We start from the raw sequence: 456022 nt of genomic DNA, 5'->3' as shown, positions 1-456022 counted from the left end.
CCAGGCTTTGGGGGACAGTTTAAACTCGGGCGGCGGCCGCCGAAGGCATTCATCAGGGTTCGCATCCCCCACGCCGGTAGGCCGGTTTTCATCGCGGCAAGCACTATTCATCCGGTGCATATTGCCGATGCAGAAGTTTCAGTTTTTTCACGTAATGCGCTCGGCTAAATTGGCCACCACGCTATCCCAGAATAGCCAAGGTCAAAACAGCAAGGAGACATACGTGGACAGTTCTATCGGGAACTATGCGGGGCGCGGCGCGGCCGACGTTGCGGCCCAGCGCGTGCAGAACCGGCGCAGCGTCGCCCTGGTCGCCGCGACGTCGCTGGGCCTCGCGGGCGGCTACACCGCCCTGTTCGCCGGCACCACCGGCGTGTTTCTACTGCCTATCGCGCAGTCGCTGGACGTGGGACGCGGCACGGCCGCGAGCTGCATGGCGCTGGCTTCGCTGGGCCTGGCCGCCAGTTCGCCGGTGGCCGGCAGGCTGATGGACCGTTATGGCTATCAGCGCGTCATCGGCGTTTCCATCATCTGTTTCGTGTTGGGCCTGCTGCTGCTGGCCGCCGGCCCGCTGACCACGACGGCGCTGGGCATCAAGACCTTCCTGCTGGGCCTGCTCGGCGTGGCCACGTCGCCGGTCGGCTATCTGCCCATTCTGGCCTACGCCTTCGAACGCCGCGTCGGGCTGGCCTTCGGCATCGCCTCGATTGGCGCCGGGATCGGCGCGGCGCTCGCGCCGCTATTCACAGGCTGGATGATCCGCCATTACGACTGGCAGACGGCATACCTGCTGCTGGCAGCCGTCGCGGCCGTCATCGGCTTCATCGCCCATTCCATGCTGCGGCGCATTCCGGCCCAGGCGCAGACAGCCGGCGCGAAACCGGCAGACGGCCTGACGGGCGACGCGCCCAAGACCGCCTTCACCAACCCGCGCTTCTGGCTGATCGGCCTGTGCGTGGCGCTGATCGCGGCCGTGGGCCTGGGCAGCATCGTGCACGTGCCGGCGCTGCTCTCGGACAACGGCATATCGCCGGAGATGGCGGCGGCCGGAGCCGCTTTCTCCGCGATCGGCCTGACGATGGGACGCTTCCTGGTCGGCGTGCTGCTGGACCTTATCCAGGCTCGGGTGCTGGCCAGCGCGGTGTTCCTGCTTGGTGGTGTGGGCGTGGCCCTGCTGGGCACCGCCACGCACGACACGCCCTACATGCAGCTTGCGCTGGGCGCGATGCTGACCGGCATGCTCATCGGCGCCGAGGGCGACCTGGTTCCCTTCTTCGTGAAGCGCTACTTCGGACTCAAGAATTTCGGCGCCATCTACGGCGTGCTGATTTCACTGTTCTGCCTGGGAACGATGTTCGGCCCCGCCCTGTACGGCCTGGCCTTCGACCGGTTCAACAGTTACGACATCGTGATGGTGACCGCCGGCATCGTATGCGCCGCCTGCGCGCTCGCCATCCTGACTATCGGCGCCTACCGCTATCCCGATCCGCACCAGGCGGCCCGCGCCTGAGGCGCCATAGCCGAGCCGCCCCGCCGGGGCGGTCTCCGCTTTCCCCGGTCATGCCCATCCGGCGCAGGCTTACGCCCGCGTCCAGGGCGGAGCATTCCCGACAGAACCGTTTTCCGTACAGGAGGCAACAACCATGAAAATCGCAAGGCTGGAACACGATGGCCGCGCCGTCTGGGGCATCGTCGGCGAGCAATCCGTCGAACTCCTGCCCGGCGCCCACGACTACGCCGAGGCGCTGGCCGCCGCGGCGTCCGCCGCCGGACGCACCGCGCTGCCGCACACCGACGTACGCTGGCTGCCTCCCGTGCTGCCCGGCGCCAAGATCATCTGCGCCGGCCTGAACTACGGCAGGCACGCGCAGGAAATGGACCGCGGCCCGGGCTCGTATCCCTCGGTGTTTCCGCGCTACGCGGACTCGTTCGTCGGCCACGGCGACGAAGTCGTGTGCCCGATGAACTCCGAACAACTGGACTACGAGGCCGAGCTGGCGGTGGTGATCGGCAAGACCGCGCGCCACGTCCCCGTGGAGCGCGCCATGGAGTACGTGGGCGGCTACACCTGCATGGCCGAAAACTCCGTGCGCGACTTCCAGATGCACAACCGCCAGGCCACGCCGGGCAAGAATTTCGAACGCTCCGGCGCACTGGGCCCGTGGATCGTGCCGGCCGATGCGCTGAAAGATCCGCGCGAGGTGCGCGTCATCGGCCGCCTGAACGGCGACGAAGTGCAGAACGGCGGTCTGGACGACCTGATCTTCTCCATTCCGGTGCTGGTCTCCTACCTGAGCGCCTTCACCACGCTGCGCGCGGGCGACATCATCGCCACCGGCACACCCGAAGGCGTGGGCATGACGCGCAAGCCGCCCCGCTACCTGCGTCCCGGCGACCGCTTCGAGGTCGAGGTGACAGGCGTGGGCGTGTTGCGCCACGGCGCGCGCCAGGAGGATCGGGCATGACCGCGGCGCAGCAGCTCGATTGTCTGAAGGTGGTGTACGAGTTCTTCGATGCGCTGGACATGCACGACCACGCCCGCGCGCTGGCCCTGTTCGCCAAGGACGGCGTATGGGAACGGCAAGGCAGCGCCCTCACGGGCCAGGCCACCATCGGCGCGGCGCTGGAACAGCGCTCGCCGCAACGCCGCACCTTCCATGCCGTGTGCAACCCGGTCGTCACGCTGCATGCCGCCGACCAGGCCACCGTGCGGTTCTACCTGATGGCCTGCGAAGCGCGCCTGGACCAGGACGGTGCGCAGCCGTTCGCGCCCGCCGGGGTGCGCCGCTGCGAAGACCGGCTGGTCCACGACGGCCGGGCATGGCGCATCGCGCGCAAATCCAGCCAGCCGCACCTGCCGCCGGCCGCCCCCCATTCCCCTACTTGAGATGACTACGATGAAAAATGCCGCTCTCTGGCTGACCGAAGCCGAAGTCGCCGGGCTCGTGCCCATGGACGACGCCATCGACGCGCTGGAACGCAATCTGATCGAGATCGCAGACGGCGCCGCCTTCAACGTGCCCAAGGCGCTGGGTTCCCTGGGCAACGGCGGCGCAATGCACGCACTGGCCTCCGCCTCGCCGCGCCTGGGCGTGTGCGGGTTCAAGACCTGGGTGCACACGCCCGATGGCGCCAAGGCCGTGTTCGCGCTGTTCGACAGCAACGACGGCAGCCTGCTGGCCATGATGGAGGCGAACACGCTGGGCCAGATCCGCACCGCGGCCATGACCGCGCTGGGCACCCGCTGGCTGGCCCCGGCCGCGGCCGACGATCTGGCCATCGTGGGCGCCGGCAGGCAGGCCATTGCCCAGGTCTGCGCCATCGACGCCGTGCGGCCCTTGCGCCGCGTACGCGTCTGGAGCCGCGACGCCGGGCGCCGCCAGGCCTTCGCCGAGCGCGTGCGCGCCGAACTGCCCCAGGCCGAAGTGACGGCGGCGGACAGCCTGGAAGCGGCCGCCGACGGCGCCTCGCTGGTCACGCTGGTGACCCGCGCCGCCGAGCCTTTTTTCGGGGCGGACCTGCTGGCCCCGCATGCGCACCTGAACGCCGTGGGCGCCATCCTGCCGGCCAATGCCGAATTCTTCCCCGACGTGTTCGACCGCGCCCGTGCCGTGGTGGTGGACGACCTGGACAACGCCCGCCGCGGCTCGCGCGAACTGCGCGAACGCTATGGCGCGCAGGCGGCGCAATGGCCCGAGGTGCAGTCCCTGTCCGACGTCATCAAGCGCGGCGGCCTGCCCCCCGGAGGCGGCGGCGACATCACGCTGTTCAAGGCCATGGGCATGGGGCTGTCCGACCTCGCCATCGCCGCGCTGGCCTATCGGCGCGCCTCGGCCGCCGACGGTGCGCCGCGGACCGTGCCGCTGACCGCGGCCGCGCCGATCCGCTGGTCCAGGAGCGCCGCATGATGCTGACCGATGCCCAGATTGCCGCCCTTGCCGCCGAACTGGACCAGGCCGAGCGGACCCGCACGCAGGTGCGCCACTTCTCGCGCCGCTTTCCGGACATGACCGTGGCCGACGGCTATGCGATCGCGCGCGCCTGGTGCGGCCTGAAACGCGCGCGCGGCCAGCAGGTGCGCGGGCACAAGATCGGGCTGACCTCGCGCGCCATGCAGCAGGCCAGCCAGATCGACGAGCCGGACTACGGCACGCTGTTCGATTCGATGTTCTTCGACAGCGGCCGCGACATCGCCTTCGAAACGTTCATCGCGCCGCGCATCGAGGTCGAACTGGCCTTTATTCTCGCCCGCCCGCTGCGGGGGCCCGGCGTGACCCTGTTCGACGTGCTGCGGGCCACCGAGTTCGTCACGCCGGCGGTGGAAATCATCGACGCGCGCATCGAACAGTTCGATCGCGAAACGCGCGCGATCCGCCGCGTCACCGACACCATCTCGGACAACGCCGCCAACGCCGGCGTCGTGCTGGGCGGCAGGCCGGTGCGCGCCGACGCGGTCGACCTGCGCTGGACCGGCGCGCTGCTCTACCGCAACGGCGTCATCGAAGAATCCGGCCTGGCCGCGGCGGTGCTGGACCACCCCGCCCACGGCGTGGCCTGGCTGGCGAACCGCCTGGCCCAATGGGACGAGGGCCTGGAAGCAGGCGAGGTGGTGCTTGCCGGCTCGTTCACGCGCCCGGTGGCGGGCGCGCGCGGCGACGGCTTCCACGTGGACTACGGCCCGCTGGGCGCCATCAGCTTCCGGCTGGCTTGAACCGGCCTATCCAGAAATTCCATCTGTACAGCGGAGAATCGAATGTCCGAGACCAATTATCGTCTGGTGAACGTCAGCGGCGCCGCGCCGGTCCCCATCACCCACTGGGCGCCGGTGCTGGTGCCGCGCGCCGCCATCGAAGCCGAGATCCAGCGCCTGGCCGACGAGCCGGCGCCCCATGACGGACGGCGCGCCGCCGCCATCGTCCACCCCGAATGCGCGGACGGCACCCAGGGCTTCGCGCCGGGCGTGGACGTCACCATCGAAGTGCTCAGGCCCGGCGAGCAGACGCGCCCCATGCTGCGCAACTCCAACCAGATCCACTTCGGCGTTCGGGGCTCGGGCGAGATCCTGGTCGGCAACGAAACCCTGGCCTCGGGCCAGTGGGACGTCGCCTCGATCCCGTCCATGCAGCCCTACAGCTTCAGGAACACGGGCAAGGAGCTGTGGGTGCGCCTGGTCTACTCGAACGCGCCGCTGCTGCGCAAGCTGGGCGTGCACTGGTCGGACTATGCGCAGGCCGGCTGGGACGCCAAGGCCGTCGCCTCGACGGCGGGCGTGAACGTGAACATCAACCGCGCCAATGCGCCGGACATCCAGATCTCGCCCGAAGGCGCGCGCCTGCGCGGCTATGAGTTCCTGACCGATATCGAGGTGGTGGAAAACCGTCCGCTGGTCTGGCCCTGGGAAGCGGCCGCGCCGCTGCTCTCGCGCGAGCGCGGCGACGGCCTGCGCAACATCATCCTGCTCTACAACCCGGCCACCGAGCGCCGCAACGGCACCACGCACTCCTTCTTCGCCACCCTGTTCTCGATTCCCGAAGGCGTGCCGTCCCGGCCCGTGACGCGCGGCCACAAGCACAGTTCCGTCGCGATCAACTACCACTTCGCCGGACGGGGCAAGAGCGTGGTCGACGACGAGACCATCCACTGGGAGGCCGGCGACCTGCTGCTGTCCGGCCCTGCATGGTCCGAGCATGCCCATTACTACGACGGCCATGGCGCCCACGTGCTGACGATCCAGGATCATCCCCTGCACATCGGCATGGAGTCGCTGATCTGGCAGGAACGCATGGACGGCCCGATCCTGAACCTGGGCTCGGAGGCCGGCCAGAAAGGCTACGTCGGCCCGCGCCAGGCCGGCTGAAGCCCAGGAGAACCTCGATGCAGATACCGCGCAACACCTTTCGCGACGCATTGCGCGCCGGCGAATCCCGCATCGGCTTGTGGGTCGGCCTGGCCGACGCCAACGCCGCCGAACTGCTGGCCGGCTGCGGCTTCGACTGGCTGCTGCTGGACGCCGAACATGCGCCCAACGACGTGCGGACCGTGCTGGACCAGCTGCGCGCCGTCGCGCCGTATCCCGTCCACCCCGTGGTGCGGCCGGTGCGCGGCGACACGGCGCTGGTCAAGCAGTACCTGGACGTCGGCGCGCAGACCCTGCTGGTGCCCATGATAGACACGGCGGAACAGGCCGAATGCATGGTCCGCGCCATGCGCTATCCGCCGGACGGCGTGCGCGGCATGGGCGCCGCGCTGGCGCGCGCTTCGCGCTGGAACCAGGTGCCGGACTACGCGAACCAGGCCGACGCGCAGATGTGCCTGCTGGTGCAGGCCGAGACCACGCAGGCCCTGGAGAACCTCGACCGCATCGCCGACGTGCCGGGCGTGGACGGCGTGTTCTTCGGCCCGGCCGACCTGTCCGCGTCCATGGGCTACCGCGGCCAGGCCGACCACCCCGAGGTGCGCCGGGCGATCCTGGACGGCATCGCGCGCGTACGCGCCGCCGGCCGCGCGGCCGGCGTGCTGATGGCCAACCCCGAGGTGGCGCGCGTCTACCTGGCGGCCGGCGCGCAGTTCGTCGCCGTCGGCGTGGACACCACGCTGCTGGCGCAATCGGGCCGCGAGCTGGCGAGGCGCTTCAAACAGATGCCGGCCGCGGCGCCCGTTAGCGGCGGCGATGCCTATGGCGCGGCTTCATAGCGCGGCGACTGGAACAGGTCCAGGAATATGCCGCGCAGCCAGGTGTGCGCCGGGTCGTCGTCATGGCGCATGTGCCAGTACATCTGCACGTCGAACACGGGCGCCGGAAACGGCACCGGGTGGATCTCCAGCGAGGCCCGGCTACCGAGGTGGCGGCCGATGCGCGAGGGCACGGTAGCCAGCAGATCGGAGCTGCCGATGACTTCCGGCAAGGCGAAATAATTGGGGATGCGCAGCATGATCTTGCGCGACACGTTCAGATCGGCCAGGCCATCCTCCACCGGATCGTCCGGCGGCATGATCATCGCGTGGTAGCTCTGCTCGAACGCTTCGCGGGTCAGGGCCTTGCGGCGTCCGGGCTGCTTGCGCCGCAGCACCACGCAGCCGTCCTGGAACAGGGACTGCTTGCGCAGCGTCTGCCGCTGCATGTTGAGGTGCCCGACCGCGATGTCCACTTCGCGGTCCCGCAGCATCCGCTCGTACAGCGCGCGCGGCGCCTGGAAGATCGCCAGCTTGACCTGTGGCGCGTCCTCGCGCAGCCGGCTCATCAGCGCCGGCGCAAGCAGCATCTCGCCCACGTCGGAAAGCAGCAGGCGGAATTCCCGGGTGCAGTCCTCGGGCCGGAAATTCGACGAATCGATCAGGGAGTCCTTGATCGTTTCAAGCGCCGCCCGCACCGGCGGGGCCAGCCGCTCGCAGCGCGCGGTCGGTTCAAGCCCGCCGGGCGTGCGCACGAACAGCCTGTCGGACAGGGCCTCGCGCAAGCGGCCCAGCGCGTGGCTGACCGCCGGCTGGCTGAGGTTGACCTCTTTGGCCACCTCGGTGAGGTTTCTCAGCCGATACACGGAATCGAAAATTTTCAGGAGATTCAGATCCAGCCTGTTGATGTCCATCGGCGTCCCCTCTGTTTTTTCGCTTGCATCGCCGTCTCGCCGGGCGCGGCCGCGCGGCAAGCATAACCCGCGGCGTCCCGCCCGCATATGGAGTCCATCATGGCCGCAGTATCCCCTCAACGGCAAGACCTGTTCGTCATCACCGGCGCCAGCCGCGGCATCGGCGCGCAGATCGCGCGGCAGGCCGCGCGCACGCATTCCGTGGTCATGCTGTACCGGCACGCCGGCGATGCCGCCGAGCGCCTGGTCCGGGAAATCGCGGACGGCGGCGGCCGCGCCTGGGCGCTGCAGGCCGACGTCGGCGACGAGGCCGCGCTGTGCGAGGCATTCCAGCGCATCGATGCGCTGGGCCGCCTGGCGGTGCTGGTCAACAACGCCGGCGTAACCGGCGGCGTCTCGCGCGTGGCCGACCTGCGCGGCGAGACGCTGGCCCAGGTCCTGCAAGTGAACGTATTCGGCGCCTTCGTGGCCGCGCGCGAGGCCGTACGGCGCATGTCCCTGCGCAAGGGCGGCGCGGGCGGGGCCATCGTCAACATCTCTTCAGGCGCTTCCGTGCTGGGTGCGCCCGGCGCCTGGGTGCACTACGCCGCCTCCAAGGGCGCCGTGGATACGCTGACCATAGGCCTGGCCAAGGAGGTCGCGGCCGAAGGCATACGCGTGAACGCGGTGCGGCCCGGCGTGATCGACACGGACATACACCGGCAGCGCACACCGCAGGCGCTGGACGCGCTGGTCGGCGCCATTCCCATGGGCAGGATGGGTACGGCGGCCGAGGTGGCCGAGGCCGTGCTATGGCTGGCCTCGCCCGCCGCCGCCTACGTCACGGGCTGCCTGATGGACGTGCGCGGCGGGCTGTGACTCCCGCCGGCGTTCACGCCGCCGCCGATGCCCGGAGACGATGCACGACCTGAGGGTCCTTGCCCTGGTCCAGCGCGTTCAACACGAAGTCGAACGACGATAGCCGCGAGCTGAAGCAGTTTCTGGCGCTGGTGGACGAAGCGCAGGAAGACACAAACGCGTTCCGGGCCCGCTCAGGCGCAACCGGCTTCAAAAGTCCATTGAAGCGGACAGCATGAACGTGCGCGGCGCGCCGAGCGCCAGGCTCGACAGCTGAGGCATCGCCCAATAGGCCCTGTTCGTCAGATTGGTAATGCTGGCTCGCAGCGTGACGGGATGGTCGGCCACCCTGGTCGCGTAACGCGCGCCCACGTCGTAGGTCGTGTGCCCGGCGACCGACAGGGAATTGTCGGCGCTGATGTATTGCTTGGACACGGACGTCGCATTGGCCGTCAATGTCAGGCCCTGCACCGCCGGCACGTCCCACTCCACGCCCAGCTTGCCCTGAAGCCTGGGAATGCCTGTGGCCTGCCTGCCTTCGTTGGCGGCAATAGCGGCTTTCGTGACCTTGGCGTCGATGTACGCGACGCCGCCCATGAGGCGCACGCCCGGCATCGGCTCGCCGAGGAAGCCCCATTCCACGCCTTGATTGCGTTGTTTGCCGCCGAACGAAAATACGCTGGTGACGGGGTCCACATAGCTGTTCGGCCTGTTTATCTCGAACAGCGCCAGCGTATGGGTGAAGTCGCCCAGGTCGACCTTGAGGCCGACTTCCTTCTGCTTGGTCTTGTACGGCGGAAAGAGCTGCCCCGCATTGGCGGCGGTTATCGGCGCGGTCTGGCCCTTGCTCAGGCCCTCGATATAGTTCGCGTAGAAGGAGACATTGTCCGTCGCCCTGATCAGCAGCGCGGCGGCCGGCGAGTTGGCGCCCGCGTCATAGCGGCCGGTCAACGCCCCGGTCGTCGGATTCAGGGTATCGCTGCGGACTTCCTGCCGACGCACGCCCAGGGTGAGCTGCACGCGGTCTTCGGCGAAGGACAGGGTGTCGGCCAGGCCGTAGCTGACCAGGCGCGTCTTGCTGCGCAATATCGGCGGCCAGAAGCCGGCGGGAGCCGGCCCCCAGTCCGGGTCATAGATATTGGTGACCCAATCCGCCCCGGGCACCGAGCGGCGGCCATAGTCCCGCTGGTCGTCAGAGTAGTACGTGGCGTTTAGAACCCACTGGTGCCCGATCGCGCCGGTCTGCAGCTTGCCGCGCAACCCGGCTTCGCCCGACGTCTTTTTCAGGTTCATGTTCAACTGGCCCATCGAAGTGCGCAAGTCGCCCGCGTCGTTGAACGCCTGCGCCGACATGGCGCCGCTGTAGGTGTACTCCGTTCTGCTGGTGCCGATCGCCGCGTAGGCCATCAGGTTGTCGCCGACGTCGAACTCGCCGCGGATCATGGCCCCCCTGTCCTGGTTCTTCGCGTAACCCCAGTTTGGATTCAGCAGGGTGTCGGCCTTGGGCGGCCTGGGCACGCCGATGCCGGGCGCCAGGTTGATGCCGCGCGTCACGCCGTCTATGCGCTCATCGCTGTCGTACAGGTCGGCGGAAACGCGCACGCGCTCGCCGCGCCAGTCCAGCCCCAGCGCCGCCAACTGCGCGCGTCTCTTTTGATGGTCGATGGGGCCGTCTCCATTCCGGTACACGCCGTTAAAGCGCAGGCCGAACTGCTGGTTCTCGCCGAAGCGCCGGCCCAGGTCCACGTGTCCGCCGAACTGCGCGTCCGACATATAGGTCGCGCTCAGGCGCGTCAGCGGCTCCACGCCGGCGCGCTTGGGCACCAGGTTGACGGTCCCGCCCACCGAGCCCCCGGGAGGCATGCCGTTCAGCAGGGCGGACGGCCCCTTCAGGACCTCGATGCGTTCGAACATGTCGGGCATGGTCCGGTAGTACGGGGCCATGCCGAACAGCCCATTGAACGACGTATCCGTCGTGCTGGCGTTGAAGCCGCGTATCGAGTAGGCCTCGCTCCATGCGCCCGCCACGCCATTGGTGAAAACCGACGGATCGGTCCTGGCGATTACGTCGGTGATGTCCCTGGCCTGCAGGTCCTCGATGTATTTTTCCGTATAGCTGATGACGGAAAACGGCGTCTCCATGAAATCCTTGTCGCCGAGAAAGCCCACGCGGCCGCCATACGTGACCTGTCCGCCCGCGTATGGCGTCGCCGACGCCTCGGCCTGCCCCGAGACCGTCACCGCCGGAAGCGTCTTCACCCCGGTCTCGGCGGCCTCCTGGGCCAGCGTCGCCGGCGCGACGGCGCCCAGCATCAGGCCGGACAGGGCCGCGGTGAGACGGTTGAAGAAAAGTACGGGGACTGCCCGCCGTGCTTGCGGCGAAGGCAGTGCGACGCGGCCGCTATGGCGACGTTTGCTCATGGAATGCTCCGTTCGGTTGAGCTTGGATCGCCTGGAAACATCAGGCGACTGGGAATCATTTACATCTGGACCGGCAAAGACGCGCGCGGCGTCGAACGAATCAGTTCCGGTAGGCCTGCATCACGTCGTCGATCATGAGTTCGAGCGATTTCACGCTGGCGGCCGTGACGTACCACGCCTGCGCGTCCGCAAAGACCACGCGGCCGTTGCGCCACGCGGCGGTGTGGCGCAGCAACGGATTGCCCAGCGTCTCGGCGTCCATGACCGGACGGCGCTCCATCACGGCGCTGCGATCGACCACATAGACGATGCCGGGGTTCGCCTGCTGGATGAATTCGCTGGATATCGGCTGGCCATGCAGGCCGGCCTCGGCCGACGGGCTGGCGGGCTTGACGCCCAGCGCCTTGAAGATGAAGCCATAGCGCGACTGCGTCCCGAACGAACTGAACGCGCCGTTGTTGTGCAGCACGATCAGCGCCGTCTCCGGCCGGCCGCGGATGAGGTTTCTCGCCTGCTCGACCTTGGCGTCGAGTTCGGCGGCCCGCTGGCGCGCGAGGCCTTCCTTCTGGAAGATCCGACCCAGGGTCACGAGGTGATTCTTGACGATCTCGATGTGATCGGCCTGGCTGTCGCGATAATCCACGTCGAAATGGATGGTCGGCGCGATCTGGCTCAGCTCTTTGTAGTGGTTCGCCTGCAATGACGTGATCAGGATCAGGTCCGGCTTGGCCGCATGCACGCGCTCCAGGTTGGGCTGGACGATCGCGCCCATGTCCTGCACCTGCGCATTCTTGTAGCGGGCAAGAAAGTGCGGCACGAAGTCCTTCGGCATGCCGGCGACCGGCACGCCCAGTTCGTCCAGAAAGTCGACCTCGTTCATATCCAGGGCGACCACGCGCTGCGGCAGCTTTTCGATGACGGTCGTGCCCAGCTTGTGCTGGACCGTGATGCTTGCGTAGGCCGGGGACGCCGGCTGGCCGGCGGCGGCCGGCGGCTGCGCCTGGGTCGACCCCGAGGCCTCCTGGCCGCAACCCTGCAGCGCGGCCATCGCGCTCATCGATAGGGCGAGCGATACGGCCAGCGCCCGCGGCCTTTGCGTGAGGATCATGTCAATTCTCCCGGTGGATTGAAGTAGTTGCACAGGCGTCCCCGTTCGCCCTGCGCGATCTCGAAATCCAGTCCATACAGCTCGCGCAGGCGGTCCTCGGTCACCACCTCGGGGACCGGGCCGGCGCAATGCACCGCGCCATGCTTCATCGCCACGATGTGATCGGAGTAGCTGGCCGCGAAATTGATGTCATGCACCACGAGAATCACGGTGCGGCCCTCCTCATCGCACAGCCGGCGCAGCGCTCGCATGATCTGAACGGCGTGCCTGATGTCGAGGTTGTTCAGCGGTTCGTCGAGCAGCAGGCAATCCGTCTGCTGCGCGATGGTCATGGCCAGGAAGGCCATCTGGCGCTGGCCGCCGCTCAGTTCGTCGAGATACGAGCCTCGCAGGCGATCCAGCGAGAGAAACGCGATGGCCTCGTCGATCTCCCGCAGATCGAGTGGCGTCAGTGCCCCGCGGCTGTAGGGAAAGCGGCCGAAGGCGACAAGTTCTTCCACCGTCAGGCGCAGATTGAATTCCGGAGCCTGGCGCAAGGTGGCGACACGCCTGGCGTATTCCGCGTTGCTCATGCCCGCGACGCTGGCGCCATCCAGCAGGATGTCGCCGCCGGTCGGCTCCAGCAACCGGGCGATCATCATCAGCAACGTGGTCTTGCCCGCGCCGTTCGGACCGATAAGCGAAGTCAGCGCGCCCGCGGGAAACTGCAGGTTCACATCGCGCAGGACGGACTTCGCGCCGTAGGTTTTCGAGAGGTGTCGGGTGGTGATCATGCCGTGCCCCGCGTGCGCGCCATCAGCGCGAGAAACCATCCGCCGCATACCAGGTTGACCAGGATGCCGACGGTGGTCTTGTAGTTGAAGAGATGCTCGACCGCGAGCTGGGCCAGGATGAAGATGCCCACGGCGATGGCGCAGCCCGTGGGCAGGGTGATCCGGTGCCTGCGCGTGCGCGCCAGCGCATAAGCGGTATTGGCGACGAAGATTCCCATGAAGGCGGTGGGCCCGAGCAGGCTGGTCGAGACAGCGACCAGCACGGCGATCAATGCGAGATGCAGGCGGACGCTGCGGTAGTGGTCCACCCCGAGCGAAATTGCCTGGTCGCGCCCCAGCGAAATCACGTCCAGCGTCGGCAGGTGTCTTTGGCCCGCCAGGCACACCGCCGCGACGACGGCGGCGGACACGAGCAGCAGCCCGGGCTCCGCCCGGCCGAACGACGCCTGGGTGAACCCGAGCAGAATCGAGAACTCGCCGGGGCTGGTTTTAAGCTGCACGAACTGCGTGAACGTGCCGATCACCATCGTCAGCACGAGCCCCACCAGCAGCAGGAAGTACACGTTCTGGCCGCGGCGGCGGAACAGCCAGCGATGGAGAGCCCACGAGTAGCCCAGCATCAGCAGCACGGACAGGAAAAAATTGCCGTTCGCGCCCAGCGCCACCAGGCTCTGCGTTCCCATGGTCAGGATCATCAGGGACTGCAGGAACAGGTAGACCGCCTCATAGCCCATGATGGCCGGCGTGAGGATCCGATTGCCGGTAAGCGTCTGGAACACGATCGACGACCACGCGATGCAGACGCCGCCGATGATCATCGCCGCCAGCCGGCCGAGCCGCTTCGGGATGACGTAATCGAAGTCCAGGCCGGAGCGGAAGAACAGAAAAGCCGCCGCCAGCGCGAGGACCGCGGGCCAGATCATTTTCAGGGAAACGGCGCGCATCATCTGCGCTTCCACAAGATGAGCCCGAGAAACAGGGCTCCGCCGATGCCGCCGGCCGTCAGGCCGATGGGCACTTCGAACGGATGCATCAGCACGCGGCCGAGGATGTCGCACAAGAGCAGCAGCGACGCCCCCGCCAGGGCCACGACGGGCAAGGTCCGGCCGAGGTTGTCGCCATAATGGAGCGCGACCAGATTGGGAACGACCAGCCCGACGAACGGAATCGCCCCCACGGTGATGACGGTGACCGACACGGTGACCGCCACCAGCATCAAGCCCAGCGCGACGGTGGCCGCATAGTTCAGCCCCAGGCTGGACGCCATGCCCTCGCCCATGCCGGCCACGGTGAAGCGGTGGGCATACAGATAGGCCAGCGCGACGACCGGCAGAATCAGGTAGATGACTTCGTAGTTGCCCTGCACGATCCTGGAGAAGTCGCCCAGCAGCCAGCCCTGCATGCTCTGCAGGATGTTGTGGCGATAGGCGTGGAATTCCGCCAGCGCGCTCAGCACGCCGCCGTACATCAGGCCGATGACGGGGATGAGAATCGTGTTCTTGAATCTCACGCGGCGCACGATCGCCACGAAGCCCAGGCTGGCCGCGAAGCAGAAGCCCAGGGCGAACAGCATCCGCCCCGGCGTTCCGGTGGACGGCGCCAGCGTCATCGCCGCCAGGATGCCGAGCTTGGCGGCGTCCAGCCCGCCCGACGTGGCCGGTTCGACGAATTTGTTGCGGACGATGTGCTGCAGGATCACCCCGCAGACCGACAGCCCGATGCCGGTGAGCACCAGCGCCGCCAGCCGCGGCAGCCGGCTCGCGGTCAGCGTCAGCCACGCGTCGCCGGACAGCGAGAACAGATGCGACCAGGCCATCTGCCGGGCGCCGACCAGCAGCGATATGCCGCAGAGCGCGACGAACAGCGCCGACAGCCCTGCACGCATCAAACGCGCTCCCCGGCGATGCGCCAGCCCTTGGCGGCCTGCCGCTGGCTGAGGAAGCGCGCATACCGCCCCTGGCTCTCGCGCAGCGCCGCGGGCGCGCCCTCTTCCACGATCCGGCCGCGCTCCATCACCGCGATGCGATCGGCCATCGCCACCGTGGAAAGCTGGTGCGCGATCACCACCAGCGTACGCCTGCCGCGCAGGCGCGCCAACGTATCGGCGATGACGGCCTGGTTCTCCGCGTCCAGGGCCGCGGTGGCCTCGTCCACCAGCAGGATGGGCGCATCGCTGAGCAGCGCCCGCGCGATGGCGACGCGCTGCCGCTCGCCGCCGGACAGGCTTGCGCCGCCCTCGCCCACGGGCGTGTCGAGGCCCTGCGGCAGGCGCGAGGCGATTTCGGCCAGGCCAGCCTGGCGCGCGGCCTGCAGGAGTTCGGCTTCGCTGCAAGCGGGTTTGCCGGCGCGGATGTTGTCGGCGATGGTCCCGGTGAACAGATAGTTGTCCTGGAAAATCTGGCTGATCTGACCGACCAGCCGCGCGCTGGAGATCTGCCGCACGTCCACGCCGCCGACCCGCACGCTGCCTTCGTCCGCATCGAAAAAGCGCGCGATCAGCCGCGCCAGCGTGGTCTTGCCGGAGCCCGATTCGCCGATCAGGGCGATCATGCTGCCCGGTTCGACGCGCAGGTTCACGCCATCCAGCACATAGGGTTCGTCCGGGGCATAGCGGAAACGAACATCGCGCAGTTCGACCGACGCATCGCGGGGCGCCTGCGGCGCATCCGGCTCCGGCAGGGGAGCGACCGCAAGCAATGCCGCTATCGCATCGAGCTGGGCGCGCGCGCCGCGCAGGACCTCGCCATAGCCCGCCACCTCCAGCAGCGCGTCGACGTAACGGCTTGCCAGCAGCATCGCGACGACGGCCGCCACCAGTTCCGCGGCCCCCGCGCCGCCGCCCAGCAACGCGTTGATCCACCAGGCCGCCGCGATCAGCAACGCGGCGAAGGCGGCCTGGACGGCCCAGACGTTCACGACGGCTGCGCCCGCCGACAGCCAGATCAGCCGCGCGCCCGAGCGGCGCTGCCGTTCGACGGCCTGCTCGAAGTGGCGCATCGCGCCGCCCTCCGCGCTGAAGGCGCGCAGCACCGATTGCGCCTGGGCGAACTCCACCACCCGCTGGCTGGCGTCGGCAAAGTGTTGGTGAAAAGCGTTGTCGGCGCGCCGCGCCAGCCGCGCCGTAAGCAGCAGGACGCCCGCCAGCAGCGGCAGCGCCGCCAGGGCGATGGCGCCCAGAACCCAATGCTGCGCGAACAAGGCGAACGCCAGCGCCACGGGCGTCGTGACGCCGGCGATGACGGGCGTGAACACGTGCGCGGGAAGCTGGGCCACGGACATCATGCCCTGCGTGACGATATGCCCGAGGCGGGCCGTGTTCCGCGGCGTGAACCAGCCCACGGGCAGGCGCGCCACATGGTCGCCGAGCCGGTGGCGGCCGCCTTGCAGAAGGGCCACGCCCACGCGCACGCCGGCGCGCTCGACGCGGCCTCGCAGCGCCCAGCACAGCCCCGTCCCGGCCAGCAGCGCGGCCAGCCACGGAGCGGCCGCCCCTGCATTTCCCCCCAGCAGGTGGGTGAGCGCCGGCGCGACGCAGGCGATCGTCAGGCCGCACAGCACGCCATAGGCAACGGCCAGCCAGGCGTAGCGGCGCAGGACAGCGGCGTTTCCGCCCAGCAACGATATCAAGGACTTCAGCATGACGGCTCCTTCTGCGCCACGGCGTTTTCATGGCCGCCCAGCTTCCAAAGCCGCGCGTAGCTGCCGCCCTGCGCCAGCAGATGCTCATGCCGGCCTTGCTCGGAGATGACGCCGTCGTCCAGGACGAGGATGCGGTCGGCGTGCATCACCGTGTCCAGCCGGTGCGCGATCACCATCAGCGTGCGTCCCTGGGCGAAGCGCGACAACGCGGCCTGGATCGCCGCCTCGTTGCCGGCGTCGGCCGATGCCGTGGCTTCGTCCAGCACCAGCACGGGCGGGTCCAGCAGCACGGCGCGCGCGATGCTCAGGCGCTGCCGCTCGCCGCCGGACAGCTGCGCGTCCTCGCCGATCACCGAGTCATAGCCGCGCGGCAGGGCCAGGATGCGCTCATGGATGTTGGCCGCGCGCGCGGCGGCCTCGATCTCATGCTGGCTTGCGCCGGGCCGGCCCAGCGCGATGTTGTCGCGCACGCTGGCATGGATCAGGCGCACTTCCTGCAGTACGAAGCCCACCCGCCGGTAGAGCTGCGCGCTTTCGATCTGGCGCAAGTCGGCGCCGCCGAGCGTGATGCGGCCCTCGTCCGGATCGAAGAATCTGAGCAGCAGCCGCGCCAGCGTGGATTTTCCCGCGCCGGACGGGCCGACGATGGCGGTAACGGTGCCGGGCTCCAGGGTGAAACTGATATTCGACAGGGCCGCGCGCCCGGCGTCGTAGGAGTAGCTCACGTTCTCGAATCGGACTTCATGCCCCGTGGGCGTCTGCTGGCGTCCAGGCGCCGGCGCTTCCAGCACCGGGGTTTCCAGCAACGCCAGCACGCGCTGCGCGGCTCCCGTGGCGCTGCCCAGGTCGTGCACCAGCGTGTGCAGCAGCAGCAGCGGGCCGCAAATGCCCGGGGCCACCAGGGCGAATGCCAGCACGTCCACCGGCGCCATCCATTCCAGGCCCACGAACAGCGCGCCGAACCCCAGCACCACGCCCAGCACGGTGACCGGCGAAATCATTGCGTGGGCATGGGCCATGGCCGCGACCAGCGGACGCGTGAACTCGGCGAAAGCCTCGGCGAATCCGTCGACCGCCTCGCGGTAGCCGCGATGCGCCCGGCCGGGGTCGCCGAACGCCTTGGCCACGGCGATCCCGTTGACGAACTCGACCGTCGCGCCATTGAGGCGCCCAAGCTGGGCGACGAAGGCCTGCATATTCGTTCCGCTGGCCTTCATCGCCCGGCGCAGGAACAGGAAGAAGCCGGAGAACGGCGCCAGCACCACGAGGGCGAGGCGCCAGTCCTGCCAGAACAGGTAGATGGCGGAGACCCCGATGACGCCGGCCGCGCGCGCCACCGCCGTGAAGAAGTGCGCCGTCAGACTGTGCAGGGTTCCCATATCGTCCTGCAGTGCCTGCTTCACCTCGCCGGACGCCTTGCCCGTGAACCAGCCCAGCGGCGCCAGCGCCAGCCGCCGCGCGCCGGCCAGCCGAAGGCGATGGGTGATGCGGTTGTCGGCCAGGTGGACCGTCAATTCACCGGCGGAAATCAACAGCATGCCGGCGAACATGGCGGCGACGCCGACGACGAGGGTCCGCCAGATCTCGGGCCAGGCGTCGGCCGCGCTGCCGGCGCTGGCAAGAACGATGCGCGCGATGTGCGCGATGACCGCCAGTGGCGCCAGCGTAAGCATGGCGCCCGCCGCGGCCAGCATGCACGCGACGATGAGTTGCCCGCGGATGGGGGTCAACACCAGACTGAGCGGGCCGGCATGGCGAGGGGCGGCCGGCGCGGCTCCGGAAGTACTCATGAACGAAATACCAAGACGTTGGTGATAATTATTTGCATTACTATAAACTAAATTCTCGAATTAGTTTCATGACTACAAACTAAATATTCGCCAGGCAGGTTAAAGTGCCGGGTACGCGACATCACGAACCGGGAACAGACATGCAGCAGCCAGCGCGCCGCGCCACGCGGGGACGCCCTCCCACCATCACCCGCGAGCGGATCGCCGATGCCGGCATCGCGCTGGGCCTGCCCAACATCACCTTCGTCGGCCTGGCGGCGGCCATGGGCGTGAGCCACATGGCGCTCTACAAGCACGTGGCCGGTCTCGAGGAGCTCAAGCGCCTGGTGGCCGACGAGATCTTCCGCCGCTGGCAGATCCCGCAAGCCTGTAGCAACGACGTCGGCGAGCTGAAGCAATACCTGACCCTGTTCGCCGCGTCGGTGCGGGAGTTCGTGAAGTCCCACCCGGGCGTAACGCCCTACGTGATCCGCAGATTGGCGGCGACGCCGGCCATGGTCGCGAAAATCGAGGGACACCAGCGCCATATCGCCGGCGCGTACGGAATTTCGATGGAACAGTCCCGGATTCTGCTGGCGACCGTGGCCTTCCACGGCATGGCGGTAGCCGATACCGTGTATTCCGTCGCGGGCCGGGAACCTGCCGTGGAGGCCGCGCGCGCGGCTGAAGAATCAGAGATGGAAACGGAACTCGATCAAGGCATGCAGGCCCTGATCATCGGTTTGCTCGATATGCTGGAGAACGACTTGCCACGAAAGGCGGCGGCCCGCCGAAAGACGGAATCGAGCGAAACGGACTCCGACCGCCGTGACGAGGCCGCGCTCGACGGCTAGCCGCCGGAGGCCTTGGCGGGACGCGCGGCCCCGCACTGCCAGCAGGTAGAGAACTGCGGCTCCAGCCATTCGCCGCAGGCATCGCAGTACCAGTGCGGCAGGTCGCGCGCCGCGGCGCCGTACCCCTCGATGAGACGCATGGCGGCGGCGCGATCGTCCTCGCTCTCGATCCACAGGTCGGGGCCGCACTGGTCGACCGGGATCTCCCCCGCCGCCCCCTGCAGGTAGCGGCCGCTCACGTGGCAGGCGATGCCCGCCTGCTGCAACAGGTTGGCCCAATGCTGGCCGAGGAGCAAGTCTGGCGCGCGGATCAATCGGATCATGAGTGCCACCACTGGAAGAAGGACTACTTGCATCATAAAAGCAGATGTAAGCTGGTGTCCCGCGCTGGCGCCGCCGGCCTTCCAACTCTCTTCAGATCGAATCTGCATGTCCGCTGGGAAGAATTTCGCTGGAATCATCGCGTTCATGAAGGTCGCCACCCATGGCGGTTTCAACGCGGCGGCCCGCGAGCTGGGCATTTCGGCGCCGGCGGTCAGCCGTAGCGTGGCCCGGCTTGAGTCCCGCCTCAACGTGCGCCTGCTGGATCGCTCCACGCATCACGTTTCACTGACGCCCGAGGGGCTGCAGTTCTTCGAAGAATGCCTGCCCAGCGTCGACCACCTGACGCGCGCGGTGGAAAACATGAAGGACGCCGGCGACGTGCCGGCGGGGCTGCTGCGCGTCAGCGCAACCGTCGGATTCGGACGCAAGTGCGTGGCGCCGCTGTTGCCGGCCTTCTGCCAGCGGTACCCCCGGATCCGCCTCGAATTCGACCTGGACGATCGCCACACGAATTTCGCCGGCGATCAGGTGGACGTGGCCATACGCAACGGGCGCATCCAGGAGGCGGACATCGTCGCGAAGAAAATCGCGCCGATGCGGCTGATCGTATGCGCGGCGCCCGGCTACCTGGAGCAGGCCGGCGCGCCTGCCGCCATCGACGACCTGAAATCGCACCGGATCATCGCCTTCCGGCTGAAGGACTCCGGCAAGCCGCACGAATGGGAGTTCAAGGTCGACGGCAAGCTGGTCAAACTGGCGCTGCCCGGGCACCAGGTCTTCAATGACCCGGAACTGGTGGCGCAAGCGGCGCTGGCAGGCAACGGCCTGGCCCAGCTCGCCAACTACCAGGCCGATCCGCATATTGCCAGCGGACGCTTGATCCCCCTTCTGGCCGACCTCGTGGCCGATGGGCGCGGGCATTACGCGTGCTATCGCAACCGCAGGCAAATGCCGTTGCGGATCAGGCTGTTCATCGATTACCTGCAAACGGCGCTGGGCGGCGCGACGCCGGCGTGATCCGATGGACAGCGCGGTAATAACCCGATGGCAGCTTCCGCCAGGCAGCCCGGTGCGCCAACATGCGGTACCGCATCCCATCGAGGTTCACCATGCAGGAAATCATCACCCCTCCGCTGCCGGCCCGGGCGCCGCTGCCCGCCGGGCGCGCCCAGGCGTCCACGGCCAGGCTTGAATGGCTATGGCTGCTGCCGTTCGCCGCGGCGCTCTATTACCCCTGGGCGCTACGGTGGGCCCATGCGGGATTCGTGGCCCGGGACGGCTCGGGCGTCGCGCCCCTGCTCAGCCTGTTGACCGCCTACCTGGTGCCGCTGGCCGGATTCCTCGCCCTGTACGCCTTGGGACGGCAGGCGGCGCTGACCGATCGCCTGGTGCTGGCAAGACGGTTGGCCCATTTGGCTGTCGCCGCGCCGCCCGCCTATACCTTGCTGGGCGTGCTGCTCTACCTGATGAAAATCGACGGTCATGATATCGCCGTATGGACCGGGCTGTGGATCGCGCTGGCGGCCCTGTCGGCCATGACGATGCGCACCACGTTGCCGCGTCCGGCCGTGCTTGACGACCCCGCTGTCTATTCCAGGCTGAGAGTCGGTCACGGCATCGCATCGCTGGCGCTTCTGCTCGCCTTTCTTGCGCCGCACCTTTTCAACCACATGCTGGGCGTCTTGGGCAACGACGTGCATATGGCGGCCATGGACGTGTTGCGGGCCGTCTACCGCCACGGCGCCGTCGAGCCCGTTCTCATCACGCTGTTCTTCCTGCAGATTCTCAGCGGGCTGGTGCTGCTCAAGCCGAAAACCGCGCGGCGCGCCGACATGCTGGATTCCCTGCAGACCGCCTCGGGCATCTACCTGGCGTTCTTCATTGCTTCGCACATCAACTCGGTATTCGTCCTGGCGCGCTACTTCGGCACCGACACCAACTACGCATGGGCCATCGGCGAGCCCGTCGGGCTGGTCGGAGACGCCTGGAACATCCGGCTGCTACCCCACTATTCGATCGCAGTCTGGCTGCTCATCGTCCATCTCGCCTGCGGGCTGCGGGTCGTCATGCGCGGCCATGGCGCATCCGAATCACGGTCGGCCGCGGCGGCCTGGGGCGTCATCGGCGTGGGCAGCCTGGCGACCATGGTCATCACGGCCGGCATGACCGGCCTGCGCCTGGCATAGGCCGGCCGCGCGCCGCGTGCTTGCAACGGGCGCGCTTCAAGCCGTTTTCACTATTTGCGCGTCCGCGGCCTCGAAAAAATCCAGCCCTGGAGCGATTTTTATGGACCGGCGTCGGCCCGCACCACGGTCGCCGCCTCGCGCAACGCGTTCAGGAACAACGTAGCGGCCGCCGCGGCGCGGGCATCGCGCCGGGTCATGATGCCGACCGGATGCAATCGCGCCTGCAATGCCAGCGGCAGGATCGCCACCTGCCCGTTCTCGGCGAGCGCCCGCGCCACGCGCAGCGGAATGGCCGACAGCAGCGAGGTCCGCTGCAGCAGCGAGACGATGGTCAGAATGGCGCTGGATTCGATGGCGACTTGCGGGAAGCCGGCGCCGCGCGCCGAAACGGCGGCGGCGACCATGCTGTACAGCGCGGCATTGCGTGACGGCAGCACCCAGCGGCAAGCGTCCAGGGCGGCGCCGCTCAGCCGGCTGCGCGAGGCCAGGGGATGCGCCGGTCCGCAGACGACGGCGGTCGCCTCGTCATACAGGATCTCGCACTGCAGGTCCGCGTCCGCGCCCTCCACGCCCAGCCGCCCGACGACGCAATCCAGTTCGCCCGCGCGCAAGGCCGGCAGCAGCTGCTGCTCCAGGCCTTCGAACAATTCGATGCGCAAAGCGGGGTGGGCCGCCTGCAGGCGCTCGACCGCCAAAGGCACCAGCAGATGCGCCACCACCGGGAAAATACCCGCCCGCACCTTGCCCGTCGCGCCGTTGGCCGCGGCGGCGAGCTCGGCATGGGTCGCGTCCAGTTCATTCAGCAGCAGGCGAGCCCGGTCGATCATCAGCAGCCCCAGCGCCGTTGGCGCGACGCCGTGATGCGAACGTTCGAATAGGGCCTGCCCGGCCAGCGCCTCGGCCTCGCCAAGCAGCTTGCTCAGCGCCGGCTGGCTGAGGTGCATCGCTTCGGCCGCGCGGTGCAAATTCCCCACTCGCCCCAGTTCATCCAGCAACACCAGGTGGCGAATGCGCAAGCGCGACCGCAATTGCTGCAAAGTGGGAATTTCCGACATGGGCCGCACCCGCAAACTGGTTATCGAACGATAAGGAATCGCAATTATCCAGTTATCGCCGACCCGCCCATACTAGGGTCATCCCGCTAGCCGGGCCATATCCAGAAAAGGGGAATAGCCATGTATCGTCGTCTTGCCACGCTGGCGCTGGCCTGCGCCCTGGCGCCCAGCGCCGCCCTCGCTGACATCCGCATCGGCGTGATCGCCAGCAGCACCGGGCCCGGCGCTTCCATGGGCTCGCTGTACCGCAGCACCGTGCCGCTCCTGCCCAAGACGCTGGGCGGCAGGGCCGTGGAGTACATCGCCCTGGACGATGCGACCGACCCCTCTTCCGCGGTCAAGACGGCGCGCAAGCTCGTCACCGAGAACAAGGTGGACGCCATCATCGGCCCGAGCAATGTGCCGACCTCGATGGCGGTCACGGAAGTCGCTCGCGAAGCGCGCACCCCGCAGCTGTCGCTGGCGCCCATCGTGGTCAGCCCTGACCGCGCCGAATGGATATTCGTGGTGGCGCACGGCATCGACCTGATGGTGGATTCGCTGACCGCCGACATGGTCAAGCGCGGCGTGAAGACGGTGGCGTACATCGGCTTCTCGGACGCCTGGGGCGACGCCGTGTACCGCGCGTTGCAGGAATCGGCGGCCAAGCGCGGCATCAAGGTGCTCAGCAACGAGCGCTATGCGCGCACCGACAATTCGGTCACCGCCCAGGTGCTGAAGATCGTGTCGCTGGCGCCGGACGCGGTGCTCGTCGGCGGCTCGGGCACGCCAGGCGCCCTGCCCCATCTGTCGCTGCGCGAGCGCGGCTACCGGGGGGTCCAGTACAACACCCATGGCGTCATCAACAAGGACTTCCTGAAGCTCGGCGGCAAGGGCGTGGATGGCGTGATCGTGCCCAGCGGCCCGGTGCAGGTGGTGGAACAACTGCCTGCCGACAGCCCGATCAAACCGGTGGCCAGCCGTTACGCCCAGCAGTACGAATCGACCTACGGCGCCGATTCGCGCAATGCCTTCGCGCCCTATACCTACGACGCCTACCTGCTGCTGGACGCCGCCGTCGCCAAGATCCCCGCCGACGCCCCCGCCGGCACGCCGGCCTTCCGCCAGGCTTTGCGCGACGCGCTGGAAAGCCTGCAAGGCACGGTGGGCACTCAGGGCATCTACATGATGTCGCCCACCAACCACAACGGCCTGGACGAGCGCGGCGTCGTGCTGATGCAAGCCCGTTCCGGCGCCTGGCAGTTCCTGCCCTGAACCGCCTCTTTGCATCAGGAGTCCGCATGACCGGCGTACACATTCCCTATGGCGTGTATTGGAGCACCCCGTTTTCGCGTTGGCAGGGCAGCCTGTCACGCCTGCATAGCCTGCGCTTCGCGGCCTGGACCGCGCGCCGCGAACTGGAACGCCGGGGCATCGCGCCCACGGCGCTGCAAAGCGCGGTGCTGGGCTGCTCGGTGCCGCAGCAGGGGTCGTTCTACGGCCTGCCCTGGGTGGCCGGCATGCTGGACGCGCCTCAACTGGCGGGGCCGGTGGTGTCGCAGGCCTGCGCCACTTCCGTGCGCGGCCTGGCGACGGCCGCAGCCGAACTCATGCTCGGCCACGCCGAGACCTCCCTGGTACTGATGGCCGACCGCGTTTCCAACGGCCCGCAGCTCTACTATCCCGATCCTGCCGGCCCCGGCGGTTCCGGCTCGCATGAAAACTGGGTGCTGGACAATTTTTCGCACGACCCGTGGAGCGGGCTGTCCATGCTGCAGACCGGCGAGCGCGTGGCCGAACGCCACGGCATCTCCACCGAAGAGCAAAATGCGGTCACGCTGCGCCGCTATGAGCAGTACGCGCAGGCCTGCGCCGATGGACGCCGGTTCCAGCAGCGTTACATGACGCTGCCCTTCGAAGTGCCCGATGCGCGCTACGCCAGGATCGCGTCGGTGATGGAAGGCGACGAAGGCGTCCACGCCACGACGGCGGACGGCCTGGCTCGCCTGGCCCCGGTGCTGCCCGGCGGCACCATCACCTACGGCGGCCAGACGCATCCGGCCGACGGCAACGCCGGCATGATTCTGGCGACCGCCGGGCGGGCCCGCGAGCTGTCTCGCCGTCCCGAGATCGGCATCGAAATCCTGGCCTTCGGCCAGTCGCGTACCGAAAAGGGCTACATGCCGCAGGCGCCCATCGAGGCCGCCAGCCGCGCGCTGGCGCGCGCCGGCCTTGCGGTCGCGGACCTGCATGCCGTGAAGACGCACAATCCCTTCGTGGTCTCGGACATCGCGTTGGCGCGCGCCACGGGCTTCGATGTCATGGCCATGAACAACAACGGCTGCTCGCTGGTGTGGGGCCACCCCCAAAGCCCGACCGGCCTGCGGTCCGTCATTGAACTCATCGAGGAACTGGCCGAGCGCGGCGGCGGCCTGGGCCTGTTTACCGGCTGCGCGGCCGGCGACAGCGCCATGGCGGTGGTGTTGCGGGTGGACGCCGCCGGAGGCGCACGATGAGCAACGCCGCCCTGGAAAACGCGCCGCGCATTCCCGCGCTGCTGGCGCGCGCGACCCGCGACTATCCCGAGCGCACGGCGCTGGTCTACGGCGCGCTGCGCCTCGACTACCGGCGCTATGCGGCCCGGACCTGGGCAGCGGCCAGCCGCCTGTGCGAGGCCACGCGCCCGGGTGACCGGGTCGCCACCCTGCTGGGCAACTCCGACCTGGCCTGCGTGATGACGCTGGCGCTGCAATGCGCCGGCAACCAGCACGTCCCCCTCAATCCGCTCTATACGGCCCGCGAACTCGAATTCATCCTGCGCGACGCGCAACCCGCGCTGCTCATCGCCGATGGCGCTTGCGCCGCCGTGGCCGCCCCGCTGGCGACGGCGCTAGGCATCCGGCTAGTCATGGAAAACGAGGCCCGCGCCTGGATGGAGCGTGCGCCAGGCATGGCGGACGTGTCCGTGGACGACGCCGACGCCCAGGCGCCCGCCCTGCTGCAGTACACCGGCGGCACGACCGGGCAGCCCAAGGGCGTCATTCTCGGGCGCGACGCCATCGCCACCAATGTGCTGCAGCGGGAACTGGCCCTGCCTACCCGTTACGGCGCCGACAGCGTGCTTTGCGCCATGCCGCTGTTCCATTCCTATGGCATGGCCATGGGCCTGTTCCTGGCCGCCAGCGCGGCGGCGACGCTGGTGGTGCTGCCGCGCTACCGGCCCGACGATGTCTGCGACGCCGTCGAACGCGAGCGCATTACCCTGTTTCCCGGTAGCCCCACCATCTATACCGGCCTGCTGGGGCACGCCCGCTTCGCGCTCACCGACTGGTCCAGCGTGCGCGTCTGCTATTCGGGCTCCGCGCCGCTGGCCGAAGAGGTGCACCGGCGCTGGGAGGCCGCGGTGGGCGCGCCCATATACGAAGGCTACGGCCAGACCGAAGCGGGACCGATCCTCACCTACAACGGCCCGGCGGGAACGCGTCACGGATCGGTGGGCACGCCGGTGGCGTGCACCGAGGTGCAAGTGGTCGATCTGGAATCGGGAACGATGGTGCTGCCGCCCGGCCAGCGCGGCGAAATCCGCGCGCGCGGGCCGCAGATCATGCAGGGTTACCTGGCCAGGCCCGACGCCACCGCCGAATCCCTGCGCGACGGCTGGCTGTACACCGGCGACATCGGCGAATTCGCCGAGGACGGCTTTCTGTACATCCGCGACCGCAAGAAGGACCTGGTGATTTCAGGGGGCTACAACATCTACCCGCGCGAAGTCGACGAGGTGCTGTATCTGCACCCGGACGTGGCCGAAGCGGCGGCGGTGGGCTGGCCGGACAGCTATCGCGGCGAAGTCATCCGCGCCTTCGTGGTCCTGCGGCCGGGCGCGGCCATCGACGAGGCCGGCCTGATCGCGCACTGCCAGTCCAATCTGGCGCGCTACAAGGTGCCGGCGGTCATCAGCATTCTCGACGCCCTGCCCTACACCGGCGCCAACAAGGTCGACAAGAAGGCGCTGCGCGCCACGTAGGGTTCTCGTGGCGGGCGCCGAGCCGGCGGCCCAAACCTCGCGCCGCATAACCGACTAAGTCACGGAACTGGCGACGCGGGGCTGGGACGGCCGCTGTTTCGGCCCTTGCGCCAGCCGAAGCGCGTTGAGACAGACCGAGGCGCTGCTCAACAGCATCGCGACGGCGGCGGCGAGAGGCGTCGCTCCGCTTGCAAACAGGGCAATTACCACGACCGCGTTGTACGAAATCGAAAACACCAGGTTCTGCTGCATGATTCTGTACGTCCGCCGGGCCCAGGACCTGGCGCTTGCAATCTGTTCCGCGCCGCCCTGAGTGATGACGATGCCGGCCGCGGACGTGGCGACAGCCGCGGCGGACGACACTGCAACCCCGCACTGGGCGCTGGCAAGCGCAAGCACGTCATTGACGCCGTCCCCGACGAAGGTGACGCCGCCTCGCGCCTGACCCAGCGCGTCCGCCTTCTCATCCGGCCCACATCCGCTCAACACCCGCGAGAATGGAACGCGCATGCCAGCTGTCAGCTTTTCAGTCGCGGCGGCGGAATCTCCGGTGAGCAGCCACAGTTCTACGCCCTCGTCCGCCAGGACTTTCAACGCGGATCGGACCCCGGCGCGGAGGGTATCCTGGAAGCGTATGGAACCGATCCACACGCCGTTGCGAGCAATATGGACCACGCCCGGACGATCCTCACCTGCCGGCAGAAATTGGACCTCAAGCCGTTGCAGCCACGAGCGGGCGCCGACCAGGACTTGCCCCTCGTCCGTCTCGAAGCTCACGCCACGGGGGTGCCTTTGCGCCGCCAATGAAGCACCCGCCGCTTCGGCACGCCAGCCATTGCGATCCGCGTGGCGGCGAAGCGCGTCCGCGATGGGATGGACAATGCCATACTCCGCCTGCCAGGCCAGACGAACCACGCCGGCTGGATGGCCGCCCTGCGCAACCTCGACGCCCGCGATTTCCAGTTGTCCGGTCGTGAGCGTGCCAGTCTTGTCGAACGCAATCGTGCTCGACTTTGCCAGCGCTTCGACGCTGGCCGGATCGCGCCACAGCGTCCCGCTCTGTGCGGCTCGTTTGGCTCCAAGCGCATATGCCAGCGGCATGGACAACCCGACCGCGCAGGGGCATGCGGCGACGAACAGGCTCAGCGCCGAGATCAATGCATTGCTGATCGGGTGCCCCGTGCTCAGGTAGTAAAGAAAGGAAAACGCGGCGACCAGGCTCACAATCGGGAACAGCCACCGGACGAATCGTTCGGCCGCCATGGAAAGGGACGGCCGGGCGCCGAACAACTCCAGCATGCGCAGGCCGAGCAGGTCAATGCGCCTGGCGCCGTGACTGGCCACCACCTTTACCTGCAAGGGGGAACCGAGATTGACCGTCCCCGCCATCACATTGTCTGCCGGTCCCACTCTGCCGGGCATGGACTCCCCGGTGAGCAGCGACAGGTCCACATCCGAGTGTCCGCTCACGACGACGCCATCGACCGGAACTCTCTCGCCGGCACGCACCAGGACGAGGTCTCCCGCGCCGACCTGCGAAATCGGCCGCGGTTCAGCGGCGCCCCGCTCGTCCACCACGCTCGCAATCTCGGGCGCCAGTCGCGCCAGGGCACGCATCGTGACGCCGCTTTCCTGGCGGGCGTGGATCTCGATCAACCGGCCCGCAAGCAGGAAGGTGATGAGCATAGTGGCCGCGTCCATGTAGATTTCGGTGCTTCCCGCCAGAAGATTCCACACGGAAACGAGTAGCGCGCCCAATGCGCCGATACTGACGAGCGCGTCCATGCCGGCAAAGCCCGCGCGCAGCGTGTTGAACGCAGCACGAAAGAAGTCCTGGCCGGAATAGAGCATGACGGGCAGCCCGGCGGCCACGCTCAGCCATGCGATCACATTGCCTTCGGCACTGCCGTTGAGCCCGGGATCGAGGTAAAGCACCCAGGCGCCCAACATGCTCCACATGCCGAAGACGACCGCTACGACAAGCTGAAAACGTATGCGCTGCGCCTGCGCGCCGAGCGCCTCGTCGGCGCTCTCATCGTCGCGCATGAACGAAAGCTCGTAGCCCAGCTTATCCGCTCGGCTGGAAATCTCGTCCAGCCTTGCCGACGCGGGGTCCCAGCGCAGAAGGGCTGACCCCGAGATGAAGTTCACGGCGACGTCCCGAACGCCGGGGACCCGCGCAAGCGAGCGCTGCAGCGCCATCGCGCAGCTCGTGCACCACATCCCCCTGACGGCCAGCACCGCCCTGCCGGCCAAGCGTATGGGTTCCAGATCGATAGCAGCCATCGGTTCCCCCGGTTAATCGCGGCTGGCCCCCACGCCCGAGCCCAACAAGTGTCCTTCCAGTGTTTTTCCATAGAAGGACTCGCCGCCGTGAAACGCTTTGGCAGCCTGCGCAACCGTGCCGGTCTGTCGCGGGTCCTTGGGCCTCTCGTGGCTATTGATGAACGCGGCCACGTCCCAGGCCTCCTGATCCGTCAGGGAAAAGGGCTTGCCGTAAGGCATGTTCGCCTTGATGAACCCCGCGGCCGTATTGATCCGGGCCATGCCCGCCCCCCAGTTGTACGAGTCCGGCCCCCACAAGGGCGGAAAACGTACTTTTCCCTCCGGGTCCGTCGTGCCCTGGCCATCTCCGCCATGGCACAGCGCGCAGTTCTGCTGGTAAACGGCCAGGCCGCGCATCAAGTCGTATCCTTGCTCGGGTTTGGGCACCTTGGGGTACAGCGCGCCCGGCAGCTTTTGACCTGCGGGCGCGCCATCGGACAACCAGGCCATGTAGGTGATGAGATCCCGGTAGACGTCGCTGCCGGCTTCCGGCGGCTTGCCGGATGGGGACCCCTGAGCGTTCATGGAATAGGTGAAGCACCCCATTATTCGATCCTCCAGGGTGCTGATTGATTTCGTCTTGCTTCGATAGGCGGGATAGGCGCCGTATGCCGCCCACATCGGCGCCGCGTTTTCCCGCCGGCCGGCGTCCAGGTGGCAGTTCACGCACGCCATTGCATTTCCGACGTGGTCCTTTACATGCGTCCCGGTCTCCGTAAAGATGGCTCGCCCGCGTCGTACCGCATCGCCATACGGGTTGTCCGGAATGGCGCTTTCCGGCGGCGGCGCGTAGTAGCCGTCAGCGTCGACAGGCATCCTGGGCAGTTCCGCAGCCCGGTCTGCTTTATAGGCTTTCCGGTCGGCCTCCATATGCGCCCGCTCGTATGCGGACGAAAGCGCCCTGGTCTCGGGCTTTCCACCGAGCGCCTGATAGACGTGGCCGATTCCTCCGCTCTGGTAGACGGCGTACCCGATGCCGAAAAGCACCAACCCGAGCACGCCGGCATAGACGATCCTGCTTCTCGCCGAGTTCTTCGACCGGCTGGAATTTTGCATAGTCATTGCTGTCCGCTTCCTTCTTATTTCGAGTGCGCTGTCCGCAGAGAACCGAAGTACTGCGCTGCGGCCCACATGTCTTCTTCGCTCATGCGGGAGGCGATATCCTCCATCAGCGACTGCGGCGAGTTGTGGCGTCTGCCGCCCTTCCACGCGGTCAGCTGGCTGAACAGATATTCGGGCTGCTGGCCCGCCAGGCGGGGAAATGTGGCGCCCAGGCCCTCTCCGGCCTCGCCGTGGCACGTCGCGCATGCCGGCACATCCCTATTCCAGTCTCCGCGCAGGTTGAGCTCGCGCCCTCGGTTGAAGCGGCCATCTCCCGAGGGCGAAGGCGCGGCGGGTATCGATAGCGCCGAGTAGTACTCGGCGACTTCATTCATCTCGGACGGGCTGAGCTGCGAGGCGACGTATCGCATCGACTCATTGGTGCGAGCGCCCGAGACGAAATCCTGAAGCTGCTTGACGATGTAAGCGCTGTTCAAGCCCGCGAGCCGGGGCGTCTGTCCCGCTCCTTGTCCGGCGGCGCCGTGGCACGACGCACAGCTCCACACCTCGGCCGAGCCGCCATGAATCAAACGGGGAGCATCGTTCGCGGCGCCGGCAGGCTGATTCACCGTGCTCGCCGCAGGCGTGACCGTATCGCCGGCCGCCACGCGTTCCGGCACGAGGTCACCGACATAGCTGAACCCACCCCAGACGGCCAGGGCGATGAAAATCCCTAGAACAAATATGGGGATAGGCCGGGATGGCTCCCATGGATCGAATGCGGGGTCGACGTCCTCAACACGCTCGACAGAGCGCTTTTCACGAGTTGGCATTTGGCTGATTCCCTAGTGCTGTACGCCGCGACCCGACTGAGCGCCGTTCTGTTTATCGACAGTCCGGTCGTATCCCCTGTCTCGCATTGCCGCTTCACGGTCACTGACCGAATAGGAGCGGTTCAAGCTGAGGAGATATGCAACCAGATCCAGTGCCTCCTTGCGCGCAACAACGACTTTTCCGTCAGCCGGCTGATAGTCCTTGGGCAGCTTGACCACGACGTCGCCCGCCTGCGCCTTGTCCTTGGTCTCGAAAAGATACAGGTAGGAAGGCATGATGCTCCAGTCGAATATTGCGCGCGGCTGATAAAGATGGGTCAGATGCCAATCCCTGCTCGGAAGCCTGCCGCCCACGTTCAGCAAGTCCGGACCCGTACGCATGGTGCCCAACAGATGCGGCTCGTCGTATGCGTAGTCGCCCGGCGTCGACGCCCTCCCCCAGCCTCGCGCCAGGTCCGCGAAGGTCTGGCCCGTCGAGCGTGGCTGCTGGCTATGGCAGTACACGCAACCATTGGCGATGTACTGCTGGCGGCCGCTCAGTTGTTCCAGCGTGTATGGGCTTAGCGCTTTCGGCGGCTCGATGGTGCGCACCTGCCAGCCAGGCAGAATCACCAGCATCAGCGTCGCAAACGCGAGGATGCCGGTCGCCACCAGCAGAAGCGGGGTGATTCTATTCATGCTTGCCCCCTACCAAGGGACGTTTGGCGATCAACAGGCCAAAGAAGTGAATGCCGAAAACGATGTGCCCCAATGTCATCAACGCCCCTCCCAGAGACCGCCCCTCCAAGTAGGGAATGATGTGCCGTGTGATATCCGCGAATGCAACGTCGGGGTCGAGTAGCTCGACACCCTGAAAAAAGCCGCCGATGGTCAAGGCCAAGAAATAAATGAGGAAGCCCGCGACGGTCAGCCAGTAGTGCAAGGCGATGAGCCTCGGCCACGGCCATCGCTTTCCGGTCAGATGGGGCATCATGTAATAGAAGGCGCCGAACAGCACGACCGACACGAACGCATAGGCGCCCAGATGCGCGTGGCCCACCGTGTAATGCGTGAAATGGGTGATCGAGTTGACCGCCCGGATCGCCTCCAGCGAGCCCTGAAAGGACGCCGCCGTATACATCAGGGCGCCGGTCCATACGAACCGCAGCGCCATGGACTGCTTGAAAGCCCAGATGTTTTGAGCGACGGTTACGTGCTGGTTTACCGCCACCGCGATGACCGGGATGAACATCATCACGCTGTGAACGATGGACAGCGTCACCACCCACGTGGGGATGGGGCCACCGATCAGGTGGTGAATGCCAACCTGGCTATAGAACAGCGCCAGCCCCCAGAATCCCAGCAGCGAGACGCTATAGGAATAGACCGGCTTGCCGATGATCTTCGGAATCAAGTAGTAGGCGGTTCCGACGCCGAGGGGCGTCAGCCACAACCCGAGCACGTTGTGCGCGAACCACCAGTTCATGGTCGCCTGCTGCACCCCCAGATGAAGGCCCGGTATGTTCGCGATGAAAAACAGTATCGGAAACCAGGCCAGCCCCGCCAGGAAGTACCACCCGGATACGTAGAGATGGTGGACGGTGCGATGCAAGGCCGTATCGATCGCGGACCACGCCATCAGTGCTCCGCCTAGGGCCAAGAGCAGATCGACCTGCCATGGAATTTCAAGCCATTCCAGTCCGTCGGACCACCCGCCGCCAATCGCAATCACACCGCACACAACGCCGATCGACCACAGCACCGCGCCGGCGCGGGCAAATGCCGGACGTCTGAGCGGGGTGTGGAAGATGCGAGGCAGGATCCACAAGGCGACTCCGATGCCGGCAGCCGACAGCCAACCATAGGCCACCATGTTGAGGTGTATCGTTCGCGCCCGCCCAAACGTCGTGAAGGCGACCTCCGCGAGCCAGTCAGGCATGTGCAGCTTGAGGGACGCGACGAGGCCGAATAGGGAGCCGACGATCAGAAACAGGATCGAAACCGTGGAGAGCAGCAGCACCACGCCCGATCCAGGCGCGTCGATTCCGGCGCGTTCGACGTCGAATCGATGCGCGGCCTCGGCAGCTTCGCCGCTGGTGGAAGAGGGGTCGTCAAGAACGCCCGCTTCCCCGCCGAGAAAAATGGAGGACGCTTCCTTTTTCCCCGCGCTGATCTGCTTGTTCGCAATGGCCCAGATGAGCGCGCCCAGCGCGACCAGGGACACGACGAAACTGAGCGCCAGCAAGAACCCGAGTGTTGAGGACATGCTATTTTTTTCCGATAACCCAAGGGGTGCCGGCTTCGACGGCGTTGCGCGCCCGGAAAGGCGCCCCTATGAGTTCGGACGGTGTCACGTGTGTCTGCTTGCGCCTCACGGCTCCCACTCCCTGCAGTTGTTCTTGTAAGAAAAATGGGCGTATGTTTGCCGACGACGATTAAGTGAGAATTAAGAACGCCCCTGCAGGGAGCTTTGCCCGTTGCGCGCGGCAATGGGTCGCGGCAAGCGCGCAAACCGCCGCCACACCGGGCGCGCGGTTCGCACTTTCTGTTGGAATTTCGTGGTCCCGCCCGGCGCGCGCAGAACGCGCGCCCCTACGGTCTTAACGCGGTTTTTCCCGCGAGTCGTCGACGCATAGCGGGACCGAGATTTCGGCGATGAGCCCGCCGCCCGGCCGTGGGCCCAGTTTCAGTCGGGCGCCGAACCGGTCGGAAATCGCGCGTACGATTGAAATACCGAGTCCCGATCCATCGCCCTGCTTGCGGCCCTGGTCACCGCGCCAGAACCGTCGTCCGACCTGGGCGATCTGCTCCTGGCCCAACCCAGGGCCGCGATCGGCCACGGTAATCCGGCAACGGGCGGCTTCCTGGTCGAAGACGACGGCGACATCGACGCGCCGTTCCCGCGGAGAATAAAGAACGGCATTCTCGGCGAGGTTGCGCACGGCCGTTTCCAGCATCGATTTCGGCATCGCCGCCCGCCGGTCGTCGCCCTCTATGGTCAGGTCCACGCGATCGCACGCGCCGTCGCCAAGGCGGCCCAGTGCGGTTTGGACCGCTGACACGATGGAAGTGCAATTTCCTTCGACTTGGGTGACGTCCGCCTCGGTGCGGGCCAGGATCATCATCTGGTCCAGCGTTCGCCGCAAGCGCCGCACGCCCTCCTCTGCGCTCCGAAGTGAAAACTCCGCGTCTTCGCGGTCGGTGATCCGAATCACCTGCAGGTGCGTGTCGATCACGGTCAGCGGCGTTCGCAGTTCGTGCGCGGCCGCGTCCGTAAATGCCCGCTGACTGGAGAGCGCGGACGCAAGCCGCCCCAGCAGCCCGTTCATGGCGTCGAGCACCGGCCGCAGCTCAGAAGGCGAGCGATGGACCGCAATCGGAGACGTGTCCTCGGTCTGCCTCGCCCTGAGTTGATGCCGCAAGTTCTTTAGCGGAGCGAGCCCCCTGCCGATGCCTATCCATAGCGCGCCGAGCCCGCCAAGCACCGCGATGAGAAACGGGATGCCAGCGGCCCGCAAGAGATCCTCGATCAACAGATTCCGTTGATCGATGCGGTCGGCGGTGGTGATCTGGTAACCGTTAGCGTTCAGCACGTAGACGCGCCATTTCTGCCCGCGCTCCTCGTGCACGCTGTATCCGGTGGCGACACTGTCTATGCCTGTCGGGCTGTCGTTGGTCCGCGCCAGCACCTCTCCATGCAGCCCTCGGATCAGGCAGCTGATTCCTTCTCCGCCATCTACGCGCACCGCCTCGGCCAGGTCGCCGTCCGGCTTCGCGGGCTCCAGGGCGCCGCGCTCCAGCAGCCCGGCGACCATCCGGGCGGACATCGCGAGGCGGCCATCGAGCGTACGATCGAGATCGGCGCGCACGCCCTGCATCATCCAGGCGGCCGCCGCGGCCCAAAGCACCGCGATGGAAATCCCGGCGATCAGGACCGCGCGAAACCTCAAGCTCATGATTCCGATCTCCAGCCCAACCGATATCCCAGGCCGCGAGCCGTCTCTATCGCAGCGGCTCCCAGCTTGCGCCGTATGTTGTGAATATGCACGTTCAAGGCGTTGCTGTTGATCTCCTCGCACCCTCCGTACAGTCTTTCGTTGAGGACATCCGGCATCACCCATCGGCCGTCTGCAGCCGCCAGGTGCGTCAGCAGATCGACTTCCCGGCGCGAAAGCAGAATCGGAGCGCCGTCGAACCACGCAAGCCCGCTATCCGGCTCAAGCCGCAACGGGCCGGCGTTGATGACCTGGGTCGTCCGGCCCTGCGTGCGCCGCACGAGCGCATGCAGGCGGGCGGCCAGCTCACGCAGGTCGAAGGGCTTCGTCATGTAATCGTCCGCCCCGCCATGCAGGCCCGCAAGCCGATGCTCCATGGCGTCTCGCGCCGTCAGAACCAGGACGGGCATGTTTGGATCCACGGCCCTGGCAATAGACAGCAACTCCATGCCGTCGCGATCGGGAAGGCCCAGGTCCAGTATCAGGGCATGGTAGGCGGCCTCCGCCTGCGCGGCCTCCGCTTCGGCGGCCGTGCATACGTGATGCGCGGTAATGCCGTGCGGCCTGAGGCCGGCCACAATTCCTTTACCGATCAGATCATCGTCCTCGACCAAAAGTACCCGCACAGCAGTCTCGATTCCTGTAAACAACAGGGAATATGTTAGGCGAGTTTCCCGACACACATGGCGCATGGCTGCAACCCGCCAGCCGCCTTGCGCGCCCTTTAGTCTCGCTTAATCGGGATGTTGCAACATGGCGGGATAGCGGTTGAAGGAGCGGGATTTGATTCGGTTTGGGCGGCTCATTGCAGTTTTCCTGGTGTGCTGGTTCGCCATCGGTGGCGCACGGGCGGACAGCGGCTGGCTGTCATCGTCGGAAGACGTGGAATTCCTGGAGCCGGACGAGGTCTTCAAGCTCGAGCCGGTTTATCGGGAAGGGGACTTCTTGTCGGTTCAAGGCCACATCGCGAAAGGCTACTACGTCTATCGGCAGTCGCTGAAGATCGTCGGCGGCGATGGCAGCGAAGCCGCCGTCACCCTACCTGAAGGCGTCACCCAGCACGACGAATTTTTCGGCGAAACAGAGGTCTACACCGGAGACGCCCTGCGTCTGCGCTGGCAGGGCGCCGGCGCGCAGGCCACGCTGCACTGGCAAGGTTGTGCCGAGGCGGGCATTTGCTACCCTCCCCAGACGGTGGCGCTGAGCTTGCCAGCCGCCAGCGCCGATGCCACGGCAAAGGGCGGATCGCCGGCAGCGGCAGGCACTTCCGCCGCGCAGGACCAGAGCGCCGCCCAGCGCCTGGCGGACCTCGGACCGATTTGGGGACCCGTGCTGTTTTTTGGATTTGGCCTGCTACTGGCGTTCACGCCCTGCACGCTCCCCATGATCCCGATCGTTTCCTCTATCGTCGTAGGCAGCCAGGCGAAGTCGAGGGGCGCCTTCGCCCTGTCCGTGTCGTATGTCCTGGCGATGGCCGCAACGTACGCCGTCGTCGGCGTGGCGGCCGGGCTCGCCGGCGCCAATGTGCAGGCCACGCTGCAGTCCCCCTTGCTGCTTGGGGCATTTGCCGTCCTGTTCCTCGTTCTCGCCAGTTCCTTGTTCGGCATGTTCGAACTGCGCCTGCCTTCAGCGCTGGTCAGCCGCGTCGAGTCCGCAGGCAGAAAAAGCGGCGGCGGCAGCCTGCCCGGGGCCGCAGCCCTGGGGTTCCTGTCGGCGCTGCTCGTCGGGCCTTGCATGACGGCTCCATTGGCCGGGGCGCTGCTGTACATCGGACAGACAGGCAGCGCGCTGCAGGGAGGAATCGCCTTGTTCGCCCTGGGAATGGGCATGGGCCTGCCCCTGTTGGCGATCGCGGTGTTCGGCGCCCGCGTGCTCCCCAAGCCCGGAGCATGGATGGACCGCGTCAAAGTGGCATTCGGCTATGTCATGCTGGGAATGGCCGCGCTGATGCTGGACCGCTTCGTGCCGGCCACCATCGGTCTCGTGATCTGGGCAATTTGGGGGCTGTCCGTCACCCTCGGTCTATTGGCGTGGGCGAACGCCGTGGCGGCCCGGCACCGCCTGCTGTGGACCCTCCGGACCACGGCGGCGGTATCCGGTCTGTGGTCGATTCTCATGCTGGTCGGCGGCGCGTCCGGCGGAACCTCAACCCTTCAGCCGCTGAATCATTTACGCGGCCTGCCGGAGAATTCCGCCGCCGGAAATTCCAGGCCAGCATACGTTGCCGCCAAGTCGGTCGCCGATGTGGACAGGCTGTTGGCCCAGGCCGGCGAGCAAGGCAAATGGACCTTGATCGACTTCTATGCCGACTGGTGCATCAGTTGCCACGTGATCGAGCGCAACGTCTTCGGCGACCCGACCGTGGCGGCCAGGCTCGGGCGCATGCAGGTCGTACGCCCGGACGTCACGCATAACGACGCAACCGACCAGGCATTGCTCAAGCATTGGAAAGTGCTGGGGCCGCCCACGCTCATTCTCATAGGGCCCGACGGCAACGAGCGTCGGGAACTGCGCATGATCGGCGAGATCGACGCGGATCGGTTCCTGGCCCACTTGGACCGGGCGGGCGCGCCATGATCGGCCTGGGACCGTTTTCGATTCACCTGGTGGCGATCGCCATTGGCGCGATCGTTTCCCTGGGGGTAGCAAGCGCCCTGGCGCGCAGGCTTGCGCAGCACCCGTCCGCATCGGCAGGCTGGGCGCTGCTGGATGCGTTTTTCTGGGGGCTGCTCGCGGCGCGATTCGGATACATCGTCCGAAACTGGGAGGACTACGCAACGACGCCCAAGGCCGTTCTGGCCGTCGGGGATGGCGGATTCACCTGGTGGGTTGGCTTGTTCGCCGCGGCGATTGCCCTGTGGTTGAAAACCCGTTCGGCGCCCGCGCTGCGCAAGCCGGCATTTGGCGGCATGCTGGCCGGGATAGCCATCTGGCTGGCTGCGATGGGCGCGGTGGATTCGATGTATCGCTACGCCCCGCCCCTGCCCGATTCCTCGCTGATGACGATGGCAAACGAACCCATTTCTCTGAAGGCGTATACGGGCCGGCCTGTCGTTCTCAACCTGTGGGCCAGCTGGTGTCCTCCGTGCAGGCGCGAAATGCCCGTTTTCGAGATGGCGCAAAAGACCTACCCCGACATTGCCTTCGTCGCCGTCAACCAGGGCGAGTCCCAGCAACAGGTGAAAGCGTTCATCGAACATAACGGCCTGACGCTGGACCACGTCCTCCTGGACCCGTTCTCGACAATCACGCGAACCATGAGCGCCCGCGGCCTTCCCACCACCTTGTTCTTCGATCCCGAGGGAAGGATGGTGGACTCGCACGTCGGCGAACTGACATCCGCGACGCTCAGAGACAAGCTATCCCGCCATGACTTCATTAACAGAAAGGAGGACTGATATGCGCACCAAGCCTTTGGCGCGTCCGCTCGTCGCCGCGGCCTGTGCCGCACTGCTGGCCGCGCCGGTCCATGCCGGGGAACCGGCCCGGCCGCCCGTGCTCAAGGCCTTGGAAACCCAGGGACTTACCGTTATTCAGGAATTCAAAGTGGCGGACGGACTGCGCGGTTTCGCCGGCGCCATCCAGGAACGCCCCGTCGCCATTTATGTCACCCCGGATGGCACGGCGATCGTCGGCACGCGAGTGGACGTGGAGGGCCGCCCCATTGACGCAGCCACGCTCCAAGACCTGGTGGCCAAGCCAATGGGAAAGAAAGTCTGGTCGCAGCTGAGCGAATCCTCCTGGGTGCTGGACGGCCGCTCCGAAGCGCCGCGCATCGTCTACACGTTTTCAGACGCCAACTGCCCCTATTGCCATCAGTTCTGGGAAGCGTCGCGCCCCTGGGTTGAGGCCGGCAAAGTGCAGCTCCGGCACATACTCGTGGGGGTCATCCGCGACGACAGCCCCGCCAAGGCGGCAGCGATATTGCGGGCTCCGGACCCCTCGGCCGCCCTGCAGAAGAATGAGCAGCGCTTCGACCAGGGCGGCATCGAACCCGCCTCCGAAGTTTCTGATGACGTACTGGAAGTGCTGGCGCGCAACCAGATGCTGATGGTGTCGACGGGCTTCCGGGGAACGCCGGGAATCGTCGTACGCGAGGAGGACGGCACCGTGAAAAAGTTCAGGGGCATGCCCCAGGGCGATCAGTTGAACGAAGTACTGGGGCCTCGTTGACCTGCTGACAAATAGACCCATAGCGAGACCCATATGGAACCGGAACTGAAAGTCATCCTGCACGCCCCCTCGCCGGCTGCCCTTCAACGGGCACGAAACAACGCACTGAACTTGAGAAATGGCATGCCTGCCGCCGAAGTGCGCATCATCGCCAATGCGCAGGCTGTCGAAGCCGCGTTGGACGTGGCGCATGAGCGCCTGGATGCCTCGACGTGGATCTGCCCCGTCAGTCTGGAACGACTGGGCAGGGGCAACAGGGAACCACTGCAAGTCCTGGGTGGCCCGGCTGTTCTTGAGATCGCAAGAATGCAAGTGGCGGGATGGGTGTACATACGCGCTTGAATACGCCTGCGGCCCGGAGGAGACATCCGGCCACAGCTTTCGCTTACGCTGCATTTGACCGGCTTGGAACGGTCTCGAATTGAACGGGCTGCGGCGCCCGCCCCCTTCGCCCAAAATGTAACAACCGCCCCCGCCCCCCTTGAAGCCCCGGACATCATCCCTATAATTAGCACTCGACACCGGTGAGTGCTAACAACATTCCCGGGCTCAACTGAACATTCTCTTCTTCTTTTTGTAACAGGAGTTCCACATGGCCTTGCGTCCCCTGGGCGATCGCGTGATCGTCAAACGCCTCGAAAACGAGCGCAAGACTGCCTCGGGCATCGTCATCCCCGACAGCGCCGCCGAAAAGCCTGACCAAGGTGAAGTCGTGGCCGTCGGCCCCGGCAAGAAGACCGAAGACGGCAAGATCCTGCCCGTCGACCTGAAGGCTGGCGACAAGGTTCTGTTCGGCAAGTACGCCGGCCAGTCCGTGAAGGTTGACGGCGAAGAGCTGCTCGTCATCCGCGAGGACGAAATCCTCGCCGTGGTCCAGTAAACCCTGCCTCAAACGAATTTTCGAAGGAAGCTAAGAAATGGCTGCCAAGCAAGTATTGTTCGGTGACGACGCCCGCGTGCGCATCGTCCGCGGCGTGAATGTTCTCGCCAACGCTGTTAAAACCACCCTCGGCCCCAAGGGTCGCAACGTCGTGCTGGAGCGCTCGTTCGGCGCCCCGACGGTGACCAAGGACGGCGTGTCCGTGGCCAAGGAAATCGAACTGAAGGACAAGTTCGAGAACATCGGCGCCCAGCTGGTCAAGGACGTCGCCTCGAAGACCTCCGACAACGCCGGTGACGGCACCACCACCGCCACCGTGCTGGCCCAGGCCATCGTTCAGGAAGGCCTGAAGTACGTTGCCGCCGGTTTCAACCCGATCGACCTGAAGCGCGGCATCGACAAGGCCGTCGCCGCCGCCGTCGCCGAACTGAAGAAGCAATCCAAGCCGGTCACGACCAGCAAGGAAATCGCCCAGGTCGGCTCGATCTCGGCCAACAGCGACACCTCCATCGGCCAGATCATCGCTGACGCGATGGACAAGGTCGGCAAGGAAGGCGTCATCACCGTCGAAGACGGCAAGTCGCTGGAAAACGAGCTGGACGTCGTCGAAGGCATGCAATTCGACCGCGGCTACCTGTCGCCCTACTTCATCAACAACCCGGACAAGCAAGTCGCCGCTCTGGAAGATCCGTTCGTTCTGATTTTCGACAAGAAGATCAGCAACATCCGTGACCTGCTGCCGGTGCTGGAACAAGTCGCCAAGTCGAGCCGTCCGCTGCTGATCATCGCCGAAGACGTCGAAGGCGAAGCCCTGGCCACCCTGGTCGTGAACAACATCCGTGGCATCCTGAAGACCACCGCCGTCAAGGCGCCGGGCTTCGGCGACCGCCGCAAGGCCATGCTGGAAGACATCGCCATCCTGACGGGCGGCACGGTGATCTCCGAAGAAACCGGCATGTCGCTGGAAAAGGCCACGCTGGCCGAGCTGGGCCAGGCCAAGCGCATCGAAGTGGGCAAGGAAAACACGACCATCATCGACGGCGCTGGCGACAGCAAGTCGATCGAAGCTCGCGTCAAGCAGATCCGCGTCCAGATCGAAGAAGCCACGTCCGACTACGACCGTGAAAAGCTGCAGGAACGCGTGGCCAAGCTGGCCGGCGGCGTTGCCGTGATTCGCGTTGGCGCTGCCACCGAAGTCGAAATGAAGGAAAAGAAGGCCCGCGTCGAAGACGCCCTGCACGCCACCCGCGCTGCAGTGGAAGAAGGCGTGGTGGCTGGCGGCGGCGTTGCGCTGCTGCGCGCCAAGCAGGCCATCGCCGACCTGAAGGGCGACACCGCTGACCAGAACGCCGGCATCAAGCTGATCCTGCGCGCCGTCGAAGAGCCGCTGCGCACGATCGTCACCAACGCCGGCGAAGAAGCCAGCGTGGTGGTCAACACCGTGCTCAACGGCAAGGGCAACTACGGCTACAACGCCGCGACCGGCGAGTACACCGACCTGGTCGAGCAAGGCGTGCTGGATCCCACCAAGGTGACCCGCACCGCCCTGCAGAACGCCGCCTCCGTCGCCAGCCTGTTGCTGACGGCCGAAGCCGCCGTGGTCGAACTGGCCGAAGACAAGCCCGCTGCTCCGGCCATGCCCGGCGGCATGGGCGGCATGGGCGGCATGGACTTCTAAGTCCCGCCATCCGGCCTCCCCGGCTTCGGCCGGGGATTGCAGTACCCCGAAAACCCCCCGGTCCTTCGCCCCGGGGGTTTTTCTTTTTTGCGCGCGCCCCAGGCGCGGACACGTTTGCCAACAGTCTGGCGGTTTGCCCGCCGCGCATGCGTCCCTACAATAAGGGTTCCCCAGAAAGAGCCCTGCCCATGCGTTTCACGAAGACCCTGCTGCGAGCCCTGCGCCCGTCCGAGATCTACGGACTGCTGGTCGATTCGGCCAAGCAATGGTCCACCCACCGCGCCTCGAGCAAGGGCGCGGCGCTGGCGCTGTACATGGTGTTTTCGCTGGCGCCCATGCTGATCCTGGTGATCGCGGTGGCGGGCGCTTTTTTCGGCGAGGAGGCGGTGCGTTCGGAGCTGTTTTCGCAGCTGACCGACCTGACCGGCGAACGCGGCGCCGAGGTGATACAGACGGTGCTGGCCAGCGCGCACGAGTCCGGCGGCGGCTGGATCGCGGCGCTGATTTCGATATTCGTGCTGATTTTCAGCGCCACCACGGCCTTCGCGGAGCTGAAGGCCAGCCTGGACGATCTGTGGGAAGTGTCGGCCAACAAGGGCGGGCTGCACGGCATGGTGCGCAGCCGCATGCTGTCGTTCGGGCTGGTGCTGGTGCTGGCGCTGTTCCTGCTGATTTCGCTGACGGTGAACGCGGCGCTGGGCGCGGCCCGCGGCTATTACGGCGAACTGTGGACGGCCTCGTCGTTCGCGCTGGTGGCCGAGTGGATTTCCAGCCTGTTTTCGTTTTCGGTGGTGGCGGCGCTGTTCGCGGTGATTTTCAAGCTGCTGCCCAGCGCCAGGATTTCCTGGCCGGACGTGATTCCCGGCGCCATCGTGACGGCGGCGCTGTTCCTGGTGGGCAAGTGGGGCATCGGGCTGTACCTGAGCCGCGGCGCGGCGGTGTCGGCCTATGGCGCCGCCGGCTCGCTGATCGCGCTGCTGCTGTGGATCTACTATTCGGCGCAGATCTTCTTTTTCGGCGCCGTGTTCACGCGCCAGTTCGCCCTGCGCTTCGGACGCGAGCAGGCGGCTGACGCCCCCGCCGAATCCGATACCTGAGCCCGGCGCGGCTCAGGCCGCTTCCTTCTCCAGCCCGGCCATCAGGCGCAGGCATTTCAGGAACACCGGCCGCAGGTCCTCGGGTATCGGGGCCAGCACCTGCGCCTCCACCTCGGCATCGCCGGGCAGGATGCGCGCCAGCACCGCGACGCCCTCTTCCGTGATTTCCAAGGCATAGGCGCGGCCGTCCGCGGCCGAGCGCGTGCGCCGCACGTAGCCCTTGCGGGTCATGCGCGCGATCATTTCGGCGAATGAATTGCGGTCCAGCGCGATCAGCTCGGCGATGCGGTTCTGGGTGGCGCCCGGGTTCTGGTAGACGGTGATCAGCAGGGCCTTCTGGCGCGGCGTCAGGTCCTCGTCGGGAAAGGCCTGGGCGAACAGGGCCTCGGCCCGGAAGTGGGCGCGGCGCAACAGGTGCGAGGCGACCTGGCTCAGGTCGAATTCCTCCAGGGCGCGCAGCTTGGCCTGGCTGGCGCGGGCAGGTCTGGCTTTGGCGGTCATCGGGCTTCCATGAAGTCGGCCTGGCGATTGTAGGCCTGCATTGACTTGGCGCGTGCGGCTGCCTATGATGCGCCAATATAGTACGTATACGTATTTATTTATCGGCAATTATTCATTGGCGACTACCGGAGACAGGGACATGACGATCCGCCAGCTACGCAATTACATCGACGGCCGTTTCGAGGATGGCGCATCGACTTTCGACAAGCACAGCCCGGTGGACGGGCGCCGGGTGGCTCAGGTCCACGAGGCCGGCCGCGAGCAGGTCGAGCGCGCCCTGCGGGCGGCGCAGCGGGCGCTGCCGGCCTGGGCCGCGCTGCCGGTGGCCGAGCGCACCGACTACCTGCTGGCGCTGGCCGACGGCATCGAGCGGCGCTTCGACGACTTCCTGCAGGCCGAGATCGGCGACACCGGCAAGCCGGTCGGCTGGGCCGGCAAGATCGACATCCCGCGCGGCGCGGCCAATTTCCGGACCTTCGCCGAACTGGCGCGCACGCTGGACATGGAAAGCTACATGACCGATACGCCGGACGGCGGGCAGGCGCTGAACTACGCCTACCGCAAGCCGCTGGGCGTGGTGGGCGTGATCTCGCCCTGGAACCTGCCGCTGCTGCTGCTGACCTGGAAGGTGGCGCCGGCGCTGGCCTTCGGCAATACCGTCATCATGAAGCCTTCCGAGGTCACCCCCTCGACGGCCACGCTGCTGGCGGAGGTGGCGGGCGAGGCCGGGCTGCCGGCCGGCGTGCTGAACCTGGTCCACGGGTTCGGGCCGGGCTCGGCGGGCGAGTTCATCACCACCCATCCGGACATAGACGGCATCACCTTCACCGGCGAGTCGGCCACGGGCGCGGCCATCATGCGGGCGGTGGCGCCGGGGGTGAAGCCGGTGTCGTTCGAGCTGGGCGGCAAGAACGCGGCGCTGGTGTTCGCGGACGCGGACTTCGAGGCCGCGGTCGACGGCGTGACGCTCTCGGTCTTCGCCAATTGCGGGCAGGTCTGCCTGTGCACCGAGCGCGTGTACGTCGAGCGCCCCATCTATGAACGCTTCGTGCAGGCGTTGGCCGAACGCGCGCGCAGCCTGCGCATCGGCTGGCCGCTGGAGCCGGACACCGATATGGGGCCGCTGGTGTCGCGCGAGCATCGCGAGAAGGTGCTGTCCTATTTCGAGCTGGCGCGCCAGGAAGGCGCGACCGTGGTGGCCGGCGGCGGCGTGCCGGAATTCGGCGACGCGCGCGACCAGGGCGCCTATGTGCAGCCCACGATCTGGACCGGCTTGCCCGAGGACGCGCGCTGCATCAAGGAAGAAGTATTCGGGCCGGTCTGCCATATTGCGCCCTTCGACACCGAGGAAGAAGCGATCCGGCTGGCCAACGACACGCGCTACGGCCTGGCGGCGGCCGTGTGGACCCAGAACCTCAGCCGTGGGCACCGGGTGGCGCAGGCCATGAAGGCCGGGCTGGCCTGGGTCAATTGCTGGTTCCTGCGCGACCTGCGCACGCCCTTCGGCGGCAGCGGCCTGTCGGGCATCGGCCGCGAGGGCGGCCGCCATTCGCTGCATTTTTATACCGAACCCACCAATGTTTGCGTCAAACTCTGATTTCCCGCACCAGGAGCCCAAGATGAATTCTTCCCAGACAGGCCAGTCCGCAAGCACCGGCGCCACCGTGGTGGCCGGCAAGGCCACGCCCCGCGGCAAGTATCCGCACATCAAGCGCGCCGGAGACCTGCTGTTCGTCTCCGGCACCAGCTCGCGCCTGCCCGACAACCGCATCGCGGGCGCCGAGGTCGACGCCATGGGCACCACGACGCTGGACATCCGGGTGCAGACGCGCGCGGTCATCGAGAACATCCGCGACATCCTGGCCACCGCCGGCGCCACGCTGGTCGACGTGGTCGAGATCAGTACCTTCCTGGTCAACATGAACGATTTCGGCGGCTACAACCAGGTCTACGGCGAATTCTTCGACGCCGACGGCCCGGCCCGCACCACGGTCGCGGTGCACCAGCTGCCGCATCCCCAGCTGCTGATCGAGATCAAGGCCATCGCCTACAAGCCGCTGGCGCGCTAGGGCATGGCGAACTTCCGCATCACGCCGCACGCGCTCAGCCACAAGCTGAAGCTGCACCAGCTGCAGATTTTCGAGCGCGTGCTGGCGCGCCGTTCGCTGTCGCGCGCGGCCAGCGAACTGCACCTGACCCAGCCCACCGTCACCCGCGCCATCCACGACCTGGAGGCCTTTTTCGGCGCCACGCTGTTCGACCGCTCCAACCGGGGCGTAGCGCCGACCGAGCTGGCCCTGGTGCTGGGCCGGCGCGTGCACGCCATGATGGCCGAGATCCGCTACATGGCCGACGACATCGACGCGGTGCTGGGCGGCGCGAGCGGCCACGTGGTGGTGGGCACGCTGATCGCCGCCTCGGCCAAGCTGCTGCCCGAGGCCATCGCCCGGCTGATGAGCGAACACCCCGGCATCCAGGTCACGGTGCGCGAGGGCCCCACCGCCCAGCTGCTGCCGGCCCTGGCCACGGGCGACCTGGACATCGTGGTCGGCCGCCTGCCCGGCACCGACATGGCCTCGATTTCCGGGGTGGCGGTGGACCACCACAAGCTGTACCGCGAGGAGCTGTGCCTGGTGGCCCGCGCCGGCCATCCGCTGGCCGGCGAGCGCCAGGTGGCGCTGGCCGACCTGACCGACTGCATCTGGATCCTGCCCGCGCCGTCCTCGCCCTTGCGCGCCTCGATCGAGCGCATCTTCTTCGACGCCGGCCTGCGCCTGCCCGTGCGCCACATGGAATCGCTGTCGCTGTTGACCAATATCGGCGTGCTCATGCACAGCGAGGCGCTGGCGCTGATGCCCTACGACGCGGCGGCGCAATTCCTGTCCATGGGCCTGCTGGCGCGCCTGCCCACCGACGCCTTCGGCGCGTTCGGCGACGTGGGCTATTCGGTGCGCGCCGACCGGCCGCTGACGCCGGCCTGCCAGCGCCTGGTGGAGTATCTGAAGCGCAGCGCGGCACAGCGCGAAACGGCGCGATAGCGCCCTCAGGGTTATCCCGCGATAGATGGACGGTATGGCCGGCCGCACAATTTCTATTGTGCAGTCCCTGCCCGAGCCGCCTAGACTCCAGGGGAGAGCGCAGTTCCCCCAAATCCTGGAGGTCTCCATGCTGGCCTACGGCCCCCCCTTCAATTTCCAGCGCTGGATCGACGACAACGCCCACCTGCTCAAGCCGCCGGTGGGCAACAAGCAGATCTGGCAGGACGCGGATTTCATCGTCACCGTGGTCGGCGGCCCCAATGTGCGCACCGACTACCACGACGATCCGCTCGAAGAGTTCTTCTACCAGTTGCGCGGCAACGCCTGGCTGTCGCTGTGGATAGACGGCAAGCCCGAGCGCGTCGACCTCAAGGAGGGCGACGTCTTCCTGATGCCGCCGCACGTGCGCCACTCGCCGCAGCGCCCCGAAGCCGGCAGCGTCTGCCTGGTGATCGAACGCCAGCGCCCGGTCGGGCTGCTCGACGGCTTCGAATGGTATTGCCCGCAATGCCATCACCTGGTGCACCGCGCCGAGGTCCAGCTGCAAAGCATCGTCACCGACCTGCCGCCGCTGTTCCAGGCCTTCTATTCCAGTCCGGAAAAGCGCCGCTGCCCGAGCTGCGGCGCGATCCATCCGGGCAAGGACCCCGTGCCCGCGACCGCCCCCGCCTAGCATCCCCGACAAGCTCCCTGAAGATGATCCAGAAAATCGATATGCACGCGCACTTCTTCCCGCCGATCACGCGGGAGGAAGCGGCAGCGCTAGACCCCGTCAACGCGCCCTGGCTGCGGCCCGAAGGCGACGGCTCCACCGGCCAGATCATGGCCGGCGACCGGCCGTTTCGCCCGGTGGACGCCACGCTCTGGGACCCGGCGCTGCGCCTGCGGCAGATGGACCGCCACGGCGTGGACGTGCAGATCCTGTGCGCCACCCCGATCATGTTCGGCTACAGCTATCCGGCGCGCGCCGCGGCCGACTGGGCGGCGCGCATGAACGACCTCGCGCTGGAGCATTGCGCCCATGCGCCGGCGCGCCTGAAGGCGCTGGCGCAGGTGCCGCTGCAGGACCTGGAGCTGGCCTGCCGCGAGGCGTCGCGCGCCCGCGCCGCCGGCCACCTGGGCGTGCAGATCGGCAACCACGTCGGCGAGCGCGACCTGGACGACGAAACGCTGGTGCAGTTCCTGATCCATTGCGCCGGGAACGACATACCGGTGCTGGTGCATCCGTGGGACATGATGACCGACGGCCGCATGAAGCGCTGGATGCTCCCGTGGCTGGTGTCCATGCCGGCCGAGACCCAGCTCGGCATCCTGTCGCTGATCCTGTCGGGCGCGTTCGAACGCATTCCACGCAGCCTGAAGCTGTGCTTCGCGCATGGCGGCGGCAGCTTCGCCTATCTGCTGGGACGGGTGGACAACGCCTGGCGGCACCGCGACATCATTCGCCAGGACTGCCCGCAGCTGCCCTCTTCCTACACCGACCGCTTCTATACCGACAGCGCGGTGTTCGATCCGGCCGCGCTGCGCCTGCTGATCGACGTGATGGGCGAGGACCGCGTGCTGCTGGGCTCGGACTACCCGTACCCGCTGGGCGAGCAGGAAGTGGGCCGGCTGGTGACTCACGCCGGGCTGTCGCCCGAGGTGCAGCGCAAGATCCTGGCGCGCAACACCATGACGTTCTTCGGCCTGGACCGCTGAACGCGGCGGGGCACATCCCGCCTACACCGCTTCCTGGCGCGTCCTGAACGGCGGCAGGAACAGGCCCAGCCTGCCGCTCCATTCGGCCATCTCGGCCTTCAGCGCCGGCGGCACCGGGACGCCGCCGGCCTCGCGTTCGGCCTGGGCGGCCAGTTCCGGATCGCCCGGCGCGCGCGGCGAACCCGGCTGCGCCGCCAGTTCGGCCGCCATGGCCGCGGCCACCGCGGCCAGCGCCGCCCCGCCGGCGAACCGCGCGGGATCGATGACGATGAAGAAGGCGCCCAGCTCGCGCGCGCGGCCCAGTTCCTCGTACATGGGGCCGATGTGCGGGCCGTAGGGATTGCCGTTGAGCGGCCCGCACAGCAGTTCGACCATCATCGCCAGGCCGTAGCCCTTGTGTCCGTATTCGCCGCCCAGCGGGGCCAATGCGCGCACGCGCGCGGCGTCGGTTTCGCCGCGGCCGTCGGCGTCCAGCGCCACGCCCCCGGGCAGCGCCGCGCCGTCGCGCCGCGCGTTCATGACCCGGTTCCACGGGATGGCCGTGGTCGCCATGTCCAGGCATAGCGGCGCCCCGCCCTGCCGCGGAAAGGCGAAGGATAGCGGGTTGGTGCCGAAGAACGGCCGGCGCCCGCCGAAGGGCGCGGCGATCGCGTCGGAATGCGTGAACGCGATGCCGATCAGTCCCGCGTCGGCGGCCGCGCGCGTGTACAGGCCGATCGCGCCGCAGTGCGAGGAATCGCTGACGCCCACGGCGCCCACGCCGGCTTCGCGCGCCAGTTCCATGGCCACCGCGTTGGCGCGATGCGCCACCACGATGCCGTGGCCGCGCCCGCCGTGCACCCGCGCGGTGGCCGGTCCGCTGCGTTCGACGCGGATGTCCGGACGCGCCAGGATGGAGCCGTGGGCCACGCGGTTCAGGTAGTGCGGCAGCCGGGCGATGCCGTGGGAATCGATGCCCCACAGGCTGGTCTGGGCCAGGCTCGCTGCCACGCAGCGGGCGTCGGCCTGGCTGAATTCCAGGGCTTGCAGGCAGGCTTCGCCCCATTGCCGCCACTGCGCCGCGTCCACGGTTTGCCAACTTGCCATGCTGCGCTCCTCATCTGTCGTGGCGGCGCGCCGCCTTGTTCAGTCCGCGGGCGCGGGCTGTTCCGCCGCGTCCCGCTCCAGTGCCGCCAGCGTCCCCAGCACGCCCAGCGTGCGCAGCCGTTCCAGGTGCTCGGCCAGCGCGTCGACGAAGGCGGGCTGGCCGGCTAGGTTCCCGAACACGGGCTTGTAACCGGCCAGCACCAGGGCGCGCCGTTGCGCCGCCCGGCCCCGAGAAGCCGACGCGGCGGCCGCGTCGGCGCGCGCCAGCAGTTCTTCCAGGGCGCCGGCCAGCGGGTCCTGGATGGCGTAGGCCTGGCCTTGCTCGTCGCGGCCGCGCAGGTAATGCAGCCAGGCGGCCACGGCCAGGGCCAGCCGGCTGAAATCCTCGCCGCGCCGCAGCCGGTCGCGTATGACGGCGAGCAGGCGCTGCGGCACCTTCTGCGAGCCGTCCATGGCGATCTGCTGCGTCAGATGCGGCAGCGCCGGATTGGCCACGCGCGCCAGGAAGCGCTGGCGGTACTCGTCCAGCGCCGCTTGCGGCACACCGCGCAGCGTGGGCGCGACTTCCAGCCGCAGCATGTCGTCGACGTAGCCGCGCAGCGCCGGCGTGGCGGCGGCCTCGCTGTTGGTGCGCAGGCCCAGCATCGCGCCCAGGTACGCAAAGGCGGAATGCGGGCCGTTGACCATGCGCAGCTTGAGGCGCTCGTACGGCGCGGCGCGGCGCACGAAGCTGACGCCGGTGGCGGCGTTCCACGCGGGCCGGCCGGCCGCGAAGCGGTCCTCGATGACCCAGTTCAGGTAGGGCTCGCCCACCACCGGCCAGGCGTCGTCCACGCCCAGCCGCTCGGACACGCGCGCGCGGTCCTCTTCGCGGGTGCGCGGCACGATGCGGTCCACCATGGAATTCGGGAAGGTGCAGTTGCCGTCTATCCAGGCGGCCAGGCCGGCGTCCTGCAGCAGCGCGTAGGCCAGCACCAGGCGGCGCAGCGTGTCGCCGTTGGCGTGCAGGTTGTCGCAGGACAGCAGCGTGAGCGGCCCCAGGCCGCGCTCGCGCCGCAGGGCCAGCCCGCGCGCCAGCATGCCTATGGCGCTGCGCGGACGCGCCGGATGCGCGAGGTCGTGCCTGATGTCGGGATCGTCCCAGCGCAGCTGGCCGGTGGCCGGTTCCAGGCTGTAGCCTTTTTCGGTGACGGTCAGGCTGACGATGCGGGTCTGCGGATGGGCGATGCGCTCCAGCACCGCGCCCGGGTTTTCCGGGGCCACCAGCACTTCCAGCAGCGAACCTATCACCCGCAGCTGCTCGCGCGGCTGCCCGTCGGGGCCGGCGTCGCGCAGCGCCAGCGTGTACAGGCCGTGCTGCGGCGCCAGCGCGTCGCGCGTGTCGGGGCTGCGCAGCGAGACGCCGACGATGCCCCAGCTCAGGTCCCCGCTTACGGCCATGGCCAGGTCCGTCACCGCCGCCTGGTGGGCGCGGTGGAACGCGCCTATGCCCAGGTGCACGATGCCGGGCGTGACGCGGCCGCGCTCATAGGCGGGCCGCGCCACCGCCTCGGGCAGGCGCGGCAGGGATTGCGGGTTCAGGCGCGCGCGCATGGCTCACCAGTGCCAGAGCGTGCCGTCATGCGCCTGCCGGTTGACCGGCAGGTAGGCGCGCTGGTAGGGATAGCGGGCGGCCAGGTCTTCGTCTATGTCCACGCCGTGGCCCGGCGCGTCGCCGGGATACAGCATGCCCTGGTCGAAGGTGTAGGCGTGGGGGAACACCGCGTCGGTCTCGTCGGTGTGCCGCATGTATTCCTGGATGCCGAAGTTCGGCACCCACAAGTCGAAATGCAGGGCCGCGCCCATGCACACCGGCGACAGGTCGGTGGCGCCGTGGCAGCCGGTGCGCACCTGGTAGAGCGCGGCCAGGTCGGCGATGCGGCGCAGGTGCGTGATGCCGCCGGCATGGACCACGGTGGCGCGGATGTAATCGATCAGTTGGTGTTCGATCAGGTCCTTGCAATCCCAGATGGTGTTGAAGATCTCGCCCACGGCCAGCGGCGTGACCGTGTGCTGGCGGATCAGGCGGAACGCCTCCTGGTTTTCGGCCGGAGTGGCGTCCTCCATCCAGAACAGCCGGAACGGCTCCAGCGCCTTGCCCAGCCGGCCGGCCTCGATGGGCGTGAGCCGGTGATGCACGTCATGCAGCAGGTGGGTCTCCCAGCCCACGGCGTCGCGCACGCGCTGGAACAGGCGCGGGGCATGGTCCAGGTATTTTTCGGTGGACCAGTCGTGCTCCGACGGCAGCGAAGCGTCGGCCGGTTCGTAGAACATGCGGCCGCGGCCCACGCCGTACACCGCGTTCAGGCCCGGCACCCCGCTTTGCGCGCGGATCGCCCGGTAGCCCATTTCGCGGTAGCGCAGCACCTCGTCCACGGTTTCGTCGATGTCGCGGCCGTTGGCGTGGCCGTAGACCAGGACGCCCGTGCGGCTCTTGCCGCCCAGCAGCTGGTACAGCGGCATGCCGGCGGCCTTGGCCTTGATGTCCCACAGCGCCGTGTCCACGGCGGCGATGGCCGCCATGGTGACCGGCCCGCGGCGCCAGTACGCGCCGCGATACAGGTATTGCCAGATGTCCTCGATCTGATGCGGGTCGCGGCCGATCAGGCAGGGAATGACGTGCTCGGTCAGGTAGGCGGCCACGGCCAGCTCGCGGCCGTTGAGCGTGGCGTCGCCGATGCCGTGCAGGCCCTCGTCGGTTTCGATCTTGAGGGTGACGAAGTTGCGGCCGGGGCTGCAGACGATAACGCGCGCTTGGGTGATCTTCATGGATGGTCCTGTGGAATGCCGGAAAACCCTGGCCGCGGCCGGGCGCCTACATCACCGCGCCCAGCTGCCAGGGAACGAATTCGTTCTGGCCGTAGCCGTGCTCCTCGCTGCGCGTGCGCCGTCCCGACGCCGTCTCCAGCATCAGGGCGAAGATGCGCTCGCCCATCTGGGCCACGCTTTGCGCGCCGTCGACCACTTCGCCGCAATTGATGTCGATGTCGTCGGACTGCCGCTGCCACAGCGCCGTGTTGGTCGACAGCTTCAGCGAGGGCGCGGGCGCACAGCCGTAGGCCGAGCCGCGGCCCGTGGTGAAACAGATGAGGTTGGCGCCGCCCGCGACCTGGCCGGTGGCCGACACCGGGTCGTAGCCCGGCGTGTCCATGAACACCAGCCCGCGCTCGCGCACGGTCTCGGCGTATTCGTATACGTCGGCCAGGCGCGTGGTGCCGCTCTTGGCGATGGCGCCCAGGGACTTCTCCAGGATGGTGGTGAGCCCGCCGGCCTTGTTGCCGGCCGAGGGGTTGTTGTCCATCTCGGCGTCGTTGCGGGCGCAGTAGTCCTCCCACCAGCGCAGCCGCGCCAGCAGCTTGGCCGCGACCTCGGGCGTGGCCGCGCGCCGCGTCAGCAGGTGTTCGCCGCCGTAGATCTCGGGCGTCTCCGACAGAATGGCGGTGCCGCCGTGGCGCACCAGCAGGTCCACCGCCGCGCCCAGCGCGGGATTGGCGCTGATGCCGGAATAGCCGTCGGAGCCGCCGCACTGCAGGCCCACGATGAGATGGCTGGCCGGCACGGGCTGGCGGCGCACGCGGTCGGCCTGCGCCAGCATGGCGCGCACCAGCTCGATGCCGTGCGCCACCGTCTTGCGCGTGCCGCCGGTTTCCTGGATGTTGAAGGTGTGCAGCAGCCCGCTTTCGCGCAGGCCTTCCTGCTCCATCAGGCCGCCGATCTGGTTGGTCTCGCAGCCCAGCCCCAGCACCAGCAGGCCGGCGAAGTTGGGATGCCTGGCGTAGCCGCCCAGCGTGCGGCGCAGCAGGCGCAGCGGCTCGCCTTCGCTGCCGGTGGCGCAGCCCGCGCCATGCGTCAGCGCCACCACGCCGTCCACGTTGGGATAGGCGGCCAGCGCTTCGGGGTGGATGTCGCGGCGGAAATAGTCGGCGATGGCGCGGGCCGCCGTGGCCGAGCAGTTCACGCTGGTGAGGATGCCGATGTAGTTGCGGGTGGCGACGCGGCCGTCGGCGCGCACGATGCCGTCGAACTGCGCCGGCGCGTCCACGTAGTCGGTGGGCCGCGCGTCGGCGCCCACCGCGTAGTCGCGCTCGAAGTCGGAGAACTCCAGGTTCTGCGTGTGCACGTGCGCGCCGGCGGCGATGTCGCAGCGCGCCACGCCGATGATCTGGTTGTAGCGCCGCACCGGCTCGCCGGCGGCGATGGCCCGCGTGGCGATCTTGTGGCCGGGCGGCACCAGTCCGCGCACGACGATGTTCTCGCCGGCCAACGGCGTGCCGCCGGCCAGCTGGCGGCGGGCGATCACCACGTTGTCGGCCGGGTGGATGCGTATGAACGCGGTATCGGTCTCAGGCATGGATGGCTCCTGGCGGGCGCGACTAGGGCCTAGGCGTCGATCAGCTCGGGGTCCCAGGCATGGACGGACTGTTGCTGCTCGCCCAGGCCGGCGATGCCCAGGCGCATCCGGTCTCCCGCCTTCAGGTACACCGGCGCCGGCTTCTGGCCCATGCCCACGCCCGGCGGCGTGCCGGTGCTGATCAGGTCGCCCGGGTAGAGGGTCATGAAGCGGCTGACGTAGGACACCAGCTGCGCCACGCCGAACACCATGGTGCGGGTGCTGCCGTTCTGGTAGCGCTTGCCGTTGACTTCCAGCCACATGTCCAGCGCCTGCGGGTCGGCGATCTCGTCGGCCGTCACCAGCCAGGGGCCGACCGGGCCGAAGGTGTCGCAGCCCTTGCCCTTGTCCCAGGTGCCGCCGCGCTCGATCTGGTATTCGCGCTCGGACACGTCGTTGACCACGCAGTAGCCGGCCACGTGCTTCATGGCGTCGGCTTCGCTGACGTAGCGGGCGCGCTCGCCGATCACCACGCCCAGCTCGACTTCCCAGTCGGTCTTGACGGATTCCCGGGGCAGCACCACCGGATCGTTGCAGCCGACCACGGCTGAGGTCGGCTTCATGAAGATCACCGGCTCGGCCGGCACCGGCAGCCCGGACTCGGCCGCGTGGTCGGCGTAGTTCAGGCCGATGCAGATGAATTTGCCCATGCCGCTCCAGGGCGGGGCCATCCGGCCCGGGCGGTCGACCCGCGGCAGGCTCTCGGGGTCCAGCGCGCGCAGTTTCGCCAGCCCGGCCGGCGTGAGCGTGGCGGCGGTGATGTCGGGCAGCGTCGCGGACAGGTCCCGCAGCTGTCCGCGGGCGTCGATCATGCCGGGTTTTTCCGCGCCTTTCGCGCCATAGCGCACCAGTTTCATCTTGGTTTCCTTGAAGAGTGTGTGAGAGTTCAGTTGGACCAGCCGCCGTCGATGACCTGGGCGGTGCCGGTGGTAAAGGCGGATTCGTCGCTGGCCAGGTACAGCGCCAGCGCCGCGATTTCGGCGGTGGTGCCGATGCGGCCCATGGGCTGGCGGGCGACGAAGGCGGCCTCGACGGCGGCCAGCGTCTGGCCGCTCGCGGCGGCCTGGGCCTCGATGCGCTGGCGCAGCGAAGGCGATTCCACCGTGCCCGGGCAGATGGCGTTGCAGCGTATGCCCTGGCCGATGTAGTCGACGGCCACGGACTTGGTCAGGCCGATCACCGCCGCCTTGGTCGCGCCGTAGACGCAGCGGTTGGGCGCGCCCTTGATGCTGGAGGCCACCGAGGCCATGTTGACGATGGAGCCGCCGCCGCGCGCCAGCATGCCCGGCAGGCAGGCCCGGATCATGCGGTACATGGTTTTCACGTTCAGCTCGAACGAGAAATCCCAGGCCGGTTCGTCGCAGTCCAGGATCGTGCCGGCGTGCACGAAGCCCGCGCCATTGAAGAGCACGTCCACCGGCCCGGCCTCGGCGGCCAGTTCGGCCGCGGCCGAGGCGCCGGTCAGGTCCAGCGTGCGGCGCCGGCACCCGGCCAGCGTTTCCAGCGCCGCGCCGTTGATGTCCACGGCCAGCACGTCGGCGCCTTCGCGCGCATAGGCCTCGGCCACGGCGCGGCCTATGCCCTGCCCGGCGGCGGTGACGATGGCGGTCTTGCCTTGCAGTCTTCCGGTCATTGCGGGGGTCTCCTTATTTGGCCATGCCCAGGAAGGTGGGCAGCCAGAGCGTGATCTGCGGGATGTAGGTGATGGCGATCAGCGCCACGAAGAGCGGGGCCAGCCACGGCAGGATGGCCATCGTGGTGCGTTCGACCGACAGCCTGGACACGCGCGCCAGCACGAACAGCACCATGCCCAGCGGCGGATGCAGCAGGCCTATCATCAGGTTCAGCGTCATGATGAGCCCGAAGTGGATGGGGTCGATGCCGAGCTTGAGCACGATGGGCAGCAGGATGGGCACGAGGATGGTGATGGCGGCGATGGTGTCGATGAAGCAGCCCACGATCAGGATCAGCACGTTGGCCATCAGCAGGAACACCCACTTGTTCTGCGTCACGCTGAGGATGCCGTCGGTCAGCGCCTGCGCGGCCTGCGAGGTGGTCAGCAGCCACGCGAACACCGACGCGGCGGTGACGATGAACAGCACCGAAGCCGTGGTCTCGATGGTGTCGAAAGTGGCCTTGGCCAGCGTGCGCAAGGTCATGGAGCGGTAGCGCACCAGCCCCAGGAACAGCGCCCAGATCACGGCGGCCACGGCGGCCTCGGTGGGCGTGAACCATCCCAGGGTCATGCCGCCGATCAGGATGACGGGCGCCATCAGCGCCATCACCGCCGAGAAGTTGTAGCGCCAGTCCAGCAGCAGCAAGGCCGCGAAGGCGATGCCGGTGGCCATGTTGGACGACAGGCCGGCCTCGGTCATGGCCCAGATCGCCAGCGGAAAGGCCAGCACCACGGCCACTTCCAGCGTGGCGCCGCCCAGCCGCTTCCAGTCGAACGACACGTCGCCGCCCCAGTTGTTGCGCCGCGCGAAATAGGCCACGGTCAGCATCATCAGCACGATCAGCACGGCGCCGGGGACCAGGCCGGCCAGGAACAGCGAGCCGATGGACACGTTGGCCATCATGCCGTAGATGACGAAGGGCAGCGACGGCGGGATGATGGGGCCGAGCGTGGCCGAGGCGGCGGTCACGCCCACCGCGAACTCGGTGCCGTAGCCGTGGTCCTTCATGGCCTTGATCTCGATAGTGCCCAGGCCCGCGGCGTCGGCGATGGCGGTGCCCGACATGCCGGCGAACACCACCGAGCCGATGATGTTCACCTGCCCCAGCCCGCCGCGCATCCAGCCCACCAGCGCCACGGCGAAGTTGTAGATGCGCCCGGTGATGCCGGCGATGTTCATCAGGTTGCCGGCCAGGATGAAGAACGGCACGGCCAGCAGCGGGAAGGATTCCACGCCCGCGATCATGCGCTGCGCCACCACCACGTCGGGCACGCTGCCCGAGATCAGCACGAACAGCAGCGACGCGCCCGCCATGGCCACCGCCACCGGCAGGCCGAAGATCATCAACAGCAGAAAGGTTCCGATCAGTATGCCCATGTCTCGTTTCCGGTTGTGGTTGTCGGATCAGTCCAGCGACGCGTAGGCCTCGGGGTTTTCGAGGATGGAATAGCCCTGGCGCCAGTTGGCGACGGACACCTGCGCCGAGCGCAGGAACATCAGGGCGAAGCCGGCCAGCGCCACCCAGTAGACATAGGCCTTGTTCCAGAACAGCGTGGTCATGGGCTCGTCGCCCACCAGCGTGATGTAGCGGTAGGTGAGCCATACGGCGTAGCCGAAGAACACGGTGCGCAGCAGGTCGATGACGGTGGCCAGCACGCGGCCCGCGGGGCGCGGCAGGTAGCGGTATAGAAAATCCACCTGGATGTGGCGGCAGGCCCGCACGCACATGGCCGAGCCCAGGAACACCACGCCGATCAGGCAATAGACGGCGAGCTCCTCGGTCCAGGCATAGGAATCGTTGAGCACGTAGCGCGAAAAGAACTGCAGGAAAACCAGCAGCGCCATGATCCAGAATATGGCCAGGCAGATCCAGTCTTCGGGCTGGTAGCCCGCCAGGCTGACTTCATGGTGGTCGGCCTCTTCGAAGCTGTGGACGATTTCTTCGGCGGTGGCCAGCGGCGGCGGCTGCGTGCCGGGCCGGACAGGGTCGTGGCTGGCCGCCGCCATGACGGCGGCCTTGGCATCGGAATGCATGGCGTTCCCCTAGTGCGGAGTCGGGAGGATCGGGACCGCCGGCGGCGGCCCCGCGGGCGCGTTCACTTCACGGCCTGGATCCGTTCCCAATCCGATTTTTCGTAGCCGTACTGCTTGAACGGCACTTTCTCCAGCACGGTGTCGCGGAAGTCCTGGACGTTGACCTCCGCCACGTTCAGGCCGCGCTTGCGGAACACCTCGACCATTTTCTTTTCGCTCTCGGCGACTTCGCCCGAGGCCTTCTCGGCCGCCTGCTGCGCGACCTCGGTGAAGATCTTCTTGTCCTCGTCGGACAGGCTCTTCCAGAGCTTGCCCGAGATCACCGTGTTCAGGTGGTCGACGATGTGGCCGGTGAGGATGATGTTCTTCTGGACTTCATAGAACTTCTTGGCCTCGATGGTGGTGAGCGGGTTCTCCTGCGCCTCGACGGTGCCGTTCTGCAAGGCCAGGTAGACCTCGGCGAAGGCGATCGGCGCGGTATTGGCGCCGCAGGCGCGCGGCATGGCCAGGTAGGCCGCCACGTCCGGCACGCGGATCTTCAGGCCCTTCATTTCGGCGCACTTGGTGAAGGGGCGGTTGGAGGTGGTCTGGCGCGTGCCGTAGTACGTGGTGGCGACGATGTGGTTGCCGCTTTTCTCGTCGTAGCCGCGGGTGAGCTCTTTGTAGATGTCGCTCTTGGTGTAGGCGATCAGGTGCTCGGGGTTGCGGAAAATGTAGGGGTAATAGGTGACGCCGATGCGCGGGAAGGTTTTCGCGGCGAAGCTGGAGCCGGAGATGATGATGTCCACCGTGCCCAGCGTCAGGCCCTGGTTGATGTCGTTTTCCTTGCCCAGCTGCGAGGCCGGATACACGTCGATCTGGTAGCGGCCGTTGGTGCGCTTGCCGATTTCCTGCGCCGCCCAGACGGATGCGGTATGGAAGGGTTCGGACGTCTCGTATACGTGGGCCCACTTGAGCTTGGTCTGCGCCAGCGCGCTGCTGCTGGCGGCCAGCGCCAGGGCGGCGATCAGCGCCTTGAGGGCGTTGCCTGGGTTCATGTCGTCTCCTCGTTGTTTTGAATGATCCGCCTGGCGGCCCTGCTGTGCCGCCCGGAGGTCATGCTTCGACTACAAGTTGCACCTTGGTACTGCGACTGCGATCCGCTGCCAGTTCGAAGGCCTCGAATGCGCGCGACAACGGCAGTTGCGCGCTCATCAGGGGCCGCACGTCCACCTTGCGCGTGCGCAGGTAGGAAACGGCCCAATCGAACTCCACGTCCGCGCGGAACGCGCCGACGTAGTCGAGCTCCCGCGCCATGATGTTGTTGGCCGGGAACGCGATGCCTTCGGCCGGCAGCGTTCCCACTTGCACGATGCGCCCGCCGCGGCGCGTGGCCGCCAGGCAGGTGGCCAGCGCGGCCGGACTGCCGGCCGCCTCGATGCTGACGTCGGCGATGTCGGCCAGGTCGGCGGGCGCGGCCCGGTCGCCGCGCACGGTGTCGTCGGCGCCGACGGCCAGCGCCATTTGCAGCGGGCGGTCGGCGACGTCGGCGACGATCACGCGCGCCGCGCCGGCCAGCCTGGCGGCCAGCACCGTCATGCAGCCGATGGTGCCGCCGCCCGTCACGAGCACGGTACGGCCCATCAGGGGGCCGGCGCGGTTCACGCCGTGCAGGCCGATGGACAGCGGCTCGGCGCAGGCGATCTCGCCCAGCGAGACGTCTTCTTCGGGCACCGGCGTGAGCTGGCGCTCGGCCATGACGAAGCGTTCGCGGAACATGCCCTGCACGTGCGGATACACGCTGGCGCTGCCCAGAAAGCGCATGTTGCGGCACAGATTGGCGCGGCCGGCGCGGCAGTAGTCGCACCTGCCGCAGGGATGCGAGGGATTGATGGCGACCTTCATGCCGGGCGCCACCGAGGCCACGGCCGCGCCGGTGCGCAGCACCACGCCGGAGGCCTCGTGGCCGGGTATGAGGGGTTCGCGGATGACGAAGGCGCCGACGCGGCCATGCTGGAAATAATGCAGGTCGGAACCGCAGATTCCGGCGGCGCCCAGCCTGAGTTCGACTTCGTGCGGCGCCAGCGGCGCGGTTTCGTCGGGTTCGAGGCGCAGGTCGCGCGCGCCGTGGATGCGGCAGGCCAGCGTCATGGTTCGGTCTGCTCCCGGTGGGCGGCCGGCGCGGCCTCGGCATGCAGGCCGGGCGCGTCGGCGCCGGGCCAGCTGGCGGTGAGGCGGTCGTGCGAGCAGGCCAGATGATGGTGCATGGCGGCGCGCGCGCCGCGGTCGTCGCCGGCGCGGATGGCGTCGATCACCTTGCGGTGCTCGGCGATGGCCGAGGCCCAGCTGGCGGGATTCTCGAAGTAGTCGCCCAGCTTCACGGACAGGGGGTTGTGGCGCTCGTCGAAGAGTTCGCTGACCACGCGCACCAGCACCGCGTTGTTCGCCATTTCGGCGATGCGCGTGTGGAACAGGCGGTCGCCGCGGATGGGCACGTGGCCGGCGAGCGCCTCGTCTTCCATGGTTGCCACCGCTTCGACCAGGCCGTCGACCAGCGCGGGCGCGTTGCGCAGCGCGGCCTGCGCGGCCAGTTCGCCTTCGATCACCTGGCGCGCGCGTATGGTTTCCAGCGGGCTTTCCGCCGTGAGGCTGGCGCGCGGCGCGCCGGTCAGGCTTTGCACGTAGACGCCGGAGCCCATCCGGACCTCGACCCAGCCTTCGACCTCCAGCGCGATCAGGGCCTCGCGCACCGAGGGGCGCGACACGCCCAGCTTGAGCGCCAGGTCGCGCTCGGGCGGCAGGCGCGCGCCGACCGGGAACTCGCCCGCCTCGATCAGCAGCCGGAGCTGGTCGGCGATCTGGCGGTACAGGCGGCGGGGTTCGATGGTCTGGATGGGCATGGACTGCGTTGCAGGAGGAAGTGCCGGGGAAATTCGGGCCAGAAGGTAAAGTGGCCTTACCAATTGACCGGAATCTTGCGCCCGCCCCGGATGAGTCACAATTAGGGTTTGCCCGCCGCGGGTAGCCCATATCTGTTAAAAAGCCGCCACCCGGTCCACTATTCACGCCCATGTCCCCGAATCCGCACCACTCGCCCTACAAGAGCACCGGCGGCCTGCGTCGCATCCTGAACGCGCTGCGCTACTCGCTGCAGGGCCTGCAGGCCGCGATCAAGTACGAGGCGGCCTTCCGCCAGGAACTGGCGCTGGCCGTGCTGATGATTCCGGCCGCGTTCTTCCTGGGCCGCACCACGGTGGAGGTGTTCTTCCTGGTGGGCACGGTGATCATGGTGCTGGCCGCGGAGCTGCTGAATTCCGCCATCGAGGCGCTGGCCGACGCGCTGTCGGTCGAATCGCATCCGCTGCTGGGACGGGCCAAGGACCTCGGCAGCGCGGCGGTGATGCTGTTGCTGATCTTCGCCGGCACGGTGTGGGTGGGCGTGGCCATCAGCCGTTTCGTCATGCATTGACACGGCTGGTCATGCCGCCGCCCCGGCGCGGCTATTTATACTGGGAGCCATGATGCCTAGATCGACGTCGGACCCCTCGCAGCGCATCGTCATTGTCGGCGGCGGCGCCGGCGGCCTGGAACTGGCTTCCAAGCTGGGCCGGATCCACGGACGCCAGCACATCACGCTGGTCGACAGCCGCCCTTTCCACATCTGGAAGCCCTCGCTGCACGAGGCCGCGGCCGGCACGCTGGACATCCACCAGGAAGGCCTTTCATACCTGATGCTGGCGCACCTGAACGGGTTTTCGTTCGCGCAGGGCCGCCTCGAACAGGTCGACCGCGAGCACCGCAGCATCACGCTGGACGCGGTCAGCGACGCGCAGGGCATGGAAGTGCTGCCACGCCGCGAACTCGCCTACGACACGCTGGTGCTGGCCCTGGGCAGCACGTCCAACTTCTTCAACACCCCCGGCGCGGCCGAACACGCCGTCACGCTGGACACCACCGAAAACGCGGAACAGTTCCGCCTGACCATGCTCAAGGCCATGGCGCAGGTGGACCTGGCCAAGGTGCGCAATCCTTCGGCGCGGCTGGACCTGGTGATCGTGGGCGGCGGCGCCACCGGCGTCGAACTGGCGGTGGAGCTGGTCGAGGCCAGCCACGTGGTCAGCGCCTACGGCCTGCCGAACTTCCGCGCCGAACGCGACCTGGCGATCACGCTGGTCGAAGGCGCGCCGCGCATCCTGTCGGCGCTGCCCGAGAAGATTTCGGTGGCGGCCACCCGGCGGCTCACCGAACTGGGCATCCGCGTGGAAACCTCGTGCCGGGTGTCCGAAGTCACCGACAGCACCGTGCGCACCGCGGACGACCGCGAAATCCCCGCCCAGCTCTGCATGTGGGCCGCCGGCATCCAGGGTCCCGCCCTGCTGGCCGACCTGGGGCTGCCGCTGAACAAGCTGGGGCAACTGGAGGTCAACGACAGGCTGGAAACCCCGGACCCGCACATCCTGGCGCTGGGCGACTGCTGCGCCGCGCCGTGGCGCGAGGGCCGCACCGTGCCCGCCCGCGCCCAGGCCGCCCACCAGCAGGCCGACTACCTGGCCAGGAAGCTCACCGCCCGCCTGCGCCACGCGGCCGAGCCCGCCGAACCCTATGTCTACCAGGACCACGGCTCGCTGGTCTCGCTGGGCCAGGACGCCGGCGTGGGCAGCCTGATGGGCAAGCTGGCCGGACGCGGCCTGTTCGTAAGCGGTACACTGGCGCGCCTGATGTACATGAGCCTGCACCTGATGCACCACAAAGCCGTGCTGGGCATCTCGCGCACCGCCTCCCTGGCCCTCGCCCGCCTGCTCATGCGGCGCACGCGTCCACGGGTCAAACTGCACTGAATCCCATGAACTTCATCCAAAAACTCGAACACGCCTGGACCGCCAGCAACTCGCTCCTGCAAGTCGGGCTGGACCCCGACCCGCAGCGCTTTCCGCGCGAATTGCAGGGCAAGCCGGACGCCATCTTCCAGTTCTGCCGCGACATCGTCGACGCGACCGCGCCGTACGCATGCAGCTTCAAGCCGCAGATCGCCTACTTCGCCGCCCACCGCGCCGAGGACCAGCTCGAAGCGCTGAGCCAGCACATCCGCGACAAGCATCCCGACCTGCCCATCGTGCTGGACGCCAAGCGCGGCGACATCGGCTCGACCGCCGAGAACTACGCGCGCGAAGCCTATGAGCGCTACCAGGCGCATGCGCTGACCGTCAGCCCCTACATGGGCCTGGACTCGGTCGAGCCCTACCTGGCCTGGCGCGACCGCGGCGTGATCGTGCTGTGCCGCACCTCGAACCCGGGCGGTTCGGACCTGCAATTCCTGAAGATGGATAACGGCGAGCCGCTGTACCTGCATGTCGCGGGCCTGGTGGCCGACAAGTGGAACGCCGACGGCCAGTGCGGCCTGGTGGTGGGCGCCACCTTCCCCAACGAGCTGGCCGCCGTGCGCCAGCGCATCGGCGACGCCCTGCCCCTGCTGGTGCCGGGCATCGGCGCCCAGGGCGGCGACATCACCGCCACCGTCAACGCCGGCGCCAACGCGGCGCGCAGCGGCATGATGATCAATTCCTCGCGCGCCATCATCTACGCCAGCGGCGGCGACGACTGGCGCGAGGCCGCCGGCGCCGCGGCCCAGGGCCTGCGCGACGCGATCAACGCGGTGCGCTGAACGCCGCGCCGGGGTTCAGCCCCGGCCGGCGGGCGCGCCCACGAATTCCAGCAATCCCCGCAGCGCGAATTCCACCGCGGCCTGACGCACCTGCGTCCGGTCGCCGGGGAACACGTGCGTCATCGCGCGGCTGGTGATGCCGTCGCCGGTGCGCATGGCGAAACCGAAGCACACCATTCCCACCGGCTTGCCGGGCGTGGCCCCGCCCGGGCCGGCGATGCCGGTGGTGGACGCCGCCACCCGCGCGGCGCCGGAGGCCAGCAGCACGCCGTTGGCCATTTCCAGCGCGACCGGCTCGCTTACCGCGCCGAAGTGGTGCAAGGCGTCGGGCGAGACGTCCAGCTCGGCCACCTTGGCGTCGTTGCTGTAGGTGACGAAGCCGCGCTCGAACCACTCGCTGGACCCCGCCACCGCCGTGATCGCGCCGGCCAGCAGGCCGCCGGTGCACGATTCGGCCGTGCCCAGCATCCAGCCCTTGCGGCGCAGGGCCTCGCCCAGCGTTGCGGCCAGCGCTTCCGTGCCGGACCCGATATTGCGTTGTGCTTCGCTCATCCCAAGACTCCTGTGCGCACGACCAGCGCCATGACCAGCAAGGCGTATCCGGCCGCCACGATATCGTCCCACATTACGCCGAAACCGCCCTTGATGTGGGCGTCGAAGAACTTGATGGGAGGCGGCTTGACGATGTCGAAGGTGCGAAACAGCACGAACGCCAGCGCCTGCGCCAGCCAGCCCGACGGCGTGAGCCACAGCACCAGCCAGAACGCCACCATCTCGTCCCAGACCATTCCGACATGATCGGGTTGCTGGAGTTCGCGCCCGACGCGATGACAGGCCCAGCAGCCGTACAGGAACGCCAGCGCCAGGAACACGCCGATGGCCAGGTCCGTGGCGGCCGGCGCGGCGGCGACCCAGATTGCCCAGGCCAGCAGCGTGCCCCAGGTGCCGGAGGCCGGCCGGATCAGCCCGCTGCCGAATCCGAAGGCGATCAGCCGGCCGGGATCGCGGCACACCCAGGACAGGGCGGGATAGGCAGCCCGGCTGCGGTCGCGCATGGAAGGGGAGCGGGTGTCGGCGGGAGGCATGGCGTCCAGGAGGATGAGGCAAAAACGCGGCGTTCAGGCCGCGGGAAAGTGGTCGAAGCCGGCGGGCAGCGCGTCCAGCGGCCGGCCCTGCGCGTCCAGCACGTCCAGGCCGGTACGCTCGCGGATCCGGCCGATGCGGGAGGCGCGCGCGCCGGCCTCGCCGGCGGCGGCCAGCACGGCTTCGCGGCGGGACGCCGGGGCGGTGAAACACAGCTGGTAGACGTCGCCCCCGCCCAGCACGGCGCGGCGGCGCCGCGCCGTGTCCAGGCCGGCCAGCGCGGCGGCCACGGGCATTTGCGGGTAATGCAGATCGGCGCCCACGCCGCTGGCGGCCAGGATATGGCCCAGGTCCTGCAACAGGCCGTCGGAGACGTCGATGGCGGCATGGGCCACGCCGCGCAGCGCCAGGCCGAGCGCCACCTGGGGCCGCGGCCATTCCAGGGCCTCGCGGGTCGCGGACAGCAGCGCGGGGTCGGCCGGATACTGGCCGTCGAGCAGCCGGTAGGCCACGTCGGCCGCGCCCAGCTCGCCCGATACCCAGACATCGTCGCCCGGCCGGGCGCCGTTGCGGCGCAGGGCCTGCCCCGGCGCGACCGCGCCGAACACCGTGACGCTGATGGCGAGGTCGTGCGCGCTGCGCGTGGTGTCGCCGCCGATCAACGGGCAGCCGTGGACGGCCGCCAGATCGTGGAAGCCCTCGGCAAAGGCGGCCAGCCACGCCTCGTCCAGCCTCGGCAAGGCCAGGCCCAGCACGCAGCCGATCGGGCGCGCGCCCATCGCGGCCAGGTCCGACAGATTCACCGCCAGGGCCTTGTGCCCCAGCGCCCTGGGGTCCACATCGGGAAAGAAATGGCGCCCTTCCAGCAGCAGATCCGTGCTGGTGGCCACCTGCTCGCCGGGCGGCACCGGAAACAACGCGCAATCGTCGCCCACGCCCAGCAGCCCTGCCGGCGCAGCGCGATTGAAATAGCGCGCGATCAAATCAAATTCGGACGCCAACGCAACTCCGCAATCCGGCAAGAACAAGCGTAAGAAACAAGAAACAGCTGCCCGCACATAAGAGGTGCCCCCCAATCCGGGCCGCACGGATCCGGCTCCGCCGGTCCGTAGCGGCGCCCCCCTGGGGGGGAAGCGCCAAAGGCGCTTCGGGGGGGAGCCTACTTCCGCATTTCGTGCGGACGCACGTCCGCGGCCAGCTTGTCGAGCACGCCGTTGACGAACTTGAAGCCGTCCGTGCCGCCAAACGACTTGGCGAGTTCGACGGCCTCGTTGATGGCGACCTTGTACGGCACTTCGACGTGATGGATCAGTTCGAAGCTGCCGATCAGCAGGATGCCATGCTCGACGGGCGACAGCTCGGCCAGCGGGCGGTCGATGTAGGGCGTGAAACGTTCACGCAACGCGGGCGCTTCGCGCAGCACGCCATGCAGCAAGGTCTTGAACCATTGCGCGTCGGCCTCGGAGAAATCCTCGGTGTCGCGCAGATGGGCGTCGATCTCGCCGGCGTCCTGCGTGCCTTCGCCGCCGCGCAGCAGCCACGCGTACACGCCCTGCAACGCGAATTCGCGTGCACGGCGCCGCGCGCTGCGCGCGTTGGCGCGGGCCTGCGCCGCGCTATCAGCGCTGGTCGTCGTCTTCTTCGTCGTCAAAATCTTCGTCCTCGTCGTCTTCGTCGTCTTCCTCGGGTTCCAGCGCCGCCACCAGGTTGGCCATTTCAACGGCCACCTGGGCGCAGTCGCGGCCCTTGCCGGCGGCGCGGGCCTGGGCCTGCTCGTCGGTGTCCACGGTCAGCACGCCGTTGGCGACGGGGATGCCGGTTTCCAGGGAAATACGGGTGATTGCCGTGGCCATTTCATTGCTGACCACTTCAAAGTGATAGGTTTCGCCGCGGATGACGGCGCCCAGCGCGATCAGTGCGTCGAATTCGAACGTTTCGGCCATGTGGGACAGGGCTACGCCCAGTTCCAGGGCGCCGGGCACGGTGGCGACCATCACGTCGCGCTCGTCCACGCCCAGTTCGGCCAGTTCCTTCAGGCACGCTTCGAGCTCGGCCTGGCCGATTTCTTCATTGAAGCGGGCGCGTACGATGCCGATGTGCAGCCCTTCGCCGTTCAGGTCGGGGGTAAGGATATAAGGGTTCATTTGTCGGCCTTCAGTGTGTTGCGGGAGTGTTCGGAGGGTCGCAATCGTAACCCGTAATGGTGAGCGAGAAGCCCGCCATGCTGGGCATCTTGCGCGGACGGGCCAGCAGCTTCATCTGGCCCACGTTCAGGTCGCGCAGGATCTGGGCGCCGATCCCGTAGGTACGCAGCCCGAAGCGGTCGGCGTTGGCGGGATTGGCGGGGGTTTTCGGATCGGACCAGGCGGCGATCTGGCCGAACAGATGCTCGGTGGAGGACTGGCAGTTCATCAGCACCAGCACGCCGGCCGGGGCGGCCGCGATGGCCGCGAGCGCCTGCGCCACGCCCCAGCTGTGCGGGCTGGCGCCGGTATCGAGCACGTCCAGCACCGAGGCCGGCTCGTGTACGCGCACCAGCGTTTCGGCGTCAGGCCGCACGTCGCCATGCACCAGCGCCAGGTGGGCCGAGCCGGTGGCGGCGTCTTCGTAGGCCACGGCCTCGAACTCGCCCCAGGCGGTCTGCATGGTGCGCTTGCCGACGCGCTTGACGATGGATTCGTGTTCGCTGCGGTACTGGATGAGGTCGGCGATGGTGCCGATCTTCAGGCCGTGCTGGCGGGCGAATTCCACCAGGTCGGGCAGGCGCGCCATGGTCCCGTCGGGCTTGAGGATCTCGCAGATCACCGCGGCCGGCGTCAGCCCGGCCATGGCGGTCAGGTCGCAGCCGGCCTCGGTGTGGCCGGCGCGCACCAGCACGCCGCCGGGCACCGCGCGCACCGGGAAGATGTGGCCGGGCTGGACCAGGTCGGAGGGCTTGGCGTCGCGCGCCACCGCCACCTGGATGGTGCGGGCGCGGTCGGCGGCCGAGATGCCGGTTTCGACGCCTTCGGCGGCCTCGATGGACTGGGTGAAGTTGGTGCCGTAGCGCGTGCCGTTGCGCGCCGCCATCAGGGGCAGGTCGAGCTGGCGGCAGCGGTCCTCGGTCAGCGTCAGGCACACCAGGCCGCGGCCGTGCGTGACCATGAAGTTGATGGCCTCGGGCGTGACGAATTCGGCCGCCATGACCAGGTCGCCTTCGTTTTCACGGTCTTCTTCGTCGACCAGGATGACGATACGGCCGGCGCGCAGCTCGGCGATGATCTCGGAGACCGAAGCGATACCGAAGGATTCCGGCTCGGAGCCGGGCAGGGAGGACAACTGGACGGACATGGCGGACACGCAAACCAGGCAGGAAAGCCCGGATTTTACCGCCCCTGGCGTCCGAATCCCTATCCGGGCCGCCCGGCCCCGCCAAAAGGGGGCCGTCCGGTTAAACTTCCCGCCAAAAACTCCCCCTGGAAACGAGGAAAAGCCCCCATGCAAGCCCTTGCGGCCATGCCCCCGAGCGTCGCGGCTGCCGTCCGCGTCGTGCTGACCGATATCGACGACACGCTGACCACCGAGGGCCGCCTGCCGGCCGACGCCTACGCGGCGCTGGAACGCCTGGAACAGGCCGGCATCCAGGTGGTGCCCATCACCGGCCGCCCGGCCGGCTGGTGCGACCACATCGCCCGCATGTGGCCGGTGCGCGCCGTGGTCGGCGAGAACGGCGCGTTCTATTACGCCTACGACCGCCAGGCCCGCCGTATGCGGACGCATTACTGGACCGACGCCGCCTCGCGCCAGGCCAGCCGCCGCAAGCTCGACGCGATCCGCGACCGCGTGCTGGCCGAAGTGCCGGGCGCGGCGGTGGCCAGCGACCAGGACTACCGCGTGGCCGACCTGGCCATCGATTTCTGCGAGGACGTGCCCGCCCTGCCCGACTCGGCCGTCAGCCGCATCGTCTCGATCTTCGAAGCGGCCGGCGCCCAGGCCAAGGTCAGCTCCATCCACGTCAACGGCTGGTTCGGCGACTACGACAAGCTCACCATGACCCGCACCATGTTCGAACGCGAGTTCGGCGCGGACGTGGCCGGCGCGCTGGACAGCACGCTGTTCATCGGCGACTCGCCCAACGACGAGCCCATGTTCGCGTACTTCCCGGTCTCGGTCGGCGTGGCCAACATCCAGGCCCAGCTGCACCGCCTGACGCACCGTCCGGCCTATGTGGCCGCCTTCCACGGCGGCGCGGGCTTCGTGGAAATGGCCGAGCGGCTGCTGGCCGCGCGCCAGCCCTGAGGAGCCCCGCCGTGGCCACGTCCAAGACCCCCGCCTCCGCCGCCGCCAACGACGGCCGCCGCAGCATCCAGTCCATCGAAGTGGGCGTGCCGCTCCTGGCCGCCCTGGTCGACGCCGCCAAGCCCCTGACCCTGCGCGACCTGGCCGCCGGCGCCGGCATGACCTCGGCCAAGGCCCACCCCTACCTGGTCAGCTTCATCCGCGTCGGCCTGGTGCAGCAGGACGCCATCACCGGCCAGTACGAACTCGGCCCCTTCGCCCTGCAGATGGGGCTGGTCAGCCTGCAGCGGCTGGACCCGGTGCGCATCGCCATGCCGGAGATCGCCCGGCTGCAGTCGGAAATCGGCCATACCCTGGGCATCGCCGTGCTCGGTTCGCACGGCCCCACCATGATCCACATGACCGAGGCCAGCTACCCGGTGCACGTCAACATGCGCAAGGGCACGGTGATGTCCATGCTGCACACGGCCACCGGCCTGGTGTTCGCCGCCTGGCTGCCGCCCAAGGTCAGCGAGCACTACATCGAGCGCGAAGAGGGCGACACGGCCGTGGTGCCCGGCAAGCCGCCGGCGCGCAAGGCCACGCGCGCGCACATCGAGGCCCAGCTGGCCGACATCCGCGTGCATGGCATGGCGCGGGCGCTGGGCAACCCGCTACCCGGCGTGGACGCGCTGTCGGTGCCGGTGTTCGACAACACCGGCAACATCGTGCTGGCCCTGACCAGCCTGGGCCCCACGGGCCTGTTCGACGTGTCCTGGGACGGCGCGATCGCGCGTCCGCTGCTGGCATGCGCGCAAGAAATCTCCCGCAAGCTGGGATACCGCGCCTAGGCGATCGCGCAAAAACGAACACAAAGCGAACATTTCGAACAAAAGGCGAAAAAAAAGACAGGGACTTTCCCGAGGTGTGCCTGCGGCGCTTGTATGTTTGAATTCAGTTACTAGTCATATTCAGACCTACAAGAGGAGACATACGATGCGCGCCTTGCGTCTACTGCAAGCGGCCGCCGTTGCCGCATTCGCATTCGGGGGGGCTTCCGCCCAGGCCGCAGACAGCTGTTCGAACCGGGGCGACCTGGACCAGATGTACTGCGACGCCAACAAGGACCTGGTGGCGGACACGCCCGCCGACGCGTCCAAGCTCAAGACCCCGTCCACGCTGGTGTTCACCTATACCCCGGTGGAAGATCCGGCGGTCTACGAAGACATCTTCAAACCCTTCACCAAGCACCTGTCCGAGTGCACCGGCAAGCGCGTGGTGTTCTACCAGGTGCAGAGCAACGCCGCCGAAATCGAGGCGATGCGCTCGGGCCGCCTGCACGTGGGCGGCTTCTCCACCGGTCCCACCGCCTTCGCGGTGAACATCGCCGGCGCCGTGCCGTTCGCGGTCAAGGGCTACGCCGACGGCTTCCAGGGCTACAACCTGATCGTCATCGTCAAGAAGGACAGCCCCTACCAGAAGCTGACCGACCTGAAGGGCAAGAAGCTGGCGCACACCGCGCCCTCGTCGAACTCCGGCCACATGGCGCCGGTGGCGCTGTTCCCCAAGGAAGGCCTGACGCCGGACAAAGACTACAAGGTCATCTTCTCGGGCAAGCACGACCAGTCCGTGATGGGCGTGAACTCCGGCGACTACGACGCCGCCGCCGTGGCCTCGGACGTCTTCAAGCGCATGGCCGAACGCGGCCAGATCAAGGAATCCGACTTCCGCGTGATCTACCGCAGCGAGAAGTTCCCGACCTCGTCGTTCGCCTACGCCCACGACCTGGAGCCGAAGTTCCGCGACCAGATGCTGAAGTGCTTCTACGACTACCGCTTCCCGGCGGAAATGTCCAAGGCCTTCGACGGCGCCGACCGCTTCTATCCGGTGACCTACCAGAAGGACTGGGCCATCGTCCGCCAGGTCGCCGAATCCGGCGGCGAAAGCTTCAACCGCGCCGCCTACGACCGCGAAACCGCCAAGAGCAAGAAGTAAGTCCAGTATGACGACGTCGCTACGCATTTCCGGCCTGGTGAAGGAATACCGGGCCGGCCAGCCTGTACTCAATGGCATCGACCTGCAGATCGCGGGACAGGGGCTGACCGCCATCATCGGCCCCTCGGGCACCGGCAAGAGCACGCTGCTGCGCTGCATCAACCGGCTGATAGAACCCACCCGCGGCGAGATCGTGCTGCAGTCGCAAGACGGTTCGGTGGACCTGGCGCGGGTGCGCGGCGCGTCGCTGCGCCGCGCGCGCCGCCGCATCGGCATGGTGTTCCAGGAATACAACCTGGTCGAACGCCTGACCGTGATGGAAAACCTGCTGACCGGACGGCTGGGCTATACCTCGGCCGTCAAGGCCTGGATGCGGCGCTTCGAGGCCGAGGACATCGAGCATGCCTACAAGCTGCTCGACACCGTCGGCCTGGCGGGATATGCCGACCAGCGCGCCGACGCGCTGTCGGGCGGCCAGCGCCAGCGCGTGGGCATCGCCCGCGCGCTGATGCAGCGCCCGCAGTTGCTGCTGGCCGACGAGCCCACTTCGTCGCTGGACCCCAAGACCTCGGTCGAGATCATGGAACTGCTGTCGGCGCAGGGCAGCGCCACCGGCATACCGGTGATCGTGAACATCCATGACGTGGATCTGGCGCGCCGCTACGCCAGCCGCATCGTCGGCATGTCCGGCGGGCACGTGGTCTACGACGGCGACGGGCAGGGCCTGGACGCCGCCATGCTCAAGACGATTTACGGAGGCGAGTCTTGGCTGGAATGATTCCCCCCGGCGGCCGCACCCGGCCGTTCGCCATGTCCGGGCGCGCCAAGGCCGGCGTGCTGTTGCTGCTGGCCTACACAATCTACGCCGGCGCGCAGCTGGATTTCAGCTGGGCGCGCTTCGAAAGCGGCATGGGACACGCGTCCACTTTTCTTTCGCGCATGTTTCCGCCCAATTTCGAAAAGCCGGACACCTTGTGGAAAGGCATCGCGGAAAGCCTGGAGATCGCGGTGCTGGCCTCCATGCTGGGCGTGCTGATCGCGCTGCCCATCGGCCTGCTGGGCGCGCGCAATATGATGCCGGCCTGGGTCTCGTGGCCGGCGCGCGCCGTCGTGGCGCTGTGCCGCGCCCTGCACCCGGTCATCGTCGCCATTCTGTTCGTCAAGGCGGTGGGCTTCGGCGCGCTGGCCGGCATCCTGGCGCTGACGGTGGCGTCCATCGGCTTCATCGGCAAACTCTTCACCGAGGCCATCGAGGAGATCTCGCTCAAGCAGGTGGAAGCCGTCAGGGCCTCGGGCGCCTCGTTCGCCAACGTCATCATCTTCGGCGTGCTGCCGCAGGTGTTCGCGCGCTTCATCGGCTTCGCCACCTACCAGTTCGACTCCAACCTGCGCAACTCCACCATGGTGGGGATCGTGGGCGCGGGCGGCGTGGGCGGCACGCTGTTCTCGGCGTTCCAGCGCTTCGACTACGACTTCGTCAGCGCCATCCTGCTGACCCTGATCGCCATCATCATGCTGGGTGAAATCCTGGCCGGCTTCGTGCGCGCCGTGTTCCTGGACAACCTGGGCTTCGAGCGCATCCTGCAGGGCCGCATGGCCGGCGCCCGCGGCGTGGGCTCGACCCGCGCCCCGGTCGCGCGCAAGGCGGAGGTGGAAGAATGAACGCCACCGCTTCCACCCTGAACCCGGCCGGCGCCCCGCGCGTCTGGCAGCGCTACAGCATGGGCCAGCGCCTGCTGCGCTTCGCGCTGTACCTGCTGGTGGTCGCCGCCATCGTGCAGGCCATCCGCGGCGTGGAGATCATTCCGGAGTTCCTGTATGACGCGCCCGAGCAGATGGCCGACCTGTTCCGCCGCATGTGGCCGATCGACTGGGCCTACTACCCGGAAGGCGTGCACGCCGCGCTGATCGAAACCCTGCACATCGCCACCCTCGGCACCATCCTGTCGGTGGTGATGGCGGTGCCGGTGGGCCTGCTGGCGGCCAACAACCTCACGCCCAGCAAGACCGTCAACATGCTGGCCCGGCTGATCCTGGTGTCCAGCCGCTCGGTCAACTCGCTGGTGTGGGCGCTGCTGTTCATCGCCATCTTCGGGCCGGGCGCCCTGGCCGGCACGCTGGCCATCGCGTTCCGCTCCATCGGCTTCGTCGGCAAGCTGGTGGGCGAGGCCATCGAAGAGGCGCAGCGCGGCCCCATCGAAGCCGTCGCCGCCACCGGCGCCAGCAAGGCCTCGGTGATCTGGTACGCCTACTGGCCGCAGATCCGCCCCGCGTTCTGGTCCATCGTGCTGCTGCGCTGGGACATCAACGTGCGCGAATCCGCCGTGCTCGGCCTGGTCGGCGCCGGCGGCATCGGCATGGCCCTGGACACCGCGCTGAACCTGTTCCAGTGGGACCGCGTATCGCTGGTCCTGGCCGCCATCTTCGGCGTCGTGGTGCTGGCCGAGATCATCATCACCCAGGCCCGCAAACGCATACTCTGACCGCGCCTGCGCCGTACCGTGTTCCTTTGCGCCGCCCGGCAACGGGCGGTTTTTTTTGCTTCACGCTAACTCCAGATCGCGCGCCGATGGCGCGGACACTGGCAACTCGGACGTGCCGACCAACGTGGACATGAAGCTCACGGGTCACAAGACGGCGGCGATGTTTATGCACTACGTTCATGCAAAGAGCCGGCGGCAGGCGATCACCGGGGCATCCCGTTCCATGGAGCTAGCAGCATGACAAGGAAGACGCATACAGCAAAAAAATCTGCCGCCTTGCCGGCTGGATATGCCGGCGTCCACGGCGGTATCGTGGACCTACTGAATGCCGCACGTCAGGCAACGGCGCGCAGTGTCAATGCCTTGATGACGGCCAGCTACTGGGACATTGGCCGCCGGATCGTTGAAGCCGAGCAGAAAGGCAGGCGGCGGGCCGGTTACGGCGAGCAGTTGATGGAGCGCTTGTCCGCCGATCTGACGGCTCGATTCGGACGCGGGTTCGGCGTCAACAACCTGGAGAGCATGCGGCGTTTCTTCCTTGCATACCCCCAGCCCAGGATTTCCCAGACAGTGTCTGGGAAATTGAGTCTGTCCGAACTGGCGCAGGTCTTCACCCTGCCATGGTCGGCCTATGTCCGGCTACTGTCGGTCAACGATGAGCATGCCCGCCAGTTCTACGAGGCAGAGGCGCTGCGTGGGGGCTGGAGCGTGCGCCAGCTCCCATGCCGATGTATTGCAACTATGCCAAGGAGCATTGGGCCTATGCGGATGAGAATCCGCCGGTGGGCCTGATCCTGTGTGCCGACAAGGGCTACGCGCTGGCGCGGTATGCACTGGACGGCCTGCCGAACAAGGTGATGGCGGCCAACTACCGGACGGTCTTGCCGGACGCCGACTTGTTGCAAAAAGAGTTGGAAAACGCACGGCGTTTGCTGGAATCCCGCGGCGCGCCATCTCCCCAGGACGACAAGCCATAGCCATGCGCTCCCATCAGAACCGGATATTCAACCCCGCCCTCACCCCGTGGTCCTGCGCCGAACCGGCAAGCTGCCCCTGGTATGACAGGCCGAACGACGCCCTGCGGTTGATCCGCACTTCCAGCCCGGCCTCGACCACCGCGCTGTTCTTCGCGATGGGCACGCCCGCCACGGTGAACGACTCGCCGGCCGAGAACGCCTGGACGGCCACCGGCTTCACGTCGCCGAAGGCGTGGCGCCAGCCCAGCGAGCCGCGCGCCGCGGCCTGCGCGCCGCCCAGCTCGAAATCGGTGGAGGCGCGCGCGCCCAGCGTGGTGTAGGTGGTTTCGTTGGTCTGGCTCTTGCCGCGCAGCGCGGCCGCGCCGCCGCTTTCGCGATAGCCGTCCGTCTTGAGGTTGACGTAGGCCGCGTTGGCGAAAGGCTCGATCGCCGCGGCTGGCGTATCGATGCGGTAGCTCAGGTCGGCGTAGACCTGGGCCGTGCGGCCGTCGTAATCGGCCTCGAGGCGCTCGGACATGCCGGACATGGAAACCGACCGACGGGTCGTGATGTCGTGCCAGCTGTAGGCAAGTCCGCCGCGCAGGCCCAGCTTGCCCCACTGTCCGCCGCCATAGGCGCCCAGGTGGTAGTTGTCGCTGTCGCCCGAGGACGAACGCTGCTGCACGTCGAAGTCGGTGCGGCTGTAGCCGGCCATCAGGCCCAGGCGCCAGGCCTCGGACACCGGCGTATCCACGCCCATCACGAAGCCGCCGCTGGAACTCTTGGCGCGGGCCGCGTTGCCGTCGCCGTCGATATGGCTCCACGACCCCGTGGCCTGCAACCAGGTCGCCGGCCCGCGCGCATCGGCCGGCGCCAGGCGCGCGCCGTCTCCGGCCGAGGCCAGCACCGGCGAGGACACGGCGCCCACGCCGCCGGCCGCCGCGCGCAGGCGCTCGGCCACCGCGTCGCGCACGTAGCGGCTGTCCTGCAGCAGCACCGTCCTGGCCGAGGCATGGATCTCGCCGGACAACTGGTCGAAGGCGCCGCGCAGCAGCGGCGCGTCGTCGGGCAACTGGGCCACCGCGTCGTAGACGCGATGGCCGCCGGCCATGCCGATGCTGTCGATGGCGCCGGCAGCGGCGCGCTGGTTGCGCGTGGCCGCGGCCGAGATCATGGGCGTATCGTTGCGCGCCAGTTCCAGCGACACGCGGCGCGCGTCGTAGTCATAGGCCAGACTGGGCGTGAGGAAAGCGAAATCGGAGGTGACCGCGTCGAACTGGCCGGAAAGCGTGCCGTCCGCCGACAGGATGGTATAGCGCGAGCGCAGCCCGTAATTGCCGTTGGCGCCGATATGGGCCACCGATCCGCCGTCCAGCGCGGCGTTGCCGGTGACGTGCACGAGGTCGGCCTCGGGCCCCGCGGGGTTGGTTTCGACGGCGAAGCGCGCGCCGCGCTGCACCGCCAGATCGCCGTCTATGGTCAGGGCGCCGATGGAGTTGCCCGGCGACAGCACGCCGCCGGCGGCCACCGTAATGGTCGACCCCGCGCCGGAACCGACGGTGCCGTTGCCGCCCAGCACACCGCCCGCGCCGATGCTGATCGAACCGCCCAGCCGGCCCTGCATGGCCAGCCGGCCGCCGTTGACCGTGGTGGTTCCGCGGTAGCCAGAACTGTCGCCGGTCAGGCCCAGCGTGCCCGCGCCGGACTTGACGAACGAGCCGGTCCCCGACATCGCGCCGCCATAGGACGCGTCGGCCGCCTGCTCGAACACCAGCGTCCCGGCGTTGTCGATGTCGCCGCGGATGGTGGCCGCATTGCCGACCAGCGTGCCCGCCAGGATGCGCGTATTGCGATAGGCGTTGCCGGCGTTGTCCAGCCGCAGGATGCCCGCGCCGGACTTGACCAGATCGCCGGCGCCCGCCACCGCGCCGGTCAGGCCCAGTTCGGTGCCGCCGGCCACCTCGAAGCGGCCGGACTGGGCCAGCGTGACCGAACGCGCGATGTCGAACGAGCCCATCGTCGCCAGCGTGCCGCCGCTGAATCCCAGCGCGCCGGCCGCCGCGCCCAGATTCGCGTCGCGGTCGATCTGCAGGGTGCCTCCGGCGATATTCGTGCCGCCGGTATAGCGGTTCTCGCCGCTCAGCACCAGCGTGCCCGCGCCGGCCTTGGTCAGCGTCTTGCCGTTCCAGCCGGTGGCGGCGTTGGGTGCCTGGTCGGCCAGCGCGGTCGCGACGACGAAACGGTCGCCGGCGTTGGCCAGCGTGAACGTGCCATGCGCCAGATTGTTGCCGGCGCTCCATGCCAGGCTGTGGCTGGCAAGGTATTGCCGGCCATCGGCCGACTTGCGGGTCTTGACGGACAAATAGTCCACCGCGCCGGCGAATCCGCCCACGCTGACCGATGCGAAGTCGCCCCTGATGCCGCCAAGCGTATCGATCAGCACCTGGTCGAGCTGGCTGGCGTCCGAGATGCCGCTCAGGTTGAACGCCACGCCCGCGCCCAGCGTGACGCTGCCGGCCGTCAGCGACGGCGCGGCCGCGCCAACCCCGATATCCAGCGCGGTTCCGTCGCCCATGGCGACCTCGCCCGCCACGTCCAGCGTCGCCGGGCCTTGCACCGACAGGCCGCCGCCAGCCACCTTCAGATTGCCGGCCAGGCGGTTGGCCGCGCCCGCCACGCCGTTGCCGTACTGCAGGACGCCGCCGGCCACTTCCGCCAATCCGCCCAGCACGCCCTGCACCACCAGCCGGCCTTGATCGACCGTGGTCTTGCCCGCGAAGCCGGCATGATTGCCGCCCAGGTCCAGCGTGCCCGCGCCGCGCTTGAACAGGTCGCCGCCGCCGGCGATGGAGCCGCCGAAGAGGCCGTCGACCGATTGCTCGAACACCAAGACGCCGGCATTGTCGACGTTGCCCGAGATCGAATTCGCATCGCCGATCAGCGTGCCCGACTGGATCCAGGTGTTGCCATAGGCGTTGCCGGCGTTGCTCAGGCGCAGCGTGCCCGCGCCCGTCTTGAGCAGATCGCCGCTGCCCGTAATACCGCCGGTCAGGCCCAGGGACGTGCCGGCCGCCACGTCGAAACGTCCCGCCTGCGCCAGCGTAATCGTGCGCGACGTATCGAAGCTGCCCGTCGTGGCCAGCGTACCGCCGCCGAACGCCACGCCCCCCGCGATATCGCCCAGGTTGGCGTCGCGTTCGATCCGCAGGACGCCGCCGTCGATGCGCGTGCCGCCGCCATACGTGTTGCCGCCGGCAAGCGCCAGCGTGCCAGCCCCGTCCTTGACGAAGGCGCCGGTTCCGGACACCGCGCCGTTCAGGCCCAGCGTGGTGCCGGTCGCCACGTCGAAGCGGCCCGACTGCGCCAGCGCCACCGCGCGCGACGTGGAGAACGTTCCCGTCGTCGCGAGCGTACCGTCGTTGAAACTCAAGCCGCCCGCCGCATCGCCCAGGTTGGCGTCGCGCGCGACCTGCAAGGCGCCGCGCTCGATGCGCGTGCCGCCGCCATACGTGTTGCTGCCGGCAAGCGCGAGCGTGCCGGCCCCGTCCTTGACGAGGGCGCCGGTCCCGGACACCGTGCCGTTCAGGCCCAGCGCCGTGGCCGCGGCCACGTCGAAACGCCCGGCCTGCGCCAGCGTCACGCCGCGTGCGGTGTCGAACGTGCCTGTGGTGGCCAGCGTGCCGCCGTCGAAGCTCAGGCCGCCAATGGCGTCGCCCAGGTTCGCGTCGCGCGCGACCTGCAGCGTGCCGCCGGCCAGCGTCGTGCCGCCCTCGTAACTGTTGCTGCCGGCAAGCACCAGCGTGCCCGCGCCGTTCTTGACCAGCCCGCCCTCGTATGACACTGTGCCATTCAGGCCCAGCGCGGTATCCGCGGCCACGTCGATGCCGGCCGTCTGCATCAGGATGACAGCGCGCGACATATCGAACGTGGCCGTGGTCGCCAGCGCTCCGCCGAAGAACACCAGCTCGCCCGAGCCCAGGTTGGCGTCGCGGCCGATGCGCAGGACGCCGTTGTCGATATAGGTGCCGCCGTAGTCGTTGGCGCCGCTCAAGGCCAGCGTGCCGCCGCCTTGCTTGAGCAGCACGCCGTTGCCCGACACCCTGCCATTCAGGCCCAGCGTCGTGCCGCCCTGGACGTCGATGATGCCGAATTGCTCCAGCCGGACCGTGCGCGAGGTGTCGAAGGCGCCGGCGGTCGCCAGCGTGCCGCGGTCCAGGGTCAGGCCGCCGGCCGCCGCACCCAGATTGGCGTCGCGCGTGACCCGCAGCGTGCCGTCTGTGACCGTCATGCCGCCGCCGAAGGTATTGGTTCCCGTCAGCTCCAGCGTGCCCCAGCCGCTCTTGACCACCCTGCCGGCGCCGGATATGGCGCCGCCGAAGATGGCGCTCGGACTCTGTTCGAATTCCAGCGTGCCGGCGTTGTCGACATTGCCCGAGATCGAATTCGCATTGCCCGCCAGCGTGCCCGCCAGGATCGAGGTATTGCCGTAGGCGTTGCCGGTATGGCTCAGGCGCAGCGTGCCGGCGCCGGACTTGATCAGATCGCCGCTGCCCGAAACGATGCCGCCCAGCCCCAGCGTGACGCCCGCGGCCACGTCGAAACGCCCTGCCTGGGCCAGCGTGACGGCGCGCGAGGTGTCGAACCTGCCCGTCGCGGCCAGCGCGCCGCCGTCGAGTTTCAGTGCGCCGGACGGATAGCCCAGATTCCGGTCGTGATCGACTTGCAGGACGCCGTCCAGAATCGTCGTGCCGCCGCCATAGTAATTGTCGCCGCGCAGCGCCAGCGTGCCGGCGCCGGCCTTGACCAGCATACCGGCGCCCGAGATCTGGCCGTTCAGGCCCAGCGTCGTACCGCCAGCCACATCGAAGCCCGCCATCGCTGTCGCATCGAGGACGACCCTGCGCGAGATGTCGAAGGTCGACGTGGTCGCCAGCGCGCCGCCGCCGAGCAGCAGGGAGCCGGCTCCCGTGCCGAGGTTGGCGTCCTGATCGATTCGCAGCGTGCCACCGGTAAGCACCAGCAAGCCGGCGTAGCTGTTGACGCCGCGCAGGGCCAGGGTGCCGGCGCCGTTCTTGAAAAACGGGCCGGCGCCCAGCAGCGGACCGTCCAGCCCCAGTGTGGAGCCGGCCGCCACGTCGATGCTGCCGCCAGTATCCATCAGGACGGCGCGCGAGGTGTCGAAGGAACCCGTGGCCGCCAGGGTGCCGCCATTGAATGTCAGCCCGCCCATTGGCGCGCCCAGATTCGCATCGCGGTCCACCTGCAGCGTGCCGCCGTCCAGCACCGTGCCGCCGGTGTAGCGGTTGTCGCCGCTCAGCACCAGCGTGCCGGCGCCGCGCTTGGTCAGCGTCCTGCCGTTCCAGCCCAAGGCGGCGTTGGCCGTCTGGTCGGCCAGCGCCGCGTTCACCTCGAACCTGTCGGCCGCGCCGCTCAGCGTGAACGTACCGTGCGCCAGACTGTTGTTGGCCATCCATCTCAGGCCGTAAGACGCCAGATAACGCCGGCCGTCCTCGGACTTGCCGGCATTAACGCCCAGATAATCCACGCCGCCGCCGTTGCCGCCCACGCTCACCCGGCCGAAGTCGCCACTGATGCCCGAGCGGGTGTCGATCAGCACTTGCTCGGCCGGCCCCGCGCCGTCGATGCCGTTGATGGCAAGCGCCACGTCCGCGCCCAGCGTGACGCTGCCGGCAGTGATGGCGGGTCCGCCCGCGCCCGCCCCGATATCCAGGGTAGTGCGATCGGCCATGCCGATGTCGCCGTCCACCGTCAGGGTCGCGGGGCCCTGCACCGACAGCGAGCCGCTGTAGACCGGCAAATTGCCGGTCAGCTTGCTGGCCGCGCCGCTCGCGCCATTGCCGAACTGCAATACGCCGCCGTTGACTACGGCCGAGCCGCCCAGCGCCCCCAGCACCAGCAGCCGGCCCTCCGACGCCACGGTGCTGCCGGCATACGCGGCGTGGTTGCCGGTCAGGCTCAGCGTGCCGGCGCCGGTCTTGACCATTGTTCCGAATCCGGTGATGGAACCGCCGAAAACCCCGTCGGCGACCTGCTCGAACACCAGGATGCCGCCATTGTCGACGTTGCCGCGGATCGAACTCACGTTGCCGAGCAGCGCGCCCGACTTGATCCAGGTATTGCCATAGGTGTTGCCGGGATTGCTCAGGCTCAGCATGCCCCGGCCGGTCTTGACGAGGTCGCCGCCGCCCGATATCTCGCCGGTCAGGTCCAGCGTCCGGCTTTGCTCCACGTCGACACTGCCGGTCTGCAGCAACGTGATGGCGCGCGAACTCGTAAAGGACTCCAGCGCCCGCAGCGCGCCGCCGTCGAACACCACCTTGCCGTTGGCGTCGCCCAGGTTCGCGTCGCGGCTGACCTGCAGCATGCCCCCCGCGAGCACGGTGCCGCCGGTATAGCTGTTGTTGCCGTCCAGGGTCAGCGTGCCCTCGCCCGCCTTGGTCAGCGTCCTGCCGTTCCAGCCCTTGGCAGGATTGGGCGCCTGGTCGGAAAGCCCCAGGCCCAGGGCGAAGAAATCCTGCGCATTCTCCAGCGTGAACGTGCCGTGGGCCAGGTTGCTGCCGGCCGTCCAGCTCAGGTCGTAGGTGGCGCGGTACTGCCGATTGTCCGCCGACTTGCCGGTATTGACGGTGAGATAATCCACCGGGCCCGAAAACCCACCTACATTCACCGTGGCGAAATCGCCGCTGATGCCGCTGGCAGTGTCGATCAGCAGCGCATTGAGCTGGCTCTCGTCGGCGATGCCGCTGAGCTTGAATGCCACGCCCTGGCCCAGGGTCACGGAATCGGCCCACAAGACGGGGCCGCCTGCGCCGGCCATCACGTCCAGGACGGCGCCGTCGCCCAGGCCGATGTCGCCGCCGACCGCCAGCGTCGCGGGGCCTTGCACCGACAGCGTGCTGCCGGCCCCCGACACTTTCAGATCGCCGCTGAGGCGGCTTGCCGCGCCGGACACGCCGTCGCCGTACTGCAAGGTCCCGCCGGTCACTTCGGCCGAGCCGCCGAGCGATCCCAGCACCAGCAGCTTGCCGCCCGACACCGTGGTCTTGCCATTGAACCCGCCGTTGGCGCCCGTCAGAACGGTCGTACCCGCGATCTGGTTCAGGCGGTGGACGCCCGAGCCGGTGCTCTTCAGGCCCGCGGAAAATGGGTGGAGCGTCTCGGTGTGATTGAAGTTCAGCGTGGCGTCGCCGCCGCCGAAGCGGATTTCGTTCGCAAGCAGGGCGCCGCCGGTCTCGGCCGCGAAGCCGAGCAGCCCGCCGATATTGATCGTGCCCATCCCGCCCGCGACGGGCGCCAGCATGACGGTTCCCGTACCGCCGCCTACCTCGACATACCCGCCATTGACGAGGCTCAGCGTGCCGGCGCCGCCCGCACCGATGGACAGGCCGCCGTGTAACAGCCAGTTAGAACCCGGGTCCTGAACGGTCACCATGCCGAAGCTGCCGGGTGCGTTGCCGATGACGCCCTGCGCATTCTCCATGCCCGAGCCGTCGGTGATGGACAAGGTGCCGGCGCGGGTATTGCCCACGATCAGAGCGGCGACGGGGTCGTTCCAGGCGAGCGGATCGTTCGGAAAGACATCACCGAAGCGGATCCACGCCGCTCGCGATTCGCCAGCCAGCAAGCCTGCCGCCACGGCAAGCGCGGCAACCAGCAGCAAGGGCCGCGCACCGCCCTTGCCCCGCCCTCGGGCATGTTCGCTCGCCACCTGCCACACGCCTGCACTGCGGTTGAAAACGATACGAAACGTACGGTTCATGGGGCTCTTCTAATTTGTAGCGCGGCCTCCGGGCGCGGAGCCGGAAGACGCGGAGATGATCGGCGCCGCGCGCGGGGTCGTCCGGCCGGATTATTACAATTAGAAAAGCTATTCGTAACATTGCATATCACTGAAACTGGGTAATTACCGGGTCCGCGTTGCGCGGCCGTTTGCCCGCCCGGTTGCGGCTCGCGCCGGTTGTTGATGCGCCGCAAACACGTCTATGCTCCGTGTGAAATAAATATGACCGGTCATCAAATCACCGCCCCCGTTTAATTAAGATCTCGGCTTTTGCCGTTGGACAGCCGCCGCCATGTCGGAACAGGAACTGAAACTGCACGTGCCCGCGGCGTCCCGCCCGGCCGTATTGCGAGAGATCAAGCAACGCGAGGCGACCCGCATCCGCCTGCATGCGATGTATTTCGACACGCCCGAGCGCGAACTCGCGCGGGCCCGCATCGCGATCCGGCTGCGCCAGGAAGGCCGCGACTGGGTCCAGACCCTGAAGATGCCCGGCATCAACGCCATCACCCGCATCGAACTCAACCATCCGCGCCCCGGCCCGGTGCTGGACCTGTCGGTGTACGCGGGCACAGAGGTCGAGGCCGCGCTGGCCGCGGTCAAGGGCGAACTGGGCCTGCGCTACGAAACCGACGTGCAGCGCCTGCTGCGCAAGGTGCGCACGCGCTACGGCACGGTCGAGCTGGCCTACGACACCGGCATCCTGCGCGCCGGCGCGCTGGAACTGCCGATCTCCGAACTGGAATTCGAACTGGTTTCGGGCCGCCCCGCGGCCATCTTCGCGGCCGCGCGCGGCTGGCAGCAGCGCCACGCGCTGGTGCTGGACCCGCGCAGCAAGTCCGAACGCGGCGACGCGCTGGCCCAGCTGGCGCAGCGGCTGGCCGACGCCGACGCCATTCCGGGCGATGACCTGGAGACGCGCCGCGCGCAGGCCATCGCCCAGTTCTGGGCGCCGCGCGGCGCGGCTGCGGTCAAGCTGCGCGAGGACATGACGGCCCCGCAGGCCATGGCCCGCATCGCCGCTGAATGCCTGGACCAGATCGCGCGCAATGCCTCGGTCCTGGCCGAGGTGGACACCGAGGACGTCTACCGCGCCGGCAATTCCGAACACGTGCACCAGCTGCGCGTGGGCGTGCGCCGGCTGCGTTCGGCATGGAAACTTTTCGACGGCTGGATCGCGCCGATCCCGGCCTCCCTGCTGGAAGGCGTGCGCACGCATTTCGGCGCCTTCGGCGCCAACCGCGACCAGGACGTGCTGAACGAAACCGTGGCGCCGGCGCTGATGCGGGCGGGCATGCCGGTGATCCCCATGGAAGCCGCGCCGCCCGAGCAGGACGCGCGCAGCATCGCCGGCGGCAAGGCCTTCCAGGGCTGGCTGCTGGATCTGCTGGAATGGAGCCTGGACGTGCCGGCCGCGCCGCCCACCTCGGACGGGCAGCCCGTCGCCAACGGCACGCCCAGCGACGCCGCGCCCGAACCCGCCATCCGCCTCGAAGGCGGCGTGGCCGGTCCCAGCGTGCGTCCCACCATCATCCCCATGCTCGCGCCCGAGCCCGATCCGCAGCGCCTGCGCAAGCAATTGGCGCGGCGCCTGCATCGCTGGCACAGCAAGGTGGCCGACCAGGGCACGCAGTTCGCGGCGCTGGACATTCCCGCCCGCCACGAATTGCGCAAACGCGGCAAGCGCCTGCGCTATAGCCTGGCCTTCGCCGAATCGCTGCTGCCCGCGGCCAGGCTGCGCGGCTATCGCAAGCTGCTGTCGCGGGTCCAGGACATTCTTGGGGAAATCAACGACCTGGCGGTCGCCAAGGACTACTACGAGTCGTGCACCGCCACCCATCCGCAGGCGTGGTTCGCGCTGGGCTGGATCAGCGCCCGGCTGCAGGAGCTGGCCGAGGACGCGCAGCGCGCGTTCGACGACCTGGCCGCGAGCAAGCCGTTCTGGAAGTAGCGGGGCCGCGGGGCCGGAATCACTCCGCCAGCAAGGCGCCGGCGAACTCGTCCGCGACGAAGGGCTGCAGGTCTTCCAGGGCTTCGCCCACGCCGATCCAGTACACCGGAATCGGGCGCACGCCCTGGCTGCCCGCGGCCACCGCCGCCAGCGTGCCGCCCTTGGCGGTGCCGTCCAGCTTGGTCACGACCAGCCCCGTCAGGTTGATGGCCGCGTCGAAGGCGCGGATCTGCGCCAGCGCGTTCTGGCCGGTATTGCCGTCGACCACCAGCAGCACCTCGTGCGGCGCGGCGGCGTCGGCCTTGCCGATCACGCGGCGGATCTTCTTCAGCTCTTCCATCAGGTGCAGCTGCGTCGGCAGGCGGCCGGCGGTGTCCACCATCACCACGCCCATGCCGCGCGCGCGGCCCGCGTTGACGGCGTCGAACGCCACCGCCGCCGGATCGCCGCCGTCCTGGGAAATCACCGTGACGTTGTTGCGGCTACCCCATTCGATCAACTGCTCGCGGGCGGCGGCGCGGAAGGTGTCGCCCGCCGCCAGCAGCACGCTGGCGCCCTGGCGCTGGAAGGTGTGCGCCAGCTTGCCGATGGAAGTGGTCTTGCCCGCGCCGTTGACGCCGGCAATCATGACGACCAGCGGCTGGGTGCGCTTGAGGTCGAACGCCCGCTCCAGCGGACGCAGGTGGTCGGCCAGCAGCTGGCGCAGGGCCACCTTGACCTTGGCGGGGTCCTCGATGCGTTCTTTCTTGACGCGCGCGCGCAGCGCGGTCAGCAGCTTCTCGGTGGCCTCCAGGCCCGCATCGGCCATAATGAGCGCCGATTCGAGTTCCTCGAACAGGTTTTCGTCGACCTTGACGCCGACGAAAATGCCGCCAATGCTTTGGCCGGTGCGCGACAGGCCCTGCTTGAGCCGGGCCAGCCAGGACGCCTTCTTGGGCGCTTCGGCGGCCGGCGCGGGCTCGGCCACGGGCTCGGGTTCAGGCTGGGGCGCGGGCGCGGCGACCGGCGCGGGTTCCAGCACGGGCGCCGCGGCGACCGGCTCGACCGGCGCCGCGGGCGGCGCCGGGATCGGCTCGACCGCGGGCGCGGCAGCCGGTTCGACGGCCGGCGCGGGAGCCGGCGGGGCGACCGGCGCGGGCGCGGATTGCGGCGCCGATGGCGCGGGCGCGGCCGGCTCGGCCGGCGCGGGAACGGGATCTGCAACCTCCGGCGGCGGCGCGGGCTGGGCCGGCGCGGCGGGCGGAGGGGATTTTTTCTTGAAGAAGCGGCTGAACATGGGTAACAAGTATATTCGTATCGTAGGGGGCCAATACCGGCGCACCCCCATCGCCGTGCCCGACGTGGAAACCTTGCGTCCCACGCCCGACCGGGTGCGCGAAACGCTGTTCAACTGGCTCAATCACCTGTGGGGCGGCGAATTCGCCGACAAGCAGGTGCTGGACCTGTTCGCCGGCAGCGGCGCGCTGGGCTTCGAGGCGGCCTCGCGCGGCGTGGCGCACGTGCAGATGGTCGAGCGCGATCGGACCGCAGCGGCCGCCCTGCGGACGCTGCGCGATAAACTCAAAGCCGACATGATACGCATCCACGTGGGCGACGCCATGCAGGTCACCGAAAGAATGGATGCGTCGCGGTTCGACCTCATCCTGTTGGATCCGCCTTTCGGCCAGGGCTGGCTGCCGCGCCTGTGGCCGCTGCTGCCGGGCATCCTGACCGAGCGCGGACTGGTCTACGTGGAAGCGGAAAACCCCATCGAAGCGCCCGAAGGATTCACGATTTTGCGGCAGGACAAGGCCGGCGCCGTCCACTATCACCTGCTGGAATTTGCTGCATTGCGCAAATAGATCAATAATCCGGGATTCGGAGGATGGTGTACACCACTAATAACGGTACGGAGCTCGCATGATCACCGCTGTATATCCCGGCACTTTCGACCCGCTGACCCGAGGCCATGAAGACCTGGTCCGCCGTGCCGCCACGCTTTTCGACAGAGTCGTGGTCGGGATCGCCATTAGCCGCAACAAGAAGCCTTTCTTCAACATCGACGAGCGCGTGGAAATCGCGCGCGAGGTGCTGGGGCACTATCCCAACGTGGAAGTGCAAAGCTTCGGCGGCCTGCTCAAGGACTTCGTGCGCGACCAGGGCGGACGCGTGATCGTGCGCGGCCTGCGCGCGGTGTCCGACTTCGAGTACGAATTCCAGATGGCCGGCATGAACCGCCACCTGCTGCCCGACGTCGAGACCCTGTTCATGACGCCCTCGGACCAGTATCAGTTCATTTCGGGCACCATCGTGCGCGAGATCGCCCAGCTGGGCGGCGACGTGAGCAAGTTCGTGTTCCCGTCGGTCGAGCGCTGGCTGCAGGAAAAGGCCAAGGAACGCCGCGAACAGTCCTGGCCGGGCTGAACCGCCGGTCCGATTTCTTTACCGCAGGGGCGTCCACGGCGCCCCTGCGTCGCGCCGCCCATCCGGGCGGCGGCGGTACAATGACGGTCGCCCCACCGCTCTTACCGTAGCCCGCCATGGCCCTGACCATCACCGAAGAATGCATCAATTGCGACGTTTGCGAGCCCCAGTGCCCGAACGAAGCAATTTCCATGGGCGAAGACTATTACGTGATCGACCCCGACCGCTGCACCGAATGCGTCGGCCATCACGACGAACCGCAATGCAAGGTGGTGTGCCCCGTGGAATGCATCGAACTGCATCCGCAATGGCATGAGGGCCAGGAACAGCTCATGGCCAAGTACCGTCGTCTGACCGGTGCAGCATGAGCAATGCAGCCCAGTCCAGCATAGACCTGCCCCCGCCCCGCCACCGCGCCCGCCGCGACCTTTCCGCCTCCGCCGTCGCGGCAGGCCTGGTCGCCGTGCTGGTCAGCTTCGGCGGCACCGCCGTGCTGATGGTGCAGGCCGGCCACACCGCGGGCCTGGACGCGGCCCGCATCGGTTCCTGGATCGGCTCGCTGAGCCTGGCGTTCGGCCTGGGCGGCGCGCTCTACAGCCTGCGCACCGGCCTGCCCATCGTCATGGCCTGGTCCACGCCCGGGGCCGCCCTGCTGGTGACCGCGCTGGCCGGCGTACCGTTCGACCAGGCCATCGGGGCCTTCGTGCTGGCGACGGCGCTGACGCTGGCCTGCGGCCTGTTCGGCTGGATCGATCCCATTCTGCGCCGCATCCCCGGCGAAATCGCCGCGGCCATGCTGGCCGGCGTGCTGCTCAATTTCGGCATGGGCGTCTTCAGCAGCATCAACCAGCAGCCCGCGCTGGTGCTGGCGATGTGCGCCGCCTACCTGGTGTGCCGGCGCCTGGCGCCGCGCTACGCGGTGCTGGTGGTGATGCTGGTGGCCATCGCCATCGCCTACGCGCTGGACCTGATGCAGCTCGATCTGCTGGACTGGCGCCTCACCGAATTCGTCTGGACCACCCCTGCCTTCAGCGCGCAGGCGGCGGTCAGCCTGGGCATTCCGCTGTTCGTGGTGGCCATGGCTTCGCAGAACCTGCCGGGCCTGGCCATTCTGCAGGCCGCCGGCTACCGCCCGCCCGCGTCCCGCCTGGTGGCGGCCACCGGCCTGCTGGGCCTGCTGGCCGCGCCCTTCGGCGCCCACAGCGTCACCATGGGCGCGATCAGCGCGGCCATCTGCACGGGCCCCGAAGCCCACCCTGACGTTGGCAAGCGCTATATCGCCGCCGCCACCTACGGCCTGGGCTATGTCGCGCTGAGCGTGGTGGCCGGCGCCGTCGCGGTGTTCTTCCAGGCCCTGCCGCCGGCCCTGCTGGCGGCCCTGGCCGGCCTGGCGCTGCTGGGCACCATCATGGGCGGCATGGCCGCGGCCATGGCCAATCCGCAACGCCGCGAAGCGGCGCTCATCACGCTGCTGGCCACGGCGTCGGGCTTCAGTTTCTGGGGTATCGGATCGGCCTTCTGGGGCCTGGTGGCCGGCCTCGCGGCGCACGCGGCGTTCGAATACCGCCGCGCCTCCGCGTCGTAGCACACGCTCAGGCCGGCCAGGCCGCCACCGGCGTGTCGGGGTGCACCTTCATGATGCGGCAGGGCACCTGCACGAAATTCGAGATCCAGGCCGCGGCCAGCTCGCCTTCGTCGACCACGTCCACGACCTGCTCGCCGACCCGCATGCTGTAGCGCACGCTGTCGTCGTCCTCGATCACGTCCAGCGGAATGTCCAAGCGCAGCATGCCGGGCGCCTTCAGCACCAGGTAGCCCATGCGCAGCTCGACGGCGACTTCAGCCAGGCGCGGGCACAGCTCGCGGTTGAGCCACTGCCCGGAATCGTTGGCGACCAGCCATTGGCGATGGTAGCCGGCGGCCTCAGGCTGCGCCGTGACGCCGCATTCGGCGATGGGTTGGAATGATTCCGCGCTCATTTGCCCAGCAGCCCCTTCAGTGCCTTGTCGATGCTTTCGCCGTTCTTGCCCTTGCCGCTGACCGCATCGCGCAGCTTGTTTTCAAGGCTGCGCTTGAGGATGGCGCCGACGGCGTCCTTCCACAGCAGCGTATAGCTCGGCTTGTCGAACGGCCCCTGGATGCGCACCGGAATGGTCACGTCCTTCAGGTCGATCAGTTCCTTGCCTTCGGGATCGGCGGCCGGATTGACCACGCGCGCGCGCGCCACCAGGTCCAGCTCGCTCTTGACGAAGTCTATGGTGGCCGGCTCGCCCTGCGTCACGCGCAGCAGCGGCGACACGACGTTCAGGCGCTTCACGCTGGCCACGCCCTTGGCGAACGCCAGGTCCGCTTCCATTTCGGAGAATTCGGTCTGCTTGCTGGTGTCGGCCGGCACGGTCTCGTCCTGCGACTCCGGCTTGAAGGCCGCCTTCAGTTCGCGCAGCGTCTGCGTCAGGTTGATGCCCTTGACCGCGCCGTCGCGCAGGCGCAGCTGCATGGTGCCGCCCAGGCCCGCCTTCATGGCGTAGGCGTTGGCGCCGGCCGTCTTCAGGTCCAGCGCCAGGCTGCCCGTGCCGCTGAGCATGTTGCGCTTGGCCAGGTCCATCAGGAAGGGTTCGATCGCGATGCCCGCCAGCGACATCTTGCTGGCCAGCTGGTTGCCCTGCGCGGCGTCGACCGTCACGGCGCCGGCCAGCTTGCCGCCGTACAGGCCGGCCGTCAGGCTGGTGATTTCCAGCTTGCCCTTGTCCAGTTTCACCGTGGCGCCGACTTCGTCGGCCTTCAGGCCGCGCACCACCAGCTTGCCGACCTTCAGCGTGCCGTTGACGCTGGGGCCGACCAGCGCCGACAGGTCGATCGTATCGTCGACGGGCGCAGGCGCCGGCGCGGGCTGCGCCGGCTTGCTTTCGTCCTTCTTGCCTTCGGCCGGCTTGGCCGCCGGCGGCGTCACGGGCGGCACCAGCTTGTCCAGGTCCAGGGTGTCCACCACCAGCGCGAAATTGACGCGCGGCGCGTCGCTCAGGCGGGTGATGTCGGCGCTGAGGTCGAACTTGCCGCCCTCCAGCACCGCGTTGATCTTGCTGGTGGCCTGGTCCTTCAGCAGGTCGGCGGTGACGCTGCCGATCACCGGAATCTGCAGGCTGCCCTTGGGCAGGCCCGGATCGGTGATGTTCACGTCGCCGCGCAGCGCCGACAGCGCGCCGCTGCGCATCAGCAGATTCAGCGACAGCGGCGAGGCGAAGTTCAGTTTGACCACCCGTTCGCCGGTCTTGGACGTGCTGTCCAGCTTGGCTTCCTTGATGTCGAGTTCGCCGGCGTTGCCGCTGATGCCGTTCAGGCCGAAGCTGGCGTCCAGGCCGCTGACCCGCACGCGGCCGGTCAGGGCCTCGCCGGTGGCCGAGGCGGGCGAGATATTGAGCGCAGGCGCGTCCACGGCGAATTCGAACGGGCCGTCGGCCACGCCGCCCTTGGCGCGGATGGCGAGCTTCTCGATCTGCAGCTGGCGCTTGTGCGGATCGATGGACAGCTTGGGCATGGCCACGCTGGCGTCCACGTTGGTCGCGGCCGCGGCCGGATCGGTCACGTCGCCCTGGAACACGACTTCCAGGCCGGCCACGTCCAGCGCCGACTTGCGGCCGTCGAACGCCAGGTTGCCGCGCATGGCCAGGCTCTTGGCTTCCGCGCCCGGCAGCTTGCCGTCCATGCGCAGGTCCAGCTTCTGCGCCGCGTAGCGCTTGGCCGAGGGGTCCAGCGTCAACAGGGCCTGGCCGGTCAGGTTGGCGTCGACCCGCGGGTTGCCGCCTTCCACGCGCGCGGTCAGGCGCACGTCGAAAGGCTGGTTGAACGTGACGCGGCCGGTGTTGGCGTTGATCTTGGTGACGGCCACGGCCATGCCGCTGATCGCGTCCTGCAGCTGCACGGAGCCGTCCTTCAGGTCCAGGCCGGCGATGTCGATCTGCATATTGCTGCGCCGCGGCGGCAGGCTGCCGTTGGTGATGGCCTGCGCCGCGGTCTCGGCCGCGCCCACCAGCGCCTCGGCCGGGTTGGCCGGCACTTCGGTGACCGGCGCCGTGCCGCCCACCAGATTGCTGAAATTGAATTGGCCGTCCTTGCCCCGGATCACGCGGGCCTTCAGGCCGCTGATGGCCACGTGGTCCACCACGAAGCTGTTCGATAGCAGCGGCCAGACGGCAACCGCCAGCCGCGTGCTGTCGATGGAGGCGAAGATCTCGGAGCTATTGGGCTCGGACAGCGACACGCCCTGCACCGACAGGCCGATGCGGGGAAAGAGCGACAGCTCGATCTCGCCGTCTATCGTCAGCGTGCGCTGGTAGCGTTGCTGGACAAGCTCTTCGAGCTTGTACTTGTACGCGTTGGGGTCGAATGTCAGCAAAAAGATGGCCAGGCCAACGACGGCCACGACAACCAACACAACCAGGCCTATCAAAATGCGCTTGAACCACGTTTTCATTGCTGCCCCGTCGGTACCTCGACTGGAAATCTTCGAATGCCGCCCGCCGCGCCGCAACGCGGGGATGGTGCTTTACCGGTGGAAAAGGCCTGCCGGCAAGTCGCGCCGCAGGCCTGTCGAGAGGTGAAGACGCTGGCCAGGCCAGCGTACAGATATCGCTATCGTAACAAATCGGACCGCCGGCCGCCCAAAGCTGACGGCTTCCTGTCTGGCGGATTGTAGGGCTAGAATGTTTGATATATCAATCATTGATCCATCCAGTAATGCCCGCCCCCGCCTCATCCCCCCCGCATTCGCCCGGCCAGGTCCTGCCCTTCCGGCAGACCCTGCTCGCCATGCTCGGCATGTGCTTCGTCATGATGATGGTCGCCATCGACCAGACCGTGGTGGGCACGGCGTTGCCGACCATTGTGGCCGAACTGAAGGGATTCGAACTGTATGCATGGGTAGCGACGTCTTACCTGCTGACCTCGGTCATCACCATTCCCATCTTCGGCCGCCTGGGCGACTACTACGGACGCAAGCCCTTCGTCGTGACCGCGATTGTGCTGTTCACGCTGGCCTCGGCGCTGTGCGGCGCGGCCGACAGCATGTTCGCCCTGGTGCTGGCCCGCGCGCTGCAAGGCATAGGCGGCGGCATGCTGGTGGGCACCGCGTTCGCCTCGATTCCCGACCTGTTCCCCGATCCGCACGTGCGGCTGCGCTGGCAGGTCATGGTCAGCGCGGCCTTCGGCATCGCCAACGCCGTGGGTCCGTCGCTGGGCGGCATGCTGACCGAACACTACGGCTGGCGTTCGGTCTTCTACGTCAACCTGCCCATCGGCGTGCTGGGGCTGTGGTTCGTCACACGCTACCTGCCGCGCCTGCGCAGCCACACCGACGGCCCGGTGCGGCTGGACTGGCAGGGCGCGCTGCTCATCGCGCTGGCGCTGGGCTCGCTGCAGCTGCTGGTCGAACTGCTGCCGCAGCAGGGCCTGAGCGCCGGCCTGCTGCTGCTGGGCGCGGTCAGCCTCGCCGCCTTCGCGCTGCTGTACTGGTGGGAAAAGCGCTGCCCGCATCCCCTGCTGCCGCTGGACATGTTCCGCAACCAGGGCCTGGCCATGCTGTTCACGCTGTCCCTGCTGGTAGGCGTGACCATGTATTCGCTGATGTTCTACGCGCCGCTGCTGCTGCAGGGCGGCTTCGGCCTGTCGCCGCAGCTGGCCGGCCTGCTGATCACGCCGATGGTGGTCTTCATCACCGTGGGCAGCATCGTCAACGGCCGCGTCATCGTGCGCATGCGCAATCCCAACTTCATGCTGTATTCGGGTTTCCTGCTGATGGCGCTCTCGTGCCTGGGCATCGTCACCACCCACAACTACACCTCGCATGCGCTCATCGCCGCCTACATGATGCTGGCCGGCGTGGGCATGGGCTTCATCATGCCCAACCTCACCGTCTTCGCGCAGCAGACCGCCGGCCGCAGCCACCTCGGCATCGCCACCGCCCTGCTGCAATCGCTGCGCATGGTGGGCGGCATGCTGGGCACGGCCATCGTCGGCACCATGGTCAGCCACCGCTATTTCAACGGCGTCGAATCCACGCTGCGCGGATCGTCCGCGCAATGGCTGCCCCAGCTGCGCGATCCCCAGATGCTGGTCAACCCCGAAGCGCAGACCCAGTTCCTGGCACAATTGGCGCACCAGGGGCAGGACGGAACCTCGCTGATCGAGATCGCGCGCGTCGCGCTCGTCGGCGCCATCCATGAAGGGCAGCTCATCGCCCTGGTCGTCGCCGTCTTCGCGCTATGGTGCGTGCGGCGCGTGCCCCCGGTTCAATTGGTCCGCCCCGCCAAGGCGGAACCGGCCAGCGTCGGAGATTAGCTTTTGTCCAAACAGCAACAAGGCCTGCAGGTCATCCAGCACATGGGGCAGACCTACCGCGTCATGCAAAGCGCCTTCAGCGGCCGGGTCGGCCACGCCCTGCCGCGCTGGCGCATCCTCCTGGCCCTGCACGAACGCGGCCCGTGCTCGCAGAAGCACCTGGCCGAACGCTGCCGCCTGGACCCCGCCTCGCTCACGCGCCAGCTGCAGGCCATGCAGAAGCTGGGCTGGATCTCGCGCGCCGTGGACCCGCAGGACAACCGCCTGACCAACGCCAGCCTCACCGCGGCGGGCCAGGCGGTGGTGGACGCCGCCCTGCCCAAGCGCGCGGCCTTCTTCGAAGAATCCCTCAAGGGTCTGTCCACAGCCGACATCGACGCGCTCAACCGCGTCCTGAGCCAGCTGGAACAGAACTTCCTGCGCGCCGCGGCCGACAAGCCCGCGCAGCGCTGAACAGGCATCGCGGCTCAGGCCGGCTGCTGCGCCTCTTCCTCAAGCCAGGCCGCGAACGCCGCCGCTTCCGGACGCCGCGCGACATCCGGCAGCATCACCACGTAATACGCGAAGCGCGCCGGCCACGGCCGGTCCAGCGCCAGCGCCAGCCGCCCGGCGGCGATCTCTTCGCGCGCATATGCCTGCGGCACCAGCGCCAGCCCCTGGCCGGCCGCCGCCGCGCGGATCAGCAGATAGTCCTCGCCGAACGCCGTGCCGCGCTCGGCGCGCGGGTCCGCGGCCACGCCGTGCGCGGCCAGCCACAAGCCCCAATCCGCGCGGCAGCCGTCCTGCAATAGCGGATAGGCCAGGCAGTCGGCCGGCTCGCGTATCGGCGGCCCGTCGGCCAGCAACGCCGGACTGGCCACCGGCAGCAGCACCGGCGCCATCAGCGGCCGCGACTGCAGGCCGGGATAGCTGCCCAGGCCGTGGCGGATCGCGATGTCGACCCGGTCCCGATGCAGATCGACCAGATCGGCCACGGCCTCCACGCGGACCTCGATATCCGGATGCCGGCTGGTGAAGCGCCCCAGCCGCGGCACCAGCCACGACGCGGCGAACGAGGCCATGGTGCTGACGGTAAGCGTCTTGCGCGCGCGGGCGGCCTCCAGCGTGCGCAGCGCCGATTCGATCTGGTCGAACGCCGTCAGCAGGCCGGGATGCACGCGCGCCCCGGCCTCGGTCAAGGCCATGCTTTGCCGGCCGCGCGTGAACAGGGGCAACCCGACCCGCTCTTCCAGCAGCCGGACCTGCTGGCTGACGGCGCCCGACGTCACCCCCAGCGCGGCGGCGGCCCGCTTGATGCTGCCGTGGCGGCCGACCTCGGTGAAAGCGCGCAGCGCCAGAAGCGGAAAAACAGGATTCATGATTTAGCCTAGCTAAACACAGCGTGCAGATCAAATCGTTTTATTTCCCGGCATTCCACGTTCAGAATTTCCACCAGGAAATGCCTCCGAGTTTAGCCGAGCTTCTTGCAGAAAGAACCCTCGGCCCCTGAACGGACCCGCCATGATCGATCTCTACACCGATAGCTCCCCCAACGGCTTCAAGGCCACGATCGCCCTCGAGGAACTGGCGCTGCCCTACCGCCTGCACCACGTCCGCATCGGGGCCGGCGAACACCGCAGCCCCGCGTTCCTGGCGCTCAACCCGCATGGCCGCATCCCGGTCATCGCCGACGACGAAACCGGCGTCACCCTGTTCGAGTCCGCCGCGATCCTGCTCTACCTGGCCGAAAAGGCCGGCCGCCTGCTGCCCGCGTCCGCCGCCGCGCGCTGGGAAGCCATCAAGTGGCTGCAATTCCATGCGTCCAGCGTCGGCCCCATCATCGGCCAGCGCGTGCATTTCGAGCGCTTCGCCGACGCCCCCATCCCCGCCGCCATCGAACGCTACCGGCGGCTGACGGAAGACGTATTCGGCGTGCTCGACCGCCGGCTGGCCGAGCATCCCTACCTCGCCGGCGACGACTACTCCATCGCCGACATCGCCCACTTCGGCTGGAGCCACATCGCCCGCATCATCGAGTTCGACTTCAGCCGGCACCGCCACCTGAGCGCCTGGCACGAGCGCATCGCGGCCCGCCCCGCCGTGGCCCGCGGCATCACGCTGCCGGCGCCGGCGACCGACGCCTGAAGGAGCGGACGCCACATGGATAATCCGCTATCCGCGGCGGGCGCCTCGCACGCCGCGTTCCAGTCGCATCCCGGCTACCGCCGCATGTTCGCGCCCGAACGGCTCACGCTGGGCGTGTTCCTGCCGCTGCGCTTCTATGCCGGCGACATGCAGGCGTTGGCCGGGCAGGCCGACCTGGTGGCCGAGATCGACCGGCGCGGCTTCGCCGCCGTCTGGGTGCGCGACGTGCCGCTGTTCGACCCCGCCTTCGGCGACGCCGGCCAACTCTTCGATCCCTTCACCTACCTGGGCTTTCTGGCGGCGCGCACCCGCAGCATCGCGCTGGCCACGGGCAGCGCCATCTTCACGCTGCGCCATCCCATCGACCTGGCCAAGGCCGCGGCCTCGCTCGACCGGCTGTCGGGCGGCCGCCTGGTGCTGGGCATCGCTTCGGGCGACCGTCCCATCGAGTTTCCCGCGTATGGGCTGGAACATGGCGAACGCGCCGAGCGCTTCGCGCAGGCGGTGGCCTACTTCCGCCAGCTCATGCGGCCCGGCCTGCTGGCGGTGGATTCGCCGCTGGGCCGGTTCCAGCGCGCCGCGCTGCTGCCGCAGCCCGCCGCCGGCGCGATCCCCCTGATCGTCACCGGCGCCAGCGGCCAATCGCCGGCCTGGATCGCCGAACATGCGGACGGTTGGCTGACCTACCCCGACGCCACCCACACCCCCGAAGGCCCGCAGCGCCTGGCCAACAAGATCCGCGCCTGGCGCCAGCGCATCGCCGACGGCGGCTTCCGGCCGCACATGACCAACGAATGGCTGGACCTGGCCGACGACCCCGACCACCCGCGCACGCCGCTGCAGGGCGGCTACGTGCTGCGCACCGGACGCAAAGGCCTCATCGACCTGCTGCACGCCTGGCAGGCCGCGGGCGTCAACCATGCCGCGCTCGGCATCCAGTTCTCGCAACGGCCCGCGGCCGAAATCATCCAGGAACTGGCGGAGGACGTGCTGCCGCATTTCCCCTCGCACCCCGGGCCGGCGCCGCTGCCGGCCGCATGGTGATCACAAGGACATCGACATGAATGCCGACGCAATCACCATCCGAAACCTCGACCCGGGCGACGAGGCCCGATGGGCGGTGCTCTACCGCCGCTACGCCGCGTTCTACGAAGTGGACATCGACGACGCGGCGCTGCGGCGCACCTGGTCATGGCTGATGCGCCCCGAACATCCCGAGGAAGGCGTCGTCGCCGAAACCGCCAGCGGCGAACTGGTGGGGCTTGCGCACTACCGCCCCTTCCCCAAGCCGCTGCTGGGGCGCGACGCGGGGTACCTGGACGACTTGTACGTCGCCGCCGGGCACCGTGGCCTGGGCATCGGCCGAGGCCTGATCGCCGCGGTGGCGTCCATCGCGCACGCCCGCGGCTGGCCGCTGCTGCGCTGGATCACCGCGCGCGACAACCACGACGCCCGGCGGCTTTACGACGGCGTGGCGCGGGCGACGGACTGGGTCAGTTATGACTTGAAGCCGGGCGGGTATGGGGGGGTGGCCAGGTCGTAGCGCCACGGCAGCCAGTCGGGGGCTTGCCAGATACGCGGATAATCGCTGCTGTTCATGCGGTGATTATGGACAGATTCGCCGCAGCGGCAACGCCTGGCCCGCAATTCAGGCCTTCTCGTACAAGGTCACCACGCAGGCCCCGCCCAGCCCCAGGTTGTGCTGCAGCGCCAGCCGCGCGTCGGGCGCCTGGCGGGCGTCGGCGGCCTGGCGCAGTTGCTGGACCAGCTCGGCGCATTGCGCCAGGCCCGTCGCCCCCAGCGGATGCCCCTTCGACAGCAGGCCGCCCGAGGGATTCGTGACGACCCTGCCGCCATAGGTGTTGTCGCCGTCCACGACGAACTTCTCGGCCTCGCCCAGGCCGCACAGGCCCAGCGCCTCGTAGCTCACCAGCTCGTTGTGCGCGAAACAGTCGTGCAGCTCGACCACGTCGATATCCTGCGGGCCGACGCCGGCGGCTTCGTACACGCGGTCCGCCGCCTCTTTCGCCATGCTGAAGCCCACCACCTCGCGCATGTCGCGGGCCTCGAAGGTGACGGCCCGGTCGGTGGTCATGGCCTGCGCCCGGATGCGCACGCTGCGGTCCAGCCCGTGCCGCCGCGCGTATTCCCCGGAGCACACGACGGCGGCGGCCGCGCCGCAGGTCGGCGGGCACGCCATCAGCCTCGTCATCACGCCAGGCCACAAGACAGGCGCTGCCATCACCTCTTCCTCCGTCACGACGGTGCGGAACAATGCCATCGGATTATTGGCGGCGTGCCGGCTGGCCTTGGCGCGGATTTTCGCGAAAGTCGACATGCTGGTGCCGTACTGGTCCATGTGCGCCTTGCCCGCGCCGCCGAAATAACGCAAGGCGAACGGAATCCCGTCCTGGCCGACCAGTTCCTGGGTGGCCGCGTCGAAGCGCTCGAACGGACTCGGCCTGTCCTGGAACACCGTGCCCAGCGCGCCGGGATTCATATGCTCGAAACCCAGGGCCAGCGCGCAGTCCGCCGCGCCGCCGGCCACCGCCTGGCGCGCCAGGAACAGCGCCGTGGAGCCGGTGGAGCAGTTGTTGTTCACGTTGAAGACCGGGATGCCGCTCATGCCGACTTCGTACAAGGCCCGCTGCCCCGCCGTGGAATCGCCATAGACGTAGCCCACATAGGCCTGCTGCACCTGCTCATAGGCAAGCCCCGCATCCGTCAGCGCGGCGCGCGCCGCCTGCGCCGCCATCTCGTGGTAAGGCGCATGCCGGCCGGGCTTGGCGAAGGGGACCATGCCCACGCCGACGACGTATACATGACTCATTGCAGTCTCCTCTTATTCGATTCGCAGGCCGTCCCAGATTACTAGGATTGGGGGTACATTAACGCCCGTTACGAATAATCGAGAATAGAAACATGTTGAAAGCCTGCCGCGGACTGCTGTTGCTCGGAATCGTCGCGTCACTTGCCGGATGCGACAAAGGCGTGGACCTGCGGCTGTCCACGCAGAACGCGCAGGCCTACCGCGCATCGCTGGACAAGGCCTGGCCCGACATGACGGCTGCGCAGCAGGACGCGTACAACTGGGCCGTCGGCAGCTGGGTGGCCAACGGCTTCAGCCTGGAACAGCTCGCCGAAAAATATCCCGGCCTCACGCCGCGTTCCGTCATCGTCGGCGAAAGCGAGGAATACATCCGCGGCAAGACCCAGGAGGCGGCCAACGCCCAGGCCGCCATCACGCACAACGCCGACAGGTTCGCCAAGGAAGAAAAACTGGTGCAGCAGGCCGAAGCCGAACTCGCGAAAGTCACCGCCAAAGCCCTGGACCTGAAAACCGACCGGTCGCTCTTCTCCGAAGTCAACTTCAGCTACGAAGTGGCCAACGCCAGCCGCTACAACATCGCATCGGCCGACTGGGACGCGTGGCTGTTCATCAACGACGAACAGACCTCGGACCGGCATTGCCGCGTCCATGGCTACTACCAATCCAAGGGCGGCGTGCCGGCCGGCTCCACCAGGACCGCGAACTTTTCCGCCGGCTTCATGGATTGCCGCAACTGGGCCACCCTGGAAGTGCAGAACGCCAAGGCCAGGTACGTGCAGATCAAGCTGGTCAACGACTCGGTCAAGAACTTCGACGAACGCAAAGTGCTGCCCGTTTTTTCGCCGACCCGCGCGTACTACGAAAAGGTGGCCGCGGATGCGAACAAGGCGATCAAGATCGCGGCCCGGCACAGAAGCGCCATCGAGTGACGGCCACGCGCCGGGCTGCTGCGCCGATCCCGCTACAGGTCCAGCACCAGGCACGAACTCGTCGCGCGCGAGCAGCAGACGGTGAGGCAGTGGTTTTTTTCCTCGTCGCTCAGGATGTAGTCCCTGTGGTCGACTTCCCCTTCCAGGTACTCGACCTTGCAGGCGCCGCACAAGCCGGACAGGCATGAAGTCGGCACGCGGTGGCCGGCCAGTTCGATGGCGCGCACGATCGTCTGGTCCGGCTCGACCATCACGGAAATGCCGGCCCTGGCCAGCCTGACTTCGAAGCCGCCGCTGGGCGGCGCCTCGGACGCGGGACGCTCGGGCGCCTTGAAGTGTTCGCTATGCACCGTGCCGGGCGGCCAATGCTGCGTCGCGTCGGCGCATGCCTGCATGAAACCGCCGGGGCCGCAGTAATAGACGTGGTGGCCTGCGCCGGGATGCGCCAGCAGGGCCTTGATGTCCAATCCGCGCGTGAAGTCGCCGCCATCGAAATGCAGATGCAACGCGCGCTCGGGAACCAGTTGGCGCAGCTCGTCGACGAAGGCCGCGTGCTGCGCGGTGCGCGCGCAATAGTGGAACTCGAACGACCGCCCGGCCCGGGCCAGCACGTGCGCCATGGCCTTGAGCGGCGTCACGCCTATCCCGCCGGCCAGCAGGATAGCGTGGCCCGAATCCGGCGCCAGCGCAAACGCATTGCGCGGCATTCCCACGGGCAGCAGGTCCCCGACCCGCAGCGACTCATGCATGGCCCGCGACCCGCCGCGCCCTTTGGGTTCGCGCAGCACGCCCAGAATCCAGCGCGACCTGTCCTGCGGATCGCCAGCCAGGGAATAGGAACGCATCAGTCCCCCGGCCAGGTGCACGTCGACGTGCGCCCCCGCCTCCACCGCCGGCAGCGGCAGGCCTTCGGGGTGGACCAGCTCGAAGGCGTGGATGCCTTCGGCCTGCATCCGTATTCCGCGGACCCGCAATTGCAGCAGCTCCGTCCCGGCGCGGCCGTCCATCACCACGCCTTGCGGCAGCGGCGCGTTCACGCCTGCCTCCGCGCGAGTACGTCCTGCTGCAATGCCTCCATTTTCTGCATGACGAAGCCGGCCCGTTCATCGCCCTTCATGCCGTCGGCTTCGGTCAGGATCTGCACCACCTGGCGGGCCAGGTGGCGGCGCAGCGTCACTTCCTCCTGCGTCGTGCGTCCCACGGGCAGGTCGAACACATTGCCCGAGCAATAGCTGTTGGGATGCCCCGCGCACTCGCGCAGCCATTGGGCGAATTGCTCGGGACCGGCATTGGGGTTGGATCCCCGGATCGCATCGCGCAGCAGCTTGCGGAATACATACAGGCCCGCGTCGAATTTCGTGGGGTTCTCCAGCGCGTGGATCGCGATGGGCCGCTGGCTGATGATCGCCTCGTAGTCGCCCGGCGCGTACTGGGCGTCCTTGTAGTTTTCCCGGGCGCGGTGATCCGAGGGAATGGGCGGCATGTCCTCCAGCTTGTATTTGCCGAACCGCTCGGGGCGGCGCATCGCCACCTGCCCTTCCAGAAAATCGATCGTCTCGTAGCCGACCAGGCTCTTGTCGCCGATGCCGCGCGTGTCGATGCCCGGCCCCATCACGCGCCAGCCGATCATCTTGCTGTTGTGGTCGTCGACGGGAACGGTCCAGCGGATCATGTGGAAGCGGCTGAACAGCTTTTTCTTCTTGCCGTCTTCCGAGGTGTAGGCGTGCAGGCTGAAGTTGGGCAGCACCTGGTGCTGCACGCGGATGTGCATATGGCCGTCGTCGGCCCGGCGCGCGCCTGCGCAGGCCAGGCCGCGGCCGCCGTGCACGGGCACGAACTGCATGTCGGGCGGCACTTCCATCGTCGCCGCGCCCACTTCGTCGAACGTGGTGCCCTGATAGTGTTCGCCGGTGACCTGACGTTTCGCGTGCAGAGCCATGGTGTGATAGTTGTCGGCCGCGTTGTCCTGGACCTGCAGCCAGTTGCAGTGCTGGAAATTGCTGTAGGGCACCAGTTCGTCGCCCTCGGCGACGGTGAAGTCGCCTTCCCACTGCGGAAACGGCGGTTCCTGTTCGGGCGGGCCCATGTAGGCGAAGACCAGGCCATTGCGCTCGAAGGCCTTGTAGGCGCCCTGCCTGATCGAGCAGCGATAGCGCTCGCCCTCTTCCTCCTCGCCTTCCGGGAACGGCACGCGCAGACAGGTTCCGTCCACGTCGAAGACCATGCCGTGATAGCAGCAGGAAATGCCGTGCTGTTCGATCTTGCCGTATTCCAGCGAAGCGCCGCGATGCACGCAATGCGCATGCAGCACCCCGATGCGGCCGCTGCCGTCGCGGAACGCCACCAGTTCCTCGCCCATGATCTTCAGGAAGCGCGGCGTGTCGGTCAGCTCCATCGACATGCAGATCGGATGCCAGAAGCGGCGCAGGTACTCGCCGGCCGGCGTGCCCGGCCCCACTTCGGTCAGCTCCGGATCATGCCCCGGGATTCTGTTGGTGTAGTACCCGCCGAAAGGGACCAGCTTCTTCTCTGTCGTCCCGCCCGCGCTGGTGTGAGGGTCGCGGCCAAACTGTTCCTGGATCTTGGGGCTCATTTGATGTCTCTCTGGAAAAGCGCGGGAATGCGCATTATTTTTGAACTCTGAACTCTGTATTCAGAGTTCGGTATTCGAAGAATATAGTAAATTGCGGTATGGCAGATCCAGGGTTTTCCCTGCGCCGCGGTGTCCGGATGTAAACCGGCGGCCGCGTCCGCGCCCGGCCCTCTGCCGTTTCAGCCACCCCTTGCAAGGTAGAATCGCCCCCATGCGCCTGCCCCTCGAGAAAATCCCGTCGCGAACCGATTTCGTCGATACCGTCTACCGTGTGCTGCTCGACGCCATCACGGACGGCTCCATCGGCCCGGGCCAGCGGATCACCCAGGAAGAAATCGCCGACCAGCTCCATGTGTCGCGCTCGCCCGTGCTGCAGGCGCTGCTGCTGCTCAAGAAAGACGGCTTCATCGAAGACGCGCCGGGCCGGGGCGTGCAAGTCGCGCAACTGAAGCCCGAATGGGTCGGACACCTCTACCAGGTCCGCGGCGCCCTGGACGCCCTGGCGGTCCGGCTGGCCGCCGAGACCCGCTGGCAACTGGATCCCGAACTGATCGAGGCCGGCCGCCGCGCGGTCCGGAAGCAGGACCTGAAAGCCATCATCGACACGGACCTGGCGTTTCACTCCGCCATTTATGCCGCCTCCGGCAACCCGCTGATCGCGCAAAGCGCCGACCACTACTGGGTGCACCTGCGCCGCGTCATGGGCGCCGTGCACCGGGTATCGCCGCACCGCGACACGATCTGGGACGAACATGCCGCGATCGCGCAGGCCATCGGCCAGGGCGACGCGGCGCGCGCAGTCCAGCTCAGCGACCGGCATATCGAACTCGCCCGCTCCAACCTGCTCGCCAAACTGGACGAGCTCTTTGCGCAAAATCCGGAACCGGAAGCGCGAGCCCGCCCAGGCCTGTCGCCGCTACGCTGAGCGGCGCACGTTCACCAGCTTGGCCGGCACCGCGAACACCAGCAGGCTGCCGAACACCAGGCAGGCCACCAGGGCAAGCACGCCCGCGCCGGTGCTGGCGGTCGCCGTCTGCGCCCAGCCGATCAGGTAAGGGCTGACCACACCCGAGACGCTGCCCACCGAATTGACCAGCGCGATGCCGGCCGCGGCCGCCCCGCCGCTCAGGATGGCCGGCGGCAACACCCAGAACTGCGAAATCGAGGCCATCACGCCGACCGTGCCTATCGTCAGGGCGATCAGCGCGAAGCTCGTGTTATGGGCGTACACCACGCTGCCGTACAGGCCGATCGCGGCAAGCCCGCCCGCCGCAAACAAATGCCAGCGCCGCTCGCCCGTCGCATCGGAACTCCGGCTGAACAGAATCATGCCTATCGTGGCCGCCAGATAAGGCACGGCCGACAGCAATCCGACGTCGAAGTTGTCCGTCACGCCGCTGGCCTTCACCAGGCTGGGCAGCCAGAAGCTGATGCCGTACAGCCCCATCGTGAAGAAAAAGTAGAGACAGCTCAGCAGCAGCACCTTGGGATTGGTCAGCCCGTCGCGGATCGAATGCAGATGCTGGCCCTGCTGTTCGGCCGCCAGGTCGCGCTGGATGCGCGCCTTCTCGGCCTCGGTGAGCCACTTCGCATCGGCGACCTTGTCGTCCAGATAGAACCACGCCATCGCCCCGACCAGCAGCGTGGGCAATCCTTCCAGCAGGAACAGCCACTGCCAGCCGGCCCAGCCGGCCGCGCCATCGAACCGGTGCATGATCCATCCCGACAACGGCCCGCCGATGACGCCGGACATGGGAATACCGGTAAGGAACAGGGCCGTCACCTTGCTGCGGCGCTTGTTCGGGAACCAGTAGGTCAGGTACAGCAGGATCGCGGGAATGAAACCCGCCTCCGCCACGCCCAGCAGGAAGCGCAGGATATAAAAGCTGACCGGCCCCGACACGAACATCATCCCGGCGGAAATAATGCCCCACGTGACCATGATGCGCGCGATCCAGCGCCGCGCGCCGACCTTCAACAGGATGATGTTGCTCGGCACCTCGAACAGCAGATAGCCGACGAAAAAAATCCCCGCGCCCAATCCATAGACGGCGTCGCTGAAACCCAGATCGCTCGACATCTGCAGCTTGGCGAAACTGACGTTGATTCGATCGAGATACGCGCAGACATAGCATAGGAACAGAAACGGAAGCAGCCGCCACGCAACCTTGGAATAGGTCGCGCCTTCGTCATCGGTACGGGCGAGGCTGGGCCCAGCGATATCGCTGTACATAGGTTGTCTCCAAGTATTCTTTTTGAACCGGCGCGAACGAGCGCCGCGCCGGCGTCCGACCGCGGCCTTGCTCAGTCGAACATGTCGGGCTGGGATAGCGCCAGATGGTCGTAAATCGGCTGGAAGTGCAGCCAGCCGATGTATTCGGAGCCCACGTGCTCCCGGCTGTAGCGCGAACGTTCTGCGCTGACCAGCGCCGGCTTGATGCCCGTCGCCTCGACCATCAGCTGCTGGCGGCAGCACCGCTCCAGCGCAATGAACCAGAACGCGGCCGATTCGATGCTGTGCCGGCTGGCCGTCAACAAGCCGTGGTTCTGATGGATGGCCGCTTTCACGCCCTTGAACCAGTCGCAGACCGCCAGTCCGGCGCGCTCTTCCACCGCAACCTGGCCCGCCTCGCTCTTGATGACCACGTGGTCCTCGAAGAACGCCGCGGCATCCTGGGATATGGGTTCCAGCGGCCGGCCCAACGCCGCGAAGGCGGTTCCATATACGGTATGCGCGTGGCACATCGCCACGATGTCCGGATGCGCCTCGTGCACGGCGGCATGCAGCACGAAGCCGGCCCGGTTGATGGCGTGCCTGCCCTCCACGACCTTGCCCTTGTGGTCGGCCAGGATCAGGTTCGACACCTTCACCTGGCTGAAATGCACGCACATGGGATTGGTCCAGTACAGCTCCGGATGCTCGGGATCGCGCACCGTCAGGTGGCCGGCGAAACCGTAATCGAAGCCCTCCAGCGCGAACGCGCGGCACGCCGCCACCAGCCGCTGCTTGAGATGCAGCCGCTCTTCGGCCGCGCTGGAGAACGAGGGCAGCTCAGGGTAGATCAGCCCCTGCTGCTCGGGCTGGTAAATCGAAACACGGCCATCGGCCAGCAGCGGCTGGCTGGATCGAGGCGGCATGGCGCGGTCTGGTATGGCTGACATGATGAATCCTCTTCTGAAGTAAACCCGATGCGGCGCACAAGATGGGCGCGCCCATCCGTCGCCGGACCTCAGAATGTTCGATCAGCGCTAACATGATGACAACCGATAGATGTTCACGTTTGGATGAATGGCATTCACATGAAAATCCGGCTGCCGCCAAAGGCCCCATGAGAAAAATCCCGAACTTCGTCCTGCTGCGCGCGTTCGAAGCCGCCGCCCGGCTGGAGAGCTTCACCCTCGCGGCGCACGAACTGCATCTGACGCCCTCGGCAATCAGCCACCAGATACGTGAGCTGGAAGAAAACTTCGGCACATCCCTGTTCAGGCGCAGCCACCGGCGCGTCGAACCGACGCCCGAAGGGCATCGCCTGCTTCAGAGCCTGACGCGCATCATGGACGCCCTGGAAGCCTGTTGCGCGGAAGTCAGCCTGGCGCCCAGCGGCCAGGTTCTTTCCGTCTATTGCGCCCCCAGCCTCGCGGTGAAATGGCTGGGGCCGCGCCTGCCGGGCTTCATGACCGACAACCCCGACATTACGATCCGCCTGTCCAGCGGCGCCGAACCCATGGACCTGACGCAGGCCCGCGAGCTGGACATCGCAATCTCTTATGGCGTGGCGCTGCAGCGTCCCGGCATCGAAATCACACCCCTCGGATGCGAGACCATCGTGCCGATGTGCGCGCCCTCGCTCAAGGGCCGCAGGCGCAACTGGCGGCAGCTCATGACCGAACTGCCGCTCATCGATTCATCCTTGAGCCAGGTCAGCTGGCACGACTGGTTTTCACTGAACGGACTGAACCTGCCGCAGCGCAACCGCCCGTCCTTCGACCGCGGCGCATTGTCGGTATCCGCAGCGGTGGACGGCATGGGCGTCATCCTGGAGACGACCCGCTTCGCCGAACGCGAACTGGCCCGCGGCGAACTGGTCGAGGCCGGCCGCAACGAGTTCGAGCGGATTCTGCGTGAAACGCATTTTTTCTCGCAACGGATCAACGAGCGCCGTTCGGAGAAGATCGTGCGATTCAAGGATTGGTTGTTTGAAGAGTTGCGGGCTTCGGATAGGGGGTAGGGAAACGGTGGTTTCCGTTGAGGTCCTGGCCCGCAACGTCTGCGTTGGGGATTCGGTCAGACGTTGATCACACGTTTAAACGTTGATCGGTCGGCAAAGGGCCGTGAATGCTAGGTTTCACGGGGAAATCGGGCCATGGCCTTTGCGGGAATTGCTGGAAGTACCCCCAGTTGTACCCCCAAGGGGGTATCGGGATGATAGATCAGTCTGGATGCTGGCGCCAGCGCTGCGCCTGCCGGATAAAACGGGTATAGCGCAGACCGTATTGTTGGCTGACGCATGGAGCGGTACGCGATGAGATGCAGGGGAACGGGCCGCTGTGGCCCAGACCTTGGAGAACTCTCATGGCAGACCACCACACCCGCCACAACCTGCTGAGGCAAGACGCCCTGTTCACCACGCCGGCCTCGCTCATGCTTGATACCCGCCTCACGCCATTGGAGCGCAACGGCTGGCAGGTTCTGCGCATGCTGCGCTCTGCGGAGGGCTTCAGCCCGCTGGCGAATCTGGGGCAGTTGCGCCGCTATCTCACCTCCACCCCGCTGGGGCAGAGAGCCGGGTACGAGACGGCCCGGCGCGTCCTCGTTGTACTTCGGCTGACGGGCTGGATCAGCCTGGTAGGCCAACACCGCGATCCTCTAACCGGCCATGTGCTCAGCGAGCTGTATCAGGTTCACGAAAGCGTCCTGCACTTCCAGCAGGCCTGCGCACTCGATGCCAGTCTGCCCACGCTTTTGCAAGCCTCCATCGGCCACGAAAACAACCAGGTGGATCGGGTGGCCGTCCACATTCAGGCAACGCTGGCGCAGGCACCTGAAGCCGCTTCCATTGCGACCCACGATCAGCGCCACGATGACGATGATTTGCCCCCGATGCCGCCGTCGCAGGCGAACGAGGCAGCCGCCCCACTGCCATTGTCTGGCGATTCCGCTGGCAGCACGCTTGTTCCGCAACAGACCGGGCACGCTCGCCACATGACGGCTAAGCAGGACAGTACGTATAAGACGTATATGTATAAAAAAGAACGTACGTACCGCGCGCGCGAAGGCGACGACCATTCGGCATCGCAATCGGTGAGCTTGCCGCCTTGCCTGAGCAATGCCCAGGCAGATCAGCAAAAGGACGTGCAGGCTGCCTTGCGGCGGCTGCCGCCGCAGCATCGTCAGGAAGTGCTCGATGAGTTGCAGGCGCGCAGCCAGAGCGGCACCGTGCGCAACGTCGTGGCCTACTTCTTCGCCTTGGTGAAGCGCGTATTTTCTGGCGAATTCCGTCTGTGGACTGGACGTAAGGAGATGTCTGCCACCCCACGGACTGCCGAGAATCGGCCTGCAGCTCCGCCGCGTACCGAAGACCGCCCAGAACCGACTGCGCAACCGGCATCGCGTGAAACCGCCCTGGCGCACATCGCCAACATCCGCAAGATGCTGAACACCTCTACGAACGCTGGGGGTATCGCAGCGCAGGCAATGCAGGCCAGGGGATGGCAGCCGCATCCTGCGTAGTAAATGCTGCCGTGAAACGGGGCGTCACTGCACGCCGCAGTGACGCCCCGCGCAACACCGCCAACAATGCGGGCGAAAGCCAGTTCCTATTACGTGCGGCATACATGATGATGGCCGCCCTAAACTGCCCGGGCAGTTGCCAAGACCGATGGGCTTCGTACATCGGCAGCCCCAACAGCGCAGGTTCCTGCAAGCGCTGGCCCGACAGGGCGGAACCACCCCAGGTATGCCCAGGCTCCGACCGCATACCGGCCCTCCCCAGGGCGGAGCCTTCTTCGTCTGTTTGAACTCATCCCTATCGCGCCGCCTGGCGCACTGTCCTTTGCGGCAATTTCCTGTGCGCAACGCACAGGGATGCCGCTGCATTTCTCATCCCACTCACTTCATAGGAGGACTCGTCCACGTTCGCATCACTTTCGTCTTGTAGTACCTCCGTCCGGGCTTCCAGCAGGGAGCAAGACGGACGCCTCATTCGAGGCTCTGGTGTCTCCTGAACACCATGCCCTTGCCCTCACGGGATCTCGCCTTGGCGAGCTGGCACCAACACTAACCATTGAGTTTCAGGACAACGCAGCACGGCGCTTTGCTTGGAGGCCGGAAGATGGACGACTTGACCTACACCCTGCGGCAGCTTTGCCAGCGCAACCGTGACGGCAGCTACACCACGCAGGCCGACCGGATGCGCTCGCTGTCGCTAGCCGCGCGGCAACTGCGCGCGGCCGGTTTTCGGCAGATGAAGGCATCGTCGCTCAAGGGCAAGCACGTCCAGGCGTTGCTGGACCGCTGGCAAGGCGAAGGCTTGTCGTCTGGCACCATCAAGAATCGGCTCTCTCACCTGCGCTGGTGGGCCGAGAAAATCGGCAGGCCCGGCATCTTGCCAGCAGATAACACGCAGCTTGGCGTGGCCGAGCGTCGCTATGTGACCAATATCAGCAAGGCCCAGGAACTGGGCACAGGTCTTGAACAGATCACCGATGCCCACGTGCGCATGAGCCTTCAGCTACAGGCCGCCTTCGGATTGCGTCGGGAGGAAGCGATCAAGTTCCAGCCCAGTTATGCGGATCGGGGTGACCACATTGCCCTCAAAGGATCGTGGACGAAGGGCGGGCGTGAACGCGTTGTGCCCATCACCACCGCAGAGCAGCGTGACGCGCTCCACGCAGCACACCGCCTAGCGGGCACAGGATCACTGATCCCGGCAAACAAAACCTACATCCAGCAGCGGCACGTCTACGATGGTCAGTGCAAGGCGGCGGGGCTGAGCAATATGCATGGGCTGCGGCATCAATATGCACAAATGCGATATGAAACACTGACGGGGTGGAAGTCACCGGCAGCAGGCGGGCCGACCGCAGTCCCTTACTCTGCACAACAACAAACATTAGATCAATGCGTCCGGCAATTGATCAGCTTAGAGTTAGGACACAAAAGAGCATCTATCACTGCCATTTACCTCGGACGCTGCTCCTTCTTATAAATCCAAACTAGCTCCATATCGTCTAAGCCACGCCTTACGTTCCATCCAATCCGGAAGAATCTTGTCAACCTCGTTCCAAAAAGCTTCACTGTGATCACGATGGTGGAAGTGACACAGCTCATGCACCACGATGTAGTCAATGATCTTGGGAGGTGCCATCATGCACTTCCAGTGGAAGTTGAGCGTGCCGCCATGCCCGCAACTGGCCCAGCGATAGCCAGTATCCCGCACCTTGATGACTGTCGCCTCGACGCCCACCTTGGGGGCGAATTGCTCTACCCGGTTTGTGAATCTTTCTTGGCCTTTGTCGATATAGAAACATTCGAAAGCGGACCTGGCTGCATCCGTACCCCCCAGTTCGATCAGCTCACGGCTCAGGTGGAATCGCCCATCCCTCAACTTCAGAACTTCGGTCTGCCCTGATACCAACGCGAGCCGGTAAGCACTGCCCAAGTAGAGAAAGGTTTCACCGCTGACCCACTCCCGTGTCACAGCCGTAGCGTTCAAATCCCGCCATTCGGCCAGGTTGCGGTAGATCCACAGCCGCTTGCTTTCCACCACGGCATCCACTTGCTCGGGCGCGTAATGCACAGGTGGACGAACCACGATCTGGCCATTGCGCTCGATCACGATATCGGTAGTTTTGCGCTGACTGCCGGGTAGCAATTGGTACTCAATGTCTCTAATACGTCGGGACATCATCGCTGCTGCTCCTTGTCCAAACCCTTGAGCAGCTCCTCATGACGGTTTTTGGCCAGCTTCATGATCTCCACAGCCACCCGCTCGCGGTGCTGTTTCAGCGCCGGGATGCCGGTCAGTGTCAATGCCGTTTTGATTTCACTGCGGGTGCGTTTCTGCTTGTCGCTGTTGCTCCAGAAGTCGATGCTGCCGATGCTGTGCTGCAGCGTTTCGACGATCGCCTCCATCAGCAACTTCATCTTAGGCCTCGCTTCCGCCGGAACTTCGCCGCCGAAAGTCTCGTTGGCGATGTGCTCATAAAACGTGGTGGCTTCTCGGCTCATGCCAGCTTCACCCTGCTGCCGCCCTTCCACCGCAACCTTGCGTAGTTTCTCCAGTTCCTCGGCCAACAGATCCCACTGACCTTGGTACCGGTCCAGCAACTGCTCAACCTTCTCCGACAAGCTCCGGTAGAACGCTGGATCCTCGTCATGATGCACGGTGCAGTGCTTGCGGATGGCATGTTCCATTTCGCTGGCCTTGGCCTCCGGATTGCCTCCGGCATGCTCATTCAGCCGCTCCAGAAAGTCCTCGGACAACAATTCCACCGGCGGCACCTTGGGATTGATGCCCAAGCTGATCAGGTGTTCGTTGATCAGATCGCGCACCTTTTGGCCTGCATCGCCCAGATCCAGGCTATCGTCCTTGTAACGTTCCTTGGCAACCTGCTGAAGATAGCCCAGGCGCTTGGCCGGAACCCGGTAGGGCTGCCCCGAAGCGTGCGGCAGAATGATGTCCAGGCTGCTGAGGAATTTCTTCAGATACACGTCGAAATCGGCCCGCAGTTTCTCGTCCTTGAGCAGGCTCACCGCCTCATGAACCACTGCCGCATCGGCTTCCAGCGTTGGCAAGCGGCCTTCCACGAAGTCCTGTACCTGTCGCACCTTGTGCTCGGCGAACAGGTTCAGCAAACGCTGGTAGCGCTCCTGCAGTACCGGCACCTCGGAATTGATGTTCTTGAGGCCGCTCACTAATTCTTGTTGCTCGTCGGTCGCCGCATACAGGGTCAACGCCTCAGTCAGGTGGTGGGTCAAACCGATGTAGTCCACCACATAGCCGCGCTGCTTTCCCTTCTTGACCCGGTTGGTGCGCGCGATAGCCTGCAGCAGTGTGTGCTCGCGGATACGCTTGTCCAGATACATGACCTGCTCGATAGGCGCATCGAATCCGGTAAGCAGCATGTCGCATACCACCAGAAAAGCGATGCCGCTGTAGGGTTGGTCAGGGTCGTCAAAGGCGAAGGGCTTGCAGAAGTTCTCGACCGCGTTCCAAGCACGCGATTGTTTGCGCGCTTCGGTCACATAAGCAGCCTCGTTGGTGCCGTCGCTGGAAATCACCACCGCCGCCTTCAGAAAGGCCACCCTCCTGATCAGCTCCCGGTCCGGCTCTGCCTCGGCCTCCAGAGTTACCACCGTGTCCGCCAGCGCCTGATGGATGGCGCGCTGGTAGCGCACGGCCGCCAACTTGGAATGGCACACTACCTGCGCCTTGAATCCATTGGGAAAGATATGCTCCAGGTAATGCCGGACCATGTCCTTGGCAATTGCCTCGATCCGCCGTTCTGCTTCCAGAATGTCCCCAGTGGCCCCGTACTTCTTGCGAATCGCAAGCAGTTCCTCTTCCGATCGGTCCTTGAACAGATTCTCGAAACGGGTCTCGAACCCTTGCTTGTCGTTCAGAGCAGCATCGGCCGTACGCCCTTCATAAAGAATCTGCAGCGTGGTGCCATCTTCCACCGCGTCCATCAACTTGTACTGGTCAATGTACTCACCGAAGCGTTTGACAGTGCGCTTCTCGCCGTGGCGCTCTGTGATCAGCGGCGTGCCGGTAAAGGCGATCCGGGCGGCGTTAGGAAAGGCCTCGAAAATGTTTTCGCCCAGGTCCGAGCCTTGCGTGCGGTGCGCCTCGTCGATCATAAGCAGGATGCGTGGTGACGCGTTCACCACACCGAAACTGTCCTTGCCCGGCATCGCCAGGTAGGTGCCCAGTGCTTCCGCCACCACCAGGGGCAAGCTTTGCTCAGCCAGCAAAAACTTGTGTGCCATCACCATGTTGATGTCGGAGGCATCGGCAGACAGATCGCGGCGCAATTGTTGACGGTTCTCGATCACATTGACGCGGCCGCCGATTAAAGTGGCGGTTTCGGCCAGTTGATCTTCCAAATCTACCCGGTCGTTGATCAGTACGATCTTGTAATCGTGCAGATCCTTGGATGCACGCAGCATCCGCGCGACAAACACCATGGTCAAGCTCTTGCCCGAGCCTTGGGTATGCCACACCACGCCACTGCGTTCTTCCACCGTGCGTCCGTGGCGCAGGCGCGCCACGATCTTGTTGGCAGCGCGGAACTGCTGGTAGCGGCAAACCACCTTGATGCGCGGCCCACCGTCGGTATCCATGAACACCGAGCACGTGCGCAGGATGCTCAACAGATTGGCCTTGCTCAGCATGCCATTGATCAAATGCTGTTGCGGATTCATCCCCTGAGCTGTGGCATCGTCGGCGGGCCACTGGGTTTTCCAGGGATAGAAATGCTCTTCGCCGGAGGTGATGGTGCCGTAATCTGCCTCGAGGCCGCCAGCACGGATCAGCAGCAGATTGCTATGGAACAGTCGCGGTTCGCCTTCCTTCAGTCCGGCCCGCACAGTCTCCTGACGCCGATTCATGTAGCGCTGGAACTGGACGAACGCCTCGGCCATGGGATTTGCACAGGTGGGGCCGCCCTTCTTGCACTCCACCACGACCAGCGGAATGCCGTTGACGAATAGCACGAGGTCCAGAATGATGAACTGCTTGACGCAACCGGGCGTATCCAGACGGAACTGATTGATGGCCAGAAAATGATTGTTCTCTGGTGTCTGGAAGTCGATCAGCCGCACGACCGGGTCCTGCTCGCCAGTCTGCTCGTTCACATCCACTTGAGCCTTGATCAGTAACTTCTGCACTGCCTCGTTGGCTTCCAGCAGCGTCCTGTTGGGCTGGCGCAGGATCTGCTCCTGCAGTTCGCTCAACTGCTTTTCAGTCAACCAAGTATCACCCTCCGTACCGGGGTTCAGCGCCGCGATCGCCTTGGCGAACACATCAGGCAGCAGCCACTGGCGAAAGCTGGCGCGCAGGCTCCTGGTTGGATCGGCAGGAATGTCCGGCCCTTGGTCGATCACCTCCCAACCCAGCGATTGCAACCGCTGCAGGAAGGGCTGTTCGACCTCCGTGTATTCAGACATCGGTCGGCTCCAACGTGTTGCTGTGCAGTCTGATCTGCGGCCGGATGCCTTTCAGCGGCTCACGCATCGTCTGTTCCAGGCGAGTCATGTGCGTGACCAACCACTGGATCATGTCCGACCAGTTGTCCCTGTTGTAGCCATCCACCGGCTTGCTGTACTGGATGCGGCAGGACTTCTTCTCCGGCAGAGGCAACCACTCCAGCGCCGCACCAAAGCGCGCCTCGATGTCGGCTTTCTGCTGATTGAGCCGGTCAAAGATGAAGCGATTTTCATCGGCGCTACGTCGGCCAATATTCAATTCCACCCGAATCTCCTGCTTGCCGAAGATCAGTGAATACGGCACGGCTGAAATTCCCGAACCGGCTGAGAGCCAGTGATCCCGCGACGGGCTGATGTTGTTGTACAGCGTGCAGGCGCTTTGATTGAACACCTCCAGCGTCTGCTCCCAGAACTCCATGCGCAGGCGGTGACGTTGCTTCTGTTCCTGGTCGGCGCTCTTTTCCTCTGCCTCCTTGGCGGCCATGCCGATCATGAAATCGGACGACTCGGGCGTCGGAATGATCTGTTCCACGTTGAGGAACAATTCGGAGCCGGCCTGATAGGGCGTGACCTTGAAGCATTGGCAGGCGATGCCGAACTGGCTGAGCCACAGCACCGTGCTGGTCACCTCCTTGCGGTAGTGGGCAGCTACCAGCATCAGCCGCTGGCTGCCCATGCGGTTCAGTTGCACCGCATCCAGATCGTCCACCTCAAGAAATTCGATCAACCTGTCCTCGGCGCGCGCCGGCGCCTCGTTTGTCTGCTGCGCCTTCTGATTCAGATAACGCTGATAGATATCCACGACTTGCGGCTTGCTGAGGCTGGCGCAGTAGCTGGCGTATTTCAGCGCCTGCCACACCACGTCCCGGCCAGTATCGTCCAGCTTGTTCTCGATAATCACCAGATTGCCTTCCTTATCGAGGGCAAGAAGATCCAGACGCTCACGGGTGTCGTCGAAGCCGTCGAATTCCTTCTGAATGATCAGTAGCTCCTCGCCTTCGTCCTGGGCCAACGCCTGCGGGCAATGCTCCAGCCATTCCTGCAGGTGCTTGCGTTCAGCAAAACCCAGTTCGCCGAAGCGTTTAGCTTGGATGGGAACAATGCGATTCTGTGCTGGGTCGATCTTAAACATGGGTGGACTCGGGACATGCGTCTGACTCAAGCTTAAATGGAGATTCGCCAGCAAGTAAATCGTGCATTAAACCATACCGTTGTTGGCGTAGATTATCAATATATTTCACCTCTTGATCGATTAATCGTTGGTAATAATTTACAGGTAAATATATTGCTTTCTGTTCATCTAAGGACGGAACAAAACAAACGAAGTTTCGAATATCTCCCTGCGATATATTTCTTTGCCCACTACTTCCGTTCATGGTTTTTCTTATCTGATGTTTAATTCCATTGGAGTGCATCAACATTCCCAAGAACTCCTTAGACATTACTCCTTCATCTGGCACCAACCGAAGCAACTTATCTGACAGCATTAGTTTCTCCTGCGTATCTGTAACCTGAACGCATTCCCCGACAAGCTCAGCCACTCCATTAGCACGTGTCATGATTACGTCGCCTGCCTTAACCTCCAATGCGAATCTAGGATATAACGTATCAGGCAAAGTCTTGGATTGCAGGCAGTCAAAGTACCCTCTAGTTACAGCGCTAACTTTCAGAACCCCCCATTCCCCAACACTAGGTGGTCGCTCAATGCAATCGGGACTCCAACCCGATTCTATTTTTAACAAAATCTCGCCCAATTTCTTGGGCGACCATTCTTTGGGAACCCATCCAACCGGAGTATTTTGATAAAGCTCTGGCGCTTGCTTATAAGAAGGACGCAACTTTTTATTAGGACCGATACCACGAGTAAAGAGATCGCACATCAAGCCTGACTTGATTTTTTGATACTTCTTTATCAATGATGTCGTTTTCTCGATGGCACGATCAGATGCCTTCAATATAGATACAATCCTTTCCTGCACCCTCTCTTCTGTTGGATACGTTAATCGGAGAATCCGGCCAATATCTTTAGGAACATGAGGGACACCAGTACCTGTTCTATGATTCTGAATCCACTCAAAATTCTTCAAAAGCAGATAATAAAGAAGTCGGCTATTGACTATTCCATTTGAGGAGAGCTTCGCAACAGTTGAAGAAACTACACCCGAGAGGCCAGTACCACAAAGACCACTTCTTTCCCCGTCCCAAAGCATTAGTACATCTTTCTCTGTCGCCATAACTGCTAGCGCAGTATCAGCGTAACCGTCTGATGCACCAGACAAAGCGCCAGCGCCCAAGTACTCTTGGTATCCTTGTTCTTGGAATGGACTGGTTTCTACCTTCCTACCCTTGTAGAAAGATACCAGTTCGGACAGTGAGCGCGTATTCCACTCACTCATATCCCAACTCCGCTAGAAATGCCTGCAATTCTCGCGAAGCAGCATCCCGCTGCGCTTTGATCTCGTGTGCCGTCACTGCATACTTGCTCCACAGATTCTCGACTGCCTTTATGCAGGCCCGCTGCTCGGTACGCAGATAGCCTTGGTAAATCGTCATCGACAGATTCTCCAGCCGCCCGATGATGGCCCTACGCGCTTCATCCACCGAGATTTTCTTGCGGGCGCTCTCAACTAACTCATCACGTTTGCCATTGATGGCCTTGAGCGTCTTCTTCAACGCCTTGGCCTCATCCTCCAGCACTTTGTGACGCGCCAATTGCATCTCAATACGCGCGGCTTGTTGCCGATAGTCCTCGGCATTGCCCAGACCAGGATCGCGCTTGCATAGCCGGGCCATGCCCTTAGCTTCTTTAAGCTGTGCCTTGAGCGCCTTGACCTGGTCGGAGCCCATCACGCCAGTGTCGTCACCGTCCTCGAAATCTTCCTCGTCAGCGGTTGCGAACAGCGCATGCAGTTCGGCCAGCCGGACCTGGGCACGCTCCTGTTCCTGTAGCACCTCGGGAAACTGGCTTTGCAGGATATCGTCGTCCGGAATCAGCTCTGGCCCCCAGCCACTGGCGGCAATAGATTTGAAATCAGCCTTCAGCCGATCAACATAAGCAGCAAAAGCGCCACGCACTTGAAAGGGAGTCAACAGATTCTGACCGGCAAATGCCTCCTCGATGCTGCGCATCAGTTCGCTGCGCATCACATACACATTGCGCGGCCGAGCCTGCTGGTTGCCGGCATCGGGCGCCAGGGCTTCGACAATGGGCTGGTTGGCCTGCCACCAGGTTTGCAGCGCCTGCATGAAATGGTAGTTGGCGGTCCGCACGCCATCATGACTATTGATAAATGCGGCGATATCGCGCTTGTCCGTCAATGCCGGGGCGAAGTCCCGATACAGGTCATCCCGGGCGACAAAAAGCGCATCCTTCAAACCAGCATAGTTGTCCCAGTAATGCGCCAGGCTGTCGATTTCCGCCACTGGCACCCCGCCATGCAGATGAGCGCGCACGTCATGGGGCTCGGGTAGCGGCGCATTATCCACATATCGGCGGATATTGCAGTTGTAGTCCTCGCCACGAATCTCGGCCACCGGCACCGGGCGAGCATAGCCGTCAACGGCCTCACCTCGGCGATAGGCATTGATGATTTTGTCGATGTCTTCCGGACGCAGATGATTCTGCGCCTTGCCCTCGCGATACTCCCGGTCGGCATTGATGAACAGCACGCTATCCCGTTGGCCGGCACCCGCTTTGTTGAGCACCAGGATGCAGGCCGGAATACCGGTGCCGTAGAACAGGTTGCTCGGCAGCCCGATGACCGCCTCCAGATAGCCGTGGTCGATGAAGTACTTGCGCGCTTCGCGCTCCTCGCCGCCACGAAACAACACCCCGTGCGGCATCACGGTGGCCAGCCGGCCGTCGTGCTTGAGCACGGCCAGCATGTGTTGCACGAACATCAGATCGGCTTTCTTGCCCTTTTCCGGCATCATCACCGGAAAACGGCCAGGAAACTTGAGGTCCTTGCGGATGTAGTTCTGGCTGAAGGGCGGATTGGCCACCACCCGATTGAAACGCTTGAGTTCGTTGTTCTCGTCCAGGTGCTGGGGTTCGCGGATCGTGTCCTCTTGGCGGATGTCGGCGTGAGAAATGCCGTGCAGCAGCATGTTCATCTTGCAGATGGACCACGTAGTGCCGATCTTCTCCTGGCCGTTGAGCGACAGTTCGCTGGCATCGCCACCTTTCTCACGCAGGTAGTCGCGCATCTGGATTAGCATACCGCCCGAGCCGACGGTGGGATCATAGATACTCATGCCCTCGGCGGGATCGCATATTTCCACGCACAACCGCACCACTTCCGCCGGCGTATAGAACTCGCCGGCTTTCTTGCCAGCGGAATCAGCAAAGTATTTGATCAGCCACTCATAGGCGGCCCCTAGCAGGTCGGGAAACTCGAAATCCTCGTCGCGCAGCGGAATTTTTTCGAAGTTCTGCACGAAATCGGCCAGGGTGTCGTCGTCCAGGGTCCGCTGGCCGATCTTGCGGTTGAAGTTGATGCCACTGAGCACATCCTGCAGGGCGTCCAGATTAGCCTCTTCGATGGCCGCCAGCGCCTTGTTGAGGGTGGTGCCGACGTTTTCCTTGACGTGCTTCAAGGCCGGGCGCTGCACCTGCTTCTTGACCCCGTTCTCTACCACGTCCTCCACCCAGGGCTCATTCCAGCGCGCACGCGGCGGGACATAAAAGTACTTGCCCGAATAGTGATCCGGGTCTTCCAACTCGACGGCGATATCAGTCTCCGCCATGCCTTGGGCCTTGAGCTGCTTACGCAGTTCCTCCCGGCGCTGGTCGAACAGGTCGCTGGCACGCTTGAGAAACAGCATGCCGAAAATGTATTCCTTGTATTCGCTCGCATCCATGCTGCCGCGCAAATCGTCGCAAGCACGCAGGAGCAGGGTTTCCAGATGGGAAAGGGTCAGTTTCATTCAAGTTCTCTTGGGTCTTACGTCCCGGCTTACTCGGCCAGGGACACGCTCATCTTTCAGTTCGTTCTCAATATTCGTCTGGTGTTTTAGACTGTTCAACCCAGCCGGTACCATTTCGCGCCGCGCCCCTTGCCGGTCGGCGCGATCAAGTTCTCTGATTTCATCGCCCGCAACACCAGCCGCACCATGTCCCGGCTCACGCCCGGACAAGCTTCCTCGATTTCCGAGATCGAAAACGGCAAAGTACGACCCAAGGCTTCCGCGCGCACCCGATCACCCTTGCTGCCACGTCCCCGCTCGATGGTGCCGACACGCTCCTCGAACTCACGGTAGGCCCGCAGCAAAGCACCCCAGAAATAGTCGAGCCAGGGTTTGACATCATGCTGCCCCTGATGCCAGCCCCGCGAGCTGGCTTCCAGCGTCTCGTAATAGCCTTCCTTGGTATCTTCGAAGATGCGTTCTAGGCTGATGTAGCGACCCACTGCATAGTCGAAGTGGTAGAGCAGCAGCAGGGTCAACAAGCGGGACATGCGACCGTTGCCATCCGGGAAAGGGTGGCTGCACAGGAAGTCGAGCATCGCCAGCGGCGCCAGCACCAGCGGATCGGCCAGATGCTGGTCCAGCGCGGTCGCGTAGCGCCCTGTTAGATCAGCCATGGCCATCGGCGTGAGATGCGAAGCCACCGGCTGGAAGCGCAGACGCGAAGTGCCATCCGGGTGACGCTCGACGATGTCGTTATTGGTGGCCTTCCAGCGTCCACCCGCCTGCGGCATGTAGCGGTACAGCAGGGTATGTAATTGCAGCACAACACCCTCGCTGAAGGGCATGTGCGCGGCGGACTCGTGGATCAGTGCCAGAGCATCACGGTAGCCGGCGATCTCCTGTTCGGAGCGGCTCTTTGGCGTTGCGTTGCGGATGACCAGAGACTTCAACCGCGAGGGTGCGACGACAACGCCTTCCAGCCGGTTAGACGACTCGGTGGACTCCACCACCGCAATCTGGCGCAGGCCCTTGAGGGCTTCGGGCGACTGCGCGGCGTAGAGTTGCTGCTTACCCTGGTACTCGCCCAGTGTGCGCAACGTGGCGGCCTGAGTGCCATCGAAGCGAAGCGCGGCAAGGTACTCGGGTGTGAGCGAGTGCATGGAAATGTAAGCCCAGGCTGTCTAAATGGAGTAATCATAGCCTTTAAATGGGGCATTGTCTCTAGAAATACCTCATTAATAGTGTTTGACTACCCCATTTCCTGAACGTAGGCCCGGTCGTGAGGGGCCGACAAAGCTGACCAGGAAGGAAACGGGCAGCACAATACCAAAAATAGGGCAATAAATTATAAATTACCCTATTTACTTCATTGTTTACCCCATTCCCGGCCCAACCTGGGGCAAAGGCAAACAGCAAGGGAATGGCACTCAAGGGACAACGGCCCTATCCAGAAAAGGAAAAGGCCGCCCTGTCCATTGGTTCTGCAACACCCAGCCAACTCTTCCCTATGCCGTGCCGCTGCCCTCCGCAGCACTCAGGTAGTCTGCCCAGTCCTGCAACAGCGTCCTTCTCTGATCCAGCAACAACGCCTTGTTGTACGTCGCCCGCACCTTGTTGCTTTCCACGTGAGCAAGCTGCCGCTCAATCGCATCAGGCCGGTACCCGTTCTCGTTGGCCCAGGTTGAAAAGGTCGTCCGCCAGCAATGCGGCGTCGTGCCCCGGCCCAGGTTCATATCGCGCATCGCGTAGGTGAGTCGGTTGGGCGTGGTGAATCCCTTGCCGCTCCGGTGTGGGAACAGATAGCGGCCACCGCCCGTGATGCACTGCAAATCCTTCAGCACGGTAATGGCCTGCACAGACAGCGGACTGACATGGTCGCGCCGCACCTTCATCTTCGCCGCAGGCCGACGCCACAGTGCATCCTCAAAGTCGAACTCGTCCCACTCGGCATCCGCCGCTTCCCCTGGACGGCAGGCGGTCAGAGCAATCAACCGCAGGCACAGCGAAGTCTCCGGATAGCCCCGGTAGCCACGCAACTCCTGATAGAACTTCTGGATTTGCTCTCGCGTCATCGCCGCCTTGCTCTCGCTGAACGGCACGCGCAGCAGCCCACGCAGACTGGGAATCGGGTTTGCCTCGACCAGCCCCCGCACCACTGCGAACTCAAAGATCGCCGACAGATCGCCTTTAACGTGAATCGCCGCCCAGGCTCCGTGGGACTTGCATTCCTCCAGCAGCGGGCGAATCTGCTTGACGCCAATGTCGCTCATCGGCATCCCATCAAACTTGGGCGACAGGTACTTCCTGACGCGGGATTCTTTCGTGCGGTAGGAACTGAGCGCAAAGACAGGCTTGATCTCCGCCAGGTAAGCCTGCGCCACCTTGGCGAACGAGCTTTCCTTTGCGCGCTTGCGTTCCTCTAGCACTTCCAAGTTGCGCTGCTTGACCTGCTGCCGCTCATGCGCAGGGTGGATACCTTGCTTGACCAAGGCACGCGCTTTCTCGCGGGCAGCGCGCGCCTCCGCAAGGCTTACCTTGGGAAAGCCGCCAATGGCAAAGAGGTTCTCCTTGCCTTGCAGGCGGTACTTCCACCGCCAGAGTTTGCCGCCGGCAGGCTTGACCAGAAGGAACAAGCCCCCGCCGTCTGATAGTTTCCAGTCTCGATCAGTCGATTTAGCCGACCTGACCTTGAGGTCGGTGAGTAGGTTTTCGGGCATCGTTGGACTCCACTGCGGGGAGATGTACCCCCACGGTTGAACACGAGTACCCCCAACGCTACCCCCGAATTTTTCAGACCTCGATGAACAATAGGAACGCTCAGTAGACCGTATTGTTTTTGCAACCCATTGATTTCAAATGGGCCAACCCGTCCACCAAGTGCTACTGAGCGCCACCGAGATCCGACAAAAATCGTCAGACGTTAAACAAGAAATTCATCACATCCCCATCCTGGACGATGTATTCCTTGCCTTCCGCGCGCATCTTGCCCGCTTCCTTGGCGCCCTGCTCGCCCTTGTAGGCAATGTAGTCTTCATACGAAATCGTCTGGGCGCGGATGAAGCCGCGTTCGAAGTCCGTGTGGATGACGCCGGCGGCCTGGGGCGCGGTGGCGCCGATCGGCACGGTCCAGGCGCGCACTTCCTTCACGCCGGCGGTGAAGTAGGTTTGCAGGCCCAGCAGCTTGAAGGCGGCGCGGATGAGGCGGTTCAGGCCCGGTTCTTCCATGCCCATGTCGGACAGGAAGGCCTGGCGGTCGGCGTCGTCGAGGTCGACGATTTCGGACTCGATGGCGGCGCAGATGGCGACCACGGGCGCGTTGCGCGCGGCGGCGAATTCGGTCAGGCGGTCGAGCAGCGGGTTGTTCTCGAAGCCGTCGTCGGCGACGTTGCCCACGTACATGGCGCGCTTGGCGGTGATGAAGCAGAGCTGGGCGATGTCGGCCTTTTCTTCGGTGGACAGGTCGAGCGCGCGGATGGGCTTGGCTTCGTTCAGCTGGGCCACGCACTTTTCCAGCACGGCGACGATGCGCTGCGATTCCTTGTCGCCGGAGCGGGCGGTCTTCTGGTGGCGCTGCAGGGCCTTTTCGGCGGTCTGCAGGTCGGCCAGGGCCAGTTCGGTTTCGATGACTTCGATGTCGGCGATGGGGTCGACCTTGCCGGCGACGTGGATCACGTTGGGATCTTCGAAGCAACGCACGACGTTGACGATGGCGTCGGTTTCGCGGATGTGCGAGAGGAACTGGTTGCCCAGGCCCTCGCCCTTGCTGGCGCCGGCGACCAGGCCGGCGATGTCGACGAATTCGACGGTGGCCGACAGGATGCGCTCGGGCTTGACGATTTCAGCCAGCTTCTGCAGGCGCGGATCCGGCACTTCCACCACGCCGACGTTGGGCTCGATGGTGCAGAACGGGTAGTTCTCGGCGGCGATGCCGGCGCGGGTCAGAGCGTTGAAGAGTGTCGATTTGCCGACGTTGGGCAGGCCGACGATGCCGCATTGCAGAGCCATGGGAATCCTGTGTGAGTACGGTATTGATCGTTAACATTCTAGTTTACCCCGTCAGCTTGCCGCCGCCGGGAGCCAGCGCATGATGAGCCAGATCATCAAAATGGGGCCGGCATTGAAGACCGAGTGCAGCAGGATGGCCGCGCCAATGCCGCGGCGCACGCGCATCCAGCCCAGCACCAGGCCGGTCAGCCATTGCGGCAGCACCAGCAGGGGCAGCAGCCAGTACGGCGTCTTGGCGTAGACGAAGTTGGTCAGGTGCACGGCCGCGAAGCTCAGCGCGACCAGGTGGAACACCAGGCCGAAGTGCTTCAGGTAGTAGCGCCGCCAGGTGGTGTCCCAGCCCGCGAGCAGCCCGGGCCGGCGCCGCAGGCGCCAGGCCGCCAGGATCAGGAAGGCGGCGCACAAGAGGCCGGTCCAGACCTTGGGGCCCCACAGCACGACGGGCAGCATGGCGGGAACCAGCCACAAGGCCTGTTTCGGGCGGCGCAGGCCGTAGCGGAACAGCATTTCCTCGACCAGCGGCGCCCACAGGATGGCGGTGAGCCAGGGGATGTTGGCCGGGTCGAGGCGATGGGTCACGCCGCCCAGGCCGGCCGCCGTGACGGCCAGCGGCCCCAGCGCGAAGAGGTTCACGGCCCACAGCAGCGCGGCCCAGGCCAGCAGCCTGCCGGGCGTGATGCCGGGCAGCCAGTCCGCCGCCAGCCCGCTGGCCGCCGCGCGCCCGGGCAGGCGCGACACCGGCTGCGGATGGCGCAGGAAGCGCCAGAAGTCCGCGACTTCGCTGCGAAAGCGCATGCTTTTTGCGCGCGGCGCGCCAGAGCGGGCCATCAGGCGTCGTTGCCGCTGTGAAGCTGGCGCGTGGCCAGCGGGAAGTCGCCGGACAGCATGGCCGGCACCACGGCGCGGCAGCGGTCGATGACGGCTTCGATCTGTGTCTGTTCTTCGCGGCGCGGAGGATGCAGGACGAAGTCCGCGACCTGCTGCGCCAGGCCGAGCGTGCGCGGATGGCCGATGCCGATGCGCAGGCGCCAGAAATTGGGGCTGCCCAGCGCGGCCTGGATGTCTTTCAGGCCGTTGTGGCCGGCGTGGCCGCCTCCCTGCTTCAGTTTCACCTGGCCGGGCATGAGGTCGAGTTCGTCGTGCAGCACCAGCACCTGTTCCGGCGTCAGCTTGTAGAAGCGGGCCAGCGCGCCCACGGCCTGGCCGGAGCGGTTCATGTAGGTGTTGGGCTTGAGCAGCAGCACGTTGTCGGCGCCCAGCCTGGCCTTGGCCACCATGCCGAAGAAGGACTTCTCCAGCGCGAAACTCGCGCGCAGATCGTCCGCCAGATGGTCGGCGAGCCAGAAGCCGGCGTTGTGCCGGGTGGTTTCGTATTCGGGACCGGGATTACCCAATCCCACGATGAGGCGTATGGGAGTAGACATGATGGGGGTGTTTAAACCAAAAAACCCTGCGCATGCAAATGCACACGCAGGGTTTCGCACGCAAACCGGCTGCGGGCCTGTGGGCCCGCGGCGGGCTTAGGCGGCCGGGGCTTCGGCTTCGCCGCCTTCTTCGGCAGCGGCAGCGCCGCCGGCCTTGACCACGGCCGAGGCGATCAGCGGGTTGGCGTCGCCGCCATGGGCGACGTAGGTCACACCCTTGGGCAGCTTGATGTCGGCCAGGTGGACCGACGCGCCGGGCAGCAGGTCCTTCAGGTCGACTTCGATGAACTGGGGCAGCGCGGCCGGCAGGCAGGTCACTTCCAGTTCGGTCAGGACGTGGCTGACGATGGCGCCGCCCAGCTTCACGGCCGGCGAGACTTCAGCGTTGATGAAGTGGAACGGGACCTTGGTGTGCAGGGCCTGGTTGGCGTCCACGCGCTGGAAGTCCACGTGCAGGACTTGCGGCTTGTAGGCGTGCCATTGAACCGAACGCAGCAGGACTTGTTCTTCCTTGGCCGCGCCTTCCAGCGCCATTTGCAGGATCGACGCGTGGAATTCTTCCTTGCGCAGGGCGTGGTAGATCTCGTTGTGGTCGAGTTCGATGTTCAGCGGGGCAGCCGTACCGCCATAAACGATGGCGGGAACGCGGCCCGCGCGGCGCAGGCGGCGGCTCGCACTCGAACCCTGGACGCTACGCGCAGTGGCATTGAATTTCATGGAAAACTCCAAAAACAATAAATGGCGAAGAGGCTTCGCCGTTAAATTCACGGCGCGCAAAACGCGCGCCGTGTCGATTGCGTCTTGCCGCGACCAGCAAGACGCAAAAACGGGGTGCTTAGTCGACGAACAGCGAGCTGACCGATTCCGCGTTGGAAATGCGCAGGATGGTCTCGCCCAGCAGCGCGGCGCACGACAGCTGGCGGATCTTGCCGCTGGCCTGGCCTTGTTCGGACAGCGGGATGGTGTCGGTGACGACCAGTTCGTCCAGTTCCGACGCTTCGATGCGGTCGATGGCGCCGCCCGACAGCACGGGGTGCGTGCAATAGGCGTAGACGGCGCCGGCGCCGCGGTCCTTCAGGGCCTGGGCCGCCTTGCACAGCGTGCCGGCGGTGTCGACCATGTCGTCCATGATGATGCAGGTGCGGCCGTCGACTTCACCGATGATGTTCATCACTTCGGACACGTTGGCGCGCGGACGGCGCTTGTCGATGATGGCCAGGTCGGCTTCGAGCTGCTTGGCCAGCGCGCGGGCCCGCACCACGCCGCCGATGTCCGGGGACACGACGACCAGGTTCGAGAAGTTGCGGCGCCAGATGTCGCCCAGCAGGATCGGGCCCGCGTAGATGTTGTCCACGGGGATGTCGAAGAAGCCCTGGATCTGGTCGGCGTGCAGGTCCATGGTCAGCACGCGGTCGACGCCGGCCACTTGCAGCATGTTGGCCACGACCTTGGCCGAGATGGCCACGCGCGCCGAGCGCGGGCGGCGGTCCTGGCGGGCATAGCCGAAATAGGGAATCGCGGCGGTGATGCGGCCGGCGGAAGCGCGGCGCAGCGCATCGACCATCACCATGATTTCCATCAGGTTGTCATTGGTAGGGGCACAGGTGGGCTGCAGGACGAAGACGTCCTTGCCGCGCACGTTCTCGTTAATCTCGACCATCACCTCGCCGTCCGAGAAGCGACCGACGGTCATCTTGCCCAGGGACATATCGAGATGGTTGACTACGTCCACGGCCAGCCGCGTATTGGCGGTGCCCGTGAAAATCATGAAGCTATCGTTTGCCATGATGGATGATGCGATGGTCGTTTAAGACACTGACGAGTGATGCGGGGTGATACGGAACACCAGCCGATCCGGAAAATAAAAAAGCTGCTGAACCAGGGCCAGTGTCTTACGGGCTTGTTCAACAGCTTTGTTATGTATTCGGTTGGCTGGGGAGGAAGGATTCGAACCTTCGCATGCCGGAATCAAAATCCGGTGCCTTAACCAGCTTGGCGACTCCCCAACTATCTTGCAATCCAATTCCGCAACGGATGTTCAGCCAATCCAGTACATGCCTGCACTAACCGAAACCGTGGATGCGTTTGACTGATTTTTTTATCAGCGCCGCGCATTATAGCGGTAATTTCTGTTTTCGCCAAAACGGCCTGCGGTAGTTCGGAAAACTCGGCGTATAAACACGCGCCAGATCCCGACATGCGAACCGCGATGCCCTGAGGCTTCAGCTGTTCAGCAAGCCACCGCGACGCCCCAAGCACTTCTGGGTAAAGGCGGTAGACCACCTGCTCCAAATCGTTCCTGCCGAAGCAGAAAGTTGGCGAAGCAAGAAAGTCAGCTATTGTGATGTAAGAAGAATCTCTTGTCAAATCCGGTGCTGAAAAAATTTCAGCGGTCGGCACGCTGGCGTCCGGCTGCGCCACCAGATAGGCGCGTTCCGGCAGTTCGACGGCGCTGAGTTCGTCGCCCACGCCTTGCGCGAACGCGGACTGGCCGAACACGAAGACCGGCACGTCGGCGCCCAGCGGCAAGGCCAGCTTCATCAGTTCCTCGCGCGACAGGCCCGTGTTCCACAGGCGGTTCAGCGCGATCAGCACGCTGGCGGCGTCGCTCGAACCGCCGCCCAGGCCGCCGCCCTGCGGTATGCGCTTCTCCAGCGCGATCTGCGCGCCCATGCGGGTGCCGGTCGCCCGTTGCAGCGCATGCGCGGCGCGCAGGGTCAGGTCCTGTTCCGGCGGCACGCCGGGCAGGTCCGCGGCGCGGCTGATGACGCCGTCTGCGCGCACGTCGAAATGCAGCGTGTCGCACAGGTCGATGAAGCGGAAGACGGTCTGCAGCAGGTGATAGCCGTCGGCCCGCCGGCCCACGACATGCAGGAACAGATTGAGCTTGGCGGGTGCGGGTACGTCGTAAAGCGTCACGGCGAAACGGGGCCGTCGGCCCCTAGGAGGATTGGTTGACGACCAGCCGCAGCATGATGCGGCGGCCCGGCTCCTGGCGTTCCAGGACCAGCAGTTGCGGGCCGAGCGCGTCGTAGCGCGACAGGCGCGCGCGCCAGCCGCCCTGTTCGAAGGCCACGGGGCGGCCCAGCTCGTCGCTGGTGACGTCGGAGGCCTGCGGTTGCGCGGCCAGCTTGCCGCGCAGCCAGTCGCGCAGGCCCGACACCGGCACGCTGCTGCCCAGGACTTCCGCGGCCAGGCCGTCGGGATTGTCGGCCACGTACCGCGTGCCGTCGGCCTTGGTGAGCGTGGCCGCGCCGGGGCGGCCTTCGACGCGGGCTTCGGTGGAGCCCAGCGGATTGGTCAGGTCGAGCACGTAGCGGCGGCCGTCGTCGGACCACGAGAAACCGCCCTGCACCGCGTTCTGCTGGCCGCCGGCCTCGTTGACCGTGAGCGCGAAACGGCCGACGCGGGAAAACGCGTCGGCGCCGGCGCCTTCGATGGGCTTGGGCGTGGTGCAGGCGGCAAGCAGGGCCGCCAGCAGCGCCATCAAGGCCCAGCGCAACAGCGCCGCGGCCCGGCGCGCATGCAGGATCGCCGGCGTCACAGTCCGACCCCCAGGCGCTTGATCACGTCCTGGACGGTCTTGTTCTTCGGGTCCTTCTGCTTGGCGGCGCGCAGCAGTTCCACGGCCTGGTCGCGCTTGCCCTGGCTCCAGAGCACTTCGGCCAGGTGGGCCGCGATATCGGCCTCGGGACGCACGCTGTAGGCGCGGCGCAGGTAGTCGGCGGCGGCGGTGGAGTCGCCCATCCGGTACTTGACCCAGCCCATGCTGTCCAGGATGAAGGGATCATTGGGCGCCAGCTCCAGCGCCTGGGTGATCAGGTCCAGGGCCTCGGACAGGCGCTGGTTGTGGTCGGCCAGCGTGTAGCCCAGCGCGTTGTAGGCGTGCGCGTGGTCGGGGTCCAGCGCGATGACCTGGCGCAGCATGCGCTCCAGGTCGGCGAGGCGGTTCTGGCGCTCGTAGAGCATGGCCAGTTCGTATTTGATCTCGACCGTGTCCGGCATGGCCTGGTCGGCCTCTTCGAGCACCGAGACGGCCTGCGATACGCGATCGGCGTCGCGCAGGATCTGGGCCTTGGTCAGCACGCCCAGCGTGCGTTCCTCGTCGTCCTGGGGGCCGGCGGCGTCGATCATGGAGAGCGCGCCGTCGACGTTGCCGCTCTTGGCGCGCAGCACCGCCTGGCGCATGCGCACGGAATAGCGCAGGGTCGGATCGTCGATGCGGCCGAGTTCGGCGATGGCGTCGTCGTACTGGCCCTGGTCCTCGGCGATGCGGGCCAGCAGCACGTGGGCGTCGGCGGCGGCCGCGCCGGCGTCGGTGGCGCCCGGCACGGTGGCGCGCTGGCGCTGGTTCTGCACGTCCAGGTACTGCTGCAGCAGCGATTTGGCCTGCGGCAGCTGGCCGGCCTTGTAGGCGAGCTGGGCCTGCATGAAGAGCAGGTCGAAATCTTCCGGGGCGCGGCGCGACATGGCCTGCAGTTCGGCCAGCGCGCCGTTGTAGTCGCCGCCGTCGGCCAGTTGGCCGGCCAGCATCAGGCGCACCTTGCGGGCGTTGGGATTGCGGGCGATGTAGGCGCGGGCCTCGGCCTGCGCGCGCTGCGGATCGATCTTGGCGCCGTATTCCAGCACGCGCAGCGCGGCTGCCTCGGAGCGGGGCTCGCCTGCCAGCGCGGCGCGCGCCTCCTGGGCGGCGCGCGGGTAGTCGCCGGCGGCGGAGGCCACGTCGGCCAGCGCCAGGTGCGCGGCGGGCAGCTTGCGCACGCTGTCGCTGAAGGATTCGTCGAGGATGCGCAGGGCCAGGCGGCGGTCGTTGAGGCGGCTGAGCACGGCCAGGGCCTGGCCGATGGCGGCGGTCTTGTCGCGCGAGGCGTCGATGCGGTTGCGCAGCGCCTGCGACAGGCCTTTGGTCTGGCCGTTGGCCGCGGCCAGCGCCAGCTCGGTCGAACTGGCCTCCACGTCGTTGGGCGACAGGCGCGCCCAGACCCGCGCGGCTTCAAGCGCGCCGGGCAGGTTGCCGCCGGCGAGCTGGAACTCCAGGGCGCGGCGCGCCAGGCGCGGATCGCTGGTGTCTCGGGCCAGGGACAGCATGGTGGCGGCCGCCGAACCGTACATGCCGCGCTGCGCGGCGATCTCGGAGGCCAGCACGCGATAAAAGATGTCGGCGGTCAGCGATACATAGGGTAACTGGCCTGGGCGCAGGCGGATCACCTCGGTTTCAGGCTGACGGCTCTGGGGCGCCATGCGGGGGCCGGTCGCATCGCGGGTCCGGCTGTCGGCGGCCTGCGCCGGCGGGGTCAGTATTGCTGCCAGCGCAACGGCCAGCGCGGCAATCCCGAGGTTCATTGGTTTGAAAGACGACTTCACGCGGCCCGTCCGGTTGATGGCACAATCTTCGTACACGCAATTGATGATCTTACACTGGCTCATGCCGGAACTGCCTGAAGTCGAAACCACGCGTCGGGGAATCGACGCCGTCATCACCGGCCGCACCCTGCAGCGGCTGGTCATCCATGAATCCCGCATGCGCTGGCCGATACCGCCCGATTTGCCGGCGCAGGTCGGCGGGCGCGCGGTGCTGGAATGCGCGCGCCGCGGCAAGTATCTGCTGCTGCGCTTCGAGCATGGCACCCAGATAGTGCATCTGGGCATGTCGGGGTCGCTGCGCAGCGTGCCCCCGGGGGAATTCCTGCGCAAGCACGACCACGTCGAGTGGGTTTTCGACCAGGCGGTGCTGCGGCTGCACGATCCGCGGCGCTTCGGCGCGGTGCTGTGGCATCCGCAGGCCGACGGCCCCATCGAAGCCCATCCGCTGCTGGCCAAGCTGGGCATCGAACCCTTCGATCCGCGTTTCGACGGCGCCTGGCTGCACCGCCACTTCAAGAACCACGTCGCGGCCGTCAAGCAGGTGCTGCTGGCCGGCATGGCGGTGGTGGGCGTGGGCAATATCTATGCGTCGGAAAGCCTGTTCCGCGCCCGCATCAATCCCAAGACGCCGGCCAACAAGCTGTCGGCGGCCCGCTGCGAGCGGCTGGCCGACATGGTGCGCGCCACCCTGGCCGACGCCCTGACCTCGGGCGGCAGCACGCTGCGCGACTATGTCGGGGCCACCGGCGAGCCGGGCGCCTACTTCCAGATCCACGCCGCGGTCTACGAACGCGAGGGCCAGCCGTGCCGGGTCTGCGCCACGCCGATCCGGCGCTTCGTGCAGGGCCAGCGCGCCACGTACTACTGTCCGAAATGCCAGAGAAACTGAGCCGGCGTCGCCACGCAATCCACGGGAAATCCCTGTAAAACCAAGGGTATTTGTTTATAGCAAACGTATTGCACAAACACTAACGCCGGGCTATAGTCCTTCCACACCCCTATTCCTATAAAAGCGGAAGGAGCCTCCATGAGCAAGCAATTCGCCTCGCACGCCGACCTGGCAGACAAGGTCGTCTCGTTCGAAAAACTGTCCGACAACGCCTATGCCTACACCGCCGAAGGCGACCCCAACACGGGCGTGATCATCGGCGACGAGGCCGTCATGGTGGTCGACACCCAGGCCACGCCGGTCATGGCCCAGGACGTGATCCGCCGCATCCGCGAAGTCACCGACAAGCCCATCAAGTACATCCTGCTGTCGCACTACCACGCGGTGCGCGTGTTCGGCGCGTCGGCCTACAACGCCCAGGAAATCCTGGCCAGCCGCGACACCTACGACCTGATCGCCGAGCGCGGCGAGCAGGACAAGGCCAGCGAGATCGGCCGCTTCCCGCGCCTGTTCCGCAACGCCGAATCGATTCCGCCCGGCCTGGTCTGGCCGACCATGACGTTCAAGGGCGAAATGACCGTCAACCTGGGCAATCTGGAAGTCAAGCTGCTGCAGGTGGGCCGCGGCCACACCAAGGGCGACACCATTGCCTGGCTGCCCGAGCAGAAGATCCTGTTCGCCGGCGACCTGGTCGAATACCAGTCCACGCCCTACTGCGGCGACGCCTATTTCCGCGACTGGCCGACCACGCTGGACACGCTGGCCGGCTTCGAGGCCGAAAAGATGGTGCCCGGCCGCGGCCCGGCGCTGAAGAACGCCACCGAGGTCCGCCAGGGCCTGGCCGGCACGCGCGCCTTCCTGACCGACCTGTACGGCGCGGTCAACCGCGGCGTGGCCGAGGGCAAGGACCTGAAGACGATCTACCGCGAGGTCTACGATTTCATGAAGCCGCGCTACAGCGACTGGGTGATCTTCGACCACTGCATGCCGTTCGACGTGTCGCGCGCCTACGACGAGGCCACCGGCTACAACGATCCGCGCATCTGGACCGACAAGCGCGACCTGGAGATGTGGGCGCAGCTGGAGGGCTGAGCCCGCGGGCCGCGAGCCGCGGCCCCGCCATCGCAGGAACCGGTACAGCGCGCCGCAGCGCGGCGCGCCGATGCCGCGCATAAAAGCAAAACGACCCACACAGGAGACAACCGTGGGAGACATCGATTTCCAGGCGATGGAGTTCGCCTATGAAAAGCACGCCGACCAGGAAGCCAGCGAATTGGCGCGGCACCGGGTCGTCATCGTGGGCGCCGGCCCGGTCGGGCTGACCACGGCGCTGGACCTGGCCCGCCAGGGCGTGCGCGTGGTGCTGCTGGACGACGACTACCGCCTGTCCACCGGCTCGCGCGCCATCTGTTTTTCCAAGCGCACGCTGGAGATCTGGGACCGCCTGGGCGTGGGCCAGCGCATGATGGACAAAGGCGTGTCGTGGAACGTGGGCAAGGTCTTCTTCCGCGAGCAGGAAGTCTGGCGCTTCGACCTGCTGCCCGAACCCGGCCACCGCCGCCCGGCCTTCATCAACCTGCAGCAGTATTACGCCGAAGGCTATCTGTACGAGCAGGCGAGCCAGGAACCGAACATCGAGCTGCGCTGGAAAAACAAGGTCGTGGCCGTGGAACACGGCGAGGACGGCGTGACGCTGAGCGTGGAGACGCCCGACGGCGCCTACCGGCTGCACGCGGACTGGCTGGTGGCCTGCGACGGCGCGCGTTCGCCGGTGCGCAAGCTGATCGGCCAGGAAAGCCACGGCCGCATCTTCCGCGACCGCTTCCTGATCGCCGACGTCAAGATGCAGGCCGACTTCCCGACCGAACGCTGGTTCTGGTTCGACCCGCCCTTCCATCCCAACCAGTCCGTGCTGCTGCACCGCCAGCCCGACAACGTCTGGCGCATCGACTTCCAGCTGGGCTGGAACGCCGACCCGGTCGAGGCCGTCAAGCCGGAGAACGTGCTGCCGCGCATCCGCGCCCTGCTCGGCCCGGACACGGGTTTCGAGCTGGAATGGGTCAGCGTCTACACCTTCGCCTGTGAGCGCATGGACAAGTTCCGCCACGGCCGCATCGTGTTCGCCGGCGACTCGGCGCACCGCGTTTCGCCGTTCGGCGCGCGCGGCGCCAACAGCGGCGTGCAGGACGCGGAAAACCTGGCGTGGAAGCTGAAGCTGGTGCTGGCCGGCCGGGCGCCCGAAACGCTGATCGACAGCTACGCCGTCGAACGCGAATACGCCGCCGACGAGAACATCCTGAACTCCTCGCGCGCCACCGATTTCATCACGCCCAAGAGCGACGTCAGCCGCAGCTTCCGCAACGCCGTGCTGAACCTGGCCAAGACCCATCCCTTCGCGCGCTCGCTGGTCAACAGCGGCCGCCTGTCGCTGCCGGCCACGTACGCCGGCTCGCCGCTGAACACGCCGGACGCCGACGCCTTCTCCGGCCGCATGGTGCCGGGCGCGGTGGCGCTGGACGCGCCGGTCGAGTCGCGCGGCGCGCCGGACTGGTGGCTGGGACAACTGGACGGCGAGTTCGTGCTGGCGCTCTTCTGCGGCGACGCCCTGCCCGGCCGCGACACGCTGCAGGCCCTGCAGGCGCTGCGCCTGGCGCCGGTGCCGGTCAAGGCCGTGCTGGTGGCCGGCCCGCAATGCGACCTGTCGGCGCTGCCCGGCGAGCTGCCGGCGGTGATCGACCGCGAGGGTTGCCTGGGCCAGCGCTACGACGCGCAGCCCGGCACCGCCTACCTGATCCGACCCGACCAGCACATCGCGGCGCGCTGGCGCGCCTTCGATGCCGCCGCCGTCGCCGCGGCCGTCAACCGCGCCACCGGCCGCGCCTGAACTCCTGGGGCCACACATCATGCTGATTACCGAAACCAACCTGCCCGCGCCGGACGACTTCTACGAAGCGCTGATCGACACGCACCGCGACCTCAGCAACGAGCAAAGCCAGGAACTGAACGCCGCGCTGATCCTGCTGCTGGCCAACCACCTGGGCGACATGGCCGTGCTGCGCGAAGCGCTACAACACGCCCGCGCGTCCGTCGCCCCGTAGGATGGGTGCAGCGCGAGAATCCATAGCCAAGAACCCAATCATCGAACGCGCGAAACCCATCAGGCGGCGCCAGCCGCCGCCTTTCGTGGCAAGAGACACCCCCCTCACCGCCCCACCGCGAACGTATCCACGATCACCCCCCTCAGCCACTGGTTGCCGCTGTCCCGGTCCACCCTGCGCTGCCAGTACATATTGGTCTGCAGCGCAGGCACTTTTATCGGCGGCGTCATGAAGCGCAACCCGAAAGGCGGCGCGGCGCTGGCGGCGAGTTTTTCGGGCACGGTGGCCAGCAGGTCGGTGGCGCTGACGATGTACGGCACCGCGGAAAAGTGCGGGACGCTGAAATGCTCGGCCAGGTCCACGCCCGCGCGCTCCATGGACTGGTTGACCTGCCCATAGGGCGCGGCGCGCGAGACGATCAGGTGGCGCTCGGCGCGGAACGCCTTGATGCCCATGCCGGCGTGCGCGGTCGGGTGCGCCTGGCGGAACAGCGTGGCGTAGCCCTGGCGAAACAGCATGCGCTGCAGCGTGCCGGCGCCCATTTCGTCGAAGGCGCCGATTGCCAGGTCGACGCGGCCGGATTCCATTTCGCGCGGCAGGTCCGGACCCTGCACGCGCACCGAGTCGATGCGCACGTGCGGCGCGACCTGCACGCAGACCTCCATCAGCCTGGGCATGAAATGGATCTCGCCCACGTCCGTCATCGCGACCCGGAAGCGGCGCGTGCTGGTGGCGGCGTCGAACACTTCCTGGTCGCGCAGCGCCTGCGACAGCACGGTCAGCGCCTCGCTGACCGGCCCGGCCAGGCGCTGCGCGCGCGGCGTGGGCAGCATGCCCTGTCCGGTACGCACGAACAGGTCGTCGCCAAAGGCTTCGCGCAGGCGCCGCAGGCCGTTGCTGACCGCCGGCTGCGACAGGTCCATGCGGCGCGCCACGGCCGACAGGTTGCGGTCCTCCAGCAGGTGCTGGAACAGCAGCAGCAGGTTCAGATCGACGTCGCGCAGCTCGGCCATGAGGGTTCCTGTTATTCACAAAATTTATAGTCTCTATTTTTACATTCCCGTAGCCGCAAGAGGGTTTTTTTCCGACAATAAGGTATCGCCCCTCGGCCGCGCCGCGGGGCTTGTCTCTGAAACAGGCCGCGCGGCCATGCACCGCGCCGCCGCCCAGGAGGATTCAATGGAACTGCAATACCAGACCGGCTTCGGCAACGATTGCGCCACCGAGGCCCTGCCCGGCGCGCTGCCGCTGGGCCGCAATTCGCCCCAGCAATGCCCTTACGGCCTGTACGCCGAGCAGCTGTCGGGCACCGCCTTCACCGCGCCGCGCAGCGAGAACCGCCGCTCCTGGCTCTACCGCATCCGTCCTGGCGCGCAGCACAAACCCTTCGAGCCCTACGCCGGCGCCGCGGGCTGGCTCAGCGCCTTCGGCCACGGTCCGGTGACGCCGAACCAGCTGCGCTGGAGCCCGATGCCCATTCCCGAAGCCCCCACCGACTTCCTGGAAGGCATCAAGACCTGGGGCGGCAACGGCGGCCCCGACGAACAGGGCGGCGTGGGCATTCACCTGTACGCGGCCAACCGCTCTATGCAGGGCCGCTATTTCTACGACGCCGACGGCGAGCTGCTGCTGGTGCCGCAGCAGGGCCGCCTGCGCCTGGCCACGGAACTCGGCCTGATCGACCTGGAGCCGCTGGAAATCGCGGTCATCCCGCGCGGCGTGCGCTTCCGCGTCGAACTGCTGGACGGCTCGGCGCGCGGCTACATGCTGGAGAACTTCGGCGCGGCGCTGCGCCTGCCCGAACTGGGCCCCATCGGTTCGAACTGCCTGGCCAACTCGCGCGACTTCAAGACGCCGGTGGCCTGGTACGAGGACGTGGAAGGCGATTTCGAGCTGATCGCCAAGTTCACCGGCGGCTTCTGGCGCGCCGCCATCGACCATTCGCCCCTGAACGTGGTGGCCTGGCACGGCACGCATGCGCCGTACAAGTACGACCTGCGCAACTTCAACACCATCGGCTCGATCAGCTACGACCATCCGGACCCGTCGATCTTCACGGTGCTGACCGCGCCCTCGGACACCCCGGGCACGGCCAACATGGACTTCGCGATCTTCCCGCCGCGCATCCTGGCCATGGAGAACACCTTCCGTCCGCCCTGGTTCCACCGCAACGTCGCCAGCGAATTCATGGGCCTGATCCAGGGCGTCTACGACGCCAAGGCCGACGGCTTCGCCCCCGGCGGCGCCAGCCTGCACAATTGCATGAGCGGCCACGGGCCGGACGCGGAAACCTTCGAGAAGGCCTCGCACGCCGACACCGGCAAGGCGCACTACATCCGCGACACGATGGCGTTCATGTTCGAGACGCGCCGCGTGATCCGCCCGACGGAACAGGCGCTGGCCTCGGTAGAATTGCAGGGCGACTATTACCGCTGCTGGCAGGGCCTGGCCAAGCACTTCGACCCCAGCAAGGCGTGACGGGAAAGCTCCGGTTTTCCCCGTATGCGGCGATGCGCGCAAGCGCATCGCCGTTTGGCATTTGTCCGGCCACGGCCACCCCATCACTACACAGAGAGACACGCAGCCATGACTACCCCCATCAATGAAACCCACGACCCGTCCTTGAAGAGCTGGGTCGCCAGCGCCAACACGGGCGTCTCGGATTTCCCGGTGCAGAACCTGCCCTACGCGTCGTTCCGCCGCAAGGGCTCGGCCGAGCCGTTCCGCGTGGGCGTCGCCATCGGCGACCAGATCCTGGACCTGTCGGCGCTGGCCGCCAAGCAGCCCTTCGAAGGCCAGGCCGCGCAAGCGCTGGCCGCCTGCGCCTGCGACAGCCTGAACGGGCTGATGGCGCTGGGCCAGGCCCACTGGAGCGCGCTGCGCCTGGCGCTGTCGCGCGCGCTGCGCGAAGGCGCGGCGCTGCGCGCCACCGTCGAGCCGCTGCTGGTGGCCCAGGCCGACGCGGAATACGCCACGCCGGCGCGCATCGGCGACTACACCGACTTCTACATCTCGGTGCACCACGCCACCGCGGTGGGCAAGCAGTTCCGCCCCGACAATCCCCTGCTGCCGAACTACAAGTGGGTGCCCATCGGCTACCACGGCCGCGCCTCCAGCATCGGCGTGGACCAGAAGTTCCCGCGCCCGGTCGGCCAGACCCGCCCGGCCAACGAAGGCGAAACGCCGCAGTTCGGCCCCTGCGCCCGCCTGGACTACGAGCTGGAGCTGGGCATCTTCGTGGGCACCGGCAATCCCCAGGGCGAGCGTATCGGCCTGGCCGATGCCGAATCGCACGTGTTCGGCCTGTGCATCCTGAACGACTGGTCGGCGCGCGACATCCAGGCCTGGGAATACCAGCCGCTGGGGCCCTTCCTGTCCAAGAACTTCGCCTCCACGATTTCGCCCTGGGTCGTCACCATGGAAGCGCTGGAGCCGTTCCGCACCCAATGGGTGCGCGGCCCGTCCGAACCGCAGCCGCTGCCCTACCTGTCGTCCGACGCCAACCGCGCCAAGGGCGCTTTCGACGTGCAGATGCACGTGCTGATGGCCACCGACAAGTCGCGCGCCGAACAACTGCCGCCCGCCGAACTGTCGAGCAGCAACTTCCGCGACGCCTACTGGAACGTGGCGCAGCTGGTCACGCACCACACGGTCAACGGCTGCAACCTGCAGCCGGGCGACCTGCTGGGCACGGGCACCCTGTCGGGTCCGCAGCCGTCCGAGGCCGGTTCGCTGCTGGAGCTGAGCAACGGCGGCAAGACGCCGATCGAGCTGCCCTGGGGCGAAAAGCGCACCTTCCTGCAGGACGGCGACCAGATCATCATCCGCGCCGAATGCGTGAAGGCGGGCTATCCGCGCATCGGCTTTGGCGAAAGCTCGGGCACCGTGCTGCCGGCGCGCATGTAATCGAAGGCGGCGGCGCGCGCGCTCAGTCGGGGCGGCGCGCCATCAGCCGCTCGATCTCGTCGTCCTTGGCCTGCCACTGCTCCCCCAGCCAATGGTGGAAGGTGGCGCGAAAGGCCTTGTCGCGGGAATAGTCGGCCTCGCAGAAGGCCGGCGGCACCGGCAGCTGCCTCATGCGCACGGCCACGGGGCCGGCGCGGCCGCAGGCGAAATCCCAGAAGCTGGGTATGCCCTCGGGATAAACGATGGTGGCGTCTATCATCGAGCGGAAGCGTGCGCCCATGGCGTTCAGCGCCACCGCCAGCCCGCCCGCCTTGGGTTTGAGCAGATGGCGGTACGGCGAGGACTGCGCGACGCGCTTGGCTTCGCTGAAGCGCGTGCCTTCGGCAAATACCATCACGCTGGTCGGCACCAGCGAAAACTTGGCGCAGGCGCGCCTCGCGGCTTCCTGGTCCTCGCGCCCCAGCGCCGGATTGCGGCGCAGCTCGGCCTTGCCGTGGCGCTTCATGAACGGAAAATCCAGCGCCCACCACGCCAGCCCGATCACCGGCACGTAGATCAGCTGCTGCTTGAGAAAGAACTTCAGAAGCGGAATGCGCCGGTTCAGCGTGCGTTGCAGAACGAAGATGTCGACCCAGGACTGGTGGTTGCAATTGACCAAGTACCAGTCGGCATAGCGCAGCCCGGCGTTGCCGCGCACGTCCCAGGGCGCGTGCTGTATCCAGGCCAGCCAGCCCGCGTTGCACGACACCCAGGCGGTGGCGATGGCGTTGAGCACCGGATCGACCAGCCGCCTGACCGCTGCGAACGGCAGCAGCAGCTTGAGCAGCGCCACCGGAAACAGCAGCAGGCACCAGAACAGCGTGCTGGCGGCCAGCAGCGCCACGCTGACCACGCCGGTCAGCCAGGCCAGCCGGCCGCGCGGCACGGGCAAGGGACGGCGCCGGGACATGCGCCGCGGCAGCGCGTCGGCGAGATCGGCCGTGCGGGCCGGGTCCGCGGAGCGGTCCGCTGAGGAATGGTCTGGAATATGCATGGACGCCAGTGTGCGGCCGGCGCGCGAAAAACGGCTTGCGCGCGATCAAGCCGGCCGGCATGGGGCAGCGCCCCGTCCCGGCCGACCCGGCCTCAGGGCAGGCGGTATTTCTCTTCGCGATAGGCCCAGCTGGCCCACAGCGCGTGCGCCAGGGCTTCCCGCGTGAGCTGCGGGTCCGCCGGCAGCACCGGCTCGTAGACCTCGTCGCGGCCCACCGGCGCGGCCTCGTAGCGGAATTCCTTGGGCGATTTGGACGGCTCCAGCACCAGCAGCTTGTCGCCCTGGAGGTAACCGAAGTTGTCCGCGTACTGCATGATGGCCCGGTTCGGATCGCGCTGCGTCAGGTCCGCCCCCAGCATCGGGTTGACGTTGTCCAGCCCGATCAGCGAGAGCAGCGTGGGCGCCATGTCGATCTGGCTGACCAGGCGCTGGTCCTGGCGCGGCGCGATGCCCGCCCCCAGGATCAGCGCCGGGATCTGGAAATGCCGCACCGGCACCGGAATCGAGCCGTAGACGCGCGAATCGTGATCGGCGATCACCAGGAACACGGTGTTGTTCCAGTACGGCGCCTGCCTGGCCTTGTCGAAGAACTGCCCCAGCGCCCAGTCCGCGTAGCGCACCGTGTTGTCCACCGTGGCGGGATCGCCCACCGGCGCGATGCGCCCGGGGGGGTATTCCCAGGGCGAGTGGTTGGTGACCGAGAACGCCAGCGTGAACACCGGCTTGTCGCCGTCGGCGCGCAGCAGGCGGTCGACCTGGTTGAACATGTCTTCGTCGGACGCGCCCCACGAGCCTTCGAACACCGGGTCCACGAACTTGGAGCGGTCCACGATTTCATCGAAGCCGTTGCCCAGGAAGAAGGCGCGCATGTTGTCGAAGTGCGATTCGCCGCCGTACACGAAGCGCGAGCGGTAGCCGTGCTTGCCCAGCAGCTGCGCCAGCGTGAAGAAGCCGGTCTGCGAACGCGGCAGCTTCACCACCGCGTCGGCCACGCTGGGCGGAAAGCCCGTGGTCACCGCCTCGATCCCGCGCACCGAGCGCGTGCCGGTGGCGTAGGCGCGGTGGAACATCCAGCCCTCCTTGCCCAGCCGGTCGAGGTTCGGCGTCAGGTCGCGCCCGCCCAGGCTGCCCACGTACTGCGCGCCCAGGCTTTCCTGCAGGATGATGACCACGTTCAGGGGCTTGTCGCGGCGCACCGTGGCCTTTTGTTCGTGCAGGCTGGGATAGCGCGGGTCCAGCGGCGCGCCGGCCATGCCGGCCTTCTCGCGCACGATGGCGTTCATTTCGTCGACCGGCATGCTGGGATACATGGCGGCCGACGAGCGTTCGTCGCGCATGCGGTAGGCGGCGTCGAACACGCTGTAAAGCGAATTCAGCGCCAGCGCGTTGACCATCGCGTCGGAGCTGAACGCGACCTTGGCGGGGTTGATCGGCCGGTGCTCCAGCGTGCCGCGCGCGCCCAGGAACACCAGCGCCAGGATCACGAACGAAGCCAGCGGCCGCTTCCACCACGCCATGAAAGGATCGCGGGCGCGGGTCGGGAACAGCCTGACCGCGATCCACGCGGCCAGCACCAGCACCACCAGCGCGGTGAACAGCACGCCCTTGTAGCCCTGCCAAAGCATGGACCCGACTTCCTTCGGGTTGAGCAGGTAGATGAAGTACAGCCGGTTCGGCCGCGTGTCGTATTCGGCGATGAACTGCGGCGTGGAGACTTCCAGCAGCACGTACAGCATCCACCAGACGCGGAACCACCAGGCCGTGATGCGCGCGGCCAGCGGCCGGTGCCCGAACCAGGGCGACAGCACCGCGGGCAGCGCGATCACCATGGACATCAGGCACACGTCGATGCGCAGGCCGCCCAGCAGCAGGGGGCCGAGTCCGCCGGCGGCCTGCACCCGGTCCCACATCCAGAAGGCCAGGCCCAGGCGCGACAGCGTCAGCAGCGCCAGGATGGCAATGATGAAACGTAGCGTCAGGCGGCGCATGCAACCGCCTCCCGGCCCTGGAGAGCCTGCCCGATGAAAACGAACTTGATTGATATGCCGAGCAGAACCATGCGGCCTCGTGGTCGAAAAAAGAAGACGGGCAAGATTAACGCGGTTTGGCGCCGCCCTACTGCGCGCGCCGCAGCCGTTCGCGGCTATTGCTCAGGTGCGTGCGCATGGCCGCGCGCGCGCCTTCGGCGTCCTGGCGCAGGACGGCGTTGTAGATGTCCTCGTGCTCGAGGTTCACCCGCGCCAGGTAGGCGGCCCGGTCCTCGTGCGCGAATTTCGCCGAATTGATGCGGGTGCGCGGGATGATGGCCGCCCCCAGGTGGGACATGAGGTCGGCGAAGTAGCGGTTGTCGGTGGCCTGCGCGATCAGCAGGTGGAACTGGAAATCCGGCGTGACCGTGTCGCCGCCGCCGTCGAGCGCGCCCTTGAACGCATCGAGCGCGCGCCGCATCTCCTGCAGCTGGGCGTCGCTGCGCCGCAGCGCGGCCAGGCTGGCGGCCTCGCTTTCCAGGCAGATGCGCAATTCCAGCAGCACCAGCACGTCGCGCACGGTGGCGATGTCGGCCGGGTCCACCCGGAAATCGCCGCCGCCGCTGGGCTCCAGCGCGTAGGTGCCCACGCCATGATGGGTCTCGACCAGGCCCGAGGCCTGGAGCCGCGACAGGGCTTCGCGCACCACGGTGCGGCTGACGCCGAATTCGCGCATGATTTCGGCTTCGGTCGGCAGCTTGTCGCCCGGCCGGATCTGGCCGCCGCGGATGCGCTGCCCGATGCTTTCGACCAGGCCCTGGGCCAGGTTGCGCGGGCGGCGCCGCGGCAGGACGGGAGGTTCGACGGGAGCGTTCATCAGAAGAATCCGGAAGCGGTTGCACAACGCGAGGCGCTGAAAAAACCGCGCCTGTCGATTATACGGTCGGGGAAATGGTTGTACGACAACCGGGGTCAGGCCTGGCCGCCACCGCGCCGGCCCACGATCAGCGGATAGAAGAACAGCGCCGCCAGCAGCCACAGCAGCGCCGCCGACCAGAGCGTCTGGCTCAGGAAATGGGCGCCCTGCAGGATGCGCACTGCGGAAAACCCCAGCCCGGCGGCGATGCCGACGGCCAGCCCCCACCAGCGCAGGGCCGGCCGGCCCAGCGACCAGCCGGCGAAATACAGCACCAGCATCGAATAGCCCGCGCCCGCATGGCCGCTGGGCAGCGCGCCGCCGGCCTTGGCGCGGGCCCAGGTCCACCAGTGCTGCGGATAGGGGGTGTAGCCGCCCAGCGTGTCCAGGTCGTAGGGACGCGGCAGCGTGGTGTGGTGCTTCAGCGCCTGCACCAGCATCTGCCCCGCCAGGCAGGTGGCGGCCACGGCCAGCGCCGGCGCGCGCCAGCGCCGCCATGCGGGGATACGGTAGCTGGCCGCCGCGACCGCCACCGCGGCCAGCGCCACGCCGATCGGCAGGGCCAGCACCATGCGGTGCCCGATCAGTTCCAGCCAGCGGTTGGCGCGCAGCGGGAAGTCGTCCAGCGCCGGATCGAACAGCGCGGCGGCGATGCGCAGGTCCAGCCCCGAGGCGTTGGCCCACCAGGCCAGGCCGGCCAGCGCCAGCGTCACGGCGATGACGTGGGTAAACAGGTATGAGGCGGCCGTCGGCGCGCGCAGCGCGGGCAACGTCAGGGGCGGCATGGTCGAGGACGGAAGGAGCTTCGGGCAAACGAAAAGCGTAAGCCGCCAAAAGTCGAAATTTCGTCAAATTCGGGGCTGCGCGGCCCCCTCGCCCTCGCCGGTGTCCTCGAAGCGCAACATGAAGCGGGTGCCGCGCGCCTGGCCCTCGCGGGCGGACTCGACGCCGAGCGACCAGCCCTGCATGTCACAGACGCGCTTGGCGATCGCCAGGCCCAGCCCGCGCGCCGTCTCCTCGGCCGCGCCCCCGCCCGCATCCCGCATGCGGCCGCTGTAGTAGCGGCGGAACAGGAACGGCAGGTCGTCGGCGGCGATGCCCTTGCCGTCGTCGGCCAATTCCAGCCCGCCGTCGCCGGCCAGGCGCGCGGTCAGCGTGGCCGGCGCGGCATGCTCCATCGCGTTGCGCACCAGGTTGCGCAGCACCGTCAGCAGCGCGTAGCGGTCCAGCGTGCGGACGTGCCCGGCCGCGATCCGGTTGTCGAACCGCAGCCCGGCCTGCGCCGCCTGGGCCTCGTAGCCGCGCCAGGCGTCCTCCATGCAGGCGGCCAGGTCCACGGGCTCCGGCTCGCGCAGCTGGTCGCGCGCCATCGCGCGGGCGCTTTCCAGGCTGACGATGACGTCGTCCACGTTGTTCACCACGCGCGCCAGGCGCTCGCGCTGGTCCGGGGTCAGCGTCTGGGTCAGCAGCATCAGCTCGCTGTCCGAGCGGATCGCGGCCAGCGGCGTGCGCACTTCGTGGCTCAGGTTGCCGGCGAATTCGCGCTCGCGGGCGATGGAGCGGTCGACCTGGTTCTGCACCCGGTTGAAGGCCTCGATCAGGCGGCCGGCCTCGTCGTCGCGCGTGACGGCCATGTCGGGCGCGCCCGGCGCCCAGGTCGCCAGCCGGTCGGTCAGGTCCAGCAGCGGGCTGACCGCGACCGCGGCCACGCGCCGCGACAGCGCATAGGCGCCCACCACGCAGATGGCGCCCACCCCCAGCACGATCAGGCCGAAGTCGTGGACCCGCTCTTCGTTGTCGGTGGCGTCGTACAGCAGGTAGACCTTGCCGCGGCCGGTGTCGGCCACCATGACGTGCCAGGTGTAGGGGCCGGGCTCGATCAGGTGCAGGCCGCTGTCCAGCGCCAGGATTTCCTCGGGAATGCCTTCGGGGCGGTTGCCGTCCACGCTCATCCAGGCGCGCATGGCGCCGCCCAGCTCGCGCACGCCCGTGCGCGGCAGAAAGCCGTCGCTGACCCGCGCATGCTGGACCAGCCGGTCCATTTCGGTGTTGAGAATGTCGTTGACCAGATCGTCTTCCATCTGGTCGAAGGTCAGGTAGGCCAGCAGCGCCAGCGCGGTCACGAACAGCGCCACCGTGCCGGTCAGCGCCCATACCACCCGCTGGGTCAGGGTGCCGCCGGCGGCCGGCGTCATGGCGCCGCCCCGTTGTCCAGCGACAGGCGCCAGCCGGTGCCGTGTATGGTCTCGATGCCGTCGAAGCCCGCGTCGGCCAGCGCCCGGCGCAGCAGGTGCACCTGGCTGCGCAGCGCGTCGGAGGACGGCGGCTCGTTGCCCCACAGCACCGATTCCAGTTCCTCGCGCGAGACCACCCTGCCCGGATCGCGCAGCAATGCTTCGATGATGAGGCCGGCCTTGCGCGTCAGATGCACCGGCTGGCCATGGACCGACACCTCGCGGCTGCGGGTGTCGTATTGCAGCGGGCCGAAGGTGCGCACCGAATCCACGGTCGAGCCCTGGGCGCGCTGGATCAGCGCAAGCAGGCGCGCCTCGACCTCCAGCAGCGCGAAGGGCTTGGTGAGGTAATCGTCGGCGCCGTGCGAGAAGCCGGCCAGCTTGTCTTCCAGGCTGTCGCGCGCGGTCAGCATCAGCACCGGCAGGGCCAGGCGCCGCTCGTTGCGCAGCGTGTGCAGCACGGCGTTGCCGTCCATGCCGGGCAGGCCGATGTCCAGGATCAGCGCGTCGAAACGCTGTTCCGCCAGCCGCTGCAGCGCCGCCGGCCCGGAATAGGCCGTGTCCGGCAGAAAGCCTCGGGCTTCCAGGAAGGTGTACAGATTGCCGGCGATGACAGGGTCGTCCTCGACGATCAGGACTCTGCAATTCGCGCCCGCTGCGGGACTGGCTGCCATGGTCGGGGTTCTCTTCTAGGCCTGCAGGACCTTGCCTGGATTCATGAGGCCCCGCGGGTCCAGCGCCTGCTTGATCCTGCGCATCAGGGCCAGCTCCACCGGGCTCTTGTAGCGGGGCAGCTCGTCGCGCTTGAGCTGGCCCACGCCGTGCTCGGCGCTGATCGAACCGTGGTGGGCGTGCACGCTGTCGTGCACTACCTCGTAGATCTCGCCCTGCAGGGCCAGCAGTTCGGCTTCGGTCTGGCCCGGCGCATGAGCCACGTTGTAGTGCAGGTTGCCGTCGCCCAGGTGGCCGAAGACCACGTGGCGCACGCCGGGAAAGCGCGCCTGCAGCAGGCCGTTGGTCTTGTGCACGAAGCCGGCGATGGCGGAGATGGGGATGGACACGTCGTGCTTGACCGACTTGCCCAGTTCGGCCTCGGCCAGCGGAATGCTTTCGCGCAGGTGCCACAGCGCCCTGCTCTGCGCCACGTTGGCGGCGATGGCCGCGTCCTTGACCAGCCCGTCCTCGATGGCCGCGCCCAGCACCGCTTCGAAGCGTTCGCGCGCATGCGCCTCGCTTTCGCTGTCGGACAGTTCGAGCAGGGCGAACCACGGCGAGGCCGCGGAATCGCCCTCGAACGGCAGGCGCTGCTGCGGGAACAGGCGCACCACCGCCTGCAGGCAGGCGCCGCTCATGAGCTCGAAGCCGGTCAGCGCGGCGCCGAAGCCGGCACGGGCGCGCGACAGCAGCTCCACGGCGCCGTCTAGGGTGTCCAGCGTCAGCAGCGCGGTGCACGAGGCCACCGGCCGGGGATACAGCTTGAGCGTGGCCGCGGTGATGATGCCCAGCGTGCCCTCGCTGCCGATGTACAGGTCGCGCAGGTCGTAGCCGGTGTTGTCCTTGCGCAGGCCGCGCAGGCCGTTCCAGATCTCACCGTCCGGCGTCACGACTTCCAGGCCCAGCGTGAGCTCGCGCGTGTTGCCGTAGCGCAGCACCTGCGTGCCGCCGGCGTTGGTGGCGAGATTGCCCCCGATGGTGCAGCTGCCTTCGGCGGCCAGGCTCAGCGGAAACAGCCGGTCGGCCGCGGCCGCGGCCTCTTGCACGGCCTGCAGCACGCAGCCGGCCTCCACGGTGATGGTGTCGTTGTCGGTGTCCAGCGCGCGCACGGCGGTCAGGCGGGCGGTGGAAAGGACGATGGCCGTGCCGGAGGCGTCGGGCGTGGCGCCGCCGCACAGCCCGGTATTGCCGCCCTGCGGCACCAGCGGCACGCCATGCCTGGCGCACAGCTTCACCGCCGCCGCCACTTCCCCGGTGGAGCCCGGGCGGATCACCGCCAGCGCCGCGCCCTTGTAGCGGCGGCGCCAGTCCAGCACGTAGGAATCGGCGTCGGCGCCGGTCAGGACGTGGGCAGGGCCCAGCAGGGACTGTAGATCGCTCAGCAAAGTCATACGCGCCGCATGAATGGAATGCGCCATGGAATGCGCCGGCACGGTCCGCCGGTCGCGGGATACGGAAATCTGCGGACTATTGTAGGGGCTGACGCGCCGCGCGACCTAGCCTACCGCCTGGTCCAGCCGCGTGCCCGTGAGGCCGGAGCAGAAGGCGCGCGAGGCGATGCGGTTCATCAGAAAGGCGCGGTCCACGCCCGCGGGGCCGGGCATCTCGGACAGGGCGCGGTAGGCGCGGCGCAGGGCCTCGCCGCGGGTCGCCCCGCAGACCAGCAGCCGCGTGCACGGAAGGCGCCGGTCGACGCAGCCGTCGATGCGCACTTCCAGCGCGTGGGCGGCGACCGGCTCGCAGTCCGCGACCGCCGCGCCGGCATGCGCCCGGGCTTCGGCGTCGATCACGCGGAACACGCCGCTGCGGTCGTCCAGCGCGAAAGCCACCGTGCCCATGCCCTGCCAGCCGCGGTCGCGCGCCACGTCGGCGGCGACCGCGCGCAAGGCGTTCTCGACCGATACGGGCAGGTGCGGCGCGGGGCACTCGGCGATCAGGACGCGGGCCTCGCGCCAGACGCAGCGCTCCCAGGCGCGGCCCGTGGCCAGGGCGCCCGAATCGGCGATGTAGACGTGGACGTCGAGGCGGCGCTCGCGGCCGGGGGCCGGCCCGGCCTGATCCGTGGGAGGGCCCCGCCGGCTGCTGGCGCCTCCCGATGACATGACAGTAGAAACTTTGGCAGCCATGGCCCCTCCCGGTCTTTCTGCTTGCATAGCAAGCGTATCACCTTCGGGCGTCCGGCAATTTCCGCCCCGGACGAACCGGGGGCAAACGCCCTACGGCATTCGTCCGATGAAGGCCGACCTCCAATGGGGGATAATTCGCCCTGGCCAGTCGCCAAGCGCATCTTGCTATACGGGTTTACCATTAACCCATTGAGACTTTGCGCTGTAACCCTATGAAAGGAATCGCCGTGGGCAACAACACGCAATTTCCCGCCGCCGTCTTCAAGGCCTATGACATCCGCGGCACCGTGCCGGACCTGATCGACGCCGGCTTCGCCCGCGCGCTGGGCGCGGCGCTGGCCGCGCGTGCCCGCGAGCAAGGCGTGCAGACCCTGGTCGTCGGCCGCGACGGCCGCCTGAGCAGCGAAATGCTGTCGGTGGCGCTGCAGGAAGGCATGCTGGAAGGCGGCGTGGATACGCTGGATATCGGCATGGTGCCCACGCCGCTGGTGTATTTCGCCGCCAACGTCATGCAGACCGGCTCGGGCGTGGCCATCACCGGCAGCCACAATCCGCCCAAGTACAACGGCTTCAAGATGATGATGGGCGGACGCGCCCTGTACGGCGAAGACGTGCAGGCGCTGGCGGCCAGCATGAACGCCGGCGCGGCCGCGCCCGCCGCGCGCCCCGGCACGCGCCGCCAGCTCGACCTGGTGGCCGCCTACGTCGCGCGCGTGGCCTCGGGCGTCAAGCTCGCCCGCCCCATGAAGATCGCCATCGACTGCGGCAACGGCGTGGCCGGCGCGGTCGCGCCGGCGCTGTTCCGCGCGCTGGGCTGCGAGGTCACCGAGCTGTTCTGCGAGGTCGATGGCAACTTCCCCAACCACCACCCCGACCCGGCCGAACCCAAGAACCTGCAGGACCTGATCAAGTGCGTGGCCGAGACCGACTGCGAACTGGGCCTGGCCTTCGACGGCGACGGCGACCGCCTGGGCGTGGTCACCAAGTCCGGCCAGATCGTCTGGCCCGACCGCCAGCTGGTGCTGTTCGCGCGCGACGTGCTGGAACGCAATCCCGGCGCCACCATCATCTACGACGTGAAGTGCAGCCGCCACGTCGGCCTGTCGGTCGAGGCGGCCGGCGGCGTGCCGCTCATGTGGAAGACCGGCCATTCGCTGGTCAAGGCCAAGCTGGCCGAAACCGGCGCGCCGCTGGCCGGCGAAATGAGCGGCCACATCTTCTTCAAGGAACGCTGGTACGGCTTCGACGACGGGCTCTACACCGGTGCGCGCCTGCTGGAGATCGTGTCGCGCGCCGCCGATCCCTGCGCCATGCTGGAAGCCCTGCCCCAGGACGTCTCCACGCCCGAGCTCAAGCTCGAAATGGAAGAAGGACAGCCTTTCGCGCTGGTCCAGGCGCTGCAGGACCAGGGCCAGTTCCCGGGCGCCAAGCGCGTCATCACCATCGACGGCGTGCGCGCCGAATATCCGGACGGTTTCGGCCTGGCGCGTCCGTCGAACACCACGCCGGTCGTCGTGCTGCGGTTCGAAGCGCAGACGGCCGAGGCGCTGCAACGCATCCAAGCCGACTTCCGCCGCGAATTGAGCAAGCTCGCGCCGCAAGCCCATCTGCCTTTCTAGACTGCTTATGCCGTTATCCCACAGCCCTGCGTGGCAACAGTTCATCGCCGCAACCCGTGCCGCCCCGAAAAGGGGGGAACAGCTGCGGGTGATCAGCGCCCCGGGGCTGCGCCTGGACCTCAGCGCGCAGGCCTATTCGCCGGCGCTGCAGCAGGCCGAGGCCGCGCTGCTGGCGCAGCAGGGCTTCGAGGCCGCGCGCGCGCGCCTGTTCGACGGCGGCAACGCCAACTGGACCGAAGAGCGCGCCGCCTGGCATACCGCGCTGCGCGCCGCCGAGCCGCCGGCCATGGTGGCCAAGGCCGTGCTGGCCGAGCGCGAACGCATGCGCGAATTCGTGCGCAAGGCCGACGCCGCCGACCGCTACGGCTGTGTGCTGCACCTGGGCATAGGCGGCAGCGACTGGGGCCCGCGCATGGTGACGCGGGCCTTGCGCCACGGCGGGGTGCGCCGCGAGGTGCGCTTCGCCTCCAACGTGGACTCGCATTCGGTCGCCGAAGCCATGAGCCACCTGGACCCGCATGACACCCTGGTCATCGTCGCGTCCAAGTCGTTCACCACCACCGAACCGCTGGCCAACGCCGAAGTGGCGATGAACTGGCTGCGCGACGCCGGCGTGGCCGATCCCATCCGGCAGGTCGTGGCCATCACTGCCAACGTCGAGGCCGCGCTCAACCTCGGCATCCTGCCCGACCACATCTTCCAGATCTGGGACTGGGTGGGCGGACGCTATTCGCTGTGGTCGGCCATCGGCCTGCCGATAGCGCTGGCGCTGGGCAACGAGGTGTTCGAACAGTTGCTGGCCGGCGCGGCCGCCATGGACGAGCATTTCCGCAACGCGCCCATCGAGGAAAACGCGCCGGTGCAGCTGGCGTTGGCCGGCGTGGTCAATCGCAGCGTGCTGGGCTACGACTCGCTGGTGATCGCGCCGTACGACTCGCGCCTCTACCACCTGGTGCCCTGGGCCCAGCAGCTGGAAATGGAATCGCTGGGCAAGGTCGCCACCGCCGACGGCAGCCCCGCCGGCGTGCCCACCGGCCCGGCCGTGTGGGGCATGCCGGGCACCGACTGCCAGCACACGTTCTTCCAATGGCTGCACCAGGACACCGCCGGCGCGCCGGTCGATTTCATCCTGTGCGAGCAGCCCGCCCACGCCTATGCGCGGCACCACGAACTGCTGATCGCCAACTGCCTGGCGCAGCGCTCGGCGCTGCTGCGCGGCAAGACCTACGAGGAAGCGCTGGCCGAAACCTCGGCGACCGAGCGCGACCCGGCGCGCGCGCGGCGCCTGGCGCGCCATCGCGTGCATCCGGGCGGGCGCCCGTCGTCGCTCATCGTGCTGCCGCGCCTGGAGGCCTACACGCTGGGCGCGCTGCTGGCCCTGTACGAGCACAAGGTGTTCACGCAGGGCGTGATCTGGGGCATCAATCCCTTCGATCAGTGGGGGGTCGAGTTCGGCAAGGTCCTGGCCAAGGGCATCATGCACGAGCTGGACGCGCCGCAGGCGATCGAGCAGGACCCTTCCACCCGCTACTGGATCGACGCCATCGCGCGCCGCCACTGAGGCGGCAAAGGCCTCAGCCGCCCAGCGCGTCGTAGATGCCGACGTGGATGCGGGCGACCCGCTCGATATCGAATTCGCGTTCGGCCAGCGCCCTGCCCGCCGCGCCCATGGACTGGCGCAGCGCCGCGTCGCCGGCCAGGCGGGCGATGGCGTCGGCCAGCCCCCGGGCATCGCGCACCGGCACCAGCACGCCGGTCTCGCCCGGCTCGATGGCGTCGCGGCAGCCCGGCACGTCGGTGGTCACCACCGCGCGCCCGCAGGCCGCGGCTTCCAGCAGGGACTTGGGCAGCCCCTCGCGGTACGAGGGCAGCACGGCGATGTGCGAGGCCGCGTACAGCCCGGCCACGTCGCTGCGTTCGCCCAGCGCGCGCACGCAGCCTTCACGCTCCCAGGCCTGCACCTCTTCGGGGGTGGCGGAAGTCGGGTTGCCGGCGTCCACGCCGCCCACCAGCTGCATCGTCACCGGCACGCCGCGCTCGCGCAGCAGCCGCGCCGCCTGCACGAATTCCTGCACGCCCTTGTCGCGCAGCAGGCGCGCCACCATCGTCACGACCACGGGCGGGGCCGGCGGCTCGGGCACGGCGCGGTAGGCCTGCAGGTCCACGCCCGCGCCGCGGATCAGCACCACCTGGCCGTCGCGCACCGCGCCCAGCGACTTGAGCAGGTCGCGGTCGCTGGCGTTCTGGAAGATCACGCGGCTGTTCGGATGGCCCAGCGCCAGCCGGTACAGGCGCGCCACCACGGCGCGCACCAGCCGCATCTTGAGCGAATTGGACAGGAACACGAAGCCCAGCCCCGAGATCGCCGCGACCATGCCCGGCACGCGGGTCAGGCGCGCGGCGATGCCGCCGTAGAGCACCGGCTTGATGGTGACCAGGTGCACGATGTCCGGACGCAGTCGCCGGAACAGGCGCACCAGCGCCAGCAGCGTGCCCAGCTCCTGCAAGGGATGCTTGCCGCTGCGCGTCATGGGAATGGCGTGGTGCGCCATACCCAGCGCCTCGATCTCGGCCACGGCCGGGCCGTCCATGGTGGCGACGTGGATCTCGTAGCCGGCGCGCTGCGCCGCCAGCGCCACCGGCACGCGATGCGACATGAAGAAGGCCGGATTGTTGACGACGAACAGCAGGCGGCGCGGCGCGCTCATTCTTGCACTCCAGAAATGCGGCGCCATACGGCGATGTAGCTTTGCACCATGCGGGCGAGATCGAACCGTTCCAGCACCCGGGCGCGGGCCGGCTGGCCGGCGCGCTCGCGGCCGCGCGCGGCCACCTCGCGCAGCGCGGTCTCGATGCCGCGCGCCAGCGCCTCGGGCTGCTCGGGCGGCACCACCACGCCGGTGTCGCCGACGATATAGGCCGCGTCGCCGACGTCGGTCACCACGCAATAGACGCCGCAGGCCATGGCCTCGGCGACCACGTTGGGAAATCCTTCGGCGCAGCTCGACAGCACGTGCAGGTCCAGGCCGTTCATGGCCGCGGGCACGTCGTCGCTGGGGCCGGCCAGCACCAGCCGCTCGCGCAGCCCGAGCCGGTCTATCAAAGCGCCCAGCTCGGGGTTGTCGGCCGCCATGCCACGGCCGATCAGCACGCAGCGCAGGCCGCCGTCGCGGCCGTCGCGCACCAGCGCGGCGATGGCGCGCAGCAGGTTGGCGTGATCCTTGAGCGGGTCCCAGCGCGCCACGCAGCCGATCACCGGCGCGTCGTCGGCCAGCCCCCATTGCGCGCGCACGCGGGCGCGCGCGGCCTCGTCGGGCGTATAGCGCGACAGGTCGTAGCCGTTGGAGACGACCACCAGCCGGTCGCGCCGGTAGCCTTTGTCGGCGTGGCGCTCGGCCGCTTTCTGGGCAGCGCACACGATGGCCCGGGGCACCCAGCCCGACAGCAGCGCGCAGGCGCGCAGCACCAGCCGCGCCGAGCGGCTGCTGCGCTCCAGGTGCTCGCCCGAGTTGCGGATGCCCCAGGCGATGGCGCGCACGCCGGCCAGGCGCGCGGCCAGGCCGCCGATCAGGTCGGCGTGGTACATCCAGGTCTGCACCGCGTCCGGACGCGTGCGCGCGATCAGCGCGCGCAGGGCGAGAAAACCGCCTAGGCTGACCCGCCCGCGCTTCATGCCCAGCGCATGCACGGCCACGCCGGCGGCGCGCAGGCGCTCGCCGTATATGCCCTCATCGGTGAGCGAGACCACGGTGTGCTCCACCGCCGCCTCCGGATAGGTGGCCAGGCGCAGCAGCACGGACTCCGCGCCGCCCTGCCCCAGGCCGGTGATCACGTGCATGACGCGCAGCTTGCGGGCGCTCATCGCCCCTCCCTGACCGCGTCGAACAGCTCGTCCCAATGCGCCAGCACGTTGGCGAGCGCGTAGCGCTGGCGCACCGCGGCCGAGGCGCGCAGGCCCAGCTGCTCGCGCAGCCCGGCATCGCTCATGATCCGGCGCAGCGCTTCACGCAGCGCATCGCGGTCGCCGGCCGGCACCAGCAGCGCGTCCTGGCCGTCGCGCGTCATTTCGCGCGGACCGCTGGGGCAGTCGAACGCCACGCAGGGCAGGCCCAGCGACATGGCTTCCAGCAGCACGTTGGGAAAGCCCTCGACCAGCGAACTCAGCACGAAGGCCTGTCCGCGCGCCAGTTCCTCCCACGGCGCCTCGGTGCGGCCGGGCAGGCTGACGCGCGACTGCAGGCCCAGGCGGGCGACGCGTTCTTCCAGGGCGCCGCGCTCCGGCCCCTCTCCCCAGATGCGCAGGTTCCAGTCCGGGAAATCGGGCGCCAGCTGCGCATAGACGTCGATCAGCAGGTCGAACTGCTTGTCGCTCACCAGCCGTCCCATCGCCAGCAGTTCGCGCGGGCCGGCGTCGCGCTGGCGCACCAGCGGCGCGTCCAGCAGCGGCGCGGGCAAGGGATTGGGAATGACCGCCAGGCGCTTGATGCCGGGCACCTGGCGCGCGAACGGACCCGCGGTGTCTTCGGCCTGCACCGTCACCATGTCGGCGCGCGGATACAGCAGGCGGCGCAGCCTGCGCCACACCTTGCCGGTGGTGGTTTCGGCCACGGGATTGGTGCGCTCGCAGACGATGAGCGGCACGCCCAGGCCGCGCGTGGCCAGAATGGCGGCCACGTTGACGTTGGTCAGGAATGAAACCACGACGTCCGGCCGGGTGTCGCGGATATGCCGGCGCAGCGCCAGCAGGCGCGCGAACGCGGCCTTGGCGCCCCCGGCGCGGGTGCCCGCCAGGTCCGCCAGCCAGGCCAGTTTCACCTTGTCCGACAGCGGATAGAAGCAGCTGCCCTTGGAGGAGAAGGTCGGCGTCAGCGTGACGCTGTCGCCCCGCTCGGCCCAGGCGTTGACCAGCGTCGCGGCGACGCGCTCGGCGCCGCCGGCGTGCATGGAACTGACCAGCATCAGTATTTTCATGCGTCAAAGACTCCCAACCGATCCTCCCTGGTTCCTGCCGTTGCGATAGCGGTCCAGCCAGGCCTGCATCATCAGCACGCCCCACAGATGGCTGTCCCAGTTGCGATGGCCCGAGGTGTGTTCGCGCCACTTGCGCAGAATGGGCTCGGGCTCGAACCAGCCTTCCTGGCGCAGGCGCGCCGGGTCCAGCAGCGTATCGGCCCATTCGCGCAAGGGGCCGCGCAGCCACGCGGCCAGCGGCACGGCGAAGCCGCGCTTGGGCCGGTCGACCAGCGCCTGCGGAACGTGGCGGTACAGGACCTGGCGCAGCAGCCATTTGCCGGTGGCGCCGCGCACCTTGTAGCGGTGCGGCAGGCTCCAGGCGAATTCGTAGACGCGATGGTCGATCAGCGGCACGCGCGTCTCCAGGCTGACGGCCATCGCGGCGCGGTCCACCTTGACCAGGATGTCATCGGGCAGGTAGGTGACCGTGTCCAGCTTCATCATGGATTCGAAGGTCGAGCCCTGCATGGCGCGCGCGAATTCCGACACCGGCTCCACGCCGCCCTTGACCACGCTGGACGGGTCGGCCCAGTACGAAACGAAATGGCGGTAGAACTCGCCGCGCGTGTCGGCGCGCAGCAACTCGCCCAGCTTGCCGACCTTGCCGCGCCAGGCGCCGCGCCCGGGCAGCAGCGCCGAGGCGCTCAGCAGCGCGCCGGCGGGCTTGCGCAGCACCGCGGGCACGCGCTCGCACTTCTGCCACCAGTTGTTCACGCGGAAATAACGCGAATAGCCGCCGAACAGCTCGTCGCCGCCGTCGCCCGACAGCGCCACCGTGACGTGCTGGCGCGCCATGCGCGTGACCAGCGACGTCGGGATCTGCGAGGAATCCGCGAACGGTTCGTCGTACATGTCGGCCAGCGTGGGCACCACGGCCAGCGCGTCCTCCGCCGTCACGTACAGCTCGGTGTGGTCGGTGCCGAGGTGCGCGGCCACGGCCTTGGCGTGCTGCGCCTCGTCGTAGCCTTTCTCATGAAAGCCGATGGCGAAGGTGCGCACCGGCTGCGAACTCTGCGCCTGCATCAGCGCGACGATGGTGGACGAATCGATGCCGCCCGACAGGAACGCGCCCAGGCTCACGTCGGCCAGCATCTGGCCGCCCACCGCCTTGGACAGCACGCCTTCGAGCGCCTGCGCGGCCTGCGCGTCGTTGTCGAACGACAGCGGCGACTGCGCGGCGACGTCGGCCGCCTCGCGCGCCGACCAGTACACGCGCGGCTGCGGCATGCGGCGGCTGCGGGTGTCGTCGGCGGTGAATTCGACCCAGGTGCCCGGCGGCAGCTTGGCGATGCCCTGGAAGATCGATTGCGGCGCCGGGATGTAGTTGTGGCGCATGAACGAGGCCAGGGCATTGCGGTTCAGTTCGCCGCCGAAGCCGGGGATCGGCATCAGGCCCTTGAGTTCGGAGGCGAACACCAGTTCCGCGCCCGAATAGCCGTAGTACAGGGGCTTTTCGCCCATGCGGTCGCGCGCCAGCACCAGCTTGCGCGAGGCGCGGTCCCACAGCGCGATGGCGAACATGCCCACCGCGGCCTGCAAGGTGGCCTCGATGCCCAGCGCGGTGAAGCCCGCCAGCAGGGTCTCGGTGTCGGAATGGCCGCGCCAGGACGGCGCCAGCGCCGATTGCTCCAGCTGCTTGCGGATGTCCAGGTGGTTGTAGATCTCGCCGTTGAACACCATGACGTAGCGGCCGCAGGCCGAGGTCATGGGCTGGTGGCCCGCTTCGGTCAGGTCCAGGATCGCCAGGCGCACGTGCGCCAGCGCCAGCTCGGCCTCGGGATCTTCCCAGAAGCCATTGCTGTCGGGCCCGCGGTGGCGGATGCGGCGGCAGCTTTCCGCCAGCACTTGCGCCTTGTTCCCGATGGGGCCCCAGATACCGACTATTCCACACATGATGTTGTTCTCGTGGTCACCGTAGCAACGGCATGACGCGCCCGGACCCTAGCGGCCCGGCGCGCGCACGCCGTCAAAAAGTTCTTGCCATTTCTGCAGCACGCGCGCGGCCGAAAACCGCTCGCGCACGTCGATCGCCGCCTGCGCCATGCGGGCGCGCCCGGCGTCGTCGCGCATGAGCGCATCCAGCGCCGCCACCAGCGCGGGCACGTCGCCGTTGGGCCGCACCAGCACGCCGTCCACCCCGTCGCGCACGATTTCGCGCGGGCCGGTGTCGCAATCGAAGGCGACGGCGGCCAGGCCGCTGGCCATGGATTCGAGCAGGGTGTTGGACAGGCCCTCGAAGCGCGAGGTCAGCACGTACAGGTCGGCACTTTCGTACCAGTCGCCCACATTGCCCGCGCGTCCCGGCATGAAGACGCGCTCCTGCAATCCGGCTTCGCGCACCTGCGCCTCCAGCGCGCGCCGCTCGTCGCCCTCGCCCAGGATAACCAGATCCCATCCGGGATGCGAGGACGCCAGCCGGGCATAGGCCTGGATCAGCAGGTCGAAACCCTTGTCGGCATGCAGCCGGCCCACGGCCAGCAGGCGCTTGCGGCCCGCGCCGGCAACCGGCGCCAGCACGGGTTCCGCGCGCGGCAGCGGGAAATGCACCGGATTGGGGATGACGGCCAGCCGGCAGCCCGGCACATACCTGTCCAGCCAGTCCGCGGTGCCGCGGGTCAGCGCCACCACGCGCGCGGCGCGCGGATAGGTCAGGCGCCGCAGGCGCTGCCAGAAGCCCGACAGGGTCTGCGACGGCGGATGCGTGTGCTCGGTCGCGATCACCCGGCACGACAGGCCGGCGCAGGCCAGCACCGACAGCACCGAGGCCGTGGTCATCATGCCCAGCACGATGTCGGGCCGAAACGACCGGACCACGCGGCGCAGCGCGCGCACGCGCTGCACGTTGCTCCAGATCCCACGCAGTCCGCCGCCCTCGCCCGCGGTGTCCAGCACCTCGCGGCGCACCTTGGGATGCAGCGCATAGACGTCGCCCGCGGCGCCGGCCTGGGTCACCACCATGACCTCGCGGCCCATCTCGGCCCAGTGCGCGCTCAGGTCGGCGGCGACCCGCTCGGCCCCGCCGCCGCCCAGCGAATGGATGAACAGCAGGACACGCAGGGACCGGCCGGAATCAGTCTCGGACATTCAATCGGCCTCCTTGGTTTCGGCCTTGCGCAGCGCCACCAGCAGGTAGCAGGCGAAGGACAGCAGGTACATGAGGCTGGTGGCCAGCATGATGCCGGCCGCGCCCATGCGGGCCGCCAGCAACGGATTCAGCGCCGCCTTCAGCAGGAAATTGCCCACGGCGATGGCCGACATGATGCGGTAGCGGTTCTGGCTGGCCAGCAACTGCACCAGGATCAGCACGCCGAAATAGAACGGCAGCTGCAGGAGCCCCCAGCGCAGCACGTGCGCCACGGCCTGGGTGTTCTCGGCCGTGAAGGCGCCGCGCTCGAACAGCACCGACACGCCCCACGGCGCCAGCACCCAGCCCAGCACTACCGCGCCGCCGCCGGCGGCCACCATCAGCACGGACCATTTCAGGGCCATGACGCGCGCGCGGCCGGTATCGCCGCGCGCCTGCACGTCGGCCAGCACGGGCAGCGCCGCGCGTCCCACCGATACCGCGCCTATGCCCAGGAGCAGCGACAGCAGCCGGCTGGCGTAGCCCAGCGTGGCGTTGGCGTTGGCGCCGAGGTTGGCGGCGGCGTACTGGTCCAGCGGGCCGACGAAGCTCATGGCCACCTGGCCGATCAGCATCACGCCGGCCGCGCTCATCAGCTCCGGCCAGTGCGGCGAACGCAGCGACAGGCGCGGCGCGCCCCAGAAGCCGCCGTCGGCGCGCGCGGCCAGCCAGGCCAGCCAGACGGTCTGGATGGCGTAGCCCACCAGCGTGCCCCACAGCAGCGGCCCCACGCCGTCGGCGCTGGCCGCCAGCATGACCCAGGCCAGGGTGGCCACGGCAGGCACGCTGTCGAGCAAAGTGTTGACGTGGCGCTCCTGCGCGCGCAGACGGGCGGCGCTGATGCCGGCGACGAGCAGCAGCGCCGCCACCGGGGCGAAGGCCGCCAGCAGCTCGCCGGTCATCTCGCGGACCTGGGCCGACAGGCCCTGGCCCAGCATGCCCAGCACCTGCGGCCAGGCGAACCAGGTCAGCAGCGCCAGCGCCACGCCGGCCGCGGCGACCCAGCCTTGCAGCTCGCCGATGAACAGGCGTCTTTCGGTTTCCTCGGCGCGGCGCAGCCGCACCAGCACCGGGATCAGCACCACCGACAGCACGCCCACGATGGTCACGGGCAACCAGGTGGCCATCGTCATGGTGAATTGATAGGCGTCCACGGCGTCGCTGACGCCGTAGCGGTACGCCACCGCCATCTCCTTGACGGCGCCGGCGGCCTTGCCCAACAGCAGAAACACCGCCACCCGGAACGCGCCCTTGAATATGCGCAGGTGGTCCGGGTGGATGTTGCCGAGTTTTCTGGCTAGTGCTTTCAAATCAACGCAGGAATTGCGTGTACCAGGGCATGGCCACTTCCAGGCCCTGCAGCACCGTGTGGGTGGGCGCGTAGCCCAGCAGGCGGCCGGCCTTGCTGACGTCGGCCTGCGAATGGCGCACGTCGCCGGCGCGGAAATCCGCATACACCGGCTGCTTGGCGTAGTCCACGCCCTGCTTGCCCAGCGCCTGCGCCAGGAAGCCGAACAGCTGGTTCAGGGTGCTGCGGCCGCTGACGGCCACGTTGTAGACCTGGTTGCGGCCTTCGGCCGGCGCCATCGCAGCCAGGATGTTGGCCTGCACCGCGTTGTCCACGAAGCAGAAGTCGCGGCTGGTCTCGCCGTCGCCGTTGATGGTGACGTCGTCGCCCTTGATCATGGCGGCGGTCCACTTGGGGATCACCGCGGCGTAGGCGCCGTCCGGGTCCTGGCGCTTGCCGAACACGTTGAAGTAGCGCAGGCCCACGCTCTCGAAGCCGTAGGAACGGGCGAACACGTCGGCGTACAGCTCGTTGACGTACTTGGTCACGGCGTACGGCGACAGCGGATTGCCGATGTTCTCCTCGACCTTGGGCAGCGCGGGATGGTCGCCGTAGGTGGAGCTGGAGGCCGCGTACACGAAGGACTTGACCTCGGCGTCGCGCGCCGCGACCAGCATGTTCAGGAAGCCGCCGATGTTCACCTCGTTGGTGGTGATCGGGTCCTTCAGCGAGCGCGGCACCGAGCCCAGCGCCGCCTGGTGCAGCACGAAGTCCACGCCCTGCGCGGCGCGGCGGCAGGCTTCCAGGTCGCGGATGTCGCCTTCGATGAAGGTGAAGCGCGCCCATTGCTCGGGGCTGACCGAGGCGCGCACCTCGTCCAGGTTGCGCTGGTGGCCGGTGGCGAAGTTGTCCAGGCCGGTCACGGTCTGGTCCAGCTTCAGCAGGGTTTCCAGCAGGTTCGAGCCGATGAAGCCGGCGCAGCCGGTCACCAGCCACTTGCGCGGCGCGGCCGCCAGTTCTTGCTTGATGGTGTCGAAACGGGTGGTCATGGGCAATCCTCAGAGACGCAGGTCGGAGTCGGCGGGCGACAGCACGTACTTCAGGTCGTACAGGATGTGCTGCGGCTTGCCCAGCTTGCGGATGCCCTCGGCGCCCAGCGCCTTGAACTGGTTGTGCGCCACCGCCAGGATCACGGCGTCGTACTTGCCTTGCTCGGGCTGCGCCACCGGCGTCAGGCCATATTCGTGCACCGCCTCTTCGGGGTCGACCCAGGGATCGTAGACGTCCACGTCCACGTTGTAGTCGCCCAGTTCCTTGACGATGTCGACCACGCGGGTGTTGCGCAGGTCGGGGCAGTTTTCCTTGAAGGCCAGGCCCATCACCAGCACGCGCGCGCCCTGCACGTGGATGCGGCGCTTGGTCATGGCCTTGACCAGCTGCGACACCACATAGCTGCCCATCGAGTCGTTCAGGCGGCGGCCCGCCAGGATGATCTCGGGGTGGTAGCCGATGGACTGCGCCTTGTGGGTCAGGTAGTACGGGTCCACGCCGATGCAGTGGCCGCCCACCAGGCCCGGACGGAACGGCAGGAAGTTCCACTTGGTGCCGGCGGCCTGCAGCACGGCCTCAGTGTCGATGCCCATCTTGTTGAAGATCAGGGCCAGCTCGTTGATCAGCGCGATGTTCACGTCCCGCTGCGTGTTCTCGATGACCTTGGCGGCCTCGGCCACGCGGATGCTGGAAGCCTTGTGCGTGCCGGCGGTGATGATCTCGCGGTACAGCTGGTCGACCAGCTCGGCCACTTCGGGCGTGGAGCCGGAGGTGACCTTCTTGATCGTGTTGACGCGGTGTTCCTTGTCGCCCGGGTTGATGCGCTCGGGGCTGTAGCCCGCGTAGAAATCGACGTTGAACTTCAGGCCCGAGACGCGCTCCAGCACCGGCACGCAGTCTTCTTCGGTGGCGCCCGGATAGACGGTGGATTCGTAGATGACGATGTCGCCGCGCTTGAGCACCGCGCCGATGGTCTCGCTGGCCTTGACCAGCGGCGTCAGGTCGGGCTGCTTGTATTCGTCGATGGGAGTCGGCACGGTCACGATGAACACGTTGGCCTTGCCCAGTTCCGCGCGGTCGGCGGTATAGCTCAGCTGGGCCGCTTCGGCCAGTTCGGCGTCGCTGACTTCCAGCGTATGGTCGTGGCCGGCCTTCAGCGCGTCGATGCGGCGCGCGTTGATATCGAAGCCGATGACCGGGCGCTTCTTGCCGAACTCCACCGCCAGCGGCAGGCCCACATAGCCCAGGCCGACGACCGCGAGCTTCACATCCTGGATTTGCAACATAACTCTCCCTTCACCGTAGAACGATTACGGCATCTTAAATATGGTCGGGTGATAGATAAACCTGGCCCGGCGGCGGCCGCCGCCGGGGCGCTCCACGCTAATCGGTGGTCCGCAGGACCGACGGCAGCAGCAGCCAGCCGGGGCGGCGCCAGGACACGAGGCGCGCGTAGAGCCAGATATAGACGCTGGCGAACACCACCAGACTGGCGCCGAGCGCCCAGGCGTTGTCCCACCAGATGGTGGCCGGCACCAGGCCGATCAGGGCCAGCACCCACATGTAGGGCGACGCCAGCGCGTTGCACAGCGCCGGCACGGCATGGCGGCGGCCGCGGCTGAACGTCACGCGGACCAGGCGGCGGAACACCAGCTGGTGCAGGTGCAGCGCGTCCGGCTGGTCCACCGGCACGCCGCGCTTGAAGCGGCGGCGCCAGATCGAGAAGCCGGTTTCGAATACGGGGTAGAACAGCACGGCCAGGGCGTAGAACGGCGACACCGACGGGTTGCGCACCACCAGCAGCACGGCCAGCTCGGCCAGCATGAAGCCCAGGAAGTACGCGCCGCCGTCGCCCAGGAACACGCGCCCGAACGGGAAATTCCAGACCAGGAAGCCCAGCGTGGCCGAAGCCAGGGCCGCGGCCACCAGGAAGATGGGCACGTCGCCGACCTGCAGCGCCACCAGGCTGATGGAAACCGCCATCAGCGTGGCGACCATGCCGGCCAGGCCGTTCATGCCGTCGACGATATTCAGCGCATGGGTACAGCCGCCCACCGCGAACATGGTGAACAGCAGCGACACCGGCCAGAACGAGAGCACGTAATCCACCGGGGCCATGCCCACGCGGCTGACGCCGCCCAGCAGCCACCACGCGATCGCGGCCGACAGAAACGCGGCCAGCAGGCGCTTGCTGGCGCCGATGTCCTTGGTGATGTCCTCGAGCAGCCCGGCCACGAACACCGGCAGCGCCGCGACGAACAGCGCGGGCCACAGCCAGGTCAGCGTCATGTTGCTGGGGCCGAGCACCAGCAGTCCGGCCAGCGTGCCGGCCAGCACCGCAAGGCCGCCCACGCGGGGCGTGGCCCGCGAATGGTTGGCCTGAGGCTTGTTGAGGTCGCTGTCGCCAGTAAAAGCGCCATGCCAGCGCTCCGACGCCACGATGAGTCCCCCCACCATGAATGCGACCACGCAAATGTACAGCCAGGTCAAAGCATCACCTTTGGTTGGTCTATCGAGACAGGCCCGCCATTATCGGAGGCAGGTGTAACGCCCATATATGGGAGGAATAAGGAAGTGCAATTCCCCGGCACAGAACGTAACGCCCAGCGCCCGGACGCGCGGAAATACGGATTTCATGCAGATGATTGTAGAACTTTCCGCCCGCGTGTACCCGAAATATCCAAGGGAAAACGCGAAGCCCCGGCGGTTGGGTGAATAAACTGGGGACGGAGCTTGCGCAGGCAAAAAAAAGCCCGAGATCGTGAGATCTCGGGCTAAATCCACCAAAGGAGGAGGGTGGAGGAGACAACCTTGGCATGTTGGGAGCTGGCTTTCCGCTCGCTGCGCTGTCGGGGTTTTGCACCGCGCCGACTGCGTTTCAACATCCGATGTATGAATAGTACCGAAGCTTTTTGTGCGATGCAAGATTTTTTTTGATCTGCCGCCACGAATCTTTTTTTCGTTGCGTTTTTGCCTCATGGCCTCGGCCCTCCCCCTGGAAAGGCGCGCCAGACAATGATCTTACCGGAAAAAGGGTTTTTGCTGAATGGGTAAACCCGTTTCGGATTAACCCTAGATCGCATCGGGTAATCCCGCCCTAGCTTTTGCACCGGAATAGTGCGTCGCGCACTGCTTTATTGCTTTTTTGCGCATCGCAACATTTCGCAGCAGGCGCCGAAGCGCCCTCGCTTCAGATCCAGTAGGCCGTGCTGGTCATCACCTTGGACATGGCTTTCATGGCGGCCCGCGCGGGCAGCGGCAGGGGCACGCCCCCGGCCTGTTCGGCGCTGGCGCGGTGCTGCGCCTCGTCGTCCTTCATCTTCTGGACAATCTGGCGCGAGCGCTCGTCCTGCACCGGCAAGGTGCGCAGATGGCCGTCGAGATGCGCCTCGACCTGTTTCTCGGTCTCGGCCATGAAACCCAGGTTGCGCGGCACGCCGGCATAGCTGGCCAGCACGCCGAGCGCGAACGAGCCGGCGTACCAGAACGGATTGAGCAGGCTGGGACGGCTGCCCAGCTCGGTCAGGCGCTGGTTGCACCAGACCAGGTGGTCCACCTCCTCGGCGGCGGCGTTGAGCAGTAGCTCGCGCGGCGCCGGTTCGCGGCACACCGAGGCCTGGCCGCGGTACAGCGCCTGGGCGCACACCTCGCCCACGTGGTTCACCCGCATCAGCCCGGCCGCATGGCGTTTTTCCTGGGCCGACAGGGCCTGCGGCGCTTCCTCGGCGGTGGCGGGATAGGACCGCCCGGCGGTGGCGCTGCCGCTCAGCACCCGCAGCGCGCGGTCGGCTTCGGCCAGGAAGGCGTCCAGCGGGTTGGTGCGGCGCAGGAAGGCAGGGCCGGTTCTGGACAGGGCGGTGGACATAGGCGACTCCTAGGCAAGGCAGGCGCCCCTGCCCCTGATGCGGGGCGGGGCTCTCATGCCTCAAATTGTACGCAACAGGTATCATCGACCATTGACTGCGCTCAAGCTCAAGGACTCGACAACATGGAATGCACGATCGACTGGGGCGGCCCCAACGGCATGCTCTTTACCGCCAGCACCGGCAGCGGCCACGTGGCCGTGATGGACGGCGCGGTGGACGGCGGCGGCCACAACCTGGCGCCCCGCCCGATGGAAATGCTGCTGGCCGGCACCGGCGGCTGCACCGCCTACGACGTGGTGCTGATCCTCAAGCGCGGCCGTCATGCCGTCACCGGCTGCAGCGTCAAGCTGCAGGCCGAGCGCGCCGACGCCGATCCCAAGGTGTTCACGCGCATCCACTTCGCCTTCACGGTCACCGGCCGCAACCTGCCGCGCGCGGCCGTCGAGCGCGCGGTGCAGCTGTCGCACGAGAAATACTGCTCGGCCTCGGCCATGCTGGAAAAAACGGCCGCCCTGACCTTCTCGGTCGACATCGTCGACACCCACGAAGCCCCCGCCGCCGCCTGAACCACGCCCCCGTGGTGTAATCCCGATATTGCCCATCTTCATCCGCGCCGCCGCGATCCGATCGCGGCGGCCAGTCTGCGTCCCGCCATGAAACAATACCTGGACCTCGTTCAAACCATCCTGGACACCGGCGCGTGGCAGGAAAACCGCACCGGAATCCGCACGCTCAGCATGCCGGGCGCCGCGCTGCGCTTCGACCTGCAGCAGGGCTTTCCGGCGGTCACCACCAAGAAACTGGCGTTCAAGTCCGCCATCGGCGAAATGGTGGGCTTCCTGCGCGCCTCGCGCAGCGCCGCCGAATTCCGCGAGCTGGGCTGCAAGGTCTGGGACCAGAACGCCAACGAAAACAGCCAGTGGCTGGCCAACCCGTACCGCGAAGGTCCCGACGACCTGGGCCCGGTGTACGGCGTGCAATGGCGCCAGTGGCCCGCCTACAAGGTGCTGGACGCAGCCCGGGACAGCCAGATCGCCGACGCGCTGGCGCGCGGCTACGCCAAGGTGGCCGACCTGAACGAGGACGGCCGGCCCAAGGTGCTGCTGTACAAGGCGGTGGACCAGCTGCGGCAATGCCTGGACACCATCCACGAGCGCCCGGGCGACCGCCGCATCCTGTTCCACGGCTGGAACTGGGCGCAGATCGAGGAAATGGCGCTGCCGCCCTGCCACCTGCTCTACCAGTTCCTGCCGAACGCGACCACCCGCGAGATCTCGCTGTGCCTGTACATCCGGTCCAACGACGTCGGCCTGGGCACGCCGTTCAACCTGACCGAAGGCGCGGCCCTGCTGCATCTGGTCGGCCGGCTGACCGGCTACACGCCGCGCTGGTTCTCGTACTTCATCGGCGACGCCCACATCTACGAAAACCACCTGCCCATGCTGCGCGAGCAGCTCACGCGCGAGCCTTACGAAGCGCCGCGGCTGGTGCTGTCGGACCGCATCCCCGACTTCGCGGTCACCGGGCGCTACGAACCCGAATGGCTGGAAAAAGTGGAGCCGGGCGACTTTTCCCTGGCCGGCTACCGCCACCATGCTCCCCTGACCGCGGCCATGGCCGTGTAGCCCGTCGCCGCGCCGGGTGCCGGTGAGGATTGGTGAGCATCTGGCAGCGCGATTTCGGTATAACCCAACCCTTGGCCATGGACGCGCGCCAGCGCCCTTGCGCGTCCAACCCTGACCAACCCTGACCCGCCGCCCGGCGGCGCCTGCCGCCGGCCTGGCCCGGCCGTCTTCCCTATCCCGACCTGAGAACACGCGCAGCGCCCGAACGGCAGCCAGGGCCAGCCTGCGATCGAATTGCAACCATTGACTACCAATTGATTTGAGTTGAAGCCCGCGCGGCCGCTGTATGCGCTAAGGACAGGACCCACACATGCTCGTTGGAACGTATAACCCTTCGCTCGTCCTCGTATCCCTGGGAGTCGCCATCCTGGCTTCGTATACGGCGTTGGGAATGGCCAACCGGGTGCGGGCCGCCTGCGGCCAGCCGGCGGCCCGCTACTGGCTGGCGGGCGGGGCCTTCGCGATGGGCGTGGGTATCTGGTCCATGCATTTCATCGGCATGCTGGCGTTCAGCCTGCCGATCCCGATGGGCTACGACCTGCCGCTGACGCTGCTGTCGCTGGCCATCGCGATCGGCTGCTCGGCGTTCGCGCTGCGCACCGTCAGCCGCGACGAGCTGCCCGGCCGCCGGCTGGCGGCCGGCGCGCTGCTGATGGGCGCCGGCATCGCGGCGATGCACTACCTCGGCATGGCCGCGATGCGCATGACGCCGGGCATTATCTACGACGCGAAATGGTTCGCGCTGTCCATCCTGATCGCGGTGGGCGCCTCCGGCGCCGCGCTGTGGATCACGTACCGGCTGCGCCACGGCGGGCCGCGGATGCTGTGGTCGCGCCCGCTGGCGGCCGTGGTCATGGGCATCGCCATCGTGGGCATGCACTACACCGGCATGGCCGCCGCCGGTTTTCCCGAAGGCAGCATCTGCATGGCCGCCAACAGCGGCATCTCGGCCGGCTGGCTGGCCATCGCCGTGACCGCGGTGACCCTGAGCGTGCTGGTCATCGCGCTGCTGGTCGCGGTGCTGGACAACCGGATGGAAGAGCGCACCTCGGCGCTGGCCTCGTCGCTGGCCGAGGCCAACGAGGAACTGGTGCAGCTGGCGCTGCACGACACGCTGACCAAGCTGCCCAACCGCATCCTGCTGGAAGACCGGCTGGAGCAGGCCATGGAAAGCGCCAGCCGGCGCAAGGGCTATTTCGCGGTGCTGTTCTTCGACCTGGACGGCTTCAAGGCGGTCAACGACGCCTATGGCCACCACACGGGCGACGCGCTGCTGATCGACCTGGCCCAGCGCATCCGCCAGACGCTGCGCACGCAGGACACCGTGGCGCGGCTGGGCGGCGATGAATTCATCGTGCTCAGCGAAGTGGTCGAACCCACCGACGCCGCCAACGTGGCCGACCGCCTGATCGACGCCATCGCGCGCCCGGTCACGGTCTACGGGCACGAAGTGCTGGTGACCTCCAGCGTCGGCATCGCCATCTATCCGAACGACGGCGAGGACATCCACGCGCTCCTGACCAACGCCGACGCCGCGATGTACCACGCCAAGCGCCTGGGCGGCACCGGCTACAGCTTCTTCGAGCCGTCCATGAACGCCGACGCCCACCAGCAGATCGAACTGCTGCACGACCTGCGCATGGCCCTGGAGCGCAACCAGTTCGTGCTGCACTACCAGCCCAAGTACCAGGCCCCGTCCGGTCCGCTGGTCGGCGCCGAGGCGCTGCTGCGCTGGAACCACCCCACGCGCGGGCTGGTCGGTCCGGACCAGTTCATCCCCATCGCGGAAAAGACCGGCCTGATCCTGCCCATCGGCGAATGGGTCATCGACGAGGCCTGCCGCCAGATGCGCGCCTGGATCGACGCCGGCCAACGCCACTGGAGCATCGCCGTCAACATCTCGGCCCTGCAGTTCGCCCATGCCGGCCTGGTCGAGACGGTGCGCGCGGCCCTGCAGCGGCACGGCGTGCCGCCGGCCTGCCTGACGCTGGAAGTGACCGAATCCACCGCCATGCGCGACGCCGAGGCCAGCCTGGCCGTGCTCAAACGCCTGTCGGCGCTGGGCGTGGCGATTTCCATCGACGATTTCGGCACGGGCTATTCCAGCCTGCTCTACCTGAAGCGCCTGCCGGCGACCGAACTGAAGATCGACCGCGGCTTCGTCAACCAGCTGGAGAACGACGACGAGGACGCGGCCATCGTGTCGGCCATCGTCGCCCTGGCCCAGCAGCTCAACCTGCGCATCGTGGCCGAGGGCGTGGAAACGGCCGCGCAGCAGAACTTCCTGACCGGGCTGGGCTGCGATTCGCTGCAAGGCTTTCTGCTGGGCAAGCCCATGCCGGCCGAGGATTTCCTGGAGCACGCCGCCGACTAGTGGAATTTGCTACGCTAGGGCATCCATCCGAACCCGTCTTCCCATGTCCGCCAGCCTCACCCTGATCGTCGCCTATTCCACCAATCGCGCCATCGGCCGCGACAACGCCCTGCCCTGGAAACTGCCGGGCGACCTGGCGCACTTCAAGCGCAGCACCCTGGGCCACCCCATCATCATGGGCCGCAAGACCTGGGACTCGCTGGGCCGCCCCCTGCCCGGCCGCAGCAACATCGTGATCAGCCGCAATCCCGACCTGCGCGCCGAGGGCGCCATCGTGGTCGCCACGCTGCAGGCCGCCATCGAAGCCTGCGGCGACGCGGCGCAGGCCTACGTCATCGGCGGCGCCCAGATCTACGCGCAGGCCCTGCCGCTGGCGCAGCGCGTGCTGGCCACCGAAGTCCACGCCCAGGTCGAGGGCGACGCCTTCTTCCCGCTGCTGCCGGCCTTCCAGTGGAAGGAAACCGCGCGCGCCCCGCAGCCGGCCGAAAACGGCTACGAATACGATTTCGTCACGTACGAGCGCGCCGCTTAGGGTCACCCGTCCCACGCCCCCGTATTCCGCATGAACCGCCACAACTCGGGCGCATCCGAATACGCCACGTTGAACCGTATCCACGGGGTATCGGCCTCGTCCACCTCGAAGTAGGACCCCGGCGCCAGCCAGATGCCGTCCTTGAGCGCCAGTTCGGCCAGGCCGCTGGCGCCGCGTTCGCGCCATTGCCCGCCCGGCCGAGCCCACAGGAACAGGCCGCCCTGCGGCCGTCCGTAGACCTCGAAGCCGTGCTGCGCCATCAGCTGCGCCACGCTTGCGTGGGCCTCGGCCAGGCGTTCGCGGGTGCGGGCGATGTGGGCGCGGTAGCGCCCTTCGCGGATGACCTGGTGCACGATGCGTTCCATGATTTCCGGCGAGGTCAGGCCCACCGCCATCTTGGTGCGCGCGATGTCGCGCGCCAGGTCGCGGTGCGCGACCACGTAGCCCACCCGCACCGACGGGCTGATGACCTTGGAATAGCCGCCCAGGTAGACCACCCGGCGCGCCCCGTCCAGCGCGGCCAGCATGGGCGTCACGCCGGGCGCCAGTTCGCGCGAGATGTCGTCCTCGATCACCCATAGCCCGTGGCGCTCGGCCGCCTGCAGGATGCGGAAGGCGTTGGCCATGCCGATGCTGGCGCCCGACGGATTCTGCAGCACGGTATTGATGAACAGCGCGCGCGGCCGGTGGCGCGCCACGGCGGCGTCCAGCGCCTCGCAGTCCAGGCCGTCCAGCGTGCGCGGCACGGCCACCGCGCGCAGCCCCGCCAGCCGCAGCATCTGCAGCAGGTTGGCGTAGGCCGGCTGCTCCACCAGCACGGTGTCGCCCGGACGCAGCAGCGTGCGTATCACCATGTCCAGCCCGTGGGTCACGCCCTGGGTCAGCACCACCTGCGAGGCCTCGACCTCCATGCCCTGCGCGCCCAGGCTGGCGGCGATGGTGTCGCGCAGCGGCGCGTAGCCGTAGGGGTGGCCGTAGTTCGCGATGCGCATGGCCGGCACCCGGCCCATGTGGCGCAGGGCCAGGTGCAGCCCTTCCTCGTTCAGCCATTCGCCGGGCAGCCAGCCGCAGCCGGATTTGATGGGGATGGAGTGGTCGGCGAAGATGTCCGACAGCAGCCAGGCCGCGTTCAGCCGCGGCGGCTCCCATGCCGGGGCCCGGGCCGGACGGGCCGGCGCGTCGGGCGTGGCGACGCGGTAGCCGGCGCCCGGGCGGGCCGCCAGCCAGCCCTGCGACACCAGCCGGCTGTAGGCGCTGGCCACGGTGAACGTGCTGACGCCGTACTGGCGCGCGCACTCGCGCACCGAAGGCAGCGCCATGCCCGGGCGCAGCGTCTGCGCCTCGATGCCTTGCAGGATGGCGGCCGCCAATTGTTCGACCAGGCTCGGGGCCTGGCCGCGGGCGCGGATGGGCTGGAAATCGATCACGGAGATAACTGTACAGTTGTGCCGTTTATAACTATACAGTTAGCGGCAATTGCGCGGATCGTATATTTGCATTCCCCGGCGTACGCACCAGAATCGTCTGCATGCCGCTGGCTGCGCGATCGCCGCGCCGGCCCGGCGTCCACCTATTTCAGGAGCCGCCATGAACGCCCCCGCCCTGCCCGACCTGTCCCATCTCTGGATGCCCTTCACCGCCAACAAACAGTTCAAGGCGCAGCCGCGCCTGCTGGCCAAGGCCAAGGGCATGTACTACACCTCGGCCGACGGGCGCCAGGTGCTGGACGGCACCGCCGGCCTGTGGTGCGTGAACGCCGGCCACGGCCGCGAGGAAATCGTCGCGGCCATCGCCAGCCAGGCGGCCACGATGGACTACGCGCCGGGCTTCCAGCTCGGCCACCCGCTGGCCTTCGAAGCCGCCACCGCCGTCGCCGGCCTGATGCCCGAGGGCCTGGACCGCGTGTTCTTCACCAACTCGGGCTCGGAATCGGTCGACACCTGCCTGAAGATCGCGCTGGCCTACCACCGCGCCCGCGGCGACGGCCAGCGCACCCGTTTGATCGGCCGCGAGCGCGGCTACCACGGCGTGGGCTTCGGCGGCATCTCGGTCGGCGGCATCTCGGCCAACCGCAAGACCTTCTCCGGCGCGCTGCTGCCGGCCGTGGACCACCTGCCCCACACCCACAACCTGGAGCAGAACGCCTACTCCCAGGGCCAGCCCGCCTGGGGCGCCCACCTGGCCGACGAGCTGGAACGCATCATCGCGCTGCACGACGCCTCCACCATCGCCGCCGTGATCGTCGAACCCATGGCAGGCTCGACCGGCGTGCTGATCCCGCCCAAGGGCTACCTGGAAAAGCTGCGCGAAATCACCGCCAAGCACGGCATCCTGCTGATTTTCGACGAGGTCATCACCGCCTACGGCCGCCTGGGCGCGGCCACCGCCTCCGAGTACTTCGGCGTGAAACCCGACCTCATCGCCATGGCCAAGGGCGTGAGCAACGCCTCGGTGCCCGCCGGCGCCGTCGCCGTCAAGCGCGAGGTGCATGACGCCATCGTCAACGGCCCGGCCGGCGGCATCGAGTTCTTCCACGGCTATACGTATTCGGCGCACCCGTTGGCCGCCGCCGCCATCCTGGCCACCCTGGACGTGTACCGCCGCGAGGACCTGTTCGCCCGCGCGCGCAAGCTGTCCGGCGCCTTCCAGGAGGCCGCGCATTCGTTGAAGGGCGCGCCCCACGTGATCGACGTGCGCAACCTGGGCCTGGTGGCCGGCGTCGAGCTGGCGCCGCGCGACGGCGCCCCGGGCGCCCGCGCCGCCGAAGTGTTCCAGCGCTGCTTCGACAGCGGCCTGATGGTGCGCTACACCGGCGACATCATCGCCGTCTCGCCCCCGCTGATCATCGACGAGGCCCAGATCGGCCAGATCTTCGAGCAGATCGGCAAGGTCCTGAAGGAAGTGGCCTAAGCCGCGCGGGGCGGACGGCCGCCCCGCTTTTCATCCGTTTCCCGCCTTGAGCTTTGCACCCATGAAGACGATTCCCCATTTCATCAACGGCCAGCGTTACGACGGCAGCAGCAGCCGCTACGCCGACGGCTTCAACCCCGCCACCGGCGAGGTCACTTCTTCCATCCCGCTGGCCTCCAACGAGGACGTGGCGCTGGCCGTGGCCGCCGCCCGCGCGGCCTTCCCGGCCTGGTCCGAAACCCCGGCGCTCAAGCGCGCCCGCATCCTGTTCAATTTCAAGGCGCTGCTCGACCAGCACCAGGACGAACTGGCCGAACTCATCACGCGCGAGCACGGCAAGGTGTTCTCCGACGCCAAGGGCGAAGTCACCCGCGGCATCGAGATCGTGGAGTTCGCCTGCGGCATTCCGCAGCTGCTCAAGGGCCAGTACACCGACCAGATCGGCGGCGGCATCGACAACTGGAGCATGCGCCAGTCGCTCGGCGTGGTGGCCGGCATCACGCCGTTCAACTTTCCCATGATGGTGCCGTGCTGGATGTTCCCGGTGGCCATCGCCTGCGGCAACACCTTCGTGCTCAAGCCTTCCGAACGCGACCCGTCGGCCTCGCTGCGCCTGGCCGAACTGCTGACCGAGGCCGGCCTGCCTCCCGGCGTGTTCAACGTGGTGCAGGGCGACAAGCAGGCGGTGGACGCGCTCATCGCGCACCCCGACGTCGAGGCCCTGTCCTTCGTCGGCTCCACGCCCATCGCCGAATACATCTACGCCGAAGGCACGCGCCGCGGCAAGCGCGTGCAGGCGCTGGGCGGGGCCAAGAACCACCTCGTGGTCATGCCCGACGCCGACCTCGACCAGGTCACCGACGCGCTGATGGGCGCGGCCTACGGCTCGGCCGGCGAACGCTGCATGGCCATCTCGGTGGCGGTGGCCGTGGGCGACGTGGCCGACGAGCTGGTCGAACGCCTGACGCCGCGCGTCAAGGCGCTGGTGGTCAAGGACGGCATGCAGGCCGACGCCGAAATGGGCCCGCTGGTGACGGCGCAGCACCGCGGCAAGGTGCTGGGCTATATCGAGGACGGCATCGCCGCCGGCGCCGACCTGGTGGTCGACGGCCGCGACCTGAAGGTGGCCGGCAACGAGAAGGGCTTTTTCCTGGGCGGCACGCTGTTCGACAACGTCAAGCCCGCCATGAACATCTACCGCGAAGAGATCTTCGGGCCGGTGCTGTGCATCGTGCGCGTGCCGGACTTCGCCACCGCGGTGGACCTGATCAACGCCCACGAGTTCGGCAACGGCGTGGCCTGCTTCACGTCCGACGGCGGCGTGGCGCGCGCCTTCGCCCGCCAGATCAAGGTCGGCATGGTCGGCATCAACGTGCCGATCCCGGTGCCCATGGCCTGGCATTCCTTCGGCGGCTGGAAGCGCTCGCTGTTCGGCGACCACCACGCCTACGGCGAGGAAGGCATCCGCTTCTATACGCGCTACAAGAGCGTGATGCAGCGCTGGCCGGACAGTATTTCCAAGGGCGCTGAATTCACGATGCCTGTAGCCAAGTGATGGTCCCCCCCGAAGCGCTTACGCGCTTCCCCCCCAGGGGGGCGTCGCTGCGGACCGGCGGAGCCGGATCCGCGCGACCCGGCTTGGGGAGGGCCTGGTGGTTTGGGGCGGTTTGCTTTTTGTGTAGGGGTTCGCAGGGAGGCGCGGGTGATTCCCGCGCCTTCCTGCGTTTGGAGACTGGGGGATTTTGATGCGTATCGGGATCGGCGGTTTTCAGCATGAGACGAATACGTTCGCGCCTTCGCGCGCGGCGTGGGAGGACTTTGCCGAGAAGGGCGGCGGCTGGCCGAAGCTGGTCAGCGGGGCGGCGATGTTCCAGGCGGTGGCGGGGGCCAACATACCGGTGGCCGGGTTCATCGAGGCGATGGGCGGGCATGTGCTGGTGCCGACGACCTGGGCGGCGGCCAGTCCGTCGGGGCCGGTCACCAAGGATGCGTTCGAGCGCATCAGCGCCATGATCCTGCAGGGGCTGTCGCAGGCGGGGCCGCTGGACGGGGTCTATCTGGACCTGCACGGCGCGATGGTCACCGAGCACCTGGACGACGGCGAAGGCGAGCTGCTCAGGCGCGTGCGCGAGCTGGTGGGACCGGACGTGCCGGTGGTGGCCAGCCTGGACCTGCACGCCAACGTGACGCGCGCCATGGTGCGCCACGCGGACGCGCTGGTGTGCTATCGCACTTATCCCCACGTCGACATGGCCGAGACCGGGCAGCGCGCCGCGCAGTTGCTGGCGCGCCGCCTGGCCGGCGAGCCGCGGCCCTGCGCGGCGCTGCGCTCGCTGCCCTACCTGATTTCGCTGTGCTGGCAATCGACCGACATCGAGCCCTCGCGCAGCCTGTACCAGCTGGTGGGCGAGATCGAGGCGCGCGGCGCGCTCAGCCTTTCGTTCGCCACCGGCTTTCCGGCGGCCGACTTTCCCGAATGCGCGCCGACGGTGTGGGCCTATGGCCAGACCCAGGCCGAGGCCGACGCCGCGGCCGACGAGATGACGCGCGCCGTGCTCAACGCGGAACGCGATTTCGGCGGGCGCCTCTACACGCCGGACGAAGCTGTGCAGGAAGCCATGCGCATCGCGCGCGAGGCCGCCAAACCGGTGGTCATCGCCGACGCGCAGGACAACCCCGGCGCCGGCGGCAGCTCGGACACCACCGGGCTGCTGCGCGCGCTGATCCGGCACGACGCGCGCGACGCCGCCATCGGCCTGATCGTCGATCCGGCCGCCGCGCTGGCCGCGCACCGCGCGGGCGTCGGGAAGAAGATCCGGATTGCATTGGGTGGACACTCGGGAATACCCGAGGACGAACCGCTGGACACCGAATTCATAGTCGAGAAAACTTCGGATGGGCGCTTCGATACGCACGGCGCGTTCTACCGCGGATTCCACATGGACCTGGGCCCCAGCGCCTGTCTGCGCATCGGCGGCGTACGCATCGTCGTCGCCTCCAACAAGGTGCAGATGGCGGACCAGGAAATGTTCCGTTTCGCGGGCGTGGAACCGCGGCGTGCGGCGATCCTGGTGGTCAAGAGCTCCGCGCACTTCCGCGCGGATTTCACTTCCATCGCGCAGACGATACTGGTGTGCGCAGCGCCCGGCTCCATGCTGATGGACGCCGCGAAACAACCGTGGACACGGTTGCGTCCGGGCATCAGAATGGCGCCTTGCGGACCGGTCTTCGCGGGCCGGCCCGCTACCGCCTGAACCTCGCACGCCGCCTCTCGCGGGGCGGATCAACGACGCAGCGGCGCGAGAGCGCCGCTCATTGACGCATCAAGGGGAAGATTCATGCTGAAGTTCGTCCGAGCCGCCGCGCTGGCCGGCGCAACCCTCATGGCGGCTCACGGCGCCTATGCCGAGACCGTGATCAAAACGGTAATGCACTCGCCGCTGCGCCTGACCGATCCGCACGCCACCACCGCGTACATCACGACGTGGCATGGCTACATGATCTACGACACCCTGCTGGCGACCGACGCCGACAACAAGATCCAGCCCCAGATGCTCGAAAAATGGGAGGTCTCGCCCGACGGCAAGACCTACACCATGACGCTGCGCGACGGCCAGAAATGGCATGACGGCAAGCCCGTGACCTCCGAGGACTGCGTGGCCTCGATCAAGCGCTGGGCCGCCGGCGACGGCATGGGCCGCACGCTGATGAAGTTCACCGACAAGATCGAGGTGGTCGACGACAAGACCTTCCGCATCGTCATGAAGGAGCCCACCGACCTGGCGCTGCGCGCCCTGTCCAAGCCCACCGGCACCGCGCCCTTCATGATGCCCAAGCGCATCGCCGACCTGGCCATCGGCCAGCCCATCACCGACATGACCGGCTCGGGTCCGTTCAAGGTCGTCGAGTTCAAGCCGGGCGTGAAGACCGTCTACGCCAAGAACACCGACTACGTGCCGCGCAAGGAACCCGCCAGCGGCCTGGCCGGCGGCAAGGTGGTCAACGTCGACAAGGTCGAATGGGACGTCATGCCCGACGCCCTGACCACCGCCAACGCGCTGCTGGGCGGTGAAATCGATTTCGTCGAGCAGTTCCCCTACGACCTGCTGCCGATGATCGAAGGCAACCCCGACCTGAAGGAAGAATCCCTCAGCCCGGTCGGCTACTTCACGATGTACCGCTTCAACTTCAAGTACCCGCCGTTCAACAACAAGAAGATCCGCCAGGCCGCCATGTACGCCATCGGCCAGGAAGACGTGATGAAGGCGCTGGTGGGCAATCCCAAGTACTGGAAGACCTGCGCTTCGCTGTGGGGCTGCGGCACGCCGCTGGAAAGCGACATCGGCAAGGACATGGTGGTGCCGTCCAACATCGAGAAGGCCAAGGCCCTGCTGAAGGAAGCGGGCTACGACAACACGCCGGTGCTGCTGATGCACGCCACCGACGTGGGCACGCTGTCGGCCCAGCCCGTGGTGATGGCCCAGGCTCTGCGCAAGGCCGGCTTCAACGTCAACCTGGCGGCGATGGACTGGCAGAGCGTGGCCACGCGCCGCGCCTCCAAGGCCGCGCCCGCCGAAGGCGGCTGGAACATCCACAACACCAACTGGTACGCCACCGACGTAATGGACCCGGTGCGCTCGGCCCCGGCCGCCGCCAACGGCGACAACGCCTGGTTCGGCTGGCCCGACTTCCCCAAGATCGAGGAACTGCGCACCAAGATGGCGCTGACCTCCGATCCGGCCGAGCAGAAGAAGATCGCCGACGAAGTGCAGCGCATCGGCATCGACGAGGGCCTGTACGTGCCGCTGGGCCAGATGTCCGTGCCCACGGTGTATTCGGCCAAGCTCTCGGGCCTGGTGCACGCGCCGGTGTTCGCGTTCTGGAACGTCAAGAAAGCCCCTTGACGGGCAGCGTTGTTGAAGGGGTATTACATGCTGGCATTCGTCTCGCGCCGGCTCCTCGCGACCATCCCCGTTCTGGTGATGGTCGCGGTGGTGGTCTTCGCGATATTGCGCTTCAGCCCGGGGGACCCGGCCATCATCATGGCCGGCGACGGCGCCACGCCTGAACGTATCGAGCAGATACGGCAGACGATGGGCCTGGACCAGCCGGTCGCAAAACAGTTCTTTCTCTGGGGCGGCAGGCTGCTGCAGGGCGACCTGGGCACCTCGCTCATGTCCGGCGTGCCGGTCACCAAGCTCATCGGCCAGCGCCTGGAGCCTTCGCTCAGCCTGGCGGTGCTGACCCTGGTCTTCACGCTGATCGTCGCCATTCCGCTGGGCATACTCGCGGCCTGGCGCCAGGGCCGGCTGCTGGACCGCGCGGTGATGGGCTTCTCGGTGCTGGGCTTTTCCGTACCGGTGTTCGTCACCGGCTACCTGCTGATCTGGCTGTTCGCCATCAAGCTGGGCTGGTTCAACGTGCAGGGCTATACGCCGCTGGCCAAGGGCTTCTGGCCGTACCTGCACCGGCTGATCCTGCCGTCGCTGGCGCTGTCCACGGTCTACGTGGCGCTGATCGCGCGCATCACGCGCACCAGCGTGATCGAAGTGATGGGCGAGGACTTCATCCGCACGGCCCGCTCCAAGGGCCTGGGCGAGACCGGCGTGCTGCTGGGACACGCGCTGCGCAACGCGGCCGTGCCCATCGCCACGGTGGTGGGCCTGGGCATCGCGCTGCTGATCAGCGGCGTGGTCGTGACCGAATCGGTGTTCAACATCCCCGGCCTGGGCCGGCTGGTGGTGGAGGCCGTGCTCGCGCGCGACTATCCGGTCATCCAGGGCCTGACGCTGTTCTTCGCGTTCGTCTACGTGTTCATCAATCTGGTTGTCGATTGCGCCTACACGGTGTTCGACCCGCGCATCAGATACTAGGTAGGGGTCCGAACCATGCAAACGCCAACCGACGTCGCCGACCTGCCCGGCGGCGGCAATCCTCAGACCACGGCCTGGCGGCAGATCCGCCAGGGCCTCAGAAGCTGGCCCGTCATGCTGGCGCTGGCGGTGCTGGCCGCCATCGTCGTCATCGCGCTGTTCGCCCCGCTGCTGGGCACGGTCGATCCCACACTCATCAATCCGGGCGCGCGCCTGAAGCAGCCCTTCACCGACTACCTGTTCGGCACCGACGCCTTCGGCCGCGACGTCTGGTCGCGCGTGGCCTACGGCGCGCGCGTCTCGCTCATCGCGGGCCTGGGCGCGGCGGTGGTCAGCGTCGCGATCGGGCTGGTCATCGGCGTGATCGCCGGCTGGTTCCGCTCGCTCGACGGGATCATCATGCGCACCATGGACGCCATCATGGCCATCCCCGGCATCCTGCTGGCGATCGCCCTGGTGTCGGTCACGGGCGCCAGCCTGGCCACCGTGCTGGTGGCCATCACCATCCCGGAAATCCCGCGCGTGGTGCGGCTGGTGCGCGGCCAGATCCTGACGGTGCGCGGCGAGCCCTACGTCGAGGCCGCGCTGGCCCTGGGCACGCCGCTGCCGCTGCTGCTGTGGCGCCACATGGTGCCCAGCACCATCGCGCCGCTGACCGTGCAGGGCACCTACGTCTTCGCCTCCGCGATGCTGACCGAGGCCATCCTCAGCTTCCTGGGCGCGGGCATCCCGCCGGAGATCGCCTCGTGGGGCAACATCATGTCCGAAGGCCGCATGTATTTCCGCATGCTGCCCGGGCTGATTCTGTTTCCCGGGCTGTTCCTGTCGCTGACCGTGCTCAGCGTGAACATCCTGGGAGACGCCTTGCGCGACGCGCTGGACCCGAAAATGGTGCGCAGGATCTGATGCCGATGACCTATACCCCCACTCCCCCCGCGGGCGACACCTCGTCCGCCGTGCTGGCCATCCGCAACCTGTCGGTGGAAGTCGCCGGCGCCGGCAACCGCGTGGTGCGCAACCTCAGCCTGGACGTGCACGCCGGCGAAACGGTGTGCGTCGTCGGCGAATCCGGCTCCGGCAAATCGGTCACGTCGCTGGCCGTCATGGGCCTGCTGCCGCCGGGCGTGCTGGCCGTCAGCGCCGGTTCGATCCGGGTCGAGGGCGAAGACGTGGTCGGCGCCACCCAGCGCCGCCTGCGCGAAATGCGCGCCACCCGCATGGCCATGGTGTTCCAGGAACCCATGACCGCGCTCAACCCGGTGCACACGGTCGGCAAGCAGGTCGACGAGGTGCTGCGCCTGCACCGCAAGAACATGTCGGCCGCCGAGCGCCGCGCCAAGGTGCTGGAGATGTTCCAGTCGGTGCACCTGCCGGACGTGGAGCGCATCTACGACTCCTATCCGCACCAGCTGTCGGGCGGCCAGCGCCAGCGCATCGTCATCGCCATGGCGCTGATCCTGGAGCCCAAGCTGCTGATCGCCGACGAGCCCACCACCGCGCTGGACGTCACCACCCAGAAGCAGATCCTGGCGCTCATCAAGGAGCTGCAGGTCAAGCACCGCACGGCCGTGCTGTTCATCACCCACGACTTCGGCGTGGTGGCCGAGATCTCCGACCGCATCGTCGTGATGAACCGCGGCGACCTGGTCGAAAGCGGCACGCGCCACGAGATCCTGGCCGAGCCCAAGCAGTCCTACACGCGGCGCCTGGTGTCGTCGGTGCCCAGCCTGGTGCCGGCGCGCCGCGAGGCCCCCTCCGGCATGCCGGTGCTGCACGTCAAGGGCCTGGGCCGCACCTACGGCGGCAAGCGCGCGCTGCTGTCGCACAAGTCCGCGCGCGACATCGTCGCCGCCGCCGACGTCAACCTGACGCTGCGCAAGGGCGAGATCCTGGGCATCGTGGGCGAATCCGGCTCGGGCAAGTCCACGGTGGCGCGCTGCATCGTGCGCCTGATCGAGCCCAGCGCCGGCCACATGATGATGGGCGGCGAAGACCTCAGCACCCTGTCGGGCGCGGCGCTGCGACCGGTGCGCCGCCGCATCCAGATCGTGTTCCAGGACCCCTACCGTTCGCTCAACCCGCGCCGCACCATCGGCGAGTCCATCATCGAGGGCCTGCTCAATTTCGGCGTGCCGCGCGAACAGGCCCTCAAGCGCGCCGGCGAGACCCTGGCCGTGGTGGGCCTGAGCCCGGACGCGATGCGGCGCTATCCGCACCAGTTCTCGGGCGGGCAGCGCCAGCGCATCTGCATCGCGCGCGCGCTGGTCATGGACCCGGAAATCCTGGTGGCCGACGAGGCCGTGTCGGCGCTGGACGTGTCGGTGCAGGCCCAGGTGCTGGAGCTGCTGGAGCAGGTGCGCCAGCGCACCGGCGTGGGCGTGCTGTTCATCACCCACGACCTGCGCGTGGCCGCGCAGATCTGCGACACCATCATGGTGATGCAGCGCGGCAAGGTGGTAGAGACCGGCACGGCCGAAACCGTGCTGACCGAACCGCGCCACGAATACACCCGCGCCCTGATCGACGCGGCGCCCGGACGAGACTGGGACTTCCGCAATTTCCGGCCGCTGTCGGCCGGCATGGCGCCCGCGCCATGACGCATTGATACGCTACAGGAACCGAAATGCCGCAACCGCATGAACTGTCCGCCGTCGAGCTTATCCAGGCCTATCGCGACAAGACCCTGTCGCCCGTCGAGGCCACGCGCTCCGTGCTCGACCACATCGGGCGCTGGGAGCCGCGCCTGAAAGCCACCTATGCGCTGGACCCCGACGCCGCGCTGGAGGCGGCGCGCGCGTCCGAAGCCCGCTGGATGAAGGGCCAGCCGCTGTCGGCCGGCGGCTACTCGCTGGACGGCGTGCCGTCCACGATCAAGGAAAACATCGCCACCCGCGGCGTGCCGGTGCCGCTGGGCACGGCGGCCACCGACCTGACGCCGGCGGCCGCCGACGCGCCGCCGGCCGCGCGCATGCGCGAGGCCGGCGCCGTGCTGCTGGGCAAGACCACCATGCCCGACTACGGCATGCTGTCCTCGGGGCTGTCCAGCTTCCACGAACTGACGCGCAACCCCTGGGACCTGTCCAAGAACCCGGGCGGCTCCAGCGCCGGCGCGGGCGCGGCGGCGGCGGCCGGCTACGGCCCGCTGCACGTCGGCACCGACATCGGCGGCTCGGTGCGGCTGCCGGCGGCGTGGTGCGGCGTCGCCACGCTCAAGCCCAGCCTGGGCCGCATTCCCATCGACCCGCCGTTCATGGGCCGCTGCGCCGGCCCCATGACCCGCACGGTCGCCGACGCCGCGCTCATGATGGGCGTGCTGTCGCAGCCCGATGCGCGCGACCACATGAGCCTGCCCTACCAGGCCTTCGACTGGCTCGACCTGGAGCGCGACCTGCGCGGCCTGCGCATCGGCCTGCTGCTGGATGCGGGCTGCGGCCTGCCGGTGGACCCCGAGATCCTCGACGCGGTGCAGGCCGCGGCGCGCGCCTTCGAGGCCGCCGGCGCCATCGTCACGCCCATGCAGCCCTGGATGACCCCCGACATGCTGGACGGCGTGGACCGCTTCTGGCGCACCCGTTCGGCGCTGGACCTGGCGGCGCTGCCCGAGGAACGCCGCGCCCGCATCCTGCCTTTCATCCGCGCCTGGGCCGAAAGCGGCGGCGGCCAGTCCGGCGAAGCCGTGTTCCGCAGCTACTACGAGACCCTCAACGTGCGCGCGCGCACCGTCGCGGCCTGCGCGCCATACGACTACGTGATCTCGCCCGTGGCGCCGGTGGTGGCCTACAACGCCGAATGGCCCTCGCCCACCAACGAGGTCGCCACCACCATGCACCACATCGGCTTCACCCTGCCCTACAACATGAGCGAACAGCCCGCGGCCTCGGTCAATTGCGGCTACACCCGCGCCGGCCTGCCCATCGGCCTGCAGATCGCCGGCCCGCGCTTCGACGACCTGGGCGTGCTGCGCATGGCGCGCGCCTGGGAACGGATGCGCCCGGCGCAGCACCCCTGGCCGCAGCCGCCCGAGGCCTGATTCTTTCCCCCCAACCCGACAGGAATCCCCATGCGCTGGCTTTTGGCAATGATCAAGCACGAGACGAACACGTTCTCGCCCGTGCCCACCCCGCTTGAACGCTTCTTCCGCGGCAATCCCGAAATGCTGGCCGGCGAGCGCGCCATCAAGGCCTACGAGAACACCGACAGCGGCCTGGGCGGCTATATCGAAGTGGCGCGCCGCGAAGGCGCCGAAATCGTGGTGCCGGTGGCGGCGGAATCCTGGCCCAGCGGCCCGGCCAGCGCGCAGACGCACGAGCAGCTGTGCCGGCTGGTGCTGGACGAAGTGGCGCGCGGCGGTTTCGACGCGATCCTGCTGGACCTGCACGGCGCCATGGTCGCGCAGGGCGTGGAGGACGCCGAGGGCGACCTGCTGCGCCGGCTGCGCGAGATCGATCCGGTCACGCCGGTGGGCGTCACGCTGGACATGCATGCCAACATCTATGACGACATCGTGCGCAACGCCACGGTCGTCAGCGGCTTCCATACCTATCCGCACGTGGACATCCGCGAGGCCGGCGTGCGCGCCGCCGCCGTGATCGCGCGCACCCTGAAAGGCGAGATCAAGCCCGTCATGGCCTGGGCCAACAAGCCCATGCTGCCGCACATCATGCGCCAGGGCACCCATGCCGCGCCCAACCAGCCGCTGCAGGCGCGCTGCAAGGAGCTGGAAGCCGCCGGCGTGCTGGCCGCCTCGGTCTTCGTCGGCTTTCCGCACGCCGACATCGCGCAGGCCGGCCTGAGCGCCGTGGTCTGTACCGACGGCAAGCTGGACGAAGCCGAACGCCACCGCGACGAGCTGCTCGAACGCGCCTGGGCTGGGCGCGCCGACTGGGTGTTCCACCCCGAGCCGCTGGCGCCCACCATCGCCCGCGCCAAGGCCATCGAACAAGGCCCGGTGGTGCTGCTGGACCATTACGACAACACCGGCTCGGGCGGCACCATGGACACCACCGCGGTGCTGGCCGAAGTGCTGCGCCAGGAGCTGGACAACGTCGTCTTCTACGCGATCTGCGATCCGCAGGCCGCGCAGCAGGCGGCCGCCGCCGGCGTCGGCGGCAACGTCACGCTGCAACTGGGCGGCAAGATGGCCATGCCCGCCATCAAGCAGCCCAGCGAACCGCTGGCGGTCACCGGCCGGGTCAAGCTGGTGTTCGACGGAGTCTATCTGAACCGCGGCCCCATGTACCGCGGCGTGCGCAACGACACCGGCCTGACCGTGGTGATCGACACCGGCCGCGTCGAGATCGTGGTGGTGTCGCGCCACCAGGAACCCTTCGACGTCAACTGCCTGCTGTCGGCCGGCATCGACCCGCTGCAAAAGCGCTACGTGGTGCTCAAGAGCCGCGTGCACTGGCGCGCGGGCTTCTCCGACATGGCCACGGCCGTCATCGAATGCACCGGCGTAGGCGTCACGACCTCGGATTACGGCGAACTCGAATTCAAGAACGTGCGCCGTCCGATCTATCCGCTGGACCCGCTGTAGCCCCCCAAGCTCGCGCTTGAAAGGCCGGCGCCCAGCGCCGGCTTTCATTTTGAAATCTTCTGTAACTGCACGCGCGCTCGGCCGCCCTGCTGCCTCGGTATACTCGCCGCGGGCCTGACAGGCCGATGAATACAACTAGATAATCAACGATATAAGCAGAACGATGAAAAAGAGCGTAGCGATCACCCTCGGCGTGGTCATAGTGGGAGCGGGAAGCTGGGTAGGCGCCACGTGGTACACCGGCAAGCGCATCGAAGAAAGCTCGCAGCGTCATCTGGCCGAGGCCAATGAAAAGCTGGCCAAGATCACGCCGCTGTTCGGCCTGCGCATCGACCAACTGAAGTACGAGCGCGGCCTGTTCTCGACCCAGGCGCGCTACGGCCTGTCCTTCGTCAAGAGCGACAAGGATTCCGACATGCCCGAAGGCATGGTCGAATTCGACACCGCCATCGAGCACGGCCCCTTCCCCAAGAGCGCCGTGGCGCAGGGCGCGATCGCGCCCAAGCTGGCCTTCGTGCGCACCGAAGTGGCCAAGACGGACAACCTCAAGGAACTGTTCGAGCTGACCAAGAACGTGACGCCGGTGGCCGGCGACGCCATCATCAGCTTCGGCGGCCAGGCCACCTCCAGCGCCCGGATCGCGCCGGTGCAGGTCGAGCACGAAGGCACCAAGGCCGAGTTCAGCGGCATGACCATCAACGGCACCTTCGACCGCAAGCTGCAGGCCGTCACCGCCCATGCGCTGATGGAAAAGCTGTCGGTCGACGGCGAGAAGTCCGACGATCCGATCAAGATGACGGTCGCCGGCCTGACCATGGACATCGACAGCCGCATGGGCAAGTTCGGCCTGTCCATCGGCGACTCCAGCCTCAAGGTCAAGCGCCTCGACATCGCCAGGCCCGACGAAGACGTCAAGGTCTCGCTCGACAACCTGGGCTACGGCGTCAAGCTGGCCGAGGACGACAAGACCCTGAGCGCCGAGGCCACCTACCAGACCGGCGACATCGTGCTCAACGACGTGGCGCTGGGCAATGGCCAGGCCGTCATCCGGCTGGCCAAGCTGGACGGCCCGGCCGTCAAGCAGCTGTCGGACACCTATAACCAGATCCTGCGCCAGGTCATGATGGGCGCCAGCGACGAGGGCCTGCAGGACGAGCAGTTCGACGTGCTGCTGGACAACGCCGGCAAGCTGCTCAGCGGCAACCCCTCCTTCAGCATCGACCCGATCAGCTGGAAGACCGCCAAGGGCGAAAGCAAGCTGACCTTCGCGCTGGACCTGGCCAACCCGAAGGACGTGAAGAACCTGACGCCGCAGGAAATCGCGGTCCAGGCCATCAAGAAGATCGACGCCACGCTGGTCATCTCCAAGCCCATGGTGCGCGACCTGATGGTGCAGTACGCCATCAAGCAGGAAGGGCTGGACGAAGTCGCCGCCGGCGGCCAGGCCGACGAGCAGATGCGCTCGGTGTCCGGCATGGCCGAAATGCTCAACGTCGGCAAGAACGACGGCGACAACATCATCGGCAAGTTCACCTTCGCCGACGGCATGGGCGACCTCAACGGCACCAAGATCCCGGCCGAGGAACTGTTCGCCGGCCTGCTGGGCGCCGCCGGCATGAATGGCATGGACGAGGAAGGCGAGCCGGAAGACCCGACGCTGGGCGGCGAGCTGGAGCCCGCCGCGACGGCCAGCCCGGCCGAGCTGATGCAGGACTTCGACCTCGACACCGTCAACGCCATGCTGACCGACATGGCGTACTCGACCCGCAAGGAAGACGGCGAAGAAGGCCCGGTGCTGATCATCGACCCGGCCCAGACGGGCGCCAGCGACCTGCGCATGCAGCTCCTGTGCAACGACTTCACCGAGCAGTGCCAGGACCTGGTCGCCACCGCGACCTTCCGCAGCAAGAAGCCGGTCTCGCTCAAGGCCATCAACGCCTGGAACCAGCAATACCGCTGGACCCGCGCCTACCTGGACGACAAGAACCAGGCCGTGCTGCAGATGGACATGAACGCCGAAGGCGGCATCGGCAAGGAGAACCTGCAGATCATGCTGAACACCTACTTCAGCATCGTGGAGGATTTCTCCGCCACCATCGAGGCGACGCCGGCGCGCTAAGCCAGCGCGTCAGGAATAAAAAATCCCCCATCGTTTTTTCGATGGGGGATTTTTTTGCCGGCGTGCGCCGGCGGGCGGGTTACGCGTAGGCCTCGACCGGCAAGCAGGCGCACACCAGATTACGGTCGCCGTAGGCGTTGTCCACGCGCGCCACCGGCGGCCAGTACTTCGCCTCGCGCAGCGACGCCACCGGATAGGCGGCCTGCTGGCGCGGGTAGTCGTGCAGCCATTCTTCGGCCAGCAGCATCTGCGCGGTGTGCGGCGCGTTCTTCAGGACGTTGTCCTCGCGGTCGCGTTCGCCGCGCTCGATCTGGGCGATTTCCTCGCGGATCGAGATCATGGCGTCGATGAAGCGGTCCAGCTCGGCGCGGCCTTCCGATTCGGTCGGCTCGACCATCAGCGTGCCGGCGACCGGGAAGCTCATGGTCGGCGCATGGAAGCCGTAGTCCATCAGGCGCTTGGCGATGTCCTCGGCGCTGATGCCGCTGGTTTCCTTGAGCGGACGCACGTCCAGGATGCACTCGTGCGCGACGCGGCCGTCGCGGCCCGCGTACAGCACCGGGTAGTGGTCGCGCAGGCGCGTGGCGATGTAGTTGGCGTTCAGGATGGCCACTTCGGTGGCGCGGCGCAGGCCGTCGGCGCCCATCAGCGCGATGTACACGTAGGGGATGGGCAGGATGCCGGCCGAGCCGAAGGGCGCGGCCGAGACCGGGCCGACCTTGTTGTCGCCCGACAGCTTGCCCTGCTCGTTGACCACGCCCGGCAGGTACGGCGCCAGGTGCGCGCGCACCGCCACCGGACCCACGCCCGGGCCGCCGCCGCCGTGCGGGATGCAGAAGGTCTTGTGCAGGTTCAGGTGCGACACGTCGGAACCGAACTTGCCCGGCTTGGCCACGCCGACCATGGCGTTCATGTTGGCGCCGTCCAGGTAGACCTGGCCGCCGGCCTGGTGCACCAGGTCGCAGATTTCGGTGACGGCTTCCTCGAACACGCCGTGGGTCGACGGATAGGTGATCATCAGCGCGGCCAGCTTGTCGCCCACCTGGGCGATCTTGGCGCGCAGGTCGGCCAGGTCCACGTTGCCGTTGGGGTCCGAGGCCACCACCACCACGTCCATGCCGGCCAGCTGGGCCGAGGCGGGGTTGGTGCCGTGCGCCGAGGCCGGGATCAGGCAGATGTTGCGCTGGTGCTGGCCGTTGGCCTGGTGGTAGCCGCGGATCGCCAGCAGGCCGGCGTATTCGCCCTGCGCGCCGGAGTTCGGCTGCAGGCTGATGTTGTCGTAGCCGGTGATTTCGCACAGCGCGGCCGACAGGCGGTCGATCAGGTCGACGTAACCCTTGCTCTGCTCGGCGGGCGCGAACGGATGGATCAGCGCGAATTCGGGCCAGGTGATGGGGATCATCTCGGCCGTGGCGTTGAGCTTCATGGTGCACGAACCCAGCGGGATCATGGTGCGGTCCAGGGCCAGGTCCTTGTCGGCCAGCTTGCGCAGATAGCGCAGCATGTCGGTCTCGGACTGCACGCTGGAGAACACCGGATGCGCCAGGATCGCGCTTTCGCGCGCCAGGCCGGCCGGAATGCCGCCGGCGGCGGCCGCGTCCAGCGCGTCGAGGTCGAGTTCGACGTCGTCGCGCTGCAGGCCGGCGGCGAAGACGTTGACCAGCGCCTGCAGGTCGGCGGCGGTCACGGTTTCATCCAGCGACACGGCCAGGCGCGCGCCGTCGACGCGGCGCAGGTTGATGCGGGCGCAGTCGGCCGCCGTCACGATGGCGGGCGTGGCCGCGCCGGTTTCGAGCAGCAGCGTGTCGAAGAAGGTGTCGTTGGCGACCTTCACGCCCAGCTTGACGAGCTCGGCGCGCAGGATGGCGGTGCTGCGCTGCACGCGCTCGGCGATGCGGCGGATGCCGGCCGGGCCGTGCCAGACGGCGTACATGCCGGCCATCACGGCCAGCAGCACCTGCGCGGTGCAGATGTTGGAAGTGGCTTTCTCGCGGCGGATGTGCTGTTCGCGCGTCTGCAGCGCCAGGCGCATCGCCGGGTTGCCCTGCGCGTCCTTGGACACGCCGACCAGGCGGCCGGCCATGTTGCGCTTGAAGGCGTCCTTGCAGGCCATGAAGCCGGCATGCGGGCCGCCGAAACCGAACGGCACGCCGAAGCGCTGGGCCGAACCGATGGCGATGTCCGCGCCCCACTCGCCCGGCGCGGCCAGCAGGGCCAGCGCCAGCAGGTCGGTGGCCACGGCCACGATCGCGCCCTGCGCGTGCGCGGCCTCGGCCAGCTTGCGGTAGTCGGCCACCGAGCCGGTGCTGTGCGGGTACTGCAGCAGCACGCCGAAGCACTCGGGCAGGCCTTCGGCCTCGTCGCCCACGGCCAGTTCGATGTCCAGGCCCTCGGCGCGCGTGCGCACGACTTCGAGGGTCTGGGGGTGCACATGGCGCGAGACGAAGAATACCTGGCTCTTGGACTTGGCGCTGCGGCGCGCCAGCGTCATGGCTTCGGCCGCGGCCGTGCCTTCGTCCAGCAACGAGGCGTTGGAGATGTCCAGCCCGGTCAGGTCGGCGACCATGGTCTGGTAGTTCAGCAGGGCTTCAAGGCGGCCCTGCGAGATTTCGGGCTGGTACGGCGTGTAGGCCGTGTACCAGGCGGGATTTTCGAGGATGTTGCGCAGCACCACGTTGGGCGTGTGGGTGCCGTAGTACCCCTGGCCGATGTAGCTGCGGTAGACCTGGTTGCGGCCGGCGATCTGCTTGAGCTCGGCCAGCACGTCGGTTTCGCTGCGCGACTGCGGCAGCGCCAGCGGGGCCTGGCTGCGGATCTTGGGCGGCACGACTTCGTCGATCAGGGCGTCCAGGCTGGGGCTGCCGATGACGGCGAGCATGGCGGCCTGGTCGGCGTCGGAAGGGCCGATGTGGCGGGGAATGAAGTCGGTATGGGTGTCTAGGGCGCGCGACATGGGGGGAGATCTCGGGATGGCGGGGACGGACGCGATGGCGGCTTGCGCGGGCGGACGGACCGCCCGCGCAAGAACCGGCTTAGCCGTTGGCGACGGCTTCGTAGCCGGCGGCGTCCAGCAGCTTGTCGGCGTCGGCGGCGTTGACCGGCTTGATCTTGAAGATCCAGGCGGTGAAGGCGGATTCGTTGATCAGGTTGGGGTTGTTTTCGAGTTCTTCGTTGAACGCGACGATTTCGCCGGCCACGGGCGCGTAGATGTCGGAGGCGGCCTTGACCGACTCGACCACGCCGGCGGTCTCGCCGGCCTTCAGCTGGGCGCCGACCTTCACGTCGCCGACGAAAACCAGGTCGCCCAGCTGGTCCTGGGCGGTATCGGTGATGCCGACGACGAACACGTCGCCCTCGGCTTTGACCCATTCATGGGACTCGGTGTACTTGCGATCGGTGGGCAGACTCATGGGAGCTCCTGGGAATACGGGTAGATGAATGGTGTTGCGCGCCTCGCGCGGGCGGCCATGGCGTCCCGCGCGAAGCTTCGAGTTTACGAGTGTTCGACGGCCTTGCCGTTACGCACGAAGGGCAATTTGCAGGCCAGGGCGGGCACCCATTTGCCGCGGATGTCGACCTCGACCGTGTCGCCGGGCTTGACGCTCTGCGGCAGGCGGGCGAAACCGATGGACACGCCCAGCGTGGGCGACATGGTGCCGCTGGTCAGCTCGCCCATGCCGTCCTTGGTGCGCACGGCCATGTGCGCGCGCATGACGCCGCGTTCCTGCAGCTTCAGGCCGAGGAAGGCGGCCGGGGTGGCGAACTGTTCCAGCGCCTCGCGGCCGATGAAGCGGCGCTCGGCGTCCTTCAGCGACACCGTCCAGGTCAGGCCGGCCTGGTTCGGCTGGATCAGTTCGTCCATGTCCTGGCCGTAGAGGTTCATGCCGGCTTCCAGGCGCAGCGTATCGCGCGCGCCCAGGCCGCAGGGACGCACGCCCTGGGCGGCCAGGTCGCGCCACAACTGCACCACTTCGGTGGCGGGCAGCACGATTTCGAAGCCGTCCTCGCCGGTGTAGCCGGTGCGGGCCACCAGCGTGTCATCGCCGACCACGGCGGCCACGAACGGGGTCAGCGGCTCGGTGGCGGCCTGCCAGGCCGGGCGCGCGGCCCACACCTTGGCGCGGGCGTTGGGGCCCTGCACGGCCACCATGGCGAGGTCGCGGCGGGCCGTGATGGCCACGTCGAAACCGCCGGCCTGCTTGACGCGCTGCATCCAGGCGATGTCCTTGTCGGCGGTGCCGGCGTTGACCACCACACGCCATTCGTCGGCGGCGAAGAAATAGATGATGAGATCGTCGATCACGCCGCCCTGCGGGTTCAGCATGCAGCTGTACAGCGCCTTGCCGGGCACGGTCAGCTTGGCCACGTCGTTGGCGACCAGGCGCTGCAGGAAGGCGAATGCGTCCGGGCCGGCAATGTCCACGTTCAGCATGTGCGAGACGTCGAACATGCCCGCGTCCTGGCGCACGGCGTGGTGCTCTTCCAGTTGCGAGCCGTAGGCCAGCGGCATGTCCCAGCCGCCGAAATCGACCATTCGGGCGCCGGCGGCGACGTGTTCTTCGGCTAGCGGGGTGCGTTTGAGGGTTGCGGACATGCGCGGAAACTCCGGGGCGGCTTGGTTGCCAGGGTTACGGAATGCCGGTGGTGCCAGGCGGGCTGCGCCCTGCACTACGGCTGAATCTTCCGCCCCTCTGTCCTTTTGCCTGAGAGTTGCCCCGCTAGGCGGGTTTGCACCTTCGGCGCCTGGGCTGCTCGACATGTCCCTTGTTTCAGGGGCGGCGCCAGGTCTCTCCAGAGTACTGTTTTGCCGTGTCCACGCGGTGATAAACCGGGACGGGGCAAGCATGGGCGGTATGGGTTACCTGAGCGATTCCGGGCGAATTGCGCCTTCGGCGGCGGCCGGATGGACAGGCCGCTCTCTCCCGCAACATGCGTGACAGCGGCGAAAGCATACAACGAAAGCCATCGGCAGGGAATGGGAACCGCGGCCCGTGCTAGCCCAACGCGGTATCCAGCAGCATCATCAGCACGAAGCCCAGCATCAGCCCGCAGGTGGCGTAGACCTCGTGCCCCTTGCGGTGCGACTCGGGGATGATCTCGTGGCTGATGACGAACAGCATGGCGCCGGCGGCGAAGCCCAGGCCCCAGGGCAGCATCGGCGCCGACCAGCCGACCACGGCCGCGCCCAGCACCGCGCCCAGGGGCTCGACCATGCCCGACAGCATGCCCAGCGCCGCCGCGAAGGCCCGCGGATAGCCCGCGGCCAGCAGCGCCACGGCCACCACCAGCCCCTCGGGGATGTCCTGGATCGCGATGCCGGTGGCCAGCGCGGTGCCGCGCAAGGGATCGTTGCCGGCGTAGCCCACGCCGATGGCCAGGCCCTCGGGCAGGTTGTGCAGCGTGATGGCGAACACGAACAGCCAGGTGCGGCGCAGCCGGTGCGCCTCGATGCCTTCGCGTCCCTTGATGAAATGCTCGTGCGGCAGCGTGCGGTCCATGAGCAGCAGCACCGCGGCCCCCAGCAGCACGGCGCCCGCCACCGTAAGCCCTGCCCCCCAGGGGCCGTAGCCCAGCCCGCGCGCCGCGGCGATGCCGGGCGCCACCAGTGAGAAGGCGCTGGCCGCCAGCATCACGCCGGCGCCGAAGCCGAACATGCTGTCCTGCAGTTTCTGCGGAATGCTGCGGGCGAACAGGATGGGCACGGTGCCCAGCGCCGTCGCGGCGGCCGCCACCAGCCCGCCCAGCAAGGCGTCGGCCACGTGCGGCGCGCGCACGTCCAGGTACGCCCACAACTGGTGCAGGGCCAGGCAGGAAACCAGCACGGCCAGCGTCCAGACGCTGATGCTGGTGGCGGCGGGCCGCACACGATGGCGGCTGAAGGTATTCATACGGCGCTGCCCTCCTTCAGAGAGTCGCGTTCAGCGCTGCGCCGCGGCGTAGCGGCGCGCCACTTCAGGCCAGTTGACGACATTGTAGAAGGCCGCGATGTATTCCGGCCTGCGGTTCTGGTACTTCAGGTAATAGGCATGCTCCCAGACGTCCAGCCCCAGGATGGGCGTATTGCCGTGCATCAGCGGGCTGTCCTGGTTGGCGCTGCTCTCGACCGTCAGCCGGCCCTCGGGCGTGACCGAGAGCCAGGCCCAGCCGCTACCGAAACGGGTCAGCGCGGCCTTGGTGAACGCCTCGCGGAACGCGTCCATGCCGCCCAGCTCGGACGCGATGGCGGCGGCCAGCGCGCCGTCGGGCGCGCCGCCGCCGGCCGGCGACATCACGGCCCAGAACAGGCTGTGGTTGGCGTGGCCGCCGCCGTGGTTGCGCACCGCGCCGCGCACGGCCTCGGGCAGCTGCTCCAGGCGCGCCACCAGCGCTTCGACCGGCTCGTCGGCGGCGATGCCGGCCCCTTCCAGCGCGGCGTTCAGGCTGTTGACGTAGGTCTGGTGATGCTTGCTGTAGTGGATCTCCATCGTCATCGCGTCGATGTGCGGCTCCAGCGCGTCGTAGGCGTACGGCAAGGGGGGCAGTGTGTAGGCCATGTGTATCTCCGTGGGTGGCGCGCCCAAAATAGGACGGGCGAACTCAATCCTTGAAATACAAATGATATTTATTTTTATTTAACGCCGCAACGCCGATATTTCCATCCCGGCCATAGCCGCGCGCTATCGGCGCCGCCGTCCTACAGCGCGCGCCCGCAGGCCACGCCCGAGGCCCAGGCCCACTGGAAGTTGTAGCCGCCCAGCCAGCCCGTGACGTCCACGGTTTCGCCGATGAAATAAAGGCCGGGCACGGCCTTGGCCTGCATGGATTTCTGGTCCAGGCCGCGCGTGTCCACGCCGCCGCGCATGACTTCGGCCTTCTTGTAGCCGGCCGTACCGCTGGGCACCAGCGTCCATTGGTGGATGTCCTGGGCCAGCGCGCGCAGGGTCTTGTCGGGCGCGTCGGCCAGGCGCAGCGCCGCCAGCCCGGGCTTGCCGGCCTGCTCGGCCAGGTGCAGCCAGCGGTCGGCCAGGCGCTTGGGCCACAGCCCGCCCAGCACGGTGTGCAGCTGCTGGCGGTTGCCGGACTTCGAGGCCAGCAGCTCGGCGGCTAGGTCGCGGCCCGGCGCCAGGTCCACCACGATGGGTTCGCCCGGCTTCCAGAAACTGGATATCTGCAGGATGGCCGGCCCCGACAGGCCGCGATGGGTGAACAGCAGGTCTTCCAGGAATTCGCCGCGCGCCTTGCCCTGCCCCGTGTGCAGGCCGACTTCCAGCGCCACGCCGGACAGCTCCGACAGCGGCTGCCATTGCGCGGCATCGAAGGTCAGCGGCACCAGGGCGGGCCGCGGCTCGACCACTTTCAGGCCGAACTGGCGCGCGATCTTCAGGCCGAAGTCGGTGGCGCCCAGCTGCGGAATCGCCATGCCGCCGGTGGCCACCACCAGCTTGGCCGCGCGGATCGTTCCCTGGCCGGTGTGCAGCGTGTAGCCCTGTTCGCCGTGGCCGATCTCGGCCACCGGACAGTTCATGCGCCACTGCACCGCGCCGGCGTCGCATTCGGCGCGCAGCATGTCGATAATGGATTCGCTGGAATCGTCGCAGAACAGCTGGCCGCGGTGCTTCTCGTGCCAGGCGATGCGGTGACGCTTGAGCAGCGCCAGGAAGTCCTGCGGCGTGTAGCCCGCCAGGGCCGAGCGGCAGAAATGCGGGTTCTCGGACAGGAAGTTGGCCGGCCCGGCGCCGATGTTGGTGAAGTTGCAGCGTCCGCCACCGGAGATGCGGATTTTTTCGGCCAGGCGCTGCGCGTGGTCGACCAGCACCACGCGCAGGCCGCGCTGGCCGGCCACCGCTGCGCACATCATGCCGGCGGCGCCGGCGCCGATCACGGCTACATCGAACATCGACACGCGCGACCCGTCACTCTTCCTTCAGGCAGTCGACGTAGTAGCGCTTCTCGCCGTCCTCGCCCACTTCGTCGGCCAGGCCGTGGATGTAGGTCTCGAAGCCGGGGAAGCGTTCGTTGAACTCGCGCGCGAACTGCAGGTACTGGACGATGGTGCGGTTGAAGCGCTCGCCCGGAATCAGCAGCGGGATGCCCGGCGGGTACGGCGTCAGCAGCACGCCGGTGACGCGGCCTTCCAGCTTGTCGATCTCGACGCGCTCGACTTCGCGGTGCGCCATGCGGGCGAACGCGTCCGAGGGCTTGAGCGCCGGAACCATGTCGCTCAGGTACATCTCGGTGGTCAGGCGGGCCACGTCGCGCTCGCGGTAGGCCTCGTGGATCTGCTGGCACAGGTCGCGCAGGCCCATGCGCTCGTAGCGGCGATGGTCGCGGCAGAATTCCGGCAGGATGCGCCACAGCGGCTGGTTGCGGTCGTAGTCGTCCTTGAACTGCTGCAGGGCGGTCAGCAGCGTGTTCCAGCGGCCCTTGGTGATGCCGATGGTGAACAGGATGAAGAACGAATACAGGCCGGTCTTCTCGACCACCACGCCGTGCTCGGTCAGGTACTTGGAGACCAGGGCGGCCGGGATGCCGGTTTCGCCGAAGCTGCCGGACATGTCCAGGCCCGGGGTGATGACCGTGGCCTTGATCGGGTCCAGCATGTTGAAGCCTTCGGCCAGGTCGCCGAAGCCGTGCCAGTGGTCGTTGGACTCCAGGATCCATTCGTCGCGGTTGCCGATGCCTTCGGACACCAGGCGGTTCGGGCCCCAGACCTTGAACCACCAGTCGTTCTTGCCGAACTCGGATTCCACCTTGCGCATGGCGCGGCGGAAGTCCATGGCCTCGCGGATGCTTTCCTCGACCAGCGCGGTGCCGCCCGGCGGCTCCATCATGGCCGCGGCCACGTCGCAGGACGCGATGATCGCGTACTGCGGCGAGGTGGACGTGTGCATCAGGTAGGCTTCGTTGAAGACGTTGCGGTCCAGCTTGCGGGTCTCGGATTCCTGCACGATGATCTGCGAGGCCTGCGAGATGCCGGCCAGCAGCTTGTGCGTGGAGTGCGTGGCGAACACCATCGCGTCCTGGCTGCGCGGGCGGTCCTGGCCGATGGCGTGCATGTCCTGGTAGAACTCGTGGAAGGACGCGTGCGGCAGCCAGGCCTCGTCGAAGTGCAGCGTGTCGACGTAGCTGCCGAGCTGCTTCTTGATCATTTCGACGTTGTAGATGACGCCGTCGTAGGTGCTCTGCGTCAGCGTCAGGATGCGCGGGTTCTTGTTCACCGCCTCGCGCGCGAAGGGGTTGGCCTCGATCTTCTTGCGGATGTTGTCCGGGTGGAATTCTTCCAGCGGGATCGGGCCGATGATGCCCAGGTGGTTGCGCGTGGGACGCAGGAACACCGGGATCGCGCCCGTCATCGTGATGGCGTGCAGAATCGACTTGTGGCAGTTGCGGTCCACCACCACCACGTCGCCGGCGGCGACGTTGGCGTGCCACACCACCTTGTTGGAGGTGGAGGTGCCGTTGGTCACGAAGAAGCAGTGGTCGGCGTGGAAGATGCGCGCCGCGTTCAGTTCGGATTCGGCCACGGGACCGGTGTGGTCCAGCAGCTGGCCCAGTTCGTCGACCGCGTTGCAGACGTCGGCGCGCAGCATGTTCTCGCCGAAGAACTGGTGGAACATCTGGCCGACCGGGCTTTTCAGGAAGGCCACGCCGCCGGAGTGGCCGGGGCAGTGCCACGAGTACGAGCCGTCCTGCGCGTACTTGACCAGTTCGCGGAAGAACGGCGGCGGCAGGCCGTCGACGTAGCTGCGCGCTTCGCGGATGATGTGGCGCGCCACGAATTCGGGGGTGTCCTCGAACATGTGGATGAAGCCGTGCAGCTCGCGCAGGATGTCGTTCGGAATGTGCTCCGAGGTGCGGGTCTCGCCGTACAGGTAGATGGGGATGTCGGCGTTGCGGAAGCGCAGCTCGCCGATGAAGGCGCGCAGGTTCTTGATCGCGCTGGCCACGTCCTCGGGCGAGTCCTCGTCGAATTCCTCGTCGTCGATCGACAGGATGAAGGCGCTGGCGCGGCTCTGCTGCTGGGCAAAGGAACTCAGATCGCCATAACTGGTCACCCCGATCACCTCGACGCCCTCGGCCTCGATCGCGGCGGAAAGGGCGCGGATGCCCAGGCCGGACGCGTTCTCGGAACGGTAGTCCTCGTCGATGATGAAGATGGGGAAGCGGAATTTCATGCGGGCGCTCCTGGGGGCAAGGCGGAATCGGTCGCGTACGGCGACACGAATGTACAGCTGGTAAAAATCCGCCTGATGACAGACGGCGCGAGCACCCGCCGGGGCGGCGGGAATGGGCGAATTGTAGGGCGGTTTTTCCTGCAGGCCTAAGGGAAATCCCGAAATGGCCCGAACGCCGTTGTGATCACGCTAAAACCCGCCCCGGCCGCGCCGGCCCGAACGCCCCTGCTCAGCCCCGCAGGCGCCGCCGCACGTCGTCGCGCGGCGCGTAGCCGATGGTCGCGCGCCCGTCCTCCACGTCCCAGGCGCTGCCCTGGTTGGCCGACACCCCGTTGACGATGACGCTGCCGTCGGGCCAGCCCGAAGCGTCCGCGGTCAGGGCGGCGACCAGCAGGCGTTCGAAATCGCCGTTGGACAGCCACATGTCGTGGAACCACGCCAGGGCGCGGCGGGCGGGCTCGTCCAGCGCCTGCGGGTCGGGCGCGCGCCGGTGGGCCACGCCGGAATACGTCATGTCGCGCGGATCGTTGTCGCCCGGCAGGATCCAGCCGATGCGCGCGGCCACGGTGGACAGGCGGCCGCCGGTCATGGCCGAGCACGCGCGGCACAGGCGCTCGCCCATCGCCTTCGAGGTGGCGTAGGCCAGCGCATGCACTTCGCGTTCGCCGTCGAACCAGCGCGTGCCCGGCGCCGGTTCGCAGCGCACGGTGAGCCTGCCCGGCCCCATCGAGGCGGCCAGCGGCTCGTCCTTGTAGCCGCCCATGACGTGGTTGGACGAGGAGAAAAACAGCCGCCGCGCGCCGTGCGTGGCGGCGGCCGTGAGCACGTTCAGGGTCATGCCGTAGGACGCCAGCGCCTCTTCCCAGCTGGCGTCGGGCGTGGAGTGGCGGGCCGCCAGGTGCACCACGGCGTCCACGTCGGCGAAATGGCGGGTCCAGGCCGGGTCGGGACGCTCCAGGTCGGCCGCGACCAGCGTCAGGCGCTCGCGCAGCGCCGGATCGAACGCGCCGGCGTCGACCTGCACGTCGATGCCGGTCAGCTGCGCGCACCAGGGCTGGCGCGCCAGGATGGCCAGGGCCTTGCGGCCGAGATGGCCGGCGGCGCCGGTGACGAGGATGCGGGCGGGCGGTGGGGGCATGTCAGTCTCCTGGTGGCGCATCGCGTTCGGGCAGCGATGCAGGCGACCTGGTAGGAGCTGAGGCCAGGCGTGGGCCGATCCAGTGTCTGGAAAACCGGCGGCGCTGTCAATGCGCCGCCCGCCGGCCGCTAGCGGATGGTGCGGGCCTCGCCCGCCTGCAGCGCCGCCATGAATTGCTCGAAATAAGGCGGAATCGCTTCGGCGGCGCCGTAGCGGATGCGGCGTTCGACCTTGGCGATCGCGCCGAAGCAGACTTCGGTTCCGGGTTCGCCGCAGACCAGCACCACCGGGTCCTCGTCGTCGCACACTTCGTACAGGCCGCCGTGCGCGCGGCGTCCGACCTCGTAGAGGTAGGCGGCGGCGCCGACGGTCTGCATGGGGGTAAGAGGCAGATTGCCCAGGTGGGCGGCCTCCAGCGCTTCATCGAGCGCGTGCACGCTGGATGGTGAGTAGTCCAGCACTGCGCCGGTCTGGCCGGCGGCTTGGACAAAGTCCTGCGCAGCATCCGCCACGCGCGCTACGAATTCTTCCTGGACTTCGTTGCGCTTGGCGTCCTGGTTTATCTTGAGGAAACCGAACATCGATGGCTCCTTTGTGAAAACCGCAAGCGGCATTAAACCCATTATAGGCAACCCGACCCTCTATACTGCCCCAAACGCCCTCAAAACGTTACCTATTCCCAACACTCTCCATGTCTCCTCCCCTGGTCCGTCGCCTGGTTCCCGCCGATGCCGCGGCCCTGCGCCAATTGCGCCTGGACGCGCTGGTCGAAACGCCCGAATCGTTCGGATCGAGTTACGAAGAGGAACACACCCTGACACTGGAAGACATACGCGCCTGGATCGCGCCGGCCAACGACGGCGCGATGTTCGGCGCGTTCGACGGACCGGCGCTGGCGGGCATCGTGGGGGTGGCGCGGCAGGGCAAGCTGAAGATGCGCCACAAGGCGCACATCTGGAGCGTCTACGTCGCGCCCGAGCGGCGCGGCCGCGGCCTGGCGCGGCTGCTGATGCAGGCCGCCATCGCGCACGCCGCGACCATGCGCGGCATCCGCCACGTGCAATTGAGCGTGACCTCCAACAACGCCGCCGCGGCCGCGTTGTATCTCGGCCTGGGCTTCGTCGAATACGGGCGCGAGCGCGAGGCCCTGTGCGTGGACGGCCGCTACTACGACGAAACCCTGATGACGCTGGCGCTGCCGGCCCGCTGAGCGCCCCCGACAACCACAGAAGCGACTCCCATGCGTATCCTCGTCAATATCGACGTGCCCGAGCTGGAACCCGCCATCGATTTCTACCGCCGCGCCTTCGGGCTGCGGCTGCAACGCAGGCTGGGCTCCAAGGTGGCCGAAATGCGCGGCGCCGAAGCGCCCATCTACCTGCTCGAAAAAGCCGCCGGCACGCCCGCCGCGGGCGCCACGCGCCAGCCGCGCGACTATGCGCGGCACTGGACGCCGGTGCATCTGGACGTGGTGGTGGACGACGCCGATCTCGCGGTCGAGCGCGCCGTCGCGGCCGGCGCGCGGCTGGAAGACCCCGCGGTGTCGCATGACTGGGGCCGCATCGCGCACCTGAGCGATCCGTACGGGCACGGCATCTGCATCCTGCAGTTCCTGGGACAGGGCTATGACGCGCTGGCGCGGCCGGCGCTGCGCTACGAGCCGGTCGGCGAAGCCGATTTCGAAGCCCTGCTGGCGCTGCGCATCGAGGCCATGCGGCCCAGCCTGGAGCGCCTGGGGCGCTTCGACCCGCAGCGCGCGCGCTCGCGCCTGCGCGCCACGTTCCGGCCGGAACATACCTGGTCCATCGAGCTGGACGGGCAACGGGTGGGGTTTTATGCGCTGCGCCCGGACGGCGACGGCCTGCGCCTGGACCATCTGTACCTGCGGCCCGACGCCTCGGGCCAGGGCCTGGGAGGCCAGGTGCTGCGGCGGATACTGGACGAGGCCGACCGCCTCGGGCTGCCGGTGCGCGTGGGCGCGCTGCGCGGCAGCGACTCGAACCGCTTCTACCGCCGGCATGGATTCGTCCAGACCGGCGAAGGCGAATGGGATATCGATTACCTGCGGCCGGCGCCCGCACCGGCCGGCTGAGGCCTCAGGTGCGCGGCAGCGTCACGCCGCGCTGGCCCTGGTACTTGCCGCCGCGGTCGCGGTACGAGGTTTCGCAGATCTCGTCGCTTTCCAGGAACAGCATCTGCGCGCAGCCTTCGCCGGCGTAGATCTTGGCCGGCAGCGGCGTGGTGTTGGAGAACTCCAGCGTCACGTGGCCTTCCCATTCGGGTTCCAGCGGCGTGACGTTGACGATGATGCCGCAGCGCGCATAGGTGCTCTTGCCCAGGCAGACCGTCAGGACGCTGCGCGGGATGCGGAAGTACTCGACGGTGCGCGCCAGCGCGAACGAATTGGGCGGGATGATGCAGACATCGCCCTTGAAATCCACGAACGAGCCTTCGTCGAAATTCTTGGGATCGACGATGGTGGAATTGATGTTGGTGAAGATCTTGAACTCGTCGGCGCAACGCACGTCGTAGCCGTAGCTGCTGGTGCCGTAGCTGACGATGCGCCCGCCATTGGCCGTGCGAACCTGCCCCGGCTCGAAGGGTTCGATCATGCCGGCTTCGGCCTGGCGGCGGATCCAGCGGTCGCTTTTGATGCTCATGGTGGCAATGGTGCTAGGGGATGGAATGGCCGTCATTTTATCCCGAGCGGACGGCCCCCGCCCGAGGCGGGGGAACGGCGCCGTCCCCCTCAGTTGCCGAAGAAGGTCCGGTACACCAGTTCGATGCCGTTGACCGAGCCGCCTTTCAGGTCCAGCGACAGGCCGCGCGCCAGGCGGTAGCTGGCCCGCCCGACGGTGTCGCTGCCGGCCAGCGCCTGCTCGACGCTGAGCGTGATGCCGTTGGCGAAGGACTTGCTGGCCACCAGGAATTGCGTGGCCAGCTGGCTGTCGCTGTCGCGGTTGACTTCGCCGGCCACGGTGCGGTCGGGCAGCAGGCTGCCCGAACTGCCGATGTTGCCGGTGCGGATGCTGACGTCGTCCAGCCCGAACTGCTTGTAGAACGGCTGCCCGCCGCCCAGCAGCGCCGTGCCCACCGACATCAGCAGCGCGGCGTCGCCGCCGCTTTCGTCGGGGCCGCGGCCCAGCAGCAGCCAGGACAGCTTCTCGACGTCGCTGACGTCCGGATAGGACACCAGGTCGATGCGCGGGCGCTGGGCCGTGCCCACCACCTTCACGCCGGCCTCGACCTGCTCGCCGGTGCGCAGGGCCTCGATATCCAGCAGCGGATTGTCCAGCCGCCCCTGGAACGTGAGCGTGCCGCGGCTCAGGCGCAGCTTCTGGCCATAGGCCTCGATGCCGCCGCCGCGCGTGCGCAGCTGGCCCCAGCCGGTCAGCCGGCCCTCGTTGAGCCGGATCTGGATGGCGCCCAGCAGGCCGGCGTCCAGCCCCATGCCGGTGATGTAGAAGCGCGGCCCCATGTCGAACTTGAGGTCCATGCTGGTCTGCAGCGGGGTGGACACCGTGTTGGGGTCGTCGCCGGCGCGGCGCACCTTGACGTCATCGTCCAGCGACGGCACGCCCTGCAGGATCTCCAGGCTGAACCAGCCGGCGTCGGCCTTCAGGTCGCCCACGATCTCCAGGCGCGGCATGGCCGCCTTCAGGTCGATGGTGCCCGACACCATGGCGTAGCGGTCCGAGCGCTGCAGCGCCGGGAACCGGTACAGGGTCAGGCGCACGTTGCCGCCGCCGTCGATGAAGTTCCATTGCCCCTTGGCCTCGGCGTAGCCATCCTTGGCGCCGGGGTTGGTGGTGATCCATTCCTTGGTCCGCCATTCCGCCGGCATGACCCGCAGCGAAGCCGGAAAGCGCAGGCTGTCGAGCACCAGCGTGTCGCCGTTCACGCGCGCGGCCAGCGTGCCGTCGATCAGGCGCACGCCGTCGTCGATCCGCACCACCCGCAGCTTGTCGCCGCGGATATTGCCGCTGGCGCTCCATTTGCCGGCCAGCGTGCCCTGCGCCTCCAGGTTGGCCTTGAGCGTGCCGCCGACTTCCATCGTGTCGCCCACGAACAGGCCGAGCCAGCCCAGGTCGGCGATGTCGGCGTCGAGCTTGGCGCGCAGCGGCTGGCGCGCGTCCAGCGCCATGCCGCCCTTGGCGTCGACCAGCAGCACCGCGCTGCCGGTGCCGCTGACCACGCCCATCTTCTCCGTGACCACGTTGAGCTTGGCGTCCAGCCGGCTGGCGTTGGCCGAGATGGGCGTGGCGTTCAGGTCCAGCACCAGCGTGCGCAGGCCCAGCGGCGTGGGCGGATCGCCCGGGATCAGCAGGTCGCCTTCGCGGCGCGACAGCCGCGCGGCGCCGGCCAGCCGGCCGTCGAACTTCAGGTCCCACAACGCGTCCAGCGCGATGCGGCGCTGGCCCTCGGGAATCATGGCGTTCACGCGCCCCGGGCGCTTGCCCAGCCGCGCCGCGGCCTCGGGATCGAGCGCGGCGGCCACCTGGCGCGCCATGGCGGCGGTGATGACCAGATTGTCGGCCTGCCCGGCCGTCTCCCAGCGCTTGCCGCCGCCGCGCGAGCCCTTGTGCGCCAGCGTCAGGCGTTCCTTGCCCGGCAGGGTCAGGCTGAGCGCGGTCTGGCCGACCCGCCATTGCCACTGCGGCGCGACGGCCGCCGGCAGATAGGCGACGGCGACCGGCCGGTCCACCGTCACCGTGAAGCCGGCGGTATCGGCGCTCAGGCGCGAGAACTCGCCGCGCCAGCCGGTCAGGGCGGCGTCGGCCTCGCCCTGGCGCCCCAGCCCCCAGCCGCCCGTGAACGTGACGCTGGCCTGGGCCTTGGACGCGCCCAGCTGCTTGGGGCGCGGCTTGGCGGGCGTGTAGCTGGCGGTGAGATCGCCGCGGTGCGCGGCCGCCGTTCCGCTCAGCTTGCCTTTGAGCTCCGCGCCGCCGGGCACGTCCGGCCAGAAAGCATCGAGCTGCGGCGCCTGGACGTCCAGCGTCAGCGCGCTGTCGGCCGCGCCCAGCTCGCCGCTGGCGCGCACGCGGTTGCGCCCCAGCTTCAGGTCCACGTCCAGGCCGTGGATGCGCAGGCCGGCCAGGGGATCAGCCGCGGCGCCGGAGGCCTCGGCGGGCGCGCCGGAGCCGGTCACGTCCACCTGGGCCTTGAGCGCGCCGGCCAGGGCCTGGCGGTTCCAGCGGCTGCCTTCCTCGAAGCGCAGGTCCACGCCGGCGTGGCGCAGCTGCCTCAGATTTTCGATCTCGGCCTGCACGTCGGCGCGCAGGCTCAGCAGCGCCGGGGGAATGGCCTCGCCCAGCCACGGCGTCAGGTCCAGGCGCTGGGCGCTGAGCGAGCCGGTCAGGCGGTCGCGCCCCTGCCCCGGCTGCAGGTCGAACTGCGCGGCCAGCGCGGACTTGTCCGGCAACGCCACGTTGGCACGGGCGCTGCGCAGCACCAGGGCCGTGCGCGGCGCCAGGTCGGCGACCACGTCCAGCACCAGGCCGGAGCCCGAACCGTCGAGCTTGGCCTGGATGCCGTCCAGCGAACCGGCGGCATCCGCGCGCAGCAAGACCTGACAGGACGGCGCGCCCTCGCCCAGCGCCGGCGGCGGCGCCCCCGGGGCCTGGGTCGCGGCGCGGATCGCGGCCTGTTCCCGGGCCTGCCTGGCGGACACGGGGGGCTTTTTGGGTTGATACCGGTCGCGCAGCCTTTCCGGCTCGCACAGCGGAGAATCGGGGCCGGCGCCGTGCGCCGTGACGTCCAGCCGCGCGGTGAACGGCCAGGGGTCGGCCAGCGCCTGGAGATCGGCCTGGCCGCTCAGGTCGGCCGTGCCAACCTCGTGGCCGACCCGCAGGCTCGCGATGCGCAGCTGCGCGCCGCCGGTGCGCCCAGCGGCGAACGTGGCTTCCAGGCCGCCCAGCGTCGCCGGCAGCGGCTCGCCGTCCTGCCGCAGTTCGAACGCGCCCAGCGCCACCCGGTCGACGGCGATGTCCACCGGCAGTTCGGGCAGCGTGAACGGCGCGTCGTCGCCGGCCTCCGCGGGCGTTTCGGGCGTGGAGGTCAGCGCCACCTGCACCGATTCGGCCGCGATCTCGCGCACGTGCAGCCGCCGGTCGCCCAGCGCGCGCCAATGCACGTTCAGGCTCAGGCCATCGATGCCGATGTGCGTGCCGTCGAAATCCAGCTCCAGCCGGCCCACCGTCAGGCCCCGCAGCAGCGAACCGTTCACGTCCAGCGCCTGGCCGTTCAATTGCTGCGCGGCCGTGGTCAGCAGCAGCCGCGTGCCGTTCTGCGAGCCGGCCAACCAGAATACGAAGCCGCCGGCCAGCACGGCCAGCATCGCCAGGCCCGGCAGCCACCACACCAGCACATGCCGCAGAAACTTGCGCAAGCGCTTCAAAACGCAATCCCCAGGGAAAAATGCAGGCGCAGGTCGCGCTCGCGCTGGCCGTAGGCGACGTCCAGGAACAAGGGGCCGGCCGGCGTGCGCACGCGCGCGCCGACCCCGTAGCCCAGCGCCAGCGACATGTCGCCGAAGGATTCGGCGGCGTCGCCCGCGTCCACGAACACGCCCATGCCCCAGCGCTCATTGAAGTAGTGGTCGTACTCGATGCTGCCGACCAGCAGCGTGGGCGCGCCCACGATCGCGTCGTCGCGCTTCACGCCGATGCTCTGGTACTTGTAGCCGCGGATCGAGCGCGCGCCGCCGGTGCGGAAACCGAAGTCGTCGGGCACCTGCACGTCGCTCTTGGCCCACAGGCGGCCGACCTCGCCGCGCACCGTGAGCACGTCGCGCTTGCCTATCGGCCACCACTTCTGCGCCCGCAGCCGCAGGCGGGTGTAGGGCTCGCCGGTGTCGAGCGTGACGCCGACGCCGCCGCCCACCGCGATCAGGTTGCCTTCGCGCGGATCGTATTTGTTGTCCACGTCGCGGCGCAGCCACTCGGCCGTGCCGGTCAGCGTGGGCAGCGTGTATTCGTCGCCGCCGTCGATCTTGACGCGGTCGTGCGCCAGCAGCATGCCCCAGCGGGTTTCGTATTCGACCCGGCTGTCGCCGGCGCCCTTGCGCAGCTGCGTGCGCGTCGCGCCCAGCGCGTAGCGCGTCACGTCCAGGCCCTCGATGTCGGAGTGGTCGGCCAGCAGGCCGATGGAGTCCTTGTAGCCGCGCTCGGTGGGCGGCATGAAGATGTCCAGGTAGGCGCGCTGGCGCAGGCGGTCCACGCCGAAGCCGGTCTCCATGGTGACCGGCTGGCCGAACACCACGTTCTGGCGGTACAGGCTCTCCAGCCTGGCGCCGGCCGTATCGTCCACGCCCACCGAGACCGACAGCCGCTTGGGCGGCGCCTCGACCACGCGCACCTGCACCGGCAGGGTCACGTCGCCGTCGGAATCGTATTTGGCGGGCGGCGGCGGCACGGCGCCGGACACGGTCGGGTCGCCCGCCGGCGCCGAGGTCGCGGCGTCGGCCGCCCCCGGCGCGCGGGCCCGGTCCGAGACGGGATCGGTGGGCTGGGCGCTCTCGTCGCCGGGCTGCTGCAGCGACACGAAGGCGCCGCGAAAAAACGCGGTGGACTGCAGGTCCTGCTGCCATTGGTCGAGCCGGTCCTGGTCGTAGGCCGAGCCTTCCGAGTAACGCACGTAGCGGTCGATCAGTTTTTCCGGCACGCGCTTCAAGCCCAGGACGGTGAGTTCGCCCATGCGCACCTGCGGCCCGCTGTCTATCGTGACCCGCAGCGCCGCCGTGGCCTCGTCGGCCTGGATCTCGGCCTCGGAGGCGGTCATGCGCGCCAGCAGGAAATCGCGCGTGGACACCGAATCCAGCAGCGTGGCCTTGGCCTTGTTCCAGTCGCTGTTGATGAACGGCTGGCCGACCTTCAGCTGCCAGTCGTCGCGCAGCTTGCGCACGCGGTCGGCGTACTCCGGACGCGTGATGCGGCCGGTGAATTTCAGGTCCACGGAACCGACGGTCGTGCGCTTGCCCGAGACGATGCCGATGTCCCAGGTTTCGCCGCCGATGTCGGTGCCCGCTTCCAGCGTCACCGTGGGCGAGAAATAGCCCTGGGTGGCCAGCGCCGCCAGCGTCGCGTCGCGCGCGCGCCGGCGCAGCCGGTTGATTTCACCGCCGTCCTGGTCTTCGGCCAGGCGCGCGATGGCGTCGACCGCCTCGGTGATGGCCTGCAGCGCGGCCGGCGGCACGCCGCCCGGGTCCACGATGATCTCCGGGCGCTTGGCCAGCGCCTCGCCCGCCATCACACAACATCCTGCCAAGAAGGCGCGCGCTGCCCACCGCATGCTTCAGGTCGGTTGCTGCACGACGATGGACGGGAACTTGCCGGCCATATCGCGGGGAAGCGCGGCCACGCCGGCCGCCAACTTCCTGGCGATGGCGCGGTACAGCCCCGCGGCTTCGCTGCCTGCGTCGGACACCACGGTGGGCGTGCCGGCGTCGGTCTGCTCGCGGATCGCCAGGGTCAGCGGCAGGCTGCCCAGCCACGGCGTCTCGAACTGCTCGGCCATGCGCTGGCCGCCGCCCGCGCCGAAGATGTGCTCGGCGTGCCCGCACTGCGAGCAGATGTGGATGGCCATGTTCTCGACCACGCCCAGGATGGGCACGTCGACCTTCTGGAACATGCGCAGACCCTTGCGCGCGTCGGCCAGCGCCACGTCCTGCGGCGTGGTGACGATGACGGCGCCCACCACCGGCACCTTCTGCGCCAGCGTCAGGGCCACGTCGCCCGTGCCCGGCGGCATGTCCACGATCAGGTAGTCCAGATCGCGCCAGTTGGTCTGGCGCAACAGTTGTTCGAGCGCCTGTGTCACCATCGGGCCGCGCCAGATGGCGGGCGAATCGGCGTCGATCAGGAAGCCGATGGAGTTGGCCTGCACGCCGTGGCCGACCAGCGGCTCCATGGTCTTGTTGTCGCGGCTCTCGGGGCGTCCCGAGACGCCCAGCATGGTCGGCACGCTGGGGCCGTAGATATCGGCGTCCAGCAGCCCGACCTTGGCGCCTTCGGCGGCCAGGGCCAGCGCCAGGTTCACCGCCGTGGTGCTCTTGCCCACGCCGCCCTTGCCTGAGGCCACCGCAATAATGTTGCGTACGTTGGGCAGGGGCTTGAGCGTCTTCTGCACCGCGTGCGCCGCGACCTTCCAGGTCACCGAGACCTGGGCGTCGGGCGCGCCGGCGCCGGCCAGCGCAGCTTGCGCAATGCCGCGCACCTGTTCGAGGGTGGCGGCGTCGGCGGGATAGCCCAGTTCCAGCGCCACGGCGACGCGCCCGCCGTCCAGTTGAATGTCACGATCTTTTACAGAAACGCCCAGATCCAGACCGGTATTCGGGTCTTGCGCGGCGCGCAGCGCGGCGCGGATGTGTTCTATCGTTATACTCATATCACTGTGGTTCCGTAGACAGCACGGCTTGTGCGGGCCGCCATCCCCTAAAGGATAGCGGATACCCGGGAACCTTTCGCTGCGTTTTCCGTCCGAACTTCATGACCAACACACTTATCCGCTTCTTTCGTGCCGTACTGTTCGCCGCCCTGGCCTTGATCGGCATGGCGATGGCGCTGGTCTTCATGCTTTCCACGGCGATCGCCGTGGCGATCCTGTACGTGGTCGCCAAGGTGCGTGGCAAGCCGTTCGGCGTGCGCGCCTACTGGAGCCAGCGCCAGGGCGCCCGCCCCGGCCCGTTCCAGTCGGCCGCCGCCCCGTTCGCCACGCAGCCGCGCGGCGACGTGATCGACGTCGAAGCCCGCGAGATCCGCTGACGGCGCGGTTCCCGATGCCCGCGGCGCAAACCGCGCGCGGGCATGTTGTGTTTTCGTAACGCTGCGCCCGTAGCGCCGGCCTTACCCCTCCCCCGACACCCGATGTCCGCCCGGACCGCCTTGCGCGGCGGGCGGATCGCGCCATTGGGCCGCCCGTCCGGGGCAAGTCTGCGCCGTTGCCCTAAAATGGCCGGCCAACCCCTTTTTCCCCTCAACCTCTATCGACAACCATGTCTCGCACCCTTTTCGTCACCACTGCGCTGCCCTACGCCAACGGATCTTTCCACATCGGCCACATCATGGAGTACATCCAGGCCGATATCTGGGTTCGTTCGATGCGAATGGCGGGCCACACGGTGCACTTCGTGGGTGCGGATGACGCGCACGGCGCGCCCATCATGCTGAAGGCGGAAAAGGAAGGCATCACGCCGCAGGCGCTGGTGGCCCGCTACGCCGCCGAACGCCCCCAGTACCTGAACGGCTTTCACATCCGTTTCGACCACTGGCATTCCACCGACTCGGCCGAGAACGTCGCGCTCTCGCACGACATCTACCGCGCGCTCAAGGCCCAGGACCTGATCGAGACCCGTTCCATCGAGCAGTTCTACGACCCGGTCAAGGGCATGTTCCTGGCCGACCGCTACATCAAGGGCGAATGCCCCAAGTGCCACGCCAAGGACCAGTACGGCGACTCCTGCGAGGTCTGCGGCGCGGTCTACGCGCCCACCGACCTGATCGCGCCGTACTCGGCGCTGACCGGCGCCACGCCGGTGCTGAAGTCTTCCGACCACTTCTTCTTCAAGCTGTCCGATCCGCGCTGCGTCGAGTTCCTGCAGGAATGGACCACCGGCTCGAACGCCGCCGGCGGCAAGCACCTGCAGCCCGAAATGCTGGCCAAGACGCGCGAATGGCTGGGCGCCGACGACGGCGAGGCCAAGCTGGGCGACTGGGACATCTCGCGCGACGCGCCGTACTTCGGCATCGAGATCCCGGACGCGCCGGGCAAGTACTTCTACGTCTGGCTGGACGCGCCGGTGGGCTACCTGGCCTCGCTGAAGTCGTACTGCGCGCTCAAGGGCCTGGACTTCGACGCCCTGCTCGATCCGGCGGGCAACACCGAGCAGGTCCACTTCATCGGCAAGGACATCGTCTACTTCCACGCGCTGTTCTGGCCCGCGATGCTCAAGTTCGCCGGACGCAAGACGCCGGACGCGGTCAACGTGCACGGCTTCATCACCGTCAGCGGCGAAAAAATGTCCAAGAGCCGCGGCACCGGCATCTCGCCGCTGCGCTACCTCGAACTCGGCATGAACGCCGAGTGGATGCGCTACTACATCGCCGCCAAGCTCAACGCGCGCGTCGAAGACGTGGACTTCAACCCCGACGACTTCATCGCGCGCGTCAACAGCGACCTGGTCGGCAAGTACGTCAACATCGCCAGCCGCGCCGCCAGCTTCATCACCAAGCACTTCGACGGCGTCCTGGCCTACAGCGGCGACACCACGGCGCTGGCCGCGGAATACGCCGAGCAGGCGGAATCCATCCGCGCCGCGTTCGAGGCCCGCGAATACAACCGCGCGATCCGCGAGATCATGGCCTACGCCGACCGCATCAACCAGGCGTTCGACACCGCGCAGCCCTGGGTGCTGGCCAAGGGCATCGCCACCGCCGACGACGAACGCAAGGCCGCGCTGCAGGACATCTGCTCGCGCTCGCTGGCGGGCTTCAAGGCCCTGTCGGTGATGCTGGCGCCGGTGCTGCCGGCCCTGGCCGAGCGCGTGGCGCTGGAGCTGTTCGGCGCGCAGGCCCCGTTCACCTGGGCCGACGCCTCGGTGCTGCCGCAGCGCGTGGCGCCGTTCAAGCACCTGATGCAGCGCGTCGAGCCGCAGATGCTGGAAGACCTGTTCGAGCCGCCCGCCGCCCCCGCCGTGGTGCCTGGCGGCGAGCCCATCGCCGAGACCATCTCCATCGACGACTTCGCCCGCGTCGACCTGCGCATCGCGCAGATCGTCAACTGCGAGCACGTGGAAGGCTCGACCAAGCTGCTGCGCCTGACGCTGGACGTGGGCGAAGGCCGCCACCGCAACGTGTTCTCCGGCATCAAGTCGGCCTACCAGCCCGAGGACCTGATCGGCAAGCTGACCGTCATGGTGGCCAACCTGGCCCCGCGCAAGATGAAATTCGGCGTCTCGGAAGGCATGGTGCTGGCCGCCAGCCACGCCGACGAGTCGGTCGACGCCGGCATCTACGTGCTGGAACCGTTCCCCGGCGCCAAGCCGGGCATGCGGGTGCGCTAGGCCGAGGGCGCGAGCGCCGGGTCCAGGGCGATGCGTTCGTCGAAGACGAAGCAATTGCCCTGGTAGCCCGGGCCGCCGGTTTCCTCGAAATACTTCAGAATGCCGCCGTCGAGCTGATAGACGTTCTCGATGCCGGCCTCGGCCATGTAGATGGCCGCTTTTTCGCAGCGGATGCCGCCGGTGCAGAAGCTGACCACGGTCTTGCCTTCGAGCTCGGCGCGATGCGCCTGCACGGCGGCGGGAAACTGCGTGAACCGCTCGATGCGCCAGTCGATGGCGTTTTTGAACGTGCCTTCATCCACCTCGAAGGCATTGCGGGTGTCGAGCATGACCACCGGCCGCCCCGCATCGTCCACCCCCTGCTCCAGCCAGCGCGCCAGCGTATGCGCGTCCACGCCGGGCGCGCGCCCCGCCTCGGGGCGGATGGCCGGGTGGTTCATGCGGATGATCTCGCGCTTGATCTTCACCAGCATCTTGCGAAACGGCACCGAGGCGCTGCGGCTGAACTTCACTTCCAGGTCGGCGAAGCTTGCGTCGGCCCGCAAGAGGCGCAGGAATCCGTCGATGCCGTCGGCCGAGCCGGCCAGAAACAGGTTGATGCCCTCTTCGGCCAGCAGGATCGTGCCCTTGAGCTGCGCCTGGACGGCGGCGTCCAGCAGGCGCTGGCGCAGCTCGGGCAGGCGGTCGAGGGTGACGAACTTGTAGGCGGCGATATTGACGACGGAAGTCATGGAAAAGCGGGCAAAGGCGGTCGGCGAAACCCGTAATAGTAATCGCTGGCCGCCGGCCCGCTTCAGCGCGGCACGATCTCCTGCTCGACCACGGCGTCCAGCACCCAGCGCACCGACGACGCATCGGCCGGCGGATTCGGGTCGCGCACCTCGACCACGCGCAGGCGGTAGCGGATGCCCGGCTGGAAGCGAAAGCCGGTGATGTCGCCATACCAGAGCTGCCAGGGCTGCGCGGCGCTGTCGCGCACCTGGTAGCACATGGCGCGGCCCGCGCCGGCGCTGCATGGCACGCGCTGCGAGTTCACGTAGACCAGCTTGGTCGGCCCCTGCTGGCCGCCGGCGATGGGATCGGTGCGGCGGCCGAAGTCCAGCGTGTCGCCCGAGCTCAGCACCCAGGTCATGCGCTGCGGATTGTTGACGTTGTCCAGCGAGCTGGCGGTGATGCGCGTCATGCCCGCCAGGAAATCCTGCTCCAGCTTCATGCTGTCGGGCGCGCAGGCCATCTCGGTGGCCACGGGCCGGTCGCGCACGATCAGCAGGCCGTTGGCGACCGTGTAGGAAGCGCTGTACTGGTTGCAGCCGGCGTAGCCCGCCATGCGCGGCGCGCCGCGCTCATGGAAGAAGCTGACCGTCAGCGGCCGCGAACGCGTGGACGCATGCGGCACCGGGCGCAGCGCGCCGCCCGGACGGGTCCAGCGCGCCAGCTCCCAGCCGGTCTGCGCCAGCATGTCGGAAGCCGCGGCCGGCTGGAAGCGCGGGTCCTGCCCGCCGACGGCGCGCTCGGGCGTCGACGAGCAGGCCGCGAGGCCCGCCAGCAGCAGGCAGGGCGCCAGCCGGCGCAGGGAAACGGAATACGGCATGCGGTTCTCTTACGGCGTGGGCGGGTCCTGGCGCCGCGCGAACTCCAGCACGTCGCCGCCGCGCAGGTTGAAGGTCAGGTGGCGCGGCGCGCCGCCGCTGTCCAGGGTGAAGGTGTCGATGGCGCCCAGGCCGCGCAGGTAATCGGCCTCCAGGCGCGCGCGCTCGGGCGTGAGGCAGGCCATGCGGGTGCTGGCGGGCGCGTCGATGTAGAGCTTGCCGCCCTGCAGCTTGTACGTGCCCATGTAGCGGTTGCAGCCCGAAAAGCCGTTGACGCGGTACTGCTTGCCCTGCGCCAGGAAGGTCAGGCGCACGGGTTCGCCGTTGTCGCCGTGCGGGATGTCGCGCAGCGCGCCGCCCCGCTCGGTCCAGCGCACCAGTTCCCAGCTGGTCTGCGCCAGCGAATCGGCGCTGCTGGCGGCGTTGGCCGCGGCCGCGCCCTGCGGCCGCGCGCCGCCGGTGTTGCCGGCGCAGCCCGCCAATGCCGCAACCAGGCCCAGATACAGCAGCCGGCTACGCGTAGACATCAAGATAGACATGAACTGGGCTCCCAGAAATTGACTACCCCTAACTGTAACCGCCCGCCGCCCCATCCGCCCAACAGCCGAAGCCGAATGCACCATCGCCCGTCTTGCGGCCATCGCTCCGATGGCGCGGCCGGATGCATCGTATGCCGCATGGCGGGGCGGGTGGCGCGCGCGCAGAATCCGTAAAGGGTCTCCCTCCGGCGGGGCCTGGCAGCTCCAGGCTGTGCGGAACGGGCCGCAGGGCCAGACAACATTCCAGGGGACACGGCGATGGGCTTCTTGAGAACCTTGTTGGCATTATCCGTGGTGCTGGACCACCTGGGCGGCGGCAAGGCCGACCATCTGGTCGGCGGCCGGCTGGCGGTGCAGCTGTTCTACGTGATCTCGGGCTTTCTGATTTCCTACGTGCTGACGGCCACCGACCACTACCAGGGCGCCGTCGGCAAGTTCTACGCCAATCGCTTCCTGCGGCTGTTTCCGATCTACCTGGGCGTGGCCGCCATGACGCTGGCGGCCCATGCGCTGAGCGGCGGCGAGTTTTTCCAGTTCTATGAAGCCCTGCCTTCGAGCGCGGAACTGTTCCTGGTGCTTTCCAATATTTTCATCCTGGGCCAGGACTGGCTGATGTTCTTCGGCATCAAGGACTCGGCGCTGGCCTTCACCGGCAGCTTCGCCAACAGCGAGGTGCCGCTGTACCAGGGGCTGCTGGTGCCGCAGGCCTGGACCCTGGGCGTGGAAATGAGCTTCTACCTGGTCGCGCCCTTCATACTGTCGTCGCCGCGCCGCCTGCTGACGCTGCTGGCGGCCTCGCTGGCGCTGCGCGGCGTGCTGATCGCCACGGGCATCGGCCTGGGCGACCCCTGGACCTACCGCTTTTTTCCCACCGAACTGGCGCTGTTTCTCATCGGTTCGCTGTCGCACCAGGTGCTGCTGCCGCGCTACAAGGCCTGGACCATGAAGGCCGCGCGCCTGCCCGAGCTGGGCACGGCGGTACTGTTCGCGTACTGTCTGCTGCACTTTTCCATCGGCGTCAATCCGACCGTGCGCGACGGCCTGGCGGTGCTGCTGTTCGCCGCGCTGCTGCCGGCGGCGTTCCTGTTCCAGTCGCGCTACCGGCTGGACCGGGCGATCGGCGAACTGAGCTATCCGGTCTACATCTGCCATGCGCTGGTGATCGTGATCCTGGACTGGCTGTTCGACGAGATCGACGTGCACCAGCCCATGCTGTTCGCGATCGTGGTCATCACCAGCTGCATCGCGTTCTCGGCGCTGCTCAACGCCCTGATCGCCGATCCGGTCGAACGCCTGCGCAACCGCCTGCGGACCAATGCCGGCGAGCCCGACGCGCCGGCGCCGGCCGCGGACGCGCGGCGGCGCCCCGCGGCGGCCCGGCCGTTGGGTTCTATTCGCCGCGCGCCTTGATGTAGGCCGCCAGCACCAGCTCGATCTGGCGCTTTTCCTGCGGGCTCAGGCGGTTGTAGGAAGCGTATGACACGGTCTCGAAGGGCCAGGCGGCGGGCGCCGCCTCGCCCGGCTCCGGACTCAGCATCGGCCCCTCTCCGGCGCTCAGCCACATGGGATTGACGCGCAGCGCGCGGGTCAGCTTGATGAGCGCGTCGCTCGACGGCTGCAGGCGATGCCCGCTTTCATAGTTGCCGATGGCGCTTTGCGACAGCTTGCTGGCGGCCGCCAAGTCCTTTTGTGTCCACCCCTGGAGCATTCTCGCGTTGCGCAGACGATGGCTAAACGTGTCCAATCGATCGACCTGGGCCATTATTAATATGAATTTATATTTTCGATTAAAGCACCCGGATACCGGCAGCAAATAACCGGATTGCGCACCAATTCCGGGGCTAATCCGCAAATCGCGGCGCCGCGCCGATGGCCCGCAGCCAGGCTCCGCTCCCGGCGTCGGCGGGCCTCCCCGTCCGGCAAAAAAGCCATACCCATCATCGACTTAGTTCGATACGGACGTGCCGGCGCAGGACCATGCCGGCATGCGTCGGCGCGCCAGTGTAGGCCGGCGATGTATCAAAAATAGAAAATAATGTATCGGCAATACTTAATATGCCGGCGGCCGGATTTTCAAAACAAACAGTATTTCAAGCGTTTCCGGCCAGGCGCGGATGGGCGTCAAGTTACTTCCGGAAACTATAGAAACTTATCTTCACAAAAAAACACGCTCGTGTTCAAATGAAACACGGACGTGGCGGAGCCGCGCGCCCCTTCAAACAACAACGCCGGACGGCGGCGTCCTGGAAGCATTGATGAACAACACGCTGGATGTCATTTTTCTCGGCCATAACGACGCCAGACATGCCAGACTCGCCGAGGCCCTGAGCCACCTGGGTTTCAGCGTCTGCCGCTGCCACGACCTGGCAGAGGTCTACAGGCGGTACTTCGACCGCCCCAGCCCCCTCATCGTGCTGGAAGCGCCGCTGCCCGACATCCAGAACGCCGCGGTGCGGCTGCGCGCGGCCGACAGCGGCCTGGGCATCGTCGCCATTTCCGCATTTCCCGATGCCGAAAGCCGCATCCGCACCCTGCTGTGCGGCGCCGACGCCTGCCTGCCGGCCGACGTCAGCGGGCTGGAACTGGCCGCAGCGCTGCAGGCGCTGGTGCGCCGCTACAGCGCCCACGAAAACGCCGGCGCCGCGCCCGCCGCGCAGCCGCCCGAGCCCGGCCAGGAAACCTGGCGCCTGGCCAACAAGGGCTGGACCCTGATCAGCCCGGCCGGGCAGCTGCTGGGCCTGACCACCGGCGAGCGCGACTTTCTCTCGCGGCTGGTGCACGCGCCCGACCGCAAGGTCAGCCGCGACGCCTTCCTGGCCGACGAACCGGACGAGGCCGGCGCCGGCATGGCGCGGCGCCGTTTCGTGGACGTGATGATCAGCCGGCTGCGGCGCAAGGCGGCCGCCCGGCAAATGGTGCTGCCGATTCGCACCGTGCACGGCTGGGGCTATATGTTCGCGGCGAACATCCGGTTCGATTCGGATTCGGGAGACAACGCCGGGGAAGCGGGCCGGCCGGAGACGGCGGCGGGAGACTGGCGCGACGCGACGGAAAACGCCTGCGTATAGGGCCGGGGCGAAAAAAACGCGGCGCGGCCCCGAAGAGCCAAGACGCCGCGCTAAAACAACACGTGAACCTGGAGTCATCAGCCGGCACTGATGTCTACTACCCGGCACACGCGATTCCAACATTCGTGCCTCAAACACACCTCATGCACGGCCTGGGCCGTGGACTCTTGCGGGGTCTCTAGTCCCCGCGCGAGCCGCGTTGCGGCCGCCACGAGATGCAAGCGAGTTTAGGACCTTGCGCCCGTTTCCAGTAATTCTTTGTTGATAGCGTTCAATACTTATTTGATATAGCGCCGGCATGGACGGCCAGACGCCGGCGGCCGCCCTAAAATGCCGACTAAGGATTCCTCCATGCCCATCATGCCCTCTTCTCTCAAGCACCGCGTCCGCAAGGTGCTGGCGCTGTTTCCCCCCAACTGGTGCCTGGCCATCCTGGTGGCGCTGGACGGCTACGCCTTCATGCATCCGGTGCTGCGCGAAGTGCGCGCCCGCGACTACTCGTTCTGGCTGGCCCTGGACAACTGGCAGGACATGATGAAGGTCGTCGGCCTGCTGGAAATCCCGCGCCTGGTGCTGGGGGTGGGACTGCAAGTCATCGCGCTGGGGCTGATCCTCAAGGCCCGCATCGCCTGGGCGTTTTCGCTGGTGCTGCTGGTCGGCACCGGCACCTTCGCCATACTGGGCGATCACGGCCGCGCCGCGCTGGGCGTCTACACGCTGGTGCTGGTCATCGCGCTGATCGTCTACTGGCGGCGCTTCGACCGCGCCAGCGTCACGGCCGGCTCGCTGTTCGCGGCGGTCAGCATGCTGTCGCTGCTGATCTACGCGGTCTTCGGCGCGCTCTACCTGGGCCAGGAATTCAATCCGCCGATCGAGGACACCGGAACGGCCTTCTATTTCTCCATCGTGTCCATGTCCACGGTGGGCTATGGCGACATCACGCCGCACACCGGCACCGCGCGGCTGTTCACCGCGTCGATTATCATCCTGGGCATCACCATTTTCGCCACCTCCATCAGCGCGATCGCCGGCCCGGTGATCGGCGGCAATCTGAAACGGCTGGTCAAAGGCAGGTTTTCCACCGCCATGCGCAAGAACCACATCATCATCGCGGGCGCGACGCCCCTGGCGCTCAGCGTCTACGACGGCCTGCGCCGCCGCGGCGACGAAGTCACCGTCATCGTGCCCACCGGCGTGGCGCAGGAATACCCGGCCGCCACCGACCTGATCGAAGGCGATCCCTCCAGCGTGGAAGTACTGCGCAGCGCGGGCGTGGCGCGGGCGCGCTACGTGCTGGCGCTGCGCGACGACGACGCGGAGAACGCGTTCATCGTGCTGGCCGCGAAAGAAGCCACCGGCGACTCGGGCGCCAAGACGGTGGCGCTGGTCAACACCAGCAAGCACCTGGAGAAGATCCGCCGCGTGCAGCCCGACCTGGTGTTCTCGGTGCAGCTGCTGGGCGCGGAACTGCTGACGCGCGCCATCAGCGGCGAGCCGCTGGACAGCCAGGCCATCACCGACCTGTTCTTCGCCAAGGCCGCGCCCGGCGCCAAGCCGGCCTGAGGCCCGGCAGGGTCACGCCTGCTGGCCGGCGTACCAGCGCGCGAACTCCGTCGCCGACATGGGACGCGCCAGAAAATACCCCTGCAGGAACGTGACCCCGCGCGCCTTCAGGTAATCGAACTGCAGCTGGGTCTCCACGCCTTCGGCCACGACCGCCAGCCCCAGCCGGTGGGCCAGCGCGATGATCGCGTCCAGGATCGGCGCCTCTTCGCCGGCCGGCCCGATGGCCTGCACGAAGCCCTTGTCGATCTTCAGGTAATCGACCGGAAATCGCTGCAGGTACGAAAACGAACAGTGCCCCGTGCCGAAATCGTCGATGGCGACCAGCACGCCCTCGGCGCGCAAGGCGTCGATGTTGCGCCGCGCCTGGCCGTTGTCGTCCGCGATCAGGCTGCGCTCCGTGATCTCCAGCACGACCTGCGGACGGCCCGCCGCGATGCTGGCGACGAAGGCCCGGATGTCGGACAGCAGCTGGTCGCTGGACACGTGCTCGGCCGCGAGGTTCACGCCGACGTGAAAGCCCGGCGGCATGCTCCAGGCGCCCACGTCGCGCTCGATCAGCGTCAGCAGATGCCGGGTCAGTTCGACGATCATGCCCTCGGCCTCGGCCGCCGCGATGAAAATGTCCGGACGCACCGGTCCGACCCCGGGGCAGTCCCAGCGCATCAACGCCTCCACGCCTTCGCAGCGGCCGCTGGCCTGGCCGTACACCGGCTGGTAGTACACGTGGAACTCGCCGGCCCGCATGGCGCGGCGCAGCTGCTCCCTGAACGAGCGCCGGCTGGCCTGCAGCCGGTAGGCGCCCAGCCCGAGCAGCACGCTGGCCAGCAGCGCCACCGGCAGGTAGGTCAGCATGCATTGCGTCCATGCCCGCGCCAACGCGTCGGGCGGCACCCTGACGCTGATGCCGATCGACGCGCCGCTGGGCGCGCTGACGGTTTCGCGGTACAGCGGCATGGCGGAACTCGCCACGCGCGCCCAGGAATCGCTGCTTATCGGATCGCCGCTGCCGATGATGAGCTTAAGTTGCAGGTCGTCGGCGCTGGCCACGGCATTGAGCAGGTCCTGCAGATAGCGCCCGTCCACCTCGACGATGCCGCCATAGCCGTCCGGCCGGACCTTGCTGAACAGGACCGCGGAACGCTCGGGCGCCAGCGGCGTGCCGGCGACCGTATGCGGCCTGCCTTCGGACGACTCCAGCACGGGCCATCGGCTGAAATCGTCGACCGAGGCGTCCACCTCGCCCAGCGCCGACGAACAGTAAACCAGGCCGTCGCGCACCAGCGCCAGCGAACGGAAATACGGATTGAGCGTGCCCCAGCGCTGCAGCTCGGCCAGCCGTTCGGGACACGGCCCGGTCGCCAGCTCCGCCACGCGGTCCAGCATCTCGCGCGACTGGGCCAGAATGCGCTCGACCTGCACGCGCACGATGCGCGCCGCGGTCGCCGCGTCCTGGCGTTGCGTACTGTTCGCGTACAGCCAGGTCCATCCGACGCAGACCAGGAGGGGGACCACCAGGGCCAGCGCCACCGGCAGATAGCGCCAGGACGGTGCGCCGTCAGTCATTCCCGAAGTAGGCATATCGCCCCGCCGCATTAATTGTCACCGGCTGCAACCGGTCCAGTCTGGATAGGACACTATGACGCCCTTGGCGTCAAGAAGCGGGGCCGGATGAACGTGCGAAAAGTGTGCGCCGCCAACGCGCGCAGCAGGCGGCGCAGCCCCGCCTGCTGTGCTGCTTTTTTTGTAACTTGAAAGCGCAGGACATATTTGCATCCAAGCCGGTTTTCCCTATGAAGACTGCGGAAAATCCGCTCATCCCATGAAACTGATACGCTTTTTTTAATAGATATTGAATCTGTACTGATTTTGCTGCGGGATCTACTGTTCTGGCGTAGGAAACACCCGTCAGGAACACCGCCATGGACAGCGACGCGCTATTGCTAGCCCGAATACAGTTCGGCTTCACCATCTCGTTTCACATCATCTTCCCCGCCATCACCATCGGGCTGGCCAGCTACCTCGCGGTGCTGGAAGGGCTGTGGCTGCGCACGCGCAACACGGTCTACCGCGACCTCTACCACTTCTGGACCAAGATCTTCGCCGTCAACTTCGGCATGGGCGTGGTCTCCGGCCTGGTGATGGCCTACCAGTTCGGCACCAACTGGAGCTTTTTCTCCGACTTCGCCGGCAGCGTGACCGGCCCGCTGCTGGCCTACGAGGTGCTGACCGCCTTCTTCCTGGAGGCCGGCTTCCTGGGCGTGATGCTGTTCGGGTGGTCGCGCGTGGGACCGGGGCTGCATTTCTTCTCGACCGTCATGGTGGCGCTGGGCACGCTGGTCTCGGCCACCTGGATTCTGGCCTCCAACAGCTGGATGCAGACGCCCGCCGGCTACGAAATCCTGGATGGGCGCGTGGTGCCCACGGACTGGCTGGCGGTGATTTTCAACCCCTCGTTTCCCTACCGCCTGGCGCACATGGGCATCGCGGCTTTCCTGGCCACCGCGCTCATGGTGGGCGCCTCCGGCGCCTGGCACCTGCTGCGCGGCGACCGCAGCCCGGCCGTGAAGAAGATGTACGCGATGGCGATGGGCATGCTGCTGCTGGTGGCGCCGCTGCAGGCCGTGGTGGGCGACCTGCACGGACTGAACACGCTGGAACACCAGCCGGCCAAGATCGCCGCGATCGAGGGCCATTGGGAGAACGAGCCGGGCGCCGGCGTGCCGCTGACGCTGTTCGGCATTCCCGACATGGCGCGCGAGGAAACCCGCTATGCGCTGAACGTCCCGCGCCTGGGCAGCCTGATCCTCACGCATAGCTGGGACGGCCAGTTCCCCGGCCTGAAGTCGTATCCGCCCGAGGACCGGCCCAACGCCACGGCCGTGTTCTGGTCGTTCCGCGTCATGGCGGGGCTGGGCATGCTGATGATCGCGCTGGCCGGCTGGGCGCTGTGGTCGCGCTGGCGCGGCCGGCTCTACGAATCGCGCGGGCTGCAGCGCTTCGCGCTGTGGATGGGACCGTCCGGGCTGATCGCCATCCTGGCCGGCTGGTACGTAACCGAGATCGGCCGCCAGCCCTGGGTGGTGTACGGCGTGATGCGCACCGCCGACGCGGCCACGCCGCACGGGCTGGGCGAGCTGACGCTGACCCTGGCGCTGTTCGTGGCGGTGTACCTGCTGGTGTTCGGCGCCGGCGTCTCGTACATGCTCCGGCTGATCCGCATGGGCCCCGGCCCCGCCCCCGGGCACGCGCCGCTGTCCGGCGGCCCGGGCGAGCCGCGCCAGCCGTCGCGGCCGCTGTCGGCCGCCTCCACCCTGGCGGGCGTCGAGCCCGCGCAACACTCGCATTCGGGAGTCTGAGGCCATGGGCATCGACCTTGCACTGGTATGGGCCGTCATCATCCTGTTCGGCGTGATGATGTACGTGATCATGGATGGCTTCGATCTGGGCATCGGCATCCTGTTTCCGCTGATCTCCGACCGCGACGAACGCGACGTGATGGTCAACACCGTGGCGCCCGTGTGGGACGGCAACGAAACCTGGCTGGTGCTGGGCGGCGCCGGCCTGCTGGCGGCGTTCCCGCTGGCCTACTCGGTGATCCTGCACGCGCTGCACCTGCCGCTGGTGTTCATGCTGCTGGGCCTCATCTTCCGCGGCGTGGCGTTCGAGTTCCGCTTCAAGGCCGACGAACACCACCGCCCGCTGTGGGACCGCGCCTTCGTCGCCGGCTCGGTCTGCGCCACCTTCTTCCAGGGCGTGACGCTGGGCGCCTACATCGAAGGCATCCCGGTGACGGACCGCGTCTACAGCGGCGGCCCCTGGGACTGGATCAGCCCGTTTTCGCTGTTCACCGGCGCCGGGTTGGTGGCGGCCTATGCGCTGCTGGGCTGCACCTGGCTCATCATGAAGACCGAGGGCCGCCTGTACCGCCACATGTGCGCCATCGCCCGGCCGCTGACGCTGGCGCTGCTGGCGGTGATCGCCGCGCTCAGCGCCTGGACGCCGCTGGCGCAGCCGCAGATCGCGCAGCGCTGGTTCAGCCTGCCCGGCATGTTCTGGTTCCTGCCCGTGCCGGTGCTGGTCGCGGCCGCCGGCTTCGAGCTGTTGCGCCGCGTGCGCGGCGCGCCCGGCGCCGGCCCCTTCGTGCTGTCGCTGGCCCTGGTGTTCCTGGGCTACAGCGGCCTGGGCATCAGCATCTGGCCCGCCATCATCCCGCCCGACGTGTCCATCTGGACGGCCTCCGCGCCGCCGCAAAGCCAGGGTTTCGCGCTGGTGGGCGCGCTGGCCATCATTCCCGTGATTCTCATGTACACCGCCTGGTCCTACTATGTGTTCCGCGGCAAGGTGCGCACCGGCGAGGAGTTCCATTGATGAACCGTACCCCCGCCACCCTGCCCTCGTGGCGCAGCCGCCTGCTGTGGCTGGCGATAATCTGGACATGCAGCGTCGCGGCGCTGGGCGCGGCCGCCTTTGCGCTGCGCCTGGTCATGAGATCCATCGGCATGTCGACCTGAACCCACGGACCCGCCATGAAACGCTATGAACGGCTGACAGAAGAAATAACCGCCTCGATCCGCTCGGGACTGCTGCAGGCCGGCGACCGCCTGCCCTCGGTGCGGCAGACCAGCGCCAGCCGCGGCGTGAGCCCCTCGACCGTATTCAAGGCCTATTACCTGCTGGAGGCGCGCGGCCTGATCCGCGCGCGCGACCGCTCCGGCTACTACGTGCTGCGCGCGCCGCACGCCGCGCTGCCCGAGCCCGACGGACTGTCCAGCGCCAGCGCCGGCCGCCATCCGGTGGACGTCAGCGACAACGTGCTGCAGGTGCTCAACGCCACCCTGCGCCGCGACATGCTGCCCTTCGGTTCGGCCTTTCCCAGCCCGTCGCTGCTGCCCTACGGACGGCTGGCGAAGTTCATGGCGGCCTCGGCGCAGCGCCTGGACCCCTGGAGTTCCATCGACGACCTCAGCCCCGGCGACGCCGCGCTGCGCCGCGCCATCGCGCTGCGCTACCTGGCCGACGGCATGTCGGTGCCGGTCGACGACATCATCATCACCAACGGCGCGCTGGACGCGCTGAACCTGAGCCTGGCCGCGGTGACCGAGCCGGGCGATGCCGTCATCGTCGAATCGCCCACCTTCTACGCGGCGCTGCAATCGCTGGAGCGCAACCATTTGCACGCCATCGAGGTCGCCACCCACCCGCGCGAAGGCATAGACCTGCAGGCGCTGGAAGCGGCCATCGTGCAACACCGTCCGCGCGCCTGCTGGCTCATGACCACCTTCCAGAATCCGCTGGGCAGCCTGATGCCGGACGAAAAAAAGGAAGCGCTGGTCGCCCTGCTGACCCGCCACGGCGTGGCGCTGATCGAAGACGACGTCTACGGCGAGCTGTACTTCGGCGAGCAACGCCCGCGCCCCGCCAAGGCCTATGACCGCGAAGGCATCGTGATGCACTGCTCGTCGTTCTCCAAGACCCTTGCGCCGGGCTACCGCGTGGGCTGGGTGGCCGCGGGCCGCTACACGCGCCGGATCATGCGCAACAAGCTGACCACCAGTCTGGCGACGGCCGCGCCCACCCAGGCCGCCATCGCCGCCTACCTGGAGAAAGGCGGCTTCGACCGGCATCTGCGCCAGTTCCGCCAGGCGCTGGCCCAGCAGCAGGGCGAACTGCTGCAGGCCATCGCCCGCTACTTCCCCAAAGGCACGCGCGCCACGCGGCCGGCGGGCGGCTACTTCGTGTGGGTGGAGCTGCCGGCGGGCATCGACACGCTCAAGGTCCATCGCGCCGCGCTGGGGCACGGCATCAGCATCGCGCCGGGCCCGCTGTTCTCGGCCTCGGGGGCCTTCGGCAACTTCCTGCGCCTGAACGCCGGCCATCCCTGGAACCCGGAGATGGAGCAAGGCATGGCCACGCTCGGCAAGCTGCTGGCTAGTTCGCCGTCGCGCCCGAATCCTTGACCGCCTTGGCCCAGGCCGCGATCTCGGCCTGGATGAAGGCGCCGAACTCGGCCGTGCTCAGGCCGGAAGCCTGCGCGCCTTCTTCCATCAGACGCTGCTTGACGGCCGGGGAAGCCAGCGCGCCGCCCAGCGCCTGGTTCAGCCTGGCCACGACCGCGTCGGGCGTACCCGCGGGCGCGACGATGCCGTGCCACGAGACCGCCTTGAAGCCCGTCAGACCGGCCTCGGCCATGGTGGGCGTATCCGGCATGGCCGGCGAACGCTGCGGCGAGGTCACCGCCAGCGCGCGCAGCGCGCCCGCCTTGACCTGCGGCAGCACGCCGGGAATGGTGGTGAACATGAAGTCGATCTGGCCGCCGATCAGATCCGTGATGGCGGGGCTGCCGCCCTTGTAAGGCACGTGCGTGAACTGCAGGCCGGCCGCGCTCTTGAACATCTCGCCGGCCAGGTGGCCGGGCGTGCCCGCGCCGGCCGAACCCATGTTGATCCGGTCGCCCTGCGAGCGGATGAAGGCGATCAGCTCCTGCACGTTGGACGCCTGCACCTGCTTGCCGATCACCAGCACGTTGGGCACGGTGGCCAGCAGCGTGACGGGGGTGAAGTCCTTCACCGCGTCGTACGAAATGCGCGAGTACAAGGACGGGTTGATGCCGTGCGTGCTGGCGGTGGCCAGCAGCAGCGTATAGCCGTCCGGCGCGGAAGTGGCCACCTGCTTGGCCGCGATGGTGCCGTTGGCCCCACCCTTGTTCTCGACGACGATGGTCTGCCCCAGGGTCTTGGCGGCCTCGGCCGCCACGGTGCGCGCCAGAATGTCCGAAGTGCCGCCGGCGGAATGCGGCACGACCAGCGTGATCGGCTTTTCGGGAAAGGACTGGGCTTGCGCCGCCGGCAGGGCCGGCAGCAGACAGGCGGCCAGCGCGGCGCGCGCCAGCAAGGAAGTGCGGAACATTGAAGTCTCCTGGTTTCGTTATTGTGGAAAGCGGCGCGGCCGTTCAGTCCGAGCCCAGCTGCAGCTTGTTGGGCTGGCGTTTCTCGATGGCCCACTTCAGCAGCGCCGCCGAGCGGTAGATGCCGTGGGCAAACTTGCCGTAGGGCAGCGTCAGGAACAGCGCCATCACCACGCCCAGATGGATCGCCAGCAGCAGCGCCATCGCCCCGCCGTCGCGGCCGGCCAGCAGCGCCAGCCCGGTGGCGCTGGTCAGGAACAGCAACGCGATGAAGCCGCGGTCCATGGGCTTTTGCGCGGCGTCGCCCTGCTGCGGATGGCGCTTGAGGTTCAGCCACAGCAGGCCGGCCGGCCCGATCAGCAGGCCGATGCCGCCGGCCGTGCCCAGCAGCACCGGCGCGCTCCAGAACGGATACGGCGCCGGCTGCCCCAGCAGGTAGTGGTACAGCGTGGCCACGCCGGTGGCCGCGAAGCACAGCATGAAGCCGTAGAAAGTGCAGTGGTGGAAGCGCCGGCGCCACAGCGTGAAGGCGTCGTCCGCGTTGTTGCAGCCCTTGCCGTGACCGCCGTCCAGGTAGCGCAGGCGCAGCGCGTCATGCGCGGCCTCGGCCACCGCCGCGCCGGACGCCGCCCCCGGGCTGACGTCGCGCCAGAAGCGCGTCACGCCCACGCCCAGCGCCAGCACGGCCAGGCCGAAGACCACGCCGAACATCAGCGCCAGCGTGTTGTGCGGGAACACGGCGTAGAAATCGCCGGCCAGCGGCTCGTGCAGCAGCCCGCCGCCCATCAGCGCCGCCAGGGCCAGGAACAGCGCCAGGCCGGCGGCCGTGGCCAGCGACAGGGCCAGGCCGTTGCGCTTGTACAGCCGGCCCAGCGCCGGCGGCCAGGCATAGTCGGTATAGGTCTGCACCCGCACGCGCGCCATGGCCTGCGGCACGTTCACCGCGAACTCGTGCGGCGGCGCGTACTGGCACGCGTGCAGACAGGCGCCGCAGTTGTGGCACAGATTGGCCAGGTAATTGATGTCTGCCTTGCCGAACTCCAGGCGGCGCGTCATGGCGGGAAACACCGCGCAAAAGCCTTCGCAATAGCGGCAGGCGTTGCAGATCTGCATGACGCGCGCCACTTCGGTTTCGTCGTCCGTCAGCGCGCCGGCCTGCGGCTTGGCGCCGCCATGCCAGTGTATGGTCTGCTCGGTCATGGCCGGCTTCGATCCCGGGAAAGACTGCGCCTCGCGGGCCAGGGCTTCAAGTTGCTTCATGTCGTGCTTTCCGCGTTGTGCCGGGCGCGCGCCGCTGCGGCGGCGGCCCGGGTGCCGGCGATGCGGCCGAAGGCCGTGCCGATGGACATGCCCACCCCGGCCGTATAGCCCTTGCCCAGCACGTTGCCGGCCATCATTTCGCCCGCGACGAAGAGGTTGTCGCTGGGCACGTCGTTGAAACGGACCGCGGCGGTGTCGTCCACCTTCAGGCCCAGATAGGTGAAAGTGATGCCGGGCCGCAGCGCATAGCCGTAGAACGGCGCCGTGTCGATGGGCCGCGCCCAGTGCGTCTTGGCCGGCGTCAGGCCTTCGGTATGGCAGTCGTCCAGCGCCGTGTGGTCGAACTTGCCGACGCGGCAGGCCTCGTTGTACTGGCGGATGGTCTGCTCGAAAGCAACCGGGTCCAGGCCCAGCTTGGCCGCCAGCTCCGGCAGCGTATCGGCCTTCACGCCCGGAAACACCGGCGGCATGAAGCGGCCCACGGCCTTGGCGTCGATGATGGAATACGCGATCTGGCCCGGCTGCATGGCCGTCAGCCGGCCCCAGATGGCGTAGCGCTTGGGCCAGAAATCCTCGCCCTCGTCATAGAAGCGGCGCGCCTCGCGGTTGACCACCACGCCCAGCGACACGCAGTCGATGCGGGTGCAGATGCCGCCGTCATACAGCGGCGCGCGCGCGTCGATGGCCACGCAGTGCGACTGCGACGGATCGCCGATGCCGTCGGCGCCGGCGTCCAGCATGAACTTCAGCAGCACGCCCATGTTGAAGCGCGTGCCGCGGATGAGGAAGTTGTCGGCCGGCCATTCGCCGCGCTCGTTCTGGCCCCAGGCCTCGCGCAGCCATTCGCGGTTGGACTCGAAGCCGCCCGCCGCCAGCACGCAGGCGCGCGCCTCGATACGCTCGGCGCCGATGCGCGCGGCCACGAAACGGCCGCCGTCCAGCTCCAGCGCATCCACGGGCGCCTCGTAGCGGATCCGCACGCCCAGCGCCTCGGCGCTGCGGTAATAGGCATTGACCAGGGCCTTGCCGCCGCCCATGAAAAACGCGTTGGTGCGCGCCACGTGCAGCGCGCCCGACAGCGGCGGCTGGAAATTCACGCCGTGGCGGCGCATCCAGTCCCTGCAGGTCGAGGACTCGCGGATGACCAGCCGCGCCAGGTGTTCGTTGGTCAGCCCGCCCGTCACCTTGAGCAGGTCCTGCCAGTATTCTTCCTCGGGATAGGCGTCGACCAGCACGTCCTGCGGCGCGTCGTGCATGCAGCGCAGGTTGCGCGTGTGCTGCGAATTGCCGCCGCGCCACTCGCGCGGCGCCGCTTCCAGCAGCAGCACGCTGGCGCCGGCCTCGCGCGCCATCAGGGCCGCGCACAGCGCCGCGTTGCCCCCTCCTATCACCAAGACGTCGACCATGCCGTTGTTCCTCTTTCAAGGAACGCACTGTAGCCAGCGCGGCCGCCGGCCGATATCAGCCAGCCGTCAACGGGTCTTCATGAATCGTGAAGGGTCACCACCGGCCATTTGCCCTCGCGCGCCAACGCGCGCGAGACGTCCGCCAGCACCAGCCGCGCGGCCAGCGCCGCGGGCGACAGCTCGTCCTCGGACAGGCTGGCCAGCAGATTCGGGCGGAACAGGTGGGCATCGTCGATGCGCGCCATGTGCAGCTGGCCCGGCGCGATCCGCGCCATGGCCGAACTGGGCTGGATGGTGGCGACGTGGCCCAGCTGCACCACGTCCATGAGCACGGGCAGGCCATCGACCTCCACCGCCACCAGCGGCGCGCGGCCCGACTGCTGGTAGGCGTGGTTGACCAGCGCCCGCAGCCCGTGGCGCCCGCTGGGCAGCACCAGCGGCAGGTGCGCGATGGCCTCGATGCGCGTGGTTTCGCCCGGCGGCAGCCCCGGCATGCCGGGCCGGGCCAGCAGGAACAGCGGCTCGTCCAGCAGCGGCATCACGCTCCAGCGGCGCGCCGACTCGGCCTGGAACACGATGGCCAGGTCCAGCATGCGGCCGTTGAGCATGTCGCTCAGATGGCCGGACAGCGCCTCCACCAGGTGCAGGCGGATATCCGGATAGCGCTGGTTCATGGCCTGCACGAAGGCCGCGCCGAGGATGGCGGCGGTGGTGGACGGCAGGCCCACGCTGACGTGGCCGGCCAGCCGGGCCTGCTGCGCGGCCTGGACCGCGTCGTCGGCATGGCGCAGCGCCAGCTGCGCCTGCCGGAAAAACGCCAGCCCCGCGTCGGTCGGCTCCACCCCGCTGGCGCTGCGCCGCAGCAGCCGCGTGGCCAGCTCGCCCTCCAGCCGGCTGATCTGCTGGCTGAGCGCCGACGTGACCATGCCGATGGACTGGGCCGCGCGGCCGATGCTGCCGGCCTCCACGACCCGTACGAAATAACGCAGCTGGCGCAGTTCCATGAGCGGCTCAGGCCGGTATCGTCAGGCCCCTGGCCACCGCCGCGCGGGCCACGAAGGCTTCCAGCACCCGGCCGACGTTCTTGTAGCGGGAAAACTCCACCAGCTCGCCCGCGCCGTAAAAGCCCACCAGATTGCGCACCCAGGGCAGGATGGCGATGTCGGCGATGGTGTATTCGTCGCCCATCACCCAGTCGCGCCCTTCCAGCCGCTTGTCCAGCACGCCCAGCAGGCGCTTGGACTCTTCCACGTAGCGGTCGCGCGGACGCTTATCCTCGAAGTCCTTGCCGGCGAACTTGTGGAAAAAGCCCAGCTGGCCGAACATCGGCCCGATGCCGCCCATCTGGAACATGACCCACTGCAGCGTCTCGTAGCGCCCCGCCGTATCCGCCGGCAGGAACTTGCCCGTCTTGCCGGCCAGATAGATCAGGATGGCGCCCGACTCGAACAGGCCCAGCGGCTTGCCCTCGGGACCATCGGGATCGAGAATCGCCGGAATCTTGTTGTTCGGGCTGAGCGAAAGGAATTCCGGCGAGAACTGGTCCTTGGTATCGAAACTGACCCGGTGGGCCTCATAGGGCAGCCCGGTTTCCTCCAGCATGATCGACACCTTCACGCCATTGGGCGTGGGCAGCGAATACAGCTGGATGCGGTCGGGATGCCGGGCGGGCCACTTCTTGGTGATGGGAAAGGCGCTGAGGTCGGCCATGCGGGGGGCTCCAGAGAGGACGGCGGGAAATTGCTGCGGCTAATCCTAGCGCAAAACCCCGCCTGCCGGTGGCCGGCCAGCGCCGGCTCCGCTACTTCCAGCGTTGCCGCTGCCGATGCCGTTCGGCCGCGCGCCGGTAGATTGCCCGGTCCCGCGCGAACTCGCCCATGAACGCCGGCTCCGCCAACCGGTACGGATCGCCGGGTTCGATGGCGCAGCCCGCCTCCACCTCGGGCGGCCAGACCGGCGCGCGGCAGCTCTTGAAGGTCAGCCAGCGGCTCACGGTGAGCAGGCCGTAGACCGGGAACAGCAGGAATCTGATCTTGAACAGGCCTGTTCCCAGTGCCAGGCAAACCCACATGTAGGAGTTGATCCAGGTGCCGCGCACAGACAGGGTGATGACACGGTCCTGTTCGTTGTCGAAAGCCTTCTGCGGCCCGTCCTCCATATACCGGCGGATCAGCTCCCATTCCGCGCGCACGTGGTTTTCATGGCGCCAGTAATGGCCCACGGTAAACGTCTGCATCACCCGATCGTTCCTGAGCACGTGGCAACGCAGATCGCGAAGATTGCCGTCCTGAGCGCCGCGCCCGATGTGAAAGAACACGGAGGCATCGCCCCAGGGAACCGTGACCGTGCCGCCAGGCCCGTCATGCACGAAAAAGTGGACTTGCCGGGTATTGCGGTCAAAGCGGACGGGGTAGTGCGTGTAGGTGAAGAGATCCTTGCGCAGATAAATGCGCCAGAAAAAACAGGCAAGCCCGAAAGTCAGCACGGTCATGAAAACCGTCGCCAGGACAGTCTCCTGCAGCGTGTAGGCCCCCATGGCATATGTCTTGTAGGAAGCCACGGCGAGGATCGCATTGAACAGCACGAAGCCGATCACCGCTGCGCCCGACAACAGCGTGGCCGCCATGCCCTTCACCTTGAACGTGCGGTTCACGAACTCCAGGAAGGCCGAATTGAATCGGATCATTCCAATTGCGTCGTCGGGCTCGAACGGCTGCGCGGTTTTATAAGCCAGGTGCAGCTGCTTTTCTTCAGGCTCCAATGGGCGGTCGAGCTTGAACGTCGGATACCAGCCGGTCAGCATGTCAGTATCTGAAATAGCGCAGACCGTAGTCGCGGCCATCGCCCGGTTTTCGCTTCTTTTTGGATATCACGCGCAGATTCAATCTGCCGGGATTGGCCCAGCCGAAACCTCGAAACACGATTTCAGCGAATCGGGCGAACCCTTCCGTCTTGCGTCCGGCAAGCCATGCAAAGAAAACGCTGACACCGAACAGGCCAGGCAGCATGTAGCCGAAGTAGCCGGCATACCCCCAAGCTTGTGCGCTCCAGCTAAAATTGCCCCGGTTCACTGCCTGGATTAGATCGAAGATCAGTATGACGATGAACGTAAACCCCATGATGGCAGCCCAAACGCGAAAGGTCGAAAGATAGTGCGAGCATCGCCCCTCGAAGCAATGCGGATGGACCGCAACCAAACCGTCCGATTCGCGGCGAACTCCCAGCGCTGACCACAGCCCGGTCTGCAACGCCTCGGCCACGACCTCGACCGTATCTCCATCGCTGAAGGGAAACCTCCAGAACCAGCCGCGCAACGGCTTTCCGTCCAGCGTGAATTCCACGTAATCGGCCGTTTCGGTGGTGTCCAGATTCGCGACGGCGACGGCGGCGCCACCCATGCCGGACAGGCTGGCAGCCCATGCAAACCCCTCAGTGCCTGCGCCAATCCGGCTCAGCACGAAATCGCGGCGGCGGCTGGACTTGTTCAGGTCTGTTATCTCTCCGGCCAGCTTTCGGATAGTCACACTGGCTCCCTAACGCAGGTCCTCGGGATTCATCGACGCGTCCCGCACGTATTTGTCGCCAGGCTCGGGCTGCAGCGTGGCCTCGATCTCGGGGGGAAACGCCGGGATCTTGCTGGTCTGCATCACCATCCAGCGCATGATGGCGTGCAGGTAGTTGAACGGAATCAAGGTCAGGTACATGAAGCCGGGGCCGCGCGCGTCGTTGGCGAACACGCGCTCCTTGGAGAAGGCGAAGCTCTCGCGCTTGCCGTCCACCGGCATGCAGTACAGGACCGCGTCCTGCACCGCCTGCGGGCCTTCCTCCATGTAGCGGCGCAGGAATTCCCAGTGGGCATGGGCGTTCTCGATGCGGCCCGTGGCGATGCTGAAGGCGAAAGTCTCCTCGACCGTGACGCCGTCCCGGGCCAGGATCAGGCCGCGGATATCCCAGTTGAACCAGCCCATCGCGCCCTTTCCCCGGCCCAGGGTGAAATAGATCTTGTCCCAGGGCGCGGTCAGGATACTGCCGTCCAGCCGGAATACGTGCACCAGCCGGCGCTTGCGGTCCAGCGCAATGGGGTACCAGGTCCAGCGGAACATCTCCTTGCACGCGACCCACGCCCCCGCCGCGGCCAGCGCCGCGCACATCGCCATGCTGATGAAGATGCCCTCCCACAGGCCGTTTTCGTTGGGCAGGTCGTGCGCCAGCAGGATCCAGGCCAGCATCAGGATGCCGCCCACGCCGAAGGCCACGCCTATGCCGCCGATCAAGGCGATGAAGCCGCGCCAGCCGTACCAGCGGTCCACCGACAGCAGGGCGTTGGAATTCATCCTGACGACGCAAAGCTCGGCATGCGGCGCCACGTCCAGGCGCTTTTTCTGCGACAGGCGGTGTTCGCGGTCGAATTCCGAAAGCGGACGATTGTCGGGAAACCTGGACATCAGGCCCGTGAAATCCATCACGAGCCTCCAAGCGCCACGCGCAGGCTGTTCATTTCTTGCTGCACCCCGTAGTAATAGTCGGCGCCGGGCTGCCCCTGCAGCTTGCCCCACAGGCAGCGCTTGAGCCACTCGTCGATCTTGTTTCCCTTGAACTTCTCGATCAGCACCGCCACGATGATCAGGAACACCGCCGCGATCAGGCCCACCAGCGTGGCCGACATGGCGAAGGCGCTGATGACGATCAGGCTGAGGATACCCGAGGCGACGTACAGGCCGCCCATCAGGCCGTTCTTCTCGATCACGAACTGGTCCGTGGCCGACTTGAAATCGAACACCGCCATGATGACGCCGGTGACGACCCCGACCCGGCTTCCCCAGCGGGCGAGCAATGAGCCGGTGGCGTCCAGAGACACGCCCACGCCCAGGCGCATGCCGCCGGCGGCCCTGGCCTTGAGCGCCGCGCCCAGCACGTCGGCCACCGAGCCGCCGGCCGAAGCGATGCCGACCACGAATTTCCAGCTCGCGTCGCTGCGCTCGTGCGGCATGGCCGATTCCAGGTCGCTCCAGAGCTTGTACACCGCCACCGTCTGGAACACGCAGCCGACCACGCCAAGCCGCACGTCGGTATTGATCGTCGTGCGCCAGCGCGACAACTCCCTGGCCTCGTACTGCTCGATCGTCATGGTCGTCTGCGCCAGCGCCCGGGCCCGGTCGCCGGCCCGCATGTCCGCCGGCACGCTGGCGGCGGCCTGTCTGTCCACGAGCATGAACCAGCGCTTCTTGTCGCTGCCTTCGATCTGTTCGCCGCGCACTTCCAGGCGGCGCAACTCTTCGGCCACCGCGCGCTCCATCTGGCGCAGGTCCACCCTGCCGCCATGCTGGCGCATGATTTCCCGGATCAGCGCGGCGCGGAATGATTTTCGGCCGCCCTCGACCTCGACGATCGCCACGTCCTGGCGCGACAGCAGCCCCATATACATCGCCAGCCTGCGCGCGACGGCGCTATCCACGCCCAGCCTCAGGACGTGCACCAGCGGCCCCATGATCTGTTCAAGCAGGCGTGCGGTCTTGTCCATCTGGCCTTCGCTCAGCACCTTGAGTCCGGTCTTGTAGGCCTCGTGCAGATTGCTCCAGGGAATTCCCTTCCAGTCGACGGCCGCCTCGTGCGCCTCGACGACCTTCTTGACCACGAAGTCCTGGTTGTGGAACATGGCCCGCAGCACGATGTTGCGAGTGTCCTCCGGGTTCCCTTGCAGCCAGTCGGCGTACAACTGGAAGCAGACGCGCTTGTCCTGGGTTCCGTCGATGCACAGGGCGAGAACGGTCTGGTAGACCTCGCCGCTGTCGGCATTGTTGGCGTCGTAATTGCACTGGAACGACTCCAGCGTGTTTTCGCAGGTCATCCACGCCACGTGCGCCTTGGCCATGGGCACGATGATCCCGGCGTCGAACTTCGCCAGGCGGTCGTCGAAACCGCTTTGCCACGCCCTGCGGGCGTTCTCGTCGTAGTTGTCGAAGTATTTGCTCCAGGCGTCCCAGCGCACCTTGCGCCGCTCTTCCTCGGTCGGATGGCGGTAATTGTCGGCCTCGGCCAGGCGGCCCTCGCGGTTCTCCGGCATCAGCCAGTCCAGCAGCAACTGGCCCACCGCCAGGCCCTCGGCCCCGGCGCCGCCCGGGCCGACCGCCATGTGCGGGGTGGTGGTCCCGTAGACGGAATAGTTGGTCGCATCCTGGCCGCGCCGGCGCAGGAAGTCGCTTTCCGCGGACTGCATGACGATCTCGCTGATCGACTCGATGGACTTCGACACGGTCAGCGGCCGCAGGTCCTCTTTGTTCGAGACGAAATCATCGAAACGCATGCGCATCAGCCGCGCGATGTCCTGCAGGATTCCCGTGCCGTCCGGCAAGGCCAGCATCAGCCCGTTGCCCGGCGAGAACGCCTCGGCCGCGTCCTCGATCGGCTCGCCCATCCAACCTTTGACGTTGTAGTAGCCGACGGTGCTCCAGCCCAGCAGCTGCTGCTTGCCGTAAGGGTCCAGTTCGCGCTTGCGGTGGACCACGTAATCGGCCACCGTGTCCTTCAAGGTCTTGATGCTCTTGGCCTGCGGGTGCTTCTTGCCGCTCAGCCAGGCCTGCACGTCGAACTTGAACATGTGCCGCTGGCGCATCTCGGCGCCCTTTCTGCCCTTGTGGGCCTTGCAGACGTCCTTGGTCCATTGCACGTCCGAAAACGCGAGCCAGACGAAGGTCGCGTTCCTGGCGTTGGGAATCGTCAGCAACGACGCCTTGGCCTCATGGTCCTGGGAGGCGCACGTGAACGCCCGGTCGCAATCTTCCACCGGCTTGTCGAGGTCGAAGTTGTACAGGGTGGCGTTCTCGTTGACGTAATAGCCTTTCAGCTCGGAGCGCGCTTCGTCGTAGACGTACAGATAGCCGGTGCGCAGCAGACGCACGCCATAGCGCGCGCCCTCGCCCAGCGGCCGTTCGCGCAGCTCGGGCATGTCCAGGTCGCCATCGAGCGCGGGGAAGATCGCGTCGTTCTTCAGCACCGCATAGCGCAGCGGCATGATGGGCAGGCCGATACGGTGAAACGGGCAATCCTCGCCGCAATCCAGCGACGAACGCCTTCTTTCGCAGTTCTTTACTTCATCGGCCATCGGGCTCTCCAGTTCGTTCCATATCCGCGCGCACGGCGGCCCAGTCTTTGTCCGACAGATCCTGGACCGCGGCCAGATACGGATAATCATCTTCCGGCCGCATGGCCGCCAGGCAGGCGCGCACCCGTTCGTGGCGATGGAAGGCCGGATGCACCTCCAGCCCATGCCGCGCGAACGCCTTGCGCTCCTCGAGCGATTTCAGCCCCAGGTCCCGGGCGGCGCGGAAATGCCCCATCACGGCCTGACCCAGGGCCACGCGCCCGTCCGGCGCCAGCGTTTCCAGGCCGGCCAGCACTTCGTTCAACGCCTGCATATGAATCAGCGCGAACGACTGTTCCGCGCTCAGGCGCAGGCGCGGCGACGGTGCGGCATCCGGCCGGTCCACCGCCTGCCACGCCCCGTCCAGGCGGAACATGCAGCGCTGCACCGGCCCGCAAAGCCAGGCCAGTTGCGCCGCGTCGAGGATCCACGGCAGTTGCGCCAGCACGCGCGGATCGAAGAAACGGAAGAAGCACGGCCCCTGGCCGTCGATGTCGACGATCATGCGCGAACGGCAATGCGCGGCCACGGCGTCGACTTGCCGGTCCGATTGCAGCAACAGGCCCAGCCAGAATTCCTCGTCATCGACAACCGCCTGGTTCAGGCCCGCCAGGACCTGCGCCTTGTGCACGGCCTGCATGGCGGACAGGTCCACCAGCCTCGGCATCAGGCCGGGCATCTTCCGCAGCGCCGGCGGCACCAGGACCTCCGGCTGAACGAACGCCGGCACGCCGCGCGCGCGCTCGTCCTGGATAAGACCGAAGCCGAAAGCGTCGAACGCCTGGTAATCGAGCATGCCGCCCTCCTCTCGCAACGCCCGTTCAACTCAGCGGCACCACGGCGCCGCCGCGCTGGGCCGCGCCGCGCACGCGCGCTTCGCACAAGGGGCCGGCTTCGCTGAAGGCCAGATTCGGCTGGCTGCTTTCCGGCCCCACCCAGCTGTGCACCCCCGCCTTCAATTCCACCTTGCCCGGCGCATGCAGCTGAATGCCGCCGCCCTCGACCCGCAGATAGGCGCCGCCCGCGGTGGCCAGCAGGCGCTGTTTGGCCTCGACCGTGACGCTGGCCGCGGACGACGAGACGGTCACCGCCTTCTCCGCGGACAGCGCCATCTTCGCGTCCTGGCTGTGCAGCCGCAGCCTGCCGCCGGCGGCGTGCAGGCGCAGACCCTGGTCCTTGACCGCGCGCGCGCCCGAAGGCGGGTTGCCCAGCGTGAACAGCACCGCGCCGGCGGCCACGCCCAGCGCCACGTTGGCGCTGCTGACCCAGTTCACGTCCGGCGCCACCTGCGCGAAGGTGCCGCCCGCCGCCAGGAAGGCGTCGGCCGGCGTGTACTGGCCGATGCCGCTGGGCGCGCTGACCTGGACATGGGGTTCGCTGTAGGCCGCCACCGGCTCGCCGGACGAATCGCCCGCGCCTTCCTGCGTCGCTTCCACCACCTCCAGCACGTGTTCGAGCGCGTCCTGCGCCGGCACGGTTTCCGGATCGTCTTCCAGCACGGCCTTCTGCCTGGCCGCCATGTCGGCCAGCTCCCTGGCCGATTCCATGGCGCGTTCGATCTGCCTGGCGGCCTCGGCGCTGTCGAGCAGCGCGCCCTCGGCGTTCTCGCGCAGGTCGGCGCTGATCAGCAGGCCGGCGCCGGCGCGCAGCGCCATGGACTCGCGCGTGGACAGCTCGGCGCCGTGGCCCAGGTCTTCCAGCCGCTCGTTGTCGCGCTGCTGCTTGATGTGCCCCAGGTTCAGGCGCGTATCGGCCTGCGTGGTGGAGGCGGTCAGGCGCGCCTGTCCGGGCGTGTCGTCCTGCACCAGCTGGTTGTAGCCGCCGGTGCCCGCGCCGCTGGCCGGCAGGGCCTGGGTCTTGAAGCCGGACATCACCGCGTTGTGCGCGTGGCCGTCGCTGCCGCCGGCGAACCAGGCCGGCGCATTGCCGGTGGCGTTGGCCGCGCCCGCCTGTACCTGGTTGTGCGGCGCGTCCTCGGCGCCTTCGCCGTTGTAGAGCGCGCCCACCACCACGGGCCGGTCGATGTCGCCATGCAGGAATTCCACCAGCACTTCCTGGCCCACGCGCGGCACGAAATGGCCGCCCCAGTCGCCGCCGGCCACCGGTTCGGCCACGCGCACCCAGGCGCCCAGCTCGTCCGCGGCCGGCGCGTTCTCGTCGCCGGACGGATGCGCCAGCCGGCTGCTGGCGGCCTTGCCGCGCTGCCAATGGAATTGCACCTTGACGCGATGGTCGCGGTCGGTATGCACCGGCTCTTGCGCGCCCACCACCAGCGCGGTCTGCGCGCCGAAGACGGTGGGGCGCGGATGCAGCCGTTCGCCATGGCCGTCCCGCGTGGCCGGGCGGAACTCCGTCTCCATGCCGATGCAGGTGAACGTGTTGCGGTAGAAGTCCGCCCGATCGTGTGCGTCCGCGCCGCCGCCCTGCGCCCGGCCCAGGTCGGCGTCGAAGTTGTTGCGGGCCTGGTGGTCGATGGCGATCACCACATAGGCCGACGGCCCGCCCTGCTGGTAATGGCCGGTCAGCTCGAAGCGCTGCCCCGGCGCCAGCGTGCGCACGGTGCCCGCGCCCTCGTAGCTCTGCTCGCGCACGCGGATGGCGGCCAGCGCGTTGTGCGCCAGCCGTTCGCCCTGCGCGCCGTCTTCGTACGCGTACTGCCCGGGGTAGTCGTTGCAGGCCAGCTCGATGGCGCCCGCTTGCGCATCGGCATGCGCCTCCATCTGCGCCTGCGCCGCCACCGGCCGCGCCTGGACGCTGCGGTAGTCCCAGCTGGCCAGGCGCACCGCATTGGTCTGCCAGCGCTTGCGCTGGCTCCATTGCTGGATGCTGTCCTGTGTCTCGGTGACATCGGCGCGCGCGAAACGCACGCTGGCCTGCGGCCCGGGCTGGAACGCGCCGTTGTGGTCGGCGATGACCAGGGTGTGGCCGTCGGCCTGGTGCTCGACCCAGTAGAACAGGCCTTCTTCGGCCAGCAGGCGCTCCACGAAGGCGTAATCGGTTTCACGGTACTGGATGGTCAGGCTGCGCCTGGCATAGGCGGCGCGGTCCTTCACGTCCCAGCGCCATTGCGGCGCCAGCGTGCCCTGCCCGTTGTAGTCGCCGAAAATGCTCTCGACGATGTCGAACACCGTCTTGTCCTGATAGGCGAAGCTGTCGCGGCGGGCGCGCAGAAAGGCCAGCCAGGGCTCCACGGTCAGGCCGTAGCGCGCCAGGCCGCCGTTGGCGCCGCGGAATTGCGCCGCGGTCACGTGGCCGTGCCAGATGCGCGGCTGCGCGCGGTCCAGCGCGGTCTGCAGGCGCAGCGTCACGGGCTGGCCCAGCAGCGCTTTCAGCGGGATATGGGCGTCGTCGGAGAGCGCCGTGAGGTCCAGCCGGCAGGCGCCCGCGCTCAATTGCTCGCGCGCCGACAGCGTCTCGGCCACCAGGCGGTTTTCGCCCAGTGGCGTGCTCAGGTTCAGGAGACGGTTGGCCTGCTCGATACCGGCGGTCGACAGGCGGGAAAGTCCGGAGGAATCCTGGGGCATGGCGGCGGCTCCGGGTTCAGGTCAGGCGGTAGCGGAAGTCGCCGTTCTTGCCGGCGGTGACGCGGATGCGCGCGATGGCCTCGCCCTGCGCCATACGGCTCAGCACCTGCTCGGCGATCTGCGGCAGCAGCGTGCCGTTCAGGATGTGGTCGACGTTGCGCGCGCCCGTGTCCACCTCGGTGCAGCGGGCCAGCACGGCCTCGACCAGCGCCTCGTCCCATTCGAACACGGCGCGGTGATTGGCCTGCACGCGCTCGGCGATGCGGCCGAGCTTCAGGCCGATGATGCGGGCCAGCGCGTCGTCGTCCACGGGGTAGTAGGCGATGGTCTTCATGCGGCCCAGGAAGGCGGGCTTGAAGGCCTTGTACAGCTGCGGCGCCAGCAGTTCCTGCAGCGCCTCGGGGCCGGGCCGTTCCTCGGCGCTCTTGTTCAGGCAGGCCTGCATGATGGCCGACGAGCCGACGTTGGAGGTCAGGATAATGAGCGTGTTGCGGAAGTCGATCTCGCGGCCCTCGGCGTCGTCCATCACGCCCTTGTCGAACACCTGGAAGAACAGCTCCAGCACGTCCGGATGGGCTTTCTCGATCTCGTCGAGCAGCACCACGCTGTAGGGCTGGCGGCGCACCGCCTCGGTCAGCACCCCGCCCTCGCCGTAGCCCACGTAGCCCGGCGGCGAACCCTTCAGGCCGGAAACGCTGTGGGCCTCCTGGTACTCGCTCATGTTGATGGTGATGAGCTTGCGCTCGCCGCCGTAGAGCACGTCGGCCACCGCCAATGCGGTCTCGGTCTTGCCCACGCCCGAGGGGCCGACGAACAGGAACACGCCCTTGGGCTTGTTGGGATCTTCCAGGCCGGCGCGCGCCGTGCGCACGCGCTGGGCGATGGCGTGCAGGGCGTGGTCCTGGCCGATGACGCGCTCGGCCAGCAGCGGCTGCAGTTCCAGCACGGTGCGGATCTCGTCGTTGACCATCCGGCCCAGCGGTATGCCGGTCCAGGCCGAGACGATCTCGGCGATGACCTGGGCGTCCACATAGGCCGGCACCAGCGGCGTTTCGCCCTGCAGCGCGCGCAGCTCCTGCTGCAGCGCGGCCAGCTGCGCCTGGGCCGGCGTGGGTTCGGGCGCCTTGGCGGCGCGGCGCTTGGCGGCCGGCTCCGGCGCGGCCTCCTCGCCCGCCGTCTCCAGCTCTACGCGCAGCGCGTGGATCTGGCGCACCAGCTCGCTTTCCTGGGCCAGCCGCGCCTCGGATTCCGCCAGCGTCTTGCGCGTGGCGTCCATTTCCTCGTCCAGCTCGCGCAGGCGCGCGCCCTGGGAGCCGCCGGCGGCGGCCTCCCGGCGCAGCGCGGCGCGCTCGGTTTCCAGGCGCGCCAGGCGGTGGCGCGCCTCGTCGATCAGGGCCGGCGTGGCGCTGCGGCCCAGGGCCACGCGCGCGCAGGCGGTATCGAGCACGCTGACCGCCTTGTCCGGCAGCTGGCGGCCGCTGATGTAGCGGTGCGACAGGCGCGCCGCCGCCACGATGGCCTCGTCCAGCACCCGCACGCCGAAGTGCGCTTCCATCAGCGGCGCCATGCCGCGCAGCATGCTGGCGGCCAGCGTCTCGCTGGGTTCTTCCACCTTGACCACCTGGAAGCGCCGCGCCAGCGCGGCGTCTTTCTCGAAGTACTTCTTGTATTCGCTCCAGGTGGTGGCGGCGATGGTGCGCAGTTCGCCGCGCGCCAGCGCCGGCTTGAGCAGGTTGGCCGCGTCGTTCTGGCCCGCCTGCCCGCCCGCGCCTATCATGGTGTGGGCCTCGTCGATAAACAGGATGATGGGCGTGGCGCTTTGCTTGACCTCGTCGATGACGTTCTTCAGACGGTTCTCGAATTCGCCCTTGACGCTGGCGCCGGCCTGCAGCAGGCCCATGTCCAGCGTGCGCAGCGCCACGCCGGCCAGCGCCGGCGGCACGTCGCCGGCCACGATGCGCAGCGCCAGGCCTTCGACCACCGCGGTCTTGCCCACGCCGGCCTCGCCGGTCAGGATGGGGTTGTTCTGGCGCCGGCGGGTCAGGATGTCCATCATCTGGCGGATCTCGGCGTCGCGGCCGATGACCGGGTCGATCCTGCCTTCGCGCGCGCGCTCGGTCAGGTTGGCGGTGTACTGGTCCAGCGCCGGCGTCTTGGACAGGCCGGCGGCCGGCGCCGGCTCTTGCTGCGCGCCCTCGCCCAGCGCCACCGACTGCCCGGCCTCTTCCGAGCCGGCCGTCAGCGCGGCGAAGTCATGTTTCAGCTCTTCCAGCCGGAACGATTCGAACAGGCGCGAGCCGCGCCGCGCGAGCTGGGCCAGGTCGGGCTCGGTCAGCAGCGCCAGCAGCAGATGGCCGGAGCGGATGCGCGTGGTCTGCGTGTCCAGCGACGCGATCAGCCAGGCATGTTCGAACAAGCGCGGCAGGTGCGGCGAGAACACCGGCGTGCGGGTGTTGCCGTTCTTGAACCCGCGGATTTCCGCGTTCAGGTCGGCCTCCAGCGCCGAGGCGTCGATGCCGCTGCGGCGCGCCACGATGCTGAAGTCGCTGGCGGGCTTTTCCAGCAGCGCCAGAAACAGGTGCTCCAGGTCCACTTCGTAATGGCCTTGCGCCATGCACAGGCTGGCGGCGCGCTCGGCGGCCTGGCGGCAGGTCTGGTTCAGTTTCCCGATCAGGGTTTTCAGGGGTGTGGCCATGGTGCTTGTTCTAGTGAATGGTGTGCAGTTCGTAGCTGGCGTCGTCGCGATCCGACGCCGCGGGTTCGGTGCAGAGAAAGGAGTTCCAGCCCAGGCGCGCGCCGGCGCCGCCGTCGCCGCCGAGCATGCTGCCGGCCACGTCCGCCCTGGCCATCACCAGCCGCACCTCGTATTCGAAGCTCATGCCGCCGAACATGGTCAGCAGCTTCTCCAGCGCCTGCGCGCGCGCCCCGCCCGGCAGGAAATCGCCGAACGCGGCCTTGGACAGCGGGCCGATCCACAGCCGGATGCGCATGTCGCGCTGCCAGATGCGATCGCCCGCCATGGCGGACACGCCCAGCACCGCGCCCGGCATGCCCAGGCGCGTGCGATGCTCGGGCGGCACGTGGTACCAGCGGCCGACGAACTGCTCGACCCGGATGTCCACCTGGAAGTAATCGGCCAGCACCCGCTGCAGGTAGGCGGCCGACACCGGGCGCTGGCGCGCCGCGGCGGCGTAATGGGCCAGCGATTCGTCGTACACCTGGCCCTGGCCCGCGTGCAGGCGGTCGCGCAGGGCCGGATGGCCGATGCCGCCCAGCGCCAGCAACAGCGGCAGGTAGTGATGGTCCTGCTCGGTCTCGTGGCGCAGCGGCATGCGGTACTTCTTCCAGGCCGCATAGAAAAGCGCCGCGGCGCGGTTCGAGAAGATGTCGAAGAACGCGCGCGCCCCGCGGTCGCGCCGGGCGCTTTCGCGGTGGCTCAGAATCTCGGAATAATGCAGCGGCAAGGCGCCCTGCGCGCCCAGCAGGCCGAAGAAGGCCGGCTCGATCTCCACCCGCCCCAGCTTGCCTTCGGCCAGCGCCGCCAGGCGCGCCTGCGCGTCGTCCAGCGCCTGGCCGTCCTTGTCGTAGGCCGTCAGGCCGGCGATCTCGCTGGCCGGGAAGCCCAGCGAAGACGAATTCAGGAAGCGCAGGTGGGCCGGCACGGCGTTGCGCGCGCGCGTGCCCTCCTGGCGCGCGAACCACAGCTCCAGCACGCGCACGGCCTGGAAGAACTTGAAGCGCTGCGGCTCGGCCAGCAGCGCCTCGATTACGCTAGGATCGCGTCGCCGTTGCATGGGGGACACCGTAGGATTTCTTCCGAGCCGCGGCGCGACAGCACCACCAGCTGCACGAAGCTGTTGGCGTGCACGTACAGGCCGAAAAAGCGGTTCAGCACCGCGACGAAGGCATGCAGGCTGGTGCCGACGAAATTGTCTTCATTGATCGTGAGCCGGATCTCGATGCCACGCACGAAGGTGGCGAACGGCTCGCCCGGCATCCAGTGCGTGGCGGGCTTGTAGTCCAGCCCCACCAGCCCTTCGATCTGGCGGGCCGCCACCGCGGCGTGCGACAGGTCGTACAGGCGCAGCGTTTCCTTCAGCGCCGGCAGGCCGCTTTGCACCAGCGACAGATGGTTCAGCGCCAGGTGCGAGATCAGGCGCCAGTGCGCCGCGCGGCCCTGCTGGAAGCGATGCGTATGGGTGGGACGGCGCAGCATGCGGATTTCGCGCGCGACCGAGCCGCCCTCCAGGAACAGGTCGCCGCCGGGCTGGCCCACCGCCAGGTGCGAGGGCAGGTCCCGGTTGGTGCAGGTCAGCTCCAGGCTCAGGGTTTCGGTCTGCGGCACGGACGGATCGAAATCGATGTCGACGATGGACAGCTCCATCTCGTAGCCCGGGCTGCGCTCGGCCACCATCGCGTCGCGCCGCGCGGTCCAGTAGTGGCTGGCGCCGTCAGGCGTCTCGCCGTGGTGCAGCGAATAGAAGGGCCGGAATTCGACGACCGAATCGCCCCTGGCGTTCTGGCGCACCTGGCGCACGCGGTCGATGGAATAGACCTCGTAGCCATAGGCGCGGCGCGCGTCGGCCACCACCGGATAAGAGGCCGCGGCGTGCGTGACGCGGATGGGGTCGGCGCGCTGGGCGAACAGGTTGACCACCGGCGTGCAGCCCAGCCGGAAATTGTCGGCGGACGCCGATTCCAGCAGCCGCGCCGTATTGGAGTCGGCGCGCAGGCCGGCGACCGGCAGATGCAGCGTGAATTCGCGGACCGCGCCCAGGGCGGGCCGCAAGGCCGCCAGGTCGATGTCCACGAAATTGAATTTCTCGGCGAAGACGAAATACTCGGCCAGCAGCCGGTAGGCCGGATGCGAGCTGGCGGGAAAATCGATCAGCGCGTCCTCTTCGGCCAGGCCCACCTGCGCCAGCGGCGCCTGCGCCAGGCGGTTCCAGCGGCCGGGCTGCGTCTCCGTGTAGGCGGCCGCCGTGCGCAGGAACAGGCAGTCGCGCAGCGCCGCGACGAAGGACGGTTCGCCGTGCAGATAGACGCGCAGCCTGTCCACGGCCAGCGTGGAGAAGTTCTGCGTCTCGGCCAGGCAGGCCAGGGTCAGCGACAGCCGGCCCGTCACGCCCGGCGGCAGCGAGGTGGACGACGGCGCGTTGGCGGTGGACGCGAAGCCCGCCTGGCGGATCGCCACCGGCGCCAGCGTCACGTCGTAGGCCGTGCGGAAACGGCAGGCCACGCCGCGCACGGCATGGGACTTCAGCTCGGTGCCGCGCGGCAGGCGCACCGGCGCGGTCAACTGGGCGGCCACGCCGCCCATGTCGAACTGCGCCACCGAGCACGCAGGAAACGGGCGCAGGTAATGCGGGTACATCACCTCGAACAATGCTTCCGTGAACTCCGGATAGTCGTCGTCGAGCTTCTTGTTGATGCGCGCGCCCAGCAGGGCGAACGACTCGATCATCCGCTCCACGTGCGGATCTTCGCAGGTCTCGCCCGACAGCCCCAGCCGCCCGGCGATCTTGGGATAGCGCTGCGCGAAATCGCGCGACGAACTGCGCAGGAAACCCAGTTCGCGTTCGTAATATGGCAGCAGTTCTTCCATCTTTCCCTTCTCCGCCGGCGGCGTGGCGCCGGCGCCCGCGTGTTCTGTTGTTGGTTCAGGCGGCGGCCGCGGCCTTGGCCCAGCCCTTGCTCACCGAATACTGCAAAGTGGACGGCTGCAGCGTCGCATCGAAGGTCACCGGCTCATGCGCCGGGCCCACGTCCAGCATCGCGGTGATCGCGAAATACAGCACCGACGTGGCGCGGCCATCGACCTGCAGCATGACCCGCACATGCGTCAGCCGCGGCTCGTGGCGGGCGATCGCCTGTTCCAGCGAGCGGCAGATGAATTCGCGGTCGTAATGGCTGGCCAGGCTCAGGCCGGAAAAATCGGACAGTCCATAGGTGAGGATGGAGCGCTGGCAGTTCGGATAGCGCTTGAGCGATTCCTCGGTGAAGACCATGCGCGTATTGAGCAGGGCCTCGATGTCGCGCGCGACGGTTTCCTTGATTTCCTCCACCGACAGGCGCCGCAGCGCATGCGGCGCTTGCCCGTCGCCGTCGAACAGCTTGTCGAACAGGCTCGGTTCGAATCCTTTCATGCGGACCTCATTCAGGAAAGGCAGCGGCCCGCGGCGGGCCGCTGCCTTTACCGTCTTACGCGGTCAGGTTCAGACCGAATACGTCTTGTCGTTCTTGGTCAGGCTCCAGGCGCCCTGGGAGTTGCCGCCCTGGTTGCCGCCGACCTTCTGCTGCGTGTACTTCCACTGCACGGCGGCGTACTTCAGCGAGAACGATTCATGCGGCAGGCCTTCGCTGACGACCTCGGGGGCCACGCGCGAGATGATCACGTACTTGAGCTTGATTTCCAGGTACTTGACGCGGTTGCCCTCGCCGTCGGCGCGCAGGAAGTCGATGGTGACTTCGTCGAAGGTGGTGCCGCCCGAGGCGTGCTGATACAGCAGCGGGCTGACCACGTCCAGGTCCTTGGTGAAGACCATCTCGCCATGCTCGGTGCGCTCGGCCGTGTGGCCGCCCGAGGTCGAGGCGGTAGCCGAACGCGGCTGAATGATCTCGTGGCGCCACGATCCGACTTCGATCCAGTCAGGGTGGTCCTTGTCCTGGGATTCGCCCTTGAGCGCAGGATTGCCGAATTTGACGTAGATGTCCTTCATTAATAGCCTCTCCAGTAAAAAATCATCGAATCCAGCCTAGGCGCTTACGACTTCTGGGCCTGGGCCGGCAGCTCCGCGACCAAGCGCAGCGAAATCGAAAGCTCGTCGAGCTGGAAATGAGGCCGCAAAAACGCCACGGCCCTGAACACGCCGGGGCTACCCGGCACTTCGGCGACTTGCACCGATGCCTCCCGCAGGGGGAACTGCGCCTTCTGCTCCTGATTGGCGTTGTCGTCCAGCAGCACGTACTGCGAGACCCAGCGGTTCAGGAAGCTTTCGACCGATTGCGCGGAGGCGAAACTGCCGATCTTGTCGCGCATCATGGCCTTCAGGTAGTGGGCCACTCGCGATACCGAGAATATGTATTGCAGCTGCGCCGACAGCACCGCATTGGCGTTGGCGCTGTCGGTGTTGTATTTCTTGGCCTTCTGCACCGACTGCGCGCCGAAAAAGGCCGCGTAGTCCGAGTTCTTGCAGTGCACCAGCGGGATCAGGCCCAAGTCGCTCAGTTCCTTTTCGCGACGATCGGTGATGGCGATCTCCGTGGGGCACTTCAGCGCGATCTCGCCGTCGTCGGTCTTGAAGGTATGGGTGGGCAGGTTCTCCACCAGGCCGCCGCCTTCGACGCCGCGGATCGCCGCGCACCAGCCGAAGTCCGCGAACGCCGCCGTCAGGCGCGCGCCGAAGGCCCAGGCGGCGTTGCACCACAGGTACTTGGCATGATCGGTGCCGTCGACTTCCTCGACGAAGTTGAAGCCCTCGACCGAGGTGCCCTCCTTCGGGTCATAGGGCAGCCGGCCCAGGAAGCGCGGCATGGTCAGGCCCACGTAGCGCGAGTCTTCCGAATCGCGGAAGCTGCGCCACTTGGTGTATTCCACCGTGTCGAACACCTTGGCCAGGTCGCGCGGGCGGCCCAGGTCGGCGAAGCTGTCCAGGCCCAGCAGCTCGGGCGAGGCCGAGGCGATGAACGGGGCGTGCGAGGCCGCGGCCACGTGCGACATCTGCTCGATGAAGTACATGTCCTCGGGCTGGCGCGTGATCTCGAAATTGCCCAGCAGCGCGCCGAAGGGCGAGCCGCCGAAGGTGCCGAACTCTTCTTCGTAGACCTTCTTGAACATCAGGCTCTGGTCGAAGTCGATCGCGGTCTGGAAGTCGCGCACCAAGTCGCGCTTGGTGACGTTGAGCACCTTGATCTTGAGCATGGGGCCGGTGTTGCTCTCCTGGCACAGGTAGTGCAGGCCGCGCCAGGTGCTTTCCAGCTTCTGGAATTCGGCGCCGTGCATCACCTCGCTCAGCTGGGCCGAGATCAGGCGGTCCAGCTCGGCCACCCGGGCGTCCAGCATCGCCGACAGGTTGTCGGAGACGATCACGGTGCCCTTCATGACTTCGCGCGCCAGTTCGCCGATCAGGTCCTTGGCGCGGTCGTGTTCGGCGCTGGACTTGGCGACGCGGCTCTGCTCGACGATCTGGTCCAGCAGGCCCGATTCGGCCTCGGCGGCCGGCGCGGACGCGTTCTGCGCGGCGGCGGAATTACTCATTGCTGCCTCCCTTGCCGTCCTTGCCGGCTTCGCTGGTCAGTTGCTGCAGTTTCTCGGTGCTGCTGAGCACTTCGCCCAGCAGGTCTTCCAGTTTGTCGTTGCCCGCCAGCTTGTTGCGCAGGTCGGCCAGCTTGGTGCGGATCTCCAGCAGCTCCTTGAGCGGCTCGATCTGCTGCACCACGGCCTCGGGACGGAAATCCTCGATGGAGCGGAACTTCAGGTCCACGCCGAAGGTGCCGCCCTCGTCGGTCAGGCGGTTCTTCACGCGGTAGGCGGCGCGCGGCTCCAGCCCGCGCATCACGTCGTCGAAGTTGTCCACGTCGATATTGACGAACTTGCGGTCCTTCAGGCGCGGCAGCTCGGCTTCGGACTGCGCGCTGAAATCGCCCACCACGCCCACGACGAAGGGAAGCTCTTTCTGTTCGATCGCGTCGCCCTTTTCCACGTCGTAGGTCAACTGGACGCGCGGCGGACGGACCTTCTGGAGTCGTTTCTGAACGCTTTCTTTCTTAGCCATGGGGGCTCCAAGCGAAGTGCATAGTGACGGGGCCGGATGCCCGATCAGGGTTTGAGGAGATTGCCGAACGGGTCCGGCGCCCGGCCCGCAGGAGCGGGCGCCGGGGCCGGGGCCGGCGTCGGCGCCGGGCTGGCTGCTGTATTGGTAGCGGGGCTGGCCACCGGCTTGGCGGGCACGGCCGCCGACTGCGCGGCCGCGGGCGCGACGGCGGCGGCCGGCGCGGCGCGCTGCGCGTCATTGCGGCGCGGCTGGCGGCGCGGCGGCTTGTAGCCTTCGGGGAACAACACGTCCTGGCCCAGGGTTTCGCGCATGGCGGCGGCCAGCGCCACCGCGTCGGTCTTGGCGTTGCCGGCCAGCAGTGCGTCGGCGCGCAGGTCGGCCAGCGACTGCATCGCCACCCGCAGCCCGCCCACGGCGCGCACGGTCTTGGCGGTGAAATCCTCGGGTTCCCGGTTCAGCGCCTCGTCGGCCGCGACGATGGCCTCGCCGTAGCGCTGCTCGTCGAAACGGATCTTCGCGATATAGGACCACGGCTCGCCGCGCGACGGATTGCGCAGCGCGATCTCCTGGAATTCGGCGACCGCCTGGTCGTTGCCCTTGTTGGCCAGCGTCTCGGTGGCGTGCGTCATCGACTGTTTGTATTCGGCCTCGGTCGGCGGTTTGGACGAGGTCGCGCAGCCGGTCGCGAAAGCCAACATGGCGCTGATAAGGAGAACCCTGGATATGTGCATTTTTCTGGCTTGTAGGTGGGTGTAACCAAGGCCGCGTATTTCAACAACCTTTTGTTAGCGCCACACTACAGAGAATTACTTCATGTAACTCACAACGAAACGTCGGCTAACGTGCAGCGATCTGTATGTTGTCGCAGGCTTCCGGTATAAAGAGCCATGTCAAAACATCTCTATTTTTCACGGCGCGTGGCGGCGCTGGCCATGATCGTCGCAAGCCCCGTAATCAGCGGCTGTGCAGCGGTTTCAGCGATTGGAGCGGTGGCGGGAATGACCGGCGGCGTAATGGATATGGCGGGCCTGAAAAAAGACCCGAACGCGCCCGTCGAAGTGAAATTGGCGATACACGCCGGAGAAAATTTGAACTCGAGCAGCGGCCAGTCGATGGCCGTGGTTACGAAAATATACTATTTGAAGAACGCAGAGGCATTTCAGCGCGCACCGCTCACGCAATTGGTTGATACTGACGCCGAAAAGTCGGCGCTTGGAGAAAGCGTCATCGCCTCGCGCGAGGTCACTCTGACACCGGGACAGCGTTACGAACACCTCGAAAAGGTGCCGAAAAACGCCACCTATATCGCGGTCGCGGGCCTGTTTTATGCGCCCGCGCCGCAACGCTGGAAATACGTGTTCGAAGTGGAATCCGCCGAGGACACCGGCATCGTCATGGGCGCACATGCCTGCGCGCTGACCGTCGTGACCGGCAAGATGACCCTGCCGCCGGGCGTGCCCGACTTCGACCCGGCGCGGCTGGGCTCGGTGCAATGTCCGGGCTGAGCGCCCCGGTCGGTCCGCCGTCTCCAATAATATGAACAAGAGCCAGAAAACGTGAGCCATTCCGCGAAGATCCTATGGGGTGAGGGGCTGTTCCTGCGGCCCCAGCATTTTCAAAGACAGGACGCCTACCACGAAGCCCGCCTCGCGGAGATGAGCCGCGCGCTGCATCCCTATTCCTGGGGCCTGCGCGCCGCGCGCTTCGACGCCGCGGCGCTGGCCAACGGCATGCTCCGGGCCACCGAGCTCTCGGCCATCTTTCCCGACGGCGAGATCTACAGCGCCCCGCACAACGACGACCTGCCGCCCGCCGTCGCGCTGGACGGCCTGGACGGCGCCAGTTCGGCCGTGTTCTACCTAGCGCTGCATCCGATGAAGGACATCGGCGGCAACTACCGCGATGCGCAGCAGGGCCAGGGCTTCGACGCGCGCTACGCGCACCAGGACAGCCCCGCGCCCGACCTCTACACCAACGCCAGCACCGCCGAGCTGGCGTTCCTGCGCAAGAATGTGCGCCTGCTGTCGGAGCACGAGCCGCGCGACGCGCTGCTGACGATCCCGGTGGCGCGCGTGCGCCGCACCGCCAGCGCCGGCTATGAACTGGACACGGGCTTCATCGCCCCCAGCCTCACGGTCCAGGCCTGCGGCGCGCTCTTCGAGCAGCTGCGCCGCCTGCTGGACGCGCTGCAGGCCAAGGTCAACGCGCTCTACGGCTTTCACCGCGAGCCCAACAAGAACATCATCGAGTTCCGCTCCGGCGACGTGGCCTCTTTCTGGCTGCTGCACACGGCCAACGAAGCCTACGCGGCGCTCTCGCACCTGTTCCACAACCCGCAGCTGCATCCGGAGCGCCTGTTCCAGGAAATGCTGCGCCTGGCCGGCGCGCTGATGACCTTCTCCAAGGTGCACACGCTGGCCGACCTGCCCGCGTACCGCCACGACCAGCCCGGCGCGGCCTTCGCGCGGCTGGACGAAATCCTGCGCGACCTGCTCGACACCGTCATCTCGACCCGCTACTTCTCCATCGTGCTGGAAGAACTGCGCCCGTCGTTCCACGTGGGCCGCCTCGATTCCGACAAGCTCGACGAGACCACCGCGCTCTATCTGTCGGTCTCGGCCGCCACGCCGGCCAGCGAACTGGCCGAAACCGTGCCGCTGCGCTTCAAGGTCGGCGCGCCCGACGACGTGGAAAAGCTGGTGCTCTCGGCCATGCCGGGCGTGCAGCTGGTTTACACGCCGCAGGTGCCGCCTGCCGTGCCGGTCAAGCCGGGCGCCTGCTATTTCACCTTGCAGACGCGCGGCTCGCTGTACGACCGCATGCTGCAGGCGCGCAGCATCGCCATCTACGCCCCGTCCGGCATCCCCGACCTGAAGCTGGACCTGATCGCCGTCACCCGCTAACCGACGCCTACCGCAAGAGCCCGCCATGACCGCCGACTCTCCTTCCCTGATGCCCGGAGCATCGCTGCCCGCCCGAGCCGCCGAGTTCTACGGAACCCGCCCGGCCAAGTCGCTGCTGGACCTGCTGTACGACGGCTTCCTGATGCTGTTCCTGCTCAAGAGCGGGCAGGAGCCGGCCAGCGCCGCGTCGTTCTCGGCGCGGGTGCAGCAGTTCCTGGCCGACTTCGAGCGCAGCGCCAAGAAAATGGACATCCCGGCCGAGGACGTCTACGCGACCAAGTACGCCTTCTGCGCCGCGGTCGACGAGACCGTGCTGAACTCGCGCTTCGCGATCCGCGACGCCTGGATGCTGCAGCCGCTGCAGCTGACCCTGTTCGGCGAACAGCTGGCGGGCGAGAACTTCTTCGCGCGCCTGGAAGACCTGCGCGCCCAGGGCGCGCCGCGCCTGCAATCGCTGGAAGTGTTCTACATGTGCCTGCTGCTGGGCTTCCAGGGCAAGTACATGATCGAAGGCCAGGAGAAACTCGGCTACCTGACCGCGCGCCTGGGCGACGAGATCGCGCTGCTGCGCGGCAAGCGCGCCGGCTTCGCGCCGCACTGGCCGCTGCCCGACAAGATCGCCCACACCCTCAAGCGCGACGTGCCGCTGTGGAGCATCGGCGCCCTGTTCGCGCTGCTGGGCCTGCTGGCCTACCTGGGCATGAGCCACTTCCTGAACGCCGACATGCAAACCGCCATGGCGCCGTATCACGACATCGTCAAGCTGGGACCGCGCGCGGCCCACCTGACCATCTCGCTGCCCTGAAGGTCCGCCATGACCGAACGCTCCTCCACGCCGGCGGGTTTCAGCCGCCTGGATGTCGCCTCGCTGTCGCAGAACGCCCGCATGCTGCAGGTGCGCACGCCGCTGGGCGACGCGCTCACCGTCGAACGCATGCAGCTGCGCGAAGGCGTGTCCGAACTGTACGCCCTGACCCTGGACTGCCTGGCGCCTTCGGCCGAGCTGGACATGGAGCCGCTGCTGGGCAAGGAGATCAGCGTCGGCCTGCTGCTGGCCGACGGCTCGCGGCGCCTGTGGCACGCGGTGGTCGAAGGCGTGGATGCGCTGGGCGCCGACGGCGGCCTGGCGCGCTACCGGCTGCACGCCGCGCCCTGGCTGGCCACGCTGCGGCTGCGCCGCGACAGCTTTCTCTACCAGGACAAGACGGTCACCGACATCCTGAGCGAGATCTTCGCCGACTATCCGCTGGCCTCGTTCGCGTTCGAGATCGCCGATCCGCCGCCCGCGCGCCCGGTGCGCACCCAGTACCGCGAAACCGACCTGGACTTCGTGCTGCGCCTGATGGCCGAGGCCGGCCTGAGTTTTCGCTTCGATCATCAGCAGGAAGAGAAACAGGACGGCGCCGGCGGCGGCGCGCAGCACCGGCTGGTGGTGTTCGACGCGCGCGCCGCGCATCCGGCCAATCCCGCGCCCACGCTGCGCTTTCACCGCAGCGACGCGACCGAAACCCAAGACAGCGTCACGCGCTTCGGCGCGGCGCGCGCCATCCAGCCCAACGCGGTCACGCGCGTGGCCTGGAACGAGCGCAAGTTGGTCGCGCACGGCGCACACGCCCAGTCCGGCCTGGACGCGGGCGCGCTGCCGCCGCTGGAAGACTACGACTATGACGGCCACGGCCGCTACGCCGACGACGCGGGCGTCGAACAGCAGGCCGCCCTCAGCCTGCAGGCCCACGAGGCGCGCATGGTGCGCTTCGACGGCGCCGGCACCGCGCGCCAGATGGCGCCGGGCCACGACTTCACGCTGACGCAGCACGACCGCTACGCCGAGGGCTCGGGCCAGGCCGTGGACGAACTGGGCGGCAACCGCTACACGCTGCTGCACGTGCTGCACGAAGCCGCCAACAACCTGGGCAGCCAGGCCGCCCAGGCGCTGGGCGCGGCCGACCTGGAGCGCGGCACGTATCGCAACAGCTTCAGCGCCCAGCCCGCCGCCGCCGCGCTGGCGCCGCCCTGGATCGCCAAGCCCACCGCCCCCGAAGGCGTGACCGCCATTGTCGTGACGGCCCAGGACGAAGCCATTTCGTCCGGCCGCGACCTGCGCATCAAGGTGCAGTTTCCGTGGCAGCGCGGACGGCGTCCGCTGGCCGGCGGCCTGCCCCACCGCAGCCACGGCGACGAAGCAGGCAACGCGCCGGGCGACCACAGCTCCGGCGCCTGGCTGCGCGTGGCCGGCGCGCAGGCCGGCCCCAACTGGGGCGCGCATCACCTGCCGCGCAAGGGCACCGAAGTGGTGGTGGAATTCCTGGACGGCGACATCGACCAGCCCGTGGTCGCGGCGCAGCTCTACAACGATGCCGACCTGCCGCCCTGGTCCGCCGGCGTGGACGCCGAGGCCAACCACCCCGGCACGATCAGCGGCTGGCACAGCCGGGGCCTGGATGGCCAGGGCCACAACCAGTGGCTGTTCGACGACACCGCGGGGCAAGGCCGCACGCGCCTGTCCAGCTCGACCGCCGCATCGCAGCTGGGCCTGGGCCATCTGGTCGAGCAGGCGCCCGAGGCGTCCAGCCGCGGCGCATGGCGCGGCACCGGCTTCGAACTGCGCTCGGATGCCTGGACCGTGCTGCGCTCCGGCCAGGGCATGCTGCTCTCGGCCACCGCGCGCGAGGACGCCCGCTCCACCCAGGCCGACGCGCGCGAGGCGCTAACCCTGATGCGCGGCGCGCAGCATGCCGCGCAACGCATCAACGATGCCGCCGCGCGGCGCCAGGCGCGCGCGCTGGCGGCCACCGATCAATACGACGCGCAGATCCAGGCCATCGACCCCAAGGCCGACGGCCGCTATCCGGACAGCGTGGGTGGCCAGCAGGCGATCAAGGCCAGCGGCGGCGAACGGACCGGCGCCGAACCGGTGGAACGCATCGACGGCGCGCGCATGCTGATCGACGCGCCGAACTCGCTCAACCTGTCCACGCCCGCCTCCGCCATCCTGCACGCAAGCGAAAACCTGCACGTCACCACGCAGGCCGACGGCCACGTCGCCGCGCGCCAGACCTTCGCCAGCGCCTCGGGCCGGTCGACCAGCCTGTTCGTGCAGGACGGCGGCATCCGCGCCGTCGCGGCCAACGCGCCCGTGTCGCTGCACGCGCACACCGACATGCTGGAAATGCTGGCCGGCCAGGACATCACCGTCACGTCCAGCACCGAAGGCATCGAGATCCTGGCGAACCAGCGCATCACCCTGCAGGCGGCGGGCGCCAGCATCGTCATGGACGGCGGCGACATCGTGTTCAAGGGCCCGGGCATGTTCTCGGTCAAGGGCGCCTCGCACAACCTGATCGGCCCGGCCAGCGACGCGGCCGCGCTGCCGGCGCTGCCGTCGACCCAGGTCGGCGACCCCATGATCGTCAGCGCCGAACTGGTGCACCGGCCCAAGGCCAAGGCGCTGGCGCAGGCGCAGACACCGGCGCAGGCCGGCTCGGCGGCCGCGGATGTCGGCGCGGCGGCCGCCCCCGCCGCGCCGGGCGGCGGCGCGATTCCCGCTTCCGCCGCCGACACCGGGTTGGCGGGCCGGGCGTCCGCGCTTGCCGGGCAGGCCGGCGAACTGGCTTCCGGCGCCGCGCAATCGGCCATGGACGCCGCCAACGCCGCGGCTTCGGCGATCGACGGCGCGAAACAGGCCGGCGCAACGGTGATGACCCGCGCCGCGGAACAGGCCGGCGCGCTGGCGCGTTCGACCGTCGACACCGCCACTCCCTCCTTGATGGCCGGGCCCGGCGCAACGGCCGGCAATAGCGCTTCCGCCGCCGGCGGCGGCATGCTGTCCGGCGCGGCCGGCATGCTGGCGGCCGCCGGCGACGCGGCCGGCCGGATCGGCGATTTCGTCAACCCCGCCATGGCGCAGGCCCTGACCGCCAGCGGCGACCGCAATGCGGCGATAGGCGCCGCGGTCAACGGCCTGCTGGGCTCGACCCGCGCCGGGCAATACGGTCTGCCCGCGGTCGCCGGGGCCATCATGCGCGCGCCCAGTCTGGACACCTCCGCGTTGCCGGCCGTGGCGGCCGCGGTGCTGCAGTCGCCGGCCGTCAGCGGCTCGGGCATGCCGGCGGTGGCCGCCACCGTGCTGCGCACGCCCGGCTTCTCCCCCGACATGCTGCCCTCGCCCGTGGCCAAAGTGCTGCAGATGGCGGGCATGCTGCCGGACGGCGCGGCCCAGGGCGCGGGCACGCCGGGCGCCGCGCCGGCCGGCGTCCCCAGCGGCGCGCCCGCCCAGGACGCCGGCGGCGAACCGGCCGTCTCCAACGCGCTCACCACCTACCGCGGCCGCACCGGCGCGCACCTGCAGTTCGTCAACTTCGCCGAAGAGGACGAATTCTGGAACGACGGCGCCGTGCTCATCAGCGAGGACCGCCAGACCGCCAGGCCCAGGATACGGGTCAAGTTCAGCAAGGCGGACGTGCACAAGTTCAGCATCAAGGTCATCGCCGGCAAGGACAACATCGCCTACACCCAGGCCGAAAAAGGCCGCCACGCCGCCTACCGCGGCCCCGAGGGCAAGACCTTCCAGTACCAGACGGACCCGGACGGCACCAAGGTCGTGGACGACATCGCGCTGCCGGCCGCCGGCCTCAATACCTACACCTTCGAGGTGCGCGACGCGCGCAACCAGCGCATCGCCACCGAAACCGTGGAAACGGCCCGCCGCCTGTACATCCAGGAGCTGGTCCTGCCGGGTCCGGACCCGATGGCGCGGGCGCAGGACAACAGCGCCGCCGTGGCCGAATACCGCCGCCACGGCATCGACGTGGCCCACCTGCCGCCGCGGCAGGGCCGCGGGCAGGCGAACTACGACGTCGACCAGGCCGACGCCGACGTTCTGAAAGGCCACGCCCGGGCGGTCTACGACCAGTCCGAAGGACCGAACCACGAGCCCTACACCATCGTCGTCTGCCACGTCGAACGCCTGGCCTTCAAGGCCCCGCAGCACACCATCTACCGCGACGCCTACGCCGGCCCCGGCGAACTCAAGGTCTACGTGCCGCTGGTCGGCGGCGACGGCGCCGTGCACTACCTCTGGCACGGCATCGACAACGACCCCTGGTTCCTGGACGCCACCTTCGAATACACCGACGCGTCGGGCCAGCGCCGCCGCATTCCCATCCCGCCGGATCGCGTCTTCCCCGTGCCTGAAAAACAGGGCGTGCCCGAGCAATGCCGCGGCGTGGGCGTGATCGTCGACGGCCTGACGCCGCAACGCACGCTGGGCAAGATCCACCTCAACGTGCAGTTGATGGACTCGGCGGCCACCGGCGTGGCCTTCCCCGGCACCAACCTGCTGTGCGTCGCGGCGCGCACCCCGTGGGACCCCGCCGACCCGGCCGGACGCCAGCAGACGCTGGTGCACGAGATCGGCCACCTGCTCTACATGGTGCCCGGCGGACCCGCCTGGGCGCAGGCCAACGGCTACGGCGACGACGACTCGCAACTCGAGCCCGGCCCCTACTTCTATTCCTCCCACGGCCGCCATTGCCACTACGGCCTGCGCAAGCTGGCCAATGTCGAGGACTACGCGTACGAGTCGGGCTCCTGCGTCATGTTCGGCATCAGCGGCGCCCCGATACGTTTCTGCCCGGCCTGCGCCAAGGCCGTGCGCAAAGTAGACTTCTCAGATGGCTGGTATTCCTTCTAACCGCGCGCCGCGCCGGCGCCCGCTGCTGGCCGCGCTGTGCGCGGCCGCCGCCCTCGCGCTCGCGTACGCGCCTTCCGGCGCCGCCTCGCCGCCCCCGCCCATGACTACCGACTGGATCGATCCCCCCGCCTTCGCGACCGCCCCCGTGGGCACGACCCGAGAACATGCCTGCATGCCCGCCAACCGCGACGACAGCGAGCCTCAGCTGCACCTGGCCGGCCCCAGCCGGGTCAGCCTCCGGGCGGCGGACAAGCTCGTCGTGCCGGTCTGCGCCCGCGGCATCATCCCCGTCTCCACCAACATGCCGCCGCCCGCCGTCGTCGCGACCGACAAGGCCACGGGCAAGATCTATCGCGGCATCGCCTACCAGCGCAAGCGGCCCCAGCCGCGCGGCATGGACGTCGACATCGCGCCGGGCTCGGTCCCGCCGCGCGACACGCCCATCGATGCCGGCGTCAGCGTCGGCACGCAGTTCAGCACCGACGTCGCCGCGGCCGCGGGGCTGCCGCAGCGCGAAGCCGTCTACGAGGTCTACGTGGAAGCCAACGGCCTGCGCTCGAACGCCGTCACGATCGAGATCCAGGCCGCCAGGCAGTAAGCGCCTTCAGCCCTGCCCGGCCTTGCCGGGCCGGCCCAGGCGCAGCACGCGGTCGCGGATCGACCGCCCATAGGCCCAGCACGACACCGACAAGGCCAGCATCGCGACCATGAGATAGGCGCGGTACTCCATCGGCACGGGATTGAGCGCCGACAGCGTCAGGAAAGGCTCGAAGCCCATGAAATCGCTGGCGGCCAGCGTGCTGAAGAAGAGGGCCAGGACCGGCCCCGTGAAATGCGGGCGTTCGCCGCGCGCGCCCTTGTCCGCCCACGCGAACCAATGGATGAAACGGATAAGCTGGATCGCCACCGCGCATAGCGGCACCACGACGGCGAGCAACAGGACGAGTAAAGCGACGGCGACTTGAGGAGGAAGCATGGGGAGATTTTAGCGGCTGCGGCCCGCAGCAAGCGCAACCTACACGACGCGCCGGACACGAGCACGCAACACCAGCCCGCACACCGCCATTCCTATGGATGCCATGGAACTTCAGCCATTCTTGTCGCCGGGGGCCGTGCCCGTCGCCTTCAGCCTGGCGATCTTCTCTTCGGACATGGAGCCCACCGCCTTGGCGAAATCACCCGGCTTGCGTTCTGGTTTGGCCAACACCGCCGCGATCTCCGGATCGGCGTCGAAATTCGACGCAACCGTGAAATACAGGTACATGTATTGCCGCATGTCCTGCTTGTCCTCGATGCGGTATTTGATCCAGGCCGTCTTGGCCACCTTGGCCAGGACACGCAGGACTTCGTCAATGTCCCGATAATTCTGCAGAACATCGCGATGCTGTGTATACAGCCAGCGGGTGGTATCGACGATGGGAATGCGAACCTGTCCGAGCAGCTTGCGGCTGAGCGCGATTTCCATGTGCTCGTCCGGGTAAATGTGCAGTTCGAGATAAAGCGGACCGTCTCCGGCTGGGATGGCCGAAGAGGGGAAGTGCACAGGTGTTTCCTTATTGAAAACCACCTCGTCCAACGTGCCATCGTCCAAGTGCCTTATGGCTTCCTCTCCATCCATGCCTCTCCATCGCACCTTGAAATCGGTGCCTTTCAGGCGGTAGCAGCAACTCACCGAGCCCTCTCCGCCACCCACGCCAATCGAGACCGTTACAGCCGAGTTTCCCTCGCTGTCCGTGATCTGGATCCTATCCAAATCCCAGGGCGTGTAGTTGTACGTAATGAAGGACAGTCCTCCGTAGCTGGGCTCGCCGTTGCACGCAACGAGCAATCCCAGGCATGTCAGCCCGGCTATCAGGCGTTTGCGCATCGGCATGCTCCCGGTTCATTTCGTCGATTACGGGCGCACCCACTCGCCGCTGTTCCACACGGACTCCGGCACCGCCATGGGCTCGGGCATTTCGGCGGCGGTGGCGAACCGGGCTTGCACCTGGTCCGGCGCCGTGAAACGCAGCAGCAGCACCGCCGCGTCATTCGGGCGCGGGACTTTCAATTTCGCGCTATGCGGAAAGCCATTCCCCTGGCCGTCCGCCGCCCCCCATCGCAACTCGACCGGCTTGCGGCGGCTGTCCGGCCCATAAAGGCAGCCAGGATCGAGCGGGCCCAGCGGCGCCCCGGAAGCCCTTGCGGTCCAATCGCCCGGAAATGCGCCCGATGCGTCCTCCAGCCGGTAGGCAATGTCGGCATCGGTGTCATTGCGGGCCTCGCACAACAGCAACGGCGGCAACAGCGCCGTGTAGGCCCAGCGGTAGGCCGGCGGACCCAAAAACGCGGCCGCCACGACGGAGATGAGGGCAATCCAGGCCCAGCCACGTTTCAGCGTCATGCAATCCTCAACCGATCGAATAACCAGACCGCGATTCCTGAGGAACCCGTGTCCTGTCCCACAGGCGACTAGGGCCTGTTCACACTAAAAGGAGCCATGCACAGGCCCTAGGGGCGAACCGGGACGGAACCGGCCAGTTTGGCGTTCATTTCGTCGACCCGCGACGCCACCTCCTTCTGCAATTTCAGATCGGCTTCCTCGGCCTTGAAATTGGTCTTGCCGAATATGTCCTTTTCACGCACCCGGAAATACATCGACGTGCTGGCCAGCAGGTGATCGGGCCAGCTGCTCAGCATGGCGTCATGCACGAGGAAATCGAACAGCGCCATGACCTTGGGAGGCAGAGGATTCTTTCCCTCGCTCGCCTCGCGCCAGACCTCGAGCAGGCGCCGCTGCATGGCACGCTTGGCCTTCATTTCGGCGAGGAGATCTTTCGGTGTGTCCGCTTCCGTCGGTTCACCGCCGTTTCGCGTTATCACATCGTTGTGCATCTTCTGCGGGTCCCATCCCCAGTTCTCCAAGGCGTTTGCCCGGACGGGATCGGCTCGCCAGTATTCCTCCCTGCGCCGAGCCTCATCCCGCACCTCTTTATCGAGTTCACGATATTCGTCTTCCAGGCGCTTCCATAGTGGCTTGAAGCGCTGCGGCGGCCGTTCGCCGCGGCTGGCGACCGCGCGGTTCCAGCGCTCTTCCTTCAGCGCCTTCAGTTCATTCAGGCGAGCCGTGTTCTCCGGCTTTTTCCGCTCTTCCGGAGGCAGATCCATGACGCGACGGAACTCTTCGTTGTAGGCTGTCTCAGGTGTAAAGAAGTCCCGGTCCTGTATCCACTTTTCGGCCGGATCGGATAAGTCCTCCTTGAACACCGGATCCTGGTACCGCACCGCGAGCCAGCGCAGGAATACTTCCATGTGCGGCATGAAGTCGACGCCGGGCTCGTACTTCACGACTCCGCGATAGGCCTCGACCAGATCGGTGATGTAGTAGCTTTGTCCTCCGTCCTTGATCTGGGCAGCCAATGAGAACTTGGCGTGAGTTGGGAGACGCTTGTCAAACAACTGCTCCATGCTGTACATGCCCACGCCATTCGACAATGCGGCATTCAGCATGTCCCGCAGCGGCACTCGCGACAGTTCCGTGCGCGAGCCCAGCGAGCCCTCGGGACTGACGCCCATCACGTCGCCGCTGGATCCGGGATAGAGGTATTGTTCCCCACGGGTCTTCTCCAGGCTGTCCAGGCGCTGATTCGCACGCAGTTCGTGCGCGGCGGCGAAATGAATGCATTTCCCGACAGCGCCTGGCACGGTCAGCGTACGGTCCTTATGCGTTTGCTTGAGCAGATCCATAAATGGAACGAACTCGAGGAAGGCGTTCTCGTCCATGATGGACGCCACCGAATCCAGCAGGCCCAGGAAGCGTATCTGGATCTCCGCGCCGCGCGCGCCGTTCTGCCCGGGAAAGACCAGATCCCTGTCATGCCGGCGACGGTACTTCTTGACAACGTCGTTGACGAACTGACGGGCGATGACGCCGCCCCGGTCGCCGCCGAACACCGAAATCTCTATCCGCCGCACATTGTTCATATCGGCGCTTACAGCCTCGTGGGCCGCCTTGAGTTGGCGCAGCGCCGCGTCCACGCGCTCGTCCACACCCGTGCCCAGGTAGTAAGCCACGGTCTCGTTGTCGCGTACGACCGGAACGCCTTCCAGCGCGGTGGACTTGACGATTTCCTTGCCCGCTGTCCACGCGGCCTTCAGGGGATTCTTCTTGAATCCGCTCCAGAATCCCCGGACGGTGCCTTTTGCGCGGTCGGCCATGCGCTCCGGATCCCACGCATTCCAGATCCGGACGACCTTGTCAGGCAGCGTCTTGACGTCTTTCACGACGTCCTTGTAGGCCTTTACCATGGGCTGGAACGAGCCGTCCTTGATCGCTTTCTGCGTGGCGCCTTTCGCCCGCTTCATTACGTCGTGCTCAGGGATCTCGTCGAGCCGCGTAATGTTCATGGCCGCGTTTTTCGCGTGCTTGGCCGTCTCGCTGACCATCTTCCTGCCGGCTACCGTCGCGGCGTAGATGAAATTGTCGCGCTTCGCGTCCTCGTTCAGCTCGGTGCCCAGCCCCGAATAGTAGAAGCGGAACCAATATTGATTCACCGGTATGCCTTCGTCGTCGTGCGCGTAATGCGCCTCCCAGAGCCTGCATATATTGGAATAGAACGTGGGATGCTCACTGTCTAAGTCCCGGTGACGGCCAAACCCATCGAAGAAGAATCCGATGCGCAGCACCGCGCCGCATTCGTTGCAGTCCTGCCTGGGATAAGCGGCTTCGTTCTCCGCCATCTTCTTGAGTACGGAGGCCGGCGTGCGATCAACCGACGGCAATCCGCCGGGTTCCATGTCAGCCATTCTTGTCTCCAGGGGCCGTACCTGTCGCCTTCAGCTTGGCGATTTTTTCTTCGGACATGGACTCCACCGCCTTCGCGAAATCACCCGGCTTGCGTTCTGGCTTCGCCAACACCGCGGCGATCTCCGGATCAGCGTCGAAATTCGATGCAACCGTGAAGTACAGGTACATATATTGCCGCATGTCCTGCTTGTCCTCGATGCGGTACTTGATCCAGGCCGTCTTGGCTACTTTGGCCAAGACACGCCTGACCTCGGCGCTACTCCGGAAATCCTGCAGCGCATCGCGATGCTGTGAATACAGCCAGCGGGTGGCGTCGACGATGGGGATGCGAACCTGGCCGAGCAGCTTCCGGCTAAGCGCGATTTCCATGTGCTCGTCCGGATAGATGTGCAGTTCGAGATAAAGCGGACCGTCTCCGGCCGGGATGGCCGAAGGGGGAAAGTGCACAGGCGTTTCTTTGTTGAACATCACCTCGTCGAACTTGCCATCGTACATGTGCTTTCTGAGTTCCTCCCCGTCACCTCCTGTCCATCGCACCTTGAAATCGGTGCCTTTCAGCTTGTAGCAGCAGCTCACCGATCCCTCCCCACCGCCAGCTCCAATAGAACCCGTTGCAGCAAAGTTCCCCTCGCGGTCCGTGATCCGAATCCAGTCCAAATCCCAAGGCGTGTAGTTGTACGTAATAAAGGACAGCCCTCCATAGCTGGGCTCGCCATTGCAGCCCACCAGCATTCCCAGCCAAAGCAACAAGACAATCACGCTTTTACGCATCTTTCTCCTCCGCCCGCGGCAGGCTGTCCCACACCGCGTCAGGCACGTCCGCCAATGCTTGCGACAGGCCCGGGCCGCGGCCCTTGAACGCGCGCAACGCCGGCTGAATCGCCTCGTGTTCATCGAAACGCGGGGAAATGGTGATTCCCCACGCCACATAGTCCAGCATGTCGCGCTCGGTCTCCACGCCATAGGCGCGCGCCCGCGCCATCTGCTCGAGCACGCGCGCATGCAGCTCATCCTGCCGCATATCGCTGCCCAGCACGCCCAGGTAGATTCGTCGGATCTGCTGGGCCAGCTTGTCCGGATAATCGAGATCGAGCAAGGCTTGATGCTGCGCCAGGCTGAAGGCATGCGGACGCGGCAGGCCGGCCGCGCTTGCGCGGACCGCGCCCGGGCCGCTCCATTGCGCGACGGAGCCATCGCGCCGCAAGTAACGCAAGCGACTCAAGGGCGCCAGGAACCGCTCACGTTCTGCGTCGCTCCACACCAGGAACGCCCTGTCCAGAATGCGGCTGTCGTAGAAGTGCAGGTAATACTCGCGGCCGTCCGGCAGGCTGTAGTCGCCGAAATAGGCGCAATGCGCCATCAGTTCGGGCAGGGGCAGGGGCGACAGGATGTACGTCACCGCGAACTTTCCGCCGTCCGTCTCGTGCAGCCTGCGCAGCAGGCGCAGCAGTTCGGAGCCGCGCGTAGCCTCCGTATCGAGCCTCAGCTCGGAACGCGTCAGATCGTCGACTTCGATCAGCAGGGGCTGGATTTCGCCGTAAACGGCCAGTTCGGTGCCCAGCCAGACCGAACCGTAGCTGAGGTCGGCGCTGGCGCGCACGGGTTCGGCCAACTCCGCGCGGCCACGAAAATCGACCAGCAGGTAGGCGTTGACCATCACGCCCGTTTCGGCCGAGAGCGTTTCGGCCTGGCGCAGCATGCCGCCAAGCAGGGCTTTCCAATCCGTCATGCCTCGACCCGCCTCATGCCTTGTCCGTGATGGACTGCACGCCATCCTGCGCATCCAGCACGCATTGCTTGCAGACGGTGAATTGCGGGAAGGCGTAAGGCATGCGGTCCGGGCCGGCGAACTGCTTGTTCCCCGTCTTCACATCGATCTTCCCCGGCGCCGTCACCGTGATGTTGCCGCCTTCGAGCACGATGCTGGCCCCGGCCGCGGTCGCGATGCGGATGCGCTTGGGCGCGGCCCACTCGACGAAGGTCTGGGCGCTGCCTATCCGGATGTCCTGCTGCGCCTTTACGCTGAGCGTGTCGTGCTGGGCCTGCACCTGCACGTCGCCGGTGGCGGAGATCAGGTCCAGTCCGGAGTCGGCCCCGCCCTGCTGCAGCCCGGCGACGATGCCCAGGCCCTGGCCGGTATGCAGGCGCAGCGCGCCCATCACGGCCAGGTTCTGGTCCTTGCCGGAGGACCAGTGCACGGCTTCGCCGGCGGTGTATTGCAGATGCTGGCCGGCGACCTGCGCCAGCCCGGCGCGGGCCGCCATCAGCACCACGGGATCGGTGGGGTGCGGCACTTTGCCGGCCGCGGCTTCGGTGTGCTTGGCCGCGGCGTCGCCGCGCGCGCCGTCCAGACTGTCGCCGGCGACGGTGCCCGACACGCTGCGGTGCATGGCGGCCAGGGGCGCTTTGCCGTCGTCCAGCGTGCTGGATTCCGGGCCCTTGGTGCCGATCGCGGCCGCCAGGCGCAGGCCCTGGTGGGCGCCGAGCACGCTGTCCAGCGAGCGCGCCATCTGGTCGGTCTGGCCGGCCAGCGCCTGCAGGCCGGCGGCGTCGCCCACCGGGCCGGCGCCGCCGCCCGAAGCGGCGTAGGTGCTGAGCAGCACGCCGGCGCCGCCGCGCACGGCGCCGTAGGCGTCGCTGCGCAGTTCCGCGCCCAGGCCGCGCAGGCCGCCGCGGTAATTGCCGGCCTGGTGGATCAGGTGGCCCAGGTTGAGTTCGCTGGCCGCCTGGCTGCTCTTGATCTGCATGCGCAGCTGGCCGTCGGTGTCGTCGAAGACGATCTGGTTGTAGCCGGAGCCGCCGAATTCCTTGCTCTTGAAGCCCGAGAGCGCCGCGGCGTTGCGATGGTTTTCATCGCCGGCGCCGGCGCCGTGCCAGGCGGGCGCGTTGCCGCCGGCCAGGTTGGCCTGGGCGCTGGGCATGCCGTCGCGCGCGGCGGCATAGACCTGCATGTCGACCTCGCCGCCCTGGCGTCCGCCGGGCGTGGCCGGCGTGCCGCCTTCGCCGCGGCCGTTGTAGAGCGCGCCCACCACGATGGGCTGGTCCACGTCGTCGTCCAGGAAGCGCACCAGCACTTCCTGCCCGATGCGCGGCACGAAGCTGATGCCCATGCCGGCGCCGGACTGGCGCTGCGCCACGCGGACCCAGCGGCTGCGGGCCTCGCCCTCCTTCGCTTCGCCCTGCCAGTGAAAGCGCACGCGCACGTCGCCGCGCTTGTTGCGCAGGATCTCGTCCTGCGCCTTGGGCCGGGCGCCGCCGTCGGCGTCCGTCACCACGGCGGTATGCACGCCATGCACCGAGGGCGCGCCGCTCAGGCGCGCTCCGCGCGCCTGCGGCAGCTCGGGGCGCCACGGACGGTCGCAGCGCACGGCTTCGAAGCGGTTGGCGTAGCCGATCTCGCGCGCCTGGGCCAGGACTTCGGCGCCGGCCGACGACGCGGCGTCCGCCGGCGTCGCGCCGCCCGGCGGCAGCGGCGCGTCTTCGTCCAGCGACAGGTGCGCCTCCAGCCCGCCCAGGCGCTGCGCCAGCGAGGCGCGTGTCTCGGGCGGCAGGTTGTTGATGCCCACGTGTTCGACGCGGTCCAGCGCGAACACCGGCTCGAACCCTTCCTCGTCGGCCGGCCCCAGCGACGACATGGCCTGCAGCGTGAACCGCGTGCCCGAGCGGAAGGTGCGCACGCCGCCGCGGCCGACGAAGGTCTCGGCGCTGGCGCGCACGGCCTCCATGGCCAGGGTGGCCTGGCGCCGGGCCTGGGCCTCGTCGGCGAAGCCGCCGTGGCCCACGGGCTCATACCATTCCAGGCCGGCCGCCTCGTCCGCGCCGCCGGCCGGGTTGACCAGCGCCTCGGCCGCCACGGCGCGCTTGGCGCTGTCGTGCCAGCCCAGGACGGTGATGCGGTCGGGCACTCGGCGGCGCCGGCGCGCCAGCGCCTGCACGGTGTCGCGCGATTCGGTGGCCGCGGCGCGATGGAAGCGCACGCCGCCGCCGGCCGACTCCGCGTCTTCCTGCAGGCCGCGGCTGTCGGCAAATATCAGCAGCGCATGCCTGGCGGGCGCCTCGGCGTCTTCCACCACCGTCCAGCCCAGGCCGGCCTCGGCCAGCAGGCGGCTGAGGAATGCGTAGTCGGTCTCGCGGTATTGCGTCACGTAGGGGCGCGGCGCCAGGTCCGCCAGCGCGGGCGCCACGTCGGGCGCGACGCGGTAGACATAGCCTTCGTATTCCGCCAGCACGTGGCGCACGATGTCCAGCACGGCGGTGGATTCGAAGATGCGGCTGGTGCGCCGCTGCGTGGCCAGCCATAGCCACGGCACCACGGTCAGGCGGTAGCGCGCCAGGCCGGCGTCGCCGGACAGCAGTTCGGCTTCGCGCACCACGCCGCTGCGGCCGGCGCGGCTGCCGTCGGCGCGCGTGGTCCACAACGTGACCGGGCGCGCGATCATGTCCTGCAGGGACAGGCCGGCGTCGTCCGCCAACACCACGATGCGCATCTGCGCCACGCCGGACAGGGCTTCGCGACCGATCCAGCCTTCCACCTGCAGCGACGCGAGCGCGCCCTCGCCTTCCAGGCTGTAGAGGCGGGCGTCGGAACTGAACAGGCCAGCGGTCGCGATCGGATCCATTACGGGTAAAAACCTTTTTCCAGGGGCTCAGGGCTCGATGTTGGCTTGCGGATTGGGGCACTCGGGCGCAGTGCCCCAATGGCCCGCGCAGACCCGCAGCCGGCATTGCTCGCTTTCCAGGAACCCCAGCTTGCGGCATTGCTCCAGGCGCGCCGGCAGCGGCGAACCGGGCAGTTCGCGCACGAAGATGCCGTCGCTCTTGTAGACCTTGGTGCCGGGCGGCGAAGCGGGAGGCAGCCCGTAAGACATCAGCGTGGCCAGCAGCGCCGCGTCGGAATCCTTGCTCTGCGGCTGCTTGGCGCGCGGTGCCGGCTGCGGGCCGGCGGCGTTCGCGGCATGCTGCGCGCGCCGCACCGTGGGCCCGGCATCCTTGGGCGCAGACAGCGCGGCCTGCGGCGGCGGCGGCGCGGCGGTGACCGCCAGCGCCGAAAGCGGGTTTTGCGCAACACGGGCGTCGTCGTCCTGGCGCGTCAACTGCGCCAGGGGATGATCGTCGATGATGGCGGCCGCGGCCGGCGGCGCCTCGGCCTCGGCGGGACTGGCGGCGGGCGCCGCGGGGACATCCGGCGCGACCGGCACGACCCGCGCGCTGGGCGCGTCGGCCAGCGCCACCACGGGCGGCTCGGCCACATCGAACACGGCATACAGGCCTGCGCCCACGGCGCCCGCCACAAGCAGCGACAGCAACAGCAGCGGCGCGCGCGAACGGCGCCTGGGCGCGAGATGCTTGACCTCGGCGTCCGGCACGCGGCCTTCGAGCGCGGCAAGAATGCGCGACGACCCGCCATCATCCGCAGACGATGCGCGCCCTGCAAGCAAACTAGGAACGGAGGTCGGTGATCGCGATCTTTTTTCGTCTTCTGCCATGCGAAGTCCCGTGTTTTCAGGGAAGCCAGCGCCCTCCCGTAACCAAGGCGTTCGAGAATACCCGATGACATGTTTTCGATCATCGATTCTTGTTACGAGTTCTTAGCCACAGACGCGTTTTGCAACGCCCAGGCGCTTGCCTGAATCCCAAATAGAACAAAAGATTACGCCTTCGTAACTGAGGCACCTCTTTGCTGCTCCTACTGCCCCTATATTTCGTGCTGGCCATCGGCGTGTCCGCGCTGCTCGTCTTCCCGCCCCTGCGGGAGGCTGCGACGCGCGGTGCGCGCGCGTTCGCCCAGGGCGTACGCCGCAAAATGGCGCGCGGCGCCGGCCAGGCGGGCGTGGTCGTCGGCGGCTCGGCGCAGGCGGTGCGCGCAGGCTTCGGCAAGGCCGGCGGCGCGTTCTCGGCCTATCGCTGGCATATCGCCATCGGGCTGGCCGTGGTGCTGTTTCCGTCGCTTTTTGCTTTCGTCATGCGACACAATCACACATTTGTTTACGATGATCGGATGGCCGGCCCGGACCCTCGCATCCAGGCCCTGCTGACCGGCGAAAGACTGGTGCCGCCGCCGCCGCTGCCGCCCGAAGCCTTCACCACGCGCGAAGTGGAACTGGTGCGTCCCAATCTGGGCGGCGCCAGCCGCGACTGGAACCTGCTGGACGCCGACTACCGCCAGCGCCTGTTGGCCGCGTACCGCGTCATGCGCGAGGAGCACGGCTACGAGATGGTGCTGATCGAAGGCTATCGCAGCCCCGAGCGCCAGACGCAGCTGGCCGGCATGGGCGCGCACGTGACCAACGCCGGCGCCTACCAGAGCTATCACCAGTTCGGCCTGGCCGCCGACAGCGCTTTCCTGCGCGACGGCAAGGTGGTGGTGTCGGAGAAAGATCCCTGGGCCATGCGTGGCTATGAATTGTTCGGCGAGACCGCCGAGCGCGTCGGCCTGACCTGGGGCGGACGCTGGAAGATGATGGACTTCGGCCACACCGAGCTGCGCCGCCCCGGCGTCATGCGGCGCGGCAACGGAGCCGCGCAATGATCCGGCCGGTCCGCCACGCCTATCCGATAGAACGCCCATGAGCCGCATCCTCAAAACCGGCCTGCTGGCCGCCCTCGTCTTCGGCCTCGTCTGGCTCGCCGTCATCATCTGGTGGCAGGAGTCGCACACGCTGCCCACGGGCGTGGACATCGGCCTGTACCTGTTCGCGCTGCCGCTGGCGCTGCTCGCCGCCGGCTGGGCCGGCGCCCGCGTGGTCCGCGCGCGCCGCGAGGCCAGGGCCGCGCCCGCCCCCGCCGCGGCCGCCGACGAAACGCAGGCTCCGCCGCCTCCCGCGCTTGTGCGCCTGACCGCGCTGGCCGGCACGGCGCGCGCGGCCCCCGGCGCCGATCCGGCCGCCATCCACGCCGCGCTGTCCAGGCAGCAGCGTCCCGAACTGGACCCCGCGCTGAAGAACGCGAAAGGCTTTCCGGTATTCAGCGGCCGCGCCGCCCATCTCGACATCGATGCGCTGCGCGAAGCCGCGAGCGCCGCGGCCGGCCCCGCGGGCAGGCCGGGCGACGACTGCCTGCGCGCCGCCGAGCTGCTGTGCGAAGTGGTCGAAACGCTGTCGCAGGAAGCCCGCGCCCACGTGCTGGACAACGGCACGCCGCAGCGCGACGAAGACTGGCCGCGGCTGCAGCTGGAGCTGCTCCTGCCCGCCGATTGGCCGCAGGCCGCGCGCGCGCATGCGGCGGACCGCGCCCGCGACGCGGCCGTGTGGCCGGCCGGACGCCTCGAAGCGCGCACGCACGAGGCGCAGGACGCGCTGGCCGGCGACGCGCTGCTGCGCCGGCTCGCGCAGGAATCGCCCGACCCGGCGCGCGCCGCGCTGCGCCTGGTGGCCGCGGCGGACTCTTATATAGACGCCGGCGTGGTGCAGGCCTGGGACACCGCGGGCCGGCTGGTCGACACCGCCAATCCGCAAGGCCGCGTGCCGGGCGAAGCGGCCGCCGGCCTGTTGCTGGACCTTGCGCCCGTCGCGCCTGACGCCGCGCCGCCGCGCGAACTGCCGGCCGACGCTTTCACGTTGACGCTGTCGCCGTCGGCGCGCCGCGCCACCGAAGCCGATGCGCGCGGCGCCGCCGCCGAGCCGGCGCTGGCCGAACTGGCCGCCCGCTTCCTGGAACGGCAGGAACAGTCCGCGGACGCGATCGCCGCGCTGGTCAGCGACGCCGACCATCGCGGCAGCCGCCCGCTGGAAACCGCGGGCCTGGCCGGCGCGCTGTTTCCCAGGCTGGACCCGAACCAGGACTGCCTGTCCGTCGGCGCGGCCTGCGGCCATACCGGCGCGGCCGCGCACCTGCTCACGCTGGCCGTGGCCGGCGAAGCCTGCGCGCAGACCGATGCGCCGGTGCTCGCCGTCATGACCCAGGACCCCGCGCTGCGCACGCTGGCGCTGGTGTCCCGCCCCATCCGCCCTTTAGCCTGACCCACAAGAAAACCGTCCAACATCATGCGTAGCCCTTCAGGTTTCTTTTCCAGCATATCCAGCGCCATGAGCGAAGGCCGGCACTGGACGTCGCGCGTGCTGGCCAACCCGCGCACCTTCATGGTGATCGGCCTGATCGCCCTGATGGTGTTCCTGTTCCTGTTCGCCGAAACCGCGGAGATCGGCCTGGCCTGGGCCGGGCTGGCCCTGGGCGCATGCGTGCTGCTGTGGCTGTGCGCCTACCTGTGGCGCCGGCGGCGCACGCGGCGCGCCAACAAGAACCTGGGCGACATGCTGGAGCAGCAGGTGCAGACGGGCGCGGCCGCCAACCGCAACGACGTGGAAGCGCTGCGCTCGCGGCTGACCCAGGCGGTGCGCACCATCAAGACTTCCAAGATCGGGCAGGCCTCGGGCAACGAAGCGCTGTATGAGCTGCCCTGGTACATCGTGATCGGCAACCCGGCGGCGGGCAAGAGCAGCGCGGTCATCAATTCGGGCCTGCAGTTTCCGTTCGCCGACAAGAACGGCGCGGCGGTGCGCGGCGTGGGCGGCACGCGCAACTGCGACTGGTTCTTCACCACCGAAGGCATCCTGCTGGACACCGCGGGCCGCTATTCCGTGCACGAAGAGGACCGCAACGAGTGGATGGGGTTCCTGGACCTGCTCAAGCGCCATCGTCCCAAGGCGCCCATCAACGGCATCATCGTGGCCGCCAGCATCGACGAGCTGACCGGCGCGGGCCCGGAGTTCGCCATCAACCTGGCCAAGAACCTGCGCCAGCGCGTGCAAGAGCTGACCGACCGGCTGGAAGTATTCGCGCCGGTCTACATCATCTTCACCAAGGCCGACCTGATCTCGGGCTTCAGCGAGTTCTTCTCCGACAGCGACCAGCGCGAACGCGACCGGGTGTGGGGCGCCACCCTGCCCTACGGCGCGGAGGAGAACCGCGACGTGCTGGCGCTGTTCGATGAGCGCTTCGACGAGCTGTACGAAGGCCTGAAGGAAATGGGCACGGCGCAGATCTCGCTGCGCGCCAACCGCGAACTGCCGCCCGGCCTTTTGACCTTCCCGCTGGAATTCGCCGGCATCAAGCCGGCCCTGCGCACTTTCCTGTCGACGCTGTTCGAAACCAATCCGTTCCAGTACAAGCCGATGTTCCGCGGCTTCTACTTCACCAGCGCCTTGCAGGAAGGCGTGTCGCAAAGCTCGTCCACCGAGCGCCTGGCCGAGCGTTTCGACCTGCGCCCGGCGCAGCGCGCGCTGTCGCGCAACGTGTCCTCGCACAACGGCTTCTTCCTGCGCGACCTGTTCTCCAGCGTGATCTTCGCCGACAAGAAACTGGTGCGCCAGCATGCCAGCCCGGCCAAGACCCGCATGCGCTACCTGACCTTCTTCGGGCTGGTGCTGGCGCTGGGGCTGGTGCTGGGCGGATGGAGCTGGTCGTACCTGGGCAACCGCCAGCTGGCGCAGAACGTGCAGGCCGACATGGACAAGATCGTGCGCCTGCAAAGCGAGCGCACCGACCTGCAAAGCCGCCTGGAAGCCATGGAAATCCTGCAGGACCGCATCGAGCAGCTGGACCGCTACAGCGCCAGCCGGCCGTGGTCGCTGGGCCTGGGCCTGTACCAGGGCGACGTGCTGAAGGAGCGCCTGCTGGCCGAGTACTACAACGGCGTGCGCCAGTTCATGCTGGCCCCGGTCAAGACCAGCCTGGAAGACTTCCTGGCCAAGGTCGACACGTCGGCGGCGGCCGCCGCCGGCGACGCCGCCCAGCCGGCGCCGCAACAGGTCCGCGCCGCGCATGCCGCCGGCGCCGACACACTGTTCCAGGACGCCTCGCCCACCAACGCCGACGACGCCTACAACGCGCTCAAGACGTACCTGATGATGGCCAATCACCAGCACGTCGACCCCACGCACCTGTCCGACCAGATCACGCGCTTCTGGCGCGGCTGGCTCGAGACCAACCGCGGCGCCATGCCGCGCGACCAGCTGATCCGCAGCGCCGAACGCCTGATCTCGTTCTACGTCGGCCGCGCGCAGGACGCCGGCTGGCCGCAGATCGAAACCAACCTGGCGCTGGTGGAGAAGACCCGCGGCAGCCTGCGCGCGGTGATGCAGGGCATGCCCGCGCGCGAACGCGCCTACGCCACGCTCAAGGCGCGCGCCGCCACGCGCTTCCAGGCCATGACGGTGGCGCGCATCGTCGGCGAGAACGACGCCGGCGTGGTGGCGGGCAGCTACGCCATCCCGGGCACCTTCACCCGCGAGGCCTGGGAGCAGTACATCCAGCCGGCCATCAGCGAAGCCGCCAAGCAGGAAGTCCAGACCAGCGACTGGGTGCTGGGCGTGAACGCGCGCGACGACCTGACGCTGGAAGGCAGCCCCGAGCAGATCCAGAAAAGCCTGGCCACCATGTACAAGACCGAGTACGCGGAGGAATGGCAGAAGTTCCTGCGGGGCGTGACCATCAAGCCCTTCACCAGCTTCCAGCAATCGGTCGGCGCGATGAACCGCCTGGGCGATCCGCAGACGTCGCCCATCGCCAAGCTCATCAACACCACCTACGAGCAGACCTCCTGGGACAACCCCTCGCTGATCAACGCCGGGCTGCAGCAGGCGCAAAGCGGCGTGGTCGGCTGGTTCAAGCGCGTGATCCTGCGCCAGACGCCGCCGCCCGCCCCCGGCGCCGCGACCGCCAACGGCGAGGCGATTCCGATGGGTCCGGTGGGACGCGAGTTCTCCGACGTGGCGCGCCTGGTGGTCACGCGCGACAACCAGTCGCTGCTGGGCAACTACATGGGCGCGCTGTCGAAGATCCGCACGCGCTTCAACCTGCTGAACAACCAGGGCGACCCCGGCCCCGGCGCGCTGGTGCTGATGCGCCAGACGCTGGAAGGCAAGGATTCCGAACTGGCCGACGCACTCAAGCTGGTCGACGAACAGATGCTGGCCGGCATGAGCGCGACCCAGCGCGAAACGCTGCGTCCGCTGCTGGTGCGCCCGCTGATCCAGGCCTACGCCGTCACCATGCAGCCGGCCGAGTCGGAGCTGAACAAGGTCTGGAACGCGCAGGTGTACCAGCCGTTCACGCAGAACCTGGCCGAGAAGTATCCGTTCGCCGGCAGCGCCAGCGTGGAAGCCAGCAGCGCCGAGATCGGCCAGGTCTTCGGCCCGCAAGGCAGCATCGCGCGCTACGTCAACGAAACGCTGGGCCCGCTGACCGTGCGGCGCGGCGACATCCTGACGGCGCGCACCTGGGGCGACATGGGCGTCAGCCTGCAGCCGACCTTCACCGCCAACTTCGCGCAGTGGGTGGCGCCGCTGTCCGGCGGCGCGGCCGGCAGCGGCGCGGCCAGCCAGCCGCAGACGCTGTTCCAGATCCAGCCGCGGCCGGCCGGCGGCGTGACCGAGTACACCATCGAGATCGACGGCCAGCAGCTGCGCTACCGCAACACGCCGCCGCAGTGGGTCAATTTCGTGTGGCCCAACGCGCAGGGCGCGCCGGGCGCGCGCATCACCGCCACCACCTTCGACGGCAGCGTGGTCGAGGTCGTCAACGAGCCGGGCCGCTTCGGCCTGGAGCGCCTGATCTCGACGGCGCAGCGCAGTTCCAACCCCGACGGCAGCTTCAACATGAGCTGGGCCAAGTCCAACGTCACGGTGCCGGTGAAGCTACGCATCATCAGCAACGCCCAGGCGCCGGGCGCCGGCGGCAGCGAGCCCGGCAGCCAGGGCCTGCGCAACCTGCGCCTGCCCACTTCGGTGGTCGGCGCCTCCCCTGAACCCTCCTCCGCCCAGACGCAACCCGGAGCGCCGCGATGAGCAACGTGCAGTCCCCCTTGTTCCGAACGGCCTACTTCGGCAAGATTCCCACCCGCGGCGACTTCGTCAAGAACACCTCGCATCCGCAGCTGATGGCCACGCTGGACGCGTGGGTCGCCAACACCATGGAGATCCTGGCGCAGGAGCCGCACTGGAAGGCGCTCTACGACGAGGCCGAGCCCATGCCCTTCGCCATCCTGGGTTCGCGCGGCAAGCTCGCCATCGCGGGGCATCTGCAACCCAGCCAGGACCAGTCGGGCCGGCGCTTTCCGTTCCTGTCGGCCACGTCGGTCGAGGTACAGCGTCCGCTGGAATTCATCGCCCGCAGCCCCATGGCCTTCAGCCGGCTGTGGAACCGCATGGGCGGCGCGGCCGCCATGCTGATGAGCGACAGCGATCCGGCCGCGGCCCTGCAGGCCCTGAACGAGCTGGAAGGCGAAATCCGCACCGCCGCCGACGACGGCTTCGACGCCTTCGTCGACCTGCAGACCGTCGAGCGGCTGGAAGCGATGCTGCGCGGCAACGGCCACCAGGCGCGCGTGCACGACATCATCCTGGCGCTGGGCATCCTGCTGGAGCCGGTGATGTCCAGCGGCTCGTCGCAGCTGGACAAGGGGCTGTCGCTGCCCCTGCCGGACGATCCGCTCTACATCAATCTGGTGGCCGCGTACTGGATGACGCTGATCGCGCCGTTCCTGGCGCGGGCCGACTTCGAGATCACGCTGTTCGTCGGCCGCATCGGCGGCAAGCACCGCCTGGCGGTGGGATTCCGCGGCGCCTCGCCGCAGACCCTGGCCGGCCTGCTGTCCACGCCGCAGACCTACGCCGAGCAGCACATCGTGCTGGAGGACGCGCCCTGGGTGCGCAACCACGTATCGGCCAGCCACGGGCTGGCCAAGCTCTCCAGCTATCTGGACCAACCGCGGCTGTCCCTGCGCATTGCGCTGGACACCTTCCGCGAAGTATTCACCGGAGCCTGACCATGCGCGTCTCTCTCCTGATCCTGGCGGCGCTGTATTCCTGCGCCGCGGCGGCGCAGGACGCCGCCACCGTCGTTCCCGCCAACGTCATTCCCCAGCCCGGCCAGGTGGTGGCCAGCGGCGCCGTGCCCGACGAGGCCACCAAGGCCAACGTGCTGGCCAGACTGCAGCAGGTCTACGGCGTGGGCAACGTGATCGACCGCATCGACGTGGGCGGCGTGGTCGCGCCGCCCAACTGGTCGGAACACGTGGGCAAGCTGATCGGCCAGCCCCTCAAGCAGATCAACCGCGGCCAGCTGGAGATCGACGGCACCCAGATCCGCCTGCGCGGCGAGGTGCAGAACGAAGCCTCGCGCCAGCAGATCGCCAGCAACTTCGCGACCTCGCTCAACCCGACCTACAAGATCGTCAACGGGCTGCGGGTGGCGGCCGGCAAGGACGAGCAGGGCCTGCTCGACAACCTGCTGGCCAACCGCGTGGTGGAATTCGAGACCGGCAGCGCCACGCTGACCGCGCGCGGCCGCGAACTGCTGGACCAGGTGGCCGACGTGGTGCCCAAACTGCGCAGCGAAAAAGTGCAGATCATCGGCCACACCGACAGCTCCGGCAGCCGCAGCACCAACCTGGCGCTGAGCCAGGCGCGCGCCGACGCGGTGCGCAACTATCTGGTGGACAAGGGCCTGCCCGCGGCCCGTTTCGAGACGCTGGGCGCCGGGCCGGACCAGCCGCTGGCCACCAACTCCACCGCCGAAGGCCGCGCCAAGAACCGCCGCATCGAGTTCCGCGCCAGCCGCTAGCCGTTGCCGTCGGGCTGCTTGGGCACGCCCAGCAGCTCTTCCAGCCCCGCCAGCGCGTCGTCGTTCTTGAGCACGGTGCGCAGCCACAGGTGCAGCGACATCTCGCCCCAGTTGGCGGCCTTGTCGGCCAGATAGGCCACCGGGCTGTGCGGCTCGGTGCGGCGGAAGAATTCCGCCACCTCGCGCAACTGCGCCAGCGCCTGGTCGCGGGTTTGCAGCGGGCCGCGCGCGGCGGCGGGCGCCGCGGGCTGGGGTTCGGCAGGGCTCAAGGTCGGCTCCAGGCGGGTGGCGGCGGGTTGCGCGGGCGCGGCGGCGGCCGGCGCCGCCGGCGTCTCGGCGCGCGGCAGCAGGCCGGCGTCGCGGGCGAAGCGGTGCGCCAGTTCGGCCACGCTCTTCAAGGCTTCGCGCACCGGCGAGAAAGCCGGGCCTTCGTCGCCCAGGCGCTGCGTCAGCGTCGCCTCGAGCATGTCGAGCGCGGCGAAACAGCTCTGCAGGCTGCCCTCCAGCTCCAAATAAAAGGCCGGCGGCGTATCGCGGCGCGCCGCGTCGAACTGCTCCAGCGTCAGCTTGCCGCGGGTGAGCTCGGCCGCGTTCTGCGGCGCGCGCTTGACCGCGTTGGCCAGCTGCGTGGCGCTTTCCCACAGCGCCGCGCCGTAGCGTCCGCCTTCGGACTGCGTCAGCGGCAGCTCGCGGATCAGCTGCTGCGAGCGCGACAGCAGCCAGGCCAGGTTGCCCACGCGCTGCTGCACGTCGCCCTCGTCGGGCACCGGATGCAGGCCGTCCCAGTAGCCGCGGCACAGGCCGTCGACCAGCAGGAACCCGTCGCGCAGGCCGGCGAAGCCGCGCGTCTTGGCCCAGGCCTCGGCCAGCCAGGCCGCCACGCGCACGTCCTTGCTGCGCTCGCGCAGCACGCCGGTGCAGATGGCGATCACCTGCGGCCAGTCGGCTTCCTTGATGTCGATGATCCAGTCGCCCTGGTCCAGGTGCGGATCGTCGTGGCGGCGGGCTTCGCGGATGGCGTCGAACTCGGCCGAAAACACCATGTCCACGCCGCAGGGCGCCTCGCCCGGGATGGGCTGCAGCAGTGTGTCGATATCGCTCATTTTGATTTTGTGGGAAGACGGGTCGGACGGATCTTCCCATATCTGTAACGGCGGGACGTTTGAAGATGACACGTCCTATTACAAAGCGCATCACGCAGCCTCGCTATCATGCGCATTCCCCCCGACCCGGAGTCGAGATGAACAAGTCATTCCACATGCTGCCCGACGGCCGCTTCATCAACGGCAAGCCGCGCCGTTGCCCCGACGGCACCTATGTCGGCGACGGCGGCCCCATCACGCGCGCCCCGGACGGCACCTACGTGGCCGGCAAGCCCCAGCGCGCGCCCGACGGCAGCTACCTGGGCGGCGGCGGTCCGGTGCGCATGGCGCCCGACGGCAGCTTCGTCGTCGGCACGCCCCGCCTGGCGCCGGACGGCACGTATCTGTAAGCAAACACGACATTTCTGACAACGCAACAGGCAGCCATGGCGCAGCTATCGGTGATACGCAAGGGCGACCGCACCTCGCATGGCGGGGTGGTCGTCACGGGCGACGAAACGGTGATGATCTTCGGCCAGCCCATGGCCCGGCTGGGCGACCGCGTCACCTGCCCCAAATGCAGCGGCACCCACACCATCGTCGAAGGCGCGGCCAGCGTCAGCTCCGACCGGCGCACCGCGCTCGAAGGCATGAAGACCTCCTGCGGCGCCACCCTGATCGCCAGCCAGCAGTTCTACCGCCTGGAACACGGCTAAGCCGCGCGGCGTAGAATGAATCAGGCCCGCGAACATGCGCAGGAGACTTCCATGAAATCCGCTCTGATCCGCCAGCTCTGCCTCGTGGCCGCGGCCCTGCTGCTTGCCGGCTGTGCATCGGGGCCAGGCGGCCCGCCCCACCCCGGCGCCGTCAATCCCTACAGCAGCGGCGGCTTCCATGACGCCGGCCCCAACTATCCCGACACCGGCCCCTGAAGGCCGTGGCGCTCAGGCCTGCCGCAAGGCGCCCGATTGCAGCAGCGGCGCCAGGATGCCGGCGCTGTAGACCCGCGCCAGGTTCACCAGGAAGTCGGTGAAATCGCTCTTGGCGGCATGGTCCGCGCGGTCCGAGATCACGCGCAGCAGCGCGAACGGAACGCCGAATTCATAGCAGACCTGCGCCGTGGCGCCGCCTTCCATCTCCAGGCATAACGCCTCGGGCAGCGCCTGGCGCAGCCGCTGCGCGTACTCGTTGTCGTTGACGAACACGTCGCCGGTGGCGATCAGGCCGTGGTGCACCTTCGGCGGCCTGCGCGCAGCGCCGGCCGCGGGCATGGCCGCGGGGCTGCGCGCGAACAGCGCGGCGCTGTCCTGCAACAGCCTGCCCAGCGCCGGGTCCGCGTCGAAGCGCTCGCGTCCCAGCAAGGGAATCTCGTGGCGCCCGAACAGCGGGCGCGCGTCCATGTCGTACTGCATCACGGCGCTGGCCACGACCACGTCGCCCACCTCCACGTCCGCGTGCAGCCCGCCGGCCAGGCCGGTGAAGATCACGCGCGAAGCCTTGAACTCCTGGATCGCGATGCAAGCCGTGGCGGCCGCGGCCACCTTGCCGATGCGGCTCAGCGCGATCACGCAGGGCGTGCCCCACAACGTGCCCACATGAAAATCGCGCATGGCGATGCGGAAGGTGGCGGCGCCCGGGTCCATCGCGGCCAGCAGGTCGGCGATTTCCTCGTGCAGGGCGCCCAGAATGGCTAAACGTCCCATGTCTACTCTTACGGTCATGCGCGGCCCCGGCCGCCCAGCCCGCAACATACCCGAAGGGCCGTCCGGCCGCCACGGGATTGAGATAATTCGACTTAATGCGACATAAAAGCAAGCCTGCGGAAATGTTGGCCTAAACCAATGCAGCCGGCGCCGCATTTCAAGTAATCTGCGGCCAGTCATTGTTCCGAGTCCGTGTCTGCCGCATGTTCCGCAATGTCTTTGCCCTTAAATCGCTGGAAAGGTATTTCCTGATACTGGCGGCCGGCGTGGCGTTGCCCGTGTCCATGCTGACCGTGATCGTGGTGCAGCAGAACTGGCGGTCCCTGGCCTCCACCGACGAAGCCATGAGCGGCTTCGTGGTGGTGCGCAGGACCCTGGAAGCGATGGAAGCGGTATCGGCCGAGCGCGGCCCCATGAACGCGGCGCTGGGCGCCGACCTGCCGGTGCCCGACGAAATGCTCCGCGCCCTGGACGAAGCGCGCCAGCGCACCAACGCCCGCATCGCAGACCTGCTGGCCCTGTACCGCGCCCCGCTCAATCCCGACGGCGCCGCCGAATTCACCAATATCCAGCGCATCCGGCAGGCCCTGCTCGACGCCCGCGCCGGCGCCGACCTCGCGATCGCCGCGCCGCGCGCCACTGTCTCGGGCCTGAACCTGTGGAGCGTGGTCGGCGACATGGTCGCGCTGGTGCCGCAGCTGCGCGCGGCGATGTCCGACGGCATCGGCCGGATCGCGCGCAACCAGGGCGAGGACTTCGACCTGCTGATGCTGGCGCTGCTGGCCGGCGAACTGCGCGAGCAGGCCGGCCTGCTGGGCTCCGCCTTCGCGCCGGCGCTGAGCAAGCGCCGCATGCTGACCACCGGCGACCAGCTCGAAATCGAGCACGTGCTGGGCCGCATCCACGAACTGCGCGCGCTGATCCGCACCAACATCGCCGGCATGCCGCGCCATGCCCGCTCGCATGCCTATCTGGACCTGCAGCAGCAGTACTTCGGCGCCGGCCTGAGCTACCTGGAAAGCGTGCGCGAAGAAGCCGAACGCGGCATCAGCGGCGCCCCGGTCACCATGTACGAACTGGGCCGGAACTACGTGCCCACCATGGCCTCCATCGTGCGGTTCCGCGACGTCATGCTCGACGAGGTCGAACAGTGCATCGGCGAAAGCCGGGCCGCCGCCATCCGCGTGCTGCTGACCACGCTGGCGGCCGCGGCCATGCTCACCGCCGCGCTCATCGTCGGGCTGACCCTGTTCCGCCGGCGGGTCATCCGCCCGTTCGTGCGCGCCACCGACATCATCGGCGCGATCGCCCGGGGCGGCGAGGCCCCGCGCATCCCCACGGACAAATACCGCGGCGAAGTCAACGGCATGTTCAAGGCGCTCAGCGTGCTCAACGACAACGCCACGGCGCTGCGCAAGCTCGAACTGGAGCGCGACCGCCTGATCCGCGACCTGGCCGTCATGGCCGAAACCGATTTCCTCACCGGCCTGCTCAACCGGCGCGCCTTCGAAAAGCGCCTGCAAGCCACGCTGGCGCGCGTGCGCGGCAGCGACGAGGGGCTGGCCTTCATCCTCTTCGACATCGACCACTTCAAGGCCATCAACGACACCCACGGCCATGCCACCGGCGACGAAGCGCTCAAGGCCGTGGCCGAACTGTGCCGGCGCATCTTCCGCCAATCCGACATCGTCGCCCGCGTCGGCGGCGAGGAATTCGCGGTGCTGTGCCACGGCTGCGATCCGCGACGCGCCCATGGCATCGCACAGCGCATGCGCAAGGCCATCGCCGAGACGCTGATCACCGTCAGCGACGGCAGCCGCTTCAGCATGACCGCCAGCTTCGGCGTCACCTACGCCAGGGGCACGGACGCCGCCGCCCTGGCGCGGCTGTCGCGCCGCGCCGACGAATTGCTATACGAAGCCAAGCTGAACGGCCGCAACCGGGTGGAGCTGGAAAGCGCGGCTTGAGAAAAAAAACCCCGGCGGTTTCCCGCCGGGGCCAACGTGCACACAGCACCGATTGCTCAGTTCGAATAAACCTTGATCTGGTCGCTCTTCAGCACGTCCGGCGTCAGGCTTTTCTCGATCCAGCCCATGGACGTATCGGCCACGCCCGGGGTGACCAGTTCGGCCGGCACGATGGTGATGTCGGCCAGCACCTTGAACGGGTACTTGTCGCTCTTTTTGGTCACGCCGAAGAGCTGCGCCTCCAGCCCCTGGCCGTCGGCCCGGTGCAGCTTGACTTCGCGGCCATAGCCCTTGAAGGTCACGTCGTGCATGGCCGCCGCCACTTGCTCCGGAGTGGGCCAGGCGCCGCCGTTGGCCTTGATGGCCTGCTCGTAGCCCGCCTTCAGGCCCTGGATGGCCTGCACCATGTGATAGACGGAATAGATGGGATAGGCGCCGGTCTTTTCATGAAATTTCTTTACGAAGGCCTGGTGCTGCGGATCGTCCTTGGTTTCCGGGTGCAGGAAGTAATGGTCGCCGCGAGCGCCCACGTAAACACCTTCGGGCAGGGCGTTGCCCAGGCGCTCCAGCGAGCTTTCGGCCAGCGACAGCACAAAGGTCGAGTTCTTGAACAGATTGCGCTGCGAGGCCTGGCGCACGAAGTTGTCGAGGTCGCCGCCCCAGGAGGTGGAGACGATGACGTCCGGGCGCAGCGCCTGCAGGCGGCTGATCTCCGTGGAGAAGTCGGCGGCGCCGAACTTGGGGAACATCTCGGCCACGACCTTGACGTCTGGCTTGAACTTCTTCAGCGCAGCCAGAAAGATGTCGCGCGAATCGCGACCCCAGGCGTAGTCCTGGTTGACGATGGCGATCGTCTTGAAATCGGGCTTTACCTTCATCAGGTACAGCACCTGGGCGACCATTTCGGTGGTGGCGTTGGCCTGGGTGCGCACGACGTACTTGTACTTCTTGCCCTCCAGCGCCTTCTCCGTGCCGCAATCCCACAGCACGTTCAACACTTTCAGATCCTCGGCCACGGGCGCGACGATGTTGCAGTGGCCGCTGGAAATGGCCGACAGCATGACCCGCGTTCCGCCTTCGGCCAGGCGGCGATACTCGGACAGCAGCTTCTCGCCCCCGCCGCCCTCGTCAATGTAGCTGGGCACCAGCTTAACGCCGTCGATGCCGCCGTTGGCGTTGATCTCCTGAATCAGAATCTCCGCCGCGTCGCGCGCGGGCACGCCGAACACCGAAGCCGAGCCCGACAGATAGGTAGAAATGCCGATGTTCAGTTCCTTGGGCTTGTCCGCCGCGTTCGCCAGCGCCGCGGCGCCGGCCAGCACGGAGGCGCCCAGCAGCGCCGCCATTCTTGAGAGTTTCATGATGTAGTCTCCAGTGTTGTTATCGGGTCTGCGCCCTTAGAAAACGATGGCGTCGCGCAGGCTGCCGCCGGTGGCGAGGTGATCGAACCCCTCGTTGATCTGGTCCAGCGAAAACGATTTGCCCATCATCCTGTCCACCGGCAGGCGGCCGGCCTTGTACAGATCGATGTAGCGGCCGATGTCGATGGCCGGCACGCCGGAACCCAGATAGCTGCCCCGGATCTCGCGCTCCTCGCCCACCATCTGCGACAGCGACAGCGCGAAGCTGGACTTGGGATTGGGCAGGCCCGAGGTCACCGTCGCGCCGCCGCGGCGCGTCAGCTTGTAGGCGGTTTCAAAGGCCGGCACGGCGCCGGCCATGTCGAAGCCGTAATCCACGCGGCCGCCCGCCAGGTCGATGAGATCGTCGTCAGACTTCACTTGTTTCGGGTTGACTACGTGTGTGGCGCCGAGTTCGCGCGCCAGCGCCAGCTTTTCGTCGCTGAGATCGACCGCGACCACACGCCGCGCGCCAGCCCCGACGGCAGCCAGCAGCGCGCTCAGGCCGACGCCGCCCAGCCCCACGATGGCTGCGGTATCCCCCAGCTTGATGCGGGCGCGGTTGATGACCGCGCCTGCGCCGGTGAGCACGGCGCAGCCGAACAGCGCCGCCTCGCGGTGGCTGAGTTCGACGTGGACCTTGACGCAGGAACGGCGCGAAACCACGGCATACTCCGCAAAACACGACACGCCGGTGTGGTGGTTGATGTACTCGTCGCCGATGTGCAGGCGGCGTTCGCCGCCCAGCAAGGTGCCCTGGGTATTGGCGGCCGCCCCCGGTTCGCACAGCGCTGGCCGGCCTTCCATGCAGGGGTTGCAGCAGCCGCAGCTGGGCACGAACACCATGGCGACGTGATCGCCCGGTCTGAGGTCGTTGACACCGGGGCCGGTCTGCACCACCTCGCCCGAGGACTCATGGCCCAGGACAATGGGCACGCCGCGCGGCCGGTCGCCATTGATGACCGACAAGTCGGAATGGCATAGTCCCGCCGCCTTGATCCACACCAGCACCTCGCCGAAGCCCGGCGGGTCCAGCTCCACCTCGGCAATGCTCAATGGCCGGGTCCGCGCATAAGGGCCTTCCACGCCGGTTTGCCGCAACAGCGCCGCTCTGATTTTCATATGCGTGTCATCCGCAGAAAAGAGAAGTGGCGGCCGGCGCTAGACCGTCCGGCCGCCGTCGACCGGGAATTCCACGCCGGTGATGAACTCGGCCGCATCGCTGGCCAGGAACAGCGCCGCGGCCGCCACGTCGGACGGCTGGCAGAAACGTCCCAGAGGAATGGTCGACACGAACTTCGCGCGGTTTTCCGGGGTATCGGGCAGGCCCATGAAGAGCTCGAACATGCCGGTGATACCCATGACCGGGCAGATGGCGTTGACCCGGATGCCGTCGGCGCCCAGCTCCACCGCCATGGATTTGGACAGCACGTTGACGGCGCCTTTGGACGCGTTGTACCAGCTCAGGCCGGGACGCGGCCGGATACCGGCGGTCGAGCCCACGTTCAGGATCACGCCGCGCTTCTGCTCGCGCATTACCGGCACCACGGCCTGCGCCATGTGGTAGATGGACTTTACGTTGATGTCGAACATGCGGTCGAACATGGCCTCGTCCACGTCCAGCATGGGCTGGTTCTTGTGGGTAATGGCGGCGTTGTTGACCACGATGTCGACCGAGCCGAAGGCCTCGCGGCAGGTGCGCACGACGTTGTCGATGTCGGCGCGGCTGGCGACGTCGGCCTGCACCGCCAGCGCGGCCGGGCCCACTTCGCCGGCCACGCGGTCGGCGGCGGCCTTGTTGATGTCGGCGATGACGACCTTGGCGCCTTCCTTGGCGTAGAGCTTGACAATGCCCTCGCCGAAGCCACTGCCACCACCGGTGACGATGGCGACCTTACCTTGCAACTGACTCATTTCTGTCTCCGTTGGTGTACGCGGCGATCATTCGCCATAGAACTGGATGATGGTTTTGGTCGTGCTCATCTCTTCCAGGGCGATAAAGCCCTTCTCGCGCCCGTGCCCGCTTTTCTTCACGCCGCCGAACGGCAGCTCCACGCCGCCGCCGGCGCCGAAACCGTTGATGTAGACCTGGCCACATTTGATGCCGCGGGCCACGCGTTGCTGGCGCCCGCCGTTCTCGGTCCAGACAGCCCCCAGCAGGCCGTAGTCGGTGGCGTTGGCCAGGCGGATCGCCTCGGCTTCGTCGGCAAAGGGCAGCGCCACCAGCACCGGCCCGAAGATCTCCTGGGACATCAGGTCGCTGTCGTGGTTGGCGGCGGAGAACAGCGTGGGCTTGACGAAGTAGCCGCCGGCGGGCACGCCGTCGGCGATGCCGCCCTGGGCCACAACTTTCAGGCCGTCGGCCAGGCCCTTTTCGATATAGCGGTTGACGCGGTCGAACTGCGCCTTGTTGACCACCGGGCCGCAGGTCAGGTCCATGTCCGGGGTGCCGGCGCGAACCTTGGAGAATTCCTCGGCCAGCGCCTTCATGAAGTCGGCATAGATGCCCTGGTGCACCAGCAGGCGGCTGCCGGCGGTGCAGGTCTGGCCGGCGTTGTGGACGATGCCCTTGACGATGGCCGGAATCGCCAGCCGGTAGTTGGCGTCGTCGAACACAATGTGAGCCGACTTGCCGCCGAGCTCCAGCACGCACTTGACCGCGTTGAGCGCGGCCGCCTGCTGGATCAGCACGCCGACCTCGTTGGAGCCGGTGAAGGTGATGAAGTTGATATCCGGATGGCGCGACAGGCTGGCGCCGGCCTCTTCGCCCAGGCCGGTCACGATGTTCAGCGCGCCGGCGGGAAAGCCGACTTCCAGAGCCAGCTCGGCCACGCGGATGATGGACAGGCAGGCGTCTTCGGCGGGCTTGACCACCGCGGCGTTGCCCATGGCCAGCGCCGGTGCCACGCTGCGGCCGAACATCTGCGCCGGATAGTTCCACGGGATGATATGGGCCGTCACGCCCAGCGGTTCGCGGATCAGCTGTACAGAATAGTCCTGCTGGAACGGGATGGTCTGGCCATGGACCTTGTCGGCGGCCCCGCCATAGAACTCGAAGTAGCGCGCCAGCACCGTGATGTCGGCACGCGCGGTCGACATGGGTTTGCCGGTGTCGCGCGATTCCAGGCGGGCCAGTTCCTCGTGGTGGGCCAGCACGCTCTCTCCCAGGCGCAGCAGCAGCCGGCCGCGCTCGAGCGCGGTCATGCGCCCCCACGCACCATCCAGCGCACCGCGCGCGGCTTGCACCGCGGCGTCGACGTCGGCCTGCTGGCCGCGCGGGATTGTGGTGAAAACCTGGCCGTCGACCGGCGACACCACTTCCAGACTGCGGCCGTCGGCCGCGTCGACCTGGCGGCCGTTGATGATCATTTGCGTCATGCCACTCTCCGGAGTATCAATTCAGGGAAATCGAGCCGCGCTCGATGGTCCAGATCTGGTCTGGGATGTCTCCCAGCAGTTTCACGTTGGATTCGGTTATCACCACGCACAGCTCGGGCTGCAATTCCTTGAGCCGCGCCAGTGCTTCGGTGTAGTCGCGCGCCAGCTTGGGCGCCAGCCCCTGGAAGGGCTCGTCCAGCATCAGCAGGCGGGTTCCCACCATGACGGCGCGCGCCAGCGCGACCATCTTGCCCTGGCCGCCCGACAGCGCTGAGCCCGACCGCTTGAGCATGGGTTCCAGCTGCGGCACCACCTTGAGCACCGCGGCCACGCGCGCCTGGATCTCGTCGCGCGACAGGCCCTGCACCTCGCAGGGCAGGTGCAGGTTCTCCTCCACGGTCATGGTGGGGAAAATCACCCGATCTTCGGGCGAGTAGCCCACCTTCAACGCCGCGCGCCGGTGGCCCGGCAGCGCGGTCAGGTCGGCGCCGTCAAAGGAGATCGTGCCGGACCGGATCCGGGTCAGGCCCATGATGGTGCGCAGCAGCGTGGTCTTGCCCGCGCCGTTGCGGCCGACGATGCCGATGGTCTTGGCGGATTCGAAAGTGGCGCTGACGTCGCGCAGGATGCGGTTGCCCGCCAGGTCGACGTTGACGACCGATAGGTTCAACATGTTTCAGGCCCCCAGCACTTCGCTTTTGATCTGCGCATTGTTCAGGACCTCCTCGGGCGTGCCATCGGCGGCCACCTTGCCGGCAATCCAGGCGGCAACCCGCGTGGCGTACCGCGATACGATGTCCACGTCGTGCTCGACGAACCAGCTGGTCACGCGGCGTTCGTCCAGCGCACTCATGACGGTCTCCATCAGGCCGAACTTGTCTTCCGAGGCCACACCGCTGGTGGGCTCATCCATGATGAGCAGCTTGGGCTGCAGCGCCAGCGCCATCGCCACGTCGAGCAATTTGCGCTTGCCTTCGGGCAGGCCGATGCACGGTTCGTCGGCCTCGGGCAACAGGCCCACCAGGTCCAGCGTGGCGTCGACCGATTTGGCGTCTATGGTGCTTTCCAGCGAACGGAACCAGCTCAGATCCTTGTTGCGCCGGGCGGCGGCGATCTGCACGCACTGGCGCACGCTGTGCTCGGTGAACAGCTGCGGCAGCTGGAACGAACGGCCCAGTCCAAGGCGAACGATGCGGCGCGGCGCCATCGCCGTGACATCGCGGCCGTCGAACCAGACCTTGCCCCGGGATGGCGCCAGGTAACCCGTGCAGATATTGATGAACGTGGTCTTGCCGGCGCCGTTCTGCCCGATCACCGCCAGGCGTTCGCCTTCGTGCAGTTCGAAGTTGATGTTGTCGGCGGCCACCACGCCGCCGAAGGCCAGGTACAGGTCGGTGGTCTTAATGAGGGGTTTCATTTTCAGTTCCTCACCGGGATGCGGACGGTGGACTGATCGCGGGCCTGCGCCCTGCTCTGCTCGCGCTTTTGCGCCGCTGCGCGCTTCATGATCTGGCCGACAAAGCCGGTGGGGAAAATAAAGATCACCAGGATCAGCGTCAGGCCCAGCAGGAACTGCCACAGCCCCGGAAAATAGGCCGCCGAGGCCAGCTTGACGGTTTCGAATCCCACCGCGCCCAGGAATGCGCCCGCAGCGTGGCCGGCGCCGCCCAGGATGGTGATGAACACGAACTCGCCCGAGCGCAGCCACGATCCGATCTCCGGCGTGACCAGGCCCTGCATCAGCGCCAGGATTGCGCCGGAAAAGCCCACCACCACGGCCGACAGCAGGTAGCCTTTCCACATGATCAGGTAGGCGGAAAAGCCCAGGTATTCGAGGCGCGTCTCGTTGGTCTTGATGGCCGAAAGGGCCTGGCCGCTGCCGGAACGAAAGTAGCGCTGCACCCACCAGGCCAGCGCCAGCGACAGCACCAGCGTCAGCACCAGCAGCGCGCGTTCGAAATCGTCGCGTTCCATGACCATGCCGGCCAGCGCCGGGCGCACGATGCGCAGCCCATCGGAACCGCCGGTCAGCGTGTAGAGCTTGCCCAACAGCGCGAACAGCACCATGCTCAGCGCCAGGTTGAGCATGCCGAAGAAGATGCCGCGGTAGCGCACCACGAACAGGCCGATCACCACCGCCGCGAGGAAACTGGCCAGCACGCCGGCCAGGATGAGCACCAGCGCGTCGGCGCCCGGCACGGCGCGGGCCAGAAAGGCCACGGTGTAGGCCGAGATGCAGGCGTACATCGCGTGGCCGAAGGAGACCTGCCCGGCGCGGGCCATGACCGACACGCCCAGCGCGGCAATGGCGTAGGTCAGCCCGATGACGATGGGCGTGATGGTCCAGGAATAGGCGTAGCCGAGCAACAGGGTGGCCAGCGCGGCCAGCAGGCTGAGTACGGGCACTTTCATCAGATCGTCCTCGCCTGGGCCACGGTGAACAGGCCGTGCGGACGGATGATCAGCACCAGCACCATGATGATGTAGGGCACCGCCACTTCCAGCTCGGGCGCCGCGTACACGGCGATGGCGCGGATCACGCCGATCAGCAGCGAGGCGATCAGCGCGCCGGTGATCTGGCCCAGCCCCGCGGTGGCCACCACCGCGAACGAAAGCACCGTCATGTCGGTGCCCGCGCCCGGCACCAGCGAGGTCGTGGGCGCAGCCATGGCGCCGCCCAGCGCGCCCAGCATGGTCGCGATGACGAAGGTGACGTAGCCGATCTTCTTGGCGTTGATGCCCAGCGAAGTGGCGACCTCGCGGTTGTGCGTGGTGGCGACCGTCTGCTTGCCCAGTTTGGTGTGGCGCAGGAAGAACTCCAGACACACGTAGGCCAGTAGCGCCGTCACCGGCACCACCACGAGCTGGTAAGTGGTGTAGGTGATCTCGCCGATCTCGATGTTGCCCAGCCGGTTGACGACCTCACTGGCGCTATAAGGCTGCGCGCCCCACAGCATGCGCTGGATGTCCTCCAGCATGAGAAAGCCGCCGAAGGTCAGCAGCAGTTTCAGGATGGGATCGTAGTTCTGCGCGCGGCGGATCAGCAGGAATTCCATGACGCTGCCCAGCGCCAGCCCGATCACGACCGCGGCCACGAAGAGCGCGGCAAACAGCAGCACGGGGGAGTCCGTTCTGGGCGCCAGGAACATCACGAAGCTGGCGGCCGCGTAGCCGCCGAAGGCATAGAACGCGCCGTGGGCGACGTTCAGAATGCCCATCACGCCGAACACCAGGGTTAACCCCATTGATACCAGGAACAGCAGACTGGCGTAGGCCACGCCGTCCACCAGGGCCAGAGGCAGTAGATCCAAGGTCAAGCGCGTTCTCCCATTGCGCTGGGCACCCGCAGCGCCCGCGCGCCCATGTCTCGTTATCAACCCCGCCGCGTCCGCCCGCGACATGTTGCGCGAGGGATGGCCGGGCACTTATCCGACGTGCGCCGCCGGCAGTGTGGAGCCGCGCGGAACCGGTCTGTTAATGGGATCGAAGTATAGGTACGCCCTTTTGCGCCGACTATTTATCTTTGTGCAAGCCGGGTTTCGCGCGCGATAGAGATGCAGCGCATCAAGGCGCGACGTCCATCGCCATCGCAGCCAATGGCGCGCGCGTCTGGTAGGCGGGGATGATGCGGATCTGCGATTCGCCGGGTATCTGCACATAACGGCCTAGTCCATCCGGCGCAAGCGCGCCCACGTGCAGTCGGGCCAGCGCGGCGCCGGCCGCGTCGAAAACCTCGATGCGCAGCCGCGGCGGCGCCAGTCCGTAGGGCTGGTCGGACTGCGGCCTAAGCATGCGATCACTGCGCGCCTGCGACAGCAGCGCCACGAACGCGGCGGCGTCGAATCCGCGGCCCGCGTCGGGCGGCTCGGCGCTCCAGCCTTCGGCGCCGCGGCTCAGCCGCAAGCTGGCTTCTGACGTGGCCAGCACCACCTGCGCGGCGCTGGCCGCGTCCCAGGCATAAAGCCGCGCCGGCTTGCCGGAGTCGTCGTGCAGATGGGTATGGCCTGCATGGCGCGCAGTTTCCGTGGACGCTTCGCGCCATTGCCATAGCGACAGGCCGATGCCCGCCGCCAGCAGCAGCGACCAGCCGGCGCGCGCGGCGTTCATCGGCGCCTCCACCACAGCACCAAGCCGACCATGAACGCCATCAGGGGCAAGGCGACCGTACTGGTCCAGAAAACCGTGCGCATCTGGCGATTGGTCAGCTCCACGCGCCGGCTTTCATAATGACGCGGGCGTAGCGTCAGCAGCGCGTCCTCGCCGGCCAGCAGCGAGACGGCATTGGCGAACAGCGCGCCATTTCCCAGCGTGGCGAAGTGCCGGTTGGTGGCGAAGTCGCTGTCGCCGGCCACCAGCAGCGAGGGCCGGGCCACGCCGTCTTCGGCGCCGTTCTGCGCACTGCGCGTGGCCAGCACCATCAGCGCATAGCGCGCAGCGGGCCGTCCGGGCAGCAACGCCTGGGCGCTGGTCTGCGCCAGCGGCGTCACCACTACGCCGCGCGGCAGGCTGTCTCCCGCCGGCTCCAGGCCGGCGGCGCCGGGGAAGAAACTCAGCGGCAGTCCACGGGTCATCTTGTGGCGGGTGTAGTCGCTGACGGCCGGGCTCCCGGGATCGTTGCGGTAGTGGCTGGCGGGATCGGCCAGCGCGCCGCCCGGGCGCGCGATGCCGAAGTCGCCTAGCAAGGCGTCCAGGCCGTGCGGCGCGTCCGGTTCCAGCAGCAGCAGGGTCTTGCCGCCAGCCAGGGTCCAGTCGCGCAGCGCCCGCGCGTCGTCCGCGCCGAATGGCGCGCGCGGGCCTGCGGCCACCACCACCGAGCAGTGCGGCAGCGCCGCGGTCAGGCCGCCGGCGTTGACCGCGCGGGTGGCGAAGCCCAGGGTCCGCAGCGCGTTGCGGGCCAAGGCCATGCCATGTTGCTCGTGTACCTCGACGCGGGCAACCAGGTTCTCGTCGCCATCGTGCTCTTCCAGGTCGTCCAGCGAGCTCAGGCTGTCCAGCGCGGCTTCGCGATGACCTTGCGTGAAGCAGACGGTCTGGGCGCCCTGCTGGCCGATGCGGATCAGCGCGTTGGTGAAATCGGTCTCGGTGCCACCGTTGATCGTCATGCGCCGCTCGCCCGAGGCCAGCACAGCGCTTCCGGCGAACTGGATGCCCGCCTCGCGCGCCTCGGCCGGGCGCAGCGCGGGGTCCACCCCGCGCACCTGGATCAGCGGATTGGCGCGCTGGTACTGGCGCAGCAGCTCCAGCGCGTCGACCATGCTTTTGTTGCGCAGGTCGTAGAACCAGGTCACCTCGACCGGCTCGTCGATCCGGCGCGCCACCTCCAGGCTCTCCGGCGCCAGGCTATACAGCCGCTGGGCAGTCAGATCGACACGCCCCAGGTGGCGCGCCGCCCACAGATTCAGCGCCAGCAGCAGCGCCGCCACCGCCATGAACGGCAACCATAGCGCCAGCCGCCGGACGGCGCGACGCATCATCGCAGCCTCCAGCGTTTCAGATTGGCGGCCGCAGCCATGAGTGCCAGCAGCGTCAGGCTTGCGAGCATGAGTGTTGCCGGGCCGGGCAGCACGCCGCGGATGAAGTCCACGTGCTGCGCCGACAACGACAAAGCCTGGAAGAACGGCGACAGCGCCGGAAACGCGTCCAGCGCCGCGGGGTAGTCGATGAACCACAGCAGCACCAGAATGCCCCACGTGGCGCTGGCCGCCACGATCTGATTGGCGCAGGCGCTGGACACGGCGATGCCGATGGCCAGGAACAGCGCGCCATACAGAAACACGCCGATGTAGCCGCCGGCGATGGGGCCATAGTCTGGCTGTCCGTACCAGGCCAGCGGCAGCACCGCCGACGCGGTGCCCGCCAGCATCAGCGCCAGCATGGTCAGCCCGGCCGCGTACTTGGCCGCCACCAGCGTGGCGTCCGACAGCGGCAGGGTCAGCAGCAATTCCAGCGTGCCCTGCCGCGCCTCTTCGGCGAAGGTGCGCATGCTGACCAGCGGCATCACCAGGATCAGCAGAATGGTCATATTGTGAAAAGCGGTCACCATCTGCCCGGTGCTGACGAAGAACAGATTGAAGCTGAACAGGTAGCCCGACAGGGCCCAGAACACCGCCACCACAGCCAGCGCCACCGGCGAGCCGAAATCGCCGCGCAGTTCCTTGCGGTACAGGGCGAAGAATCCTCTCATGCGCGCCTGCGCAACGAAGTGTCGTTGGACGCCAACGCCGACAGCAGCCGGGCCTCGACCGCGTCGTGCATGGACAGCACGGCGCGCAGCTCGCCATGCGCCAGCACGATGCGCAGCACCGCGTCGCAGGTCGAACCCGCGCCGGCGTCCCAGCCGATGCGCCACTTGCTGTGCATGTCGTCCACCGGTTCGGCGTCGACGCCGCGCACGCCCGGGCAAGCGCGTAAGGCCGCGTGAAGCGCCGCATGCCGTGCCTGCGGCAGCGCCAGGCTCAGCTGCAGGGCCGCCGGCGCCGCACCCAGCGCGGCGTCTTCCACCAGCCGGCCTTCGCGCAAAATGGCGATGCGCGTGCACAAGGCTTCCACCTCCTGCATAAGATGGCTGCTGAACACCACGGCGCGGCCTTGGGCGCAACGCCGAATCATCGCCCGCGCCTCGACGATCTGCACCGGATCCAGCCCGTTGGTGGCCTCGTCCAGCAACAGCACCGGGGGATTGTTGAGTACGGCCTGCGCCAGACCCACACGCTGGCGTTGCCCCTTCGATAGCCGACCGACCAGCGTGCGGGCCTGCGCCTGCAGGCCGAAGCCGTCGATGGCCTCTTCGATCGCCCGGCGCCGGGCGGGCGCCCCGCCCTCGACCTTCACCGCGGCAATGAATTCCAGGTACTGGGTCACCGTCAGCGCGTCGTACAGCGGCGCGCGCTCGGGCAGGTAGCCGATGTCGGCATTGCCGCGCCCGGCGGCCGGCTGGCGTCCGCAAATGGAGATGCGGCCGCTGTCCGGCGCGTAAAAGCCGGCCATCAAACGCAGGGTAGTGGTCTTGCCGCTGCCGTTCGGTCCCAGCAGGCCCACGATCTCGCCCGGCGCCACCGACAGGCTCAGCGCATGCAGAACCTGGCGCGGGCCGAACGACTTGCTGACCTCGTGCAGGGCGATGACCGGCCGCATGGCGCCCTCAGTCGAAGACCTTGGTTTTGGCGTTTTGCGCGTGCTGCTGCGCGTCGTGGCTGTACCAGAGCTGCCCCTGAGTGGCGTCGCGAATCTGCTTGAGACGATCGATGGCCTGCATGGAGGCGGCCGTGTTCCAAGTGATGCCCGGAATCACGCCCGCCTCGTTCTCGCCCGTGTAGATGGCGTCGGCCGCCAGCAGCACCGTGCCGGTGTTCTTCAGCTTGACCTGCAGCGACTGGTGACCCTGGGTGTGCCCCTTGGTGTCGAGCAGCACAATGCTGCCGTCGCCGAACAGGTCGAAGTCGCCCTCGACCTGGATGAAGTCGTAGTCGCGCGTGGTATCGAAGTCCTTCATGACATAGGCGGCCCGCTGGAATTTCTCCGGCCACCAGGCGGCACGCAGCTCGGCCTTCTGCACCACGTGGCGCGCCTTGGGGAACATCTTGATGTTGCCCGCGTGATCCAGGTGGAAGTGCGAATAGACCACGTACTTCACGTCGCTGGCGTCGAAGCCGGCCGCCTTCAACTGGCGGTCGATGACCTCGTCGCGCCCCTGGATGGAGTTGAACGCGCCGCACAGGCCCTGTCCCCAATAGTTGGCGCAGTTGCCGTCGGCCGTGGCCTGGTTCATGCCGGTATCGAACAGCACCAGTCCGCGCGGATGCTGGATCACATAGGCCGGCACGGGAATCTTGATCTTGGTGCCCACGTCCACCATGGCGGTCATGAAGCCCTTATCCAGCTCGATCTTGCCGACCGACAGTTGCATCAATTTGATGTCCGGCGGCGCGTCGGCCGCCTGGACCCACCCTCCCGCCGTGATCGCTACCGCGCCCAACAGCGCTTTCCAACGCTTGCTCATGGTTGTCTCCTCGAACCGACATGAAGGCCACAGCCGGACGGCCGCGGCCGGACGGGCGGCGTCCGGTGTCCCCCGGTTCGCCGCCGGCGTGCAATGGGCAGGTTTTCTTCTGTGTGCGGGACTGTCGGCGCCACTCTGACCCAAGCCCCCCGGAATGCCAATTCAGAATTGCTTAAGCTGGGTTTCATTCCACGCAAAGCGCCGGGGAATCCCTAATGCCAGGGTTACGCCCATGGGCGTCCGCCGCCCGCATCAAACCAACCCAGCCCCCTTGCGCCGCGTGAACTGCGCCAGCGACCGCAACGCCAGTTCATGCAAGGCCGCCACCGACGGCAGCAGCGTCTCTTCCTTGCGGGTCAGGACGCCGACGATGCGCTCCACGGTGGGTTCGGCCAGCGGCACGAAGGCCAGGCCGGTGCTGGCCGCGGGGCGCGCCAGCACCGGCAGCACGGTCACGCCCAATCCGCTGACCACGCTGGCCAGCAGCGAGGCGCGGTTGGACACCACCATGAACGGATCTTCGATGGCGCCGCCCAGTTGCCGGTTGCGCAAGGTGTCGAAGGTGGCGTTGCCGATCAGGCGTTCGCCGGCCAGCGCGGACCAGGGCACCGGGCCGCGCCGGCGCGCCAGCGGATGGCTCTTGCGGCAGACCAGGCCGAAGGCGTCGCGCGCCACCGGCGCGAAGGCGACTTCGGCGGTGCGCGGCACCTGCCCCGCCACGCCGACCTGCACTTCGCCGTTCAGCACCAGCCGGTGCACGTCCTGCGAGGGCTCGTCGATGGCGCGGATGCGGATCGCGGGGTGGCCGCGCGCATAGCGTTCCAGCAGCCGAGGCAGCCATTCGTCGGCCAGCGAAGGCATGACGGCCAGCGACACCGGCCCCTGGCTGCCCAGACTGAGCTGGCGCGCGGCGTCCAGCACCCGGTCGTGGGTGGACAGCAGTTCGCGAAACAGCGGCGCGACCGCCGCGCCCAGCGGGGTGAGCTGCGCGCGCTTGCCGGGTTCGAAGAGCGGCGCGCCCAGCTGCTGTTCCAGGTCCTGCATGGCCGCCGAGACGGCGGCCTGCGAGCGGAAGGTGCCTTCGGCCGCCAGGCGGAAGCTACCGTGGTCGGCCGCGAGCAGGAACTGGCGCAGGTGCTGGATCTTGAGGGGCTGCGGCATGAGGCACCAAGCAAATTCGGATTTTCCGAAATTAACTTACGTTAATTTGGATTGTCAAAACCGCGTCGGGCGTCCAACAATGGCCCGTCATTCATCCAACAGGTCGTGGAGCCGCGGTATGTCCCTGCAAGTGCGCAAAGTAGTCAGTTATGTCGAGAAAACCCTGATCGAAGGAGGCCGCGCGGCCGAGCGTCCGCTGGTGATGATCGTGGCCGCCGCCGTGATCCGCAATCCGTGGGCGGGCCTGCCGTTCCAGGAAGACCTGCGCCCGCAGATCCTGGCGGCTGCGCCGCCGCTGGGCGAGCTGCTGGTCGGGGAAATCCTGCGGCAGGCCGGGTCGGCCGACCAGGTCGAGGCCTACGGCAAGGCCGCCGTGGTGGGCACGGCCGGCGAAATCGAGCACGCGTCGGCGCTGATCCACACGCTGCGCTTCGGCAACGCCTACCGCAACGCGGTGGGCGGCACCAGCTACCTGAGCTTCACCAATATGCGCGGCGGCCCGGGCTGCGTGATTTCCGTGCCCTTGATGCACAAGCAGGACGAGGGCTTGCGCTCGCACTATCTGACGGTGCAGACCACGATCAACGACGCGCCCGCGCCGGACGAGATCGTGGTCGCGCTGGGCGCGGCCACTTCGGGCCGTCCGCACCATCGCATCGGCAACCGTTATTCGGACATGCAGGAACTCGAGCGCGAGGCCCAGGCGAAATGAGCGCGCACTATAGCCGCAGCGGCCGCGGCGAGCCGCTGGTGCTGCTGCATGGCGTGGGCCTGGACCACACGTTGTGGGACGACCTGGCGCCGCTGCTGGAGCCGCATTTCGAGGTGCTGCGCTACGACCTGCTGGGCCATGGCAACGCCCCCGCCGTGGACGAGGCCATAACGGTGCAGGACTACATCGCCCAGCTCGACGCCGAGCTGGACCGCGCCGGCTGGCAGAACGCCAACGTGCTGGGCTATTCCATGGGCGGCCTGATCGCGGGGGCTTATGCCGCCGCGCGGCCGCAGCGGGTGCGGCGCCTGACGCTGCTGAGCACGGTGTTCCGGCGCAGCCCCGACGAAGCGCGCGCCGTGCTGGCGCGGCTGGAAGCGGCCGCGACGCAGGACCCCGCGGCGGCGGCCCAGGTATCGCTGGCGCGCTGGTTCACGCCGGACTTCCAGGCGCGGCGGCCGGAACGGGTCGCCAGCATCGGGCAGCGCCTGCTGCGCAACGACCGCGCGAGCTTCCTGGCCGCCTACCGCGTGTTTGCGCTGGGCGATCCGATCCTGGCGCAGGCCGCGCCCGGCATCGCCTGCCCCGCGCTGGCGATGACCGGCGAGGAGGACGTCGGGTCCACGCCGCGCATGACGCGCGAGCTGGCCGCCGCGCTGCCTTGCGGCCAGGCCCGGGTGGTGGCCGGCCAGCGGCATATGCTGCCGGTGGAGGAACCGGCGGTGGTGGCGGCGGCCCTGCAGCGCTTTTTCCTGGCCCAGGGCGAAACCCGGCACTGCGCCTGAACGGCATAAGAACAGAGACATACGCGGAGACATACGACATGAATCGCAGATCCCTCTTGAAGAACCTGGCGGCGCTGGCCCTGGCGCCGGCCGGCGTCATGGCGGGCCGGTCCGCCGGCGCGCGCGCGGCGCCGCTGCGCGTGGTCGTGCCGTTCCCGCCGGGCGGCGGCACGGACGTGCTGGGCCGGGTCGTCGCCGCGGCGATGGAAGGCGCGATGGACCGCCCCGTGGTGGTCGAGAACAAGCCCGGCGCCAGCGGCATGCTGGGCGCCGACTACACCGCCAACGGCGCCAAGGACGGCAGCGTGCTGCTGTTCGCCGGCCTGGTGCCTTCGGTGCGCTACTACGCCCGGCCGCCCGAGGATGTGCTCAAGCAGCTCACGCCGGTCTGCCCGATCGCGCGTTCGCCCTACATGGTGGCGGTCAACGCCGACGTGCCGGCCAAGACGCTGGCCGAACTGGTGGCCCAGGCCAAGCGCGAACCCAAGGGCCTGACGTTCGGCACGCCCGGCAACGCCACGCCCCAGCATCTGGCGACCGAGCTGCTGCAGGCGGCCTGCGGCGTCGAGCTGCTGCACGTGCCGTATCGCGGCACCGGACCGATGATGACGGACCTGCTGGGCGGACAGATACAGCTGGTGGTGGCCACGGTGGCGGCGGTCGAGCCGTACCTGCAGGGCGGACGCCTGCGCGTGCTGGCCGTGACCAGCCCGGAACGCCTGCCCAAGTATCCGGACATCCCCACGGTGGCCGAAAGCGGCTACCCCGGCTTCTCCGCGCAGATCCAGTTCGGCACGTATTGCGCCGCGGGCACGCCGGAGGCCGCCGTCGCCGCGCTCAACCAGGGCGTCAACCGCGCGCTGCAGACGGAGACGGTGCGCACCAAGCTGGCCGAACAGGGCTTCCAGCCCACCGGCGGCACGCCGGCACAGCTGCAGCAGGCGCTGCTGGCGGAAATCCGCGACGTGGCCAGGCTGGTGCAGGCGGGCAAGGTCAAGGTCGACCTGTAGCGCCCGCGCCGCGCCCGATGCTGGATAACCAGCATTTACAGGCGTGTCGTCCTCTGTGCATGCTGTCCGGCTACTCGACGCAGATCGGGCGCTCCATGGAGACGACATGCCTAGTTCCCAGCACTTCGCCCATATCCGCGAGATCGAACAGGTCGGCCTGGGCCGCCCCACGCAGCGCGACGCGCACGTGGTCAGCAGCTGGCTGCGCTGCCTGGACCAGTACCGGCTCGATCCCGCGCACGCCTGCGAGGCCTATATCGTGCCCGACGGGCGGCTGCGCGAGCATCGCCAGCAATCCGAGGCGCTGATCGCCATCGCGCGCTCCGGCCTGGACCACCTGTTCCGCCAGGTCGCCGGACAGAACTATGTGCTGCTGCTGGCCGACAGACAGGGCGTCACCGTGGAGTTCCTGGGCGACGCCCAGCAGACGGCGCAATTGCGCAAGGCCGGCCTCTATCTGGGGTCGGAGTGGTCGGAGCGGCGCGCCGGCACTTGCGCCGTGGGCGCCTGCCTGGAAAGCGGCGAAGCGCTCACCATCCATCAGACCGACCATTTCGACAACACCCACACGCCGCTGTCCTGCACCGCCGCCCCGATCTACAGCGCCGACGGCGAGCTGGCCGCGGTGCTGGACATCTCGCTGCTCAGTTCCCCCGTGCTGAAGGCCAGCCAGAACCTGGCGCTGCACCTGGTCACCGGCACCGCGCGGCGCATCGAGATGGCCAACCTGATGGCGCGCACCAGCAGCGAGTGGGTGCTGCGCTTCGCGCGGTCGCCCGAGTTCCTGGACGTGGACCCCGAGGCCGCCGTCTCGCTGGACGGGTCCGGCCGCATCCTGGGCATGACGCACACGGGCGCCAAGCTGCTGGCGCGCGCCGCCGGCCTGGACTGGCGCAACCCCGCCGGCCTCATCGGCCAGCCCGTCACCCGCTTCTTCGACGTGCAGCTCGACGACCTGCCCCGCTACACCCGCGCCCACGCCCCGCAGGACCGCCTGATCGTCGCGCGCGACGGCAACGCGCTGTTCGCGCACGCCATCGAGCCCAACCGGCGCGCGCGCGGCGCCGCCGTCGCCGTGCGCGGCGCGCCGGCCGCCCTCGGCGGGCTGGACGGCGGCGACGCCCGGATGGCCGCGATGCTGGCGCGCGCCGCCAAGCTGGCCAGGCAGCGCCTGCCCATTCTGCTGCAGGGCGAGACCGGCGCGGGCAAGGAGTACCTGGCCCGCGCCATCCATGACGGCAGCGGGCGCACGGGCCGCTTCGTCGCCGTCAACTGCGCGGCCATTCCCGAATCCCTGATCGAAAGCGAGCTGTTCGGCTATCTGCCCGGCGCCTACACCGGCGCGGCGGCCAAGGGCCGCAAGGGCCTGATCGAGGAGTCCGACGGCGGCACCCTGTTCCTGGACGAGATCGGCGACATGCCGCTGGCCCTGCAAAGCCGCCTGCTGCGCGTGCTGGCCGAATCCGAGGTCACGCCCATCGGCGCCAATGCGCCGCGCGCCGTGCGCCTGAGCCTGCTGTCGGCCTCGCACCGCGACCTGGCGGCGCTGGTGCGCGAGGGCCGTTTCCGCGAAGACCTGTATTACCGCATCAACGCGGCCACGCTGACCATCCCGCCGCTGCGCGAACGCGAAGACCTGGAGTGGCTGATCGAACGCCTGCTGGCGCGCCACCAGGACGAATCGGGCGCGCCCGTGCTGTCGCCGGCCGCGCTGATGGCGCTGAAGTCGCACGCCTGGCCCGGCAATATCCGCGAACTGGCCAACGCCATCGCGGTGGCCGCCGCGCTGTGCGAGAACGGCGTGATCGAAGCCGGCGACCTGCCCGATGCGCTGGCGCCGGTGGCGGCGGCCGCCAGCCCCGGCGAAGCTGCCCTGCGTTCCATGCTGGCGCGCTGCGCCGGCAACGTCTCCGAGGCCGCCCGCCGCATGGGCGTGGACCGCTCCACGGTCCATCGCCAGATGCGGCGCTACGGCCTGTCCCCGCGCCACTGAGGCGCGGCGCCACACCCGCGCGCCACAGCTGTGGCGCGCCGCCACGCCCCTTCCCGCCCGCCTGTCGCGCGCGCCGGGCGCCGCGCGCGGCGCGCCGATATGGCATGGCGATTGCTTGTCTACGGTGGGCGGCCACCGGCCGGCACAGGCCGGAACCGCCCACGGACCGCCCCGGTCCGCCAAGACAACGATCGCCCGCCACGGGCAAGGAGACTAGACATGCAGACCGATCAAGCCGGCGCCGCCCTGGAGGCCCTGCTGGGACGCCTGAACACCGCGCTGGGCAACAAGGACGTCGATGCCGTCGCCGCGCTGTTCCAGGACGAATGCTATTGGCGCGACCTGGTGCTGTTCACCTGGAACCTGCGCACCCTGGAGGGGCGCGACCAGATCCGCGACATGCTGCGGCGCCAGCTGGAACAGGTCGAGCCGGTGCGGTTCAACCTGGACCCGAAGGAGGCCGTGTCGGACGACGACGGCCTGCTGCAGGGCTGGATCGAGATCGAGACCAACCGCGCCCGCGGCTATGGCCACATCCGCGTGCGCGACGGCCGCATCTGGACGCTGCTGACCACCATGTCGGAGCTGAAGGGGCATGAAGAGCCCAGCGGCGTGCGCCGGCCCAAGGGCGCCGAACACGGCAGCAGCCGGACCCGCCAGACCTGGCTGGAGAAGCGCGAGCAGGAGGCCGCCGAGCTCGGCTACCGGACCCAGCCCTACGTGCTCATCATCGGCGGCGGACAGGGCGGCATCGCGCTGGGCGCGCGCCTGCGCCAGCTCGACGTGCCCACCCTCATCATCGAGAAGAACGAGCGCGCCGGCGACAGCTGGAGAAAGCGCTACAAGTCGCTGTGCCTGCACGACCCGGTCTGGTACGACCATCTGCCCTACATCCCCTTCCCCGAGAACTGGCCGATCTTCGCGCCCAAGGACAAGATCGGCGACTGGCTGGAGATGTACACCAGGATCATGGAGCTCAACTACTGGACGTCCAGCACCTGCCAGTCGGCGCGCTACGACGAGGACAAACAGGAATGGGAAGTCACCGTGCTGCGCGACGGCGAGCCCGTGGTGCTGCGGCCCAAGCAGCTGGTGCTGGCCACCGGCATGTCCGGCAAGCCCAATATCCCGCGCTTTCCCGGACAGGATGAGTTCCGGGGCGAACAGCACCATTCCTCGCGCCACCCCGGCCCCGACGCCTACCGCGGCAAGAACGTGGTCGTCATCGGCGCCAACAACTCCGCGCACGATATCTGCGCGGCGTTGTGGGAAGCCGGCGCCCATGTGACGATGGTGCAGCGTTCGTCCACGCACATCGTGCGTTCGGACACGCTGATGGACATCGGCCTGGGCGCGCTTTATTCGGAGCAGGCGCTGGCCAATGGCATGACCACGCGCAAGGCCGACCTGACGTTCGCGTCCCTGCCCTACAAGATCATGGCGCAGTTCCAGATCCCGCTGTATGAGCGGATGCGCGAGCGCGACGCCGAGTTCTACAACAAGCTGGAGGCCGCCGGCTTCATGCTGGACTGGGGCGACGACGGCTCGGGCCTGTTCATGAAGTACCTGCGGCGCGGCTCCGGCTACTACATCGACGTGGGCGCCTGCGACCTGATCATCGACGGCAGCATCAAGCTGCAGTCGCGCACCGACGTCAGCCACCTGACGCGCGACGCCGTGGTGCTGAAGAACGGCGTGAGCCTGCCAGCCGACCTGGTGGTCTACGCCACCGGCTACGGCTCGATGAACGGCTGGGCCGCCGACCTGATCAGCCGCGAGGTCGCGGACAAGGTCGGCAAGTGCTGGGGGCTGGGCTCGGACACGACCAAGGACCCTGGCCCCTGGGAAGGCGAGCAGCGCAACATGTGGAAGCCCACCCAGCAGGAGGCGCTGTGGTTCCACGGCGGCAACCTGCACCAGTCGCGCCACTACTCCCAGTACCTGTCCCTGCAGCTGAAGGCGCGCCAGGCGGGCATTCCCGTGCAGGTCTACGGCCTGCAGGAGGTGCACCACAAGCAGTAGGCGGGGCCCCGGCGGCTTGCGCCCTGCCCGACGCCGGGGTAAATTGTTGACAATCCTGCGCCTAACGGCGCGCCAATCCGATTTTTTTCATTAAATTCGGAAGAATTGTCGACACATGAGCAAAGTGCTGACGCTGCCGGGCGCCGCCCCGGGCGATAGCGAGACCCTGGCGGAACACATCTTCCGCCAGATCCAGTCCGCCATCGTCAAGGGCGAGATCGCCCCCGGCAGCAAGATCTCCGAGCCCGAGCTGGCGCGGATCCACGGCGTCAGCCGCGGGCCGCTGCGCGAGGCGCTGCACCGGCTGGAAGGCCAGCGGCTGCTGGTGCGCGTGCCGCACGCCGGCGCGCGCGTGGTGTCGCTGTCGCAGCAGGAACTCTGCGAACTCTACGAAATCCGCGAATCGCTGGAAGGCACGGCCTGCCGCCTGGCGGCCGAGCGCATGCCGCCGGCCGAGATCGCGGAGCTGCGCGGCGTGCTCGAAGCGCACGAGCGCGACGAGGCCTTCCAGGCCGGCCTCGGCTACTACCAGCAGGAGGGCGACTACGATTTCCACTACCGCATCGTCAAGGGCAGCGGCAACCAGATGCTGTTTCGGATGCTGTGCGACGAGCTCTATCAGCTCGCGCGCATGTACCGCATCCAGTACTCCACCACGCCCAACCGCCCGCGGCAGGCCTATGCCGAACACCACCGCATTCTTGACGCCATCGCCGACCGCGATGGCGAGTTGGCTGAAATCCTGATGCGCCGCCACATCCGCGCATCCCGTCTCAACATCGAACAGCAGATCGCGCAGGGCAACCTGCAGCGCACCGAGGCATGAACCAAAACTACCGCAAGCCCCTGGCCGGCACCCGCCTGGACTACTTCGACACCCGCGCCGCCGTCGAGGCGATTTCGCCCGGGGCCTATGACCGCCTGCCCTACACGTCGCGCGTGCTGGCCGAGAACCTGGTGCGCCGCTGCGACCCGGCGCTCCTGACCGACGCGCTCAAGCAGCTGATCGAACGCCGCCGCGACCTGGACTTCCCGTGGTACCCGGCGCGCGTGGTCTGCCACGACATCCTGGGCCAGACCGCGCTGGTGGACCTGGCCGGCCTGCGCGACGCCATCGCCGAAAAGGGCGGCGACCCCGCCAAGGTCAATCCGGTGGTGCCGGTGCAGCTGATCGTGGACCACTCGCTGGCCGTGGAATACGGCGGCGACGATCCCGACGCCTTCGCCAAGAACCGCGCGGTCGAGGACCGCCGCAACGAAGACCGCTTCCATTTCATCGACTGGACCAAGCAGGCCTTCCGCAACATCGAGGTCGTGCCGCCGGGCAACGGCATCATGCACCAGATCAACCTGGAGCGCATGTCGCCGGTCATCTACACCCAGGACGGCGTGGCCTTCCCCGACACGCTGGTGGGCACCGACAGCCATACTCCGCACGTGGACGCGCTGGGCGTGATCGCCATCGGCGTGGGCGGCCTGGAGGCCGAGAACGTGATGCTGGGCCGCGCCTCCTGGATGCGCCTGCCCGACATCGTCGGCGTGGAGCTCACCGGCCGCGCCCAGCCGGGCATCACCGCCACCGACATCGTGCTGACGCTGACCGAATTCCTGCGCAAGGAAAAAGTGGTGGGCGCCTACCTCGAGTTCTACGGCGAAGGCGCCTCCAGCCTGACGCTGGGCGACCGCGCCACCATCTCCAACATGGCGCCCGAATACGGCGCCACGGCGGCGATGTTCTCGATCGACCAGCAGACCATCGACTACCTGCGCCTGACCGGCCGCGAGGACGAGCAGATCGCGCTGGTGGAAACCTACGCCAAGACCGCCGGCCTGTGGTCCGACAGCCTCAAGACCGCCGAATACGAGCGCGTGCTGCGCTTCGACCTGTCCAGCGTGGTGCGCACGCTGGCCGGCCCGTCCAACCCGCATCGCCGCCTGCCGGTGGCCGACCTGGCCGAGCGCGGCATTTCCGGCGTCGTGGAGAACCAGCCCGGCCTGATGCCGGACGGCGCCGTCATCATCGCCGCCATCACCAGCTGCACCAACACCAGCAACCCGCGCAACGTGATCGCCGCCGGCCTGCTGGCGCGCAACGCCAACCGTGCAGGCCTGACCCGCAAGCCCTGGGTGAAAAGCTCGCTGGCGCCCGGCTCCAAGGCGGTTTCGCTGTACCTGGACGAAGCCGGCCTGACCCGCGAACTGGAAAAGCTGGGCTTCGGCGTGGTGGCCTTCGCCTGTACCACGTGCAACGGCATGTCCGGCGCGCTGGACCCCAAGATTCAGCAGGAAATCATCGACCGCGACCTTTATGCCACCGCCGTGCTGTCGGGCAACCGCAACTTCGACGGCCGCATCCACCCCTACGCCAAGCAGGCTTTCCTGGCTTCGCCGCCGCTGGTCGTGGCCTACGCCATCGCCGGCACCATCCGCTTCGACATCGAGCGCGACGTGCTGGGCCAGGACGCCAGCGGCCGCGACATCCGCCTCAAGGACATCTGGCCCAGCGACGAAGAGATCGACGCCGTGGTCAAGTCCGCGGTCAAGCCCGAGCACTTCCGCAAGGTCTACGCGCCCATGTTCGGCATCCAGGACGAGCGCAGCACCGCCGTCAGCCCGCTGTACGACTGGCGCCCGATGAGCACCTACATCCGCCGCCCGCCGTACTGGGAAGGCGCGCTGGCCGGCGAGCGCACGCTGCGCGGCATGCTGCCGCTGGCCGTGCTGGGCGACAACATCACCACCGACCACCTGTCGCCGTCCAACGCCATCCTGCTCGACAGCGCCGCCGGCGCCTACCTGCACAAGATGGGCCTGCCCGAAGAGGACTTCAACTCCTACGCCACCCACCGCGGCGACCACCTGACGGCGCAGCGCGCCACCTTCGCCAATCCCAAGCTCTTCAACGAAATGGTGAAGAACGAGGACGGCACGGTGAAGCAGGGTTCGCTGGCGCGCGTGGAGCCCGAGGGCAAGGTCATGCGCATGTGGGAAGCGATCGAGACCTACATGGAACGCAAGCAGCCGCTCATCATCGTGGCCGGCGCCGACTACGGCCAGGGTTCGTCGCGCGACTGGGCCGCCAAGGGCGTGCGCCTGGCCGGCGTGGAAGCCATCGTGGCCGAAGGCTTCGAGCGCATCCACCGCACCAATCTGATCGGCATGGGCGTGCTGCCGCTGGAGTTCAAGCCCGGCGTCAACCGCAAGACGCTGAACCTGGACGGCACCGAAAGCTACGACGTCATCGGCGAGCGCAAGCCGCGCGCCGACCTGACGCTGGTGATCCACCGCCGCGACGGCTCCACCGAGCAGGCCACCGTGACCTGCCGCCTGGACACCGCCGAGGAAGTGTCGATCTACGAGGCCGGCGGCGTGCTGCAGCGCTTCGCCCAGGACTTCCTGGAAGCCGAATCCGCCGCCGGCGCCGACAAGAAAGCCGGCTGATCCTCCACCCAGACGGGCGAACGCCGATGGCGTTCGCCCTGCCCCATCCCAGATCTCAGGACTGCCCCATGGCCCATGCTCCCCAGACCAAGATTGCCGCCACCTACATGCGTGGCGGCACCAGCAAAGGCGTGTTCTTCAAACTCGACGACCTGCCCGAATCGGCGCGCGTGGCCGGCCCCGCGCGCGACGCGCTGCTGCTGCGCGTGATCGGCAGCCCCGACCCGTACGGCAAGCAGATCGACGGCATGGGCGCGGCCACGTCCAGCACCAGCAAGACCGTCATCATCGGCAAGAGCAGCCGTCCCGACCATGACGTGGACTACCTGTTCGGCCAGGTCTCCATCGACCAGCCCTTCGTGGACTGGAGCGGCAACTGCGGCAACCTGTCGGCCGCGGTTGGCCCGTTCGCCATCGCCAACGGCCTGGTCGATCCCGCCCGCATTCCGCAGAACGGCGTGGCCGTGGTGCGCATCTGGCAGGCCAACATCGGCAAGACCATCGTCGCCCACGTGCCCATCACCGACGGCGCCGTGCAGGAAACCGGCGACTTCGAACTGGACGGCGTGACCTTCCCGGCCGCCGAACTGCGCCTCGAATTCATGGACCCGGCCGAGGAAGGCGACGGCGGCTCCATGTTCCCCACCGGGCAGCTGGTGGACGACCTGGAAGTGCCGGGCGTCGGCACCTTCAAGGCCACCATGATCAACTCCGGCATTCCCACCATCTTCCTGGACGCCGAGGCGCTGGGCTACAAGGGCACGGAACTGCAGGACGACATCAATGGCGACCCCGCCGCGCTTGCGCGCTTCGAGACCATCCGCGCCCACGGCGCGCTGCGCATGGGCCTGATCGGCAAGCTCGAAGAGGCCGCCAGCCGCCAGCACACGCCCAAGATCGCTTTCGTCGCCCCGCCCCGCGCCTACGTGTCGTCCAGCGGCAAGCAGATCGGCGCCGGCGACATCGACGTGCTGGTGCGCGCGCTGTCCATGGGCAAGCTGCACCACGCCATGATGGGCACGGCGTCGGTGGCCATCGCCACCGCCGCGGCCGTGCCCGGCACGCTGGTCAACCTGGCCGCCGGCGGCGGCGAGCGCGACAACGTGTGCTTCGGCCATCCGTCGGGCACGCTGCGCGTGGGCGCCGAGGCCAAGCTGGTCGACGGCGAGTGGAAGGTCACCAAGGCCATCATGAGCCGCAGCGCGCGCATCCTGATGGAAGGCCGCGTGCACGTGCCGCGCGAGGGCTTCTGAGGGGCGTCAGCCCCGGGCGCCCGCCGCCTCCAGCATGCGCGCGATCTCGGCCTGGCCGCGCTGGCGCGCATGCGCAAGCGGCGTCACGCCCTTGCCGTCGGCAAGATTGACGTCGGCGCCGGCCTCGATCAGGCGCTTGACGATGGCCTGATGGCGCGGGCCGCCATCGCCCAGGATCACGGCCTCCAGCAGGCCGGTCCATCCCAGGTTGTTCACGTAGTCGGCGTCCACGCCGGCGACCAGCAGCATGTCCACCACTTCGACGTGGCCGCGCTCGCAGGCCGGGATCAGCGCCGTTCCGCCGTAGCGGTTGGTGCTTTTCAGGTCCGCGCCGTGCGCCAGCGTCAGCGCCAGGATCTCGCGGTAGCCGCGCGCCCCGGCCAGCAGGTAGGCGCTGTCGTGGATCGCATTCTTGGCATTGACGTCGGCGCCCGCGTCGATCAGCGCGCGCGCGGCCTCGACGTGGTTGCCCTGGGTGGCGCGCAAGAGCGGCGTATTGCCGGAACCGTCGCGCGCCTCCAGCGCGGCGCCCTGCCGCAGCAGCGCCTTGACGTGGGCCGCGTCGCCGTCGCCCGCGGCGGCCAGCAGCGCGGCGTCCGGCGCGGCCGCCGCGGCCCCGCCGCCCATGCTCAACATAAAAGCCGCCAGCCAGATGCGGCACGCTCCGAAAACACGCATATCCGATACTCCCGGGTTCAAGGTCCAGGACGCTAGTATGGCGTCGCGTCCGGGTATTATGAAATTAATTGACCCAATGGTTTTCAGTGGAAAGCGCAATGCTCGATCCCGTCCTGCTGCGCAGTTTCATCACCGTCGTGGACACAGGCAACTTCACCCGCGCGGCCGAATACCTGCACCTGACCCAGTCCACCGTCAGCCAGCACGTGCTGCGCCTGGAGGACCGGCTCGGCTGCCAGCTGCTGGACCGCAGCCAGCGCCATATCCTGCCCACCGAGGAAGGCGAGCGTCTGCTCGGGTATGCGCGCAGCATCCTGCGCCTGGCCGAGGAAGCCTGCGCCAGCGTGGCCGCCGCGCAGGCCAGCGCGGTGCTGCGCCTGGGCGCTCCCGAAGAATTCATGGGCGCGGCCCTGATGCCCACGCTGGCGGCCGTGCAGGCCGCCCATCCGCTGCTGCGCGTGGAGGTCGAAGGCGGCCTTAGCCACGAGCTGCTGCGGCGCTACCGCGAAGGCGACCTGGACCTGCTGCTGGTCAAGCAATGGGAAGTGGACGCGGACTGCCACGCCCAGTGGGCCGAGCCGCTGTGCTGGATCGCGGCGCGCGACGCCGCGGCGCCCGCCGCCGGCACGGCCGTGCCGCTGGTCGCGTTTCCGGCCGGTGCGCTCTACCGCCAGGAAATGACCGCCATGCTGGAGAACTGCGGCCGGCCCTGGCAGGTGCGCTTTTGCAGCCCCAGCCTGCCCAGCCTGACGGCCGCGGTGGCGGCCGGCCTGGGCGTGAGCCTGCTGCCTGCCGCCTGCGTCGGCCCCGAACACCGCGTGCTGACGGCCGCCGAAGGCTACGCTGCGCCGGCCGGCCTGCGCCTGGCGCTGTATGCGCGCGCCCGGCTCAGCGAGGCCGGCCGCGCCCTGCTGCGCGCGCTGACCGGCTATTGCGAGCAGCGCGCCGCCGAGGTCAGCGCGCGGGCCGGCTGAAGGCGGTCGCGGCCTCGCCGACCGGTTCGCCCTTGCGAAACAGCAGGCGCTGCGCCGGCGCCGCTGCCACGGCGGCCGCCGCATTGGGCGCGGGCAGCGCCACGAACGTGGCCTCGTTGCCCGCCAGCAGCCCGTAGCCTTGCAGGCCCAGCACGGCCGCGCCCGCGTGCGAGGCCATGTCCAGCGCCGTCAGCAGCTCGGCGTCGCCGTAAAAGCCCGAGCGGTAGCCGATCAGCATCGCGCGCTGCAGCATGTCGCCGTTGCCGTAAGGCCACCAGCTGTCCTGGATGTTGTCGTTGCCGGCGAACACCCGCACGCCGGCGGCGCGCAGCCGCAGCACCGGCGGAAAAGCGCGGTCGCCGGGCGCGTTGGTCATGATGGCCACGCCGGCGTCCGCGAGCTTGCGCGCCGCCCCGTCCTGCGCGCGCGCATCCACGTCGCCCAGCGCGTAGGCGTGGCTGATCGCGACGCGTCCGGCCAGGCCCAGCGCGCGGGTGCGCGCGGCGATGCGGCCGATCTGCTCGACGCCGGCCATGCCGGGCTCGTGCAAATGGATGTCGAGCCTGGCGCCCAGGCGGTCGGCGATGCCGAAGATGCAATCGAGCTGGCCCTCGGCGTCGCCGTCCAGCGTGGACGGATCGATGCCGCCCACCACCTCCGCGCCCTCGCGCACCGCGGCCTCCAGGAGCTGCGCGGTGCCGGGACAGGACATCACGCCGGCCTGCGGAAACGCCGCCAGCTGGATATCCACGATGCCGCGCCACTTCTCGCGCGCGGCCATCACCGCGTGCAGGTTCTCCAGCCCGGTGCTGGCGTCCACGTCGACGTGGCTGCGCATCGCCACGGTGCCGAACGCGGCCGCCTGCGCGATGAGCGCATCGGCGCGCGCCTCGATGGGCGGCGCGACGGCCAGTTCGCTTTTCTCGATGGCCAGCCGCTCGCGCAGCGTGGCCGCCGGCCGGTGCGGATGCCAGCGGTCGCCGACGAAACTCTTGTCCAGGTGGATGTGGCCGTCGACGAAACCCGGCAGCACCAGGTGGCCGCGCAGGTCCGTCACCTGCGCCTGCGGCAGTTCGGGCGGCTCGGCGCCGATGGCCAGGATGCGTCCGTCGCGCACGGCCAGCGCCAAGGCGTTGCCGTCGGCATCGACGGCGTTGAGGTATATGCGGTCTGTCATGATTCGCGCCAAAGCCTTTACCTTATCGGAGCGCGGCTTTGCCTTCCAATTAAGTGTTGCGATGCGCTCCAATCGGATTCGCGATGGCGCGCGCGGCGCGCGGGCTGGACTCGAAACGGGTATGGTCCTATACTTGCCGTCTGCTGTAGTTCATCACGTTTGCCCGAAAGCGACGCACGTCGCCCACGGCAACCGACACCAAGGCCGCGCACAGCGGTCCGGCGTGCAGCGTAGAACGCCCGCCGAAACACCTTTACCCAGCCGCCAGGCTGCGGAACAAATCCCTGCCCACCAGGCAGGACCATCGCTTACCGCGTTGGGCAACGTCTAAATCAAACCAGCGTTCGTCCCCACGCGGCAGCAAGACACCTACACGGTGTGCCTTGTCGCTGTCCGGCATGGGCTCGCTCGTCGCGCCCGCCCCGGGCAGGCACGCGATCGCGCCTGCGGCCGATCGCGCGGTGTTTCGGCAACGTCACAGGGGTTTGCCGCCCATCGCATCCCGCGGAAACGGCCTCACGCAGCCATGACTGTCCGTCATGACCGAGCTGCCAAGGAGAAAGGACGAAAACGATGCAAGAGACAGAATTCTTTCAGCTATCGGCGACCACCGCCATCCTGCTGCTCGCGGGCTTTTACGGCGCGACATTCCTGATGTCGCTGTTCATCGGCGAAAAGAACGAAAACGTCGACGGCTACATGGTGTCGAACAACGCGGTGGGCTTCGGCCTTTCCACGGCCAGCATGATCGCCACCTGGATCTGGGCCGCATCGTTCTACGCCAGCGCCACCTCGGGCTACAAGTACGGTCTGTCCGGCCCCCTGCACTACGGTTTCTGGGGCGCGCTGATGATTCTGTTCATCTATCCCTTCGGCAAGCGTTTCCGCCAGCTCGCGCCCAAGGCGCACACGCTGGCGGAAGTCATCCACGCGCGCCACGGCACCTCCAGCCAGATGATCATGGCGGTGTCGAACATCGTGGGCAGCTGTATCAGCCTGATGGTCAACTTCACCGCAGCCGGCGCGCTGGTCTCCATCCTCAGCCCGCTGACCTTCATCCAGGGCGTGCTCATCGCCGGCCTGGGCGTGCTGTCCTATACGCTGTGGTCGGGCTTTCGCACTTCGGTGATGACCGACTTCGCGCAGCTCGCGGCCATGATCGTGGCGGCGGTCATCATCATTCCGCTGATCTTCTTCAACGCCGGCGGCCCCGACGTGCTGCAGGCCAATATGTGGCGCCTGAACGCCGAGCAGGCCGACTTCTATTCGACCAAGGCGATTCTTGAACAGGGCGCGCCCTACTTCGTGGCGGTGCTGGCCTACGCCATCGGCAACCAGACCATCGCGCAACGTCTTTTCGCCGTGCGCGAAGACCTGATCAAGCCCACCTTCCTGACCGCCACGGTCGGCTACGGCGCGGTCGTGATCGGCCTGGGCATGCTGGGCCTGCTGGCGCTGTTCGTGGGCCTGGAGCCCGCCAACGGCGACATGAACAACATCATCCCGCAGATGGCCTCGACCTATCTGCCGCCGTTCGGCATCGCGCTGTTCTTCCTGCTGGTGGTGGGCTCGCTGTCCTCGACCGCCGACTCCGACCTGGCCGCCCTGTCGGCCATCGTCATGACCGACATCTACGGCAAGAACGTCGCGCGCGGCCGTCCGGACCCGCAGCGCATGCTGTGGTGGGGCCGCGCCACCATGATCGTGGCCACCATGATCGGCGTCATCTTCGCCAGCCTGCGCCTGGACATCCTGGTCATGCTGGTCTTCGTCGGCGCGCTGTGGGGCGCCATCGTGTTCCCGGTGATCGCCAGCTTCTACTGGGACCGCGTGGACAACCGCGCCTTCGTCTGGTCGGTGCTCAGCGCCGTGGTGCTGTTCACCATCGTGCGCTTCGAACTGATCCCGATCCAGGGCGCGGTGGCGGTGTTCTTCGAAATCTGCTCGGCCGTCGGCGGCGGCGTGGTGCTGGGGCTGATGACGTTCGGCTTCTTCGGCCGCAAGGCCGCGCTGGCCGTGGGCGCGGCGGGCATCGCCATCATGCTGCCCGTCTTCGTCGGCACGCTGCGCGAATACATCGTGCTGATGGGTTCGCTCACCGCCTATGGCGTCAGCGCGGCGGTCTGCACCGCGCTCAGCCTGCGCAACACGCAGCGCTTCGATTTCGGCCTGCTGGCCGACCGCGTGACCTCGTTCCACCGCGAACAGGAAGCGCTGACCCAGGCGCCGGCGCAGCGCCCCGTCGTCCAGCCCGCCAAGGGCTGAACCCCACAACGAACAAGGAGACCGATATGTGGTTGACGTTGTATTTCCTGGTGTGGCCGGCCATCTCGGCCGCGATCCTGGCCATTCTGTGCGTCACGCTGTGGCGCGACATCCGCGCGGCCCGGCGCAGCGGAAAGTCGATGGTCTGACCCCGTTTTAACCCCGCAGGGAGGAACTTTCGTCCGGAACGCTTGACCTTGACATCATTGGAATCTTTATAGTGGTCGCATCCACAGGAAATTCCTAGTTTTCAAGGAGCGGCAATGAGTTCCATCCCTGCAGACAGCATCGCGGTCAGCCTGCCCATCGAGGGCATGACCTGCGCCTCGTGCGTGGGCCGGGTCGAAAAGGCCCTGAAGGCCGTGCCGGGCGTAAGCAAGGCCAGCGTCAACCTGGCGACCGAACGCGCCGACATCTCCTTCGCGGGCGCGCCTGACGTGGCGGCGGCCGTGCAGGCGGTGCAGAAGGCCGGCTACACGGTGGCCGAAACCACCGTGGAACTGTCTGTGACCGGCATGACCTGCGCCTCCTGCGTGGGCCGGGTCGAGAAGGCCTTGAAGGCGGTGCCCGGCGTCAGCGGCGCCACCGTCAACCTGGCGACCGAGCGCGCCAGCGTCACCGCGGCTGGCGGCGTCGCCGCCAGCGCGCTGATCCAGGCCGTGGCCAAGGCCGGCTACGAAGCCCGGCCCATCGCCGAAGCCGCCAGCGACACCGACGCCGTGGCCGAACGCCAGGCCGCCGAGCGCCAGGCGCTCAAGCGCTCGCTGACCATCGCCGCCATCTTCGCGCTGCCCGTGTTCATCCTGGAGATGGGCGGCCACATGGTGCCGGCGTTCCACCATCTGATCGCCGGCACCCTGGGCACGCAAAACAGCTGGTACCTCCAGTTCGCGCTCGCCAGCATCGTGCTGTTCGGCCCCGGGCTGCGCTTTTTCCAGAAAGGCGTTCCGGCGCTGCTGCGCGGCGCGCCCGACATGAACTCGCTGGTGGCGGTGGGCACCTCGGCCGCCTATGCCTATTCGGTCGTCGCCACCTTCGCGCCCGGCCTGCTGCCCGCCGGCACGGTCAACGTCTATTACGAGGCCGCCGCGGTCATCGTGGCGCTGATCCTGCTGGGCCGCTACCTGGAGGCGCGCGCCAAGGGCAATACCTCCGAAGCCATCAAGCGCCTGCTCGGCCTGCAGGCCAAGACGGCGCGCGTGGTGCGCGACGGCGCGGTCCTGGAACTGGCCATCGAGGAAGTGGTCGCCGGCGACCTGGTCGAAGTCCGCCCGGGCGAACGCGTGCCGGTGGACGGCGAGGTCGTGGAGGGCAACAGCTTCATCGACGAATCCATGATCAGCGGCGAGCCCGTGCCGGTCGAGAAGCAGCCCGGCTCCGAAGTGGTGGGCGGCACGGTCAACCAGAACGGCGCGCTGACGCTGCGCGCCACCAAGGTCGGCAACGACACGGTGCTGGCGCAGATCATCCGCATGGTGGAGCAGGCGCAGGGCTCCAAGCTGCCGATCCAGGCGCTGGTCGACCGCATCACCATGTGGTTCGTGCCCGCGGTCATGGCGGCCGCCGTGCTGACCTTCATCGTCTGGCTCGCGTTCGGTCCCGAACCCGCGCTGACCTTCGCCCTGGTCAACGCCGTGGCGGTGCTGATCATCGCCTGCCCCTGCGCCATGGGCCTGGCCACGCCGACCTCCATCATGGTGGGCACCGGCCGCGCCGCGCAGATGGGCGTGCTGTTCCGCAAGGGCGAAGCGCTGCAATCGCTGAAGGACGCCAAGGTCGTGGCCGTGGACAAGACCGGCACGCTGACCAAGGGCCGCCCCGAACTGACCGACCTGGTCGTGGCGCAGGGCTTCAAGCGCGACGCCGTGCTGGGCAAGGTCGCGGCCGTCGAAGCCAAGTCCGAACACCCCATCGCCCAGGCCATCGTCGATGCGGCCAAGGCGCAGAACATCGCGCTGGGCGCGGTCTCGCAGTTCGAGTCCATCACCGGCTTCGGCGTGAGCGCCCGCGTCGACGGCGACCTGGTCCAGATCGGCGCCGACCGCTACATGCGCGAACTGGGCCTGGGCGTCGAGACCTTCGGCGCGCAAGCCGCGCGGCTGGGCGACGAAGGCAAGACCCCGCTCTACGCCGCCGTCAACGGCCGGCTCGCCGCCATGATCGCGGTGGCCGACCCGATCAAGGAAACCACGGCCGCGGCCATCCGCGCGCTGCACGAACTGGGCCTGAAGGTCGCGATGATCACGGGCGACAACCGCCGCACCGGCGAGGCCATCGCCCGCCAGCTCGGCATCGACGAGGTCGTCGCCGAAGTGCTGCCGGACGGCAAGGTCGAGGCGGTGCAGCGCCTGAAGCGCCAGTACGGCCCGATCGCCTACGTGGGCGACGGCATCAACGACGCGCCGGCGCTGGCCGAAGCCGACGTGGGCCTGGCCATCGGCACCGGCACCGACATCGCCATCGAGGCGGCCGACGTGGTGCTGATGTCCGGCGACCTGGGCGGCGTGCCCAACGCCATCGGGCTGTCCCAGGCCACGCTGCGCAACATCAAGCAGAACCTGTTCTGGGCCTTCGCCTACAACGTCGCGCTGATCCCGGTGGCCGCCGGCCTGCTGTATCCGGTCAACGGCAGCCTGCTGTCGCCGGTGTTCGCGGCCGGCGCGATGGCCCTGTCCAGCGTGTTCGTGCTGAGCAACGCGCTGCGGCTGCGCCGCTACGCGCCGCCCTTCGCCCCGGCCTGAATCAGCGGGCCTGCTCCTTCGACGCGCTGGCCACCAGCGCGTCGAAGCGTTTGTCCAGCTCGGCCAGCGCGTCGTCGATATGCGCGCGGCGCGCCTTGATCCAGGCGTCCTGCGACGCAAGCTGATCGCGCGCCTGCCTGAGCATGCGCTCCATCTCGGCCGGCTGCGGCCCGCCCAGCGTGGCGCGGTTCTTCACGATGGCCACCGGGTCCAGCGTGGAACGGAACTCCGCCTCGCTCATCGGCAGCTCCGTGCCGTACTTCGAGTCCTTCATCGCGTCGGCGTAGATGCGGCGCGCCTGCTCGTACGGGAAATCCAGCGGCTTGATGTTGTTGGCCTTGGCGTAGCTCACCACTTCGGAGGCGAAATGGTGGCCATCGCGAAACGGCAGCTTGTACTTGCGCATCAGCACGTCGGCCAGTTCCTGCGAGGCGGTCCAGTCGCTGTTCAGCTCTTCGAGCGCGCGTTCGGGATTGATCACCATGGCCTTGAGCACCCGGTCCCAGCGCTTGAGCGCCGAGATGCCGGCGTCGACCATCGCGGAATTCTGCTTCACGTCCTTGGGATCGCTCATGCCGGGGGTGATGTTGTGGGTCTGCATGACCGGCCCCAGGGCCAGCGTCACGGCGGTCGAGGCGTCGCCGCGGGTGTCGTTGAGCAGGCCGGGATTGCGCTTTTGCGGCATGGCGCTGGACACGTAGGTGTTGCCGCCGCCCTCCTGCAGCAGTATCCAGGGGCGCGGCTGGGCGTACTGCGTCATCACGTCTTCGACGAAGTTGCCCGTGCGCAGCGCGATGCTGGCGACGATGGCGCCCACTTCCACCGGCTGGTCCATGGAGGAAATCTGCGAGGCGTCGTAGGCGTTGTCGACCAGGGCCGTGAAGCCCAGATAGCGCGCCATGCGTTCGCGGTCCAGCGGCCAGCTGGTGCCGTTGAGCACCGTGGTGCCCATCGGCGAGCGGTCGATGCGCGCGTAGGCTTCGCGGATGCGCTGCGCGTCGCGCGCCAGCCCGGCCGCGTGGCCCAGCAGGTAGTGCCCGTAGCTGTTGGGCTGGGCGGCCACGCCGTTGGTGTAGTTCGGCACCACGGTGCCGGCCTGGCGCGCGGCCAGGTCCACCAGCGACGAGGCGGTGGCGTTGAGCTGGCCGGCCAGCTCCAGCAGCTTGTCGCGCAGGATCGCGCTGCGGTAGGTGGCGTGCATGTCCTGGCTGGATCGGCCGGCGTGCAGCAGCGTCACGTCCTCGCCGGCGGCCTTGATCAGGAGCGGCTCGAAAGTGATGACGCTGGCCGGGCGCTTGGCCCCGGGCTGGTTGCCATCGCGGATCACCTGGGCCACGCCCGCGGCCAGGCGCGGCGCCATACTTTTGTCCAGCAGGCCTTCGTCCGTATTGATGACGGCCGTGGCCTTGTTGATCTCGCCCAGCCAGAAGAACGGATCGCGCGGCGGCTGCTGGGCCGGCGCAGCCTGCGCGGCCAGCGACAGCGACAGGGCGGCGCCCAGGGTGGATAGCGGAAGTCTCATGGCGTGCTCGTCGAGGGAAGGGGAAACCCAGTGTATCGGCGCGCCCGGCCGCGGCATATCCCGGATTTCACCGAGCGGCGGGCGATGATGGCGCGCCGGTTTGCCATTAACATACGAGCGAAATCCCTGCCTGACGCCTATGCCCCGTCCAAACCTGGTCAACGCCGAAACCCTGTGCATGATTGCGAAGCTGGGCAGCTTCCGCGCCGCCGCCGAGCGCCTGTACACCTCGCAGCCCGCCGTATCGGCGCGCATGCGCGAGCTGGAGCAGTCGCTGGGCTTCGCCCTGTTCGAGAAGCGCGGCCGCCGCCTGGAGCTGACGGTGCCGGCGCGCCGCTTCGTCGAACGCGTCGAGCCGCTGCTGCTGGCCGTGGAAGACGCCTTCACCGATGCGGAAGCGGTCACCAACGCCGCCGGCACGGTGCGCATCGGCATGGGCGAGATCTCCATGACCTGGTTTTCGCGCGTGGTGCCCGAGCTGCGCCGCGCGCTGCCGCGCGTCTCGTACGAAATCGAGCTGGACCTGGCGGTCAAGCTGCAGGAACACCTTGCCTCCGGCGCGCTCGATATCGCCATCGTGGCCAACCGGCTGCGCGACGATCAGTTCATCTGCACGCCGCTGGGCACCACGCGCATGTCCTGGATGGTGTCCTCGCGCCTGCTGACCGACGCCCAGGGCCAGCCCCGCTCGATGCAGTCGCTGCTGCGCACGGAACCGCTGTGGTGCGTGTCCCGTCCGTCCGGCTTCTTCGGCCCCGCCCAGGACGAACTGCGCGCCATGGGCGCCAACCTGGACAACGTCTGCAGCTGCAACCGGCTCAACAGCCTGATCGAGGTGGTCGAAGCGGGCGGCGGCATCGCCCAGCTTCCGGAGATGATGGTGACCGAGCAGGTCAAGGCCGGCACGCTGGTGCCGGTGGACCCGGACCTGGAGCCGCTGACGCTGGAGTTCACGCTCGCCACGCACCGCAACCAGGGCCAGGCCGTGGTGCGGCAGGTGGTTCAGGCCCTGGCGCGGCTGGGCAAGGCCGCTACCGGCAGGCCGCGGGCGGCGCGGCGGCCGCTCACGCGCCCGACAGCGCCCGCTTGAGCACCTTGCCGCTCGCGTTGCGCGGCAGCTCGGCCATGAATTCCACGTGCTCGGGCACCTTGAAGTAGGCCAGCCGCTCGGCGCAATGCGCCTTGAGCGCCGCGGCGTCTTCGCCGCGGCCGTCGTGCAGCACGATGAACGCCTTGACGGACTGGTCGCGCACCGGGTCCGGCACGCCGACCACCGCCACGTCGCGCACGTCGGGGTGGCCCATCAAGGCCTCTTCCACCTCGGCCGCCGAGATGTTCTCGCCGGCCCGCTTGATCACTTCCTTCTTCCTGCCGAAGAAATAGAAATTGCCCTTGGCGTCCTGGTAGCCGAGGTCGCCGGTATGCAGCCAGCCGCCATCGAACGCGGCCTGCGTCGCGGCCGGGTCGCGGTAATAGCCCAGCGTCAGCGTGCGCCCGGGATGGCCGCGCACCACGATCTCGCCGATCTGGCCCGGCGCGACCGGCCGGTTGTCGTCATCGACCAGGAACACTTCGCGGTCCGGCGTCGGACGCCCGATGGACGGGTAGGTGGACGGCGCGGCGTGCGACTGCAAGGTGATGTAGAGCATGGACTCGGACTGCCCGTAGCCGTTGCGCAGCGGAATGCGAAAACGCGCCACGAAGGCCTCGATCTCGGCCTCCGAAATATTGATGGCGTAGCCCGCATAGCGCACCTGGTGCGCGGTATCGAACGGCGAGGGCGCCTGGTTCAGCAAGGTGCGGCACAGCATGCCTGACAGGCTGCATATGGTGATGCGGTGCTCGATCAACTGGCGCAGGTAGCGCGATGCGCTGTAGCGTTCGCCGATCACGGCGGTGGCGCCCGCGGTCAGGCAGGACAGCACCGTTTCCTGGCAATTGGCATGGAACAGCGGCTTGTTGTTGAACACGCGGTCGGCGCGCGACAGCCCGCTGTTGGCCGCGCCCGCCTGGCCGCACCACAGCAGGTTGGCCTGCGTCAGCATCACCCCCTTCGGCCGCGCCGACGTGCCCGAGGTATAGAGGATCTGCGCCAGGTCGTCGCTGCCCTGCGGCGGCGCGCGGAACGACTCCGGCGGCGCGGCCAGCTCGCACGACAGGTCCTCGGGTTTCAGGCTGCCGCGCGGCACGCAGGCGATGGACGGCGCCTGCGCCATCGTCGCGCAGACCTCGCGCACCAGCGCTTCGTGCGCCGGCTCCACCACCGCCAGCGCGGGCTGGCAATGCTCCAGCTGATAGGCCACTTCGGGAGCCGTCAGGTAGATGTTGCCAGCCACGATGACCGCGCCGGCCAGCATCAACCCCATCCACAGCGGCACGTACTCCGCCGTATTGCCCATGAACACGAACACGCGGTCGCCAGGCCTGACGCCCCGTGCCTGCAGCCCCGCCGCGAAGCGCATGGCGGCCTCGCGCAATTGGATGTAGCTGAGCTGGCTGACGTCGCCATTCTGGTACTCATGCACGACCGCTATCCGATGCCCGTGGCACTGCGCCTGTTCATCGAGCAAATCCATGATCGTGCGATTTCCTACAGCGTCCATCCAGCCTCCGGCATGTTCTGATTTTCAATGGCGCACCCGCGCCGCGTGGGAAGAAAACCAGTATAGGAACCGGCCCATGCGCGCACCAGCTAAACGTTTTTATGCGTTTCGATCAAGGTTTTTCATGCATTGCTTTGCCGCCGACGCATTGATGCGATTTATGCGTTTCCATCAAAACGTTTGCTTAGTCGCGGCAGGCCGGAAAACCTATACTGCGCATCAAAGGCGCCGCCAATGCGCCGTCCAGGCAGCAACCATGGAAACCGGAGGGGCAGTCGTGACAGCAGCATCGATCAAGGATCAGGTATCGGCCGAGGAATGGGCGGTGCGCGTCGACCTGGCCGCGGCCTACAACCTGGCGGTGGCCATGCGCATGACCGACCACATCTATACCCACATATCGGCACGGGTTCCGGGCGACGAGCCGCATTTCCTGATCAACGCCTACGGCCTGACCTTCGACGAAATCACCGCGTCGAACCTGGTCAAGGTGAACATCGACGGCGAGATCCTGCTGGACCGGACCGGGCTGGGCATCAACCCGGCCGGTTTCGTCATCCACAGCGCCATCCACCGCGCGCGGCACGACGCCGCCTGCGTGATGCACACCCACACGGCCGCCGGCATCGCGGTCTCGGCGCAGCAGACGGGCCTGCTGATGATCTCGCAGCACGCGATGCGCTTTCACAAGCGCCTGGCCTACCACGACTACGAAGGCGTGGCGCTGGACATGGACGAGCAGCAGCGCCTGGTGGCGGACCTGGGGCCGCACAACGCGATGATTCTGCGCAACCACGGCCTGCTGGCCTGCGGCGCCAGCGTGCCCGACGCCTTCGACGCCATGTTCTACCTGGAGCGCGCCTGCCAGGCGCAGGTTGCGGCGCTGGCCGGCGGCCTGCCCCTGGTGGTTCCGCCCGAAGCCGTCGCGGAAAAAGTCGGGCGCCAGTTCGACAAGCTCGACCGCCCTTCGCGCCACAAGCACTGGCCTCCCCTGCTCCGGATGCTGGAAGGCATCCGGCCCGCCTACAAACAGTAGCGGCAACCGCGCCGCCTCCCGGGCGGCCCACTTTCGCAGCGTAGCAATGGAAAATTCTCATCAGTGCCGCATCGCGGTATACGGTGCGGGTGCGATCGGCTGTCTGCTGGCCGCGCGCCTGGCCCAGGCGGGATGCCACGTGTCCGTGGTGGCGCGGGGCGAGACCCTGGACGCCCTGCGCCGGCGCGGCGCGGGCCTGGCCGTGGACGGCGCCGTTCACCGCCATCCCGTGCACGCCACGGACGATCCCGCGCAGATACGCGAGGTCGACTATCTGTTCCTGACCGTCAAGCAGCAGGCCCTGCCCGCGATCGCTCCCGGCCTCATGCCCATGCTGGCCGCCGGCGGCGCCATCGTGCCCGCGGTCAACGGCATCCCGTGGTGGTATCTGCCCACGCTGGACTCGCCGCTGGGCGCCGCGCCGCTGGTCTCGGTCGACCCCCAGGGCGTGCTGGCGCGCGCGGTGCCGCTGGAGCGGGTGCTGGGCGCCGTGGTCTATATCGCCGCGCACAGCGCGCAGCCCGGCGTCGCGTCGCAGGACGCGCGCAACAACCTCGCCATCGGCGAGCCGGACGGCGCGCTGTCGCCGCGCGCGCTGCGGCTGGCGCGCCTGCTGACGCAGGCCGGCGTGCAATGCGAGGCCAGCCCGCGCATCCACGAGGCCGTCTGGATCAAGGCGGCAGGCAACGCCACCTTCAACCCGCTGAGCGTGCTGGCCCACGCGCGCATGGACGCGCTGGTGTCGGACCCTTACCTGAGCAGACTGGCCCGCGCCCTGCTGCATGAGTACCTGTCGCTGGGCAAGGCGCTGGGCCTCGCGCTCGACGTGACCGTGGAGCAGCGCATGCAGGCGGCCGCCGGTTCGGGCGCGGCGCAGACCTCGATGCTGCAGGACGCGCTCAAGGGCAAGCCGCTGGAGACCGACGCGCTTATCGGCGCCATGGTCGAGATCGCCGAAAAACTAGACCTGGACATGCCCTGCGCCAACATGGTGTGGGGCCTGATCCGGCATCGGAACCGCAGCGCCGGTTCGCTCTGATACCCCATCGGGACAACAACAGGAGACAAGACATGAAATGGCTATCGCACTGCCTCGCCGCCACCCTGCTGTGCGCGGGCGCGGCCGCCCAGGCGCAGGACTATCCGGCCAGGCCGGTCAACATCGTGGTGCCGTTCACGCCCGGCGGCGTGACGGACGTCATGACCCGCCAGATCGCCGCCAAGCTGCAGGACGACCTGGGCCAGCCCGTGGTGGTGGTCAACAAGCCCGGCGCCGGCACCATGATCGCATCGGCCTACGTGGCCAAGGCGCCCGCCGACGGCTACACCCTGCTGATGGCGGCCTCGTCGCTGGGGATCGCGCCCAGCCTGTACAAGAACACCGCGAACTACGACCCGGTCAAGGACTTCCAGCCCGTGTCGCTGATCGCCAGCGTGCCGCACATCCTGGTGACCGGCAAGCAGGTCCAGGCGAGCAGCGTGAAGGACCTCATCGCCACGCTCAAGAAGGACGGCCGCGCCGCGACGTTCGCGTCCTCGGGCAACGGCACCTCCAACCATCTGGAGGGCGAGCTCTTCGCTGCGCTCACCGGGTTGAAGATGACGCACATCCCGTACAAGGGCAGCGTGCCCGCGCTGACCTCGGTGGCCGGCGGCGAAGTCGACATGCTGTTCGTGGACATCGCGGCCGCCCAGCCCTTCCTCGACAGCGGCAAGGTGCGCCCGCTGGCCGTCACCACCAAGACCCGCTCCGCCGTGCTGCCCGAACTGCCCACGGTGGAAGAGTCCGGGCTGCCCGGCTACGACGCCATGCCCTGGCTGGGCATCGTGGCGCCCGCCGGCACGCCGCCCGCGGTGGTCGAGCGCCTGCAGGCCTCGCTGCAGAAAATGAAGGCGGCGCCCGACATCCAGCAACAGTTCAGGAAGATGGGCCTGGACGGACAGTTCACCCGGCCCGATGCGTTCGGCGCCTTCATCGTCAGCGACAGCGCCAAATGGGCCGAGCTGATCAGGAAGTCCGGCGCCAGCGCCGAATAGCGCTGCCTCGCGGGCGGACGCGGACACACCGCGCCGCCCGCTTCCCCCCAACCATGCCGACGATCCGTGGCCCGCAACGATGCGCCGCCGCGCGGCCCCGGCTTTTCCGTCTACTCCGAAGGACCCCTATGCAACGCGATATGCAACGCGACACCCCGGCCTCCGATATCCCGCCCAGCGCAGACGCATGGGAGGCCCGGCTGAAACGCGCGCTGGCCAGCGCCAACATCCCCACCCTGCTGATGGTGCTGGTGCACCTGACCGGCGACACCGGCTGGCTGTCCGAACGCTTCCAGTGTTCGCGCATCAAGGGGCTGGAAGACAACGATCCCGGCGGCCTGCCCGACGCGGTGCAGGACGAGATACGCGCGGCGGCCCATGCGGCCATCGTGCGCGCCCGGCAAGGCCTGGCGCCCGGACTGCCCGCCCCCACGCACGCGCAGCTGGTGGCCATGCTGCGCACCAGCGTGGGCGAAGAGATCCCCGATTCGTACGGCCCGATGATCGCCGCCTGGCTGGGCCTGGACCCCGACTTCGCGCTCGAACAGCGCGACGCGTTCCCGGTGCCCGAGGGCTATCGGGTGCTGGTCATCGGCGCCGGCGTGGCCGGGCTGTGCGCCGCGATCCGCCTGCAAGGCGCCGGCATTCCCTATGTCGTTATCGAGAAGAACGCCGAGGTCGGCGGCACCTGGTACGAGAACCGCTATCCGGGCGCGGGCGTCGACACGCCCAACCACATCTATTCGTACTCCTTCGCCAAGCACGACTGGTCGCGCTACTTCGCGCTGCAAGGCGAGATCCAGGGCTACTTCGAAGGCGTGGCCGACCAGTACGGCGTGCGCCGGAACATCCGCTTCAACACCAAGGTGGCGTCCGCCCGCTACGACGAGACCGACATGCGCTGGCGCGTGCGCACCGTGGACGGGGACGGCCGCGAGCAGGACTATGTGGCCGACATCCTGATCAGCGCGGTGGGACTGCTGAACGTGCCCAAGCTGCCCGCCATCGCCGGGCTGGACAGCTTCGCCGGCCCTTGCTTTCATACCGCGCACTGGCCGGCGGACATCGATCTGCGCGGCAAGAAGGTGGGCATCATCGGCAATGGCGCAAGTTCGATGCAGGTCGTTCCCGCCATCGCCGACCAGGTCGAATCGCTGACCATTTTCCAACGTTCCAAGCAATGGGCCGCGCCCTTCGAGAAGTTCCAAAAACCGGTGCCGCAGGACGTGCGCTTCCTGTTGCGCGAAGTGCCTTACTACCAGGAGTGGTATCGGCAGCGGCTGGCCTGGATCTTCAACGACAGGGTCCACGCCACCTTGCAGATCGATCCGGACTGGCCGCATCCCGAGCGCTCCATCAACAAGATCAACGACCGGCACCGCGAGCATTTCACCGACTACATCAAGGCCGAACTCGGCGCGCGCCAGGACCTGCTGCCCGACGTACTGCCCGACTACCCGCCGTTCGGCAAGCGCATGCTGATGGACAACGGCTGGTTCCGCACCGTGGCGCGCGATCACGTCAGGCTGGTCACGGGCGGCATCGAGCGCATCACGCCCAGGGCGGTGGTCAGCGACGACGGCACGGCCCATGAGCTGGACGTGCTGGTGGTGGCCACGGGCTTCGACGCGATCAACCTGCTGTCCTCGTTCAAGCTGTACGGCCGCGGCGGCCGCTCCATCCGCGAGGCCTGGGACGAAAAAGGCGCGGAGGCCTTCATGGGCGTGGCCGCGCCGGGCTTTCCCAACCTCTTCATCCTGGCCGGGCCGAATACGGCGCTGGGCCACGGCGGCAGCGTGGTCGCGCTGCTGGAAACCCAGGTCCGCTACGTGATGGGCCTGCTGCAGCAAGGCATGGCGCGCGCCGGCGGCCGCTTCGAGCTGGAGGTCCGCAAGGACCGCCACGACGCCTACAACGCGCGCGTGCAGGCCGCCCATGACCGCATGATCTGGACCCACAAGGGCATGAGCAACTGGTACAGGAACGCGCACGGCAAGGTGGTGGCGCCCACGCCGTTTCGCAACGACGACTACTGGCACATGCTGCGCAAGACCGACATGGGCGACTACCACTACCGCAGCGCGTCGGCGCAGCCCCGGCGCGCCCGCGAGGAGGCGGCCTAAATGGCGCGGCCCGCACATGGACGATGCCTGGTCCTGGGCTGCGGCGGCGTGACCGGGCTGGCATGGGAAATCGGCTTGCTGGCGGGGCTGGAGCGCCAGGGCGTGGACCTGGCCGCGGCCGACCTGTTCATCGGCTGCTCCGCGGGCTCCGTCGTCGGCGCCCAGCTGGCGCGCGGCGTGCCGCTGACGCAGTTGCTGGCGGCGCAACTGAACGGCGACGCGGCCGCCGCCGAACGCGCGCGGCCCTATTCGCAGGAAGCGGCGGATGAAAAGAACCGCGCGCTGTACGAGAAAGTCGGCGGCGACCTGCGCCGGGCGCGCCAGCGCATCGGCGCCTACGCGCTGCGCAGCGCCACGCCGGCGCCGGCCGTGCGGCGCGCCATCATCGCCGCGCGCCTGGGCAGCGCCGGCTGGCCCGCCAAGCCCCTGCGCGTGGTGGCCGTCGACGCGCACACCGGCGAGGCGCGCGGCTTCGGCGCCGGCGATGGCGTGGACTTCATCGACGCCGTCGCCGCCAGCTGCGCGGTGCCGGGAGCCTGGCCCGCCGTGGCCATCGGCGAGTCGGCCTACATAGACGGGGGCATCCGTTCCATGACCAACGCCGACATGGCGGCGGGGTTCCGGCAAGTGGCGGTGCTGGCGCCGCTGGGATACCGCGACGGCAATCCGGTCAGCGGCCATCTGCGCCGCGAACTGCGCGAGCTGCAGGCCGGCGGCAGCGCGGCGCTGGCGCTGCTGCCCGACGAGGCGAGCGCGCAGGCCATCGGCGACAACGTGCTCGATCCCGCCCGCATCGTCGACGCCGCCGCGGCCGGCGTGCGCCAGGCCGCGGCCCTGGCCCGCGCCGTGCGGGCCGTCTGGAATCCGCCCTCAGACGGCTGAGCGGCGCAAAAGCGGTCTGCCCATCCCTGCGAATGTGGCATGAACAGACCTGCCACACCGATCCTAGACTTCGGGTTCGCGCCCGGCTGGCCGTCCAGCCGGGTTTCCAGACGAACGCGGAGTGCTACATGAACGCATCGCCGGCGCGCCTTCGAGCCGCCGATCTCTTTTCCCCCACCGTCGCGGCGCTGATCTCGGTGCTGGTCAACTACGGCGGCACTTTCGTGCTGGTGTTCCAGGCCGCCGAACTGGCCCGGCTCACGCCGGCCCAGACCGCGTCCTGGGTGTGGGCGGTGTCGGTCGGCGTGGGCGTCACCGGCGCGCTCCTGAGCTGGCGCTACAAGGCGCCAATCATCACCGCGTGGTCCACGCCCGGCGTGGCGTTCCTGGCCACCGTGATGCCGTTCACGCCCTACGGCGAAGTCATCGGCGCGTATGTGATCTCGGCGCTGGGCTTCATCGCGCTGGGCCTGTCCGGCGCGTTCGACCGGCTGGTCCGCATGATTCCGGGCGGCATCGCCGCCGGGCTGCTGGCCGGCATACTGCTGCAGTTCGGCGTCAACGCCTTCGGCGGCGCCAGCGCCGACCCGCTGCTGGTGATCGTGCTGGTGATTTCCTATGCGCTGCTCAAGCGCTTCACCTCGCGCTTCGCGGTGGTGGGCATACTGCTGATCGGCGTGGGCCTGCTGATCGCCCAGGGCCGCATCGATTTTTCGGCGATCCATCTCAGCCTGGCCGCGCCGGTCTTCGAAATGCCGCGGTTTTCGCTGCAGGCCCTGCTCGGCGTGGCGCTGCCCTTGTTCATCATCACGCTGACCGGGCAATACATGCCGGGCATGCTGGTGCTGCGCCACGACGGCTACCAGACCAGCGCCAATCCCATCGTGACGGTGACCGGCCTGGGCTCGCTGCTGATGGCGCCGTTCGGCGCGCACGCCTTCAACGTGGCGGCCATTACCGCCGCGATCTGCACCGGCCGCGACGCGCATCCCGATCCGGCCAAGCGCTACGTGGCCGGCCTGGCCTGCGGGCTGTTCTACATCCTGGTCGGCACCTTCGGCGTCACCCTGGCCACGCTGTTCATGGTGCTGCCCAAGGCCTTCATCACGACGCTGGCCGGCCTGGCGCTGCTGGGCGCGATCGGCGGCAGCCTGGCCAACGCCATGGCCGACGCCCGCACCCGCGAAACCGCGCTCATCACCTTTCTGGCCACCGCCGCCAACGTCACGCTGCTGGGCGTGGGCGGCGCGTTCTGGGGCCTGGTGGCCGGCCTGACCGCCCACCTGCTGATCCACGGCGGCCAGCCCCGGCTGGCCGGCAGCCCCGCCAAACCCTGAAACCATCGACACGCGAACCGACATGACCGATCTTTCCATTTCCGAAGGGATGGCGCCGGCCGGCGTCAGCGCCCTGCCCCTGCAACAGGCCGATCCCGAACTGTGGCGCGCCGTCGACGCCGAACGGCTGCGCCAGCGGCGCTCCATCGAGCTGATCGCCTCCGAGAACTTCGTCAGCCGCGCGGTGCTGGAGATCCAGGGCTCGGTGCTGACCAACAAATACGCCGAGGGCTATCCGGGCCGCCGCTACTACGGCGGCTGCGTCAACGTGGACGTGGCCGAACGCCTGGCGATCGAGCGGGCACAGCGCCTATTCGGCGCCCGCCACGCCAACGTCCAGCCGCATTCCGGCAGCCAGGCCAACCAGGCGGTCTATCTGGCGCTGCTCGCGCCCGGCGACAAGATTCTGGGCCTGGACCTCAAGGCCGGTGGACACCTGACGCACGGCGCCCAGGTCAATCTTTCCGGACGCTGGTTCCAGGCCGTGAGCTATGGCGTGGACCCGCACAGCCAGCGGGTGGACATGGACGAGGTCGCGCGCATCGCGCGCCGCGAACGGCCGCGGCTGATCGTCGCCGGCGGGTCGGCCTACGCGCGCACCTATGACTTCGCCCGGTTCCGCGCCATCGCCGACGAAGTGGGCGCGTTCTTCATGGCCGACATGGCGCATTTCGCCGGCCTGGTCGCCGGCGGCGTCTACCCCACGCCCGTGCCCCATGCGCACGTCACCACGACCACCACGCACAAGACGCTGCGCGGCCCGCGCGGCGGCATGATCCTGAGCAACGACGACGAGATCGCCAGAAAGATCGACTCGGCCGTCTTCCCCGGCCTGCAGGGCGGCCCGCTCATGCACGTCGTGGCGGCCAAGGCGGTGGCGTTGGGCGAGGCGCTGCAACCGTCGTTTCGCGCCTACGTGCGCGCCGTGGTCGAGAACGCGCAGGCGCTTTGCGCGCGGCTGTCGCAGGGCGGCCTTTCCATCGTGTCCGGCGGCACCGACTGCCACCTCGGCGTGGTGGACCTGCGTCCGTGGGGGCTGGCGGGCAACGTCGCGGAACAGGCGCTGGAGCGGGTCGGCATCACGCTGAACAAGAACGCCGTGCCGCACGATACGGCCCGGCCGGCCGTGACCTCCGGCATACGCGTGGGCAGCGCGGCCTGCACCTCGCGCGGCATGGGGCCGGACGCGTTCCAGGAGATCGGCGACATGATGCTGGCCCTGTTGGGCGCGCTGCGCGCCGGCGCCGTGGACCGCCGCGGCGAAGACGCGATCCGCGAAGGCGTGGCCGCGCTGGTCGAGCGCTATCCGCTGCCCTATTGAGGCCGCGGCTGGCGCGCGCGCCGGGGCCGGCTGCCCAGCGCGTTGGCCAGGCGCAGCATCGCGGCCTCGATCTCGTAGGTGGTCAGCGAGGCGTAGCCCAGCAGCCAGCCCTGCCTGCGTTCGGGTCCGGCGTACAGCCGGCTCAACCCGGGCAGCCGCAGGCCGACGGCGGCGGCCTGGCGGATGGTTTCCGCTTCGGACAAGCCGCGCGCGAGCAGACAGGGCAGCTGCAGCCCGCCCGCCGGACGCGCGGGCGTGGCGATGCCGTCCAGGTGCCGGCCGATGGCGTCGAGCAAGGCCTGGCGGCGTCCGGCATAGAGCTTGCGCATCGCGCGCACGTGCGAGTTGTAGTGCCCGTCTTCCATGAAGCGCGCCAGCGTCAGCTGCAGGATCTGCGGCGTATGGCCGTCCATGATGCTGCGCGCGCGGGTGAAGGCGTCCACCAGTTCCGGCGGCAGCGCCATGTATCCCAGCCTCAGCCCGGGATACAGCGTCTTGGCGAAGGTGCCCAGATAGAGCGTGCGCTGATGGCGGTCCAGGCCCTGCACGCAGGCGGTCGGCGGGCCGTCGTAGTGGAATTCGCTGTCGTAGTCGTCCTCGATGATCCACTTGCCGCCGGCCGCCGCCCAGTCGATCAATTCCAGCCTGCGCGCCAACGACAGCGTGGCGCCCGTGGGGTACTGGTGCGACGGGGTCACGTATACGCAGTTCGCGCCGCTGCGGTCGGCGCGCAGGAGGTCCGTGCGGATGCCGTGCGCGTCCACGGCTATGGGCGCGATCCAGGCCTGCGCCGCCTCGAACGCCTTTCTGGCCCCAAAGTAGCCGGGGTTCTCCATCAAGATGGGCTTGCCGGCGTCGGCCAGCAGCTGCGCGCACAGGTACAGGGCCTGCCGCGTGCTGCTGAGCACCAGGATCTGCCCGGCGGAGACCTTGGCCCCGCGCTCCAGGTTCAGGTAGGCGGCGATGGCCTTGCGCAGCGGCTCGGCGCCCTGCGGGTCGCCATGCAGCAGCATGCTGGCGCGGTAATCCCTGGACGCCTGCCGCTGCAGGCGCTCCCAGATTTCGAGCGGGAAATTGCGGGTTTCGGGCAGGCCGGTGGCGAAGGCCTTGATCGATTGCTGGTCGACCACGCCGCCGCTGTCCAGTATCGCGCGGCCGCGCCGGCTCAAGCCCGCGCCGGACTCGGCCGCTCGGCCCGCGGCGTCCGGCCTGACGCGCCGGGGTGCCGCCCCGCGCAGCGGGATCGCCACCGAGTCCGACACATAGCTGCCCGATCCCTCGCGCCGCACGATGTAGCCGTCGCGATGCAATTGCACGTAGGCGTTTTCGACGGTGTCGCGGGACACGCCCAGCGACCTGGCCAGCACGCGGGTCGCCGGCAGCTTCACGCCTGGCGCCAGCGCGGTGTCCAGGATCAGCGCGCGCAGCGCGCGCTGGATGCGCTGGTTCAGGTCCAGGCGCAGCAGGTCCGCGTCGTTCAGGCGTATTTTCAGCGTGTCGAGTTCGAACGTCTTGGCCATGCGGTCTGCTCGGGGCTATGGAACCGGGCCGGCCATTCTATCCGTGGCGCCCGCAAGGCGGGCGCTTCAGAATCCGTCCAGCCACAAGCCGAACGCCAGGCCGGCGCAATGCGCCAGCGCCGCGCCGTGCGTGGCGGCGTCGGCCCGGATGGCCGCCGGATCGACGCCGCGCAGGCTCAGTTCGCAGGCATGGCCGATCAGCCATTGCTCGATGCGGCCGGCGTCGGCTTCGAGATGGAATTGCAGGCCGAGTATGTGAGGCCCGAGCGCGAAAGCCTGATTGGGAAACCCCGGCGTCTCGGCGAGCCGGCGGGCGCCGGACGGAATGGCGAACTGGTCGCCGTGCCAGTGCAGCACCGGCACGGACTGGATCTCGCGCAGCGGCGTATCCAGGCCGTCGGCGGTGAGCGTCAGCGGCGCATAGCCGATTTCCGCGCGGCCGGTGGGCGCGACCTCGGCGCCCAGCGCCGCCGCCATGAGCTGCGCGCCCAGGCAGATGCCCAGGGTCGGCCGGTCCTGCCGCAGGCGCTGGCCGATGGCGCGCAATTCGTCCTGCAGGAAGGGATAGCGGCCGGTCTCGTAGACGCCGATGGGACCGCCCAGGATCACGGCCAGGTCGGCCGCGGCCAGCGCGTCGGGGTCTATCGCGTCCACGCCCGCCTCCAGGTATTGCACCGCATAGCCGCGGTCTTGCAGGAGCGGGGCGAGGATGCCCAGGTCTTCGAACGGAACGTGGCGGACGACCAGCGCGTTGCGGTTCATGGCGGCTCTCCGAAAAGACGGCGCTCAGGCCGCGGCGTCCGGGCCGGATTCGGCCGGCCAGTAGTAGGAATCGGGCGTGTTGCGGGCGCCGAAGATGGCTTGCCCGACGCGGACCACGGTGGCTCCTTCCTCGATGGCGATTTCGTAGTCGCCCGACATGCCCATGGACAGCTCGTCCAGGCCCACGCCCTGCGGGCATTCCTGGCGCAGCCGGTCGCGCAGCGTGCGCAGCAGCACGAAGCATTGCCGCACCCGCGCCGCCTCGGCCGAGAACAGCGCCAGCGTCATCAGCCCGCGCACGCGCAGCGACGGAAACGACGGCATCTGGCGCAGAAAGGCCGCCGTCTCGTCGGGCTGCAGGCCGTATTTGCTGGCTTCGCCCGAGGTGTTGACCTGGACGAACACGTCCAGCGAGCGGCCTTCGCCCTGCAGCCGACGGTCCAGCGCCTCGGCCACCCTGAGGCTGTCGAGCGCCTGGAATTCCGCGGCGTAGCGCGCCACCAGCTTGGCCTTGTTGGTTTGCAAATGGCCGATGACAGACCATTTCAGGTCGGTCAGATCGGCCATGGCTTCCCACTTGCGCGAGACTTCCTGCAGCTTGTTTTCGCCGAGACATCGACAACCTGCGGCATAGGCCAGCCGGATGCGGGCCTCGTCCACGGTCTTGCTTACGGGCAGCAGGCGCACGCCGGCGGGATCGCGCCCGGCGCGTTCGCATGCGGCGTCGATGCGCGCATGCACCGCCGCCAGGTTGCGGCGGAAATCCTCGACCGTTTCGGCTTGCGGCCAGCGGCCGTGCTGGTCGTGCTGCGTCTGGGTATCGCTGCCCAGATCCTGGGTATCCTGGTTCATGACTGCCTCGTGCAGGGATGTGGCGCGCGGCGCGCGCGGAACTGCGCGCGCCAGGAAATATGTCATAGGTCAAATACTAGCATGGCCTAACTGCTTCGGCGCACGCCCCGCGCAGGGGCCGCCAGCCACTCGCGCGGGGACGCGCCCATGCGCTGCCGGAACGCCTTGGACAGCGACGAGGCGCTGGCGTAGCCCAGCTCGGCCGCGACCTGCTTCACCGGCCTGCCGCCTCGCATCATCGAAGCCGCGAGGCTCAGGCGCCAGTCGGCCAGATAGGCGGCCGGCGTGGCGCCGGTGGCCGCCTTGAAGGCCGCCGCGAAGGCGCTGCGCGACATGCCCGCGATCTCCGCCATCTTCGCCAGCGGCCATTCGTCGCAGGGAGAACGATGCACCGCCACCAGCGCCCGGGCCAGGCGCGGATCGGCCAGGCCCATCATCAGCCCGCTGTTCACGCCGGCCCGGGCCGGATGGTCCAGTATCCACCTGAGCAGCTGGATCAGCACCACCTCGAACAGGCGGTCGGCCAGCAGCCGCGAACCGCAGCGGACGTGGTCGGCTTCGGCGAACAACAGGTCCAGCGCCGGACGCAGGCCCTCGACCTCGTCCAGCGGCACCCGGATCAGCGGCGGCAGCGACTGCACCAGCGGATGGCGTTCGCCGCCGTCGAAATCGAGCGCGGCGCAGGTGAAGTCCGACCCGTCCACCGGCGGATTCACGAATTCGTGGCGCAGCGCGCGCGGATAGAACAGCAGCGTGGGTTCGTCCAGCCGCAGCCGCGGCGCGAGGCCGCCGCCGGGCCGGTGCCGCAGCTCCATCTCGCCGCGGCGCAGGACGTGCAGGAATCCGCGGCCCGGCACCGCCTCGAACGTCTGGGCGCCGCACAGCGCGCCGGTGTGGAACAGCGTGGCGCGCACGCGGAAACGGTCCAGCAGGGCCGAGAGCCGGTCTACCTGGGAAATGGGGGGATTACGCATAGTTTGGACGTTCGGACATTTTTTATGGACATTACAGCACCATACGTCCAGACATTCTACGTACGATTTGCCTGTCCGCCCCATCGGGATGGCATTTCTTCCACACCAGGAGTCACATCATGTCCAGAGTTCCCCTGATCGACGCCAACGCCACCACCGCCGACCGCCAGGCGCTGCTGGCCCAGATCCACGGCGCTTTCGGCGCCACGCCCAATATGTTCCGCGCGGTGGCCAATTCGCCGGCGGCGCTGCAAAGCATGTGGGGCGCGTTCGGCGCCCTCGGCGCGGGCGTCATCCCGGCCAGGCTGGGCGAGCAGATCGCCGTGGCCGTGGCCGACCGCAATGCTTGCGAGTATTGCCTTGCGGCCCACACCGCGCTGGGCCGCAAGGCCGGCGCCAGCGCCGAGGAAATGTCCGCCGCCCAGGACGGCCGCTCCGCCGATCCCAAGACCGCGGCGGCGCTGCGCTTTGCGCTGCAACTGGTGGAGGCGCGCGGCCAGGTGAGCGAGGCCGACGTGCAGGCCGTGCGCGCGGCCGGCTTCAACGACCAGGAGATCGTCGAGATCCTGGCCCACGTGGCGCTGAACCTGTTCACCAACTACGTCAACGTGGCGTTCGCCGTGCCGGTGGATTTCCCGGCGGTGAAGCTGCGTCGGGCCGCGTAGGGCCTAGCCCAGCCCCAGGCTTGCGCGGATATCGCGGGCCAGGTCCCGGCACTGGCCGGATTCGATGCCGCTGACGGTGACTCGCAGGCCGCTGACCGCTCCCAGGACGCCGAACGCATCGCCATGGCGCACCAGCCAGCCGCGATGCGCCAGGGCCAGGGCGACGGCCTTGTCGTCGACCTCCAGCGGAATCCAGAGGTTGAGGCCGTCGCCCTGCTCCGCACAGGGCACGCCCTCCGCGCGCAGCGCGTCTTCCAGCATGCGCCTGCGCCGGGCGTAGTCCTCGCGGGCCTGCGCCATCTGCGCGGCGACTTCAGGCCGGCCCAGCGTGACTTCGATCATGTCCTGCAGCAAGTGGCTGACCCAGCTGGTGCCGGAGGCCAGCCGCATGCGCAGCCGGCGCGAGGTCGCTGGATCGCTCGCCACCATGGCCACGCGCACGTCCGGGCCCAGCGCCTTGGTCAGCGACCGCACCAGCGCCCAGCGCTGCGCGCCGGCCGGCAGCACCGAGTGGTATTCCTTGTCGGACAGCAGCGCGTAGTGGTCGTCCACGATCACCATGACCTGCGGATATCTCGCCAGCACGCGCGCCAGCGCCCGCGCGCGCCGTTCGCTCAGGCTGCAGCCGGTGGGATTGTGCGCGCGCGGGGTCAGGATCACGGCGCGCGCGCCGCGCTCCAGCGCCGCTTCCAGGGCCTGGACCTGCATGCCTTGCGCATCGACCGGCACGCCGATCGCGCGCAGTCCGGCGATGCGCAACATGTTGATGCTGCTGAGAAAACAGGGGTGCTCGACCGCGACCTTGTCGCCGGCGACCAGGTGCGAATCCAGCAGCCGTTCGACGGCGTCCACCGCGCCGTGGGCCAGGTCGATCTCGAACGGCGCGGGACAGTCCGGCTCGAACCAGGCCCGCGCATAGGCTTGCAGCCCTGCGTTGACGGTGGGTTCGCCGTAAAGACGGTGCTTGTATGGCCGGATGGCGAGCGCGGCGGTAAGGTCCGGCAGCCAGGCCGGATCGGGATTGCCGCTGGCGAGATCCACCAGCGGCGTGTCGGGCTGGGCGCCTTCCTGTTCGCCCGGACCGGAAGCATCGCGGATGACGGTGCCCAGGCGGCCCTGCGTGACGGCGATGCCGGCGCCCGCGAGCCGCTTGTAGGCCGCGGCCACGGTATTGCGGTTGATGTCCAGTTCGGCCGCCAGATCGCGCACCGGCGGCAGGGCCTGGCCCGGCCGCAACTGCCCCGACTGAAGCAGGGCCCGCACGCAGTCGAAGATTTCCGCGGCGGTCTTTCCTTGGATTTTCATATTGCCCCAGGACAATGCGGCCCCTGATGGCGACAGCCTTGAGTCCACATCGAGTCAATACGCAAGTTTGACACGATTGCCCTGGCGAAGAAAGCCGGCCCGCAAGGGGCCGGCCGGAGCGTCAGCGGATCTCCGGATAGCCCCGCGCCGCGGCCGCGCGCGCCATGTCGGCCAGCGCCGCATAGCGCCCGGGTTCGGCCCGCACGAAGCGCGCCACGCGCGCGTTGCGCAGCAGGGGCGCGCATGCCGGATCATGGTGCAGGGCCAGCAGCGCGTCCGACAGCCGGCCGGCGATGGCCGCGTCCACGTCGGGGCCGGCCACCAGCAGCGGGTTCGGCGTCCAGGCGGTGAAAGCCAGCGTGCGCAGTCCGGCCAGGGCGCCCGGGTCATGTTCGCGCAGCAGGTCCAGATACCAGCCGTCCACCGCCGTCAGGTCGATTTCGCGCTCCGCCAGCGCGCACAGCAGGCCGCGCGGATTGCCATAAGGCCCCTTGGACTCGGCGAACAGCGCGCCGCCGGCAGCGGCGGCGAGCTCGGCCAGGGCCGCGCGCGGGGCGTTCCAGCCTGATTGCGAATCGCGCACCATCCAGCCGTAGCGGCTGCCGGCGGCGTCGGCCAGCGACTGCCAGGGGCTGTCCGCCCGCACCAGGAATTCGCTGCGGTAGCGCGGCTGGCCGGCATAGGCGGGCCAGTCCGGCACCACCGAGGCCACCGCCTTGAAGGCGCGCCCCGCCTCCAGCGCCGCCGCATAAGGCCATCCGCACATGAACGCGCCGCACAGGCCGGGACGTTCCCACAGCTCGCCGATCGGATCGGGCCAGGCGTGTTCGATGCAGCGGACGTCCAGGCCGGCGCGCGCGTGCGCTGCCGCCAGCAAGGCGCGCCAGGCCGTTTTCATGGCCGGCGCCACGTCGTACATGCGCGTCGAGGTGATGAGTTCCATGCGGCGCGTCCTAGGCGAACTTCAGCGTCTGGCCCAGACCCATCCTGCGCGCCTTCTCAAGCATGGCGTGGCCCAGCGCGATATCGGTGGTGGACAGGCCGCGATGCCAGAACAATATGGTTTCGTCGTCGCTTTCGCGGCCGGGCCTGAGGCCCGCCACGATCTGGCCGAGTTCGGCGTGCAGGTTCTCTTCGGTCACGCGGTCGCTGTCCACGTGCGCGCGCAGCGCGCCATAAGGCAGGCCCTTGCGGCACTGGCCCCAGTCGTCGACCACGACTTTGCTCATGATGTCGGTCAGGCTCAGCTCCACCGCGCTCATGGTGCCGTAGGGCATGACCAGGGCGCCCGGCTTGATCCATTCCGTCTTCAGCAGCGGCGTGGGCTGCGGCAGGCGCGAGGCCTCCACCACGATGTCGGCGCCGCGCACGCAGGATTCCCAATTGTCGACCACCCGCACCGGCTTGCCCAGGTCGCGCGACAGGCGCTCGCCGAAGGCCTGCCGGCTCTCGGGACGCCGCGAATGCACGCGGATCTCGTCGAAATCGTAGAGGCTGTCGAGCAGGCGTACGTTCCAGTAGGACGTGCCGCGCGCGCCGATGTGGCCCAGCACCTTGCTCTGCCTACGCGCCAGGTGCTTGGCGCCCAGCGCGGTCACGGCGCCGGTCCGCATGTCGGTGATGGCGGTGGCGTCGACCACCGCTAGCGGCTTGCCGTTGACCGGGTCGAACAGGTTCAGCAAGGCCATTTCGGACGGCAGGCCGACCTTGTAGTTTTCGACGAAATCGCTCACCACCTTCACGCCCGCGACGTGCAGCGGCTCGATATATCCGCGCAGCACGTTGAAATGCCCCTTGTCCGAGGATTCCGGCACCAGGTGCACGCGCGGCTCGATGACGGTCTTGCCGCGGCCCTGCGCGTCCAGCGCGCTTTCGACGGCGGCCAGGATCTCGGCGTCGGTGAGCGCCAGCGCGCGCACGTCGGGGCCGTTCAGGTAAGTGATGTCTATGGACTGCATGGTGTCTCCCCGGTCATTGAATCGGTTGGATGCCGGCCCGCTTGACGATGGCCGCCCACTTATCGGTTTCCTGGCGGATCGTGCGCGCGAAGTCGGCGCGGCTGGAGCCGGCCGGCACCACGCCCAGGCCGGCGAATTTCTGCTTCACGCTTTCCTGTTGCAGGACGGCGGCGATGTCGGCCTGCAACTGGTCCAGGATGGCCGCGGGCACCTTGGCCGGGGCCACGATGCCGTACCACGAGGTCACGTCGAAGCCCGGGTAGCCGCTCTCGGCCACCGTGGGCACGTCCTTGAGCTGCGGCAGCCGTTCGGGTCCGGCCACGGCCAGCGCGCGCAGCTTGCCGGCCTGGATCTGCGGCAGCACGGTGGAGATGCCGGCGAACATCATGTCCACGTTGCCCGCCACCACGTCGTTGACCGCCGCGGCCATGGCGTTGTACGGAATGTGCCGCGTGACGATGCCGGCCGACTGGTTGAGCAATTCGCCGGCCAGGTGCGCGCCGCTGCCCGCGCCGGGCGAGGCGTAGTTCAGCTTGTCGGGGTTGCGCCGCGCGTATTCCACCAGATCCTTGAAGGTTCTGGCGGGCACGCGCTCGTTGACCACCAGCACGTTGGGCGAGGTGGCCAGCATCGTCACCGGCGCGAAGTCGCGCGCGGTGTCGAAGGGCAGCCTGGTGTAGAGCAGCGGGTTCACGGTCAGGTTGCCGGTGGGCGCCAGCCCCAGGGTGTAGCCGTCCGGATTGGCGCGCGCGACGTAATCCATGCCGATGTTGCCCGAGGCGCCCACCTTGTTCTCGATGATGACCGGCACGCCCCATTTGGCGTTGAGTTCCTGGCCCACGATGCGCGGCAGCGCATCGGCCACGCCGCCCGCCCCGAAAGGCACGACGATGGTGACCGGCCGGGCGGGGTACTTCTCCTGGGCCGCCGCCGGCGCGGCCAGCATGCCGGCCGCAAGCGCGCCGCCCAGGCACATCGCAAGATACGTGTTCACGGGAATTCCCCTGTGCGGATGAAGTGGGACTAGTCCTTGAGCATCGGCAGGTCCAGGCCCACCGAGCGGGCGCATTCGATGGCGGCCTCGTAGCCCGCGTCGGCGTGGCGCATGACGCCGGTGCCCGGATCGTTGCGCAGCACGCGCGCCAGGCGCCGGTTGGCTTCGGCCGTGCCGTCGCACACGATCACCACGCCCGCATGCTGCGAGAACCCCATGCCCACGCCGCCGCCGTGGTGCAGCGACACCCAGGTCGCGCCCCCGGCCGTATTGAGCAGCGCATTGAGCAGCGGCCAGTCGGACACCGCGTCCGAGCCGTCGCGCATCGCCTCGGTCTCGCGGTTGGGACTGGCCACCGAGCCTGAATCCAGGTGGTCGCGGCCGATCACGATGGGCGCGCTCAGCTCGCCCGTGCGCACCATCTCGTTGAAAGCCAGCGCCAGCCGCGCGCGGTCGCGCACGCCCACCCAGCAGATGCGCGCCGGCAGCCCCTGGAACGCGATGCGCTCGCGCGCCATGTCCAGCCAGTTGTGCAGATGCGGGTCGTCGGGGATCAGCTCCTTGACCTTGGCGTCGGTCTTGTAGATGTCTTCTGGATCGCCCGACAGCGCGGCCCAGCGGAACGGCCCGATGCCTTCGCAGAACAGCGGCCGGATGTACGCGGGCACGAAACCGGGGAAGTCGAAGGCGTTCTCCACGCCCTCTTCCAGTGCGACCTGGCGGATGTTGTTGCCGTAGTCCAGCGTGGCCGCGCCGCGCTGCTTCAGCTCCAGCATGGCGCGCACGTGCGCGGCCATGGACTTGCGCGCGGCGGCCACCACCGCCGCCGGATCGTTGGCGCGCCCGTCGCGCCACTGCTGCATGGTCCAGCCCTGCGGCAGATAGCCGTTCAAGGGATCGTGGGCCGAGGTCTGGTCGGTCAGGCAATCGGGCGTGATGCCACGGCGCACCATTTCCTGGACCACGTCGGCCGCGTTGCCCAGCAGACCCACCGATACGGCGCGGCCTTCGGCCCTGGCCTGGCGCAGCAGCTCCAGCGCCTGGTCCAGCGAGGTCGCCTTCACGTCGATATAGCGGGTGCGCAGGCGGAAGTCGATGCGCGATTCGTCGCACTCCACCGCGATCATGCTGAATCCCGCCATGGTCGCGGCCAGCGGCTGCGCGCCGCCCATGCCGCCCAGCCCCGCCGTCAGTATCCAGCGCCCCTGCGGCCGGCCGTCGAAATGCTGGTTGGCCACCGCGTAGAAGGTCTCGTAGGTGCCCTGCACGATGCCTTGCGAACCGATGTAGATCCAGCTGCCGGCCGTCATCTGGCCGTACATCATGAGCCCCTTGCGGTCGAGCTCATGGAAGTGGTCCCAGGTGGCCCAGTGCGGCACCAGGTTGGAATTCGCCAGCAGCACCCGCGGCGCGTCGGCATGGGTCTTGAACACGCCCACCGGCTTGCCCGACTGGATCAACAGGGTTTCGTCGGCCTCCAGCCGGCGCAAGACCTCCAGGATCTTGTCGAAAGACGCCCAGTCGCGCGCGGCGCGGCCGATGCCGCCGTACACCACCAGGTCCTGCGGATGCTCGGCGACTTCCGCGTCCAGGTTGTTCTGGATCATGCGGTAGGCGGCTTCGATCAGCCAGTTCTTGCAGCTCAGCGTGGCGCCGCGCGGCGCGCGGATCTTGCGCGAGGCGTCGTGGCGGGCGGACGTTTCGGTACTCATGGCGGGCCTCCGTCGTTCGTTCGGGAGCGGCTGACAGCCCGCTCCCGGCAGTCGATTTAACTCGTATATACAAGTATATTCAACTACATTCTGGTCGGAACGATATACCCGGGGAAGACCCTTATGCCAAAAGTTGGGTAAGAAGACCGCGCGGGCGCGCAGCGCGATACGGCCCGCGGGGAATTGCGGAAATGCGGAGTCAGTCCGCCGCCACGGCGGCGCCGCCCAGCAGCCGGTCCACGATCGCCAGGATCTGCTCGGCGGCGTCGCCGATGTGCTGCTCCAGCATGGCCTCGGCCTTGTCGGCCTGGCCGGCGCGGCACAGGGCGATGAGTTCCATGTGTTCGCGATGCGCCTGCTGCCGGATCGGGACGTTCACGACCTGGAAACGGAAATAGCGCTCGGACTTCTCGTGCAGCGCCCGCACCATGCCCAGCGCCGCCGGCCGCTGCGCGGCCCGGTACAGGCTTTCGTGCAGCTCCCAGTTGAGCGCGCCCCAGCGCCCGGGATCGGTCGAATCCATCTCGCGCACCAATTGCTCGGCGCGCTGCAGATCGGCCTCGGAAATGTTCGGGATGGCCTCGCGGATGATCCAGGGCTCCAGGCGCTTGCGTATGTCGAAGAATTCCTGGACTTCCGCCTTGGAAAGCATCGACACAAAAGCGCCCTTGTGCGCGATCGTGTCGACCAGGCCTTCGGCGCTCAGCAGGCGCAGCGCCTCGCGCACGGGAATGCGGCTCACGCCCAGCTCTTCGGCCAGCAATTCCTGCCGCAAGGCCGAGCCCGGCGCAAACTCGCCGGACAGGATGCGGCCGCGCATCGCGTCCAGCACCAGTTCGGTGGTGGTCTTCCTGACGATTCGGGTGGGAGGGCTGGGCTGCATAGATGAGAAGGTCCGCGATACGCTAGGGAAACCCCGGGGAGACACGAAGCACCGGCTTCGCGTAACGTGATTATATTGGATCCATGATCCGCTGACCGCGGCGATCGCGCGTCAAGCGAGCATGAAACAAAGGCACGGCTATCCGCGCCATTTTTTTCTCTTGCTAAATTGGATCCAATATAAAGTACTCTTTATCCGAATATTTGCCCGCAGGCCCGCCCCTGCCACAAGGAAGATCATGACGATTCAATGGAAAGGCGTTTTCCCCGCCGTCACTACCAAGTTCAAGCCCGACTACACGCTGGACGAAGATGCGCTGCGCGCGGGCCTGGAGCGTCTGATCGCCAATGGCGTCAGCGGCGTGGTGATGATGGGCATGGTCGGCGAGAACGCCCAGCTGTCTCCCGAAGAAAAGCTGACGGTATTGCGCATCGCCAAGGAGACCGTGAACGGACGCGTGCCCATCATTTCCGGGGTGGCCGAAACGAGTACGCAAAAGGCGGTCGCCTTCGCGCAACAGGCGGAACGGCTGGGCGTGGACGGCCTGATGCTGTTTCCCGGCCTGACCTATAAATCCGACGTCCGCGAAACCATCGAATTCAACAAGGCCGTGGCGCGCGCCTCCAGGCTCGAGATCCTGCTCTACAACAACCCGCGCGGCTACGGCGTGGATCTCACGCCGGACACGGTGGAGCAGCTGCTGGCCGAACCCACCATCGTCGCGATCAAAGAGGAGTCCTACGACACCACCCGCGTCACGGATCTGATCGCGCGCTTCGGCGACCGCCTGAACGTGGTGTGCGGCGTGGACGACCTGATCCTGGAAAGCGCCGCGCTGGGCGTCACCGCCTGGGTGTCCGGCATGGCCAACGCCCTGCCCCGGGAATCGGTCGATCTGCTGGACCTGGCCATCGCGGGCAAGCTGCCGCAGGCCCGCGCCCTGTATCGCGTCCTGACTCCGCTATTCCATCTGGACACGGTGGTGAAGCTCGTTCAGCACATCAAGCTGGCCGAGAACATCATCACGGGCTCGGCCGAAACCGTGAAGCCGCCGCGCCTGGACCTGGTGGGCGAGGAGCGCGAGCGCACCATCGCCATCGTCCGCAAGACCCTGGCCGACCTGGAAACGCTGCGCCGCTAAGCCTGCCGCAATACAACCTGCGGCCCGACGGCGGGCCGCGCTATCGCACTCGGAACGGCACCCCGGTACGGTCGACACTTTTGGTGCCTTGTGCGGATGAACTTTCCACCATGAACTTCTTACCTAGAATCGTATTGGGCGCCCTGGCATGTCTCACCGCAAGCGTGGCCGCCGCCGCTTCCTACCCCAGCAAGCAGATCGAGCTCGTGGTCGCCTACCAGCCGGGCGGAGGCAGCGACAACACCGCCCGCGCCGTGGCCGACGAAGCCCGCAATCATTTCCCGCAGACCGTCTTCGTGATGAACAAGCCGGGCGCCAGCGGGTCCATAGGCTGGTCCTACGTACTGTCGGGCAAGCCGGATGGCTATAAGGTCCTGCTGATGAATCCCGAGATGCTGTTCGTGCCATTGATGGGCATCGGCAAAGCGACCATCGACGACTTCCAGCCCGTGGCCCGCTTCACGGACGATCCCTCCTCCATCACCGTGCGCGCGGACGCGCCATGGAACACGATCGAAGAGTTCATCGCCTATGCCAAGGCGAATCCCGAAGCCGTCACGATCAGCAATGCCGGCAACGGAACGATTCCCCACCTGGCCGCGGCGGCGCTGGCCGACAGCACCGGCGCCACGTTCACCCACGTCCCCTATCAAGGCTCATCGCCGGCCATCATGGGATTGATGGCCGGCGACGTGAAGGCGACGACGGTGGCCTACGCCGAACTCAGGCAGCACGTGGAAACCGGCAAGCTGAAAACGCTTGCCGTCATGTCCGCGCAACGCCTGCCCGCGATCCCGCAGGTTCCGACATTCAAGGAGCGCGGACACGATCTGCAATTCAGCGTCTGGCGCGGCATCGGCCTGCCCAAGGGCGCGCCCGAAGAAGCGCTGGCGGCGTGGCGGGAAGTCGCGCGCAAGGTCTACGAAACGCCGGCATTCCAGAAATCGCTGGTCTCGCAGAACCTGACGCTGGCCTGGGCGGACACGCCCGAGTTCACCGCGGATATCGCCCGGCAGAACGAAGCGTTCAAGACGCTGATGAAAAAGCTCAATCTCAAGCCGTAGGCGGGGTCTTGCGGGCGGACCGGCAACCCAGCTTTGCAATGCAAATAAAAACCATTATCATGCGTGGCTTGCTTATTTGCCGCCATGCCACCACGTCCTCCCCGCTCGCAAGGCTTTCTGGCCTACTACGAAGAACTGCTTGCGGTCTGGACCCGGAAGCTGGGTTGCCGTGACGCCGCGCGGGATCTTGCGCACGAAGCGCTGGTGAAATGCCTGGAGACCGACGCCGCGCGCGTGGCCCAGCCTCGCGCCTATCTGCATCAGGCGGCCCGCAACGCGGCCGTCGATCAGTTCCGCAAGACCGACGGGCAGGAGTGGGTGGCGCTTGATACCATAGCCGCCCATCCCAGCTCCCTGGGCGATCCCCTGGCCCAGGTCCGCACCGAGCAGTTGAGCCAGGCGCTGGAAGCCGCGCTGGCCGAACTGCCGCTCAAATGCCGCCAGGTCTTCGTCTGGCAGCGCCTCGAAGGCATGACCCAGGCCGAGATCGCGCAGCGCATGGGGCTGAGCAAGAATATGGTCGAAAAATACATGATCCGCACCGCACTGCATCTGCGGGAACGGCTTGGAGCCTATGCCCCGAACTGACTGTTCGCCTCTTGCGGCCTCCGAGGCCCGCGCCGATCCGGTCCGCGCCCAGGCGGCGCGCTGGTTCGCGCGCGCCCGCTCCGGCACATGGACCGAAGCCGCGCAGGCCGAGCTCGACGCCTGGCTCGCGCGGGACCCGCGCCATGCCTCGGAGTACCGGATGCTGGAGGAGATCTGGCTGGCGGCCGGCAGCATTCCCGCGGACCGCCTGCGCGAACTGGCGGAACCGCCGCCGCGTCCGGCCAGCCGGATGCGCAGGCAGGCGCTGGGCTTGGGGCTGTGCGCGCTGGCGGCGGGCGTCGCGGTGGCGATCTGGCGCCCCGGCGACGGCATGGCCGAATACCGCACTGCGGCCGGTGAGCGCCGCAGCGTCACGCTGCCCGACGGGTCCATCGTCGAACTCAACAGCCGCAGCCGCCTTCAGGTCGGTTTCGACGACGCCCGCCGCCGCGTCGTGCTGCAAGCGGGCCAGGCCCTGTTCACGGTGCGGGAAGACATGGCCCGCCCTTTCATCGTCGACGCCGGATTCGGCAGCGCCCGAGTGACCGGCACGCGCTTCGACGTGCGCCGCGATGTGGACCGGATGCAGGTGGTGGTCGAATCGGGTTCGGTGGAAGTGGCCGGCGCGCAGGACGCTGCCGCCGTGGCGGTCGCGGCCGGAAATTCGGTGCTGGTGGACGCCAGCGGCCACGCCGGCCGCGCGCGGCCCGTCGCCGTGGCGGCCGAGCTGGCCTGGCGCAACGGCCAGATCGTGTTCGCCGATGCCGACTTGCGCAGCGCCGTGCGCGAGGTGTCGCGCTACCGGGAGCAGCCCATCGTGCTGGCGTCCGGGCAGGGCCTGGAAGACCTGCGCCTGACCAGCGTGTTCCAGACCGCCGACACCGACGCTTTCCTGACCGCGCTGCCGCACATCCTGCCGGTCGCGGTGCGGCGCCTGCCTGACGGGCGGGCCGAGATCGTCGCGCGCTGACCCGCCGGCCGGCGCTGTTACAAAAAAAGCGGGCGGAGCATTCAGGTATTTTTTGCGTATTGCGTCTTCTTCCTGATTGGCGGGCGGGCATGGTGCCCGCGGGCATGATTCGGGAGCACAGGAAGTGGATCGCAAGAAATGGGGAAAGCACGCGGGAATGCGCGCGTGCCTGGGCGCGGCGCTGGTCGCCGCGGCATTCGTGGCGGGATCGCCGGGCGCACGGGCGCAATCGGCGCCGGTTGCGATAGACATGCCGGCGCAGCCGCTGGACCAGGCGCTGCGCAACCTGGCCCAGGCCCATGGCCTGCAGATCTTCTACGCCCCGCAAACCGTGGCCGGCATGCAGGCGCCGGCCGTCGCGGGCGCCATGACGCCGCAGCAGGCGCTCCTGGCCTTGCTGGACGGCAAGGCGCTGCAGGTCCGCCAGGAAGGCGCCGTGACCATCATCGAGCCGCAAGGCGCCGGCCAGACCCAGGTCATGGCCCCGATCGAAGTGGCCGGCTCGCGCACCGCCAGCAATCTGGTGAACCCGGTGCAGCAGACCATCGTGCTGGAGCGCGACGCCCTGCAGGAATTGCGCACGGGCTCGGGCACCCTCGCCACGATTCTTTCCAAGACGGTGCCGGGCATGGCCGATTCTAGCCGCACCATCACCGACTACGGCCAGACGCTGCGCGGGCGCGGCGTGCTGGTGCTGGTGGACGGCATTCCGCTCAACACCAACCGCGATTCGTCGCGCAACCTGGCCAACATCGACCCGGCCACCATCGAGCGGGTCGAAGTGCTGCGCGGTAGCAGCTCGATCTACGGCGCAGGCGCCACGGGCGGCATCGTCTCGATCACCACGCGGCCGGCCGGCGGCGAGCCGGTGGCCGAGACCACCATCACCGCCGTCAGTCCGCTGACGCGGCTGCGGGCCGACGGCCTGGGCGGGCAGCTCCAGCAGCATTTCGCGGGCAGCAAGGGCATGGTGGACTATGCGCTGGACCTGGGCGCGCGCCACAACGGCGCGTCCTATGACGCGCATGGCCGGCGCATCGCGCCCGAGCCCAGCCAGGGCGACCTGTTCGACTCCAATATCTACAGCCTGGGCGGCAAGCTGGGCCTGCGCATCGACGACAACCAGCGCCTGCAGCTCTCTGCCAACTACTACAACGCCGACCAGGACTCCGACTACACCTCCGACCCTTCGGTCGGCCGGCTGCCTGCCGGGTCGGCACGCGCCCTGCCCATGAGCGGCCTGCAGCTGGCGGACCAGAACCAGATCCGCAACACGCTGGTGAACCTGGAATACCAGCACCTGGACCTGCTGGGCAGCAAGATGACGGCGCAGATGTACTACCGCGACTATTTCACGCGCTTCACGCCCTTCGATGCGCGCGCCGTCGTGACCCGCGGGAACAACATCGACCAGATCACCCAGAACACCAAGGTCTTCGGCAGCCGCCTCACGGTGGACACGCCGCTGGGCGAACAGTCCAGGCTGATGTGGGGCGCGGACTTCAACCACGAACGCAGCGACATGCCGCTCGACATATTCGATCCGGCCGCCTATGACCGCAGCGGCGGGCGCGTGTTCAACAGGATGGGCGGGCTCACCTACATGCCCGAACTCACCACGCGCAGCACCGGCCTCTTCGCCCAGCTCGAACACCGCTTCAATGAGCAGTGGTCCGTGCAGGGCGGCGCGCGCTATGAGTACGCGTCGGCCCGCTTCGGCGACTTCGTGCCCCTGTCCCAGCTGCGTGTGCCCGCCCCCGCCACGGTGCAGGGCGGCACGGTCAACTACGACGCCTTCCTGTTCAATTTCGGCGTGGCCTACGCGCCGGTGCTCGGACAGGAGCTGTACGCGAACTTCAGCCAGGGCTTCCAGCTGCCCGACATCGGCGTCCAGATGCGCAACGCGCGTCCGGGCTTCGACATCGGCTCGTCCGACCTGCAGCCGGTCAAGACCAACAACTACGAGCTGGGCTGGCGCGGCGGAGTCGGCAACACCTCGGCCTCGCTGGCGCTGTTCTACACCACGTCCAAACTGGGCGACGTGCAGAGCTTCAACAACGGGCTGATCCTGACGCGCACGGAAGAACGCATCCACGGCATCGAGGGCACGGTCGACTACGCCACCGACGACGAAACATGGGCCACCGGCGGCACCTTCACGTGGATGAAAGGCCGCGAGCGTCCCGCCGGCCGCAGCTGGCAGGACATGACGGGCTACCGGATCCCGCCGCTCAAGCTCACCGCGTATCTGCAGTACCGCCCCAACGAACGCTGGAGCAACCGCATCCAGGCCAATTACTTCGGCGGCAAGGACTACCGCCTGAATGGCGTGGAGAGCTTCGGCCGGCGGGACGTGAGCAGCTATTTCACGGTGGATCTCATGAGCCGGTATCAGCCGAACCAGAACGACACATTCATTCTCGGCATCGAGAACCTGTTCAATCGCGACTACTACCCGCTCTACAGCCAGCTCATGCGCAGCAACACGAACACCAGCCGGCTTCCCGCCGCCGGGACCGTACTGACGCTGACTTACCAGCACAGGTGGTAAGCGCCTGAGCCGCCGCCGTTTGCCGCAGATCTGGAAAATAGATAATAATAATCGTTCCCATTCAGTATCTGCCGGCACGGACGGCCACAGGCCTTGGAAACTTCGGATTACGCTTTCCCGCCCAGCGTGGAGACGCTTTACCACGATCACCACCCGTGGCTGCAGTCCTGGCTGCGCCGCCGGCTCGGCAACGCGGCGGATGCCGCCGATCTCGCCCAGGACGCCTTCGTGCGGCTGCTGACCACCCCACGCAAGTTCGGCAGCCTGCCGGAAGCGCGCGTCTATCTGCGCACCATGGCGGGCGGCCTGTGCGTGGACTTGTGGCGCCGGCGGCGCATCGAGCAGGCCTGGCTCGACACCCTGGCCGCCCAGCCCGAGGCCCGGGCGCCGTCCGCGGAACACCAGGCCATCGTGCTCGAAGCCCTGCATGAAATCGACCGGCTGCTGCGCGCCCTGCCCGTCAAGGCCGCCCATGCCTTCGTCATGGCGGCCGGCAGCGGCATGAGCGAAAAAGAAGTCGCCGCCGAGTTGGGCGTGAGCACGCGCATGGTGCGCAAGTACGTGGCCCAGGCGATGCTGCATTGCCTGCAGACGCTTTGAGCGCCGCCCTCAGCCATGGCGTGCTGGAACAGGCCGCCGAATGGTTCGCGCTGCTGCAATCCGGCGAGGCCACGCGGGCCGACCGCCAGGCCTGGCGAGCCTGGCATGACAGCGCCGAAGCGCATCGCGCCGCCTGGGCGCAGGTCGAACGGGTCGGCCGGATTTTTCAGCCGATCCGGCAAGCGCCCGATCCGCGCCTGACGGTCGGCGCCTATCGCACCGCCACCGCCGACGCCGGCCGGCGCCGCCTGGTGCTGGGCCTGGCGGCCCTGGCGGGCGCCGGCCTGCTGGGCGGCGCGGCGTGGCGTCCGTCGCTGCTGCCCGGCGCCCTTCTGGCCTGGACGGCCGACCACAGAACCGGCGTCGGCGAAGTGCGCGAGATCGCGCTGCAGGACGGCACGCGCGTCTGGCTGGGCACGGGCAGCGCGTTCGACGAGGATTTCGGCGCGGCGCTGCGCCGCCTCGAACTCGTGGCCGGCGAAATACTAATCAGCACCGCCTCCGATCCCGGCCGCCCCTTCGTGGTCGACACGCCGCGCGGCCGGCTGCGCGCGCTGGGCACCCGGTTCAGCGTGCGGCTGCAGGACGGCGATGCGCGCATCGCGGTCTATGACGGGGCGGTGCGGGCGCAGACTGCCGGCGGCGCGGGCGGCGTCATTCCCAGCGGCATGCAGGCGCGCCTGACGCGGGCAGGGCTGGCGGGCCTGGAACCCGCGGTAGCCTCGGCCGAGGCCTCGACGCGCGGCCTGTACATCGCCCAGGACATACCGCTGGGCGACGTGCTGCGCGAACTCGGCCGGTATCGCGCCGGCTATCTGAGCGTATCGCCGCAGGTGGCGGGGCTGCCGGTTTTCGGCAGCTACCCCATGACCGAGCCGGACCGCGCGCTCGCCATGCTGGAGTCGGTGCTGCCGATCCGCGTCAGCCGTCCGCTGCCCTGGTGGGTGCGCGTCGGGCCGCGGTAGCGCAACTTTTTTTCACCGGGCAGTTCCTGTTTCGGGCGGCTCGTTCGATGAACGGGGTGCAAGGTCATTCGACCATTGAACAACCCGGCTTTCGAGGACTCCATGCCTGTTCACCCGCCCATTCCCGGCCGCATGCCATCGTCTCTGTTTTCCGGCGCCAACCGCAAGGCGCGCGGCGCCTTGCGGTTGGCATGCGCTTGCGGGCTGCTCGCCGCGGCGGCCTGGACGCCCGGCGTCCAGGCGCAGGCCGCGAGCGCCGCCCCGGCCCAGGCCGCCGGCGGCCAGACCCGCCATTACGACATTCCGGCCGGCCCCCTGAACGCGGTGCTGGCCCGCTACGCCGCGGAATCCGGCGTGCTGCTGGCCAGCCCGCCCGGCCTGGTCGACGGCCGCCAGAGCGCCGGCGTGCGCGGCGCGCTGGACCCGCAGGCCGCGCTGGCCGCGGCGCTGGCGGGCACCGGGCTGGAGGCGGTGCAGGACGCGCGCGGGCAATACCGCCTGCGCGCGGCGGCCGGCGGCGGCGTGGCCACGCTGGCGCCGGTCACCGTGCAGGGCCAGGATCTCGCCACCACCGAAGGGACCGGCTCCTATGCCTCCAATGTGGTGACCATCGCCAAAGGCGATCAGTCGCTGCGCGAGATCCCGCAGGCCGTCTCGGTCATCACCCGCCAGCGCATGGACGACCAGAACATCGGCGACATCCGCGACGCATTGAACAATGCGCCCGGCGTGTCCATGGTGGCCAACGATCCGGGCGGGCAGTTCTATTCGCGCGGTTTCTTCATCCAGAGCTACCAGTTCGACGGGGTGCCGCTGGAACGCCAGCTCTACGCGCGCGGCTCGGCCTTCAACTCCGACGCGGCGATCTACGACCGCGTGGAAATCATGCGCGGCCCTCAAGGCCTGTTCGAAGGCGCCGGCGATCCTTCCGGGTCCGTCAACATGGTGCGCAAGCGCGCCACGCAGGAATTCCAGATGACGTTGACCGGCAAGGTGGGGTCGTGGGACCAGTACGGCGCGCTGGTGGACGTGGGCGGGCCGCTGAACGACAAGGGCACGGTGCGCGCGCGCGTGGTGGCCAACTACGAGACCGCCGGCTCGTTTCGCGACTATCTGGATTCCAACGAACGCACCCTCTATGGCGCGCTGGACATCGACCTGGGGCCCGCCACCACCCTGGGCATCGGCTACAGCCGTGAAAAGCCCTACGGCGTCATCGACTGGTCGGGATTGCCCAGCTACGGCGACGGCTCCATGCCCGATTACTCCCGCTCCACCAACCTGAGCGCACCCTGGAACCATGCCTTCAAGACCCAGGACACCTGGTACGCCGACCTGACCCACCGCTTCGCCAACGGCTGGAAGTTCAAGGCCGCCCTGGTGCGCGTGGACGAGGCGAACGACATCAAGTATCTGCTGCGCACCGGCAGGCTGGGGCCGCCCAACACGTTCCGCAGCGACGCCTACGCCTTCGACATGAACTCGCGCAACCTCGGCGGCGACGCCTATCTGACCGGAGGCGCCATGCTGTTCGGCCGCAAGCTCGACCTGACCATGGGCGCCAATTTCTCGCATCAGCGCAGCAACGATATCTGGGGCTGGACCAGGAACGTCCAAAGCCTGAACGCCAGCTACGACCAGCGCTACACCGGCCCCGCCATGAACAGCGATGAAATCATGGCGGCGAACCGCATGGACGACGGCTACCGCTCCGACAAGAAGGGGCTGTACGCCACGGCGCGCTACCAGGTGCTGGACCCGCTTTCCATCGTGCTGGGCGGGCGCTTCTCGTGGTACGAGCAGACCTATGTATCGGACGGCATCTGGGGCTACTCGGAAACCACGGCCAAGGAAGAAGGGGAATTCACGCCGTTCATCGGCACGGTGCTCACGCTCGACGAGCAATGGTCGGCCTACGCGAACTATGCGGACATATTCCGGCCGCAGAGCCAGCGCGACGCCTCCGGCGCCTTCCTCAGCCCGGTCACCGGCAGGAATTATGAACTGGGCCTGAAAGGCGAACTGCTCGACGGCCGCGTAGACGTGGGCTTCGCGCTGTTTCGCACCGAACAGAAGAAGGTCGCCTTCCAGGACGGCAGCGTGCCGCAGGAGGTAGCCAACGCGCGCTGCGGCGGCACCTGCTACCGCCCGACCGCGCAAGTGCGCAGCCAGGGCTTCGAGGCCGAAGTCACCGGCGAAGTGCTGCCCGGCCTGCAGCTGGCCGCCTCCTACACCTATACCCAGACCAAGCACAAAGGCGAGGACGTGCCCGCGGTCGGCTACGACATTTCGTCCAACACCGGCATTCCTCGCCACCTGGCGCGGCTCTGGGCCAACTACCGCCTGCCCGGCCAATGGAGCCGCTACTCCATCGGCGCCGGCCTGACCACGCAAAGCGAGTCCTCCGGCTTCGCCTACTACGGCCGCAAACAGGGCGGCTACACGGTGCTCGATGCGCGCATCGGCTATCGCTTCGACGACCGCTTGTCGGTTGCCCTGAACGTGAGCAACCTCACGGACAAGAAGTACTACTCGTCGATCAGCTACGACCACAACTACTACGGCGCGCCGCGCAACTATCTGCTGACGATGCAATACCGGATGTAGGCGCGCGAGCCGCCCGCCATGGACAGGCCGGGCGCATCCTGGCCACAATAGCGCCATGTCTTCCACGCCCATTCCCCGCCCGGCCATGACGCCAGACCGCGACCCGCCCTCCTGCATCGGCGTGCTGCTGGCCGCCGGCGCGGGCTCGCGCTACCGCCAGGCCGGCGGCGCCGGGAACAAGCTGCACGCCACGCTGGCCGACGGCATGCCGATAGCGGCGCACGCCGCCGCCAGGCTGTGCGCCGCGGTTGCGCGTGTCGTCGCTCTGGTCGCGCCGGACGATGCGTTCCTGACGCGGCGCCTCGCCGACCTGGGCTGCGTGGTCCTGCCGGCGCCGGCCGCGGGCGGCCCGGACGGCGGCATGGGTTCCACGCTGGCCGCGGCCATGCAGTGGCTGCTGGCGCATGGCGACGGCCATACGCATGCATTGGTGGCGCTGGGCGATATGCCGTGGGTGGCGCCCGAGACGCTGCGCGCCGTTGCCGCGCAGCCGTCAGCGCATGCCGTGGCGGCGCCGCTGGTGCAGGGGCGGCGCGGGCACCCGGTGCGGTTTGCGCGCGCGCTATGGCCCGAGCTGGCCGCGCTGCGCGCCGACGTGGGCGGACGCGAGATACTGCGCCGGCATGGGGTGCATGCGGTGCCGCTCGAAGACCCCGGCGCGCTGCGCGACGTGGACGTGCCGCAGGACCTGAACGCGGCGTGAGCCGCCCTCGCGTTCAGCGCAGCGCCGAGAAGTACTGCGCCGGAGGCTGGCCCAGCGCCTTCTTGAACATCGTGATGAACGCCGTCACCGAGTCATAGCCCAGGTTGCCGGCCACGCGCTGTACGCTCGCGCCGGCGGCCAGCTGCCGCAGCGCGACGATCAGGTGCAACTGCTGGCGCCAGCGCCCGAAGGTCAGCCCGGTCTCGCGCCGCACCAGACGCGCCAGCGTGCGGTCGCTCATGGCCAGCCGGTCGCCCCATGCGGCCAGCGTGCTGCGGTCCGACGGGTCGGCGGCCAGCGCGTCCGCGATGCGCCGGATCTTCGGATGCGGCGAGATGGGCAGGTGCAGCTGCGCCAGGGGCGCGGCGCAAAGTTGATCGAGCAGCACAGAGACCAGCCGCGCGGTGGGCCCGTCCATTGGATAGCCGGGGTCCTGTTCGGAGAGATACGTGATCATCTCCCGCAGCAGCGGGGAAATCGCCACGGTGCAGCACTGGTCCGGCATCGGCGCGGCCTGCGGTTCGATGAAGAGGAAATAAATGCGGGCGTTGCCGGTAGCGCGATTGCTATGCGGCATGCCGCCGGGTATCCATACCGCGTGGTGCGGCGGCACCATCCACAAGGCGCGCGGCACTTCGCAGGTCACCCCGCCGTGCAGCGCCATGACGAGCTGCCCCTTGCGGTGCGTGTGCACGGGCTGCTCGGCATCGTTCTGCTCGACCTCGACGCGCAAGGCGGTGGCCGGCCGGTCGCTGGCGTCCGGGTCGTACTGGAACAGCGTCTGGTTCAAAGGCGCGCAGCTTGTCATGATTTAGAGATTCATTGTCATTGCTTCGGTATTACATCACGCGCAGAGCGCGTAGATTAGGGAATCCCCTAAGATTTACCGAGAGACCCATGACCACTTTGACGCAACGGCGGGCAGGCACCTGCACCCTGCTGCTCGTCGGCATTCTTCTGATCGCCGCCAATCTCCGCGCGCCCATCACCGGCCTGCCGCCGCTGCTGGGCGCGATCCGCAGCGACCTGGCGCTGGGCACCACGGCCGCCGGCGCGCTCACCACGCTGCCCTTGCTGGCCTTCGCCCTGCTGTCGCCATTCAGCGCCTGGTTCGCGCGCGCCTGGGGCCTGGAGCGCGCGCTGTTCGGCGCCATGGCGGCAATCGCCGCCGGTATCGCGATCCGTTCCGCGGGGTCGTACTGGTGCCTGTATCTGGGCACCTGGATCATCGGCATGGGCATCGCCGTGGGCAATGTGCTGCTGCCCAGCCTGGTGAAACGCGACTTCCCCCACAACGTCACCGCCGTCACCGGTGCCTACGCCCTGGCGATGGGCGTGGCGGCGACGCTGGGCTCGGCCGCCATGGCGCCGCTGGCGCAGGCCTGGGGCTGGCATGCCGCCCTGCTGGGCTTTCTGGTGCTGCCCGCGGCCGCACTGGCCGCATGGGCGCCGCAGCTGGGCAGCCAGACGCGGCCGGCGGCCGGCGCCGCGGCGGCCCCCAAGGGCGAGCCGGTCTGGCGCAGCGCGCTCGCCTGGCAGGTCACCGGTTTCCTGGGCCTGAACTCGACCATCTATTACGTGGCGATCGGCTGGCTGCCGACGATGCTCACCGACAGCGGCATGTCCGCGACCCGGGCCGGCTTTCTGCATGGGGTGCTGCAACTGGCGACCGCCGTGCCGGGCCTGCTGCTCGGTCCCATCGTGCGCCGCATGCAGGACCAGCGCGCAGCCGCGGCGACGGTGGCGCTGTGCTCGGCCATCGCCCTGGCCGGGCTGGCGTGGGCGCCGCAGCTGGCGCTGCTGTGGTCGATCCTGTTCGGCGTGGGGACCGGCGCGGGGATGATACTGGGCCTGGCCTTCATCGGCCTGCGCACGGCGAACGCGCATCAGGCCGCCGCGCTGTCCGGCATGGCGCAATGCATCGGCTATCTGCTGGCCGCCGCCGGCCCCATGGCCATGGGCGCGCTGCACGACGCGCTCGGCGGCTGGCGCGTGCCGCTGGCCTTGTGCACGGCGCTGGCGCTGCTGGCCGCGCTGATCGGCGCCCGTGCCGGACGCGCGCGGCGCATCGGCGCGAACTAGACCGTACAGCTGGCCGGCAGGAACTCGCCCGCCTGCCCGTTCTTGCCCTGCTCCACCGCCAGCACCTGACCAGCTTGTACGCCGTTCCTGATGGCCGTGATCTCGGCCAGGATGGACAAGGCGATTTCCGGCGGCGTCTTGCTGCCGATATAAAGCCCGGCCGGTCCGTGCAGGCGGGCCACGTCCTGCTCCGTCAGGTCGAACTCCAGCAGGCGCTGCCTGCGGGCGGCGTTGTTCTTCCTGGACCCGATGGCGCCGACGTAGAACGCGGGCGTGCGCAGCGCCTCCATCAGCGCCAGATCGTCCAGCTTGGGATCGTGGGTCAGCGTGACGACCGCGCAGCGCGCGTCCAGCTTCATCTGGATGACCACGTCGTCCGGCATGTCACGCGTCAGGCGCACGCCGGGCACGTCCCAGTGGTCGGCATAGTCGCTGCGCGGATCGCACACGGTCACCTGGTAATCCAGGCCCAGCGCGATGCGGCACAGGTAGCTGGAGAGCTGCCCCGCGCCGATGACCAGCATCCGGTGGCGCGGGCCGTGCACCGTGGTCAGCGTGCGGCCCCGCAGCGCCACGCCGGCCGCCGCCGGCGCGTCCTCCAGCGTGGCGAACCCGGTGTCGATGTTCAGATGCCGGGCCACGACGCGATGCTCCTTCACCGCGGCCAGCAACTGGTCGATCCCGCTGTAGCGGTTCAAGGGCTCCAGCATCAGCCGTATCGTGCCGCCGCAGGGCAGGCCGAAGCGGTGGGCCTCGTCGGCCGACACGCCGTACTCGACCAGCCTGGGTCGCGTCAGGCGGAAGTCCGCCTGCTTGACCTGGTAGATCAGGTCGTCTTCGATACAGCCGCCCGACACCGACCCCACCACGCGGCCGTCGGCGCGGATGGCGAGCATCGCGCCTTCGGGCCGCGGCGAAGACCCCCAGGTTTTCACCACGGTCACCAGCAACACGTGCCATTCCTGCTCCACCCAATGGCAGCAGTGTTCCAGAACGTCGAGGTCTTCACTATTCATGATGGCTCAAGCATCAAACGCGTTGCGGGTTCAGGTTTTCCAGCCCTTTCCGGTCGACGACGGGATCGGCGTGGTTGGGCGATTTCCAGACCAGGCCGACCGCCACGCCCAGCACGCACAGGGCGCCGATGTACCAGGCCGGCGCCATGACCAGGCCCTGCTTGCCGACCAGGAACGAGGCCACCGCCGGCGCGGTGCCGCCGAAGACCGCGTAGGCCACGTTGTACGAGACGGCGAAGCCGGTGAACCGGACCTCGGCGGGAAAGGACTTTACGATAATGTACGGCCCCAGCGTGATGGTCCCGATCAGGAAGCCGCCGATGATGTATAGCGGCCAGACCGCGTCGCTGTTGCGCGTCAGCGACCAGTAAAAGGCCGAGCACACCGCCAGCATGGCCATGCTGCCGATGGCGTAGGCCTTGCCGCCGCCGATCTTGTCGGCCGCCCAGCCGGCGAACGTACTGCCCAGGATGAGCGCGAAGATCGACCAGGAGTTGTTGGTGAACACCTCCTTGGCCGGCAGTTGGAACTGGGATTGCAGATAGGTCGGCGTGAACAGGAAATACAGCACGAAGATGCCCGAGAACACCCAGGTGACCAGCAGGCCCAGCACGACCGCGCGCCCGTGCTTGGTCATCACCACCGACAGCGGCAGCTTGGCGTCCTTCTCGCGCTTTTCGCGCAGCGCCTCGAAGACCGGGGTTTCGTGCAGATAGCGGCGCAGGTACACCGATATCAGGCCGAATACGCCGCCGGCGATGAAAGGCAGGCGCCAGCCCCAGGACTTCAGGCTTTCGGGGTCGAGGTTGGAGACCAGGAACTTCGCGCTCAGCGCGCCCAGCAGGATGCCGGTGCACAGGCCGGACATCAGCAGGCCGCAGGCCAGTCCGACGCGGTGCTTCTGCACGTGTTCGGCACAGAAGATCCAGGCGCCGGGAACCTCGCCGCCGACCGACAGGCCCTGGAGTATTCGGCACAGCAGGAACAGCAGCGGCGCGGCCAGCCCCAGCGTGGCGTAGCTGGGCAGCAGGCCGATGAGCAGCGTGGGCGCGGCCATCAGGAACAGGCTCAGCGCGAACATCTTCTTGCGGCCGATGCGGTCGCCGAAGTGGGCGAAGAAAATGCCGCCGATGGGACGCACCAGGTAGCCGGCGGCGAAGATGCAGAAGACCTGAAGCTGCGCCAGCCAGGCGGGCGTGTCGGGCGGAAAGAAGACCGTGGCCAGCAGCGTGGTGAAGAACACCGCGACGATGAAATCGTAGTATTCCAGGGCGCCGCCCAGCGACGCCAGCATCAGCGTCTTGACTTCATTTCTTGACATCATTTGCCCGCCCGAGGCGGCATCTGACTGAATCGGGGTCGAACTCATTGATAGACTCCAAGCGCTGTAGAAGGTCCAGACAGGCGATTCCTTGCTATTTATCAGTACACTGACAAAATATGCGGGTTAAGGTGTCCGTTAGATCGGGCCTGCATGGATCCGTCGACTTCAAAGAGAGAGGGAAAACAACCTGAGGAATTTCAGGGCGTCAATTCGATTCTTGGGAAAACTTGATTTTCGTCAGTACGCTGACAGATAGGTTTTTATCCTGGATTGGCACTCCTACGCACTAGTGATTGACCCTAATGGGATTGTCCCTAGCGCGCCGCCTGGCGCGGCGCTCATGGGGCTTATGACAACCGAATGCAACAAAGATAAACTTTGGCTACCGCCGCATGGCGTACAGGAATAGACGATGACCAAGGCAGCACCCGAGCAAGCAAAGAGCCGCGACGAAGGCGCTATTGAGACGGGACATCTGTGGCAGCGTCCCGGCTTTCTGATCCGGCGTCTCAATCAGATCCACGTCGCGCTGTTTTTCGAAAGCTGCAAGGATTTCGCGATCACGCCCGTTCAGTACGGCCTGCTGACCACCCTGAGCGAGCACCCCGGCATAGACCAGACTTCGCTCTGCGCCGAGGTGGGCGTGGACCGCACCACCATGGCCGACGTCCTGCGCCGCCTCGAAGAGCGCGGCCTGGTCAAGCGCAAGCCCAGCCCCCACGACGGCCGCCTCAAGATCGCGAGCATTACCGCGCGCGGCCGCAAGACCATGGACGAGATGTACGGCGCCATGCGCGCGTCGCAGGTCAAGTTTCTCGACCCGCTGAACGCCGAGGAACAGGCCACCTTCATCCGGCTGATGATGCAGCTGGTCGAGGGCAACAATCAGTACGGCCGGACGGCGCTGAAGCATTTCGACTGAGCCGGCCGCCTCATTGCGTGATGTCCCGCCTGTAGGTCTCCGGCACGAACAGCGCGCCGACGATGAAGGAAACGGCCGCCACCACGATCGGATACCACAGGCCGAAATAGACGTTGCCGTGGGCCACCGCCATGGCCGACACGACGAAGGGCAGCATCCCGCCGAACCAGCCGGACCCCAGGTGAAACGGCAGCGACAGTGAGGTGTACCGTATCCTGGCCGGGAACAGCTCGACCATGAACGCGGCCATCGGCCCGTAGACCATGGCCAGGTACAGCAGCAGCACCCACATCAGCAGCACCACCATGGGGCCGTTGACCAGCGCCGCGTCCGCCTGTTTCGGCCAGCCGGCGGCCGCCAGCGCCCGCTCCAGCTCGGCGCGGTCGCTGCCCGCCACCTCGATGCTGCCGATGACGGTCCGCGCGCTTTCGCCGGGCCGCGGCGCGCCCTGGTCGTAGGACACGCCCGAACCGGACAGGAACGTCCGTATCCTGTCGCAATCGCTCTTGGGCTCGGCGAACAGGGAAAAGTGGCAGTTATCCGCGTAGACCGTCACGGGCGCATTCTGCTGGAAGGCTTCGAGCTTCGGATTCGCGTAATGCGTTAGCTGGTGGAAGATCGGCTGCGTGGTCAGCGCAAGCAGCGCGCAGGCCAGCAGCATGATCCACTTGCGGCCTATCCTGTCGGACAGCCAGCCGAAGAACACGTAGAACGGAAACACGCATACCAGGGCGAGGGCCAGATACAGGTTCACGCTGACCGGGTCCACCCTGAGCGTGTTCTGCAGGAAATACATGGCATAGAAGTGCCCCGTGCCGAAAATGACGCCCACGCCCGAGGCGGTGCTGAACAGCATGATGAGCACGTATCTCAGGTTGCCCCAGTTGCCGAAGCTCTCGCCGATCGGCGCCTGCGACAGCTTGCCTTCGTGCTTCATGGCCTGGAAGGTGGGCGATTCGGACAGCTTGGTCCGCAGATAGACGGATACGACCAGCAGCACGGCCGACACCAAAAACGGCACGCGCCAGCCCCAGGCCTGAAACGCCTGCAGGTCCATCATCGCCCGGGTCGCGCCCACCACGGTGATGGACAGCAAGAGGCCCAGCGTCGCGGTGGTCTGCAGCGAACTGGTGTAGAAGCCGCGCTTTTTCGGCGGCGAATGCTCGGCCAGGTAGGTCGCCGCGCCGCCGGTTTCCCCGCCCAGCGCGAACCCTTGCAGCAGCCGCAACAGCACCAGGATGACCGGCGCCAGCATGCCGATCTCGGCGTACGGCGGCAGCAGGCCCACCCCCACCGTGGCCACGCCCATCAGCACGATAGTCGCCATGAAGGTGTACTTTCTGCCGATCCGGTCGCCCAGCCGGCCGAAGAACAGCGCGCCGATGGGACGCACCAGAAAGCCCGCGCCGAAGGTCGCCAGGCTGGCCAGGAACGCCGCCGTGTCGTTGCCGCTGGGAAAGAACAGCACGCTGAACACGGCGGCCAGCGCCGCATAAACATAGAAGTCATACCATTCGAGCAGCGCGCCGAACGAGGACGCGAAGATAATGGTGAACTGACTCCGCCCGATAGAACCTCTTGCTGCAATGGTGTTGGCGCGCATCATGGTCGGCCTCGCTGGCTGGGTTTTTGCGGAAATACGCCCCCACGGGCCTGGCGATTTCTCGCGAGGCCCGCAGGCGCTTGCATCGGTATGTCAAAGGCGGCGGCGCAGGTCCGGCTACAGCGCGCCCAGCGCTTTCAGCGCCTCGTCCTTCGGCATGACGGCGGCGTACTTCTGCGCCATGTCGAAGAGGTTGGCCTCGTGCGGTCCGATGGCGCGGTCGCCCACGCAGTCGGACAGCACGAAGGGCCGGAATCCGTACTGCATGGCATCGACCACCGACGCTCGCACGCAGCCGCTGGTCACCGCCCCCGCCACGGCCAGCGTGCGCACGCCGCGCTGCGCCAGCCAGGCGAACAGCGAGGTGCCGAAGAAGGCCGACGGCACAGTCTTGCGCACCACCAGCTCGCCCTCCAGCGGCGTCAGCTCCGGCACGATGGCGCTGTCATTGCCGTTTTCCTTGAGCGTGAGCATGCCCGGCACCTTCTCGGTGAAGATGTTCCGGTCGGCGTCGTCGTCGGCGAACACGATGCGGGTGTGCGCCACCGGCCAGCGCCGCTGCCTGGCGAACTCCAGCACGGGCACGGTGTTCGCGATCGCCTCGGCGATATTGCCGCCGCCGAACACCGCCGGGTTTGCGAAGCTGTTGACGAAATCGATGATGAGCAGGCCCACCGGGGCCTGCGGCGCCAGCGTCTGGCCGAAGCTCTGGCGCCGGTAGACTTCAGTGTCGTTTGTCATGGTGAGCGTCTCTCTACGGTTGCACGACCACGCCGCCCTTGACCACCGGTTCGTCATCCAGGTAGACGTCGCAGTTGCGCAGCGGAATGTCGATGTGGCAGGTGGTGGTGCGGCTGCCGCCGGCCTCGTTGTTGGGACCCAGCGAGAACAGGAAATTGCCCTCGAAGGCGCGCGCGTCCATGCCGATGGTGGCCTCGCGGTCGTACAGGCCCAGCGTCGACCAGTGCGCGCGCGGCTGCAGCCCCCAGCCGATGTGGGAGATTGCGTAAGCCTCGGGGTCCTGGAACGTGCCCATGTACTCGGACAGCAGCTGCGCGTCGATGCCGCCGGAAATACCGGTCGCATAACCGCCCTCCACCGTCAGTTCGATGCGGTCGGACACGTAGCACTTCTGCGGCAGCAGTATGTCGCCGCGGTCGATGACGATGCGGCCGTGCGCCTGGCCGTCGTTGGGAAAGGTCAGCGCGAAGCCGCTGGGCCAGTGGTCCCAGCGGCCCGGCTCGTCGACGAAGCCGTACTCCGCGATCGGCGCGAACTCACCAAGCGGACAATGGAAGTCCGTGCCGGCCGCCGACAACACGCGCATGGTCCGGGCCGCGCCGATGCGCTGCTGGGCGGCGACGACGCGCTCCTTGTCGCGCAGCGTCGGCACCAGCCGGGTCAGCACCTCCGGCGGCTCCACCGCCAGCAGGATCTTGGTGCCCGTCTGCAGGATTTCCAGCTGCTCGGGCGAGAACAGCAACGTCATCAGGTCCAGCACCAGGTCGCTGGCCTTGAGCGCCGCGATCGCGGCCTGGTTGCCGGTCAGCGGGGTGGTGCCCAGGTAGGCCAGCGAATCGCGGCTCAGCGCCTTCTCGCCGTTGACCGGCGGAAGATCGAGCCGGTTCACCACGGCTCCCATAGACTGGGTCGCGATCAGCGCCGTGGCCAGCGTCTGCGGGTGGGTGTTGGCGCTGGTCAGGATGGTGACCGTCTGTCCGGCCTGCAGGCGCGACAGCGTCAGCACCTCTTTCCAGGCCGCGACCATTTGATAGTCGCTTACCGGCATGTCTTCGCTCCCGTGCTGGATTCGTGCGTGTCCGCGGCGCCCGGCTCCAGGCGCGCGCCCAGGAAATCGCCGAAGGCCGTGTAAAAGCCCTCCTCGTTGTCCCAGGGGATCATGTGGCCGGCATCGGCCACCCGCTCGTGCTGCAGGCCCGCGACCAGTTCGCCGATCTCGGCCACGTCCTCGTCCTTGACCACGTCGCCGCGCGCCGCCGTGATCAGGCGCACGGGCAGCTGGAGCAGCGGCAGGTCGGCATGCACGTCGTCCGTGTGAAAACCGTCGAAGCTCTCGCGCACGGCGCGCTCGTCGCAGGTGTGCAGCCACTCGGCCCGCAGCCGCAGCTGTTCCTCGGTCCAGGTCGCGCAGTACTTGCGCATGGCCTGCGCGTCCATGCCCTGGCGGGCCTCGGCCATGGAATCGACGTACCAGGGCAGCTGGGCGGGATAGGCGCGGCGTCCCGGGCCGGACACCGGCGGGTCCACGGCCACCAGCCTGGCCATGCCCGGCGGCCGCTGGCGGGCCGCCCGCAGGCCGATCCGCGCGCCCATGGAATGGCCGACCACGCTGTAGCGCGTCAGGCCGAGCGCCTGGGCGAAAGCGATCAGGTCCGCGGCCTGCGCGTCCAGGCTGTAGTCCAGCGCGTCGCCGGCCGAGGACAGGCCGCGGCCCCTGACGTCCAGGACGTAGGTGTCGAAATGCCGCCCGAAGCGCTCGCCGACGAAGCCCCAGGTGATGGCGGGGCTGGTGATGCCGGGAACGATGATGACCGGATCATGCCTGCCGGCCACGGCCTGGCCGCCGTAGCGCAGGTAGTGCTGGCGGATGCCGTTGGCGGCGACGTTGGCGCCGTACTGGAAAGTGGATGGCTGCGTCATGCCTGTATTCCTCCCGTCTCAGTACGCGCCGGACAGCAGCGCGCCGGCGCCAGGCACCACGCGTTCCAGGTCCAGCGTCTTCAGCATTGCATAGGTGGTCGCGACCGCGGCGGTGATGACCGGCTTGCCCGTCATCGCCTCGACCTTGGCGATCGCCGGCAGCGACGGCATCTGCACGCAGGCCGACAGCACGATGGCGTCGGCGTCCTGGTAGGGCAGCGTCTTGACGATGTCCGGCAGCCGGGCCGGATCGTGACGTCCAACCTCCAGGTTGTCGGGGATCTCCAGCGCGCGGTAGGCGATGACCTCGAAGCCTTCGTTGCGGATGTAGTCCACCACCAGCTCGGTCAGCGGCACCATGTACGGCGCCACCACCACCACGCGCCTGGCGCCGATGACCTTGAGGCCATCGACCAGCGCGCCGGCGCTGGTGATGACCGGCGCCGACCCGCCGTTGGCCGCGGTGTGGGCCGACAGGCGCTCCTGCGAGACGCGGTGGTATCCATGCCCCATCGCCATGATCGCGACCAGGCAGGCGTAGCCCAGCACATCGACGCGGGCGTCGCTCAGCTCCACGGCGCAGCGGTCCGATTCCGCATCCATCGCGGCGAGTTCTTCCTTTACCACTTTCTTCATGCGCATGCGGCTGGAGTGAAAGGTGAAGCGCTCCGGCCGTATGGCCTGGCGGGCCTGCAGCATGGCGGGGATTTCGGTTTCCATCGTGGTGTTCGAACTGGGCACGATCTGGCCGATGCGGAAGGTTTTGTTCATTGCTTGCTCCAAGGGATAGGGAATTCGGGTGACGCGCGTCAGAGCTTCAGCAGCCGCGCCGCGTTGCCATGGCAGACCAGGCCGCGGGTTTCCTCGTCCAGCGGCGCCTCTTCGATGAAGCTGGCGGCCAGCCGGGTCGACTCGTAGGGGTAGTCGACCGAAAACATCACGGCCTCGCGGCCCATCTCGCCGATGGCGCCGATCAGCGACGGCGCCGAGCACACGCCCGAAGTCGTGATCAGCAGATTGCGGCCGAAGTACGCCGAAGGCGGCAACTCCAGACGCACGCCGTGCGAATACACGGCGAAGCGGCTGTCGAAGCGCCAGCGCAGAAACGGCAGGCCCTCGCCCATGTGGCCGACGATGACCTTCACGCCCGGATAGCGGTCGAACACGCCGCCGAACAGCAGCCGCAGCGCGTGGCTGCCGGTCTCCACGCCCCAGCCCCAGGTCGCGCCGGCCAGCTCGGGATGGCCGTCCAACACCTTGGGCAGCGCGTAGGCGTCGATGGGATGCAGGTAGAACGGCACGTCCAGTTCCTGCAGCGTCGCCCAGAATTCGTCGTAGGCCGGATCGTCGTAGTACGTGCCGAACGTATGGCCGTTGACCAGCGCGCCCTTGAAACCCAGTTCCTTCACCGCGCGGGTCAGCTCCCGGGCCGCCTCTTCGGGGCTATGCATGGCCAGCGTGGCGAAGCCGCCAAAGCGCGACGGACGGCGCGCGACCTGCTCGGCCAGGAAGTCGTTGCTTTCGCGGGCGCGGGCCGCCGCCAGGGCCGGTTCGCGTTCGCCCTGCACGCTGGGGCCGGTCTGCGACAGCACGCAGTAATCGATGCCGGCGCGGTCCATTTCTTCCAGCCGCTGCCCGTCGAAATCGGCCAGCCTGCGCCCCAGGTCCTGCAGGATCTCGGGCGCGATGTGCTGCGTGAACGCCTTGGAGTAGTTGGGAAACGTCGGCGTGGCGAAATGTTCTTCCAGCGCGATCTTCCTGATTCGGTCTGCCATGTGGAAATCTCCTTTAATCATCAGCGTACTGACGATAATGTTCAGTAAAAGGGGCTGGCCCGAAGGCCGCCCCTGCTTCTGTCTTCAGTCCTTTTTGCCGAACAGCCTGCGTATCCGGCTCCAGATCACGCTCCACACCAGGCTGCCCGCGTTGAACCGGGAGGCGGCGGCCTCGGGCACGGCCTGCCCGCCCAGCTGCGCCGTGATGCGCGCGCCGAAGTCGGCGATCATCCGGCGCACGAAGTCCTTGACCAGACCGGAGCGCGAGAACTGCGCCAGCGGTCCCTGCAACATGTACTCCAGCGTCACCGCCACGCGCGTCTGGGCGCCGCCGGCCTCGCTGGTCAGCGAGTACGTCACGTCGCCGTTGGCGCGCGAGCGGCTGATGTTGTCCTGCCCCGCGCCGCGCATCACCGCCCGGTGCCGGGCGGCGTCGCGCTCCAGACGCGCGGCGCCGGCGAAATTGGCCGACATCGGACCGAACTTGATGGCGATTTTTCCCTTCACGGTATCGCCCGTGTGCTCGGTGAGTTCGGCGCCCGGCAGGCAGGCGGTCACGGAAGGCAGGTCCTCCATGAAGGCCCAGACGCGTTCGAGGGGAAACGGCACGACGAAGCTGTCGTCGATCGCCGTCCAGCCCTTGCGCTTCGCCTCGGCCGGTTCGTCGGCGGCGGCCACGGCCGCTGGCGACGAGGCGATGGCCTGCTGCTCTCCGCGTTCGGCGGTGAACGTCTCGAACGCGCCCTGGGGCGCGGCCGCGCAAGCCGGCTGCGCGGATGCGCGGGAAACGCCCGCGTCCGCGGCGAGAGGATGAACTTTCAGATCGGCGATGACCGCCTGGATCGCGGCGACGATCCCCATGTAGCCGGTGCAGCGGCACAGATTGCCGGAAAGCTCCAGGCGGATGCGGGCCTCGTCGGCATCCGGATGGCGCAGCACGATATCGCGGGCCGTGATGAGCATGCCGGGCGTGCAATAGCCGCATTGCAGCCCGTGATGGACGGAAAACGAATGACGCAGCCGCCGCATCAGCTCGTCTTCGTCGAACCCCTCTATGGTGGTGACGCTCTGCTGGTCGCAGGCCACGGCGAACGTGATGCACGAGCGCACCGGCGCGCCGTCCACCAGCACGGTACAGGCGCCGCAGACGCCGTGTTCGCAGCCCAGGTGCGTGCCGGTCAGGTTCTGGCTCTCGCGCAGGAAATCGCCCAGGTGCACGCGCGGTTCGGGGCAGCCCTGCACGGACCGCCCGTTAATGGTCATTTGGATTGCTGACATCTGCTTCACCTATTCTTCCAGGGCGGTTCCAAGCGCCTGCCGCAGGCAGCGCTGCAAGGCGGCAAGGTGCATCGAACGGTCTATCGCGTCGGCGCCCGGCATGGCCTGCGCCACCGCCTCTTCCAGAGCCTGGGCGCTGGCCGCGGCCGCGCCGCGCCGCGCGATATCCACCGCCAGGGCTTCCAGCACCCGGGGCGGGCCGTCCAGCGCGCCCAGCACCACCTTGGCCAGGCCGATGGCCGGATCGAAGGCGGCCGCCGCGCTTGCATGCGCGAACTCTCCCGTTTTCCGGCAGAGCTTGTGATAGCCCCAGCGCATCGACGGACCGAGCGGCGGCAGCAGCACCGCCGTGATCAGCTCGCCCTCCTGCAAAAGCGTGGTGAACGCGCCCAGCATGAACTCGCTGTTCCTGACGGTGCGCGTCGCGCCGGCCCGCGACAGTTCCAGCCTGGCGTCTATCGCGGACAGTGCCAGCGGCCAGTCGGCCGCCGGGTCGGCGTGGGCCAGGCTGCCGCCTATGGTGCCGCGGTTGCGGATCGCGCGGTACGCGATGCCGCCGGCCACGTATTGCAGATAGCCATGCCTCAACGCCTCGTGCCTGCCGTCCTCGATCTCGGCGTGCGTCACCGCCGCGCCGATCCGGATGCCTTGCTTGTCGGCCGAGACCGTGCGCAGCGCATCCAGCCGCGACACGTCCACCACGCGCCCGGGGCGCGCCAGGCGCAGGTTCAGCATCGGGCCCATGGACTGGCTTCCGGCGATCGGCTTGGCCGGCGTGGCCCCGTCCTGCAACGCGCTCAGCGCCTGCTCCAGCGTCGCGCACCTGAGATAGTCGAATTTCGCCGCCTTCATGCCGCCTCCGCGATGCGCGCTGCCCGGCCCGCCGACTCGGCGCCGCCGCGGGCGGCCTCGATCGCCGCCAGCAGCCGCCTGGGGGTGAGCGGGGTTTCCGAGACCTGCGCCTTCAAGGGGCGCAATGCGTCGTTCACGGCGTTGAACAGCGCGGCCGGCGGCGCGATCGCGCCGCCCTCGCCCACGCCCTTGGCGCCGAATTCCGTGTAGGGCGAAGGGGTTTCCATGTGGATGATCTTGAGCGCCGGCAGCTCGGTGGGGCCGGGCAGCATATAGTCGGCCAGCGTCGAAGTCAGCGGCTGCGCGTTGTCGTCGTACAGGCTTTCCTCGTAGAAGGCCGTGCCGATTCCCTGCGCGGTGCCGCCGATGGTCTGCCCTTCGACGACCATCGGATTGATCATGCGGCCGCAGTCCTCGACGATCACGTAGTCCAGGATTTCGACGTGGCCGGTTTGCGTGTCCACGGCCACGGCCGCGGCGTGGGTGGCGTAGCTGAACGCGCCCGTGTCCACCTTGGGCTTGAAGCCCTGCGTGGCCTCCAGGCCGGCCAGGTTCACGCCCGCCGGCAGTTTCTCGGGCCGCAGATACCAGGCGGCGGCCACGTCTGCCAGCGCCACGCTGCCGGTCCGGCCGACCACCTGGCCGCGCTCGAACTTCACGTCCTGTTCGGGCCCGCCCAGCAGGTGCGCGCCGATGGCCACGATGCGCGGCACCAGCTCCCTGCAGGTGGCGGCCACCGCGCCTCCGGCCATCACGATGCTGCGCGAGGCGTAGGTGCCGGTCGAGTACGGCGTCAGCCCCGTATCGCCGTGGATCAGCTTGATCTTGGCGATGGGCACGCCCAGGATTTCGTGGGCGATCTGCGGCAGCGTGGTTTCCATGCCCTGCCCGTGGGAATGGATGCCGGCCCGCAGTTCCAGGCCGCCGTCGGCCGTGACCCGCACCGTGGCGAGGTCGTAGCCCGGCACCACCGGCAGCCCCCAGGACGCGAACACCGCCGTGCCGTGCGCCGACTGCTCCGTGAACGTGGCGAAGCCCACGCCCACCAGCCGGCCGTCGGCCTCGCCAGCCTGTTGCCGGCGGCGCCACTTGTCCACGTCGATCTGTTCGACCGCGCGGCGCAGGCTTTCCTGGAAATCGCCGCTGTCGTAGTGCTTCTTGACAACGTTGGTGTACGGCATGTCCGCGCCCTTGACCAGGTTGGCGTGCCGCACTTCCCAGGCCTCGCGGCCCACGGCGCGCGCGATCGCGTCCATGGTCAGCTCGATGGCGAAACAGACGCCGGTGCGGGCCACGCCGCGGTACGGCAGAAAGCCCGGCTTGTTGGTGGCGGCGCACTGGGTGCGGCAGCGATAGCCATGGAAGTCATAAGGCCCGGGCAGGTTGCCCAGCGCCTGCCCGGTCTCCAGCCCTATCGTGAATGGCCACGCGGAATAGGCGCCGCCGTCGATCAGCAGGTTGGCGTCCAGGGCCAGCAGGCGGCCCGTCTCGTCCGCATAGGCCGTGAGTTCGTAGTGATGCTGGCGCGTGTTGGCGCCGGCGATCAGGTGCTCGCGGCGGTCTTCGATGAAGCGGAAGGGCCGCTTGAAGCGCAGCGCCAGCCAGGCGATGCAAAGCTCCTCCTGCTGCAGCACGCACTTGTAGCCGAACGCGCCGCCCACGTCCGGCGAAATGACGCGGACCTGGGCCTGCTCGATCCCCAGGCACTGCGCCAGCACCGTGCGGATCATGTGCGGCACCTGCGTGGAGGTGATGACGACCAGCTGCGATTGCGGGTGGTCCCAGTAGGCCAGCACCGCCTTGCCTTCCATCGGCGCCATGCACTGGCGGGCCAGGTCCACCTTCTGCTTGACGACCACCGCGGCCCGGCCGGCGTGAGCTTCGAAATCCACGTCCGCCTTCAGGTCCAGGAACAGGTTGTCGTCCCAGTGATCGTGTACGCGCACGTCCTGGCGGTCACGGGCCGCGTAGGCATTGGCGAACGCGGGCAGCTCGTCGAGGTCCAGCTCGACCTCTTCCGCGATGTCCTCGGCCTCGGCGCGCGTCGCAGCCACGCACATCGCTATCGGTTCGCCCACGAAGCGCACCTTGCCGCTGGCCAGCGGCGGATGGGCCGAAGACTTGTAGCTCGGCAGGCTGGAGTCGGCGACGATGTCGGCGGCCTCGGGCATGTCGGCCCTGACGAACACGCGGTCGGCCCAGGCCTGCGGCTTGCCCACGCGCGAGATCCGCGCATGGGCGACCGGGCTGCGCAGGAACGCAACCTCCTGCAGGTCGGGGAATTTGTAGTCCGCGACGAAACGGCCCTTGCCGTGCAGATGGCGTTCGTCCTCGCGTCGCCGCACCCGGGCGCCGACGCCGCCGTCTTCGACCGGACCTTCGGTTTCCTCTTTATTGCTCATGTCGTACCCCGGGCCATCCCTATACCGGATAGGCCAAATCGTTTGCGATCACCGCAGTGTCATACACCGCCTGCCGTTCCTTGAGCAACAGGCCCCTGCCCCGGCGGTCGAAGCGGTCGTAGATGCGGCCGGCCTGGTGCAGCGTCGTCGCGCCCTCGACCAGCGTCTGCAGCAGGACGTAATTGCTCTGGCTGACGATCTCGGTCTCGGTGACGTTCAGAATCCGCACGTTGGAGACCATGTGCAGCACCTGGCGCGGCGCGAACATCTGCGTGCGCGCGATGGCCACGGCGCGGTCGCGCAGCATGTTCCTGCCTTCGGCATAGACCAGGCCCACCGGCAGCCCGCAGGCCGCGTTTTCATACTCGGTCACGCGGTACAGGCAATCCTCGGTGAAGAAATCCGGCCAGCGTTCTATCTCTCCGCCGTCCAGCGCGGCGCAGTATTCGGCATGGAAGTCCTCCACTGCCGCGCGGGCGTCCTTGGCCGCACCGTAGGAGACCTCTTGTTTTTCAAAACCCGGCAACATCTCAGAACCCCATCACTTCGCGGTAGTGTTTGTACATGGCGCGGATCGCGGATTCCGAGATCAGGTTGTCGGCCGATCCCACCTTGTCTCCGTCGAGCCGCAGGATGCTGCGGTCGGTCACCGAGCGCCGCACCCCTTCCTGGACGAACTTCATCGCCTCGTTGTCCTCCAGGCCCAGGAAGCCCGACGGCCCCATCAGATTGCCCTGGCGCAGCCGGTGGCGCGTCATTTCCTCGGTATCGTCCTCGTAGCCGAACATGGTCCACAGCATGATCATGCTGTTCGGGCCATTGGGCACGATGTGGCGCACGCCCAGCGTGTTCATTTCGCGCTGGACGATAAGGTTCGGCCAGATCGTCTGCATGGTCACCGACCACTCGGAGTCGAACTCCTTGACGAACTCCAGGAAGCGCTCGTCCTGCAGGCGCATGCCCTCATGGAAGGAGCGCATCTCCTTCTTCTTGTCTTCGTCCACACTGGCGTAGAGCGAATCGCTCTTGGCCGAGGCCATGGTGCCGTGGATGCCGTACTTGCTGTCGGCCACCATCGCCGAGCGATTGCCGGCCACCAGCAGCCCGAACACCACCAGGAACGAATGCAGCAACGTCGCGTGGTACGGATCCTTGAGGTTCTCGTGGTACATCTTCCAGTTGCACGGCAGCTCGTTCTTGTAGAAGCCCAGGATCTTCAGCTTCTTGCCGCTGAACACCGCGTCGAAGTCCTTCAGGATTTCTGGCGTCAGGTAGTCTTCCAGCGGCTCCACGTCCGGCTGGAACGATGCGAACACCACGCCGTTGCGGGTCGTCACGGTCAGCTTGCGTAGCCCGTGGTTCTCGTTGCGGAAGTCCTTGGGCATGCCGCCCAGCTTGTTGACGCCGCGCTTGAACGGAATGCCCTGCAGATTGCCCTTCAGGTCGTAGGACCACTGGTGGTAGGGGCAGACGAACTCCTTGTTGTTGCCGCGGCTGTTGCGGCAGAACTCGGCGCCGCGGTGCGCGCAGCGGTTCTCGAAGACGTGGATGGAGCCGTCCTCGGCGCGCGAGACGACCACGGGCGTCGGCCCCACATAAGACCGCTTGTAGTCGCCGGCGTTGGGCACTTCGGCCTCCAGCGCCACGAAGTTCCAGGTCTTGCCGTGGAAAATGCGCTCGACCTCGCGGGCGTAGACGGCTTCGCTGGTGTAGACCCAGTCGGGCACCGCCTGCAGGCCTTCCTCGGGCCATGCCAGCGCATCGAGCGCCGCGTTCTTGGCGACGGGCGTAGCCGCGCCGATGACAGTTTCACAGGAATACAATCGCGCTCTCCAAATTCAATGACGTATCGGTTCCAATTTGCGCAGCTTCACGCCCATGTCGGCCAGCGCCTCGGGGTCGACCGCGAGCCGCTGCTCGACGAAGCGCTTGAGCGCCCGCAGTTCGCCGCCCTGGTTCAGCGCCAGCGCGTAGACGATCACGCCGCCCTTCAGGCCGATCATCAGCGTCTTGTCCGGCGCCGCCGGCCGCTCCACCCACTGCTCCACCGAGCCGTCGTAAAGCCCCAGCATCTGGATGTTCCAGTCGTGCTGGTCGGTCCAGAACCACGGCAGGGGCTGGTAAGGCAGCGCCTCGCCCAGCATGTTCCTGGCCGCCACGCTGGCCTGATCCTGGGCGTTCTGCCACGACTCCAGCCGGGTGGCGCGCCGCTCCAGGCCCAGCGGAAAGTTGGCGCAATCGCCCGCGGCGTACACGTCGGGCGCGCTGGTGCGGCAGTATTCGTCGACCACGATGCCGTTGCGCACCTCGATGCCTGAAGCGCTAGCCAGTTCTTCATTGGGCAGCTGGCCGACCGCGACGACGCAGAAGTCGTAAACGCGCCGGCCGCCCGCGCCGTCAATCTCCACCTGCTGGCCGCTTTGCGTCACGCGGGTCTGGCCCGCGCCCAGCAGGATCTCCACGCCCATGGCCCGATGCTTTGCCAGCAGGCGCTCGCTGAAAGCCTCGGGCAACGCGCGCGCCAGCAGCCGGGGCGCCGATTCGTACACCGTGGCGCGCACCCCGCGCGCCACCGCGCTGGCGGCGAACTCCAGGCCCAGGAAGCCGCCGCCGATGACGGCGACCGACTCCGCGCCGGCAAGCAGCTGGCGCAGCCGCATCGCGTCGTCCAGCGTGCGCAGCGACACCACTTTCGGCGACGCCGGCAGCGAGGCCATCGGGCGACAGCGCCCGCCCGTCGTCAGCAGGCATTTCGCGTAGGGGATGGTGCGCCCGGACTTCAGATGCGCGATGCGGTTTTCGGTGTCCAGTCGCTCGACCGCGTCATGCACGCGCTCCAGATTGGGCATCTCGTAGAAGTCGGCGTTGTGCAGCCAGCCCTGGTAGCAGTTAGCGTCGTCGGCCGACAGCAGCACGTCCTTGGACAGCGGCGGCCGCTCGTAGGGCCGCCAGGACTCGTCGCCCACCAGCACCACGTGTCCCGTGTAGCCCTGCGCTCGCAGCGTTTCCGCCGCGCGGCCGCCCGCCTGGCCGGCGCCGACGATGAGGTAGGTCTGCGCCATCGCTGCGCCGCTCAGAGGTCGACCATGACCGAGTCGCCTTCCACCTGCACCGGGTAGGTGCGGATCGGCTCGGTGACAGGCGCACAGACCGCCGCGCCGGTGCGGATGTCGAACTTGCCCTGGTGCAGCGGGCATTCGATGCAGCCGTCCTCCATGTAGCCGTCGCTCAGCAGCGCGAACTGATGGGTGCAGACGTTGTGGGTCGCGTAGACCTTTCCATCGAGCAGGTACAGCGCGATGTGCTGGTCTCCCAGTTGGATCGCGAGCGGCTCGTCCTCTTCGATATCGGCGAGTTTCGCGGCAAAAGTCAACGCCATCGTGGTGCTCCAAAAATTAATCAGTATGCTGATGAGTTGATGCTAAGCGCATCTATTTGGAGCGTCAATTTTTTTTGGACTAGGGAAAACCCGCGCGACGGCCATCGCCGCCGGCGTGCAAGGGTTCTAGAGGAGTTGTCCGGCGTCGCCGCGCCGGGCCGGCGTCACGAAAGCTTGGTTTTCAGCTCGGCATACTTGCGCAGCAGGCGCCGCTTGTTGAGCGTCTTGCTCCACGCATACAGCGGCAGCAGCTGCTTGGGGCCGAACCCGTCGACCAGGTACAGCCCCTCGCGCCCGTTGGCGTTGAAACCCACGACGATATTGCGCGCGCTGACGTCGTTGAAGATCACGTGCGCGTCGATCAGGTCCATGAAGAATGTCCGCAGGCGCGCCTGCAGCTCGGGGCCGAATCCCTGCGCCGCCACCAGCTGCTTGAGCGTGGGCGCGGACTCGCCGCGCGCATCGACGATGCGCTCCACCGCCAGGCCCAGCCCGTGCGACGTCAGCACCAGCCCGGCGATGCGCGCCATCAGCGTATTTCCCTGCCTGAGCCGCTGCTGCACGGTGGTGGCGATGTACTCGACCAGTTCGGTGATGAACACGCGATGCGCGTCTTCGCGGTGCAGCCGTTTGTGCCAGGGGCGCTTGCGGCCGGGCTCGTTGATGCGCGCGCGGTTGACGATCTTGATAAGCAGCGACTTGTCGCCAGGGTGCAGATAGACGTCGCGCTCGCTGCCCGAGGCCACCAGCGTCACCTGCGTCAGGTCCAGCACCTCGAACGCCGGACAGGACCATGCGGATGCGGGCACGGCCGGCAGCGCGGCCGGCGCCGACATGAGCGCCGCCTGCAGATCCACGCGCGGCGTGGCCGGGGTTTCAAGCATGGCGGATGGACCAGGTTCCGGCAGCATGGATCACCCCGTGGCCCCGACGCCGACCTGGGCCAGCCAGGTCCGGTACACCTGCTCGGTGCGCTCGGCCAGCCCGGCCAGCGAGAACTTGCCTTCGACCCGCGCCATGCGGGTGCCGGCCGCGCCCATACAGGCGCGCAGATGGCTGTCGTCGATCAGCGTTTCCAGCGCCGCCCGCAATTCAGGGATGTTCCCGGAAGGCACCAGTATGCCGGTCTCGCCGTCGCGCACCATCTCGCTGACGCCGCCCACGTCCACCCCGATGACCGGCAGCCCCGCCGCCGCGGCTTCGACGTACACGGTGCCCGAAGCTTCCTTCTGCGTCGCCAGCGCGAAGATGTCGCTGCCGGCCAGGATATTGGGTACGTCGTGGCGGAACCCCAGCATGTGGATGCGGTCCGCCAGCCCGATCTCCGCGATCAGCGCCTGCAACTGCTCGAACAGCGGCGAGCCGTTGCCCACCAGCACCAGATGCACCTGCGGCCTGTCCTGCATCAAGGGGCGCAGCGCCTCGATCAGCTCGCGATGCCCCTTGGTCGCGCGCAATATCGCCACGCAACAGACCACGATCGCCTCCGGCGGCAGGTTCAGCTCTTCGCGCAGCGTCGAACGAATGCCGGCCGGCGGCAGCGTGATGGGCGAATAAATCGTCTCGACCTTGCCGGCCGGCACGCCGCGCTCGATCAGGTAATCGCGCACGTAATTGCTCACCGCGCTGACGCGATGGGGCACCCATGTGTACGCCAGCATGGAATTGACCCGGTTGGTCAGGTGGCGGGTGCGCACGATCAGCGGCGTGCCCGCCAGGCGCGCGCCCAGCCCGGCCAGCAGCGTGTCGATGCGGCTATGGGTGTTGAGTATGTCGAAGCGGCCTTCCCGCAGGATGCGGCGCACCTTGGGCGCGCCGCGCACCAGGTTCATGAAGCCGCCCATGGGCAGCTTGTGCACCTTGATGCCCGCTTCGCTCGCCGCGGCGGCCAGCTTCGCTTCCGGCCGGCATATCAGTTCCACCCGGTGGCCCCGCTCGCGCATGGCCCGCATCTCCTTGAGGATGCGGCGCTCCTGGCCAGCAAAGCCGAGGGCCGCCTCGGAATGGATGATGCGTAGGGGACGGTCTGTCGTGGAAGGCATGAAAAATGCGCGACGCCCGTCAAGAATCGACGCAGGCGTCATCGTGGTGACTTGTTCTTGTAATTCAGTCTATGTGCAAGCCGGATGTGGCGCAAATCGCAAAACCACGCCGAAATGGATGCCGTTGGCTGGGGAATGGGCGCGGATCCCAGTGGATTCGCGCGGGCGTAAAGCGGCTGCCGTGAGCCGTTTTTCCTCTGAAAAAGCGGCCTGCGGAGGTCGCTGCGGGCGGTCGGTCAACGGTCGCGTCCGGCTACCTTCGAGCGAGGGATCATTATCAAATTTGGAACTCTGTTTCCCGAATATTGGGGGTATTGAGACTCTAGTTGGTTGCCTCTCAACCACACTACGTAGCTAGAACGTGTGAATCTGTGACTAAAGCCCAGGACAGGAGTACGCCTTCGCTTGTTCATCGAGCGCGCTTCATATTTTGGACAAGGCGCTCAGACTATGAATGGTCGACGACGCGATCCGTTTCATACTAATAGATGAGCATTTGCTCACCTTTAACGCTACCGACCAGGCTGGCGGTCATAGATCGTGTCGCTTGACGACGTCGGCTTGACGCTCTGCCGAACTCACACACTACTGTATCTATTACTTTGTTCGCCAGACTGGGCGACCACTAATGCAATTGGGGTAACTTTCGCAACAGCCTCAGCCCTAAGAGCGCGTCGGTTCTAACAATTCGGCGGCCAATCAGCACCAGGCGTTCCCATCCAGCGTGCCTGACCACTCTCTTTCAGTGGAGCCAATCATTGCGCAAAAAATGCGCTCACAGACACTCCCTCGCCGTACAAAACAATCAGGCCGAGGATAGAAAGTGAGCTAACTTGCCATACAGCAGACCCGAGCATCGAGATTTTTTTCTCTCAACAAATTCGCAAAATCCCACAAGCCCATGCTAAGATTCACACATGAACCACCCCCAAGCCAACCTTAGCAAGCTTCTCCAGCAAAAAGAGCACGCTCTTGCTGCGATGGAAAGAGACGCAACCGAACTCCGTAAGCAGATTGAAGCTCTGCGACAGACCATCAAGTTGGTTTCGGAGAGTACCGGCTATGAAAAGTATCTAGCCTCCGCGCAGAGCGACCAATCCACCAATATTTCGGTTCGGGAAACTCCTCCCCAGACAACCCGGCCTGAGACCTCCGAAGCTCAACAGTACAAAACAATTACGGATGCCATTATTCGTACGTTGACCCCAGATCAGGGTAGAACCGTCGAAGAGGTTTTCAACGCGATAAAAGAGTCCTCGTCGATAGAAGTCACTAGGGACTCGGTGGCGAAGACCCTAAGCAGGCTGCGTGCAAACGGAAGAGTGAAGAAAACAGGCTTTGCCACATATTGTTTGGCATAGCCAAAAAAGGCGAAAGCCCCGCGGCAACGGGGCTTTCAGGTTCAACCAACGCCCTAACCCGGGGGCACATTTGATAGGGAGGCGGCCACTATGAGTGGTGTAGCGCTCGCCATCGCATGTATTGCGGTGGTTGCAGCGTTGCTGATAATAAAAAAAGCAGCGCACTGACCGGTCTGCTATGACCGATTAGCCCGTAAAGGCTACCTTGAGGCTTGGCTGAGGTCAAGCCTCATTCTTTTCCACCCCCAAGTCAGCGGCAGAGATACAGCTTGGACCCAAACTGCGGAGTGGGATAAGTTATCAAGCAGAGTGCATGGCCCCATCGATGAAGGTGAACGCTGAGCGCTACATCGCTTCACCGCCGAAAGGCTTTTTGGATAAGATGGGAGCCGAATTTCAACGGCTATCGGCCAGAACTCACGGAAAAAATTCTGAAATTCCGTGAATTTATGGAATTATTCAAGCAACCGGTTGGCATCGAAAGAAATTGGAGCGGGTGATGGGAATCGAACCCACGCTTGAGGCTTGGGAAGCCGCCGTTCTACCATTGAACTACACCCGCCTTGGGTGTCGTGCCCCGGCGCAACACCTGGGCAGAGGCGCGATTATAGCGCGGGTTGATGCCCTTTCGGCGGGCCGTCTGGCCGGGGCCGGGAATCCCGCTTAAAACATGTCCCTAATTTAGTGCATCCGGACGACGCCGGGGCGGCGGGCCTGCCACTACAATTCGGGCTATGAACATGAACACCCCCGCGAACACCCCCGAAAACCCTCCCGCGCCGCCGGAGGCGTCCTCTTCCATGTCGCCCGAAACACAGGCCGCGCTGGCCAGCGCCGCGCGCGCGCCCAACAGCCCGGGCGCCACCCACATCCGCAGTTTCGTGCATCGCCGCGGCCATATCACGCAGGGCCAGCAGGCGGCGCTGGAGCGCCTGATGGGCCAGTGGTCCATCCCCTATGCGCCGCGCCGGCTGGACCCGGCGGCCGCGTTCGGCCGCGAGGCGCCGACGGTGCTGGAGATCGGCTTCGGGATGGGCGAGACCACCGAGAAGATCGCCCTGGCCCGCCCGGACGACAATTTCCTGGGCGTGGAGGTTTTCAACGCCGGCGTCGGCTCGCTGCTGCGCCGTATCGAAGACTCCAGCATCCAGAACCTGCGCATCATCCAGCACGACGCGGTGGAAGTGGTGCGCGACATGATCGCGCCCGATTCGCTGGCCGGCGTGCACGTGTACTTCCCCGATCCGTGGCCGAAGAAGCGGCACCACAAGCGCCGGCTGCTGCAGCCGCCGTTCGTGTCGCTGCTGGCCAGCCGCATCGCGCCGGGCGGCTACATTCACTGCGCGACGGACTGGGAAGACTACGCGGTGCAGATGCTGGAAGTGCTGAGCAACGAGCCGCTGCTTGCCAATACCGTGGACGGCTACGCGCCGCGCCCCGATTACCGCCCCCTGACCAAATTCGAGACGCGCGGCCTGCGGCTGGGCCATGGCGTCTGGGACCTGATCTTCAAGCGAGTCGCCTGATGCTTTATCCGCCGATCGAACCCTACCGCCAAGGCACGCTGGACACCGGCGACGGCCACCAGATCTATTGGGAGCTTTGCGGCAATCCGCAGGGCAAGCCCGCCGTGTTCCTGCACGGCGGCCCCGGCAGCGGCTGCTCGCCCGTGCACCGCCAGCTGTTCGACCCGCAGCGCTACAACGTGCTGCTGTTCGACCAGCGCGGCTGCGGCCGTTCGCAGCCGCACGCCAGCCTGGAGAACAACACCACCTGGCATCTGGTCTCGGACATCGAGCGCCTGCGCACCGAGGTGATGGGCGCGGACAAGTGGCTGGTGTTCGGCGGGTCCTGGGGTTCGACGCTGGCGCTGGCCTATGCCGAGACGCACGTGCCGCACGTCAGCGAGCTGGTGCTGCGCGGGATCTTCGGGCTGCGCCTCGCCGAGATCCAATGGTTCTACCAGGAAGGCGCGTCGTGGCTGTTTCCCGACCGCTGGGAGGAATACCTGGCGCCGATTCCGGAGAGCGAGCGCGGCGACCTGGTGGCGGCCTATCACAAGCGCCTGACGGGCGACGATCCGGCCGAGCAGCTGCGCGCCGCGAAGGCCTGGAGCAAGTGGGAGGACAGCACCATCACGCTGCTGCCCAGCCCGCGCCACCAGCAAAGCCATGCCGCCGACCGCGCGGCGCTGGCGTTTGCGCGCATCGAGAACCACTATTTCGTGAACGGCGGCTTCATGGAAGAAGGCCAGCTGATCCGCGACGCCCACAAGCTGCGCAGCATCCCCGGCACCATCGTCCAGGGCCGCTACGACGTCTGCACGCCCGCCCGCACCGCCTGGGACCTGCACCGCGCCTGGCCCGAGGCGGAATTCCACCTGGTCCCGGACGCGGGCCATGCCTTCGATGAACCCGGCACGCTGGCGCGCCTGCTCGCCGCCACCGACGCCTACGCGCGATAGCCAACTGAAGGAGACCTGCATGCACATCACCCTGAACGGAGACGCCCGCGAGTTCCCGCTGGACACCACCGTGATCGAATTGCTCGAGACCCTGGGCTACGCCGGCAAGCGCGTGGCGGTGGAGCGCAACGGCGAGATCGTGCCCAAGAGCCAGCACGCGCAGACCGCGCTGTCCGACGGCGACCAGATCGAGATCGTGGTGGCCGTGGGCGGCGGCTGAAGCGCCGCCGTCCCCTCCCGCCTGTGACAAGGCAATGACAAGGGCCGCGCGACAGCGGCCCTTGTCATGTCTACGCCTGCCGTCGGACCCGGTTTAGGTCCGCGCCGACGCATTCCCTGCAAAGTGGCGGGCATTCTTGCGTAGTCTGGCAAGAGGCTAGCAACCTGTTACACGTTAACCCCTCTCCCATCCTGGATCTGCGAGTAATAATCGTCCCTGGCATTTTGTTTTCTCAACGCAACACACATAAAGGAAACACTATGGGTCTGCTCAATTTCATCAAGGACGTCGGGGAAAAGCTTTTCGGCGCCAGCGAGGCCAAGGCCGCAACGGCGGACGAATTGAAGAAAGAGCTCGATAAACACGGGCTGAACGCCGATGGCCTGCAGATCTCGGTCGATGGTGACAAGGTCACCGTGGCGGGCGAGGCCCTGAGCACGGAAGAGGCCGAGAAAATCGCGCTGGCCCTGGGCAACACCGTAGGCGTCGCGCAGGTGGACAACCAGTTGAAGGTGCAGCAGGCCACGCCCGAAGCCAAGATGTACACGGTGCAGAAGGGCGACAACCTGTGGAAGATCGCGGAAGCGCAATACGGCAAGGGCCAGGGCGCCAAGAACACGCTGATCTTCGAGGCCAACAAGCCGATGCTGACCAGCCCCGACAAGATCTATCCCGGCCAGGTGCTGCGCATCCCGCCGCTGGCTTGAGGTAAACGGAAAAGGAACAAGCCGGAAGGCACCCATGCGCTTTCCGGCTTGCATCGCGGCAGCGCCCCCTGCTGACCGCGATTACTTGGCCAGATGCAATGTCTGGCCATTTTTTTGGTTGGGCGGCGTGGCGGGGATTACTGGAACAGTCGGGGATCGTAGGATGGGTGCAGCGCGAGAAATTCTTGGCAAAAAGAACGTTGGCGAACGCGCGTAACCCATCAGGCGGCGCCAGCCGCCGCTTTTCGTCGAATGCTGTTGTTGGCCTCTTGCCAAGAAACCCGGCGGCTGGCGCCGCCTGATGGGTTACGCGCGCTGGATACTTGAGTTCTTGCTCAAGAACTCTCGCGCTGCACCCATCCTACTTCATGCCGAAGCGGCCCAGCCCCTTCATGCCGCCCATGGCGCGCATCATCTTGGCCATGCCGCCCTTCTTCATCTGCTTCATCATGCCCTGCATCTGGTCGAACTGCGCCAGCAGGCGGTTGACTTCCTGCACCGGCACGCCGGAGCCGGCGGCGATGCGGCGCTTGCGCGAGGCCTTGATGAGCTCGGGCTTGGCGCGTTCGGCCGGGGTCATGGCATTGAGGATGCCTTCGGTGCGGCGCAGCTGCTTTTCAGCCTGGCCGCCCTGCAGCTGGCCGGCGGCCTGCTGGAACTGGGCCGGCAGCTTTTCCAGAAGCGAACCCATGTCGCCCAGCTTCTTGACCTGGCCGAGCTGATCGCGGAAGTCGTTCAGGTCGAACTTGTTGCCCGACTTGATCTTGGCGGCCAGCTTCTGCGCTTCGGCGATGTCGATGTTCTTCTGGGCCTGCTCGACTAGCGACACGATGTCGCCCATGCCCAGCACGCGCTGCGCCATGCGCTCGGGGTGGAACGGCTCCAGGCCGTCCAGCTTTTCCGAGACGCCGACGAACTTCAGCGGCTTGCCGGTGACGTGGCGCACCGACAGGGCGGCGCCGCCGCGGGCGTCGCCGTCGAGCTTGGTCAGCACCACGCCGGTCAGCGGCAGCGCCTCGGCGAAGGCGCGCGCGGTGTTGACCGCGTCCTGGCCCTGCATGGCGTCCACCACGAACAGCGTTTCCACCGGCTTGACCAGGTCATGCAGCGCGCGGATTTCGCGCATCATGGCCTCGTCGATGCCCAGGCGACCGGCCGTGTCCAGGATCAGCACGTCGTAGTGATGACGGCGCGCGTGGTCGACCGCGTTGCGGGCGATGTCCTCGGGCTTCTGGCTGGGATCGGACGGCAGGAAGTCCACGCCCACCTGCGCCGCCACGCTCTTCAACTGGTCGATAGCCGCCGGACGGTAGACGTCGGCGGACACCACCAGCACTTTCTTCTTGCCGGTCTTGCGGCCATGCTGGGTGTGCTGGCCTTCGGTGAGCCAGCGCGCCAGCTTGCCGGTGGTGGTGGTCTTGCCCGCGCCCTGCAGGCCGGCCATCAGGATGACCGCGGGCGGCTGGACCGCCAGGGACAGCTCGCCGGAGTCCGCGCCCAGGTCGCCGCCCATCAGGGCGGTCAGCTCCTTGTGGACCACGCCCACCAGGGCCTGGCCGGGGCTGAGGCTGCCGGCGACTTCTTCGCCCAGCGCCTTTTCCTTGACCCGCGCGACGAACTCGCGCACGACGGGCAGCGCCACGTCGGCCTCCAGCAGCGCCATGCGCACTTCGCGCAGCATTTCCTGGGTGTTGGCCTCTGTCAGGCGGGCTTCGCCGCGCAGCGTCTTGACGACGCGCGATAGGCGTTGAGTTAGGTTATCGAGCATGAGAGGCGTTTCCGCTTAAACTAGTCGATTGAACGGTGGCTTGCGGGCGCCAATTGCGCGCCTTCGGGCGGCATGCAAGGTAGCATGCTTAGGCTCCCGCATTCCGTAGCCCCATCCAGACAACGGTTTCTATGTCACTAGGCATTGTATTTCACACGGCGGCTGCCCTGGCGTACGCGGTGCTCGGGGTGTCGCTCTGGGCCCGCCTGGCCGGCGCCGGCGGCGTCGAGCAGACGGGCAAGGTCGCCCGTCTGTGCCTGCTGGGAGCCCTGGTCCTCCATGGAATCGGGCTGCAACAATCGATGCTGGGCGCCCAGCACCTGTTCATCGGCTGGGCGCTGGCGCTGTCGGCCGCCATCTGGCTGGGCATGGTGGTGTTCTGGCTGGAAAGCCTGCTGGTGCGCATAGACGGGCTGCAATTGCTGCTGCTGCCGGCCGCGACGCTGGCCAGCGGCCTGGCCGCCGCCTTCCCCCAGGGGCAGTTCGTGCCCCATGCCGACGACGCGTGGCTGCGCGTGCATCTGCTGATTGCGCTGGCGGCCTACGGCCTGATCACCATCGCCGCCCTGCACGCCATGATGATGGCGCTGCTGGACCGCCACCTGCACCGTCCGCTGGACGCGCCGGCCGAGCGCAGCATCGTGGGCCGGGTGCTGGACTCCCAGCCGCCGCTGCTGGTGCAGGAGCAACTTCTTTTCCGCATCATCTGGATCGGTTTCGTGGTGCTGACCCTGGCCGTGGGCACGGGTTCGGTGGCCTCCATGAAGCTGACCGGACAGATCCTGCCGTTCGACCACAAGACCGTCTTCACGCTGCTGTCGTGGGTGACCTTCGGCGTGCTGCTGGCGGGCCGCCACGTCTGGGGCTGGCGCGGCCGCGTCGCGCTGCGCTGGACGCTGACGGGTTTTGGTTTCCTGATTCTGGCCTACACCGGCAGCCGGTTCGTGCTGGAAATGATTTTGCACCGAGGTTGACGTGGGCAAGCTGCTGTTCTGGATTTTTCTGGTCATCGTGGTGCTGTTCGTCGCCCGCATCGCCGGCCGCATGGCGGCGGCCAGGCAGTCAGGCGCGCAGGGCCGCGCGGCCGGCGCAAGGCCGCAACCCAAGTCTGTGGAGTCCATGGTGCGCTGCGCCCATTGCGGCATCCATCTGCCGCGTTCCGAGGCCCTGCTGCAGAACGGGCAGACCTGGTGCAACGCCGAACACGCGAGGCTGGGCGCGCGCCGGCATTGAGGAAGGCATAATGCATGTTGATTCCATCGACATGCTTTGTTCCCATGGCCTTGCTTCTGGATCGTCATGGCTGGCTGGCGCCGGCCCCCGGTGTTTCGCTTTCGCCCTCGCCCAACCGCGACGCGCGGCCGGCGGGCGTCCAGGTTTCGCTGCTGGTGCTGCACAACATCAGCCTGCCTCCCGGGCGCTTCGGCGGACCTGAAGTCGCGGGGCTGTTCCTGAATACGCTGGACTACGGTTCGCATCCCTGGCTGGAACGCCTGCGCGGGCTGCGCGTGTCGGCGCACTTCTTCATCCGCCGCGACGGCCGCATCGTGCAGTTCGTCTCCACCGACGAACGCGCCTGGCACGCCGGCGTGTCGCGCCACGCCGGACGCGAGCGCTGCAACGATTTTTCCATCGGCATCGAGCTGGAAGGCACCGACACCCTGCCCTATGCCGACGAGCAGTACCTGGCCCTGCGCAAGCTCATGCCCGCGCTGCGCGCGCGCCATCCGCTGGCCGCGGTGCGGGGCCACGAACACATCGCCCCCGGGCGCAAGACGGACCCGGGGCCTGCTTTCAACTGGACGCGCTTCGGGCGCGACAGCGGTTTTGCGCGGCGGCAGTTGCCGCCCGTCTGACACCCAAAGGACTGGTTATGTTGAAGATCTGGGGACGCCTGAGTTCCGTCAACGTTCAGAAAGTCATGCTGGCGGTGCGCGAGCTGGCGCTGCCGCATACGTTCACGCAGGCCGGCGGCAAGTTCGGCGTGGTCGGCACGCCGGAATTCGCCGAGCTCAATCCCAACCGCACCGTGCCGGTGATCGACGACGGCGGCTTCGTGCTGTGGGAGTCCAACGCCATCGTGCGCTATCTGGCTTCGCGCTACGGCGTGGGCTCGCTGTGGCCGGAAGACGCGTGCCTGCGCGCCGACGCCGACCGCTGGATGGACTGGCAGACCACCGAATGGCAGGCCGCGATGGGCCCGGCCTTCCTGGGCCTGATCCGCACGCCCGAGGCACAGCGCGACCGCGCCGCCATCGACAAATCGATGCAGCGCTCGAACGAGCGCGCGCTGATCCTGGACCGCGCGCTGCGCGGCCGCGAATTCATCGTCGGCCGCCACCTGACGATGGGCGACGTCGCGCTGGTGTGCTCGGCGCACCGCTGGCTGGCGCTGCCGGCCGAGCGCCCGGACACGCCGGCGCTGTCGGCCTGGTACCGCCGCGTCATGATGCGCCCGGCCCCCCAGGGCGTGCTGACGCTGCCGCTGGAATAGGCCGCGACAGGCCAGGCGCCCGTTATTCGACCCAGGGCGTCTGCGCCCAGATCTGCCGCAGGCGCGCGTCGTCGCCCTTGAGCCGCTCCTGCCATTGCGGCCCGTCCAGGTAGTCCATTTCGGTGAACTGCTGCTTCATCTGGGCCTGGAACGCCGGATCGGCGGCGACCTTGCCCAGCGCCTTGCGCAGTTTGTCCGACACCTCTGCCGGCAGCCCCTTGGGCGCGACGATGCCGCGCTCCGAGGCGAACACCAGATCCACGCCCTGCTCCTTGAAGGTGGGCACGTCCGGCCCCAGCGCCGAGCGCTTTTCGCTGGCCTGCGCCAGCACCCGCATGTTCTTGCCGTGGTAGGGCATGACTTCGCCCAGGTTCAGTCCGCCGATGACGGTATGGCCGCCCAGCACGGCGCTGCGCAGCGGTCCGGCGCCGTTGTAGGGCACGTGGTTCAGCCGGGTTCCCGTGGCCGCCTGGAACAGCACCAGGGCCAGATGGTCGTCCGTGCCCACGCCGGTGGAGCCATAGCTGATGGAGCCCGGCTTTTCCCGGGCCGCCGCGATCAGCGCGTCCAGCGTCTGGTACGGGCTGTCGCTGGCCACGCTGAAGGCGCTGGGGTCGCGCACCAGATTGGCCAGATAGGTGAAGTCGTCGCCGCCAAAGCCCGGCTTGCGCTCGATCGGCAGCGACACCAGCCCGGGCATGTTGGTCATGGCCAGCGTGTACCCGTCGGGCTTGGCCCGCGCCACGTAGGCCAGCGCGATGGCGCTGGAGGCGCCCGGCTTGTTCTGCACCACCACGGTGGCGCCCAGCTCCTTTTCGAGGAAGACGGCCAGCGCGCGGGCCGTCAGATCCGTGCCGCCGCCGGGCGCGAACCCGACGACGAGTTCGATCGGCCGGTCGGGCCAGGCCCAGGCGGGCACGGCGGCGCACAGGCCGGCGATGGAAAGCGCTGCGCGCGCGACGATCTTGCGTGAAAAGAACATGCTGTCTCCTGGTTGTTATCGGTAGTCGGTGGTCAGGGCCGGGCGGCCAGGATCTTTCCCGGGTTCATCAGCCCCTGCGGGTCCAGCGCGGACTTGATCCGGCGCATCAGGGCCAGCTCGACCTCGCTCTTGTAGCGTTGCAGGTCGTGCACGCGCAGCTGGCCTATGCCCTGTTCGGCGCTGATGGAGCCGCCCGCCGCATGCACCCGGTCATGCACCAACGCCTGGATGTCCGCGTGCCGCGCGCCCGCGGGCGGCAGCAGGTTGTAGTGAAGATTGCCGTCGCCCAGATGGCCGAATACGCGCATGGCCACGCCGGGAAACGCCTGGGCCAGGGCCCGGTCGGTGGACTGCACGAAGGCCGGAATGCGCGAGGCCGGCAGCGAAATATCGTGCTTTACGCAGGCGTCGGCCCGGGCCAGCGCCAGCGTGATGCTTTCGCGCAGATGCCAGAAGGCGGCGCTTTGCGCGCCGGACACCGCGACCGCGGCGTCCACGGCCTCGCCGGCCTCCAGCGCGGCCGACAGCACGGCTTCCAGCCGCTCCTGCGCCTGCGCCGGCTCCAGGTTGTCGGAAAGCTCCAGCAGCGCGCACCAGCGATCGCCGGCCAGGTCCGCGAACGGCATGCGCTGTTGCGGAAAAGCGCGCGTCACGTCGCGCAGGCAGGCGGTCGACATCACCTCGAAGGCGGTCAGCCCCGCGCCCAGGCTGGCGCGCGCACGCTGGAGCAGCTGCAGCGCCTGGGGCAGGCCGTCCAGCGCGACCAGCGCCGTGCCCTGCGCGCGCGGCAGCGGATAGAGCTTGAGCACCGCGGCGGTGATGACGCCCAGCGTGCCTTCGCTGCCGATGTAGAGATCGCGCAGGTCGTAGCCGGTGTTGTCCTTGCGCAGGCCGCGCAGACCGTCCCAGATCTCGCCTTGCGGCGTCACGACCTCCAGGCCCAGCGCGAGCTCGCGCGCGTTGCCGTAGCGCAGCACCTGCGTGCCGCCGGCGTTGGTGGCGAGGTTGCCGCCGATGGTACAGCTGCCTTGCGCCCCCAGCGACAGCGGAAACAGCCGGCCGGCGCCGCGGGCCGCCTCCTGCACCGCCTGCAGCACGCAGCCCGCTTCGACGGTGATGGTGTCGTTGTCCAGGTCCAGCGCGCGCACGCGGCTCATGCGCAGCAGCGACAGGACCACGGCCGTTCCGCTCGCATCCGGCGTGGCGGCCGCCACCTGCCCGGTGTTGCCGCCTTGCGGCACCAGCGCCACGCCGGCGGCGGCGCACAGGCGCACGCACTGCGCCACTTCATCCCGGCTGGCCGGGCGCAGCACGGCCAGGGCGCGGCCGGTGACGTTCCTGCGCCAGTCGGTCAGATAGGGCCCGGCATCGGCGCCCGTCAGCACGTGGGCCTCGCCCAGGCAGGCGGCCAGCGCCGCCAGCAGCGCGGACCGCGTCATGCCCGCAACTCCGCGGCGGCCACCGGCGTGAGCAGCTTGCCGGTCTCGATAAAGGCCGTGACGTTGTCCAGGACCAGCTGGGCCATGGCGGCGCGGGTCTCGCGCGTCGCGCTGCCGACGTGCGGCATCAGCGCAACCTGGTCCATGCCGGCGAACTCGGCCGCCGGGGTGGGCTCCTGTTCCAGCACGTCCAGGCCGGCCCCGCCCAGTTCGCCCGCGCGCAGCGCGGCCAGCAGCGCGGCCTGATCCACGACGCTGCCGCGCGCGATGTTGACCAGGATGCCCTGCGGCCCCAGCGCGCGGATGACCTTGGCGTCGACAAGGTGCCGCGTGTGCGCGCCGCCCACGCAAGCCACCACCAGGAAATCGGCCCACGCCGCCAGTTCCGCCAGCGACGGCTCATAGCCGTACGGCGCCTGCGGCCGCGGGCTGTGGTTGTGGTAGCGCACCTCCATGTCGAATCCCGCCGCGCGCCGGGCGACGGCCAAGCCGATGCGGCCCAGCCCCAGGATGCCCAGGCGCTTGCCCGAGACCCTGGTGGTTTCCGGAAACCGGCCCAGCGCCCGCCACTGGCCGCTCTTGACGTAGCGATCGCCCGCGGCCGTGCGGCGCGCCGCCGACAGCAGCAGCGCCCACGCCAGGTCCGCCACGCAGTCGTCCAGCACGTCGGGCGTGACGCTCACGCCGATGCCGCGCGCGGCGGCGGCGCGCAGGTCCAGCGTGTCGTGGCCCACGCCCCAGCTGCACACGGCCCGCAGCGCGGGCAAGGCGTCGAACATGGCCTGGGTGAAACCGTGGCGCACCGAGGTCACCGCCACCGGCAGGTCCTGCAGTTCGGCGCCGAACGCGGCCAGGCCCCGCGGCTCGCGCCAGGCCGGCAGGACCCGGTGCCGGGCCGCCAGCCGCCGGTCGAAATCCTCGCCCAGCGAGGCCACCTGCACCACGTCGTAGCGGGCAGTCACGCCGGGCCTCCCGCGCTGGCCGGAATGTAGTTGGCGGCCGCGGCGGCCTCGGCGAACGACAGGCCGTCGCGTATGCCCTGCTCCACGCGCCCGTCGACGGCCAGCGCCTCTTCGGCCGCGGCCAGCACCTCCTGCAGGCGCGCGCGCGGCACCACCACCAGGCCGGTGTCGTCGCCCACCACCAGATCGCCCTCGGCCACGGGCACGCCGCCTATGGTCACCGGCTCGCCCATGGCCTGCAGCTTCAGCCGCGTCTTGCCGGTCAGCGGCGTGACGTGGCGGCTGGCCAGCCACAGGCCGGTGGCGGCGATTTCATCGACATCGCGGCAGGCCCCGTCGATGACGACGGCCGTGGCCGCGCGCCGCGACGCCGCCATCGAGGCGATGCCGCCGAAGGTGGAAATGCAGGTTCCGCCCGCATCCACCATCAATACCCGTCCCGGGCCGGTGGCGGCGACCAGGCGCCCCACCGCGAAGTCGGCGCGGTCGAAATCGCCCAGCCCGCCCCAGACGTGGCGCGCAGTGACGGCAAAGCCGGCCATGCGGCCCTGTCCGCCGCGGCGCGGGATGCCCTGCACCACGCCGGCGATGCCCAGCGTGTCCATGGCGTCGGACCAGGTGCTGGTTGCGATGGCGGCGCAGCGCGCCAGCAATGCTTGCTCTTGATTGCTCATGTTTTGCGTTCTCCGTCGGTGTGGCCGGTCAGTCGATGCGCGCGCCCGAGAGCTTCACGCCTTCGGCCCAGCGCTGCGCCTCGTCGTTGATGAAGGCCTGGAACTGCTGCGGAGAACTGTTGTTGACGTCACCGCCCATGTCCTGCAGCTTGCGGGTCATTTCGGGCGTGGCCACGATCCTGGAGACGTCCCGGTAGATTTTCTCGCGCAGGTCGGCGGGCATGCTGGACGGCGCGAACAGCCCGAACCACGTCGCGGCCTCAAAGTTCTTCATGCCGGCCTCGGCCATGGTGGGCACCTGTCCGATGGCCTCGACCCGGCGCGGATGGGCCAGCGCGATCGCCTTGAGCTTGCCCGACTGGATGTGCGGCAAGGCGGCCGACAGGGTGACGAACGCCATCTGCACCTGGCCGCCGATCAGGTCGGTCAGCATGGGCGCGTCGCCGCGGTACGGCACGTGGACCAGCTTCAGGCCGGCCTTGGCCTTGAACAGTTCGCCGGTCAAGTGCTGCGGCGTGCCGTTGCCGGTGGAGGCCATGCTCAGGCCCTGCGGCGAGGCCTTGGCGTAGGCGATAAGTTCGGCCAGGCTATTGACGGGCAAGGACGGCGTGGTCACCAGCACCAGCGGTATGGTGGAGGTGAGCGTCAGCGGCGCGAAGTCCTTCAGCGGGTCGTAGTTGAGCTTCTTGTACAGGCTGGCGCTGATGGTGTGCGCGGCCGTGGTCATGTACAGGGTGTAGCCGTCGCCGGGCGAACGCGCCACGGCCTCGGCCGCCACGGTCGTGCCCGCGCCGGGACGGTTGTTGACGATGACCTGCTGGCCCCAGGCGGCAGGCAGTTTTTCCGCGATCAGGCGCGCGATGACGTCGGTCGCGCCCCCCGGCGGATACGGCACGACCAGTGTCACCGGCTTGTCGGGATAGCCGGCCGCCTGCGCCGCGCTCGCGGCCAGGACCATGCCGAGGGCAAGAAATGCCCTGGCGATGCAGTTGCGCTTGCTCATGTCTTGTCTCCTGTGGGTCGGGTCTTACTGCCTGCTCTGCAACCAGCCGCCCCGGCGCTCTGCGGCGCCGTCGGCGGCCTGCTTCAGTCTGTGCTGCGCGCCTGGCCTGCCTCCTGCGCTTCGCGCCAGGCCAGCAGCCGCGCCACGCCTTCGGCCATGCCGACCTCGGGCTGCCAGCCGATGTGCCGGCCCGCGAGATCGTGGGGAATGTGGAACGCGCCGCCCGATGTCAGGCGCACGGTGCCCGGCGGGTCCGGCTTGATTTCGGGCTGCAGGTCGCTCTTGCAGTAGTCGAGCACCAGCCGCACCAGTTCGCCGGTCGTGATGGGCGCGGGGCCGGACACGTTCACCGCCACGTCGGTCGCCTCGCTGCAAAACGCCGCGACGTTGGCGCGCGCCACGTCCGACACGTGCACGAAGTGCTTGGTCTCGGTGCCGTCGCCCGGCAGCACCGGGCGCTCGCCCTTGCGCACCCGGTCATAGGTTTCCATGATGTACAGCGAATTGGCCGCGCGATAGTGCTGGCGCTCGCCGTACACGGTGGAGTAGCGCAGCACCACATAGTCCAGGCCGGACTTCTGGTAGTACTGGCGGCACAGCTGCTCGCCCATGATCTTGGAGGCGCCGTACAGGATCGCCGCCGGCGGCGCGCCCACCGAATGGAACGGCCCGTTCTCCGCCAGCGCGCCGGCGATGCCGCTGCCGTAGCCGTAGACGGCGTTGGACGAGGCGAACACGATCTTCTTCACCTTGTTGACCCGGCAGGCTTCCAGCATGTTCTGCGCGCCGCGCACGTTCACGTCCACCGCCTGCCACGGCGTCTGCGCGAAGCCCAGCGTCATGTAGGCCGCCAGGTGCAGCACGCCGTCCACGCCCTCGGTCGCCGCCAGCAGGTCGGGCAGGCGCATCAGGTCGCCGCGCACCACTTTCACGCGCGGGTCGTCCTGCAGATGGGCGATGGCCTCGGGCGTGCCGAAGGCGAAGTTGTCCAGCAGGATCACTTCGCGCACGCCGGCGGCCAGCAGCGCATCGGCGGTGTGCGAGCCCACCAGGCTGGCGGCGCCGGCGATCAGGATGCGGGAGTCGGCCAGCGACAGCGCCGCGCTTTTCTTTTCAGTCGTCATATTGTTCACAGTCCCAAGGGTTTTTCGTGCATGCCCCAATACAGGCTCTTGACCTGGCTGTAGAGCCGCAGGCCGTGCAGGCCTTTCTCGCGTCCGATGCCGCTGGCCTTGAAGCCGCCGAACGGCGTGGCGATATGCGATTGCTTGTAGGTGTTGATCCAGATGGAGCCGGCCTCGATCTCGCGCGCCACGCGCCATGCGCGGGCGTAGTCGCCGGTCCACATGCCGGCGGCCAGGCCGAAGGCGGTGTCGTTGGCCTGGCGGATCACGTCTTCCTCGTCGTCGAAGGCAAGCGCCACCAGCACCGGGCCGAAGATCTCTTCCTGGCACACGCGGGCCTGGTTGCCCAGGCCATCGATCACGGTGGGCAGGTAGAACCAGCCCTTGGCCAGCTCGGGCTGCGTGGGCGCGGCGCCGCCGACCAGCACTCGGCCGCCCTCGGCGCGGCCGATGTCCACATACGAGGCGACCTTGTCGCGATGGGCGCGCGACACCAGCGGTCCCATCTGCGTGGCGGGATCGTCAGGCAGGCCCACGCGCACCTGCGCGGCGCGCTCCACCAGCGCGTCCATGAAGCGCTTGTAGATGGACTTCTGCACGAACAGGCGCGAACCCGCCACGCAGCTCTGGCCGGCCGAGCCGAAGATGCCGGAGATCACGCCGGCCACGGCGCGGTCCAGGTCGGCGTCCTCGAACACGATATGCGGGGACTTGCCGCCCAGCTCCAGCCCCACCGGAATCAGGCGCTGCCCGGCGATGCCGCCGATGGCGCGTCCGGTCTCGGTGCCGCCGGTGAAGGACACCATGCGCACGCCAGGGTGCCTGACCAGCGCCGCGCCCACGTCCTCGCCATGGCCGGGCAGCACCGTCAGCAGGCCTTCGGGCAGGCCGGCCTCGCCGCAGATCCGGGCCAGTTCCAGCGCCAGCTGCGGCGTTTCCTCGGAGGGCTTGAGCAAGACGGCGTTGCCGGCGGCCAGGGCCGGCGCGGCTTTCTGGGCCTCGTTCATGATGGGCGAGTTCCACGGCGTGATGGCCGCGATCACGCCGAACGGCTCGGCCAGCGCCATCGAAAAGTATTCGCCGCGCGGCGAGGTCATTTCGTTCTGCCAGGTCTCGCACACCGCCGCGTAATAGCGGAAATGCCCGGCCGCGCTGTCGACCATGTTCAGGCATTCCTTCCACGGCTTGCCGCTGTCCTGCATCTGCAGCCGCGCCAGCGGCTCGCGCTCGGCCGCGAGACGGCGTCCGATCTCGTACAGCGTGGCGGCGCGCTGGTCCGGGCGCAGCTTGCGCCACGGCTGGCGGTGAAAGGCCTCCCACGCGATCGCCACGGCGGCGTCCACGTCCTGCGGCAAGGCGCGGGCGACCGTGCCGGCGATGCTGCCGTCGGCCGGGTTGATGGAGGTGATGACGGCGTCGCCGTCTTGGCTGTGGCGCCAGTTGGCGCCCAGCCGGAATGGCTTGTGGCTCGATGCGTCCATAACGTCTCTGGGTCGGGATGACTGCGGTAGACGTCATGATCGGCCGCAAGATTATTAGACACAAATAGATATTTATCTAATATTCTTAACCTATGGCTATCAATATCAAGTACCGGCCGTTAAAGGCCTTTCTGCTGGCCGTCGACAGCGGTTCGTTCACCCATGCGGCCAACCAGCTGGGCGTCACCCAGCCGTCGTTCACGGCCCTGATCCAGGACCTGGAAGACGTGCTGGGGCTGCGGCTGTTCGAGCGCACCACGCGCGCCATCAGCCTGACCTCGGCCGGGCGGGATTTCCATTCGCGGGTGCAGCGTCCCATCGCCGACCTGGAAGAGGCCTACCGCAGTCTTGCCGACCTGGCCGCGGTGCGCCGCGGCAACGTGGCCCTGGGCGCCCTGCCGTCGGCGGCGCTGAGCCTGCTGCCGGCGGCCGTGGGCGAGCTCCGGCGCGCGCATCCCGCGCTGAAGGTACGGGTGGTGGAGGCGCACAACGACGAGCTGCTCGCCATGCTGCGCACCAACCAGATCGAATTCGCGGTGGCCGCGCAGACCGAATCGGCGCCGGACCTGGCCTTCACGCCGCTGGGGCAGGATTGCTTCTGCGCGGTCTATCCCGCCGGGCATCCGCTGGGCGCGGACAGGAAAGTGCTGCACTGGCGCGACGTGCTGCGCTATGACCTGATCCTGCTGTCGCAGGGTTCGCATGCGCGCCAGCAGTTCGACCGCGCGGTGCGCGACGAAACCGGCGCGCCCGCCACCGCGCTGCGCTACGACGTCACCCATATGGGCACCGCCGCCGGCATGGTGCGCCAGGGCCTGGGCGTGAGCGTGCTGCCGCGCCTGGCGCTGCCGGAACTGAACCTGGCCGGCCTGGGCTGCACGCCGCTGGGCGACGCGTCGGCGCGGCGCGACATCGGGCTGCTGCACCGGCGCGACCGCACGCTGTCGCCGGCCGCGCAGGCCCTGGCCGCCCAGCTGAAGAAAGCCATGGCCGAGATCCAGCCGCGGCTGCTTTCCGTGCCCGCCGCCTGAAGCCGCCGGGGATCAGGCGCGCTCTACCTTCCACCCCAGTTCGGCGGAAATCTCCGCCGCCGCGCCCTGCACCACGGCGACCATTTCCCGCATGCGTTCCAGCGACATGTACGGCACCGTGCTGGACACGCTGATGGCGGCCACGATGCCGCTGGACGCGTCACGCACCGGCGCGGCCACGCAGCGGATCGACGGCTCGTTGTCCTCGAGGTCGAACGCGTAGCCGTGGGCCGCGTACTCGCGCATGCGGTCGCGGAAGGCCTCCCAGGTCTGGCGCCCGCCGGGCGCGCGCGAGGACACCGGCGCGCCCACCCGGTACAGCGCCTTCCATTGCGGCTCCTCCGCGTCCAGCAGCAGCGCCTTGCCCACGCCGGTGGCCGCCAGCGGCATGCGATGCCCCACGCGCGAACGCATTTCCAGCCCCTTCTTGCCGGGGATCTTCTCCAGGTACAGCACCTCGTCGTTGTCGCGCACGGCCAGGTGGATGGTGTCGCCCGTCAGGGCCGCCAACTCGTCCAGGTAGGGCCGCGCCAGCGTCGCCATCGGAAAGGCCTCGCGCGCCTGGAAGCCCAGCTCGATCAGCTTGGGGCCCAGCACGTAGCCCACGCCGGGCAGGGACCGCAGATAGCGTTCCTGCACCAGGCAGCTGGCCAGCCGGTGCGTGGTGCTGCGCGCCACCCCGATGCGGGCGCAGATGTCTTTCAGATCGCGCGCGCCGGCCGCCACCGCCTGCACCACGGCCAGGCCGCGCATCAGTGTCTGCGTGCCGGCGGGCGCGACGGCGTCGGGGTCCAGGGCGGGAGCGGGGTCGGGCGAGAACGTGGCGGTCATGACAACTCGGAACAGGGCGGCCGGAAACAGCCGGAAAACACGGTGACAAGCATACCCGGCGCATCCATGCCGGAAAGCGGGGAATAGTCTCAAATTCCCTATATATGGGATTTCATTCTATATTTTGAGATTTTTCAAGCACTGATCTAGAATTTTTCCCATCGCCCGCGCGCCTGCGGCGGGCCCGCACAACCAGGTCCGCGCACGCTTGCCGCCACGACGGCCAGGGCCGCGGCCAGAGCCGAGACCGATTTCTGATGACTACCGGATTGCCCGCCCGCGCGGCGCTCATCGCGCTGGACTGGGGCACCTCCTCGCTGCGCGCCTACCGGCTGGACGCCGCCGGCCGCACGCTCGATACCCGCCACCTGCCCTGGGGCATCATGCGCCTGCCGCAGCCGCTGCAGGACGGCGCGGCCACCGCCACGCTTTCCGGTTTCGAGCTGGCCTTCGAACAGGCCTGCGGCGACTGGCTGCGGGCCGAGCCCGCGCTGCCGGTGATCGCCTGCGGCATGGTCGGCAGCGCCCAGGGCTGGCGCGAAGCCGCCTACCTGGACGTGCCGCTCGACCTCGCGCGCATCGGCACACAGCTCACCGTGGTCGAACGCGGCGGCGCCACGCCCGTGCACATCGTGCCGGGCCTGATCCAGCGCCAGGGCCTGCCCAACGTGATGCGCGGCGAAGAGACCCAGGTGTTCGGCGTGCTGTTCGAGCCGGCGCGCGCCCACGACAACATGCTGATCGGCCTGCCCGGCACCCATTCCAAGTGGGTCGGCGCGCAGCGCGGCCGCGTCACGCACTTCCACACCTTCATGACCGGCGAGATCTACGCCGCGCTGCGCGGCCACACCATCCTGGGCCGCACCATGGCCGACTCCGCCGGCGCCGACATGGCCGCGTTCGGACGCGGCCTGCAGGTCGCCGGCTCGCCCGCCGGCCGCGCCGGCGTGCTGTCCACCGTGTTCAGTACCCGCGCGCTGGGCCTGACCGGCCAGCTGGCGCCTACCTCGCAGGCCGATTACCTGTCGGGCCTGCTCATCGGCCACGAAGTCGCCGCGCTGGCGCAGCTGCTGCGCCAGCAGGGCGAACTGCCCCGCATCGTGCTTTGCGGCGAGCCGGCGCTTTGCGGCCGCTACATACAGGCCCTGCAGCACTACGGCCTGGGCACGCCCGAGGTGGCGCAGGACGCCACCGAACGCGGCCTGTGGCACCTGGCCGTCAGCGCCGGCCTGATCGACTCCTGTCCAACGGCCCATTCCTAGGAAACGAACATGCACCATCCCGGACTGCAAACCGCCATGGCCGAATGCGGCCTGATCGCCATCCTGCGCGGCATCACGCCCGCCGAGGCCGAACCCGTCGGACAGGCGCTCTACGCCGCCGGCTTTCGCCTGATCGAAGTGCCGCTGAACTCCCCCGACCCGCTGGACAGCATCCGCGCCATGCGCGCGGCGCTGCCCACCGACTGCCTGATCGGCGCCGGCACGGTGATCGCTCCCGAGGACTGCGCCCGCGTGCAGCAGGCCGGCGGCGAACTCATCGTCATGCCGCACAGCGACGGCGCCGTGATCCGCGCCGCCAGACAACTGGGCATGGCGGCCTGCCCCGGCGTGGCCACGCCCACCGAGGCCTACGCCGCGCTGGCCGCCGGCGCCGACGTGCTGAAACTGTTCCCCGCCGAACAGCTCGGCCCGGCCGTGCTCAAGGCCTGGCGCGCCGTGCTGCGCCAGCCCCTGGCCCTGGTGCCGGTGGGCGGCATCACGCCGGACAACCTCGCCCCCTACGTCCAGGCCGGCGCCAGCGGTTTCGGCCTGGGCTCGGCCCTGTACAAACCCGGCCTGTCGGTCGCCGCAGTCGAACACAACGCGCGCGCTTTCATCGCCGCCTGGCAGCGCGCCCAATCCGCCAAGGAGACTCAAGCATGAAGATCACCAAGCTCACCACCTACATCGTGCCGCCGCGGTGGTGCTTCCTGAAAATCGAAACCGACGCCGGCATCGTCGGCTGGGGCGAACCCGTGGTCGAGGGCCGCGCGCAGTCGGTGGCCGCGGCCGTCGAGGAACTGTCCGACTACCTGATCGGCAAGGACCCCTGCAACATCGAAGACCACTGGACCGTGCTGTACCGCGGCGGCTTCTACCGCGGCGGCGCCATCCACATGAGCGCGCTGGCCGGCATCGACCAGGCGCTGTGGGACATCAAGGGCAAGCATCTGGGCGTGCCGGTGTCCCAGCTGCTGGGCGGCAACGTGCGCGACCGCATCCGCGTGTATTCGTGGATCGGCGGCGACCGCCCGGCCGACACCGCGGCCGCCGCCAAGGGCGCGGTCGAGCGCGGCTTCACCGCCGTCAAGATGAACGGCACCGAAGAACTGCAGTACATCGATTCCTTCGACAAGGTCGAGAAGTGCCTGGAGAACGTGGCCGCCGTGCGCGACGCGGTCGGCCCCAACGTCGGCATCGGCGTGGACTTCCACGGCCGCGTGCACAAGCCCATGGCCAAGGTGCTGATGAAGGAACTCGAACCGTTCAAGCTCATGTTCATCGAAGAGCCGGTGCTGAGCGAACACTACGAAGCGCTCAAGGAACTGGCTCCGCTCAGCTCCACCCCGATCGCGCTGGGCGAGCGGCTGTTCTCGCGCTGGGACTTCAAGCGGATTCTGGCCGAGGGCTACGTGGACATCATCCAGCCCGATCCCTCCCATGCCGGCGGCATCACCGAAACGCGCAAGATCGCCGCCATGGCCGAGGCCTACGACGTGGCGCTGGCGCTGCACTGCCCGCTCGGGCCCATCGCGCTGGCGACCTGCCTGCAGATCGACGCCGGCTGCTACAACGCCTTCATCCAGGAACAAAGCCTGGGCATCCACTACAACGCCGCCAACGACCTGCTGGACTACGTCAGCAACCGCGAAGCGTTCGCCTACCAGGACGGCATGGTCTCGATTCCGCAGGGTCCGGGCCTGGGCATCGAGGTCAACGAGGAATACGTCAAAGAACGCGCCGCCGTCGGCCACCGCTGGCGCAACCCCATCTGGCGCCACGCCGACGGCAGCTTCGCCGAATGGTAAGCCGATAACGAAAACGAGGAGACGCCCTTGTCCGCCGCCGCCATCCAAGCGGGCCTGCGCCCCACGCGCAGCCGCTACCTCATCATGGTGATGCTGTTCATCACCGTCGTCATCAACTACCTGGACCGCAGCAACCTGTCCATCGCCGCGCCCGCCCTCAAGGACGAGTTCGGCCTGGACACCGTGCACGAAGGCCTGATCCTGTCTGCCTTCGGCTGGACCTACGCCGCCATGCAGATCCCCGGCGGCTGGCTGGTCGACCGCGTGTCGCCGCGGGTGCTGTACGCGGCCGCGCTGATCCTGTGGTCGGCCGCCACCTTCTTCATGGGCTTCGCCGGCAGCTTCGTGATCCTGTTCGTGCTGCGCCTGGCCGTGGGCGCGCTGGAAGCGCCCGCCTATCCCATCAACAACCGCGTCGTCACCACCTGGTTCCCGGAAAAGGAACGCGCCACCGCCATCGCCTTCTACACCTCCGGCCAGTTCGTCGGCCTGGCGTTCCTGACGCCGGTGCTGGCCTGGCTGCAGCATCACTTCGGCTGGCACATGGTGTTCGTCAGCACCGGCCTGGTGGGCATCGTCTGGGGCGTGCTGTGGTTCCTGGTCTACCGCGAACCGCGCCAGTTCAAGGGCGCCAACGCGGCCGAGATCGAACTCATCCAGCAAGGCGGCGGCGTGGTCGACCTGGAAAAGCGCGTCACGGAAAAAAAGGCCCCGTTCCGCTGGAACGACCTGGGCCTGGTGATGAGCAAGCGCAAGCTGTGGGGCGTCTACCTGGGCCAGTTCTGCCTGACCTCCACGCTGTGGTTCTTCCTGACCTGGTTCCCCACCTATCTGGTGAAGTACCGCGGCATGGACTTCATCAAGTCGGGCTTTCTGGCCTCGGTGCCGTTTCTGGCGGCCTTCGTCGGCGTCCTGTGTTCGGGCGTGCTGTCCGATTTCCTGGTGCGCCGCGGCGCCAGCGTGGGGCTGGCGCGCAAGCTGCCCATCATCCTGGGCCTGCTGATCTCCACCGCCATGATCGGCGCCAACTTCACCGACTCCACGCCCTGGGTGATCTTCTTCCTGGCCGTGGCCTTCTTCGGCAACGGGCTGGCCTCGATCACCTGGTCGCTGGTCTCGACCCTGGCGCCGGTGCGGCTGCTGGGCCTGACCAGCGGCGTGTTCAACTTCGTCGGCAACCTGTCGTCCATCTGCACGCCCATCGTGATCGGCCTGCTGGTGTCCAAGGACAGCTTCGCGCCCGCCATCGTCTACGTGTCGTCGCTGGCGCTGCTGGGCGCGCTGGCCTACATCCTGCTGGTGGGCAAGGTAGAACGGATCGAGGCCTGAGCCTTCAGCAGCCCTGCATCGCCAGCCTGCGGCGCGCGTTGCCGGCGCGCTGAAGCAGCACCAGGGCCAGGCCGGCCGCCGCGATGACGGCGCCGGCCACGGGCACGGCGGCATAGCCCAGGCCGGCCGAAATCACCGCGCCGCCCGCAGCCGCGCCCACCGCGTTGCCCAGGTTGAAAGCCCCCACGTTCACCGACGAGGCCAGCCCCGGCGCTTCGGTGGCGGCGCGCATCACGCCCATCTGCAAAGGCGGCACCACCGCGAACGTCGCCACGCCGAAGATCAGCAGCGACACCGCCGCGCCCACCGGCGTGGACGCGACCCACGGAAAGGCCAGCAAGTCCACGATGACCAGCACCAGGAAAGTGATCAGCGTGCCGTCCAGCGAACGGTCGGCCATGCGCCCGCCCAGGCCGTTGCCCAGCGTGAAGCCCAGGCCCACCAGCACCAGCATGCCGGTGATGAAGGCCGGCGACGCGCCCGTGATCTCGGCCAGGGTCGGCGCGATGTAGGTGTACAGCGTGAACATCGCGCCCGCGCCCAGCACCGTGGTCAGCAGGGCCATCAGCACCACCGGGCGCTTGAGCACCGACAGTTCGTGCCGCACGTCGGGGCGGCTGCCGGACGCGCCCGCCGGCAGCGCGCGCCACAGCGCCAGCATGGCGAGCAGGCCCAGCACGGCGGTGGCCGCGAACGACATGCGCCAGCCGATGGCCTGGCCCAGCCAGGTGGCCGCCGGCACCCCGCCCACGTTGGCGATGGTCAGCCCCATGAACATGGTGGCCACGGCGCTGGCCTGCCTGTGGCGCGGCACCACGCTGGCCGCTACCAGCGATCCCAGCCCGAAGAAGGCGCCGTGGTTCAGGCTGGTGACCAGGCGCGCCAGCAGCAGCGTCGTGTAATTGGGCGACAGCGCCGACAACAGATTGCCGATGGTGAAGATCGCCATCAGCAGGATCAGCGCGCGGCGCCGGGACCAGCGCGAAAAAGCCAGGGTCATCAGGGGCGCGCCGACCATCACGCCGATGGCGTAGGCGCTGATCAGCATCCCCGCGCTGGGGATGGATACGTCCACGCCTTCGGCGATGACGGGCAGCAGGCCCATGGGCGAAAACTCGGTCACGCCGATCCCGAAAGCGCCCACGGCAAGCGCGAGCAGCGGTAGGCCGGGCTTGACCGGCCGGGTGTCTGTTGAGTTCATGCGGATTTCCTCGGTTCGATAGCGTCGACCGGGGCTGGGAGCCGCCTGGCGGACAGGCCGGCTGGCGCGTCGCCTGGGCCCGGTCGAAAGACAGGCGCCCAGTATGCCGGCTGCATCCTTGCGGAAACAGTGGGGGACAGGCGAAACACTTTTGACTGGAAGTCACGAATAGCCGAGCAGACGCTCCGTCTCGCGCGCCAGCGCGACCAGGCGCGGGCCGATGTCGGCCGCGCGTTCGCGGTAAGGACCGTCGCCTGCCGGCACGCCGCAATTGAACACGTACAGCAGCGACTGGTGCGGCCGGCTCAGCGGCGCGGCGAAACCGTAGGCGTCGGGACGCCACTGCAGGTTGTTGCCGCAATAGCCCTTGCGCTCCAGGTCGCGGCGGGCCGCGGCCAGCGTGGGGAAATGCGCCTCGTAGTGCGCCGGGTCGGCCACGCGCAGCTGGTTCAGCACCGCCGCGCGCTCCTCGTCGGACACGCGCGCCAGCCAGGCGCGGCCGGCGGCGCTGGACAGCAGCGGCAGCGATGCGCCGATGTCGGGGCGGGTCTGCAGCGCTTCGTTGGAGCGGGCCGTCTCCACATACACCATCTGCAGGCGGTCGCGCACCACCAGCGACACCGCCCCGCGCGCATGGTCGGCGAGCTGCTTCATGAGCGGGCGCGCCAGCTGGCGGATCTGCATGCTGGCCAGCAGCGGATAACTCAGCGCCAGCACCGAGGCGCCCAGGCGGTAGCGCGGCGGCTCGCCCTCGCGCTGCAGAAAGCCCAGTTCGACCAGCGTATGCGTCAGGCGCGCGACGGCGCTGCGCGACAGGCCCGTCTGCGCCGCGAAATCCTTGTTGGCCAGCACCGGGCGGTCAGCGCGGAAACACGCCAGGATGTCGATGCCGCGCGCCAGCGTGGTGGTGAATTCGCGGTCCGGCTCATGCGCCATGTTCACGCTCCAGCATTTTCTCCACGCGTTCGGCCAGCGCCAGCAGGCGCGGCGCGACGCGTGCGCGCAGGTCGCCGGGACGCAGCCGCGCCACCGGCACGCCGCAGTTGAACACCAGCGCCTGGCCGTCGACCCGCGTGCGCATCGGCACCGCCACGGCATGCACGTCCGAATGCCAGTCGCCCTGCCCCACGCAGTATCCATGCTCGGCGTAATCGCGCTGCGCCTGCTCCCAGTCCGGCGCGTAGCGGCGCCAGGCCGCCGGGTCCTGGCGCCGCAGCGTCTCCAGCACGGCCTGGGCCTCGCCGCCGGCGCCCTGGGCCAGCCAGGCGCGGCCCATGGCCGACGGCAACAGCGGCAGCAAGGCGCCGATATCGGGCCTGAAAGACACCGCGTCGTGGCCGCGGCAGGTCTCCAGATACACCATGTTCAGGCCGTGGTGCATGCCCAGCGAAGCCGAGCCGCCGGCCGTGTCGGCCAGGCGCTTCATCAGCGGCCGCGCCAGCTGGCGGACCTTGATGCTGGCCAGCAGCGGATAGCTCAGCGACAGCACCGCCGGCCCCAGCCGGTAGCGCCGCAGGCCGCCGTCGTAGCGCAGCAGGCCGCGCTGCATCAGCGTGGTAGTCAGCCGCGAAATAGTGGCCTTGGACAGGCCGGTGCGGTCGGCCAGCTCCCGGTTGCTCAGCGCCGGCTCCCCGTGGCGGAAGGCCTGCAGCACCGACAGCCCGTGCGCCAGCGTGGTGGCGAAGGCCGGATCGGCGTGGCGCTGGCCGGGGCTGCTGGGCATGGTCGGGGTTCCTGAAAACGCGGGCGGCAGGCGCGGCCCGTCCTGCCGATGATAGAGCAGGCGGGCCGGCGCCCACGCAAGTTGCGTTCAAGATATCGAAACACTTGTCTCAAATCCGGCGGCCTTTTGCTAGCCTGAATCGAACCACCAGACCAGACGGAGACTCACCATGATCCGGGACCGCGACGGCTTCCCCCAGTTCCTCGAATCGCTGCGCCGCTACGTGCGCGAACGGCTGGCGCCGCGCGAGGCCGAGGTCGCCCGCCTGGACGAAGTCCCGCCCGACCTGGTCGCCGACATGGCCGCCCAGGGCCTGTTCGGCTACTCGATTCCCACGCAGTACGGCGGCGCGGGCATGACCACCGAAGAACTGGTCCTGGCCGCCATGGAACTGTCGCAGTGCTCGGTGGCGTTCCGCGCCCGGGTGGGCACCAATACCGGCATCGGCTCCGAGGCGCTGGTGGCCGACGGCACCGATGAACAGAAGGCCCGCTACCTGCCGCGCCTGGCCTCGGGCGAACTGACCGGCTGCTTTGCGCTGACCGAGCCGCAGGCCGGCTCCGACGCCACCGCGCTGACCACCACCGCCGTGCGCGACGGCGACCACTACGTGCTCAACGGCGAAAAGTGCTTCATCACCAACGCGCCGCTGGCGGGCCTGTTCACCGTCATGGCGCGCACCGCCCCCGACGAACCGGGCGCCAGGGGAATCAGCGCCTTCATCGTCGAGCGCGGCACGCCGGGCCTGTCCACCGGGCAGCCCTACGACAAGATGGGCCAGGCCGGTTCGCCCGTCTCCGGCGTGCACTTCCAGGATTGCCGCGTGCCGGCCGCCAACCTCATCGGCGGCCGGCTCGGCATGGGCTTCAAGACCGCCATGAAGGTACTGAACAAGCAGCGCATCCACCTGGCCGCGCTGTGCATCGGCCCGGCCATTCGCATGCTGGACGACACGCTGCGCTTCGTGGCCGAGCGCCAGCAGTTCGGCAAGCCGCTGATGGACTTCCAGCTGATCCAGGCCATGATCGCCGACTGCCAGACCGAGATCCAGGCGGCCCGCGCGCTGGTGCTGCAGACCGCGCGCGAACGCGACGAAGGCCGCGACGTCACGCTGAACGCCTCGATCTGCAAATACTTCTCATCGGAAATGTGCGGCCGCGTGGCCGACCGCTGCGTGCAGATGCACGGCGGCTACGGCTATATCGCCGACCACGGCATCGAACGCTTCTACCGCGACGTGCGCCTGTTCCGCCTGTACGAAGGCACCAGCCAGATCCACCAGTTGACCATCGCCCGCCACACCCTGAACCAGGCGGGTTACACGCCGGGCCGCTAACGCAGCCCCCAAGGGACCGCGGCCGCAAGAAGCCGCCGGCCCGCCCCAACCGAAGGAGACTTCCATGCTGCACAAGCACCTGCCCAAGTGGATCGCGGCCGCGGCCGCCACGTTCGCCTGCGCGGCGCTGCCGCCCCAGGCGGCCGCCGCCTATCCCGACAAGCCCGTCAGGCTGATCGTCCCGTTCGCCCCCGGCGGCTCGACCGACATCCTCGGCCGCCTGCTGGCCGAGACGCTGCACCCCATCCTGGGCCAGCCCGTCATCGTCGAGAACAAGCCGGGCGCCGGCGGCAACATCGGCGGCGACTACGTCGCCCGGGCCGCCCCCGACGGCTACACGCTGCTGCTGGCCGCCGCCGGCCCCACCGTCATCAACCCCAGCCTGTACGCCAACATGCCGTTCAACCCGGCCAAGGACCTGGCGCCCATCAGCTGCCTGGAGCGCGAACACAACCTGATGGTGGTGAACAAATCGCTGCCGGCCAAGAACCTGCAGGAGTTCCTGCAGTACGCGCGCAGCAACCCCGGCAAGCTGTCCTTCGGCTCGCCCGGCAACGGCTCGCCGGCGCAGCTTGCCGGCGAACTGCTCAAGCAGCAGGCCGGCCTGCAGGCGGTGCACGTGCCCTACAAGGGCACCGGCCCCGCCATCACCGACCTGGTGGCCGGACACATCGACTTCATGATCGACAACATGCCGGCGCTGCTGCCGCAGGTCAAGGCCGGCAGCCTGCGCGCGCTGGCCGTGCCCAGCGACCAGCGCGCCACCGCCGCGCCCGACATCCCCACCTTCGACGAAGCCGGCCAGAAGGGCTTCGTGGTGATGGCCTGGAAGGGCCTGATGGCGCCGGCCGGTACCGACCCGGCCGTGATCGAACGCCTGCACGCCGCCGTCGTCAAGGCGCTGCAGGACCCCACGCTGCGCGCGCGCTTCCAGGAACTGGGCGCCGAACCGCTGGGCAGCACCCCCGCCGAGTTCGCCAAGCAGATCGCCGATGAAACCGCCTGGTGGGGCAAGCTGGTGCAGTCCACCGGCACCCGCATCCAGTAAGCCGCAAGGAAGACCGCCATGCATGCCCAGCAGGAGAACCATGACGAACAGGCCGTGCAGGACCTCTGCGACCGCATGCGCCGCTTCGTGGACGATATCGCCATACCCGCCGAATCGCCCGCCATCGCGCGCGACGTGACGGCGCTGGACCGCCGCGTCGCGGAACTGCGCGTGCGCGCCCGCGAGGCCGGCCTCTATGCGCCGCAGCTGCCCGCCGAATGGGGCGGGCTGGGCCTGGGCTGGCGCGCCCTGGCCCGCCTGCTGGAAGAAGCCGGACGCAGCTTCCTGGGACCGGCCGCGCTGAACTGCGCCGCGCCCGACCAGCCCAACATGCTGACGCTGCTGCGCCTGGGCGACCCGACCCAGCAGGAACGCTTCCTGGCGCCGCTGGTGCGCGGCGAACAGCGCGCCTGCTTCGCCATGACCGAGCCCGCGCCCGGCGCCGGCTCCGACCCTTCCATGCTGCAGACGCGCGCCGAGCGGCGCGCCGGCCGCTGGGTACTGAACGGCCACAAGCAATTCATCAGCGGCGGCGTGGGCGCGGACTTCGCGCTGGTGCTGGCGCGCGCCGAAGAAGGCGCGACCCTGTTCCTGGTGCCGGCGGACACGCCGGGCTACCGCGTCGTGCGCGACATCGGCATGGTCACCGGCTACCAGATCGGCGGCCACGCCGAGATCGCGCTGACCGGCTGCGAAGTCGGCGACGACGCGGTGCTGGGCGAACCCGGCCGCGGCCTGGAATACGCGCAGCTGCGCCTCGAACCCGCCCGGCTGTCGCACTGCATGCGCTACATCGGCCGCGCCCGGCGCGCGCTGGAAACCGCGCAGGCGTACGTGGCGCGGCGCGACTCCTTCGGCTCGCGCCTGGCCGACCTGCAGCAGATCCAGGCCATGGTCGCCGATTCGCACATCGACCTGCACGCCAGCCGCCTCATGACCGAGGATTGCGCCGCCCGCATGGACACCGGCCTGTCGGTCAAGCAGCATAGCGCCATGACCAAGGTCTTCGTATCCGAGGCCGTCAACCGCGTGGCCGACCGCGCCGTGCAGATGATGGGGGCCTCGGGGCTGTCCGAGGACACGCCGGTGGCCATGGTCTGGCAGGAAATGCGCCCTTTCCGCATCTACGACGGCGCCAACGAGCTGCACCGCGCCACCCTGGCGCGCCGGCTGCTGGCGCGCGCCTGAACCCGAACCAAGGAGAGCACGATGGATAACCCGAGTTTCCAGGCCTACCGACTGCATGCCGGCACGGACGGCGCGCCGCCCGAGGGCCGCTTCGAGACGCTGTCGGCGGACGCGCTTTCCGCCGGCGACACGCTCATCAAAGTGGCCTACGCGGGCCTGAACTACAAGGACGCGCTGGCCCAGGCCGGGCGCGGCAACATCATTCGCCAGTATCCGCGCATCGGCGGCATCGACCTCTCGGGCACCGTGGTGCATTCGGCCGACCCGGCGCTGGCGCCCGGCCAGGAAGTCGTCGTGCACGGCTTCGGCATCGGCGTGGACTGCGACGGCGGCTACGCCGAATACGCGCGCGTGCCCCACGAGTGGGTGCTGCCCCTGCCCGCCGGCATCAGCCTGCGCGACGCGGCGGTGCTGGGCGCGGCCGGCTATACCGCCGCGCTCTCGCTCCACTGGATGGAACATTGCGGGCTGACGCCCGACCAGGGCGAAGTGCTGGTGACCGGCGCCACCGGCGGCGTCGCCGGCGTGGCCATCGACATCCTCAGCCAGCGCGGCTACCGCGTGTGCGCCATGTCCGGCAAGCCCGACGCCGCCGCCTACCTGCGCTCGCTCGGCGCGCAGGAAGTGATCGCGCCGCCCGACCCGGCGGCCGCCATCAAGCCCCTGATGAGCGCGCGCTGGGCCGGCGTCGTCGATTCCGTCGGCGGCAGCGTGCTGGCCCACGCGCTGGCCAGCACCCGGCCGGACGGCGTGGCCGCCGCCTTCGGCAACGCCGGCGGCGCGGAGCTGCCGACCTCCGTCATCCCCTTCATCCTGCGCGGCGTCAAGCTGCTGGGCATCAACGCCAACAGCCCCATGCCGCTGCGCAGCCAGGTCTGGAACAAGCTCGCCGCCGAGTACCGCCCGGCGCGCCTGGACCTGATCGCCCGCGTCATCGAACCGCGCGAACTGCCGCAGGCGCTGGCCGCCATGCTCGAACGCGGCAGCATCGGCCGCAGCGTGGCGCGCTTTTCCTGAACCCACTGCCCGCATCATGATCCAGCTTCCCGACCCCACCCTGTCCCGCCTCTTCGACCCGCGCAGCATCGCCATCGTGGGCGCCTCGGCCACGCCGGGCAAGATCGGCGCCATGCCGGTCACGCTGCTGCGCCAGCACGGCTACGAAGGCCGCATCATCCCCGTCAACCCGCGCGCCGACACCATCCAGGGCCTGGCCGCGGCGCCCTCGCTGGACGCGCTGGACCAGGACGTCGACCTGGCCATCCTGGCCGTGCCCGCGGCCCACGCGGCGCAGGCGCTGCAAAGCGCCCGCCCCGGCCAGCTCGGCGCCGCCGTGATCTTCACCTCCGGCTACTCCGAAACCGGCGCGGCCGGCGCCGAACAGCAGCAACGCCTTTGCCGCATCGCGCGCGAACGCGGCATCCGGCTGCTGGGCCCCAACTGCCTGGGCTTCATGAACGTGCGGCGCAAGGTCTACGCCACCTTCTCGCCCGCGCCGGCCAACGGCGCGGTGCCCGCCGGCGGCATCGCCATGGTGTCGCAGAGCGGCGCCTTCGGCGCCTATGCCTACAGCATGGCGCGCGAACGCGGCCTGGGCCTGTCGCACTGGATCAGCACCGGCAACGAAGCCGACATCGACGTCGCCGACTGCATCGAATGGCTGGCCCACGACGCCGACACCCGCGTCATCATGGCCTACATGGAAGGCTGCCGCGACGGCGCCAAGCTGCGCCGCGCCCTGGCCGCGGCGCGCGCGGCCGGCAAGCCCGTGGTGGTCACCAAGATCGGCCGCACCCAGGCCGGCGCGCAGGCCGCCGCCTCGCACACCGCCGCGCTGGCCGGCGACGACGCCGTCTACGACGCGCTGTTCCGCCAATACGGCGCCCTGCGCGCGCGCACCATCGAAGAATTCTTCAACCTGGGCTACGCCCTCGACACCTGGCCACGTCCGCCCGCCGGCAGGCGCCTGGGCATCTTCACCATCTCCGGCGGCGTGGGCGCGCTGATGGCCGACGAAGCCCAGGACGCCGGCCTCGCGCTGCCCGAGCCCGCCGCCGCGGCCCAGGCCCGGCTGCTCGCGCAAGTGCCCTTCGCCAGCGCCCGCAACCCCGTCGACGTCACCGGCCAGGCGATCTCCGAACCGGGCCTGCTGCTTGCCACCGCCGACGACATCCTGGCCGACGGCCGCTACGACGCACTGGCCGTATTCCTGGCCGCCGCCGGCTCCTCCGAAGCCCTCTGGCCCACTTTCGAAAATTTCGCCCGCGAAATGCAGGCCCGCCATCCCGGCGTGCCGCTGGCCATCAGCGCGCTCTTCACGCCCGAGCGCCGCCGCCAGCTCGAACGCCTGGGCTGCCTGGTGTTCCCCGATCCCAGCGCCGCCATCCGCACCCTGGGCACGGTGGCCCAACTGGCCGATCACGCCGACGCGGCCGCCGAACCCGCCGCATCCTCGGACGACCCGCCCCCGCTGCTCGACGCCTACAACGAAGTCCAGGCCATGGACCTGCTGCGCCGGGCCGGCCTGCCCGCCACGCCCTGCATCCTGGCCGCCGACGCCGACGCGGCCGTGCGCGCCGCGGCCGAACTGGACGGCCCCGTGGCCCTGAAAATCGTATCGCCCGACATCGTGCACAAAAGCGACGTGGGCGGCGTAAAGCTCAACGTCGCCGGCGAAGACGCCCTGCGCCGCGCCCACGCCGACATCCTGGACGCGGTGCGCCGCCACGCGCCCGAGGCGCGCATCGACGGCGTGCTGGTCGCGCCCATGGCGCCCAAGGGCGTGGAATGCATCGCCGGCGTGCACTGCGATCCGGTGTTCGGCCCGGTGGTCATGTTCGGCCTGGGCGGCGTCTTCGTCGAAGTCCTCAAGGACGTCAGCTTCCGCCTGGCCCCCTTCGGCCGCGACGAAGCCCTGGCCATGATCCGCGCAATCAAGGGCTACGCCCTGCTGCAAGGGGCGCGCGGCACCCCGCCCTGCGACGTCGACGCGCTGGCCGACGCACTGGCGGCCCTGTCGCGCTTCGCCCACGCGCGGCGGGACGACTTCAGTTCGGTGGAGATCAATCCGCTGCTTGCGCTGCCGGCAGGCCAGGGCGCGCTGGCGTTGGATGCCGTGGTGATGCGGGCAGGCGCCTGAGCGCCCTGCGTCACGCCATTGCCTGCCCCCCGTTCACGTCCAGCGATACCCCCGTGATGAACGCCGCATCGTCGGACGCCAGGAACGCGACCACGCCGGCAATGTCGTCGACCGTGGCGTGCCGGCGCAACGGGATCTCGGAGACGATGCGCTCGCGTTCCTCGGCGCTGCGTCGCTCGGCCCATAAACCACTGGTGCGCGGCGTCAGCACGACGCCGGGACAAATGCTGTTCACGGTAATGCCGTCGGGACCATATTCCATCGCCAGCTGGCGCGTGAGCGACGCGATGGCGCCCTTGGCGGCCGCGTAGTTCGGCCCCGCTATCAAACTGCCGTAGCGTCCGGCCTTGGAGCCATAGTTGATGACGCGCCCGCCGCCGCTGCGCTGCATCAACGGCAACGCGGCGCGGCAGGCCCACACCGCCCCCATCAGGTTCAGGTTCACTACCCGGAACCAGTCGTCATCGCTTTGCTGCGCGAACCCATAGGGCGTGTGCAAAGAGCCTCCGGCGTTATTGACCAATACGTCCAGCCGTCCGCTCGCGTCGAATGCGCTTTGAATGGCCTGCGCCATGGCCGCCTCGCTGCAGGAATCGGCCTGCACCGCTTCCACCCGCAGCTGCATATGCTCCGCTTCGCGACACGTCGCGTCCAGGGCGTCCGGATCTCTATCGGATATCCACACTCGCATCCCTTCCTGCGCCAGGCGCAAGGCCGCGGCCTGCCCTATGCCCGCGCCGGCCCCGGTCAGAAATGCCGTTTTTCCCTTCAGGCCTCGCATCATCACTCCACCTTGATGTTCGCAAACCGGATCACCTCGGACCAACGCTGCGTTTCCGTGTTCAGCAGTTCACGGAAGTCCGAGATCGATCCGCCCTTGGGTTGCGCCCCCACGTTCGCCAGACGCTCCTTGAAACTGTCGGTGGCGAGGATCTTGTTCACCTCGGCGTTGATTTTCTCAAGTATGGCCGGCGGCGTGCCTGCCGGCGCCAACAACGAGAACCACCCTTGCGACTCGAATCCGGGCACCCCGGCCTGTTCCATGGTGGGGAGCTCCGGCGCCGCATCGCTGCGCTGTCTGGTGGTGACGGCCAATGCCTTGACGCGTCCGGACTTGATGTTCGGCAGCGCGGCGGGCAGGTTGTCGAACATCATGTCGATCTGCCCGCCCATCAGGTCGGTCAGGGCGGGAGAACTTCCGCGGTACGGGATATGCGTGATCTGCGTCTTGGTCATCGACTTGAACAGTTCCGACGAAAGATGCGGTGTGCCGCCTATGCTCGATGACCCGTAATTGACCTTTCCGGGACGCGCCTTGGCGTAGGCGATCAGTTCCTGCACCGAGGATACCGGCAGCTTCGGATTGATGATCAGCACATTGGGCACGGTCGCGACGACCACGATGGGGTCGAGTTCCTTCTGCGGATTGAACGGGTTGGATTTGAATAGTTGAGGATTGATCGTCAGGGTCTGCGGGGCGCCCACGACCAGCGTGTATCCGTCAGGCGCAGAACGGGCTACCGCTTCCATGCCGATGTTGCCGCTGGCCCCGCTGCGGTTTTCCACGACGAACGGTTGTCCCATGGCGCGCGCCAGCCTTTCGGAAATCTCCCGTCCGACGATATCGGTGGCCCCGCCCGGCGGAAACGGCACGACCACCTTGACGGGACGATCCGGATAAGAAGCGGCGCCCTGCGCCTGGGACGCGCCCGCCATGGCCAGCAGGCAAAGCGCGAGCGGAATGGATCTAAGGAGTTTCATCGATAAGTCTCCTGGCTCATGCTGATGAACCAGCGCTTCAAACCTGCATGCCCCAGCGCTGGATGGTTCTTCGCTCTATCACACGGAAGATCAGGTTCTCGACCACGAGGCCGATGATGATGATCGTCAACAGCCCCGCGAACACGGCCGCGATATTCAACTGGTTCTTGCTTTCGTAGATGAACCATCCCAGGCCGCCGCTGCTGGCGCTCACGCCAAATACCAGCTCCGCCGCGATGAGCGTGCGCCAGGCAAACGCCCAGCCGATTTTCAGGCCGGACAGAATGCTGGGAAACGCCGCCGGAATCAGGATTTGCGCAATGAAGGCGACATGGGACAGGCCGTAGTTGCGCCCCACCATCTTCAGTGTCGAAGAGACGGCCTGGAATCCGGAGTAGGTATTCAAGGTGACCGCCCACAGCACGGAATGAATCAGCACGAAGACCAGGGTCATCTTGCCCAGGCCGAACCAGATCAACGCCAGCGGCAGCAGGGCAATGGCCGGAAGCGGGTTGAACATGGCCGTCATGACCTCCAGGAAATCGGTGCCCAGCCTGGTCGTGATGGCCAGCAGGGTAAGCAGCGCCGCCAGAGCGATGCCCGCGGCATAGCCGGTCATCAGCACGTCGAGCGAGGTGGCGACGCGCCGCGGCAACTGGCCGGTGGCTACGCCGTCGATCAGGGCGCGGCACGTATCGATGAAGGTGGGAAGCAGAAGATCGTTGTCCAGGTATCGCGCATAGGCTTCCCACAGGCATGCCAGGACAACCAGCACCAGCAGCTTGCGCAGCCAGCCCTGGTCCCACAGGCGCGCCATGAATGGCAGGGGATTTTCGACCACGCCCAGGTTCTCCACCGCCGTAGGCGTCTTGTAGATGTTCGCCCGCACGCCGGGGCCCGGCTTGCGCATCGCCTCGTCAAGCATGGCTGTTCTCCTCGATATGCTGCGCAAAGAGAAGATGCTTGATCTCGTCTTCAAGCGCGGCCTGCGCGCCGGCCAGCGCCGGGCCGTCATCCAGGCCGCCCAGTTCGGCCCTGACCTGGCCCGGATGCGGCGACAGGAGCAGGATGCGGTTTCCCAATCGGACCGCCTCGGGTATGGAGTGCGTGACGAACAGCACGGTGAAGCGCGTGTCCTCCCAGAGCTGCATCAGCTCCTCCTGCATCTTGCGGCGCGTCAGGTCGTCCAGCGCCGCGAACGGTTCGTCCATGAGGATGATGTCGGGCTCCATGGCCATGCCGCGCGCGATTGCGACGCGCTGCTTCATGCCGCCCGACAGCATGTGCGGATAGCTGTCGACGAACTTCCCGAGATTGACCTTTTGGATATAGTGCACAGCCCGGTCTTCGGCCTCTTTTCCTCGCAGCCGTCCTGATGCCTGCAGCGCGAACATGACGTTCTGCTTGACCGTCTTCCAGGGCAATAGCTGGTCGAATTCCTGGAACACCATCATGCGGTCGGCGCCCGGCCGCAACACGGGTTTCCCTTGAAGCAATATCTCCCCTTCGGTTGGCCGAAGGTAGCCCCCCACGGCCTTCAGGATCGTCGATTTGCCGCAGCCGGACGGCCCCAGCAGTATGTAGCGGTCCCCCTGCCGCACCGTGAAATCCACCCGGTACGTCGCGGTCACCAGATGCTCTCGCGTCTTGTATTGCAGGGTCACTCCCCTGACTTCCAGCAACGGCGTCGTCATAAGGCCTCCCCTCGTCCGGCAGGCGGCGTTCGGCCCAGCCGGAATCTGACGCTTTCAAAGTCCGCCGCATAGCCGTCGCCGCGCGCCTGCACAAAGCAGGCATGCGGCTCGGCGAAATGCGCCGGCAGCAACAGGGCATCCTCGTCTGCGCAAAGGGCCAACAGGCGGCGGCGGGTCTCGATTCCGAGCGCCGGGTCGTCGTCGAAGCCCGTATAGAGCTCCGGGTGATAGATCTGCAAGGGATGGTGGAAGATGTCGCCGCTGCAATAGGCTCGCTCGCCCCGCGACGAAAGACGTATGCGCACGTGGCCCGCGGTATGGCCTGGCGCCGGCTCGACGGTCAGCACGCCGTCCAGTTCGTCGCCGTCGTCCACCAGTGTCATCTGCCCTGACGCGACCACGGGCAGGATGCTGTCTTCAAACACGTGGTCGTTGATATGCCGATGCGCATAATCCGGCCGGCGCGCATCCCAGCGCGCAAACTCCTTGCGCGAGAACAGATAGCGGGCATTGGGAAAGGTGGGCACCCATCGGCCGTCGACCAGCCGGGTATTCCAGCCCACGTGATCGCAATGCAGGTGCGTGCACATGACATACCCGATGTCTTCCGGTCGCACCCCCGCCCGCGCCAGACGCGACAGCCACGGGGTTTCGCACATATGGAAGCGCGGCACCTGCGGCCGGTTCTTGTGGTTGCCGACGCAGGTGTCCACCAGCACCCAATGATTCGGCGTACGCACAAGCCAGCTGTGGCTGCTGGTCCGGAAACGGTTCTCCCCGGCGTCATAGAACGTCGGTTCCATCCAGTGCCGCAACGGCGCCAGCATGTGCGCATCGAACGCGGGAAAGAGTTCGCGGGGCTGAAAGCCCAAGCCCAGCCTTTCCTCGATGCGCTCCACCACGATGTCGCCTATCCGTATTTTCATGCTCGCGCCCTAGTTCCCGGGCAGGCCATGAACCTGGTCTACGAACAGCTCCTTCCAGGTTGCCGGCTTGGCCTTGATGGTTCCTATCTGGTGCATGAATTCCGCGAAGGCCATCAACCCTTGCGGCGTAAGGTTGTATTCGACCTTGGGGTCGGACAGCATCTGGACCACATCCGCGACAGGATCGGTGTCCTTGGTGATGGCCAGATAGGTCTGCGCCGCCTTCTGCTTGTTTTCGGTGATGTACTTCTGCGCTTCATCCAGCGCGTTCAGCACCGCCTGCGTCAGCTTCGGATTGGCCTTCTGGAACCGCGTCGTCGTATAGAGCACGTTGGTCGAGCTCGGTCCTCCAACCACCTGATAGGTATCGATGACCGAATGGAACCCCGGCTGCTTCAGTTCCCGATACGAAAACGGAGGCACCGTGAAGTCGGCGGTCACCTGCCCCTTCCCCGACAACATGATCGCCATGCTGTCCGATAAAGGCATGGCGATCGTCAAGCGGTCCAGAACATCGTATTTTTCTTTCCCGAAAGCCTGGGCGGCGGCCATCTGCAAGACGACGGCCTGGGTGGAAACCTTGATTCCGGACACCACGATCCTGTCCTTGTCCGTGAAGTCCTTGACCGACTTCACCCCCGGATTCCGGCTTACCAGGTACATGGGCATCGCGTTGAGGGAAGCCAGCCCCATTACGCTGGCCGGCGTGTTGCGGGTACGCGCCCACATCGTGAGAAAGGGCGGCGGCCCGGCCACCGCGAAATCCAGGGCCCCCGCGATGAGCGCATCGTTCATGACCGATCCGCCGGTGAACTGATTCCAGCTCACCTTGACGTCCGCCAGCCCAAGCTCGCGCGCGTGCTTCTCTATCAGCTTCTGTTCCTGCATCACCATCAGGGGCAGGTAGGCGATGCCGTACTGCCTGGCGAGACGCACTTCCTGGACCTCCGCGCGAGCGGGCGCCGCGCCCAGGCACAGCGCCAGACACGCCAGGCCCAGGATACTTTTGAAGTTTTGAACCTTCATTTTTGTCCCCTTCACGAATTGAGCGCTGCGCCATACGGCTCTTGATGCCCGCTTGCACGCCGCGCGTTCCATACCGCTAATCCATCAACGTTCCCCCGTTGACGTCCAGCACATGACCGGTGATGAAACTCGCCGCGGGGCTGGCCAGGAAATACACGGCCTCGGCGATCTCGGCGGCCGTGCCAAGCCGGCCCAGCGGAACTTTCGCGGCGATGTCGGGCCAGCGGTCGCGCGGAATCATTTCCCCCTCGATCGGCCCCGGCGCGACGGCGTTGACGCGTACGTCGGGCGCCAGCTCGGTCGCCAGCGACTTCATCAAGGAGATCACCCCCGCCTTCGACGCGCAGTAGTGGGCCTTGGTGCCGCTTTTACCGGCGTTCAGCGCGGCGAACCCCGTTTTCCCCGCGCGGGACGTCAACAGCGTCATGCTTCCCTTGGCGCGCGACAACGGGCCGATGGCGGCCTGGGCCACCACAAAAGTTCCGGTCAGGTTTACGTCCATGAGCCGCCGCCACTCCTCCAGCGGAATGTCGGCAATGGGCCGGGCGGGCGCCGTAATCGCCGCGGAATGCACCAGCGCCTGCAAAGGGCCGCTCTTTTCGGCGCGGACGAACAGCGCGCCTACCTGCTGCGGATCGCACACGTCCGCGCGGATGTAGTCGCAGCCATCGGGCAACGGCTGCTGCGGCTCGGACAAGTCGGCGATCAGGACGCGATAGTCGACTGCCAGGCGCTGCGCAATGGCCCAGCCGATGTTGCGCGCGCCGCCGGTAACAATGGCTACGGGTTTCATGGGCGGCCTCAATAGTCCGATACGTCCACGTGGCTGGATGCCGGATCGACCGCCACGTCTATGACCGTGGGGACATCCGACCCGCGCGCTTGCGCCAGCGCCGCCGCCAGCTGCTCCGGCGTCGTCACGCTCACGCCGCGGCAACCCATGCCGCGCGCGATCTGGGCAAAGTCGGTCGGCGAAAAATCCACCGCGATGCGGCGGTCTTTCAGGTTGTCGCGCACCATGCCCAGGCCGCTGTTGTTCGCCACCACGACCGTGATCGGCAGCTTCTCCTGCACGCAGGTAGCCATGACGTTCATGGTCATGGCGAATCCGCCGTCGCCCGTCAGGCAGACGACGTTCTTCTCCGGATAAACCAGCTTGACCGCCGCCGCCGCCGGCGCCCCCCACCCCATCCCGCCGATGCCGCCCGGCACCACCAGTTGCCCCGGCGTGCGTATCTTCAGCGTCGTCGTCGCCCAGATTCGATTGGTGCCGGCATCCAGCGTCAACATATCGTCGGGGGTGAGAAAGGCATCCAGCGCCTCGATGACATCCGCGTTATGCAGCATGTTCGGCGCCGCGCGGGCAGGCGTATCGCGCACGGCATGGGCCGCCTGCAACCCCGCGATCCAGTTCAGGCGATCGCCCCTGCGGTGCGCGCCCAGATCGTGCCCGAGCAAGGCTTCGATTGCATCGCCGCCGTCTGCGCATATGGCAAGGTCTACCGGATAGACCCAGCCGGCATTGCGCGGATCGACGTCGATTTGAACGATGCGCTGGACCCCGGGCTTGATGAAGCCAGGGTTGCGGAATTTGATGTAGTCGGCCCCCAGGCTGGCCCCGACGACGATCAGCATGTCGGCGCCCTCCACGGCGGCGTTCGCCGACTTCATGCCCCAGGTGCCGAGCATGCCCACCGAAATCGCGGAGGTTTCGTCCACCAGGCCCTTGGCGTTGTAGCTGGTCGCCACCGCCAGGCCGAACCGGTCCGCCAGATCGGCGACCAACTTCCGGCCCCGGGGATTCTGCATGCCGTTGCCCACGATCAGCACGGGACGCTGGGCGGCCGCCACCATGTCCGCCGCCGCCTTGATGGCCTGCGGATCCGGCAAGGGCATCGCGACTTCCTGGTAGCCGTGCGACGGATAGAGCTGCACGCGCGACTGCTGCGGCATCTCCCGGCGAATGATGGGCGACTTCAGCACCACGGCGGTCGGCCCCTGGCGAGGCAGGCTTGCCTGCTTGTAGGCTTGCTGGATGGCGTACACCGCCTCGTGCGGCTCGGTGGCGTAGAAGGTGGACTTGGTCATGGTTTTCATGACGGCGCGGACGTCGGCCGCGCCATAGTCGCCCGTCATGGTCTGGTAGACGCCGTACATGCCGAAGCCGTCATAGCAGGAGGTATCGGTCAGCACCAGCATGGGCGAGCCAGCGAAATAGGCCTCCAGTATCCCGAACGCGCCCGTCGTGCTCGCGAAGGGTCCCTGGCCCATGTACAGCCCGGGCTTGCCGGTCAACCGCCCCACGACCTGCGCCATGATGGAGGCGACCTGCTCGCCCCTGGTCAGGATCACGCGCAATGCGTCTCTGGCCTGGTGGAACTCGTCCAGCATCCACGTCACCCCCAGGCCCGGCAAAGTGAAGGCGTAGTCCACTTTCAGTTCCACAAGCGTCCTGACGATCGCCTGCTTGGTCGTCACGGGGGCTGCGCTGGCAAGTCCATCCATGTCATTTCCTTGAAAAGGCCTTTTTTTCACAATACAAACGTTTGCATTTTCATGTCAATGGCACTTCACATGGGTGAATTCCCTTAGTGGTGGTATATTTTTGACCAACGTTTGCACGAACAGATTGGAACAGCATGGCAGCCAGCTTGCAGGACGTGGCCCGCATGGTCGGGGTCTCCATCAGCACCGTATCGCGCGCGCTGCACCGCCCGGAAATGGTCGACGCGGAAACCCGGAATCGCATCAACGCCGCGGTGACCGCGCTGGGATATGTGCCGCAGGGAGTGGGCCGCGCACTGGTATCCCGGCGCACGCACAGCATCGGCGCGGTCGTGCCGCGCATCGGCGCATCGGCTTTCGCGCAGACCATAGAGGCGCTGCGGCATGGGCTGGGCAAGCACAACTACACCTTGCTGCTGGCGCAACCGCCGGTCGAGGAACAGGCCGACCTGCGCCCCTTGCGCACGCTCATCGAACGCGGCGTGGACGCCATCGTCCTGCTGGGCAACGACTACCCGCCGCAGTGGCTGGACCTGATTACCAAGAACGGCTTGCCCGTCGCCACGATCTGGGCCGATGCAAGCAACGCCCCGCCCGGCGCCATCGGCTTCGACAACTATGTCGCCGGCCGGCAAGCCGCCGAGCACTTGCTCGGCCTGGGCCACCGCGAGTTCGCGTTCATCAGCGGCCATCTCGCGTCCAATCAGCGGGCCCGGCAGCGCTATCAGGGCGTGCTTGAAACCATTGCGGCGGGAGGCGGCCGCCTGTCGCGCAACTTGATCACCGAAGCCGACTATGAGTTTGCCGACGGCTATCGGGCCGCGCGCCGGCTGTTGGACGAAAAACAGCCCTTTTCCGCCCTGATATGCGGCAACGACTACCTGGCCCTCGGCGCCATGGCCGGCTTGCGCGAGGCCGGCCTGGATATTCCGCGCGATGTCTCGGTCATTGGTTTCAACAACAGCGAATTCGCGGCGTTCGTGGATCCCCCGCTCACCACCGTCCATTTCCCGTCGGTAGAGATCGGGGCCACCGCAGCGGAAACGCTGCTGGCCGCGATAGATTCGGACAATGCCATGCCGCCGCCGCAAATGCTGCCCACCGCGCTGATAAAACGAAACTCGACCGGCCCCGCCAAGACGCCGTAGCCGGGGCTGGATGCAAAAAAAAGGGCGTCCCAAGGACGCCCTCTTCCATCAAACCCGCCAGCCGCTTACTTCAGCAGCAGCGCGTTCAAACGCTTCACGAAAGCCGCCGGGTCGGCGATCTGCGCGCCTTCGGCCAGCAGGGCCTGATCCAGCAGCAGCCGGGCCCACTGGTCGAACTCGCCATCTTCGGCCGCGCGGATGCGCGCCAGCAGCGGATGCTCGGGGTTGATCTCCAGCACCGGCTTGACGTTGGGCGCTTCCTGGCCGGCCGCCTTCAGCATGCGCAGCAGGTGCGGGCTCAGTTCGTTCTGGCCCACCACCACGCAAGCCGGCGAATCCACCAGGCGCAGCGTCACGCGCACTTCCTTGACCTGGTCTTCCAGCGTCTTCTGCAGGCGTTCGACCAGCGGCTTGAAGTCCTCGGCCACTTCGGCCTGGTGCTTCTTTTCTTCCTCGTCGGCCAGCTCGGCCAGGTCCAGGCCGCCCTTGGCCACCGACACCAGCGACTTGCCGTCGAACTCGCGCAGGTAGGACAGCATCCACTCGTCCACGCGGTCGGACAGCAGCAGCACCTCGATGCCCTTCTTGCGGAAGATCTCCAGGTGCGGGCTGTTGCTGGCGGCGGCGAACGTATCGGCCGTCACGTAGTAGATCTTGTCCTGGCCTTCCTTCATGCGCGACACGTAGTCGGCGAAGGACACGGTCTGCGCCTGGTCGCCGGTATGCGTGGACGCGAAGCGCATCAGCTTGGCGATGCGCTCCAGGTTGGCGTGGTCCTCGCCCGCGCCTTCCTTCAGCACCTGGCCGAACTCAGACCAGAACGTCGCGTAGTCTTCCTTCTTGTTCTCGGCCATGTCCTCCAGCAGAGACAGCACGCGCTTGGCCGAGCCCTCGCGGATCGCGCGCACGTCGCGGCTTTCCTGCAGGATCTCGCGCGACACGTTCAGCGGCAGGTCCGCCGAATCGATCACCCCGCGCACGAAGCGCAGATAGGACGGCAGCAGCTGGTCGGCGTCGTCCATGATGAACACGCGCTTGACGTACAGCTTCACGCCGCGGCGGCCGTCGCGGTCCCACAGGTCCATCGGCGCGTGCTTGGGCACGTACAGCAGCTGCGTGTATTCGCTGCGGCCTTCCACGCGGTTGTGCGTCCAGGCCAGCGGATCGTCGTAGTCGTGCGACACCGTCTTGTAGAACTCGCGGTACTGCTCGTCCGTCACCTCGGACTTGCTGCGGGCCCACAGCGCATTGGCCTGGTTCACCGTCTCCAGCGCTTCCGTCTTGACCTGCTCGCCCTTCTCCTGGTCCCACTCTTCCTTGGCCATGCGGATGGGCAGCGAGATGTGATCGGAATAGCGGCGCAGGATCTCGCGCAGCTTCCAGCCGTTGAGCAGCTCGTCCTCGTCGGCGCGCAGGTGCAGCGTCACGTCGGTGCCGCGCGCGGCCTTCTCGGCCGCGGCGATCGTGAACTCGCCCTGGCCGTCCGATTCCCACTGGATCGCTTCCGTGCCGCCGGCGCGGCGGCTCAGCACCGTCACCTTGTCGGCCACGATGAACGAAGAATAAAAGCCCACGCCGAACTGGCCGATCAGCTGCGCATCCTTCTGCTTGTCGCCCGTCAGCTGCGAGAAGAACTCGCGCGTGCCCGAGCGCGCGATCGTGCCCAGATTGGCCACCGCCTCTTCACGCGACAGGCCGATGCCGTTGTCCGAAATCGTGATCGTGCGGGCCGCCTTGTCGTAGGCCACCGTGATCGCCAGCTCGCCGTCGCCCTCGAGCAGCTCGGGACGGTCGATGGCCTCGAAGCGCAGCTTGTCGCAGGCGTCCGATGCGTTCGACACCAGCTCGCGCAGGAAAATTTCCTTGTTGCTGTACAGCGAATGAATCATCAGGTGCAGCAGCTGCTTCACCTCGGCCTGGAACCCCAGGGTTTCGGACGCGGAAGACGTGGCGGTTTGGCTCATGGTTTTACGTAAAGGTCAAAAATATTAGGGACAAATAATCCCGTCACCGGGGCTCGCGCCCGCGCGGTCGCCGGGAAACCCTGCCTATATGAAGGTCTATGTCGCTTTTTCAAGACCCCGGGGCCCCGCCCCAGGGGCATCGCAGGCCCTTACCCGCTAAAATCCCGCACTTTCTTCCCGCATCCCGCCCCGGCCGGCCCTCCGCCATGCAATCCGCCTCCCTTGCCCAGCCCGCATCCCACGGCGCCTCCGACGCCGACGAACCCAGCCACGACCTGGTCTACGGCCCCGACGACCGCCCCGCGCCACCCATAGCCTTTCTCGCGGCCCTGCAGCACCTGCTCGCCATCCTGGTCCCCATCGTCACCCCCGGCCTGCTGATCTGCCAGGCCCTGGACGTCCCCAGCCGCGACACCACCCTGATCGTGTCCATGTCGCTGGTGATCTCCGGCATCGCCACCTACGTCCAGTGCCGCCGCTTCGGCCCGCTGGGCGCCGGCCTGCTCATCGTGCAGGGCACCAGCTTCAACTTCGTCGGCCCGCTGATCGCCGGCGGCTCGGTCATGGTCAAGCAAGGCACCCCGGTCGAAGCCGTCATGGCCGCCATCTTCGGCGTCGTCATCGCCGGCTCCTTCGTCGAAATGGGCATCAGCCGCATCCTGCCCTTCGTCAAGCGCCTCATCACCCCGCTGGTCACCGGCATCGTCGTGCTGCTCATCGGCCTGACCCTCATCAAGGTCGGCCTCATCAGCATGGGCGGCGGCTACAGCGCCATGTCCAACGGCACCTTCGCCAGCGCCGAAAACCTCACCCTGTCCGGCCTGGTCCTGGGCACCATCGTCCTGCTCAACCGCGTGCCCGTCGTCTGGGTCCGCAGCACCGCCCTGGTGCTGGCCCTGGCCGTCGGCTACCTCGCCGCCGCCTACATGGGCCGCCTGGACTTCACCGGCGCGCGCGAAGCCGCCCTGTTCCAGATCCCCACTCCGCTGCACTTCGGCCTGGGCTTCTCGTGGCCGCTGTTCGTGCCCATGCTCATCATCTACCTGGTCACCTCGCTGGAAGCCATCGGCGACGTCACCGCCACCAGCAAGGTCTCCAAGCAGCCCGTCGAAGGCCCGCTGTGGATGCAGCGCATCAAGGGCGGCGTGCTGGTCAACGGCGCCAACTCCCTGCTGGCCGGCATATTCAACACCTTCCCCAGCTCCGTCTTCGCGCAGAACAACGGCGTCATCCAGCTCACCGGCATCGCCAGCCGCCACGTCGGCGTCTGGATCGCCGGCATGCTGATCCTGCTGGGCCTCTTCCCTGCCGTCGCCGGCATCCTGCAAGCCGTGCCCGAACCGGTGCTGGGCGGCGCCGCCATGGTCATGTTCGGCGCGGTCGCGGCCTCCGGCATCAACATCCTGGCCGGCATCCAGCTCGACCGCCGCGCCCTGCTCATCATCGCCGTCTCCCTCGCGCTGGGCCTGGGCGTCTCGCAAGTGCCCGAGATCCTCTCGCACCTGCCCCACGCCGTGAAAAACATCCTCGAATCCGGCGTCGCCACCGGCGGCATCTGCGCCCTGGTGATGAACTGGTTCCTGCCCGAAAAGAAGCCGGCGTAAGCGCCCCGCCAGGCAAGGGGCGCGGCCCCTTGCCTGACAATTTCCCCCAGACCGCATATAATCGCCGTCTTCGCATCTCCCGCGACCGTCATCAGTACGCGTGCGCGACCTCCTAGCCCGGGTGGTGAAATTGGTAGACGCAGGGGACTCAAAATCCCCCGCCGCAAGGCGTGCCGGTTCGATTCCGGCCCCGGGCACCATCCCCAAATCTTCCCCGTATTCAACGGCTTGGAAGATGCAGCAGCCCAAGCCCCGCAGCGGGGAATTTTTCCAGAGTTGTAGTCAGATACAGTTTCGGTACAGTGATGCGGCGCGAGCCACACTTTTGACCGCTCATAACTACGATTGTTAAAACTGGAGACGGGCCTGGCCGAAATTATGTCCACGTCTAACGCTCAAGCGACAAGCATCATCTATCAGGTGCTGGATAACTCGGCGGACAAAGGGCTTAACGTGGCTTACGACATGCTAGGCAAAGTCGCAAAGCGCGAGTTCTACGAACTAGGTCATATGTTCTGGGATGCCCAGAATGCTCTCATGATGGCCATTGCAGTGTTTCTTATTCATTTGCCTGCGGCCACGACCATCATCATGGCAAAGCTCGGTCAAATGGTTTGAGCAGACCCTGGCCTACATCCTTGAAATTGCCATCACAATGGTTGTCGTGTCTGTCGGTGTGGCGCTATTCAACGCACTGTTTGACAGGGTAATAAGTACGACCACGGACAATCCCATCAGTTCGTTTGTGCAGATCATCGTTCTTGCCTTGATCATCTTCTTCGCGCAGAGAAAAATCGAGCGGCTTAGGGGCGAGACTGGCTGGAGGCATCGCCTTTGACGCTGTGACATTCAGGAGCACGGCGCAGGATATTGGCAACGTGGTGAATCCCAAGACGACTCGCCGCGATATGCAGTCGGGCATGATGGTTACTGCTGGCCGAACCAACCACATGATTGCAGGCAACACCATGTGGAACCCAGCCTATCGGCAACACGTCTTGCAGAACATGGGCAAGAACTGGGGACCGGCAACGGGCGGCTCCGTCAACGGTAAGTGATGTGCATGTTGCGTCCGCATCGGCCTCGCCATCAGCGAGGCCTTTTCATTTATGGCCGCACATATCTCCGCGCTACGCTTGGGCAACCCCTTCGGTTGCATCCCGCGTCCGTTCTTGCCGGACTGGCCGCGGGGGCTGGCCCAGGCGGCTTCGCCTTGTTCCTCCCCCCGGCCGACAGGCTGCATGGCTTCCAGAGGCATCAAGGGTGAAGGCTTCGCCCGGGATCCTCACCCGTTCCCTGCGCTGCGCTTCGGGCTGCGGCTTCCGGTCCCGCCCTTGACGCCTCTTCCGGCCAAACGGCGTCAGTAGCGGTGCTATCAAGCGGATGACGGGTCAAGGGGTTGGTGCGGCCCGCAGCTCACAGGGCGAGGACACGGCCCCTTGACGCGGCAGGAGCGCCCCACGCTATGCCCGGGGGCAGGAGTTCCGGGCCAAGGGCCCGCAACCCCTGCTCCCGAGGCTCCCGCCGGCGAGGGTGGAGAGTCCAGAGAGGCAAAGCCTCTTTGGAAACTACGACGCAGGCTAGTACGCGGCCAATACAGGCGATCCATAGCAGGTAAAACAAGACAATTTCAGCGCAGCGCCCTGGAGGTTGCGTGTACCTAAACCAAAATACTCGTACCTCTTGTAAAATCGAGTTACCCACAGCAAGGGGACACCATGGCTGGCGAAGATAAATGCGGGTTACAGCCCCACAAAACCATATCAGATGCCGAACGCGGTCGACGCCAATCGGCTGTTAACTACGCGCGGGCCTCCGTAAGTCTAGAAGGTTTCTCGCTCAGTGAAGCAGATGAGGCCCACGCCCAGCGTTTCATCGATGGTCAGATCAGCCTGCAAGAGTTTGTGCAGCCGCGCGCTGACGCGTTAACGCTCCCAAAGTCTTCGTCATGACGAAGAAATTTAGGATTTGGGGACTAGTGCAGGATAGGCCGTCGCCGGCCGTTGTCACACACATGCTAGAAAACACTGGAACGATGATGCATATTAGTCCTCAGGGCGACAACACTTAGACCCGCATCAGCCCACATTCAAATTCCTTTAACAAAAATAGAGGCAAATCGTGCGCTACAGGAAGACTGATAAATGGAAGAACAGCGCAGCTTCGAGCAATCTTCTATATTTTGCGCAGCTCCTTGATGAACTTCTCTTCGATTTTTCCCTCGACACGTATAAGCCATCGGCCATGAACTCGAGCCTTCTGTGCACAGAAGCTCTAGAAGCTCATTACGAAATTGAGCAGGGAAATATAAAACGCCCAAATTTTCAACACATAGTTGATGAGCTTTGCCTAAACTTAGAAAAAGATCGAGTTGCGGCCTCATTGCTTCAAATTAAGCTGGAATCCATAACTCCAGTTTTGAAAAACCCCAAAGCAGATTTTCATGAGAAACGCGTCATAATTGAACTATTAGCTCGGCAACTAGAACTGAAGAAATACAAAGAGGCCAACAGTCAGCTATTAATTAGCACCATTACCAACGCCGAGGCAACTTGGGCCGAAATACGAGAACTATCCAGAAGCTATGTAACATGCTTAATAAATCTCGGATATTCTTCAAAATATTTAGAGGACAAAGCCCTAACGTTCTTCTACTATGGCGACAATCATATCTATGGCAATGAGGACATACAGATATTCCTGGAACTATTCCCTTCGAAGAGCAGAGATTATTGCGTAATTTATAGAGGGGAAAAAAAACTATCAAAGCTGAAGGAATCGCTTAACAGCTTGGGATTTAAGGTCTACGAAAAAGCATCGGATATAGAATTTGATATCACGCAATCAAATTTTGATATCGAGAAGGACCAAATATACATATCGACCGATGACATTAAAGCCGTAGACGAAATCGGAGCGCACACGCTCGCAACCAGACGCAGCGAACTACTAAACACCTTATACTCTCTGTTCCACCATAAGGAACGGCTTCAACCGCTTCAGTCCAGCTTAATCATCGAGAAAAGCAGCAAGACAATCACTGCATCAAAAAAAATAACGAGTGCTATGCATAAGTGCTCCGACCTCACTCCAGAACGGGCCACGATAAAGTTAAATAAACTTATCTCTGAGTTTTCGCTACATAAGTTATCTTTTAAGAAATTCACTCGCGCAGCGGAGCTCCATGCCCTAGCGCTAGATAGTGACTCAGTAGAAAACCAAATGATTAACTTATGGATAGCACTCGAATCCATTATTCCATCAAAACCGGAAGATAGAGAAATCTCCAACATTGAGCACATTATAAACTCTCTGCTGCCATTTCTCAGTATCGGATATGTAGATCGACTCGTAGCTAAATTCACGCGCGACATTTCAAAATGGAATTCCTTCCTTCTAAGAAAAGCGCTCAAAACTGTGCAGGCTGAAAATCTGACAACAAAAATGGCGGAGTTTATGGCTTTAGATGAACACAGGCCATCTGCTCAAAAGTTCGCGGAAAATTTCCGTGACTTTCATTTATTGAGAGATAGGTTTCAATATTTTTGCAACCTATTATCTTCGCCCAAAAACTTGCACGAACTGCTAGAACGGCACAATCAACGGCTTGCGTGGCAAATAAGAAGAATATATCGCGCAAGAAATTTAATCGTACACAGTGGCAAAACCCCAAGCTATACGGAGATCCTTATCGAGAATACGCATGACTACCTAGATATAGTTATGGGTGTACTGATGAAACTTGCTGTTCACCCAAAACACATTTCAAGCATAGAGCAAGGCTTCGTACACGTTAATTTGACTTACACCACAATGCTGAAATGGCTTGCTGACAAAAATTCGAAATTCGACAAAGATACGCTTTCCTACATCTCGGGAAAGCGCGTCCTTTGACGGAATTTTTCAAAGGCACAGATTCAGGCTCATCACGAAGATTGATGAACGTATTGATCGAGCCTCCAAGGTGCCTCTCATTTAGTCGAATTTGACAAACTTTGCACGGAGATTGAAAAGTATATGTACTACACCAGCTTCCGTATCCGAAACTTCAAAGGCATAAAAGATACAACTATAAAATTTGCCGAGCAATCCAAGGCCGGGGTATTCGCGTTTGTCGGACTAAATGAAAGTGGGAAGACCACTATCCTAGAGGCCATACATAGTTTCTCGCCGGATCTTGCAACTAGCCAGGTGGTCGGTGGAGAAGGAAAGACCGGAGTTCCGTATAAAAATAGGGTTCCGCGCCATCTGATTTCCAATTTCTCAGGTGACGTTTCCGTTACAGCCACGTTGCGGATTTCTGTAGAGGAACGGGAAGACATCGTCAGCGAGCTAAAACGAAAGCATGATTTACTCATTAACGCGGAAACCATTCCTAACGATCTTCCAATAGAACGGCACCAGCGGTTTAAGAATGGCGATTACATTGAGTCTTACTTCTCGATGAGACATGAAGTCCTTGTTAAGTCTGGCCGGCAGAAGAAATGGAGACCGCCGTCTTACAACGAAAAGGAAGCCATCAAACTCGAGATCTACTCCCGGGCACCCGTCATTGCATATTTTCCAACCTTTGTTTTCGATTTTCCAAAAAAAATATTTCTAACCAAGGGTCGCGGAGATAAAGTAAGCAATTTCTACAGGCAAACTTTTCAAGATATTCTTGATTACGATGGCAAAGGCCACACAATTGAAGAATCAATTATTCGACGTGTTCGGAGCGAGGACAAGATAGTATCTTGGCTTGATTTTTTGAATATCTGGAACACAGGCGATGACAAAGAGAAAATTCAACATGTAATGGATCGTGCGAGCGCCACGGTAACAGATGTTGTCTTCGGCCGTTGGAACAAGATTTTTGGAGAAGATGCCAAGGGAAAGGAAGTAAACATCTCGTTCGAAACATCAGAAGGAGAGGTATTAGACAAATCTGGCGTATCGCAGAAAACCAACGAACACGATTTGTTCGTAAAATTCCAGATAAAAGATGGAACGCGAAGATTTGATATCAACGACAGAAGCCTTGGGTTCAGGTGGTTTTTCTCTTTTATGATGTTTACACAATTCCGAGTTGCTCGAGAAGGTGACCGCCCAATTTTATTTTTATTTGACGAGCCGGCTTCTAATCTGCATGCTGCAGCTCAACAAAAGTTGATTGACAGCTTCCCTGAGATTGCAAAAGGCAACCACACCCTCGCATACTCTACGCACAGCCATTACATGATTGAACCAAAATGGCTTGAACAAACATTTATTGTCACCAATCGTGCTGACTCTCCAGCTGAATCGGTCATTGATGGAATATCTTTGTCCGACGAATCTCTTGACATTCAGGCAACGCGTTATAGAGCTTTCGTTGGATTGCATCCTAACCAAACAAACTACTTTCAGCCAATACTTGATCGTCTGCAAGTCGTACCATCAAGATTTGACATAGATAGAGCTTCCATTATTGTCGAGGGCAAGTCTGATTATTACGTTCTTCGATACGCCTTAAAATTACTTAAGCGAAAAGAACTTCCCATTCTCCCTGGCTTAGGTGCCGGCACATTCGGCGCGCTCATCGGCCTACATTTAGGGTGGGGCTTAGGCATGGTGGCGCTTCTGGATGGCGACGAGAAAGGGAAACAGGAAAGGGATAAGTATCAGAGGGAATTTGGGCTGCCTGCCAATTCGATTCTTACACTAGAAGATCTTGTCCCGGGAATCAAAGTCATTGAGGACGTTTTGGATGCTGAAGCAAAAAACAAAATCAGCACCGAATTGGGCTTGTCGGCCTCCCCAACAAAGGCCCAATTCAGACGCTTCTTTCAGGAAAACTTAGCGCAAGATGACATCCCTTCACTCGGAAAGGGTTTTGACCAAAATTTGGGAACGATACTCGACGGCCTCACTCATAGGTTGTCTTTAGTGGAATAGCCTGTATGCCAGGCCGTTGCCCCGCGCGATGGCCCATCTCTTGCAGCCTTTGTACTTGGAGCTTAGTTTTGTACCGTCTATTTACTTTATGTTACAGACCAAAGGTACTGTATCGACATTTCGGTACAGTACAGGTACAACGACCAGTTTTCACTAGCTCAGTTAAAATACGGTAACTTACTGATTTAGATCTAGTTTTATCTATTTCACCCTACGCTAGAATTCGCCCGATTTCCCTGTAGCAACACTGTAAATCACCGACTCAAAATCCCCCGCCGCAAAGCGTGCCGGCTCCATTCCGGCCCCACCACCAAAATACAGTCTGAAGTAGTCCGAGGTAGGCCCCAATCCCCGCAAAAGTCAACGCTCTGCGGTTTTTTTTCGTCCCTGGCGCAATGCCAAACGGTGAAAGCCCTGACAACATGCGTCACCGATTCATCGACGACCAATGACAAGCAAAATGCTCACGGCCGTTCCAGAATGCGAGGTCCCGGACCTTCCGCCCCCAGTGCATCCTGAGGATTACGCAAGGGACATTCTTCCAGCGACAGGCAACCGCAGCCGATACAGCTATCCAGTTCGTCACGAAGCCGCGTCAGCTTCTTGATGCGTTCGTCCAGACTCGCGTGCCAGTGCGAGGACAACTCCTGCCATTGCTCAGCGGTGAGCTTGCTTCCCGCCGGGAAGCGACCAAGGGCCTCCTTGATTTCCTCCAGTGGAATGCCCGTGCGTTGAGCCACCTTGATCACTGCGATATGGCGCAATACGACTGAAGCGAACCGACGCTGGTTGCCGGCATTGCGCGTGCTTGTGATCAGCCCTTTCGTCTCATAGAAATGAATCGTGGAAACCGGCACGCCGGCACGATGGGCCACCTCCCCGACCGTGAGTAAGCGAGAAAAATCGATCGGTTTCTTTATGTTCACGGCTTGACCTCAAGTTTGCTTGAGGTTTTATAGTCCGCGTCGCCCATCCTGGCAAGCTCATCCGATTCTTCTGCAGTGAACACGCATGCAACTCTTTATTTTCAAAATATTGGACAGCCGCTGGCTGTGGATCTTCGCGCGCATTCTGCTGGCGGCAGTATTCATTTCATCCGGGTTAAGCAAGTTGCTTGATTTCCAAGGGGGGCAAGCTGAGATGCGCGCGGCCGGGTTGCAGCCGGATTGGCTGTTCAACATAGCGACCATCTCGGTATTGCTGGGCGGCTCGGTACTACTGTTGATCGACCGTGCGCTCTGGCTGGGAGCCGGGGCGCTGATAGTGTTTCTCCTGCTCACTATTCTGGTCGTACATCGCTTTTGGGCCCTCGAGGAGCCCGCGGCGACGCAAGCCATGTACTGGGCCTTTGAGCACGCATCGCTTGCCGGAGGGTTGCTGGCGGCTGCGATTGCCAGCCGCTCCCGCAGGCGCCTGCATACGGCGCTGGAACTCTATTACGGCGCGACGTCGCGTTGAAGCAGAGGCAGCCAGAAGGCGGGCGATTCTGATTGCAACTACAGCATTGACCGCCACGGTCGGCTGGGTGCGGGTCATGTCCGCCCCCGCCAGGATTGTTGCCATCAAGGCAACACGATGATCCCCCACCCAGGCCTTCTGCCCCCTCCCTCCCCGCCCTACGATGCGTCCGTAGTCAACCAATCGAGGGAATCACCATGAGTCAACGTCTGGATGCCTATGGGCAATCGCCCGAGTTGTTCAAGAAGTTCGTCGAGTTCGGCCTGCTCTTGAAATCCGGCGCGATCGAGCAGTCGATCCTGTCCCTGGTGGAGATCCGCGCCTCGCAGATCAACGGCTGCGCGTTCTGCCTGGATATGCACGTGAAAGAGGCCAAGATCCGCGGCGAGCGCGAGTTGCGGCTGCACCATGTGGCGATCTGGCGGGAATCCACCGAGTTTTCGCCGCGCGAGCGTGCCTGCCTGGCCTGGACCGAGGCGCTGACGACGCTGGGCGCCCATGGAGTGCCCGACGAGGTTTACGAGCGCGTACGCACGCAGTTGTCTGAAAAGGAGATCTCCGACCTGAGCTTCGCGGTCATGGCGATCAATGGCTGGAACCGCCTGAATGTGGCTTTCCGGACGGTGCCCGGCTCGGCGGACAAGGCATACGGCCTGGACAAGGCCAGGTTCAACTGAGGAGTCATCATGAAGATCCTGGTTATAGGCGGGACGGGCCTGATCGGTTCCAAGCTCGTGAAACTGCTCGACGAGCGCGGGCACGAGGCGATTGCCGCGTCGCCCGCGACCGGCGTCAACACGGTTACGGGCGAAGGCCTGGACGCGGCGCTGGCGGGCGTGGATACGGTGGTCGACGTTGCGAATTCGCCGTCGTTCGAAGACCGCGCCGTGCTGGAGTTTTTCCAGGCCTCGGGGCGCAACCTGATGGCGGCGGAGGCCCGGGCCGGCGTGCGGCACCACGTCGCGCTGTCGGTGGTGGGCACGCAGCGCCTGGCGGAAAGCGGTTACTTCCGCGGCAAGATCGCGCAGGAAGCACTGATCGCGGCGGCCGGCATTCCGTACACCATCGTGCACAGCACTCAGTTCTTCGAGTTCCTGGGCGGCATTGTGCAGTCGGGCACGGAGGGCTCGACGGTGCGGCTGTCGCCGGCCTTCGTGCAACCGATCGCGTCCGATGACGTGGCGCTGGCCATGGCCGACGCCACGCTGGCGCCGCCGGTGAACGGCATCTTGGAGATCGCCGGACCGGAGCGGGTGCGCCTGGCCGAGCTGGCGCAGCGCTACATGGCCAGAACGGGCGACACGCGCAGCGTGCAGGCGGACGCCGACGCGCGGTATTTTGGCGCACTGCTGGATGACGAGACGCTGGTGCCGGGACCCGGACCGCGGCTGGGCAGGATCGATTTCGAAACCTGGTTCAGCCGTTCGGGCGCAGGCAGGTAGCGGCGGGCGCAAGGACCTTTATGGGCAAGCTGCGGCCGCCTCCCCCAAGTCTCCTCGTGAAGTACCGGGGCGCGGACTTCCAGCCTCTGTACACGACCAGCGTGACGGTGCGCGGCGGGGAGGCGGCGCACGGCCGGGCCTCCGGCATGGCGATTTCGGACGACGGCGAGCTGATCGTGGAGCTGCGCCTGCCGGTGGAGCTGGGCGGCACGGGCGGGGGCACGAATCCGGAGCAGTTGTTCGCCGCCGGCTATGCCGCGTGCTTCCACGGCGCGCTCAGCATGCTGGCGGCGCGCGCCGGCGTGGCCATCCCGGACGCGTCGGTGACGGCCATGGTCTCGTTCGGGCGCGACCCGGTGGACGGCTTGTTCGCGCTGTCCGCGGATATCAACATCCACCTGCCGGGCGTGCCTACGCCGGTTGCGCAGGAGCTGGTGCGCAATACGGAGCGCCTGTGTCCTTATGCCAAGATGGCGCAGGGCGGAATCGCCAGCGTCGTGGCGCTGAGCCAATAGCGGTCAGGCCTGTTTCAACAGCAGGCTGTCGATGGTTTGCAGGTCGAGCGCGCGTATGCGTTCGGTCATGAAGTCGATGAACACCCGCATGCGCGCCGGCAGATGCTGTCGGCTGAGAAAGCACAGGTAGTGCCCCCGGTCGTCGGGCGCGTATTGCGGCAGGCACTGGACCAGGGTGCCGGCGCGCAGATGTTCGCATACCTGGTAGCCGGCCATCTGGGCCAGGCCGTGGCCGTCGAGCACTGCCTGCAGGACGAGATCGGCATCGTTGAAGGTGAGCATGGCGGGCGGCGCGAACTTGCGCAGCTGGCCGCCGACCTTGAATTCCCACTCGTATACGCGGCCCGACGCCAGCAGGAAATTGACGCAGCCGTGGTCCGGGAGCGCTTCCACGCTGTCCGGCAGCCCGTATCTGGCGGCATAGGCGGGCGAGGCGCACAGCATCATCTGCATCGGAATCACTTTCTTGGCGATCACCTGGCTGTCTTCCATGCGGCCGTTGCGGAACGACACATCGACACGGTCTGTGGTGAAGTCGGTCGGGCCGTCATCCAGCAGCAGCTCCACGGATATGTTGGGGTTGGCCTGGCGGAAGTCTCTCAGCAGCGGGGCGACGACCTTGCGGCCGAAGCCCACGGTGGAGCAGACGCGCAACTGGCCGGTGGGCGGGCCTACACGCAGGTCGCGCATGTCGTCCAGGGCCTGGATGATGCGTGCGACGCCGGGATGGCACTGGTCATAGAAGCGCTTGCCTTCCACGGTCAGCGAGGTGCTGCGCGTGGTGCGCACGAAGAGCCGGGTGCCGAGCTGGTCTTCGAGCTTCTGCACGCTGCGGCTGACCGCCGAGCGGCCGATGCCGAGCCTGTCGCCGGCCTTGGCGAAATTGCCTTCGGCGGCGACGGCCATGAAGGCCACGACGCCTGCGTAGCTGGTCGCGAAACTATCGGCCAGGGAGTCGGGACCGTTTGCACGAGGGGAAACCGGGGGAGCGGGAATGGGAGTGGGCATGGTGGCGGCGCCGCGAGTGGGTTGTTCCTAGCTCCTAAGACGTTGGACTCCCGGATTTTGTGACGCGGGCCCGAAAAAAAACCGGCCAGCCCCGGCACATGACGCCGGGGACTGGCCGGGATGGGGGTTATCGCCGTCCCTTATTCGATGGGGATCAGGGCGGGCGCGCCCTTGTTCTTGATCAGCACGACCACGAACCTGGCGGGCTCGGTCTGGCTGGCGTTGCGGCCCACGGTGTGGATGTCGTCAGGCCCTTCGTAGAAGGTCTGCCCCGGGGTCAGGGTCACTTCCTTGCCGCCCTTGACCTGCATGACGACGCTGCCTTCGAGTACGTATACGAAGGCCGAGGCGTCATGGCGATGCAAGGGGTCGGCCGCGCCAGGCGGGTAGTCGACGAGAAGCATCAGGGCGTTCTTGCCGGGAATGTCCGGCAGGTCCTTGCTCATCAGTTCGGTGACGACGGGGTCGGCCGGCTTGCCGGCGGGCGTGGCATGGTGCGAAGCCGCATAGGCGGGCCGGCCCAGCAGCGCGCCGGCGGCGATCAAGGGCAAAGCGAGTTTGGTGAGTGTCGACATGGCCTGTCCTGGTCGGAATGGAGACTGGCCCATGTTAGGAGCGGCCGCGGCGGCGCGGTAGGCGCGCGCGAGGGATCACCATGTTGCCTGCCGCGCACCAAAACCGGTACGGGGAACGCGTCAGCGCTGCGCCAGGGCCGCCGCGATGCGCGCGAGCTTGTCCGGATTGCGCTGCACCAGTACCCGGGTCAGGCGCCTGCCGTCTGTTTCGTAGGACTGCACGGATTCGAGTTCGCCGTCGATGAAACGCAGCAGCGTCCATTGCCCGTTGACCTGAACCACCTCGGTGCTGAGCGCGTCGCGGTAGCGGCGTTTACCGGCGTAGAACAGCTGGGCCAGCCGCTTGCCGCCCACCAGGCTGGCGAAACTCGTGGCCTTGCCGCCGCCGTCGCCGATGAGTTCGGCGTCGTCGCTCAATAGCGCGTGCAGGCCGTGGAAATCGCTGCGCTGCATCGCGTCGGCGAAGGCCAGCAGCAGCCGTTGCAGCGTGGCGCGCGGCACGGCCTGGCGCGGGGCGCCCTGGCGCAATTGCAGCCTGGCCCGCCTCACCAGCTGGCGGACCGCGGCCTGGGATTTGCCCAGGGTTTCGGCGATGTCCTCGTATTCCGCGTCGAACACCTCGCGCATCAGGAAGGCCGCGCGGGCGTCGGGCGTCAGGCGCTCCAGCATGAACAGAAAGGCCACGGACACGTCGTCGGCAAGTTCGTGGATCTGTTCGGGCGTGGACGGAGCCGCCATCAGCATCGGCTCCGGCAGCCAGACGCCGACGTAGTTCTCGCGTTCGGCCTTGGCGGCGCGCAGGCGGTCGATGGACAAGCGCGTCGTGACGGTGACGAGCCAGGCCTCGGGGTTGTTCAACGCGGCGTGGTCGGCGCCATGCCAGCGCAGCCATGCGTCCTGCACCACGTCTTCGGCTTCGGCCACCGAGCCCAGCATGCGATAGGCGATCGCATACAGGCGCGGACGATGGCGGTCGAACAGGGTCACGGAGCCGGTCATGGAATGGGCCAACGCCAGCAGGCAAGGGAGCGGGAGGCAGGCTATTTTGCCGCAGCGGTCCGGGCGCGACAAGATCATTCCCCAGTTGGCGCTTTGAAGCGCATTGGTGCGCGTCGCACAACAGCGTGCTTCCGGCTGCGTGCCTACCGCGCGGGAAACCCCGCACCTACCATGCCCTCACCGCTTCCTCACGCAACACCCTCTTCCTGGAGATATCGCCATGTTCGCCATAGAAAACACCGAATCCATCGATCTGGTTCCTTCGCGCTACGCGCTGCAGATCGGCGACATCGACGCGCTGGTCGTCAGCGACGGCGTGCTGCCGCTGCCGACCGCGACGATGGCCACCAATGCCGCCCCTTCCGACCTGGCGGCCTGGCTGGAGCATATGTTCATGCCTCCGGATGCCTTCGACTGGCCGCTGAACGTGATGGTGGCCCGCAGCGGCGATCAAACCATTCTTATCGATGCGGGGCTGGGCGGACAATTTGCAGGCTTTCCGCGCGCCGGGCAGTTTCCGCAGCGGCTGGAATCCGCCGGCATCGCGCTGGAATCCGTGACCGACGTGATCGTCACGCACATGCATATGGACCACGTGGGCGGACTGCTGGTGCCCGGCGTCAAGGAACGGCTGCGTCCGGACGTGCGCATCCACGTGTCCGCCACCGAGGTGGCCTTCTGGACCTCGCCGGACTTCTCGCACACCGTCATGCCCAAGCCAGTGCCCGCGGTGCTCAAGTCCACCGCCACCAGCTTCTACAACGAGTACCGCGATCGACTGCGCCTTTTCGAAGACCGGCATGAGGTCGCGCCGGGCGTCATCGTCCGCCTCACCGGCGGACACACGCCGGGGCACAGCGTGGTGGACCTGATCTCCGGCGGCGAACGGCTGACCTTTGCCGGCGACGCCATCTTCCCCGTCGGGTTCGACCATCCCGAATGGCACAACGGCTTCGAACACGACCCCGAGGAATCGGCGCGCGTGCGCATCGGCCTGTTCCAGGAGCTGGCGCAGAACCGCGGGCTGCTGGTCGCCGCGCATCTGCCGTTCCCCTCCGTGGGCCGGGTCGCGGTCGACGGCGATGCGTTTCGCTGGGTGCCGGTTATCTGGGATTTCTGACCGCGTTTATTCAGGTGCGCGCGACGCGGCCGACATCGTGCTGGCCCGAGGGACCGGGGCTCGCCGCCCATACTCCGCGATGAGGGGATAATACGCACCCCGCCACATTACCGAGGCGGGGCTGCAAACGCTTATTCACTCATTTACGGAGGAACCTCACTTTGCCTAGCGCCATGAAAATCGTTGCCATGAGCGGTCTTGCACTTGCCCTCGCGGCGTGCGGTAGCGCCAAGGACGCCAACAAGAGCAACTTTGGCAAGGCCGTCCAGGCCTATCTGGATACGCAGAAGGGCCTGTGCGCCGCCATCCCCGGCAAGGGCATGCCGTTCACCGTGAGCAAGCAGGAACTGTTCGGCCAGCAGAACCTGGTGCGCGCCGACGCGCTGGTCGATGCCGGGTTGCTGACCAAGCGCGACACCGAGGTCAAGGCGATGTTCGGCAACAAGATGGAGCCGGCCACGGAATATCAGATCACCGACATGGGCAAGAAGTACCTGGTGGCCGAAGGCGCCAACACCATGGGCCGGCACGATGCGTTCTGCACCGGCAAGTACTCGGACGTGGAGATCCAGAACTTCACCGAGCCGAGCGACATGATGGGCATGAAGGTGTCGCGCGTGAATTTCCGCTACAAGGTGAAGGACGCGGCCGACTGGACCAAGACGGAAAGCGTGCGCGCGGCCTACAAGAATATTGCGGATCAAACGCAAGGCGATATCGAGGGCAAGGCCGCTCTCGTCCTGACCAATGACGGTTGGATGCACGAGCGGTTGTTCAAGGGTTGAAGCGTTGAATCGGCGTGCGCCGCATCTCTTTCGATGAGGCCCATCCTTTTGCACGCCGTCTCCGGCCTGGAACCGGTCTGAAAAAAACCGGCCAGGCCCATTGCCCGTTCGCGGGGGACATACATTGGCGCCACGCCCACCTGGCCGGCAACGAACTTTGCAGAGTTGCCGGCCATCAGGTGGCGGTTGACCAATCTAACCCCACGTACCGCGAATGGCAGGCGCGAACACTCATATCGGGTGCGGCCTGAACCGCTATGGCGGTCAGCGACAGGAGCAGTTCAAGTGTCCGATATTCGTTCGCCCGGGCGCCGCCCAGCCTGCGGCGGTTGCCGGTTTGTGTGCAGAAGAAAGCATCGCGAGTATTGCCGGAGAGTCAGACATAAGCGGCTGCGCTTATGTGCGCCGCCGAGGATAGGCGATCGCCATGGATGCCCCGGACGGAGTCGGAGAGGCCTTCGGCATCTAGGCCGGCGCTGCACGCCATCGCACTGACGACGCGCTTGCCCTCGAACAGAGCCACCTCCAGGTGGCTCTATCGTTTCTGCGCAGAGATCAATTAGCGCTGATATTCGCCGCCTTCACCACCTTGCCCCAGCGGTCCAGTTCTTCCTTGGTGTAGGCGCCCAGTTCCTTCGGGTCCATGTAGCGGGCTTCGGCGCCTTGCTCGGCGGCCTTTTGGCGGAAGGCCTCGGTGGCCATGATTTTCTTGATTTCGCCGGACAGTTTGTCGACGACGGCGGGCGGGGTGCCGGCCGGCGCGTACATGGCGAACCAGGAGGAGACGATGAGGTCGGGGTAGCCGGCTTCGGCGGCGGTGGGCACGTCGGGCAGGCTGGGCAGGCGCTTGTCGCCGGTGACGGCCAGGGCGCGCAGCTTGCCGGCGGCGATGTGGCCCAGCAGCGGCGGCGGCGTGGTGATGGTGAGGTCGACGGCGCCGCCGAGCAGGTCGTTCAGGGCCGGGCCGGTTCCCTTGTAGGGGATGTGGGTGATCTGGATGCCGGCCATCTGGTTGAGCAGTTCGGTCGCGACCTGCTGCAGCGAGCCGTTGCCCGAGGAGGCGTAGTTGAGTTTGCCGGGGTTGGCCTTGGCGTAGTCGACCAGGTCCTTCAGGGTCTTGATGGGCAGGTCGGGGCGCACGACGATGACCTGCGGGGCCGAGAGCACGTTGGCGACAGGCGCGAAGTCCTTGATGGGGTCCCAGCCCACGTTGGGCGAGACGTGCGGGGTGATGGCCTGGAAGCCCGAGTATTGCAGCAGCAGGGTGTAGCCGTCGGGCTGGGCGCGGGCGACCATCTGGCCGGCGATGCCGCCGGAGGCCCCGGGCTTGTTGTCGACGACGACGGTCTGGCCCAGGGCCTGGCCCAGCGGCTGGGCGATGAGGCGGGCGGCGATGTCGGTGGTGCCGCCGGGCGCGGCGGAGACGATGAGCGAGATGGGGCGCTCGGGATAGCCGGCGGCGTAAGCGGCGGTGGCGCCGAGGACGGCGGCGGTGGCTAGCGCGACGCTTAGCAGACGGTGCTTGGCAAGGTGCATGGTGAGTCTCCTGTTTGTTATGGATGTGTGGATGGCCGCGGCCTCAGGCGGCGGGGAAGCGTTCGGCCAGCCAGGCCGGCGGCTGATGGGTGGCCAGGCGCGGGCCGGCCGTGAGCAAGGGGTTGGTCAGGGCGCGCTGCACCAGGCCGGGCAGACCGCGCACGATGTCGAGCAGCGGGGCCAGCTCGACGCCGGTGGCCACGCCCATGCAGTCGAACATGTGCACGAGCTCTTCGGTGTTGACGTTGCCGCTGGCGCCGGGCGCGTAGGGACAGCCGCCCAGGCCGCCGGCGGCGGCGTCGTAGCGGGTGACGCCGGTCTGCCAGGCGGCGATGGCGTTGGCCAGGGCCATGCCGCGGGTGTTGTGCAGGTGAACGGTGAGCGCGGTGCGCGGCAGTTCGCGCTGGAAGGTCTCGCACAGCTGCGCGACCTGGGTCGGGTAGGCCATGCCGGTGGTGTCGCACAGGGTGAGGCCCTGGGCGCCGGCGTCGGCCAATTGCCGCGCAAGCCGCATGACATCAGCGGCGGGCACGTCGCCGTCGAAGGGGCAGCCGAAGGCGGTGGACAGCGATACGTTGCAGGGCACGCCGGCGTCGCCGGCGCGGCGCAGGATGGCGGCCAGTTCGTCGAAGGACTGGGCGCGTGTCATGCGCAGGTTGGCGCGGTTGTGGGTTTCGCTGCAGGACATGACGAGGTTCATTTCGTCGGTGCCGCATTCCAGCGCGCGTTCCAGGCCGCGGATGTTGGGGATGAGCGCGGTGTAGACGACGCCGGGCCGGCGCGCGATGCGGCGCATGACGTCCTGGGCGTCGGCCAGGGCCGGGATGGCCTTGGGCGAGGTGAAGCTGGTGACTTCGATGCGAGCGAAGCCGCAGGCGGACAGGGCGTCGACGAAGGCGACCTTGTCGTCGGTGGCAACCAGGGCGCGTTCGATCTGCAGGCCGTCGCGCGGGCCGACTTCGTTGATTTCGATGCGTTGCGGGCCGTTCATGCAATCACTCCCCGGGCGCGCAGGCCGGCGCGCTGCTGCTCGTCGAGGCCGGCGGCCTGCAGCACGGCGTCGGTGTGTTCGCCCAGCTGCGGGGCGCGTTCGCGGATGGCGCCGGGGTTGTCCGACAGGCACGGGAAGACGGCGGGCATTTCGACGTCGATGCCGCTGGCGGCGCGCAGGCTGGCGATGGCGCCGCGGGCGCGGTAGTGCGGGTCTTGCGCGATGTCGGCGACGCTGTAGATGCGCCCCGCCGGCACGCCGGCCTCGCGCATGGCGTCGAGCACGCCGTCGATGTCGCGCTGGGCGGTCCAGGCGCCGATGGCGGCGTCCAGTTCGTGGGCGCGGCGCGCGCGTCCGTCGTTGTGGGCGAGGTCCGGGTCGGCGCCGAGGTCGGCGCGCCCGATGCGCTGCATGAGGCGCTGGAAGATGGCGTCGCCGTTACCGGCGATGAGCACGTAGCCGTCGCGGCAGGGATAGGCGTTGGACGGCGCGATGCCGGGCAGCGCGGCGCCGGCGGGTTCGCGCACCGCGCCGAAGACGGAGTACTCCGGCAGCAGGCTTTCGCTGAGGTTGAAGATGCTCTCGTAGAGGGCCGCGTCGATGACCTGGCCCTGGCCGCCGCGCGCGTCGCGCTGGTACAGCGCCAGCAGCACGCCCATGGCGCCGTGCAGGCCGGCGATGGTGTCGCCCAGCGAGAGGCCGGCGCGCACCGGGGCGCGGCCCGGCTCGCCGTTGAGGTAGCGCAGTCCGGCCATGGCCTCGCCGATGGCGGCGAAGCCCGGCTCCTGGGCCTTGGGGCCGGTCTGGCCGTAGCCGGAGATGCGCAGCATGATGAGGCGCGGATTGAGCGCGTGCAGCGTCTCCCACGACAGGCCCCATTTCTCCATGGTGCCGGGGCGGAAGTTCTCGATCAGCACGTCGGCCTGGGCGGCCAGCTGGCGCACCAGGTCCTGGCCTTCGGGCTGGCGCAGGTCGACGCAGACCGATTGCTTGTTGCGCGACTGCGCTTCCCACCAGACCGAGGTGCCCTCGTGCAGCAGGCGCCATTTGCGCAGCGGATCGCCCTGCCCCGGCGGCTCGATCTTGATGACCTGCGCGCCGAAGTCGGCCAGGGTCTTGGCGGCGAAAGGCCCCGCGATCAGTTGCCCGAGTTCCAGCACCCGTATGCCGGCCAGTATCTGCCCCGCCATGTCGTCTCCGTGTCTGTGGCTTGATGTGGAGAGGCAGTTTGCGGGCAATCGCCGCCAGGCGGGTATGGGCGAATGGGCAAGGGGGTTTTCGCGGATGGAGAAAGGGCCGCGGCCTCAGCCCGTCTGCCGGGCCAGGCTGGCGACCAGCAGGCGCGCGGCCACGGGCAGGCTGTCCGGGTCGCGCACGCCCAGCAGCAGGCGGCGGCGCGACCATTCGTCGGTCAGCGCGATGAGTTGCAGCTGCATGGAGCGCGCATGCGGTTCGGCGGCGATGCGCGGCAGGATACCGATGCCGCCGGTGGCCGCCACCATGCGGCAGATGGCGTCGAAGCTGCGCACCTGGATGCGCAGGCGGATGGTTTTTTCGAGGCGCGCGCTTTCGTCGGCCAGGCGGGTGGCCAGCGAGGTGGCCGGCGGCAGCCCGACGTAGTCGTAGTCCAGGGTGTCGGCGAACGCCACCTGGGCGTGCGCGGCCAGCGGGTGGCGCGGCGGCGTGATGAGGACGAGTTCGTCCAGCCGGTACGGCACGGTGGTCAGGCCGGCGGCGGGCGTGCGGTCGGCGAAGATGCCGACGTCGGCGCGGTTCTCGGCCACGGCGGTGACGATGTCGCTGCTGTTCTGCTCTTCGAGCTGGATGCGCACGGCCGGATGGCGCTGCATGAAGGCGGCCAGGTCTTCGGGCAGGAACTGGGTCAGCGAGGAGGTGTTGGCGGCGATTCGTACCTGGCCGCGCACGCCCTGGGCGAAGTCGGACAGCACGCCGGCCATCTGCTCGACTTCCTGCAGCACGCGCTGCGCGTGCGCCAGGCAGGTCTGGCCGGCGTCGGTCAGTTCGACGCCGGCCGCGGTGCGGTACAGCAGCGGCGTGCCAAGGGCGTTTTCCAGGTCGGAAATGCGCTTGCTGGCCGCGCCCACCGCCAGGTGCGACTGGCGCGCGCCGGCCGAGATGCTGCCCTGGCGCGCCACGGCGACGAACAGGGCCAACGTGACCAGGTCGAAGCGGGCTGGATTCATGGTGTGGGCCGTTGAGAGTCAGGCGGCCCGATTTTATAGAAAACTAGCCGGCAAAGCCTCCGGCGGCCAGAAAGGCGCGCTCGGGCGCGGTGGTTTCGCGCAGCAGCAGCGGGTTGCGATGGGGAAACTTGCCGAAGCGCCGGATGATCTCGCGGTGTCCTTCCGCATGGGACCGGGCGGCCGCGCCCAGCCGGGCGTTGAGCTCGACCGACAGTTCCTGGTCGGCCAGGTTTTCCGAATGCGCGAACGGCAGGCAGAAGAACAGCTGCAGGGCCGGCTCGGCCTGTTCCATGTGCCCGCGGGCGATGGCCTGGCGCGCGACGCGCAGCGCCAGGCCGTCGGTGGCGTACATGTGGGCGGTGCCGCGAAACGCATTGCGCGGGAACTGGTCCAGCAGGATCAGCAGCGCCAGCGAGCCGTGGGCGTCGCGGCTCCAGTGTTCGCATTGGCCGCGCGCGGCGGCCAGGTGCAGGTCCAGGAAACGCGCGCGGAAGGTCCGGTCGAATTCGGGATTCTTGTCGAACCAGTGGCCCGCGCGCCCTGCTTCGCGCCAGAAATCCACCACCTCGCGGATTCGCCGGCTGTCGGCGTCTTTCATGGTTCAGCCCCGCGACAACTGCCACGCCGCGGCGACGGCCAGCGCGGCGGGCACCGCGAACACGATCAGCAGGATGGGCAGCTCCTGGCGCACGCTATAGCCGGCGTGCGCCACGCCCACCCACATGTTGACCAGCGCCACCGCCAGCCAGGCCGGCACGAAGGCCTTGGCGGCCAGCGCCATCCCGGCGGCGCTGGCGCCCCAGAGCCAGCCGAACAGCACGAAGACGGCAAGCAGCGCTACGCCGCCCAGGATGACCGCTGCCATGTGCATGGACGCTCTCCTTACTTGGTCGTGTAGCCGCCGTTGATCAGGATGGTCTGGCCGGTGATCCACCAGCCGTCGCTGACCAGGTGGCGGATGAAGGGCACCACGTCCTCGATGTCGGTCAGGCCGGTCTTGCTGAAGGGCGACAGCGCGGCGGCCGACTGGTGATAGGCCACCGCGTCGGCGCCTTCCTGGCCGTAGAAGAACGGCGTGTCCATCGGGCCGGGGCCGACCGCGGTGACCGAAATGCCGCGCGCGCCGAATTCCTTGGCCGCCGCGCGCGTGAAGTGCTCGACCGGGGCCTTGGTGCCCGCGTAGGCCGAATAGAACGGCGTGAACGCGCCCAGCAGCGAAGTCACCAGCGTGCAGATCTTGCCGCCGTCGTTGACGTGCTTGCCCGCCTCTTTCAGGAAGAAAAAGGCCGACTTGCCGTTGACCGCCGCCATCTCGTCGTACTCGGCCTCGGAGATCTCCGAGAACGGCTTCTTGAGCACCTTGCCGACCGTGTTGATGGCGATGTCCGGACGGCCCACCGCGGCCACGGCGTCGGCGAACAGCTTTTCCATCGCGCCGGCCGAGGTCAGGTCGCCCTGCAGCGCCACGGCCTTGGCGCCGGCCTGTTCCACCGCCGCCACGGTGGCGTCGGCCTCGGCCTTGCTCGCGGCGCTGTTGTAGTGGATGGCGATGGCCTTGGCGCCCTGCGCGGCCAGGTCGCGGGCGATCAGGCCGCCCAGGTTTTTGGCGCCGCCGGCGATCAGGACCACTTTGCCTTGGATGCTGTGCTTGGACATGGGATTTCCTTGTCGTGGTGAGGGAGTGCAGCCACTTTATTCGCTGGATTTATCCCAATAAATACGGTAGTTATGTCTACACTATCCAGGATTCATTACCAATCACGCCCATGGACCGCATCGACCAGCTCCGCATCTTCATCCGGGTCGCCGACAGCGGCGGGTTCACCCTGGCCGCCGACCAGCTCGGCCTGCCCCGGCCCACGGTATCGCTGGCGATCCAGCAGCTGGAGGCCAGGCTGGGCACGCGGCTGTTCAACCGCACCACGCGCCGAGTCGGCCTGACGCAGGACGGCGAGGCCCTGCTGGAGCGCGCCGTCGCGCTGGTGGCCGACACCGAGGAACTGGAACAGCGCTTCCGGCCGCAGGCCCAGGCCCTGAGCGGCCGCCTGCGGGTGGACCTGCCCAGCCGCATCGCGCGCCGCCAGGTGGCGCCGGCGCTGCCGACGTTTTTCGAGCAGCACCCGGGCATCGAGCTGGACCTGGGTTCCAGCGACCGGGCCATCGATCTGGTGCATGAAGGCATAGACTGCGCGCTGCGCGTGGGCGAGCTGCCCTCCAGCAGCCTGGTGGCGCAGCCGCTGGGCACGTTCCGGCTGATCAATTGCGCCAGCCCCGCCTACCTGGCGCGCCACGGCGTGCCGCGCACCCCCGCCGACCTGCCGCGGCACCTGGCGGTCAATTACGCCACGCCGAACTATGGCCGCGCCGCCGCCTGGGAATGGGAGGAGCATGGCCGGCTGCAGACGCTGACCATGCGCGCCCAGGTCTCGGCCAACAACGCCGAAACCTATATCGCCTGCTGCCTGGCCGGCCTGGGCCTGATCCAGATCCCCGCCTTCGACGTGCGCGAGCATCTCGAAGCCGGCGAGCTGGTGGAAGTCCTGCCCGGCTGGGCCGCGCCGGCCATGCCGGTGCAGATCGTCTACCCGCACCGGCGCCATCTGTCGCGCCGCGTGCGCGCGTTCAACGGATGGCTGGCGCAGGTGCTGGCGCCTTGCCTGGCGTAGCCGGGCGCGCCGCGTTTCAGAAGCGCTCGGCGCTGGCGCCGGCCGTGCGGTAGACCTCCGTCACGTCGCAAAGATCCGCCTCGTCGACGGAAATGCCCTCTTCCCGCAGCACCCGGCGCACGATGGCGAAGCACGCCGCGCCCGTGGGAATGCCGCAGTAATGGCCGATATGCAGCAGCACTTCGCGCAGTTGCGCCAGCGGTACGCCGGTGCGCAGCAGCGCGTTGCGCACGTGGCGCTCGAATTCCTCCATCTGGCCGGCGCCCGCAAGCATGCCCAGGCTGATCAGGCTGAGCGTGGGGCGGTCGATGACGCCGCGCGACCAGGTCCCCGCCCAGCTGGCGTTGGTCACGTACATATTCCACGCGCGGTCGAGTTCGCTCATCCGGGTGGCCAGCGTTTCCACGTGCTCGTCGCCCAGGACGGCGCGGCGCGCCGCGCAGCCGGTCGGGTCAAAATCGGATTTCATTGCGGTTCCTCCGGCGTTGCGCCGTCCTGTCCAATAGTTGGTTCACGCAGCGCCAGCCGCGCGCGGCGACTGCCGCCGGCGGCTGCGCGCCGTATTCGGCATTGAAAACTTCGACGGCGATGTCGCCGGCATATCCGCGCGCCGCCAGCCCCCGCAGCACCGGTTCCAACGGCGCGCTTCCTTCGCCCGGAAACAGGCGATGGCCCCGGCTGACTTCGCGCGGCGTCATGCCGCCGGCGACGAAGTCGCTGATCTCGACCAAAAACAGCTTGTCCAACGGAATCTCGAACACGTCGGGGATCTCGCCCTGGATAAGCGGATGAAAAACGTCCAGCTGCAATCCCAGCGCGCCGTGGTCCACGGCCGCGATCAGCGCCAGCGCCTGCCGCCAGGACGACACGTGCGGCGCCCAGCAGATGGGCTCGTAGGCCAGGCGCAGCCCGCGCTGCGCCGCCAATTCCGCCGCCTGCCCCAGGTCGTCCGCCAGCCTGCCGCTATCGCCGGAGGCTTGCGCGTCGACATTGGCGGCCAGCGTCACGATGGGGCTGCCCGCCAGGCAAGCGAGGTCCATCATGCGGCAGGCGATGTCGAACTTCAGCTGGCGGACCGGCCCGCGGTAGCCTTCGAGATTGCGGATGGCTTGAAAGGCCGACACGGCCAGGCCCTGGTCGCGCAGCACGCGCAAGGCCACCTCCGGGCCTTCCAGGTGGTCGAACAAATCCCTGGCCCACAGCTCGGTGGCCTCGAAGCCCGCCTGCCGGATGGCCACGGCCTTGTCAGCAAAACTGCCCGCCAGCGTGGCCGTGGTGAATGCGAGCCGGTTCATGCCGTTGCGCCCTCCCCGGGTCCGGCCGGCAGCACGCGCAGCCGGCGGTAGTCCCGCAGTATTTCCAGCATCTTCGCACGGGTATCGACCCGCTCGACGAAACCGTGGCCGCGCAGTTTTTCCAGGGACATGGTCTGGTCCCACTGCAGCGCCAGGGTGGCGTCCATGAAGTTCCAGTCCACCAGCTTGACGATGTCCGGCTGCGCAAGCTGCTGCGATTGCGCGAGCCGGGCCCAGGCCGGCTGGAATTCCGGCATCCGCTGCGCCAGCCTGAGCGGTTCGGGCGGCCCGGCCGTCATGCCGAAGCATGCGGCGATGGCGGGCCAGACGCTCTCCCAGGAAAACGTATCGCCGTTGGCGACGTTGAAGTCGCAGCCCTGGGCCGCCGGCGTGGTCGCGGCCCAGACCATCGCGTCGCTCAGCAGGCCGGCATCGGTGCAATCGATGCGCGCCATGCTGGCCTCGCGGCTGGCCGGAAAGGGCAGCGCGCGCCGCCCCGAAGCCTGCATCGCGGCGGCGTAGACGCCGATGCCCAGCATGAGGTTGCTGGGGCTGCCCACCGCCAGGCCCGTCACGCAATGCGGCCGCAGGGTCGCCCAACCCCAGGCCCGCCCGCGCTGGCGCTGCGCCAGCAGATCGCGCTGTTCGTAATAGAAATGCGGCTTGTCCGGCCGCGGATCGCTCTCGCGGGCCGGGGTCGGAAAAGGCCCGTCCACCGAGCCGTACCACTTCAGGCCGTGCACCAGCTGCACGTGCCGCAGCGAAGGCCAGTCCTGGATGGCGTCCAGCACGCGCGCCAGCGCCGCCACGTTCTGCTCGCGCCCGATCACATAGCCGTCCTGCCACACCCTGGCCAGGAAGAACACGTGGGTCACCTCGCGCAGGTCCGCCAGCGCCGCGACCGAAGCCGGGTCGCAGACGTCCAGCGCCAGCGGCGTGACGCCGGGCTGCGGCGATGCCGGCAGGCGGCGCTGGGTCGAGATCACGCGCCAGTCCCCGTCGCGCAACAGGCGTTGCCGCAGATGCCCGCCCACCAGCCCCGAACCGCCCACGATCAAAGCCGTCTTCATGGCGTCAGCCCGCCCTGGCGCCGGAAGCCTTCACCACCTCGGCCCATCGCAGCGTCTCGCTTTGCACGTACTTGGCGAACTCGCCGCGGGACAGGCTGGCCGCGTTGGTGCCCAGGTCGCGGAACCGCGCGGTCGTGGCCTGCGCGCTGAGTATCTTCTGGAGCGCGGCGGCGTAGGCGTCGAGCGTCTGCGGCGGCGTTCCGGCGGGCGCGAACAGGCCTTGCCACGACGTCGCCACCAGGCCCGGCACGGTTTCGGACATGGTGGGTATGCCGGGCTCTTCGGCCCAGCGGTCGGCCGAACTGACGGCGATGGGCTTCAGGGTGCCGGAACGCACCTGCGCCAGCGCGGTAGGCATGTTGTCGAAGGCCAGTTGCACGCGGCCGGCGACCAGGTCGGTCATCATGGCGCTGCTGCCCTTGTAGGGCACGTGGGTCATTTCGGTTCCGGTCTTCATCTTGAACAGCTCGGCCAGCACGTGCGTGGAGGTCCCCACGCCCGCCGAGCCATAGCTGAGCCGGCCGGGATTCGCCTTCAGGTAGGCGATCAATTCGGCCAGCGTGGAGACCGGCACGCTGGGATGGACCACCAGCAGGTTGGGCCCGGACGCGACCAGCGAAACCGGGTCGAAGTCGCGGATGTTGTCGTAGCGCAGGCCCTGATAGAGCGATGCGTTGATGGCGTGCGAACTGACCGTGCCCATGACCAGGGTGTAGCCGTCGGGCCTGGCCTTGGCCACGTATTCCGCGCCCACGCTGCCGCCCGCGCCGGGACGGTTCTCCACGACGATGGGCGCTTTCCAGACCTGCCCCAGCTGGTTCGCCACGTAGCGGGCGACGATGTCGGTCACGCCTCCGGCGGCCAGCGGCACCACGATGGTGACGGGCCGCTCCGGAAACGCGGCAAAGGACACTCTGGATGCGCAGGCGGTCAGCGCCAGTCCCTGCACGAATTGTCTTCTGGTGATACCCACGGCTGTCTCCTTTCTGGTGTGCGAACGACGCGCGCGCCGGTGGCGACGGCATCGTTGGTGAACTGCCCACCGGGTCTGCGCCCGGATGTGGGTGGATACGGGATACGCCGCCTCAGCCGGGATTCATGGGATCGGGGTCGAAGCTGGGCGCGACGCCGCCCAGCGGCGGCATGTGCCACGCGCCGGCCGTATGGCGCCTGGAATCCGCGTCGACGCGCACGTCCAGCACCGCCGGCCCTCCGCAGGCCAGGGCCGCCTGCAGCTGCGCCGCCAGGTCGCCGGGCCGTTCGACCAGGAACCCCTGCGCGCCCATGCTGCGCGCCAGCATGGCGAAGTCGGTGCTCTTGAGTTCGCCTTCCATGCCGGCATCGCGAAACCGCGTGCCGAACTCGCGCCCGTTGTAGAAGCCCCGCTGCAAGTCGCGGATGGAGACATAGCCGCAGTTGTTCCACACCAGCCATACGATGGGCAGGCGATACTCCACCGCGGTCGCCACCGCGCTGGCGTGCATCAGCATGCCGCCGTCGCCGACCACCGCGACGACCGGCCGCTGCGGCGCGGCGAACTGCGCGCCGATGGCGCCGCCCACGCCGAACCCCATGGTGGCCGAGCCGCCCGACTGCAGGAACCGGCCCTGCCCGTGCACCGGCCACTGCTGCACCATCCAGCTGTGATGCTGGCCTATGTCCGAAAGCACGATCGCGTCTTCGGGCACGGCGCGCGCCAGCTCGCGCACCACCCGGCCGGGATGAATCGGCACCTGGCCGCTGCTGCGCCCTTCTTCCAGCGCCTCGCGCCACGAGGCCTTCCATTGGCCGGTGGCGGCTATCCATTCGCCGTAGCGCGCTTTGCCGCCCTGCGCATCGGCGCGCGCCGCTTCCAGCAGTTGCGCAAGGAACGTCGCGGCGTCGGCGACCAGCCCCAGCTCCGTATCGAAATTGCGCGCCAGCGCGGCGGGGTCGAGATCCACGTGGATGATGCGGGTCGACGCGCTGTGGGTCACGCCTTCTATCCAGCTGCTCGTGCCGCGGTCGCCGAAGCGGGTCCCCAGCGCCAGCAGCACGTCGCAGCCGCGCGCCGCGCGGTTTCCGGGGTAGCCGCCATCGCGGCCCGTGGGTCCCAGGTACAAGGGTTCGTTCTCGTCCAGGATTCCCTTGCCCTGCGGCGTCGTGGCCACCGGGATCTGCAGGGTCCGGGCCACTTCGGCCAGCACGGCAGCCGCGCCGCCGATCAGCGCGCCGTGGCCCGCGAGTATCAGCGGGCGGCGCGCGCCGCGCAGCAGGCTCAGCGCGCGCGCCACGCCATCGGCCGGCGCCGCGCTGCGACAGTCCACGCCCGCGCGCCAGGAGGCGCGGCCCGGCTGGGCGATCGCGGTTTCGTCGAAGACGTTGAACGGAACGTCCAGATGCACCGGCCCGCGGCGGCCCGACATCATCTCGGTGTAGGACTGCTGCATCAGGGCGGGCAGCATGTCGGCGCGCGTCGCCTGGTAGCTGCGCTTGACGTATGGGCGCATGGCCGTGACGAAGTCGGCCTGGTAGTGATGGCCCAGTTCCTGGAACGGCGCCTTGTTGAACTGCTGCGTGGGAATATTGCCGGTGATGGCGTACACGGCCGAGGAATCGAACATCGCATTGGCGATCGCCATCTGGATGTTGATGGAGCCCGGTCCGCAGGAAGTGAACGTCGCGGCGGGCTGGCCGCTGACCCGATAGAACGCGTCGGCCGCGAAGCCGGCGATCTGCTCGTTGTGGACCGAAACGGTCCCGATGCGGTCGCGGCGATCGTACGCGGCGTCCATCAGCCCGATGATGCCGTGGCCGCACAGGCCGAACAGATAAGGAACCCGCTCGGCGATCAGGTGCTCGACGATGATCTCCGACCCTTTCAACTGACTCATTCCATCCTCCCCTCTGGTTTTCTAGAGGCGGCTGGCGGCCGGCGCGAAATCCCGCGCCATCGCGTCCAGCATCGCCTGTATGGTGTCGAACACCTGGGCGCCGGCCTGCTGCAGGCTGGCCCGCTTGGACTCCAGGGACCCGCTCTGGCCCATCACCAGGGCGCCGGCGTGTCCCATGGGAATGCCTTCCTTGGCCTGGGCGCCGGCAATCAGCGCGTACACCGGCTTGCCGCCGCCCAGCGCCTGCCAGACGCCGGCGAACTCCTCTTCCTCGTTGCCGCCGATTTCGCCGATGAGCACGATGGCTTGCGTCTTGCCGTGATGCAGCAGCCCCTGGGCCAGATCGCCGAAACGCGTGCCCTTCACGGGATCGCCGCCCACGCCTATCCACAGGCTCTGGCCCAGCCCTTTTTCCCGCATGCGCCGTCCCACCTCGTACGACAGCGTGCCGCTCTTGGACATGAAGCCGAAGCATCCCGGCGCCAGCGCGGCGTCCGGCAGGAATCCCAGCTTTATCTCGCCCGGCACGCACAGGCCCGGCGTCGAAGGGCCGATCCACGTCACGCCGGCATCGCGCGTCAGCGCCCTCAGCCTGACGGCTTCGTGCACGGGGATGCCTTCGGCGACCGTCACGATCAGTTTGATGCCGGCCGCCACCGCCTCCTGCACCGCGGCCGGCACCGCGGCGGGCGGCACGATGGCGATGCTTGCCTGGGCCCCGGTTCTTTCGACGATCTCGGCGCAGCGCTGCGAGACCGGCAGGGCGTCTTCCTCGCCCTTCTCGACGGAACCCGTGCCGCCAACGATGTTCGTGCCGTATCGGCGCATCAGGTCGGCATGCATCCGGCCCATGCGGCCCGTGATGCCCTGCACGATGACCGGCGTCCTGCGATCCATGTCAAACAGCATGAGCGCTCTCCTTGGCGGCGGCCTGCCGGGCCAACAGGACCTGCACCTGGTCCAGCGCGCGTTCGAGGTCGGGCTCGAAGCACAGCGCGAGATCCGGGTTGGCGTCGATGATGCGCCGCGCGGCCGCTTCGCCGTTGCCCACCAGCCGGGCGACTATCGGCACGCGCCAGTCCGGGCGCGCCCGCAGCGCGGTCACGAGCAATTGCGTGAACTCGGCCAGGTCGGTGATGCCCGCGAATACGTTGACCAGCAGCACGCGCACGCTGCCCGCCGCCCGCAGCCAGTCGAAAATGCGCAGCAGGCGTTCGGGGCTGCCGCGCATCTGCCCCGTGCGGACGTCGCAGAAGTTGTAGGGCGCCAGTCCGCGCCGCACCATTTCATCTATCAGCATCATGGAAAGCCCGGCGCCGGTGGTCACCAGGCCGATCTGCCCGGCGGGATCGATCTCGACGAAATCGAAGTCCTCCGAGTGCTTGCGCCAGCCGTCCGGATAACGGTGTTGCCGGGCGCGCAGCAGCGCCACGATCTCGGGCTGCTGCGCCAGGGTGTTCATGTCGATGACGACCTTGGCGTCGCCGGCCAGCACGCTGCCGTCGGGCAGCGCGAACAGCGGGTTGATCTCGGCGAGCAGCAGTTGCCTGGCCAGGAACAGCTCGGCCAGCGCCAGGCCGGCCGCCAGGATCGCGGCGCGGTGGCTGGCCGGAGCCGTCGCGGCCATCTCGTGCACGGCGCGCGCCAAGGCCGGCGCCTCCAGCGGCGTCACGGCGTTGTAGCCGTCGGCGCCGGCCTGCCGCGATTCGATGTCGATTCCGCCGAACGGCGAATAGATCAAGCGGGCGCCGCCGGCCGCCGCGTCCAGCATGAGCGCAAGATAATGTTCCTCGCCCGCGCACGCCTGCTCGATCAGGATCTCGGGAGTCTCGAAGCCCTTGATCCGCTTGCCGAGCAAGGCGGCGCGCACCGGCGGCAGATCGCCGGCCGACGCCACCGGCAAGACGCCGCCGGCCTTGCCGCGCCCGCCCACGGGGACCTGGGCCTTAGCGATCCACGGCCCCGCGCCGGGCAGGTCCGGCGCGGCGCCGCCTTCGTCCAGCACGCCAGCCGGCACGGCAATGCCCGCCCGCGCCAGCAGCGCCTTGCCATCGACCTCAAGCAACAACATAGGTGTCTCCGGTTTTCATGCGTTGAATACGACGAACCGCTCTTCGGTCATCTCGCGGATGGCGAACTTCGGGCCTTCGCGGCCCATGCCGCTGTCCTTGACGCCGCCATAGGGCGCCTGGTCCGAACGCCAGGTCGACGAGCCGTTGACGATGACCCCGCCCATGCGCAGCCTGCGCACCGCCGTCATCGCAAGCCCGATGGACTGCGTGAAAATACCGGCCTGCAGGCCGAACGGACCGGCGTTTATCTGGCGGAACACCGCCTCGATATCGTCGTAAGGCATCACGTTGACCACCGGCCCGAACACTTCCTGCCGCACGACGCGCGCATCGGCCGGCACGCCGGCCAGCAGCGTGGGCTGCACCAGCGCTCCGGCCCGCGCGCCGCCGCAAACCCGCTGCGCGCCGTCGCGGCGGGCTTCGTCCACCAGCGTCAGGATGCGCGCGGCGGAATGCTCGGAAATCACGGGACCGACATCGGTGGCTTCGTCCAGCGGATTACCCGTCTTCAGCGTGCCGACCGAGGCGGCGATCCGTTCCAGGAAGCCGTCATAGAGGGAGCGGTGCACGCATACGTTCTGTACCGATATGCAGCTTTGCCCGGCCAGGCGCATGCCGTTGATCGCGCACACCGGCGCGCAGTCCTCCAGCACGGCGTCCTGCGCGACGATGGTATGGCCGACGCCGCCCAGCTCCAGCGCGACCCGCTTCAGGCCGCTGCCGGCCTTGATGAGCTCGCCCACGCCGCTCGATCCGGTAAAGGAGATGAAGTCGACCTGCGGCGCGCGCACCAACGCCGCCGCGGCCTGGTCGCCCTGCACCAGTTGCAGCCATTCGGGCGGAATGCCGCCTTCGAGCAGGATTTCGACGTACTTCTGCAGCGTCAGCGCGGCCTGCGCCGAAGGCTTGAGGATGACCGAATTGCCCGCCGCCCAGGCCGGGCCCAGCTTGTGGGCGGTCAGGTTCACCGGCGCGTTGAACGGCGTGATGGCGGCCACCACGCCCACCGGAAACCGCAGGCTCACGCCCAGCTTGCCGGCCCCGATCGCGCTGCTGTCCATCGGTATGTGCCGGCCTTCGATGCGCAGGCCTTCCTGCGCGGCCAGGTCCAGGGTGTCGGCGCTGCGCAGCACCTCGGTGCGGCCGTCGCGCACCGGCTTGCCGGTCTCCACGGCCATCACCAGCGCCAGCTCCTGCGCATGGGCGCGCACGTTGTCCGCCGCCCGGTGCAGTTTGCCGGCTCTTTCGCGCGCCGGCATGGCGGCCGCCAGTTCCGCGCCCCGCCTGGCGGCGGCCAGGGCCAGGTCGAGCAGCTCGGCCGAGCACTCGAACACGCGGCCGATCGATTCGCCGTTGAACGGATTGAACGCCGGCTTCGACACATCGGATGAAATCCATTGATTGTCGATGAAGAGAGAAGCCACCTGCGGCAGAGTCGGATTGAGCATGGGACGCCTGGGCTGCTTGGTTTCGGATGGGGGCTACACGCCTATCAAGGACAGGATGCCATCGGGCGAATCCCCGTCCTTGAGAATGCGCTTGGCGATGAGGTCCTTGAGGGTCTCGCTCGCGCCGCCGCCCAGCGTGCCGTATCTGGCGCCGCGAAACAGCCGCGAAACCAGGTATTCGTCGGTAAAGCCGTAGCCGCCGTGCAGCTGCACCGCGTCGCTGGTGACGTTGATCGCGGTCTCGTTGCAGGTGATCTTGGCCGTGGCGCTGAGGAAGGGATCGGGAAACGGATTGGCCGAAAGACAGGCCTTGTACAGCATGCCGCGCGCCGCCTCGATATTGCGGTACATGTCCGCCAGCTTCCAGCGCACGCCTTGGGAATCTGCGATGGGCTTGCCGAAGATCGTGCGGCCCTTCGTGTATTTCACCGCCTCGTCGAACGCGCCTTCGGCCAGCCCCAGCGAAATGCTGGGGTTCAGGCAGCGCTGCGTGTTGAAGGCCGTCAGCAGCTTGCGAAAGCCGTCTTCCCGGATCACCAGGTTTTCCAGCGGCAGCTCGCAATCGTTGAACTGGACCTCGTGCAGGTTCTCGCCGCCCATGGTGTGATAGGTGCCGGTCACCGCAAAGCCGGGGGTGCTGGGCTCGACCAGCACGCAGCCTATGCCTTCGCGGCCGGGCTGGCCGTTGACGCGGGTGAACACCACGAACATGCCGGCTTCCGGCGCCCGGCTGATGAGCGTCTTGGTTCCGTTCAAGATCAGGCGGTCGTCCTTGACGACGACGTTGGTCCGGTAGTTGGCCACGTCCGTGCCGGCATGAGGCTCGGTCATGCAGATGGCCAGGATGCATTCCCCGCTGCAGACCTTGGGCAGTATCCGCTCGCGGATCTCGCGCGGGGCATAGGTGGAAATCACGCGGGTCTGGACGCCGGCCTCGCCCAGCGCGGCCATCGCCGTCACATAGCAGACCTTGGAAATCTCTTCCAGGATCAGCGCGGTGTCGAACACCGGCAAGCCCAGCCCGCCGTATTCCTCGGGCACCGCCATGCCCAATACGCCGATATCGGCCAGCTGACGGATGTTCTCCCAGGGAAAAGTCCCGTCCAGGTACTCCAGCCCGCGAGGCTTGAATTCCTGCTGCGCCAGCTCGCGCACCGAGGCGAGCATCAGCCTGCGTTGTTCGTTCAATTGGAGATCCACGCTGCCTTCCTCATCGGTGAAAGTGTGAGGAAAGTCTATCTGCGCGCCACAGGCGCCTCAAACGACAATATCTCGGCCGCAGGCTGACTTTTGGTTAGGGCGCGCCGTCCGGTTCGTCCGCCGGCCTTGCCTGGTACGCGGCGAGCCAGTCGAAGAAAGACTTCACTTTGGATTTGGCGGCGCTGCCCTGGCCCGCCAGCGCATAGTAGCCACGGCTGCGCCGCAGCGTGATGGGCGCCGCGATCGCCAGGTCTCCGTGCGCCAGGTTCTCTTCCACGTATGCGCGCTGCACCAGCGCCACGCCCAGGCCGCTGCGCGCCGATTCCAGCACCACGCCCAGGTCCTCGAAAGACTGGAAACCGTTCTTGGGCGGCGCCACTTTGGCCAGTTCGAACCAGTCCAGCCAGTCGTTGCGGCGCGCTTCGAGCTGCAGCAAGGGCATGGCGGCGACCCGCTGCGCGATGTCGGCCGGCGATGCTCCGCCCTGCGCGCGGCCGGCAGGCTGCTCGGCCAGCAGGGCCGGGCTGCCCACGGGCACCAGCTCATCGTTGAACAACAGCATCGCCTGCAGGCCCGGCCAGTCGTTCTCGCCATACAGGATGGCGATATCGGCGTCGGTGCGCGCCGCGCCGGCGGCCGAACTGGTGACCAGCCGCACCTTGATGTGCGGAAAGCGCTTCTGGAAGGCCGGCAGCTTGGGGACGAGCCACTTGACCAGGAACGTGGTGTAGCCGCTGATCGTCAGGATGCTGGAAGCGTGATTGGCGCGGAAATCGTCGGTCGCCGTCGCGATCTGGCGAAACGCCCGCGACAGGTGCGCGGCATACTCGCGCGCTTCCGGCGTCAACTGCACGCCGCCCGGCTCGCGGTCGAAGAATTCGGTGCCGAAATAGTTCTCCAGCATCTTCACCTGGCGGCTGATGGCGGTGGGCGTGACGGAGAGTTCGGCCGCCGCGCGCGCGAAGCTGCCATGCCGGGCGGCGGCCTCGAAGGCAAGCAAGGGATTCAAGGGGGGAATGCTGCGCGCCATTGCGTCGATCTGCTGCAAGCCAGAGCATTGAGGCCCGCGAGGCCCGGGAAGCGCACAGTTTCAATGGCCCCCCTGCGATTGTCAATCAAGGTCTGTACCGACGCCGCCGCCCCGCCTCACAAGGCCGCTTCCACCCGCGCGCGCAACACGCGCGCGGCTTCGCCGACCTGCCGGCGGCGCGCGGTCCAGTCCGTTTCCGCGCCATCCAGATAAGCGGCGCGCGCCAGCGCCAGCACCTGCGCGGTTTGCGTCGGCAGGCGGTCGGCGGCCCAGGCGGCGGCCGCGTCCTTGGCGACGATGTCGCCGCTGACCGCCGTGCGCCACATGCGGGCCAGGGTCAGCAGCACGTTGCGCTCGTCGCCTTCGAGCCCGGCCATGAGCGCCGGCAGCGCGTCGGCCATGGCGCGCCGCAGGTCGTGTTGCGGCACCTCGGGAAGCAGCTGCCGCGGCGCGGGACCGAAAAGCGGCAGCGCGGCCTGGCGCGCCTGGGCCAGGACGATGGTGAGTTCGGGGTCCGCGAGCGGCAGCGGCACGCCGCCGGCCTCGAACCCGGGCCGCAGCCATTCGCCGTACACGAATTCGCTGCGCGCCGGATACGGCAGCGGGTCGAGATCGTGCCGGTCGAACACCAGGATTTCCAGCGGCCTCATCGATTCGGAGCGCGCCGGATAGGCCGACAGCGCCATCAGGTCGCGCGTGAGCGGGCCGCGCGCGTCGGCGGCCAGCGGCCCGTCGGTCACGGCCAGCAGGTCTACGTCGCTTTGCGGCCGCAGGCCGCCGCCGCGCGCGGAGCCGTGCAGGTATACGGCCAGCAGCGCGGGGCCGAGACGGCGTTGCAGGACGGCCAGGGCCTGACCGGCCTGGCGGGGAATGTCGGGAGTCGCGCTCATGGGCCGATGTTAGCGCGGGCGCGCAGGCCGGTTGTGGCTGCGCGCAGCGTTCGTGCGTACACTTGCGGCATGCTACGCATCGACAATCTCAGCAAACGCTACGGCGACTATTCCGTGTTCCAGGGCCTGACTTATACGTTCGGGCCTGGCTGCTACGCGCTGTGCGAAGAAGACAACACCGGCAAGTCCAGCTTGCTGAACATCATCGCCGGCGTCATCGCGCCCGACGGCGGAGAGGTCTGGATCGACGGGCATTCGCTGTCGGGTTCGCCCGAACCGGCCCGCGCCCGGCTGGCCTTCGCACCCGACAATTGCCTCGCGTTTCCCGAGATGACCGGGCGCGCGCTGCTCGAACGGGTCGCCGCCGGCAAGCGGGTGGCGGTCGATGCCGGGGCGCTGGACCTGGCCTGCCGGCTGGGGCTGGAGCCGCATCTGGACAAGCGTTTCGAGCAGATGTCGACCGGCTCGCGCCGCAAGGTCTACCTGGCCGCGGCCGCGCTGGGCGATCCCGCCGTGGTCGTCGCCGACGGACCCAGCAACGGGCTGGACGCCCAGGCCCGGTCGGCGCTGGCCGAGCAGTTCAGGATCTGGTCGCGCGACCGCGTGGTGCTGTTCGCCAGCCACGATGAGGAACTGGTGCAGGCCTGCGGGGCACGCCCGCTGGAGATCGCGGCGCTGCGCGCGTAGCTCGTTGCGCTTCGGCGGCCGGCGCCGCTCAGATCCAGACGTCGTTCGGCGCGGTCCGTTCGCCGCCCTGGTCGCCGGTGTTGGCCACGCCGCGCGGCTCGATCAGCAGCATCCACACTTCTTCGCGCGCATAGGGTTTGTGTTCCACGCCCTTGGGCACGACGTACATTTCGCCCGGATTGACCAGCACGTGGCCGTCGCGGAAGTCGATGCGCAGCTGGCCGTGCAGCACGATGAAGGTTTCGTCGGTGTCGGGATGCGCGTGCATGATGAATTCGCCTTCGATCCTGACCAGCTTGAACTGGTAGTCGTTCATCTCCGCGACGACGCGCGGCTGCCAGCGGTCGGCGATGAGCGCGAGTTTCTGTTCGAAGTTGATGGATTGCGCGGGACGCTGCGCCTGGGATGCTTGCATGATCGGCTCCTGGTGTTTGCGGGATACGGCAGTGTGCCGGCCGGCGCGGCTGCGGTCTTGTACGATCGTGCAGGCTCAGGCGGGCCGCCGGCCGCGCAGCCCGCGCAACCAGCGGCCCGGCGCCATGCCGTAGGCCTGGCGGAAATGCCGGGTCATGTGGCTCTGGTCGGTGAAGCCGGCCCAGACGGCGGCCTGGGCCAGCGGCTGGCCGGCGGCGGCCAGGCGGCGCGCCAGCTCCAGCCGCCGCATCGTCAGGTAGCGGTAGGGGCTGGTGCCGTATAGCGCCCGGAAGTCGCGCGACAGGCTCCAGCGGTCCCGCCCGCTGGCCTGTTCCAGTTCGTCCAGCGTGACGGGATGCGCCAGCCGGTCCAGCAGATAGGTCCGCGCCAATTCGGCGGCGCGATAGTCCACCGCCCGCCGTCCGCGCCGCGCGCCGGCCGCGGCGTCCAGCGCGCTGGCCAGTTCGTAGATCGCGTCGTCCTCTTCCAGCGGGTCGGGGCAGTCCAGCGAGCGCAGCAGCGCGTCGGAAGCCGCGTACAGGCGCGGGTCGGACGACAGGCCGCCGGCGATGAAGGGCAGCGGCCTGCCGCCCAAAACTTCCTGGATCAGCGCCGGCTCGATATAGGCCATGCGGTAGCGAAAGCCCTCTTCGGTGCCGGCCTGCCCGTCGTGCGGCTCGTCGGGGTGCAGCACGATGGTGCCGCCGGGCAGGCTGTGCGCCATGCCGCTGCGGTAGTGAAAGCTCTGCACCCCGGCCAGGGTGCGGCCGATGGCATAGGTGTCATGGCGGTGCATGTCGTAGCCATGCCCGCCGAAATAGGCTTCGATGCGCTCGACCTTGCGCGCGCCCGGGGCGCGCTGCATCCAGTCGCGCCCGGACGCCGCCGGGCCGCCTGCGCGATCCTCTGGCTTTTTCATGTTCGGCGCCGGGAAAATTCCGATCTGCGAATTTAACGGGAATTCCCTGATATTCCCACCCCGGGCCGCTGGCTACCATTGCGCGCACGCTAAGCCGCCGCCCGGCGGTATTTCTTTGCGCGGAGACATCATGAAAGCACTGAAACTGATCGCGGCGGGCTCCGCCCTGTTCCTCACGTCGTGGGCCGCCCATGCCGGCGCGACCTTCGACAGCGTCAAGAGCAAGGGCTTCGTCCAGTGCGGCGTGTCCACCGGCGTGGCGGGCTTTTCGGTGAACGACAGCAAGGGCGGCTGGATCGGCCTGGACGTGGACCTGTGCCGCGCGCTGGCCGTCACCATGTTCGGCGACGCCTCCAAGGCCAAGATCATGGCCGTCAGCGCGCTGCAGCGATTCACCGCGCTGCAGTCGGGCGAAGTCGACGTGCTGCCGCGCAACACCACGCTCTCGCTGACGCGCGACACCACGCTGGGCCTGATCGGCGTGGGCGTGAACTACTACGACAGCCAGGGCATCATGGTGAACAAGTCGCTGAACGTGAAAAGCGCCAAGGAACTCGACGGCGCCACGGTCTGCGTGCAGCCCGGCACCACCACGGAGCTGAACCTGGCCGACTGGTTCCGCTCCCAGAACATCGTGTTCAAGCCGGTGGTGGTCGAACGCCTGGACGAGATCATCCGCGCCTTCGCCGTGGGCCGCTGCGACGCCTTCACCGGCGACAAGTCGCAGCTGGCGGCCGCGCGCAGCAATCTGGAGAACCCGGAAAAGTACGACATCCTGCCGGAGAACTTCTCCAAGGAGCCGCTCGGCCCCATGGTGCGCCAGGGCGACGAGCAGTGGTTCAACGTGGTGCGCTGGACCCTGAACGCCATGCTGGAAGCGGAAGAATACGGCATCACCTCCAAGAACGTGGACGACATGCTCAAGAGCACCAATCCCAACGTGCAGCGCCTGCTGGGCGTGACGCCGGGCATGGGCAAGCACCTGGGCGTGGACGACAAGTGGGCCTACAACGTCATCAAGACCATCGGCAACTATGGCGAGAGCTTCGAGAAGAACCTGGGACCGAGCAGCCCGCTGAAGCTGCCGCGCGGCCTGAACGCCTCGTACCGGGACGGCGGGCTGATGTACGGCTGGCCGGTGCGCTGACGGCGGGCCTGTATTGAAGGGATACGTATTCGTGGCGGGCGCGCGGGCCCTGGCGAGTTACCCTAGGGTTACAGCGCCCGTCCGCTGAATGCGTTACTCTCCCCCTCCCAAAAAACGAGTCAGCAAGGAGCTCAACATGGCACAAGCCTCCGCCCGTCACATCCTGGTCTCCACCGAGGCCAAGGCCAACGAACTCAAGACCGCCATCGAGAACGGCGCCGACTTCGCCCAGCTGGCCAAGGAAAACTCCAGCTGCCCGTCCAGCCGCGACGGCGGCAACCTGGGCACCTTCGGCCCGGGCCAGATGGTCAAGGAATTCGACACCGTGGTGTTCAGCGCCCCGGTCGGCGTGGTCCAGGGTCCGGTCAAGACCCAGTTCGGCTACCACCTCGTGGAAGTGACCAGCCGCAACGACTGAGCCGCAGCCGGTCCGCAGTAGATACGCAAGCCGCCGCCGGGTTTCCGGCGGCGGTTTTTTTGTTTCACGATGACTCCAGTAGCTCACAGGTCACAAGACCGTGGCGATGTTTAGGCACTATGTTCATACCGAGGACAAGCCGGTGCGGGATGCGGCCAAACTGACGGCGAGTCGGCGGCTGGCGAGTACCGGGGCGTCCCGTTCTATGGAGGCAAGAGCATGACAAGGAAGACGCCTGCGGCAACGCGGAAGCCCGCCGCCTTACCGGCTGGCTATGCCGGTATCCAAGGTGGCATCGTGAAGCTGCTGGACGCGGCGCGCCAGGCGGCGGCGCGCAGTGTCAACGCACTGATGACAGCCAGCTATTGGGAGATTGGCCGTCGGATCGTCGAGGCCGAGCAGAAAGGCAGGCGGCGGGCCGGTTACGGCGAGCAGTTGATCGCGCGGTTGTCCGCCGACCTGACGGCCCGATTCGGGCGCGGTTTCAGCCCGGACAACCTGGAGAACATGCGGCGCTTCTTCTTCGCTTACCCCCTTGAGACAATTTCCGAGACACTGTCTCGGAAATCTGGAGACGGATTGCCCATAGAGAATTCCGAGACAGTGTCTCGGAAATTCGACCTCTCCGAACTGGCCCAGGTCTTCACCCTGCCGTGGTCGGCCTATGTCCGCCTGTTGTCGGTCAAGGATGACCATGCCCGCCAGTTCTACGAGGCAGAGGCACTGCGCGGCGGCTGGAGCGTGCGCCAACTCGACCGGCAGATTGGAAGCCAGTTCTACGAACGGACAGCCTTGTCCAAAGACAAGGCTGCGATGCTGGTCAAGGGGGCAGTGGCCAAGCCCGAGGATGTCATCACGCCCAATGATGCGATCAAAGACCCCTATGTGCTGGAGTTCCTCGACCTCAAGGACGAGTATTCGGAATCTGACCTGGAAGCAGCCTTGATCCAGCGGCTGGAAGACTTTCTGCTGGAACTGGGCGAAGGCTTCACCTTCGTTGGGCGGCAACGCCGACTGCGTATCGACCATACCTGGTATCGCGTAGATCTGCTGTTCTTCCATCGCAAGCTGCGCTGCCTGATTATCATTGACCTGAAGCTGGGCAGCCTGACCCATGCCGACGTGGGGCAGATGCATATGTACTGCAACTATGCCAAGGAGCATTGGGCCTACCCGGATGAAAATCCGCCGGTGGGCCTGATCCTGTGCGCCGACAAGGGCCATGCCCTGGCGCGATATGCGTTGGATGGCTTGCCGACCAAGGTGATGGCGGCGAACTACCGGACGGTGCTGCCAGATGCTGAATTGCTGCAAAAAGAGCTGGAGAACACGCGGCGTCTGCTCGAATCTCGTGAAACGCTGATCCCCAAAAGACGCACGAAATAACCGGGTGTCACGTCACTTGCGCTCGCGGTACCGACGACTATCGCGCGGCGTGGGGCTTTTTCGTCTGGGGGGATGGCGCGGCGCAGCACCGGAAAACCTATCAAATGATTATTTCTGTTCAGGTGACAGGGGCCCGGGCCCGCGACAGAATGGGTCAGCCCGGCAAGGACACTGCCGGAAAGCCACAACCCCGAACCGCTCCGGACCCATGAAAAAATCCCCGAACAAGGTCATCATCACCTGCGCCATCACCGGCTCGGTCCATACGCCGTCGATGTCGCCGCACCTGCCCGTCACGCCCGACGAGATCGCTCATTCCGCACTGGACGCCGCGGCCGCGGGCGCGGCCATCGTGCACCTGCATGCGCGCCGGCCCGACACCGGGCAGCCCACCCAGGACCCCGCGCTCTACGCCCAGTTCCTGCCGCGGATCAAGCAGGCCTCGGACGTGGTGATCAACATCACCACGGGCGGCTCGCCGGTGCTGCCGCTGGCCGACCGCATGGCGCCGGCGCTGCAGTTCAAGCCCGAGGTCGCGTCGCTGAACATGGGCTCCATGAACTTCGGCATGTACGAGCTGCTGGAGCGGTTCCGCGAATTCAAGCACGCCTGGGAACGCCCCTATCTCGAAGGCAGCAGCGACCTGATCTTCAAGAACACGTTCAAGGACATCGAGCACATCCTGACCTCCTGCGGCGACAACGGCACGCGCTTCGAGATCGAGTGCTACGACATCGGCCATCTGTACACGGCGGCGCATTTCGTGGACCGCAAGCTGCTCAAGCCGCCGTTCCTGATCCAGTCGGTGTTCGGCATACGTGGCGGCATCGGCACGCATCCCGAAGACGTGATGATGATGAAGCGCACCGCCGACCGCCTGTTCGGCGGCGACTACATCTGGTCGGTGCTGGCCGCCGGCCGCAAGCAGACGCCGCTGGCGACCATGGCCGCGACGATGGGCGGCAACGTGCGCGTGGGGCTGGAGGACTCCCTGTGGGACGGCCCGGGCGAGCTGGCGCGTTCGAACGCGGACCAGGTGCGAAGAATCCGTCGGATTCTGGAGGACCTGTCGCTGCAAGTGGCGACGCCCGACGAAGCGCGTGAGACGCTGCAGCTCAAAGGACGCGACAACGTCGCGTTCTGAATAACGACACCCCGAGGAGACAACCATGAAAAAAACCCTGTGCGCGGCCGCCCTGGCGGCGCTGTTTGCGACGGCCGGCGCGGCCCAGGCCGACGACGGCGTGATCCGCATCGGATTCATCACCGACATGTCGGGGCTGTCGGCGGACGCCGACGGTCCGGGCGGCGCCGAGGCCATCAAGATGGCGGTGGCGGACATGGGCGGCACGGTGGCCGGCAAGAAGGTGGAAGTGCTGGTGGCCGACCACCAGAACCGCGCCGACATCGCGTCGTCGCGCGCCCGCGAATGGCTGGACCAGAAGGGCGTGAACATGCTGGTCGCCGGCGCCAATTCGGCGGCGGCGCTGGCCATGGCGAAAGTGGCCGAGGAAAAGAAGACGCCGTTCTTCGTGGTGAGCGCGGGCGCCTCGGAGCTGACCAACGCGCAGTGCACGCCCTATACCGTGCACTACGCCTACGACACGGTGTCGCTGGCGCGCGGCACCGCCCGCGCCATGATGAAGGAAGGCAACAAGGACTGGTACTTCCTGACGGTGGACCATGCTTTCGGCCATGCGCTGGAGCGCGACGCCTCGGCGGTGGTGCAGGCCGACGGCGGCTCGGTCAAGGGCCGCGTGCGCCATCCGCTGAACGCGGCCGATTTCTCGTCCTTCATCCTGCAGGCGCAGGCGTCCGGCGCGACGGTGCTGGGGCTGGCGAATTCGGCCAGCGACACCAGCAACGCGGTCAAGGCCGCCGCCGAATTCGGCCTGACGCCGGCGATGAAGCTGGCCGGGCTGCTGGTGCTGATTTCCGACGTCCATGCGCTGGGCCTGCAGGCCGCCCAGGACATGTACCTGACCACCGCCTGGTACTGGGACCAGGACGAACCTTCGCGGCAGTGGGCGGCGCGCTTCGAGGAGCGCATGAAGAAAAAGCCCACGATGCTGCAGGCCGGCGACTATTCCGCGGCCACGACCTACCTGAAGGCGGTCGCGGCCACCAACAGCACCGACGGCGACACCGTCATGAAGTGGCTCAGGGCCAATCCGGTGAACGATTTCTTCGCCAAGGACGGCAAGATCCGCGCCGACGGGCTGATGGTGCACGACATGTTCCTGATGCAGGTGAAGAAGCCGTCGGAATCCAAGGGGCCGTGGGACTATTACAAGCTGGTGGCGCGCGTGCCGGGCGACCAGGTCTACACGTCGCCGCAGGAATCCACCTGCCGCCTGATGAAACCCTGAACCCGTACGAGGAAAGCGGCATGAGCATGAAGAACTCCGTTCCCGGCGATATTTCCTCGCTGCCGGTCGACCTTGCCGGCCGGCGCGTCATCGTGACCGCGGGCGCCGCGGGCATCGGCGCGGCCATCGCCGCCGCGTTCGCCGAACGCGGCGCCCGCGTGCATGTGTGCGACGTGGACGCGCAGGCGCTGGCCGCCTGCCCTCACCCCAACGCGCGCGCCGACGTCGGCCGGCGCGAGGAAATCGACCGCTACATGCAGGACGCGCTGGCGCAGCTCGGCGGCCTGGACGTGCTGGTCAACAATGCCGGAATCGCCGGCCCCACGGCCGGCATCGCCGACATCGCACCACAGGAACTGGACGCGACGCTGGGCATCAACCTGGCCTCGCAGTTCCATACCGTGCGCCATGCGCTGCCGGCGCTGCGTTCGGCCGGCGGCGGCAGCATCATCAACGTCAGCTCGGTGGCCGGCCGCATGGGCGTGCCGATGCGCACGCCCTACGCGGCGACCAAATGGGGCGTGGTGGGGCTGACCCGTTCGCTCGCCATGGAACTGGGCGGCTACGGCATCCGCGTCAATGCGCTGCTGCCGGGCCTGGTGGCCGGCCCGCGCATCGAGCGGGTGATCGAGGCGCGCGCCAGGAACATGGGCCTGACGGTCGAGGAGGAAACCCGGCTCGAACTGGCCGGCGTCAGCCTGGGCCAGTTCGTGCGCGCCGCCGACATCGCCAACATGGCGCTGTTTCTGGCCAGCCCCTATGGCGCGATGATCAGCGGCCAGGCCATCAGCATCGACGGCGACCTGCAATCGCTGCCGTGGCAGCCGCCGCAATAAGGCCGGCGGCTCAGCCCGCCAGTTCGATGGCCTGCGCGTAGACGCCGGTGCGGCGCTCCTGGGCGGCGGCGCGCAGGGCGTCCAGCAGCCGCTCGGCCAGTTCCTGGTTCTGCGCCTCCTTGCGCGTGATGAGCAGGAACTCGAACCACTGCCGCGACGCCAGCGGGCGCACCACCAGGTCGGGATAGGCGGCCGCGATGTCCCAGGCCGACAGCGCGTTCACCAGGCTGATGCCCTTCATGGCCCGCACCGTGCCCGGCAGCAGCGACATGTGCGCGCGCATGCCCGAGCGCAGGATCAGCGAATCCGCGATATCGCCCTGCGCCACCACGTAGTCGGACCACAGCGGCTTGACGTAGGTCTCGGCCGGAATGTCCGCCACCGCGATGGTTTCGCGCTGCGCCAGCGCATGGTCGCGGTGCGCGATGGCGACGACGTCGGCGCGCAGAAACGGCGTGAAGCGCAGCCGCGCGCTGTCGCGGTGGACGGCGCCCAGGCCGAAATCGGCGCGCATGGTCTCGACCGCGCTGATCGCCTGCACCGAGGATTCGATGTCGATGGAAAACGGCCGCGTGCCGTTGGCGTCCAGATAGCGCCGCACCGCGTCGGGCGCGTAGCCCAATGCCAGCGCCGGCGACGCCGCGATCCGCAGCCCGCGCCCGCCGAACTGCTCGATGCTGTGCAGGGCCTCGTCGATGCGCACCAGCTCGTCCAGCACGAACTTGGCTTCGCTGTACAGGTATTGCCCGGCCTCCGTGGGCCGCAAGGTCTTGTACGAACGGTCGAAAAGCTGCACGCCGGTGGCGCTCTCCAGGCGCGAGATGGCGTGGCTGACGGCCGGCTGCGTCAGGTGCATGATCTGCGCGGCCTGCCGGGTCGAGCCGGCCATGACCACCGTATAGAAGATGCGCAGATCGTGGATGTTGAAGTTGCGCTTCATGCCGTTATCCCGGCGCCCGCTGGATCTCCGGCTGGGTCCACTTGCCGTCCAGCATCGCCGGCCTGGGCCAGTAGTACCGGAAGGCCAGCATGAACGGTCCCTGCGGCGCCGGCAGCCAGTTGGATTCCCGGGACTTGCCCGGCGATTCCGGCTGGATGTAGAGGGTGATGCCGCCGTCGGCGTCGCGCTTGAGTCGGCTCAACATGGACGCGTTGATCTGGTAGCGGCCGATGGGGTTGGCCACCAGCTGCTGGTCGGGCAGCCGGTACAGGGTCATGGACCAGAAGGCGCGCACCGGCGGCAGGCCGCGAGGCGGAAAGCGCAGCGTGTATTTGTTGCGGCCGTCGAGCTGCTGGCCGTAGCTGTCTTTTTCCAGCGCCGGGGACATGGCCTCCTCGCGTCCGCTGCCGCCCAGGCCGACCTGCGCGCCGGTGGCGCGCGCCAGGTAGTCATTGCCCAGCGACTTGCGGTCGCCGTAAAGCCCGTCGGTCCTGCCCTGCAGGGCTTCGCGCTTTTTGTCGATGTCGTTCTGGCCGTCGTGCATGCCTTCCTGCAGGGCGCGTCGCAGCGCCGGGTTGAGCTTGCCGACGTCGAACGGCTCGCCGGCCGCGAGGCCGATGCTGGCGAAACGCGCGCGCAGCGAGCGCTCCGAGGCATGCTCGGGCGCGAACTGCAGCAGGAAGGCGAACTGGTTGTAGAACTCCAGCGAGCTGCGCAGCTGCGCCGGCGATTCGGCGGCGATCCAGTCCACCGCCGGCGCCGGGGCGGGCGCGCGCTGGCGGCGGTACGCAGACAGCGTCTGCACCTTGTAGCGGGACTGGATGCGCTTGACGTTGGGCACGTCGGCGGCGCTGTAGATCCGCGTGCGTCCCACCAGGTTGGCCAGTTCGGTTTCCGACCGGAACACCTTGGTGATGCCGGCCGGCGTCTTGCCGTTCCAGCCGGGACCGGCCACCAGGAAGCGCCCGCCGCCGTTGCCGGTGCTGCGGCTGCCGATATAGCCGAAATTGTGCGTATACAGGTCCATCAGCTGCAGCGCGTAATAGCGCCCGCCGCCAATCGGCGGCACGGTGACGACCACGGGCTCGGCGCGCAGGTCCAGCGCCGCGTACGAGTAGCCGGTGTCGGAGCTGGGCGCATAGGCCTTGTCCTCGGGCGCATAGACGCGCGCCATGCTGCTGATGGTGTTGAACGGGCCCTTGTACTGCGGACCGTTCCTGTCGATGCTGAAGGCGTACATGGTCTGGTAGCTGGCGACCATGGGCGTGCCGTACAGATAGGCCTCGCGCGCGATGCTGCGCGCCTGCTGCGCCGTGACGCCGTCTATCCCGACCGAACGCGAACCGCTGGCGGCGTCGGGCGAATGGAAACTGCAGCCGGCCAGCGCGCCCGCCAGGAGAGCCGCGGCCGCCAGGCGCAGGCCGCGGCGGGTTGCCAGGAAAAAGCCGGTGCATATCTGACGGTTGCGCATTCAGTGCTCCAACATTTCGAGGGATGGGCCGGGCCGGCCCGCGTATCGCCGCGCGCGGCTGCTCAGGCCTCCTGGACCTGGCTTTCCAGCCGCAAGACCGGAATGGCCTGGATCGCGCTTTCGCTGGCGCTGGCGTCCGTGGTCAGGTGCTGGATCAGGTCCAGCGTGGTGGAACGGCGGGTCAGCATCAGGCAGGTGACTTCGGCCTCGGCCACGCGCGTGGCGTGCCAGCAGCCGGGCCGCATGCACACGCCCTGCCCCTGCGGCACCCGGAAAGCCGCGACCTGGGACAGGTCCGGGCTGCCGTCGGCGGCGCTGGGCGCCACGACCTGGATGATCTCGCCGGTCAGCGGGACGATGGCCTGCTGGGTCAGCAGGTGTTTTTCGAGGCTGTCGATTTCAAGCGAGCGGCTGCGGTAGTTGACCCACAGCAGCTCGGCGTCGCCGCCCGCGCCGGTATTGAACAGGTGCTCCTGCCAGAAATCGGTGGCCGCGTTGGAGTACAGCGGCACGCCGTTGCCGTCCGGGATGGGCTTGCCCAGCATCCAGCCGTAGGGGCGGAAGGCCTCGGGCGTCAGAACATTGATTTCCAGTTGCTCGTTGCTCGTCATGCGGAACCCTGTGTTGGCTTGGCCGCGCGGGCGCGCTTCGGGAATTCGGCATCGTAGTCGAATTCGCCGCGCGCGATGGCCTCGAGTATGGCCGCGCGCCGTTCGGCGGCGCGCTTGAGATTGGCGGCGGTGGGCTTGGCGCGGATGCGCTCGACGCAATGCCGGCCCTGGTGGAAGAAACCGATCTCGATGGAAGACTCCGAGGCGGGCCTGACCCCGTCGAATCCCTGGCGCGCCGCCGTCTCACGCATCGTCCTCTCCCATTGCCGATGAGCGACATGATATCGCTTTACACTGTTCCGACGCCCCTCTCAGGAAGCGCATTATGACCACGGATCTGTCATCGCACTATGTCCTGCTGGACGCCTCGGGCGCCAGCACCACCGTCGAAGGCGGCGACGCGTTCTGGTCGCAGCCGCCCGAGGAACTCGACCGCTACGGCCGAGGCTGGCTGCTGTCGGAGTTCAGCTTCGCCTCGGACTGGCCGCAATGGGAAATGCACCCGCAGGCCGACGAGGTCGTGCGCTTGCTGTCGGGCGCGGCCGAGCTGCAGCTGGAGTGGCCCACCGGCATCCAGAAAATCCACATGCAGGCGGGCGACGCCTACGTGATACCCAAGGGCGCGTGGCACACGGTCAAGGTGCTGGAGCCCTGTCGCATGGTGCACGTGACCATGGGCGGGGGCACCCAGCACCGCCCGCTGTAGCGCGCCGGCCGGCGCGCAGACCGGGCGCTTGTTAACGCTTGGTTTTCGATGGTTACATTTCCCGAGTTATTGCCTGCTACGGGTGGTTACAGTGCTGCCTTCCCATCTTCTTGGCAGGCATACGACCATGCGGCATTGCGCCCGGCCCTTACGTTCCGGCGGTTGCGTCCCGCCCCGCCCCGCGGCGAGGGCCTCGTTCGACTTCAAGCCGCTGGCGCTCGCCCTGGCGCTGGCCAGCCTGGCCGCGGTGCAGGCGCCGGCCCAGGCGCAATCCAGCTGGATCGCGCGCTGCCTCGGCGACTTCTTCGAACCGGGCGCGCGTCCGGAATGCCACCAGCCCTACAGCGAAGGCCTGGCCGCGGTGCTGACCGGCTCGGCCGGCGACGCCGCGGGCCGCTGGGGCTACCTCGACAAGCAGGGCCGCATGGCCATCGCGCCCGCCTATGACGAGGCCGAGCCGTTCCAGAACGGCCTGGCCGCGGTGAACAAGGACGGGCGCTGGGGCTATATCGACCGCGGCGGCCGCTGGGCCATCGAACCCCGTTACGCGCGCGCCAGCGGCTTCAACGCCGAAGGCAGCGCGGTGGTGGAAGCGGACGGCCGCGACGTGCTGATCGACCGCCAGGGCAAGACGCTCAAGACCTTTGCGCTGGGCGCGCGCAGCTGGGGTTTCCGGCCGGGCCAGAAGCTGGCGGCGATGGAAATCCCGCAGCCGCCGCGGCTGTTCAACGTCGCGACCGGCAAGGCGGCCACGCTGCCCGAAGGCGTGATGCGGCTGGCGGCGCCAACCGGCGGCTATCTGCCGGCCCAGTTGCGCGACACGCGCTATGGCGGCTGGTGGGGGCTGCTGGACCAGGCGGGCGGCTGGGCCGTGACGCCGCAGGCCCTGCAGTCGCAGGAGCCGCCGTTGCGCGACGGCGCGCTTCTGGCGGTGCGCCGCGAAGAGCGCTGGCTGTTCGTGGACGCGGCCGGCCAGGCGCTTTCTTCCGAGCGCTACCGGCAATTGCAGTCTGTGGCGCCCGGCCTGTGGCTGGCCCGTCCCGACGACGGCGGGCCGGCCCAGCTGCTGGACGGCCAGCGCCAGGTGCTGCATCGCTTCAAATCTCCTTACGCCGGCGTGCAGGATCGCGAAGGCTGGCGCTTCATGGTCGACGACGACCTCGTGCTGCTGATCGACGCCGCCGACAGGCTGATCCGGGTGCCCGTCGGCCAGGGCCGCGTGGACGTGCGCGAGGGCCAGGCCTGGATTTCCGGCGCCCAGCCCGGCAACGCCCCGCAGGCCCAGGCCGCCGAACAGCCGGGCCAGGACGCCGTGGCCCGGGCCGAGGACGCCGCCGCCCCGGTCGAAGCCGAAGCCGCCGAGGACATCGGCGGCGAACCGGCAGCCGACGACGCGGGCGCGATGATCGCAAGCGACGCCGCCATCCCGGCGGCGGCAGTGCCGGCCGACGCGCCGCCGCCGCCGATGATTCCCATGCCGCCGGTCTCGGCGGCGTCCGAGGCGGGTGCGGCCGCCGATGCCGCCGACGCGGCCGATGCGGCGGCGGCAGCCGCCGAAGCCGCGGCCGCCGCCGCGGCCAGCGGCGCGGAAATCAGCCAGGGCGGGCTGGTGCAGATCTACGCCGCCGACGGCAGGCCGCTGCTGGACGACGCCACCGTCGCGCGGCTGCGGGCCTACGACGTCACCGCCTTCAGCCGCCGCGACGAAAGCAGGCGCGGCGCCGCCGGCACGGCCCCGATGCCGTTGGCGCTGCTGCGTCCGCATGCCTATGGGCAGCCCATCGGCATCCTGACGCCGGCCGGCAAGATCGTGACCAACGCGGACTGGGACGACATCTCGGCCTATGACGTGTCCATGCCCTTGCCGGTGCGCACCCGCGAAGGCAAGGCCGGCGCGATCGACGCGGCGGGCAAGTGGGCGGTCCCGCCGCGCTTCGGCAATCTGCGCCCGTTCCGCGGCGGTTACGCCTGGGCGCGGCCGGCGGGCTCGCAGCGCGGCGAGGAGGTGCTGATCGACGCCCGGGGCAAGACCGTGGCCGTGCCCGACGCGGTGCTCGACGGCGCCGAGGGCCTGGACGGCGACATGCTCCACTACCGCGCGCCGGACGAGAACCGCGAACGCCGCTGGGGCGTCTGGAACCTGCGCGCCGGCGCGCCGATGCTCAAGCCGGTGTACGACGGCATCGAAGCGTTCCGCGACGGCTGGGCCCTGGTGCAGGAACGGGGCCAGTGGGGCGTGATCGACAGCAAGGGGCGATGGGCGCTGCGCCCCGCCTACCAGAGCGCGTACGAACTGGAATACCTGGGCAATGGCCTCATGCTGGTTCCCGACACCGGCCCGCGCGCTTCCGACTCGTCGCGCGGCTACCGGCTCGTCAACCTGCGCAGCGGCAAGTCCAGCCCGGCGCTGGCCAATAAGCCCACCGCCCTGAAGGACGGACGCTACATCGCCGAGCTGGAGGACGCCGGCCTGATGCTGTTCGACGCGGACGGCGCGGGCCTGCGCCTGGCCGACAGCCGGCAGCGCCGCAACGAGGTGTACGGCGACTGGATCTACATGGAGGGCGACGAGCGCGAAGGCGCCATCGACGCCCGCGGCGAGCTGAAGGTGCCCGCCCTGTATGGCGAATTCAATCCCTTCTTCGTGCAGCCCGAAGGCCTGGCGCGCGCCTACGACGGCGCCGGCTACCGCCTGATCGACCAGAACGGCAAGACGCTGCTGGATGGCCGCGGCGACGGCACGCCGCTGGCCGGCATGCAGCGCATCGTGTACCAGGACGACGGCGGCAGCGTCATGACGGACCTGCGCGGCAACGAGGTCGCGCGCGTGCCCGGCAGCTACAGCGTGCGCTATCGCTTCGCCAGCGAAGGCGTGGTGCCCTACAGCGGCGACGGCGGCAACGACCGCTACGGCTTCGTCGACGCCGCCGGCAAGCGCATCGTGGGGCCGCACTTCGACTGGCTGGGACCGCTCAGGAACGGCCTGGCCGTGGCGCAGCGCAAGCAGCGCACCGGCAAGCAGTTCGGCTACATCGACCTGAGCGGGCGCTATGCGATCCCGCCGCTGTTCTCGTGGGCCGGCGACTTCCACGAGGAACGCGCGCTGGTGCGCCAGGACGGATACACGCAGTTCATCGACACAAAGGGAGAACCGCTGGCGACCTTCGTCATGGTGTGCGACACGCTGACCATCCTGGACCGCCTCGGCCGCATCAGCTGGCCGCAGCAGAAGATGAGCTGCCCCGCGGCAGGGAAGTTCGAGCTCGCCCCCGACAACGCCAAAGCGGAACAACAATGAAGTCACGCGCATTCAGCATCACCCGTCTCGCCTGCGCGCTGGCCGCGCTGGGCGCGTCCCTGTCCGCCCACGCGCAGTACGGAGACGCCGGCTGCCTGGAGAACGCCCCGTACGACAGCTACGCCGAACTGGACACGAGCGCCGGCAGCCCCTACGCCAACGGCTGCATCCGCACGCTGTCGGACAAGCGCGCGGCGGTGCTGCTGCCCAGCGCACTGAAAAGCGCCGGCCCGGCGCCCGGCGACCGGTCGCTGCGCCGCCATGCCTGGGGCTTCCTGGACCAGAACGGCAGGCTGGCGATCGACCCGATATTCGAGGCCGTGGGCGACTTCCGCCACGGCCTGGCCGCCGTCAAGTGGCAGGGCCGCTGGGGTTTCATCGACACGCGCGGCCGCATGGCGGTGCGCCCGCAGTTCGACGCCGTGCAGAACTTCACGCAGGCCGGCCTGGCCGTGGCCACGCTGGACGGCCGCCACCATCTGATCGACCGCAAGGGCAATTACGTGGGCGAGCCGCTGGACGAAAGCGTGGCCTCGCTGCGCCTGCAGGATGGCGTGCCGGCCCTGGCCACGCTGGAATACAAGCTGGAGT

397 protein-coding genes, 3 tRNA genes, 3 pseudogenes and 2 riboswitches (1 of these 405 only partly in view) are annotated in these 456022 nt (G+C 67.6%); of the genes and pseudogenes, 177 read left to right on the top strand and 226 right to left on the bottom strand.

Annotated elements, in window-relative coordinates:
- The first annotated feature begins 223 nt into the window (after positions 1-223).
- From AC1M14_RS04650 to hpaI, 7 genes are all read left to right on the top strand, one after another.
- Entirely contained in the window at positions 224-1510 is a 1287-nt protein-coding gene (locus AC1M14_RS04650; protein WP_479731101.1) for an MFS transporter, read from the top strand.
- A gap of 133 nt (positions 1511-1643) precedes the next feature.
- On the top strand, positions 1644-2465 hold the full coding sequence (locus AC1M14_RS04645; protein ID WP_479731100.1) for a fumarylacetoacetate hydrolase family protein: 822 nt from the start codon (positions 1644-1646) through the stop codon (positions 2463-2465).
- Positions 2462-2887, top strand: coding sequence for a nuclear transport factor 2 family protein (locus tag AC1M14_RS04640; RefSeq protein WP_479731099.1), 426 nt, complete (start codon positions 2462-2464; stop codon positions 2885-2887). The genes AC1M14_RS04645 and AC1M14_RS04640 overlap by 4 nt, the downstream gene beginning before the upstream one ends.
- Before the next feature lie 10 nt (positions 2888-2897).
- On the top strand, positions 2898-3908 hold the full coding sequence (locus AC1M14_RS04635; protein WP_479731098.1) for an ornithine cyclodeaminase family protein: 1011 nt from the start codon (positions 2898-2900) through the stop codon (positions 3906-3908).
- A complete protein-coding gene (gene hpaH / locus AC1M14_RS04630) occupies positions 3908-4711 on the top strand; it encodes a 2-oxo-hept-4-ene-1,7-dioate hydratase (protein ID WP_479731781.1) in 804 nt (267 codons plus the stop codon). Before AC1M14_RS04635 ends, hpaH begins: the two co-directional genes overlap by 1 nt.
- Positions 4712-4753: 42 nt before the next feature.
- A complete protein-coding gene (locus tag AC1M14_RS04625; protein WP_479731097.1) occupies positions 4754-5857 on the top strand; it encodes a cupin domain-containing protein in 1104 nt (367 codons plus the stop codon).
- A gap of 17 nt (positions 5858-5874) precedes the next feature.
- Positions 5875-6693 (top strand): 4-hydroxy-2-oxoheptanedioate aldolase, encoded by an 819-nt coding sequence (gene hpaI / locus AC1M14_RS04620; RefSeq protein ID WP_479731096.1) that lies wholly within the window; start codon positions 5875-5877, stop codon positions 6691-6693.
- Here hpaI and AC1M14_RS04615 read toward each other — a convergent pair.
- A complete protein-coding gene (locus tag AC1M14_RS04615) occupies positions 6675-7586 on the bottom strand; it encodes a LysR family transcriptional regulator (RefSeq protein WP_479731095.1) in 912 nt (303 codons plus the stop codon). The two genes, hpaI and AC1M14_RS04615, sit on opposite strands and share 19 nt — an antisense overlap.
- A gap of 99 nt (positions 7587-7685) precedes the next feature.
- On the opposite strand from AC1M14_RS04615, the gene AC1M14_RS04610 reads away from it, so the two are divergent.
- On the top strand, positions 7686-8444 hold the full coding sequence (locus tag AC1M14_RS04610; RefSeq protein WP_479731094.1) for an SDR family oxidoreductase: 759 nt from the start codon (positions 7686-7688) through the stop codon (positions 8442-8444).
- A gap of 13 nt (positions 8445-8457) precedes the next feature.
- Here AC1M14_RS04610 and AC1M14_RS04605 read toward each other — a convergent pair whose 3' ends face one another.
- From AC1M14_RS04605 to AC1M14_RS04570, 8 genes are all read right to left on the bottom strand, one after another.
- Complete coding sequence (locus AC1M14_RS04605) at positions 8458-8598, bottom strand: hypothetical protein (protein ID WP_479731093.1); 141 nt, start codon at positions 8596-8598, stop codon at positions 8458-8460.
- Between the two features lie 35 nt (positions 8599-8633).
- On the bottom strand, positions 8634-10844 hold the full coding sequence (locus AC1M14_RS04600) for a TonB-dependent receptor (protein WP_479731092.1): 2211 nt from the start codon (positions 10842-10844) through the stop codon (positions 8634-8636).
- A 100-nt stretch (positions 10845-10944) separates the two neighbouring features.
- Positions 10945-11952 (bottom strand): siderophore ABC transporter substrate-binding protein, encoded by a 1008-nt coding sequence (locus AC1M14_RS04595; protein WP_102773905.1) that lies wholly within the window; start codon positions 11950-11952, stop codon positions 10945-10947.
- Positions 11949-12725, bottom strand: a complete 777-nt coding sequence (locus tag AC1M14_RS04590) for an iron ABC transporter ATP-binding protein (protein ID WP_479731091.1) — start codon at positions 12723-12725, stop codon at positions 11949-11951. Before AC1M14_RS04590 ends, AC1M14_RS04595 begins: the two co-directional genes overlap by 4 nt.
- Positions 12722-13669: an iron chelate uptake ABC transporter family permease subunit gene (locus AC1M14_RS04585; RefSeq protein WP_479731780.1), complete on the bottom strand. Its 948-nt coding sequence runs from the start codon at positions 13667-13669 to the stop codon at positions 12722-12724. Before AC1M14_RS04585 ends, AC1M14_RS04590 begins: the two co-directional genes overlap by 4 nt.
- A complete protein-coding gene (locus AC1M14_RS04580) occupies positions 13669-14610 on the bottom strand; it encodes an ABC transporter permease (protein ID WP_111825794.1) in 942 nt (313 codons plus the stop codon). The genes AC1M14_RS04585 and AC1M14_RS04580 overlap by 1 nt, the downstream gene beginning before the upstream one ends.
- Complete coding sequence (locus AC1M14_RS04575) at positions 14610-16364, bottom strand: ABC transporter ATP-binding protein (protein WP_479731090.1); 1755 nt, start codon at positions 16362-16364, stop codon at positions 14610-14612. Before AC1M14_RS04575 ends, AC1M14_RS04580 begins: the two co-directional genes overlap by 1 nt.
- Positions 16358-18154 (bottom strand): ABC transporter ATP-binding protein, encoded by a 1797-nt coding sequence (locus tag AC1M14_RS04570; protein WP_479731089.1) that lies wholly within the window; start codon positions 18152-18154, stop codon positions 16358-16360. The genes AC1M14_RS04575 and AC1M14_RS04570 overlap by 7 nt, the downstream gene beginning before the upstream one ends.
- A 140-nt stretch (positions 18155-18294) precedes the next feature.
- On the opposite strand from AC1M14_RS04570, the gene AC1M14_RS04565 reads away from it, so the two are divergent.
- Entirely contained in the window at positions 18295-18987 is a 693-nt protein-coding gene (locus tag AC1M14_RS04565; protein ID WP_479731088.1) for a TetR/AcrR family transcriptional regulator, read from the top strand.
- On the opposite strand, the gene AC1M14_RS04560 is transcribed toward AC1M14_RS04565, so the two are convergent.
- Complete coding sequence (locus AC1M14_RS04560) at positions 18984-19310, bottom strand: putative signal transducing protein (protein WP_111826319.1); 327 nt, start codon at positions 19308-19310, stop codon at positions 18984-18986. The genes AC1M14_RS04565 and AC1M14_RS04560 overlap by 4 nt on opposite strands.
- A 145-nt stretch (positions 19311-19455) precedes the next feature.
- On the opposite strand from AC1M14_RS04560, the gene AC1M14_RS04555 reads away from it, so the two are divergent.
- Both AC1M14_RS04555 and AC1M14_RS04550 read left to right on the top strand, forming a co-directional pair.
- Complete coding sequence (locus tag AC1M14_RS04555; protein ID WP_219929590.1) at positions 19456-20328, top strand: LysR family transcriptional regulator; 873 nt, start codon at positions 19456-19458, stop codon at positions 20326-20328.
- A 62-nt stretch (positions 20329-20390) separates the two neighbouring features.
- Positions 20391-21497, top strand: coding sequence for a hypothetical protein (locus AC1M14_RS04550; protein WP_479731087.1), 1107 nt, complete (start codon positions 20391-20393; stop codon positions 21495-21497).
- A gap of 98 nt (positions 21498-21595) precedes the next feature.
- Here AC1M14_RS04550 and AC1M14_RS04545 read toward each other — a convergent pair whose 3' ends face one another.
- Complete coding sequence (locus AC1M14_RS04545; protein ID WP_479731086.1) at positions 21596-22552, bottom strand: LysR substrate-binding domain-containing protein; 957 nt, start codon at positions 22550-22552, stop codon at positions 21596-21598.
- Between the two features lie 120 nt (positions 22553-22672).
- Here AC1M14_RS04545 and AC1M14_RS04540 point away from each other — a divergent pair, with 120 nt between their 5' ends.
- From AC1M14_RS04540 to AC1M14_RS04530, 3 genes are read left to right on the top strand one after another with little or no spacing between them, the layout of a single operon-like run.
- On the top strand, positions 22673-23806 hold the full coding sequence (locus tag AC1M14_RS04540) for an ABC transporter substrate-binding protein (RefSeq protein WP_479731085.1): 1134 nt from the start codon (positions 22673-22675) through the stop codon (positions 23804-23806).
- 26 nt (positions 23807-23832) lie between these two features.
- Entirely contained in the window at positions 23833-25047 is a 1215-nt protein-coding gene (locus tag AC1M14_RS04535; RefSeq protein ID WP_479731084.1) for a thiolase family protein, read from the top strand.
- Positions 25044-26555: a class I adenylate-forming enzyme family protein gene (locus AC1M14_RS04530; protein ID WP_479731083.1), complete on the top strand. Its 1512-nt coding sequence runs from the start codon at positions 25044-25046 to the stop codon at positions 26553-26555. Before AC1M14_RS04535 ends, AC1M14_RS04530 begins: the two co-directional genes overlap by 4 nt.
- Positions 26556-26609: 54 nt before the next feature.
- Here AC1M14_RS04530 and AC1M14_RS04525 read toward each other — a convergent pair whose 3' ends face one another.
- The 7 genes from AC1M14_RS04525 to AC1M14_RS04495 form a co-directional block, all read right to left on the bottom strand.
- A complete protein-coding gene (locus AC1M14_RS04525; protein ID WP_102773916.1) occupies positions 26610-28841 on the bottom strand; it encodes a heavy metal translocating P-type ATPase in 2232 nt (743 codons plus the stop codon).
- A gap of 12 nt (positions 28842-28853) precedes the next feature.
- The gene (locus AC1M14_RS04520) at positions 28854-29936 is read right to left on the bottom strand and encodes a c-type cytochrome (RefSeq protein ID WP_479731082.1); all 1083 of its coding nucleotides are present in this window, start codon (positions 29934-29936) and stop codon (positions 28854-28856) included.
- A 23-nt stretch (positions 29937-29959) separates the two neighbouring features.
- Positions 29960-30754, bottom strand: a complete 795-nt coding sequence (locus tag AC1M14_RS04515) for a c-type cytochrome (protein WP_102773918.1) — start codon at positions 30752-30754, stop codon at positions 29960-29962.
- Between the two features lie 12 nt (positions 30755-30766).
- Positions 30767-31432: a cbb3-type cytochrome c oxidase subunit II gene (locus tag AC1M14_RS04510; protein ID WP_479731081.1), complete on the bottom strand. Its 666-nt coding sequence runs from the start codon at positions 31430-31432 to the stop codon at positions 30767-30769.
- The gene (locus AC1M14_RS04505) at positions 31425-32999 is read right to left on the bottom strand and encodes a cbb3-type cytochrome c oxidase subunit I (protein WP_479731080.1); all 1575 of its coding nucleotides are present in this window, start codon (positions 32997-32999) and stop codon (positions 31425-31427) included. Before AC1M14_RS04505 ends, AC1M14_RS04510 begins: the two co-directional genes overlap by 8 nt.
- A 334-nt stretch (positions 33000-33333) precedes the next feature.
- Positions 33334-34689 carry an ATP-binding protein gene (locus AC1M14_RS04500; RefSeq protein ID WP_479731079.1) on the bottom strand — a complete coding sequence of 452 codons (1356 nt, stop codon included), beginning with the start codon at positions 34687-34689 and terminating at the stop codon, positions 33334-33336.
- A complete protein-coding gene (locus tag AC1M14_RS04495; protein ID WP_479731078.1) occupies positions 34686-35342 on the bottom strand; it encodes a response regulator in 657 nt (218 codons plus the stop codon). Before AC1M14_RS04495 ends, AC1M14_RS04500 begins: the two co-directional genes overlap by 4 nt.
- 169 nt (positions 35343-35511) lie before the next feature.
- On the opposite strand from AC1M14_RS04495, the gene dsbD reads away from it, so the two are divergent.
- The 7 genes from dsbD (at position 35512) to AC1M14_RS04460 (ending at position 42556) form a co-directional block, all read left to right on the top strand.
- Positions 35512-37305: a protein-disulfide reductase DsbD gene (gene dsbD, locus AC1M14_RS04490; RefSeq protein ID WP_479731077.1), complete on the top strand. Its 1794-nt coding sequence runs from the start codon at positions 35512-35514 to the stop codon at positions 37303-37305.
- Positions 37302-38126, top strand: a complete 825-nt coding sequence (locus AC1M14_RS04485; RefSeq protein ID WP_102773924.1) for a TlpA disulfide reductase family protein — start codon at positions 37302-37304, stop codon at positions 38124-38126. The genes dsbD and AC1M14_RS04485 overlap by 4 nt, the downstream gene beginning before the upstream one ends.
- 1 nt (position 38127) lies before the next feature.
- Entirely contained in the window at positions 38128-38901 is a 774-nt protein-coding gene (dsbG, locus tag AC1M14_RS04480; RefSeq protein WP_102773925.1) for a thiol:disulfide interchange protein DsbG, read from the top strand.
- Between the two features lie 33 nt (positions 38902-38934).
- A complete protein-coding gene (locus tag AC1M14_RS04475; protein WP_111825808.1) occupies positions 38935-39243 on the top strand; it encodes a hypothetical protein in 309 nt (102 codons plus the stop codon).
- A gap of 250 nt (positions 39244-39493) precedes the next feature.
- A complete protein-coding gene (gene groES / locus AC1M14_RS04470) occupies positions 39494-39781 on the top strand; it encodes a co-chaperone GroES (protein ID WP_006221616.1) in 288 nt (95 codons plus the stop codon).
- Between the two features lie 37 nt (positions 39782-39818).
- The gene (gene groL, locus AC1M14_RS04465; RefSeq protein ID WP_102773935.1) at positions 39819-41459 is read left to right on the top strand and encodes a chaperonin GroEL; all 1641 of its coding nucleotides are present in this window, start codon (positions 39819-39821) and stop codon (positions 41457-41459) included.
- 188 nt (positions 41460-41647) lie between these two features.
- Positions 41648-42556, top strand: coding sequence for a YihY/virulence factor BrkB family protein (locus AC1M14_RS04460; RefSeq protein ID WP_111825812.1), 909 nt, complete (start codon positions 41648-41650; stop codon positions 42554-42556).
- Positions 42557-42568: 12 nt separating this feature from the next.
- Here AC1M14_RS04460 and AC1M14_RS04455 read toward each other — a convergent pair whose 3' ends face one another.
- Positions 42569-43057 carry a MarR family winged helix-turn-helix transcriptional regulator gene (locus tag AC1M14_RS04455; protein WP_111825813.1) on the bottom strand — a complete coding sequence of 163 codons (489 nt, stop codon included), beginning with the start codon at positions 43055-43057 and terminating at the stop codon, positions 42569-42571.
- A 139-nt stretch (positions 43058-43196) separates the two neighbouring features.
- Here AC1M14_RS04455 and AC1M14_RS04450 point away from each other — a divergent pair, with 139 nt between their 5' ends.
- The 5 genes from AC1M14_RS04450 (at position 43197) to AC1M14_RS04430 (ending at position 47793) form a co-directional block, all read left to right on the top strand.
- The gene (locus tag AC1M14_RS04450) at positions 43197-44654 is read left to right on the top strand and encodes a 2-hydroxymuconic semialdehyde dehydrogenase (RefSeq protein ID WP_479731076.1); all 1458 of its coding nucleotides are present in this window, start codon (positions 43197-43199) and stop codon (positions 44652-44654) included.
- A 22-nt stretch (positions 44655-44676) separates the two neighbouring features.
- Positions 44677-45126, top strand: coding sequence for a RidA family protein (locus AC1M14_RS04445; RefSeq protein ID WP_479731075.1), 450 nt, complete (start codon positions 44677-44679; stop codon positions 45124-45126).
- A 3-nt stretch (positions 45127-45129) separates the two neighbouring features.
- On the top strand, positions 45130-46095 hold the full coding sequence (locus AC1M14_RS04440; RefSeq protein ID WP_479731074.1) for a LysR substrate-binding domain-containing protein: 966 nt from the start codon (positions 45130-45132) through the stop codon (positions 46093-46095).
- 127 nt (positions 46096-46222) lie between these two features.
- Complete coding sequence (locus AC1M14_RS04435) at positions 46223-46768, top strand: 3-hydroxyanthranilate 3,4-dioxygenase (protein WP_102773941.1); 546 nt, start codon at positions 46223-46225, stop codon at positions 46766-46768.
- A 23-nt stretch (positions 46769-46791) separates the two neighbouring features.
- A complete protein-coding gene (locus tag AC1M14_RS04430; RefSeq protein WP_111825816.1) occupies positions 46792-47793 on the top strand; it encodes an amidohydrolase family protein in 1002 nt (333 codons plus the stop codon).
- Between the two features lie 21 nt (positions 47794-47814).
- Here the strand turns inward: AC1M14_RS04430 and AC1M14_RS04425 are convergent, their stop codons facing one another.
- From AC1M14_RS04425 to AC1M14_RS04375, 11 genes are all read right to left on the bottom strand, one after another.
- Entirely contained in the window at positions 47815-48879 is a 1065-nt protein-coding gene (locus AC1M14_RS04425) for an Ldh family oxidoreductase (RefSeq protein ID WP_479731073.1), read from the bottom strand.
- 39 nt (positions 48880-48918) lie between these two features.
- The gene (locus AC1M14_RS04420; RefSeq protein WP_479731072.1) at positions 48919-50472 is read right to left on the bottom strand and encodes a mannitol dehydrogenase family protein; all 1554 of its coding nucleotides are present in this window, start codon (positions 50470-50472) and stop codon (positions 48919-48921) included.
- Between the two features lie 3 nt (positions 50473-50475).
- Complete coding sequence (gene manD / locus AC1M14_RS04415) at positions 50476-51687, bottom strand: D-mannonate dehydratase ManD (protein ID WP_102773945.1); 1212 nt, start codon at positions 51685-51687, stop codon at positions 50476-50478.
- A gap of 46 nt (positions 51688-51733) precedes the next feature.
- A complete protein-coding gene (locus tag AC1M14_RS04410) occupies positions 51734-53269 on the bottom strand; it encodes a UxaA family hydrolase (protein WP_479731071.1) in 1536 nt (511 codons plus the stop codon).
- Positions 53270-53298: 29 nt separating this feature from the next.
- Positions 53299-54165: a fumarylacetoacetate hydrolase family protein gene (locus AC1M14_RS04405; protein WP_479731070.1), complete on the bottom strand. Its 867-nt coding sequence runs from the start codon at positions 54163-54165 to the stop codon at positions 53299-53301.
- A 29-nt stretch (positions 54166-54194) separates the two neighbouring features.
- Complete coding sequence (locus AC1M14_RS04400) at positions 54195-54941, bottom strand: SDR family oxidoreductase (protein ID WP_479731069.1); 747 nt, start codon at positions 54939-54941, stop codon at positions 54195-54197.
- 13 nt (positions 54942-54954) lie between these two features.
- A complete protein-coding gene (locus AC1M14_RS04395; protein ID WP_479731068.1) occupies positions 54955-56361 on the bottom strand; it encodes a TRAP transporter large permease in 1407 nt (468 codons plus the stop codon).
- Positions 56362-56388: 27 nt separating this feature from the next.
- Entirely contained in the window at positions 56389-57018 is a 630-nt protein-coding gene (locus tag AC1M14_RS04390; RefSeq protein ID WP_479731067.1) for a TRAP transporter small permease, read from the bottom strand.
- 62 nt (positions 57019-57080) lie between these two features.
- Positions 57081-58055, bottom strand: a complete 975-nt coding sequence (locus tag AC1M14_RS04385) for a sialic acid TRAP transporter substrate-binding protein SiaP (RefSeq protein WP_102773951.1) — start codon at positions 58053-58055, stop codon at positions 57081-57083.
- A 58-nt stretch (positions 58056-58113) separates the two neighbouring features.
- On the bottom strand, positions 58114-59148 hold the full coding sequence (locus tag AC1M14_RS04380; RefSeq protein WP_479731066.1) for an L-idonate 5-dehydrogenase: 1035 nt from the start codon (positions 59146-59148) through the stop codon (positions 58114-58116).
- Complete coding sequence (locus AC1M14_RS04375) at positions 59145-59897, bottom strand: FadR/GntR family transcriptional regulator (RefSeq protein ID WP_479731065.1); 753 nt, start codon at positions 59895-59897, stop codon at positions 59145-59147. The genes AC1M14_RS04380 and AC1M14_RS04375 overlap by 4 nt, the downstream gene beginning before the upstream one ends.
- Before the next feature lie 170 nt (positions 59898-60067).
- Between AC1M14_RS04375 and AC1M14_RS04370 the strand changes: the two genes are divergently transcribed.
- From AC1M14_RS04370 to pyrF, 3 genes are read left to right on the top strand one after another with little or no spacing between them, the layout of a single operon-like run.
- Positions 60068-60466, top strand: a complete 399-nt coding sequence (locus AC1M14_RS04370) for a diacylglycerol kinase (protein ID WP_063960534.1) — start codon at positions 60068-60070, stop codon at positions 60464-60466.
- Positions 60467-60515: 49 nt separating this feature from the next.
- Positions 60516-61835 carry an NAD(P)/FAD-dependent oxidoreductase gene (locus AC1M14_RS04365; protein ID WP_479731064.1) on the top strand — a complete coding sequence of 440 codons (1320 nt, stop codon included), beginning with the start codon at positions 60516-60518 and terminating at the stop codon, positions 61833-61835.
- Positions 61836-61840: 5 nt separating this feature from the next.
- Positions 61841-62659 (top strand): orotidine-5'-phosphate decarboxylase, encoded by an 819-nt coding sequence (gene pyrF / locus AC1M14_RS04360; RefSeq protein WP_479731063.1) that lies wholly within the window; start codon positions 61841-61843, stop codon positions 62657-62659.
- Positions 62660-62674: 15 nt separating this feature from the next.
- Here the strand turns inward: pyrF and AC1M14_RS04355 are convergent, their stop codons facing one another.
- The 6 genes from AC1M14_RS04355 to ribBA form a co-directional block, all read right to left on the bottom strand.
- Entirely contained in the window at positions 62675-63211 is a 537-nt protein-coding gene (locus AC1M14_RS04355; RefSeq protein WP_246842456.1) for a CinA family protein, read from the bottom strand.
- Entirely contained in the window at positions 63208-63714 is a 507-nt protein-coding gene (locus AC1M14_RS04350) for a phosphatidylglycerophosphatase A family protein (protein ID WP_102774169.1), read from the bottom strand. Before AC1M14_RS04350 ends, AC1M14_RS04355 begins: the two co-directional genes overlap by 4 nt.
- 63 nt (positions 63715-63777) lie before the next feature.
- Positions 63778-64743, bottom strand: coding sequence for a thiamine-phosphate kinase (thiL, locus tag AC1M14_RS04345; protein ID WP_479731062.1), 966 nt, complete (start codon positions 64741-64743; stop codon positions 63778-63780).
- Positions 64744-64901: 158 nt separating this feature from the next.
- Positions 64902-65393 carry a transcription antitermination factor NusB gene (gene nusB / locus AC1M14_RS04340; RefSeq protein ID WP_102773957.1) on the bottom strand — a complete coding sequence of 164 codons (492 nt, stop codon included), beginning with the start codon at positions 65391-65393 and terminating at the stop codon, positions 64902-64904.
- Positions 65362-65886, bottom strand: a complete 525-nt coding sequence (ribH, locus tag AC1M14_RS04335) for a 6,7-dimethyl-8-ribityllumazine synthase (protein ID WP_102773958.1) — start codon at positions 65884-65886, stop codon at positions 65362-65364. Before ribH ends, nusB begins: the two co-directional genes overlap by 32 nt.
- A gap of 10 nt (positions 65887-65896) precedes the next feature.
- Positions 65897-67072 carry a bifunctional 3,4-dihydroxy-2-butanone-4-phosphate synthase/GTP cyclohydrolase II gene (ribBA, locus tag AC1M14_RS04330; protein ID WP_102773959.1) on the bottom strand — a complete coding sequence of 392 codons (1176 nt, stop codon included), beginning with the start codon at positions 67070-67072 and terminating at the stop codon, positions 65897-65899.
- Between the two features lie 147 nt (positions 67073-67219).
- On the opposite strand from ribBA, the gene AC1M14_RS04325 reads away from it, so the two are divergent.
- The 8 genes and pseudogenes from AC1M14_RS04325 to AC1M14_RS04290 all read left to right on the top strand — a co-directional run bounded on the left by AC1M14_RS04325 (position 67220) and on the right by AC1M14_RS04290 (position 73454).
- Positions 67220-68020, top strand: coding sequence for an HAD-IIB family hydrolase (locus AC1M14_RS04325; RefSeq protein WP_111825827.1), 801 nt, complete (start codon positions 67220-67222; stop codon positions 68018-68020).
- A gap of 11 nt (positions 68021-68031) precedes the next feature.
- Positions 68032-68850: an IclR family transcriptional regulator gene (locus AC1M14_RS04320; protein ID WP_168202179.1), complete on the top strand. Its 819-nt coding sequence runs from the start codon at positions 68032-68034 to the stop codon at positions 68848-68850.
- Positions 68851-68995: 145 nt separating this feature from the next.
- Positions 68996-69994 (top strand): phosphate/phosphite/phosphonate ABC transporter substrate-binding protein, encoded by a 999-nt coding sequence (gene phnD, locus AC1M14_RS04315; protein ID WP_111825828.1) that lies wholly within the window; start codon positions 68996-68998, stop codon positions 69992-69994.
- Positions 69995-70001: 7 nt separating this feature from the next.
- Positions 70002-70772 carry a phosphonate ABC transporter ATP-binding protein gene (gene phnC, locus AC1M14_RS04310; protein ID WP_102773962.1) on the top strand — a complete coding sequence of 257 codons (771 nt, stop codon included), beginning with the start codon at positions 70002-70004 and terminating at the stop codon, positions 70770-70772.
- Positions 70769-71656, top strand: coding sequence for a phosphonate ABC transporter, permease protein PhnE (phnE, locus tag AC1M14_RS04305; RefSeq protein WP_102773963.1), 888 nt, complete (start codon positions 70769-70771; stop codon positions 71654-71656). The genes phnC and phnE (AC1M14_RS04305) overlap by 4 nt, the downstream gene beginning before the upstream one ends.
- Positions 71653-72477, top strand: a complete 825-nt coding sequence (gene phnE / locus AC1M14_RS04300; RefSeq protein ID WP_111825829.1) for a phosphonate ABC transporter, permease protein PhnE — start codon at positions 71653-71655, stop codon at positions 72475-72477. The genes phnE (AC1M14_RS04305) and phnE (AC1M14_RS04300) overlap by 4 nt, the downstream gene beginning before the upstream one ends.
- A 94-nt stretch (positions 72478-72571) precedes the next feature.
- A pseudogene (locus AC1M14_RS04295) lies at positions 72572-72718 on the top strand (integrase); the annotation flags it as partial.
- Positions 72715-73454 (top strand): annotated as a pseudogene (locus AC1M14_RS04290) (PDDEXK nuclease domain-containing protein). The pseudogenes AC1M14_RS04295 and AC1M14_RS04290, both read left to right, overlap by 4 nt.
- Positions 73455-73467: 13 nt before the next feature.
- Here AC1M14_RS04290 and AC1M14_RS04285 read toward each other — a convergent pair.
- Positions 73468-81213 (bottom strand): autotransporter-associated beta strand repeat-containing protein, encoded by a 7746-nt coding sequence (locus AC1M14_RS04285; protein ID WP_479731061.1) that lies wholly within the window; start codon positions 81211-81213, stop codon positions 73468-73470.
- 313 nt (positions 81214-81526) lie between these two features.
- On the opposite strand from AC1M14_RS04285, the gene AC1M14_RS04280 reads away from it, so the two are divergent.
- Positions 81527-83185 (top strand): CYTH and CHAD domain-containing protein, encoded by a 1659-nt coding sequence (locus tag AC1M14_RS04280; protein ID WP_209166717.1) that lies wholly within the window; start codon positions 81527-81529, stop codon positions 83183-83185.
- 19 nt (positions 83186-83204) lie between these two features.
- On the opposite strand, the gene ftsY is transcribed toward AC1M14_RS04280, so the two are convergent.
- Positions 83205-84461 carry a signal recognition particle-docking protein FtsY gene (gene ftsY, locus AC1M14_RS04275; RefSeq protein WP_479731060.1) on the bottom strand — a complete coding sequence of 419 codons (1257 nt, stop codon included), beginning with the start codon at positions 84459-84461 and terminating at the stop codon, positions 83205-83207.
- On the opposite strand from ftsY, the gene rsmD reads away from it, so the two are divergent.
- From rsmD to AC1M14_RS04255, 4 genes are all read left to right on the top strand, one after another.
- A complete protein-coding gene (gene rsmD / locus AC1M14_RS04270) occupies positions 84460-85026 on the top strand; it encodes a 16S rRNA (guanine(966)-N(2))-methyltransferase RsmD (RefSeq protein WP_111825831.1) in 567 nt (188 codons plus the stop codon). The two genes, ftsY and rsmD, sit on opposite strands and share 2 nt — an antisense overlap.
- A 58-nt stretch (positions 85027-85084) precedes the next feature.
- A complete protein-coding gene (gene coaD, locus AC1M14_RS04265) occupies positions 85085-85588 on the top strand; it encodes a pantetheine-phosphate adenylyltransferase (protein WP_102773965.1) in 504 nt (167 codons plus the stop codon).
- 116 nt (positions 85589-85704) lie between these two features.
- Positions 85705-85956, top strand: a complete 252-nt coding sequence (locus AC1M14_RS04260; RefSeq protein ID WP_043547072.1) for a YfhL family 4Fe-4S dicluster ferredoxin — start codon at positions 85705-85707, stop codon at positions 85954-85956.
- Positions 85953-87173: a benzoate/H(+) symporter BenE family transporter gene (locus AC1M14_RS04255; protein ID WP_479731059.1), complete on the top strand. Its 1221-nt coding sequence runs from the start codon at positions 85953-85955 to the stop codon at positions 87171-87173. Before AC1M14_RS04260 ends, AC1M14_RS04255 begins: the two co-directional genes overlap by 4 nt.
- Positions 87174-87180: 7 nt before the next feature.
- Here the strand turns inward: AC1M14_RS04255 and AC1M14_RS04250 are convergent, their stop codons facing one another.
- Together AC1M14_RS04250 and AC1M14_RS04245 are read right to left on the bottom strand one after the other, a co-directional pair.
- The gene (locus AC1M14_RS04250; RefSeq protein ID WP_102773966.1) at positions 87181-87567 is read right to left on the bottom strand and encodes an MOSC N-terminal beta barrel domain-containing protein; all 387 of its coding nucleotides are present in this window, start codon (positions 87565-87567) and stop codon (positions 87181-87183) included.
- Positions 87564-90059, bottom strand: coding sequence for an AsmA family protein (locus tag AC1M14_RS04245; RefSeq protein WP_479731058.1), 2496 nt, complete (start codon positions 90057-90059; stop codon positions 87564-87566). The genes AC1M14_RS04250 and AC1M14_RS04245 overlap by 4 nt, the downstream gene beginning before the upstream one ends.
- Before the next feature lie 263 nt (positions 90060-90322).
- Between AC1M14_RS04245 and AC1M14_RS04240 the strand changes: the two genes are divergently transcribed.
- Entirely contained in the window at positions 90323-91921 is a 1599-nt protein-coding gene (locus AC1M14_RS04240; protein ID WP_111825834.1) for an MDR family MFS transporter, read from the top strand.
- A 3-nt stretch (positions 91922-91924) separates the two neighbouring features.
- Positions 91925-92374 (top strand): MarR family winged helix-turn-helix transcriptional regulator, encoded by a 450-nt coding sequence (locus AC1M14_RS04235; RefSeq protein WP_102773969.1) that lies wholly within the window; start codon positions 91925-91927, stop codon positions 92372-92374.
- A gap of 14 nt (positions 92375-92388) precedes the next feature.
- On the opposite strand, the gene AC1M14_RS04230 is transcribed toward AC1M14_RS04235, so the two are convergent.
- On the bottom strand, positions 92389-93279 hold the full coding sequence (locus tag AC1M14_RS04230; protein ID WP_111825835.1) for a LysR substrate-binding domain-containing protein: 891 nt from the start codon (positions 93277-93279) through the stop codon (positions 92389-92391).
- Positions 93280-93421: 142 nt separating this feature from the next.
- Here AC1M14_RS04230 and AC1M14_RS04225 point away from each other — a divergent pair, with 142 nt between their 5' ends.
- Genes AC1M14_RS04225 through AC1M14_RS04215 form a run of 3 tightly spaced genes read left to right on the top strand, consistent with a single transcriptional unit; the run spans position 93422 to position 95588 of the window.
- Positions 93422-94045, top strand: coding sequence for a glutathione S-transferase family protein (locus AC1M14_RS04225; protein ID WP_479731057.1), 624 nt, complete (start codon positions 93422-93424; stop codon positions 94043-94045).
- A gap of 15 nt (positions 94046-94060) precedes the next feature.
- A complete protein-coding gene (locus AC1M14_RS04220; protein ID WP_479731056.1) occupies positions 94061-95089 on the top strand; it encodes an LLM class oxidoreductase in 1029 nt (342 codons plus the stop codon).
- A gap of 16 nt (positions 95090-95105) precedes the next feature.
- Positions 95106-95588, top strand: coding sequence for an N-acetyltransferase family protein (locus tag AC1M14_RS04215; RefSeq protein WP_479731055.1), 483 nt, complete (start codon positions 95106-95108; stop codon positions 95586-95588).
- Positions 95589-95693: 105 nt separating this feature from the next.
- On the opposite strand, the gene AC1M14_RS04210 is transcribed toward AC1M14_RS04215, so the two are convergent.
- A complete protein-coding gene (locus AC1M14_RS04210) occupies positions 95694-96875 on the bottom strand; it encodes a lipid-transfer protein (protein ID WP_479731054.1) in 1182 nt (393 codons plus the stop codon).
- 92 nt (positions 96876-96967) lie between these two features.
- On the opposite strand from AC1M14_RS04210, the gene AC1M14_RS04205 reads away from it, so the two are divergent.
- Complete coding sequence (locus AC1M14_RS04205; RefSeq protein ID WP_146748004.1) at positions 96968-97804, top strand: hypothetical protein; 837 nt, start codon at positions 96968-96970, stop codon at positions 97802-97804.
- A gap of 32 nt (positions 97805-97836) precedes the next feature.
- On the opposite strand, the gene AC1M14_RS04200 is transcribed toward AC1M14_RS04205, so the two are convergent.
- Entirely contained in the window at positions 97837-98811 is a 975-nt protein-coding gene (locus tag AC1M14_RS04200; protein WP_479731779.1) for a PDR/VanB family oxidoreductase, read from the bottom strand.
- A 26-nt stretch (positions 98812-98837) separates the two neighbouring features.
- The gene (locus AC1M14_RS04195; RefSeq protein ID WP_111825838.1) at positions 98838-100397 is read right to left on the bottom strand and encodes a Rieske 2Fe-2S domain-containing protein; all 1560 of its coding nucleotides are present in this window, start codon (positions 100395-100397) and stop codon (positions 98838-98840) included.
- A 211-nt stretch (positions 100398-100608) separates the two neighbouring features.
- Here AC1M14_RS04195 and AC1M14_RS04190 point away from each other — a divergent pair, with 211 nt between their 5' ends.
- Positions 100609-101322, top strand: a complete 714-nt coding sequence (locus AC1M14_RS04190; RefSeq protein WP_479731053.1) for a GntR family transcriptional regulator — start codon at positions 100609-100611, stop codon at positions 101320-101322.
- On the opposite strand, the gene AC1M14_RS04185 is transcribed toward AC1M14_RS04190, so the two are convergent.
- Together AC1M14_RS04185 and AC1M14_RS04180 are read right to left on the bottom strand one after the other, a co-directional pair.
- The gene (locus AC1M14_RS04185) at positions 101314-102630 is read right to left on the bottom strand and encodes an MFS transporter (RefSeq protein WP_479731052.1); all 1317 of its coding nucleotides are present in this window, start codon (positions 102628-102630) and stop codon (positions 101314-101316) included. The two genes, AC1M14_RS04190 and AC1M14_RS04185, sit on opposite strands and share 9 nt — an antisense overlap.
- Positions 102631-102701: 71 nt before the next feature.
- Positions 102702-103559 (bottom strand): class II aldolase/adducin family protein, encoded by an 858-nt coding sequence (locus AC1M14_RS04180; RefSeq protein WP_102773978.1) that lies wholly within the window; start codon positions 103557-103559, stop codon positions 102702-102704.
- A gap of 167 nt (positions 103560-103726) precedes the next feature.
- On the opposite strand from AC1M14_RS04180, the gene AC1M14_RS04175 reads away from it, so the two are divergent.
- The 3 genes from AC1M14_RS04175 to AC1M14_RS04165 all read left to right on the top strand — a co-directional run bounded on the left by AC1M14_RS04175 (position 103727) and on the right by AC1M14_RS04165 (position 107605).
- A complete protein-coding gene (locus tag AC1M14_RS04175; RefSeq protein WP_479731778.1) occupies positions 103727-104626 on the top strand; it encodes a LysR substrate-binding domain-containing protein in 900 nt (299 codons plus the stop codon).
- A gap of 344 nt (positions 104627-104970) precedes the next feature.
- The gene (locus AC1M14_RS04170) at positions 104971-106128 is read left to right on the top strand and encodes an STY4528 family pathogenicity island replication protein (RefSeq protein WP_479731051.1); all 1158 of its coding nucleotides are present in this window, start codon (positions 104971-104973) and stop codon (positions 106126-106128) included.
- Positions 106129-106729: 601 nt separating this feature from the next.
- Positions 106730-107605 (top strand): integrase domain-containing protein, encoded by an 876-nt coding sequence (locus AC1M14_RS04165; RefSeq protein ID WP_479731050.1) that lies wholly within the window; start codon positions 106730-106732, stop codon positions 107603-107605.
- On the opposite strand, the gene AC1M14_RS04160 is transcribed toward AC1M14_RS04165, so the two are convergent.
- From AC1M14_RS04160 to AC1M14_RS04085, 16 genes are all read right to left on the bottom strand, one after another.
- Positions 107600-108307, bottom strand: coding sequence for a M48 family metallopeptidase (locus tag AC1M14_RS04160; protein WP_313695852.1), 708 nt, complete (start codon positions 108305-108307; stop codon positions 107600-107602). The two genes, AC1M14_RS04165 and AC1M14_RS04160, sit on opposite strands and share 6 nt — an antisense overlap.
- Positions 108304-111567 carry a type I restriction endonuclease subunit R gene (locus tag AC1M14_RS04155; RefSeq protein WP_479731049.1) on the bottom strand — a complete coding sequence of 1088 codons (3264 nt, stop codon included), beginning with the start codon at positions 111565-111567 and terminating at the stop codon, positions 108304-108306. The genes AC1M14_RS04160 and AC1M14_RS04155 overlap by 4 nt, the downstream gene beginning before the upstream one ends.
- Complete coding sequence (locus AC1M14_RS04150) at positions 111560-112738, bottom strand: DUF4268 domain-containing protein (protein ID WP_479731048.1); 1179 nt, start codon at positions 112736-112738, stop codon at positions 111560-111562. The genes AC1M14_RS04155 and AC1M14_RS04150 overlap by 8 nt, the downstream gene beginning before the upstream one ends.
- A complete protein-coding gene (locus AC1M14_RS04145; protein ID WP_479731047.1) occupies positions 112731-114002 on the bottom strand; it encodes a restriction endonuclease subunit S in 1272 nt (423 codons plus the stop codon). The genes AC1M14_RS04150 and AC1M14_RS04145 overlap by 8 nt, the downstream gene beginning before the upstream one ends.
- Positions 113995-116532: a type I restriction-modification system subunit M gene (locus AC1M14_RS04140; protein ID WP_479731046.1), complete on the bottom strand. Its 2538-nt coding sequence runs from the start codon at positions 116530-116532 to the stop codon at positions 113995-113997. The genes AC1M14_RS04145 and AC1M14_RS04140 overlap by 8 nt, the downstream gene beginning before the upstream one ends.
- A gap of 95 nt (positions 116533-116627) precedes the next feature.
- Positions 116628-117674: a Fic family protein gene (locus AC1M14_RS04135; RefSeq protein WP_479731045.1), complete on the bottom strand. Its 1047-nt coding sequence runs from the start codon at positions 117672-117674 to the stop codon at positions 116628-116630.
- Positions 117675-118019: 345 nt separating this feature from the next.
- The gene (locus AC1M14_RS04130) at positions 118020-119231 is read right to left on the bottom strand and encodes a tyrosine-type recombinase/integrase (protein WP_479731044.1); all 1212 of its coding nucleotides are present in this window, start codon (positions 119229-119231) and stop codon (positions 118020-118022) included.
- Positions 119232-119427: 196 nt separating this feature from the next.
- Positions 119428-120519 carry a redox-regulated ATPase YchF gene (gene ychF / locus AC1M14_RS04125; protein WP_102773991.1) on the bottom strand — a complete coding sequence of 364 codons (1092 nt, stop codon included), beginning with the start codon at positions 120517-120519 and terminating at the stop codon, positions 119428-119430.
- Positions 120520-120570: 51 nt separating this feature from the next.
- Positions 120571-121347 carry a CPBP family glutamic-type intramembrane protease gene (locus AC1M14_RS04120; RefSeq protein WP_479731043.1) on the bottom strand — a complete coding sequence of 259 codons (777 nt, stop codon included), beginning with the start codon at positions 121345-121347 and terminating at the stop codon, positions 120571-120573.
- Positions 121347-121943 (bottom strand): aminoacyl-tRNA hydrolase, encoded by a 597-nt coding sequence (pth, locus tag AC1M14_RS04115; RefSeq protein WP_479731042.1) that lies wholly within the window; start codon positions 121941-121943, stop codon positions 121347-121349. Before pth ends, AC1M14_RS04120 begins: the two co-directional genes overlap by 1 nt.
- Before the next feature lie 96 nt (positions 121944-122039).
- Complete coding sequence (locus tag AC1M14_RS04110; protein ID WP_102773994.1) at positions 122040-122660, bottom strand: 50S ribosomal protein L25/general stress protein Ctc; 621 nt, start codon at positions 122658-122660, stop codon at positions 122040-122042.
- A 118-nt stretch (positions 122661-122778) separates the two neighbouring features.
- The gene (locus AC1M14_RS04105; RefSeq protein WP_006227587.1) at positions 122779-123729 is read right to left on the bottom strand and encodes a ribose-phosphate pyrophosphokinase; all 951 of its coding nucleotides are present in this window, start codon (positions 123727-123729) and stop codon (positions 122779-122781) included.
- Positions 123730-123872: 143 nt separating this feature from the next.
- Positions 123873-123949 (bottom strand) — tRNA-Gln (locus AC1M14_RS04100).
- A 1-nt stretch (position 123950) separates the two neighbouring features.
- The gene (ispE, locus tag AC1M14_RS04095; RefSeq protein WP_111825843.1) at positions 123951-124862 is read right to left on the bottom strand and encodes a 4-(cytidine 5'-diphospho)-2-C-methyl-D-erythritol kinase; all 912 of its coding nucleotides are present in this window, start codon (positions 124860-124862) and stop codon (positions 123951-123953) included.
- A gap of 22 nt (positions 124863-124884) precedes the next feature.
- Positions 124885-125430, bottom strand: coding sequence for a lipoprotein insertase outer membrane protein LolB (lolB, locus tag AC1M14_RS04090; protein ID WP_111826327.1), 546 nt, complete (start codon positions 125428-125430; stop codon positions 124885-124887).
- Positions 125431-125483: 53 nt separating this feature from the next.
- Positions 125484-127370, bottom strand: a complete 1887-nt coding sequence (locus AC1M14_RS04085) for a tetratricopeptide repeat protein (protein ID WP_102773996.1) — start codon at positions 127368-127370, stop codon at positions 125484-125486.
- Here AC1M14_RS04085 and mutM point away from each other — a divergent pair.
- The 4 genes from mutM to AC1M14_RS04065 all read left to right on the top strand — a co-directional run bounded on the left by mutM (position 127369) and on the right by AC1M14_RS04065 (position 131294).
- Positions 127369-128196 carry a bifunctional DNA-formamidopyrimidine glycosylase/DNA-(apurinic or apyrimidinic site) lyase gene (gene mutM / locus AC1M14_RS04080; RefSeq protein ID WP_479731041.1) on the top strand — a complete coding sequence of 276 codons (828 nt, stop codon included), beginning with the start codon at positions 127369-127371 and terminating at the stop codon, positions 128194-128196. The genes AC1M14_RS04085 and mutM overlap by 2 nt on opposite strands.
- 138 nt (positions 128197-128334) lie before the next feature.
- The gene (locus AC1M14_RS04075) at positions 128335-129288 is read left to right on the top strand and encodes an MBL fold metallo-hydrolase (RefSeq protein ID WP_102773998.1); all 954 of its coding nucleotides are present in this window, start codon (positions 128335-128337) and stop codon (positions 129286-129288) included.
- A 112-nt stretch (positions 129289-129400) separates the two neighbouring features.
- Complete coding sequence (locus tag AC1M14_RS04070) at positions 129401-131080, top strand: FAD-dependent oxidoreductase (RefSeq protein ID WP_209164505.1); 1680 nt, start codon at positions 129401-129403, stop codon at positions 131078-131080.
- 19 nt (positions 131081-131099) lie between these two features.
- The gene (locus AC1M14_RS04065; RefSeq protein ID WP_168202182.1) at positions 131100-131294 is read left to right on the top strand and encodes a DUF2783 domain-containing protein; all 195 of its coding nucleotides are present in this window, start codon (positions 131100-131102) and stop codon (positions 131292-131294) included.
- Between the two features lie 104 nt (positions 131295-131398).
- Here the strand turns inward: AC1M14_RS04065 and AC1M14_RS04060 are convergent, their stop codons facing one another.
- Complete coding sequence (locus tag AC1M14_RS04060; RefSeq protein ID WP_102774000.1) at positions 131399-132307, bottom strand: LysR family transcriptional regulator; 909 nt, start codon at positions 132305-132307, stop codon at positions 131399-131401.
- Between the two features lie 166 nt (positions 132308-132473).
- On the opposite strand from AC1M14_RS04060, the gene hmgA reads away from it, so the two are divergent.
- Both hmgA and fahA read left to right on the top strand, forming a co-directional pair.
- Positions 132474-133772, top strand: coding sequence for a homogentisate 1,2-dioxygenase (gene hmgA / locus AC1M14_RS04055; protein ID WP_102774179.1), 1299 nt, complete (start codon positions 132474-132476; stop codon positions 133770-133772).
- Positions 133773-133880: 108 nt separating this feature from the next.
- A complete protein-coding gene (gene fahA, locus AC1M14_RS04050) occupies positions 133881-135200 on the top strand; it encodes a fumarylacetoacetase (RefSeq protein WP_102774001.1) in 1320 nt (439 codons plus the stop codon).
- 22 nt (positions 135201-135222) lie between these two features.
- Here fahA and AC1M14_RS04045 read toward each other — a convergent pair whose 3' ends face one another.
- From AC1M14_RS04045 to AC1M14_RS04010, 8 genes are all read right to left on the bottom strand, one after another.
- Positions 135223-136125, bottom strand: a complete 903-nt coding sequence (locus tag AC1M14_RS04045; RefSeq protein ID WP_102774180.1) for an acyltransferase — start codon at positions 136123-136125, stop codon at positions 135223-135225.
- Positions 136126-136325: 200 nt separating this feature from the next.
- Positions 136326-138221 (bottom strand): LTA synthase family protein, encoded by a 1896-nt coding sequence (locus AC1M14_RS04040; protein WP_479731040.1) that lies wholly within the window; start codon positions 138219-138221, stop codon positions 136326-136328.
- A 127-nt stretch (positions 138222-138348) separates the two neighbouring features.
- On the bottom strand, positions 138349-139077 hold the full coding sequence (locus tag AC1M14_RS04035) for a FadR/GntR family transcriptional regulator (protein WP_102774003.1): 729 nt from the start codon (positions 139075-139077) through the stop codon (positions 138349-138351).
- A 95-nt stretch (positions 139078-139172) separates the two neighbouring features.
- Positions 139173-139901 (bottom strand): phosphatase PAP2 family protein, encoded by a 729-nt coding sequence (locus tag AC1M14_RS04030; protein WP_209164507.1) that lies wholly within the window; start codon positions 139899-139901, stop codon positions 139173-139175.
- A gap of 63 nt (positions 139902-139964) precedes the next feature.
- The gene (locus tag AC1M14_RS04025) at positions 139965-141311 is read right to left on the bottom strand and encodes a sensor histidine kinase (RefSeq protein ID WP_479731039.1); all 1347 of its coding nucleotides are present in this window, start codon (positions 141309-141311) and stop codon (positions 139965-139967) included.
- Complete coding sequence (locus tag AC1M14_RS04020; protein WP_102774006.1) at positions 141308-142024, bottom strand: response regulator transcription factor; 717 nt, start codon at positions 142022-142024, stop codon at positions 141308-141310. Before AC1M14_RS04020 ends, AC1M14_RS04025 begins: the two co-directional genes overlap by 4 nt.
- Before the next feature lie 15 nt (positions 142025-142039).
- The gene (locus AC1M14_RS04015) at positions 142040-143455 is read right to left on the bottom strand and encodes an FAD-binding oxidoreductase (RefSeq protein WP_479731038.1); all 1416 of its coding nucleotides are present in this window, start codon (positions 143453-143455) and stop codon (positions 142040-142042) included.
- Between the two features lie 105 nt (positions 143456-143560).
- Entirely contained in the window at positions 143561-144190 is a 630-nt protein-coding gene (locus tag AC1M14_RS04010; protein ID WP_102774007.1) for a BPTD_3102 family carboxylase-like protein, read from the bottom strand.
- 212 nt (positions 144191-144402) lie between these two features.
- Between AC1M14_RS04010 and AC1M14_RS04005 the strand changes: the two genes are divergently transcribed.
- Positions 144403-145809, top strand: coding sequence for a phosphomannomutase/phosphoglucomutase (locus tag AC1M14_RS04005; RefSeq protein WP_102774008.1), 1407 nt, complete (start codon positions 144403-144405; stop codon positions 145807-145809).
- A 7-nt stretch (positions 145810-145816) separates the two neighbouring features.
- On the top strand, positions 145817-147370 hold the full coding sequence (gene pgi, locus AC1M14_RS04000) for a glucose-6-phosphate isomerase (RefSeq protein ID WP_479731037.1): 1554 nt from the start codon (positions 145817-145819) through the stop codon (positions 147368-147370).
- Between the two features lie 13 nt (positions 147371-147383).
- Here the strand turns inward: pgi and AC1M14_RS03995 are convergent, their stop codons facing one another.
- The 10 genes from AC1M14_RS03995 to coq7 form a co-directional block, all read right to left on the bottom strand.
- On the bottom strand, positions 147384-148517 hold the full coding sequence (locus AC1M14_RS03995) for a glycosyltransferase family 4 protein (protein WP_209164511.1): 1134 nt from the start codon (positions 148515-148517) through the stop codon (positions 147384-147386).
- Complete coding sequence (locus AC1M14_RS03990; RefSeq protein ID WP_181390982.1) at positions 148514-149671, bottom strand: glycosyltransferase family 4 protein; 1158 nt, start codon at positions 149669-149671, stop codon at positions 148514-148516. The genes AC1M14_RS03995 and AC1M14_RS03990 overlap by 4 nt, the downstream gene beginning before the upstream one ends.
- Positions 149668-150780 (bottom strand): glycosyltransferase family 4 protein, encoded by a 1113-nt coding sequence (locus AC1M14_RS03985; RefSeq protein WP_479731036.1) that lies wholly within the window; start codon positions 150778-150780, stop codon positions 149668-149670. The genes AC1M14_RS03990 and AC1M14_RS03985 overlap by 4 nt, the downstream gene beginning before the upstream one ends.
- A gap of 3 nt (positions 150781-150783) precedes the next feature.
- Entirely contained in the window at positions 150784-152715 is a 1932-nt protein-coding gene (gene asnB / locus AC1M14_RS03980) for an asparagine synthase (glutamine-hydrolyzing) (protein WP_102774011.1), read from the bottom strand.
- Positions 152716-152763: 48 nt separating this feature from the next.
- Entirely contained in the window at positions 152764-153906 is a 1143-nt protein-coding gene (locus AC1M14_RS03975; RefSeq protein WP_479731035.1) for a glycosyltransferase family 4 protein, read from the bottom strand.
- On the bottom strand, positions 153907-155256 hold the full coding sequence (gene murJ, locus AC1M14_RS03970; protein WP_102774013.1) for a murein biosynthesis integral membrane protein MurJ: 1350 nt from the start codon (positions 155254-155256) through the stop codon (positions 153907-153909). It lies immediately after the preceding gene.
- Position 155257: 1 nt separating this feature from the next.
- Positions 155258-156283, bottom strand: coding sequence for an SDR family oxidoreductase (locus tag AC1M14_RS03965; protein WP_102774014.1), 1026 nt, complete (start codon positions 156281-156283; stop codon positions 155258-155260).
- 9 nt (positions 156284-156292) lie between these two features.
- On the bottom strand, positions 156293-157570 hold the full coding sequence (tviB, locus tag AC1M14_RS03960; RefSeq protein ID WP_102774015.1) for a Vi polysaccharide biosynthesis UDP-N-acetylglucosamine C-6 dehydrogenase TviB: 1278 nt from the start codon (positions 157568-157570) through the stop codon (positions 156293-156295).
- Between the two features lie 97 nt (positions 157571-157667).
- Positions 157668-158774: an MraY family glycosyltransferase gene (locus AC1M14_RS03955; RefSeq protein WP_043546295.1), complete on the bottom strand. Its 1107-nt coding sequence runs from the start codon at positions 158772-158774 to the stop codon at positions 157668-157670.
- 700 nt (positions 158775-159474) lie between these two features.
- Positions 159475-160149: a 2-polyprenyl-3-methyl-6-methoxy-1,4-benzoquinone monooxygenase gene (gene coq7 / locus AC1M14_RS03950; RefSeq protein WP_111825854.1), complete on the bottom strand. Its 675-nt coding sequence runs from the start codon at positions 160147-160149 to the stop codon at positions 159475-159477.
- Between the two features lie 123 nt (positions 160150-160272).
- Between coq7 and AC1M14_RS03945 the strand changes: the two genes are divergently transcribed.
- From AC1M14_RS03945 to AC1M14_RS03930, 4 genes are all read left to right on the top strand, one after another.
- Positions 160273-160716 carry an OsmC family protein gene (locus AC1M14_RS03945; protein ID WP_102774017.1) on the top strand — a complete coding sequence of 148 codons (444 nt, stop codon included), beginning with the start codon at positions 160273-160275 and terminating at the stop codon, positions 160714-160716.
- A gap of 87 nt (positions 160717-160803) precedes the next feature.
- Positions 160804-161775: a thymidylate synthase gene (locus AC1M14_RS03940; protein ID WP_102774018.1), complete on the top strand. Its 972-nt coding sequence runs from the start codon at positions 160804-160806 to the stop codon at positions 161773-161775.
- A gap of 310 nt (positions 161776-162085) precedes the next feature.
- Positions 162086-164149, top strand: coding sequence for a putative bifunctional diguanylate cyclase/phosphodiesterase (locus AC1M14_RS03935; protein WP_102774019.1), 2064 nt, complete (start codon positions 162086-162088; stop codon positions 164147-164149).
- Between the two features lie 43 nt (positions 164150-164192).
- Positions 164193-164681, top strand: coding sequence for a dihydrofolate reductase (locus tag AC1M14_RS03930; RefSeq protein WP_102774020.1), 489 nt, complete (start codon positions 164193-164195; stop codon positions 164679-164681).
- 2 nt (positions 164682-164683) lie between these two features.
- On the opposite strand, the gene AC1M14_RS03925 is transcribed toward AC1M14_RS03930, so the two are convergent.
- Positions 164684-166108 carry an aminotransferase-like domain-containing protein gene (locus AC1M14_RS03925; protein WP_102774021.1) on the bottom strand — a complete coding sequence of 475 codons (1425 nt, stop codon included), beginning with the start codon at positions 166106-166108 and terminating at the stop codon, positions 164684-164686.
- A gap of 160 nt (positions 166109-166268) precedes the next feature.
- On the opposite strand from AC1M14_RS03925, the gene aptA reads away from it, so the two are divergent.
- From aptA to AC1M14_RS03875, 10 genes are all read left to right on the top strand, one after another.
- Entirely contained in the window at positions 166269-167591 is a 1323-nt protein-coding gene (aptA, locus tag AC1M14_RS03920; protein ID WP_168202184.1) for an omega-aminotransferase AptA, read from the top strand.
- Between the two features lie 61 nt (positions 167592-167652).
- Complete coding sequence (locus AC1M14_RS03915) at positions 167653-169146, top strand: CoA-acylating methylmalonate-semialdehyde dehydrogenase (RefSeq protein ID WP_102774022.1); 1494 nt, start codon at positions 167653-167655, stop codon at positions 169144-169146.
- A gap of 190 nt (positions 169147-169336) precedes the next feature.
- Positions 169337-170845, top strand: a complete 1509-nt coding sequence (locus AC1M14_RS03910) for a M81 family metallopeptidase (RefSeq protein ID WP_111825856.1) — start codon at positions 169337-169339, stop codon at positions 170843-170845.
- An 84-nt stretch (positions 170846-170929) separates the two neighbouring features.
- On the top strand, positions 170930-172495 hold the full coding sequence (locus AC1M14_RS03905) for an ABC transporter substrate-binding protein (RefSeq protein WP_102774024.1): 1566 nt from the start codon (positions 170930-170932) through the stop codon (positions 172493-172495).
- A 27-nt stretch (positions 172496-172522) separates the two neighbouring features.
- On the top strand, positions 172523-173464 hold the full coding sequence (locus tag AC1M14_RS03900; RefSeq protein ID WP_111826330.1) for an ABC transporter permease: 942 nt from the start codon (positions 172523-172525) through the stop codon (positions 173462-173464).
- Between the two features lie 15 nt (positions 173465-173479).
- Positions 173480-174370 (top strand): ABC transporter permease, encoded by an 891-nt coding sequence (locus tag AC1M14_RS03895; RefSeq protein ID WP_102774026.1) that lies wholly within the window; start codon positions 173480-173482, stop codon positions 174368-174370.
- 5 nt (positions 174371-174375) lie between these two features.
- Complete coding sequence (locus tag AC1M14_RS03890; RefSeq protein WP_479731034.1) at positions 174376-176061, top strand: ABC transporter ATP-binding protein; 1686 nt, start codon at positions 174376-174378, stop codon at positions 176059-176061.
- 26 nt (positions 176062-176087) lie between these two features.
- Positions 176088-177494: an amidase gene (locus AC1M14_RS03885; RefSeq protein ID WP_479731033.1), complete on the top strand. Its 1407-nt coding sequence runs from the start codon at positions 176088-176090 to the stop codon at positions 177492-177494.
- Positions 177495-177524: 30 nt separating this feature from the next.
- Positions 177525-179000 (top strand): M81 family metallopeptidase, encoded by a 1476-nt coding sequence (locus AC1M14_RS03880; protein WP_479731032.1) that lies wholly within the window; start codon positions 177525-177527, stop codon positions 178998-179000.
- Between the two features lie 163 nt (positions 179001-179163).
- Complete coding sequence (locus tag AC1M14_RS03875) at positions 179164-181119, top strand: DUF945 family protein (protein ID WP_111825858.1); 1956 nt, start codon at positions 179164-179166, stop codon at positions 181117-181119.
- Between the two features lie 79 nt (positions 181120-181198).
- Here the strand turns inward: AC1M14_RS03875 and gcvP are convergent, their stop codons facing one another.
- The 9 genes from gcvP to AC1M14_RS03830 all read right to left on the bottom strand — a co-directional run bounded on the left by gcvP (position 181199) and on the right by AC1M14_RS03830 (position 192992).
- Positions 181199-184072, bottom strand: coding sequence for an aminomethyl-transferring glycine dehydrogenase (gene gcvP, locus AC1M14_RS03870; protein ID WP_479731031.1), 2874 nt, complete (start codon positions 184070-184072; stop codon positions 181199-181201).
- A gap of 79 nt (positions 184073-184151) precedes the next feature.
- Complete coding sequence (gene gcvH, locus AC1M14_RS03865) at positions 184152-184529, bottom strand: glycine cleavage system protein GcvH (protein ID WP_102774032.1); 378 nt, start codon at positions 184527-184529, stop codon at positions 184152-184154.
- Positions 184530-184612: 83 nt separating this feature from the next.
- Positions 184613-185713: a glycine cleavage system aminomethyltransferase GcvT gene (gene gcvT, locus AC1M14_RS03860; protein ID WP_111825860.1), complete on the bottom strand. Its 1101-nt coding sequence runs from the start codon at positions 185711-185713 to the stop codon at positions 184613-184615.
- 87 nt (positions 185714-185800) lie between these two features.
- Positions 185801-185924, bottom strand: a riboswitch (glycine riboswitch).
- A 34-nt stretch (positions 185925-185958) separates the two neighbouring features.
- Positions 185959-186054, bottom strand: a riboswitch (glycine riboswitch).
- Positions 186055-186113: 59 nt separating this feature from the next.
- The gene (locus AC1M14_RS03855) at positions 186114-187007 is read right to left on the bottom strand and encodes a ZIP family metal transporter (RefSeq protein WP_102774034.1); all 894 of its coding nucleotides are present in this window, start codon (positions 187005-187007) and stop codon (positions 186114-186116) included.
- 30 nt (positions 187008-187037) lie between these two features.
- Positions 187038-187652 carry a superoxide dismutase gene (locus AC1M14_RS03850; RefSeq protein ID WP_111825861.1) on the bottom strand — a complete coding sequence of 205 codons (615 nt, stop codon included), beginning with the start codon at positions 187650-187652 and terminating at the stop codon, positions 187038-187040.
- Positions 187653-187792: 140 nt separating this feature from the next.
- The gene (locus AC1M14_RS03845; protein ID WP_102774036.1) at positions 187793-188995 is read right to left on the bottom strand and encodes a BaiN/RdsA family NAD(P)/FAD-dependent oxidoreductase; all 1203 of its coding nucleotides are present in this window, start codon (positions 188993-188995) and stop codon (positions 187793-187795) included.
- A 16-nt stretch (positions 188996-189011) separates the two neighbouring features.
- Positions 189012-191273 carry an arginine/lysine/ornithine decarboxylase gene (locus AC1M14_RS03840; RefSeq protein ID WP_102774037.1) on the bottom strand — a complete coding sequence of 754 codons (2262 nt, stop codon included), beginning with the start codon at positions 191271-191273 and terminating at the stop codon, positions 189012-189014.
- A gap of 229 nt (positions 191274-191502) precedes the next feature.
- Positions 191503-192411 (bottom strand): NAD-dependent epimerase/dehydratase family protein, encoded by a 909-nt coding sequence (locus AC1M14_RS03835; protein WP_479731030.1) that lies wholly within the window; start codon positions 192409-192411, stop codon positions 191503-191505.
- Positions 192412-192539: 128 nt separating this feature from the next.
- Positions 192540-192992, bottom strand: coding sequence for a hypothetical protein (locus tag AC1M14_RS03830; protein WP_102774039.1), 453 nt, complete (start codon positions 192990-192992; stop codon positions 192540-192542).
- Between the two features lie 110 nt (positions 192993-193102).
- Here AC1M14_RS03830 and AC1M14_RS03825 point away from each other — a divergent pair, with 110 nt between their 5' ends.
- Together AC1M14_RS03825 and AC1M14_RS03820 are read left to right on the top strand one after the other, a co-directional pair.
- Positions 193103-193621, top strand: a complete 519-nt coding sequence (locus AC1M14_RS03825; RefSeq protein ID WP_479731029.1) for an N-acetyltransferase family protein — start codon at positions 193103-193105, stop codon at positions 193619-193621.
- A 30-nt stretch (positions 193622-193651) separates the two neighbouring features.
- The gene (locus tag AC1M14_RS03820; protein ID WP_102774041.1) at positions 193652-194503 is read left to right on the top strand and encodes a GNAT family N-acetyltransferase; all 852 of its coding nucleotides are present in this window, start codon (positions 193652-193654) and stop codon (positions 194501-194503) included.
- A 4-nt stretch (positions 194504-194507) separates the two neighbouring features.
- Here the strand turns inward: AC1M14_RS03820 and dcd are convergent, their stop codons facing one another.
- The 4 genes from dcd to apbC form a co-directional block, all read right to left on the bottom strand.
- The gene (gene dcd / locus AC1M14_RS03815) at positions 194508-195071 is read right to left on the bottom strand and encodes a dCTP deaminase (protein ID WP_043546327.1); all 564 of its coding nucleotides are present in this window, start codon (positions 195069-195071) and stop codon (positions 194508-194510) included.
- 89 nt (positions 195072-195160) lie between these two features.
- On the bottom strand, positions 195161-198808 hold the full coding sequence (locus AC1M14_RS03810) for a translocation/assembly module TamB domain-containing protein (protein ID WP_479731028.1): 3648 nt from the start codon (positions 198806-198808) through the stop codon (positions 195161-195163).
- On the bottom strand, positions 198805-200700 hold the full coding sequence (locus tag AC1M14_RS03805; RefSeq protein ID WP_102774042.1) for an autotransporter assembly complex protein TamA: 1896 nt from the start codon (positions 200698-200700) through the stop codon (positions 198805-198807). Before AC1M14_RS03805 ends, AC1M14_RS03810 begins: the two co-directional genes overlap by 4 nt.
- Positions 200701-200703: 3 nt before the next feature.
- Entirely contained in the window at positions 200704-201795 is a 1092-nt protein-coding gene (gene apbC / locus AC1M14_RS03800; protein ID WP_102774043.1) for an iron-sulfur cluster carrier protein ApbC, read from the bottom strand.
- Between the two features lie 101 nt (positions 201796-201896).
- On the opposite strand from apbC, the gene AC1M14_RS03795 reads away from it, so the two are divergent.
- Entirely contained in the window at positions 201897-202172 is a 276-nt protein-coding gene (locus AC1M14_RS03795; RefSeq protein WP_102774044.1) for a hypothetical protein, read from the top strand.
- Positions 202173-202402: 230 nt separating this feature from the next.
- A complete protein-coding gene (gene metG / locus AC1M14_RS03790) occupies positions 202403-204469 on the top strand; it encodes a methionine--tRNA ligase (protein ID WP_479731027.1) in 2067 nt (688 codons plus the stop codon).
- Here metG and AC1M14_RS03785 read toward each other — a convergent pair.
- The 3 genes from AC1M14_RS03785 to AC1M14_RS03775 all read right to left on the bottom strand — a co-directional run bounded on the left by AC1M14_RS03785 (position 204466) and on the right by AC1M14_RS03775 (position 206585).
- Positions 204466-205200 (bottom strand): sulfurtransferase, encoded by a 735-nt coding sequence (locus AC1M14_RS03785; RefSeq protein ID WP_209164522.1) that lies wholly within the window; start codon positions 205198-205200, stop codon positions 204466-204468. The genes metG and AC1M14_RS03785 overlap by 4 nt on opposite strands.
- Before the next feature lie 62 nt (positions 205201-205262).
- The gene (locus AC1M14_RS03780) at positions 205263-206060 is read right to left on the bottom strand and encodes an META and DUF4377 domain-containing protein (protein WP_111825866.1); all 798 of its coding nucleotides are present in this window, start codon (positions 206058-206060) and stop codon (positions 205263-205265) included.
- Positions 206061-206069: 9 nt separating this feature from the next.
- Positions 206070-206585, bottom strand: coding sequence for an META domain-containing protein (locus tag AC1M14_RS03775; protein WP_479731026.1), 516 nt, complete (start codon positions 206583-206585; stop codon positions 206070-206072).
- A 288-nt stretch (positions 206586-206873) separates the two neighbouring features.
- Here AC1M14_RS03775 and AC1M14_RS03770 point away from each other — a divergent pair, with 288 nt between their 5' ends.
- Complete coding sequence (locus AC1M14_RS03770; RefSeq protein WP_479731025.1) at positions 206874-208007, top strand: acyltransferase family protein; 1134 nt, start codon at positions 206874-206876, stop codon at positions 208005-208007.
- On the opposite strand, the gene AC1M14_RS03765 is transcribed toward AC1M14_RS03770, so the two are convergent.
- Entirely contained in the window at positions 207988-208305 is a 318-nt protein-coding gene (locus AC1M14_RS03765; RefSeq protein WP_246842457.1) for a helix-turn-helix domain-containing protein, read from the bottom strand. The genes AC1M14_RS03770 and AC1M14_RS03765 overlap by 20 nt on opposite strands.
- A gap of 547 nt (positions 208306-208852) precedes the next feature.
- Between AC1M14_RS03765 and AC1M14_RS03760 the strand changes: the two genes are divergently transcribed.
- Positions 208853-209665 (top strand): response regulator transcription factor, encoded by an 813-nt coding sequence (locus AC1M14_RS03760; RefSeq protein ID WP_102774051.1) that lies wholly within the window; start codon positions 208853-208855, stop codon positions 209663-209665.
- A 351-nt stretch (positions 209666-210016) separates the two neighbouring features.
- Positions 210017-211228, top strand: a complete 1212-nt coding sequence (kch, locus tag AC1M14_RS03755; protein ID WP_102774052.1) for a voltage-gated potassium channel protein — start codon at positions 210017-210019, stop codon at positions 211226-211228.
- Positions 211229-211240: 12 nt separating this feature from the next.
- Here kch and AC1M14_RS03750 read toward each other — a convergent pair whose 3' ends face one another.
- Together AC1M14_RS03750 and AC1M14_RS03745 are read right to left on the bottom strand one after the other, a co-directional pair.
- The gene (locus tag AC1M14_RS03750) at positions 211241-212794 is read right to left on the bottom strand and encodes an EAL domain-containing protein (protein WP_479731024.1); all 1554 of its coding nucleotides are present in this window, start codon (positions 212792-212794) and stop codon (positions 211241-211243) included.
- Between the two features lie 88 nt (positions 212795-212882).
- Positions 212883-213152 carry a hypothetical protein gene (locus tag AC1M14_RS03745; RefSeq protein WP_479731023.1) on the bottom strand — a complete coding sequence of 90 codons (270 nt, stop codon included), beginning with the start codon at positions 213150-213152 and terminating at the stop codon, positions 212883-212885.
- On the opposite strand from AC1M14_RS03745, the gene AC1M14_RS03740 reads away from it, so the two are divergent.
- Genes AC1M14_RS03740 through AC1M14_RS03725 form a run of 4 tightly spaced genes read left to right on the top strand, consistent with a single transcriptional unit; the run spans position 213151 to position 217188 of the window.
- Positions 213151-214587: a cytochrome ubiquinol oxidase subunit I gene (locus AC1M14_RS03740; protein ID WP_102774054.1), complete on the top strand. Its 1437-nt coding sequence runs from the start codon at positions 213151-213153 to the stop codon at positions 214585-214587. The two genes, AC1M14_RS03745 and AC1M14_RS03740, sit on opposite strands and share 2 nt — an antisense overlap.
- A gap of 4 nt (positions 214588-214591) precedes the next feature.
- Entirely contained in the window at positions 214592-215599 is a 1008-nt protein-coding gene (gene cydB / locus AC1M14_RS03735; protein WP_111825869.1) for a cytochrome d ubiquinol oxidase subunit II, read from the top strand.
- Positions 215599-215742 (top strand): DUF2474 family protein, encoded by a 144-nt coding sequence (locus tag AC1M14_RS03730; protein WP_102774056.1) that lies wholly within the window; start codon positions 215599-215601, stop codon positions 215740-215742. Before cydB ends, AC1M14_RS03730 begins: the two co-directional genes overlap by 1 nt.
- 15 nt (positions 215743-215757) lie before the next feature.
- Entirely contained in the window at positions 215758-217188 is a 1431-nt protein-coding gene (locus tag AC1M14_RS03725) for an aminotransferase-like domain-containing protein (protein ID WP_479731022.1), read from the top strand.
- Here AC1M14_RS03725 and AC1M14_RS03720 read toward each other — a convergent pair.
- From AC1M14_RS03720 to AC1M14_RS03630, 19 genes are all read right to left on the bottom strand, one after another.
- Positions 217160-218137, bottom strand: a complete 978-nt coding sequence (locus AC1M14_RS03720; protein ID WP_479731021.1) for a Bug family tripartite tricarboxylate transporter substrate binding protein — start codon at positions 218135-218137, stop codon at positions 217160-217162. The two genes, AC1M14_RS03725 and AC1M14_RS03720, sit on opposite strands and share 29 nt — an antisense overlap.
- Before the next feature lie 43 nt (positions 218138-218180).
- A complete protein-coding gene (tcuB, locus tag AC1M14_RS03715) occupies positions 218181-219395 on the bottom strand; it encodes a tricarballylate utilization 4Fe-4S protein TcuB (RefSeq protein WP_102774059.1) in 1215 nt (404 codons plus the stop codon).
- Complete coding sequence (gene tcuA, locus AC1M14_RS03710) at positions 219392-220801, bottom strand: FAD-dependent tricarballylate dehydrogenase TcuA (protein WP_479731020.1); 1410 nt, start codon at positions 220799-220801, stop codon at positions 219392-219394. Before tcuA ends, tcuB begins: the two co-directional genes overlap by 4 nt.
- Positions 220802-220878: 77 nt before the next feature.
- Entirely contained in the window at positions 220879-221805 is a 927-nt protein-coding gene (locus tag AC1M14_RS03705; RefSeq protein ID WP_209164529.1) for a LysR family transcriptional regulator, read from the bottom strand.
- Between the two features lie 7 nt (positions 221806-221812).
- Positions 221813-222511, bottom strand: coding sequence for a glutathione S-transferase N-terminal domain-containing protein (locus tag AC1M14_RS03700; protein WP_102774062.1), 699 nt, complete (start codon positions 222509-222511; stop codon positions 221813-221815).
- Positions 222512-222602: 91 nt separating this feature from the next.
- The gene (locus AC1M14_RS03695) at positions 222603-223604 is read right to left on the bottom strand and encodes a DUF6708 domain-containing protein (RefSeq protein WP_479731019.1); all 1002 of its coding nucleotides are present in this window, start codon (positions 223602-223604) and stop codon (positions 222603-222605) included.
- A gap of 1 nt (position 223605) precedes the next feature.
- A complete protein-coding gene (locus tag AC1M14_RS03690) occupies positions 223606-224325 on the bottom strand; it encodes a putative type VI secretion system effector (protein WP_479731018.1) in 720 nt (239 codons plus the stop codon).
- Positions 224326-224334: 9 nt separating this feature from the next.
- Positions 224335-225264 carry a DUF6708 domain-containing protein gene (locus tag AC1M14_RS03685; RefSeq protein ID WP_479731017.1) on the bottom strand — a complete coding sequence of 310 codons (930 nt, stop codon included), beginning with the start codon at positions 225262-225264 and terminating at the stop codon, positions 224335-224337.
- The gene (locus tag AC1M14_RS03680) at positions 225264-227903 is read right to left on the bottom strand and encodes a T6SS effector BTH_I2691 family protein (protein WP_479731016.1); all 2640 of its coding nucleotides are present in this window, start codon (positions 227901-227903) and stop codon (positions 225264-225266) included. Before AC1M14_RS03680 ends, AC1M14_RS03685 begins: the two co-directional genes overlap by 1 nt.
- Positions 227893-228738 (bottom strand): DUF4123 domain-containing protein, encoded by an 846-nt coding sequence (locus AC1M14_RS03675; protein WP_479731015.1) that lies wholly within the window; start codon positions 228736-228738, stop codon positions 227893-227895. Before AC1M14_RS03675 ends, AC1M14_RS03680 begins: the two co-directional genes overlap by 11 nt.
- A 25-nt stretch (positions 228739-228763) precedes the next feature.
- Positions 228764-231466 carry a type VI secretion system Vgr family protein gene (locus tag AC1M14_RS03670; protein ID WP_479731014.1) on the bottom strand — a complete coding sequence of 901 codons (2703 nt, stop codon included), beginning with the start codon at positions 231464-231466 and terminating at the stop codon, positions 228764-228766.
- A 16-nt stretch (positions 231467-231482) separates the two neighbouring features.
- Positions 231483-234161 (bottom strand): type VI secretion system ATPase TssH, encoded by a 2679-nt coding sequence (gene tssH / locus AC1M14_RS03665; protein WP_479731013.1) that lies wholly within the window; start codon positions 234159-234161, stop codon positions 231483-231485.
- A gap of 10 nt (positions 234162-234171) precedes the next feature.
- A complete protein-coding gene (gene tssG, locus AC1M14_RS03660; protein WP_479731012.1) occupies positions 234172-235269 on the bottom strand; it encodes a type VI secretion system baseplate subunit TssG in 1098 nt (365 codons plus the stop codon).
- Positions 235233-237071: a type VI secretion system baseplate subunit TssF gene (tssF, locus tag AC1M14_RS03655; RefSeq protein WP_111825881.1), complete on the bottom strand. Its 1839-nt coding sequence runs from the start codon at positions 237069-237071 to the stop codon at positions 235233-235235. The genes tssG and tssF overlap by 37 nt, the downstream gene beginning before the upstream one ends.
- 55 nt (positions 237072-237126) lie before the next feature.
- Positions 237127-237612 (bottom strand): type VI secretion system baseplate subunit TssE, encoded by a 486-nt coding sequence (tssE, locus tag AC1M14_RS03650; protein ID WP_102774070.1) that lies wholly within the window; start codon positions 237610-237612, stop codon positions 237127-237129.
- A gap of 69 nt (positions 237613-237681) precedes the next feature.
- Positions 237682-238185: an Hcp family type VI secretion system effector gene (locus tag AC1M14_RS03645; RefSeq protein WP_006384074.1), complete on the bottom strand. Its 504-nt coding sequence runs from the start codon at positions 238183-238185 to the stop codon at positions 237682-237684.
- 44 nt (positions 238186-238229) lie between these two features.
- Positions 238230-239723, bottom strand: a complete 1494-nt coding sequence (gene tssC / locus AC1M14_RS03640; protein WP_479731011.1) for a type VI secretion system contractile sheath large subunit — start codon at positions 239721-239723, stop codon at positions 238230-238232.
- Complete coding sequence (tssB, locus tag AC1M14_RS03635; protein WP_006384072.1) at positions 239716-240240, bottom strand: type VI secretion system contractile sheath small subunit; 525 nt, start codon at positions 240238-240240, stop codon at positions 239716-239718. Before tssB ends, tssC begins: the two co-directional genes overlap by 8 nt.
- A 44-nt stretch (positions 240241-240284) precedes the next feature.
- A complete protein-coding gene (locus tag AC1M14_RS03630) occupies positions 240285-240938 on the bottom strand; it encodes a tetratricopeptide repeat protein (protein ID WP_479731010.1) in 654 nt (217 codons plus the stop codon).
- 189 nt (positions 240939-241127) lie between these two features.
- Here AC1M14_RS03630 and tssJ point away from each other — a divergent pair, with 189 nt between their 5' ends.
- Genes tssJ through AC1M14_RS03605 form a run of 5 tightly spaced genes read left to right on the top strand, consistent with a single transcriptional unit; the run spans position 241128 to position 249433 of the window.
- Complete coding sequence (tssJ, locus tag AC1M14_RS03625) at positions 241128-241745, top strand: type VI secretion system lipoprotein TssJ (protein WP_246842458.1); 618 nt, start codon at positions 241128-241130, stop codon at positions 241743-241745.
- A gap of 51 nt (positions 241746-241796) precedes the next feature.
- Complete coding sequence (tssK, locus tag AC1M14_RS03620; protein WP_102774073.1) at positions 241797-243143, top strand: type VI secretion system baseplate subunit TssK; 1347 nt, start codon at positions 241797-241799, stop codon at positions 243141-243143.
- A gap of 49 nt (positions 243144-243192) precedes the next feature.
- Complete coding sequence (gene icmH, locus AC1M14_RS03615; protein WP_247747573.1) at positions 243193-243948, top strand: type IVB secretion system protein IcmH/DotU; 756 nt, start codon at positions 243193-243195, stop codon at positions 243946-243948.
- 9 nt (positions 243949-243957) lie between these two features.
- Positions 243958-248835, top strand: a complete 4878-nt coding sequence (locus AC1M14_RS03610; protein WP_479731009.1) for a type VI secretion system Vgr family protein — start codon at positions 243958-243960, stop codon at positions 248833-248835.
- Entirely contained in the window at positions 248816-249433 is a 618-nt protein-coding gene (locus tag AC1M14_RS03605) for a hypothetical protein (RefSeq protein WP_247747550.1), read from the top strand. The genes AC1M14_RS03610 and AC1M14_RS03605 overlap by 20 nt, the downstream gene beginning before the upstream one ends.
- 6 nt (positions 249434-249439) lie before the next feature.
- Here AC1M14_RS03605 and AC1M14_RS03600 read toward each other — a convergent pair whose 3' ends face one another.
- The 8 genes from AC1M14_RS03600 to AC1M14_RS03565 all read right to left on the bottom strand — a co-directional run bounded on the left by AC1M14_RS03600 (position 249440) and on the right by AC1M14_RS03565 (position 258987).
- A complete protein-coding gene (locus tag AC1M14_RS03600; protein WP_111825885.1) occupies positions 249440-249811 on the bottom strand; it encodes a hypothetical protein in 372 nt (123 codons plus the stop codon).
- 111 nt (positions 249812-249922) lie between these two features.
- Complete coding sequence (locus tag AC1M14_RS03595; protein WP_479731008.1) at positions 249923-250702, bottom strand: DUF3304 domain-containing protein; 780 nt, start codon at positions 250700-250702, stop codon at positions 249923-249925.
- A 27-nt stretch (positions 250703-250729) separates the two neighbouring features.
- The gene (locus AC1M14_RS03590) at positions 250730-251218 is read right to left on the bottom strand and encodes a hypothetical protein (protein ID WP_479731007.1); all 489 of its coding nucleotides are present in this window, start codon (positions 251216-251218) and stop codon (positions 250730-250732) included.
- 107 nt (positions 251219-251325) lie between these two features.
- The gene (locus tag AC1M14_RS03585) at positions 251326-253620 is read right to left on the bottom strand and encodes a DUF2235 domain-containing protein (protein WP_479731006.1); all 2295 of its coding nucleotides are present in this window, start codon (positions 253618-253620) and stop codon (positions 251326-251328) included.
- A complete protein-coding gene (locus AC1M14_RS03580) occupies positions 253613-254392 on the bottom strand; it encodes a DUF3304 domain-containing protein (protein ID WP_479731005.1) in 780 nt (259 codons plus the stop codon). Before AC1M14_RS03580 ends, AC1M14_RS03585 begins: the two co-directional genes overlap by 8 nt.
- Positions 254385-255350, bottom strand: a complete 966-nt coding sequence (locus tag AC1M14_RS03575; RefSeq protein ID WP_102774079.1) for a DUF4123 domain-containing protein — start codon at positions 255348-255350, stop codon at positions 254385-254387. The genes AC1M14_RS03580 and AC1M14_RS03575 overlap by 8 nt, the downstream gene beginning before the upstream one ends.
- 13 nt (positions 255351-255363) lie before the next feature.
- Positions 255364-258240 carry a type VI secretion system Vgr family protein gene (locus AC1M14_RS03570; protein WP_479731004.1) on the bottom strand — a complete coding sequence of 959 codons (2877 nt, stop codon included), beginning with the start codon at positions 258238-258240 and terminating at the stop codon, positions 255364-255366.
- Positions 258241-258267: 27 nt separating this feature from the next.
- Positions 258268-258987, bottom strand: coding sequence for a hypothetical protein (locus AC1M14_RS03565; protein ID WP_479731003.1), 720 nt, complete (start codon positions 258985-258987; stop codon positions 258268-258270).
- A gap of 311 nt (positions 258988-259298) precedes the next feature.
- On the opposite strand from AC1M14_RS03565, the gene AC1M14_RS03560 reads away from it, so the two are divergent.
- The 5 genes from AC1M14_RS03560 to AC1M14_RS03540 all read left to right on the top strand — a co-directional run bounded on the left by AC1M14_RS03560 (position 259299) and on the right by AC1M14_RS03540 (position 267181).
- Positions 259299-260150, top strand: coding sequence for a M15 family metallopeptidase (locus AC1M14_RS03560; protein ID WP_479731002.1), 852 nt, complete (start codon positions 259299-259301; stop codon positions 260148-260150).
- 37 nt (positions 260151-260187) lie between these two features.
- Positions 260188-261579 (top strand): hypothetical protein, encoded by a 1392-nt coding sequence (locus tag AC1M14_RS03555; protein WP_479731001.1) that lies wholly within the window; start codon positions 260188-260190, stop codon positions 261577-261579.
- Between the two features lie 66 nt (positions 261580-261645).
- Positions 261646-265404, top strand: a complete 3759-nt coding sequence (gene tssM, locus AC1M14_RS03550; protein ID WP_479731000.1) for a type VI secretion system membrane subunit TssM — start codon at positions 261646-261648, stop codon at positions 265402-265404.
- Positions 265401-266384, top strand: coding sequence for a type VI secretion system-associated protein TagF (gene tagF / locus AC1M14_RS03545; RefSeq protein WP_102774084.1), 984 nt, complete (start codon positions 265401-265403; stop codon positions 266382-266384). Before tssM ends, tagF begins: the two co-directional genes overlap by 4 nt.
- 2 nt (positions 266385-266386) lie before the next feature.
- Positions 266387-267181, top strand: a complete 795-nt coding sequence (locus tag AC1M14_RS03540; RefSeq protein WP_102774085.1) for an OmpA family protein — start codon at positions 266387-266389, stop codon at positions 267179-267181.
- Here AC1M14_RS03540 and tssA read toward each other — a convergent pair.
- Complete coding sequence (tssA, locus tag AC1M14_RS03535) at positions 267178-268284, bottom strand: type VI secretion system protein TssA (RefSeq protein WP_479730999.1); 1107 nt, start codon at positions 268282-268284, stop codon at positions 267178-267180. The genes AC1M14_RS03540 and tssA overlap by 4 nt on opposite strands.
- 137 nt (positions 268285-268421) lie before the next feature.
- Between tssA and AC1M14_RS03530 the strand changes: the two genes are divergently transcribed.
- Genes AC1M14_RS03530 through AC1M14_RS03520 form a run of 3 tightly spaced genes read left to right on the top strand, consistent with a single transcriptional unit; the run spans position 268422 to position 269195 of the window.
- Positions 268422-268673, top strand: a complete 252-nt coding sequence (locus AC1M14_RS03530) for a hypothetical protein (RefSeq protein WP_102774087.1) — start codon at positions 268422-268424, stop codon at positions 268671-268673.
- Positions 268674-268709: 36 nt separating this feature from the next.
- Complete coding sequence (locus AC1M14_RS03525; RefSeq protein ID WP_102774088.1) at positions 268710-268979, top strand: PAAR domain-containing protein; 270 nt, start codon at positions 268710-268712, stop codon at positions 268977-268979.
- A 51-nt stretch (positions 268980-269030) separates the two neighbouring features.
- Positions 269031-269195 carry a hypothetical protein gene (locus tag AC1M14_RS03520; protein ID WP_168202185.1) on the top strand — a complete coding sequence of 55 codons (165 nt, stop codon included), beginning with the start codon at positions 269031-269033 and terminating at the stop codon, positions 269193-269195.
- A gap of 12 nt (positions 269196-269207) precedes the next feature.
- Here the strand turns inward: AC1M14_RS03520 and AC1M14_RS03515 are convergent, their stop codons facing one another.
- The gene (locus AC1M14_RS03515; RefSeq protein ID WP_479730998.1) at positions 269208-269966 is read right to left on the bottom strand and encodes a 5'-methylthioadenosine/adenosylhomocysteine nucleosidase; all 759 of its coding nucleotides are present in this window, start codon (positions 269964-269966) and stop codon (positions 269208-269210) included.
- Positions 269967-270169: 203 nt separating this feature from the next.
- Between AC1M14_RS03515 and AC1M14_RS03510 the strand changes: the two genes are divergently transcribed.
- The gene (locus tag AC1M14_RS03510) at positions 270170-271933 is read left to right on the top strand and encodes a GGDEF domain-containing protein (RefSeq protein WP_479730997.1); all 1764 of its coding nucleotides are present in this window, start codon (positions 270170-270172) and stop codon (positions 271931-271933) included.
- 56 nt (positions 271934-271989) lie between these two features.
- Here the strand turns inward: AC1M14_RS03510 and AC1M14_RS03505 are convergent, their stop codons facing one another.
- The 14 genes from AC1M14_RS03505 to AC1M14_RS03440 all read right to left on the bottom strand — a co-directional run bounded on the left by AC1M14_RS03505 (position 271990) and on the right by AC1M14_RS03440 (position 285871).
- Positions 271990-273294 carry an ABC transporter substrate-binding protein gene (locus AC1M14_RS03505; protein WP_102774091.1) on the bottom strand — a complete coding sequence of 435 codons (1305 nt, stop codon included), beginning with the start codon at positions 273292-273294 and terminating at the stop codon, positions 271990-271992.
- Between the two features lie 36 nt (positions 273295-273330).
- Positions 273331-274455, bottom strand: a complete 1125-nt coding sequence (locus tag AC1M14_RS03500) for a zinc-dependent alcohol dehydrogenase family protein (RefSeq protein WP_479730996.1) — start codon at positions 274453-274455, stop codon at positions 273331-273333.
- Between the two features lie 39 nt (positions 274456-274494).
- On the bottom strand, positions 274495-275247 hold the full coding sequence (locus AC1M14_RS03495) for a glucose 1-dehydrogenase (RefSeq protein WP_102774093.1): 753 nt from the start codon (positions 275245-275247) through the stop codon (positions 274495-274497).
- A 27-nt stretch (positions 275248-275274) separates the two neighbouring features.
- Positions 275275-276711 carry an aldehyde dehydrogenase family protein gene (locus AC1M14_RS03490; protein ID WP_479730995.1) on the bottom strand — a complete coding sequence of 479 codons (1437 nt, stop codon included), beginning with the start codon at positions 276709-276711 and terminating at the stop codon, positions 275275-275277.
- A gap of 16 nt (positions 276712-276727) precedes the next feature.
- A complete protein-coding gene (locus AC1M14_RS03485; RefSeq protein WP_102774095.1) occupies positions 276728-277384 on the bottom strand; it encodes an ABC transporter ATP-binding protein in 657 nt (218 codons plus the stop codon).
- Between the two features lie 3 nt (positions 277385-277387).
- The gene (locus tag AC1M14_RS03480; protein ID WP_102774096.1) at positions 277388-278128 is read right to left on the bottom strand and encodes an ABC transporter ATP-binding protein; all 741 of its coding nucleotides are present in this window, start codon (positions 278126-278128) and stop codon (positions 277388-277390) included.
- Positions 278129-278130: 2 nt separating this feature from the next.
- On the bottom strand, positions 278131-279123 hold the full coding sequence (locus AC1M14_RS03475) for a branched-chain amino acid ABC transporter permease (protein WP_102774097.1): 993 nt from the start codon (positions 279121-279123) through the stop codon (positions 278131-278133).
- Complete coding sequence (locus AC1M14_RS03470; protein WP_102774098.1) at positions 279123-280028, bottom strand: branched-chain amino acid ABC transporter permease; 906 nt, start codon at positions 280026-280028, stop codon at positions 279123-279125. Before AC1M14_RS03470 ends, AC1M14_RS03475 begins: the two co-directional genes overlap by 1 nt.
- Before the next feature lie 247 nt (positions 280029-280275).
- A complete protein-coding gene (locus AC1M14_RS03465; protein ID WP_479730994.1) occupies positions 280276-280818 on the bottom strand; it encodes an electron transporter SenC in 543 nt (180 codons plus the stop codon).
- Positions 280815-282185 carry a GldG family protein gene (locus AC1M14_RS03460; RefSeq protein WP_479730993.1) on the bottom strand — a complete coding sequence of 457 codons (1371 nt, stop codon included), beginning with the start codon at positions 282183-282185 and terminating at the stop codon, positions 280815-280817. Before AC1M14_RS03460 ends, AC1M14_RS03465 begins: the two co-directional genes overlap by 4 nt.
- A complete protein-coding gene (locus tag AC1M14_RS03455) occupies positions 282182-282895 on the bottom strand; it encodes an ABC transporter permease (protein ID WP_102774101.1) in 714 nt (237 codons plus the stop codon). Before AC1M14_RS03455 ends, AC1M14_RS03460 begins: the two co-directional genes overlap by 4 nt.
- A complete protein-coding gene (locus AC1M14_RS03450; protein ID WP_102774102.1) occupies positions 282892-283845 on the bottom strand; it encodes an ABC transporter ATP-binding protein in 954 nt (317 codons plus the stop codon). The genes AC1M14_RS03455 and AC1M14_RS03450 overlap by 4 nt, the downstream gene beginning before the upstream one ends.
- A gap of 7 nt (positions 283846-283852) precedes the next feature.
- Positions 283853-284710: an N-acyl homoserine lactonase family protein gene (locus AC1M14_RS03445; protein WP_102774103.1), complete on the bottom strand. Its 858-nt coding sequence runs from the start codon at positions 284708-284710 to the stop codon at positions 283853-283855.
- A 252-nt stretch (positions 284711-284962) separates the two neighbouring features.
- Positions 284963-285871 (bottom strand): LysR family transcriptional regulator, encoded by a 909-nt coding sequence (locus AC1M14_RS03440; protein ID WP_102774104.1) that lies wholly within the window; start codon positions 285869-285871, stop codon positions 284963-284965.
- A 118-nt stretch (positions 285872-285989) separates the two neighbouring features.
- On the opposite strand from AC1M14_RS03440, the gene AC1M14_RS03435 reads away from it, so the two are divergent.
- The 8 genes from AC1M14_RS03435 (at position 285990) to prpF (ending at position 297087) form a co-directional block, all read left to right on the top strand.
- A complete protein-coding gene (locus AC1M14_RS03435; protein ID WP_102774105.1) occupies positions 285990-286583 on the top strand; it encodes an amino acid synthesis family protein in 594 nt (197 codons plus the stop codon).
- A complete protein-coding gene (locus AC1M14_RS03430) occupies positions 286580-287368 on the top strand; it encodes an alpha/beta fold hydrolase (protein WP_209164560.1) in 789 nt (262 codons plus the stop codon). The genes AC1M14_RS03435 and AC1M14_RS03430 overlap by 4 nt, the downstream gene beginning before the upstream one ends.
- A 38-nt stretch (positions 287369-287406) precedes the next feature.
- Entirely contained in the window at positions 287407-288378 is a 972-nt protein-coding gene (locus AC1M14_RS03425; protein ID WP_479730992.1) for a Bug family tripartite tricarboxylate transporter substrate binding protein, read from the top strand.
- 106 nt (positions 288379-288484) lie between these two features.
- Positions 288485-290371 carry a sigma-54-dependent Fis family transcriptional regulator gene (locus AC1M14_RS03420; RefSeq protein ID WP_209164562.1) on the top strand — a complete coding sequence of 629 codons (1887 nt, stop codon included), beginning with the start codon at positions 288485-288487 and terminating at the stop codon, positions 290369-290371.
- 219 nt (positions 290372-290590) lie between these two features.
- Positions 290591-292393 carry an NAD(P)-binding domain-containing protein gene (locus tag AC1M14_RS03415; RefSeq protein ID WP_479730991.1) on the top strand — a complete coding sequence of 601 codons (1803 nt, stop codon included), beginning with the start codon at positions 290591-290593 and terminating at the stop codon, positions 292391-292393.
- 115 nt (positions 292394-292508) lie between these two features.
- A complete protein-coding gene (locus AC1M14_RS03410; protein ID WP_102774110.1) occupies positions 292509-293219 on the top strand; it encodes a GntR family transcriptional regulator in 711 nt (236 codons plus the stop codon).
- Complete coding sequence (gene acnD / locus AC1M14_RS03405; RefSeq protein ID WP_479730990.1) at positions 293216-295834, top strand: Fe/S-dependent 2-methylisocitrate dehydratase AcnD; 2619 nt, start codon at positions 293216-293218, stop codon at positions 295832-295834. Before AC1M14_RS03410 ends, acnD begins: the two co-directional genes overlap by 4 nt.
- A 68-nt stretch (positions 295835-295902) precedes the next feature.
- Positions 295903-297087 carry a 2-methylaconitate cis-trans isomerase PrpF gene (gene prpF, locus AC1M14_RS03400; RefSeq protein WP_111825900.1) on the top strand — a complete coding sequence of 395 codons (1185 nt, stop codon included), beginning with the start codon at positions 295903-295905 and terminating at the stop codon, positions 297085-297087.
- 6 nt (positions 297088-297093) lie between these two features.
- Here prpF and AC1M14_RS03395 read toward each other — a convergent pair whose 3' ends face one another.
- Positions 297094-297765, bottom strand: a complete 672-nt coding sequence (locus AC1M14_RS03395) for an ankyrin repeat domain-containing protein (RefSeq protein WP_479730989.1) — start codon at positions 297763-297765, stop codon at positions 297094-297096.
- Between the two features lie 98 nt (positions 297766-297863).
- Between AC1M14_RS03395 and AC1M14_RS03390 the strand changes: the two genes are divergently transcribed.
- Complete coding sequence (locus AC1M14_RS03390) at positions 297864-298739, top strand: LysR family transcriptional regulator (protein ID WP_102774114.1); 876 nt, start codon at positions 297864-297866, stop codon at positions 298737-298739.
- Here AC1M14_RS03390 and AC1M14_RS03385 read toward each other — a convergent pair.
- On the bottom strand, positions 298720-299916 hold the full coding sequence (locus AC1M14_RS03385) for an amidohydrolase family protein (protein WP_479730988.1): 1197 nt from the start codon (positions 299914-299916) through the stop codon (positions 298720-298722). The genes AC1M14_RS03390 and AC1M14_RS03385 overlap by 20 nt on opposite strands.
- 573 nt (positions 299917-300489) lie before the next feature.
- Between AC1M14_RS03385 and AC1M14_RS03380 the strand changes: the two genes are divergently transcribed.
- The 3 genes from AC1M14_RS03380 (at position 300490) to AC1M14_RS03370 (ending at position 304922) form a co-directional block, all read left to right on the top strand.
- Positions 300490-302181, top strand: a complete 1692-nt coding sequence (locus tag AC1M14_RS03380) for a sodium:solute symporter family protein (protein ID WP_102774116.1) — start codon at positions 300490-300492, stop codon at positions 302179-302181.
- A 26-nt stretch (positions 302182-302207) separates the two neighbouring features.
- Complete coding sequence (locus AC1M14_RS03375; protein WP_209164568.1) at positions 302208-302330, top strand: putative transporter small subunit; 123 nt, start codon at positions 302208-302210, stop codon at positions 302328-302330.
- Between the two features lie 114 nt (positions 302331-302444).
- A complete protein-coding gene (locus AC1M14_RS03370) occupies positions 302445-304922 on the top strand; it encodes a heavy metal translocating P-type ATPase (RefSeq protein ID WP_479730987.1) in 2478 nt (825 codons plus the stop codon).
- 1 nt (position 304923) lies between these two features.
- Here the strand turns inward: AC1M14_RS03370 and AC1M14_RS03365 are convergent, their stop codons facing one another.
- Positions 304924-306444, bottom strand: coding sequence for an argininosuccinate lyase (locus tag AC1M14_RS03365; RefSeq protein WP_479730986.1), 1521 nt, complete (start codon positions 306442-306444; stop codon positions 304924-304926).
- A 139-nt stretch (positions 306445-306583) separates the two neighbouring features.
- Here AC1M14_RS03365 and AC1M14_RS03360 point away from each other — a divergent pair, with 139 nt between their 5' ends.
- Entirely contained in the window at positions 306584-307534 is a 951-nt protein-coding gene (locus tag AC1M14_RS03360; protein WP_102774119.1) for a LysR family transcriptional regulator, read from the top strand.
- On the opposite strand, the gene AC1M14_RS03355 is transcribed toward AC1M14_RS03360, so the two are convergent.
- Positions 307509-309020, bottom strand: coding sequence for a class I adenylate-forming enzyme family protein (locus tag AC1M14_RS03355; protein WP_479730985.1), 1512 nt, complete (start codon positions 309018-309020; stop codon positions 307509-307511). The two genes, AC1M14_RS03360 and AC1M14_RS03355, sit on opposite strands and share 26 nt — an antisense overlap.
- 283 nt (positions 309021-309303) lie before the next feature.
- Between AC1M14_RS03355 and AC1M14_RS03350 the strand changes: the two genes are divergently transcribed.
- The 7 genes from AC1M14_RS03350 (at position 309304) to AC1M14_RS03320 (ending at position 317783) form a co-directional block, all read left to right on the top strand.
- Complete coding sequence (locus tag AC1M14_RS03350) at positions 309304-310083, top strand: class II aldolase/adducin family protein (protein ID WP_111825907.1); 780 nt, start codon at positions 309304-309306, stop codon at positions 310081-310083.
- Between the two features lie 46 nt (positions 310084-310129).
- On the top strand, positions 310130-311122 hold the full coding sequence (locus AC1M14_RS03345) for a ketopantoate reductase family protein (RefSeq protein ID WP_479730984.1): 993 nt from the start codon (positions 310130-310132) through the stop codon (positions 311120-311122).
- 32 nt (positions 311123-311154) lie between these two features.
- The gene (locus tag AC1M14_RS03340; RefSeq protein ID WP_479730983.1) at positions 311155-312120 is read left to right on the top strand and encodes a Bug family tripartite tricarboxylate transporter substrate binding protein; all 966 of its coding nucleotides are present in this window, start codon (positions 311155-311157) and stop codon (positions 312118-312120) included.
- A 140-nt stretch (positions 312121-312260) separates the two neighbouring features.
- A complete protein-coding gene (locus AC1M14_RS03335; protein ID WP_111825909.1) occupies positions 312261-314243 on the top strand; it encodes a flavin-containing monooxygenase in 1983 nt (660 codons plus the stop codon).
- Positions 314244-315125, top strand: coding sequence for a patatin-like phospholipase family protein (locus AC1M14_RS03330; protein ID WP_479730982.1), 882 nt, complete (start codon positions 314244-314246; stop codon positions 315123-315125).
- Positions 315126-315253: 128 nt separating this feature from the next.
- Positions 315254-316462, top strand: a complete 1209-nt coding sequence (locus AC1M14_RS03325; RefSeq protein WP_102774126.1) for a benzoate/H(+) symporter BenE family transporter — start codon at positions 315254-315256, stop codon at positions 316460-316462.
- Positions 316463-316484: 22 nt separating this feature from the next.
- Positions 316485-317783 carry a serine hydroxymethyltransferase gene (locus tag AC1M14_RS03320; protein WP_168202187.1) on the top strand — a complete coding sequence of 433 codons (1299 nt, stop codon included), beginning with the start codon at positions 316485-316487 and terminating at the stop codon, positions 317781-317783.
- Here AC1M14_RS03320 and pdxR read toward each other — a convergent pair.
- The 4 genes from pdxR to AC1M14_RS03300 form a co-directional block, all read right to left on the bottom strand.
- The gene (gene pdxR, locus AC1M14_RS03315) at positions 317777-319303 is read right to left on the bottom strand and encodes a MocR-like pyridoxine biosynthesis transcription factor PdxR (protein ID WP_479730981.1); all 1527 of its coding nucleotides are present in this window, start codon (positions 319301-319303) and stop codon (positions 317777-317779) included. The two genes, AC1M14_RS03320 and pdxR, sit on opposite strands and share 7 nt — an antisense overlap.
- Positions 319304-319369: 66 nt before the next feature.
- A complete protein-coding gene (locus tag AC1M14_RS03310; RefSeq protein ID WP_102774129.1) occupies positions 319370-320065 on the bottom strand; it encodes a glutamine amidotransferase in 696 nt (231 codons plus the stop codon).
- A 24-nt stretch (positions 320066-320089) separates the two neighbouring features.
- Positions 320090-320917 carry a YggS family pyridoxal phosphate-dependent enzyme gene (locus tag AC1M14_RS03305; RefSeq protein ID WP_111826334.1) on the bottom strand — a complete coding sequence of 276 codons (828 nt, stop codon included), beginning with the start codon at positions 320915-320917 and terminating at the stop codon, positions 320090-320092.
- Between the two features lie 86 nt (positions 320918-321003).
- Positions 321004-321891 (bottom strand): AraC family transcriptional regulator, encoded by an 888-nt coding sequence (locus AC1M14_RS03300; RefSeq protein WP_479730980.1) that lies wholly within the window; start codon positions 321889-321891, stop codon positions 321004-321006.
- Positions 321892-322010: 119 nt separating this feature from the next.
- Here AC1M14_RS03300 and AC1M14_RS03295 point away from each other — a divergent pair, with 119 nt between their 5' ends.
- Positions 322011-322556, top strand: coding sequence for a carboxymuconolactone decarboxylase family protein (locus tag AC1M14_RS03295; RefSeq protein ID WP_209164581.1), 546 nt, complete (start codon positions 322011-322013; stop codon positions 322554-322556).
- A gap of 3 nt (positions 322557-322559) precedes the next feature.
- Here AC1M14_RS03295 and ptsJ read toward each other — a convergent pair whose 3' ends face one another.
- The 6 genes from ptsJ to AC1M14_RS03265 all read right to left on the bottom strand — a co-directional run bounded on the left by ptsJ (position 322560) and on the right by AC1M14_RS03265 (position 329408).
- Complete coding sequence (ptsJ, locus tag AC1M14_RS03290; protein ID WP_479730979.1) at positions 322560-323861, bottom strand: MocR-like B6 salvage transcription factor PtsJ; 1302 nt, start codon at positions 323859-323861, stop codon at positions 322560-322562.
- 121 nt (positions 323862-323982) lie between these two features.
- A complete protein-coding gene (locus AC1M14_RS03285) occupies positions 323983-324804 on the bottom strand; it encodes a phosphate/phosphite/phosphonate ABC transporter substrate-binding protein (protein WP_479730978.1) in 822 nt (273 codons plus the stop codon).
- Between the two features lie 10 nt (positions 324805-324814).
- Positions 324815-325819: an ornithine cyclodeaminase family protein gene (locus AC1M14_RS03280; protein WP_479730977.1), complete on the bottom strand. Its 1005-nt coding sequence runs from the start codon at positions 325817-325819 to the stop codon at positions 324815-324817.
- Between the two features lie 13 nt (positions 325820-325832).
- Positions 325833-326813, bottom strand: coding sequence for a Bug family tripartite tricarboxylate transporter substrate binding protein (locus AC1M14_RS03275; protein WP_479730976.1), 981 nt, complete (start codon positions 326811-326813; stop codon positions 325833-325835).
- 29 nt (positions 326814-326842) lie between these two features.
- Positions 326843-328525, bottom strand: coding sequence for a urocanate hydratase (hutU, locus tag AC1M14_RS03270; protein WP_479730975.1), 1683 nt, complete (start codon positions 328523-328525; stop codon positions 326843-326845).
- Between the two features lie 199 nt (positions 328526-328724).
- Positions 328725-329408, bottom strand: a complete 684-nt coding sequence (locus AC1M14_RS03265; protein WP_111825917.1) for a GntR family transcriptional regulator — start codon at positions 329406-329408, stop codon at positions 328725-328727.
- Positions 329409-329646: 238 nt separating this feature from the next.
- Between AC1M14_RS03265 and AC1M14_RS03260 the strand changes: the two genes are divergently transcribed.
- The 9 genes from AC1M14_RS03260 (at position 329647) to AC1M14_RS03220 (ending at position 340597) form a co-directional block, all read left to right on the top strand.
- Positions 329647-330549, top strand: a complete 903-nt coding sequence (locus AC1M14_RS03260) for a dihydrodipicolinate synthase family protein (RefSeq protein ID WP_209164585.1) — start codon at positions 329647-329649, stop codon at positions 330547-330549.
- Between the two features lie 110 nt (positions 330550-330659).
- Positions 330660-331613, top strand: coding sequence for a Bug family tripartite tricarboxylate transporter substrate binding protein (locus AC1M14_RS03255; RefSeq protein ID WP_111825919.1), 954 nt, complete (start codon positions 330660-330662; stop codon positions 331611-331613).
- A gap of 84 nt (positions 331614-331697) precedes the next feature.
- Positions 331698-332201: an RNA polymerase sigma factor gene (locus AC1M14_RS03250; RefSeq protein ID WP_102773485.1), complete on the top strand. Its 504-nt coding sequence runs from the start codon at positions 331698-331700 to the stop codon at positions 332199-332201.
- Positions 332188-333171: a FecR family protein gene (locus tag AC1M14_RS03245; RefSeq protein WP_479730974.1), complete on the top strand. Its 984-nt coding sequence runs from the start codon at positions 332188-332190 to the stop codon at positions 333169-333171. The genes AC1M14_RS03250 and AC1M14_RS03245 overlap by 14 nt, the downstream gene beginning before the upstream one ends.
- A 157-nt stretch (positions 333172-333328) precedes the next feature.
- The gene (locus tag AC1M14_RS03240; RefSeq protein ID WP_479730973.1) at positions 333329-335722 is read left to right on the top strand and encodes a TonB-dependent receptor; all 2394 of its coding nucleotides are present in this window, start codon (positions 333329-333331) and stop codon (positions 335720-335722) included.
- Between the two features lie 93 nt (positions 335723-335815).
- Entirely contained in the window at positions 335816-336322 is a 507-nt protein-coding gene (locus tag AC1M14_RS03235; RefSeq protein ID WP_102773482.1) for a sigma-70 family RNA polymerase sigma factor, read from the top strand.
- Entirely contained in the window at positions 336319-337287 is a 969-nt protein-coding gene (locus AC1M14_RS03230) for a FecR domain-containing protein (protein ID WP_479730972.1), read from the top strand. Before AC1M14_RS03235 ends, AC1M14_RS03230 begins: the two co-directional genes overlap by 4 nt.
- A 132-nt stretch (positions 337288-337419) precedes the next feature.
- Positions 337420-339894, top strand: coding sequence for a TonB-dependent siderophore receptor (locus AC1M14_RS03225; protein ID WP_479730971.1), 2475 nt, complete (start codon positions 337420-337422; stop codon positions 339892-339894).
- A gap of 55 nt (positions 339895-339949) precedes the next feature.
- The gene (locus AC1M14_RS03220; RefSeq protein ID WP_479730970.1) at positions 339950-340597 is read left to right on the top strand and encodes a nucleotidyltransferase family protein; all 648 of its coding nucleotides are present in this window, start codon (positions 339950-339952) and stop codon (positions 340595-340597) included.
- A gap of 13 nt (positions 340598-340610) precedes the next feature.
- Here AC1M14_RS03220 and AC1M14_RS03215 read toward each other — a convergent pair whose 3' ends face one another.
- Positions 340611-341405 carry an AraC family transcriptional regulator gene (locus AC1M14_RS03215; protein ID WP_479730969.1) on the bottom strand — a complete coding sequence of 265 codons (795 nt, stop codon included), beginning with the start codon at positions 341403-341405 and terminating at the stop codon, positions 340611-340613.
- 89 nt (positions 341406-341494) lie between these two features.
- Between AC1M14_RS03215 and AC1M14_RS03210 the strand changes: the two genes are divergently transcribed.
- On the top strand, positions 341495-342679 hold the full coding sequence (locus AC1M14_RS03210; RefSeq protein WP_479730968.1) for an MFS transporter: 1185 nt from the start codon (positions 341495-341497) through the stop codon (positions 342677-342679).
- Here the strand turns inward: AC1M14_RS03210 and AC1M14_RS03205 are convergent.
- Positions 342676-343695 carry an XdhC family protein gene (locus AC1M14_RS03205; RefSeq protein WP_479730967.1) on the bottom strand — a complete coding sequence of 340 codons (1020 nt, stop codon included), beginning with the start codon at positions 343693-343695 and terminating at the stop codon, positions 342676-342678. The genes AC1M14_RS03210 and AC1M14_RS03205 overlap by 4 nt on opposite strands.
- Before the next feature lie 13 nt (positions 343696-343708).
- Positions 343709-345019 carry an MFS transporter gene (locus AC1M14_RS03200; protein ID WP_479730966.1) on the bottom strand — a complete coding sequence of 437 codons (1311 nt, stop codon included), beginning with the start codon at positions 345017-345019 and terminating at the stop codon, positions 343709-343711.
- Between the two features lie 475 nt (positions 345020-345494).
- On the opposite strand from AC1M14_RS03200, the gene AC1M14_RS03195 reads away from it, so the two are divergent.
- Positions 345495-345941: a MarR family transcriptional regulator gene (locus AC1M14_RS03195; protein ID WP_209164746.1), complete on the top strand. Its 447-nt coding sequence runs from the start codon at positions 345495-345497 to the stop codon at positions 345939-345941.
- 10 nt (positions 345942-345951) lie between these two features.
- On the opposite strand, the gene AC1M14_RS03190 is transcribed toward AC1M14_RS03195, so the two are convergent.
- The 15 genes from AC1M14_RS03190 to AC1M14_RS03120 form a co-directional block, all read right to left on the bottom strand.
- Positions 345952-347547: an MFS transporter gene (locus AC1M14_RS03190; RefSeq protein WP_479730965.1), complete on the bottom strand. Its 1596-nt coding sequence runs from the start codon at positions 347545-347547 to the stop codon at positions 345952-345954.
- A gap of 114 nt (positions 347548-347661) precedes the next feature.
- On the bottom strand, positions 347662-348285 hold the full coding sequence (locus AC1M14_RS03185; protein ID WP_209164592.1) for an isochorismatase family protein: 624 nt from the start codon (positions 348283-348285) through the stop codon (positions 347662-347664).
- Between the two features lie 13 nt (positions 348286-348298).
- Entirely contained in the window at positions 348299-349333 is a 1035-nt protein-coding gene (locus AC1M14_RS03180) for a 2,5-dihydroxypyridine 5,6-dioxygenase NicX family protein (RefSeq protein ID WP_479730964.1), read from the bottom strand.
- Positions 349324-350205 (bottom strand): alpha/beta fold hydrolase, encoded by an 882-nt coding sequence (locus AC1M14_RS03175; protein ID WP_479730963.1) that lies wholly within the window; start codon positions 350203-350205, stop codon positions 349324-349326. The genes AC1M14_RS03180 and AC1M14_RS03175 overlap by 10 nt, the downstream gene beginning before the upstream one ends.
- Before the next feature lie 18 nt (positions 350206-350223).
- Positions 350224-350976 (bottom strand): aspartate racemase/maleate isomerase family protein, encoded by a 753-nt coding sequence (locus AC1M14_RS03170; protein WP_209164595.1) that lies wholly within the window; start codon positions 350974-350976, stop codon positions 350224-350226.
- A gap of 38 nt (positions 350977-351014) precedes the next feature.
- A complete protein-coding gene (locus tag AC1M14_RS03165) occupies positions 351015-351980 on the bottom strand; it encodes an amidohydrolase family protein (RefSeq protein ID WP_479730962.1) in 966 nt (321 codons plus the stop codon).
- 84 nt (positions 351981-352064) lie between these two features.
- Positions 352065-353258, bottom strand: a complete 1194-nt coding sequence (locus tag AC1M14_RS03160; RefSeq protein WP_479730961.1) for a xanthine dehydrogenase family Fe-S subunit — start codon at positions 353256-353258, stop codon at positions 352065-352067.
- Positions 353259-353267: 9 nt separating this feature from the next.
- Positions 353268-354110: an FAD binding domain-containing protein gene (locus tag AC1M14_RS03155; protein WP_479730960.1), complete on the bottom strand. Its 843-nt coding sequence runs from the start codon at positions 354108-354110 to the stop codon at positions 353268-353270.
- Positions 354107-356512 (bottom strand): xanthine dehydrogenase family protein molybdopterin-binding subunit, encoded by a 2406-nt coding sequence (locus AC1M14_RS03150; protein WP_479730959.1) that lies wholly within the window; start codon positions 356510-356512, stop codon positions 354107-354109. Before AC1M14_RS03150 ends, AC1M14_RS03155 begins: the two co-directional genes overlap by 4 nt.
- Before the next feature lie 19 nt (positions 356513-356531).
- Complete coding sequence (locus AC1M14_RS03145) at positions 356532-357041, bottom strand: aromatic-ring-hydroxylating dioxygenase subunit beta (protein ID WP_479730958.1); 510 nt, start codon at positions 357039-357041, stop codon at positions 356532-356534.
- Position 357042: 1 nt separating this feature from the next.
- Positions 357043-358335 (bottom strand): aromatic ring-hydroxylating dioxygenase subunit alpha, encoded by a 1293-nt coding sequence (locus AC1M14_RS03140; protein ID WP_209164601.1) that lies wholly within the window; start codon positions 358333-358335, stop codon positions 357043-357045.
- A gap of 15 nt (positions 358336-358350) precedes the next feature.
- The gene (locus tag AC1M14_RS03135) at positions 358351-359574 is read right to left on the bottom strand and encodes an FAD-dependent oxidoreductase (RefSeq protein ID WP_209164602.1); all 1224 of its coding nucleotides are present in this window, start codon (positions 359572-359574) and stop codon (positions 358351-358353) included.
- An 11-nt stretch (positions 359575-359585) separates the two neighbouring features.
- Positions 359586-359891 (bottom strand): non-heme iron oxygenase ferredoxin subunit, encoded by a 306-nt coding sequence (locus AC1M14_RS03130; RefSeq protein ID WP_209164603.1) that lies wholly within the window; start codon positions 359889-359891, stop codon positions 359586-359588.
- Between the two features lie 164 nt (positions 359892-360055).
- The gene (locus tag AC1M14_RS03125; protein ID WP_479730957.1) at positions 360056-360775 is read right to left on the bottom strand and encodes a YrbL family protein; all 720 of its coding nucleotides are present in this window, start codon (positions 360773-360775) and stop codon (positions 360056-360058) included.
- Positions 360776-360805: 30 nt separating this feature from the next.
- Positions 360806-361933: a glycosyltransferase family 4 protein gene (locus AC1M14_RS03120; protein WP_479730956.1), complete on the bottom strand. Its 1128-nt coding sequence runs from the start codon at positions 361931-361933 to the stop codon at positions 360806-360808.
- A 917-nt stretch (positions 361934-362850) separates the two neighbouring features.
- On the opposite strand from AC1M14_RS03120, the gene AC1M14_RS03115 reads away from it, so the two are divergent.
- Positions 362851-363294, top strand: a complete 444-nt coding sequence (locus AC1M14_RS03115; protein ID WP_479730955.1) for a hypothetical protein — start codon at positions 362851-362853, stop codon at positions 363292-363294.
- Between the two features lie 488 nt (positions 363295-363782).
- Here AC1M14_RS03115 and AC1M14_RS03110 read toward each other — a convergent pair.
- A tRNA-Gly gene (locus tag AC1M14_RS03110) sits at positions 363783-363856 on the bottom strand.
- A gap of 172 nt (positions 363857-364028) precedes the next feature.
- Here AC1M14_RS03110 and trmB point away from each other — a divergent pair.
- The 4 genes from trmB to lysM all read left to right on the top strand — a co-directional run bounded on the left by trmB (position 364029) and on the right by lysM (position 366685).
- A complete protein-coding gene (gene trmB / locus AC1M14_RS03105; protein WP_209164607.1) occupies positions 364029-364820 on the top strand; it encodes a tRNA (guanosine(46)-N7)-methyltransferase TrmB in 792 nt (263 codons plus the stop codon).
- Positions 364820-365758, top strand: coding sequence for a prolyl aminopeptidase (pip, locus tag AC1M14_RS03100; RefSeq protein ID WP_479730954.1), 939 nt, complete (start codon positions 364820-364822; stop codon positions 365756-365758). The genes trmB and pip overlap by 1 nt, the downstream gene beginning before the upstream one ends.
- A 19-nt stretch (positions 365759-365777) precedes the next feature.
- A complete protein-coding gene (gene thiS / locus AC1M14_RS03095; protein ID WP_102773448.1) occupies positions 365778-365978 on the top strand; it encodes a sulfur carrier protein ThiS in 201 nt (66 codons plus the stop codon).
- 260 nt (positions 365979-366238) lie between these two features.
- The gene (lysM, locus tag AC1M14_RS03090) at positions 366239-366685 is read left to right on the top strand and encodes a peptidoglycan-binding protein LysM (protein ID WP_102773447.1); all 447 of its coding nucleotides are present in this window, start codon (positions 366239-366241) and stop codon (positions 366683-366685) included.
- 361 nt (positions 366686-367046) lie between these two features.
- Here lysM and ffh read toward each other — a convergent pair whose 3' ends face one another.
- The gene (gene ffh, locus AC1M14_RS03085; RefSeq protein ID WP_102773446.1) at positions 367047-368453 is read right to left on the bottom strand and encodes a signal recognition particle protein; all 1407 of its coding nucleotides are present in this window, start codon (positions 368451-368453) and stop codon (positions 367047-367049) included.
- Between the two features lie 131 nt (positions 368454-368584).
- Between ffh and AC1M14_RS03080 the strand changes: the two genes are divergently transcribed.
- The 4 genes from AC1M14_RS03080 to AC1M14_RS03065 are packed head-to-tail and all read left to right on the top strand — an operon-like array spanning position 368585 to position 370947.
- On the top strand, positions 368585-369427 hold the full coding sequence (locus AC1M14_RS03080) for a cytochrome C assembly family protein (protein ID WP_102773445.1): 843 nt from the start codon (positions 368585-368587) through the stop codon (positions 369425-369427).
- A 1-nt stretch (position 369428) separates the two neighbouring features.
- Positions 369429-369686: a PP0621 family protein gene (locus AC1M14_RS03075; RefSeq protein WP_111825931.1), complete on the top strand. Its 258-nt coding sequence runs from the start codon at positions 369429-369431 to the stop codon at positions 369684-369686.
- Between the two features lie 44 nt (positions 369687-369730).
- Positions 369731-370309: a 1,6-anhydro-N-acetylmuramyl-L-alanine amidase AmpD gene (gene ampD, locus AC1M14_RS03070; protein ID WP_111825932.1), complete on the top strand. Its 579-nt coding sequence runs from the start codon at positions 369731-369733 to the stop codon at positions 370307-370309.
- A gap of 17 nt (positions 370310-370326) precedes the next feature.
- Positions 370327-370947 (top strand): glutathione S-transferase family protein, encoded by a 621-nt coding sequence (locus AC1M14_RS03065; RefSeq protein WP_102773443.1) that lies wholly within the window; start codon positions 370327-370329, stop codon positions 370945-370947.
- 22 nt (positions 370948-370969) lie between these two features.
- On the opposite strand, the gene AC1M14_RS03060 is transcribed toward AC1M14_RS03065, so the two are convergent.
- The 7 genes from AC1M14_RS03060 to AC1M14_RS03030 form a co-directional block, all read right to left on the bottom strand.
- Complete coding sequence (locus AC1M14_RS03060; RefSeq protein WP_479730953.1) at positions 370970-371929, bottom strand: tripartite tricarboxylate transporter substrate binding protein; 960 nt, start codon at positions 371927-371929, stop codon at positions 370970-370972.
- A 32-nt stretch (positions 371930-371961) separates the two neighbouring features.
- A complete protein-coding gene (locus AC1M14_RS03055) occupies positions 371962-373368 on the bottom strand; it encodes an FAD-binding oxidoreductase (RefSeq protein WP_479730952.1) in 1407 nt (468 codons plus the stop codon).
- Positions 373365-374330: a 2-hydroxyacid dehydrogenase gene (locus AC1M14_RS03050; protein ID WP_479730951.1), complete on the bottom strand. Its 966-nt coding sequence runs from the start codon at positions 374328-374330 to the stop codon at positions 373365-373367. Before AC1M14_RS03050 ends, AC1M14_RS03055 begins: the two co-directional genes overlap by 4 nt.
- Positions 374327-375004: an RraA family protein gene (locus AC1M14_RS03045; RefSeq protein ID WP_209164612.1), complete on the bottom strand. Its 678-nt coding sequence runs from the start codon at positions 375002-375004 to the stop codon at positions 374327-374329. Before AC1M14_RS03045 ends, AC1M14_RS03050 begins: the two co-directional genes overlap by 4 nt.
- A 28-nt stretch (positions 375005-375032) precedes the next feature.
- Positions 375033-376007, bottom strand: a complete 975-nt coding sequence (locus AC1M14_RS03040; protein ID WP_209164613.1) for a tripartite tricarboxylate transporter substrate binding protein — start codon at positions 376005-376007, stop codon at positions 375033-375035.
- A gap of 83 nt (positions 376008-376090) precedes the next feature.
- Entirely contained in the window at positions 376091-377131 is a 1041-nt protein-coding gene (locus AC1M14_RS03035; RefSeq protein ID WP_479730950.1) for an NAD-dependent epimerase/dehydratase family protein, read from the bottom strand.
- A gap of 5 nt (positions 377132-377136) precedes the next feature.
- Positions 377137-378612 (bottom strand): aldehyde dehydrogenase, encoded by a 1476-nt coding sequence (locus AC1M14_RS03030; RefSeq protein WP_102773437.1) that lies wholly within the window; start codon positions 378610-378612, stop codon positions 377137-377139.
- Between the two features lie 92 nt (positions 378613-378704).
- Here AC1M14_RS03030 and AC1M14_RS03025 point away from each other — a divergent pair, with 92 nt between their 5' ends.
- Positions 378705-379643, top strand: coding sequence for a LysR family transcriptional regulator (locus AC1M14_RS03025; RefSeq protein ID WP_102773436.1), 939 nt, complete (start codon positions 378705-378707; stop codon positions 379641-379643).
- 12 nt (positions 379644-379655) lie between these two features.
- On the opposite strand, the gene AC1M14_RS03020 is transcribed toward AC1M14_RS03025, so the two are convergent.
- A complete protein-coding gene (locus AC1M14_RS03020) occupies positions 379656-380474 on the bottom strand; it encodes an IclR family transcriptional regulator (RefSeq protein ID WP_102773435.1) in 819 nt (272 codons plus the stop codon).
- A 257-nt stretch (positions 380475-380731) separates the two neighbouring features.
- Here AC1M14_RS03020 and AC1M14_RS03015 point away from each other — a divergent pair, with 257 nt between their 5' ends.
- From AC1M14_RS03015 to AC1M14_RS03000, 4 genes are read left to right on the top strand one after another with little or no spacing between them, the layout of a single operon-like run.
- Positions 380732-381736: a 2-dehydro-3-deoxygalactonokinase gene (locus tag AC1M14_RS03015; RefSeq protein ID WP_479730949.1), complete on the top strand. Its 1005-nt coding sequence runs from the start codon at positions 380732-380734 to the stop codon at positions 381734-381736.
- A gap of 9 nt (positions 381737-381745) precedes the next feature.
- Positions 381746-382399 carry a 2-dehydro-3-deoxy-6-phosphogalactonate aldolase gene (locus AC1M14_RS03010; RefSeq protein ID WP_479730948.1) on the top strand — a complete coding sequence of 218 codons (654 nt, stop codon included), beginning with the start codon at positions 381746-381748 and terminating at the stop codon, positions 382397-382399.
- Positions 382396-383544: a galactonate dehydratase gene (dgoD, locus tag AC1M14_RS03005; RefSeq protein WP_102773432.1), complete on the top strand. Its 1149-nt coding sequence runs from the start codon at positions 382396-382398 to the stop codon at positions 383542-383544. The genes AC1M14_RS03010 and dgoD overlap by 4 nt, the downstream gene beginning before the upstream one ends.
- Positions 383545-383571: 27 nt before the next feature.
- Complete coding sequence (locus tag AC1M14_RS03000; protein ID WP_479730947.1) at positions 383572-384873, top strand: MFS transporter; 1302 nt, start codon at positions 383572-383574, stop codon at positions 384871-384873.
- Positions 384874-384877: 4 nt separating this feature from the next.
- Here AC1M14_RS03000 and AC1M14_RS02995 read toward each other — a convergent pair whose 3' ends face one another.
- From AC1M14_RS02995 to AC1M14_RS02985, 3 genes are all read right to left on the bottom strand, one after another.
- On the bottom strand, positions 384878-386074 hold the full coding sequence (locus AC1M14_RS02995; RefSeq protein ID WP_209164618.1) for an MFS transporter: 1197 nt from the start codon (positions 386072-386074) through the stop codon (positions 384878-384880).
- A 162-nt stretch (positions 386075-386236) separates the two neighbouring features.
- Positions 386237-387010 carry an IclR family transcriptional regulator gene (locus AC1M14_RS02990; RefSeq protein ID WP_102773429.1) on the bottom strand — a complete coding sequence of 258 codons (774 nt, stop codon included), beginning with the start codon at positions 387008-387010 and terminating at the stop codon, positions 386237-386239.
- Positions 387000-387797 carry an IclR family transcriptional regulator gene (locus AC1M14_RS02985; protein WP_479730946.1) on the bottom strand — a complete coding sequence of 266 codons (798 nt, stop codon included), beginning with the start codon at positions 387795-387797 and terminating at the stop codon, positions 387000-387002. Before AC1M14_RS02985 ends, AC1M14_RS02990 begins: the two co-directional genes overlap by 11 nt.
- Positions 387798-387966: 169 nt before the next feature.
- Between AC1M14_RS02985 and AC1M14_RS02980 the strand changes: the two genes are divergently transcribed.
- The 5 genes from AC1M14_RS02980 (at position 387967) to AC1M14_RS02960 (ending at position 394508) form a co-directional block, all read left to right on the top strand.
- On the top strand, positions 387967-389133 hold the full coding sequence (locus tag AC1M14_RS02980; protein ID WP_479730945.1) for an acyl-CoA dehydrogenase family protein: 1167 nt from the start codon (positions 387967-387969) through the stop codon (positions 389131-389133).
- Between the two features lie 64 nt (positions 389134-389197).
- A complete protein-coding gene (locus AC1M14_RS02975; protein ID WP_102773426.1) occupies positions 389198-390181 on the top strand; it encodes a Bug family tripartite tricarboxylate transporter substrate binding protein in 984 nt (327 codons plus the stop codon).
- 18 nt (positions 390182-390199) lie between these two features.
- The gene (locus tag AC1M14_RS02970) at positions 390200-391369 is read left to right on the top strand and encodes an acyl-CoA dehydrogenase family protein (RefSeq protein ID WP_479730944.1); all 1170 of its coding nucleotides are present in this window, start codon (positions 390200-390202) and stop codon (positions 391367-391369) included.
- Positions 391370-391390: 21 nt separating this feature from the next.
- A complete protein-coding gene (locus AC1M14_RS02965; RefSeq protein WP_209164623.1) occupies positions 391391-392386 on the top strand; it encodes an acrylyl-CoA reductase family protein in 996 nt (331 codons plus the stop codon).
- Positions 392387-392402: 16 nt separating this feature from the next.
- Positions 392403-394508: an acetate--CoA ligase family protein gene (locus tag AC1M14_RS02960; protein ID WP_479730943.1), complete on the top strand. Its 2106-nt coding sequence runs from the start codon at positions 392403-392405 to the stop codon at positions 394506-394508.
- Between the two features lie 10 nt (positions 394509-394518).
- Here the strand turns inward: AC1M14_RS02960 and AC1M14_RS02955 are convergent, their stop codons facing one another.
- The 8 genes from AC1M14_RS02955 to AC1M14_RS02920 form a co-directional block, all read right to left on the bottom strand.
- Positions 394519-395292 carry an SDR family NAD(P)-dependent oxidoreductase gene (locus tag AC1M14_RS02955; protein ID WP_246842464.1) on the bottom strand — a complete coding sequence of 258 codons (774 nt, stop codon included), beginning with the start codon at positions 395290-395292 and terminating at the stop codon, positions 394519-394521.
- The gene (locus tag AC1M14_RS02950; RefSeq protein ID WP_111825950.1) at positions 395292-396269 is read right to left on the bottom strand and encodes a Bug family tripartite tricarboxylate transporter substrate binding protein; all 978 of its coding nucleotides are present in this window, start codon (positions 396267-396269) and stop codon (positions 395292-395294) included. The genes AC1M14_RS02955 and AC1M14_RS02950 overlap by 1 nt, the downstream gene beginning before the upstream one ends.
- A gap of 37 nt (positions 396270-396306) precedes the next feature.
- A complete protein-coding gene (locus AC1M14_RS02945) occupies positions 396307-397194 on the bottom strand; it encodes an ABC transporter permease (protein WP_209164626.1) in 888 nt (295 codons plus the stop codon).
- A complete protein-coding gene (locus AC1M14_RS02940; protein ID WP_479730942.1) occupies positions 397187-397963 on the bottom strand; it encodes an ABC transporter ATP-binding protein in 777 nt (258 codons plus the stop codon). Before AC1M14_RS02940 ends, AC1M14_RS02945 begins: the two co-directional genes overlap by 8 nt.
- Positions 397960-398889 (bottom strand): MBL fold metallo-hydrolase, encoded by a 930-nt coding sequence (locus AC1M14_RS02935; protein WP_479730941.1) that lies wholly within the window; start codon positions 398887-398889, stop codon positions 397960-397962. The genes AC1M14_RS02940 and AC1M14_RS02935 overlap by 4 nt, the downstream gene beginning before the upstream one ends.
- Positions 398890-398898: 9 nt before the next feature.
- Positions 398899-399915: an ABC transporter substrate-binding protein gene (locus AC1M14_RS02930; RefSeq protein WP_479730940.1), complete on the bottom strand. Its 1017-nt coding sequence runs from the start codon at positions 399913-399915 to the stop codon at positions 398899-398901.
- 76 nt (positions 399916-399991) lie between these two features.
- The gene (locus AC1M14_RS02925) at positions 399992-400708 is read right to left on the bottom strand and encodes an SDR family NAD(P)-dependent oxidoreductase (protein ID WP_479730939.1); all 717 of its coding nucleotides are present in this window, start codon (positions 400706-400708) and stop codon (positions 399992-399994) included.
- An 8-nt stretch (positions 400709-400716) separates the two neighbouring features.
- Positions 400717-402420 (bottom strand): thiamine pyrophosphate-binding protein, encoded by a 1704-nt coding sequence (locus AC1M14_RS02920; RefSeq protein ID WP_479730938.1) that lies wholly within the window; start codon positions 402418-402420, stop codon positions 400717-400719.
- A 155-nt stretch (positions 402421-402575) separates the two neighbouring features.
- On the opposite strand from AC1M14_RS02920, the gene AC1M14_RS02915 reads away from it, so the two are divergent.
- Positions 402576-403568, top strand: coding sequence for a LacI family DNA-binding transcriptional regulator (locus tag AC1M14_RS02915; RefSeq protein WP_479731777.1), 993 nt, complete (start codon positions 402576-402578; stop codon positions 403566-403568).
- Between the two features lie 65 nt (positions 403569-403633).
- Here the strand turns inward: AC1M14_RS02915 and htpG are convergent, their stop codons facing one another.
- Positions 403634-405532, bottom strand: coding sequence for a molecular chaperone HtpG (htpG, locus tag AC1M14_RS02910; RefSeq protein ID WP_479730937.1), 1899 nt, complete (start codon positions 405530-405532; stop codon positions 403634-403636).
- Positions 405533-405738: 206 nt separating this feature from the next.
- Between htpG and AC1M14_RS02905 the strand changes: the two genes are divergently transcribed.
- The 8 genes from AC1M14_RS02905 to AC1M14_RS02870 all read left to right on the top strand — a co-directional run bounded on the left by AC1M14_RS02905 (position 405739) and on the right by AC1M14_RS02870 (position 413052).
- A complete protein-coding gene (locus tag AC1M14_RS02905; RefSeq protein WP_111825958.1) occupies positions 405739-407136 on the top strand; it encodes a uracil-xanthine permease family protein in 1398 nt (465 codons plus the stop codon).
- Between the two features lie 115 nt (positions 407137-407251).
- Positions 407252-407336, top strand: a tRNA-Leu gene (locus tag AC1M14_RS02900).
- A gap of 178 nt (positions 407337-407514) precedes the next feature.
- Positions 407515-407754, top strand: coding sequence for a hypothetical protein (locus AC1M14_RS02895; RefSeq protein WP_479730936.1), 240 nt, complete (start codon positions 407515-407517; stop codon positions 407752-407754).
- Between the two features lie 37 nt (positions 407755-407791).
- The gene (locus tag AC1M14_RS02890) at positions 407792-407974 is read left to right on the top strand and encodes a hypothetical protein (protein ID WP_479730935.1); all 183 of its coding nucleotides are present in this window, start codon (positions 407792-407794) and stop codon (positions 407972-407974) included.
- Between the two features lie 40 nt (positions 407975-408014).
- Positions 408015-408194 carry a hypothetical protein gene (locus AC1M14_RS02885; protein ID WP_479730934.1) on the top strand — a complete coding sequence of 60 codons (180 nt, stop codon included), beginning with the start codon at positions 408015-408017 and terminating at the stop codon, positions 408192-408194.
- A gap of 660 nt (positions 408195-408854) precedes the next feature.
- Complete coding sequence (locus tag AC1M14_RS02880) at positions 408855-409088, top strand: antitoxin VbhA family protein (RefSeq protein WP_155865362.1); 234 nt, start codon at positions 408855-408857, stop codon at positions 409086-409088.
- Between the two features lie 292 nt (positions 409089-409380).
- Positions 409381-411030, top strand: a complete 1650-nt coding sequence (locus AC1M14_RS02875) for a hypothetical protein (protein ID WP_479730933.1) — start codon at positions 409381-409383, stop codon at positions 411028-411030.
- Between the two features lie 123 nt (positions 411031-411153).
- Positions 411154-413052, top strand: a complete 1899-nt coding sequence (locus tag AC1M14_RS02870; RefSeq protein WP_479730932.1) for an ATP-dependent nuclease — start codon at positions 411154-411156, stop codon at positions 413050-413052.
- A gap of 464 nt (positions 413053-413516) precedes the next feature.
- On the opposite strand, the gene soxR is transcribed toward AC1M14_RS02870, so the two are convergent.
- Positions 413517-413978 (bottom strand): redox-sensitive transcriptional activator SoxR, encoded by a 462-nt coding sequence (gene soxR / locus AC1M14_RS02865; RefSeq protein ID WP_479730931.1) that lies wholly within the window; start codon positions 413976-413978, stop codon positions 413517-413519.
- 85 nt (positions 413979-414063) lie between these two features.
- Here soxR and AC1M14_RS02860 point away from each other — a divergent pair, with 85 nt between their 5' ends.
- From AC1M14_RS02860 to AC1M14_RS02845, 4 genes are all read left to right on the top strand, one after another.
- Positions 414064-414510, top strand: a complete 447-nt coding sequence (locus AC1M14_RS02860) for a DoxX family protein (protein ID WP_479730930.1) — start codon at positions 414064-414066, stop codon at positions 414508-414510.
- 197 nt (positions 414511-414707) lie between these two features.
- Complete coding sequence (locus AC1M14_RS02855) at positions 414708-415187, top strand: carboxymuconolactone decarboxylase family protein (protein WP_479730929.1); 480 nt, start codon at positions 414708-414710, stop codon at positions 415185-415187.
- Positions 415188-415196: 9 nt separating this feature from the next.
- Positions 415197-415952, top strand: coding sequence for an SDR family oxidoreductase (locus AC1M14_RS02850; RefSeq protein ID WP_479730928.1), 756 nt, complete (start codon positions 415197-415199; stop codon positions 415950-415952).
- 20 nt (positions 415953-415972) lie between these two features.
- Complete coding sequence (locus AC1M14_RS02845) at positions 415973-416467, top strand: Ohr family peroxiredoxin (protein WP_479730927.1); 495 nt, start codon at positions 415973-415975, stop codon at positions 416465-416467.
- Between the two features lie 3 nt (positions 416468-416470).
- On the opposite strand, the gene AC1M14_RS02840 is transcribed toward AC1M14_RS02845, so the two are convergent.
- The 3 genes from AC1M14_RS02840 to AC1M14_RS02830 all read right to left on the bottom strand — a co-directional run bounded on the left by AC1M14_RS02840 (position 416471) and on the right by AC1M14_RS02830 (position 419049).
- Positions 416471-417475 carry a LysR family transcriptional regulator gene (locus AC1M14_RS02840; RefSeq protein ID WP_102773411.1) on the bottom strand — a complete coding sequence of 335 codons (1005 nt, stop codon included), beginning with the start codon at positions 417473-417475 and terminating at the stop codon, positions 416471-416473.
- A 140-nt stretch (positions 417476-417615) separates the two neighbouring features.
- On the bottom strand, positions 417616-418050 hold the full coding sequence (locus AC1M14_RS02835; protein WP_102773410.1) for a cupin domain-containing protein: 435 nt from the start codon (positions 418048-418050) through the stop codon (positions 417616-417618).
- A 120-nt stretch (positions 418051-418170) separates the two neighbouring features.
- Positions 418171-419049: an RNA polymerase sigma-70 factor gene (locus AC1M14_RS02830; protein ID WP_209164644.1), complete on the bottom strand. Its 879-nt coding sequence runs from the start codon at positions 419047-419049 to the stop codon at positions 418171-418173.
- A 220-nt stretch (positions 419050-419269) separates the two neighbouring features.
- On the opposite strand from AC1M14_RS02830, the gene AC1M14_RS02825 reads away from it, so the two are divergent.
- On the top strand, positions 419270-420169 hold the full coding sequence (locus tag AC1M14_RS02825) for an MBL fold metallo-hydrolase (RefSeq protein ID WP_111825984.1): 900 nt from the start codon (positions 419270-419272) through the stop codon (positions 420167-420169).
- A gap of 188 nt (positions 420170-420357) precedes the next feature.
- Positions 420358-420954: a hypothetical protein gene (locus tag AC1M14_RS02820; protein WP_258231426.1), complete on the top strand. Its 597-nt coding sequence runs from the start codon at positions 420358-420360 to the stop codon at positions 420952-420954.
- Between the two features lie 555 nt (positions 420955-421509).
- On the opposite strand, the gene AC1M14_RS02815 is transcribed toward AC1M14_RS02820, so the two are convergent.
- The 7 genes from AC1M14_RS02815 to AC1M14_RS02785 all read right to left on the bottom strand — a co-directional run bounded on the left by AC1M14_RS02815 (position 421510) and on the right by AC1M14_RS02785 (position 427341).
- Entirely contained in the window at positions 421510-422490 is a 981-nt protein-coding gene (locus AC1M14_RS02815; protein WP_479730926.1) for a Bug family tripartite tricarboxylate transporter substrate binding protein, read from the bottom strand.
- 43 nt (positions 422491-422533) lie between these two features.
- Entirely contained in the window at positions 422534-423481 is a 948-nt protein-coding gene (locus tag AC1M14_RS02810; protein WP_111825987.1) for a hydroxymethylglutaryl-CoA lyase, read from the bottom strand.
- The gene (locus tag AC1M14_RS02805) at positions 423478-424671 is read right to left on the bottom strand and encodes a CoA transferase (protein WP_209164652.1); all 1194 of its coding nucleotides are present in this window, start codon (positions 424669-424671) and stop codon (positions 423478-423480) included. The genes AC1M14_RS02810 and AC1M14_RS02805 overlap by 4 nt, the downstream gene beginning before the upstream one ends.
- A 114-nt stretch (positions 424672-424785) precedes the next feature.
- A complete protein-coding gene (locus tag AC1M14_RS02800) occupies positions 424786-425685 on the bottom strand; it encodes a LysR substrate-binding domain-containing protein (RefSeq protein ID WP_111825989.1) in 900 nt (299 codons plus the stop codon).
- A gap of 43 nt (positions 425686-425728) precedes the next feature.
- Positions 425729-426283, bottom strand: coding sequence for a DUF924 family protein (locus AC1M14_RS02795; protein ID WP_102773404.1), 555 nt, complete (start codon positions 426281-426283; stop codon positions 425729-425731).
- Positions 426284-426286: 3 nt separating this feature from the next.
- Positions 426287-426556 (bottom strand): hypothetical protein, encoded by a 270-nt coding sequence (locus AC1M14_RS02790; protein WP_102773403.1) that lies wholly within the window; start codon positions 426554-426556, stop codon positions 426287-426289.
- A gap of 11 nt (positions 426557-426567) precedes the next feature.
- A complete protein-coding gene (locus AC1M14_RS02785; RefSeq protein WP_102773402.1) occupies positions 426568-427341 on the bottom strand; it encodes an SDR family oxidoreductase in 774 nt (257 codons plus the stop codon).
- Positions 427342-427451: 110 nt separating this feature from the next.
- On the opposite strand from AC1M14_RS02785, the gene AC1M14_RS02780 reads away from it, so the two are divergent.
- Positions 427452-428351, top strand: a complete 900-nt coding sequence (locus AC1M14_RS02780; protein WP_111825991.1) for a LysR family transcriptional regulator — start codon at positions 427452-427454, stop codon at positions 428349-428351.
- 16 nt (positions 428352-428367) lie between these two features.
- On the opposite strand, the gene AC1M14_RS02775 is transcribed toward AC1M14_RS02780, so the two are convergent.
- The 11 genes from AC1M14_RS02775 to AC1M14_RS02725 all read right to left on the bottom strand — a co-directional run bounded on the left by AC1M14_RS02775 (position 428368) and on the right by AC1M14_RS02725 (position 440229).
- On the bottom strand, positions 428368-428820 hold the full coding sequence (locus AC1M14_RS02775; RefSeq protein ID WP_102773400.1) for a carboxymuconolactone decarboxylase family protein: 453 nt from the start codon (positions 428818-428820) through the stop codon (positions 428368-428370).
- Entirely contained in the window at positions 428804-429646 is an 843-nt protein-coding gene (locus AC1M14_RS02770) for a sugar phosphate isomerase/epimerase family protein (protein ID WP_479730925.1), read from the bottom strand. The genes AC1M14_RS02775 and AC1M14_RS02770 overlap by 17 nt, the downstream gene beginning before the upstream one ends.
- Entirely contained in the window at positions 429643-430716 is a 1074-nt protein-coding gene (locus AC1M14_RS02765) for an NAD-dependent epimerase/dehydratase family protein (RefSeq protein WP_479730924.1), read from the bottom strand. Before AC1M14_RS02765 ends, AC1M14_RS02770 begins: the two co-directional genes overlap by 4 nt.
- A 4-nt stretch (positions 430717-430720) precedes the next feature.
- On the bottom strand, positions 430721-431689 hold the full coding sequence (locus AC1M14_RS02760) for a Bug family tripartite tricarboxylate transporter substrate binding protein (RefSeq protein ID WP_168202191.1): 969 nt from the start codon (positions 431687-431689) through the stop codon (positions 430721-430723).
- 112 nt (positions 431690-431801) lie between these two features.
- Complete coding sequence (locus tag AC1M14_RS02755) at positions 431802-433589, bottom strand: thiamine pyrophosphate-binding protein (RefSeq protein WP_102773398.1); 1788 nt, start codon at positions 433587-433589, stop codon at positions 431802-431804.
- Between the two features lie 21 nt (positions 433590-433610).
- Entirely contained in the window at positions 433611-434498 is an 888-nt protein-coding gene (locus AC1M14_RS02750; protein WP_479730923.1) for a succinate--CoA ligase subunit alpha, read from the bottom strand.
- On the bottom strand, positions 434488-435660 hold the full coding sequence (locus AC1M14_RS02745) for an ATP-grasp domain-containing protein (RefSeq protein WP_479730922.1): 1173 nt from the start codon (positions 435658-435660) through the stop codon (positions 434488-434490). Before AC1M14_RS02745 ends, AC1M14_RS02750 begins: the two co-directional genes overlap by 11 nt.
- A gap of 15 nt (positions 435661-435675) precedes the next feature.
- Entirely contained in the window at positions 435676-437109 is a 1434-nt protein-coding gene (locus tag AC1M14_RS02740; RefSeq protein WP_479730921.1) for an aldehyde dehydrogenase family protein, read from the bottom strand.
- 33 nt (positions 437110-437142) lie between these two features.
- On the bottom strand, positions 437143-438309 hold the full coding sequence (locus tag AC1M14_RS02735) for an acyl-CoA dehydrogenase family protein (protein ID WP_102773394.1): 1167 nt from the start codon (positions 438307-438309) through the stop codon (positions 437143-437145).
- A gap of 94 nt (positions 438310-438403) precedes the next feature.
- Positions 438404-439318, bottom strand: coding sequence for a LysR substrate-binding domain-containing protein (locus AC1M14_RS02730; protein ID WP_479730920.1), 915 nt, complete (start codon positions 439316-439318; stop codon positions 438404-438406).
- 137 nt (positions 439319-439455) lie between these two features.
- Entirely contained in the window at positions 439456-440229 is a 774-nt protein-coding gene (locus tag AC1M14_RS02725) for an aminoglycoside adenylyltransferase family protein (protein ID WP_479730919.1), read from the bottom strand.
- A gap of 69 nt (positions 440230-440298) precedes the next feature.
- Here AC1M14_RS02725 and AC1M14_RS02720 point away from each other — a divergent pair, with 69 nt between their 5' ends.
- Positions 440299-440916 carry an ABC transporter ATP-binding protein gene (locus AC1M14_RS02720; RefSeq protein WP_479730918.1) on the top strand — a complete coding sequence of 206 codons (618 nt, stop codon included), beginning with the start codon at positions 440299-440301 and terminating at the stop codon, positions 440914-440916.
- Between the two features lie 28 nt (positions 440917-440944).
- Here the strand turns inward: AC1M14_RS02720 and AC1M14_RS02715 are convergent, their stop codons facing one another.
- Positions 440945-441331, bottom strand: coding sequence for a cupin domain-containing protein (locus tag AC1M14_RS02715; RefSeq protein WP_479730917.1), 387 nt, complete (start codon positions 441329-441331; stop codon positions 440945-440947).
- A gap of 75 nt (positions 441332-441406) precedes the next feature.
- Positions 441407-442249 (bottom strand): AraC family transcriptional regulator, encoded by an 843-nt coding sequence (locus AC1M14_RS02710; RefSeq protein WP_111826000.1) that lies wholly within the window; start codon positions 442247-442249, stop codon positions 441407-441409.
- A 130-nt stretch (positions 442250-442379) separates the two neighbouring features.
- Here AC1M14_RS02710 and AC1M14_RS02705 point away from each other — a divergent pair, with 130 nt between their 5' ends.
- The 7 genes and pseudogenes from AC1M14_RS02705 to AC1M14_RS02675 all read left to right on the top strand — a co-directional run bounded on the left by AC1M14_RS02705 (position 442380) and on the right by AC1M14_RS02675 (position 448405).
- Positions 442380-443396 carry an amino acid ABC transporter substrate-binding protein gene (locus AC1M14_RS02705; RefSeq protein ID WP_479730916.1) on the top strand — a complete coding sequence of 339 codons (1017 nt, stop codon included), beginning with the start codon at positions 442380-442382 and terminating at the stop codon, positions 443394-443396.
- 136 nt (positions 443397-443532) lie between these two features.
- Positions 443533-443814, top strand: coding sequence for a peptidylprolyl isomerase (locus AC1M14_RS02700; protein WP_102773385.1), 282 nt, complete (start codon positions 443533-443535; stop codon positions 443812-443814).
- Positions 443815-443896: 82 nt separating this feature from the next.
- Positions 443897-444037: pseudogene (locus tag AC1M14_RS02695) on the top strand (integrase); the annotation flags it as partial.
- Positions 444034-445200, top strand: coding sequence for a PDDEXK nuclease domain-containing protein (locus tag AC1M14_RS02690; protein ID WP_479730915.1), 1167 nt, complete (start codon positions 444034-444036; stop codon positions 445198-445200). The pseudogene AC1M14_RS02695 and the gene AC1M14_RS02690, both read left to right, overlap by 4 nt.
- Before the next feature lie 208 nt (positions 445201-445408).
- The gene (kce, locus tag AC1M14_RS02685; protein ID WP_102773384.1) at positions 445409-446344 is read left to right on the top strand and encodes a 3,5-dioxohexanoate:acetyl-CoA acetone transferase; all 936 of its coding nucleotides are present in this window, start codon (positions 445409-445411) and stop codon (positions 446342-446344) included.
- A gap of 25 nt (positions 446345-446369) precedes the next feature.
- Entirely contained in the window at positions 446370-447569 is a 1200-nt protein-coding gene (locus tag AC1M14_RS02680) for an ABC transporter substrate-binding protein (protein ID WP_479730914.1), read from the top strand.
- A gap of 20 nt (positions 447570-447589) precedes the next feature.
- Positions 447590-448405: an SDR family oxidoreductase gene (locus AC1M14_RS02675; protein WP_479730913.1), complete on the top strand. Its 816-nt coding sequence runs from the start codon at positions 447590-447592 to the stop codon at positions 448403-448405.
- Positions 448406-448415: 10 nt separating this feature from the next.
- Here AC1M14_RS02675 and AC1M14_RS02670 read toward each other — a convergent pair whose 3' ends face one another.
- From AC1M14_RS02670 to AC1M14_RS02655, 4 genes are all read right to left on the bottom strand, one after another.
- Positions 448416-449345, bottom strand: a complete 930-nt coding sequence (locus AC1M14_RS02670) for a LysR family transcriptional regulator (RefSeq protein WP_209164659.1) — start codon at positions 449343-449345, stop codon at positions 448416-448418.
- Between the two features lie 4 nt (positions 449346-449349).
- Positions 449350-450816: a DUF1254 domain-containing protein gene (locus tag AC1M14_RS02665; protein WP_102773380.1), complete on the bottom strand. Its 1467-nt coding sequence runs from the start codon at positions 450814-450816 to the stop codon at positions 449350-449352.
- Between the two features lie 62 nt (positions 450817-450878).
- The gene (locus tag AC1M14_RS02660; protein ID WP_102773379.1) at positions 450879-451427 is read right to left on the bottom strand and encodes an ureidoglycolate lyase; all 549 of its coding nucleotides are present in this window, start codon (positions 451425-451427) and stop codon (positions 450879-450881) included.
- Positions 451424-451678, bottom strand: a complete 255-nt coding sequence (locus AC1M14_RS02655; RefSeq protein ID WP_102773378.1) for an Arm DNA-binding domain-containing protein — start codon at positions 451676-451678, stop codon at positions 451424-451426. Before AC1M14_RS02655 ends, AC1M14_RS02660 begins: the two co-directional genes overlap by 4 nt.
- A 74-nt stretch (positions 451679-451752) precedes the next feature.
- Here AC1M14_RS02655 and AC1M14_RS02650 point away from each other — a divergent pair, with 74 nt between their 5' ends.
- From AC1M14_RS02650 to AC1M14_RS02640, 3 genes are all read left to right on the top strand, one after another.
- On the top strand, positions 451753-452133 hold the full coding sequence (locus AC1M14_RS02650; RefSeq protein ID WP_479730912.1) for a cupin domain-containing protein: 381 nt from the start codon (positions 451753-451755) through the stop codon (positions 452131-452133).
- 127 nt (positions 452134-452260) lie between these two features.
- Positions 452261-455431 (top strand): WG repeat-containing protein, encoded by a 3171-nt coding sequence (locus AC1M14_RS02645; RefSeq protein WP_479730911.1) that lies wholly within the window; start codon positions 452261-452263, stop codon positions 455429-455431.
- A protein-coding gene (locus AC1M14_RS02640; RefSeq protein WP_479730910.1) for a WG repeat-containing protein crosses the window boundary here: on the top strand, positions 455428-456022 show its beginning. The gene runs 2282 nt beyond the window's last position; only the first 595 of its 2877 coding nucleotides appear in the window; it begins with the start codon at positions 455428-455430; the stop codon falls past the right edge of the window. Before AC1M14_RS02645 ends, AC1M14_RS02640 begins: the two co-directional genes overlap by 4 nt.

Source organism: Achromobacter sp. SX5 (assembly GCF_056711425.1).
This window is presented reverse-complemented; position numbering and strand designations above follow the sequence as displayed.

Excerpts from the sequence above, each read along its gene's own strand:
- AC1M14_RS03540 (WP_102774085.1), top strand. The coding sequence starts at position 266,387 with ATGCGCGTCTCTCTCCTGATCCTGGCGGCGCTGTATTCCTGCGCCGCG.
- AC1M14_RS02940 (WP_479730942.1), bottom strand. The coding sequence starts at position 397,963 with ATGACGACGCCGTTGCTGGAAGTCAGGGGAGTGACCCTGCAATACAAG.
- AC1M14_RS03415 (WP_479730991.1), top strand. The coding sequence starts at position 290,591 with ATGCAGACCGATCAAGCCGGCGCCGCCCTGGAGGCCCTGCTGGGACGC.
- tviB (WP_102774015.1), bottom strand. The coding sequence starts at position 157,570 with ATGTTGCAAATCCAGGATGTGAAGCTCGCGGTCGTCGGCCTGGGCTAT.
- AC1M14_RS03510 (WP_479730997.1), top strand. The coding sequence starts at position 270,170 with ATGTTCCGCAATGTCTTTGCCCTTAAATCGCTGGAAAGGTATTTCCTG.
- AC1M14_RS04615 (WP_479731095.1), bottom strand. The coding sequence starts at position 7,586 with ATGGACATCAACAGGCTGGATCTGAATCTCCTGAAAATTTTCGATTCC.
- AC1M14_RS02660 (WP_102773379.1), bottom strand. The coding sequence starts at position 451,427 with ATGACGAGCAACGAGCAACTGGAAATCAATGTTCTGACGCCCGAGGCC.
- AC1M14_RS04190 (WP_479731053.1), top strand. The coding sequence starts at position 100,609 with ATGCGCCTGCCCCTCGAGAAAATCCCGTCGCGAACCGATTTCGTCGAT.
- AC1M14_RS03145 (WP_479730958.1), bottom strand. The coding sequence starts at position 357,041 with ATGTTGCCGGGTTTTGAAAAACAAGAGGTCTCCTACGGTGCGGCCAAG.
- thiS (WP_102773448.1), top strand. The coding sequence starts at position 365,778 with ATGCACATCACCCTGAACGGAGACGCCCGCGAGTTCCCGCTGGACACC.
- AC1M14_RS02930 (WP_479730940.1), bottom strand. The coding sequence starts at position 399,915 with ATGAAGGTTCAAAACTTCAAAAGTATCCTGGGCCTGGCGTGTCTGGCG.
- AC1M14_RS03750 (WP_479731024.1), bottom strand. The coding sequence starts at position 212,794 with ATGACTGACGGCGCACCGTCCTGGCGCTATCTGCCGGTGGCGCTGGCC.
- AC1M14_RS03645 (WP_006384074.1), bottom strand. The coding sequence starts at position 238,185 with ATGAAGGACATCTACGTCAAATTCGGCAATCCTGCGCTCAAGGGCGAA.
- AC1M14_RS02870 (WP_479730932.1), top strand. The coding sequence starts at position 411,154 with ATGTACTACACCAGCTTCCGTATCCGAAACTTCAAAGGCATAAAAGAT.
- AC1M14_RS04510 (WP_479731081.1), bottom strand. The coding sequence starts at position 31,432 with ATGAATAGAATCACCCCGCTTCTGCTGGTGGCGACCGGCATCCTCGCG.
- AC1M14_RS03035 (WP_479730950.1), bottom strand. The coding sequence starts at position 377,131 with ATGACGACTGAAAAGAAAAGCGCGGCGCTGTCGCTGGCCGACTCCCGC.
- AC1M14_RS03255 (WP_111825919.1), top strand. The coding sequence starts at position 330,660 with ATGAACTTCTTACCTAGAATCGTATTGGGCGCCCTGGCATGTCTCACC.
- AC1M14_RS04255 (WP_479731059.1), top strand. The coding sequence starts at position 85,953 with ATGAGCAATGCAGCCCAGTCCAGCATAGACCTGCCCCCGCCCCGCCAC.
- AC1M14_RS03675 (WP_479731015.1), bottom strand. The coding sequence starts at position 228,738 with ATGCTCGATTACCAGGCGTTCGACGCTTTCGGCTTCGGTCTTATCCAG.
- AC1M14_RS04140 (WP_479731046.1), bottom strand. The coding sequence starts at position 116,532 with ATGAAACTGACCCTTTCCCATCTGGAAACCCTGCTCCTGCGTGCTTGC.
- AC1M14_RS04365 (WP_479731064.1), top strand. The coding sequence starts at position 60,516 with ATGATGCCTAGATCGACGTCGGACCCCTCGCAGCGCATCGTCATTGTC.
- ampD (WP_111825932.1), top strand. The coding sequence starts at position 369,731 with ATGGCCTTGCTTCTGGATCGTCATGGCTGGCTGGCGCCGGCCCCCGGT.
- AC1M14_RS03935 (WP_102774019.1), top strand. The coding sequence starts at position 162,086 with ATGCTCGTTGGAACGTATAACCCTTCGCTCGTCCTCGTATCCCTGGGA.
- AC1M14_RS04505 (WP_479731080.1), bottom strand. The coding sequence starts at position 32,999 with ATGTCCTCAACACTCGGGTTCTTGCTGGCGCTCAGTTTCGTCGTGTCC.
- AC1M14_RS04025 (WP_479731039.1), bottom strand. The coding sequence starts at position 141,311 with ATGACGCCGGCCGCCGGCGGCACCCTGACCCAGCGGGTGGTATGGGCG.
- AC1M14_RS03995 (WP_209164511.1), bottom strand. The coding sequence starts at position 148,517 with ATGAGCGCGCCGCGCCGCCTGCTGTTCGTCGTCAACAATCCGGCCTTC.
- AC1M14_RS04225 (WP_479731057.1), top strand. The coding sequence starts at position 93,422 with ATGATCGATCTCTACACCGATAGCTCCCCCAACGGCTTCAAGGCCACG.
- AC1M14_RS03180 (WP_479730964.1), bottom strand. The coding sequence starts at position 349,333 with ATGCCGGTAAGCGACTATCAAATGGTCGCGGCCTGGAAAGAGGTGCTG.
- AC1M14_RS04040 (WP_479731040.1), bottom strand. The coding sequence starts at position 138,221 with ATGCGCCGCCTGACGCTACGTTTCATCATTGCCATCCTGGCGCTGCTG.
- AC1M14_RS02705 (WP_479730916.1), top strand. The coding sequence starts at position 442,380 with ATGAAAGCACTGAAACTGATCGCGGCGGGCTCCGCCCTGTTCCTCACG.
- AC1M14_RS04645 (WP_479731100.1), top strand. The coding sequence starts at position 1,644 with ATGAAAATCGCAAGGCTGGAACACGATGGCCGCGCCGTCTGGGGCATC.
- AC1M14_RS02795 (WP_102773404.1), bottom strand. The coding sequence starts at position 426,283 with ATGAAAGACGCCGACAGCCGGCGAATCCGCGAGGTGGTGGATTTCTGG.
- AC1M14_RS02925 (WP_479730939.1), bottom strand. The coding sequence starts at position 400,708 with ATGAAACCCGTAGCCATTGTTACCGGCGGCGCGCGCAACATCGGCTGG.
- AC1M14_RS02790 (WP_102773403.1), bottom strand. The coding sequence starts at position 426,556 with ATGCACATGGCAGCGGTCATCCTGGGCGGCGTAGCGCTGCTTGCCGTC.
- AC1M14_RS03205 (WP_479730967.1), bottom strand. The coding sequence starts at position 343,695 with ATGAATAGTGAAGACCTCGACGTTCTGGAACACTGCTGCCATTGGGTG.
- AC1M14_RS02845 (WP_479730927.1), top strand. The coding sequence starts at position 415,973 with ATGGGCAAGCTGCGGCCGCCTCCCCCAAGTCTCCTCGTGAAGTACCGG.
- AC1M14_RS04105 (WP_006227587.1), bottom strand. The coding sequence starts at position 123,729 with ATGGCAAACGATAGCTTCATGATTTTCACGGGCACCGCCAATACGCGG.
- asnB (WP_102774011.1), bottom strand. The coding sequence starts at position 152,715 with ATGTGTGGAATAGTCGGTATCTGGGGCCCCATCGGGAACAAGGCGCAA.
- AC1M14_RS03685 (WP_479731017.1), bottom strand. The coding sequence starts at position 225,264 with ATGGATTTCACGGGCCTGATGTCCAGGTTTCCCGACAATCGTCCGCTT.
- dgoD (WP_102773432.1), top strand. The coding sequence starts at position 382,396 with ATGAAGATCACCAAGCTCACCACCTACATCGTGCCGCCGCGGTGGTGC.
- AC1M14_RS04525 (WP_102773916.1), bottom strand. The coding sequence starts at position 28,841 with ATGGCTGCTATCGATCTGGAACCCATACGCTTGGCCGGCAGGGCGGTG.
- AC1M14_RS02675 (WP_479730913.1), top strand. The coding sequence starts at position 447,590 with ATGAGCATGAAGAACTCCGTTCCCGGCGATATTTCCTCGCTGCCGGTC.
- AC1M14_RS03065 (WP_102773443.1), top strand. The coding sequence starts at position 370,327 with ATGTTGAAGATCTGGGGACGCCTGAGTTCCGTCAACGTTCAGAAAGTC.
- AC1M14_RS04210 (WP_479731054.1), bottom strand. The coding sequence starts at position 96,875 with ATGAGTCATGTATACGTCGTCGGCGTGGGCATGGTCCCCTTCGCCAAG.
- AC1M14_RS03450 (WP_102774102.1), bottom strand. The coding sequence starts at position 283,845 with ATGCGGCCGGTCATCGCCCTGCACGAGGTCAGCAAGTCGTTCGGCCCG.
- ribBA (WP_102773959.1), bottom strand. The coding sequence starts at position 67,072 with ATGTCCGTCCAGTTGTCCTCCCTGCCCGGCTCCGAGCCGGAATCCTTC.
- AC1M14_RS02800 (WP_111825989.1), bottom strand. The coding sequence starts at position 425,685 with ATGAATCCAGCCCGCTTCGACCTGGTCACGTTGGCCCTGTTCGTCGCC.
- AC1M14_RS04420 (WP_479731072.1), bottom strand. The coding sequence starts at position 50,472 with ATGCGCGCGCGCCTGAACCCGCAATCCCTGCCGCGCCTGCCCGAGGCG.
- AC1M14_RS02780 (WP_111825991.1), top strand. The coding sequence starts at position 427,452 with ATGGACCGCATCGACCAGCTCCGCATCTTCATCCGGGTCGCCGACAGC.
- AC1M14_RS02670 (WP_209164659.1), bottom strand. The coding sequence starts at position 449,345 with ATGAAGCGCAACTTCAACATCCACGATCTGCGCATCTTCTATACGGTG.
- AC1M14_RS03080 (WP_102773445.1), top strand. The coding sequence starts at position 368,585 with ATGTCACTAGGCATTGTATTTCACACGGCGGCTGCCCTGGCGTACGCG.
- AC1M14_RS04595 (WP_102773905.1), bottom strand. The coding sequence starts at position 11,952 with ATGATCCTCACGCAAAGGCCGCGGGCGCTGGCCGTATCGCTCGCCCTA.
- acnD (WP_479730990.1), top strand. The coding sequence starts at position 293,216 with ATGAACCAAAACTACCGCAAGCCCCTGGCCGGCACCCGCCTGGACTAC.
- AC1M14_RS03630 (WP_479731010.1), bottom strand. The coding sequence starts at position 240,938 with ATGTTGGCTTTCGCGACCGGCTGCGCGACCTCGTCCAAACCGCCGACC.
- AC1M14_RS04400 (WP_479731069.1), bottom strand. The coding sequence starts at position 54,941 with ATGACCGGAAGACTGCAAGGCAAGACCGCCATCGTCACCGCCGCCGGG.
- gcvT (WP_111825860.1), bottom strand. The coding sequence starts at position 185,713 with ATGTCCGCAACCCTCAAACGCACCCCGCTAGCCGAAGAACACGTCGCC.
- pth (WP_479731042.1), bottom strand. The coding sequence starts at position 121,943 with ATGTCTACTCCCATACGCCTCATCGTGGGATTGGGTAATCCCGGTCCC.
- AC1M14_RS03785 (WP_209164522.1), bottom strand. The coding sequence starts at position 205,200 with ATGACTTCCGTCGTCAATATCGCCGCCTACAAGTTCGTCACCCTCGAC.
- AC1M14_RS04430 (WP_111825816.1), top strand. The coding sequence starts at position 46,792 with ATGATCCAGAAAATCGATATGCACGCGCACTTCTTCCCGCCGATCACG.
- AC1M14_RS03175 (WP_479730963.1), bottom strand. The coding sequence starts at position 350,205 with ATGACGCAGCCATCCACTTTCCAGTACGGCGCCAACGTCGCCGCCAAC.
- AC1M14_RS02985 (WP_479730946.1), bottom strand. The coding sequence starts at position 387,797 with ATGCCCAGCAGCCCCGGCCAGCGCCACGCCGATCCGGCCTTCGCCACC.
- AC1M14_RS04580 (WP_111825794.1), bottom strand. The coding sequence starts at position 14,610 with ATGCGTGCAGGGCTGTCGGCGCTGTTCGTCGCGCTCTGCGGCATATCG.
- AC1M14_RS02995 (WP_209164618.1), bottom strand. The coding sequence starts at position 386,074 with ATGAACTCAACAGACACCCGGCCGGTCAAGCCCGGCCTACCGCTGCTC.
- AC1M14_RS03435 (WP_102774105.1), top strand. The coding sequence starts at position 285,990 with ATGTCCCTGCAAGTGCGCAAAGTAGTCAGTTATGTCGAGAAAACCCTG.
- AC1M14_RS03380 (WP_102774116.1), top strand. The coding sequence starts at position 300,490 with ATGCAAGAGACAGAATTCTTTCAGCTATCGGCGACCACCGCCATCCTG.
- AC1M14_RS03720 (WP_479731021.1), bottom strand. The coding sequence starts at position 218,137 with ATGTTCCGCACTTCCTTGCTGGCGCGCGCCGCGCTGGCCGCCTGTCTG.
- ptsJ (WP_479730979.1), bottom strand. The coding sequence starts at position 323,861 with ATGAAAATCCAAGGAAAGACCGCCGCGGAAATCTTCGACTGCGTGCGG.
- cydB (WP_111825869.1), top strand. The coding sequence starts at position 214,592 with ATGGGCATCGACCTTGCACTGGTATGGGCCGTCATCATCCTGTTCGGC.
- AC1M14_RS03045 (WP_209164612.1), bottom strand. The coding sequence starts at position 375,004 with ATGAGCAATCAAGAGCAAGCATTGCTGGCGCGCTGCGCCGCCATCGCA.
- AC1M14_RS02755 (WP_102773398.1), bottom strand. The coding sequence starts at position 433,589 with ATGAGTCAGTTGAAAGGGTCGGAGATCATCGTCGAGCACCTGATCGCC.
- AC1M14_RS03225 (WP_479730971.1), top strand. The coding sequence starts at position 337,420 with ATGCCATCGTCTCTGTTTTCCGGCGCCAACCGCAAGGCGCGCGGCGCC.
- AC1M14_RS03855 (WP_102774034.1), bottom strand. The coding sequence starts at position 187,007 with ATGAATACCTTCAGCCGCCATCGTGTGCGGCCCGCCGCCACCAGCATC.
- AC1M14_RS04550 (WP_479731087.1), top strand. The coding sequence starts at position 20,391 with ATGCGGTACCGCATCCCATCGAGGTTCACCATGCAGGAAATCATCACC.
- AC1M14_RS03495 (WP_102774093.1), bottom strand. The coding sequence starts at position 275,247 with ATGAGTCAGTTGCAAGGTAAGGTCGCCATCGTCACCGGTGGTGGCAGT.
- AC1M14_RS04450 (WP_479731076.1), top strand. The coding sequence starts at position 43,197 with ATGACGATCCGCCAGCTACGCAATTACATCGACGGCCGTTTCGAGGAT.
- AC1M14_RS02990 (WP_102773429.1), bottom strand. The coding sequence starts at position 387,010 with ATGGCGCATGAGCCGGACCGCGAATTCACCACCACGCTGGCGCGCGGC.
- AC1M14_RS04155 (WP_479731049.1), bottom strand. The coding sequence starts at position 111,567 with ATGTCTGAATACACGGAGGTCGAACAGCCCTTCCTGCAGCGGTTGCAA.
- AC1M14_RS04195 (WP_111825838.1), bottom strand. The coding sequence starts at position 100,397 with ATGAGCCCCAAGATCCAGGAACAGTTTGGCCGCGACCCTCACACCAGC.
- AC1M14_RS03910 (WP_111825856.1), top strand. The coding sequence starts at position 169,337 with ATGCGTATCGGGATCGGCGGTTTTCAGCATGAGACGAATACGTTCGCG.
- AC1M14_RS03020 (WP_102773435.1), bottom strand. The coding sequence starts at position 380,474 with ATGACCGCCACGTTCTCGCCCGACCCCGCTCCCGCCCTGGACCCCGAC.
- AC1M14_RS03900 (WP_111826330.1), top strand. The coding sequence starts at position 172,523 with ATGCTGGCATTCGTCTCGCGCCGGCTCCTCGCGACCATCCCCGTTCTG.
- pdxR (WP_479730981.1), bottom strand. The coding sequence starts at position 319,303 with ATGGCCAAGACGTTCGAACTCGACACGCTGAAAATACGCCTGAACGAC.
- AC1M14_RS02955 (WP_246842464.1), bottom strand. The coding sequence starts at position 395,292 with ATGATGCGAGGCCTGAAGGGAAAAACGGCATTTCTGACCGGGGCCGGC.
- AC1M14_RS02850 (WP_479730928.1), top strand. The coding sequence starts at position 415,197 with ATGAAGATCCTGGTTATAGGCGGGACGGGCCTGATCGGTTCCAAGCTC.
- AC1M14_RS03975 (WP_479731035.1), bottom strand. The coding sequence starts at position 153,906 with ATGTCCGAGACTGATTCCGGCCGGTCCCTGCGTGTCCTGCTGTTCATC.
- AC1M14_RS03440 (WP_102774104.1), bottom strand. The coding sequence starts at position 285,871 with ATGCCGCAGCCCCTCAAGATCCAGCACCTGCGCCAGTTCCTGCTCGCG.
- AC1M14_RS03605 (WP_247747550.1), top strand. The coding sequence starts at position 248,816 with ATGGCTGGTATTCCTTCTAACCGCGCGCCGCGCCGGCGCCCGCTGCTG.
- AC1M14_RS04355 (WP_246842456.1), bottom strand. The coding sequence starts at position 63,211 with ATGAGCGAAGCACAACGCAATATCGGGTCCGGCACGGAAGCGCTGGCC.
- AC1M14_RS02720 (WP_479730918.1), top strand. The coding sequence starts at position 440,299 with ATGCTACGCATCGACAATCTCAGCAAACGCTACGGCGACTATTCCGTG.
- AC1M14_RS02725 (WP_479730919.1), bottom strand. The coding sequence starts at position 440,229 with ATGAGCGCGACTCCCGACATTCCCCGCCAGGCCGGTCAGGCCCTGGCC.
- AC1M14_RS04530 (WP_479731083.1), top strand. The coding sequence starts at position 25,044 with ATGAGCAACGCCGCCCTGGAAAACGCGCCGCGCATTCCCGCGCTGCTG.
- AC1M14_RS03170 (WP_209164595.1), bottom strand. The coding sequence starts at position 350,976 with ATGAACAAAACCTTCCGCATCGGCCAGATCGTGCCCAGTTCGAACACC.
- AC1M14_RS03265 (WP_111825917.1), bottom strand. The coding sequence starts at position 329,408 with ATGCAGCCCAGCCCTCCCACCCGAATCGTCAGGAAGACCACCACCGAA.
- AC1M14_RS03745 (WP_479731023.1), bottom strand. The coding sequence starts at position 213,152 with ATGGCGGTGTTCCTGACGGGTGTTTCCTACGCCAGAACAGTAGATCCC.
- tssB (WP_006384072.1), bottom strand. The coding sequence starts at position 240,240 with ATGGCTAAGAAAGAAAGCGTTCAGAAACGACTCCAGAAGGTCCGTCCG.
- AC1M14_RS03740 (WP_102774054.1), top strand. The coding sequence starts at position 213,151 with ATGGACAGCGACGCGCTATTGCTAGCCCGAATACAGTTCGGCTTCACC.
- AC1M14_RS03760 (WP_102774051.1), top strand. The coding sequence starts at position 208,853 with ATGAACAACACGCTGGATGTCATTTTTCTCGGCCATAACGACGCCAGA.
- phnE (WP_102773963.1), top strand. The coding sequence starts at position 70,769 with ATGATTCCCCCCGGCGGCCGCACCCGGCCGTTCGCCATGTCCGGGCGC.
- AC1M14_RS04445 (WP_479731075.1), top strand. The coding sequence starts at position 44,677 with ATGAATTCTTCCCAGACAGGCCAGTCCGCAAGCACCGGCGCCACCGTG.
- AC1M14_RS04165 (WP_479731050.1), top strand. The coding sequence starts at position 106,730 with ATGGACGACTTGACCTACACCCTGCGGCAGCTTTGCCAGCGCAACCGT.
- AC1M14_RS02680 (WP_479730914.1), top strand. The coding sequence starts at position 446,370 with ATGAAAAAAACCCTGTGCGCGGCCGCCCTGGCGGCGCTGTTTGCGACG.
- AC1M14_RS02895 (WP_479730936.1), top strand. The coding sequence starts at position 407,515 with ATGTCCACGTCTAACGCTCAAGCGACAAGCATCATCTATCAGGTGCTG.
- AC1M14_RS04565 (WP_479731088.1), top strand. The coding sequence starts at position 18,295 with ATGCAGCAGCCAGCGCGCCGCGCCACGCGGGGACGCCCTCCCACCATC.
- AC1M14_RS04325 (WP_111825827.1), top strand. The coding sequence starts at position 67,220 with ATGCAAGCCCTTGCGGCCATGCCCCCGAGCGTCGCGGCTGCCGTCCGC.
- AC1M14_RS03190 (WP_479730965.1), bottom strand. The coding sequence starts at position 347,547 with ATGATGCGCGCCAACACCATTGCAGCAAGAGGTTCTATCGGGCGGAGT.
- AC1M14_RS03570 (WP_479731004.1), bottom strand. The coding sequence starts at position 258,240 with ATGGATCCGATCGCGACCGCTGGCCTGTTCAGTTCCGACGCCCGCCTC.
- AC1M14_RS04180 (WP_102773978.1), bottom strand. The coding sequence starts at position 103,559 with ATGTCAGCCATACCAGACCGCGCCATGCCGCCTCGATCCAGCCAGCCG.
- AC1M14_RS04200 (WP_479731779.1), bottom strand. The coding sequence starts at position 98,811 with ATGGACGGCCGCGCCGGGACGGAGCTGCTGCAATTGCGGGTCCGCGGA.
- AC1M14_RS03520 (WP_168202185.1), top strand. The coding sequence starts at position 269,031 with ATGAAATCCGCTCTGATCCGCCAGCTCTGCCTCGTGGCCGCGGCCCTG.
- AC1M14_RS04020 (WP_102774006.1), bottom strand. The coding sequence starts at position 142,024 with ATGGCAGCCAGTCCCGCAGCGGGCGCGAATTGCAGAGTCCTGATCGTC.
- AC1M14_RS04185 (WP_479731052.1), bottom strand. The coding sequence starts at position 102,630 with ATGTACAGCGATATCGCTGGGCCCAGCCTCGCCCGTACCGATGACGAA.
- AC1M14_RS03150 (WP_479730959.1), bottom strand. The coding sequence starts at position 356,512 with ATGAGCAATAAAGAGGAAACCGAAGGTCCGGTCGAAGACGGCGGCGTC.
- AC1M14_RS03015 (WP_479730949.1), top strand. The coding sequence starts at position 380,732 with ATGACTACCGGATTGCCCGCCCGCGCGGCGCTCATCGCGCTGGACTGG.
- AC1M14_RS04410 (WP_479731071.1), bottom strand. The coding sequence starts at position 53,269 with ATGCCTGAGACCGATACCGCGTTCATACGCATCCACCCGGCCGACAAC.
- AC1M14_RS03905 (WP_102774024.1), top strand. The coding sequence starts at position 170,930 with ATGCTGAAGTTCGTCCGAGCCGCCGCGCTGGCCGGCGCAACCCTCATG.
- lysM (WP_102773447.1), top strand. The coding sequence starts at position 366,239 with ATGGGTCTGCTCAATTTCATCAAGGACGTCGGGGAAAAGCTTTTCGGC.
- AC1M14_RS03765 (WP_246842457.1), bottom strand. The coding sequence starts at position 208,305 with ATGCTCCAGGGGTGGACACAAAAGGACTTGGCGGCCGCCAGCAAGCTG.
- tagF (WP_102774084.1), top strand. The coding sequence starts at position 265,401 with ATGAGCAACGTGCAGTCCCCCTTGTTCCGAACGGCCTACTTCGGCAAG.
- AC1M14_RS04245 (WP_479731058.1), bottom strand. The coding sequence starts at position 90,059 with ATGAAAACGTGGTTCAAGCGCATTTTGATAGGCCTGGTTGTGTTGGTT.
- AC1M14_RS03525 (WP_102774088.1), top strand. The coding sequence starts at position 268,710 with ATGGCGCAGCTATCGGTGATACGCAAGGGCGACCGCACCTCGCATGGC.
- AC1M14_RS03515 (WP_479730998.1), bottom strand. The coding sequence starts at position 269,966 with ATGGGACGTTTAGCCATTCTGGGCGCCCTGCACGAGGAAATCGCCGAC.
- AC1M14_RS03390 (WP_102774114.1), top strand. The coding sequence starts at position 297,864 with ATGCTCGATCCCGTCCTGCTGCGCAGTTTCATCACCGTCGTGGACACA.
- kch (WP_102774052.1), top strand. The coding sequence starts at position 210,017 with ATGCCCATCATGCCCTCTTCTCTCAAGCACCGCGTCCGCAAGGTGCTG.
- AC1M14_RS03670 (WP_479731014.1), bottom strand. The coding sequence starts at position 231,466 with ATGCCCCAGGATTCCTCCGGACTTTCCCGCCTGTCGACCGCCGGTATC.
- tssH (WP_479731013.1), bottom strand. The coding sequence starts at position 234,161 with ATGGCCACACCCCTGAAAACCCTGATCGGGAAACTGAACCAGACCTGC.
- AC1M14_RS02935 (WP_479730941.1), bottom strand. The coding sequence starts at position 398,889 with ATGAAAATACGGATAGGCGACATCGTGGTGGAGCGCATCGAGGAAAGG.
- AC1M14_RS03285 (WP_479730978.1), bottom strand. The coding sequence starts at position 324,804 with ATGGAACTCATCACCTCGACGCGCATGTACGACGTGGCGCCGGCCATG.
- AC1M14_RS03305 (WP_111826334.1), bottom strand. The coding sequence starts at position 320,917 with ATGAACCAGGATACCCAGGATCTGGGCAGCGATACCCAGACGCAGCAC.
- AC1M14_RS03475 (WP_102774097.1), bottom strand. The coding sequence starts at position 279,123 with ATGAAAGTGCCCGTACTCAGCCTGCTGGCCGCGCTGGCCACCCTGTTG.
- gcvH (WP_102774032.1), bottom strand. The coding sequence starts at position 184,529 with ATGAGTCTGCCCACCGATCGCAAGTACACCGAGTCCCATGAATGGGTC.
- AC1M14_RS03325 (WP_102774126.1), top strand. The coding sequence starts at position 315,254 with ATGAACGCATCGCCGGCGCGCCTTCGAGCCGCCGATCTCTTTTCCCCC.
- AC1M14_RS03885 (WP_479731033.1), top strand. The coding sequence starts at position 176,088 with ATGCCGCAACCGCATGAACTGTCCGCCGTCGAGCTTATCCAGGCCTAT.
- AC1M14_RS04035 (WP_102774003.1), bottom strand. The coding sequence starts at position 139,077 with ATGAACGCTCCCGTCGAACCTCCCGTCCTGCCGCGGCGCCGCCCGCGC.
- AC1M14_RS04205 (WP_146748004.1), top strand. The coding sequence starts at position 96,968 with ATGTTGAAAGCCTGCCGCGGACTGCTGTTGCTCGGAATCGTCGCGTCA.
- AC1M14_RS03585 (WP_479731006.1), bottom strand. The coding sequence starts at position 253,620 with ATGGCTGACATGGAACCCGGCGGATTGCCGTCGGTTGATCGCACGCCG.
- AC1M14_RS03500 (WP_479730996.1), bottom strand. The coding sequence starts at position 274,455 with ATGAAAATCAGAGCGGCGCTGTTGCGGCAAACCGGCGTGGAAGGCCCT.
- AC1M14_RS02700 (WP_102773385.1), top strand. The coding sequence starts at position 443,533 with ATGGCACAAGCCTCCGCCCGTCACATCCTGGTCTCCACCGAGGCCAAG.
- AC1M14_RS03295 (WP_209164581.1), top strand. The coding sequence starts at position 322,011 with ATGTCCAGAGTTCCCCTGATCGACGCCAACGCCACCACCGCCGACCGC.
- AC1M14_RS02810 (WP_111825987.1), bottom strand. The coding sequence starts at position 423,481 with ATGAACGGCCCGCAACGCATCGAAATCAACGAAGTCGGCCCGCGCGAC.
- AC1M14_RS04145 (WP_479731047.1), bottom strand. The coding sequence starts at position 114,002 with ATGAGTGAGTGGAATACGCGCTCACTGTCCGAACTGGTATCTTTCTAC.
- AC1M14_RS03330 (WP_479730982.1), top strand. The coding sequence starts at position 314,244 with ATGGCGCGGCCCGCACATGGACGATGCCTGGTCCTGGGCTGCGGCGGC.
- AC1M14_RS03055 (WP_479730952.1), bottom strand. The coding sequence starts at position 373,368 with ATGACGCGGTCCGCGCTGCTGGCGGCGCTGGCCGCCTGCCTGGGCGAG.
- AC1M14_RS03795 (WP_102774044.1), top strand. The coding sequence starts at position 201,897 with ATGACCAACACACTTATCCGCTTCTTTCGTGCCGTACTGTTCGCCGCC.
- AC1M14_RS02655 (WP_102773378.1), bottom strand. The coding sequence starts at position 451,678 with ATGCGTGAGACGGCGGCGCGCCAGGGATTCGACGGGGTCAGGCCCGCC.
- AC1M14_RS03345 (WP_479730984.1), top strand. The coding sequence starts at position 310,130 with ATGGAAAATTCTCATCAGTGCCGCATCGCGGTATACGGTGCGGGTGCG.
- AC1M14_RS03300 (WP_479730980.1), bottom strand. The coding sequence starts at position 321,891 with ATGCGTAATCCCCCCATTTCCCAGGTAGACCGGCTCTCGGCCCTGCTG.
- ftsY (WP_479731060.1), bottom strand. The coding sequence starts at position 84,461 with ATGTTCAGCCGCTTCTTCAAGAAAAAATCCCCTCCGCCCGCCGCGCCG.
- AC1M14_RS03040 (WP_209164613.1), bottom strand. The coding sequence starts at position 376,007 with ATGAGCAAGCGCAACTGCATCGCCAGGGCATTTCTTGCCCTCGGCATG.
- AC1M14_RS03445 (WP_102774103.1), bottom strand. The coding sequence starts at position 284,710 with ATGAGCAAGCGTTGGAAAGCGCTGTTGGGCGCGGTAGCGATCACGGCG.
- AC1M14_RS03985 (WP_479731036.1), bottom strand. The coding sequence starts at position 150,780 with ATGAAAATACTGATGCTGGTCAGTTCCATGCACGCCGGCGGCGCCGAG.
- AC1M14_RS04640 (WP_479731099.1), top strand. The coding sequence starts at position 2,462 with ATGACCGCGGCGCAGCAGCTCGATTGTCTGAAGGTGGTGTACGAGTTC.
- AC1M14_RS02950 (WP_111825950.1), bottom strand. The coding sequence starts at position 396,269 with ATGAAACTCCTTAGATCCATTCCGCTCGCGCTTTGCCTGCTGGCCATG.
- AC1M14_RS04610 (WP_479731094.1), top strand. The coding sequence starts at position 7,686 with ATGGCCGCAGTATCCCCTCAACGGCAAGACCTGTTCGTCATCACCGGC.
- AC1M14_RS04260 (WP_043547072.1), top strand. The coding sequence starts at position 85,705 with ATGGCCCTGACCATCACCGAAGAATGCATCAATTGCGACGTTTGCGAG.
- AC1M14_RS02945 (WP_209164626.1), bottom strand. The coding sequence starts at position 397,194 with ATGCTTGACGAGGCGATGCGCAAGCCGGGCCCCGGCGTGCGGGCGAAC.
- coq7 (WP_111825854.1), bottom strand. The coding sequence starts at position 160,149 with ATGTCCACCGCCCTGTCCAGAACCGGCCCTGCCTTCCTGCGCCGCACC.
- rsmD (WP_111825831.1), top strand. The coding sequence starts at position 84,460 with ATGGGTAACAAGTATATTCGTATCGTAGGGGGCCAATACCGGCGCACC.
- AC1M14_RS04065 (WP_168202182.1), top strand. The coding sequence starts at position 131,100 with ATGCTGATTACCGAAACCAACCTGCCCGCGCCGGACGACTTCTACGAA.
- AC1M14_RS04085 (WP_102773996.1), bottom strand. The coding sequence starts at position 127,370 with ATGAGCCAGTGTAAGATCATCAATTGCGTGTACGAAGATTGTGCCATC.
- fahA (WP_102774001.1), top strand. The coding sequence starts at position 133,881 with ATGACTACCCCCATCAATGAAACCCACGACCCGTCCTTGAAGAGCTGG.
- AC1M14_RS03240 (WP_479730973.1), top strand. The coding sequence starts at position 333,329 with ATGCGCGCGTGCCTGGGCGCGGCGCTGGTCGCCGCGGCATTCGTGGCG.
- AC1M14_RS03220 (WP_479730970.1), top strand. The coding sequence starts at position 339,950 with ATGTCTTCCACGCCCATTCCCCGCCCGGCCATGACGCCAGACCGCGAC.
- AC1M14_RS04570 (WP_479731089.1), bottom strand. The coding sequence starts at position 18,154 with ATGAGTACTTCCGGAGCCGCGCCGGCCGCCCCTCGCCATGCCGGCCCG.
- AC1M14_RS04515 (WP_102773918.1), bottom strand. The coding sequence starts at position 30,754 with ATGCCAACTCGTGAAAAGCGCTCTGTCGAGCGTGTTGAGGACGTCGAC.
- AC1M14_RS04405 (WP_479731070.1), bottom strand. The coding sequence starts at position 54,165 with ATGAAACTGGTGCGCTATGGCGCGAAAGGCGCGGAAAAACCCGGCATG.
- AC1M14_RS02975 (WP_102773426.1), top strand. The coding sequence starts at position 389,198 with ATGCTGCACAAGCACCTGCCCAAGTGGATCGCGGCCGCGGCCGCCACG.
- AC1M14_RS02785 (WP_102773402.1), bottom strand. The coding sequence starts at position 427,341 with ATGTCCAAGCACAGCATCCAAGGCAAAGTGGTCCTGATCGCCGGCGGC.
- AC1M14_RS04370 (WP_063960534.1), top strand. The coding sequence starts at position 60,068 with ATGTCCCCGAATCCGCACCACTCGCCCTACAAGAGCACCGGCGGCCTG.
- AC1M14_RS03250 (WP_102773485.1), top strand. The coding sequence starts at position 331,698 with ATGCCACCACGTCCTCCCCGCTCGCAAGGCTTTCTGGCCTACTACGAA.
- AC1M14_RS04520 (WP_479731082.1), bottom strand. The coding sequence starts at position 29,936 with ATGCAAAATTCCAGCCGGTCGAAGAACTCGGCGAGAAGCAGGATCGTC.
- gcvP (WP_479731031.1), bottom strand. The coding sequence starts at position 184,072 with ATGTCGCGCGCCCTAGACACCCATACCGACTTCATTCCCCGCCACATC.
- tcuB (WP_102774059.1), bottom strand. The coding sequence starts at position 219,395 with ATGAAGCAACTTGAAGCCCTGGCCCGCGAGGCGCAGTCTTTCCCGGGA.
- AC1M14_RS02775 (WP_102773400.1), bottom strand. The coding sequence starts at position 428,820 with ATGAAATCCGATTTTGACCCGACCGGCTGCGCGGCGCGCCGCGCCGTC.
- AC1M14_RS02665 (WP_102773380.1), bottom strand. The coding sequence starts at position 450,816 with ATGCGCAACCGTCAGATATGCACCGGCTTTTTCCTGGCAACCCGCCGC.
- AC1M14_RS03245 (WP_479730974.1), top strand. The coding sequence starts at position 332,188 with ATGCCCCGAACTGACTGTTCGCCTCTTGCGGCCTCCGAGGCCCGCGCC.
- AC1M14_RS02745 (WP_479730922.1), bottom strand. The coding sequence starts at position 435,660 with ATGTTGTTGCTTGAGGTCGATGGCAAGGCGCTGCTGGCGCGGGCGGGC.
- AC1M14_RS04280 (WP_209166717.1), top strand. The coding sequence starts at position 81,527 with ATGTCGGAACAGGAACTGAAACTGCACGTGCCCGCGGCGTCCCGCCCG.
- AC1M14_RS04130 (WP_479731044.1), bottom strand. The coding sequence starts at position 119,231 with ATGCCCGAAAACCTACTCACCGACCTCAAGGTCAGGTCGGCTAAATCG.
- AC1M14_RS03990 (WP_181390982.1), bottom strand. The coding sequence starts at position 149,671 with ATGAGCGCCCGCAAGCTGCGCGTCATGCACGTGATCACCGGCCTGGGG.
- AC1M14_RS03115 (WP_479730955.1), top strand. The coding sequence starts at position 362,851 with ATGAACCACCCCCAAGCCAACCTTAGCAAGCTTCTCCAGCAAAAAGAG.
- AC1M14_RS03160 (WP_479730961.1), bottom strand. The coding sequence starts at position 353,258 with ATGTCAGCAATCCAAATGACCATTAACGGGCGGTCCGTGCAGGGCTGC.
- kce (WP_102773384.1), top strand. The coding sequence starts at position 445,409 with ATGAAAAAATCCCCGAACAAGGTCATCATCACCTGCGCCATCACCGGC.
- AC1M14_RS04540 (WP_479731085.1), top strand. The coding sequence starts at position 22,673 with ATGTATCGTCGTCTTGCCACGCTGGCGCTGGCCTGCGCCCTGGCGCCC.
- coaD (WP_102773965.1), top strand. The coding sequence starts at position 85,085 with ATGATCACCGCTGTATATCCCGGCACTTTCGACCCGCTGACCCGAGGC.
- AC1M14_RS03010 (WP_479730948.1), top strand. The coding sequence starts at position 381,746 with ATGCACCATCCCGGACTGCAAACCGCCATGGCCGAATGCGGCCTGATC.
- AC1M14_RS03200 (WP_479730966.1), bottom strand. The coding sequence starts at position 345,019 with ATGATGTCAAGAAATGAAGTCAAGACGCTGATGCTGGCGTCGCTGGGC.
- AC1M14_RS04240 (WP_111825834.1), top strand. The coding sequence starts at position 90,323 with ATGCCCGCCCCCGCCTCATCCCCCCCGCATTCGCCCGGCCAGGTCCTG.
- dcd (WP_043546327.1), bottom strand. The coding sequence starts at position 195,071 with ATGAGCATCAAAAGCGACCGCTGGATCCGCCGCCAGGCCGAAGCCGGC.
- AC1M14_RS03165 (WP_479730962.1), bottom strand. The coding sequence starts at position 351,980 with ATGGCAGACCGAATCAGGAAGATCGCGCTGGAAGAACATTTCGCCACG.
- lolB (WP_111826327.1), bottom strand. The coding sequence starts at position 125,430 with ATGGCGCTGCTGGCGGCCCTGCTTGCCGCCTGCACCACGCCCAAGCCC.
- AC1M14_RS03830 (WP_102774039.1), bottom strand. The coding sequence starts at position 192,992 with ATGTTCGGTTTCCTCAAGATAAACCAGGACGCCAAGCGCAACGAAGTC.
- AC1M14_RS03780 (WP_111825866.1), bottom strand. The coding sequence starts at position 206,060 with ATGCCGTATTCCGTTTCCCTGCGCCGGCTGGCGCCCTGCCTGCTGCTG.
- AC1M14_RS03375 (WP_209164568.1), top strand. The coding sequence starts at position 302,208 with ATGTGGTTGACGTTGTATTTCCTGGTGTGGCCGGCCATCTCGGCCGCG.
- apbC (WP_102774043.1), bottom strand. The coding sequence starts at position 201,795 with ATGAGTATAACGATAGAACACATCCGCGCCGCGCTGCGCGCCGCGCAA.
- AC1M14_RS02650 (WP_479730912.1), top strand. The coding sequence starts at position 451,753 with ATGACCACGGATCTGTCATCGCACTATGTCCTGCTGGACGCCTCGGGC.
- AC1M14_RS02860 (WP_479730930.1), top strand. The coding sequence starts at position 414,064 with ATGCAACTCTTTATTTTCAAAATATTGGACAGCCGCTGGCTGTGGATC.
- AC1M14_RS03775 (WP_479731026.1), bottom strand. The coding sequence starts at position 206,585 with ATGTCTACGCGTAGCCGGCTGCTGTATCTGGGCCTGGTTGCGGCATTG.
- AC1M14_RS02905 (WP_111825958.1), top strand. The coding sequence starts at position 405,739 with ATGCAATCCGCCTCCCTTGCCCAGCCCGCATCCCACGGCGCCTCCGAC.
- AC1M14_RS02815 (WP_479730926.1), bottom strand. The coding sequence starts at position 422,490 with ATGCACCTTGCCAAGCACCGTCTGCTAAGCGTCGCGCTAGCCACCGCC.
- AC1M14_RS03805 (WP_102774042.1), bottom strand. The coding sequence starts at position 200,700 with ATGCGGTGGGCAGCGCGCGCCTTCTTGGCAGGATGTTGTGTGATGGCG.
- AC1M14_RS04150 (WP_479731048.1), bottom strand. The coding sequence starts at position 112,738 with ATGTTTAAGATCGACCCAGCACAGAATCGCATTGTTCCCATCCAAGCT.
- AC1M14_RS04160 (WP_313695852.1), bottom strand. The coding sequence starts at position 108,307 with ATGATGTCCCGACGTATTAGAGACATTGAGTACCAATTGCTACCCGGC.
- AC1M14_RS03595 (WP_479731008.1), bottom strand. The coding sequence starts at position 250,702 with ATGCGCAAACGCCTGATAGCCGGGCTGACATGCCTGGGATTGCTCGTT.
- AC1M14_RS03555 (WP_479731001.1), top strand. The coding sequence starts at position 260,188 with ATGAGCCGCATCCTCAAAACCGGCCTGCTGGCCGCCCTCGTCTTCGGC.
- AC1M14_RS03490 (WP_479730995.1), bottom strand. The coding sequence starts at position 276,711 with ATGACGCAAATGATCATCAACGGCCGCCAGGTCGACGCGGCCGACGGC.
- AC1M14_RS02710 (WP_111826000.1), bottom strand. The coding sequence starts at position 442,249 with ATGAAAAAGCCAGAGGATCGCGCAGGCGGCCCGGCGGCGTCCGGGCGC.
- tssJ (WP_246842458.1), top strand. The coding sequence starts at position 241,128 with ATGTCAAAACATCTCTATTTTTCACGGCGCGTGGCGGCGCTGGCCATG.
- AC1M14_RS04485 (WP_102773924.1), top strand. The coding sequence starts at position 37,302 with ATGATCGGCCTGGGACCGTTTTCGATTCACCTGGTGGCGATCGCCATT.
- AC1M14_RS03730 (WP_102774056.1), top strand. The coding sequence starts at position 215,599 with ATGAACCGTACCCCCGCCACCCTGCCCTCGTGGCGCAGCCGCCTGCTG.
- AC1M14_RS03505 (WP_102774091.1), bottom strand. The coding sequence starts at position 273,294 with ATGAAACTCTCAAGAATGGCGGCGCTGCTGGGCGCCTCCGTGCTGGCC.
- AC1M14_RS04385 (WP_102773951.1), bottom strand. The coding sequence starts at position 58,055 with ATGAACCCAGGCAACGCCCTCAAGGCGCTGATCGCCGCCCTGGCGCTG.
- AC1M14_RS02965 (WP_209164623.1), top strand. The coding sequence starts at position 391,391 with ATGGATAACCCGAGTTTCCAGGCCTACCGACTGCATGCCGGCACGGAC.
- AC1M14_RS03185 (WP_209164592.1), bottom strand. The coding sequence starts at position 348,285 with ATGACAAACGACACTGAAGTCTACCGGCGCCAGAGCTTCGGCCAGACG.
- AC1M14_RS04590 (WP_479731091.1), bottom strand. The coding sequence starts at position 12,725 with ATGATCACCACCCGACACCTCTCGAAAACCTACGGCGCGAAGTCCGTC.
- AC1M14_RS02835 (WP_102773410.1), bottom strand. The coding sequence starts at position 418,050 with ATGTCGACACTCACCAAACTCGCTTTGCCCTTGATCGCCGCCGGCGCG.
- tssE (WP_102774070.1), bottom strand. The coding sequence starts at position 237,612 with ATGAAAGGATTCGAACCGAGCCTGTTCGACAAGCTGTTCGACGGCGAC.
- AC1M14_RS03485 (WP_102774095.1), bottom strand. The coding sequence starts at position 277,384 with ATGTTGAACCTATCGGTCGTCAACGTCGACCTGGCGGGCAACCGCATC.
- AC1M14_RS04380 (WP_479731066.1), bottom strand. The coding sequence starts at position 59,148 with ATGACGCTGGCCTGCCGCATCCACGGCGCGCGCGACCTGCGCCTCGAA.
- AC1M14_RS03210 (WP_479730968.1), top strand. The coding sequence starts at position 341,495 with ATGACCACTTTGACGCAACGGCGGGCAGGCACCTGCACCCTGCTGCTC.
- AC1M14_RS04600 (WP_479731092.1), bottom strand. The coding sequence starts at position 10,844 with ATGAGCAAACGTCGCCATAGCGGCCGCGTCGCACTGCCTTCGCCGCAA.
- groL (WP_102773935.1), top strand. The coding sequence starts at position 39,819 with ATGGCTGCCAAGCAAGTATTGTTCGGTGACGACGCCCGCGTGCGCATC.
- AC1M14_RS03425 (WP_479730992.1), top strand. The coding sequence starts at position 287,407 with ATGAATCGCAGATCCCTCTTGAAGAACCTGGCGGCGCTGGCCCTGGCG.
- ychF (WP_102773991.1), bottom strand. The coding sequence starts at position 120,519 with ATGGCTCTGCAATGCGGCATCGTCGGCCTGCCCAACGTCGGCAAATCG.
- AC1M14_RS02645 (WP_479730911.1), top strand. The coding sequence starts at position 452,261 with ATGCGGCATTGCGCCCGGCCCTTACGTTCCGGCGGTTGCGTCCCGCCC.
- AC1M14_RS03120 (WP_479730956.1), bottom strand. The coding sequence starts at position 361,933 with ATGCCTTCCACGACAGACCGTCCCCTACGCATCATCCATTCCGAGGCG.
- AC1M14_RS02920 (WP_479730938.1), bottom strand. The coding sequence starts at position 402,420 with ATGGATGGACTTGCCAGCGCAGCCCCCGTGACGACCAAGCAGGCGATC.
- AC1M14_RS03845 (WP_102774036.1), bottom strand. The coding sequence starts at position 188,995 with ATGTTCGATGTAGCCGTGATCGGCGCCGGCGCCGCCGGCATGATGTGC.
- AC1M14_RS03600 (WP_111825885.1), bottom strand. The coding sequence starts at position 249,811 with ATGCTTCCTCCTCAAGTCGCCGTCGCTTTACTCGTCCTGTTGCTCGCC.
- AC1M14_RS03835 (WP_479731030.1), bottom strand. The coding sequence starts at position 192,411 with ATGCCCCCACCGCCCGCCCGCATCCTCGTCACCGGCGCCGCCGGCCAT.
- AC1M14_RS02875 (WP_479730933.1), top strand. The coding sequence starts at position 409,381 with ATGAACTCGAGCCTTCTGTGCACAGAAGCTCTAGAAGCTCATTACGAA.
- AC1M14_RS03350 (WP_111825907.1), top strand. The coding sequence starts at position 309,304 with ATGGAAACCGGAGGGGCAGTCGTGACAGCAGCATCGATCAAGGATCAG.
- tssF (WP_111825881.1), bottom strand. The coding sequence starts at position 237,071 with ATGGAAGAACTGCTGCCATATTACGAACGCGAACTGGGTTTCCTGCGC.
- AC1M14_RS02825 (WP_111825984.1), top strand. The coding sequence starts at position 419,270 with ATGTTCGCCATAGAAAACACCGAATCCATCGATCTGGTTCCTTCGCGC.
- AC1M14_RS02980 (WP_479730945.1), top strand. The coding sequence starts at position 387,967 with ATGATCCGGGACCGCGACGGCTTCCCCCAGTTCCTCGAATCGCTGCGC.
- AC1M14_RS03480 (WP_102774096.1), bottom strand. The coding sequence starts at position 278,128 with ATGAAACCCCTCATTAAGACCACCGACCTGTACCTGGCCTTCGGCGGC.
- AC1M14_RS03465 (WP_479730994.1), bottom strand. The coding sequence starts at position 280,818 with ATGAACGCCGCGCGCGCCGGCTGGTCGCTGCTGCTGGCGGCGGGCATC.
- AC1M14_RS04560 (WP_111826319.1), bottom strand. The coding sequence starts at position 19,310 with ATGATCCGATTGATCCGCGCGCCAGACTTGCTCCTCGGCCAGCATTGG.
- AC1M14_RS03880 (WP_479731032.1), top strand. The coding sequence starts at position 177,525 with ATGCGCTGGCTTTTGGCAATGATCAAGCACGAGACGAACACGTTCTCG.
- AC1M14_RS03360 (WP_102774119.1), top strand. The coding sequence starts at position 306,584 with ATGCCCCGTCCAAACCTGGTCAACGCCGAAACCCTGTGCATGATTGCG.
- AC1M14_RS04395 (WP_479731068.1), bottom strand. The coding sequence starts at position 56,361 with ATGGGCATACTGATCGGAACCTTTCTGCTGTTGATGATCTTCGGCCTG.
- AC1M14_RS03320 (WP_168202187.1), top strand. The coding sequence starts at position 316,485 with ATGACCGATCTTTCCATTTCCGAAGGGATGGCGCCGGCCGGCGTCAGC.
- AC1M14_RS02890 (WP_479730935.1), top strand. The coding sequence starts at position 407,792 with ATGGTTGTCGTGTCTGTCGGTGTGGCGCTATTCAACGCACTGTTTGAC.
- AC1M14_RS02830 (WP_209164644.1), bottom strand. The coding sequence starts at position 419,049 with ATGACCGGCTCCGTGACCCTGTTCGACCGCCATCGTCCGCGCCTGTAT.
- AC1M14_RS03695 (WP_479731019.1), bottom strand. The coding sequence starts at position 223,604 with ATGCTGACCGGCTGGTATCCGACGTTCAAGCTCGACCGCCCATTGGAG.
- AC1M14_RS03135 (WP_209164602.1), bottom strand. The coding sequence starts at position 359,574 with ATGGCGCAGACCTACCTCATCGTCGGCGCCGGCCAGGCGGGCGGCCGC.
- AC1M14_RS03930 (WP_102774020.1), top strand. The coding sequence starts at position 164,193 with ATGTCCGCCAGCCTCACCCTGATCGTCGCCTATTCCACCAATCGCGCC.
- AC1M14_RS02855 (WP_479730929.1), top strand. The coding sequence starts at position 414,708 with ATGAGTCAACGTCTGGATGCCTATGGGCAATCGCCCGAGTTGTTCAAG.
- AC1M14_RS04010 (WP_102774007.1), bottom strand. The coding sequence starts at position 144,190 with ATGGCTGCCAAAGTTTCTACTGTCATGTCATCGGGAGGCGCCAGCAGC.
- AC1M14_RS03965 (WP_102774014.1), bottom strand. The coding sequence starts at position 156,283 with ATGACCACCCGTTTCGACACCATCAAGCAAGAACTGGCGGCCGCGCCG.
- hpaH (WP_479731781.1), top strand. The coding sequence starts at position 3,908 with ATGCTGACCGATGCCCAGATTGCCGCCCTTGCCGCCGAACTGGACCAG.
- groES (WP_006221616.1), top strand. The coding sequence starts at position 39,494 with ATGGCCTTGCGTCCCCTGGGCGATCGCGTGATCGTCAAACGCCTCGAA.
- AC1M14_RS02820 (WP_258231426.1), top strand. The coding sequence starts at position 420,358 with ATGAGCGGTCTTGCACTTGCCCTCGCGGCGTGCGGTAGCGCCAAGGAC.
- AC1M14_RS03580 (WP_479731005.1), bottom strand. The coding sequence starts at position 254,392 with ATGCGTAAAAGCGTGATTGTCTTGTTGCTTTGGCTGGGAATGCTGGTG.
- ffh (WP_102773446.1), bottom strand. The coding sequence starts at position 368,453 with ATGCTCGATAACCTAACTCAACGCCTATCGCGCGTCGTCAAGACGCTG.
- tcuA (WP_479731020.1), bottom strand. The coding sequence starts at position 220,801 with ATGGTCGACGTCTTGGTGATAGGAGGGGGCAACGCGGCGCTGTGCGCG.
- AC1M14_RS03310 (WP_102774129.1), bottom strand. The coding sequence starts at position 320,065 with ATGAACCGCAACGCGCTGGTCGTCCGCCACGTTCCGTTCGAAGACCTG.
- AC1M14_RS02715 (WP_479730917.1), bottom strand. The coding sequence starts at position 441,331 with ATGCAAGCATCCCAGGCGCAGCGTCCCGCGCAATCCATCAACTTCGAA.
- AC1M14_RS03705 (WP_209164529.1), bottom strand. The coding sequence starts at position 221,805 with ATGGAACTGCGCCAGCTGCGTTATTTCGTACGGGTCGTGGAGGCCGGC.
- AC1M14_RS03575 (WP_102774079.1), bottom strand. The coding sequence starts at position 255,350 with ATGACGGATTGGAAAGCCCTGCTTGGCGGCATGCTGCGCCAGGCCGAA.
- AC1M14_RS04425 (WP_479731073.1), bottom strand. The coding sequence starts at position 48,879 with ATGGCAAGTTGGCAAACCGTGGACGCGGCGCAGTGGCGGCAATGGGGC.
- AC1M14_RS02690 (WP_479730915.1), top strand. The coding sequence starts at position 444,034 with ATGACAAGGAAGACGCCTGCGGCAACGCGGAAGCCCGCCGCCTTACCG.
- AC1M14_RS03895 (WP_102774026.1), top strand. The coding sequence starts at position 173,480 with ATGCAAACGCCAACCGACGTCGCCGACCTGCCCGGCGGCGGCAATCCT.
- AC1M14_RS03430 (WP_209164560.1), top strand. The coding sequence starts at position 286,580 with ATGAGCGCGCACTATAGCCGCAGCGGCCGCGGCGAGCCGCTGGTGCTG.
- metG (WP_479731027.1), top strand. The coding sequence starts at position 202,403 with ATGTCTCGCACCCTTTTCGTCACCACTGCGCTGCCCTACGCCAACGGA.
- AC1M14_RS04285 (WP_479731061.1), bottom strand. The coding sequence starts at position 81,213 with ATGAACCGTACGTTTCGTATCGTTTTCAACCGCAGTGCAGGCGTGTGG.
- AC1M14_RS04375 (WP_479731065.1), bottom strand. The coding sequence starts at position 59,897 with ATGCCCATCCAGACCATCGAACCCCGCCGCCTGTACCGCCAGATCGCC.
- pip (WP_479730954.1), top strand. The coding sequence starts at position 364,820 with ATGCTTTATCCGCCGATCGAACCCTACCGCCAAGGCACGCTGGACACC.
- AC1M14_RS04005 (WP_102774008.1), top strand. The coding sequence starts at position 144,403 with ATGAAAGGAATCGCCGTGGGCAACAACACGCAATTTCCCGCCGCCGTC.
- prpF (WP_111825900.1), top strand. The coding sequence starts at position 295,903 with ATGGCCCATGCTCCCCAGACCAAGATTGCCGCCACCTACATGCGTGGC.
- AC1M14_RS03155 (WP_479730960.1), bottom strand. The coding sequence starts at position 354,110 with ATGAAGGCGGCGAAATTCGACTATCTCAGGTGCGCGACGCTGGAGCAG.
- dsbG (WP_102773925.1), top strand. The coding sequence starts at position 38,128 with ATGCGCACCAAGCCTTTGGCGCGTCCGCTCGTCGCCGCGGCCTGTGCC.
- AC1M14_RS04220 (WP_479731056.1), top strand. The coding sequence starts at position 94,061 with ATGGATAATCCGCTATCCGCGGCGGGCGCCTCGCACGCCGCGTTCCAG.
- AC1M14_RS04575 (WP_479731090.1), bottom strand. The coding sequence starts at position 16,364 with ATGCTGAAGTCCTTGATATCGTTGCTGGGCGGAAACGCCGCTGTCCTG.
- manD (WP_102773945.1), bottom strand. The coding sequence starts at position 51,687 with ATGAAGATCACCCAAGCGCGCGTTATCGTCTGCAGCCCCGGCCGCAAC.
- AC1M14_RS04170 (WP_479731051.1), top strand. The coding sequence starts at position 104,971 with ATGGCAGACCACCACACCCGCCACAACCTGCTGAGGCAAGACGCCCTG.
- AC1M14_RS03850 (WP_111825861.1), bottom strand. The coding sequence starts at position 187,652 with ATGGCCTACACACTGCCCCCCTTGCCGTACGCCTACGACGCGCTGGAG.
- AC1M14_RS03610 (WP_479731009.1), top strand. The coding sequence starts at position 243,958 with ATGACCGAACGCTCCTCCACGCCGGCGGGTTTCAGCCGCCTGGATGTC.
- AC1M14_RS04350 (WP_102774169.1), bottom strand. The coding sequence starts at position 63,714 with ATGCGCGACCGCAGCCGGGCTGCCTATCCCGCCCTGTCCTGGGTGTGC.
- AC1M14_RS02740 (WP_479730921.1), bottom strand. The coding sequence starts at position 437,109 with ATGCTCAATCCGACTCTGCCGCAGGTGGCTTCTCTCTTCATCGACAAT.
- AC1M14_RS04215 (WP_479731055.1), top strand. The coding sequence starts at position 95,106 with ATGAATGCCGACGCAATCACCATCCGAAACCTCGACCCGGGCGACGAG.
- AC1M14_RS03455 (WP_102774101.1), bottom strand. The coding sequence starts at position 282,895 with ATGAGAGGATTCTTCGCCCTGTACCGCAAGGAACTGCGCGGCGATTTC.
- AC1M14_RS03825 (WP_479731029.1), top strand. The coding sequence starts at position 193,103 with ATGTCTCCTCCCCTGGTCCGTCGCCTGGTTCCCGCCGATGCCGCGGCC.
- tssM (WP_479731000.1), top strand. The coding sequence starts at position 261,646 with ATGAGCGAAGGCCGGCACTGGACGTCGCGCGTGCTGGCCAACCCGCGC.
- AC1M14_RS02960 (WP_479730943.1), top strand. The coding sequence starts at position 392,403 with ATGATCCAGCTTCCCGACCCCACCCTGTCCCGCCTCTTCGACCCGCGC.
- AC1M14_RS03680 (WP_479731016.1), bottom strand. The coding sequence starts at position 227,903 with ATGGCCGATGAAGTAAAGAACTGCGAAAGAAGGCGTTCGTCGCTGGAT.
- AC1M14_RS04075 (WP_102773998.1), top strand. The coding sequence starts at position 128,335 with ATGAGCAAGCAATTCGCCTCGCACGCCGACCTGGCAGACAAGGTCGTC.
- AC1M14_RS03340 (WP_479730983.1), top strand. The coding sequence starts at position 311,155 with ATGAAATGGCTATCGCACTGCCTCGCCGCCACCCTGCTGTGCGCGGGC.
- AC1M14_RS04435 (WP_102773941.1), top strand. The coding sequence starts at position 46,223 with ATGCTGGCCTACGGCCCCCCCTTCAATTTCCAGCGCTGGATCGACGAC.
- phnE (WP_111825829.1), top strand. The coding sequence starts at position 71,653 with ATGAACGCCACCGCTTCCACCCTGAACCCGGCCGGCGCCCCGCGCGTC.
- AC1M14_RS04475 (WP_111825808.1), top strand. The coding sequence starts at position 38,935 with ATGGAACCGGAACTGAAAGTCATCCTGCACGCCCCCTCGCCGGCTGCC.
- AC1M14_RS04455 (WP_111825813.1), bottom strand. The coding sequence starts at position 43,057 with ATGACCGCCAAAGCCAGACCTGCCCGCGCCAGCCAGGCCAAGCTGCGC.
- AC1M14_RS03945 (WP_102774017.1), top strand. The coding sequence starts at position 160,273 with ATGGAATGCACGATCGACTGGGGCGGCCCCAACGGCATGCTCTTTACC.
- icmH (WP_247747573.1), top strand. The coding sequence starts at position 243,193 with ATGCCCGGAGCATCGCTGCCCGCCCGAGCCGCCGAGTTCTACGGAACC.
- AC1M14_RS04135 (WP_479731045.1), bottom strand. The coding sequence starts at position 117,674 with ATGCACTCGCTCACACCCGAGTACCTTGCCGCGCTTCGCTTCGATGGC.
- AC1M14_RS03370 (WP_479730987.1), top strand. The coding sequence starts at position 302,445 with ATGAGTTCCATCCCTGCAGACAGCATCGCGGTCAGCCTGCCCATCGAG.
- phnD (WP_111825828.1), top strand. The coding sequence starts at position 68,996 with ATGCGCGCCTTGCGTCTACTGCAAGCGGCCGCCGTTGCCGCATTCGCA.
- AC1M14_RS03215 (WP_479730969.1), bottom strand. The coding sequence starts at position 341,405 with ATGACAAGCTGCGCGCCTTTGAACCAGACGCTGTTCCAGTACGACCCG.
- AC1M14_RS03365 (WP_479730986.1), bottom strand. The coding sequence starts at position 306,444 with ATGAGACTTCCGCTATCCACCCTGGGCGCCGCCCTGTCGCTGTCGCTG.
- AC1M14_RS04015 (WP_479731038.1), bottom strand. The coding sequence starts at position 143,455 with ATGACTTTGCTGAGCGATCTACAGTCCCTGCTGGGCCCTGCCCACGTC.
- AC1M14_RS02880 (WP_155865362.1), top strand. The coding sequence starts at position 408,855 with ATGGCTGGCGAAGATAAATGCGGGTTACAGCCCCACAAAACCATATCA.
- AC1M14_RS03260 (WP_209164585.1), top strand. The coding sequence starts at position 329,647 with ATGACGATTCAATGGAAAGGCGTTTTCCCCGCCGTCACTACCAAGTTC.
- trmB (WP_209164607.1), top strand. The coding sequence starts at position 364,029 with ATGAACATGAACACCCCCGCGAACACCCCCGAAAACCCTCCCGCGCCG.
- AC1M14_RS02805 (WP_209164652.1), bottom strand. The coding sequence starts at position 424,671 with ATGGCGGGGCAGATACTGGCCGGCATACGGGTGCTGGAACTCGGGCAA.
- AC1M14_RS03890 (WP_479731034.1), top strand. The coding sequence starts at position 174,376 with ATGACCTATACCCCCACTCCCCCCGCGGGCGACACCTCGTCCGCCGTG.
- AC1M14_RS03840 (WP_102774037.1), bottom strand. The coding sequence starts at position 191,273 with ATGAAATTCCGCTTCCCCATCTTCATCATCGACGAGGACTACCGTTCC.
- AC1M14_RS03355 (WP_479730985.1), bottom strand. The coding sequence starts at position 309,020 with ATGGATTTGCTCGATGAACAGGCGCAGTGCCACGGGCATCGGATAGCG.
- AC1M14_RS03820 (WP_102774041.1), top strand. The coding sequence starts at position 193,652 with ATGCGTATCCTCGTCAATATCGACGTGCCCGAGCTGGAACCCGCCATC.
- AC1M14_RS03460 (WP_479730993.1), bottom strand. The coding sequence starts at position 282,185 with ATGATGCGTCGCGCCGTCCGGCGGCTGGCGCTATGGTTGCCGTTCATG.
- htpG (WP_479730937.1), bottom strand. The coding sequence starts at position 405,532 with ATGAGCCAAACCGCCACGTCTTCCGCGTCCGAAACCCTGGGGTTCCAG.
- AC1M14_RS04460 (WP_111825812.1), top strand. The coding sequence starts at position 41,648 with ATGCGTTTCACGAAGACCCTGCTGCGAGCCCTGCGCCCGTCCGAGATC.
- AC1M14_RS03025 (WP_102773436.1), top strand. The coding sequence starts at position 378,705 with ATGGCTATCAATATCAAGTACCGGCCGTTAAAGGCCTTTCTGCTGGCC.
- AC1M14_RS03280 (WP_479730977.1), bottom strand. The coding sequence starts at position 325,819 with ATGCAGTCCATAGACATCACTTACCTGAACGGCCCCGACGTGCGCGCG.
- AC1M14_RS04635 (WP_479731098.1), top strand. The coding sequence starts at position 2,898 with ATGAAAAATGCCGCTCTCTGGCTGACCGAAGCCGAAGTCGCCGGGCTC.
- AC1M14_RS03385 (WP_479730988.1), bottom strand. The coding sequence starts at position 299,916 with ATGACAGACCGCATATACCTCAACGCCGTCGATGCCGACGGCAACGCC.
- mutM (WP_479731041.1), top strand. The coding sequence starts at position 127,369 with ATGCCGGAACTGCCTGAAGTCGAAACCACGCGTCGGGGAATCGACGCC.
- AC1M14_RS03530 (WP_102774087.1), top strand. The coding sequence starts at position 268,422 with ATGAACAAGTCATTCCACATGCTGCCCGACGGCCGCTTCATCAACGGC.
- ribH (WP_102773958.1), bottom strand. The coding sequence starts at position 65,886 with ATGAACCCTTATATCCTTACCCCCGACCTGAACGGCGAAGGGCTGCAC.
- AC1M14_RS03125 (WP_479730957.1), bottom strand. The coding sequence starts at position 360,775 with ATGCTTGAAACCCCGGCCACGCCGCGCGTGGATCTGCAGGCGGCGCTC.
- tssA (WP_479730999.1), bottom strand. The coding sequence starts at position 268,284 with ATGAGCGATATCGACACACTGCTGCAGCCCATCCCGGGCGAGGCGCCC.
- hmgA (WP_102774179.1), top strand. The coding sequence starts at position 132,474 with ATGGAACTGCAATACCAGACCGGCTTCGGCAACGATTGCGCCACCGAG.
- AC1M14_RS03875 (WP_111825858.1), top strand. The coding sequence starts at position 179,164 with ATGAAAAAGAGCGTAGCGATCACCCTCGGCGTGGTCATAGTGGGAGCG.
- AC1M14_RS04120 (WP_479731043.1), bottom strand. The coding sequence starts at position 121,347 with ATGGCCCGCTCTGGCGCGCCGCGCGCAAAAAGCATGCGCTTTCGCAGC.
- pyrF (WP_479731063.1), top strand. The coding sequence starts at position 61,841 with ATGAACTTCATCCAAAAACTCGAACACGCCTGGACCGCCAGCAACTCG.
- AC1M14_RS03725 (WP_479731022.1), top strand. The coding sequence starts at position 215,758 with ATGAAACGCTATGAACGGCTGACAGAAGAAATAACCGCCTCGATCCGC.
- AC1M14_RS04585 (WP_479731780.1), bottom strand. The coding sequence starts at position 13,669 with ATGCGCGCCGTTTCCCTGAAAATGATCTGGCCCGCGGTCCTCGCGCTG.
- AC1M14_RS03335 (WP_111825909.1), top strand. The coding sequence starts at position 312,261 with ATGCAACGCGACACCCCGGCCTCCGATATCCCGCCCAGCGCAGACGCA.
- AC1M14_RS04545 (WP_479731086.1), bottom strand. The coding sequence starts at position 22,552 with ATGTCGGAAATTCCCACTTTGCAGCAATTGCGGTCGCGCTTGCGCATT.
- AC1M14_RS02840 (WP_102773411.1), bottom strand. The coding sequence starts at position 417,475 with ATGCCCACTCCCATTCCCGCTCCCCCGGTTTCCCCTCGTGCAAACGGT.
- AC1M14_RS04440 (WP_479731074.1), top strand. The coding sequence starts at position 45,130 with ATGGCGAACTTCCGCATCACGCCGCACGCGCTCAGCCACAAGCTGAAG.
- hutU (WP_479730975.1), bottom strand. The coding sequence starts at position 328,525 with ATGAGTACCGAAACGTCCGCCCGCCACGACGCCTCGCGCAAGATCCGC.
- AC1M14_RS03420 (WP_209164562.1), top strand. The coding sequence starts at position 288,485 with ATGCCTAGTTCCCAGCACTTCGCCCATATCCGCGAGATCGAACAGGTC.
- AC1M14_RS04625 (WP_479731097.1), top strand. The coding sequence starts at position 4,754 with ATGTCCGAGACCAATTATCGTCTGGTGAACGTCAGCGGCGCCGCGCCG.
- AC1M14_RS03030 (WP_102773437.1), bottom strand. The coding sequence starts at position 378,612 with ATGGACGCATCGAGCCACAAGCCATTCCGGCTGGGCGCCAACTGGCGC.
- AC1M14_RS04030 (WP_209164507.1), bottom strand. The coding sequence starts at position 139,901 with ATGCCGCCCCTGACGTTGCCCGCGCTGCGCGCGCCGACGGCCGCCTCA.
- AC1M14_RS04230 (WP_111825835.1), bottom strand. The coding sequence starts at position 93,279 with ATGAATCCTGTTTTTCCGCTTCTGGCGCTGCGCGCTTTCACCGAGGTC.
- AC1M14_RS02970 (WP_479730944.1), top strand. The coding sequence starts at position 390,200 with ATGCATGCCCAGCAGGAGAACCATGACGAACAGGCCGTGCAGGACCTC.
- AC1M14_RS03915 (WP_102774022.1), top strand. The coding sequence starts at position 167,653 with ATGAAGACGATTCCCCATTTCATCAACGGCCAGCGTTACGACGGCAGC.
- AC1M14_RS03395 (WP_479730989.1), bottom strand. The coding sequence starts at position 297,765 with ATGCGTGTTTTCGGAGCGTGCCGCATCTGGCTGGCGGCTTTTATGTTG.
- AC1M14_RS04535 (WP_479731084.1), top strand. The coding sequence starts at position 23,833 with ATGACCGGCGTACACATTCCCTATGGCGTGTATTGGAGCACCCCGTTT.
- AC1M14_RS04555 (WP_219929590.1), top strand. The coding sequence starts at position 19,456 with ATGAAGGTCGCCACCCATGGCGGTTTCAACGCGGCGGCCCGCGAGCTG.
- AC1M14_RS03940 (WP_102774018.1), top strand. The coding sequence starts at position 160,804 with ATGAAACAATACCTGGACCTCGTTCAAACCATCCTGGACACCGGCGCG.
- pgi (WP_479731037.1), top strand. The coding sequence starts at position 145,817 with ATGCCGTTATCCCACAGCCCTGCGTGGCAACAGTTCATCGCCGCAACC.
- AC1M14_RS04060 (WP_102774000.1), bottom strand. The coding sequence starts at position 132,307 with ATGGCCGAGCTGCGCGACGTCGATCTGAACCTGCTGCTGCTGTTCCAG.
- AC1M14_RS04500 (WP_479731079.1), bottom strand. The coding sequence starts at position 34,689 with ATGAGCTTGAGGTTTCGCGCGGTCCTGATCGCCGGGATTTCCATCGCG.
- AC1M14_RS02770 (WP_479730925.1), bottom strand. The coding sequence starts at position 429,646 with ATGAACCGGCTCGCATTCACCACGGCCACGCTGGCGGGCAGTTTTGCT.
- aptA (WP_168202184.1), top strand. The coding sequence starts at position 166,269 with ATGAACGCCCCCGCCCTGCCCGACCTGTCCCATCTCTGGATGCCCTTC.
- AC1M14_RS03410 (WP_102774110.1), top strand. The coding sequence starts at position 292,509 with ATGAGCAAAGTGCTGACGCTGCCGGGCGCCGCCCCGGGCGATAGCGAG.
- AC1M14_RS03130 (WP_209164603.1), bottom strand. The coding sequence starts at position 359,891 with ATGGCGTTGACTTTTGCCGCGAAACTCGCCGATATCGAAGAGGACGAG.
- tssC (WP_479731011.1), bottom strand. The coding sequence starts at position 239,723 with ATGAGTAATTCCGCCGCCGCGCAGAACGCGTCCGCGCCGGCCGCCGAG.
- AC1M14_RS04250 (WP_102773966.1), bottom strand. The coding sequence starts at position 87,567 with ATGAGCGCGGAATCATTCCAACCCATCGCCGAATGCGGCGTCACGGCG.
- phnC (WP_102773962.1), top strand. The coding sequence starts at position 70,002 with ATGACGACGTCGCTACGCATTTCCGGCCTGGTGAAGGAATACCGGGCC.
- AC1M14_RS03060 (WP_479730953.1), bottom strand. The coding sequence starts at position 371,929 with ATGTTCTTTTCACGCAAGATCGTCGCGCGCGCAGCGCTTTCCATCGCC.
- AC1M14_RS03700 (WP_102774062.1), bottom strand. The coding sequence starts at position 222,511 with ATGGCCGACCTCAGCGCCTTTCCCATCACCAAGAAGTGGCCCGCCCGG.
- AC1M14_RS03590 (WP_479731007.1), bottom strand. The coding sequence starts at position 251,218 with ATGACGCTGAAACGTGGCTGGGCCTGGATTGCCCTCATCTCCGTCGTG.
- hpaI (WP_479731096.1), top strand. The coding sequence starts at position 5,875 with ATGCAGATACCGCGCAACACCTTTCGCGACGCATTGCGCGCCGGCGAA.
- AC1M14_RS02765 (WP_479730924.1), bottom strand. The coding sequence starts at position 430,716 with ATGAAGACGGCTTTGATCGTGGGCGGTTCGGGGCTGGTGGGCGGGCAT.
- AC1M14_RS04390 (WP_479731067.1), bottom strand. The coding sequence starts at position 57,018 with ATGCATTCCGATGCCAAGGCCGCCGTCATGGCGGCGGCCAGCCACGAC.
- AC1M14_RS04110 (WP_102773994.1), bottom strand. The coding sequence starts at position 122,660 with ATGAAATTCAATGCCACTGCGCGTAGCGTCCAGGGTTCGAGTGCGAGC.
- AC1M14_RS02750 (WP_479730923.1), bottom strand. The coding sequence starts at position 434,498 with ATGCTGTTTGACATGGATCGCAGGACGCCGGTCATCGTGCAGGGCATC.
- AC1M14_RS04175 (WP_479731778.1), top strand. The coding sequence starts at position 103,727 with ATGAGAAAAATCCCGAACTTCGTCCTGCTGCGCGCGTTCGAAGCCGCC.